The sequence below is a fragment of the Idiomarina ramblicola genome (assembly GCF_003987255.1).
Lineage (GTDB): Bacteria > Pseudomonadota > Gammaproteobacteria > Enterobacterales > Alteromonadaceae > Idiomarina > Idiomarina ramblicola.
Genome location: NZ_PIQC01000003.1, coordinates 114638 through 466502, shown reverse-complemented (window position 1 = coordinate 466502; position 351865 = coordinate 114638). Strand labels below are relative to the sequence as shown.

Genomic DNA, 351865 nt, shown 5'->3' with positions numbered 1-351865 from the left:
GAATGTCCAACTATTGGGGGTCACTTCATTTGGCCGGGCTTTTTTGTGCCTGATCATAAACTATGGAAAGCTTGTTCAACTATTGACATTTAGGGCTTAAAAATTAATTATTGGGAGAGATACTCAACCAATAGTCAATTAATTGAAATTACTCAGATATTTTTCTGTGATTATTTTTTTCGTGCTAAGCAATTCAGCTTCAGCACAAGTACCAGTCTACGTGGCTGCCTACGATTATCCTCCTTATTTTTCCGATGTTCTTGAAACTGATCTCACCCGAGAGTTAGTTAGATTACTGAACGAGCATCAGGATAGTTACGAATTTCTCATACAAATCATTCCACCAACCAGTCGTTATGAATCCTTGAGTGAGGGTGGCTGCTGCGATGTTATCTTCTTTGAGTCCCCGCTTTGGGGGTGGAGCAGGAGTGGGGTCAGTTACACTAAAACGATCCCCTTAGTCAGTGGAAAAGAAAGGCTAGTAACGGCAAAAAAGGAAGGAAGAGATCAGTCCTTCTTTGATTCATACGAAGGGAAAACTCTGGGTGGTGTAAAAGGGTACCATTACTTACTTGGAGGGAAGTTAGTCGCTTCGGATGAAGCAAAAGAAAAATACATGATTTACTTAGCGGATTCACGAATCATTAATTTACGAATGGTACTAGGGCAGAGAGTTGACCTTACCGTCGTCAATGACGAGCTATTAGCGGCATTACAAGGCTCTAGTCAGGTAAGAGTAGATGACCTATTGCTATCTGAAAAGGCAAGCTTTGAATACGATTTACACATGCTGATTGGTAAGGATAAAAGCATGAATGTCAAAACGTTACAGAGACTCATGAGAGAACTCGGAAGGAAAGGTGAGTTGGACACACTGTTTAAGCGGTTTAATATGGAGAGTTTTCAGCTTTATCGTCCGTCAACAATGCGTTAGTAAACGCTCAGGCCTAGCCTGTTTGCAAGCTCCCGGACCATATACATGCCTCGCGCACTGTTACCGAAGCTGTTTAATCTCGGACTCCATGAACAGATAACGCCAAAGTCTGGAACAACAGCAATCATACCACCGCCAACACCACTTTTAGCCGGAACGCCTACAGTAAAAGCAAACTCACCGCTTTGGTCGTACATGCCGCTGGTCGATAGCAAAGCGTTAATCCGTTGAGAATCTCGCTTCGACATAATGCTTTTTTTGGAAAAAGGACAAACTCCGTCATTTGCGAGAAACGTAAAAGAGCGAGCCAGGTTTTCGCAGGACATGGTTAACGCACACTGCCAAAAGTAATGATCAAGCAGTTCATCAACGTCCGCATCAATATTACCAAAGCTTTTCATGAGGTGAGCCAGAGCGGCATTGCGATGGCCATGTTCTTTTTCTGACTGGTGAACAATGTTATCGGCATACACATTGTCATTACCGCATAACGTACGGACCAAACTTAAAACCGCGTTCTTACTGGCTGAATAACGACTAACCAGCACGTCACTAACGACAATAGCGCCTGCATTTATCATAGGATTACGCGGGATGCCTTTTTCCCACTCTAACTGCACGATAGAGTTAAATGCCTGGCCGGAAGGCTCCATTTTGACCCTGTCCCACAAATCTTCGCCCAGGCGTTCCATGGCTAGCATCAGGCCGAAAATTTTCGAAATGGACTGAATAGAGAACTGTTCCTGAGTATCACCGACGTTAAACACCTCGCCGTCAAGAGTGGCCAGAGTAAGTCCGCAGAGTTCGGGGTCGACCTCTGCTAACGCCGGGATGTAGTCAGCAACATGCCCTTCGGTTATCTTCATTGCTTGCTGATGAATTTCCCCCAGCAAGCTTTTGAGATCATCCGGGGCATGTATCTGTTGCCCACCACTGACGAGATCACGCGTCAATTGGGTGCTCCGGATGCGTTATTGTTGATAGACGTTCTTTTAACTGATCGGATAGTTTCACAGAACGCTCCTGTTGGTAGTCAAAATACACCAGCACCGTTTTACCTTTGGCACACATTTTATCTTTTTGCCAAATTTCGGTGGTAATATCAAATGAACTGCCGCCTAAACGACTGACGTAAGTATTCACTGTTACGTGGCCGCCGAAGTAAATTGGCAATAAATAATCCACTTCAAGCCGAGCAACAATCAAGCTCTGTGTCTCGGGCGACATTTCACCAAAGAATTCGAAAATAGGCAGACGGCCCGTTTCGATCCAGCCTGGAATAACGGTGTTATTGACGTGCCCAAGCGCATCGGTCTCATAAAATCGTACTTTAAAGTCTTCCGTTAACATACTACGTCCTTTTTATGACTGCTTCTTTAGCATCGGCTTTAAGAAACGCGCTGTATGAGAGCGCTCATTCTCACAAATTTGTTCTGGTGTGCCTTCACACAAGATTTCACCGCCGCCAGAGCCACCTTCGGGGCCTAAGTCGATGATCCAGTCTGCGGTTTTTATCACATCCAGGTTGTGTTCAATGACCACGACTGTGTTGCCGTGATCACGCAGACGATGAATCACCGCCAGCAACTGCTTAATGTCGTGGAAGTGCAGACCCGTTGTCGGCTCATCCAGAATGTATAAAGTTTTGCCGGTGTCGCGCTTTGACAGCTCGCGTGATAATTTAACGCGTTGTGCTTCACCACCCGACAGAGTCGTAGCTGACTGACCTAAGCGGACATAAGACAAGCCCACATCCATTAAAGTCTGGAGCTTACGAGCAATGGCCGGAACCGGGTCGAAGAACTCACGAGCGTCTTCAATGGTCATATCCAGCACTTCGTGGATGTTCTTACCTTTATATTGTACTTCCAGTGTCTCGCGGTTGTAGCGCTGACCTTTACAAATATCACAAGGCACATAAACATCCGGTAAAAAGTGCATTTCAACCTTAATGACACCATCACCCTGGCAGGCCTCACAACGTCCGCCGCGAACGTTAAAGCTAAAGCGTCCCGGCTTGTAACCACGAGCCCTAGACTCCGGCACACCGGCAAACAGCTCACGAATAGGTGTAAATATTCCGGTGTAAGTTGCGGGGTTAGAGCGTGGTGTGCGGCCTATTGGGCTCTGGTCGATATCCACCACTTTATCCAGTAGCTGCATTCCTTCAACACTGTCATAAGGCGCTGCTTCACCGGTTGTTGCACCGTTGAGTTCGTGGTGAGCTATGTGAAATAAGGTATTATTAACCAGAGTCGACTTACCTGAACCAGAGACACCGGTCACACAAGTCATAATGCCTAATGGCAAATTGAAATCGACATTTTTTAAGTTATTGCCGCTGGCTCCGCGAATGGTGAGCCTGCGTTCGTCGGGCTGGTGCCGTTGTTGAGGAACTTCTATTTCCTTTCGCCCCGATAGGTAATCGCCGGTTAGTGAGTCTTTACTTCCTACTATGTCATCGACTTGCCCCTGAGCAATAATTTCACCGCCGTGCACACCGGCACCGGGTCCAATATCAATGACGTGATCGGCCTGGCGGATAGCGTCTTCATCGTGTTCAACCACAATCACGGTATTACCCAAGTCGCGCAAGTGCGTTAGCGTGTTCAGCAGGCGTTCATTATCGCGCTGGTGCAACCCAATGCTGGGTTCATCCAGTACGTACATAACACCCACCAAACCAGCGCCAATTTGGCTGGCCAGCCGAATACGTTGTGCTTCACCACCGGATAAGGTTTCTGCGCTGCGCGACAAGCTTAAATAATTCAGCCCCACGTTCACCAAAAAGCGCAATCGGTCGTTAATTTCTTTCAGGATTTTTTCTGCAATCTGGGCGCGTTGTCCTTCCATGTTCAACTGCTGGAAAAACTCAAGTGCGTCACCAATCGACTGCTCGACAATTTCCGGCAGAGTCGTGCCCTGAATAAAGACATGACGAGCTTCTGTGCGCAAGCGCGTGCCGCCACAACTTTTACAAGGTTGTGTTGCGACGTATTTTGATAGCTCGTCACGTACCGCTTGTGACTCGGTTTCTCGGTAACGGCGCTGCATGTTTGGAATGATGCCCTCAAACGCGTGCGCTCTGACGACCTTGTCACCGCGATCATTCATGTAGGTAAATTTAATTTCTTCTTTGCCGCTACCAAATAAAATTCTCTCGCGGATTTCGTCAGGCAGTTGGTTAAACGGCTGCGACAACTTAAAGTCGTAGTGCTTCGCCAGAGATTGCAGCATTTGATAATAATAAAAGTTTCGTTTGTCCCAGCCGCGAATCGCTCCGCCGGTTAGAGAAAGCTCCGCGTTGACTATGACTTTTTCCGGAGCGAAAAACTGTTCGACACCCAAGCCGTCACAAGTGGTACAGGCGCCGGCCGGGTTGTTGAATGAGAACAACCGCGGTTCCAGTTCTTGCATGCTGTAGCCACAATGCGGACAAGCGAAGTTTGCTGAGAACACATCGGCTTCGCCGTCGCCTTCCATAGGCGCAACCAGTGCCGTCCCGCCACTCAGATCCAGTGCGGTCTCAAACGACTCAGCCAGGCGTTGTTCCATGCCTTCACGCACTTTAAAGCGGTCAACGACAACTTCTATGGTGTGTTTTTTCTGCAGTTCTAGTGTCGGAGGGTCGCTAAGGTCACAGATTTCGCCGTCGATACGAGCGCGGATAAAGCCTTGCAACGCCAAGTTTTCCAGAACTTTTAAATGCTCGCCCTTACGGTTTTGAATAATAGGTGCCAGCAACATGCGCTTCTCGCCTTCCGGCGCAGCCAGTACGTTGTCGACCATCTGCGATATGGTTTGAGCCGCCAGCGGAACATCATGTGTTGGGCAGCGGGGCTCGCCTACACGGGCAAACATTAAGCGCAGGTAATCATAAATTTCGGTGATGGTACCGACGGTTGAGCGTGGGTTGTGTGAGGTCGACTTCTGCTCAATTGAAATAGCCGGCGACAACCCTTCAATACTGTCAACGTCGGGTTTTTCCATCAAAGATAAAAACTGACGCGCGTAAGCGGACAGGGATTCAACATAGCGTCGTTGCCCCTCGGCATACAATGTATCGAAAGCAAGCGACGACTTCCCCGAACCCGATAACCCAGTAATCACAATAAGCTTATTGCGGGGGATGGTCAGGTTGAAATTTTTTAAGTTGTGCGTGCGCGCACCGCGTACTTCAATAGTATCCATAATTCCCGTCTGTTGTTCAGTAATTGACTGACGACAAAACGCTATTATCGCACAGTGTTAGGCATCTGGTACAATAGCAGCATCATTTATCATGTTACTGACTTAAAAGCAGTGAAATGACGCAGCAAAAACTCAATAAAACTGAACGAAAAGCCGCTTTAGCACTCGCGTCTGTATTTGGTATACGGATGTTGGGCCTGTTTTTGATCATGCCAGTGCTGGCGGTTTATGCACAAGATTATCCAGACTATTCACCGTTGTGGGTCGGGGTTGCTTTAGGCGCTTATGGCTTGACCCAGGCGCTTCTGCAAATTCCTCTCGGTATGTTATCCGACCGGCTTGGCCGCAAGCCGGTCATTGTCGGTGGGCTGCTGGTTTTTGTTGCTGGTAGTGTTGTAGCGGCGCAGGCAGAAACGTTATTCGGAGTTTCTGTTGGGCGGGCTTTACAAGGTTTGGGCGCGATTGCTGCCGCCATACTCGCCTTGGCGGCCGATTTATCACGAGATGAACAGCGGCCTAAGGTTATGGCTACTATTGGTATGTGTATCGGGTTGGCATTTGCCGTGTCATTGGTTGCCGGACCGCTATTGGGAAACCTAATTGGGCTCTCGGGGTTATTTTGGTTTACCGCCGCCAGTGGTGTGCTCGGTATTCTTGTTTTGCTGTTGAGCGTACCCAAAGTGGTGACTACATCGGCACGACGTGATTCTTTGCCGGTTTTATCCGAGCTGAGAGACTTACTTAAGCACAAGCAGTTGTGGTGTCTGAACAGCGGTATTTTTGTGTTGCACGCTATTTTGACCGCTTGGTTTGTGACTTTGCCAGCTCAGTTGCAAAATGCAGGCTTTGAAAGCCAGGCTCATGCCTGGTTTTACCTGCCTACGCTGGCCGCTTCTATTTTATTCATGGTGCCGATGATCATCCACAGTGCCCGCAATAACAATTCCGTACAGTGGCTGCGGTTTTCGATTGTGACGTTAATTGTTGCGCTGCTTATTATTGGTGTGGCAGGGCAAAATGCCTGGTTGCTGGTTGCTGCTCTGGTGGTGTTCTTCACTGGTTTTAATTTTATCGAAGCCAGCTTGCCGTCGCTGCTTACCCGGATTGCGCCCGCGGGAAGCAAAGGCAGTGCCAGTGGTATTTATTCAACAGGTCAGTTTTTAGGCTCTTTTGTCGGTGGCGTCGCAGGCGGCTCAGTCCTACAGTTTTTTGGGACATCTGGCGTTGTTGTTTTCTGCCTGATCTTGCTAGTATGTTGGTTATTGATCAGCTTGGTCATGGTTAACCCCGCTGGTGTCACCAGCGTATCACTATCATTGCCAGGATTACCTGAAGACAGGGCGGTTAAACTAAGTGAGCGATTACTAACCATAGCTGGTGTAACGGAAGCAAGATGGGTTGAGGAAGATCAGGCAACCTATTTAAAAGTTGATAAAAAGCATTATGATGAAAAGGCGGTTAATGAGTTGCTTGAAAAGGCATCAGTCGCCCCATAAATTGAAGCAGTTGTAACGCGCATAAGGAACAGGAGAAACTCATGGCCAGTCGCGGTGTAAATAAAGTTATTTTAATTGGAAATTTGGGCGCTGACCCAGAGGTACGTTATACCCAAAACAGCACAGCGATAGCCAACCTGTCGATTGCTACCAGCGAGACCTGGAAAGATAAGCAAACTGGTGAGCCGCGTGAACAAACTGAATGGCACCGCTGTGTGGCCTATCGTCGTTTGGCGGAAATAGCTGGCGAGTATCTGAAGAAGGGGTCTAAGGTTTATGTTGAAGGGCGTTTGCAAACTCGAAAATGGACTGGGCAGGACAACGTAGAACGTTACACTACCGAAGTGGTCATTAACGAAATGCAAATGTTAGATTCGCGCGGTGGTTCTCAAGGCGGCAGCCAGGCAGCAGCTCCTCAAGGGCAAGGCTTTGGTGGCGGTCAGCAAGGTGGTGGTTACGGCGGAGGTCAGTCACAGCCGTCGCAGCAACGTCCGGCACCTCAGTCATCACAATCGCAAAATCAACAGCCACAGCAACCACAACAGAAACCGGCAGAACCTGCGCCGTTTTCACCTGACAACGATTTTGATGACGACATTCCATTCTAAGGTTGTCGTTAGTAAATGTCAGGTAATAAAAAAGGCTCCTAATTCGGAGCCTTTTTTATTTTTGCCTGTTTATTTCAGCCCAAACTGCTGAACCACTTTGTCAAAGTAGGCCAGGTTCTGCTTGGCGTAATCACGCTTTTCTACATAGCGGCCCGGGAAAAAGTTTTTCTTAAAGCCATAGGCAACCATGTCTTTCAGACGTTTTAATGGAATATCAAAGTTGTCCAGAGCTAACTGGTATTCATTGCTGACCGTGGTCCGTGATACCAAACGGTTATCGGTACAAATGATAGTGGCCAGACGATGGTCCAGCATGTGCTGGAAGTTATGGTTCTTAATGTCGCCGATATCCGGGTTGGTCTGCAGATTACTGGTCAGGCAAACTTCAACCGCAATGCGGCGATCCGCTATATAAGAAGCCAGACTCTCGCCATAGGCTTTGGGGTCTTCAATGGTCGGGTCTTCGGTCATTTCGGGTGAAAATAACGAGTAGCCATGACCTAATCGGTCTGCATGGCATTTGGTTAAGGCCTCAAAAATGCTCTCAGCACCGTAAGCTTCTCCGGCGTGCACGGTTTTTAGCAGAAAGTTTTCGTGCGCATATTCGTAAACTTCTTTGAATTCACCTGCCGGGTAGCCAATTTCCTGGCCAGCGATATCAAGTCCAACGATAGGCATGCCTTCTTCATCACGCATACGAACGCTGGCGCGAACCAGGTCCATTGCTGCTGTTTTTATTACCTGCATGGGTTCAAAGTCACGCATTAGTTGAAACATTTGTGTGTAATAAGGGGAAAATCCTTTTTTACCAAACATGCGCATCGCGCAGTTGATAATGCCGTATTCAAACGGTGGCTTATCGCCATTTTTCACGTCATCGCGATTATTGTACTCTTTCTTTGCGCGTAACAGACCGTCGTTTACTACGTGCATTATGGTGTCGAACGTCACCCCTTTACTTGGATCCATGAGTAGCTGTGGTGCAAAGCGCACTTCAATGTAATTAACCCCTTCATTCTGGTTGTCGACGGCTAATTCGTAAGAGGCCTGTTCCAGGTTTTCTAAATCACGCAAGGCTGCGCATGTGTACTGAAAACCATTGAGGTACTCACCCAAATTGTTGTAGTGAGACTTAAAAACTAAATCAAATAAACCTTCCTCGGTATAGCTAGGGAGTTCGATATCAGCGCGTTTAGCCATATCAATTAAACTGCTGGCACGGAGGCTGCCGTCCAGGTGCAAGTGCAAGTCAGCTTTAGGAATGGCTTTGATAAATTCGGGGGAATATTGCATAGGGAACTCCTGCCTTAAGGTTGCTTTGTCCCATAATGCCATAAAATCGTGCTAATCTCTGCCAGGATCTAACCACAATAACTTAAAAAATAGAACAAAATGGCTTCTCTATATTTCACTTATTCGGCAATGAACGCGGGGAAAAGCACTTCGTTATTGCAAGTGGCGCATAATTACGAAGAGCGTGATCAGCATGTGTTGCTGATGACCCCTGCTCTAGACGATCGGGCTGGCAAAGGGCGCATCGCGTCGCGTTTAGGCATTGGCCGTGATGCGGTTTCCTTTACTCACAGAACCGATTTAGCGGCGGTGGTGCGTGCCCGCTATATGCAACAGCCGATTGACTGCGTATTAATTGATGAAGCTCAGTTTTTGAGCGAAGAGCAGGCGTGGCAACTCTCCAGCCTCGCCGATACCGACAATATTCCGGTGATGTGTTACGGCATTCGGACCGATGCCTTTGGTAACGCCTTTCCGGGAAGTGCAGTGTTGCTGGCTATAGCGGACAAATTGGTGGAGATGAAAACCATATGTCACTGTGGGCGCAAGGCAACCATGTCTTTGCGGGTTGATGAAAAAGGCAACGCTATCCGCATGGGTCAGCAAATTGCGATTGGTGGTAACGATAGGTACGTTTCCTGCTGTCGTAAGCACTGGAAAGAAGCCATGGGGTTACGCTAAAACGCTCAAATAGAATACAGATTAAAGGTTTTTGCTAAGGAACTTAATGGTATACTGGCTTTATCATTTTTTAGCCAGAAGTGACTATGCAAAGCTTAACCATTCCAAGACCAGATGACTGGCACCTGCACTTACGTGACGGGACTATGCTGCAAACAACCGTACCCGCATCGGCAACCGTGTTTCACCGCGCCATTGTCATGCCAAATCTGGTACCGCCGGTGACCACTGTAAACGCGGCTTTAGAGTACCGGGCAAGGATTATGGAAGAGGTGCCCGAAGGCGTTAGCTTTAACCCATTAATGGCTTTGTATCTCACGGCTGAAACCACCCCCGGGCAAGTTGCCGAAGCCGCTGCTAATGACCACATTATCGGTTTCAAACTCTACCCCTCGGGGGCAACCACAAACTCCGCTGCCGGGGTTAAGTCAGTTGACGCATTGGGGCCGGTGTTAGCTGCTATGCAGGAACACGGTGTGCCACTGCTTGTGCATGGCGAAGTGACCGACAGCGATATTGATATTTTTGACCGTGAGCGGGTATTTATTGAGCGCCATTTAATTCCAATAACTGAGCGTTTCCCAGAGTTAAAATTAGTGCTGGAACACATCACAACCGCGGACGCCGTTGAGTTCGTGAAAAACGCTAACAACAATGTTGCAGCAACCATGACGCCTCAGCATTTGCTGATGAATCGGAATGATTTACTCGTTGGCGGTATTCGTCCGCATAATTATTGTCTGCCGATTCTAAAGCGGCGTACACATCAGCAGGCGCTGCAACAAGCGGCACTTTCCGGCAGCCCTAAGTTTTTTCTGGGAACCGATTCGGCTCCACACGTACAGGCGAGTAAAGAAACAGCTTGCGGTTGCGCCGGTTGTTATTCGGCGCCTGCAGCAATTGAACTTTATGCGGAGTTCTTTAGCCGGCATAACGGCTTAGACAAGCTAGAAAACTTTGCCAGCGGCTACGGTGCGGACTTTTATCAACTCCCTCGTAATACCGAAACGATTGAATTAGTGCAGCAACAGTGGACAGTGGCCGATACAGTGGATACCGCAACAGGACCCATGGTGCCTTACTGGGCAGGGTCGACTTTGGACTGGAAACTTAAGCGCTAGTATTCTTGACTTGTATTAAGATAAACGGGCTATGATTAAAGTTATAAAATGAAACAGACGTATGTATTTTGTAATGAGCTTTGCAAAGTTTCTGTTAACATATATTTAAAAATAATAAAGGATGCTGTTGGGTGTTAGGATTTTCAAAGCAAAAACAAAGTGATCACCATATTTGCTTTCAAATAACGCAAACCAGTGTCCGCCTTCTTATTGCAAAAGGTTTCGCCAAAGCACCTGAGTTGATTGTCAACGACTATGAGCAAGTTCAGCGTGGCGCACTGGTAAACGAAGCGAAGGATTTGCTGAATAAATACGCCCGTTTGCCGCTAAAAAATGCGCAAGTCACCTTGGTATTAGGAACCGATTTGTACGAGTCTGTGCAAGTTGACCGCCCAATGTTGGACGCTGAAGAAATTTCAGAAAGCCTCAAATACAGCTTAAGTGACTTAGTTTCGTTTTCGGCAGACGAGATTATTGCGGACTATTATGAGTTTCCAGAGCAGCCGTCTGGACAGGATAAAGTGGTAGCGGTCGCTGCGAACAAACATTATTTAAAACCCTGGGTCGAGTTTTTTAACGATCGTGAGCTTGTCTTGACCGATATTGCAATTTCAGAGTTGGCCTTGCCTCAGTTAGCCGAAGTGCAGCATCATGCCGAACTAACGCTTTATCAAAACCCTGCGGGTAATTATATTGCTCAGATTAACACCCCTAATGGCTTAATGTTTAGCCGTATATTACGAGGTGTGACGGATATTTCTGGTTACAATGAAAACGAGATAGAAGCAGGAGCTTTAGAGCCGCTAGCTACGGAATTGCAGCGTTCAGTCGATTACTTTGAAAGTCATTTGCGGCAAGCGCCAATTAGTCGAATTCTACTTGCTGTTGAGCATAGGCAACCCGCAATTATAGGGAAGAGCTTATCAGAGCTTTTAGCCGTAGATTGCGGTATTTACGAATACCCACAATGGTCAGCCGATCTGCGAGAGGATGACTACTCCGATCTGGCGGGTTTAAGTGCGTTATTCGGGAGTCGTTTATGAAGCAATGGGTAAACCTCTACCGTAGCGAGCTGAAACCGGTAAAGCAGCGGCTGACCTTGAGTAAAGTGAGTACCGTTTTAAGTGCTTGGCTGGCGTTATTGATAACCGTTGTGGTGATTACCCAGTGGCAACATTCAGGCGTCGTTCAGAAAAACGAGAGATTATCGAGCACTGTAACGACGCTCAATGATGACCTGAGCCGATTTCGGGAGAGTATGTCTCAACGACAGCCCGGTCAGCAATTACTCGCAGAAAAAGCCACGTTGCAGCAACAGCTGCAGGATACCAGAAGTTTTAGCCAACAAATTACTGAGTTTCAACGCAGTCGGTCCGCTTCAGTTAGTGCTTTTTTGCATGAGCTGGCAGAGATAACACCGGAAGAGATTTGGTTAATGGATTTCTCAATGGATGGTGAGAATATTCGCTTACACGGACAGGCGCTGAATAGCGAAGCGCTGGTATTGTGGATGGATAAGTTTGGTCAGGCAGATTTATTGTCCGACAAGCGGTTTGCGGTTGTAGAGCTGAAGCGAAGTGAGCAGGGCTATCAGCAGTTTTTACTACAAAGCGTCAGAACCAGTGAGGATGAATAAACAATGAATAACTGGTGGCTACGTATACAAGAAACCTTTGATTCAATGCCGGGTCGGCAGCGGGCGCTAATGGCGTTGGCGGGATTTTTAATCGTGACATTACCGCTTATTAGTTACGTTATTGTGCCGACGTTAGAAGAAAATAAAAGTCTAACCGCGGATAACCGTCGTATTGAATCTCAAATAGAACAACTGAAACAATTAAAGCAAGAGCTACAGACGCAGCTAGATAAGGATATTAATGCACCCGTCAAAGCCGAAATAGCGCAGTTAGAACAGCGGCTGGCGCGCGCTAAAGGCGGCTTTTCAGATAACTCAGTATTATTGCCGGTTAAACAACGAAAGCAGTTTTTGCATGGTGTGTTGCGGCATTCATCCGAACTGGGAATGGAAAGTCTGGAAGCGAAAGAGCCAACGATAGTGTTTGAAACGGGTTCTATTAAGCTTTATCAGCATGCTGTCCAGGCTGAGTTTACCGGGCGCTTTTTTGCGATATCGGCGTTTGTCGATACTCTGCAAAAAGAGTACCCCAATGTACAGTGGGCGCGTTTTGATTATAAGGTGAATAATCATCCGACAGCTACGGTGACTATTGTCTGGTACTTATTGAGTACTGATAAGGAGTTCATCAGTGCGTAGAATATTATTGATATTATTGGCTGTATTGTCGGCGGCAGCGGTTGCACAAGAGCGTGATCCGACTCAACCGCCGGTCAGTAACAATCAGACAGCCAGTAGCCTTGACAGTTGGGCACAGAAGCTGGAGCTGACCCAAATTTTTTATTCTGAAAGTAGCCAGGCAGCACGGCTGAATGGCGAATGGGTTAAGCCAGGAGAAAGCATTGGAGGACTCACCGTCACTTCAATAAAACCAAACAGTGTCATAGTAAAAAAGAATAACGAAGTAGTAGAGATAACTTTATTTAAGCCGATGAAACAGAATAAGAAAGGCAGCCCGGGGGCAGTACAATGAGAAGAATTGCGACGGTAGCGTTATTATTGGCAACAACTGGCTGTGCCTATCAGCCCAGTTACTCGCCAAATGAGGCCAATAAAGCGATGAAGCCGCAAGCTGCTGAGCAAAAAGCACCTGCCCAGAAGTCGTCAATGCCGGCAGAAGTCAGTGACTTTTTGAGTCAAAGTGCCAACGGACAACAGGAAGACGGTTTAGCTTTGTTGGAGGAGCCGCGCTTTGTATTGCAGGCAGACGATGTGGATGCCAAGGCTTTCTTTTATGGGTTGGCAGCTGACTCTCCCTACAACATTTTGGTTCACCCGGATGTTAGCGGTGAAATCTCCCTTAGCCTTAAAGACGTTACGCTGGATGAAACGCTTGACGCGGTGCAAGATATGTACGGTTTTGAAGTTCGTCGCTCCGGGCGCACCATTCAAGTTTTTCCTTCCGGAGTAAGAACCCAGACTTTTTCGCTGGATTACCTGTCGCTAAGACGCTTTGGCATGTCACAAACGGAAATTTCCGGTGGCGGTGTCAGTGAGGAACGTAATCAAGGGAACCGGAATAATTCGGGAAGCAATAACAGCAATACCCGAACTCAGGGAACACCATTTTTAGGCAACGATAGTGGTGAATACCAAAGAGACAACCAGCAAAGTCAGCTACAGGGCAATGGTTCAAGTATTAACACCCAGTCAGAAACCGACTTATGGGGTGGTTTAAAAGAAGTGATTGAGGGCATCATTGGTAATGGCAATGTGGTGTTATCACCACAGGCTGGCATCGTTAGTGTCACTGCGTCCCCGGGCAAACTCCGGGCGGTGGGCGACTTTATCGATGTACTCGAATCGCGTTTGCAGCGTCAGGTGATTTTAGAAGCAAGAATTATTGAGGTAACGCTAAACGACGGTTATCAGCAAGGCATTAACTGGAGTGACATGGCCAGTGGCAGTGCTGGCTTCGATGTCGAATTTAATGGCGTAACGCCAAGCAATGCAACGTCGGCAGCTATTGGTGGTTTGTTTGGGCTCACTTATGAAGACCCAGCGAATAACTTTACTGGCATGATAGAGATGTTACAGACACAAGGGACGGTGCAGGTTCTGTCTAACCCGCGTGTTAGCGCGTCAAACAATCAGAAGGCCGTGATCAAAATTGGTGAAGATGAGTATTATGTCACCGATGTTAATTCGACCACCAATCTGGGCACGGGCGGCAGTTCGGCAGTATCCAACTCCGATATTGATTTAACCCCATTCTTCTCAGGTATTTCGTTAGATGTCACACCGCAAATTAGTGATGACGGCGAAGTTATTCTGCACGTTCACCCATCGGTAGTTGAAACCGAAGAACAACAAAAAGTTATTACCTTAACCGAAGGTGAACTGGTCCTGCCGCTGGCGCGGAGTAACATTCGTGAATCGGACACCATAGTAAAAGCCCGCAACGGTGAAATTGTCGTACTGGGCGGCTTAATGCAGACGGTGAACTCTGAAGAAGTGGGTAAGGTGCCATTATTGGGTGATATTCCAGTATTGGGTGAACTCTTTACTAACCGCCGTAACCGTCAGGAAAAGAAAGAGCTGGTGATATTACTGAAACCGACGGTGGTGGGTGTCGATACCTGGCGCGACGAACTGAAACGATCACGTGAACTGCTGCAGGAATGGTTCCCGGATATTGAGCAGTAGGTAGTATGTATTTATATCATTACGGCTTGCGTGAACTGCCTTTTACCATAACGCCGAACACGCAGTTCTACTACGACTTGAAAAGCCACCACGAGGCTTTCGAGGTCGTTTTGACTGCGCTAAAAACGGGTGAGGGCTTTATTAAAATTACCGGCGAAGTCGGAACCGGTAAAACGTTGCTATGTCGCCGTTTACTGAATGATATTCCGGACTTCTTTAAAACTGCTTACATTCCTGACTCTTATCTGAATCCCGCAGAGCTGCGGTTGGCTATTGCGCAGGAGCTTGCGGTCGAAACAGAGCAATTGACCAATCAGCAGCAATTAGCGCGGGCATTGCAGCAACGTCTGCTAGACGTTAATAAAAGCGGGCAAGCGGTTGTGATACTCATTGACGAAGCACAGGCGCTGCCGGAAGAGAGTCTTGAAGCTCTGCGCTTACTGTCTAACTTAGAAACAGAGCGACGTAAACTGGTGCATATCATTTTACTGGGACAGCCTGAATTGGACGAACGTCTGGCGCAAAAGGCGTTCAGGCAGCTACGACAGCGAATCAGTTTTTCCCATAAACTGACCGCAATGAATGTCGATGAAACCGCAGCATACATTGCTCATCGGATGGATGTGGCTGGTTATGAAGGCCCGCCTATATTTGACTGGAAACTGGTGAAACGGCTGCACCAAAGCAGTCGAGGTGTGCCGCGTCTGATTAATATGTTGTGTCATAAAATGTTGTTGTTAGCCTATGGAGAAGGACGTCGTCAATTGTCATTACAAGACTTGAAACTGGCGGTTAATGATACCGAAGATACTGAGCAGTTCCGGTCGTTAGGTTTGCCGGCTGCCTTGTCTGTTTGTGTTTTTTTCCTTGCAGCGGCCGCGGTCAGCTATTGGCAAATGGGTGGTTTGCAATGAGTGTTATCAACAAAATGCTAAAAGATCTTGATCGCCGAGGGCAGCAGCCTTTTTCTCAAAATGCGGCCAGCAGCGCGGTAGAACGCCGGGGTAACACTCGATTAGGGTTGTGGTTTTTGGGGCTATTGGTGCTTATTGCTCTGGCGTTAGTGATTTTCTGGTGGCAGTCGTCTGACAAGAACGTCATGACGGTAAATGACAGCATCCCCGATGAACTGCCGAAAGTGCAGGAACGCGTTGAGCCTTCTGTTGATGCTGCTGCGTTTAGAGTACCTCCGGAACTTGCCGCTCCTGCTGATAGCCGTTCGCAGCAACAAGAAAGGTTCAATTCAGAAAATTTAGCTGCGGCTTCGGTTGTCGAGAACGAGTCACGTTCTGAACAGATTGGAACCAGAGAGCCCGAGCCGTCGGATACAACCGCTAAAAACAATGAGCAAGAGGCTAAGCAAAGCGGTGAGTTTAGTAAGCAGCCTGTGCAGCTTTCACCTGCCGAAATTGCCAGTCAGCATATTGAAAAAGCTCAAAAGGCCCAGCAACAAGGCCGCCTAACCTCCGCAGAAGACCACTGGCGCAAAGCGCTGGCGGTGACTCCCGAAAATAAGGACGTCAGAAAAAAGCTGGCGGCCCTACAATTTGGCCGAAACAAAGTGTCACAAGCGCTAACGACATTAGAAGCAGGTTTTAAGCTGGCTCCAACTGACTTTGAATTCCGTTTATTAAGCGCTCGTATTCTGGAAAAAGAAGCGCGTCCGGCTGCGGCTTTAAGTTTATTAAAGCAGGCAACGCCCGATGCGAGCGAGCACCCTGAGTATGTTCAAAAGCAAGCGTTACTAGCGCAGGAAATGGGTGACTATCAAACCGCAGCAAACGCTTACCAACGGCTTGTTCAAGCTGAACCAGCACAAGGCCGGTGGTATTTAGGAAAAGCGGTTGCTGAACAAGAGTTCTCGCCAGAAGCTGCTTTGTCCTCTTATCAAAATGCATTAGGCCGGATAAAGCATCAGCCGACGCTGGAGTTTATTCAGCAGCAAATTGCTTTGCTAAAGGCAACAGAATCAGCAGGTGAGCAATGAAGCGTCCTCGTCTTAAAATGCGACTGGGTGACTTGCTGGTACACGAGCAGATCATCAGCGAAGAGCAGTTACAAAAAGCGCTGGATCGGCAACGTGTCAGCGGGCGTAAGCTAGGGGCAACATTAACCGACCTGGGTTTTATTTCCGAGCAACAGTTACTCGAGTTTCTGGGACAGCAATTAAAACTGCCGTTAATCAGCATTTCTGAACGAAAAATTCCGTCGGAAGCTTTTAAATTGCTTCCTGAAGTTCAGGCGCGTCGTCACCGTGCCCTGGTGATAGAAGCCGATGAGAACAAAGCTCTGGTGGGTATGAGTGACCCCGCTGATCTTTCTTCCATTGATGCGATAAGCCATTTGTTGGCTCCGCGTCAGGTGGAACTTGCGGTTGTTCCCGAAAGTGAATTGATGCAAGCCTTTGACAACCTGTACCGGCGTACCAAAGAAATTGAAACCTTTGCCAGCCAGCTTCAGGATGAATACGAAGACACCAGTGAATTTGAGCTGGGTCAACTCAGTCTGGATGACGACACCGATGAGGCAACGGTGGCAAAGCTGTTGCAGTCCATTTTTGAAGACGCGGTGCAAGTCAGAGCGTCGGATATTCATATTGAACCTGATGACCGCAAACTCCGTATACGCCAGCGTGTCGATGGTGTGCTGCAGGAAAATGTTCTGGATGAAACCAACATTGCCAACGCTCTGGTTCTGCGCTTGAAGCTCATGGCTGGGCTTGATATTTCTGAACGGCGTTTGCCACAAGACGGCCGGTTTAATATCAGAGTACGCAAGCACAATATCGACGTGCGGGTATCTACCATGCCGGTACAATACGGCGAGTCTTGTGTGTTGCGTCTACTGGATCAGTCCGCGGGGTTGTTGTCGCTGGAGCAAACCGGTATGCCAGATGCCATCGCAAAGCGTGTGCGCAATCTGATTAAGCGTCCGCATGGCATGTTGCTGGTCACCGGGCCTACCGGGTCGGGTAAAACCACCACGCTGTATGGTGCGCTCAGCGAACTGAATACCGAGGGCAAAAAAGTCATTACGGTTGAAGACCCGGTCGAGTACCGTTTGCCGCGTATTTCACAAGTTCAGGTCAACAGCAAAATCAGCCTGGATTTTTCTCGGGTTTTGCGCACTACTTTGCGTCAAGATCCCGACATTATTATGGTTGGTGAGATGCGTGACCACGAAACGGTCGAAATTGGGCTGCGTGGCTCCATAACCGGTCACTTAGTGTTATCCACACTGCACACCAATGATGCTATTACCAGCGCGATGCGCTTGATTGATATGGGCGCACCGCCGTATTTGGTTGCTGCCGCGTTGCGTGGCATTTTAGCTCAGCGTCTGGTACGCCGGGTGTGCGATAAATGCGCTGAAGACTATCAGCCCGACGAACCCGAAAGTCAGTGGCTGGAACATTTGCAAGAGGGGAGTTCGAAGTATTCTTTCAAACGCGGGGTTGGTTGCCAGACCTGTAACCATACCGGTTACCGCGGGCGTATTGGTGTGTTCGAACTACTGGAAATGAATACGCCTATGATGGATGCACTACGTGATGGCAACACGCGCGAATTTGCTGTAGCGGCTAAAGCGCATCCGGGCTACCAGTCTATGGCAACCGTGGCACTGGACTACGCGCGGCAAGGTATTACCAGTGTTGATGAAGTGCTGTTTTTAGCAGAAAGTGTTGAGGACAGTATCTGATGCAGTTTCGTTATCGTGCACGGGACAAAGCCGGTCAGTTGCAGCAAGGCTCATTAGATGCCAGCGACGAGCGCAACGCTGCCGACGTATTAATGCGTCGAGGACTGGTTCCGTTATCGATTAATCCGGCAGGGGGCTCGGGCTTTTCGTTATCCAATAGTGGTTTTGGGGAAAGTCTGAAATCTGCCTTTCAGCAAAAAGTGTCATTAGACGAGTTGATTATCTTCTGCCGACAAATGTATTCATTGACGCAGGCGGGTATTCCAATGCTGCGGGCAATAGAAGGGTTGGCGGATACCACTCAGAATAAACGGCTGCGCAAAACTTTACAGGATGTGCATGAACAGTTAGAAAAAGGGCGGAATTTATCTTCTGCCATGTCTCATCACCGAGGAATTTTCCCGCGCCTTGTGATTGCTATTGTGCATGTGGGTGAAAATACGGGTCAGCTGGAAGAGTCTTTCCTGCAACTCTCGGTGTACCTGGAAAAAGAGCAAGACACCCGGAAACGAATAAAAGCGGCCACACGTTACCCGAGTTTTGTGTTAATAGCATTAGTTATTGCGCTATTTGTATTGAACATTTTTGTTATTCCAACCTTTGCCTCCATGTTCAGCCGGTTCAATGTTGAACTCCCTTGGGCAACCCGTGCGCTGCTAGGTTCTTCTCAATTTTTTGTCGCCTATTGGCATCTTTTACTGTTAGCAATGGTAGGCGGCTTTTTCGGTGTTCGGTATTACATAGCAACCGACAAAGGTCGCTTAATGTGGGACAGCCTGAAGTTAAAAATACCAGTTATTGGCTCCATTTTAATGCGTTCAATGTTAGGTCGCTTTGCTCGTAGCTTTTCCGTCATGATAGGGGCCGGAGTTCCGTTGACGCAGGCATTGTCATTGGTTGCAGAGGCGGTAGATAATGCCTGGATGGAAAAGCGTATTATTGATATGCGCCGCGGTATTGAACGAGGCGAAAACTTATCGCGGGTCGCGCGGCAGTCAGGTCTTTTTACACCACTGATCCTGCAGATGATATCGGTTGGTGAAGAAACCGGCCGGGTTGATGTTCTGCTGTTAGAAGTGGCTGAGTATTATGAACGGGAAACCGATTACGATCTTAAAACCTTAACGGCCCGTATTGAGCCGATAATGATAGCGGTCGTAGCGGTAATGGTATTGATTCTGGCGCTCGGTATATTTACCCCAATGTGGGACATGATGAGCGCGTATCAGGGACGCTGATGACGAGAGCAACAACGGACGAGCGTAAGGGTATTCAGCGCTTGCAGAATATTCTGGTGGTGCTGTTGTTGTTGATACTGGCTGCGGTGGCGGCCAGAATGTTGTTGATTAATGAGCCACAGACGTGGCGACAAACGGAATTAGATATTGCGAAGTCGCGGTTTATTGACTCGCTGTGGCTGGCGCGTACGGAATGGATGCGTCGCGGCAAACCCCGGGAAGTCACGTTGCTGAACGAAAGTCGGGAACAGCAAGTGAAAATACCAATGAATGAACAGGGGTGGCCTGCAGTGGAACAAGGGTGTTTGCGTTTGTGGCAGCAGCTGGGCGGTGACATACCCATTAGCGCTTTGCAGACAGACGGCGGTAACGGGTATTGTCGTTATAAAGTGAATCAGCGAATCTGGTTCACTTATTACAGTCGGCAGGGTCAGGTTGTTCAGGAATAACAGAGTAACTGAGTGTTAAATGTTACTTAAATGTAATAAAATGGATTCTACTGGAGTTTTAGTATGAGAGCTAAAATGAGAAACAAGCAGCAGGGCTTTACCATTATCGAGCTGATTATTGTCGTGGTTATCCTCGGCTTGTTAGCCGCCGCTGCCATTCCGCGGTTTACTGACGTGTCATCGGATGCGGAAGACGCTGCCTTGGAAGGTGTTGCGGGTGGCTTTGCCAGTGCCGTTGGCATTGTCCGCGGCGAATGGGAACTGAGCGGGCGGCCGAAAGGTGCTAATGGCAACGGCGCGGGTGCTGAAGTGTCTATGGATCAAATTCTGCTCTATGTCGACGGCAATACGGGTTATCCTGTCAGCGGCGATAACGACCAGGCGCACGATGAAAATATGGCAGCAACCGATTGTGTCAGCGTGATGCAGTCAATTTTGCAAGGTGCGCCAACAGTGACAACCAATTTTAGTAACCTGGAGCAAACACGCTATTTCACTTATGTGACTCAAGACAGTGCTGCCGGTAACGACATGTGTGTTTACTATCTAGGTAACACCATAAAAAATGAAGCTGACGCGCCATCGGACGATGATTATCTGACAGTGGGCAATGCTTTTGTTTATAATCCGCGTAATGGCGGCGTGAGTATTCACAGTAACAACCAATAATTTCTATACAGAAATAACTTTACACAACAACTGAGAGTTTTAATTATGCGCAATCAAAAAGGTTTCACTCTGATCGAACTGATCATTGTCATTGTAGTTTTGGGGATTTTGGCAGTAACAGCCGCACCTCAGTTTATTAACTTTTCTAGTGATGCTCGTGTCAGCGCACTAAAAGGTATGGAAGGCTCAGTTAAAGGCGCAATGCAGCTGACTTATTCAAAAGCCGCGATCGAAGGAGAGGAGACTGCCGGTACAGCGACTGTTTCTGTAAAGGGAACCGATGTTAACTTAGTATTTGGTTACCCGGATGCCTCAGCAACAGGTATCATTGAAGCGGTTGATGCAGGCTTTGCGTCTGACCTGACTAGCGACTGGGTGTATGAAGTGGAGACTGGAACTCCTGATACTGTTGTCATGGCTCAGTCATCTTCAGTTACTGGAAGCGGCGCTAGCGGTGCTTATGCGGATGGCGACATTGCTACGTCTCAGTGTTACTTAACTTACAGCGCTGCCGAAGACGATGAGACACCGGCAACTATCGTAGTGTCCGACGATACAGGCTGTTAAATTGATAAAGCCCGCAGAACGCTCTGCGGGCTTTTAAATTAAGGCTAATTATGAAGTCCATAGGCTTCACACTGATTGAACTTATCATCATACTGGTGATTATCGGTATTCTCGCCGTATCCGTCAGCCCCGTTTTTTTCGATAATTCTGGTACTCAAAGTCAGGTGTTAAGGCAGCGGGCAATGAGTATATTACGCAGTATTCAATTACAGGCCATGCAGGACACTAATAACTGCTACATTGCGGTCGTTGAGCAAAATGCCCTTGGCGAACCTACTTCTAAGTCGACTGACTGCTCTACCGGAAGCCTGCCAGCGGCAGGTGAATCACCTTTTACAGAAGAAAATAACCGACAAATTCGCGATTCAGGTAATGTTACTTTTTCATTAGTTGGTGTGAGCTCTCTGCCTGGAGTTATTGGTTTTGATGTATTGGGTCGGCCAACAGGCCAATGCAGTGGCGGATGCACTATTACGCTTGCTGAAAACTCAGGTGTCAGTCGTAACCTTTGTGTGAATGGTGAGGGTTATATTAATGAGTGCTAAGAAGCGACAAGGCTTTACACTCATTGAGCTAATTATCGGCATTGTGGTTATTGCCATTGTTGCTTTGGCTGTGACGAGCGGTCTGGGGCTATTGTCCCGTCAAACGGTTGATCCGTGGCAACAAGTGCGTGCCGCCGAACTCGGGCAAAGCCTGATGAATGACATTATGGCGCGTAAGTTCGATGCCAATAATACCTCGATCCTGCGTTGCTCAGAAAATACCTCTTCCTGTACCAACCCATTAGAGAGTCAAGTTTGCCCTGATGAAGGAGAAGAACTCCCTAATATTGAAAACGGAGAGGTTCGTAGTGAATTTGATGACGTCGACGATTTTAACTGTCTGGGGACAACCCAGACAGACCTAACCAATATTTTAGGGGATGACATTGAGCCTAGTTTTTATCGAGGCTTTAGTGCTGAGGTCCGTGTTTATAGTGTTGAGGATAATGTCATCAAGCAAATCAATGTTGTTATTATAACTCCGCAGGAGCAGCGCATTGAATTTTCAGCACAGCGGGGCAATTGGTGATGAAAATTAAAGGGTTTACCTTAATTGAACTCGTTATTGTCATTGTACTGCTGTCCATTATATCTGCCTTTACTTTCAGGTTTGTGGGTATCGGTGCGGATATGTATGCGACAGGCGCCGCACGCATCCAGCTTTTGGAGCAAAGCCGCTTCGCAGTAGAGCGTATAACACGTGAATTAAGAAACTCTGTTCCTAATAGCGCGCGAGTCATAAATTCCGGGCAGTGCCTGGAGTTTGTACCGATTAAAGCTGCAGGAACTTATTACAAAGCTCCTTTTTCACCTAATTCATCAGCATCATTAGATTTTTTTAGCTTTTCTGAGCGTTGGAGTGAAATTTCTTCTCAGAAAGATCGCTTATTCATTTATGCAACCCATGCCAGTTATATTTACAATAATCAGGAGCGCCGTGCGAGAGTAAAAAACGATAGCCCAAGCATGGGTACAGTAACAACTCTGGAACTTGAATCCGACAGCTACTTTTCTGAAAAGTCACCGGGGCAAAGACTGTTTATTGGTAAAGCACCGGTTAGTTTTTGCACGGAGGGTACACAATTGAAACGTCACAGCGATTATGGTTGGGGAAACGATCCGTTGGAGGCGAGTGAAGGTGTCGTCATTACTGACCAGTTAGTGAATATGAGTGAACCTTTCCGAGTGAATAATGCTGCGTTGATGAGAAATAATGTGATACTCATTTTTCTTGAATATCAGTCAGCTAATACCGAACGACTTTTCTATAACCGAGAGGTTCATATTCCCAATGCACCTTAAAAATGTCCAGCGAACTCCTGTAAAGAAACAACAAGGTAGCGCGTTAGTCGTTGCGATTTTCGTTATTGTAGCTTTAGGAGCTTTAGTTGCTGTGTTATCGAATTTGGTGCGCGGTACGTCCGAGAGTGTGGTTGTTGAAGTTATAGGTGTACGCAGCTTTATGGCTGCGCAGTCCGGTTTAGAGCGCGGAATGAATAAAGTTTATCCGTTAAGTGGTGCCCCTGCGGATCAGTGCGAGGGTTTTCCGCTTAATGTGGAGTTAATCAATAATTGTCAGGCAACAGTAACTTGTCGGGGACCGGAAGAGTATTCCTTGTCGTCAAATGAAACATATACGCATATTAGACTTGAAGCGGTTGGCAGTTGCGCTGCCGGGAAACAAACGGCTTCCCGTCAGTTAGCTATAGAAACCAGAGTGAAAAAGGAGTGACGCGTATGCCGGTAGTACTTCAATGCATCGCCGCCACTTTGTTGGTGTTCGCCTCGTTTCCGGCTATGGCAGCGAATTACAATTTACCTAATAACAATTTACCCGGCTGCTCAAAGTCTGGCAACACTTACACCTGCCCTAACGGTCTGAATCTTAACTATCGTGATCGCATTCAAATTGCCGGTAATAATTCGGTTGTTATTAACGTTAATGGCAACGTTAATCTTGGGTCTGAAATGCGTATCAATGAGAACGGTGCTGCTCAACAATTAACCATAATTACAACGGATTCCTTTAATGGCCGCTCCCAAACGGCTATAAATGCAAATATTAGCAGCCAACAAAGTATTACACTGGCGAATGAAAATGCATTTTCTGGTTCGTTAGTTGCAGGTAATAGCGTGTCTGTGGGTTTCCGGACCGATGTTGACGGCTCCATTCGCGCGAATAACGGCAGTGTCACTTTACAGGGCGAAAATATTATTACCGGCGATGTTAACGCAGGGAATGATGTCATTGTTCGCTTTTTAACAGAAGTTAATGGCAACATTAACGCCGCCAACGGTAAAGTTGTACTCGAAGGGCGAAATGATGTTGCGGGTGCAATTTATAGTGATGGCGATACTATTTTGCGTTTTCGCTCCAATGTTGACGGTGCAATTACCAGTAATAGTAAAGTGGTATTAGAGGGTGAGAACACCGTTGACGGAAATATCATTGCTAACGATGATGTAAGGCTTCGATATGGGGCAGATGTGAATGGTGATATTGAATCTGATGGCCAGGTAACCCTAGAAGGGGCGAATATCGTTGATGGTAATGTCAACGCTACTGATAGGGTCACAATTCCTAATTCCAGCACAGTAACCGGCTACGTTAACTCCCCGCAAATTATTGATGAAAGTAATGTTGAAGGAGAAACCTGTGACATTAACAACAATCAGGGTCCTTGTGGTAACGCCCCCCCAGACCAGACACTAGATGGCTTGGGGTATTGGACTTTTGATCAGTCTCAGTGGCAAGGACAGTCTGGAGAGGTGTTAGATAGTTCGGGCAATGGTTTACACGGGGACGCTTTAAGAGGGGCTGACACATCTGGTTTTAACGCAGCTATGCCGGGAAGTCCCGGTACCTGTCGTTACGGTAAATTTAATGGCGATAATGTGGTACGTGTGGAAAATGCGTCATCGATTGCCGAAGCTGAATCTATTGCAGTCGCATTTTGGTTTAAGGGCAGTGCCGCCAGGCAAAATCAATCTGAAAGTTATCAAACGCTGTTAGTTATGGGCAACGGACCCACAGAAGGGAGTGCCGGGCGTTTCGAAGTTTATCGGCAGGATGCCGGTGATGGCGGAGGGATATATTTTGAAATCCGTCGGAATAATGGCCAGATTATCAATGTTCAGGCCGGGAATGCTCAACAGGGCCAGGCAAATTTACTGGATGACGAATGGCATCATCTGGCAGCGTCTTATGAGCGAGGAGAGCGTCGGTTAACACTCTATATTGACGGGCAGTTAGCTGACACAACCTCGTTTAACGGTTCGCGGAACTTAAACTCCGTTATGCCGCGATTACATATTGGCGGGCAGGCGAATTCAGACAACGGTTTCAGTGGCGAAATTGATGAGGTTTTTATTGATGACAAAGCGCTCAATGAAAGTGATGTCGCAGCATTAAAAGCGACGACTCGACCTTGTAACAATCAACTGCCCCTATGCGAGGCGGTTTGGCCTATAGCTTTTGATGCTCCCAACACGGTACCTCAGCCCTTTGACTTACCGGATCGTTCCTATAATACCCAACTGCCACCACAACTGCAGCCAATTGATTATCTGCGAACGGGTGAGTTTAGTGATGTGGGTTTTAATTACACAACAAATGGACAAACGTCACGAGTTTATATTGATGGTGATCTGACCATACAGTCGGATCGTCAAATTAATACCGGAGGGGATGCTGACGAGCTGATTTTAATTGTCACAGGCGATTTAATACTGGAACGGAATGTTGAGTTTAGAGGTTATATTTATGTTTCGGGCGATTTATATTTCGAGCGCGGTTCTTCCTATTGGCAGCAGACTGAGATAGAAGGGGGGCTCAGTGTTGGTGGCAGCCGGTTTGGCTATGGGGGATCAGGTCAGGGACCCGAAGTGACTTATGTAAATCCTCAATCGCCGATTGACGGTGGCCAGTTTTGCACTGCCGAACCAGCTCAGCCAGAAACGCCTGTGTTAAAGTGGAGAATGAACAGCGGCCCGTGGAGCAATAGCGCGGGAGAAATTATTGATGACTCAGGTAACGGCTTGGATGGTGTTGCCGTTAACGGCGCAAGTTGGCGCGGTGCTGGTGCTGGCTCAGCGCTGGAAGTTAACGATGCCAATATGGGTACATGTGGCTATGGCTATTTTGATAAAAGCCAACAAAGTTACCTTGAAGTCACCGACTCAGAGCAACTGGATTTTACAGACGAATTCACTATAGGTTTATGGGTTAAGCCCGTCTCATATCCTGACAGCGGACTGATGACAATTCTGTCAAAAGATGAAAACTATGAATTTCACTTGAATCCGGATGGCACTATTAACTGGTGGTGGAATCTTTCGGATGGCAGTATACGCGAGTTCAACAGCAATAGGGTGGTACCAAGAAATGTCTGGAGTTATGTCGCCATCCGTTATAGAAATGGTCAGCAAACCATGTTTATTAACGGAGCAGAGGCTGGAACTGAAAACTACGAAGGACAGCTAAGAACCAACCAAGATAATTTACAGCTTGGTTCAGATCAAACTTTTGCAGGTCGTTATTTTGATGGCTTTTTAGATGAACTGACTATTTTTGATAAAGCCTTATCGGATGCTCAACTAACAGAGCTTCAAAATCAAAGGGTACAGTGCTTTAATGGAACGCAAGATGATTACTACCGAATTGAGTTCAATAGCCCTGCTTTAACTTGTACCGGCGCGGAAATAACGGTAAAGGCCTGCAGTGATGATAGCTGTTCTGAGCTCAACAATACCCCATCGACTGTTGAGTTGTCTGTAGCTGGTGGAGCTGATCGCTGGAGTAATAATCCTCTGCAGTTCATTGGTCAGGATGTCACTCAGTTACAGAAGTACCAAGCAGGTACGTACTCTGTAGAAGTGAGCAGCTCTAACCCCACAGGCAATAGTCCGCCAAGGTGCTTTATTAATGGTGAGGAGAGTGAGAATTGTCTCATTCAGTTCGCTGATACCGGCTTGCTGTTCACTGATGGAACCAACATAGCTAATACAGCCATTTCAAAGCAGATTTCAGGCCAAGCCTATAACGGTATTTATTTACAAGCAATAGAAAAGAACAGCCAAACATTAGCCTGTCAGGCTATTGTGGCACCCTTGAGTGAAGTCTCAATGGGGATGAACTGTGTTGACCCGGGGCAATGTTTAATGGGGGCGGCGATCAATGGCACGGAGGTTACCGAAAGTGAAGGTTCAGAGGTCGATGTTAGCTTTGACAGCGGCAAAGCCCCTCTCAATGTGAACTACGACGATGCTGGCGCTATTACTCTTAGTGCAGAAGCAGAGTTACCCAACGGTAAAGTGTTAACTGGGATCTCTCAGGCATTTGTATGGCAGCCGAGTTCGATAGGTGTCGAACCAAGTCAGAATAACTCTAACAATTACTATGATAATATTTTAGCTAAAGCCGGAGAACGTTTCACCGTCACATTAAGTGCGCTTAATATTAGCGGTGATATCACACCAAACTTTGGCAATGAAGCTAACGCTGAAAAATTGCAACTTCTTGAGCAGACGCAGGCTACCGCAGATTCGCCCGTGGCGGGAGTTTTGACTAATGCTGATGGGTTTAGCAAAGCTGGGAACGGTATTTTTACCAATACGGAACTGACCTATTCAGAAGTTGGCTCCACTTTGGTAACGGCTTATATAGAAAGTGGAGACTATTTATCAGGGTATCATACTGGAGAAATTACGTTAGAAACCGACCGCAAAATAGAACGGTTCATTCCTTTTGAATTTCAACTTGATGTCGCTGATGGGTTTATAAACACTTGCGGTGTAAGTGACGACGGGTTTTATTATATTGGGCAACCCCAGATGCTGGATGCGGAAGGAGTTTCTGTGACTACTCTGACCGCACTCAATAAAAGTGGGAACACGACAAGGAATTACCCGACGGATGAGGCAGAAGGTGAGCTTCAGTTCTATCCATTTAATGACGTAGAAGGGACTAAGGAATTACTGGACGGAGGGCAACTGACTCAATCGGCAGTCGATCTGGTGTGGAACGAGGGAGAGGCTGTATTTGCGTCCTTGAACCCGACGGTCACTTATAATAGAGACGGCGCAGAGGAGGGCCCGTATAAGGGGTATATTCTGGGCATGCAGTTTAACGACAACGAAGCTGATCATTATTATTCAGTAATAAAAGGGTCGCTTCTCCCCGCCGCAGCCCCAGCGCCTTCATATAAAACCTACGGTAGCACAAAGTTACTGTACGGTCGTTTTGTGTTGGACAATATTTATGGTGCTGAAGTTGATGAGCTGCCAATCGCCGGACGGGCTGAATATTGGGATGGTAGCTTTTTTATTAGGAATGATTCTGATAGCTGCAGCGTTCTTAAACCGACGGATATAAACGTTCTGTCAGCAAAAAATCTGGAAACAGGAATGAACATTGCCGAGCCCGATATGGCTGAACAACCAACTTCTGTCTCATTAGTTGATGGCGAGCTGGTGGATGCCGATAGCTTGCTGTCGGAACTGTTGCGCTTTGAAGAATACGGTTTACAGGCAGAGTTTACTTTCGAACTCAATGTTCCTGGGTTTTTGGAATATGACTGGAATGACGATGACAACTATACGAATGACCCTGCAGCCGAGGGCAGATTCGGTATATACGGTGGTCGAAACCGCCAGATTTACTGGCAGGAAATGGGCTGGTAAAGTCATTTATAACGAATAATCGACAATTCGATGACAATGCCTCTTGCTCTTTTGTTGACAAGCAAATAGCATAAAGCAGAGTTTAAACAAAAATGCGCGACGTTGACGAACGTTCATTATTATTACAATAACGATAGCGCGATTACAGCTTTGGCTTTTACGCCGCTTTGTTATTTTTTCAAGCTTGGAATGGGAACATGATGCGATTGGCTCGACTGGCCCTGATAATGGCCTCTACATTGACATTCGCCTCGACGGCTCTTGCTCAGCAGGAGATGACTGTCGAAGAAATTGCTAACCAGATTTCGACTCTAGAGAGCGACTTTGAAAACTTTTCTGGCACCGTTAATACACTTCAGCAAGAAGAACGGGAACTGAGAGAAAAGCTACAAAACTTGCGCGAGCGCAATAGCGAACTGGAAGAAAAACGCGAATCGGCATTGGCGGAAATGAATGACCGCTATCAGCGCTTGGTTGAAGACCCAACAATTGACATTGCTGGCGCCCAAGAGGCGTACAAGCAAGCGGTTATGGCTCATCAACAGAATAAAGCGGACATTAAACAGCAGGTAAGCCTGGTTAATGGGAAAGCGCGTGAAGTCGAAGAAGCGCGTGTTAGCAAGCACAGCCTGATCAATGAAATCGAAACGCTCAAAGAGCAGCGTAATCTGGCGCGTGTTGAACGTTTAGAGAATGAATTTAATCGCACTGGCGAGCTAGAAGTGAGCCAGTCAATCAGTTGTGACCGCCAGGAAACACTCGGACAATGTGAGAACCGCGGCAAATTGATGGCCAAGCAAAAGGCCTCAAAGCAATATCTTAATACGATTCTGGATGGCTTAAGCGAAGCTTCACTGGCACGAGATAACATTGAAAAAGCCAGCCCAAATGTTCAAATCCTAGGTTCAAAAACGGTAAGTAACGGCTTCAGTGGAGCTGGTAACTACGGTGTGAAACTGGCAGTGGAACTTCGAGGTCAGTTACCGACAAGCCAGGCGTGTACTCTCCTAAATGTTGATATGCGCTACTGTGCATCGGAGCAACGGCCGGGGGAGCTACAAGCGGGTGATGAAGAAACGGTTGATAGCTCCGTCATGCACCCGTTAACCATACGCTCGAATGTGTATGACGATGAAGTTGTTATCGATGGTGTTAGCTACGGCTCTACGCCGCTAGAAGTGATGCTTCCAGGCGGGGAACATCAGATTGAAATTCTTAAATACGGTTACTCAGCTTATGCAGAGGAGATTATTTTAAAAGACGCTACCTCCATTCGAGCTGAGTTAGAGAAGTCAGACTACTCTTTCACTCGCGGTGAAAAAATCCAGGACATTCTGTTCCGTGATGTACGTGGACCTGAGTTAGTCGTTGTTCCGGCCGGTAAATTTAAAATGGGTGATTTAGTCGGTAATGGTTTGCCGAATGAACGTCCTGCTGAAACGCGTGAAATTCCAACGGCATTGGGTATTTCCGATACTGAAATCACTGTCGAGCAATTTGGTAACTTCGTCGAGGATACAGCTTATGTCACCGATGCAGAGAAAAATGGAACGTGCGCCAGCTTGAGCCAGGGGCGTCCTCAGTTTAATGAAAAACTGAGTTGGAAAAATCCTGGGTTTAAACAATCAGAAAGCTCGCCGGTTGTTTGTGTTAGTTATAACGACGCAAAAGCGTATGCGGACTGGTTAACTCAAAAAAGCGGCTTTAAATACAGCATTCCAACTGAAGCAGAATGGGAATACGCTGCGCGTTCAGGTTCTGAAACTGATTTTTGGTGGGGAAATGATGTCGGTTATGGTAAAGCGAACTGCCGTAATTGTGGTACAGATTGGTCAAACACACGTCCGGCACCGGTAGGCAGTTTCCATCGTAACCCTTGGGGATTATACGATACTGTTGGTAATGTCTGGGAGTGGGCAGAAACCGATGATGGTGTGGTAGTGAAGGGCGGCGCCTGGAACTTTACGCCAAGTTTGGCCCGGGTTTCTACAAAAATGGAACTTCCGTCAGATTTTAACTCCAACTACATTGGATTCCGTGTTGTAAGAACTCAGTAAGCATTTACTGAGTTCTTTGCTGTCACTCTGTTAGCTTATAAGTAGGGATATACCGCTTCATGTTTAAAAAAATTCGCGGCCTTTTTTCAAACGACCTTTCTATTGACCTTGGAACAGCGAATACGCTTATCTACGTCAAGGATGAGGGTATTGTGCTGAATGAGCCGTCTGTTGTTGCCATTCGTCAGGAACGCTCTGGTGGTCCAAAATCAATTGCCGCGGTTGGTGCAGCAGCAAAACAAATGCTGGGTCGTACACCAGGCAATATTCGTGCTATTCGTCCGATGAAAGATGGCGTTATCGCAGACTTTTACGTCTGCGAAAAAATGCTTCAGTTTTTCATTAAGCAGGTACATGACAGCCACTACTTCCGCCCAAGCCCTCGTGTTTTAGTTTGTGTCCCTTGTGGCTCAACTCAAGTTGAACGTCGCGCCATTCGTGAATCGGCGCTGGGCGCTGGTGCCCGTGAAGTCTATCTTATTGATGAGCCTATGGCTGCCGCAATCGGCGCTGGCCTACCAGTATCAGAAGCAACGGGTTCTATGGTGGTCGATATTGGTGGCGGTACAACTGAGGTTGCCATCATTTCATTAAATGGCGTGGTCTACTCATCATCGGTGCGTATTGGTGGTGACAAATTTGATGAAGCGATTATCAACTATGTTCGTCGTAATTTTGGTGCATTAATTGGTGATGCAACGGCTGAACGTATTAAACATTCAATTGGTTCAGCCTTCCCGGGCGAGGAACTGAAAGAAATTGAAGTGCGCGGCCGTAACCTTGCTGAAGGGGTTCCGCGCTCGTTCACATTGAACAGCAATGAGATACTGGAAGCTCTGCAAGAGCCGCTGATGGGTATAGTCAGTGCCGTTATGGTTGCATTGGAACAGTCGCCGCCAGAGCTGGCATCCGACATTTCAGAACGCGGTATGGTTTTGACCGGCGGTGGCGCTTTACTGAAAGACCTTGATCGTTTACTGGTTGAAGAAACTGGTATTCCGGTCATTATTGCTGATGATCCACTCACCTGCGTTGCACGCGGTGGCGGTAAAGCCTTAGAGATGATTGATATGCATGGTGGTGATTTATTCAGTTATGAGTAATTCATGAAGACGCTGTTTGCCCGCGGTCCATCCTTACTTTCCAGGCTAGTGCTCGCACTAGCCTGTTCGTTTCTACTGATTTTTATTGATCATCGTCTACAGGCGATGAAGCCGGTTAGGCTATTCTTGAACTCCTTAGTTGCACCTGTCCAATACTTGGCCATTTTGCCAGAGCAAATACTCGACGGCTTATCTGAGTCACTGAAAACAACGTCGCAGTTAAGTGATGAGAATAAACGGCTAAAAAGAGCGATTCTTGAGCTGCAGGGCGAGCAGCAGCAGTTGCGCTTTCTTCAGAATGAAAATAAGCGGTTACGTGAGCTGCTGGGGTCAGATGCTCGTGACTCCGTCCGACGTATGGTTGCAGAAGTGATTGCCGTAGCCTCGGAGCCTTTTTCCCAACAGTTGGTTATCAACAAGGGAACGTTAAGTGGCGTTTACGAAGGCCAGCCTGTACTGGACAGTAACGGCATCATAGGTCAGGTGCAGGATGTTGGCGGTAATACCGCTCGCGTATTACTTTTGTCGGATCAAAGCCATGCTATATCTTTGCGCTCTGAACGGAACGATATTCGAGTATTGGCTCAGGGAACCGGTGACATTGGCAGACTCGAATTGATGTTTATCCCACACAGCAGTGATTTACAGGAAGGCGATTTACTCATGTCTTCAGGCCTGGGAGGCGTTTTCCCCGAAGGGTACCCGGTGGCACAAATCAGCAGTGTTGTAAGAGATGAATCGTTGCCTTTTGCAACGGTATTTGCCGATCCGGTCAGTGCCCTCGATAGGGTACGTAACGTGTTACTGCTATGGCCAAGCCAAGGCGAACAGCAACCCATTTTTGATGAGGATGAGGAATGATAGTGGTAAAACCTGGCTTCATTACCTTGTTGGTTACTTACATTATTGCTTTGACCCTAATGATAATGCCAATGCCTGCTGCCTTTGACACATTCCGACCAGACTGGCCGACGCTGGTGATGTTGTACTGGATTATTGCTCTACCACATAGGGTGAATATGGGCACGGCATTGGTGTTAGGGGTACTGAGTGATATTTTACTGGGCTCTATAGTCGGTGTTCATGCGCTTGGCATGGTCGTTGTCACTTATTTTGCAGCCCGGCATTTTCAGCGTATTCGTAACTTCGCTTTAATACAGCAAGCTTTGGTGATAGCAGTGCTGATTTTTATTAAGCGCTTTGTGGTGTTTGAAGCCAATGTATTTTTGCACGATGCTGAGTTTACGTTGTCATACTTTTGGCCGGTATTAACTTCTGCTATTTTCTGGCTTTGGGTCTTCCCTCTACTGCGGAAAGTGCGTCGTCGATTTGGAGTCGTTTAATGCGTTTGTTGCTTGCCTCATCTTCTCCCCGGCGACGTGAATTACTGACTTTACTGCATCGTCCGTTTGACTGTGAAGTTCCCGATATAGAAGAACGACAAGGGCCAGCCGAAAGCGCTCATGATTATGTCAGCCGTTTAGCGGAAGAAAAGGTACAGGCCGTAGCGAAAAGACAGCGAGACACTTGTCTGTTGGTAGGTTCTGACACTCTGATCAGTTTTCAGGGGCAAGTGATGGAAAAACCTGAAAATTACGAACACTTCAGTCAAATGATGAAACAGCTGTCGGGTCAGACTCACCAGGTGTTAACCTCTGTCAGTGTGTGTCACTGGAACGGGCATAGCATTGCGGGCCAGGAAACGGCGGTAGTGACAACTCAGGTTGAATTTGCCTCACTGACCGATGAAGAAATAACGGCCTACTGGGAAACCGGTGAACCTCACGACAAAGCCGCTGGTTATGGCATCCAGGGCTATGGCGGTAAGTTTATAAAGCGCATTGACGGTAGCTACTTTGCGGTTGTTGGCTTACCTTTATATGAAACAGAACAACTATTGCGGATGTTCGAGATGACAGGTGAAGTCGATGAGCGTTGAAGTCTTAATGAATGTGACCCCCACCGAGACTCGTGTTGTGCTTGTTGAAAATGGCATCCTGCAGGAAGTCCACATTGAACGTCAGGCAAAGCGTGGTTTAGTCGGCAATATCTACATGGGTAAGGTATCCAGGGTGTTGCCGGGCATGCAGGCTGCTTTTATTGATATTGGACTGGATAAAGCCGCGTTTTTACATGCGTCAGATATTGTAGTGCAGGTAGACGGTGATGATTTACCCCAGCCTGACGAAAAGCCTCAACAAAAGATTACTGAGCTGGTGCATCAGGGGCAGCACATTATGGTTCAGGTGGTTAAAGACCCTCTGGGAACCAAAGGAGCGCGTTTAACCACCGACATTACCCTACCGTCAAGGTATCTGGTCTTTATGCCCAAGAGTGACCATGTAGGCGTCTCTCAGCGCATTGAAGAAGGTGAGGAACGCGAGCGTTTGCGTCAGTTAGCCGAAGAAGTCAGTAAAAGCGACGGGAAATTTATTGTTCGCACCGCTGCAGAAGGCGCGCCAGATCAATCCTTACGAGGCGACGCCGATTTTCTTTTTCGGTTGTGGGAAAAAATAAAGAAACGAAAAAAAGCACAGCGTAAAGTAGGTATGCTGTACGAAGACCTCAACCTTTCGTGCCGTGTTTTGCGCGACTTTGTTGGGGAGGAAATTGAGCGTATTCGGGTCGATTCTAAAGTCACTTTCGATACACTGAAAGTCTTTACTCAGGACTTTATCCCCGAATTAACCTCTGTGCTGGAATACTACACGGGCGATCGACCCATTTTTGATTTGTTTGATGTTGAAAATGAAATGCAGCGGGCGCTGGATCGCCGGGTCGATTTAAAGTCAGGGGGATCACTGATTATCGACCAGACCGAAGCTATGACGACGGTTGATATTAATACCGGCGCCTTTGTCGGTCATCGTAATTTAGAAGAAACCATCTTCAATACCAATATCGAGGCCACTCAGTCGATTGCCCGTCAATTACGTTTACGTAATTTAGGTGGCATCATCATTATCGACTTTATCGACATGCAAGATGAAGAGCATAAGCGTCGGGTCTTACACAGTCTGGAACATGCCCTGGCCAAAGACCGGGCAAAAACGACCATTAATGGCTTCACTTCTCTTGGTCTGGTTGAGATGACGCGAAAACGCACCAGGGAAAGCCTGGAACATGTTCTTTGTTCGGAATGCCCGGTTTGTCTGGGCCGGGGAAGCATGAAGACGGTTGAAACGGTCTGCTATGAAATTATGCGTGAAATTGTCCGGGTGCATAAAGCCTACGAGGCAGATAAGTTCGTTGTTTATGCCTCTGCTCAGGTAAGTGAAGCCTTACTTAACGAGGAATCTCACGCCCTGGCTGAACTTGAGCTCTTTGTTTCACGTCAAATAAAAGTACAAACCGAATCGCTGTATAATCAGGAACAATTTGACGTTGTAATGATGTAAGACTGATGCGTACTTTGTCGTGGATTTTGAACAAACTCTGGCTAACGCTGGCTATTGTGCTGGTGCTGGTTGCTGTCGGCCTGAGTTTATTACGCTACAGCCTGCCTTACCTGCCGGATTTAACTGAGCCTTTAGAAGATCAGCTGGAAGAACGCTTTCAGCAGCCTGTCAGTATTAGCGACCTGTCTATGGCCTGGACCAGAGAGGGCCCCTCCATTGTTCTGAATAGTTTGGTTTTGCTGGAGCGTGAGCAGTCGCCGGTGCAAGTTCGCGTTGGCGAAGTGCATGTGGTGCTGGATTTTTGGAATACTCTGCTGGAACGACAGTTCATTGCGCAGCAATTTATTTTGGATGATGCACGAATTGCCGTGGATATGCGCAAGCTTTCGGCCACTGACGAGGCTGAGAAGCTCAATCTGGATTACGTAAACCGCCTATTTCTACAGCAACTGGAAAAATTCTCACTCAATAATGGTGAGTTGTTACTGACAAACCTGCGTGGAGTGACGCGCAAAATTGATATAGAGCGATTATCCTGGACGAATAAAGGCAATAAGCACCAGGGTATTGGTCAATTTCGCATGGAAGATTTCGCCGCCAATAGCTTGAACGTCATTATTGATTTGCGCGGCAACCGGTGGTCGGAATTTAATGGCCAATTTTATGTGGATTCACAAAATGTCGATATCAGTCCCTGGCTTGAAGAACAACTGGGAGATATTGATGTGCAGGCCTCGAATGTTAATTTTACGGGGTGGTTGGATGTCCGCAATGGCCGGCTTTTTGAAGGATTATTAAAGCTAAGAGATAACCGTATTACCTGGCTGGATAGCAATTCCGGACAACTAAACTGGTTGCAGTTACCGGAAGGAGAGATTGTACTGCGGCCGGAAGTTGAAGGTTGGTTATTGAACAGCTTACCAATGACAGTAAACACCTCAGTTGGCCAACTCGACTTGCCACGCATTGCCTGGCAGCAGTTGGAAGGTGTGCACGATATTAGTGTCGATAATATTGCGATTGATGACGTCATCGAGCTTCTACCGCTGTTGCCGTTTAACGCAGACAGCAGTGCTGAGTCTGTTATGAGCCTGGGATTAAAAGGTGAAGCCAGTTTGCGCTACCGGTTGCATCCAGTTTCTGGGCAGCAATGGGCGGTGAAAAGTCATAACCTGTCAGCGGACGGCAATAACAGCTGGCCTAGCTTTAACGGCCTGGACTTAACTGTTAACAGTACAGCGAACCATGGTTTATGGCGAATTGAGGGCAGTAATGTTCGTCTGGCGGGCAACAATTTGTCAGCAACCCAGGCCTGGGATATCGACACTCTGCAATTAAAAGGTTCATGGTTACTTCAGCCTGAGTATTGGCAGGTGGTTCTGGAGCAGATGCAACTCAATCAGGACGATTTTCAGCTGACAGGCAGTGGGCGATTATCCAGTAGTGGCGAAGGCTCGCCACAAATTGATTTGCTAGTGGCGACGGAGCAACCCTTCTCAGTCGCTACAGCTCGACAGCTTTTGCCGTCGGTTATGGGTCAAGGAGTTAAAGATTACTTAACGAATGCGCTGGTGTCGGGCCAGACCCGAGGGCTAGAATTGCTTTGGCGTGGCTCAGTGGATAGTTTCCCTGAAGATGAGAGTCAGGGCGTCTTCAACGCTCGGGTTGAATTTGATGATTTAACTTACCAGTTCCAACCGCAGTGGCTGCCTTTAGCCGATGCGCCTGTTAAATTGGATTTTTACAGCAAAACGTTGTTGATGTCGGCCGATTCGGGACACATAGAAGACGTTCAGGTAACTCGGGTTGATGCGCAGATTCAGGATTTGACCGACTCTGAGCGCGGCCTCCAAATTCAGGCGAGTGTTAACGGGAAAGGTGAATCTCTGCTACCCGTATTTGAACAGTCTCCTCTCAACAGTGTGACGGAAACTCTGATTCAATTGAGCCCCAGAGGCGAATTGAATGGCTCTTTTGAACTCGACATTCCTTTCGATAACTCAAGAGAAGTTGGGGTGCTGGTTGACGCGCCATTAAGTGGCCTATCAATATCGGTTGATGCGCTGCAACAAGATTTTGACGTCACAAATGGCCGCATCAGTATTGATAACAGCGATGTTACTACCGAAGGTCTGAGCTTAAATTGGTATGGTATGCCAATACAAGCTGAGGTGTCAGGTGGGTTAAGTGATGAAGACTACCGTCTGGATGTCAGTACAACGATAGACTGGCAAAGTGAACCTCTGTTTAAACAATTTCCTTATCCGCAATGGGAAGCGTTTTTCTATGGTGCTGTAAATGGCGAAGCCAATTTAGCACTCACCTTCAGTGACAATGATGTCGGTGTCGGGCTTGAATCTCAATTTGACTTAACTGGCCTGGAAACCTCTTTGCCGGTGCCGCTGCAAAAAGACTTCGGCGAGAGCTGGCAGCTTGCGGTCAGTCTAAATGGCACGGGTGAACAACTGCGTTTGCGGGCCAATATTGATGAGCGACTCAGCTGGTACAGTCGCTGGCAGCCAGGTGATAATGGCTGGCAGCAGGCGGAACTGAATATCGGTGAAGTGGCTTCAACTGACGATCCGCGGAACTTTGGAGGCTTTGCCGTCAATGCAAAACTACCTGAGGCGGACATTGGTCAATGGTATTCGGTATTGTACGCGCTAGCAGAAGACTCGAATGTTGAAACTGAGTCGGGCAATGAAAAAGGCTGGCTACCTGACTCGATTAATATTGAAACACCGCAGTTGCAGTGGGGCCAGCAAAAATTTGACCAAGCCGATATTCAGGTCTGGCCCGAAAACTCGAATTGGCAAGCCCGGGTGGATGCTGATAATGCGGTGATCAGCGCAACCATTCCGGAAAACTTCGTACAGAAAGGCATTACTATCAGGGCAGATTATCTGGCATTAACGAGCGATGTTGAGTTACCGGAAAATACCGAAAAAACGGACTGGGGCTGGCTTGAAAAAGTACCTCCGTTAAACTTTCTCTGCCGCAGTTGCCGTGTAGATGAGCGTGACTTAGGCGAAGTAGAGCTCGTGCTTTCCCCTCTTGAGGACGGTTTCAGTATAGAAAAAATGTCCTTGAAAAAAGGCAGTGACGAACTGTTGTTAGACGGTTATTGGCGTTACGCTAATGAGCAGGGTTTAAGTGCTCTCTCAGGCCGGCTGGATACTGAAGATCTTGGTGGCTTACTACGTGACTATGGTCTCGAAACTGCGGTCAGGGACAGCGCTGCCGTTATTGACTTTGATTTAGATTGGCGCGATCACCTATATCAACCGGACTGGGCTTCGTTAAATGGCGAGCTCACATGGGACCTGGAAAAAGGTTATCTGGCGGAAGTAAGCGATGGTGGTGCGCGTATCTTCTCGATGCTCAGCCTGGACAGTATACTACGAAAGCTGACACTGGATTTCCGCGACATTTTTTCGCAGGGAATGTTTTTTACTGACCTGACCGGCAGTGTTCAAGTTGAAGACGGTGTGGCCAATACCGAAGACGCTCAGCTGTTGGGTTCTGCCGGTGATATGGATATTCGTGGCTGGACAGACATGCAGACCGGTGAGCTAAATTATAATTTAACCTATGCACCCAAGGTAACCTCCAGCTTGCCTATTATTCTTGCCTGGATGGTTAATCCGCCAAGTGGCCTGGCTGCACTGTTTATTGATAAAGTTCTTCACGATGCGAAAGTGATTTCACGCTTGCGCTACCAAGTGACCGGAACCATCGAAGAACCTGTCGTTGAAGAAATAGAACGTGACAGCCGCCCGGTTGATTTGCCAGAATTGGAGGAGAATTCAACCGATTCCGAGGCAGATGATGACACAAGTGCAACTGACGGCGCTGCAGATGAGCAGTCGCCCGGATCCGCAAGATAACTTAGCAACCGTCGCTCAGTTATTGGAACAACTTCCTGCCGCACGGCCTCAACTGGTTGTCCTGCCTGAAGCGTTTTGCTGTTTTGGTGCGGGAGACCGTGCCCAGTTAGATATGGCCGAAACGTATCAGGATGGCAAGGTACAACGGCAATTGGCGTCACTGGCTAAAACACATGGCATTTATTTGGTGGGCGGAACTTTACCGATAAAAGCGGGAGAGCGATTTTCTGCCGCTTCGTTATTGTTCGGACCCGATGGCACTATCGTAAACCGCTACGACAAAATTCATTTATTTGATGTCGATGTTGCAGATAATACCAAAAATTATCGTGAATCAAAGTGGACACAACCCGGCGCTAAAGTGGTCACGGCTGCAACCGACTTAGGTGTGGTTGGTATGTCAGTGTGTTATGATCTGCGCTTTCCAGAATTATTTAGAGCATTGCGTCAGGCGGGCTCCGATATCATTGTTTTACCCTCCGGATTTACCCAGGTTACAGGAAAAGCTCACTGGCATGCGTTGGTTAGAGCTCGCGCTATTGAGCAGCAGATATTTATCGTAGCACCTAACCAATTCGGACAGCATGATAATGGCCGGGAAACCTATGGGCACTCAATTATTGTTAGCCCGTGGGGGGAAATACTGGCCGAGCAAGAGCAGGGCGAAGGCATTATTTCAGTCAGCGTTGACTTAGCGGATATTGAGTCCATTCGAAAGCAAATGCCGGTGGCGCAACAGAATCAATTTGAGGTTGTACAAAAGACATGACACTAACTGACTACGAACTGTCACAAGACGACATAAGCAAGGCGCTATCAACTCTTTATAGTGGTGATATTGATTTTGCAGACATTTATTTACAACACAGTGTCAACGAGTCCTGGGTGCTGGAAGATGGCATTATTAAAGATGGGGCATTTCATATCGAGACCGGGATGGGCGTACGCGCCGTGCAAGGTGAGAAAACCGGTTTTGCTTATGCCGATGAAATTACGCTGAATGCACTTAAACGCACCAGTGAAGCAGCTCGGGGCATCGCCCGTCAGGGGCAAAGCAAAAAGGTTGAGGCGCTGAAGTCGGTGCAGGCTCAGTCGCGATATCAGGCGATAAACCCGCTGAACACCTTATCCGAAGATGAAAAAATTGAGTTACTGAAAAAAGTTGATGCGCATGCGCGTGCGCAGGATCCGCGGGTAAGCCAAGTGGTGGTGAGTCTGAGCGGCAGTTACGATGAAGTATTGGTTGCTGCAACAGATGGCACCTTGGGTACCGATAAGCGGCCGCTAATTCGGTTAAGTTGTTCTGTTATTACTGAACAAGACGGTCGTCGCGAGCGCGGTAGCGCCGGTGGTGGAGCGCGAGTAGGATATGAACTTTTCCTTAATGAAGACTCTGGTAATGCCCGCTGGCAGCATTTTGCTGAAGAAGCCGTACGTCAGGGACTGGTTAATTTAGAAGCTAAGCCTGCACCGGCTGGCAATATGCCGGTGGTACTGGGCTCCGGCTGGCCGGGCGTGCTGCTGCATGAGGCTGTTGGACACGGTCTAGAGGGCGACTTTAACCGTAAAGGCTCGTCTGCCTATTCCGGTAAAATTGGCCAACAAGTGGCGTCACCGCTTTGTACTATTGTCGATGACGGTACACTGAGCGATCGTCGTGGCTCAATGAGTATCGATGACGAAGGCACACCCAGTGGCTACAACGTATTGATAGAAAACGGCATATTGCGTGGTTACATGCAGGACAAAATGAATGCGCGTTTAATGGGTCAGGCAACCACCGGGAACGGACGCCGTGAAAGTTTCGCTCACTTACCTATGCCGCGAATGACCAATACGTATATGTTAGCCGGAGAAAGCAGTCCGGAAGAGATTATTGGCAGCGTGAAAAAGGGCATTTACGCCCCTCAGTTTGCCGGTGGTCAGGTTGATATTACTTCCGGACAATTTGTGTTCTCGGCATCTGAAGCCTATTTAATTGAAGACGGTAAAATCACCACACCATTAAAAGGTGCAACGCTTATTGGCAATGGACCAGAAGCCATGGCACAGGTGTCTATGGTGGGTAACGACTTATCTCTGGACGAAGGCGTTGGTGTTTGCGGTAAAGATGGACAGAGTTTACCTGTTGGGGTTGGTCAGCCAACCTTGAAGTTAGATTCAATGACGGTTGGCGGTACAGAGTAACGGAATTGGCCGGTATTAAGCGAGCAGTTCACGTAAGTAGACAAATAGCTGGCGGGCAGCAACGGGCGGTTTTTGCTCGGCTTGCTGCTTTTCGGCAAGACGAATAAGTTGACGCAATTTTTGGCGGTCAGCATGAGGATGCTCCTCAATGAATTCTTGCAGGGCATCGTCGCCATCATGCAGCAGTTTATCGCGGGTTGCTTCAATCTCGTGAAAAATGGATGTTTGCTGCTGATGGGCATTTTTAAGGTTATTTAATGCTTGCTCAATGGGCGCTGCATCACGTGAGCGCATGAGTTTGCCAATAAATTGAAGTTGACGCCGATAGCCTTCGTGTTTATTACGAATTTTACGAGCAAGTAAAACGGCATCGCGCAGCTCATCGTCCAGTGGCATTTTAGCCAACTGGCTATCGGTTAAATTAACGAGCTGAGTCCCAAGCTCCTGGCGTTCTGCCATGTCGCGTTTTTTTTGGGACTTACTGACGAAGTCGTCAGATTGTTCAGGATTTTCGGCTGGGCGTTTCGGCATAAGTTCGATTCATTAGCGCTACAAAGCCGTCAGTTTAGCAGTGAGGAGAGTTTTTTGATAGTACAACTGAGTGACTTACAGGTTCAAATGAAGCAGGTAGAAGGCGCGGTTAAAGAGGCACTGCGCTTGGCTGAAGCAAAAGGCGTCAGTTCTGCCGAGTGCTCAATCAGTCACAGCTCCGGTATCTCTGTGGGAACCCGTCTGGGCGAAGTGGAAACGGTGGAGTTTAATCAAGACGGTGCGCTGGGTATCAGCGTGTATCGCGGCAACCAGAAAGGTTCGGCATCCACCACCGATTTATCCGAACAAGCGATTAGTGCGGCAGTGGATAAAGCCTGTGACATTGCCCGTTTTACTTCAGCTGACCCCTATAACGGTCTGGCTCCAGCGGAACTCATGGCGACTGACGTCCCCGATTTGGACTTATGCCACCCGGGTGACCAAAGTGCGGAATACGCTATTGAACAGGCTTTGGCCTGCGAAAAGCATGCTTTGAATCTGGACGAGCGCATAGTCAATTCCGACGGGGCGCATTATGGGAGTCATACCGGCTTTCGTGTTTATGGAAACAGTCACGGCTTTATCGGTGGTTACCTACAGTCACGTCATAATCTGAGCTGCGTGTTGATAGCCAAAGAGGGCGATAAAATGCAGCGGGACATGAGCTATTCTGTTGCCCGTAAAATGCATGAGCTGAAATCGGCTGAAAGCGTTGCAGAAGCAGCGGCAGCAGAAACCTTGTCTCGTTTAGGCGCGCGTAAAGTTCCGACCGCTAAGGTTCCGGTTATTTTCCGGGCGGATGTTGCCGGCAGTTTGTTTGGACATATGGTCAGTGCAATAAGCGGTGGCAATTTGTATCGCAAATCCAGTTTCCTGCTTGATCATTTAGGCAAACAAGTACTGCCTGAGTGGCTAAACATTCAGGAGAAACCGCATATCGTTGGTGGCTTAGCAAGCTCGCCTTTTGATGCTGAAGGGCTGGCAACGAAAGATCGCGACATTATTACCGATGGGGTGTTACAAACTTACTTGCTCACAAGTTATGCCGCGCGCAAACTGGACATGCAGCCAACCGGCCACGCCGGTGGCATTCATAACTGGCAGGTTACGCAGCAGGACAATTCGCTGGCTCAGTTGTGCAAGAAAATGGGAACCGGCTTGTTGGTAACCGAGCTAATGGGGCAGGGCGTGAATATGGTCAACGGTGATTATTCACGTGGAGCCGCTGGCTTTTGGGTAGAGAATGGCGAAATCCAATATCCGGTCGAAGAAGTGACCATTGCCGGTAACTTAAAAGACATGCTGGCAAACATTGTCGCCATAGGTAATGACACCGATGAACGCCACGCACTGCATACCGGTTCCGTATTACTGGAGCAAATGAGTATTGCGGGTAACTAATTTAAAGACGTAAGTTAAGACAGCAATAAGGTCGCTGAGCCAAGGAAGGCGAAGATACCGACAACGTCAGTAACGGTGGTCAGGATAACCCCGCCAGCCAAGGCTGGGTCAATGTTAAAGCGTTTAAGAATAAGCGGTATGGTTGCACCGGCCAGAGCGGCAGCAACCAGATTCATCATCATGGCAAACGCAATAATGCCGCCGACTAACCAGCTCTGCATCCACAGCGCAACGACTGCGGCAATAAGCACCGACCAGATAGCTCCGTTCAGGAAACCAATGGCTAATTCTTTGCCAATGAGCCATCGTGAGTTACTGGAACCAATGTGGCCTAAAGCCATACCACGTATCACCAGGGTCAGAGTCTGACTACCCGCTATACCGCCCATACTGGGCACGATGGTATTCAGAATAGCCAGTACGGCCATTTGCGCCAGAATATCTTCGAACAGTGAGCTGACCATAGCCGCCAGCAGTGCTGTAACTAAGTTAACTGCTAACCAGATGGTACGGCGGCGCGTACTCTTTAAGACCGGCGCAAAGGTATCTTCGTCATCTTCCAGGCCGGCCATGCTCAACATGGAGTGTTGTGCATCTTCACGAATTATATCGACCACGTCATCGATGGTGATACGACCCACGAGCTGCTGTTCGTTGTCGACTACCGGTGCTGAAACCCAGTCGTGACGCTCAAACAGCTTGGCGACTTCGGTTTCATCCATAGTAACGGGTATGGTGGTGATATCGGTCGACATGATTTCATCAATGCGGCGACCCGGATCGATGGTCAATAACTGGGTCAGTGTGATTTCGCCAATGACCTTTTCGTGGCGGTCGACAACATAAAGTTTGTCGGTGGCTTCCGGTAACTCACCCTTCAGGCGCAAATAGCGCAGCACAACGTCAATGGTGACATCTGAACGCAGAGTAATGGTATCAGTATTCATGATACCACCGGCGCTGTCTTCGGCGTATGAGAGTGCGGTTTCCGCACGTTCCCGGTCACCTTCGTCCATTGAGTTCAGAACCTGCTGATAAACCGTCTCAGGCAGGCCTCGCAAAACGTAGGCCAAATCATCGGTGTCCATACCCTCGGTGGCCGCAGCTAGGTTCTCCGGCGCCATTTGGCGAATAATGTCTTTTTGAACTTCTTCGTTCAGTTCTTCAAGAATTTCGCCGTGTTCGTCAACATCAACCAGCTTCCAGACAATGGAACGGCTTTTCGGCGGGGAAGATTCCAACAGCAGTGCGACGTCGCATGCTGGCATATTATGCAGCATACGACGCGCAGCAACGAACATACCATCGGACAGCGCGGAGTTAACCTCCTGAATGCGCTGCATGGCATATTCTTTGTCAGACAGTTCCGCGATCATGCTTATTCGTCTTCCTCGAAGCGATCTTCAAATAAAGCACTCACGGCATCCAGCGCCGCTTGTGCGTCTTTTCCTTCAGCGCACACCTCAACCGATTTACCCTGCTGACTGGCCAGTAGCATCAGGCACATTACGCTGGCAGCATTAACGCATTGTTCGCCTTGCTGCACGGTTATCTCTGAATCAAACTCTTGTGTTAATTGCGCCAGTTTGGTTGCCGCACGTGCGTGCAGTCCCAGTTTATTGCGAATAATTAACTTTCTGCAAATTTTATCCATGCGCCTTTAATTCCCGGTGTCTGACCTGAACTTTTACGGCTTTTTGCTCAAAACGCTCGGCTAACTGCTGAGAAATGTAAACTGAGCGATGCTGGCCGCCGGTACAACCTGTGGCGATAGTCAGATAACTGCGGTTGCTGCGCTGAAAATGCGGTAGCCAGGTATCCAGAAAGTTTTCTAACTGATAGATAAATTTAGTGACCAAAGGTTGCTGACGAAAAAATATCTGCACATCCGTATCCAGCCCGGTCAATAACTTGAGTTCCGGCTGCCAGTGTGGATTCGGCAATATTCGTGCATCAAAGACAAAGTCGGCGTCTTTGGGTAAGCCATATTTAAAACCAAAAGACTGGAACACAATAATAAGCTTTTTATCCGCTCGCCCTAATACCCGTTCCGTTACTTGTTCACTTAATTGGTGCAGGGACAAATCACTGCTGTCTAACCGCCAGGTCGCTCGCTCCATAATCGGCTCGAGCATTTTATGCTCGGTTTGAAGCGCTTCTAGCAGAGGTAATTCTTTTTGCGATAACGGATGCAGTCGACGGGTTTCCCCAAAGCGTTTTAATAAGGTGTTGTCGTCCGCATCGATAAACAGAATTTCCGGCTCAACGCCTTTGGGCAAAAAATTAAGCGAGTCGAGCAACTCTTCGGAGTGTTCCGGTAAATTGCGAACATCAATGCTAATGGCTATTTTTTGGTATTGCTCGATAACGGCATGTACCAGGGTGGGTAATAAACTAATGGGTAAATTATCGACGCAGTAAAAACCTAAATCCTCAAGGACCCGCAACGCGATGGTTTTACCTGAACCAGAACGACCACTAACAATGATCAGTTGCATGGCGACTGCTCACCTGCGCCAACAAATAATTGATATAAAGCTTTATCAGAGTCTGCCTGACGCAATGCGCGGGTACAGTCTTTGTCGTTCATTCTTCGGGCCACTGAAGCTAATGTCTGTAGATGATTTTCGTGTTCGGATTCTGGCACCAGAAGCGCGAAAATAATATCGACAGGTTGGTTGTCGATAGAATCAAACTCAACAGGCTCATCTAACGTGAGCAATACCGCTACCGGGTGGTTGGCATTAGACAACCGACCATGAGGAATTGCGATACCTAAGCCAATGCCCGTGCTGCCTAAACGCTCACGGTTTAACAAACTCTCAAAAATGTCGTGGCGGGTAATGCCGGACAGTTTCGGAGCAACAATTTGACTAATGGTTTCAAGCAGTCGTTTTTTACTTGCGCCCTCGACTGCACACTTGGTGCAGTCGGGGCTTAACAATTCACTCAGTTGCATGGATTAATGTTGTTTCATTTTTTCTTTGTGTTTAATCACCTGACGGTCCAGTTTATTGATTAAACCGTCGATGGCCGCGTACATATCGTCGTGTTTTGCGTCGGCAAAAATTTCGCCGCCATTCACGTGCAGCGTAGCTTCCGCTTTTTGAATCGTTTTTTCAACATTTAGGATGACGTGAACATTAGTAATGTGGTCAAAATGTCGTTCCAGCTTGGCAAATTTTGTGTCTACGTAGTCACGTAAAGCTTCGGTAATATCGATGTGGTGACCGGTCAAATTAATTTGCATAACGTCTTCCTTCTTGCAGTTAACAAAATTACAAAAGACTTTTGCGTTGGCTCGATGATGGAATGTTTAACGATTCCCGATACTTCGCAATTGTCCTCCTTGCTACTTGGATACCTTGTTCAGCTATCAGTTCAGCAATTTTGCTGTCACTTAATGGTTTACTGCGTTTTTCCGCTGCGACCATCTTCTTAATTAAAGCACGTATTGCGGTGCTTGAACACTCACCGCCGCCCTCGGTACTAACATGACTTGAGAAAAAGTACTTCAGCTCGAATACGCCACTTGGGCAGTGCAAGTATTTTTGTGTGGTGACCCTTGATATGGTGCTTTCATGCATATCAACCGCTTCGGCAACATCATTAAGTACCATGGGCTTCATGGCCTCTTCACCATGTTCAAAAAAGCCTTGCTGACGCTGCACAATACAATTCGCCACTTTTAGCAAGGTATCGTTTCGGCTCTCCAGACTTTTAATAAACCAACGGGCTTCCTGAGTATTATTTTTGATGTACTGACTGTCAGCTACCGTCTTAGCCGCTTTACTCAGTGCCGCGTATTCTTCGTTCACTTTTAATTTAGGTACGCTGTCGGGGTTTAATTCGACCACCCAACGGCCATTTTTTTTAGTCACAGCCACATCGGGGATGACATATTCAACAGGTTGTTGCGCAATTTGTTCACCCGGGTGGGGGTGAAGCCGCTGAATTAACCGCATGGTCTGGCGCAGTTCGTCTTCCGATAACTTTAACTTGCGCTGAATGGTCCGAAAATCGCGGCTGCCTAATAAGTCCATGTGTTCGGTCACCAGGCATAACGCGGTGTCTCTGTGTTCGGTATCCGCGCTTTGCTGACGCAATTGTATGGCAAGACATTCGCTGACGCTGCGTGCGCCCACCCCAATGGGGTCAAAGTGCTGAATGCGTTTAAGCACCATGCAAACTTCTTCTGCGCCCACTTCGGGTAAACGAACTGCCTCAATAATTTCGTCAACATCGGCTTTTAAGTAGCCGTTATCGTCAATGGCTTCGATAATGGCTTCGCCAATGGCGGTGTCTTCGTCAGAAAAGTGGGAAAGTTGCATTTGCCAAATAAGATGGTCTTGCAAAGATTCACTGGTTGAGCCCTGATAAACCTCAAAGTCACCGTCAAACGACTTACCGGAAGATGCAGCACCGTTCACCGGTGTCTGGCTGGAGTAGGTATCATCCCAACTGCTGTCAACGGGCAACTCGTCCGGCATTTCCTGAGTTTTAATCACATCGGAGGTTTCTCGTTGACTGTCGTCTCGTTCTTCTATGTTACGGCTTTCTGCATGGTCAGCTTCGTTGCTGCCATCACCTTCGACTTCCAGCAGGGGATTACTGTCCAATGCATCCTGGATTTCAGCCTGAAGGTCGAGCGAGGAAAGCTGCAGCAGGCGAATGGCCTGTTGAAGTTGTGGCGTCATGGTCAGGTGCTGACCAATTTTTAGCTGCAGACTTTGCTTCATAATGACTGTCCCGGCATCACGTTATAGGGTGAACTGCTCACCGAGGTAAACGTCTTTAACCTGTTGATTCGATAATATACTTTCTGCATCCCCGCTGGCAATAAGCTCGCCATGACTGACAATATAAGCGTGCTCACAAACCGATAGAGTTTCACGCACGTTGTGGTCAGTAATTAACACACCAATACCACGTTGCTTTAGATGTTCAATGATTTTTTTTATATCAATCACTGAAATGGGGTCGACACCAGCGAATGGTTCGTCCAGTAAAATAAAAGTCGGCTCTGCCGCCAGTGCGCGGGCAATTTCGACCCGACGACGCTCACCACCTGACAGGCTCATGCCCTGGCTATTGGCAATATGGCCAATATTAAACTCTTCTAATAAGGCATCAAGCTGCTCTTCACGTTCGTTGGCTGATAGCGCTTTGCGGGTTTCTAAAATTGCCATCAGGTTATCGCGTACCGTCAGTTTGCGGAAAATAGAAGCTTCCTGTGGCAAGTAACCAATACCTCGTCGCGCGCGCTCATGCATCGGCAGCAAAGTGAGGTCGTTGTCATCCAGTAAAATTTGGCCTTTATCGCTGTTGACCAATCCAACAATCATATAAAAGGTTGTAGTTTTACCAGCACCGTTAGGCCCTAATAGCCCAATAACCTGCCCCTGGCTGACTTCCAGACTGACATCTTTAACCACCTGGCGACTCTTGTAGCTTTTGGCTAAATGTTTAACTCGTAGGGTGGCCATATTAAGGGTTCTCGTTATTATTTTTGTCTGAGTCGGTTTTCGGTTTTGGGGTGAAGATAGTAATGACGCGGCTGTTTTCTTCACCTGAGCTGGTTGCCGTTACCGTTTGCTCATCCAGATCATAGGTAATTAACTCGCCACTTGAACTGCTGCTGCCCTGAGATATTCGTGCGTTGCCACTTAACTCCAGTCGCTGCTCTCCCTGAAAGTAAGTGATTTTATTCGCCTCTGCGTTAATTTGATTACCATCATCCAGCGTTTGGCTATAAGTTGCCGGGCTGCCTTCGGCGACGAAGGTATCAGCTTGTTCCGCGTTTTCGCTGGCGGAGGCTTCTAACCGATCCGCGCGGATCAATAGCGTGCCTTGGCGAATAATGACATTGTCGGTTAAAACCAGACGGTTATTTTTGATATCGAGCTCTTCCTGGCTTGATTCCACTTCCATTGGCTGGCTAAAGTCAGACTTACCCTGAGCAAGCACCGCTGATGGTATCAAGGCAACCAGGATAAACTTACTCAGCAGGCTGGAAAATCGTTTTAACATGTCTTTTTAGCTCCATTCGTTCAGCTTTCAGGTCTGCGCTCATACCATTGCCGCGTATTAATAACCGAGGCCCGTGAATGCTTACGGGGTGCTCGGTGCTCATGGACTGATTTTTTAAATCAACAATCAGGTACTCGGTTAACACTTGTTTGATTCGAGTATCAGGTTCTAAAGCAAGGATTTCAACATCACGCTCTAAAATCAGGGTTTGATCGTCATAGAATGTTCCCTGCGTGGCACTCACTTCCCAAATTTCTTCACCTTGTTCAGAAAACACGGTGTAAACCGGCTGTTCAAGCTCGGTTAAACCAATTTGATTATAATGAGACATCTTGTCCGATTTAATTTTGTGAGCCAGTAAACCATCGCTTTCAAAAATTCGGGTTTGCAGACCAAAAGCAGTAAAATCAGGCTGCATCATTCGTGTTGCCGTGGCATTACTGCCATTCGTGTCATCGCCAAAAGGGCGCCAGACAAGTAGTAGTCCGGCGCCGAACAGCAAAATGAGAATGACAGTAACGCGCCGACTCACACACTGGCTCCTGTTGCCAGGTGCAGTTGCCCCTGGCTGAGCATAATCAAGTCGCAGACTTCACGCACCGCACCATGTCCACCGTGGCAACGGGAAATATAGTCCGCTTGTTGCTGTACTGAGGCATGAGCATCCTGCACCGCAATACCCAGCCCGGCCGCTTTGATCAACGCTAAGTCGGGTGTGTCATCGCCCACGTAAGCAACTTGGTCAATGCCCAGCTGCAGTTTCTCCAGCAATTCGCTAAAGGCGGCCGTTTTATCATTCTGTCCCTGATAAATGAAGCCGACACCCAAGTGTTCCATGCGATGTTCAACAATGCGAGAAGTTCTACCGGTGATAACCGCGGTTTCAACTCCTGACTTTTTTAAAGCTTTCATTCCAAACCCGTCGCGGGTGTGGAATGCTTTCAGTTCTTCACCGTCATTGCCTAAATAAATTCGGCCGTCAGAAAATACGCCGTCAACGTCCAGAACCAACAGTTTTATCTCAGAAAAGCGTTTAAACAGGCTCTTCTCGATATCACCGTACCAGGTATTAATACACTCCATCAGAGCACTCCCGCCCGCAGTAAATCATGCATGTTCATTGCGCCACATGGCTGCCCATCGTCGTTGGTGATGATAAGCCCGTTTATTTTACGATCTTGCATCAGTTTTAACGCTTCTGCTGCCAGCATGTCTTCGTTTGCGGTAATACAGGAGCGGGTCATAACGTCAGCTATGGGTGTTTTATGCACATCGACCCGGTTATCCAGAATGCGACGTAGATCACCGTCGGTAAATATGCCAGCTAAACGCTGATTGTCATCAACCACTGCCGTCATTCCCAGACCCTTACGTGACATTTCTAATAGCGCTTCGCTGATAATGGCATCAGCCGGAATAAGCGGGACTCTGTCGCCCGTGTGCATCACGTCGTGTAGGCGCAGTAACAGGCGCTTACCTAAAGAACCGCCGGGGTGTGACAGGGCAAAGTCATCCGCAGTAAAGCCGCGGGCATTGAGCAGGGCGACCGCAAAAGCGTCCCCCATCACCAATGTTGCCGTGGTAGACGCTGTAGGTGCTAAACCCAGTGGGCAAGCTTCCTGTTCAACGGCAATGCAAACATGAGTATCGGCAAGTCTTGCCAGGGTTGAATCTGGTTTGCCTGTCATTGATATTAAGGGAACGCCAAGACGTTTTATGACCGGAATAATGTTCAGTACTTCGGCGGTTTCACCGCTGTTGGATATGGCAATGACAACGTCCTGAGCGGCAACCATACCTAAGTCGCCGTGACTGGCTTCGCCCGGATGCACAAAAAACGCTGGCGTTCCGGTCGAGGCTAATGTTGCGGCAATTTTGCCACCGATGTGGCCGGATTTTCCCATGCCAGTGACGATGACGCGGCCTTTGCAGTTAAACAGTGTTTGGCAGGCCGCATCAAAGTTGTCATCTAAATATTGGTACAAACCATCAATCGCTTTTTTCTCGATATCCAGTACTTGTTCGCCCAGCAGCCGAAAATTCTGGGTTACTTGCTTCATTGTCATGCCTCTGGCGTTGTACTTTTGCTCTGTATAATACGTCATTCAGTGCAACTCTGCCTACCGTACTCAGGTAAATCTTGTATTTTATTGCAAAAATAATTACTATACCAACCAGACGGTTAATAAAGCCACTTTAGGTAAAGCGAAGACGTTATGGTAGAGAAAAAAGGAGCAGGGCGACCCAGTAACAGGGAAGTCATTCTGGATGCGGCAGACCAACTGGTTGCTGCTGAGGGGGCTGCTCATCTGACGTTTGATGCCTTAAGCCAAGAGACCGGTATCAGTAAAGGCGGTTTGCTTTACCATTTTAACAGCAAAGACTGTTTGCTTCAGGCGATGTTAAAACGCCGCGTTGAGCGATATGAAGCTTTGCGGGAGCAATACCATGAGCAATTTATTGATGACCCAAAAGGGGAATTAAAAAGTATCTTATTAGCGGCGCTTGATACGGATGCTGAATGCTCTCGCCTGGGAAGCGGCATGTTGGCCGCGGCAGCGACTAATCCGGAACTGCTAGGGCCATTGAAAGAACACGTGGCTGAGACTTTACAAAGACTGGAAGGCATTGCCGGGAGTAAAGTGGGGAAAACCTTATTTTATGCGGTTCATGGTGCTCGTTTGTTTGAGCAACTAAACTTATGTGACGCCTGCGTGCATGAGCGCGAAGACTTTGCACAATATTTACTGAAGCTTGTCGATGAATTGACAGAAATAGAGTCGATTCGCTGATAAGATTTGCAACATATTTTCGGTATCAGACTTTACCGACAGTCGCTAAACTAATGGGCTGCTAAACTCGTAACAGGAAACTGTCGTGACAAACTTGGTAGAACTTAAGGATCTGACTTTTGCGCATGGAGACCACCGGGTCTATGACGGGCTGTCGCTAAATGTTCCCAAAGGCAAAATGGTTGCCGTTATGGGCCCTAGTGGAATTGGGAAAACGACTTTGTTGCGGCTTATTGGCGGGCAACTGAAACCCGATAGTGGCAGTATTAAAGTGGCCGGAGAAGAGGTTCCACAGCTAAAGCGGGATGCGTTGTATCAACTGCGGAAGCGCATGAGCATGTTGTTTCAAAGTGGTGCCCTGTTCACTGATATGTCGGTTTACGAAAATGTGGCGTTTCCACTGCGTGAACACACAGACTTACCAGAAGAACTGATCCGCAGTGTTGTCTTAATGAAGCTGGAAGCTGTCGGGTTACGTGGTGCACGGCACTTAATGCCGTCGGAGTTATCCGGTGGTATGGCGCGTCGCGCAGCATTAGCAAGAGCCATTGCATTAGACCCTGACTTAATTTTGTACGATGAGCCGTTCGCGGGTCAGGATCCAATTTCTATGGCGGTGATTGTAAAATTGATTAAATCTTTGAATGAATCGCTGGGCTTAACCTCTATAGTTGTCTCCCATGACGTAAAGGAAGTTCTTTCGATTGCAGATTACGCTTATGTCATCGCTGATAAGAAAGTTGTCGGTCAGGGTACACCAGATGAGCTACGTAGCAATGACACGGCAATTATTCAGCAGTTTTTGAACGGCGCACCAGACGGGCCTGTGGCATTTCATTACTCCGACGATGATTTTACAACGGATTTGTTAAGGGGCGAGGGATGAGCCAGTTTTTTCAATCTATCGGGCGCCGAGTTTTAGATAGTCTGGCGGGTATTGGTTACGCGTTGGCGATGCTGATGAGCGCTATCATTGGTAAACCGCAACCACGCAAATCCTGGCCGCTATTTGTCAAACAAATGTATGTGGTCGGCGTACTGTCAATGCTGATTGTCATTGTCAGTGGTTTATTTATCGGAATGGTGCTGGGTCTGCAGGGCTATACCATTTTGGTCGACTACGGTGCCGAGCAGAGTCTGGGGCCGATGGTGGCGTTATCTTTACTGCGCGAATTAGGTCCCGTTGTTACAGGGCTTTTATTTGCAGGTCGTGCTGGTTCAGCGTTAACTGCAGAAATTGGTTTAATGAAAGCCACTGAACAACTGTCCAGTTTAGAGATGATGGCGGTTGACCCGCTACGTCGTGTTATCGCCCCGCGCTTTTGGGCTGGCTTAATCAGTATGCCGTTGCTGGCGCTAATGTTTTCAGCGGTCGGTATTTATGGCGGTTATCTGGTGGGCTCTGGTTGGCTGGGTGTCGATGAAGGCGCTTTCTGGTCGGTAATGCAGTCAGCTGTTGACTGGCAGGACGATCTGCTCAACGGCATCATCAAATCGATTGTATTTGCCTTCGTTGTTACCTGGATAGCTTTGTATAAAGGCTATCGTTCGGTACCAACTTCTGCGGGAATTAGTGCCGCGACAACGTCGACAGTAGTAACCGCGTCGCTGGCAATTTTAGGACTCGATTTTATTCTTACAGCTATCATGTTTGGTGGATAACCATGGAATCAAGAAAAACACAGTTATGGGTAGGCGTTTTCGTTGTGGTCGGTATTCTAGCCTTGTTCTTCATTGCGTTACGAGCGGCCAGCGGCACTATGACCACGTCAGGTGACAGTTATACCCTTTACGCTAAGTTTGACAATATTGGTAGTCTGAAAGTCCGTTCTCCTGTGAAAGTGGGAGGCGTTGTTGTGGGCCGTGTCACCGATATTTCATTGTCGGGCGACTATTATGAGCCACGCGTAGAAATGAGTATCAGTAAAGAATATGACCAGTTTTCAGAAACCAGTACGTTATCGGTGCTGACTTCCGGTCTGCTAGGTGAGCAATACCTTGGGCTTGAACCCGGTTTTATCGATGACAGCGTCGATACACTGGAGGACGGTGATATGATTACGGACACCAAGTCTGCGCTCGTTTTAGAGAATTTAATTGGCCAGTTCCTGTTTAGTCAGGGTAACGATTAAGTGGTAAGGAGAACACCATGGCAGTAAAACAATGGATAGCAGCGCTAGCTGTAACGTGTTTATTAGTTGCATCAGCGTCTGCGGATTTAATCCGCAATGAGAATCCTCACGAGCTGTTAAAAGAAGTTGCCGAGAAGACATTTGGCCGGATAGAGGCGGACAGAGGTAAAATTGATAAGGATCCGAACTACCTGAAGGACATTGTCGAAGAGGAAATGATGCCGTACGTTGACAGTCTGTATGCATCAAAGAAGGTACTGGGCCGTTATTTTCGCGATACGGATAAAGAACAACGTGAGCGCTTTTACCGGGCATTCTATGATTATTTAGTGGCAACCTATGCGCGTGCGTTTACTCAATATGATGAAGATATACACACGGTCAGCTTTGAACCCAGCAATGAGCTTGCTGACGATGCTCGCTCTGCCATTGTCCGTACCCGGGTGAAAGAAGAGGGACGCCCTGAAATTCGTCTGGACTTCCGCATTCGTTACGATTCAGATGAAGAAATTTGGAAAGCTTATGACTTAGTGGTAGAGGGCGTGAGTCTTCTGAACAGCAAGCAAAGTGAAATTTCTTCTGTTATTCGTGCTAACGGAATTGACAAGACCATCGAACTGATTGAAAAGAAAGCTTCTGAACCTATCAAGGCCGACGACGAAGTTGAAAATCCGGCAGAGGGAATTTAATGAGCACACAGCAACTCGGTTTGGCCTCGGTCAACGTTAGTGATGATAAAACTTTGGTGTTTAGTGGTTCACTGACTCGTCACAGCGTCGCTAACCTTTGGTTACAGCGAAAAGACTGGCCGGTCAGAAAAGAAACCAAGGTTGATTTAACGGATGTTGACGTTATTGATACTGCCGGTGTTGCCTTTTTGCTTGAGATCCTGAAACTTATTGGGAATGGTAAAGGGCCGTTGGTGTGCGTTGGAGCCTCCGAGCAGTTGAAACAAATTGCCCGCGTTAGTGGCGTTGAGTCATTGCTTTCGTTAAGCTAGGGGGTCTTACTAACTTTTAAGCCAACGGCAGATAAGAATGAATACTGAAGAACTTAAAAACTTGCTTAATGATGCGCTCTCTTTAGAAGAGCTACTGGTCAAAGCTGAAGGCGCAAACGTTGAAATTATTGCTGTCAGCGAAGACTTTAAAGAGATGAGTCGGGTAAAGCGTCAGCAAGCAGTGTATGGACCTTTAAATCCCTTAATTGCAGATGGTTCTATCCATGCTGTCTCGATAAAAGCCTACACGCCTGAAGACTGGGCGCGTGATAAAAAATTAATGATGCCATAAGGTTGTTGGTTAGTTGATGGATAAATTTAAAATACGTGGTGGTCAACCGTTATCCGGTGCTGTCACCATTTCAGGCGCGAAAAACGCCGCTTTGCCTATCTTAATGGCGTCGTTGTTGCCTTCAGAACAAGTCACGTTATCTAACGTTCCGGACTTGCACGACGTGGATACCACGCTGGAGTTGCTGGACTGTCTGGGTATTAGCCACAGCAGCCTGAACAACAATCGTGTCTGCATCGATCCAACAACACTGAATCATTTTAAAGCGCCCTACGATTTAGTTAAAACGATGCGAGCTTCTATTTTGGTCTTAGGTCCGTTATTGGCTAAAACTGGAAAAGCGGAGGTTTCGCTTCCTGGTGGCTGCGCAATAGGTGCCCGACCCGTTAATCTGCATATTGAGGGTTTACGCAAAATGGGGGCCCACATTGATGTCGAAAATGGTTATATCAAGGCTTTCGTCGAAGGTCGTCTTAAAGGCGCTGAAATTCTGTTAGATACGGTCAGTGTTACTGGTACTGAAAATTTGATGATGGCGGCGGTACTGGCAGAAGGCGAGACTGTGATAGAGAACGCGGCTCGTGAACCGGAGGTTATCGATTTAGCGAATTTCCTGAATAGCTTGGGCGCTAATGTACGTGATGCTGGCTGCGATACTATTCATATAACCGGTGTCGATAAGCTGCATGGTGGTGAATACAGCGTCATGCCCGATCGTATCGAAACGGGGACCTTTCTAGTTGCAGCTTTAGCAACAGGCGGCTCTGTTCGTTGTGAAAAAACCGATCCGGCAAGCCTGGATGCTGTTCTCAAGAAACTGGAAGAAGCGGGCGCAAGTATTGAGAAAGGCGACGACTGGATAGCCTTGCAGAGTAAAGGGCGACCTAAAGCGGTGAATATTATAACTGCCCCGCATCCTGCATTCCCGACCGATATGCAGGCTCAATTCTGCGCTTTAAATGCTATTGCAGAAGGTACTGCAGGTATTCGTGAAACCATTTTCGAAAATCGGTTTATGCACATTCCTGAGCTAAGGCGTATGGGGGCTAATGTCGAGTCAGATGGGAATACGGCCTTGTGCCATGGCGTCGAGGAATTAACCGGTGCCGAGGTAATGTGTACCGATTTACGTGCTTCCGCGTCTCTGGTTATAGCTGGCCTTGTTGCTACTGGCGAAACTATAGTCGAACGCATCTATCATATTGATCGTGGTTATGAAGGTATTGAGAAAAAGCTCCAAGCGATAGGAGCGGATATCGAGCGAGTGACGGCTTAAAACAGCCGTCCTTCGTTTTAACGAGGCAATTCAGCAACAGTAACCGTGGTTGTCATGCGCGTGTCTCCACGGTAGAACTCGATTTCGAGTTGAGAGCCCGGTTTACTATTAGCCACACGATCAAGTCCCTCCGGAGCGGATCGAACAGGTTTACCAGCAATGGCGACTAAAAAGTCATTTCTCTGCAACCCGGCTTTTGCCGCAGGGCCTTCGCGTTCAACATCAGTCACTAAAATACCCGACAAGGACTGCTCTTCACTGAAGTTAGGGTTAACACTGATGCCGATGTAGCCACGTACCACCTCGCCTTCCTGAATCAGTGTTTTCATCACCTTGCGAGCATTCTCATAAGGTACGGCAAAGTAAATACCTTCGCCGCCGTCACCAAAAGCTGAATTGTAGCGAGCGTTATTGATGCCGATGAGCTCTCCGGCTGTATTGACCAACGCACCACCGGAAGCTCCCTGATTGATCACGGCATCCATCTGAATGAGGTCGGAGTACGAGTTGCTGACCCCAACCCGGCCACCACTGGCGCTAATGATTCCCTGAGTGATCGTCTGGCCAATGTTATACGGATTACCGATAGCAAGAACAATATCGCCAACTTGAATCCGGCGTGTTGACTGAACGGGGATAACCGGAAGATTATCGGCGTCAATTTTGAGCACAGCAAGGTCGGTATAGCGATCGCTGCCGATTATCTGAGCGGCATAGCGCCTACCGTCTTGCAAAGCCACTTCAACTTTATCGACATTATCCACCACATGGTGAGCCGTCAGAATATAGCCCTGAGAGTCCATAATGACACCGGAACCCAGACGCAAGACACGCGATGACTGAGGTTGATAATAAGACCCCTGTATTTCACCCATGCTGTATATATTAACGACTGCAGGAGCTGCTTTGCGAACAGCCTGGTTGAAAGAGATAATTTCAGAGTTCGTTTGGCTTAAAGACTCTGACTGCCCCCAAAATGGCTGGGTGACAATAACAATAGCCGCAACAACAAGGCCTAAGCCAACTGACTGAAGCAAAAATCTTAGGGTTGACGAGAGTTGTTGCATATCTGCTTCCGGTTAAATTAGGTGGTATCAGCATAGCACTGATACCACCTGCCTGTCACAATGTCAGTTTGTGTTGCGCAGCACGATAAAGAGTGAACTGTCGTCACGCTTAATATTCAGCGCGATAACACCGGCTTTGTCTTCTATAGCAGCACGCAGTTCGGCCACATTATTCACTCTCACTCTGTTAACGCCTTGAATAATATCGCCTTCTTCGAGCCCAATGCGAGCTGCTGGAGAACGTTCTTCTAGCTCCGTAACTTCAATACCATTGCCGGCTTCAGATGCAACCAACGTGGCTCCCTCTAAAGCCGGGTGAATCGAGGCAGCGGTAACAGCGGTATCCTGTGCACCCAGGGTGACATCAACCGATAGTTCTTCTCCATCGCGGATAATACCAAGCTCTATTGACTTGCCTGAGCCTATCGAGCCCACAAGCGCGCCCAGCTCCGAGAATGAGCGAATGGTTTGTTTATCAACTGAGATGATAACGTCACCGGATTCAATCCCTGCATCGGCCGCCGAACTACCTGGAACGACCTGAGAAACGAAAGCGCCCCGATTTACTGGAATATTCAGCGCCTGAGCGACATCGTGGGTCAGATCGTTTCCACGAACACCTAATACGCCGCGGCGTACTTCACCAAACTCAATGAGCTGTTGTACTAAATTATTCATCATGTCTGACGGGATAGCGAAGCCGATACCGATATTCCCTCCATTAGGGCCCAGTATTGCGGTGTTAATCCCAATCAACTTGCCATCTAAGGTAACCAAAGCCCCACCTGAGTTACCACTGTTGATGGCGGCATCGGTTTGAATAAAGTTTTCCAACTCCTCAATACCCAGCCCGCCACGTCCTAATGCGCTGACAATGCCTGAGGTTACTGTCTGACCGAGCCCAAAGGGGTTGCCAATTGCGACCACAAAATCACCGACTCGTAAATCGGATGATTTACCTAACTCAATAGAGGCAAGGTCTTCGCCATTTTCGATTCTTAGCAAAGCCACATCGCTTCGCTTGTCTGTGCCTATCACCTTGGCATCAAATTCGCGGCCGTCTTTTAAAGTGACCAGAATTTCGGTCGCATCATCAATGACGTGGTTGTTGGTGACCACATAGCCATTCTCTGCGTCAATGATGACGCCTGATCCTAGCCCCTGAAATGGGCGTTCTTGCACTTGCTCTCGTGGCGAGTTAGGGCCAAAGAAGAATCGAAGAGCGTCCGGTAAACGCTGACGCACTTCGCGCTTGCCTTTCACGGAAATATTAACGACGGCAGGAGTAACCTCTTCCAGCATGGGGGCTAAAGTGGGTTGTTCGTCACCGTTACTAAAAAATGGAATACCGGCCTGAGCCGAAGTAATAGGGGTAAAGCTAAAAACAATGAGTAAACTGAATAAAGCTAAGACTCGTTTCATGGTTTGAGTGACTCCTTAATCAAGCACTAACAAGCGATCTGCGAGTTAAGACCGCTTGCTAGCAATATGAGTTCACTCTAAAAGTGTTTCAAGATGTTTTTGAGGACTCTTTATCTGATTTTTCTTCGTAGCTGTTTGAAAATAAACCACTAGAGCCTTCAGTGTAGTCGCGGGGAATGTCGTTGGCGCTGTAACTGTCGCGGCCAGAGCGGTGATCTTTGTTCAGCGAATTGGCAACGCGCAATTGCTTAAGTGTGTCTTCAGAGAAAAAAGGCAGGTCGCTCTGGCCTTCATTTTTCTCCAAAAGCTCAGCACTTTGGTTCAGATAACTCTGTAAGCGTTGCTGAGTATCCGCCAGTTGCTCAACCATAGCGTTGGCTGTTGCGAAATGTTCAGCCACTTCTCGCTGGTAGTCTGTCAAGCGCTGTTCGCTTTGCTGAACTTGCTCTTCCAGGTCGCCGGACTGACCTTTTGATTGACTGTAACGAGCTGCGAAAAAACCAATGATTGCACCAGCAATGACCAACAGAACCCCAATAATCCAACTCATAATTAACTCCTGAACAAGCTGCTACAGCTGCGAATGATTGCTGCGCTTCACCTTCATGGTAACATATTACCTTATAGGATAATCCCAACTGAGGTGAAGTGGTAGTGTCCAAACAGCAAATGTCTCCATTAGAACGTTATCAATATGATATCGAACACAATGGCTTCTCGGAAGATGAAGCCCAGCTTAACGCCGTTAAACATTTGCAAAGACTGCATGACGAGCTTGTTGAGTGGCACGGTTATCAGACCTTACCAAGCTGGCGGAAGTGGTTAAGCAAAGCTCCTGACAGACCTCAGGGCATTTATTTTTGGGGCGGTGTCGGACGCGGGAAAACCTATCTGGTCGATACCTTTTTCGAAAGCCTGCCTATTGAGCGTAAGTGGCGCATTCACTTCCATCGCTTTATGCACCGGGTACACAGTGAACTGAAACAACTCGATAAACAGAGTGACCCGTTGCACATCGTTGCAGATAAAATTGCGGGTGAAGCGCTGATTGTCTGCTTCGATGAGTTTTTTGTGCAGGACATTACTGATGCGATGTTGTTGGGTAAGTTGTTTGAATGCTTGTTTGAGCGAGGTGTTGTTCTGGTTGCTACGTCCAATATTATCCCTGACGACCTGTACAAAAATGGTTTGCAGCGTGCGCGATTTATTCCAGCGATAAAACTGATTAAACGACACTGCGATGTGGTGAATGTAGACAGTGGTATCGATTACCGGTTAAGAACGCTGACACGAGCGGAAATTTTTCACTCACCGTTGGATGAACAGGCAGATAAAAACCTATGGCAGTATTTCAAAGAGCTGGCTCCGGAGTGCAAAGACCGATACGAGTCGGACTGTATTGATATCGAAGGTCGGGATATCGATGTACGAGCTGAGTGCGACGATGTGGTGTTCTTTGATTTTGCTTCTCTTTGTAAAACGGCGCGCAGTCAAAACGATTACATGGAAATAGCGAGAATCTATCACGCTGTCCTTATCAGTAATGTCGAACAAATGGGCGCAGGAAAAGACGATACTGCCAGACGCTTTATTGCGTTAGTTGATGAGTTTTACGAACGTCGGGTAAAACTCATTTTGTCAGCCGAAGTGGATATCGAATCACTTTATACCGAAGGTCAATTAACTTTTGAGTTCCGCCGCTGTGTCAGTCGACTGCAAGAAATGCAAAGTCAGGAATATCTGGCAATGGCGCATAAAGCATAAATTTCAGAAAATGCGTGATCTTTAACCGCATTTTTCCTATAATCCGCGCAGCCCACGTTACAGTCCGTTGTGTTACCTAACGTAATGCAGCGGTCGCAGCAGATAACTAAATGATTTTTATCATTTTTTTATTGTTGTGATTCGCGGGGAAGCCCGGAATTACTGTCCGTGAACTTTTAAAATGTAGGTTTTATACAATGAAAACATTTGTAGCCAAGCCAGAAACGGTAAAACGCGACTGGTACGTAGTAGACGCTGAAGGCAAAACTTTAGGTCGTTTAGCTACTGAAATCGCTCGTCGTTTACGCGGCAAGCACAAGCCTGAGTACACTCCTCACGTTGATACTGGCGATTATATCGTTGTTATTAATGCTGAGAAAGTTGCCGTTACCGGTAACAAAGCTCAGGACAAGATGTACTACTCGCACACTGGATTTCCGGGTGGTATCAAATCAATCAGCTTTGAAAAACTGATTGCTAAGAAACCAGAGATGGTCATTCAGAAAGCGGTGAAAGGTATGTTACCCCGTGGTCCATTGGGTCGTGCCATGTTCCGTAAACTGAAAGTGTACGCAGGTACTGAGCATAACCATATTGCTCAACAACCTAAACAACTGGATATATAATACGGAGCAAGAACACTATGGCAGATAATCAATACTACGGTACTGGTCGTCGCAAAAACTCCACGGCTCGCGTATTTTTGCGTCCTGGTAGCGGCAACATCCAAATTAACAACCGTGAACTGAACGAATACTTTGGTCGTGAAACGGCTCAGATGGTTGTTCGTCAACCATTAGAGTTAGTTGAAATGACTGAGAAGTTTGACATGTACATCACCGTAAGTGGTGGTGGTACGACAGGTCAGGCGGGTGCAATTCGTCACGGTATTACTCGTGCATTAATGCAATACGACGAAGCTTTACGTGGTCCATTACGTAAAGAAGGTTACGTTACTCGTGACGCTCGTCAGGTTGAACGTAAGAAAATCGGCTTGCACAAAGCACGTAAACGTCCACAGTTCTCAAAGCGTTAATTCGTCTTTATTTATTGTGGCAAAACCCAGCTTCGGCTGGGTTTTTTTATGCCTGTACGAAATGGAAATACACCAATAAGGGCGGCTATTAAGCTTGTAAAAAGTGTGTCTTTTCATTATCATCTCAAAGCATTTTCTGTAATCCGCATAAGCGGACAAAGCAGCAGCTAATTCCCGACTTCGCGACAATGTATCGTGGAGCGTCCAAAACTGGAGAATAGATGGATGAGCAATGCGCCTGTAGATAAAGGCCGCCGTCGTTTTTTGACCGTCGCAACCTCAGTGGTAGGTGGTGCAGGAGCGGTGGCTGTCGCCGTTCCTTTCATAGCATCATGGAACCCGAGTGCAAGAGCGAAAAACGCGGGAGCGCCAGTAGAAGTAAATATACGCAAAGCTGAGCCCGGTCAGCTAATCCGTGTGAAGTGGCGTGGTAAACCTGTATGGGTCGTACGCCGTACACCGGAAATGCTTGAAGGGTTGTCGAAAGTAGAAGACAGACTTCGTGATCCAAAATCAGAACAACCACAACAGCCAGAGTATGCACAGAACCAGCATCGCTCTATCAAAGAAGAATTCTTTGTTGCGGTTGGAATCTGCACTCACTTGGGTTGTTCCCCATCATACCTGGAAAATGGGATGGGCGATCACGTTGATGGCGTTGATTCTGGCTTTTTCTGCCCGTGTCACGGTTCTAAGTTCGACATCGCAGGTCGCGTTTTTGAAAGCGTTCCGGCACCTCTGAACTTAGCTGTGCCACCGCATTATTTTATCGACGACAACACCATTTTGGTGGGTGAAGATAAGGGGCAAGCATAATGTTTAAGCGATTTGTAGAGTGGATGGATGCCCGCATCCCCATGACAAAAACCTGGAACATCCACCTGGCGCAGTATCCGGCTCCCAAAAACTTTAATATGTGGTACGTGTTTGGCTTCTTGGCCACAATCGTACTGGTTAACCAAATACTGACAGGTATTTGGTTAACCATGAACTACGTACCAAGCGCTGACGGCGCATTTGCGTCAGTCGAATACATCATGCGTGACGTCGAATACGGTTGGTTGTTGCGGTACATGCACTCCACTGGAGCGTCAGCGTTTTTCGTTGTCGTGTACCTGCATATGTTCCGCGGCATGATGTATGGCTCTTACCAAAAGCCACGTGAGTTGATTTGGCTGTTTGGTATGTTCATCTTCCTGGTATTGATGGCAGAAGCCTTCATGGGTTACTTGCTACCTTGGGGACAAATGTCTTACTGGGGTGCGCAGGTTATTATCTCATTGTTCGGTGCCATTCCGGTTATTGGTGATGACCTTACCTTATGGATCCGTGGTGACTACGTCATATCGGGGGCTACGCTAAACCGATTCTTCGCACTGCACGTCATTGCGTTGCCACTGGTACTGGTTATTCTGGTCTTTTTACATATTGTCGCTTTACATGAAGTTGGCTCTAACAACCCTGATGGGGTTGATACGAAAAAACCGAAAGGCTCTGTACCAGACGAAGAAAAACCGAAGTTCAAGTTCCACGAGCGTTTTACTAACAAGAAAGACGTTGTCGATTCTATTCCGTTCTATCCTTACTATATCCTTAAGGATTTATTCGGCTTTAGCATATTCTTGTTCTTCTTCTGCTACGTTATTTTCTTCAATCCGGAGATGGGTGGATTTTTCCTTGAGCCGCCTAACTTTGAACCAGCGAACCCGTTGAAGACACCAGAGCATATTGCTCCAGTATGGTATTTCACACCGTTCTACGCCATTTTGCGCGCGGTGCCGGATAAACTGTTTGGCGTCATCTTAATGTTTGCTGCCATTGTCTTTCTGGCTTTGTTGCCTTGGTTAGACCGTGGTCGAGTACGCTCTATTCGCTATCGTAGCCTGTTGCATAAGCTGAACTTAACGGTATTTGCAATCAGCTTCGTTGTACTGGGTTATCTGGGAACGCAGCCTGCAACGCCAGTTGCAACGGTGTTCGCACAGATATTTACGTTCCTGTACTTTGCATTCTTCGGGCTGCTCTGGTTCTACAGTAAGCGCGAGAAGACTAAACCGGTACCAGAAAGGGTGACGTCGAAATGAAAAAATTGTTAATCGCTCTTGTAACCTTGGTTCCGTCGCTGGTATTTGCGGCGGATCCGGCCGTTCCATTGGACAAGGCTGAAGTCGACTTACACGATAAAGCCTCACTGCAGCGCGGTGCGCAGCTGTATATGAACTACTGTCTTGGCTGTCACCAATTGGAATATCATCGTTACAATCGTACCTTTGAGGATATTGGTATCCCACAAGAACTGGGAGAAAAACATCTGCAGTTCACGGGCGATAAAGCCGGTGATCTGATCACCAACAACATGAATTCAGATTCAGCCGCGAATTGGTTTGGTACAGCGGTACCGGATTTAACCAACGTTGCTCGAGTAAGAGGTGCTGACTGGATTTATACTTACCTGCGCTCATTTTATAAAGATGAGAGCCGTCCTTTTGGTGTGAATAATGCGGTATTCCCTAATGTGGGAATGCCTCATGTGCTGGAAGAACTGCAGGGGCTCCCTGAGAAAACTTATGAAGAGCGCATGATAGACGGTGAAATGAAAGAAGTTTACGTCGGCTTAAAAAGCGATGGAAGCGGCCGTTTATCGGAAAGTGAATATGATCAAGCGATGTTGGACTTAACAGCATTTCTGGTTTATACCGGAGAGCCAATGTTGTTAGAACAGCGTCGAACTGGTTGGTTTGTCTTTGGTTTCCTGCTGGTATTCACCGTTCTGGCATGGTTACTGAAAAAAGAGTTTTGGAAAGACCTGAAATAATCAGGGCTTATCAGTCTGTTAGACAACGACTCAAGAAAGGGTGGCTTGCCACCCTTTTGCCGTTGATATTATCTGGAGAAAGGAATGGCTGTTGCAGCAAATAAACGCTCAGTAATGACGTTATATTCAGGAAAGGATGACTTAAAGAGTCATCAGGTACGTCTGGTGTTAGCTGAGAAAGGTGTTGGTGTCGAAATTACGTATGTGACCGACGAAAGTACGCCGGAGGATCTGTTACAGCTTAACCCGTACCCAGAGGCTAAGCCGACTCTCGTTGACCGCGAACTCGTACTTTATAACGCGCAAATTATCATGGAATATCTTGATGAGCGTTTCCCACATCCTCCGCTGATGCCGGTATACCCGGTTGCCCGTGGCACGAGTCGTCTTATGATGTATCGAATCGAGCGTGACTGGTACAGCTTAGCTGAGAAAATTCAGAAGGGCGACGCGCAAGCAAGGCAGGAGTTGAAAGAAGGCATTCTTTCTTTGGCGCCAATATTTGCTGATACGCCGTATTTCATGAGTGAAGAGTTCAGCTTGGTTGATTGCTATTTAGCCCCTCTATTATGGCGCTTGCCGGCTTACGGTATTGATTTAGAGGGTCAGGGCGCGAAAGAGATCAAGCAATATATGGTACGTTTATTTGAACGTAAAACGTTCCAAGACTCTTTAACAGAAGAAGAGAAAGAGCTCGCCCGTCATTAATTTCATCGACGTCGAGGAGTAGTGCTATGACGCCGAAAAGACCCTATCTGCTTCGTGGGTTGTACGAGTGGATTGTTGATAATGATCTGACGCCGCATTTGGTTGTTGATGCAACCATTGTTGGTACTGTTGTGCCGCAAAACTTTGTCAGCGAAGGCCAAATTGTTCTTAACATTTCGCCGACAGCAGTGCAGGGCTTGCAGTTAGCTGATCATGAAGTTCGCTTTAGCGCGCGCTTTGGTGGGCAACCTATGCAAGTGATTGTTCCAATGACCGCCGCTTTAGCGATTTATGCTCGTGAAAATGGAGCTGGTGCAATGTTTGAAGCTGAGCCTGAGCTTGATAAGATGCCTGAGCCTGAAGAAGAGCAGGGCAGCACTGAAACAGAGCAAAAAACGGCTAAGAAAAAACCCAACTTAAAAGTTGTTAAGTAAAATTGAAAGCACTAACGCTTAATGGTTAGTGCTTTAATTACCCGCTCGACCCCTTCAACATTTCTGGCAACTTCAACGGCTGCATCCGCTTCTGCCTGACTTACGTGACCCAGTAAAAAGACTTCCGCATTTTCTGTGACCACTTTAATGTTGGTGGCATCAATTGACTTGTTGTTAGCGAATTTAAGTTTTACTTTGCTGGTTATCCAGCTATCTCCTGCGCGAACAGATGCTGAGGCTTTTGACCCAATGCGTAATTGATTGAAAATCTTATTGATGCCGTTGGTATCTCTGATGACGTCTTCTGCTCTTCTTTTTAACGCTTCACTTGGTACCTGACCAACTAATAAAACGTTGGTGTCATAGCTAATAGCAGCGACACGAGAGTCTTCAAGCTGCTCGTCACTTCCTAATTTTGCATTCGCTTTCATTTCTATCGTCTGGTCGTCAACTTGGGTTCCTATCGTGCGTGGGTCAGTAGCCGATGATATGCCAACTGCGGCAGCACCGACGGCAACCGCCGCGCAGCCTTGTAAGCTCAATAAGCTGATAAAAATGACGGGCAAAACGGATTTAGATAATGTCATATGCATCAGTGCTCCTGCGGAAAAATAGTATTTTCGATTTGTTCACATAGACCATGAACGATAAACAACTGAGTTTCCAGTATACGGGCTGGATTTAAACTGGGAACCCTTAATTCAATGTCATTAGCACCTAACAGGCCGGAAACAGAATCGTTGCCTTCTCCGGTTAAGGCGATAATCAACATATCGCGACTGATAGCGGTTTCCATAATAGCAGTGAGTTCTTCGTTCTCTTGATTATCAGCGATAACCAGCAAAATATCACTTGCCTGACCCAGGGCCGCCAGCTGCTTTTGCTTTCCTGCATTTAGGGCCAGTACAGGAAAAGGAGGGCGTTCCAGTTTCATACCGTCAGTCATAAGATTAGAAAAGTGCTGAGCGATGACTCCGGTTGTGCGGTCGCCGCAGCAAAATACACGCTGCCCATTTAGCAGGTTGGCCACTAACAGTTCGACGGTGGTTGCCATCTCATCTGTCAGGCTCTCAACAGCGGAAATTTGTGTCTGGATACTCTCTGTAAAGAGCGCTTTAATTAACTCGTCATTCATAGTCAGAATGCGTCCTTAAACCATTCAATTCTTGTTGGCTGACCAACTATAGCGATAACATCAAAACGTATAGCGGCGGTATGTTCATCGATATTATTACTGAGCAAATAATAACGAGCTGTATGCCGAATCCGGCGGCACTGCTGTGGCTGAATTTGCTCTAATACGGCAGCAAAGTTTTCGTGTTGTCGATATTTAACTTCGCAAAACACCCAGTAAATACCTTCACGAGCTATAATATCAATTTCGCCACCATCGATGCGGTAATTTTTGCAAATAATTGTAAGGTTATGCTTTTCCAGAAATTCGGCGGTGAGTAATTCGGCTCTTTTACCGGTAGCGACTTCCTGCATTACTAGACCCCTCTGCTAAGGTGATTTCTCCTTTGCTAAAGGTAGCCCAAATAAGCTCGCGCTGGACCACGGCATCGTCAATATGAAGGTTTCCGCTAAGACCTGACCAGGTCAGTCCCGGCATCCGTCGCATCATTTCCAGGCGTTGTATCAGTGAAACGCTGTCATAGCCCATAGCGGTTAGACGGGCAAGTGAAAGTCCCCATCCGTTACGCAGTTCAAGCCACTGACTTAAAAGGATATTTTTCCCGGAGTTTGCCACCAACCAGGGAATATCGGAAAAGATAATGCCGTTAAGATCGGGATCGCCTAAACGGTTTTTTAATTCATGAGTGGCTGAGCTGGCATAGACCGGTATAGGCTCAGCAAAAGGTGAAACGCTGACATCAATAAAGGGTTTTAACAGACGCGTTTGTTGTAGGTTTCCGGGCAGGTAAATAGCGCTAATGTCGCGGCGGCTGCGCTCTTGTTCTTCAACAATAATTTTACCGGCGGCAATTTTTACGGTACGAATACGCTGTTGACTGTCGGTTAATCCCAGTGAATTCTCAACCGTTGCTTTCATATCGCCGCGTTCAGAAAAGTAAGAAACGGTTGGCTCGCCCGCTTTGTCGTTACTCCAGCTCGATTTAAAAGCATCAACCATTCTCTGACCACCGGATGTATCTGCCGCAATCACCAAGGCGCTTTTGGATTCTGTAAACTGCTGATTGACTCGTTGCGCCGCCTGCCGAGCTTCGGTATCTGGGCTTAGTGCGAAAAAAACGTTGGTGGATGATTGTTTTACTGAGCTTTCATCAACTTGGTTGAGGAATACCTGAGGAACTTCCGGCAGTGGTTGCGTGGCCCAGGCCGCTACGTTCTCTTTTAATAGGGGACCAATAATACCTACCGGATTAATGGACTGTATTTGTGCTTTGTGGGCTTCAATGTCCTCTTTTTCACTATCAATAAAAACGACTTGAAGATCGTTTGTTTCACCCGTGCGAGCAATAATACCATCGCGGATAGCCTGGCCCTGTTGCTGATACCGACCCGATAGTGGCAGTAAAACAGCGATGGTTGATTCTGAGGCAATACCTTTGGAAGCCTCAGTTTGTGGTTTCTGCCAGCTCTCTACTAATGTTACCGCGTCGTGATCCGTATAACTCTGCAGCCATTGGTCCAGATAACCCGTAAGACTGCCCGGGTGGGTCATAGCCTGGTGATGAAAGTCTACCAGTCGCCACCAGCCGGCCAGAGCGACGTCATTAGGGCGTTGTTGCGGAAGTTGAGATGCGGTAATTTGGCGCGCAACGGACCAGATGGTTTCAGCGTTTAGTTGCGCAGCAAAGCGTTGTGCATCGACTTGCCAGACAAGTGCTTTCCAGTAATCCTGCCGCTGGTAAGCGGCTTGCGATAGCAATTGCAAACTAAGAGAACGGAATTCGCGTTGGTTAAACTGTGTTGGTATTCCCTCGAGCTCTTCTTCAACTTTTGGCCACTGCTGTTGTTCAGCTGCCCAACGAGCTTTTGCCAAACGGTAATACTTTTGACTGTGATGAGTGATTTTTTGCGAACTCAGCTGAGATAAAACTGCGGCTGCCTGTTGCCACCTTTGTTCGTTTTGGAATGCGTTAGCGGCACGTACCAGGGCGGAGTGTTGCGCAACATCGTTAGCTGCATTGTGGGCTTCTTCCAACCAGTCCTGTGCGGACTTTTCTTCAGTTAAGCTCAGATCATGATCAGTGACATCAGCCGTCTCTGCAGGCTCTTGGGTTTGCTGATCAGGTGCTGATGTACACTGAGTAAGTACCAGCAGAGCCAGTAAGGCTAAAAATACGAATGAATGAGTTCTAAACACTGTAAGGTTCCGCTTTGGTGCCTGTTCGGTGATACTATAAACGGCATTGACGTTGGAAACAAACAGAGACTGATTATGGCAGAGCAAGGCATTCTTTATATCGTACCAACCCCTATCGGTAACTTGGGTGATATAACGGAAAGAGCATTAAAAACATTAGCAGAGGTTGCCGCTATTGCAGCCGAGGATACGCGGCATACACGCAAACTTATGCAGCACTATGGAATACAGAATGACGTCTTTGCACTGCATGAGCACAACGAAAGTCAACGTGCGGATGCGGTTATCGAACGTTTGCAGCAAGGGGATTCACTGGCATTGGTGAGTGACGCTGGAACGCCGTTAATCAACGATCCGGGCTATGTACTGGTACATCGTTGCCGCGAACAAGGTCTAAAAGTCATCGCCTTACCGGGCGCTTGTGCTGTGACTGTTGCTTTATCGGCGGCCGGATTACCCACGGACCGATTTTCTTTTGAAGGCTTTTTTCCTTCCAAGCCACAGCAGCGGCGGGCTAAACTCGAGCAGTTGCGAACTGAAACGCGAACGGTTGTGGTCTATGAAAGTCCTCACCGAATTTTGCACACTTTAGCCGATATGGATGCGGTGTTAGGTAAAGCTCGGAAACTCGTGCTTGCTCGCGAGCTCACCAAACAGTTTGAAACCTATTTAAGTGGCAGTGCGGCGGAGTTACTGCAAGCTTTAACGGATGATACGAACCAGCAGCGCGGTGAAATGGTGTTATTGATAGCGCCCTTGCCGCCGGAAACGGAAAGCAGTGACGGGCCCGGAGAAGCCGCTAAGCGCACGTTATTATTGCTGCTAGAAGAGTTGCCGTTAAAGAAAGCCGCCGCTATGACGGCTAAAATTCATGACGAACGAAAAAATGTGCTTTATCAGTGGGCGTTAGATAATAAAAATAAGGAGTGAAACAAAGATTGAGTTAACGCCTGTCGCAGCGTAGAATCCTCCGCGGAGAGCTGGCCAGACAATCGCCGCCTGTTTACAGGGGGAGGAAAGTCCGGGCTCCATAGGGCAGGGTGCCAGGTAACGCCTGGGCGGTGTAAGCCGACGACCAGTGCAACAGAGAGTAAACCGCCGATGGCTGCTTGCAGCACAGGTAAGGGTGAAAGGGTGCGGTAAGAGCGCACCGCGCAACTGGCAACAGTTTGTGGCACGGTAAACTCCACCCGGAGCAAGGTCAAATAGGGGTTCTTTGGCGCGGCCCGCGTTGAACCCGGGTAGACTGCTTGAGGGTCAGGGCAACCTGATCACTAGATGAATGATTGTCCACGACAGAACCCGGCTTATCGGCCGGCTCTCCACCTTATTTCCTGCGTTAGAATTGCCATCGACGTAAAAACTCGAGTAATTCCTTCAGTGGCAGTGGCTCACTAATAAAATACCCTTGCGCGAAGTCGCATTGCTGTTGCTGCAACAGCTCCCATTGCTGTTTGGTTTCTACACCCTCGGCAATAACATCAATATCGAGTGCCCTGGCAACTCGCAATAATGCATCCAGCAAGGCTACCTGTATCCGGTCATCGGGCGCGTGATTTAAAAAACTGCGGTCAATTTTTAAATAATCTACCGGGTAGCGTTGTAAATAATTCATACTGGAATAACCCGTACCAAAGTCATCGATAGCCAATTGCACACCTTGCGAACGTAGATAGTGCAAAATCTGTAACTGGCGCTGCTTATTACTCATCAATAACGACTCGGTAATTTCAAAAGTGATACTCGAGCTGGGAATGTTGTGCTGTTTAATACAGGACAACCATTGTTTAGCCGCTTCCATATCGTTCAGTTCGCGTTCTGAACGGTTAATCGACACTTCAATTGGGTACCCTGACTTATGCACCAGGGTCCAGTCGATACAGGCTTGCTCCAAAACAAACTGGCCCAATTCGTGGATAAGCCCGGTGCGTTCGGCAACAGGGATAAACTCTGCGGGCGAAATGTGGTTGCCGTTTTCATCTTGCCAGCGTAATAACGCTTCGCACTTACTGATTTTGCCGGTGCTGAAATCGACTATCGGTTGATACACCAGATAGAACTCGTGTTGTTTGAGACCATTACGCATTCGGTTGTGAATAGCGTTTTGGCGCTCGGTTTGCTCTCGTAGTTCGTCGTTAAAGAAATAATGTGTGCGTCGACCGGCTGTTTTAGCTGCGTACATGGCAAGGTCGGCATTTTTTAATAGCTCGGCTGCTTGTAAGCCATCGTCTGGATAAAGCGCAATACCAATGCTGCAGGTTGTTTGTATTTGGTTCTGACGTAAGCTGAAGGGGTCACTCAAGTGGTGGTTAATTTGAGTGGCTAAATCATTGATCACCTGGTGTGAAGTAAATCGGTTTATCACCACGACAAATTCATCACCACCAATTCGCGCAATGAAGTCAGTACCACGCAACTGGCTTCTTAAACGCTCAGCAACAGAAACTAATAAATCATCACCGGCATCATGACCGAGGCTATCGTTGACCTCTTTAAAATGATCAAGGTCGATAAACAAAATCGCGAAGTGCTGCTCCCGACCTTTTTGGGTTAACTGATTAAGATAGTCGACAAAGGCACGGCGGTTGGGTAAATCGGTAATTGGGTCAAAATGCGCTTGATGGTCAATTGTTGTCAATGCCGATCGTAAACGACTTTGTGCCGTTACTAAGTTATACATGAAGGCAATCATCAAAAAAGAGAGGGATAAACCAGCAATAACGATGATCCAATAAATGTTGTTTCGCTCGGCCCAAACATGATTTTTTGGTGCAAGAGCCAGCACCCATTTACCGGTGGATACGTCTATTTCAATAGCAACGTAATCTTGACTCCAGAGTGATGCGTCACCAAAATCGAATAAGGCAGAACCGTTGCCGTTTTGTTTTTTTAATGCGAAAAGGTAGTCATCTACAGAATCCAGACCGCTACTAATCAGCAGCTTTTCGATATCAATGACGACCGCAATAACGCCCCACAATTTGCTCTCAATAAAGACGGGAGCGCGTGCAATTAGGGCCCACCCCCCTTGTATAAGATTAACCGGACCGTCAATAAAAATGCGTTTTCGTTGAATGGCTTCCTGTACCGCCTTGAACTGTTCTGGAGAGGTACGGTAATCAAAACCTAAAGCCTTCTGGTTCGGTGCTAACGGGTACACAAATTTAATGATCAGATTGGGGGCCAATGCGACATGGCGTACAGGAAGATCGTCGGAAATAAGCTCTTGCATAAGGAGTTGATAACGCTCGGCTGAAATATCCGGAGAAATTTTCACTTCCGCCTGTAGCGCACGGGCTGTGGCTAATGACGAATTGATCTGCCCTTCCAAAGCGGCCCGAAGCTTGCCTAGGCGCTCCGTAGCTACCCGCTTACGTGATTCCACAACCTGGGCGTGCTGATTCTCCGCAAACCAAAAAACGCCAGTCACCAGAATGCAAAAGCTTAAAAAAATAACAAATAAGTAGCGTTTCATTGAGTATCGCTGCCTGCCTGAACTGAAATGAGTATCGCATAAAAATAATACAGCCCCTAGTAGAAAACTATTTTGCACGTAGCATCAACTGCTTAATGTAAATTTCTGTGAAGGCCTGACAAATAAAGAGGTTTTTTCTTGACAGTGGGAAAGAGTGACACCTAGACTGTAACATTGTGGGGATTTGTGGATAATAGTGGATCGCAATGATCAGGTGGGATCATGTTCCGAGGTGCAACAACATTAAGTCTGGATAGCAAAGGGCGTTTGGCCATACCGGCCAAACATCGTCACGCGTTGTCCTTAGACTGTGAAGGCAAAATGGTCTGCACGATTGATATTAAGCAACCGTGCCTGTTGCTGTACCCGCTTCCCGAGTGGCAAATCATAGAACAAAAGCTCACTCGATTATCCAGTATGAATCCCGCAGAACGTCGCTTACAGCGGCTTCTGCTAGGCCATGCCGACGACTGTGAAATGGATAAGAACGGTCGTCTGTTACTGTCAGCGCCATTGAGACAACACGCCGGTTTAGAAAAAAAACTGATGCTTGTCGGGCAGCTGAATAAATTTGAAGTTTGGGATGAAGACGCCTGGCATGAACAAGTGGCGCAAGATATGGATGTTGAACGCGAAGGTGACTTTACACTCAACGAACGATTAGAAGACTTTTCACTATAATGATAACAACGTCACCGCAACACGTTTCGGTGCTACTGGAAGAGTCGATAGAAGCTTTAGCGACTGATCCTCAAGGCACGTATATTGACGCCACGTTTGGTCGTGGTGGACATACACGTGCGCTGTTGAGTAAGCTGGGTGACAACGCCCGGGTTATCGCACTGGATCAAGATCCTGAAGCTATTGCTGCTGCTAAGTCTTTTGAAGACGACCCCCGTTTTCAGATTATCCACACCCCTTTCTCGAACCTGCAACAGGTGCTCGACGAGCTGCAGCTTAATCAGCAAGTGACGGGTATTTTATTTGACCTTGGCGTGTCCTCCCCACAATTGGACGATGCTGAGCGTGGCTTCAGTTTCATGCGCGACGGTCCTTTGGATATGCGAATGAATACCAGCGATGGTGAAACTGCAGCTGAATGGCTTAATCGTGCAGAAAAAGACGATATTAGCTGGGTGCTGAAAGAATATGGCGAGGAGCGTTTTGCCCGCCGTATTGCCAGCGCTATCGTCATGGATCGTGAGAAAAAACCCTTTACCCGCACCAAGCAACTGGCGGAAATGATTGCCCGTGTCAGTCCGGTAAAAGAAAAGCATAAACACCCTGCAACGCGCACATTTCAGGCTATTCGGATTCATATTAACCGCGAGTTAGAACAAATAGAACAAGCGCTCGAAGCGTCACTTTCAGGTTTGAAAGAAGAGGGGCGGCTAGTGGTTATTAGTTTCCATAGTCTGGAAGATCGCTTAGTGAAACGCTTTATCCGCAAACACAGTGAAGGCAAGCAACTGCCGCCGGGTCTGCCGGTGACGGAGGCCGAGCGAAATAAAGATAAGGCGCTGGAAAAGGTCGGTAAGGCTATTAAGCCGGGCAAAACGGAAGTGCAGGAAAACCCTCGTTCGCGTAGCTCTGTGTTGCGCATTGCCAGGAGGGTTCGCAATGACTAAACAGCGTTATCCCAACCTGACCAAAATGTTGCTGCAAGATCTACTGCAGCACAAATGGATACTGTTATTGAGCGTGGTGGTTATCGTTAATGCACTGAGTATTGTGTATACCGCGCATTTAAACCGAAAATTAACCGCCGAGCGAGATGACTTACTCTCGTATCGCGATACTCTGGACAGAGAATGGCGACATCTTGTGGTTGAGCAGAATGCACTGACTGAACACAGCCGGGTGGAACGTATCGCTCAGGAGCAATTGGGTATGCGCGACGTTGAACCAGCGCAGGAGGTGCTAGTCTCATGGCAGTGATTCGTCGCAAAAAACGCACAGAGCCAGCCGGCACTCGCTGGCGCTTTTATACCGCAGTATTTTTGCTGTTCGGTGTTTTTTCGGTGTTAATTGCGCGTGCTGCTTATATCCAGGTTATTAGTCCCGATGCCTTTTCGCTGCAAGGTGATATGCGCAGTCTACGATCATCCAGTGTGGCGGTTCAGCGCGGCACAATTGTTGACCGTAACGGAAGAGAGTTGGCGGTTAGTGTTCCGGTAGAAACCGTATGGGCCGACCCGAAACGCATTGCAGAGAGAGAAGCTTTGGCAGATGAACGGCGTTGGCAAGCGTTGGCTGAAACCTTTCGAATGAATCGTAAAGAGTTGGTCAGCAAGGTCGACGACCCATCAAAACGCTTTGTGTATTTGCAGCGCAAGGTCACGCCGTCAGAAGCCGACTACGTCAAGCAGCTAAATATTCCGGGCGTTTACCTGAAAACCGAATCTCGTCGTTATTATCCGACGGGAGAAATCAGCGCTCATCTGATTGGTTTAACCGATATTGACGGCGCCGGACAAGAAGGTCTGGAGCTTTTATATGACGAACATTTAACCGGCACACCCGGTAAGCGAGTTTATCGCAAGGACGCGGAAGGACGGGTTGTTGAAGAAATAAGCCAGACCGATGCACAACAACCAAAACAGCTGACACTGAGTATCGACCAACGTGTTCAGGCAACTGCATATACCGAACTGAAAAAAGCCGTGCGCTACAATCAGGCAACTTCAGGCTCGGCGGTCGTCTTGAATGTCGAAACCGGTGAAGTGCTGGCCATGGTCAATAGCCCGTCCTTCAACCCTAATAACCGAGCCGAATTGCAGTCTTTCAGAATGCGTAACCGGGCGGTGACCGACAGCTACGAACCCGGTTCAACGATGAAGCCTCTGGTCATTCTCAGTGCGCTTGAAAACGGTCGGCACAAAGCGGGCGATAGCATTGATACCAGTCCGGGCTGGTTAAGAATCGGCGGACGCCGCGTAAGTGACCCTCGTAACTATGGTGAGCTGTCACTGACCGAAGTGTTGAAGCACTCTTCCAACGTGGGTGTGACCAAGATTGCGCTGGATTTGGGCATTGATTCATTACTACAAACATACGCAGACGCTGGTTTTGGTAATGATACTGGTATTGCCTTACTGGGTGAAAGCATTGGCATTTTAGGCGACCGCCGGCGCTGGTCCGAATTTGAAACTGCGACGCTTTCCTACGGGTATGGCTTGTCAGCAACCACCCTGCAGTTGGCTAACGCTTATAACATTATTGCTAATGGCGGCCTCAAACGACCACTGACAATTTTCCGGCAAGAGTCGCCACTTCCTGCAGAGCAGGTTTTCAATCCGGATAATACTCGTGCGGTTATGCACATGATGGAAGAGGTCGTGCGTGACGGTACCGCTAAAGCCGCTCAGGTTCCGGGCTACCGTATTGCAGGTAAAACTGGAACCACGCGCAAAACCAAAGCAACAGGTGGCTACGGAGACGAATACGTGGCGTTATTTGCCGGAATTGCTCCGGTGAGTGACCCGAAAGTGGTGGTGGTTGTGACCATAAACGAGCCAGGCACCGATGATTATTATGGTGGTACCGCGGCCGCGCCGGTATTTTCAAAAATTGTCTCGCAAACTATGCGCTTACTGAATGTACCACCAGACAACGTGGAAGATACCCAGGTTCGTGCGGCGGGTTTTGGGGGTGATGAATGATGAAACTGGCTGAGCTCTTAACCATGTTACCCACATCATTTTCCATTCCGGACGTTACTGTCAGCGGGATAAAGCTTGATAGCAGGCAAGTTGCTAATGGTGATGTGTTTATCGCGATTCCTGGTTATGAAACCGATGGGCGTGCTTATATCGACGCTGCGATTGATGCCGGAGCCGTCGCCATTATCGCAGAAGCCCCTGGACTTGCTGTAGAACATCGCCGCGGAGCGATAGTGATAGGTTTTACTGGTGTTCGTGAGCATTTATCGCACATTGCCGGTATCTTCTTTGGTCATCCGTCGGAAAAAATGCAGTTGGTGGGTGTGACCGGAACCAATGGCAAGACGTCTGTGACCCACATTATGGCTCAACTGGCCAAAGCTTTGGGTATGGAGGCCGCAGTCATTGGCACCACGGGAAGCGGTCTTATCGGGCGGTTATTGCCGGAGCGCCACACCACACCAGATGCCGTTACAGTTCAACAGCGCCTGGCGACGCTGCTTGCTGAAGGTGCGGAGCTGGTCGCTATGGAAGTGTCTTCGCACGCATTAATACAGCGCCGCGTGGAGGCTTTACATTTTTCAGCCGCAGCCATTACCAACATGAGTCGCGATCACCTGGATTATCACGGCACGATGGAGAACTATGTCGCAGCGAAACAGCGCTTATTCGCTGACTTCGATGTGCAGAAGCGCATAGTTAACGCTGACGATGACACGCTTTGTCGTTGGGAAGAGGATAACCTGGCCGACTTGTGGATCAGCCTGAATGACAGTTCACTTGAACCCTGCCTGCATGCAACCGGGCTTCAGTTCCGTGAGCAAGGATCGGTATTCCAGTTAAATTGGCAGGGCGAATCCTACACCGTTGACAGCCCTTTGTTGGGGCGTTTTAACGTCTATAACCTACTTTGTGCGGTTGCGGTGCTGCTGAAGCTAAATAAGCCTTTATCCGCAATTGGCGAAGCTTGCCGCAGTTTGCAACCAGTGCCGGGGCGCATGGAAGCGTTTCACAATGATCAATCGCCGCTGGTGGTGGTTGATTACGCACACACGCCGGATGCTCTGCATCAAGTGCTGAGTGCGTTACGTCTGCATTGTAAAGGGCGACTGTGGTGCGTTTTTGGCTGCGGTGGTGACCGAGATCGGGGCAAGCGCCCGCAAATGGGAAAAGTGGCTGCCGACTACGCCGACGTTGTGGTTGTCACTGATGATAACCCGCGGACAGAGCCTGCAGAACAAATTATTGAAGACATTCTCACGGGCATTGCCGATAAGGAGCAGGTTAAAGTCTGGCCGGGTCGTCGTGAGGCTGTTATTCGCGCCATGCAGGAAGCTGAGCAGGACGATGTTGTACTGTTGGCAGGCAAAGGACATGAAGATTATCAGGTTATCGGCACTCAGCGTGTCGATTATAACGAACGAGCGGTAGTCAGCGAATGGCTGCAAGGAGACTGCGCATGATCTCAGTATCACTGAAGTGGATTGCGGAACAGGTGGAAGGTCGCCTGATTGGCTCTGATTGCACAATCGACAACGTATCAACGGATACGCGGGCCGATTTAAACGACGCCTTGTTTATTGCATTAAAAGGGAAAAACTTTGATGCCCACGACTTCGTTGAGCAAGCCATAGCCAAGGGCGCGGCTGCTGTCATTTGTGAAAAGCAGCAAAATATCGACTGCCGACAAATTATTGTCGACAACAGCCGGCATGCGCTGGGCCGCTTAGGTGCCGCTATTAAAGCGAAGGTGGCACCGAAAACGGTGGCTGTCACTGGCAGTAACGGAAAAACCACAGTGAAAGAAATGCTGGCGGCTATTTTATCCATTCACCACCCGGTTCTGGCAACTCAGGGCAACTTTAATAACGACATCGGTGTTCCGCTGACGCTGCTGCGACTGCAGGAGCAGCATAAATACGCGGTGGTTGAACTGGGCGCAAATCATCCGGGCGAAATAGCTTACACCACCGATTTGGTGAAGCCGGATGTCGCTATATTGAATAATGTCAGTGCTGCGCATGTCGAAGGGTTCGGAAGTTTACACGGAGTCGCCCGTGCTAAAACTGAGATTTTCCGTGGAGTGGGGAGCCAGGGAACGGCTGTTACCCCCCGTGATTCAGACTTCTACCCGTGCTGGCAACGGGCTTGCACAGAGATGAACTGGAAAACCTTCGGTTTAAGTGAGAACGCCGATGTGTACGCAACGGATATTGAGCTCAATAGCGAAGGACACCCTTATTTTACACTGCATTTGGGCGGTGAAACCAGAACATTAGAATTAAAATTAAGCGGTCGACATAACGTACTCAATGCGCTTTCTGCAGCGGCAGCAGCTAAGGAACTCGGTATATCTGTTGATGACATCGTTAGTGGATTACAACAGGTTCAGCCGGCTCAAGGGCGTTTGACTACTATAAAAGTAAGTGACCACTTACGTATTATCGATGACACCTACAACGCCAGTGTTGCATCAACCAAAGCGGCGCTGGATCTGTTGGGAAGTTACCCAGGTTATCGAGTTTTCGTGCTGGGAGATATGGGCGAACTAGGCGCCGATGCGCGAGCTTATCACGAAGAAATTGGTGAACACGCCATAGGTACGGGTATCGACAATCTGTACAGTTTGGGCGTGCTCAGTCAGAGTGCCAGTGAAGTCTTTAATGGCCACGGTGGTAAACACTTTGGCAGCTTACAATCGTTGGTTGAGTCTGTTTTACAAAGACTTACAGAACAGACCGGTAAGCAACCTGTCACAGTGCTGGTTAAAGGCTCACGCTCCGCGCATATGGAGCGCGTTGTTGCAGCAATACAGCAGGCTGTCACGGCTAGTGATAGCGCAGAGGAAAAATACGCATGTTAGTTTGGTTGGCGGAGTACCTAACCCAGTTTGAAAGCGCGTTTAACGTGTTTTCTTACTTGACCTTACGGGCAATACTGAGCGTATTAACCGCTCTGGTTTTGTCTTTGTGGTTAGGACCAACTTTGATTCGCCGTTTGCAACGTTTGCAGATAGGGCAAACGGTACGGGACGATGGTCCCGAAAGTCACTTAAGTAAAAGTGGTACACCGACCATGGGCGGTGTCTTGATATTAGCGGCGGTATTGGGCTCATCATTACTCTGGGCCGACTTGGAGAACCGCTATGTCTGGGTAGTGTTACTGGTTATCACTGGCTTTGGCATTGTGGGTTTTGTTGATGACTATCGCAAAGTGGTGCGCAAAGATCCGAAAGGCTTAATCGCCAAATGGAAATACTTCTGGCAGTCCGTTATTGCCAGTGTCGCAGCGGTCTACCTTTACTGGAGTAGCACTCAGGGCGCAGAGACGGCACTAATCGTTCCCTTTTTTAAAGACGTTATGCCGCAACTGGGCATGCTGTATTTGTTGATGGCGTACTTTGTGATTGTCGGTACCAGTAACGCGGTTAATTTAACCGACGGGCTGGACGGGCTGGCGATTATGCCAACCATTATGGTTGCCGCTGCGTTGGGTATTTTCGCTTATGTTTCCGGCAACGTGAACTTTGCCGAATATCTGCAAATTCCGTATTTACCCTTAACCGCCGAACTGTTGGTGGTGTGCACCGCTATTGTTGGTGCTGGCCTGGGATTTCTCTGGTTCAACACTTATCCGGCACTGGTATTTATGGGCGATGTAGGCTCTCTGGCCTTAGGCGCTGCACTTGGCATTATTGCGATATTGGTCCGCCAGGAGTTGGTGCTGTTTATTATGGGCGGTGTTTTTGTCATGGAAACGGTTTCCGTGATGCTGCAGGTGGGCTCTTACAAACTGCGGGGCAAACGTGTTTTCCGCATGGCGCCAATTCACCACCACTACGAATTAAAAGGATGGCCTGAGCCACGAGTCATTGTGCGTTTCTGGATATTGTCGTTAATTTTTGTACTGATAGGACTCGCAACCTTGAAGTTGCGTTAAAAAATAATGAAAAAGATAGCCTGGCAGAACATGAAACACATCGTTGTTCTCGGTCTTGGAAAGACCGGGGTTTCTGTGCTGCGCTATTTACAAAATAAAAAACAACAGGATAAGAACCTGCAGGGTGTCCATATCCGGGTGTTTGATTCGCGCCAGAATCCTCCGGGTCTGGATGAAGCTAAACAAATACTGGGTGATGCTGAGTTCCTGAATCGCCGCTGGGAATTAGAAGATACGCTTGCTGCCGATATCGTCATTGCCAGCCCGGGAATCGATTTAAGAGAAGAGCCGTTAGTGTTAGCTCGTGATGCTGATATTCCGGTTGTTGGTGACGTCGAACTGTTCGCGCAAGAAACAAAACTTCCCATCATTGCTGTAACCGGCTCAAATGGTAAGTCTACGGTCACTCGAATGGTTGAATTTATTGCAGAACAATGCGGTAAAAACGTCGTCGCGGCGGGCAATATTGGCCTACCGGTGCTGGAGCTGCTTCAGCAGACAGAGCAGCCGGATGCGGTGATGCTGGAACTTTCCAGTTTCCAGTTAGAGTCGATTACTAGCTTAAAACTGGAAGCCGCTGCGTTAATGAACATTAGTGCTGATCACATGGATCGTTACAGCAGTGTGGATGAGTACATCAAAGCGAAACAACGAATTTTTACGAATGCAAAAAACTGGGTACTGAACCGGCAACAGCAGGACACCTGGCCGCACCCCGTTACCGGGAAATTAATGACTTTTGGTAACGATTCGCACCCGCAGCATTTTGGTTTGCTTTCCGGTAATGTCGACCGTGTTAGCGGGCCGGTGGCTGTGACCTTCCGCGGCAAAGTGGTGTTAAGGGCCGATCAGTTACAACTGCAGGGCATTCATAATCTGGTTAATGTACAAGTGGCTCTGGCGCTGTGCCAGGCAATTGATATTGATATAGAACAGGCCATTCAAGCGGTTAAGGACTTTAAAGGGTTACCTCACCGTTGCGAATTGCTTAGCAATGACGCCGGCGTGCTTTGGGTTAACGACTCAAAAGCCACCAACATTGGCGCGACAGCGGCTGCGGTTGAAGGTTTGCGCCCTATGGTCAGCGGACGGCTTCTGTTGATTGCCGGAGGGGACGGTAAAGGTGCCGACTTCCGGGAGTTACAGTCCACTTTGGAGAAGGTGGATATTTTGTTGACCATTGGTGAAGATGGTCCCCGCATCGGCCAGCTATTTAACGGCTCCCGTCAGGTGAAAAGCCTGCGGCAGGCTGTGGAGTTAGCATCATCGTTAGTACAAGCGGGCGACATGGTGTTGTTATCGCCAGCCTGTGCAAGCTTTGATCAGTTTAAAAACTTTGAGCATCGCGGTGATAGTTTCCGTCAGGCAGTGGAGGCGCTTTATGTCGACAGTGCGTGAAGAACAACTGAATCTGGAAATGCCAGCGGCTGATGACCGCAGCCGTTGGCAGCAACTGCTGGATTGGTTACACCCCCAAACCAGCCAGCCGTTATACGACCGTGTGTTATTCACGCTGGCGATGTCGTTACTGGCATTCGGGTTTATTATGGTCACTTCGGCGTCGTTACCTACTGCTGAAAGACTGACCGGAAACCCATTTCATTTTGCCATTCGTCATGGTGTCTATTTGGTGGTGAGTGTCTTGGTCATGCTGGGAACCTTGCGTATTCCGAGCGATACCTGGAACCGGCACAGCGGTAAGCTATTGCTTATCGGTTTGATGATGCTGCTCTTAGTTCTGGTGATTGGACACGAAGTGAACGGTTCACAACGTTGGATTAAAGTCGGCCCCATTACTTTCCAGGCGGCCGAAGTGGCCAAGATATTCTTTTGTATTTATATGGCCAGTTATCTGTCCCGGCGCGAGGACGAAGTGCGTGAAGCAACCAAAGGCTTTATAAAACCTTTGGTTCTGTTGTTTATCGCGTCGGTGCTTCTGCTGATGCAGCCGGACTTCGGTACCGTGGTTGTGCTTTCAGCAACAACGGTCGCCATGCTGTTTCTGGCCGGTGCCCGGTTATGGCAATTTTTCGCGGTCTTTATCACCTGCGTGCTGGCGCTTATTTTGTTGATCATTGTCGAGCCTTACCGGATGCAGCGGTTGCTGACCTTCTTAGAGCCGGAAAAGGATCCTTTTGGGGCCGGCTATCAACTGATGCAGTCTTTGATTGCTTTTGGACAGGGGCAATTTAGCGGTGCGGGTCTGGGCAATAGCATTCAGAAATTGCAGTACCTGCCGGAAGCCCATACCGACTTTATTATGGCGGTGGTTGCAGAAGAATTGGGTTTCCTTGGTGTACTGGCCGTTATTGCGACCGTATTAATGCTGGTTTGGCGGGCGTTGATTATTGGTCGCCGCTGCCTGATGCTTGAGCAGCGTTACGGCGGTTACCTGGCTTATGGCATCGGTATTTGGTTCAGTATTCAGGCGTTTGTGAACATTGGTGTGGCCTCAGGGGCCCTTCCCACCAAAGGGTTAACTTTACCGCTGGTCAGTTATGGCGGGAATAGTCTGATTGTTTCAGCCTTGTCTGTTGGTTTGTTATTACGTATTGATCATGAGCGCCGGATGAGTGGCCGAAAAGTAGCGCCACGCGGAGGTGCTGAATGAATCGTGTGTTAATAGCAGCCGCGGGTACCGGCGGTCATATTTTTCCCGCATTGGCGGTCGCTGAGCAACTGCGCGATAGTGGCTGGCAAGTCGACTGGTTGGGCACTCAGGAAGGACGGCTGGAGAGTCGAGTGATTCCGGTGGCGGGTTTCCCGCTACACAGCATCCGCATGACGGGCGTTCGCGGTCATGGGCTGAAAAGAAAGTTACTGATGCCTTTAACCTTAGCAAAAGCGGTTTTGCAGTGCAGGCGTTTATTGAAAAAACTGCAACCGCAAGTGGTTGCCACCTTTGGTGGTTATGTCTGCGCGCCCATGGGCCTGGCAGCAAAACTTTGCGGCATCCCGTTGGTTGTGCATGAGCAAAACGCTATTCCGGGTATGACAACCCGGCTGTTAGCTTCCAGAGCCAATAAGGTGTTCCTGGGTCTGCCGGTCGCTCTGCCACAGTGGCAGCAGTACCCGGTGGTCGGCAATCCATTGCGTAACGGGCTACTGAAACAAGCAACTGAACAGGCAGAAAACGCGGCAATGACCGGTGAATTAAATTTACTGGTGGTGGGCGGCAGTTTAGGTGCTCAGGTATTGAACGAAGCGGTACCGGAAGCCGTCAAAGCATTAGAGGGTATCGAGCTTAACGTTGTGCATCAATGTGGTGTGGATCGTGAAGCCGTTACTGAGCAGGCGTATGAGAATGCCGCTGCACTGAAAATGCTGACCGTAACTGAATTTATTGACGATATGGGGGACGCCTTCAGTCGTGCCGACTTGGTGATATGCCGCGCAGGGGCTCTAACCATTTCTGAGCTGGCTGTCATGGGTGTGGCCTCCATATTAGTGCCTTTGCCTCATGCGGTAGATGACCATCAGACGGCTAACGCGAAGGTTTTAGAAAGCCGCGGTGCAGCGATTTTAGTACCGCAAACGGAAGTAACGAAAGGCGCATTGAAACAACAGTTAAAACGTTTATTGCATGACAGACAACAACTGTGGACAATGGCGCGTTTCGCTCGTCAGTGTGCAATGCCGGAGGCAACGCAACGACTGGCGAATGAATGTATGGAATATAAACAGAGCGATGACTAGCATGACCGCAACCAACGCACAGCCATTTACCATTGTGAACGTACCGGAAATGCGCCGGGTACAGCGAATACACTTCGTGGGTATCGGTGGCGCCGGTATGGCGGGTATTGCAGAAGTTCTGTTGAATCAGGGCTACCAGATATCGGGCTCAGACATTGCCGAAAATGCGAATACGGAACGTTTACGCAGCCTCGGCGCTACGGTCGTGCTAGGCCATATGTCCAATAATATTGAAGGCGCCAGTGTGGTGGTCGTATCCAGCGCAATTAAAGCGGATAACGCGGAGTTAGTAGCGGCTCATCAGTTGCGGGTACCGGTTGTACGCCGAGCAGAAATGCTGGCTGAACTTATGCGCTTCCGCCACGGTATTGCGGTTGCCGGCACGCACGGTAAAACCACAACCACGTCGCTGGTTGCGAGTATTTTTGCTGAAGCCGATCGCGATCCAACCTTCGTCATTGGAGGCTTGCTGAACAGTGCGGGTTCTAATGCCCGGTTGGGGAACAGTAAGTACCTGATAGCTGAAGCGGATGAAAGCGACGCATCGTTTCTGCATTTACAGCCGATGGTTGCGATAGTGACGAATATCGAAGCAGACCATATGGATACCTACGAAGGTGACTTCAATAAGTTGTTGGACACCTACGTCGAGTTTCTGCATAACCTGCCATTTTATGGCTTAGCGGTTATGTGTGTTGATGACCCGGTGGTAGCTGATTTAATCCCACGGTTGGGTCGTCAGACGATGACTTATGGCTTTAGTGAAGCGGCAGATATTCGGGCGATTAACTATAAACAAACCGCCAGCGAAAGTTGTTTTACGATTTTAAGGAAAGGCCTGCAGCCGTTAGATGTCTGTCTTAACCTGCCGGGTAGGCACAATGTGTTGAATGCCCTGGCTGCAGTCGCTGTTGCTACAGATGAAGGTATTCATGACGAAGCGATCCAGTCGGCGTTAAACAAATTTGAAGGTATTGGACGGCGTTTTCAGCACTATGGAAACTTCCCTTTACCTAATAAAGAGCCAGGCGAAGTCATGTTGGTGGATGATTACGGTCATCATCCGTCTGAGGTTGCAGCAACCATTCAGGCCGCACGTGAAGGTTGGCCTGAACGGCGCCTGGTTATGGCATTTCAGCCGCACCGATATTCACGGACGCGTGACTTATATGAGGATTTCGTCAACGTGCTTTCGCAAGTTGATGTGTTGCTGATGCTGGAAGTCTATAGCGCAGGAGAGACACCGGTTAGCGGAGCTGACAGCCGCTCACTGTGCCGTTCGATACGGCAGCGCGGACAGATAGATCCTATTTATGTTGCCACAGTGGATGATATGCCGGAAGTACTGCAATCGGTTCTGGCTGCAGGTGACTTACTGTTGACTCAGGGGGCCGGAAACATTGGCGCACTGGCAAAAACCATTGCAACGGAGGTGCTGAGTAATGAGCGCTAACGACTTTGGCAAAGTGGCCGTCATGCTGGGTGGTAATTCCGCCGAGCGAGACGTTTCCCTGAAGTCAGGAATGGCGGTATTAAAAGGCCTGGTCGCCAAAGGTATCGATGCGCATGCATTTGATCCGGCCGCGCATAGCTTGCAGGAACTTATCGATGATGGCTTTGATCGTGTGTTTATCGCGCTGCACGGTCGTGGCGGAGAAGACGGTAGCATGCAGGGTGCGTTGCAGATACTGGAAATGCCTTATACCGGCAGTGGTGTTTTGGGCTGTGCGCTGGGCATGGATAAAGTGCGCTGTAAGCAAATTTGGGACTCTTTGGAGTTGCCGACAGCGAATTGGCGAGTTATTACGCAAAATGAAATAGAACAAGTGAACGCCGAAGCTCTGTTGTTAGAGCTTGGCGGTAGAGTCATCGTTAAACCAGCACGGGAGGGCTCTTCCATTGGTATGAGTAGCGCGGATAGCGCACAGCGGCTAGAGGCAGCATTAAAGTTCGCTGCCGAATTTGATGATGACATTCTGGTTGAGCAATGGATTGAAGGCCCTGAATACACCATCGGCTTGCTGGATGGCAATGCTTTACCGGTTATCCGGCTGCAGACGCCGCATGAGTTTTATGACTTCGAAGCCAAGTATCAGGCAAACGATACGCAATATCACTGTCCTGCGGGGCTAAGTGATGAAGATGAAGCCAAGCTTCGGCGTTTGGCTGAACGCGCATTTGCAGCAATAGGTGCTGATGGTTGGGGACGCATTGATGTCATGCGTAACACTGAGGGTGACTGGTTTCTGCTCGAAGCCAATACGGTACCCGGGATGACAGAAAAAAGTTTGGTGCCTATGGCAGCAAAAGCAGCAGGATTAAGTTTTAACGATTTGGTGGAGCGCATTTTAGCGCAAACACTGGAGCGCTGATGATGGCCGCTGAGCAGCGCCTGCGTTCCGTCAATTTTTGGTCAGGTGTCACGGTATTATGCCTGACTATAGCGGGTGCGCTGGTTGGTATTTACCAGTTAAACCAGGTGCTGACAGACGAACAACAGGTGCCGTTAGCTGAGTTAAATGTACAAGGTGAGCTGCAGTATACCGCCAATGATGAAGTTCGGCAGGCGTTAACAGCCGAACCGCTGGGAAGTTTTTTTACGGCCGATGTGAATGACTTAAGGCGTCGGGTGGAGCAGTTGCCCTGGGTACGAAGCGCATCCATTCGCAAAGTTTGGCCGGATAAATTGTCGGTTTATGTGACAGAACATCAACCGGTTGCGATGTGGAACGGTGACCGCCTGATAAACCAGCACAGTGAGGTTTTTCGGGCGGATATAGAAAAAGTGGATGCGGGATTACCGCAGTTATTTGGACCAGAAAACGCAGTTGATGAAACCTGGAATGAATTTAATCGGGTTCAGCAAATGTTAGCGGTTAATGGTTTCCAGGTAAGGGCGTTGAGATTAACCGAGCGTTTTGCGGTCAGCATCGTTCTGGCTCAGGGAATTGAAGTCAAGCTGGGGCGTGAAGCCACGTTAGAAAGAATAAAACGGTTTATCGATGTGTTTCCCAGCATCCTTGACCATGAAAAAAGTAAAAACAACGAAATCGATACTGTGGATTTACGATATGACACCGGGGCTGCAGTGGCCTGGCGTGAAGCTAAAAGTGAGAGTTAGACGGGTATGTCGAAAACATCAGAACACAATATGGTTGTCGGTCTGGATATAGGCACCAGCAAAGTGACGGCGCTCATTGGCGAATTACTGCCGGATAATGAGATCAGCGTTGTCGGCGTTGGTACAGCGACCTCACGAGGTATGGACAAAGGTGGGGTCAATGATCTGAACCTGGTGGTGCAATCGGTCCAGCGTGCCGTTGATGAAGCCGAACTGATGGCTGACTGCCGTGTGGCGTCTGTGTACCTGAACATTTCCGGACGTCATATTTCCTGCCAGAACGAAAGTGGCATGGTGCCGATTAACGAGGCGGAAGTTACGCAAGACGACGTCGACAGTGTGATTCATGCCGCGCAGTCAGTGCCTATCGCAAAAGAGCGCCGCATTTTGCATGTGTTGCCGCAGGAGTATGTGATTGACTCGCAGGAAAGCATTCGCAGCCCAATTGGCATGTCCGGTGTTCGCATGGAATCCAAAGTGCACATTATTACCTGTGCCAACGACATGGCGAAAAATATTATTAAAGCGGTTGAGCGTTGCGGATTGTCGGTGGACAAACTGATTTTCTCAGCGCTGGCCTCGAGCATATCGGTACTGACCGATGATGAAAAAGATTTAGGTGTGGCGCTGGTCGATCTAGGCGGCGGCACCATTGATATTTGTATATACGCGGGCGGTGTATTGCGTCATACCGCCGTTATTCCGGCGGCAGGTAATCAGGTCACCAGTGACATTGCCAAAATTTTCCGTACACCGACTAATCATGCGGAAGAAATTAAAACCAAGCATGCTTGTGCGTTGCGGCAAATGGTCAGTATGGAAGACACCATTGAGGTACCCTCGGTGGGCGGACGTCCATCAAGGGTGATGTCACGCCATACTTTGTCGGAAGTGGTGGAGCCGCGTTATCAGGAATTATTCGAATTGGTCAGGGACGAAATTCAGCAAAGCGGTTTAGACGAGCAAATCGCAGCCGGAGTGGTTATCACCGGTGGCAGCGCAAAGATGGAAGGTTGCGTCGACTTTGCTGAGGAAATTTTTCAAATGCCGGTTCGTATCGGCGTTCCTCTGGGCATGAAAGGCCTACGGGATTACGTCGAGGATCCGGTTTATGCCACAGCGGTGGGACTGTTACGGTATGGGCAGGAAGATGCCGCTGTGTCACAAAAAGAAAGCTCTAAAACTGACGTGATCGGACTCTGGCAAAAAGTGCAGAGTTGGTTCAAAGGTGAGTTTTAACTTGGGGTAGCACGTTAAAAGCAGGTAGGGAGAATTATTATGTTCGAACTGATGGACAATTACGAAAGCGAAGCCGTCATTAAGGTGATTGGCGTCGGTGGTGGCGGCGGAAACGCTGTTCAGCACATGGTAAAAGAATCAATTGAAGGTGTGCAGTTTATTGCAGCCAATACCGATGCGCAGGCTCTGCGTAATCATACGGCAGATGTCACCATTCAATTAGGACAGGACATTACTAAAGGTCTTGGCGCTGGCGCCAACCCTGAAGTAGGTCGCCAATCGGCAGAAGAGGACCGCGAGAATATCAAAGTCCACTTAGAAGGTGCCGACATGGTCTTTATTGCAGCTGGCATGGGCGGTGGTACCGGAACCGGTGCAGCACCTGTGGTTGCTGAAGTTGCCAAAGAACTGGGCATTCTGACCGTTGCCGTTGTGACCAAGCCTTTCCCGTTTGAAGGGAAAAAGCGCATGGCCGTAGCCGACGAAGGTATTAACGCACTGGCACAAAGTGTCGACTCATTAATTACCATTCCAAACGAGAAGTTGCTTAAGGTAATGGGTCGTGGGACCAGCTTACTGGATGCCTTTAGTGCTGCAAACAACGTATTGTTGGGTGCGGTTCAGGGTATTGCTGAGCTGATTACTCGTCCGGGTCTTATCAACGTCGACTTTGCCGACGTTCGTGCGGTCATGAAAGAAATGGGTACCGCCATGATGGGTACCGGTGTGGCCAGCGGTGAAGACCGTGCGCAGGAAGCGGCAGAAATGGCCATCAACAGCCCGTTATTGGAAGACATCGACTTGTCCGGTGCTCGTGGTGTATTGATTAACGTCACTGCTGGCATGGACATGAGCATTGAAGAGCTCGATACCGTCGGTAACACGGTTAAAGCCTTTGCATCAGATAACGCAACCGTGATTGTAGGTACCGTTATCGATACGGAAATGTCTGATGAGCTGCGTGTAACGGTTGTCGCTACGGGTATTGGCGCTGAGCGCAAACCGGATATCTCGTTGGTTAATAAGACCGGCCAGGCAGCGCCTAAGCGTGAACCTCAACCAGCCTACCGCAGCGATATTGACCGCGGTGCAGCCGCTCCTCGTTACGAAGAGCAGGAAGAGGCACAACCAGAGGCGAAAGCGGAACCAAAACGTCAGCCTGCTGCCAAAGCTAAACAGGATAAAGAACTCGATTACCTGGATATTCCGGCATTTTTGCGAAAACAGGTCGACTAATTTGACGTAACTCTGTGTAAGTGTGCATAAAATTTGATCGAACCATGACAAATGTCGTATAATATGCGGCCGCTTTGGCGTCAGTCAGGGCGAACCGAATAGAAAAGGTAGGTGAGCAAGTACCATGATTAAGCAACGTACATTACAGCAAGCAATATCAACCACGGGTGTTGGGCTGCATAAAGGCAATAAAGTAAACCTTACTTTACGGCCTGCGCCGGCTAATACGGGTTTGATATTCCGTCGTGTGGACCTTGACCCTGTGGTGGATATTCCAGCACGGGCCGACTGGGTGCGTGATACGCAGCTGTGTACCTGTCTTATCAATGAGGAAAACGTTCGCATTTCTACCGTCGAACATTTGCTCGCTGCGCTGGCCGGCGTTGGAATTGATAATGCGGTTATCGAAGTCGATTCGCATGAAATTCCAATTATGGACGGCAGCTCGCACCCGTTTGTTTACCTGCTACAAAGCGCGGGCATTGAAGAGCAGTCAGCAGCGAAAAAGTTCATCCGGATCAAACAGCCGGTACGTGTCGAAGACGGTGATAAGTGGGCGGAACTGCTACCCCACGATGGTTTCCGTATCGACTTTGCTATCGACTTTGAACACCCGGCTATCGCAGACACAGGGCAAACGGTCAGTATTGACTTTAGCGCTAACGCTTTTATCAAAGAAATCAGTCGTGCCCGGACCTTTGGCTTTATGAAAGACATTGAGTTTTTACGGGAAAACAATCTGGCACTGGGCGGCAGTTTTGATAACGCTGTTGTGCTGGATGAATTCCGCATTTTGAACAGTGACGGCTTACGTTACGATGATGAATTCGTAAAACACAAAATGCTGGATGCTATTGGCGACTTGTATATGGGTGGGCACAGTATCCTGGGTCACCTGCGTGCATATAAGTCTGGTCATGCACTGAACAATCAATTGCTTCAGGCTTTATTAGCGCAAGAATCAGCCTGGGAATTTGTGACCTTTGACGGTGAACAGGAAAAAGCGCCTATTGCTTTCTGGTCACCTGCAACCACGACAGCTTAGCCTTTATCGTTGGCGGTAAACTTTGCCGCCAACGCTTTTAACTCCGATTTCAACGGCTCATCACACCCTTCCGCCATAGCCAATAAACGATCTGCGCTATTTGAATCTTTTGGTTTCGTTATACTTTTCTTAAAACTGTTCATCGACGGAGACACCTTAATCGAAAGGCTGTGCACCGGGACCGTCGCATTGTGACGAAAATGCGTTATAATGGCCGCTTGCTGAAGTTTTAGCCGGGTTGCCCAACTACCGTTATCTACTTGAATGATCATTTGACCATCGCGGATATTCAGCAATTGGCAGTGTTGGTTGGTATTTTTATCAACGCATTGTTGAAACAATTGTTGCCAATGGGAAAGTTGGGCGGCAAACTGTGCATAGTGTCGTAAAGTTGACGACAGTGTCCGTTGACCGGAACGAAGCCATTGAGATGGGGTTTTCGGGTGTCGTGACATAGTTGCGTAGTAGGCAAATAATAAGAGAGTTCAGATGAGTTTATCAGTCTTTTATCGAGGCTCCAAAGTACGTTTTCGTATTCGTTTAAGTCGACGTCGGTTTTTCTCCTTTGTCGGCATTGCAGCCTTTGTTGGACTTGCCACCTGGCAACCTTGGCAATACCAGGGCATCGATCCCACATTAGCTCAGAATAAAATTACTGAAGAGCAGAAAAAGCTCGTGCTGCAGGAACAAGCGCTAAAAGAGCTGAAAGAAGATACTCAGAAGAGACTGGGTGCTATGACAGTTTACCTGGGTGAATTAAGAGCCCAGATGCGTCGCCTGGATGCGTTGGGTGAACGCTTAGCCGGGGTCGCTAATTTAGACAACGGCGAATTCAACTTTAACCAGGAGCTGCCTATTGGCGGGCCGGAAATTGAAGTCGCCGAGCTGCCACACAGTTCCGGTACGGATGTGATCAGCGAAATTGAAGATATGTTGTCGCAAATCTCCGACAAACAAAAACAGCTATCGCTACTTGAATCTGTGATGATGAATCACCAACTTACTAATGATGCCTACATTGCGGGTCGGCCCATTTCAGATGGTTGGTTGTCTTCGCAGTATGGTGTTCGTAAAGACCCTTTTAATGGCACACCCGCTATGCATAAAGGGTTAGACTTTGCCAGTTATAATGAAGAAGTCAAAATTATTGCGACCGGCGCAGGCGTAGTAACCTGGGCGGGTGATCGCTACGGTTACGGTATGCTGGTCGAAATTGACCATGGTGGTGGTTTAAAAACACGCTACGGACATAATGATAAGCTATCGGTGTCCGTAGGGGATGTTGTCACCCGTGGCCAACAAATCGCTGAAATGGGTAGCAGTGGTCGTTCGACCGGTCCGCACGTTCATTACGAAGTATTGCGTAACGGCCGTCAAATTGACCCTAACCAATTTGTGTATCGCAAAGCTGACTCACAATAACTCGGTAAATTAATTTAGAACGTAGGCGGTACTTCGGTACCGCTTTTGTTGTTCAGGAAAGTAACACAGGATAAATCAATCTCATGCTAGGCAGTCTGTTTCGAAAAGTATTTGGAAGTCGCAACGATCGCATTCTCAAAACTATGCAGAAAGACGTTGAGCGAATCAATTCGCTGGAACCCGAGTTTGAAGCATTAAATGATGCCGAGCTGAAAGAGAAGACCACGGAGTTTCGTAAGCGCCTGAACGAAGGCGAGCGCATTGAAAAAATCTTACCCGAAGCGTTTGCAACCGTTCGTGAAGCCAGTAAGCGTGTCTTTGGTATGCGCCATTTTGACGTGCAGCTAATTGGCGGCATGGTACTCAACGACAACCGCATCGCGGAAATGAAGACGGGTGAAGGTAAAACGCTGACAGCGACCTTGCCTGCTTACCTGAATGCGTTACCCGGTAAAGGCGTTCACATTATTACGGTGAACGATTACCTGGCCAAGCGTGACGCCGAGTTTAACCAGCCTTTATTTGATTTTCTGGGACTGACCGTGGCCTTTAACATTCCGGGCATGGCACCGGAAGATAAAAAAGCGGCTTACCAGGCGGATATCACTTACGGTACGAATAACGAATTTGGCTTCGATTACCTGCGCGATAATATGGCTTTTGCACCGCAAGACCGAGTGCAGCGCGAACTCAATTATGCGTTGGTGGATGAGGTTGACTCCATCCTGATTGATGAAGCACGAACGCCACTGATCATTTCCGGACCGGCTGAAGACAGTTCTGAAATGTACCGCAAAATGAATGAGCTGGTGCCGCAACTGGTCCGTCAGGAAGAAGAAGACACAGAAGAAGAGAAAGGCGACGGTGACTTCACCATTGATGAAAAAGCCAAACAATTGCATCTGACCGAGAACGGTCAGGAACACATTGAAGAATTGCTGAAAGAAAAAGGCATGCTGGAAGATGACGACTCGCTTTATTCAGCTGCCAATATCAGTTTATTGCACCACATTAATGCGGCATTACGCGCTCACCACCTGTTTCAGAAAGATGTCGATTACATCATTAAAGACGACAAGGTGGTTATTGTTGATGAGCATACCGGGCGTACAATGGAAGGGCGCCGCTGGTCTGAAGGCTTGCACCAGGCGGTAGAAGCCAAAGAAGGCGTGCCAATCCAGAATGAGAACCAAACACTGGCATCAATCACTTTCCAGAACTATTTCCGCTTGTACAACAAATTGGCCGGTATGACCGGTACAGCCGATACCGAAGCGTTTGAGTTCCAGTCGATTTACGGTCTGGAAACCATTGTGCTGCCAACCAACAAGCCGATGGTTCGTGATGACAGAGCCGACCTAATCTACCTGACCACGCTGGAAAAATACGAAGCCATAGCGGAAGACATTGAAGAGTGTCGCCGACAGAAGCGTCCGGTGCTAGTGGGTACGGTTTCTATCGAAAACTCCGAGTTGCTGTCGCAGTTGCTGAAGAAAAAGAAAATTCCTCACGCTGTACTGAATGCTAAATTTCACGAGCACGAAGCCGACATCATCGCTCAGGCGGGTCGCCCGGGAACGGTTACTATCGCAACCAATATGGCCGGTCGTGGTACCGATATCGTGCTAGGCGGAAGCTGGATGGCTGAAGTTGAAAAACTGGAAGAGCCGTCCAACGATAAGATTGAGACAATAAAACAAGACTGGCAGAAGCTGCACGACGCCGTTATTGAAGCTGGCGGCTTGCATATTATTGGTACTGAGCGTCATGAGTCGCGTCGTATCGATAACCAGTTACGTGGTCGTTCCGGTCGTCAGGGCGACCCGGGCTCGTCGCGTTTTTATCTGTCGCTGGAAGATCCTCTGATGCGCATTTTTGCCTCCGATCGTATGGCAACGATGATGAAGCGTCTGGGTATGAAAGAAGGCGAAGCCATTGAACACCCTTGGGTAACGCGAGCTATTGAAAATGCGCAACGTAAAGTGGAAGGCCGCAACTTCGATGTACGTAAACAGTTACTCGAATATGATGATGTCGCCAACGATCAACGTAGTGTCGTTTATGAACAGCGTAATGAACTGCTGGATGAAGGTAATATATCAGAGACTATCTCGGCCATTAGAGAAGATGTGATCAATGAGGTTATCAGCGAATATGTTCCACCGCAGTCTTTAGCGGAGTTGTGGGACTTAAAAGGTCTGGAAGAGCGTCTTCGTGGCGATTTTCATATCGAGCTGCCATTACAGCAATGGCTGGATGACGAAGAGCACTTCCATGAAGAAGTTCTGCGCGAACGGGTACTAGAAGAGCTGGTTAAGTCTTACCAGGAGAAAGAAGAAATGGTCGGGCCTGAAGTGCTGCGTCGCTTCGAAAAATCCATTATGCTGCAAAGTCTTGATCAGCACTGGAAAGAGCATTTGGCCGCGATGGATCACCTGCGTCAGGGTATTCACTTACGTGGTTATGCACAGAAAAACCCGAAACAAGAGTACAAAAAAGAAGCCTTTGCACTCTTTACCGAAATGCTGGAAGCACTCAAGCTGGATGTTGTTACTATTCTGAGCAAGGTAAAAGTCCGTGCTCAGGAAGATGTCGATGCCGTGGATGAGCAACGCAGGGCTGCTGATAGCGCACCTCGTGAATTCCGTCATGAACAGAGTGGTCCGGCGGCTGAGGAGCCAAAGCAACAGAGCGCTGCCGATACACAAGGTCAGCCGGTTCGAAAAGGCGCGAAAGTGGGCCGTAATGAACCTTGCCCTTGCGGGTCGGGTAAAAAATACAAACATTGTCACGGTAAACTGTAGGTTACTATGAAAACCGAAAAATCGCCCGCTGTGCATGTAGCAGTGGGCGTGATTGAAAATGAGCAGGGTGAAATTTTTATCGCCCAGCGTCATCCTGACCAACATCAGGGTGGAAAGTGGGAATTTCCTGGTGGAAAAGTCGAGCCGGGAGAAAATGTCCAGCAAGCATTGCAGCGTGAGCTAAAAGAAGAATGCGGTATCGATGTGACCGATATGGCGCCACTCACGGTTATTGAGCATCAGTACAAAGATAAACGCGTTTTATTAGATGTCTGGTGGGTGCTTACTTACGATGGTGAAGCGCGTCAGCTGGAAGGGCAGGACTGGTGCTGGGTTGATAAAAACCAACTGGATGCGTTCCAGTTTCCGGAAGCCAATCAACCCATTGTCGAATGCATCATGCAGTCACTAAACGCTTACTAAATTAATAATCCTGTTGTTCGTCGTTGTAGTCATCATTGGCTACGACAACGGGTTCGCCCGGAATCGTTTTCTCTTCGTTAGCCCACTCACCTAAGTCAATGAGTTTACACCGTTCGCTACAAAAAGGTCTGGAAGGAGACTTCTCTGACCATTCAACTTCTGCCTGACAGGTTGGACAATTAACACTTATACTCATGGACTGCACCTTGCAATTTCAAATTCAATATCTTGCAGGGATGTTTCTTTATTTTCCCCGCCGGGTAAGGGCATGAATCGTACCGTAAATCGTTGTCTATGCCCACTAATGACAGGATAAATGTTGGCTGAGCGAGGTACCTTAATGCGCAACATCGCAAGTAACTGCTCGGAACTTTCCTGTAAGAAACCGTTTTGAATTTGCATGGGCACAAACACCGACTGTTCACGTAGTAGGGTCAGTTTTAAGGTAATAGCCAAGTCGACAAAAGCCAGTGTCGTACGCCAGTTTTCACACTGTTGCTGTTTTACTTCAACGGGCTGACTCAACCATAAATGTAATTGCGGCAATTCAAACAGGCCACTCATTCCTGGCTGGCTAAAACGCTGTCTTATACTGGCTAATAACGCATCGTCTTTTAACACGCGCAAATACTTTGGAATATCTTGCAGCAGGTTAAGACAATGCTCAATTTCATTGACGGTTTTGCCCAGCGCGTCACGGTCAACGTCGGGGTGTTCTTCCCATTTTTGTAACCGTTGTGTGTCGAGTTCTAAATCCTTACTCAGTTCCGTGCGGATATCAAAGCGTTCAAGCAACTCGGTCACATCAAATAAAGCGTTAAAGAAAGGTTCAGCCTGTTCTTTAAAGCACTTTTGACTGGCTTTTAATTGCTCAAAGCCGTGCTCTAATCGCAGGTAGGTTCGCATGCGCTCCTGAAGCGGATATTCATAAAGAATGTTGTCGTTATCAGTCGATGTCATGCGATTGCCGATTAGTGAAGTCTGTTCCTATAATAGCGTATTACTTTTCCTGTGCAACGATTGCCGCCAGATAGCGTTGGTGCAATTGTTTAACTTGTTGCTGCAGTTTTTCGATGCTGCCATCGTTGTTGAGAATGTCGTCTGCTTTTTGCCGTCGTGTGTCACGACTGAGCTGAGCCTGCATAATCGCTTCAACTTCCTTTTTTGGACTGTTGTCGCGCTGAAGAGTTCGCTGCAACTGTACGGTTTCCGGAACGTCCACCACGACAACCCGCTGACAGTATTTCTCCAGGCCATTTTCCAGTAACAGAGGGGCCGATAAAATCACGTAAGGCGACTTGGCCTGCTCTAGTTGGACTAAAATCTCTTCACGGATGGCAGGATGCAATAAGTTATTCAGCCATTCTTTCTCTTCGGGGTTAGAGAACACGCGCTGACGCAGAGCTCTGCGATCAAGTTCGCCATTTTTAGTGACTAGATGTGAACCAAAGTGCTCAGCAATGGCCTGCAGGCAGGATGTACCCGGCATGACAACCTGTCGTGCCACAACATCGGCATCGACAACGGCGATGCCCAGCTTTTCAAATTCGGCAGTGGCTGCGGATTTACCGCTACCGATACCACCGGTTAAACCGACAACATAAGTCATCTCTCAAAGACCCCCTAACCAACGCCAGTAGCTGAACAGTAGCTCGGTTCCGTAAAAGTAGCTGAGTAAACCACCGCCAATGAGAAAAGGCCCAAAAGGTATCGGCTGTGAATGGCTTTTCCGGCGTAACATAATCAAACCGATGACGGCACCACAAAGGGAACTGGCAAGAATGGTCACCGGTAACAGGGTTGCTCCGGTAAAAGCGGTAATGCCCGCCAATAATTTAAAGTCGCCATAACCCATACCTTCCTTACCGGTTATCAGTTTATAGGCCCAGTACACGCTCCATAAACTTAAATACCCGGCAACTGCCCCGATAATAGCCATATCAGGTGTCATGGCGCTGTTATCAGACAGTGACCAGAGCAAAGCAATCCAAAGCAGGGGGTAGGTGAGCTGATCAGGAAGTAACTGGTGTCGCGAGTCAATAACCAGCAGACAGATCAATAGCGAAAAGACCGTGACATAAACCAGCGCCGTCATGCTGAACCCATAGTACCAGGCGACCAACCCAAATGTCAGGCAACTGAGTATTTCAACCAGCCAGTAGGTGACCGGAATACGGGACTGGCAGTGGCGACAGCGGGCGCGTAAGACCAGGTAACTCAGCAGGGGGATATTGTCGTACCAGGCAATGGTGGCTTTGCACTCAGGGCAGTGTGAGCCCGGCACAGCAATAGAAAAGTGATCTTGCTCGGTTACCGGTTTACCGTTCATTTCCGCACATTCGCGTTGCCACTGACGTTGCATTTGCACCGGCAATCGAACGATAACAACATTCAGGAAGCTGCCGATAACGGCTCCCAGTACCAGAGCAAGTACCAATGTTGGTACCGACTCAGCAGCGAGCAAGTGTTCCATACTTCTGTTCCTTAATATTTAAAAGTGCTGCCCCATAGAAAACAGCGGTAAATACATAGCCACCAAAAGAGTGCCTATAATGCCGCCTAAAACCACCATCAGCAAGGGTTCTGCCAGACCAATCAGGCGTTCACAGTTTTGCTCAAAGCGCTGTTGCCGAAAATCAGCAAGTGCTGAAAAGGCATTATCGATTTTACCGCTTTGCTCAGCAACTTTAAGAAAGCTCAGTGTACGGGGGTCATCAAGAGCGCTCGTACGAAAGCTGTCAACCCAGCCGTTACCGGACTCCAGTTGTTGCCGCACCCGCTGTAATGCCAAACGATGGGGTAACCAGGTGAGGGAAGATTGCGCACTGCTGAGTGCTTGTCGTGTTTCAATACCGGCGTGCAAGGCTACTGCTAAACGATGAAACAACTGCTGTAATTGGTTATCCTGAAGCAGTTGCCCAATAATCGGTAGACGAGCCAATGCCTGTTGCCAAAGCAACGGGGCTTTATTTCTAATCACGATTATCACCCCGGCAACGACCGATATCAGACTGATGATAATAACCGCCTGTTCCCGCAAAACTGCCGAGGCATTCAGCAGCGTAGCGGTTAGCCAGGGTAATTCACCCTCGCCGAATAGCTGCGCGAAACTGGGGAGTACCCAGCCCACCATCATCAGACAAACGACGGCGGCTACCACTAACACAATAACCGGGTATCGCATGGCTTTACCTAATTGCTTTTTGAGTTGCTGTTGCCGTTCAGCAAGCCGTTGCAGCTGGTTCAGCGAATCGGCAAGTTTCCCTGTTTGCTCCGCCCAGGCTATGGCGTTGATATCAGCTTCCGGTAACCAGCTCTTGTAATCAGCCAAGGCACGGCTAAAGGATAAACCTCGTTCAATGTGGCGAATGCAGTCTTCAATGAGCCAACGCAGTCCCTTGGATTGGGTTTCACAAATACTGTGTCGTAATGCTTCGGACAGTGCTAGTCCGCTTGCCAGCAAACTGGCTGTTTGCTGAAGAAACTCATACCAGAGCGACAGCTTAGGTTGATAGCGTTTGAGCTGTCTGCCCGACAGGCGGTTTATTTTGGTACATTGAATTTGGTGCTGCGATAATAACTGTTTTGCCTGAAGCGCCGAGTCAGCATGAACCAGGCCACAGTGTTTCTTGGCCTGCCAGTACCAGCAGTAATTAATCAGCTTCATAAGCAAAGCGCTCCTTTTCTGCGCCGTTGATAAGACCTGCATCAATATAATGCTGCAAGGCTTGTGAAAAATCAGGAAGCATTAACGGCTGCAAATAACGGCGCAGTTCGTCATTGCCTGTTTCTGTTTTAAATAGAGCCTCAGCCTGCTCTAACCAGGGCACAACTTCATAAACCGCCTGGCGCTTTTGTGTTGTACCACTTTGCGGTTGCTGTACAGCGAATAAGCGTTGGCTGACAATCAGCTTTAGAGAACTTCTGATATCAAGCGGATTAATTCCTAATGACTCCAGCCGTTTTATACTGTCGAGACAACTGTTGGTGTGCAGTGAGCTGAGCACCAGATGCCCGGTTTGAGCCGCTTGTACGGCAATTTTTGCCGTTTCTGCATCGCGGATTTCGCCAATAAGAATGACATCCGGATCTTGCCTTAGCAGGGCTCTGAGAATATTCGCGAAGGTTAAGCCCTGACGCGTATTAACCATGACCTGACTGCAGCCAGGAAGAGGAACTTCAACCGGATCTTCGACGCTGCAGATATTACTGTGTTCGGTATTTAATTGACTCATTGCGCTATAAAGCGTCGAAGTTTTGCCGCTGCCGGTGGGGCCGGTAACTAGAATTAATCCCTGGCTTTGAGCAAGGCTTTGGGCAAACCAATGGTATTGTTCTTTCAGTAAGCCGGTCTGTTGCAGCGGGGTAATATTGTGTGTTGGCTGTAAGCATCGGAGTACTAATTTCTCACCGCCAATAACCGGGCAGCAACTTAAGCGAAACTCATGTTGTCGGTTATTTTCTGAAAGCACCGACAGTCGACCATCCTGCGGCTGGCGTTGCTCGGTTAAATCGAGGTTAGCGAGCACCTTAATACGTGAATACACCTGCTGCCCGAAATCAATAGCCAGAAAGTCCAGACGATTTAACTCTCCGGCTTCACGACCTCTGACGACAAAACCATCGCGTTGTGGCTGCAAGTGAAGATCCGACAGACCGTTGTCAGAGCAATGCAGTAGCAGTTGCTCGACATACTCAATAGCCGAGTCATGTGCCAGTTGAAGACCGGGAAGTTCCCCTTCCCCCTGAATAATCAGCACCTGCTTTTCACTGTAGAAACTTAACAACACTGAATCCACAGACGGAAACCCCGGCCGCTGTAACAGCAAAACCCAGTGCTCGCTTTCGGCAAAGAGAAGCAGGCCGTGCTCCGACAGAAAAGGATCGGCTCCGGCCTTTCCTGCATTCAGGTGCGCGCTAAGGTGGGTAAGAGAGCAACGGGCGATAAAACTCATTAGTAGCTTACCTGTTGTTCACAGTTCTTCACCACCGAACGCGCCTCGCTAAAATCAGAGCAGGCAATGGTCCAGGCTAAATGAGTCGTTGCAGCGTTGGGGGTCAGTTCAATCTGCAGTGGCTGATTGTTAATACTGACTTCGTTGAGCGTTAATCTTACCGCGGCAGACTGGCTCAGGCTGAGATCATTGAGTTCATCGGGTAATGGCGACGGTAAAGCGGGAATGCCGTTGTTGCCTGCTTGATTGCACTGGTTTAACTGCCCTTCAATTTGCCAGCATAAAGCAATACCCAATTGAAGTGGTTGCGCGTGTGCCAAAGCTTTGCTGACTTTGGCTTGCTGGGTGTAGTAGGTGTAGGACGGAACGGCAATGGCCGAGAGAATGGCAATGATGGCCACCACGACCATCATCTCGATAAGACTAAAACCGTTACCGGAAAAACGAAGAACGGGTAAACGGCGAAAGTGTGCTTCCTGCATAAGACAGCTCCCTGTTTAAAAACAGCAGAACTGTGGTTCATCAGCGCCAGTTAGTAAATTCTATTTTCCTGTAAGTTATTCGCTATCTATTCGCTATCTTCTGAAATTCTCATTGATAAATCAATGGCTTGAATGTTCTTGGTCAACGCGCCGGAAGAGATAAAGTCGACCCCGGTAGCGGCAAGTTCCTGCAAACGGGCGTCGGTAATGTTACCGGACACTTCCAGCTTCGCCGTATGTGCTTCATTAGCCTGGTTCTGTTTCACTGCCTGTTCAATATCTTCCACGCTAAAGTTATCCAGCATGATCACGTCCGCTTTTGCCGCTAAAGCCTGTGAGAACTCATCCAGATTCTCAACTTCCACTTCCACGGTTTTGTCCGGATTCAGGCGTTTCGCCGCCGCAACGGCCTGAGTAATACCGCCACAAGCGAAAATATGATTTTCTTTAATCAGGTAAGCGTCAAATAAACCAATACGGTGATTCACACCGCCACCACAACGCACCGCATATTTTTGTGCCAAACGCATACCGGGCAACGTTTTACGGGTATCCAGCAGTTGCGTCTTATAGCCATCCAGTAGCTTACTGTACTGGTAAGTGGTGGTGGCGGTTGCTGACAAGGTTTGTAAAAAGTTAAGCGCAGTACGCTCGCCAGTCAGCAAAATACGACTTGGACCTTTCAGGCGGCACAGCTCGGCATTGGCTTTTACTTTATCGCCGTCTTTCACCAGCCACTCAATTTCCACTTGTTGCCCAAGCTGGCGAAATACTTGGTCTACCCAGCCACAGCCACAAATCACAGCATCTTCCCGGGTAATAATGCTGGCATGGGAGCGACTCTGCTCAAGAATCAATTGCGCGGTAATATCATGGTTGGCGTCTTCGCCGAATAAATCTTCCTTCAGTGCGGCACTGACACCGTCCTGAATGGCAAGTTGCAGCTCGGGCTGACTCATAGATGGCTTTACCTTTTAGCAGACAATACGGATACTAGGGGGCAAACTTTACCGTTTTGTTGAGCCCGTGAAAAGCGACCCGATAAAAAATCATAAAATAACAACGGCAGTGCAGTACCCGTCTCCGCACTATGACGAGCGCCCACAGACCGATGAGATCAGTCTGCTGGTCATTCATTGCATCAGCCTGCCCGAGGGTGAATACGACACGCCGTATGTGCGTCAATTGTTTATGGGCGAGCTGGAAACCGACGCGCATCCGGATTTTTCGATCCTGGAAGGGCTCCGGGTGTCTGCACATTGTGTGATCCGCCGCGACGGCACGCTGGAGCAATACGTGCCCTTCGATAAACGAGCCTGGCACGCTGGTATGTCGAGATATTGCGGCCGCGGTCGGTGTAACGATTTCAGTATTGGAATTGAGCTCGAAGGAACCGACGACAGCGCCTATACTGAACAACAGTATGAACAGTTAATTGCGGTCACTGAGGCGCTCATAGCCACATACCCAAAGTTGAATCGTCGGCGTATTGTCGGCCATCAGGATATCGCCCCGGGTCGAAAAACCGATCCCGGCAGTGAATTTGACTGGCAAACCTACTTAAGTGCCTTATAAGGAGTCATGAATGGTCCTCATTGCGTTGCTGATTGCATTAAGCGTTGAGCGTTTGTATCACAGTCCGGCTTTTTTACACTGGTCGTTTTATTTAGAACGCTGGCAACGTTGGAGTTCGGCACGGCTCAAGAATGAAAAATGGGAAAGCGAACCGCTGCAACTGGTTCGTCTATTGATTCCGGCATTAGTGGTTGGCTTTTTGGTTGTGCTGCTGGATAACTTGATGGTGACCTTTATTGTCAGCATTTTGGCGCTGTTGCTGGCAATCAATTGTGAACCAGCGCGTAAAGACTACAAAGCTTACTTAAAAGCAGCCAACCGCGGTGATGAGCAACAGGTGAATGAGCGTCAGTTAGCCTTAACTGAGTTTGCCGGCCGTCATCAGCCACAACAACTCAGCGACTCTCTAATCTGGATCAATTATCGGCAATATATTGCGGTGATGTTCTATTTTGTGTTGTTCGGCAGCTTTGGTGCACTAGTTTACGCGACCTTACGCTACGCTGAGAACCGCATCGAAGAACAAGAACCGGAGTCGGATAAGCCATGGCAGCAGTTGGTGTGGTTTGCTGACTGGGTTCCGGTCAGGTTGTCAGCTTTTGGTCTGCTGGTCGTCGGGCATTTTTCACGGGCGCTTCCCGTGTGGTTGCAGCACAGTTTGAACCCTCAGGTGAACCCCGATAAGTTGCTTTTTGATGTTGCCGATAAGGCAGAAGATACGCCTCAGCACGCCGATGACAGAACCGAACATGCTGCCTGTCAGTTGCGCTTAATGCGTCGTCAGCAGATATTCTGGGTGTGCGTTATTGCTGCATTGACCCTGGCAGGCTGGGTCAGTTAGAGGTAGTACCAGCTAAGAAAAATTTGGGCTCAGCAAGTAAATGATTTAGAATAACCGCATCTTTTGGTCTGACCAATTTACCGTTATGCCGGATTTACCCATAAAACAAACAAAGTTATCCGACACTATCGTCGCTCATCTTGAGCAGATGATAGTGGACGGGCGACTGGGTGCCGGGCAAAAACTACCGTCAGAGCGGCAGTTGGCACAGCAGTTTAAGGTGTCACGGCCCTCGTTGCGTGAAGCCATTCAAAAGCTGGAAGCCAAAGGTGTGGTAGAGCGTCGCCAGGGTGGCGGAACTTACGTGGTTAACAGCATGAACGAACAACTAACCGAACCTTTGTTTGAATTGCTGGCCAAACACCCAGAGTCGCAATTTGACTTGCTCGAGTTCCGTCATGCGCTGGAAGGCATTTCCTCATTTTACGCCGCGTTAAGAGGTACCGATGCCGATCTGGATCGCATATCTGAGAGTATAAAAAGCATTGTTGGTAGCCAAACGAGCAGCATTGATAAACAGGTTGATGCCTTGGTTGAGTTCTACCACCGTATTGCTGAAGCCTCGCATAACGTTATTTTGTTGCATGTTGTACACGGCATGCAGGAATTGCTGGCGGAGAATATTCGCCAGAACCTGGAAATACTGGCCGGCCGTGAAGGCTTGCTGGAGAAACTGAATCAACACCGTCAGCAGCTGGTGAGTGCCATTGTTGCTGGCCAACCGGAGCAAGCGCGGGATGCGTGTCACCAACATTTGGCCTATATTGAACAGACATTGTTAGACTTAGGCAAAGAACAGTCACGCATTCAACGTTCGCTACGACGTTCCTGAATTGATAAAAAGGTAAGGAATAGCTATGAGTGAAGAATTAAACAAAGATGTCGACCAGCAGGAAACTCTGGAGTGGTTAGACGCTCTTGAAGGTGTGCTTGAGGCAGAAGGCCCCGAGCGAGCACACTTCCTGTTAGAACAGCTGGTCGATAAAGCCCGTCGTAACGGTGCTTATTTACCTTATAAACCAACAACGGCGTATTTGAATACCATTCCGGCGAGTCAGGAACCGACCATGCCGGGTAACCAGACGCTGGAATCGCGCATTCGCTCAGCTATTCGCTGGAATGCTGCCATGATGGTATTGCGGGCATCAAAAAAAGGCGAAGAGCTGGGCGGGCACCTTGCCAGTTTTGCCTCTTCAGCCATGTTGTACGATGTGGGCTTTAACCACTTTTTCCGTGCACCGAGTGAAGGTGACGGCGGCGACTTCCTGTTTATTCAGGGGCATGTGTCTCCCGGCATTTACGGTCGTGCCTTCATTGAAGGCCGCCTAACCGAAGAGCAACTCAATAACTTCCGTCAGGAAGTCGACGGCATAGGCTTACCTTCTTATCCGCACCCGAACTTAATGCCTGACTTCTGGCAGTTCCCGACGGTTTCTATGGGCTTAGGTCCAATTCAGGCTATCTATTTAGCCCGTTTCCTTAAGTATTTGACTGACCGTGGCATTAAAGACTGCTCGAAACAGCGTGTTTACTGCTTCTTAGGTGACGGCGAAACCGATGAGCCAGAAAGCTTAGGTGCTATTGGTCTGGCGGCTCGCGAAGAGCTGGATAACCTGACCTTTGTTATCAACTGTAACTTACAGCGCTTAGACGGCCCGGTACGTGGTAATGGCAAAATTATCCAGGAACTGGAAGGTAACTTCCATGGCGCTGGTTGGGAAGTGATTAAAGTGATTTGGGGTCGCTACTGGGATCCACTGCTGTATCGCGATACCGAAGGTAAATTACAACAGTTAATGGAAGAAACCGTTGACGGTGATTACCAGAACTTCAAAGCCAAAGGCGGTAAGTTCACCCGTGAAAACTTCTTTGGTAAGTACCCTGAAACCGAAGAAATGGTCGCCAACTTATCTGACGAAGACATCTGGCGCTTAAACCGCGGTGGTCACGATCCGGTCAAAGTATACTCGGCCTATCACAAAGCGGTAAACACCAAAGGCCGTCCACAGGTTATTTTAGCGAAAACCGTTAAAGGTTACGGCATGGGCGCAGCGGGCGAAGGCAAAAACATTGCCCACCAGGTTAAGAAAATGGATCTGGATGCGGTTAAGCACATGCGCGACCGTTTCAATATTCCGTTTGAAGACAAAGAACTGGAAGACCTGCCGTACTACAAGTTTGACGACGACAGTGATGAAATGAAGTACCTGAACGAGCGTCGCGAGAAGCTCGGTGGGTATATGCCAGTACGTCGTCCCGAGAGCGATGTGGAGCTGGAACTGCCGGCATTAAAAGCGTTTGACGCGGTGCTGAAAGGTTCAGGGGATCGTGAAATTTCCTCCACCATGGCCTTTGTTCGCGTGTTGACCGCGCTGCTGAAAGACAAGAAAATTGGTAAACGTATTGTGCCAATCATTCCGGATGAAGCCCGTACTTTTGGTATGGAAGGCTTGTTCCGTCAGGTCGGTATTTACTCGCACCACGGGCAGAAATACACGCCGCAGGATAAAGACCAGGTGGCTTATTATCGTGAAGATAAGAAAGGTCAGGTGATTCAGGAAGGCATCAACGAACTGGGTGCTATGGCATCCTGGGTTGCAGCGGGTACCAGTTACTCGCTAAACAACGAACCGATGATTCCGTTCTACATTTACTACTCCATGTTCGGTTTCCAGCGTGTGGGCGATTTAGTCTGGGCTGCAGGCGACAGCCAGACCCGGGGCTTCCTGGTCGGTGGTACCGCCGGTCGCACAACGCTCAATGGCGAAGGTCTGCAGCATCAGGACGGACACAGCCTGGTTCACTTTGGCACGGTGCCGAACTGCATTAGCTATGACCCGACTTACGGTTATGAAATTGCGGTTATCGTGCACGATGGCCTGAAGCGCATGTTTGGCGATCAGGAAAACGTTTTCTATTACCTGACGGTAATGAACGAAAACTACCATCAGCCAGAAATGCCGGAAGGTGTCGAAGAAGGCATCATCAAAGGTATTTACGAGCTAGATAAAGTGAAGGCCAAGAACAAAGCCAAAGGCGACGTTCAGTTGTTAGGCAGCGGCACCATTTTGCAGCAAGTACGTGAAGCGGCCACAATCTTGTCTGAAGAGTACGATATCAACTCAACGGTTTACAGCGTAACTTCATTCAATGAACTGGCGCGCGACGGTCTGGATAACGACCGCTGGAACATGCTGCACCCTGAGAAGAAAGAGAAAGAGGCCTACATTACGCAAGTCATGAAGAAGGCAAAAGGACCGGCAGTGGCTGCTACGGACTACATGAAATTGTATGCCGACCAGGTCCGTGCCTGGGTTCCAACCTCTTACCGTGTATTGGGTACCGATGGTTATGGACGCTCAGACAGTCGCGGTAATTTGCGTAAGCATTTTGAAATTAACCCACAATACATTGTGGTTGCGGCGCTAAAAGAATTAGCGGACCAGGGGGATATCGATAAGAAAGTGGTGGCTAAAGCTATCAAAGACTACGATATCGACACTGACAAGCTGAACCCGCGTTTAGCATAAGGAGGTACTGAGATGGCCGATCAAATCGAACTCAAAGTCCCCGACGTGGGCGGCGAAGAAGTAGAAGTCATTGAAATTCTGGTCAGTGAAGGCGATACCGTTGAACAGGAAGACGGTATCGTGACTGTTGAAAGCGACAAAGCTTCCATGGACATTCCGGCGTCTTCAGGCGGTAAAATTACCGAGCTGAAGGTAAAAGTCGGCGATACCATTAGCGAAGGCGATGTACTGGCAATGGTCGAGGCTTCCGGTGATTCGGAAGAGTCGGACGACTCTGACAGCGAAGAAGCTGAAGAAGCCAGCGACAAAGCTGACGAAGAAGAAACCGAAGACAAAGCTGAAAAATCGGAAGACAAACAGGAAGAAGAGAAAGACGAAGACTCTGAACCTGAGAAGAAATCTTCTGGTGGTGGCAGCAAAGTTATTGATGTAGAAGTACCGGACATTGGTGATGAGGAAGACGTTGAAATCATCGAAATCCTGGTCTCTAAAGGCGATTCGGTGTCCGCTGAAGATGGCTTGATTACACTGGAAACCGACAAAGCCACTATGGATGTGCCTTGCCCGGAAGATGGTGAAATTGAAGAAATGCTGGTCAATGTCGGCGATAAAGTCTCGCAGGGCTCTGTTATTGCGAAACTGAAAGTTTCCGGTGGCGCTGATGACTCTGAAGCTGAAGAGAAAGAACCTGCTAAAGAGTCCGGAAAGGAATCGGATAAAAAGTCTGACGACAAAGAGCAGGACCAAGAAAAAGACAGTGGTGGCAGCGTTAAGCCAAGTAGCGAACGCCAGCCGCCGGTTCCTGATCACCCAAGTCAGCGTAGCGATCGCAAAGAGGGCGTACTGCATGCGTCACCGGCGGTTCGCCGTGTTGCGCGTGAGTTTGGTGTCGACTTGTCGCAAGTCAAAGGCACTGGACCTAAAGACCGCATACTGAAAGAAGACGTGCAGGATTTTGTTAAATACGAGCTGTCCCGTCCGAAAGCTGTGGCCGGCTCAACTGGTCAGGGCGGTGGTGGACTGCAGGTGATTGATCCGCCGAAAGTCGACTTCAGCAAGTTTGGCGAAGTGGAAGAAGTTCAGCTGTCACGCATTCAGCGTAAATCGGGACCGAATCTGCATCGTAACTGGGTCACTATTCCTCACGTGACGCAATTCGATGAAGCGGATATTACCGAGCTGGAAAACTTCCGTAAGTCAGAAAACGAAGTGGCGAAGAAGCAGGATCTGGGCTTCAAAATTACCCCACTGGTGTTCATTCTGAAAGCTTGTGCCAAAGCATTGCGCGAATTCCCGACCTTTAACTCTTCGTTGTCAGAGTCGGGGGAATCGTTGTACATGAAGAAGTATGTCAACATTGGCATTGCCGTTGATACGCCAAACGGTCTGGTGGTTCCGGTGATTCGTGATGTCGACAAAAAGGGCATTTACGAGCTGTCGGAAGAGCTGGTGGAAATTAGTTCTAAAGCTCGTGACGGCAAACTGAAAGCAACCGATATGCAAGGCGGCTGCTTCTCAATTTCCAGCCTGGGTGGTATTGGCGGTACAGCGTTTACGCCAATTGTTAATGCACCTGACGTTGCCATTTTGGGAGTTTCCCGTAATGAAATGAAACCAAAATGGAACGGCAAGGAGTTTGAACCACGCCTGACGTTGCCGTTGTCACTGTCGTATGACCATCGAGTCATTGATGGGGCAGAAGCCGCACGTTTCACCGCTTACTTAAGCGGCGTGTTGGGCGATATCCGCAAATTGGTGCTTTAAGCACCAATTTGGACGGGAAATACGAATTAATTCGCGCTACAATAGCGCCACATTTAGCGTTGACTGACCGCGGCCGGTGGCTCAACTGGCTGTGACAAAAAAGGGGTTAACATGAGCGACAAAATTACAACACAGGTAGTAGTGTTAGGTTCGGGCCCAGGTGGATATTCAGCGGCTTTCCGTGCAGCTGATTTGGGTCTGGATGTTGTTTTGATTGAGCGTTACAGCACCTTAGGTGGTGTTTGCCTTAATGTTGGCTGTATCCCGTCAAAAGCACTATTGCACATGACCAAACACATTGAAGAAGCGCAACACCTGGCCGCAGAAGGTATTGAGTTTGGTGAACCGAAGATTGATCTGGACAAACTGCGTAAGCACAAAGAAAAAGTGGTTGGTCAGTTAACCGGTGGTCTTGGTCAGATGTCAAAAATGCGTAAGGTAAAAGTCGTTAATGGTTACGGCAAATTTACCGGCAGCAACACCATCAAAGTTGAAGGTGACGACGGCGAAACCGAAGTGAAATTCGATAACGCCATTATTGCTGCGGGCTCTCAGGCCATTAAGTTACCGTTCATTCCACATGACGACGACCGCGTATGGGATTCTACTGACGCACTTGAACTGAAAGAAATTCCAAAGAAAATGCTGTTGTTAGGTGGCGGTATTATCGCTCTGGAAATGGGTCAGGTTTATGCGTCATTAGGCTCTAAAGTTGATGTGGTTGAAATGACGGATCAGTTGGTACCGCCAGCCGATGCTGACATTATCAAGAGCTTCAACAAGCAAATTAAAGGCCGCTTTGAAAACGTGATGCTCAGCACCAAAGCAACCAACGTTGAAGCGAAAAAAGACGGTGTTTACGTCACTTTTGAAGGTGATAAAGCGCCAAAAGATCCGGTCAAATACGACGCGGTTCTGGTGGCAGTAGGCCGTGCGCCAAACGGTAACAAGATTGACGCTGACAAAGCTGGCGTTAATGTTGATGATCGTGGCTTTATCAAAGTGGACAGCCAAATGCGTACCAACGTCGATCACATTTTCGCTATTGGTGATGTCGTCGGTCAGCCTATGCTGGCGCACAAAGCGGTACACGAATCGCATGTGGCAGCTGAAGTTATTTCAGGTAAGAAGCACTTCTTCGAACCGAAGGTGATTCCTTCTATCATGTACACCAACCCGGAAGTTGCATGGGCCGGTGTGACTGAAAAAGAAGCAAAAGAGCAAGGTATTGAATACGATGCAGTGACCTTCCCATGGTCTGCGTCGGGCCGTGCAATTGCTTCTAACGCGCAGCAGGGCATGACCAAGCTTATCTTTGATAAGAACAACCGGATTATTGGCGGTGCCATGTGTGGTACTAACGCCGGTGAGTTACTGGGTGAAATTTGTCTGGCCATTGAAATGGGCTGTGATGCAGAAGATATCGCTCTGACGGTTCACGCGCACCCAACCTTACACGAATCGGTTGGTTTAGCGTCAGAACTTCATGAAGGCTCAATTACCGATATGCCGAATCCTAAGGCGAAAAAGAAGAAGTAACACTTTGTTACGATAAATCATCGGTAAAACGGCCGTATTCATCGCGAATGCGGCCGTTTTTTTTTGCGCTGAATTTAACAATGCGCTAGTTTAGTGGGGTTAAAATAACGAACACTAAAGAAAGGGTAACAACCGATGAGAAAATTAACCGCTGTAGCGCTTGGCGTATCTATGGCTTTAACTCTGGGCGCATGCTCTCCGCAGCAAGAAGAATCTAAACAGCAAACCCAGCAGGCTGAAGAAGCAAAACAAGAATTGAGTTCAGGCGTGGTGCTGGAAAACTTTGACCACAGCGTTAAACCAGAAAACGATCTGTTCCGTTACGTAAACGGTACCTGGATTGATAAAACCGAAATCCCTTCTGATCGTTCCTCAATTGGCGCGTTTTACGACCTGCGTGAACAGAACCAGAAACGTCTGCGTGACATTATTGAATCAGCGGCGTCAACCAACCCTGAACCGGGTACCAATGAGCGTAAAATTGGTGACTTCTTCAACGCCTATATGGACGTTGAAACGCTGAACGAGTTGGGTGCAAAACCAATTGCAAGCGACTTAGACGCAATTCAGGCGTTAGAAGACCACGACTCAGTTGCCGAACATATGGCACGGATGTTCCGTGGTGGTGTAACGGTTCCATTTGGCTTTTATGTTTATCCGGATGCGAAAGACCCACAAATTAATGCAATGTATGTTTCACAGTCCGGGCTTGGTCTTCCCGATCGCGACTACTACCTGAAAGACGATGAAAAGTTTGAAGAGTTTCGCGATGCTTACCTCGAATACGCCGAAGACATTCTGGAAATGGTCGGCGTTGAAAATGCTGATGACGCCGCTGAACGTATTCTGGAGCTAGAAACTCAACTGGCTGATATTCAGTGGAGCCGAGTAGAAAGTCGCGACGCTGATAAAACCTACAATAAAAAATCGGCTGAAGAAGTTGCTGATATGTTGGCCGATTTTGATTTCAAACGTTTCATTGATACCTCAGAATTGTCTGATGTAAAAGAAATGGTGATTCGTCAGCCGTCTTATTTTGAAGAATTTGGCGAGCTGTTTAACGACGTCGACTTACAGGCGTGGAAAGACTATTTAAGTTTCCGTCTGGTGAACGAATACGCTTCTGCACTAAGCGAAGATATCAGCAAGCGTCGCTTCGATTTCTATGGTAAAACCTTACGTGGTACACCAGAGCAGGAACCTCGCTGGAAACGCGCAGTAGACGCAACCAACAGTGTATTAGGTGAAGTGCTGGGGCAGGTTTACGTAAAAGAGTACTTCCCGCCAGAAGCGAAAGAAAAAATGGAAGGTTTGATCGAAAATCTTCGTGATGCTTATGGTCAGTCTATTCGCAATCTGGAGTGGATGACGGACGAGACCAAAGAAAAAGCCTTAGAGAAGCTTGAGAAATTTGATCCGAAAGTAGGTTATCCAAGCAAGTGGCGTGACTACAGTGAACTGGAAATTTCGTCAACCGACTTAGTTGCTAACTACAAAGCTTACGCTGAGTTCAATTATCAGGAAGAAATTGCCAAAATTGGCGGTCCTGTGGATGAAGAAGACTGGGGTATGACGCCACAAACAGTGAATGCTTACTACAGCCCGGTACGTAACGAAATCGTTTTCCCTGCTGGCATTCTGCAGCCTCCGTTCTTTGATATGGACGCTGAAATGGCGGTCAACTACGGTGGTATCGGTGCGGTAATCGGCCACGAAATGGGACACGGATTTGACGATCAGGGGTCTAAATACGATGGCGACGGCAACTTACAAAGCTGGTGGACCGATGCTGATAAGAAAGCATTCGAGGAACGGACTCAGCAGCTGTCTGAACAGTATAGCCAGTACGAGCCAATTGAAGGCCTTAATGTTAATGGCGACCTGACTCTGGGCGAAAACATTGGCGATTTAGCCGGCCTGACTATTGCGTACGAGGCGTACAAAATGTCTTTAGACGGCGAAGAAGCGCCAGTTCTTGATGGCTTTACCGGCGAACAGCGTGTGTTCATTGGCTGGGCTCAGGTATGGCGCGGCAAGTATCGTGAAGATGCTATTCGTGAGCAGGTGATGAGCGACCCGCATTCACCAGCGGTGTATCGTGTAAATGGTACCGTTGTGAACGTTCCGGCGTTTTATGAAGCCTTTGATGTTAATGAAGGCGACGAGTTGTTCGTTCCTGCTGAACAGCGCGTTACTATCTGGTAAGATATTGGTATGACGCACGTAGCCTGATGTTTACATCAGGAGCAATGTGGGGCCTGACATAAATGTCAGGCTACGTATTAGGAAATATGAAAACACTAACGGTTGTCTGGGTATTAGTTACAGTATTGCTGGTGGAGAGTTTCTCCTCACCAGCAATACATGCTATGCCGATGTCAGACACCGTTAGTGCTTTGTCATCTCACGATATGTCACAGCATGACTGTTGTGATGAGTCTGACATGTCGATGGAACAATCGAACTGCGACAGCGAAAGCTCCTTTTGCCAGCAGTGCGAACAACATTGTGCTGGTCAACTGGCACTGATAAATCCGTTCAAACAACTTTCGCCAGCAGCAGCCACTGACGCTGCGGAGCCCACTTATTCAAACCTTCCGGTTATTACTGAAACGCTGATACGTCCGCCGAAATACGCAGTTTAAGTCCACTTTTTACGTCTTAAACCGTTTTCGAGGAAATACCAATGCGTTATTGGATAGCTGTATTCATCCTGATCCCGTTGTTAACTTTGGCTCAGGAACACAATCATAATCATTCAGAAGATCAAAACCCGTTCGAGCAGAGCTCCGAATATGTGTGCCCTATGCACAGTCAGGTGGCTCGTGACGAGCCGGGAACCTGCCCAATTTGCGGTATGGATCTGGTTAAAAAAGAGCCTAAGCAGGACCTTTCTGAGCATGAAGCTGAAAAAAGCTTCACCGTACCAGAGTCCAGCCAGCAGGCCATTCGGGTCACTACAACGACAGTTCAGCGTAAAGACTTACAGCCGCAACTCATGGCGCAGGCTCAGGTGCGTTGGCAGGAGTCTGCTCAGCGGCATATCCACAGTCGCGCTGAAGGCTGGGTAGAAGAATTGCACGCCGACGTTGAAGGTCAGTGGGTAGAAAAAGGCGATAAACTTTACAGCCTGTACGCGCCTGACTTAGTGGTTGCACAGGACGACTATCTGCAATTATTGGATTCAATTTCGGATATTCGCAATGGCAGCAACCAGCAAAGTTTTAAACGCCGCGGCCAGCAACGTTTGCGCTTGCTCGGTATGAGCGAAGCGCAAATTAAAGCGCTGGAGCAAGGCGGCGAGACCGAATATGTGGTGGACTATTACGCACCCGAGTCTGGCTATATTACCAGCCTAGATATTCAGGAAGGCATGTACGTGTCGCCCGGGCTTAAGTTACTGACGCTGACACAGGACAATCAGCTGTGGTTTTTTGCGGATGTTCCGGCGCGTTACAGTAAGCAGTTAAAAACCGGGCAAATGGCGCATATTTCCTCTGAGCATTTCCCTGGCGGCCACTGGATGAACACCATTGACTACATTTATCCGCAAGTGGACCCGGCAACCCAGACCATCAAAGTCCGTATTCCGGTTAACGACTCCATTGACCGGCTGCGCGAAGGTCTATGGGCAACCGCGCACATTGAACTGGAGCCAGTAAAGGACGTTGTGGTTGTGCCGGTTGCCAGCTTAATTGTCACCGGAGCTAATAACCGCGTGGTGGTAAAATCTGGAGCGCGCGAATTTGAGGTGCGCGAAGTGACGACCGGGCTGCGTGTGGGTAACGAAATTGCCATTGAAGAAGGCTTGCAGGAAGGTGAGTTAGTGGTTACTTCCGGGCAGTTCCTGCTGGATTCAGAGGCCAGTCTGCAAGGCCTGGGTCCGGATAGCAGTGACAACGACGCTCCTGCGCCACAACACAACCACTAGGAGGTTTTATGTTAGCTCGTATTATCGAAACCTCCATACGTAACTCGTGGATGGTGTTGCTGCTGTTCTTAGGCCTGACATTCTGGGCCTGGCAGTCGCTGCAGCAAACCAAACTGGACGCAATACCGGACTTGTCGGAAGTCCAGGTTATCGTCAAAACCAATTACCCGGGACAAGCGCCGGCGGTGGTGGAAGAGCAGGTAACCTATCCGCTCTCCAGTGTGATGCTGTCCGTACCTAAAGCCACTTCAGTACGTAGTTTTTCGTTTTTTGGTGACTCTTACGTTTACGTTATTTTTGAAGACGGTACCGACCCTTACTGGGCCAGAAGCCGAGTGAACGAATATCTGGATCAGGCACAAAGCCAGCTTCCGGAGCAAGTTCGGCCGGAGTTAGGCCCCGATGCATCCGGCATTGGCTGGGTGTATCAATACGCCTTAGTTGACGAAACCAACCAGCGTAACCTGGGGGAACTGACACGCCTGCAGAATTGGTTCTTAAAACAGGAGCTGCAAAGTGTGCAGGGGGTAGCAGAAATTGCCACGGTTGGTGGTATGGTCGAAACCTATCAGGTGGTGGTGCAGCCGGAAGCTCTCCACCGTTATAACCTGACCCTGAAGCAAATTAAGCAAACCATTCAGCAGGCCAATAACGAAGTGGGCGGCTCCGTGGTTGAAATGGGTGAAGCCGAATACATGGTGCGCGGCTTAGGGTATTTAAAAAGTGTCGAAGACATTCGCAAAATTCCCTTGCCGCTCACATCAGAGCAGCAGGGGACGGTGATGTTGGAAGAAGTGGCTAATATTCGCATTGGGCCCCAGGTACGCCGTGGCATTACAGAGCTGAACGGTGACGGCGAAGTCGTGGGCGGTATTGTCGTGATGCGCCATGGTGAAAACGCCCTACAAACCATTGCCGCCGTTAAAGACAAACTTGAACAGCTCAAGCAGGGCCTGCCAGAGGGGGTTAAGGTGGTGCCGACCTATGACCGTTCAAGCCTGATCCAGGCATCGACAGATAACCTCACCACCAAGCTCATTGAAGAGATGTTCTTTGTCGCTGTGGTGTGCATTTTGTTTCTCTGGCATGCGCGCTCGGCGGTGGTGGCCATTATCAGTTTACCGCTGTCGGTCCTGTTCGCGGTGTGGATCATGAACATGCTGGGTATCAGCGCCAATATTATGAGCCTGGGGGGAATCGCCATTGCTATTGGCGCGCTGGTCGATGCCGCCATTGTCATGATCGAAAACACCCATAAGCATCTGCAGAATTATCAGGAACGGCATCAAATAGTCGCCAAAGGCGCCGCGCGCCTGAAAATTGTTAATGAAGCCTGTCGCGAAGTGGGGCCGTCACTGTTCTTCTCCCTGTTAGTCATTACTGTCAGCTTTGTTCCGGTGTTTGTGCTGCAAGGTCAGCAGGGGCGTCTGTTCGAACCCTTAGCCTATACCAAAACGCTGGCTATGGCCGCCGCCGCAATTATTGCAGTAACGCTGATACCGGTGCTGATTGCTTTACTGGTGCGCGGGAAGATACCTGCAGAGGAAAAGAACTGGCTGTCGCGTGGTTTAATTGCGCTTTACCGACCTTTGTTGGCCTTTACGCTCAAGTTTCCTAAAACCATTATTGTGCTGGCGCTTCTGGTTACCGCAACGGGCTGGCACCCGTATAAGCAGCTTAATTACGAGCTGATGCCGCCACTGCATGAGGGTGACCTCATGTACATGCCCACCACACTGCCTGGTATCAGTGTTGAAAGTGCCGGTAAGCTGCTACAGAAAACCGATGAGCTTATTGCAGAACAACCTGAAGTTGATCGTGTGTTTGGTAAAGTCGGTCGTGCTGACACCGCCACCGATCCGGCACCAATGACCATGATAGAAACCAGCATCACCCTCAAGCCTGAAAGCGAATGGCGTGAAGGAATCACGGTGGACGACATCATTGCTGAGCTGGATGAGCGGGTGCAGATTCCCGGTGTGACCAACGCCTGGGTACAGCCCATTCGTACCCGCATTGAAATGCTGGCCACCGGCGTTAAAACCCCGTTGGCTATTAAAGTCAGCGGTAGTGACTTTCGTGAAATAGAAAAGTTGGCGACCCGGATTGAAAGTACGCTTTCTGAAGAACAGGCGACAGGTTCGGTCATTGCAGAGCGCTCTGGTGGCGGTCGTTATATCGAGATAGAGCCGAAACTGCGTGAGGCTGCCCGTTACGGCATCAGCCAAGGTGACATTCACGATCATATTCAGTACGCCATTGGTGGAGCGAATATTGCGACATCGGTACAGGGTAATGAGCGTTTTCCTATTAACCTACGTTATCCCCGGGAGCAACGCGACCATATCGAAAAGCTGAAAACCCTGCCGGTGAAATCGGCCTCAGGACAATGGCTGACCTTATCCGATGTGGCTGACATTAAGGTGACTCAGGGACCCGCCATGCTGAAAAGTGAAGACGCTCGCTTAAGCAGTTGGGTTTTTATTGAGCCGTCCAAAGGCGTCACGGTTAGCGACTACATTAATCAAGTTAGCGATGCTATGGCGAACCTGGACATTCCGGTTGGTTACAACTGGAGCTGGACCGGGCAATACAAAGCCATGCAACAGGTGGAAAGTGACTTAAAAGAGATTATTCCGCTGACGCTATTGGTTATTTTGTTGCTGCTTTACATGACTTTCCGTTCGTTACCTCAGGCATTGCTGGTCATCGGCACTTTGCCTTTAGCTCTAACCGGCAGCCTGTGGTTGATTTACTTGCTGGATTACAATCTGTCATTGGCGGTTGTTGTCGGCATGATAGCCTTGGCCGGTGTTGCCGCGGAATTCGGCGTGGTCATGCTGTTGTATTTAAACAACGCCTGGAAAGCCGTGGCCTACGATAAAGATCAGCTAAAAGCAGCGGTGGAAGAAGGCGCATTGCTGCGCGTAAGACCCAAAGCCATGACCGTCCTGACCATTATCGTCGGCTTATTACCGATAATGTTGGGCGGCGGTGTCGGTAACGAAGTGATGCAGCGCATCGCCGCCCCTATGGTCGGCGGTATGGTATTAGCGCCGCTAATCTCCATGCTGGTCATTCCTGCCGTGTTCTACTTGGCCCGGAAATAAGATCCGATGTGGCTTGATCCTCTTGCATCAAGGAGAGGTGGGAATGGTGAATGAGGATGGCAGATGTAGAGCGCTGGAGGTTGCAGGGACTATTGAGGAGGACGCCCGTGAATACCTCCCTGTAGGGCTTGGGCAGCGCCATCCATGGCGCTGCACACCTCCTCAATAGTCCGCAGCAACCGTCAGGCGCGCTCTACATCTGCCGCCTTATTCACCACCCCAACTGATGTGAACATCAGGCAACCGAGCAGTCAGGTGAGGCTGTTTAGGTTTTTTCAAAGTAAAAATACCAGGGCTCTGCTTCATCTTCCGTTAAGCGAAAACGGTACAAGAGTGACTCTTGGCCTTTTCTTTTCGGTAATTCTTCTAGTCGGTTAAAGGTGTGCTCATTTTTAGGATTAAAGGCGAAACCTGAAATTACCGTGTCCGCTGGCATACCAAAGGTTGTTAAAGCTATGCTTAAGCTGCAACTTGAGTTTGTCACGTAATTTTCACCGCTGCCTCTCATTATCAAAAAATACTTGGCGTCTAAAGCGTTTAAAAGTCCTTTTACTTTATCGACTCGTTCTTTTACAGAATCGTTAGAATAAAACTGTTCTTCATAGCCAGATGTCTTTCCGGTAACGCTAGATTCAATTTCATTTGCATGAATTCTTAATCGTTTGAAATCTGGATCCTGTAGGAAGGAACAGCCTTCTTGCCGCAGTTGTTTTAGTAAAGCTCTGTGTTCTTTAAAAAGCTCAATCGACTCCCGGTCAGAGGGAGGGGAATCACAGCCTGCAAGTAAAGTAGATAAAACGACTAGTGCACTTAGCGGTATGAATTTTCTCATAAGAAATAGCTCCTTCCTTGTTTACGGTACTGACCAATAGACACTGACATCGCATTGATAAGTGAGACAACCATGTCAGCCAAAACTTTCCCAAATGGCGTTGGCAGCGGGACCCAGCGTTCTGTTTGCAGAGCGTACTAAGTGTATCTCCAGACGTACCTGTTGGATGAACCCGGGAATGGTAATTTCAACCAGTTTGCCCTGCTTAATGGCATCCTGCGCAATATGTTTTGGAATAATGCCCCAGCCGAAACCGGCCATCAGCAGTTCGAACTGAGTGTTAACCTCATTCACCCTTATGCGCTGCTGGCTGGGCAGGCGCAGTACCGAGTCTAAGTTAATGCCAATTTCCAGGTTCTGCGGAACCAGCATCGGCAACTCCAATAAATCCTGGCGGCTTTGCGGTAGGCGTCCAAACTCATTCATTAATGCAGCGGACATAACCACCGTTAACTCAAACGGCGCCACCGGTAAGGTTTCAAAGTCACCGTATTGACGAAACAGAGGGAGCCAGGGGCACAGGGCTAAATCGGCGGTGCCGTTATCAATGCGTTTTAACGCGCGCATTTGCGACTCACCATCCACGTGCAGTTCAGTGGCCGGGTATTGTTGCTGAATGTGCTGAATGCTGGGCACCCAGAGTTTGCTGTCACAGGTATGGTCATAGCACAGCGTCAGCAGCGGCTCGGCGCCATGCTTTAGTTGGTTAGCCAGCGACTGCAGTCGTTGCTGCTGGCGCACTACTTCCTCTGCCTGCCGTAGAAAATGCCGACCCTGTTCGGTGAGTTCTAAGCGATAGCCTTCGCGGTTAAATAAGGCGAACCCGGCGTTTTCTTCCAGCTTTTTTAATGCCATGCTCACAGCTGACTGCGTGCGGTTAAGCTGCTCTGCGGTCTTTTGCAGGCTACCGAGGCGGGCAACGGTGATCATCATGTGCAGGTGGGATAAATTCATTAAGTTTTACTGATGGTCTTTTTAATTTTAATTCAATATAACTGTAACTATACTTGCGGTAAACTTATTCCCATCAAACTTCCCAAAAAACTATCGGAACTTAAGTCATGCGCTGGTTTAAAACTGTTTTAAGCGTCGTTGCTACTGTCACTTTAGTGGCCTGTAGCGAGCAAGCAGAAGTCAATGAAGAGCAGCAAGCGAGACCTGCCCGACTAATGCAGGTAAGCGAAGCCAATGGTCCCCGGCTGCGTGAATTTCCGGCCGTGGTCGAGGCGGCTAAAGTGGCTCAATTGACCTTCCGTGTAGCGGGTGAAATTACTGAGTTGCCGGCGCGTCCGGGCACAGAAGTGAAACAGGGCGAACTCATTGCCCGTCTGGACCCAACCGATTATCAACTGGCCGTAGACCAGGCAAAAGCGCAATATGAGTTAGCGTCATCGCAATACGAACGAAACCAGGTGTTGGTGAGTGAAGGGGTGATGTCAGAGGCGCAATTCGATCAAATCGAATCAGAACTGGCGGTTGCTAAATCCAATTACGAAACAGCCAAAGCCAACCTTCAATACACCAAGCTAACGGCGCCTTTTGACGGCGTTGTCGCAAATTTGGCGGTGGAAGCCTACGAAAATGTTCAGGCTAAGCAGCCCATTGTCACGTTGCAAATCAGCAACGCTATTGATATCAGCATTAACGTGCCCGAGAAGCTCTTTGCCAAGGTAAAAAAGCAAACCGACTATCAGCCGGAAGTGCGCTTCGACGCCGCGCCCGATTTCACCTATCCGGCTCATCTGAAAGAGTGGGACTCGCAGTCTGATGGCGCAACCAATTCCTATGAGGTGGTGTTTACTTTACCCAAGCCGCAGGACATCAATGTTCTGCCCGGCATGACAGCAACGGTTATTGTCGATATCAACCAGGTGCTGCGTTCGTCTCAAATTGGCATGGTTGTACCGGCCAAAGCAATCTTTACCGAAACCAGTGATGCCTCTTATGTCTGGGTCGTCAGCGACGACATGCGGGTGCATAAGCGCAAAGTGAATGTCGGACCAATGACCAACGATGGTTTAACGGTACTGGATGGACTGGAAGCCGGTGAAACGATAGTGACGGCCGGTGTGCATCAGCTGAAGGAGAATCAGCAAGTTCGTGAATGGCAACGCGAACGGGGGCTGTAATGAATATTGCTAAGTACAGTATGGAGCGAAAGACCACCAGCTGGATGTTTTTCCTGGTTCTGCTGATTGGTGGCTTGGTTGCTCTGACCCAGCTTGGGCGTCTGGAAGACCCTAAATTTACCATTAAGCAGGCTATGGTCATTACGCCATACTCCGGAGCTTCGGCGCAGCAAGTCGAGGAAGAGGTGACTTACCGGCTGGAAAACGCTATTCAGGAACTCAGCTACGTGGATAATGTCAGGTCCATTTCGAAACCGGGCTTATCGCAAATAACGGTCGAGATGAAAAGCATCTACCGGGCCGAACACCTGCGTCAAATTTGGGACGAATTACGCCGCAAAATTAACGACGCCAAAACTCAACTTCCTCCCGGAACCGGTGAGCCCATTATTCGCGACGACTTTGCCGATGTGTATGGCGTGATGATGGCCATTACCGGGCCCGACTATTCTTATAAAGACATTGAGCATTACGCGGATTTTTTACGCCGCGAACTGGTGCTTATTGACGGGGTCGGCAAAGTCATGCTGGCTGGCGAGCAACAAGAGCAGGTGGTGGTCGAGGTTTCGCGCTCACGGCTGGCTAACTTTGGGGTTCCACCCAGTCGTATTGCCGGTTTGCTGCAAACACAAAATGCGGTAGCGAATGCGGGCCGGGTAACGGTCGATCAGGAAGCGCTGCGCATTGCCACCAGTGGCGAGTTTGCCAATGTTGAGGATATGGCCAAGCTGGTGATCAGTAACCCGGGTGCCAATGAGCGTATTTACTTAAGTGACGTGGCGACCATCTATCGGGAAACCAAAGACATTCCTGATCATGTGGTGCGTTACAACGGGCAAGCCTCGCTTTGGCTGGCTCTGTCTTTTGCGGACAACGTTAACGTGGTCGAAGTGGGTGAGCGCATCCAAAAGCGGCTGGATGAGCTCGATTATGCCAAACCGATAGGGATGTCAGTCGACCGTATTTATGATCAACCGCACCAGGTTGAAAACTCGGTCAATGGCTTTTTGCTGAACCTGGTTGAAGCCGTCGCTATTGTTATTATTGCACTGTTGCTGACCATGGGTTTTCGCAGTGGCCTGCTTATTGGCACCGTGTTACTGCTGACGGTTCTGGGCACCTTTATTTTCATGCGTCTGGGCGATATTAACCTACAGCGGGTGTCGCTGGGTGCGTTGATTATTGCTCTGGGTATGCTGGTGGACAACGCCATTGTCATTGCCGATGGCATCATGGTCGGTATGCGCCGGGGTATGAGTAAAGTAGAAGCCGCGGTTAGCGTGGTGAAGCAAAATCAGTGGCCGCTACTGGGCGCTACCATAATTGGCATTATTGCCTTCGCACCTATTGGCTTGTCGTCAGACGCCACCGGCGAGTTTGCCGGAAGTTTGTTTTGGGTGCTGCTTATTTCTTTACTACTGAGCTGGGTAACGGCACTGACGCTTATTCCGTTTTTAGCCGATCGCTTATATTCCGCGAAAGACATTGGTGATGGCAATGACCAGGACGATGTGTTCTCCCACCCGGTGTACCGTGGCTACAAAAAAATGCTGGCGGTGTGTCTGCGTCACCGCATTGTCAGCATGGTTGTGATGGTAGCGATGCTGGTCGCTGCTGTTGCCGGGTTTGGACAGGTGAAGCAGGCGTTCTTCCCGCCATCGACAACGCCATTATTCTATGTCGATCTCTGGTACCCGCAGGGCACCGATATTCGTCATACTGAGCAGGACTCCAAGCGCCTGGAGGACTATCTGCTGGAGAAAAGTGAAGTGACCTCAGTGGCCACGACCATAGGCCAGGGTGCGCCACGTTTTACCCTGACGTACCTGGTGGAGAAAAGCTACGAAAGTTACGCGCAATTGTTGGTCAGGGTAGAAGACAAAGACACCATGGATGTTTTAATGAAGGACATCCGTCAGCGTCTTCGTGAAGAGCACCCGGATGTTGAGGATAAACTGATACGGGTCGAAATTGGCCCGGCAACACCGGCAAAAATTGAAGCGCGTTTCTCGGGCCCCGATATTGATGTACTGCGCCAGTTAAGTAAGAAGGCACAGACCATTCTGTCTGAAGACAAAGGCGCGGTGAATATTCGATCGGACTGGCGTCACCCGACCAAGTTGCTGCGTCCGCAATATGATGAAGCCGCGGGTCGTCGGGCCGGTATTACCAAAGAAGACGTGAATAATCTGCTGTTAGCTAACTTTGTAGGCCGGCAAATTGGTGTTTACCGCGACGGGACCGACTTGCTGCCTATTGTGCAGCGCGCTCCTGCGGCAGAACGTGTTGATCTGGATAACTGGCAGGAGCTGCAAATTTACAGCCCGGTGTTCGACCGTTTTGTGCCGCTGGCGCAAGTGGCCCGCTCGGTTGATGTCACCTGGGAAGATCCGCTCATTCTTCGACGTGACCGTAAGCGAACACTCACCGTTATGGCGGATCATGATTTACTCAGCGATGAAACCGCGGCTCAGGTATTTGAACGTGTCCGACCCGAACTGGAAGCTATTGAGTTGCCGCTGGGCTACGAGCTGACTTGGGGCGGGGAACACGAAGCCTCGGGTAAAGCGCAAAAAGCACTGTTTGGCGCACTGCCAATGGGCTTCTTGATTATGTTTATCATTACCGTGTTGCTATTCAACAGCATTCGTCAGGCGGCGGTGCTCTGGACCACTGTGCCGCTTTCCATTATTGGTGTGACTGTCGGGCTGTTGTTGCTGGATAAGCCCTTTGGTTTTATGGCCTTACTCGGTTTTCTCAGTTTGTCCGGCATGCTCATTAAAAATGGCGTGGTGTTGCTGGAGCAGGTCAATACAGAGCTGGATGCCGGTAAAGAAGCCGTTCAAGCCTTAAGTGATGCCGCCGTCAGTCGTGTTCGTCCGGTCGGAATGGCAGCAGCAACCACCATTTTAGGGATGATACCGCTGCTGTTTGATGACTTCTTTGCCAGCATGGCAACGGTCATCATGTTCGGTCTGGGTTTTGCCACCGTTCTGACCTTATTTGTGGTTCCCGTCATGTACGCCATAGTCCAAAGAGTACCGCGCCCGTAACCCGGGCGCATTCATCTTGTTTATACCCTGAATTATCTGATTTATAGCCCTCTGTCATGGGAATTTAACCTTAAAATCCGTATAATGCGCCGCACTAGTGAACCGTCTAGAATTCATGCAAGCAAATGAGAGGTAATATCAGTGCTTAAAGAATATCGTCAGCACGTGGAAGAGCGCGCCGCAGAAGGCATCCCTCCTAAACCATTAAACGCCGAGCAAGTGGCCGATTTAGTGGAATTACTGAAAAATCCCCCGGCAGGCGAGGAAGATTTCCTGGTTGAACTGCTGGCCGAGCGTGTACCACCGGGTGTGGATGAAGCTGCGTACGTAAAAGCGGGCTTCTTAAGCGCCGTTGTTAAGGGCGAAATTGAAAGCCCGGTCGTGAGCAAAGAATACGCAGTTAAACTACTGGGTAACATGCACGGCGGCTACAACATCGTCACGTTAGTGGAATTGCTGGACGATTCTCAGCTGGCTGAACTGGCGGCAAAAGAATTAAAAGAAACCATCTTAATGTTCGACGCCTTCCACGACGTGGAAGAGAAAATGAAAACCGGCAATGCGCTGGCGAAAGAAGTGGTTGAATCCTGGGCCAATGCCGAGTGGTTCACCAACAGCGACCAACTGGCTAAGTCAATTAAAGCAACCGTCTTTAAAGTGACCGGCGAAACCAACACTGACGACCTGTCTCCGGCACCGGATGCCTGGTCTCGTCCGGACATTCCTCTGCACGCAAAAGCTATGTACAAAATGCCACGCGAAGGCATTACTGATGCAGGCAAGCAGATTGAAGAACTAAAAGAAAAAGGTCACCCGGTTGCCTTCGTTGGCGACGTCGTGGGTACCGGTTCGTCGCGTAAGTCGGCAACCAACTCCGTATTGTGGAACATTGGTGAAGACATGCCGGGCACACCGAACAAACGTGCCGGCGGTATCTGCATCGGCTCTAAAGTCGCGCCTATTTTCTTCAATACCATGAAAGACGCTGGTGCGTTGGTATTTGAAGCTGACGTCGAAAAAATGAACATGGGCGATATCATCACTATCTACCCATACGAAGGCAAAATCGAGAACGAAGCCGGCGAAGTTATTGCCGAGTACGATTATGCGTCTCGCGTTATTTTAGATGAAGTGCGTGCCGGTGGCCGTATTAACCTGATCATTGGTCGTGGCCTGACAGAAAAAGCTCGTGAATCTCTGGGCATGGGTCCTTCCGACTTATTCCGTAAGCCAGAACAACCAGCCGACAGCGGCAAAGGTTTCTCGCTGGCGCAGAAACTGGTCGGTAAAGCTTGTGGTATGGAAGGTGTTCGTCCGGGCGCGTACTGCGAACCTAAGATGACCACTGTAGGCTCTCAGGATACCACGGGCCCTATGACTCGTGACGAGCTAAAAGACTTAGCCTGCCTTGGTTTTAACTCAGACCTGGTAATGCAGTCGTTCTGTCACACCGCCGCGTATCCTAAGCCGGTTGACGTTGAAACTCAGCACACTTTGCCTGACTTCATCATGAACCGTGGCGGCGTAAGCTTGCGTCCGGGTGACGGTATAATCCACAGCTGGCTGAACCGTATGTTGTTGCCAGACACGGTTGGTACCGGTGGTGACTCACACACGCGTTTCCCGCTGGGCATTTCATTCCCGGCAGGCTCTGGTCTGGTTGCGTTCGCCGCAGCGACCGGTGTTATGCCACTGGATATGCCAGAATCTGTACTGGTGCGTTTCAAAGGCGAAATGCAGCCGGGTATCACCCTGCGTGACTTGGTACATGCCATTCCTGCGTTTGCTATCAAAGAAGGTCACCTGACCGTTGATAAGCGTGGCAAGAAAAACATCTTCTCGGGTCGTATCTTAGAAATCGAAGGTCTTGATAACCTGACCGTTGAGCAGGCATTTGAATTATCGGATGCATCAGCTGAGCGTTCAGCCGCCGGTTGTACCATCGACTTGTCTGAAGAGTCGGTTGCTGAGTACTTGCGTTCAAACATCACGATGCTGCGTTGGATGATCAACGAAGGCTACGGCGACACACGTACACTGGAACGTCGTGCCCGTAAGATGGAAGATTGGTTAGAAAATCCAGAGCTGACTCGTGCGGACAAAGACGCTGACTACTCAACGGTTATCGAAATTGATCTGAACGACATTAAAGAGCCAATTGTTTGTTGCCCGAACGACCCGGACGACGCTAAATTCCTGAGTGAAGTTGCCGGCGACAACGTCGACGAAGTCTTCATTGGTTCGTGCATGACCAACATTGGTCACTTCCGTGCAGCGGGTAAATTGTTAGAGAAAAACTCTGACCCATTGAATACGCGTTTGTGGATTGCACCACCAACGAAAATGGACAAAACCCAGCTGGAAGCCGAAGGTTATTACGACATTTATGAGCGTAACGGCGTTCGTACCGAAATGCCGGGCTGTTCACTGTGTATGGGTAACCAGGCACGGGTAGAAGCGGGCGCAACGGTACTGTCTACTTCAACACGTAACTTCCCGAACCGCTTAGGTGACGGCGCAAACGTTTACCTGACCTCTGCAGAGCTTGCAGCTGTCGGTGCTATTGTTGGTCGTCTGCCAACTCCGGAAGAATACCTGGAATACGCACAAGACATCAACGCAATGGCTGGCGAAGTCTACAAATACCTGAACTTCGACCAGATGGATGCCTTCCGCGACGCAGAAAAAGCGGCCAAGGAAAACATCATCCCAACCATCAACGTGGCTTAATGAGTGCTTAGGTTGCAAGGACTCTTTACGAGGACGCCCGCAAGTACTTCCCTGTAGGGCTTGGGCAGCGCCATCCATGGCGCTGCACACCTCGTTAAGAGTCCTCGCAACCGTTGATCGCACTCATTAGCAACTTATAAAACCGCTTCGGCGGTTTTTTTGTGCCCGATATTCAGTAGCTTGATGTTCACATCCGGTGAGATATCCTGGCTTGCAGGTGGTCTATTTATAGTCTATATTTAGACTGTTCAGTCGGGAGAGAGCTATGCAGATAAAAACCATTAGTTACATTAAGCAAAATGCGGCGTCACTGGACGTTGAGGAACCTATTGTGGTCACTCAAGGTGGAAATCCGGTATACCGTATTGAGTCAGAAGCCAGCGCTCGACAGAGAGACGAAGCTATCGCGACACTTAAATTGATGAATCTGGCTGAACGGGATATTCGAAATCAGAATCTACTATCTCTTAGCGAAGCAAAAGAAAGGCTAGAGCGTGAGCTTAGCACAAAGAAGTTTGAGCTTTAGCCTTCAATTATGAACTACGATGTTCATTTTACCGAGCTCAGTTATAAGACTCTGGCTGTTTTAACTCGCTATATGGAATCTTTTCTGGGTCAGGAAGAAGCTATTAGGTTAGGTCATCAACTGCTTGATTTCGCCACCAATAAACTCGGCGATAACCCTTTGCAATTCCCCATTTCTCATGAACTTGAGACGTTAGGTATCACTGACTATCGAGTAATGCTAGTAGATAATTATAAGATCTTATTTCGTCTGGATGAGAAAGATAAAACGAGTTACGTCATGGCCTTTCTGCGACAGAAACAGAATACCCAAGAGTTGCTTTATCAAATAACAATTTCCTGAGTGAACAAATCAACTATCAGAAACGGCGAAGAAAGTCAGGTCGGAGTTGAGCTTAAAAGTTAGGCTGATTCAGGCAGTGAATAATGAGTGCGCAGATGGTTATAAGGGCTTTTCAGGAGGTGTGCAGCGCCATGGATGGCGCTGCTCAAGCCCTACAGGGAAGTACTTGCGGGCGTCCTCCGGAAAAGCCCTTGTAACCTCAGCACTCATGGTTCAATGCCGTTATTTCTGCTCAGCAATCCAGTCGTTGATGTGTTGTTCTAGTACTTTCAGTGGCACACTGCCGTTTTCCAGTACCGCATCGTGGAATTCACGGATGTCGAACTTATCACCTAACTGCTGTTCTGCTTCGCTGCGCAAACGCTTAATAGTTAGTTCGCCCAGCTTGTACGAAAGTGCCTGCGCAGGCCAGGTAATGTAACGGTCAATTTCGGTTTTCACATTATGCAGTGACAACGCAGTATTATTGGCCATAAAGTCCATTGCGCGTTCACGACTCCAGCCTTTGGCATGCATGCCGGTATCAACCACTAAGCGTGCCGCACGCCACATTTCGTAGCTCAAGCGACCAAAGTTGCTGTAAGGGTCTTCATAAAATCCGGCTTCCAGACCTAAGTACTCAGAATACAAGCCCCAGCCTTCACCAAAAGCCGAAATGTAGGTCTGTTGACGGTATTCCGGTACATCTTCTAATTCGCCGGCAATGGCGTTTTGCAAATGGTGGCCCGGTACGGCTTCGTGCAGTGTCAGTGCTTCCATTTGGTACAGAGGACGACGATCTAACGCATAAGTATTGACCCAATAGAAACCTGCACGGTCATCGCGATTGGTCCCTGAATAACGGCCGGTGGTGTATTTCGGTGCAATTTCTTCTGGAACTGGAGCAATGCCGTATGGCTTACGCGGTAAGGTTTTGAACAGCTTAGGTAATTCACCGTCCATCTTCTTCGCTATCCAGGCCGCATACTGCAGTAATTCTTCCGCGCTTTCAGGATAAAACTGGTCGTCGGTACGTAAAAACTCAACAAACTCGTCAAAATCACCGTCAAAACCGCTGGCTTCAATCGCTTCGAGCATTTCACCGCGAATGCGTGCTACTTCCTGCAGACCCATTTGATGGATTTCATCAGCGGTCATATCCAGTGTGGTGTAATGCTTAATGCGGTTTTGATAAAAGGCCTCACCATTCGGCAGTTCACTGGCACCAATGCTCTCGCGTGAGTTGGGCAGGTACTCGGTGACCATAAAGTTAAAGTAGTCGTCGTAAGCTGGCATGACCTGATTATCAATGGCGGTCAGTGCATCTTCCTTCAACTGCTCCCATTGTTCACTATCAACAAAGCCGGGTTGCTGAGAAAAAGGTGAGAAGTAAACGCTTTCTTTAGCATCCTGTACAATGTACGCCAGTATGCTCTCTTCAAAGCCGGCCATAGCCGCTGCAGGCTGGGTATAACCTTCTTCTATCGCTTTGCGCAACCAATGCGTTTGTTGTTCCATATAACGTGGAATGGAGCGCAGTTTTGCAATGTAATTCTGATAGTCTTCAGCCGATGAGAATGATGTATACGACGGCATAAACGCTAGCGAGCTATGAAAGCTACCTTCCGCTGTTAACGGCATATAATGCGCATTGAAACGGTATTCATCCACTTTGTTCTTTAACGTATAGTGGATCATGGCATGGTTGATTTGGTCATCCCGGCTAAGCGCATTAAGGTTAATGGCGTTCAGCTGTTCAAGCCATTGCGAGCGCTGCTGGTAGCGCTGCTCCAGCGCTTCTGGCGACATATCAGTCAACTCGGTATCACTGGACTTATTCAGTCCTTCCCAGATAGTGTCAGCGAGCTGATGAAACTCAGCAGCCGGCGTTTGTTGTTGAGCACTGCTGCGCTGGGTTTGGTTATCTGTTGTTGTCGCGCAGGCGGCGAGCCCAAGCAAACTAAAAATAAGTATCAGATTACGCATGATTTTTCCTTGCGGTGTCATAACGAATACAGGCATTCTATAATGCCTCGTGCGCTATTTAATGTAAAAGCGAATAGAACGAACCCACAAAAATAACAGTTAAACGGGAGAATAGGGTGGATAAAGCTCAGTCAGGAGTCTACGCGGAACCTAATCTGCATGGTCTGACGTTGTTTTGTCATGTCATGAGCGACGATGTCGAGAGTTTACGTCGCAAACTCGCCCGCTTTCCAGCGATTTTACGCGATCTTGACGCCCGCTTTTCAGAAGCCATGTTAACAGGCTTTGTGGCCATAGGTGCAGACTACTGGGATATTCTCTATCCACATAAGCGACCACTGCATCTGCAGGCTTTCCCGGAACTGTCCGATGGCGACCGGGAAGCACCACGGCATCCCTATGATCTCATTATTCAAATTCGTTGCGATCGTTTCGACGCTAACTATCTGGCCGGGCGTACGTTAATTGAATGGTTTGGTTATGACATTGAAGTGGTCGAACAAATTCGCTCGTTTCGTTATCTCGACGGCCGTGATTTAACCGGCTTTATCGATGCTCCGGATAATCCGCGCGGTATGCGTAAACGCAACGTCGCTCTGGTTGAAGAGAAAGACGACGCAGACTTTGTCGACGGCAGCTACTTATTTGTACAGAAGTTTCGTCACGACCTGCGCCGTTGGGACCAACTGGGTCCGGAAAAACAAGAACAATTAATGGGGCGCGAGAAAGTGTCCGGAGAACGTTTGTCAGAAGCGAAAATTGAAGGCGTGACACACGCCGCTAAAAGCCGACTAATGAATGCGAACGAAGAACCTATTCCTTTATTGCGGCAGAATATGCCCTGGGGCGATCTGCGTGAGCAAGGGCTGTTGGCGATGTACTTTAGTCACACACCTAAAGCGGTGGTGCAGTGGCTAAAAACGCGTTATTACGCCGATGATCAAGGTGCTTATGATCCTTTACTTGATTACTCTCAGGCGGTGTCCAGTTCCGGTTTCTTCGTTCCTTCACGGCGTTTTATGGAAGACAACAAAGACGTATCGGGCTATGACGCCTCGGATTACGAAGAGGGCAGTACCGCCTGATTTGCGAACAGCTCCCGGACCTTTCGCAAGGTAAAGTCAATATCGGCAACCTTGAGTGGCGCAATAAAAATCGTATCGTCACCGGCAATGGTACCCAGTACCCCTTCTTTTTTACCGACTGAGTCAAGCAACCGGGCAATTAACTGCGCAGCGCCCGGGCTGGTGCGAATAATGACCATGACATCATTATGCTGAATATCCAGTACAAGCTGGCTTAATGGTGCTCTGGTGGAAGGTACCGCTAAATCAGGCGGTAAACAGTAGACCATTTCTTGTTTTGCATTGCGGGTACGAACCGCCCCTTGCTTACTCAGCATGCGCGACACTTTTGACTGACTAATATTGTCAAAGCCCGCCGTTTTCAGGGCGTTAACGATTTCTCCCTGAGAGCCATAACGCTCTTCGCGGAGCAGGGTTTTAAAAGCTTCAAGCAACGTGTCTTGCACCATGAGAGAGTTAAATTCCTATGCTGATTACATGCTATAATGAGCACCAGTGTACTGCATAAAGATACGCTATTCGAGTACTGAATGCGTGCGGCTCAAAGTTGTATTTTTAGTGATATTGGAGTACAGTTTTGCGCCAAATTCTGCATTTTTATGCAGTTAAAATTGACTAACAAAAACGGAGTCTGAGATGAAAGTAGCCGTATTAGGTGCGGCCGGTGGTATCGGCCAGGCATTGTCATTGCTTCTGAAAACCCAATTACCCGCAGGTTCAGAATTATCGCTGTATGACGTTGCGCCAGTAGTTCCAGGTGTAGCGGTTGACTTAAGTCACATCCCTACCGACGTGAAAGTAACAGGCTTCGGTAAAGACGACCTTGCGTCTGCATTGGTTGGCAGCGACATCGTATTAATTCCAGCCGGTGTACCGCGTAAGCCGGGTATGGACCGCTCTGACCTGTTCAACATGAACGCAGGCATCGTTAAAAACTTAGTACAAGGCGTTGCAGACAACTGCCCTGACGCTTGTATTGGTATCATCACCAACCCGGTAAACACCACGGTTCCAATTGCTGCCGAAGTCCTGAAAAAAGCAGGCTGCTACGATAAGCGTAAATTGTTTGGTGTCACGACTCTGGACGTTATCCGTTCAGAAGCATTCGTAGGTGAGTTGCGTGGTCTGAACCCGGAAAACGTTAACGTACCGGTTATCGGTGGTCACAGTGGTACAACTATCTTGCCATTGCTGTCTCAGGTTGACGGCGTTGAGTTTACCGAGCAAGAAATCAAAGACTTAACTCACCGTATCCAGAATGCCGGTACCGAAGTTGTCGAAGCGAAAGCCGGCGGCGGTTCAGCAACCTTGTCTATGGGTCAGGCCGCAGCACGTTTCGCTCTGTCACTGTTGAAAGGCCTGCAAGGTCAGGACACTATTGAGTGCACCTACGTAGAAGGCCCAGGCGACAACGCTAAGTTCTTCGCACAGCCAGTACGCTTAGGCAAAAACGGCGCAGAAGAAATCCTTTCTTACGGCAAACTCAGTGCATTCGAACAAAAATGCATGGACGACATGCTAGACGGCCTGAAAGGCGACATCCAAACTGGCATCGACTTCGCCAGCTAAGCTGAAAAAACTTTCAGCAATCCGCTTTTGAAAATATTGGGGCGGCTATTACAGGAGACGCTACAAGCTCATCCATGAGCGCTCGACGAAGGCCGTCCCTGGCCTTCGACGCTCCTGTAATAGCCGCCCCAACATTTCCGCGCTACTTGCTGAAAGTTATCTCAGCACTTTCTCCAGATAACCCACAATGGCATATCGCCAATACTGACCAACCTCAATATTTCCCTGCTAATTGCTGAAGAGCGCTTCATTGATATTTTAAACAGGATCAATGTTTAAATATCTCAACCGAAACAGAGTGTTAGTTTAAATTCTCAGGCTAAGGAAATGGTTGATGGTCAGGCTGTTGGATTGCGAGCGTTACGAGTGTTGAAGGTTTCTCTGGCGGAGTGTCGAAGGCCAAGGATGAGGATGCTAACTGGAAATGCCTAAAGCGGGAAGGGTTCTGTTTCGGAGGTGTGTAGCGCCATGGATGGCGCTACCCAAGCCCTACAGGGAAGTACTTGCGGGCGTCCTCCGAAACAGAACCCGATCCCCCAAGGCATTTCTTTTCTCCAAGCCTGCTTAAGTCACCCGGTCGACTGCCAGGTGGGTTAGGGTGAGCAGGGCTTGTTTGTAGTCGGAGTCCGGGAGTTCGTTTAAGGACTCACGCGCTTGTTCGGCGGCTTCCAGCGCTTTGTTTCGGGTGTATTGTAAAGCCCCGGTTCGCTCCATCGCGGTTAGCACGGTTTGTAAGTGATCACGCCCGTCACCTTGTTCAATGGCTTCGCGAATCAGCTTCTGTTCTACGTCGTTGCCGTGCCACATAGCATACAACAACGGCAGCGTTGGCTTACCTTCCGCTAAGTCATCTCCGGCATTCTTACCCATCGAATCGCTGTCCGCAGTGTAATCGAGTAAATCGTCAACCAACTGAAACGCGGTACCCAGGTAACGACCGTAATCAGCCAATTGTTGTGTTACTTTTTCGTCTTGTGCGGTTAATACACCAGCCAGCTCGGTTGCGGCTTCGAACAGTTTAGCGGTTTTGCCGTAAATAACATTAAAGTAGCTGGCTTCTGAGGTTTCGGGATCATTACAGTTCATTAACTGCAACACTTCGCCTTCAGAAATAACGTTGGTGGCGTCCGCTAAAATACGCAGAATTCGGAGCGAGTCTAAATCGACCATTAATTGGAAAGCGCGGGTATAAAGGAAGTCACCAACCAGTACGCTGGCTTCATTACCAAACACCGCATTGGCAGTTTTGCGTCCGCGGCGCAGCTCCGATTCATCAACGACATCGTCGTGCAGCAGGGTCGCGGTATGAATAAACTCGATAATCGTAGCAAGTTTGCGATGATCGCTGCCTTCGTAACCCAGAGCCCGGCACGCTAATATGGCAAGCAGCGGGCGTAAGCGTTTACCGCCACTGTTGACAATATAGAGGCCTAACTGGTTAATTAAGGCAACGTCCGATTGAAGTTGTTCACCTATTAAGGCATTAACCCCAAGCATATCGTCTTTGGCTAATGCGTTAATGGACTGCATATCCATCATAGATATCTGTTTATTTACAAAATTTAACGGAAAAGGGATGGTACACTATTTATAGCGGCGCGGAAACTCAATCCGCGGCAGATGGCGTAGCCTTTAAGTTCAAATAAAGGGTTGCGATCGTTGTCGGGATTACGTACAATTCGCGCCCTGATTTGAATTTGGATGCCCAATAGGGTTGTGGAGAATAATATGTACGCAGTATTCCAAAGTGGCGGTAAGCAGCACCGTGTGTCTGAAGGCCAAATCGTCCGCCTGGAAAAACTGGAAGCAGCTACCGGTGATGTAGTTGAATTCGACCAGGTTTTGATGGTTTCTGACGGCAACGATGTAAACATCGGTGCTCCGTTCGTGTCCGGTGGTAAAGTGAAAGCGGAAGTGATTGATCACGGTCGTGGCGATAAAATTAAAATCGTTAAGTTCCGTCGTCGTAAGCACTCTCGCCGTCAACAAGGCCATCGTCAGTGGTTCACGGAAGTGAAAATCACTGGTATCAACAGCTAATTAAGGAGTAACGACATGGCACATAAAAAGGCTGGTGGTTCTACTAAAAACGGTCGCGACTCAGAGAGTAAACGTCTCGGTGTTAAGCGCTTCGGTGGTGAGTCTGTATTAGCAGGCAACATCCTGGTTCGTCAACGTGGTACTAAGTTCCATGCTGGAGCGAACGTTGGTATTGGTAAAGACCACACATTGTTTGCAACCTCAGAAGGCAAAGTGTCTTTTGACGTGAAGGGCAGCAAAAACCGTAAATTCGTGAGCGTTATTACTGACTAATAACGTGAACACAAACTGAAAAGTTTCGGTTCTGAAAGCCCTGCCTTACGGCGGGGCTTTTTCATATGTGCTAGAATTTTGCACAGTATTCGACAAGTGATAAGTAGCAGATTGCGATGAAATTCGTTGATGAAGTAGAAATCCGCGTAGACGCGGGTGACGGTGGTAATGGTTGTATCAGTTTCCGTCGCGAGAAGTATATTCCCAAAGGCGGCCCTGACGGCGGCGATGGTGGCGACGGCGGTGACGTTTATCTGCAAGCAGATGAGAACCTGAATACGCTTATTGACTATCGTTTTGAACGTTTTCATAAAGCCGAGCGCGGCAAAAACGGTATGGGTAAAAACTGCACCGGCAGGCGCGGTAACGATATCGTTTTGCCTGTTCCTCCGGGTACCCGGGCTACCGATGTCGATACGGGCGAAGTTCTTGGCGATCTAACTAAGCACGGTCAGCGTTTAATGGTGGCCAAAGGCGGTTTCCATGGCCTGGGTAATACACGCTTTAAAAGCAGTGTTAACCGCGCGCCAAGGCAGAAAACCGATGGCACGCCGGGCGAAGTACGCCCGTTGAAGCTGGAATTGATGCTGTTGGCAGACGTGGGTCTGCTGGGTATGCCAAATGCGGGTAAATCGACCTTTATCCGCTCCGTATCTGCGGCACGTCCCAAAGTAGCGGACTACCCGTTTACCACCTTGATACCTAACCTCGGTGTTGTGCGTCCTGCGCCGCATCAAAGTTTTGTTATCGCCGATATTCCGGGCCTCATTGAAGGTGCGGCTGAAGGCGCAGGGCTTGGCATACAATTTCTGAAGCATTTAGAGCGTTGTCGCTTATTGTTGCACTTGGTCGACTTAGCACCATTTGATGAAACTGACCCTGCTGAGCAGGCGCGTATCATCATCAACGAACTGGAAAAATACAGCCCGAAACTGGCAGAAAAACCTCGCTGGCTGGTGATCAATAAAGTCGATTTGTTGCTGGACGAAGAAGTTCAGGAAAAAGTGGATGAGCTGGTTAAAGCTCTGGACTGGGATGGTCCGGTATTCCAAATTGCGGCTCTGGAAGGGCGTGGCAGTGATGCGCTTTGTCGGGAAATAATCTCCTACCTGGAAACCCTCCCTGCGCCAAGCACTGAGCAGCAGGAAGAAGCCGATCCGGTTGAGTTTATGTGGGATACGTACCACGAAGAAGTGCTGGAAGAAGAGCTTGATGATGAAGATGATGACGACGACGATGATGATCATGACGTCGAAGTGATTTATCAGAAGTAGCCTGACATTCATGTCAGGCGAGGTAGTGTTTCCTGACGCAAAGGTCAGGCAACGAATTAAGGGTATTGCCGAATGAAAATATCGCTAGTGGTCGCAATGGCAGATAACCGGGTCATCGGAAAAGATAATAAAATGCCATGGCATCTTCCGGACGAGTTGCAATATTTCAAGAAAATTACCTTAGGTAAGCCAATTGTTATGGGGCGACGCACTTTTGAATCCATTGGCCGACCGTTACCCGGACGTAAAAATATCGTTCTAAGCCGTCGAACGGATCATTCGGAAAATCAGGACAGTCAGGTTGTTTGGGTGTCCGGAGTACAACAGGCGATAGCCGCTGCAGGTCCGGTTGATGAATTGATGATCATTGGCGGTGGAAAAATTTATGAAAAATTTTTGCCCCTGGCAGACCGACTATATGTTACTAAAATAGATCTAAATGTTGAGGGCGATACCTACTTTCCTGACTATCAGCAAGTCGCCGACTGGCAAGAGGTTGAGCGGCAAAACTTTGCCGCTGATGAGCGTAACTCGCATAATTTTAGTACTCTTATTTTCGACAGAAAAAGTTAATAAGAAGTTATAAATTCAGACACTTACATGAATTTCAGGCCATTGCAGAGGGCTGGAGTTCGTAGTATCATCTTGATGAATTTTTGAGCAATCTTGTGATGGGGTTTTAGATGAAAGCGATTGTATTAGGGGCCGTGATGGCTGCTGTTGCAGCAACAGGCGCAACATTTTCAAAGAGCGCAGAAGCAAATGAATTAGCTTTGAGCTTGTGCACGTACGTACAGGGTGATGACACTATGCGTATGCGTAAGAAACTGCGCGATTCTCGTGTCCGTGTACGCGATATCTACAGCGGTATTCAGTGTAACGGTCAAAGCTTACTGCAATTCGCAATGGCAAATGGCTCACAAGATATCGGTGAATTCATTGTTGGTCGTCTGTCTGTAGACGAACTGAAAGGCTCTGGCGACTACGAATGGGCTCAGTCTAACGGCCATGGCGGCAGCGCTATTGCTGCAGCGATTAAAGAGCGCGCCGGTCTGTAATTAAAGACGTGTTTCGTATTGATGAAAACCCGCAAAATTGTTTTTGCGGGTTTTTTTACATCTTCTAACAATTCAATCAGTCACTTACCTTGTAATTCTCCCCTGTTCTCTACGACAATAGATCCGTTACGTATACAAACGGAATCGCTATGAAACAATGGATGGCATTATCTTTGCCGCTGGTGTTGCTGGGACTCTTCCCGCAAGTCAGCCAGGCGCAGACAAAAACCACTGAAGCTGCAAGTTGTTATTTGCCCGGTGTGCAGGAACAATTGCACTGTGGCACTGTGTCAGTTCCCGAAAATTATGAACAGCCAGACGGAAAGCATATTGGTATTCACTACGCTGTTCTGCCGGCCGTGCAGGAAGGCGCAAAACCCGACCCGATGCTGATTTTGGCCGGTGGGCCGGGGCAGGCGGCCACTGAGTTGGCTCCCATGATAGCGCGGATGTTCGAAGCGGTTCGTCAGAAGCGCGATATTCTGTTGATTGATCAGCGTGGCACAGGCAAAAGTCATCCGCTTGAATGTGATATCGAACGCCCCGACGAGTTAATCCGTGCTGATGACGAACAAGATCTGCAAGCCTTGAGTCGCGAATGCCTGCAGCAATACCCGGACACCGATACAACCCAGTATCATACGGTTAATGCAGTCAAGGATTTTGAACGTGTACGCGAACACTTAGGCATAGAGCAACTTAACCTTTATGGCGGCTCTTATGGGACCCGCGTCGGGCTCACTTATTTGCGCGAAGCGCCGGGGTCGGTTCGCACCGCCACCCTCGATGCCATTGCGCCGCCTCAGGTTGTTATTGGTCCTTTCGGACAACATGGTGCCGCCGCATTTGATGCCATGATAGAAGACTGCTCAGAGCAAACAGCTTGCCGCGAGAAGTTTCCAAACCTTGAACAAGAATATTATGAGGTGATGGCTGAACTTGAAGCTCAGGATATCTTATTGGAAACACGCGATCCTTTGTCCTTCGAGCCTCTGGAAATTAAACTGACACCAGGGCGTTTCAGCTCCATTATGCGAGTGGCTTTATATCACCCGAATACTCGTCAACTTTTACCTTATGCTATCCATTCTGCTGCAGCAGGAGACTACCACGCCATTCTTGGACTCATGGGCGGCACCATGTCGCAAAGCAGTATCTATTTGGGGTTAATGTTGTCGGTCGTATGTTCTGAAGATCTACCGCGTGCCACACCAGAACTGCTTGAGCAAGACGGTAACAACCAGTTTATTGGCAGTCGTACCGGTGACGCTTTCGTCGATATGTGTTCGGGTTGGCGCTCATCGAGTGTGCCTGCTTATTGGTCCGATCCTGTGGTTAGTGACAAGCCTGTATTGTTATTATCCGGAGAGTTAGATCCGGTGACACCACCCGAGTGGGGTGAAATCGCACACCGGACATTACCAAACAGTAAGCACTTAGTTGCACCGAATGCAGGTCACACTGTCGCCAGTCATACCTGTGCCAATCAACTTATTTCGGACTTTATTGAACAAGCGTCTATTGAAAGTATTGACGGCAGTTGCTTAGAGAAACAAAGACTGAAACCCTTTGTCCTGAATCAGAATGCGGCGGGGCTATAAAACATGATTAATGTAGATGCACTCACAAAATCATTTAAAAATGTGCAGGCGCTGGATTCGCTCTCATTTCAGGCAAAAGATGGGGAAATTACCGGGCTACTGGGACCTAATGGCGCGGGCAAAACGACCTGTCTGCGCATTATTTACGGACTGCTGCAGTCGGATACCGGAAAAGCTGAAATTGAAGGGGTGGATGCGAACATTAATCCCATTGGGGCGCGCCGAAATTTGGGTATATTTCCCGACAAGTTCGGTTTGTACGAGCGCTTAACGGTACGTGAACAAGTGGCATACTTCGCCGGATTACACGGCCTTAAAGGCAAAGAGCAAAAAACAGCGGTAGAAAAAGTCATAGAAAAACTCGATATCGCAGAGCTTGCAGACCGTCGTACGGCTGGCTTCTCACAAGGGCAACGAATGAAAGTCGCCTTAGCTCAGGCATTGGTACACAGCCCCAAACACTTAATTTTGGATGAGCCAAGCCGCGGGCTCGATGTTATGAGCACCCGAATTTTACGAGATGTTCTGCGCGAGCAACGCGCTCAGGGCACCTGTATCCTCTTTTCCAGCCACGTGATGCAGGAAGTTGCAGCCCTTTGCGACCGTGTTGTGGTGATGGCCAATGGCAAAGTTGCGGCAGAAGGAACGCCGCAAGAGCTGTGCGACATGACAGGCGAGCCACAACTGGAAGACGCTTTCGTGAAGATTATTGGTACCGACGAGGGGATAGCAGCCTGATGAGCGCATTAACCTCCGTATGGAAAAAAGAATTTCGTGACGCAATTCGAGACAAGCGCTCCGTTTTGGCGGCAATGTCTTACGCGTTTTTCGGCCCCATGCTAATGGCCGTTGCCTTCTTTTTTCTGATAACACAACTGACCGATCAGGCGGACGTCGAAATTACCATTGAAGGTAAAGAAAACGCCCCGCAACTCGTTGAATTTCTAGGCGAGCGTGGTGTTGTTGCTAAAGAAGGGGACTGGGCAAAAACCGAAACGCCTATCGTACTAACTCTGCCTGAAAACTGGCAACAACGTATCCGCGAAGCAGAGCCGGTAGAAGTCACCTTGCGCGCTGACTGGTCAGCACAAAAGCAGCAAACCGACATTAAGCGGGTAGAGCAGGCGGTACAAGCCTATTCGAGTCAAATAGCTGCTTATAGACTCACCCTGAGAGGCGTTGATCCCCGCGTTGTGCAACCTGTGCAGCTACAAAAGCAAGATTTAGCTACCCGTGGCTCTAAGGCGGCATTGATTATGGGCAGTGTGCTGGTGTTCATTATTTTGTCCGTATTCTGGTCCGGAATGAACGTCGCCATTGATATCAGTGCCGGCGAACGTGAACGTAATTCACTGGAATTTTTACTTAGTCAGCCGTTAAGTACCTGGGATATCGTTACCGGTAAAGCACTGACTGCAACCTCGTTCTCCTTGTTCGGCGCAATACTGTCACTGGTACTCATTCCCATTATTTTCGCTTATGTGCCCCTGCACGAAATTGGCATGAACGTGAACTTTAGCGTAGGCATGATGCTATTAATGTTTATCTTATTGATACCGCTGGCCTTATTCGCTACCGCCTTGCAGCTGTTCGTGTCCTTCCGGGCCAAGAACTTTAAAGAAGCACAGACCTATATCAGCTTCTTGCTAATCATCCCAATGGCAGCATCATTTGGTGTTGAATTCGCGCGCCTTAAAAACCCAATTCTCTACTACCTGCCACTAACCGGTCAGCATCAGGCGTTCCTGTCACTGATACGCGGCGAAAGTGTCAACGTTATGGGAACAGTAATAAGCGCCATCGCCACCCTGGCAGCCGCACTACTGCTCATGAAGTACATAGCTCGAATGCTCAAAAGCGAAAAAATCGTCTTCGGCCTGTAGCGAGCGCTGAGGTTACAAGGGCCATTGTGGAGGACGCCCGTAAATACATCCCTGTAGGGCTTGGGCAGCGCCATCCATGGCGCTGCACACCTCCACAATAGCCCTGTGTAACCGTCGGGCGCGCTCGCTGTCTTCCGCTTCAGTTAAGAAGCCACTTAAGCCGTGATGAGAGAGGTTAGAAGGGCAGGCTGTTCACTTGTGAGCGTTACGAGTGTTGAAAGCCTCTGTGGCGGAGTGTCGAAGGCCATGGATGGCCTTCGTCAAGCCCTCATGGATGAGCTCGTCGCGTCTCCGTCACAGAGGCTTTCAACGCTCAAGCGAAACAAGTGAGCAGCCTGCCCCGGATCAGTCGCGTAGGCGGCCGTAGTGGTAGTAGAGCCATTGGCCCAGGCGGCGGAAGCGGGGGAGTGGGAACGGCTTGAGTTGTGACTGGTAGTAAGGTAGCTCGGGCAGGGGCTGTTCCATGGCGGCTTCCGCCAGTCGCTGGCCGGCTAGTGCGGTAAAGCTGACACCGGCACCGCAGTAGCCCATGCTGGCGTAGATATTGTCTTTTACTTTGCCTACGCGTGGGTAATCGTCCAGTGACACACTGACCCAACCGCTCCAGAAGTGTTCCCACTTATTTACGTTACGCAGTTGCGGAAAGGTCTGGTGCAAGGCCTGTAGCAGTCGTTTAGCGTAGACTGGGTTGGCTGCGCTTTTCCCTTGAATAGCACCTCGACCACCGAACAGCAGACGATTATCGGGTAGCAAGCGGAAGTAATACTTCAGAATGCGAGTATCCATTACAGCGTATTGCGGAGACAGCTTAATGCTCTCAATCTGTTCTTTGCTCAGCGGAGGCGTGGTAATAATGCTTGAGAGTACGGGTAGCGAGCGACTGGCAAGCTCTGGCAGTAACTGCCCTGAGGTATATCCGTTTGAACAAACCAACAGCTTACGAGCGCGTACAGCGCCTTTCGCAGTTTGCAGGTATACGCCTTTGCTGCCAAGCGACACGGCCTGAGTTACCGGACAATGCTCAACTAACTGTGCACCCGCTGCGGCTGCCCGTCGAGCCGTCGCTGCCGCCAGTAACATCGGGTTCAGAGCAAAGCAGTCGGTGAAGCGCAAGGCAGCATGGGCCTGTGGGCTGTCGATAATGTCAGTCAGCTGCTCTTGAGTCAGCCATTCCACCGGCTGATCAAACTGCTTTAACTGCTCATATTGCTGTTTTAAGGGCGCAACGGCACTGGCGCGGTGGGCTATTTTCAGGTAACCGCCATTTTGACGCTGGCATTGTTGAGGGCACGCCTGCACGTTGTCTTCAACCAGCTGCAATGCTTTCTGATGTTCGGCGGCAATACCTTGCGCTATGTCAGTGCCCAGACGCTCAGCCCAGGCTGACAAGCCCAGTCGGCCGGTACTTTTCATCACAAAACCGGCATTACGGGAGGAACACCCCCATGCCAATTGGTTAGCTTCAAACACAGCAACAGAATGCCCGTTTTCGGCCAGAACCCGAGCCGCATTTAAGCCCGTGTAACCCGCACCAACAACAGCAAACTCCACTTGCTCCGGCGCATCCACACACTCCGGAAAATCAGCCTGCGTGTGCTGCTGCCAATAACTCGGCTCAGGAGCATCATGAGGCCCCGGAGGAGCATCAACCAAAGGATCATACATAAACCACCACCTATTAAAGCAGAGAAGAACAGGTCATTCACTTGCTTCGCTTGAGCATTGAAGGCCTATGTGGCGGAGATTAGGTAGCCTGACGTTTTACGTCAGGTGAGGTGTTCGACTATCTCACCTGATGCAATAGCATCAGGCTACCACTTGGGCAGCACCATCCATGGCGCTGCACACCTCCACAATAGCCCTATGTAACCGTCGGCGCGCTCACTATCTCCCGCTTCAGATAAAAAGCCAACTTAAACCGCTATGAAAGATGCTAAAAGGGGCAGGTTGTTCACTTGTAAGCGTTACGAGTGTTGAAGGCCCCTATGGCGGAGTGTCGAAGGCCATGGATGGCCTTCGTCAAGCCCTCATGGATGAGCTCGCCGCGTCTCCGCCATAGGGGCCTTCAATGCTCAAGCGAAACAAGTGAATAACCTGTCCCCCAGGGTTAGTCGAACTTCAGCAGCATTTCGCCGGCGTCGCAGTAGCAGGTGCCGTCGCATACTGGGCAGTAGTAGCCGTCTTCTACTGAGGCTTTGTACCAGCGTTTTTCGTGTTGTTTAATCATTTCGCCGCCGCAGCGGGTGAAGTATTCATAGGCGCTGTTTTTGGGGCTCTGCATCCAAATGTGTGCTAAACCACCCTGGCAGCCAAGCTCTTTGGCTGAAGCTATGCTGCGATACAACAGTTCTTTGCCTATGCCTAATCCACGTGCTTTTTCGGATACGGCGGCGCATTTAAAGTAGCACAGCTTATCGGCTGGAATGGGCCAGGCGTCGGGGGTGCAAAAGTCATCAATGGGCCATTGTCCGGGCGCCAGGGTAATTCGTATACCTAAGGGGATCTCGCCGCGCAAAGCTATCCAGTTTAACTGCACGTTACCCGCGGTTCCGCCAGCCAGATATTGCTGAAAACTGTCTTCGTTCAGGTAGTTGTCACCATGAACTTCGTTGGCCAGATCAATAACGGCCGCCATATCGGCAGCCGTTATTTGACGATAAATGATATCGCTCATTAGTAGCGGTACTCGTCAGTCTTGAACGGGCCTTCTGCATTAACGTGAATGTAGTTGGCCTGGTCCGCGGTCAGCTTGGTGATAACACCACCAAAACCCTGCACCATGTAACGTGCTACTTCCTCGTCCAGTTGTTTCGGCAGAACTTCTACGCGCAGGTATTCTTCCTGTTGCTTAGCGTCCATGTCTGAAAACTTCTGTTCAAACAAGTGAATTTGCGCCAGTACCTGGTTAGCAAAAGAGCCATCCATAATACGACTTGGGTGACCGGTTGCGTTACCTAAGTTCACCAGGCGGCCTTCGGCCAGCAGAATCAGGTAGTCGTTATCATCGTCGGAGCGATAAATTTTGTGTACCTGCGGCTTAATTTCTTCCCAGCGCCAGTTTTTGCGCATAAAGGCCGTATCAATTTCATTATCAAAGTGGCCAATGTTGCAAACCAGAGCGGTCGGCTTAAGTGCGGCCAGCATGTGGCGGTCACAAACGTCCATATTACCGGTCGTGGTCACAATCAGGTCGGTATTGCCCAGCAAGTCTTTGTTAATGTTCTCGCCGTTACCTTTATTGTCACCGCCAAGGTATGGAGAAACCACTTCAAAGCCGTCCATGCAGGCCTGCATAGCACAAATTGGGTCAATTTCGCTGATCTTAACAATCATGCCTTCCTGACGCAGGCTTGCGGCAGAACCTTTACCCACATCGCCGTAACCAACAACCAGAGCTTTCTTACCTGACAATAAGTGGTCAGTTGAGCGCTTAATGGCGTCGTTCAGCGAGTGGCGGCAACCGTACTTGTTGTCATTTTTTGACTTAGTCACGGCGTCGTTCACGTTAATAGCAGGAACTTTCAACGTGCCTTTTTCCAGCATATCCAGCAAGCGATGAACACCGGTGGTGGTTTCTTCGGTAATGCCGTGTACTTTGTCCAGCATCTGCGGGAATTCGTCGTGGATCATCAGGGTTAAATCGCCACCGTCATCCAGAATCATGTTGGCATCCCACAGCTCGCCGTCTTTATGGCAAGTTTGCTTTAAGCACCACTCATATTCTTCTTCGGTTTCACCTTTCCAGGCAAATACTGGAACACCGGCCGCGGCCATCGCTGCAGCAGCGTGGTCCTGAGTAGAGAAAATGTTGCACGACGACCAACGCACTTCGGCGCCCAGTTCAAGCAGGGTTTCAATTAACACAGCGGTTTGAATGGTCATGTGAATACAACCAATGATGCGAGCACCGGCCAGTGGCTTGCTGTCAGCGTATTTGCGGCGGATAGTCATCAGCGCCGGCATTTCGGATTCAGCGATCGCAATTTCCTTACGACCCCATTCAGCTAAGCTAATATCTGCAACTTTGTAGTCTTGCGAATTTTCTGCACTCATAGCGACTCTCTTTTTCAGTGATTTCTTTCAGTGAATTTTAATCAATTCAGACGGTTTCGGTTTTCATAACACGCTCAATCAACTGCTGTTGGCGCTTTTTGTCCAGCCGAGCGCCAAACTCTGTGACCAGCTCAGCTGCTGCATGGCTGGCTAAACGTCCGGCGTCTTCCAACGACATATTGCGTGTTAAACCATACAACATAGCACCGGCAAACATATCTCCGGCACCGTTGGTATCAATAGCTTTTACCGGAACACCCGGAATATGCACCTGACGTTCATGGTTTGCAATTAAGGCGCCATCTTTACCCAGAGTAATAGCAACCGTATCGGCCTGCTCTAGTAATACGGATAAAGCCGCCTGAGGATCGTCTTTACCGGTTAATAATTCGGCTTCTTCGCGATTACAGAACATTAAATCGACGCCGCCCTCAAGAATTTCATCAATGCCGTCACGGAAAAACTTCACCATAGCCGGGTCTGAACAGGTCATGACCAGTTTGGTATTGTTGTCGCGAGCCACTTTCTTGGCATGCTGAATGGCACCGCGGGCAATTTCTGAGGTAATTAAATAACCTTCAATATAAAGGTAGTTTGCTGCTGCAATTGCATCGTCATCAATTTCAACCGTCGACAAATCAGCTGTAATACCTAAGTGAGTACGCATAGTGCGTTCAGCATCCGGGGTAACCATGACCAGGCAACGACCGGTGATACCCGGGTTTTGCTGCTTTTTAAGGCTGGTTTCAATACCCACTTGTTCTAAGTCCTGACGGTAAAACATACCCGCTTCATCGTCTGCAACTTTACAACAATAGTAGGCTTTTCCGCCAAACTGAGCAAAAGCAACCAGCGAGTTGGCTGCTGAGCCACCGCCACATTGCTTCTTTAATTCACCCAGCTCGCTGAGTTCGGCAATCAGAATGTTTTGAGCGTCTTCGTCAATCAGCTCCATCATGCCTTTCTTTAAATTGTGTTTTTGGAGGAAGTCATCAGTGACCTCAAACTCCTGATCCACCAGCGCATTGCCAATGCCGATTACATCAATGGTTTTCATAGTAGTAAATGGTTGCCTTATTAGGGCGCGTAGTATACCCGATGAGTCGGTCAGGGTCGATAAATGAACAGGGCAAAAAGCACAATAACCAGACAACTAACGAAAAAGATTTGCCACTGCCTTTGCCAGCGTGGGGCCCGAGCCAATAACAACTCAGCGGGACGGCCGTCAAAACGTTGTCGTGCAACACGTATTCCCTGAACTTGTATAGGTCCGCCTAAGGTCACTCTGTGGCAATAACTGAAGCTTTGTAACCAACTGAGCAATACAGTCGGAAACAGCGCATTGCGTGTCAGTGACTGTAATTTTGGTTTGTTGCGCTGAAACAGAGCCATAAAGCGAGCCATCAGCGACAGTAAAAAAGAAGGGAAGAAGTGCGTTAAGGTGTAAAGCCAGTGTGTGGTCAGGCCAAAATGTCGATAACGCGTTTGTGCCACGGGCCATACCTGCGTCAGTTCTGCAACCGTGCGGACGCCAAGAGCAGCCAGCGGGCCGCCAATAAACCAAAAGAGTAAGGGCGTGAAACGGTGTTCCAGAATACTGGACGCACGCAGTTCCAGGCTAGTTTTTGCAATGCCGTGTTCACTGAGTAAATCGCAATCGCGCCAGGTAATGCGACTTAGCCAGGCGCGGGCGGCGTTTTTCCGGCCTCGCTGCAAGTGGCTGTCGGCCAGTTTAACCGCATGAGCGACGGGCTGCTGGCGTAAACTCACCAATAGAATCAGCCAGCCAATGGCCAACGACACCTCGGCTCCGGCGAAAACAATCGCAGCGGGTAATAACACCAGTAACGACATCGTGAGCCAGGCTAAAAAGCCGGCCAGCCGTTGTTGACTGACAGTGCGTTCGGGTTTGTTGACCTTGCCGCTCATGTAGGAGGCCATTAGCCGCAAAACGGCAAAGGGGTGCCACTGCTCCGGCCATGGAAACCAGCGCTCTGCCAGCAAAGCCAGCAGAGCCAGAGCAACGGGGGATAACAGCAGTTCGGTTAATAACTCGGTGTTCATGGCACTATACTGCCACGGTGCGCATCACTCGGCAATTACGCCGCAATCGGCTGGTTGTTCTTATCTTTATTGGTTGGTACGGCTGCGCGAACGTGTTCAGCCTGACGAATTTTGCCGTGAATGTAGTCGTGCAGTTCGGCAAGACGGTAACCAGGCTTAGCTTTAAAGCGCAGGAACGGTAGTCCGGCGGCAGCTAATGTGTTCTTCAGAAACAAGTTACGTTTTTGCTGATTCAGTGACGACTGACCGGGTTCCAGCTCAATAGCGGCTTTAATCTGCATGGTGTGAATGTCACACAGAACGTAATCCAGAATACGCTGGCTGGCTTTGTTGTGTGCGTCTTTGCGAGCTGTTGAGGATAACCCCGTGCGTACGGTTACAATATCGCTTAAGCGGACTTTAGTGAAAATTCTGAAATCATCGCCGACAGATTTTTCTAACAATGTCAGAAACTGATCTTCCTGGGCTGTGCACAAGGCCACATCTTTCAGTTTATAAGGGTAGGGAACATAGTTCTCGGACATGCGGCTGGCAATAATAGCGACCGCAATTAATACAACAACAAACAACAACAGGATAATTTCCATTTTCACACCTCATCAGAAAATTGACGCTCTGTGAGGTGTGAAGCAAAAGCTGTGCCAGTAATGGCAGCTAATGGAAATTTAATTAGGCAGAATAACCGCCCGGTACGCCTTTTGTGGTGACACTAACGGCGTCGTGGGCATGCAGTGATTCATAGTGGTTAACGCGCAACCAGAAATCACGGAAGTGAGGCATTTGATTCAACTGGTGTTGTAAACGACGCGATGCGTCTTCACAGAACATCAGGTTCTGACCATTCAAACGCGCAAACTCTTGCTCATCTTCCCGCTTAACAGCAGCTTGTACCGGCGTCTTAAGCGCGTCTTCAACGGCGTCAATCAGTTCCACAATAGGAAAATCGTTAACGCTTTCGCTTAAGGCCACTTTAACTTCAGCAACTGAGCGTTGGCTGTGCGGTGTCGCGACAATACCTTCAGTCGAGCCCAGCCATTCGTGCAGAATGTTTGAATCCACTTTTTCCTGACCAGCAAACTTCTCGCTGAAAGCATCCTGAATTAACTGGCGGGCCAGTGCTGCTGAGCAAGGGCAAGTTGATGAGTAAGGCACATCAACGGACAACTCCAGTTTAAGCTGACCAGCATCATAACGACCGGTTAAGCTGACTGGATACGCTTTCCAGCCCTGTTTTTTGCTGACCAGCGATTTGCGACGCAGGTGATAATCAAAATCAAATTTGATAAAGGCTTGGTCACTGATGTCTTTATGGCTTTCAATAAAGTTATTCAGTAATTCCTTCATCGAACCATGACTGAGCTCGCCTTCGGTCGACATTTTGTCCAGCAATAAGTACAAGCGAGACATGTGGATACCCTTGGTTTTCGGGTTTTTAAGGTTGACGAAAGCTTCCACTTTAGCAGCGACAGGGCGTTCAGACGCGCCGGCTGCGGCCACCATCAATGGAACTTCAATATTGCTCATGCCAACCCAATCGAGGGCTCCCTCTGTTTGGGCCTGAGTTTGGTTGGCTACGTCGGGCATAACTGTTGGCATTCGTTGTGAACTCCAAGTCTCGTGAATAATATTGTCCGGCCGAATTGATTTTGATCAAGTAGGCTCAGTCTAAAGGTCGGTATTATATCGCAGAATTTAACCAGGTGACACCGATTGCCCCAATCGATTCTCTCTGCACAGTGGTTGACTAAAAACAGTAATACGCCGAGGATAGGGTTTTGGATTGATGGAGTACAAAAAGATGGCAGAAAAATCGGCGATAGATACCGAGTTGTTGCAGCAATACCTTGATACGCTCGGCGTCGAAGGCATCAAATCAACTCTGACCACGTTTGACGGTATTATTCAAAGCTACGCGAAGTTGCTGCACCAGGCTGCGAAAGACCGCAATGAAGACGAGTTAAGAAAACAAGCGCACAAAGTGAAAGGGGCTTGCAGCTCAATTGGCTTAACGGCATTAGCTAAGATGATGGAAAAGATTGAGAAAGAAGACTGGGAATGGCCAGTAGCAGAGCGGGTATTAATTGAATGGGCCGATGCGGTCATTCCGCACCGGCAGCAAATAGAGGCTTGGTTAGCAAAGCATCACTGAGCTTGTTGATCAACCTCACCAATAAAGCGATAACCTTCACCATGGATGGTGGTAATCAGGTTTGGTGTTTCAGGGTGTGATTCGAAATGCCGGCGAATACGACGAATGGCAACATCAACCGTGCGGTCATTCGGGCGCAACTCACGGTCCAGCATACGCTTAACCAGCGTTTCCCGGTCCAGAATGCGGCCAGGGTTTGATAAGAACAATTCCAACGCGCGGTATTCACTTTTCGGCAGACGGAACATTTGGTTTTCCGGCGAATACAGGCAGCGGCTGTCACTGTTTAAACGCCAGCCGTGAAACTGGAATTCAACACTGTTATTTTCAACCGGGTTGCTTGAGCGTGATGCTTCAATACGGCGGCACAAGTTGCGTACGCGAATGGTCAGCTCTTTCGGGTTATAGGGTTTGATGAGATAGTCATCGGCACCTAACTCAAGTGCCAGCAGGCGATCATCTTCGCTGTCACGGCCGGTTAAGAAGATTAAACCAATGTTGTCGCTTTCACGCAGTGATTCAGCTAGCTCCAGACCGTTTTTACCCGGTAAGTTGACGTCCATAATCACGACATCAACCCGTTCCTGGCGCATAATATTTTCCATTTGCAGGCCATCAGCAGCATCAAAAACTTCGTAGCCTTCTTGTTGGAATAGACGGGTCAGAGTCTGGCGAGTAACAACTTCGTCTTCAACAATCAGTATTCTGGCATTCATAAGCGTTGATTTTCCCGGAAAGTTCGTCGCTGTGCGTACGGTGTTAAACTTATATTTATAAAAGTTATGACGTTACATTATGACTTTTGTTTGAGATTTTTCAAGCATTGCTGACTAAAGTGACGGGAAAACGAACAATAAACTCCACGCCGTTCTTTTCCTCACTAAAGAAGTGAATATTTCCGCCCAGCACTTGGGTCACTAAGTTATACACCAAATGAAGGCCCAGTCCGCTTCCTCCCGAGCCGCGCTTAGTGGTCACAAAGGGATCAAATATTTTACGACTGATGTCACTTGGCACCCCTTTACCATTATCGCTGTAAATCATTTCCAGCTCATTGTCGTTTAGCATATTAAAGTGAATCTTAACGACCCCGTGATCATAACCGTCAAAGGCATGAATCATGGAGTTGACTATCAGGTTAATCAGTACCTGATTGAGCGGTCCTGCCTTAGCTCGTACAGTGAGATCATCCGGACAAGAAATTTGAATTGGGAATTTATCCGGGTCAAGGCGCCGTGGCTTAACGGAAATCAACACATCGTTCATAAAAGATGGAATATGAACATCACGATCAATTTCTGAGGACTGGTCAACCGCGACTTGCTTAAAGCTGGTGACTAAGTCTGCAGCGCGACCTAAGTTGCGATAGATAATTTGCAGGTTTTCGTCACAGTCACTTAAAAAGCGTTCAAATTCAGACGTTGAAATACGCTTTTCATCAAACTTCTCCTGCATAATGGTGAGCTTATCCTGGAGCAGGGTAGAGGCGGTAACGGACAAACCTATCGGCGTGTTCACTTCATGTGCAATACCCGCCACCATATCACCCAGCGAGGCCATTTTTTCTGACTCGACGAGTTGTCCCTGATATTGGTGCAATTGTTCCAGTGTTTTCAGCAGTTCACTGTTTGACTCTTTTAGCGCTTGAGTGCGCTGGGTTACCTGACGCTCCAGCTCGGTGTTCAGTTGGCTGGCTTCTTCTTCCGCACGTCGTTGTCGGCTAATATGCTGCTGCACACGGTCCAGCATGGTATTAAAGGCGTGCGCCATCATATCAAACTCGACCAGTTGCGACGGCGCCAGTCGCAGCGAGTAATTTTTGTCCCGGGCGACTTGTGAAATTACATCCACAACAGAGTCCAGCGGAGTAACAATGGTCTTACGTAAACGCAGAGTGACCAGCCAGCAAAGTAAAAGGGTCAGTACGAAAACCACGCCGGCGACACCAATAGAGCGCCACATGAACAGACGGGCTTGCTCTAACGAAGCTCGCAAGTAGACATAACCAATCACTTCATCGTCCAGCACCACCGGCTGCGATACTTCAATGTAGTCATCGTGGATCTGCGGAGTGGTAAGCCTGTCCAGCTTTGAGAATCGCGCGGGAATAGGGGCCAGACCCTGTTTGTTATAGCTGGAAAAAAACGTCAGCTCGTTGCTGGTTTCGTCCATTTTGTAAACGTGAACATGCTGAATGAACGAGGTATTCTGTAACGAGTTAAGCCGTTGTTTTTCTGTCGCATTGTCATTAAAAACCAAGCTGCTGGCGGCGTTGCCGGCAACAATCCGGGTATAAGACAAGGCCTGCTCATGCAGAGAATTCTGGTACTGGGCCACCTGGCTGACAATGTTGATGGTAAAGCCCACAAGAAGCGCGAAGCTGGTGACCAACAACACGATATAAATGAGTATGCGCTTCAGTGAAATAGTATGCATTCAGTCTACGGCTCAATCTCTGAAAAAAGTAACCTGTTTATTAATGTTAGCAAAGCGTTAACAAAAAAGGCATTGGTTAAACAAAAAAATCGGTTATTTATCGACAAGTTGCATGGTAAACACGATAACGACCATCATCGGCAACCGTATCGCAATGGCCAAAAACCGATTCAATTACTTCGGGCCAGGGCAAAAATCGATTTGCCACGATTCTCAAAACACCTTGCTTATTAAGGTGTTGCTGTGCATCTTTGATAAATTGACGGGCAATTTCATAATCGGTTCTTTGGCCGGTATGAAAAGGCGGATTACTGACAATAAAATCAAAGCGCCCGGCATTTTCCGGTATTCCATCGGCTAAACGCAAATCGGCTGTTATGGATTCAGCCGACAAGGTCATCTGGCTTGCAGCGATGGCAATAGGACTGACATCGCAGGCCATAAGTTCAGTTGTTAAAGGTTTAATTTCTTTTGCGATAACCCCGGCGCCACAGGCAAAGTCCAGTCCTCTTCCCCGGGGAAGGCTATTTACGTGTTGTAACAGCAGTAAGGTTGCCGGGTCGATATGTTCGCGACTGAAGACACCCGGCAGGGTAACAAAAGTATTTTGCTGTTGTTCCAACTCGTAGGTAATGGTTTTTGCGTAGCTTTGCAGCGGTGCCGGTGTGTGAAGCTGAGCATTGCGGGCACTGGAAAATAGCAGACAATGATTCGCTGATGCCAGTTTCTGTGCTGGCTGAAACCACTCTGGAAGCCTTTTCATCAGCGGCTGAATGCCAGAGCGTTTATCACCGGCAAACCAGATTGGAGTTTCAGCAGGTAATAGCGCTAACTGCTCCAGCAGGTATTGGTTAAGCTCTTTTTCTTTCGCTACCAGCATCAAAACGCCGTCGTACTGGCTTAAATCCGGTGCCTGCACCTGGCAATAAACCTCTCTTCCTGCCGCTTGCCAACTTGCTGCGTGGCCCGCATGAAAACTCCAGGCAGAAGCATTAGTTAAGGCCGACAGTTCATCGCCGCCAGGGTGAATAACTAATAGTGAACCAGTAGCCCAGGGTTGGGCGGATTGGCGCCCAAGCATAGATAGAATTGCAGATGACATAGTGATTTTTTACCGCTTAAAGCAAGCTGTCTACTCGCAGTTGTTTGTCCTGAAGTAGGAACATTGTACCATTGCGGTGTTCCTTAATGCGCAGACTTTTTTCTTTAAAAAGATACAAAATGCCCGGGAACACTTCTTTGCTTACCATGGTGCGCAGTACCGGGTGATTTTCAAAAGCCTCCAGTACCGAGTCAATGCTGATGCGGGTGGTGGTAATACGTGCTTTCAGCTTACGCAGTTCTCCCTTGAGTTTCTTTTGATACTCAAGTTTTTTAGGGCCATCTTCCAGTGTTGCGCACTTATCTAGCCCTTGCTGTACCGTTTTGACACGGGCCAGGGTTTTGGCTAACAAGCCCCGCATATTTTTTAAATGCTCAAGTGACTGTGGGTCAACCGGCGGCAGAGACCAGTATATGCGTGTTTTGGTTCCGGCTGGCGCGCCTAACTGACCACAATAAATGTGATCACAGGTTTCGATGGTACCGCCAATGAGTTTGCCGCGTGCATTGCGACCCTCGCCACCAATGGCCAGCGGGCCCTGGGTTATGACATGACAATGAGTGAGCTGTTTGTCGGTATGTACACCATTTTTCGCATCTAAATACGAATACTGGGCGTAGGCGCACCAGACAGAGCCACCAGCCACCAGTTTGGTCGAAACGTCCGGTATCCAGTCGTCGGCATCTTCGTCGTACTCAGCGGTTTCTCCAGAGTTGAGTAAGCGGCCAATGCAGCCTTTACGCACGGTGATGTTTCCGTCAGCGTACAGTTCTGCAGAGTCGACATACCCGCCAACGGTAATGTCGCCCGAGCAAGTCACTTTCATGCCTTCACTGATATTACCGCTGACAATGACACTGCCTTTAAACTTAACGTGGCCGGTTGATACATCCACATTGTTTAATTGCATGACATCGTCCACTTGCACACCGTTGTCGTTAAAGCTGGGCATACCCGTGCGGTCAGCAACAATCATATTGGCGTCTGTTTCACTAATGCGAGTGCCTTCTCCGGGTTTAAAGTCGCGGTCTTCACCGTCCTGAGCTTCCAGTTCCTGGCCAAACACAGTAAAGCCCGGACGGCCTTTGCTGGGTGGGATCTTCTGCAATAGTGGCTGGTTTGAATCAACCGTGACTTCGGCACCTAAATCGCGCATGTCGGCGGTACCGTCTTCGCGCAACTGAGGTCGTAAGACGCGTTTGCGCGCGTCGTCGGCTAAAGGCTTAAACTTCGCGTTGCTGCCATTAATCGGATGTTTGCCCTTCGCGACGGTAACAGACAGTTCCGCCCCGGGCGGCGCCTCACTGGTGTGTTCCACCAAGGCATCAATGGCTTTGCGTTGAATGCCGGAGGTTATCTTTTTTTCCTTCAGCTTGGCAATAATCGCTTCTTGCGTGAGGGCTTTACCGCCATAACCAACAATAGCGCTGGCTGTGACTTTCATGTCGTCGTCACTCACGAGTAAGTTCAGGTCGGCATCAAAAATTTCGGCAATAATGACCTGGAAGGGGATACTGCTGTTGGAGTCTTTGCTGTGGTGTTGAGCGTACTTAGTAGCCGTTTGCGTCAGCATTTGCGGGTCTAGCAATTTCGCAGCCGAAAGCTCAGAAGCCTGCCATGCTTTCTGTAATTGCTCTGCTTTGACCTCTGACGGAGCCGTGCCGGCATCAATGCTGATGTAAACGTCTCTTTCAGAAACCCGGAAATTGACCGGACTAGACATAAGGCGCCTGTTTTCTAACGGTTGTTATAATTTTTATCGGGTCATTTTAACGAATATTAAGATCTTTTTGTATTAATTTTAATCGTTGACAACAATTTCTTTACAGTAGCTTTCTATTTTGCCATTGACGGTTTCCAAATGCGTATTAACTTGTCTAATGGCTTCGGTACGTTGCTGCTGGTCTTTTTGTTGCCAGTCTTTGAATAGTTGTGCAGCCAGTTGGCTTAAGTCAGCAGCCCCAATTGTCGCACTCAAACTTTTTAATGTATGCAATTGCAAACGTGCATTTTCAACATCATTCAATAGTAATTCGTCGCTGAGCAAAGGACGGAACTGATCGAGATAACAAATCAGTACTTCCCTATACAGGCTTTGTTGCCCATCGCAATGGCGCAAGCCCTGATTAAAATCAATCTTCGCTAACTTACTGCTCATAAGCCTTGTTTTCGTACACCTCAGTAAAAGAATCGACACTCTCGGTCGCATCCGACATGGTATCTTTGTCAAATTGCGCAACATTGAATAAAGCTTCGCCTTCATTGGCGACCGGAATGTTGCTGCAGCCTATGATAATGCCTCGCACCGGCGATTCAACCTCATCGCCTTCGCCACCATGTGGACTCACGCTTAACGCTAATACTTGTTGCTTTTGAATGGTTTGACCTAACTCAACTTTTGGAATGATAAGGCCATCACGTTCTGCCCGAACCCAGGTAGAACGGCGCGCTATAACCGGAGTAACACGGCGCCCGCGGCGGCGGCCTTTCATAATTTTCAGGTGTTTCATAACGTTTTGAACGCCAATGACACCAGCACTTATCGAGGCCTCATCAAAGCGCAGCGCTTCACCCGCTTCATAGAGAATCAGCGGAATATTCAGTTCGTTGGCAAGTGCCCGCAGTGAACCATCGCGTTCTTTGGAGTGCAGAATAACGGGGGTACTAAAGGCTTTTGCCATTGCCAGTGCCTGCTCGTTTTCAACATCAACGCGAATCTGCGGCAGATTGCTGCGGTTAATGGCACCGGTATGCAAATCTACAATGTGAGTAGATTTTTTTACCAGCTCTTCGCTGAACAAATACGCCATGCGGCTTCCCATCGCGCCGCGCTCAGAGCCCGGGAAGCAGCGGTTTAAATCGCGTCGGTCGGGCAGGTAGCGGGACTGCTGAATAAAACCAAATAAGTTCACAATCGGAACCACCACCAGAGTGCCGCTGAGTTCGCGCGCATCGATGGTGTTAATTAAACGCCGGCAAACCTCAATACCGTTTAGCTCGTCCCCGTGAATGGCGGCGCTGACCAGCAACACCGGACCGGGCTTGGTGCCATGAAACACATCAATACGCAAATCCAGCGGCGCGTCGTTATATAAACGCAACGCTGGCAGCGTAATGTGCTGATGCGATCCGGGTTCTACATATTGTCCGCCAATCTCGAAACGCTTCATTCTAGCCACGTCCTTTGGTACGGGTTTTATGAGCTTTGGCATTTTTCTCAAGAAAGCTGATAATTTGCCCGGCAACATCTTTATCCGTTGCCTGTTCAATACCTTCCAGGCCCGGTGACGAATTCACTTCCATGACCAGCGGCCCATGGTTAGAGCGTAAGATATCCACACCGGCCACATTCAGCCCCATGGTCTTAGCCGCTTTAACCGCCGTTGCCCGTTCTGCCGGCGTTAATTTCACCAGCGACGCGCTGCCACCGCGGTGCAGGTTCGAGCGAAACTCACCGGCTTTGGCCTGACGCTTCATAGCGGCAATGACCTTGTCGCCAATAACCAGGCAACGAATATCGGCGCCACCGGCTTCTTTAATATATTCCTGCACCATGAAGTGAGACTGCAGACCCATAAAGGCTTCAATCACGCTCTCTGCCGCCTGACGGGTTTCCGCTAATACCACACCAATACCCTGAGTCCCTTCCAGCAGCTTAATCACCAGCGGTGCGCCACCGACCATATCAATTAAGTCAGGAATGTCCTGTGGCTGGCTGGCAAACCCAGTAGTCGGCAGGCCAATTCCTTTACGCGATAAAAGCTGTAACGAGCGTAATTTGTCACGACTACGGGAAATAGCGACCGACTCATTCAACGGGTAGCTGCCAATCATCTCAAACTGGCGTAAAACCGCAGTGCCGTAAAAGGTGACAGATGCACCAATACGTGGAATGACACAGTCGTAAACGGGCAGTTCTTTGCCGTGTTTGTGAATCGACGATTCGCGTGCGTTGATGTCCATGTAGCATCTCAATGGGTTCAGTACATCAACCTCGTGGCCGCGCTGCTCAGCAGCTTCGACTAAGCGGCGCGTTGAATAAAGCGACGCGTTACGCGATAAAATCGCAATTCTCATGGTTGTTCTCCTAATAAGTGAGAGGCTTGTGGGTCGACGATGAACTGTCCACGCATGGCTTGTCGGCCTAATAGCATCCGGAATTTCATGGTGTCTCTGTTAGTTAACGTCAGCTCGACTGCCTCGTCAAACTTACCCAGTTGTAACCGTGTTCGGATCACATAGCGGGTTTCGGTGTGACCGCCGGAATCGGTCACTTCGCGCTTATCAAAAACGGGCGCTTCGCAAACTTGTTCGCGCAGGGAGCCTTGTTCCGGGTGCATAAAAATACGCAGCCATTCCTGACCATCGCGCTCAAAAGGCTCAAGCTTAAATGCATGCAAGCAGGAGGTTTTAGCGCCTGTATCTACTTTCATATGAATTGGGTTAATATGGAGCTCAGGAAGTGCTCCCCACTCTTGCCAACCAATTGTTGTCATCGGGTTACCTTGTTATCAATCTTGAGTGCTTAATACAGTATTTTTATAAAAACGCAATTTTTATTGATCAATCATCGTAATTTTTACGTTGTTTTTGAAATCTGATAGTTTACATCAGATGCTAAGTCATACGACTCTACTAAGGATAGCCTATGTCTGCTTGCCCAACTTGTAATTGCCGTAAACCTCTTGGTTTTGGTATAAAAATGGCCTTTCAGCCCATTGTGGATATTGCAAAAAAAAATGTATTCGCCTATGAAGCCCTGGTTCGTGGCGAAAATGGGGAAGGTGCCGGACGTATCTTGGGGCAAGTAACAGAAGAGAATAAGTACACCTTTGACCAAAGTTGTCGGGTGCAAGCCATTGAAACCGCGTCGCGCATTAAATTGCCAGGCAGCTTAAGCATTAACTTCATGCCCAATGCCATTTACGAGCCGGAAACTTGCCTGGAAAAAACCTTGGAAACGGCTAAAAGAACCCAATTTAATCGCAACAACATCATTTTTGAGGTGACTGAGCAGGAGCAGGTGGTCAGTCAGCAGTTTTTGGTGGAAGTGTTTGAAGCTTACCGAAAAGAAGGCTTTAAAACGGCCATTGATGACTTTGGTGCGGGTTATGCCGGGCTCAATCTACTGGCTGACTTTCAGCCCGACATTCTGAAAATTGACATGAAGCTGATTCGTGATATCTGCCAGAACAAAGTGAAACAAACTCTGGTACGTTCTATTCAGCAAATTGGCGAAGAGCTGGGTATTCAGCTTATTGCCGAAGGCATAGAAACCGAAGACGAGTACAAATATCTGCGCGACAGTGGTATCACCCTAATGCAGGGGTATTATTTTCAAAAGCCTATGCTGGAAGCCATTCAGGACGTTAATTTTCCGTGATGCGAGCGTAATTACGCATCACCGTTACGGGTGGCCTGTAACTTCTGTAAATGCGCTTTAAAGTCGTAAATGTCGCGGTCCAGCGAGTTTGCACTCACGTACAGGTCGTAGCCCAGTAATTCCCGCATTTGCTCCATACGCTTGCCAAATACGCCAATCAGGCCTTTGTAAACAGTGCCGTTAGGGCTGATATAGCTGTCCGGAATATCAAAGTAGGGCGTGTAGTCCTCGCGATCCGGTGCCTGATGCCGTAATGCCATGGTCAGCAACTGACGCTGCTCAAACAATAACGCAGAGGCCAGACGCGGAGAAATGTCATCCAGAACCTCTTCTACGTGGTAAAGCCGGAAGCCAAGAAAAGGGGCGTCTTCTAATTCCATAACCCGGTTTACCCGTGGTACGTCGTAGCGAATAATGTTTTCCCAGCGAATCTGCCACTGACCGCGGCGATGCAAATAACGAATGTCTTCTTCGGTAATGACCAGTGACACCGGTGGTTCTATCACTTTACCAATGCCTAACAGCAAAAATATACCGGATGTTGCGCCCAGCACCACAGAAACACCCACCGGAATGTCGTCCCGCACTAAGTGTAAAAACACCAGCAGTGCAAACAGCAGTACCGCTAACCCACAAAAGGTTAATGCGTTGCGCTTAGCTTGTGGACTGACATTAAACTGCATAACTCCTCCTGGACTGACGAATATCTCACCTGACATAAATGTCAGGCTACGTCGTGGGCTACATAAACATCCGTTGCAATATTTTGCGGGTGAAATCCTTCTTAAGATAAAAGCCCCGTGGGCGTACTTCAATTATAGTACCGTCCGGTCCAATCGCATCGGTTAAGGCAGAGCCATCCGCTGCTTTAGGCCGAATCTGCATCGCTTCGCCCTGGCGTGCGGTAATCGTCTCAACCTGGCCTAATGCAATACGGTCCATATGTTCTTCCCAGTCGTTACGCAGCAAGGCTTCTTCTTCGGCGCTGGGAATCCATAAAAAGGCGCTGCCGACTACACGCTCAGCCAAAGGCACCTCGCGGCGGCCATCTATGGGCAGCCACAACACTTGTTGTAATTTATTTCGTACGTTAGAAGTGGCCCACTGGATGCCCTGAATATTCACCAGTGGCGCGGTACACACAAACGTGGTTTCCAGTGGCTCACCTTCGGGGGTTACCGGCAGGGTTTTCAGTTCAACCCCTAATTCAGGGAAGTCCTGTGTAGGCTTAGAGCCCGCGGTAGCGCCCAGTTGCAGCTCTAAAAGCTGACCGACCCAGCCTTTGTCGCGGCGCAAGTCTTTGGGTACCTGCAGGCCGGTTTCGGCCGCTAGCTCCGCAAACGAACGACCCGCTAAAGCCGCCGCGCGCTGGAACAATTCGTCAATGGACTGAGGGCGTTGTGGCTTGTCGGTCATGGCTTAAATCTTCGTAAATAGTGAATCAGCATTTGCCCGCAACCGGGCTTTATGGAAGAATCCACTGTAACAGAGAATAATTGAGGATGCTCGCGTGATAGATGCAGAAGGGTTCCGGGCAAACGTAGGAATCGTCATCTGTAACGGGCATGGGCAGGTATTTTGGGCTCGTCGAATTAACCAGCAAAGCTGGCAGTTTCCGCAAGGCGGAATTCACGAAGGCGAGACCCCTGAGCAGGCAATGTACCGCGAACTCTACGAAGAGGTCGGGTTAAAGCCAGAGCAGGTTGAAATTCTGTACACCAGCCGTCAATGGTTGCGTTATCGCTTGCCAAAGCGCTTAATTCGACGTGAACAGCGGCCCATGTGTGTTGGACAAAAGCAAAAGTGGTTTTTGTTACGGCTGAAATGTCGTGAAGAAGACGTAGATGTATTACATTCAGGTCATCCTGAATTTGATGGCTGGCGCTGGGTCAGTTTTTGGTATCCGGTGCGGCAGGTCGTATCCTTCAAACGCGATGTTTACCGTCGGGTGATGAAAGAGTTTGCCTCACATGCTATGCCATTTCGTTCCTCGGGAGGGCGTCAGCACAGGCGCAAACGATAAACATGATGCTGGTTACACTGCAACGGATAGTCGAGGGCGTAAACAAAGCACCTGATTTCAACATGGCGTTAAGCACCATGGTGGGGCAGGTGCGCGAAGCCTTAGAAACGGATAGTTGCAGTGTGTTTTTGGCCGACAACGATCAAAAACAGTTTGTGATGGCCGCCAGTGACGGCCTGCGAGCTGAAGACGGCAACCCGGTTCGGGTTGACTTTGGCGAAGGTATTATCAGTTTAGCGGCACAGCGTGAAGAGCCACTGAACATTGCCGACGCCAGCATGCACCCCGCTAATAAAAAGCTCAGCGACACCAACGAAAGCATTTACCGTGGGTTGCTGGCTGCGCCTATTATCCACCGGCGTAAAGTACTGGGTATTGTGGTGGTTCACCAAAGCGTCGCCCGGCACTTCAGCCGTGAAGAAGAAGCCTTTATCGTTACCCTAGCAGCGCAGTTAGCGGCGGTTATCGCCCACGCGGATGCCAAAGGCTTGCTGGTCAGTGAGCACTCACCCTGGATACACAGCTTAAGAGGCCTGCCCGGTTCACCCGGTGTAGCAGTGGGGGAAGCTTATGTCTCACGCCCCGAAGCGCGCTTAGATGAAGTCACACCACGGCGCTCTGACAAACCCATTCATGAAATTCGCAAGTTTCGTCAGGCGGTTGCCCGCACCCGGGCCGACTTAAAAGAATTGTCCCGACGTATGGCCGGGCAGGTACCGGACGACACGCTGGCCATATTCGATGTGTATCAGGGCATGTTAGACGCCGCCAGTATGGGCGACGCGGTAGAAAACATGATCAAAGAAGGCTGGCGCGCGCAAACCGCTTTAAAATACGTGGTCGAGCAGTTTGTCGCTCAGTTTGAAGCGCTGGAAGACTCTTACCTTCGGGAGCGTGCAACCGATGTGCGCGACATTGGTCAGCGGGTGCTTTTGCATTTGCAAAACCGACAGCGCAGACGCAAACCGCTACCTGACACCTTTATTTTGATTGCGGACGAGGTAACGGCTTCTATGCTGGCCGAGCTACCGCGCGACCAAATAGCCGGCATCATCTCGTTAAACGGTTCCAGCAACTCGCACGCAGCTATTATGGCGCGCAGCATGAACATTCCGGCGGTGCTGGGTGTTGACGACATTGAGTTGCACTTCTTTTCTGACCGACAACTGGCGGTCGACGGCTACACCGGCGAAATTTACATTGACCCGCCGGCGCAGGTACTCACTCAGTTCCACCAGTTAGCCGAAGAAGAACAAGAACTGCGCGACATTGTTACCGAACACAGTCATCTACCGGCCGAAACCCAGGACGGTGAGCGCATCAGCCTGCATCTCAACTTAGGCCTGGATGTGACGCATGACTACTTAAAAACGCTGAACATAGATGGCGTGGGTCTGTATCGCTCAGAAATTCCGTTTATGATGCGCGATCAGTTACCGACCGAAGACGAACAAACCGAGATGTATCAGGAAGTACTGGAACAGTTTCCAGATCAGCCGGTGGTGATGCGAACGCTGGACGTTGGTGGTGATAAACCGCTGCCTTATTTTCCGTTAAAAGAAGACAACCCCTTTTTGGGCTGGCGCGGCATACGGTTAACACTCGACCACCCGGAAATTTTCCTGATTCAAATTCGCGCCATGCTGCGGGCCAGCATTGGTAAAAGCAATCTGCGTATTTTACTGCCCATGATCACCAGCACCAGCGAAGTGGACGAAGCATCACGGTTGATCAAGCAGGCGTACTTCGAAGTTGCCGAAGAGCAGGGCTGTGAAGTGGGCGTGAACTTGTTTCAGCCGCAGCTGGGGGTAATGATAGAAGTTCCGGCGGCCATTTATCAGTTGCCGGCCATGGCCAGCAAAGTCGACTTTTTCTCGGTCGGCAGCAACGACCTGACACAGTACTTGCTGGCCGTTGATCGCAACAACCGTCGCGTTGCCAGCCTGTATGACGCCTATCACCCGGCGGTATTAGCCAGTCTGGACGAAATTGCCCGGCGCTGTGAAGAAATAGGCAAACCGGTGAGTGTGTGTGGCGAGTTAGCAGGAGACCCCGGCGGCGCATTATTGTTAGTGGCTATGGGCTACAGACAATTGAGTATGAACAGTTACAACGTGGATCGGGTACGCTGGATACTGCGTAACGTGCGTTCCAGTACGCTCAATGTGATGCTGGCCAAAGCGCTGCAGGCACGCAACCCCGATCAAATTCGTAAAATGATTGCCGAGAAGATGGAAAGCATCGGGCTCGGCGGTTTTGTCAGGGCAGGGAAATAAGCATGCTACTCACAACCTGGCTTTGGTGTATTGGCGGCGGCGCGGTCGCCGGTTTACTAGCCGGTATGCTGGGCATTGGTGGTGGGTTAATTATAGTGCCCTTACTCATTTATTTGTTGCCGCTTATTGGCGTTCCGCCAGAGTTGGTCGTGCCCAGTGCCATTGCCACCAGTCTGGCAACCATTTGTATGACCACTGCCAGCGCCTCACGCGCTCACGCCAAACACGGCTTAATGGAGAACTTCTGGCTTATTCGGGTACTGCCGGGTCTGTCCATTGGTGCCATGACAGGCGCCTACCTGGTCACCATCACTGACCCGGACTGGTTAAAACGCATCTTCTCCATTGTGCTGATAGCCCTGGCTATCCGCATGCTGTTTCCGCAAAAAACCGGTGAGCCATTAACGACCGTATCGAAGCGATTAGTGGCTTTGGGCAGTTACATTATTGGTACCATCTCGGGCTTAGTCGGTATTGGTGGCGGCGCTCTGACTGTGCCATTTTTAACGCGCATGCGACTGCCGGTGCGTCAGGCCATTGCCATTTCGTCGCTGGGCAGCTTTATCATTGGCTGCAGTTCGGTGGTGATGTTTGTGTTAAATGGCTGGTTGTCCGGCCGCGCAACCGGCGCTTTCGGGCTCATTAATGTTCCCGCCTGGGTGGGTATTTCCGTTGCCTCGGTGTTATTCGCGCCGCTGGGTGCTAAACTGGCGCACAAATTACCGGTAAAACAGCTGCAACGCGTATTTGCAGCCTTTCTGATACTGGTCGCCATACAACTCATTTTTAATTAACTATAAAGCAGGGAGTACAAGCAGTGCCGTCAAATGACTATTGGCAGTTTCCCGCCATTGATCCTGTTATTTTCAGTATTGGTTTTATCGATATTCGCTGGTACGGATTAGCGTACTTAGCCGCTTTTGCCTTTGCTTATTTCTGGGGCATGCGGCAGACCGAAAAGGATCCTAACTGGAGTAAAGAACAGTTCAGCGACTTGCTGTTCTGGGGCTTTATTGGCGTTATTGTGGGTGGCCGTGTCGGTTATACACTGTTTTATCAGTTTGAGTATTTTGTCAGTAATCCGCTGTACTTGTTCTACATACACGAAGGCGGTATGTCCTTCCATGGCGGCTTGCTGGGTGTTATTGCAGCGATGTATTTGTATGCCCGTAAAAAGCAACGCTCATTCCTGCAGGTTGGCGACTTTGTTGCCCCGCTAGTGCCTATGGGCCTGTTTTTCGGCCGCATTGGTAACTTTATTAACGGTGAGCTCTGGGGTCGCGCCGCCGAAGTGCCATGGGCAATGTACTTTCCCAGCGGCGGGCCGGTGCCGCGGCACCCGTCACAGCTATACGAAGCCTTATTAGAAGGTTTACTGCTGTTTGCCGTTATCATTTGGTATCAGCGAAAACCGCGCGGAGTTGGTGCGGTCAGTGGCTTGTTCCTGCTCGGCTACGGCATCGCCCGCTTCATTGTCGAATTCTTCCGCGAACCCGATGCGCATTTAGGCTTGCTGTCTCTGGGTATGTCCATGGGCCAGTGGCTAACCCTGCCAATGATCATTCTGGGTATTGTCCTGATGGTTCGTGCAAAGCCGCCGACGGCGTAGGGCAGTGGTTGTAGCCTGACGTTTACGTCAGGTGAGATGCCGATTTACTTCAAAATCAGGCTACGTGCACCCTGTAGCCTGACATTCATGTCAGGTGAGATGCCGTTCCTGACGTAAACGTCAGGCTACAACCTCAAATGTTTACACATGGTTTCCACGGACAAGATCTCACCTGATGCAATAGCATCAGGCTACAGCATCAGGTACGATATAAAACATTACGCACAACATAATTTATATAAAAAATGAAACAATATTTAGAGCTGTGCCAACGCATTGTCGACGAAGGTGTCTGGGTTAAAAACGAACGTACAGGCATTAACTGCCTAACGGTGATTAACGCCGACTTAGAGTACGATGTTGCCAGCAACCAGTTCCCGCTCATTACCACTCGCAAAAGTTATTATAAGTCAGCTATTGCTGAGCTTTTAGGCTATTTGCGTGGCTACGACAGCGCCGCTCAGTTTCGTGATATTGGCTGCAAAACCTGGGACGCCAATGCCAATGAAAATCAGGCCTGGCTGAATAACCCGAACCGCAAAAACGAAGATGACATGGGGCGTGTATACGGTGTGCAGGGTCGTTCATGGCAAAAACCGGACGGCAGCCACTTAGATCAGTTAAAAAAAGTGATCAATAACCTGTCAAAAGGCATTGATGACCGCGGCGAAATAGTGACCTTCTATAACCCCGGTGAATTTGAGCTGGGTTGTTTGCGCCCCTGCATGCATACCCACAACTTTTCGCTGTTAGGCGACACGCTTTACCTAACCTCATACCAACGCAGCTGCGACGTACCGCTGGGGCTTAATTTTAACCAAATTCAGTGCTTTGTTCTGTTGGCCCTGGTCGCACAAATTACCGGGCACAAGCCGGGCAAGGCGTACCACAAGATAGTGAACGCTCACATTTATGAGAACCAGCTGGAGTTAATGCGCGATGTTCAGCTAAAACGTGAACCTTTTCCGTCGCCTCAGCTGCACATTAACCCTGAGATAAAATCTTTAGAAGACATTGAAACCTGGGTGAGCAAAGACGACTTCACCGTCAGCGGTTATCAGTGCCACGAACCCATTAAATACCCATTCGCCGTGTAGCCTGACGTTTACGTCAGGAGCGATACCTCACCTGACATGAATGTCAGGCTACATCAGCGTCGTTGCAGGTTACATCAGCACATGGGACATCAAGGGTCGTATGCGGCGAGGTTACTGTCTACCCAGGATTCGTTAATGTGTGCCCAGTCGGCAGGGTAGCGCCTGTTTCGTAAATATTGGTTTAAAGTTGAATATGGCCATTCGGTAGCATTGGAAACGTAACGGTGTTTTACCGGGTTAAAGCAGCAATAGAGCAAGTACATATAAAGCTCTTTTTCGTTGCGAATTGTGTGCTCCCAGTATCCTTTTTGCCATAGACTGTTTAACCGACGCTTTTGCCTGCTTTTATTCTTATAGTGCGTGTTGTAGTTTTTGGACGAGAATTCCGGTAACGCTTTAGAAGTTAAAGCCTTAATTTTCGCCCATCGAACAGGGACATTCGTGTCCATTATTCTCAATACGCAGTGCAGATGATCAGGCATGACAATCCACGCCTCTATTTCAAACGGATGAGTTTGCATGGTTTCTTTCACAGCACTACGTAACGCCGCCAAAACATCTGGCCGTGTTAAAATTTTCTGTCTTTTGTGAGTGCAGACGGTAAAGAAATACCATCCACCTTCGTAGTATCTGCGCACACGAGTCATGCCGGTAATTAATAGTCATAACCCCGAAACGGTCAATTTCATTGTGTTGTAGGAAAACAGCTTATTGGTTGATGTAGCCTGACGTTTACGTCAGGACCGGTATCTCACCTGACATGAATGTCAGGCTACATCAGCGTCGTTGCAGGTTATCGCACGTAGCCTGACGTTTACGTCAGGAACGATATCTCACCTGACATGAATGTCAGGCTACACGAATAGCATCAGGCTACTGCCTGCGCTAGAATAACGGTATTAACCAACGGGCGGAAACCTGACACTATGACGCTAAAAGTCACCCTGTGCGATGACTCGAAAATGGCGCGGAAACAGCTGTTGCGCACGCTACCCGATGACTGGGATGCCGAGGTGCATCAGGCAGAGCACGGTGAGCAAGCGCTTACTTGTGTGCGTGAAGGGCGTGCTGAAATTCTGTTTCTGGATTTGAACATGCCGGTAAAAGACGGCTACGAAACTCTGCAGGCAATCAAAGACGAACAGCTCGAAAGCCTGGTCATTGTGGTGTCCGGCGATATTCAGCCAGAGGCACAAAAACGGGTGCAGGCATTGGGTGCCATGGCGTTTGTGAAAAAGCCCATGAAGGCCGAAGAGGTGCAGACTCTGTTGCAGCAATTCGGTCTTTATCAGCCCGCTGGTGGTCAACTGAAAGTCGCCGACGAACAGACCCACGCACCGGCGAATCCGCTGGATGTGTACCGCGAGGTTTCGAACGTTGCTATGGGCCAGGCGGGTGATCACTTAGCCCGGGTGCTGGACACGTTCATTGAGTTGCCGGTGCCTAACGTTAACTTCATTGCGCCTTCTGAACTGCACATGGCCATAGAGTCCATCGACGCCAAGCAGCAAGTGGCGGCGGTCAGTCAGGGGTTTTCCGGCAGCGGTATATTGGGTGAGGCACTAACCCTGTTTAATGAAGCGGCCATTGACGACATAGGTAAGCTGCTGGGTGCAAAACTGGGTGACAGTGGCTCGGTGAAGCAGCAGCGCATTGAATCGTTAATGGACGTCGCCTCTATTTTATCCTCTGCCTGTTTAAACGGTTTAGGCCAGCAATTGCACGTGGAGTTTGCGGCGTCACAGCCGGTATTGCTTGGCGAAAACCAGTCCATGCAGGAATTACTGAAACACGGTGAGCAACGCTGGCAGAAAATTCTGGCCATAGAAATTGGCTATCAGCTGCCGGAACACAAACTGGCGTTTGACCTCTTACTGCTGTTCCCGGCCGACGCCGTAAAAATTCTCGACCAACAGTTAGCGCACTGGCTGCAAAGCGAAGAGGATGACCAATGATAGACGATATGGACGAACTGCACAGCAAGCTGAGCATTCTGGGTGCCATTGACGTGGGCATTGTGGTGGTCGATAACGACAACAACATTCAGATGTGGAATGAGTTTATGCAGAACCACAGCGGTTTGCGACCCAGCGAAGTGCGTGATAAAAATTTATTCCGCTGCTGCCCGGGTATCGACCAGGTCTGGTTTCAGCGTAAAATAGACCGCGTGCGGCAATTGAATTCGCGGGTATTTATTACCTGGCAACAGCGTCCTTATGTGTTTCGCTTTCGCCACAGCCGTCCTATAAGCGGTCAGAGCGAGTGGATGTACCAAAACGTGACCCTAATTCCGCTTAAGAATCCGCGTGGTGAAGTGCATCAGGTGGGCATTATTATCTACGATGTGAGTGAACAACCCAGTCATGAGTGAAGTACCCGATCAGCGCTTTGGTGGTGTCAGCCGTGTTTACGGACAGCAAGCGCTCAACCATTTTCAGCAGTTACACATTGTGGTCGCCGGGCTTGGCGGCGTGGGCTCATGGGCAGTGGAAGCACTGGCGCGCACCGGCATTGGCAAGCTGACACTCATTGATTTAGACGATGTGTGCACCACCAATATTAATCGTCAGCTACCGGCTACCGATGACACCATTGGCCAGCTCAAAACCGAGGTACTGGCACAGCGGGTGAAAAGCATTAACCCCAACTGTGAAGTAACGGTTATCGATGACTTTTTGCTGCCGGAAAACTTCGAAAAATACTTAACCGGCGCCGATGCCGTGCTTGACGCCATAGACAGCGTCAATACCAAAGCCGCCTTAGTCGCCTGGTGCAAACGCCGCAAGCTACGCTTAGTGGTGTGCGGCGGTGCTGGTGGGCAGATAGACCCAGGCATGATCCGCGTTGGCGACTTAGCCAAAGCCAAACAAGATCCGCTACTGGCTAAGGTTCGTTCACAATTGCGTCGCGACTACGGCTTTTCCAAGAACCCCAAGCGTAAATGGGGCGTCGACTGCGTGTATTCTGAAGAGCAATTGCGTTATCCCATTATTTCCGGTCAGCAGGAAGGCGAAGTGACACTGCAAAAACCCGGCTCCGGCTCCATGCGAATGGACTGCAGCTCCGGCTTTGGCGCCGCTATGGTGGTTACCTGCAGTTTTGCCATGCAAGCCACCGCTACGCTTTTGAAACGATTGAGCCCTTAGCCTGACATTCATGTCAGGAACAGTATCCCACCTGACATGAATGTCAGGCTACCAAAATTCCAATTTGCGTGATATAGGTTGCAAAAATAGATTTTTTTGTCTATTTTGAGTGTAATATCACTCAATTTTAGGTGTGTCATGAATAGTCTAACAGTACAGGCTTATCTGCAAAGCCAATGGCAGGACATAGCCGAGTTAACTTTTACTGAACGAACCGGGCAGAATGAGCCCGATGTACAAGTCCAGTATAAAACGGACTACGCTATTGAGCACCTGGAGCAGGATGACCACCATGCTGTTTCATTAAACCATCCCGTTCAGCTTTATTTTGATGATGACGATCAACCCGGTTGGCTTCGTTTCCTTGACGATATTATCCCAAGCGGTGCGGCACGAAGGTTTTGGGTGGACCAGCTTGAAATATCCAACTCGCCACTAAGTGAACAGAATCTGCTGCTACTGGAAAAAGCAGCGATTGCACCTGTCGGGCATTTGAGAATAAAGGAAGCCGTCGAAAGCCAGAAAGAAGCTATAAACTCTTCTCAGTTTAATGTCAGCGACGTTGTAGAAAGAAACGCGAGTTTTCTTGAATATGCTCAGCAGCGAGGAGCCATTGCCGGGGGAGCCACCGGGGCGGGTGGAGAAGCGCCAAAACTGTTGTTGCGGTGTAACAATAATGACGAGGTTTGGATAGATACGTTCCAGGACGACACCAATACTCAGGACGCATTTTACCTGGTGAAGTTTCCCCGGGGTCAGCGCAAGCCAATTGACTGCGATATCCTGCGCGCGGAATATCACTTTTATCAAGAGCTCGAGGAAATGGGAGTTAGCACCATAGCAACCGAACAGATGAGGCTTGAAGAAGGAGATAACTTTCCGTCACTTTGGCTCCCCAGGTTCGATGTTGAAGTGGTTAACGGGGTTGTTACTCGCAAGGCAATGGAGTCTGTCTACTCTATTTTAAAAAGAGCCCCCGGTGTACGTCTTCGTCATGCCGATGTCATACGTGAGTTAGTCAGCAAAATTGAAAACTCATACATGGTGAAAGAGCAGGGAGTTTATTTTAATGTAGAGGCGTTCGTAACCGAATGGGTGCGGAGGGATCTATTGAATATCGCTTTTGGTAACTCGGATAATCACGGTCGCAACACGGCATTTTTCAGAGATGAAAGCGGCATAAAGCTCACTCCAATTTATGATTTTGCTCCAATGCGAGCTGACCCCGAAGGCGTGCCAAGATCGACCGTTTGGGGAGAGCCAATGGAAAGCGGTGGCGAATATAACTTTAGCGCCATTTGTGAAGAGCTTTCAGACTTAATTAAACCGGAGCAATTACTCGATGAGTTGAATAAAACGGCCGAACAACTTACTGGCTTGGAAGACAGGTTAAGAGAAAGGGGTGTTCCAAACAGAATTATGACTATGCCCAAAGTCGGGCTGGCAAATATTCCAGACAAACTGCAACGTTGGGGGCTGCTATGAGTAAGAATAACCAGCTTAGCGGCGAAGAAAGAGAAGCCCTTATTGAACGTATTGCACTGCAGCTATTGCAGGGGGATATAAGCCAGGGACAAGCGTTGCAGGAATTCAGAAAGAAAATAACAGGGCTGAATCAAAGCGTTTATGCCAAGCTAACGAGTACATCAAGAAAGACCGTTTCAGAAGTTGAAAATGACTTAGGTAATTATTCTAGTGACGTCATTAATAGACTATTCAAGCCCTTTGGACTAAAAGTCGGATTGGTTCCGGCATCCGCCCGGTTAAAGCGCCGAACATTAAGGACGTAGCCTGACATTTATGTCAGGGACGATATCTCACCTGACATAAATGTCAGGCTACGTACTCAGCGCTCAACAACCCGCAGCTTCAAAGTTTTGGCGACCTGGTACAGGCCGTTGCTACGGGAGGGGCTTAAAGCATTGTCTAAGCCTTCTTCACGGTAAAACTTATCAATATCGAAAGTCGAAATCTCAGCAGCAGAGCAGCCGTCCAGCCGTTGTTGCAGCAGCGCCAGTAAGCCGCGCACTATGCGTGACTCCGAATCAAAGCGAATCACCACCGCCTGTGGGTCAGAAGTGTCCAGCCACAGCCACACCTTCGCCTCGCAGCCACCCACCAGATGATCGTCATCACGACATTCTGCCGGATATTCTGGTAGACTTTTGGCTTGTTGAACTAAGTGACGAAAAAGCTGTTCCCAGCTGGCCATGTAAACTCTCCCTTACGGCAATAGAGTTTTATTCTCCCACAACTTGTGAGATCGACGCCAGTCTAGGATAATGACAACATAATAAAGACCAACATTCAGAACATTCCAGAAAAAGGAAGACAACATGAAGATACTTGTCGCGGTTAAGCGCGTCATTGACTACAACGTCAAGGTGCGTGTTAAACCAGATCAGTCCGATGTCGATTTGGCTAACGTCAAAATGGCACTTAACCCATTCTGCGAAATTGCTGTAGAAGAAGCCGTACGCTTGAAAGAAGCGGGCACTGCAGACGAAGTCGTCGTGGTTTCTATTGGCCCGAAAGCGGTACAGGAGCAGTTACGTACTGCGCTGGCGCTGGGTGCTGACCGTGCCATTCAGGTTGAAACCGACGACATGCCGGACTCTTTATCTGCCGCTAAAATCTTAAAAGGTGTGGTAGAGAAAGAAGGGCCGGACATGGTCATTCTGGGTAAACAGTCTATCGACTCCGACAACAACCAAACCGGCCAGATGCTGGGCGCCTTAACTGGTATGCCGCAGGGCACCTTCGCGTCAAAAGTAGAAGTGGGCGACGGTTTTGTTAACGTAACCCGTGAAATCGACGGCGGTCTGCAAACCGTTAAACTGACTCTGCCTGCGGTTGTGACCACCGACTTGCGTCTGAACGAGCCGCGTTACGCGTCACTACCCAACATTATGAAAGCCAAGCGTAAGCCGCTGGACACCACAACCCCGGACGAACTGGGTGTGGAAGTTAAGCGCACTATCAAGCTGCAGAAAGTTGAAACGCCTGCTGAACGTACTGCCGGCGTGAAAGTAGCCGATGTCGATGAGCTGGTCGAGAAACTGAAAAACGAGGCGAAAGTATTATGAGCATCTTAGTGGTAGCAGAACACGACAATAACGACGTTGACGCTTCAACGTTAAAAACGTTAACCGCTGCACAGGAAATCGGTGGCGACATCGAGGTACTGGTTGCCGGTAAAGGGTGCTCAACCGTTGCTGAAAAAGTGGCGAAAGCCGACGGCGTGAAGAAGGTCTTTCTGGCCGACAACGAAGCGTACGAGCATCAATTAGCTGAAAACATCAGCGAGCTGGTGGCTGACTTAGGCAAAAACTACAGCCACATTCTGGCGCCAGCCACCACCACCGGCAAAAACTTCATGCCGCGTGTCGCTGCGCTGTTAGATGTTGCCCAGGTGTCTGACATTATCTCGGTAGAAAGTGACGACACCTTTAAGCGTCCTATCTATGCCGGTAACGCCATTGCCACCGTGCAGTCAGAAGACAAAATTAAAGTCATTACCGTTCGTGCAACAGCCTTTGACGCCGTTGCAGAAGAAGGTGGTAGCGGTGAAGTCGAAAGCATCGACGCGGTATTCAACAACGACAAGTCAGAATTTGTGAGCGAGCAGCTGGCAGAGTCTGAGCGTCCTGACCTGACCTCAGCAGAAATCGTTATTTCTGGTGGTCGTGGTATGCAGAACGGCGAAAATTTCCACCTGCTGGAAGACGTAGCCGATAAACTGGGCGCTGCTGTCGGCGCATCACGTGCCGCAGTCGACGCGGGCTTCGTACCTAACGACATGCAGGTTGGCCAGACCGGTAAAATCGTTGCGCCTCAGCTTTATATTGCGGTGGGTATCAGCGGTGCTATCCAGCACTTGGCCGGTATGAAAGATTCTAAAGTCATTGTGGCCATCAACAAAGACGAAGAAGCGCCAATCTTTCAGGTTGCAGACTACGGTTTAGTTGCCGATTTGTTCGACGTATTACCGGAATTAAACAGTAAACTGTAATTTTTGTTTATTGCCAGAATCGCTGCTGACGCGTCATTTTCAGCGTCAGTAGCGACACTTCCCACCATTTTTTCCAACAACTTGTTATATTTTCGTGTTCATACACTTGCATATTTTTAACTCATCGGACATGATTCAGACATAACCGCCAAACAAGTTTAAAGGATTAGGTGGCTCACAATGAAAAGAAGAACAACTATGCTAAAAAAACTTCCTCTGGCTACGGCCATTGCACTGAGCTTTGCGGCATCAGGCCAGGCAGCTGACTTCGAAGTCGGCGATTATGAAATTAAATTTGATTCCATTCTGTCGTACGGCGCGGCATGGCGTATGGAAGATCAGGCTAATCACTTGGTTAGTCCAGCGAATCGTCCATGGGGTACAGCAGGCTCCAGTGTTGGTGACGACGGTAACCTGAACTTTGATAAAGGTGACTTAGTGTCATCCGTTGTTAAAGGCGTACACGATTTAAGCATTGATGGCGGCAGCCACGGTGCCTTTGTGCGTTTCAACTATTGGTACGATCACGTCGTTTCAGAAGAGAACATGGCGCACGGTCACCCGGGCAACAACTACTACCCGGACACCAAACTGAACGACGGCGTGTTTGACGACTACTCACAAGGTAAAGGCGTCGAATTACTGGATGCTTTTGTCTACGCTAATTTCGACTTAGGCGATATGCCAGCCAGCGTCCGTGTGGGCCGCCAGGTATTAAGCTGGGGTGAAAGCACCTTCGTCTTTAACGGCATTAACGACATTAACCCGCTGGATGTTAACGCGGCACGTCGTCCGGGCGCAGAAATTAAAGAAGCGCTATTGCCGGTCGGTATGGTGAGCACCAGCATTGGTTTAACCAACACCTTAAACTTTGAAGCCTTCTACCAGTACGAGTGGGACAACACCAAGCTGGACGGTTGTGGTACCTACTTCTCAAGCGTTGATATCATCGGTGGCCCTGGCTGCGGTAAAGTCACGCTGAACCCGCAGTTGGTTCCGGGCGACCCGGACAGCTATCTGAATGACTTCGAGTCAGTACAAGCGGGTGCCTACATTGGCAGTAACCCAACGCTGGAAGCTTCTGACAGCGGTCAGTGGGGTGCGAACCTGCGTTACTATTCAATGGACTTAGACACAGAGTTTGGTGTTTATTACCTGAACCTGCACAACAATACGCCCATTATTTCGGCTTACAACTGGACTGTGGACCCAGTCCCATTCCAGCAAGCCGCTGGCGCAGCAGGTCAGCAACCGGGTTACACCTGGTCAACACCGAACGGTTACCCGGTTGATGGCCCGCGTTTGGTTATCGAATATCCGGAAGATACCCAGGTATATGGTTTAAGCTTCAGCACCAACTTAGGCTTATGGTCAGTTGCGGGTGAATACAGCTACCGTGACGGTATGCCAGTACAAATCAACACCACTGAAATCTTAACCGCCGGTTTGCGTCCAAACGTGCCAAGCACCTTTGCTGACCGCGTTAACAATGCCGAATTGGGTGAGTTAGCCAATGGTTACGACCGTTTAGATGTCAGCCAGGCACAGTTAAGCTTTGTGCGTTTTGTTGACCGTCTTTGGGGTTCTGACCGCATGACCTTTGTGGGTGAAATCGCAACCAACCAGGTACACGATATGCCGGGTCTTAACGAACAGCGTTATGGCCGCTTGCCGTTATTTGGTAAATGCTTAAGCGCTCAGGACACCGGCGCTGCGGCGAACTCAAACTGCGAAGGCTTTGTGACCTCAAACTCGTGGGGCTACCGTACCCGCTTCCAGTTTGAATACCAGGACGTTTGGCAGGGTTGGGGTTTAACGCCAGTGGTTCAGTTTAACCACGACGTGAGCGGTTACTCTCCAAACAGCAACTTTATTGAAGACCGTAAGTCGCTGGGTGTTAACTTAGTGGCAGATTACCTATCTACTTACAAAGTGAGCCTGGGTTATACCACCTTCTCGGGTAGCGACTATGATGCAACCACTGACCGCGATTATGCGTCAGTTAGCTTCTCTTACGCGTTCTAATACCTTGATTCACACCGTGAATCACGATAAAACCGTCTCTACCGAGGCGGTTTTTTATTTTCCGGGAGAACGACAATGAAAAAATGGTTAATGACGGCGGCAGCACTGGCCTTGTCAGGCACAGCACTCGCCCAGGAAAAGTTCGAATTAGAGGACGTGTTCACGCTTGAATACGCATCATCGCCAACCATTCATCCCAGCGGCGAATGGACCGTGTTTGTCCGTCAGTCCATGGACATTAACAACGACAGTAAAGTCGGACGTCTATGGGCCAGTCTGCCAGATGGTGATCTTCGTCCGCTAACCGGCGGTCAGGGCAGCGAAAGTCAGCCCGTATGGTCACCCAGCGGCGACCGCTTAGCCTATGTATCAACCCAAACCGGCTCGCCACAAGTTCATATCTATTGGGCCGACTCCGGTGACAGCGCGGCCATTACGCAGCTGACTCAAGCACCATCCAGTTTGAGCTGGTCACCCGACGGCAGCCAAATTGCGTTTTCTATGTTTACCCCGAAATCACAGCCGGCTCCGGTCAGCTTACCGGGCAAACCCGAAGGCGCGAACTGGACAGCCGCACCCAAATACGTCGACAAAGACAACTACCGTTACGACGGTGGCGGCTATGCCAAAGACGGTCACCAGCAGCTGTATGTCATACCGGCTACCGGTGGATCGCCACGTCAGCTAACGGACGCCGAATTTAATCATGGCGGGCAATTGTCCTGGTCACCGGACAGCAAACACATTTTCTTTTCGGCGAACCGTCGTGACGACGCTTTCCGCCAGCCAGTGAACAGCGAAATTTATCGTTTAACGCTGAACAGCAAAGAAGTCAAAGCCATTACCGACCGCGACGGGCCTGACAGTTCACCAGAAGTATCGCCAAACGGTGAAAAAATTGCCTTTGTCGGTTACGACGACACCAAAATGAGCTTTCAGGCGTCCAAACTGTACGTGATGAACCTGGACGGTTCGGGCGTGGAAGTACTGACCGGCGAGTTAGATCGCGGCGTTACCGGATTTGAGTGGGATACCGACAGTCAGGGCGTTTACTTTACCTACGATGACAATGGTGTAGGACAGTTGGCCCGTACCACGTTAAACGGCGAACACGTAAAACTGACCGATCGCGTGGGTGGCTTATCTTACAGCCGGCCATACGGCGGCGGTGACTTCAGTGTTGCCAAAGGTGATCGTGTCGTTTTTACCATCTCTAACCCCATGCGCCCGGCAGAGCTCGCTCTTTGGGAAGACGATAACGTCCGTCAGCTGACGCGCTTAAACGAAGACGCACTGGCGCACAAAGAACTGGCTAAAGTGGAAGAAATTAACTACAAATCCAGTGTCGACGGCATCGATTTGCAAGGTTGGATAGCTTACCCACCGGGTTTTGATAAGGACAAAGACTACCCGTTAATGCTGGAAATTCACGGTGGTCCGCACACCAACTACGGTCCGCGCTTTGCTGCTGAGATCCAGCTGTTCGCCGCTGCCGGTTACGTGGTGCTGTACACCAACCCACGTGGCAGCACCAGCTACGGCTCGGACTTTGCTAACGAAATTCACCACAACTACCCAAGCAACGACTACAACGACTTAATGGACGGTGTGGACGCGGTTATCGACAAAGGCTTTATTAATGAAGACGAGCTGTTTGTCACGGGTGGCAGTGGCGGTGGTGTGCTAACCGCCTGGATTGTCGGCCATACCGATCGCTTTAAAGCCGCGGTTGTGGCGAAGCCGGTTATTAACTGGTACAGCTTTGTGCTAACCGCCGATATGTACAACTTCTTTTATCAGTACTGGTTCCCGGGTCTGCCGTGGGAGAATATGGAACATTACATGAAGTATTCGCCTATTAGCTACGTAGGTAATGTGACTACACCAACCATGCTGCTGACAGGGGAAAACGACTACAGAACCCCCATGTCAGAAACCGAGCAGTATTATCAGGCATTGAAGCTGGAAGGTGTGGAGACCGCCATGGTCCGCATTCAGGATTCAGGCCACGGTATTTACGCGCGGCCCAGTAACTTAATGAACAAAGTTGCCTACATTCTGCATTGGTTCGATAAATATAAAGGAACAACGAAGTAGCCTGACATTTATGTCAGGTGAGATATCTGCTTCAATGTTCTGACTTTTCAACATCGTCACCGCGCTTACTTCGGTAAGCGCGTTCATACAGCTTAGCTTCGGTCAGAAAGAAGTGAAACGCATCAATATTGGCCTTAATAAATCCGCGCCATCCGGCTAAGAACATACGGCGAACAATGTAGAACTTAAAGAACATTAACGGGAATATCAGCAGTACCCGCGCCAAACTGCAATGCCGGCCGCGTTCTTCCCGCTGTTTAGCCTTCAGCAGGGAGTATTTGTTCAGCTTATCCATGTAGCCATGGGCTGAGTCGTAACCGTAATGCTTAACATCTATAGGCAGGTGAGCCAGCGGCGGTTCGACCTCAATGTGCTCATGTACTTTGGTTGATGTATTCCACTTCGATTTAGACTTGCGGTACACCCGGCGAAAACGATGATGGCGGTGATATGGCAGCGAATGCCCCATAAAAATATCATCGTGGGCCAGATAAATGCCGTTAATATCGTCTTTAGCAATGCGTTGCTGAACCTGCTCAAATGCACCCTCTGGCAGCACTTCGTCACCGTCTAAGTTAATTACCCAGTCGTTCCGACATTGTTCTAGAGCAAAAGCCTTTTGCTTTGCATAACCTAACCAGTCCTGATGAATAATGCGGGCGCCGTGTTTTTCAGCAATACTGAGCGTGTCATCGGTTGAGCCTGAGTCTACCAATACAATTTCATCGGCGTTTTTGACACTGGCCAAGACTTCATCCAGGTGCCGACCTTCGTTTAACGTAATTAAGTAAACACTGATGTTTGGAATCTGGGTTTGCTCAGACATGGGTAACCTTGCGCATCTTTAGTTGAGAATTCAAATCATATCGTTTTATCATACAAAAACAATAACAACGGAACCATCAATATGCCGTGGAGCGACCTCCTTGCCGAGGAAAAGCAAAAGCCTTACTTTCAAGAACTGTGGCAGCGTGTCGAACAGGCTCGCCAGCAAACCCAGGTGTATCCGCCAAAAGAAGACGTGTTCAACGCGCTTAAGCTGACCGACCCGGAAAACGTTAAAGTGGTGATTTTAGGGCAGGACCCGTACCACGGACCGGGGCAGGCACACGGGTTAAGTTTTTCGGTACCCGAAGGGGTTAAGTTTCCGCCGTCGCTGCGCAATATGTTCAAAGCCATTGCCATCGACTACCCCGACACCGTATTGCCAAAACATGGTGACTTAACCAGCTGGGCAAAGCAGGGCGTGTTGCTGCTGAATACCGTGTTGACCGTCGAGCAGGGCAAGGCACACAGTCACGCCAGTTGGGGCTGGGAAACCTTTACCGATACGGTTATCAGTAAAGTGTCTGAAGCAACTGAAAACGTGGTGTTTTTGCTGTGGGGCTCGCATGCACAAAAGAAGATACCGCTCATTGACGGCACCAGGCACCATATTCTGACCGCGCCGCACCCGTCGCCACTGTCAGCGCACCGCGGCTTTTTCGACGCCAGCCACTTCCGCAAAACCAACGATTATTTGCAGCAACACGGTCGTCAGCCTATTCGGTGGGTGACATAACAGCGGTTACACAAACCGCTTCAGCAGCCGCGCGACCATGGGGTGCTCAAAGGGGCGCTTGAGGGTAATACCGTAAAAGTGCTCGAACACATTGGGCAGGGTTAAATAGCGTTTTAGCTGCCCATTGTTCAGCTCATCCCGTACGACAACATCGGGAATCACCACCAGCGCTCCGGTATCCCTGGCCAGCAGTCGCAACATCGCCATGTCATCGGCTTCGGCCAGTACCCGCGGTTGCCAGTTGTATTCAGCACTGAGCATATCGAAAGCTGAACGCAGAGGCATGTTCTCAGGCGGTAACACCCAGTTTTTATTGCGCAACGTGGCATCGGTTAAATTCTCAATCGCGCTATCCGGCGGCCCGATAATCGACACCGGCTGTCGCGCCAGTAAGCGACTCTGCCACAACTGCTTGTCACTGCCGCGCACATTGGTATTCGCCAGCGCAATATCAATTTGATGATTTGCCAGTTCGTTAAATAACTGGTCGGGCGTCATGGAGTGCAATCGGTACTGTACGTCCTGCTGGTGCACTAAATCATGAATAAAGGCTTCCACAAAGTTACGCGACATGGTCGAGGCATGGCCAATACGAATCACCAGATCACTGCCGTCCATACCCTGCTTTAACTGCTTGATTAAATTATTGCCTTCCTGAAAAATGCGGTCCGCGTACTGGCGTGCAATGTATCCGGCCTGAGTCAGCACCAGCTGGCGGCCCTGGCGTTCAAACAGCGGGGTGCCCAGCCACTCTTCCAGCTGTTTTATCTGCGCCGACAACGCCGACTGCGACACATGAAGTTTCTGCGCCGTTTGCGTTAAGTGACCACTTTCGGCCACATGCCAGAAGTAATAAAGATGCTTGTAGTTCATCGCTCTCTCCGGTGCCTCTAAGAACCGTCTTACAAACCGTTCACTTAAAGCGAACAAAAACATAGTTTATATCTATTTTACTTAACATCAAGTCAGCGCCCATAATGACTCCAAATCAAACTCACGGGGCGCATGAATGGCAGAGTGGTTGACAATATCCGGCGTACGGCCAGTTTTACTGGTGCTGGTGGCTCTATTGGCCTGGGTGGTGACAAGCTACGCTATCCGAAACTTCCGGCTTGATCCGCGCCGGCGCGCGTTCGTTACCAAGCTTATAGCGTGTTTAACCGCCGTATTTGTCCTCATTGTCAGCAACAACATTGTGGTGTTCTTCGCCGCGTGGATGGCCATTAGTCTGCAACTGCACTGGCTGCTGATGTTTTACCCGGAACGCGACCGCGCCGTACTGGCCGCGCACAAAAAGTTTATTCTGGCGCGCTGCTCCGAAGCTTTTCTGGGTACGGCTTTTGTCATCATGTACTTAACCACGGGCAGCCTTCAGCTCGACACCATACTGCAGCAGTTCGGTACCAGCCCCACCGGTATGACTCAACACATTGCGGCGCTCTGTCTGGTGATGGCGGCGCTGATAAAGTGCGCGCAGCTGCCCCTGCATGGCTGGTTGATTCAGGTGGTCGAAGCACCCACACCGGTATCAGCTTTGCTGCACGCAGGCATTATCAATCTGGGTGGTTTTTTGCTGCTGGCTACCGTACCGCTATGGAGCAACAGTGCCGTTGCGCTCTGGTTGCTGTGTCTGGTGTCGGCGGCTTCCTGTTGTTTTGCCGCCTTAATTATGGCCACACGCATCAGCATTAAAGTGCGTCTGGCCTGGTCTACCAGTGCTCAAATGGGACTGATGCTGCTGGAAATTGGCCTGGGTTATTACGACTTGGCCCTGCTGCACCTGGTCGCGCACTCGGTTTATAAAGCCCATGCTTTTTTGTCGGTTAGCGAAGTGGCGGTTATCAAACAGCCAACTGCGCGTTCTATCTGGCGGGTGGGTGTGGTCTTCCTGGCGTTTCAGGCGCTTGTTGCGGCCGCCTGCTGGTGGCTGCTGGGTAACCCGAAATGGCTGCCGTCGGCCTTGTTAGCCATGGCACTGACCACCATCTGGATGAATCTGCATCAATGGCCGCTGCGCCTCAGTGTCTCTGCACTGGCCATAGCCGCGTACCTTATTCTGGGCACAGTGGCACAGCAAGTCATCGAACCACAACCGGCGTTTGGCCGTGTCTGGCTGGAGCCTGTCATTACCCTGTTGTTTAACCTCTTCGCGTTCACTTACTGGCTGGTGCATCACACGCCGTCGCACCGGCTCAGTCAGCGTTGGTTCATTACCTTAAACGCCGGGCTGTATCTCGACGAGTGGCTGACCCGTCTGGTGTTGTGGCTCTGGCCCAGTCATCCCATTCGTTATTACCAACGGCAGCGGCGCGTTCGGCAGGAGAAGCAGGCATGAGTACAGTCAATCGTTTTGTCTCGATAGCAGAACAGGTCAGCCACTCTATTGCGCCGCAATGGCCGTTGTCACAATGGATAGCGGTAAACCCCTTTTGGCATTACCGGCAGCAGCCGCTGGCCGACGTGTCTGCGCACTGGCGCTACTGTGCAGGCAGTCGTTTGCTGATGAGCCCGGAATTTTATTGGCAGCAGTGGCAACAAAACCAAATTGACGCCGGGCTGGTCACCGACCACATGGTGCACGAGTTACAGCAGCGTACCGCAGCGAAAGAACCGCTGCCGCAATGGCAAAACCTCAGCCGGTTGGTGGACAAATACCAGCAGCGTCGCCGAAAAATGCGCTGGAACGACGAAGTGGTGCTGCAAATAAGCCAAACCTGCGGCTTGTTTATGCAGTTCCCAACACGGTTTCAGCAAGCCGGTAAAGACAGTTCGCTGTACCAACACTGGCTGAGCATTTCCCGCGCCGACCGCGGTATCGAAACCCTGATGGACGAGGCCGAGTTAAACGACTTATTTGCCAAGCTGCCGGACGATCCGCACCAATTGATTCACGAGTGTCAAGCCCACTTTCTGAGCGATGCTTCGGACTACGCACTGCGTTGTTACGGTCAGGCACTGATCAGTGACTTATGGGGCTGGGCGGCGGCATTCGCGTATCAGGACGAGCGTCAGGGCAGCCAGTGGGTGTTTGAACTGCTGTGCATTCGGTTAGCCTGGGAATACATTCTGTGGCAACTGGCAGAACGCACCAACACGGCGGTTTACCAGCAGTTGCAACAGGCGTTGGCCGCACAGGTTGATAATTGCGAAGAGCAGGTCGCCCATATTGAGCAACATAACGCGGTACTGTGGCAGTGGCAGGCGGCGTACGAGCGTTCGCAACTTAAGGCGTTGCAGTTCAGCCCGGACATTGATGACTCACGGCATTTAACCAGTAAAACGCCCGATGTACAAGCCGTGTTTTGCATTGATGTGCGCTCAGAGCGCTATCGCTGCGCACTAGAGCAAGCCGGGCGGGCTTTTGGTTTCGGCATTCAGAGCAAAGGGTTTGCCGGGTTCTTTGGTGTGCCGCTGGCACTGCAGACCAAAGAGCGCGACGTGCCTCATGCGCCCGGGTTATTGCAGCCTTCGTATTACATCAAAGCGCCGGAACCTAAGCACTCGGTCACTTCATTGTTGAGCAATTTATTCAATACGCCGGTATCGATGTTCAGCGGGGTTGAGGCGCTCGGGCTCAGCAAATTGAAAACCTTACTGACCGGCATACCCGGCCAGCTGGCAACCGCCAATGGCGGCAGTATTGCCGAAGGCACGGTGTGTGAGCGCAACGGCGAGGCGTCACTGGATACCCTGGTGAGCTTATGCCAACAGGCGCTGGCGGGCATGCAGTTTGACACTTTTGCTCAGCACATTGTGCTGGTCGGGCACGGCTCGCACCATAGTAACAACGCTCAGCGGGCCGGGCTCAATTGCGGTGCCTGCGGCGGTCAAACCGGCGCTTTAAGTGCCCGTGTACTGACCCGGCTACTGAACGACAGCGCTATTCGCGAGCAATTGCGTGAGCGCGGTGTGGGTATTCCGTCGGCCACGCGTTTTTATTCAGCCCTGCACGAAACCGTGACCGACCAGGTGGTGTGGCTGACCCGAACTGTACCAAGCGAGGTCAAACGGGTATTTCGCGCAGCCACCGAACGGTTAACCGATACCGGCATGAAATCCCGAAAGGATCGGAAGAAGCGTTCGGGGCACTGGGCCGAGTTACGCCCCGAATGGGGGCTGGCCGACAACAATGTGCTGTTTTTCGGGCGGGCGAACCGGATAACCTCGGCAGAAACCCTTGGCAGTAACTTTCTGCACGACTACTACAGCGAGCGCGATCCCAACGGCGAGTTATTAACACAACTGCTGAGCGCACCGGGGCTGGTTGCCAACTGGATCAACTGGCAATACTACTGCTCGGTTACCGACCCGAAGCAACTGGGCAGTGGTAATAAACTGCTGCACAACCGGGTGGCCAATGACATTGGTATTTTCGAAGGCAATGGCGGTGACCTGCGGCAGGGGCTGGCCTGGCAGTCGGTGCACGACGGCACCGACTTTGTGCATCGGCCCATGCGGCTGCAGGTGATTATTGAAGCCGATGAAGCCACCATTGAGCGGGCGCTGGCCGGCGCTACCGCATTTAACGAATTATTTCAGCAGCAATGGATCAATCTGTATCGACTGAATACACGAGGTGAGCTATGTCCAGTAATGACAAAGTAATGTCGGCCAATGCGACGACCTGTTATACCCTGAAAACCTTTTATGACTGTGTTCGTTCGCGCCCATTTAACCAGCCGTTTATCTTACGCTACAGCGACGGTAGTCTGGATAAGGGCTTAAACTCTGAAGAAGCCGCAAAAGAAAGCCTGCGCACGCACGACAACCCGTATTTGAAGCAGCCGGTGGTTATTGAGTGGTAGCCTGACATGTCAGATTACATTCACCCGTTCAAATGAATCAACAAAGAAACCCACAGCAAATCAAATCTATTCACTAGTTCTAATGAATTTATTTGATTTAACCCAAAAAAGACTCTATATTCACTCTGTTGCGTGAATTAGGAGCTGCTATGTTGTTAGAAGCAAAAAACACAAAGGTTATTGGAACAATTGCTAAAGTTGTGCGGCAACAGCAAGATCTGGATCAAACTACGGCAGGTTCTTTCGCTGGCTGTGGTATTAATTTCGTTAGCCAGTTTGAGAACGGAAAACCAACTGTGCAGCTGGAAAAAGCGCTTAACATGCTCTCAGCGTTGGGTATAAAGGTCTATTTAGACATACCCGAGAGCTCGTATAGCCAAAAGCTACATGAGTTAACCGGTGCTAATAAGAATGAGTGAAGCTATAGTTGAAGAACGCCGTCTTGTCGTTTATATCAACGATGATATTGTCGGCGAACTGCGGGAGCATAATGGCTTATGGGTATTTGAATACGCACCCGACTGGCTCAGTAAGCCGAATCGTTTTCCTCTAACCCCATCGCTTGTTTTAAGGCAGGAAGTGCATACCGATACCGGGACCAAGCGTCCTGTTCAATGGTTTTTTGATAACCTGTTGCCGGAAGAGAAAGCCCGTGAGGTTTTGGCAAAAGACCATCAACTGGATAAAGAGGACGCATTTGCGCTTTTAGAGGCTATAGGGTCTGAATCAGCAGGTGCTATTACCTTGCTAAAACCAGATGAGAAACTGCTACCGGGTGAACTGTTTCTCTTGTCGGACAAAGAATTAAGCGAACGAATTCGAAAATTGCCGAAAACACAGCTCAATAATAAAGAACGTAAGCGCATGTCGCTTGCTGGCGCACAGCATAAAATGTTGTTGGTAATAAAAGGAAAAGAGCGTTTTGAGCCAAGCGGGCAGGTGCCATCAACGCATATTTTAAAACCGGAACACTCTGAACCGGGCTCATACTGGTTTACTGTGCGCAATGAACACTTCGTAATGACATTGGCCGACCAGTGCCAGTTAACGGTTCCACGGGTTGCTATCGATTACATCCCTGAACCGGTCTACATTGTTGAGCGCTTTGATCGTACTGGACAATTACCTAATATTAAGCGGCTTCATGTTCTGGATGGTTGCCAAATTCTCGATATTTCTGCATCGGCTAAATACCGGGCAAGTAACGTCACTGCGCTTAATAGTTTAATTGCAATGACGAGAGCTCCGGCACAAACGGCAGTCCGTTTGTTTCGCTGGGCGCTGTTTAATTTCCTTGTTGGTAACGGTGATGCTCACTTAAAAAACATGACTTTTTCATACAGTTTGAACGACTGCCAACTTATGCCGCATTACGATCTTTTATCCACGGCAGTTTATGCCGCTGGCGGTGAGCATATCAATGAAGAGCTGTCTCAGCCATTGGGAAGTGCCAGGAGCTTTGGGCAAGTCACCCGCGAAGACGTGTTAGTTTTCGCGCAAGAGCTTAGGTTAAGTCAGCGTGTTGCAGAGCGTGAAATAGACAAACTTTGCGCTCAAATACAACAGGAAGCAGATGAACTTATTGCGCAGATCGAAGCATTACCTGTTTATGAGCAAAAGGCTGGTGAATTGCAACTGTTGCGTAATATTCGGTACCGGTGCATTGGGGAGTTTGTCGCCCAGATTACCTGACACCAAATACGTAGCCTGACATGCACACTACGTAGCCTGACATTTATGTCAGGTGAGATATCGTTCCTGACGTAAACGTCAGGTTACCTCCACCCCATACCTTTCTCTAATTTTTGCCGCCAGCGCCAACCGCGCATCGGCTTCGCCATGAATCAACCGTATCCGCTTAACCGGCTGCTCGGTAGCGTCAATAAAGTCGAGCAGCTCCTGCTGGTCGGCGTGAGCGGAGTAACCACCCAGAGTGTAAATGCCCGCTTTAATCCAAATGCGCTGATGGTCTAACTCCACATAACCGCCTTTAGGGCCGTAAGCCTGAATGTCGCGCCCCGGCGTGCCCGCCGCCTGATACCCCACAAAAAGCACATCGGTGCGCGGATCGGGCAGTAACGCTTTTAAATAGCTGAGCATGCGTCCGCCGGTACACATACCGCTGGCGGCAATCACAATGCAGGGGTCACCACTGCTTTGCAGGTAATTCACAATGCGCTCATGTTCGCTGTGCTCATCCACCGTCAGCAGGCGATCAAAATTAAGTGGGTGGCGGTTTTCATTCAAACGCTTATGGGCTTCTTCGTCCCATAAATCCTTCATTGCCCTGTATTGCCTGGTAAACTGCGCCGCCAGTGGAGAATCGAGAATTACCGTCATTTTGTCCCAAAGAGGATCTTTCGTACCGGTTTTCGCCTCTTGCTCACGGGCGTTATGAATAATGTCTTCCAGCTCGTACAAAAGTTCCTGCGTACGGCCAATGCTAAAAGCCGGAATTAAAATGGTGCCTTTGTTTTCAACGCAACGCTCCACTACCGACTTTAGCCGCTGAGCGCGATCAGCCCGCGACTCATGGTTCTTGTTACCATAAGTACTTTCCAGCAATAAAAAGTCGGCACGCTCTAATGGCGTAGGGTCGGGAAGCAGAGGCGTGTTTTTACAGCCTAAGTCACCAGAGAACACCACGCGGTAGTGAGTGTTCACATTTTCAATTTCGACATAAGAAGAACCCAGAATATGGCCCGCCTGGCGAAAGCGCAGTTTAAACGGCTCAGCAGCAAACTCGGTGGGGAGATCAAGCCATTGGTCATAACCAACGGGGTTTAGATGGCGCCGCAGCCGGGCAATAACCGCATTAATAATCTCAGCGTTACGGGTTAAACCGACTTTTAAGGCGTCTTCAATAACTAGTGGCAGTAATAGCGCCGTGGCTTTGGTGCAATAAATGGGGCCATTAAAGCCCGCAATAAGCAACCAGGGTACGCGGCCAACGTGGTCAATGTGGCAGTGGGTTACGACCAGAGCTTGTACCTTGCTTATATCAAAGTCTATTTCCTGCGCGTTGGCATCGGCACCCGACCCCGAGGTTTCAGCCCCTTGAAATAACCCGCAGTCAATAAGCAGTGAGTGGTCACTGTCTAACAAAAGCTCGTGGCACGAGCCGGTAACCCCTTCAAATGCACCGTGGTGAATGACGTCCATGTTCTTTGGTTCCTTTTCCGCTAAATAAAATAACAGTGTAAGAAAATGTAAAATCAGTAGTTTAGCTGCTATAATCATATTGCAAATCACCCAAAAGGGCGATAACGTAGCACCCAGTAGTCAGCGATGTCTGACTCGATTGGCCAATCGAAGTTCACGAAACACATAGAGGTGTTTATATATGAAAAAATTAGCAATAGCATTAGCAGGCATGGTATTTGCGGCAACTCCGGCATTAGCGGATCCGTTACCACAGCCTCAAGCGGATGGTTCAGAAAGCACTAGCGGCGGTAGCGCCGGTGGTATTGGTGCAATGTCAACTGAAGCTCTGGTTTTTGCTGGTGTTGCAGTAGCAGCTACAACAGCTGTAGTTACCGACAGTGGCTCAGATCCAGAAGTCGTTGATCCACCAGTTGAAACAACTACAACAACGACTACAACAACGACCACAACGACAGGCGGTTAATACGTCAGGATTTCTGTTTAAAGTTGTAGTAAAGATTAAAAAACCGCTGTCCATTCAGCGGTTTTTTTTATACCGTAATTAATATTGTCGAATTAAGGTTACTCTAAGAATCATGTCTTTCGTTCAGAAGTCTCTAATTGCTTTGCTTCTGGCTCTATTAATGGCCGGTTGTGGCGGGCGTGTTGATGGAATGAAAGAAACCATCCGCTATTCAATTTATGGTTCTCCTGACGTTACCTTGTCGGCTGAAGAAATGGCGAAGCTTAAATATGCCTCGCAGTATATCAAGCTAACGGAACAACCCCGGGCTATGGTTGTACTGGGTTTTGACGACAACAAAGACTATCACTGGTTATCGGGCGAAAAAGAAACCGTTGTTACGCGCTATGGTCGTTTAGTGCGCACAGCTGGCCTAGATAAAGGCAACGATAATATCGATAGTGACATTCGTTACGTGCGTAATATTGAGCAAGATCCGCTGAAGTGTTTCGTTCAAAAAGCGAATTATAAAACCTGCGATAAAAGCTGGGTAAGCCAGGTAGAAATAGGCGACGGAAGCCACACAAAACGCTTCAGTATCAAAGCAGAAATAAAACGAATTTCATCAACAACAGTCACACTGCCCAATAACGAAAAAGTTGATGCCATTAAAGTTGAAGAAGAACTGACGGCGACAAACCATCAGACGACTCAACGGTTTAATAATACGTTTTGGCTCGACAGCCAGAATCAGCGTGTCCTTAAAAGCGAACAGGGACTGGTGCCGGGGTTCCCGGTTATGCAAATGGAAGAGCTGAAGTCATACCCAGTTGACTTAGAAGCGAGACAATAAAAGAATGTCTAATATTTTTCTAAGACTTTGTGGTTGCTTGCTGGTAACACTGGTCGCTAGCGTTCAGGCAGCCGCCGATACAAATCAAGTCACGTTAGACGTTGCTGGAGAAAAGCCAGTAACTTACGACCTTCCGGATAACATCCGTCTGGGAGAGGTAATAGAGCGTAGCCTTCCGAATAAAAACATTTATTGGCCAGCGGCCCGTTTGGGATCAAAACATCTGCAAGAAGAGCTTGAACGCGAGCGACTCAAGCTACTTATGCGGCTTGATGACCTTAAGCAGTACGCGCAAAATGACAACCGCAAAGCGCTTTACGGAGCCAGCTCACAAGTTTATAAGCAAGTGGAAAATATCCCGCTAAAAGCCGCTTATTACCTGGGTATTCCCTGGGAGACAATACGGGTAGATGTTGAGAGTAACCCCCGGCTTAATGAAAAAGAGCAAGAGCACTCTCATTTTCTATTAACGGTTCACGAATACCCGGACTTCTACCGCTTATTGGGGCTCACGGCATCGCCTCAGGGACACAGCTTACCGGCTCCTGAAAAAGCGTTATCTCTAAAAGACATTATGTCCCGGCAACAGCTGAGCTCAGTTGCCGATAATAGCTACTTATGGGTTATTGCTATCAATGGGGATGTCAGCTATCAACCGTCAGCAAGCCATAATGCACAACAAGCCTCTAACTGTTACACGCACAACCCCAAAGCGCCATTGAGCTTAGGTACAGGTAAGCAGTGCTTTCCTCAAGGAAAAGTACCAGCTGGCTCGGTTATTTTTGTCGGGTTTGCTAAAAGCGAGTTGCCAGAGCAATTCACTGACATTAATCAACAAATTGTACAACTACTAAAGCATCATAATTATGCGCAGAATTAGCACCGTACTGGGCCTTTTTGCCGTATCAGTAACGGCTTATGGGCAAGATATTTCCCCTAATCTTTACCATCAGCCTACGCAGATGGACATGGGAGGTGTCGGCTTAATGCAAATGCCGACAGCCCGTATGAACAGGGCCGGCGAATTTACAGCGCTTTATTATGATAATGAAGAATACCGCCGCATAGCATTGAGTTTGCAATTGTTTCCCTGGCTGGAAACCACTATTCGTTACAACGACGTTCGTACTCGACTGTACAGCGACAACCCAGACTTTAGTGGTGACCAAACTTATAAAGACCGCGGTGTGGACGTAAAGTTAAGGCTACTAGAAGAATCTGTTTATTTACCTGAAGTCAGCATCGGTTTGCGGGACTTTGCCGGTACTGGACAGTTTTCCGGCGAGTTCATAGCTGCATCTAAGCGCTGGAATAATTTCGATTTCACCTTAGGTTTAGGCTGGGGCTACGTTGGCCGACGTGGCAACTTAGACAACCCCTTTTGCGAAATCTCCGATGAATACTGTGAGCGTCCTGCGGGTTTTCAGGGTAGTGGTGGTAGCTTTGAATACGACGAATGGTTCCGCGGTGATATGTCCGTTTATGGTGGTGTTGAGTACCAAACGCCCTGGGAACCGCTTTCGGTCAAGTTAGAGTATGACGGAAATGATTACACCGATGAACCATCGCGCACGCCCATTATACAAGACTCGCCATGGAACCTGGGCTTACACTACAGGGTGTCTGACAACCTGAATCTTCAGGTCAGTTATGAGCGCGGCAATACCATCATGTTCGGTTTCAACTTACGCACAAACTTTAACAGTATCAGTCAGGTTAAACGTCGCGAGCGCAAGCGTAGTGGTAAACGACTGGTTAATAATCCACCTCCTGAAAACATTAAAGCCGTCGAAAGCGAAAACTTACGTAACGGCTTAAGAAAAGAAGGGGGCTGGTACGCACAGTCTTTGCATATTAGCGACGACGGAAAAACCTTAACCAGCTACGGCTCCCAACATGCTTTCAGAGACAGAAAAATGGGTGCTGAACGCTCGGCAAGGGTGTTGGCGTCTGAAGTGCCGGAAAGTATCGAAAAATATCAGTTTATTGACACCACAATGACCATGCCAACAGGCAAGGCAACTGTCGATGCCAATAAGCTGAAAGCTGCAATGCGCGCAGAAGATATGACCACACAAGCGCAGGAAGCTATTGCGTTTAGCGACGTTACAGAACAAGAGCAAAAGAAGAACTTAGCTGGAGACTACCTGCACCAACATGAGTTTGAAGTAGGCAAGCCGGCCTTTGGTGCTCGTCCTTATATGGAACAAGCATTCGGTGGTCCTGAAAACTTCTATATGTACCAGTTGCGTATGGACGCCGACATGAACTGGGCCCTGTCGCCACAGCTTATTGTCGATGCCGAGGTATCGTTTAATTTATTAACCAACTACGATGAGTTTAATTACACAACTCCGACTCGAAAAGCGTTCTTACCCCGAGTTCGAACCCGCATTCGCGAGTACGCGACACAGTCCGATGTGTGGCTGCAGAACTTACAGGCCACTTATGTTAAGCAATGGAATAAAGACATGTACAGTTCGGTCTATGGTGGTTATTTAGAGCGTATGTTTGCCGGTGTTGGCAGTGAGGTTATGTATCGCCCCTATGAGTCGAACTGGGGCATTGGAATGGATCTTAACTGGGTGAAACAACGCAGCTTTGAAAACGCACTGGGTTTTCATGACTACAGTACTGTAACTGGGCATATAAATGGCTACTGGGAACCTGAATTTTTTGATGACACTCGTATATACGTTTCCTACGGTAAGTTTCTGGCGAAAGACAACGGTGTACGCGTTCAGTTCGAGCATAAATTTGACAGCGGAATTATCGTTGGTGCCTTTGCGGTAAAAACAAATGTGTCAGCAAAAGAGTATGGTGAAGGCAGTTTCAACAAAGGTTTCTTTATTAGCATTCCTGTCGACTTGTTCCAAATAAGCGACAGTGTTGGCCGTGCCACATTCGGCTGGACACCGTTAACACGTGACGGCGGCCAAATGCTCAGACGATCGAGAACTTTAATGGGTATTACTGATGGACGTGAACGTTTTTACAGCAACTAATTTAATACTCAGGCAAACGAATGCCGTTTTACTCTGGATAAGCACTACCACGCTAGGTAGAATACCGGACTGGTACACAGAAGTAGCAAGCGGAAAAATGGATTTATCTGCGCTTTAGGAGCAGCAACCTAAGGGCGGTAGCGTGTCTAATTGGCTATAGCAATTTCTCATGGAATAAAATGTGTTATGAAGATTAATATATTAAAAAGTAGTTTACTACTTGCTGCTGTGGCTGTCTCAGTGGCAGGGTGCAGTAATCAGTCAAACGATAGCGATAGCTGGTGGCACAGTAGCAAAAATGTCGACTACCTGACGCCCGAAAGTGCCGATACAATTAAATACGCGCAAGCGGGTGAAGCTCTGACAATTGTTGATATGAGCAGTAAAGAAAGAGATGTTGTTATCGACTACCGATACTTTGCTGCCAGTGGTCGAGACTGTCTGCGAGTGCATGAACAGCAACAGAAACAGGAACTTGTTATTTGCCAGTATGACAATAAAAAGTGGGGAGTCAGCCGTAGCTTTGGTGTGGATGGCTCCGCGGAGGGACTGCAATGAGTCGATTAATTAAAGCGGCCGGCCTGATTTTTTCTGTTGTTTGGTGTTTCAGCGCACAAGCTCAGGACCCATCTCAGCTTAGCGAAGAGCAACGTCAGCGTCTGGAGGAAATGAGAGACCAGCAACAAAACCAGTCCTCCTCTTCTGGTGCAGGGCAGATGCCAGTTTCCAATGCACAATTGCCGGCCGGCTCGGCCATGCAAGGAAACTTTCAACAGCCGGCTCCTCGCAGTAGTTGGCGTACAGGCACCTATGGTCCGGTTATGAGTGAAATGCTGGATGACGAAGAACGAGCAGAGATCCAACCCTTTGGGGCCTCTCTTTTTGAAGGTGGATTCAGAGGCCTGCGCTCTGATGGGCTAAACCCCGAATACCGAATTATGCCTGGAGACCAAGTTACCTTGCGAGTTTGGGGAGCAACAGAAGTAGACAGCGTGCTGCCTGTGGATGCACAAGGCTTTATTTTTATTCCTTCGGTTGGGCCTATTCAAGTGCAAGGTACTAGTCAAGGCCAATTAAATTCAGTTGTTGAAGGCGCTATCCGCCAAATTTATCCGGACAATGTCAACGTTTACACTAACGTTCAGGGCGTTCAGCCAGCTGCCGTTATGGTTGCAGGTTATGTGGAACGTCCGGGTCGGTATGCCGGAGTCCCATCAGATTCAATTTTGTACTTCCTTGACCAAGCCGGTGGTATAGACGAGAAACTGGGTAGTTATAGAAAAATTCGACTTATGCGCAATGGCGAGACAATAGAAACACTTGATCTCTATGAGTTTCTGCTTAAAGGGACCTTAGCACACCCTCAGTTACAGGAAGGTGATACGCTGCTGGTTGAAGAGAAAGGCTCCCAGGTCACAATCTACGGAGACGTAGGTCGGCCTTATCATTTCGAACTAAAACAGCCAAAAGCAAACGGCAGCGAGGTGCAGAAATTTGCCCGGCTTGATGCGGGCGTGTCGCACGCATTGTTGGTTGGTACCCGTAGCAGTGGTCCTGTTGCAGAATATGTACAGCTTGAACAACTGCAAACTATGTCATTGACTGATGGTGATGAGCTGGCCTTTTTTGCCGACCAGCGTGCTAAAAATATTGTTGTACAACTGGAGGGCAAGTATTTAGGTCAGTCCTATTTTGTTCTTCCCAAAAATGCACGATTGCTGGAATTCTTGAATAGTGTGGAAATCGACCCATACGAAACAGATTACGAGAGCATTTCCATACGTCGACAAAGCGTGGCTGAGCGGCAGAAAAAAGCGCTGGAAGAAAGTTTAAGACGCTTGGAAAACACTTATCTTGGTGCATCCTCCTCAACGGCTGAGGAAGCCAGCATTCGAGCGCAGGAAGCCGAGCTTATTACTCAGTTTGTTGAAAAAGCACGTGATACAGAACCCTCTGGGCGTTTGGTTGTTGCCAATGACGATCAGCTGGTCGATATACGTTTACAGCATGGTGATGTCATTACTTTGCCGGCACGCACCGATTCGGTTCTGGTAAGCGGTGAAGTTTACGTACCGCAATCAGCTGTTTTTGTCGAGGACAAAACGGTGGATGACTACATTAAGGGCGCGGGTGGTTTCACTCAACGTGCCGATGAAGACCGTATTCTTATTGTGCGTCAAAATGGTGAAGTGATTGCAGCCGACGATATTTCACTACGTGCTGGTGATGAAATACTGGTTATTCCTGAAGTGACGACAAAAAATATTCAGTTAGCCTCATCGATTTCACAAATTTTGTATCAAATAGCGGTTGCGACAAAAGTTGCGCTTGACCTGTAAGCGCTCGGTTTAAAGGAATATAAAGGATGCAACGGTAACATCGTTCGCTTATGAGCATAAAACCCATTAAATCGCGTTCTCCTTACCTGGTTACCTGGCATGTTTATGCCGCGCTGTTTATGCGCGAATTTACAGCCAGGTTAACACAGGACAGGTTTGCTCCGGTCTGGTTGTTCATTGAACCTATTTTGCATGTATCCGTCATGGTTGCGGTAAGAAATTTAATTGGTCGAACCCGGTTGGTGCCAGGTGCCGACTTTATTCCCTGGTTAGTAGTGGGAGTTACCACTTTCATTCTGTTCAGAACCTTGTGGAACAAAGGAATGACAGCCATTACCCGTAACCGAACGCTGTTTTCTTATCGTCAGGTTCATCCTGCCGATACTGTAGTGGTCAGCAGTGCCATGGAATCCAAATTACAAAGCATTGTGCTTTTAATGATGATAGGTATTTTTACCGCACTGGGGTTTGACTTAATACCACATAATCCGCTTGGCGTTATGGAGGTTTGGATAGCGGTGGGATTACTAGGACTGGGCTTTGCGTTATGTTTTTCGGTGTTAGTGACCTTTTTCCCTGAGTCAGCCAAAATTGTCAGTTTGATATCTCTACCTCTTTATATGTTGTCGGGTGTTATTATTCCTATTCAAATGCTACCGCATAGTATTCAACAGTACTTGCTTTACAACCCCATGTTGCATGCCATTGAACTTATCCGTGGTGACTTTTTCGCAACTTATCATATGGTTCGTGGGGTAGAGCTCAGTTATGTTTACGAGTGGGCTATTTGCACCATTTTACTCGGGCTGGCTTTGCAGGTTCGTTATAAAGTTCGGATGATTTCACGCTAATGCAAGAGCCTCCAATGATAGAAGCGCGCAATGTCTGGAAGCGTTATCACGGTCCCTTTGGCGGCGATTGGGTTCTTAAAGGTCTGAACTTTCAAATCCCCCGGGGCGTGTCGGTTGGTATTGTCGGTAAAAATGGTGCTGGTAAATCAACCTTGTTGCGCATGATAGGTGGAATGGACGCGCCAGATAAAGGTGAGATTATTGAACGTTGCCGTATATCCTGGCCAATTGGTCTGGGCGGCGGGTTCCAGCAGTCAATGACGGGTCGTCAAAACGTTAAATTTGTGACCCGCATTCAGGGGGGGAATAAGTACGTTGATCAAATTATTGAAGAAGTACAGGCGTTTGCGGAAATCGGCAAAGCGTTTGACCAACCTATAGCAACCTATTCCAGTGGTATGAAGTCGCGCTTGGCCTTTGGCTTGTCACTTGCGTTTGATTTCGATGTGTATCTGTCAGACGAAGCAACTGCTGTGGGCGACGTGACCTTTAAGAAAAAGGCCACCAAGGCGTTTAAAGACCGTATAGGTCGCTCCAGTTTAATTATGGTGTCTCATCAGGTGAAAATTTTGCGAGACTTATGCCAAGCCGGGATTTTCTTGCATCAGGGCAAAGCCATCTGGTACGACAAACTGGACGATGCACTTGACGACTATTATGAAAGTATTGGCCAAAAGCCCACGCACCGGAAAAAGAAAAATCAAGGCAAATACGCACATGAAAATCTCGATGATGATGAGGATTAAGCTTTGAAAACCTTTGTTAAAACACAGCCACATTGGGTATTAGCGCTTATTTTAATTTTTGGTGCTGCCATTTATTGGGGGCTTATAGCAACTGACCGTTATGTATCGCGCGCGCACATTGTTTTGGAAAGCCCAGAAGTGAACATGTCCAGCATGAACATTTCTTCTTTACTGAGTGGTACTCAAGGCTCGGGTGACTTACTGCTTTTACGCGACCACCTGTTGTCGGTCACTATGCTGCGCAAGTTACAGCAAGATCTCAACTTACGTGAACACTACGCGCAGGGCTTTATTGACAGCTGGTCGCGTTTAGAGGCGGAAGAAGTCCCTATTGAAGTTTTTCACGAGTATATGCTGAATTATATTAGTGTTGAGTTTGATGAATACGCCTCCATTTTAAAAATTCAGGTGCAAGCTTTTGATAAAGCAATGGCGCAGGACATTGTCGAAGCGCTGCTAGAAGAAGGCGAACAGCACATGAACTCAATGGGACAGAGGCTGGCGCAAGAACAAGTGGATTTCATTGAAGAGCAAGCAACGGTTGCCGAAGAGCGCTTATTTGAAGCTAGAGACCAAATGCTGCAATTTCAAAATGAGCACGGCTTAGTATCACCTAGTCAAACGGTCGAAGCTATTTTTATGACGGTGTCCCAGTTAAAAGCACAATTGGCGAGCCTGGAAGCGCGCAAAAAGGCCTTAATGAGCTACCAAAGTGAGCGCTCTTCAGAAATTATACGGCTGAGCAGTGAAATCAGCTCGCTTGAGCAGCAAGTTGAAATAGAGCAGGCTAAAATGGCGCGACAAAGTGGTGATGCGCTGAATGAAACCTCTTCTCGTTTTGAAACTCTGCAACTGAAGGCAGAATTTGCGCTACAACTTTACACTAATACAATCACTGCGTTAGAAAGCACCCGCATTGAAGCTGCACGTAAATTAAAACAGGTATCGGTGTTGGAGTTTCCAACCTTGCCAGAATATTCAACCAGGCCAGATCGGCTTTATAATATTGTTGTGTTTTTACTTTTTACGGTTTTTATTGCCGCTATTGCTCACTTAGCCCGCGCTATTATTCGTGATCATAAACATTAAACCACCGGTTTACATTGTTGGCGTAAAGCGCTTTTGGAAGCCCAGCTGGCAGCAGTTTTTTGGCTATTTAAAGCCGCAGTTTGTTGCTAAACCCAGCCAGGTACCAAGCGGTGCCAGTGCATTAATATGGGGCGTACAAACGCCAACAAGCGCGTTTAACAAAAACGTAACTCTGTATCGGGTAGAAGACGGCTTCTTGCGTTCAGTAGGCTTAGGCGCCGAATTTGCCCGCCCGTGCTCTTGGGTTGTCGACAGCCGGGGCATGTATTTTGACGCAACCCAGCCTTCGGACCTGGAGCATCAGTTACAACACGGCAAGTTCACGCAAGACGACAAACAACGAGCCGACGCACTTATTCAGCAATTGAACACCAGCGGCGTAAATAAGTACAACACCGGCAACAACCACTGGCAGCGGCCAACAACCGACAAGCGAATTATTTTAGTACCGGGCCAGGTAGAAAGTGACGCCAGCATTCAGTTAGGCTCACCGGCTGTAAAAACCAACATTGGCCTGCTGGAGCAAGTACGCACACAAAACCCGGACGCTTATATTATTTACAAACCGCACCCCGACGTCGTCGCCGGTGCCAGAGCCGCCGGGCAAGGTGAGGAACGCGCCAAACAGCTGTGTGACGACTACGTAACCAGCGCCAGTATTAATCAGGTGTTTGCCGCCGCCGAGGAAGTACATACCCTAACCTCGTTGAGCGGTTTTGAAGCGTTGGTACGCGGTAAAAAAGTGCATTGCTATGGGCAGCCATTTTACAGCGGCTGGGGGCTTACTGAAGACCATAACCCGCAACCGCGACGCACAAGACAGCTGGCACTGAACGAATTAGTTGCCGCTACGCTTATTCATTACCCTATGTACAGGCTGGCTAACAGCGGCTCTAAAGAAGTAACACCCGAACAAGTGATAAAATGCTTACAGAAACAACGACAACAACAAACGAGCATTACCGCAAAGACACTGGCACTACCCAGCCAAATGCTGAAAAAGTCGGCGCGCAAGCTGCTGAACCTGTGGCGGTAAATAGCTCAGCCATGAACAAACCCGAGCACATTGCCTTTGTGGGTAAAGAAGTTAGCGTTATGTTGGGGTTTCGTGGTGAGCTTATGCACGAACTGGCTGCAAAAGGCCACAAGGTGTACGCATTTGCTAATGACTACACCAGTTCCAGCGAGCTTAAAATTCGAGAAATGGGTTTTATACCCGTGCGTTTTTCGCTGAATGGCTACTCAATGAACCCGCTTGGTGAGTTGCGAACGCTGTGGCAGTTATACTGGGCATTTAAAAAGCACCGCATTACCACTAGCTTTTGCTACTTTGCCAAGCCCTCAATTTACGGCACGTTAGCCGGCTGGGCCGCACGCGTACCGCAGCGTATAGCCAAAATAGAAGGGCTGGGGCGCACCTTTACCCAGGGCCGGCACAAACCCAACCTGCGCATGCGATTTGTCCGAAAAATGCAATGCCTGCTGTTCCGTCTGGCCCTGCCGCGCAGTACCGCACTTATTGTGTTAAACCACGACGACCAAAAAGACTTACAGCGTCATTGCAATGTGGACCTGCCCAACACCGTAGTGTTAGGCGGCATAGGCGTGTGTTTAGAGCGCTTTAGCCACTCTCCTGTGCCGTTAACGCCGCTCACTTTTACCTTTGTCGGGCGCTTATTAAACGAAAAGGGCATTCGTTATTTTCTGGAGGTGGCCGAACGCATAAAAGCGCGCCACCCAGAAGTGCGCTTTTTAGTGGTAGGGGCGGCGTCAGCCAGCCATGGCGTGTCGCAAGTAGAGCTTAACCACTACGTGAAAAAAGGCATTATTCAGCACCCCGGTCAAGTTGAGAACGTAGTGCCTTATATCGAATGCAGTAGTGTGTTTGTGCTGCCGTCGTATTATCGTGAGGGGTTGCCGCGCAGCACACAAGAAGCACTGGCTATTGGGCGTCCGGTTATCACCACCGATGCACCCGGCTGCCGTGACACGGTAGACCAAAACATTAACGGCTACCTAGTGCCGCCGCACGACGTAAATGCGCTAGAGCAGGCCATGCAAAAAATGATAAATAACCCTAACTCGCTCGTTGCTATGGGGCGAGCGAGCCGTAAAATGGCAGAAGAACGGTTTAATGTGCGCGACGTAAACCGTCGCTTAGTTAAAATTTTGAATTTGTAAACGGAATACCTACCCGATGACAGAAGCACACACAACAATACGCAGTGTTCACGCCTTAAAAGAACAACAAAGCGTAGCTACGGCCGACAGCATTAATCAGGCACTGACAAACACCGACGGCTTCGTGTTTGTATTTTACAGCCACCCCAGCATTTACGTGGCCAACAAACTGCAACAAGGCGAAAACGGTAAACAGGCCTGCAATGACTGGTTAAAAGGTATTAATGAAGTCTTAATGGCACAGCGTAAAAATCGCCGTCGTGTGCGCCTGTTGTGCGTGCAAGATGCCCTGGAGCACGGCAGTGAACTTAACCAACAAACGAGTTTAACTGCCGAGCAGCTTAGTGACTACCAAGCAGAAGTAAGTGACTTAGAGCTTATGGCCGGCCACCAACTGGTATTGCAAAACGACGACATTATGCAGCTTATTGAGCGCTTAGAAGCGTCGACCCTGCGGTTGTCAGAGCAGGCGTACCGTGTGGCTGTGAATGTTGAGGCCGTACTGAATGCAAATAACGAAACAACAGCTCGCATTTCAAGCGGCAATAACGATTTAAACTCAGTAAAAGAAGAAAATGAACTGCTGTTATTGCAGCTGCAGCAGGTTCAGGAAGAGCTCGAAAAAACATACATAGACAAGAAAAGCAATGACGCGGCCAACAAGTACCAACAGCGCATTGAAGAGCTTGAAAGTGAAAACCAGCTGCTTATGCAGCAAGTAACAAACCAGCAAGAGCCCGCTCAGTCAGACATAAAACCGGAGCAAGTAAAAGAGCTGGAAGAAGAAAACGAGCTGTTATTGTTACAACTTCAGCAAGTGCAAGAAGAGCTGGAAGCCTACTTTATAAAGTACCAGGACGCGCAAAAAGAGCTGTCTAAAGTTAAGTCTGAATTTAACCAAATGCGCGACCAGAAGAAAAAAGTGAAAGAAGAAAACAATAAAATTCTAAAACAGCTGTTAACCACGCAAGAACAAGCAGCGCAACTTACTGAGCAACTGGGTTACGCACAAAGCTACCAGAAGAAGTTTAAAACCGAACAGCAAAAAGCGAATGAACTGCGTAACGGCTTGGCAGCAGCACAGCGCGAACTGCAAGAGTTGCGCATTAAATACACCCCGAAAAAGCCGTTGTCTAAAGGCGCCAAAGTGAAACAAAAGCTATTGCGCCGTAAACTCAATAACAACGCTTTGCCTAAATGGCTTAACGAACAAATACAGCAAGTAGAGCACTCGCCCCTGTTCGATCGCAACTGGTACTTAAGCCAATACCCTGACTTAGCCAGCATTAATATTGACCCGGCTGAGCACTTTGTGCGTTATGGCGGCTTCGAGAGTCGCAGCCCAAGCCCTGATTTTGACACCGAGTTTTACGTGAAAAAGTACCCCGATGTGTTAGCCGAGGGCATGAACCCCTTACTGCACTATATTTTGCACGGTGAAGCCGAAGGGCGTTTACCAAAAGCGGGCAAATAATTGGGGCGGAATAACAAGTTATGAACAAAATAGACAAGCAGCACCCGTACTCGAAAATCAATTTCAATAATGTGGTGTACCTAGGTGCGGGTAATGGCGATGGGTTAGAAGAACTGATTAACGCATTAAATGCCAAGCACTGGACACTTATTGAAGGTAACGAGAAAAAAGCTAGGCAGCTTGCAAGTACTGTCAGCCAGTTAAACAACAAAAGCGATATTAACGTTAAACAAGCGGTTGTTTCAGCAAAAGGCGGAGAGCAAACCTGGTATAACTACAACCTCAATGAATTTAGTGGCCTTAAGCAAGCCAGTGGTTTAAAAGAGTTATTCCCAGGCTTAAAACTGCAAGGCCCACAACCAATAGAAACCGAAGCGTTAAGCACGCTGCTGGCTGAAATAAGCGGTAAAGACGCCGGTGGCAATAACGCCTTGATAATTGACTTACCCGGCTACGGAACCGAACTAATTAATGCCCTGCAAAATAGCGGTGAATTGCAACGTTGGTCCTTCCTGGCTATTACTGCGCCAGAGTCTGTATTATTTGACCAGGGCGATGACGTAGAAAAGCTACAACAAAAATTAACCGACTTAAATTATCATACCCGCGGTGAGACTGGTGACGACCCTGATTTTCCGGTGCTTTATTATGTAATGAGCGAGGCGCAGCGGAAATTAGTGGCTGAGCGTGATGCGGCAGTTGCTGAAAAAGATGAAGCTTTAGCTCTTGCTTCGAGTAGGAGTGAAGAGCTTGACGAAGCCAAACAAAAAAATGCGGAATGGGTTAGCAGCTTAAAATCAGAAAAGAAAGACCTTGAGCAAAAGCTTCAAGAATCGTGGAAGCAATTAAAACAAGCTCAAACTCAAGCTCAGCGATATAAAAATGAGAGCGATGAATTACAAAAGAAACTCGAAGCTACGGAAAAAAACAGCGAACAGTTAGCAAAATTGAACGAGCGCATGGACTCTATGTTTGAGCAGCAGCGTTTGCAATTAGAGCAGGCGATTAATGCGCTCGGGCAGCATATTACACAAACGTCAAGCCAGCAGGTTACGGAGCTTAAAGCGCGTTTGTCACTAGAACGTAGCTTTGGTAGAAACCTAGTTGAACTTAGCGATAATAATTCCAACCTTAACGAAATTACCGCGGTTAGCCTAACGCAGCAGCTTGAAGAAAATAGCTACGATTTAATTATTGAGTTCGGCGCAGGCAAATCGACCGAGTTTTTGGCTAACGCAATAATAAATAACCATAATCCTAATCGTCAGTTAGAAAATAAGTCTGCTTCTAACGACTTTAGTGCCAGCGATTTTGACTTACCACAACAGGTTTTAAGCTTTGAGTATGACAAGAAGCAGTTTAATGCGGTTAAAAAGCGTATTGAGCAGAACAATCTGCAAAGTTTGGTGGATTTAAAGTACACACCACTGGTGCCAACAGAACATAGTAGCCATCTATTTTATGATTGTGCTCGGACATTAACTAATGTAGCCAATTTGTTAGAAGGGCGTGAAGCTAAAGTACTTATCGTAGTAAACCCTTCATCAGAGCAAAGCGGGCTGCATTACGAGTCAACTTTGTCAGTAATACTAGGCTCGCTTTCAGCGTTGCAGTTAGACATTCTTCTGAACAATAGTATGGCTACAAAAGCACTACAGCAGGATTGGAGTCAACTTCTTAAGTGTAGAAGTTTGCCGTCAGAAGAAAAAAGAGGCAACGGTGTCTATTTGCTAAGGATTAACCCATGAATTTGAAGCGTCCTTTAAAACTTAATTTTAACTCAGACGAAAAACTACTCGAGCCTAAAGGTGCTGATGCTAGCAATTTAGGTAACGCACATGATGAAATGCGACAATATGTTGATGAGGTCGAAAAAGAAAATAGTGCATTAAAATCTGAATTAAGCGTTCTTAAGGAAGAAAATGAACGACTAAAAAATAATTCACAAAGTTTGGAAGGGCTTAATCAGAATTTGACAGAATTGAAGTCCAGTTTATATGAAAACCAAGAAATAAGGCAAAAGCAGTTAAAGTCCTACATTCATAAAAATATGGAGGTTTTGAAGTTTTTTATAACTAAAGCGTTGACTAAAAATACAAAACAGGTTGAAAACTTCCTATCGCTAGAACGCTATCTAGCGGAAGGTGAGATTCCTCTGAATTTCCATGGCTGGCCAATAAGTCCTGATATTGCATTGATGATGGCAGGGATGTTCAGGAATATACATATTGACTATGTTATTGAGTTTGGAAGTGGTACCTCTACGGTATTATTTGCTAAGTTTTTTCAAAGAACAGATTTGCGTGATAAAGAGAATCGTATTTTAAGTTTTGAGCATGACAATAGGTATTTAAAAGAAACCAAAAACTCAATAGAGGAGCATGGCGTCGGTAACCTTGTTGAGTTATATTATGCGCCGTTAAAACCGCTAGCTTCAAGCGATAGTAAGCGGTTGTATTATGATTGTAATGCTAGGCTAGAAGAATTCAAAAAGCGTATAAATCAAACTAAGTCTCATATTCTTATTTTAGTGGACGGCCCTCCGGGGAATCTGGGGGAGCAAAGCAGATTCCCCGCTATGGAGGTGATTTTAACTTACCTTTCTGATCACAAGTTAACTTTTGTTATTGACGACTATCAGCGGGATGATGAAAAGGAAATGGTAAACCGATGGGCCGAGATTCTAAATAAACATAGTTTGAGTTATGAGCTAGAAGAAATCGAGCTTGAAAAAGGTGGAGCTTTATTAAGGGTTAACTAATTATGGACGATGCTTTGTATTTTATAAACGGACTTGAACGGGTAAACAAGATTATTGATTATAACCCACGATATGACTTGCTCTTAGGTGAAAGGCTTAGCAACCCTTGGTATGACAAAATCTTTAGGAACTCTAAATTAGATGAAACAGAGTTAAGAGCTTATATTGACCGGCGTGTAAGAAACTCGCGAAAAATATACGAGTTGAGCCAAGAGGTTACAGAAGAAAATGTCGCTGGTTTTTTCCCAACCCTAAATAATAAAAGGGAAAGGGACTTTCTAATACGCAACTTATCTGACGCTTCATATAAAGCTAAAATACCCGATATATCAGAGTTAAGTGTTGTAGACTGCGATCTCAAGGAAGCAACGAATGATTCCGGCTTAATAGATAACCTGGTTGACTACTTGTTAAGTAAGAAACACATAAGTCTTAGCAATATACATCAATCAATCAGTTACTTTTTCTCTTTTAGAGTGGCTTCAAACACACTCTCTACATTTAAGGGGCTCTCTCTTTTCGTCTTGGCGAATGATCATTCTCCAGTACCTGTGGCATTTTGGGCTGCGGCGAAAAACTTAGGGATAAAGACACTATATGTTCAGCACGCTGAGGTCACAGAATCGTTTCCTCCACTTGATTTTGACTTTGCTATTTTAAGAAACCGAGCGTCTGGTGAGATTTATAAGAGAATAGAAAAAAACCATTGCCAAATGGTATTTGGAGCAAGAGAGTCACGGACAATCGATATTAATAGTTTAATGGCTAGAAGGAATATCGTTGAGCAAAGAGAAGCTAATTGTGTTGTCATTTACCTGACTGCAATATTTAACAGTGAGAATGTCACTAAATTAGTAAGAGCACTTAAAGCATCGACTCATATTGAACATGTTTCGATAAAGCCTCATCCGTCCTTTTGGAAAGTACACGATAGCAATATATTTCAAAATGTAGCTTTATTAAGCGACCATGTAGATACGCCTCATATTGCGGTCTGCGGTAATAGTTCAGTAGTATTAGAGTTACTTGAAAAGGGAAACGTTGTCGTTCAGGATTTTAGCCTTGACGACATCAAGCTCGACTATTACGGCTTTGTCCGTAACGGTTTAGTCAAAGAAGTGAATGTTAAAGCTATATGCCAAGGTAACGTGGAAGCGCTAATTGCTGAAAATAGTATTGAGGCTCTGAGTGAGTACTTACCGCATCTTAACAATAAGCGGAATAAACTGGACAAGTGCAATTTCACTGATTTCATATCAAAATTAAACACTGTATATTTCAATAACGAAAGCAGAGCTCGTATAAGAACGAGTCCTGTTTTTTATATCTCTGTAGTTCCATTATCATTTTCTCGAATTATCAACAAGCGCACTGATTCCTGGCTAAACGAGTTACCTCAGATCACAATACTGAATGTGGCTTTCGATAATAGAAACGTAGATTTATTAGAGTTTTTCCCGTTAATTGACTTTAATGGCACTAAAACAGCTTTAAAGTTCTGGATGCAGTCTAAGCGTATTGAGTGGAACGGGTACCGCCCTGATAATTCTGACCTTAAAGCAATGATAGGATTTGCTCTCGAGAACGCCTGTGAGAGAAGGTTGAAAGGCTGGCTAGAAACAAAAGCTTTCGATATCGCGTTACGAGCGAATAGTCATGAGAACGTAGTTAAGGTTTTGACTCAGAGCAAGCTTTTTAGTCTTAAAAAATCACCGGCAAATAGAATTGTTAGCTTTAAAAAATACATTGCGACTCGTCCAACTGACGAACAGAAAAAGCTTAGTTCATACCTTCCCTCAGATGCTGAACTAAGCTCGCTTAGTAAACTAAAAATAGAGCTTCAAGGAACAGAACCAGGAACTGAGGCTGATTTTAATTATCGAGAACTCGAATCAAGGTTTATGAAAGCTCATGCGTCAATCGAAGATGATTATAAAAATTTCGTTATTTCCGCCTATAATAATATACGCGGCCGTGAGAAACTTATAGATGTTAAATACAATCAAGTACAAAGAATGTCGCTGATAGATCGAGTCAAAGATGCATTAACATTAAGAAAAGGTTTTTCATTTATTCGACTCAGTGACGGAGAAGGATTCATTTTCCGTGAACAGTCGGTTTTTTTTAATGAAGAAGATTCACTAAATCGTCAAAGACACTGGTGGGGAAGAGAATTAAGTGAGTCTCACGAAACATTATTGAGAAGTCGACTACTTGAAGCTGTAACGAATGCCGATCTACTTGGGATACCATCGGTGTACCGTTTTATTAGAGATCACTCCGATAAAACTAAAAGCTTGTCTCAAAGTATACAGGGAAGGGGGTTGTTGTCAGTATTATCAGCGATTCAAACGATTGATACGCCTGATAAACTTTACACTGATGACAAAGCAAACACTGCGGTTTTTAAGAATGTTGAGATTTTAAATAACCTTAATAACCTAGCGAAGGATACTATTCTTGTAACTTCAGGAAGAGAAGAGATCCTTGCACAATTGTTCGAGGATAAATCGAAACTCAAATTTATTCAGGTACCAACTCATCAAAAGACGTCATCGAATACTAATTACGTGAAGGGTGACCTACCTTTACCTTATCATCTAGACGAGCTTCAAGTAGAATTAAAGAGGATAGTTACGGGAGGCTCGCTGGTTTTAGTCGGAGCTGGCGTTGCAGGAAAAGTTTTCTGCGATATTGCAAAACAGAATTCTGCAGTGGGCCTTGATTTAGGTAGTGTGTTTGATGAATTAGTGGGTGGTGGCATCCATTCATTGTTTTAAAGGGAGTTTATTTTAAATGTTAAGTGGTTCAACCATTCTAGTTACAGGCGGTACAGGTTCTTTTGGGCATAAGTTTATCCCTATGACCCTTGAGAAGTTCAACCCAAAAAAAATTATTATCCTCTCCCGCGACGAGATGAAGCAATGGGAAATGGCGAAGCTGTTTGAGGGCGATTCGCGCGTGCGTTTTTTCATTGGCGATGTGCGTGATAAAGACCGGCTCTATCGTGCGCTTGATGGCGTTGATTACGTCGTCCACGCTGCTGCGACCAAAATTGTTCCTACCGCAGAATATAATCCGTTTGAGTGCATTAAAACAAACGTTGATGGCGCCATGAACCTTGTCGATGCGTGTATTGATAAAGGTGTTAAAAAAGTGGTGGCACTATCGACCGATAAAGCCAGCAGCCCGATTAATTTATATGGCGCAACAAAATTAGCGTCCGATAAACTGTTTGTGGCGGGGAATCACTACGCCGGCGCCAACCGCACACGCTTTTCGGTTGTTCGTTACGGTAATGTGATGGGCTCCCGCGGCTCAGTGATACCATTTTTTATGTCGATCCGTGACAAAGGCGTTTTGCCTATCACCGACGATCGCATGACGCGGTTCATGATTTCGCTTGAGCAGGGCGTAGAGCTTGTTTGGCATGCCTTCGAAGATATGGTGGGCGGTGAGATTTATGTGAAGAAAATCCCGTCCATGAAAGTTACAGATACTGCACGTGTCGTGGCACCTGAAGCAAAACAGGAAATCGTGGGCATTCGCCCGGGTGAGAAATTGCATGAGCAGATGATTGGTTTTGAAGATGCTCCTTATACCTATGAATACCCGGAGCATTACAAAATACTGCCGGCAATCAACAATTGGGATAAGGATGTTGACCGCATTAAGGACGGACAAAAGGTGCCCGAGGGCTTCACCTATTCCAGCGATAATAACGTTGAGTGGATGTCTGATGCGGTTTTACAGCAATGGTTAGACAGTAATTACGAGCAAATCGGTAAAATCTGATGATACCCTATGGCAAACAAGATATTCAGCAACAGGACATAGATGCCGTTGTCGATGTGCTGCAGTCTGATTTCCTTACGCAGGGGCCCAAAGTACCGGCGTTCGAGCAGGCGGTGGCGAATCACGTCGGCGCTGAATACGCGCTCGCGGTGAACAGCGCTACATCAGCACTGCACATTGCCTGTCTTGCTCTGGAGCTGGGACCGGGTGATGTGTTGTGGACCACGCCCGTAACGTTTGTTGCCTCGGCTAATTGTGGTCTTTATTGCGGCGCTGACGTTGACTTCGTTGATATTGACCCAAACACTTACAATATCAGCGTCGAGGCGCTGAAAGCCAAATTGCAGCAAGCGGCTGCCCGCGATTGTCTCCCTAAAATGCTGGTTGTCGTGCACTTATGTGGGCAACCCTGTGAGATGGCGGCAATCAAGGCGTTAGCTGACCAATACGGTATCAAAGTGATTGAGGATGCGTCTCATGCTATCGGCGGTAAATACCGGGGTGAATACATCGGTAACGGTCAATACAGTGACATTACCGTTTTCAGTTTTCATCCGGTAAAAATCATCACCACCGCGGAAGGCGGAATGGCGCTGACCAACAGCAAAGCGCTTGCGGAAAAAATGGATTTACTGCGCAGTCACGGCATCACCCGTGACCCAGACAAAATGACACATGAAAGTCATGGGCCGTGGTATTACCAACAGGTTGACCTCGGGTTCAACTACCGCATGACAGAGCTCCAGGCTGCGCTGGGACTCAGTCAGCTTAAGCGTCTGGATGAGTACGTCGCAAAACGCCATGAGCTGGCAGCAACTTACAATGAGTTGCTAAAGACGTTACCGGTAACGACACCGTTCCAGCACCCGGACAGTTACTCAGGTCTGCATCTTTACGTTATCCGTATACAGCGAGACAAGATAGAGCGCTCTCACCGAGAAGTCTTTGACTCATTGCGCGCGCAGGGTATTGGTGTGAATTTGCATTATATTCCGGTGCACACCCAGCCGTATTATCAAAACCTGGGGTTTGTGGCAGAAGACTTCCCCAACGCGATGGCTTATTACCAGGAAGCCATCAGCCTGCCGATGTATCCCAACCTGACCGACGACGAGCAGCGTAAGGTGGTTTCGGCGCTAAACGAGGCGATGTCGGTATGACGGTCGCGGTCATCCCGGCCCGGGGCGGAAGTAAACGGATCCCCCGCAAGAACATCAAACCCTTTTGCGGCAAACCGATGATAGCTTGGTCCATTGAGGCCGCGCTGGCCAGTGGGTGTTTTGATAAGGTCATCGTCTCAACGGATGACGATGAAATCGCCGCGGTTGCTCAAGCGCACGGTGCCTGGGTGCCGTTCAAGCGCCCGGTAAATTTGTCCGATGATTACACCGGCACCACCGATGTGATAAAGCATGCGGCACAATGGCTGGCAGCTGCGGGTTATGAGAACAATTATCTCTGTTGTCTGTACGCAACGGCACCGTTCATCCGTGCGGAGGATTTGCGACGGGGCAAGGGCGTGATGGATGCTTCAAACCCGGATTACGTTTTTTCGGCGACAACGTATGCGTTCCCAATCCAGCGGGCGTTAAAAGTTGATGAGCAGGGGCTGGTATCGATGTTCCAGCCCGAGCACTTTGCCACCCGCTCGCAGGATTTAACGGAAGCCTGGCATGACGCCGGACAGTTTTACTGGGGGACGCGAGCTGCCTGGCTTGAAAAACGTCCGATTTTCTCTTCATCGGCCCGGCTCATCGAGCTTCCGCGACATCGTGTTCAGGACATTGACACGCCGGAAGACTGGGCGCGTGCCGAATGGCTGTTCAAAGCCATGCAGGCGGGACAATGAAGGTCGTCTTTCGGGTCGACGCGTCTTTTGAAATCGGCTCAGGGCATACCATGCGCTGCCTTACCCTCGCCGATGCACTGAAAGGTGGCGGACATGACTGCGAATTTATTGTACGTGAACAGCCGGGTCACTTGATAGCCCAGATTGAGGACAAAGGCTATCTCGTCCATGCGTTGCCCTTACCTGAGTCAGCCACCGCTATGCCTGACGAGTACGTCCACAGCCACTGGCTCCCGGGAGGGCAGCAACAAGACAGTGAGGACACATTGGCGGTATTACAGCCGAATGGGTGTGACTGGCTGGTTGTTGACCATTACGGTGTCGGCGCGCCATGGGAAACACGGCTTCGAAAAGCCTGTCATCATGTGCTGGTCATCGATGACCTGGCTGACCGGGCGCATCAGTGTGATATCTTACTTGACCAGAATATGGGACGTCGCGCTGACGATTACGACAAGCTAGTGCCAAAAGAATGCGTCCGGTTGATTGGGCCTGAGTATGTACTGCTGCGTCCTGAGTTTGCGGCGTGGCGGGAGAAAAGCCTGAGCCGGCGTCGTCAACGCACGGAGCTTCGCCAATTATTAATCAGTCTTGGAGGGGTTGATAAGGACAACGTCACCGGTGACGTGCTGGATGCACTGGAAGCCAGCACGCTACCCGACTCGGTGACGCTGTGCGTAGTGCTGGGCCAGCAAAACCCCTGGCGTGACAAAATACAAAAGCAAGCCGCATCATCACGCTTTAAGGTCACCGTCAAACAAGGGGTGAGCAATATGGCCGAGCTGATGAGCCGGGCCGATCTCGCCATCGGCGCCGCGGGCAGCACTTCCTGGGAACGTTGTTGTCTCGGGCTGCCGACCATTATGCTGGTGTTGGCGGAGAATCAAAAGGAAGTTGCAAGATATTTGACTGATCTGGGAGCGGCGATTTCCGTAAAGACTTCAAGCGAAGACAGCCATTGTTTAGCGGTAAAGTTAAACAAGCTCCAGGATGAGAGTTTTTTTAAAGGATTAGTAGACGTCAGCAGCACGCTCATCGATGGTAAAGGTACAGAGCGCGTATTGGATAGATTGGATAGTTTAGAAAAGGTTGAGGGGAGTAAGTAGTTATGCTGGAATTTAATGGCGATAAGCTAAGGCCAATGAAGGCGAGCGATTTAAGTATGGTGTTAGAGTGGAGAAACCATGAAGCTGTTCGGAAAAACATGTATACAGATCATGTTATCTCCGAAGAGGAGCATTTAAGCTGGTTCCAAAGAACATCATCAGACAATACCATTAAACATTTCATTTTTGAGAGCCAAGGCAAACCTATAGGGTTTGTTTCATTTAGCCAAATTGATGAAGCCAACAAACGCGCCCATTGGGCTTTCTACTCTGGTGACTTAAGTACGAAAGGGCTCGGAAGCCGAATGGAGTTTTTGGCACTTACGTATGCTTTCGATGAATTAAGGTTGAACAAGCTATGTTGCGAAGTACTTGGCTTTAATCAGCCGGTTGTGAAGTTTCATCAAAAGTTTGGGTTCGAAATAGAGGGGAGCTTAAAGCAGCATCATATTAAAGACGGTGCGGCTCATGACGTCATTCTGCTGGCTTTTTACAAAGATAAGTGGCCGCATGTAAAAAAAACACATTTAGAAAAGGTAAAAAATGTCTAACGCTGTATTAGTGACCGGCGCAACGGGTGGGCTGGGTTATGCCTTGTGCGATGCCTTTCATCGTAAGGGCTATAAGGTTATAGGAACGACTCAGCAAAAGAATAAAAAAATTAATCAGGTCGAGAAGTTAGAAAGGCTCGGCATTAGCGTTTATGAGTTGGATGTTACTGATTTCGGTGGTTGTGAAAAGTTACTTGAACGCCTATCCCAAAGCGGAATATCAGTCGGCATTCTCATTAATAATGCCGGAGTGACGGACGATAAATCATTTAAAAAAATGACGCCTGAACAATGGGGAAAAGTGATTAATACCAACTTGACAGGGGTGTTTAACCTTACTCGTGTCGTTTTGCCCCAAATGATTGAAAGAGAATATGGACGAATCATCTCAATATCATCCATTAATGGGCATAAAGGTCAATTCGGCCAGGCAAATTACGCAGCGAGTAAGTCAGCGCTTTATGGTTTTACAAAATCGTTGGCATTTGAGGTTGCTAAAAAAGGCATTACAGTAAATACGGTATCTCCGGGCTATCTCCGTACCGATATGACCGACGCAATGAGTCCGGAAATACTGAATCAAATCATCGACGAAATTCCGTTAGGGCGACTTGGCAGAACTGAGGAAGTAGCACGTTTGGTTGAGTTTCTTGCAGATGAACAAAGCTCGTTCATCACGGGCACAGATTTTCGTATCGATGGCGGCCAGCATTAAAGGGGGATGTATGAAGATTGAAGGAAAATTAATAGGGGAAGGCGGCCCTTACATAATTGCGGAGCTATCAGCGAACCATAACGGCAACATCGAAACGGCGTTAAAAATTATATCTGAAGCAAAAAAGGCTGGTGCGGATGCGGTTAAACTGCAAACGTACCGCCCGGACACCATCACTCTGGATTGTGATGCACCTGAATTTAGAATCGAAGGGGGGCTTTGGCACGGCCGAACGCTGTATGAGCTTTACGAAGAGGCACATACGCCTTGGGAATGGCATAAGCCACTCTTTGAACATGCCCGTAAAGAGGGTATTACCATGTTCAGCTCACCGTTCGATAATACGGCTGTTGATTTACTGGAAGATTTAAATGCGCCGGCATACAAAATTGCTTCCTTTGAAGCAGTAGACTTGCCTCTGATTGAATACGTTGCCAGCACCGGCAAGCCGATGATTATTTCTACCGGTATGGCGAACGACGAAGAAATACAGGAAGCGATAGATGCAGCGCGTGGTGCCGGCTGTAAAGAGCTGGCTATTTTACATTGCGTCAGTGGCTACCCAGCACCGGCTGAAGATTATAATCTGAAAACGCTGGTGGATATGAAAGAGCGGTTCGGTGTGTTGACCGGTTTGTCAGACCATACGCTGGACAACACCACCGCCATCGTTAGTGCTGCGCTCGGCGCAAGCATTATTGAGAAGCATTTTACGCTGGACCGAAACGGCGGTGGGCCGGATGACAGCTTTTCATTAGAGCCTACGGAGCTGGCGGCACTGTGTCGTGACACGAAGACGGCCAAAGCGGCACTTGGAAAAGTTGACTACGGGCGCAAGTCTAGCGAGCAAGGAAATGTCAAATTTAGGAGGTCACTATACTTCGTAAAGGAAATGAAAGCTGGTGATGTCATAACGGAAGATTGCATTCGGAGTGTCAGGCCCGGGTATGGGCTACCGCCTAAAGAAGCTCAAAGGGTTTTAAATAGAGTGTTAGGAAGAAGTGTCAGTTATGGTATGCCAGTGAGTTTTGATAGCTTATTGGATGAGAAGGTTTAAAATGAAAGAGTTAGTTCTGCATATAGGGTTATACAAGACAGGCAGCACATTTCTGCAACGCGAAATTTTTCGTGGCAAATTTTATACATTTGACAAGTCTCCCAACAATACTAACGTTGATAGAGAGCAAGATGAAAAAGATAAATCTAATTTATTGAGAAGGTTCTTTACTACAAATAAAGATATTCCAATTGAAGAAATATTCAGTAATTATCGTTTTGACAGCCTTAATGTTATTAGCCATGAGTCTCTTATAAATATCCCTTGCTTTGACGACCAGTTAGGAGAAAAGGATAGTTTGAGTTTGTTTTTCTCGAAGCTTCAGGAGTTATTAATATACCTTCGGAGTATCGGGGTCACTTTAAAAGTTTTTTGTGTTTTTAGACATCAGCCAGATTGGTTAGCATCTTGGTACGCACATACTTGTTACAGATCAAAGCACCCTAGCCAAGAGGACTTTGATAAAAAGTTGGCTTTCTTGCTGGCATCAGAATTTAATAATACACCCGTTCTCTTCTTCTCTTCTTGGATAGAAAGCTTAAAAAAACTTTTGGGGAGTACTAATGTACTGGCTCTGCCATACGAGAGCTTAAATGAGATCTCCTTCCAAGAGCATATATCTCAGTTTATAGGCACCGATATAGGCTGGGATGATAAAAATAAAGCGCACAATGTAAAAAGTAGGGGAAATAATGAGTGGAGTGTAACTAAAAGAGCAGACTGGGGTGATTCAAGGAGGGCGTTAACACTCTCTCGAGAACAGGAACGGGCTATCCAAAAAGTTTTCCTTGAATCTAATGAGGATCTGAATGACATAATCCAGTCAACCATACCAGAAAGATACTACAAGCTGATTTGAGCTTTTCTTTCTGGATAGTTTCTAAGAAGGATTAGTATGAATATTTTTGTTCTTTGCACTGGTCGGTGCGGTTCAACAACTTTTTCAAAAGCTTGCTCTGAGATAAGAAATTATTCCTCTGGACATGAAACGCGAACCTCGAAAATTTTAGATGAACGTATGTGTTATCCTCAAAACCATATTGAGGTTGATAACAGATTAAGCTGGCTATTGGGGAGACTTGATAAGACTTATGGTAACGATGCGTTTTATGTCCATTTGCGAAGAAATGAAGAAAAGGTCGTGGAGAGCTTTGAAAAGCGATATGAACGAGGGATTATAAAGGCTTACCGAGGAAGCGGGATTATGCTCGGTCTTAGCGAGAATGTCGATTCTAAAAGTGTCTGCAGGGATTATGTTAGAACTGTAACAGAAAATATAGACTTATTTCTTTCGAATAAATCTAATGTTATGAGTGTCTGGCTAGAGGATATAAAGACTGATTTTCCGGAATTTTGTAATCAAATAGCTGCTGATGTAAGTATTGAGAATGCTCTTGAACATTTTAATCTAACGTATAATGCTTCGAAGTAAATGAATGATAACGGATTGCTTGTAAACACCCGTAGCTTTTAGCTACGATAGTTCTATTAATTAACTACTGATAAAAGCGGTGATGACTAAAGCTCTAAGGCGAAAAGTAGTTTTGTTGAAATCGATATTAATATACTGCTACTAAATTGCAGAATAAAGATTAGGTAACGGTAATAATTAATAACCTCTGTTCCCCCTCCCCTTGTGGCTGTAATAACAAACCACCCCTCATTCCGTAACTTACATTCCTCTTGATTTTTACCATCCCCATAGGGCACTCTTTTGCGATAACAAAAATAAAACCACTCTAAGGAAGGCGATATGCAACAGGGAACCGATCCGCTTGTTATTGACGTTGATGCCGAGCTTGAAGCAACCATTAACGAAATGGAGTCGTTGCACAAAGAAATAGCTGAGCTAGACGGCGCCAATTTAATGGTCGACTGCCAACGTTCAGTTGTCGATAGTATTACCAGTCAGTTTGGTATTTTAGGCGTTGTTGCCAATAGTCAGGACGGTGGTAACGTGACCACCGAACACAACTTCAAAAAGGGCATTACCGCTAACGAGCAAGACCAGCAGCGCTACGACAATTACCGCGATATGAATAATGGTGGTTTTACCAGCGAGGTCCGCAGACAAAAAGGTTACGAAGCCCCAAAAAATGCTTATCGCGACAAACATGTTGGCGATCGAAAGTACGTTAAGGACGGCTACACCGGTAAACGGCTGCATACCGATAAAACACCAGTGGACGTTGAGCACATTGTTTCTGCGCATGAGTTTGAATCGCGTGCAGATACTAACTTATTTTTGAGCCCGCAAGAGCGGGTTGATTTGGCCTCTTCAGACGATAACCTGACTCCGATAAGCTTTTCGGCGAACCGCAGTAAAGGCAGTAAAGCATTTGAGCCATGGGCTGAACAACAGCGAACGGATAACGGCAAAACCAATGCGGAACATTTTGGTGTTAATGCTGAATTGGCCCGCGCTAAAGATAAAAAGTCTCGCGCTGAAATTGAAAAAGCAGTTCGTCGCGGTGCCCTTAAGAAGTACGGTAAGGAACTATTAGCAACAGGCGCTTCTGATGCCGCCAAAACTGGCTATAAAACGGCTACCGGTATATTAATGCAACGCTCAGCCAGTGCCATATTTAATGCATTTAAGCGTGCATTAAAAGAAGGTAAGAACCTATCACTGCGCAGGAAGTTGGCTTTGTTTAAGAGATACGCCAGTGAGGCATTCGAGCAGATAAAAAAGGACTGGAAAGAAATTGTCGACTCGTCTTTTGAGGCGGGCATTTCTGCCTTTTTGTCTAACCTATTAGTGTTTGCCATTAACTACTTTAAAACCTTGTTTAAAAAGGCGGTTGCTATTATCCGTGCGGGCTTTCAGTCACTGGTAAAAGCGGTTCGTCTGCTTATGTCACCGCCTGAGGGAATGTCAAAGCGCGATGCTCGTTATGAAGCGGCAAAAGTGTTTACTGCCGGGGTTATTACGGCATCGTCGTTACTGCTGTCGGAATCCATAGCCAAGCTGCTCCAGGCCACCCCACTTATTGGCCCATTCTTTGCCATACCGACGGGCGAGGACAGCGTAATTGGGGACATGGTTGCTGACGCCTTGTCGTTAATTATTGGTGGCCTGGCTAGTACCGTTGCGGTTTACTTCATCGACCAAATTAAAAACTCCACCCGTAAAAGTGAGCTGCAAATTCAGTTAATGGCGCAGGGCGGGGTAGTCATTAATTTAAAAAGCATTCAGTCGTGGCAGTCGCTGGACAATGCGTATCACCACCTTTTTACAACGGTTGGTGAGATGAGAGAAGACTTGTCAGAGAAACAGCAAAGTATTGAGAAATCTAAAAAACAAACCGACGACGCCGTAACGGGCTTTGCTGCGGCCGTTGAAAACTTCGGAAAATTTGATTGAAAAACACGGGACGCTTAAGGGAATAACACCATGTCGAATGCGGTATTAGCGATAGAAAGTAAAGAAATTGAGGAAATGAACCACGAGCAACTGGCTCAGTGGGCTGAGCAAAAAAGCCGGCAGATTGTCGAGCGCATTGAAACAGCGGTAAAACGTGCGGAAGTTGCCAAGCGTGACGCCGAAGACGCAAAGAATATAGAAATTAAGTGGTATCAGTCGTCAAAGAAGAAGGTTAATGCAACATCGGACGCTCTGGTCAAAGCTAACGAAGCCATTGCCGATTTACATAACTTGGTAAAAGAGGCCATTCAGTTTTCGCAAACCAACACCAGCTTAAGTAATGCTGTACAACAAGCGCTGTCTAAAATGATAGAAGAGGGCATTACCGACGCTAATGGTCAGGTGCGCACAGTATCGCAGGGTGCGACACAGTTTGTTGAGAAGGTGCAGAACGAAGCGTCCCGCTTTGCTACGCGTCAACGCCAGGTAGAGCAGTTGCAGGCAGAGCACGAAAGTAAAGTTGCCGAGCTGCAACAAAGAAGTGACAAAGCCGATGAAGCGTTACGCCAAGAGCTTGCTGAACTGGAAACTCAACATGCCGCTAACCTCGATAAGTTAACCTCGCTTATTGATAACAAAGTGAAAGAGGTGCATGCCCAGAGTGCAGAAAACGATGAAGTACACGATCGTTTGTTGGCTGAGTTGAAAGCGAGCAACGCTGAATTAAGTGAAAAAAGCGACGCTAACGACTCGGAACATACACGGCTGCTGAGTGAGCTGGAAGTAAAGCTCGGCGCTCTACAAGCGCAGGTGGAAGCGCATAAACCAAGCCAGCTGCCTATTGTTGTGTCGCTGTTGGCGTTTGGTTTCGGGGTAGCGAGTTTGGTGGTTGCTTTGTTGTAAGCATCTCACCTGACGTGGAACGGAAAAAGGAGTCTGAGAGTTTATGACGGTTATCATATATTAATACTGTAAATGATTTGTAAATAACCCTATAATTGTCATTGTTTCTTAATCTCGCACAAGCTGACAAACTGTTTCGTTTTGAGTGTGCTTTTAGACAAGGATGTTGCGCATGATTGCACGCTTTCTTATTGGCTTACTGTGTTTATGTTTTGCTGCCGCTGCCCAAGCTACCGATTATGAGGTGTCTGGGGTTTCCGACATGTTTGACTACTACAACGGCACTTATACGGAAGATGGTCTACAGAATGGTAAGCCTTATTTTCGTAAAGATGAACCGATGAGTTGGTCTGGAGAAACGTACATATTTTACGATGGCGGGCGATGGGGGATTGGGCCAGATTTAATGATGGCAGAAATCACCAACTTCAACTCCTCCGATACCCCACCAGAAACTGGCTGGGAAAACATGATGAACCCTGGCGACGACATTCGGGTAACTCAGGCTGGAGCTGGTATTTCGTACTCCGAAAAATACTTGACTGAATCAATAGACAACGATGGTTCATTTACGCAATCGGTTGAGATTAGTCATAATAACTTCAACGGTGAAAAATTTTCCGGCAGCATCGGCTTAGACTTTGTAGCAGATGGGCGAGTTAACGTTTACAACTTGCCTGCTGGCCTTACTGCTAAAGTCATTAAGCAAAGTGACACCAAATTAAAATTCTACCTTGAAGGCCAGGCGAGTGCTGCTACCCAAGCGGACAATGTGACTAACGTTACTTTATCCTTCCCTGATTTTGCATTTATTGGCTCTGGCAGCACGTCGGCAGAAAACACCTCTGGTTCACTCACAGAAGACTTCGTCATTCAATTTCGAGATGAAGTGAGCGTAGGTAGCACAGGTGATCACACAACTATTGCAGCGGCTATTTCAGCCGCACAGCCTTTTGATATTTTGCGCGTAGAAGAAGGTGTGTATACCGAGTACGACATTCAAATCGGGAAAAACATAGCGATTGTGGGTGCGGGTGCAGGCAAGACGATTGTTCAGGCCGACACAACTCCGGGAAACGCGCCAGGGCGTGTATTTTCTGTAAGCTCTAATCTGGCAGATGTTGTTATCTCTGACGTGACGATACAGAATGGTTATGAACAAGGCAATTACGGCGCAAATGGCGGCGGCATTTATGCACAAAGTTTCATAGTTTTGCAGAACTGTCATATCACTAATAACATGTTGCTGTCTGGAAATAACAGTGCTAATGGTGGTGGGATAAACGCCATAAAAGGGTTGAGAATTGAGAACTGTCTTGTTGATAAAAACACTGCAGAGTTTGAGGCGTCCAGAGAATTTGGTGGTGGCGGTGTTTATTTCGGAGGTCAGGCAACAATTATTAACTCAACTTTTACTGATAACGAACTTAAATATGCCGGCACCGCAATTAATACAATGCGCGGAGGAGCGATAGCAGGAAACAACGCTTCAGGCCTTACCATGGTGAATTCTACCGTTGTGGGAAATAGTGCACCTGGAGTCGGTGGTGGTGTAGCGCTTGTAAGGCCAGACGCCGGGACCTATGAGATTGTAAACAGCATTATTACCGGTAATGCCTCGCCATTAATTACAGCGGAAGCAGACTTACACGTAGTCGATGGCTCGGCTACTATCAATATTCGCAATTCTATCACTGCATTTGTCTCGCCATCTGGTGGTTCAACCATCAACCTCACCGACACCCAAAACGTCGACCCAATGTTCGATAACTTCGGCAACTACGGCGGCAATACGAGTTTGTTTGCTCTTACCAGCGGTAGTCCGGCGATAGGCGCAGGCTTAGTAACTGATGATGTGCCAGATCTCGACCAGCGTGGCTACAGTCGTTCGAATAACCCGGACATTGGTGCCTATCAGTACGACGGTACCTTGCCGGTTTATGTCACGTACCATGCCAATGGTGGCTCTGGTGACGAGCCGGAACTGGGCTACAGCTTATCGGAAGGCAAGTCGTTCACCGTGAGTGGTCTGGACTCGTTAAGCCGTGCAGATCATACCTTTAATGGCTGGAATACCGAGGCGAATGGTAGTGGTTCAGCTTATGTTGAGAACGATTCGATCACCCTCGGCACTGCTGATGTTGACTTGTACGCGCAGTGGACGCCGGATGTGGTGGGTTACACACTGTCATACACGGCGGGCGCGGGCGGCAGTATTAGCGGTGATGCGTCGCAAACCGTTGAAGAAGGGACTGATGGTGTGGAAGTAACGGCGGTTGCTGATACTGGCTATTCATTTGCGGATTGGAGTGACGGTGTCACCACGGCTGCGCGTCAGGATAGTAATATTACCGCCGACCTTTCTGTAACAGCAGGTTTCGAGCGCAATGAATACACGGTCACCTTTGTGGTTAACGGCACCGAGTTCGGTCAGCAGCAGGTCTTGCATGGAGACAGTGCAAGCGATCCGGGTACGCCAAGCGTTACGGGCTACACTTTTACTGGCTGGAATACCGATTATAGTGCGGTAACCAGTGACTTAACGGTAGTAGCAAACCTGAGTATTAATAGTTATCCGGTGAGCTTTTTTGATCACCTTGGTAACCTGATTTCGACGGTCAACGTTAATCATGGCAGTGCCGCGAATGCGCCTGACGCACCAACACGCAATGGCTACAACTTTAGTGGTTGGAGTGTGGACATTAGTACGGTCACTTCTGCACTGGATGCCACGGCGCAGTATGATCTTAATAGCTATACTGTCACTTTTGCTGACCACGACGGTTCGGTTATTGCTACCCAAACAGTTGAATATCAATCAGCGGCGACTGCGCCAGCCGACCCAGCGCGTTCTGGCTATACCTTTACTGGCTGGAGTGGTAGTTTCAGTTCGGTGACCGGTGATGTCACTATTACCGCACAATATAGCGTTGACAGCTATGTGGTAACCTTTGCCGACCACGATGGCACTGTTATAGACACTCAGTCTGTAGCGTATCAATCAGCGGCAAGTGCACCGACAGATCCAATACGTAGCGGTTATACCTTTAAGGGCTGGAATGGCGACTTCAGTTCAGTGACGGGTGATGTCACTGTTACCGCGCAGTATACGAGGAATACTTATACAGTAGCGTTCGTAGACTATGACGGCTCAACTATTACGACTGAAACCGTCGAGTACCAATCAGCGGCGACTGCACCGGCAGATCCAACACGTAGCGGTTATACCTTTACGGGCTGGAGTGGTAGTTTCAGTTCGGTGACTGGTGACGTCACTATTACCGCACAATATAGCGTTAACAGCTATGTGGTAACCTTTGCCGACCACGATGGTTCAGTTATTGTTACTCAGTCTGTAGAGTATCAGTCTGCAGCCACTGCACCGGAAGCGCCTGTGCGAGAAGGCTATACGTTTACCGGTTGGGACACTGCCTTTGGCTCGGTTACGGGCAGCCTTACAGTTACGGCTCAGTATGAACAACAAATGCTACGTATCAGCTTCTGGATTGTCGGTGAGGGTACTGTTTCGCCGGAAGAGCCATTGGTTAACTGGGGGCAACAGAAAGTATTCACAATTACTCCTGCTAACGGTTACCGCGTGGAGAGCGTCCAGGGGTGTGGTATTACACTTTTAGAAGGCCAGAGATACCAAACTGAAGCAATAACAGCAGATTGTGAATTGGCCGTAAAGTTTTCCCGGGAGAACGTTAATGAGGGTGTTACTCGCAGCTTTTTGTACTGGACAATGTTCTTAGAAGAAACTAACCAATAGCTCATATCTAGGCGTGGCACTAGTTTCGGCGGTGCCCGCCATTATTTCCTTTCTAAAGTGTGATCTATCCGCGTTTCAACACCGCCAAAATAATTCAACAATGCCAACGTTTGTGGTACCGAACTTGAGCTACAAAGTCGCGAAGTTTATGCGCAAAGTCATACCATAAAGTGTAAAGATACGTTAAGATTTAACCAAACGCGCCCACTCAAATAATAAAAATAATGATACACGGACGTATGAACAAACCCTTGGTATGCGTATTTGTAACGCTGTTACTCAGCGCCTGCAGTAGCGTGGCCAACAAAGCGACAACGCAGGTTAGTCAGGCCGTTAAAGTATCAACGCCTGACGCTGCCTCCGGCGCAAAGCACTACCAGCAGGCGCTGGACCAGTACAACCTGTTCATGGACAATCTGGGGCGGGTGGTGTATCAGGCACCACCACAGTGTAATGGCGTAAAGCATTTTAACGTGGTTCACCAGGTTAGCCCCGAGCATGTCATTGTCGGCAATGACGAAGCCAACGGCATTGTCATTAGACTTGAACAGCAAAACGACGACTGGCATTTGTATAACACCACGGTAACTTTTAACCGGTTGCTGCAAATTCCCTGGCCACTCACCCCACCAACAGTTCGGTTGGCTTTGTATCATTCAGTTTCTCAGTCACAAGCCAAAGCGCTGGCACAGCAAGTTCAACAGAAATGGCCAACTGTGAAAGTTGAATGGTCAACCAACCAGCAACAACAAATTGATTCACTAAAACACTGGTTTGCACCACAGCGCGTGGGCTTTCACGGCGCTATAGCGGAACTCAAGCCGGTAAACCGCGACGCTGACTTCTACAGCATTACTGAAATTGAACTACAGCACTGGGTCGACAGCAGTTACGCGCTGCGCGAATTGGAGTTGCGGGTTAAGAACAATCAACGTTTTTATCATTGGTTTGCCCAACAACCTGAAAAAATTAGTGAACTAGGCTCTACCTATGGGGCGGTTAATCGCTACCCATTTTGTGCTCAGGTTGACCAATTGCAACGTCATTACCAGCTGACCGCTAACGACAACCCCTACGCTCAACTGCCATCAAATACCGACTTTAATCAGTACTCTCAGCTACAGCGGCTTATTTTAAGTCAGCTTTATATCACGCTCGATGGCAACGTTCGTTCATTACTCAACGATTCTCAGCAGCCTGCCAGTGAGGCAGAATCTGAACGCCCGTCGATTTTCTCAGAACCTGTTGCTCCGGTAAGAATAGAACTCAATGAAAACAATTAACAAAAAGTGGTGGGCGGTATTAATGACTGCTCTGGCCACCATTTACTTATTTCCGGAAATGATTTTCAACGCTGAATTGGTGACAACGGCCGGCTCTGCTAATGCCAGTGCTGACGACATCCATCAGCTGGAGCTGTTTGGTCGGGCAATTTCCGGTATCGGCGTTACGCTGCTTATTCTGGACGCTATAAAAACCTTTCCGCTAGCTTCTAAGTTTAAGACGCTGTTGTTGTCTCTGGGTATATTCTTAATGGTATGGCCGGTGGTGTTCTTTGGGCAAAAAGCGCTAATTGATACCTTGATTATTGACAGTTCAACCGCCGAAGAACGGCAAACCGCGTTTTTAAGTATTATTGTAAAAAATGCGTTAGCGGCCAAAGCTGTGGATGTCGACGGTCTGCCCTTCGACTCCGACAACCCCGCCTCACCCGTTTCGCGAACCTTTCTGTCCTTATTTGGTGGTCTGGTGTACGCCAACGACAACGTGTTGAATCAAATTAAGCAGTCAAAAGAGGCGCTGGCAACCGCTTATGTTGTGAATCAAACGCGTGACAAGGTCGACAATTATGTAGACCAGCATCACCAACTGGCGGGCCGGCTTAATACTGCTTACTACGACAACTATTTGCCCGCCTACAATGATTATAAGTCGGCAATAGTGAACAGCCAGGAGCGCGCTAATGAAGAATGGCAAAAAGTTGAACAGCAATTAACAGACGGTTGGGCTGAGTATCAGAAATTAACTGAAGCGGCTGATGACATGGCAACTCAACAAGCCGCGCAGGCCGCACCGCGCATTTATAAATTTCTCGATACCTACTTTGATGGCTGTGTGCGTAACGGTAAGCCAAACACGTCCTGTCGGGCACGTGCGGTAAAGCGCTATAACCAGCAAATAACCCGCCTGGGTTATGGCGAAATACCTTTTCAGTACTGGTTAATTGAAGAGGAAGTCGGGGCCGCAGAAAACTGGTTCAACACCATTGCAGGCGCCGTATTAACGGGTGGCGCGACACTGGCTGTACAAGGACTGGATGCCATAACCGGTGGCGACGGTGGCTTTAAGGACAAGCGTTATAAATACACCAAAAGCGAGCAGCATTATAAACAGCGTATTGCCGCTTACTCAAAATTCCAGCAACAGTTTGTCGATAAGCACGGCTACCCGCCGTTTCTGAATAGACAGCAATTTAATGGCCACGAGCAAACCAGCCGTACGATTCGTGCCGAGCTGGAAAAGTCGGGGATCAAGCTGGCAGATACATGGACACTGACCGACCGTCGCAGCTTTGACACTGCCGTGGTGCAAAAAATAACGTCGCAGGCCATGAGTCGTTGGTCTAAAGCGCTTGATGACAAAGCGGTAGACTTGCCTCCGGGCCTCAGCTGGCGCCAATTTCATCAGCACAACGAAGTCCTGGCTTACATAAACCGGCATGTAAATGGAATAACACTCACGCGCTACAACCCTGAGTGGAGTGATGAGCAGTTTAAGCGTTTTGCTATAGAGCCCCAGGTGCGTCAACAAGTGGACAATTTACTCAGTCAACTCGCTTCCAGCCAAGCCGAATTTGCTGATGGCGGTAGCCTGGAGCAGCAGGGTAAACAGAGCTTACGTGCCGTGATTGTTCCGCCTATATCAATGGCCATAAGCCTGCTTCTGGTGTGCCTGACACTTATTAAACTACCTTTGCGCTACCTGCAACTGGCTATTAGTGAACCGTCTAAACCGGTCAAAGCGGCGTTTGCTGCTGTACCCATAGTAACCGCTGTGTTGGTTATTTATGTGCCTTTAAAGCTGTTGCAGCCGGGGTTTGCGCAGCAATACCCGGGCGCTGCCGTGTTTTTAGATGCGGTAGAAACATCAGCCAATGGCTTTACCGCTACAAGCCTGGAATGGACGTTAAAAACGCAACCACTGATATACCCGGTTGGACACGGTATGGCCAATCTAGTCAACTTTAAACAGACAAGTCAGGTGATAACCGAACCTTTAGCGGAACTCGATGAGGGTTTTGCAAAAATTGACTTATCACTCCCACTCGACGCAGAAACAAAGGAGTAAATTGTTAGATGCTTAAGCTGATAGAAAGTAATGGAATTCAACGATTAGTGACCGCAAGTTTACTGGTGCTGGTTCTGCTGAGTTGGCAGCAGTTTTTTAGTCTTCCCGATGTTCTTGACTGGCTGCTTCCGGTTTTGTTGGGGGTATGGTTTTTACACTATATTTTCTATATTTTTAAAGATTCTCCGTCAGCGCGTTTTTTTGCCATGTCGTTATCGCTTTTTTTAGTGATGATTGCGGTTTACGGCATGTCCCATGTCAGTGATGCAATGACCGCCCCGGTGGGTATTACCGGTATTGGCAATATCGTTATGCAATTCACCGACTCCTTAGTGCTTACCTTACCGGACAAGTTTTACTCAAGCACCACGCATAAGGATGTAGCAGAAACCTTACTTGGGACTTCTTTATGGGTGATGGTGGGAGTGCCTTTCTTGATAGGGCTTTTTACAGATACTGCCCGGTCATTTGCCGGACTGTTTTTTACCGCCATGTTTTATGTCGCAACGCTGATGGCACTTTATGGTCTGGATCTCTTATAAGGAATCACGGATGAATCAATTGAATCAAACACAAAACCTACAGAAGCTATTGACAGAACTTAAATGGGCTAACGACGAACTGAATGAGCTTAATTCACTAAAAAAGTATTTGCCAACAAATGATGACATAGCTCAACAACAGCAAAAGCTTGATAAAGAACAACATGACGCGCGTATTGGTGTGCAGTCGAGGGCCTGGTCTTCATCTCTATGCAGCCTTCGTCTGGTTGCTGAAAAGCTCAACTTTAAACCGACAGTTGAGCAGATGTCATTATTAGATGCTGAAGATAGTGCGGAGATAGAGGCTGATGCGATTCGAGATAAGCTAAAACGCACAGAGAAAGAAAAGGCACGAATCAATGATGAGTTGGACGAGGTTAATAAAAAACTGGAGCAGTGCCAAAACCAAATAGAGGCGAAAAAGAAACAACGCGATGAACAACAAAAACTGCTTGCTGCAAACAACCGCAGAACGTTCTACCGAAAGCTAGCTCATGCTCCGGGCATTGTGTTTGCTGTTATAACAGCGATTCTTAGTATTGAATACTTAATTGCTTAACTTTAGGCAGAAATTAAGGAATAAACCATGACATCATCAGAGCAAATTTCATCGCTAGAACAGCTCCAAGGCGAACTTGAGCGCAAAGCAGTTAAACTGCAATCAGAAAAGAGCGATATAATAAAGCAGCTTAAAGAGCTGGAACCCCAAACAGTTTCTGCATTACAAAAGCAAATAGATGCAGGTCATGGTATACCCGAAGTTATTCAGCAGATAATGGGCGCTGTATACCAACAGCTTGAAAATTACCAACAGCAGCGTATAGAAGAAATATATAAGTTCAAAGTGCCCCTCCTTTATCAACCCGATCTAAATGCTGTTGATTGGTTATCGCACTCTTTTAATGAGGACGAATTGGCGCGCCAAATTACCTATGGCTGCGAGAGCTTTATCGATGCCAACCAGTACGGATTGTATGAGTCTATTGAGCTGCCCCTAGTAAAACCCTTATTGGCCACAGAAAGAAGCTACGCTGTTTTTGACAATGAATACCAAATAGACAAGCAGCAGGGCTTGAATGTCTTGCACGAGCGCGTAATGCGTCTTGTCGCTATGATGCCCCACAGCAGCCGCTTTACCTTGCTGGACTTAGACGGTTTTGGCAGCAACTTCATATACAAAAATGATCTGCCAAAAACGCGTCCGGTCAGTGACGATGTACATAAAACTTTGGACGATATTGCCGCTGATATCAAGCGCATTTATGGCCTGTTCAGTGTGCAGGTTCAGTCGCTACTGGACTTTGATGAAGGCAGCCGCGGTAACGAAGACTTTGAGTTCATTATGGTGGCTAACTTTCCTCGGGGCTTTGACCGTCGGAGCATTGAGCAACTTGCTCGTATTGCTGAGAATGGCCCTAAATGTGGTAAGTATGTCTTTTTGCACATTGATGAAGAGGCCGAATTCCCTAGCGGTACCTCGTTATCAATGTTCAAAAATTTGGAATACCTGCCGTGGCGCACGCTAAAAGAGGGTGAGGCTGGCGAAGGCTTTTTCCCGGTTGAGTCAACAACCATGCAGGCTATTTTTAAAGGCATTCAAAATTCTGAAAAACAAGAAACCGAATTGCGCTTTGAAGAAGGCACTCCATTTATAAACGACTTTGAACAGTGGTGGCAGGCAGACCCAGTTGCGCAAATCCATACGCCGGTAGGTGGCTCAGGCGGTAAAAAGAACGACCTTAGAATTTGGTTTGGTGAGGGTAAAGACAGCGTCTGTGCTCACGGTATGTTAGGCGCAACCACAGGTGCTGGTAAGTCCAACCTGTATCATACATTTATTATGGGACTTGCCTGTCGTTACAGTCCGGATGACTTGCAGTTTTATTTGGTGGACGGCAAGCAGGGCGTTGAGTTTACTGACTACCGCAGCCTGCCGCATTGTCGTGTGGTATCGCTGTATACTTCACCACAATTGGCGCGTAGCGTACTGGAAGAACTGGTCGACACTATGGAACGCCGAAATGAGTTGTTTACTCAGTATGGCGTGTCGTCATTTGCGGAGTACCGCAAAGCGGGCCAACCCGGCGGTAACCTGGCGCGCATTGTCGCGGTGGTGGATGAATACCAAACCTTCTTTGAGGACGACCGCGACGGGCTTGGCTCTGAATTAATGCTAAAACTTGTTTCACAGTCGCGCAGTGCGGGGATTCACTTATTTGTTGGATCGCAGCGCTTCAACGTTGCGGGTATGCAAAAGCAGCAGGCTATTTTCGGTAACATGCACTTACGTGTTGGTATGAAAATGACTGCCGCTGATATTACGGCATTAAATGAGTTCCAGGCCGGGGGCAAAGCACTACTGCGCTCATGTCAGGAAGTTGGCCAGGCGGTTATCAATGACGCGCTTGGTGACGACTCTAGTAATATACAGGGTCGCATTTTCCGCATGACCGATGATTTGCGTAAAGAGCTGATTGAGCGTTTGCAGCAGAAATGGCATGACAGTTATGCGGACCGTGAGCTTGAGTCGCCTGTTATTCTCAATGGCACCGAGCAGCCAAAACTATCGGAGAACCCGCAGTTACTGCATGTACTGCACCATTACGCAGAACGGCCGGACGATAATCAGTGGCGCGAGTTTGCTGCACTACCGCAACACGCCGCCGGTCTTGGTATAAACGAGTGGTACCCGGTAGAAAAGCCTCATGTATTTTGGTTGGGGCAGCAACAAAACATTCATGGTCAGTCGGCGCTTATATTGCGTCGTCGCCAGGCTGAAAACTTGGTTATTGTCGGTGATAACGCAGAAGCCAGGCTGGGCCTTAGTGGCATGATGTTGGCGCAGTTACCGGTAAACCATGGTCATTGCGATGCTAAAGCGTATTTGTACGACTGCGCGATAGAAGGTTCACCTTGGCATGGCGTGTTACAGCAAGTTGCTGAGTCTACTTCTATTGAGACCAATGTTGCTACCCACTCGGATGAGTTCGCAGCGCAGCTTAATGAACTGACTGAGGAATTAAGCCAACGCCAGGCGGTTGCCTCCAGTGACCGTCATCAATTGTCGTCAATTTACCTCTTTATAAGTGAAGCCCAGCGGGCAGAGGCTTTGCAAATGAGCGAAGGCCGTTTTGGTACGCCGACGCCGAGCGAGCAGGGTCAGCTGTTGGAGCAGCTTTATAGCAAAGGCCCGGAACTTGGTATTCACGTGGTGCTTGCGGTAGACAGTTACCGGGCTCTAAGCCAATTGATGGAGCGCGCTATGTTGAGCAAGTTCCGTCATCGTATAGCGTTGCAAATGAACGAGGAGGACTCGTTTAAATTCATTAATGGGCGTCAAGCCTCTCGTTTACAGGCAGCAGGGCCTAAACCCATTTATGCGTTGTACATTGAAGAAATGCAGAATCGTATGGAGCAGTTCAAGCCATATGCCTATCAGAGCCAGGAGAAGCTTACTGAGGAGCTTGAACAGTTAAGCCAGGAAAGACAACGTTGGGAGGCGTAATATGTCTTTAAATGACGTTGAGCCTAAGCTGCATCGCTACAACCATGAAATTGATGAACTGCAGTTAGCGCTGAACCAGTTTCAGCGCCAACTGAATGAATGCCTGGAGCAGGGGCGACGAGAGTTTGAAGCTGACTTCTATGCACAAGCAACGGTGATTAACGACGAGTTGTCGCAGTTGTCGCAAAATTTGTCTGAGCAATTGCTGGTTGATATTAAAGACGCAACTCAGCATCGACTAACGTTACTGCGCAGGTATTTGTATGAATCGTGAAGGTTTCCAGCAATTACAAGACCTTGAGGCCCTGCTGAAAAAAGGGCTGCAACGGCTCGATGAGCAAACAAAGCAATTTGAAAGCAACTGGCATACGTTAACCGACAGCTATGAAGGAGAAGGCGCTGAGGAGGCTGAAGAGTTGCATTTGCAGGCGTCTAATAATCTCAGTAGTTACCTGCAACAACTTGAACACTTAGTCAAAATAACTGCGGATGAACTGGGGTAAAACGGCATGCAACCCAAGTGGCTAGCAAATCAATTGAACCTAATTGTTGATGACGCCAGTGTCAGGCAGCGTATTTATGGCGATTTAGGCGAGGAGCTTCGACATTTACAGCGTCAGTGCGACGACGGTTGTTATCAGGCCCAGGTTACAGTGAATGACTGGGAGGAAAGGCTGCGGGCGAACGAGCAGAAGCTAAGCGATGCTGTTAAGCAGCTCGATAAGCTACGGGCAGTTGCAGACCAGCAACAGCGACAACAGCAGGACTCGCAAACGCAAACCAACGAACTTGATAAAGCGGTTAAGAGTAAGCAGCGTAACTGGGAGCGGGAGCGCAGTGAAACCAGCAGTGAGTTGGCAAAAGCAGAAGCGGGGCTGGCAAACGCAGAAAAACAATTGAGTAGGGCAGACGCTGAAGAACGTGCTTGTGAGCAAAGGCTGAGTCATGCTCGAGCTGACTTAAATACCTGTGAGGTTTCGTATCGATATGAAACTGTGTATGAAAATGGTCAGTCCAGGCAAGTACGAGTGAAACCCGATTGCAGTATGCAGAGGCAGGCGGTAAGAAATGCTGAAGCGGCCCTGAGCAGTGCACAGCAAAATGTTAGTTACTGGCATAAACAGGTAGCCGATTATAAAAGCTTAATTAGCCGCCTGCGCGATTATCTTAGACAGTGTCAGCAACACTTGTCGAACTGTGCCAAGGCATTGACACACATTAGCGCTGTACGAGAGCAACATCAGCAGCAACAACAGCAAGTTGAGCAGCAGCATGAGCAGCTTCAGCAACTTGATGACGTATTACAGCAATACCAACAAGTGCGGGATAATATGGTGCAGCTACATAAACAGCAGCAACAGGCGGAGCAGCGGGCGCAGCACAACAAAGATGGACTTATCAGTGACGAGCGTAACCTGGCCAACAGTCTTAGCGACACTGACGCGCAATTATTTATGCTACAGCGAGCACTGCAAACGAAGGCAGAACAATTACTGGCATTTGACCGAAAGCTGTTCAGTTGACCTTATGCAGGAGGCAAGCCGATGAGCCATTTTGAACCTATTAAACGACATTATGAGCAAAGTTGCGACTTGCAACAAAGTATCCGCCAGCAAGACGATGAATTTAGTGAACAATTAGAAACGTTAAATGCGCGCTGGAATGATAACGCCGGGCAGGCTTTCTATCCTCGTTACGGTGTGCCACTGCAGGACGAAGTGCAGCGCCTGCAAGATAACACCAGTAACTTTGTAACAACCACAGGTGAGCTTGTTAATGCGTTAACGGACGTTGATAAGTTAAACGAGGAGCTGAGCAAAGAACAGAGCCAGGTTGATGATCTGGCGCATCAGCAGCAGAGTAAAAATAGCGAAATTGCCGCTATGGAGCGTCGTATTGAAAGTACCCATGAAGATATTGGTAATACATTGAGCCAGGCGAGCTCAATAGCTGCTTCTGTGCCATAGCTTGTAGCCTGATGCTATTGCATCAGGTTCGATCTTAACAACATCTGGCTACCCGCCCTGCGGGAGGGGCATTACTGCCCCTCAGTAGCCAGTATTAACAGTAGTGAGCCACTCTTAAGCACGGGCGTTACTGAAAACTTAGCGTCACAGTCATCAGTTATGTTTGCAATGGTGTATTGGTTTTTTTCCCATTCGCCGGTAGGGCAACTGCCGGCAACCTTTTGGTTAATTCTGTAACCTGGGTCTGGGTTGACGGTAACGCTGAGTGAATCACCCTCTTTAATGTACTGCAATGGCTCTACCGACAAACTAGCGTTGTCGCTTACCGTAAGCTCGACGCGTATAGCCCCCTCAACCTCTTGGTAGGTTGCACTGATGTTTGCGTTTGCGGTTATGTCTTCAAATGGCTGCGACCAGCCAGCAAAATGCCAGCCGTCGGTAACGCTGAATTCTGGTACTTCAGCGCTCTCACCCCATTGAACAATTTGTTCTAGCTCGCCACCGCCAGTGCGTTCGCCATACTCGCCTAAATCAAAGCTTACCTGATACTCCAATTTCTCGAACTCTGCTTTTACAGCGCAGTTTTCAAAAATGGCCGCTGTGGTGTAAATACGCTCTGAAAGCGATCCGTCGCAACCCCAGGTGTCTGCAATTTGATGCCCGACTAATGGTGTTAGCGTAACATCAGCGGAAGTGCCGGCGGTGACTTGTTGTCGTTGCGGAGACGCATGGCCACCCTCATTTGCTGAGGCTGTTACGGTGTAAGTAACGTCCTGAAAAACCGCGGTAACCTGGCTATCTTCCAGGTCTCCTGCTGTTAGCTTACAGTGACTGTCTTGATCGGCGCATATTCCCTCCCAGCGCACAAACTCAACGTAAGGGTCTGGCTCGGCGAAAAAGGTGACGTTGTCAATGTCTGACAAGCCGCCAAGACCGATAACGCATTGGTTTCGACAGTAATAGCTAGGGTCTACTCTAATAGCGCCTTGAGCTCCCATAACCTTAAGTCTTGCGCCAATTAATGGAGCGGGTTCACCATTCCACTGAACATTATCAATAGCCACCAAACGTTCATTACTGCTTTCACTGGTTTTATAGTCAACGTACCATGCGATGCTATGCTCACGTTCTGTGAGTTCTCTTGAAAATGTGGCCCAACCGTCGGTGTTACCTTCTAAAAGCACCTGTTGCCCATTGAGAAAAATATAGAATGAGTCTATGTCCGACTCATGCTGTACTTTATAGTCAAATGACAGACGGCCTTCGCCTTCAAAGTAGGATTTTAGCGTGTAAGATGCGAAACCTGACTGAGTACTGGCTTTAAGCGAGGTGCTGCCCGCGCTGGAGTCATTTTGCACTTGCCATTCGTCCGAGTATCTTGATGGATAAAAATGGAGTTCCTCATTGTCTAGCACTTTGGCAATATCGGCTGAGGTAAGTAGTGACTGCGAGCGCGTAAAATACGCATAAGCATGTTGATAGCGATCAGCACTGACAACACATTCTGGTTCTGTACCGCGACAGGCGCCGCCCCAACCTATGAAGCTTTCTCCCTCTTCAGGTATGGCAGCGAATGTGTGTGTGCCACTAACCGGCTCTGGGTATAAGTCGCAGGTATTGTTACACGTTGTGGGGTAAGGTTCAGTTTGAATTTCAATGCTACCCGCCCCAGAAGAGCGCAGTGTAACAGGCTTATTCGAATCAGGGTCTGGAATAAACTTTATACCGTCAACCCAAAAACGATGGTCGCCACTGATGTTGGCATTGTCTGTGAATAATTCGATGGTCAAAGGGGTAATAGCAACAAACTCACGATCAATGTCGAAGCTGTATTGTGTCCACCCAGTTTCGCCGTTCACCTGTATTGGTGAACCTAAAAAGCGCAAGGCTAAGTTATTTTCCTTGCCAAACGAGGTTTTTAGCCAGAACTTGAGCTTGCCTTTACCTGCGACCTTCATGGTGAGCGAAACTAAGCCATTTTCATTGATGTAAGGAGAGCGAAGTGAGTAGTCACCAACGTTAACGGTTTGCTCATCGACACGCCACTGATCCTTAAAGTACCCTAGCTCTATATCTACTTCGTCAGTATCCAAAGCGACTTCTTTAGCGACGCCTTCAACGTATACTTCTTGCAGTTCCGGAGTGGGGCCGTGTAATGCATTGGTTGTCAGCTGGCATTGCTTACCTGAAATACTATCGCATTGCTCACCCCACTTAATAAACTCAAAGCCGGCAAGAGGTTCTGCGGTAACAGTGACATCGGTGTCTATATCGAAGTCTTGTGTGCATATACCGGAACAAGTTGGCGTCTGACCATTAAAGCCAATGCGCGCATAAGGGCTATTAACTGCAACGTAGCTGTCTTTTAATACTGTGAGGTCTCGAATTTCGGTGAGCTTGTCTACGCGAGTGGAAAGTGCCCTTACTGCGTCTGCACCATCAATTTGTGTATGGTTAATACCGCAAGGACTGCCATTACAATCAAGATCTGGACTAGAAAATTTATAAAGTTTTTCCGGGTAGTTACCTTGTTCGCCAAAAGATGGCACATACGCCATAACGGTAACAAAGTCGTGCTGCTTGCCATAGCCGCGGGCATATGGAAAGGCATACCCCTCTTCGCCTTGTTTGTATGAGTGCGCGAGCCCCATATTATGGCCTAACTCATGAGCATTGGTGAAATCGCTACAGCTAATGGAGGTATGGGATATATTAACAACTTCGGGGTCGTAAGGCTCGTTATTCATGCCAGCAGCTCGAGCAAGGCCACAGTAGCCGTCATTTGAAACAAATGGGCGCATAGTAATTAAGTAGTCGACGCCGGCTTCTAGCGCATAAGCATAAGCGGCACCAAAGTAAGGACTTTCAGGATGCATTTCATTGAGCGCTTCAAAACTCGTTTTTTTGTTCTCAGGGTCGTAGTCGATTAAGAATGTTTTGTGCAAATTCATAATCAGCGGGATCGTGCTGTCGGCATAAATTTCGTTGGTGGTGTCGACAATGTCTGCTATGCGCGCTAGTGCCAGGTCTTCGCCTTCGTAGTAGTCAATGGTTGCTTGCGTATAGAGAATGACCGCGTCGAAGGTCTTTGATGTACCGTCGTTGCTTGTGGCGTCTGCACTCTTAGTAGGTGTTTTTACGGGCAGTGACTTCGTGTGTGGATCCATCATAATGGCATCGTCTTCTGCTATGCGTGCCGGTAGCTCGTAGTCATCGTAAATAAGTGACTCGCCGGCAATGCTCAGAATTTTCCAGCGGTGTTGGTCGGTGCTAATGGTCGTTATGGATGTGTTGCCGCGTTTGTTGACCCTAATTTTGCCTTGTGAAGTGTTGGCAGTCAGTGTCGCCACGCCATTAACGTCGGCATGCTGGCGCGTCAGCTCCGCTTTGAGCAGAACACCTGACGGTAACTTGAAGTTATGTAAAGCCGGTTGAGCTGTTTGATAACTCAAGCCTGTTCCGCTTATTATCTGCAAAGACTCAAGTGGCTTTTCGGTAGAAGCTTGTAGGCGTTGCTTAATTTTAGCAATAGACTCTGTTGGGGTTTGGCCTTGCGCAAAAGCACAGAAACACAGAAAAACTAGCGCGACAATCAATCGAAGCATTATGGCATCCATTCCGTAATAAGTGAGTGCACGCTAAATTAACATAAAAACAACTTGGTTGCGCTAGTAACCTTATACCTGACGCTATTGCTTTAGGTGCGGTCTAGTAATATATAGAATATTTATTCTTTAAAGCTTGACAACGATTAACATGAGTGCAACTTTTGTATAAAAAGTAAACTACTGATAAGCTCATGATCATATTAAGACTGCCCATTATTTTTATCTGCTTAGTGCTTTTCTCCAGCCAGCTACAGGCTCAAAACGTCCATCCTGAAGTCATAAGAGCGCAGCTAGACTTAACGCAAGGCTGCGCACTAAACGCCGACAATAATATTCAATGTTGGGGAGATGGCGCAACGACGCCACCCACAGGGGAGTTTGTAGAAATTGGCGTAAGCGAAACATTCGCTTGTGCACGAAAGGCTTCAGGCGCCATATCGTGCTGGGGGCCACAGGCGAAGCAAACCAGCGAGCAACTAAAGGTATTGCGCAGTAATAGTGGCGCTGCATGTGGCATAACAATCAACGGTGATATCACTTGTTGGAAAGGTCTCGACCCGGTTTTTGATTACCCGGCCAGCGGCAATTTTGCAGATCTTGTGGTGAATAATAGCGGTGGCTGTGCATTAACCGCACAAGGAGAATTGAGCTGCTGGGGTACAACCGGTTTTAGTCAACTACCCATTACTCATAAACGCTACATTCAGCTTGCCACCGGTGCAGTAACCTGTGGGTTAACGGAAGGCGGCAAAGCAGAATGTTGGGACGCTTCATCTGGCGACGCGCCAATAGGGTTGTATCAACGACTCTATAGCACTACATCGCACGTTTGTGGAGATCGAATCGATGGCAGTACTCTTTGTTGGAACAAGACAGATACAAATGTTCTGGCTTCTGGAGACTACCAAAGTTTTGCGCGTTACGGCGATTCTCGGTGCGAAATGAAAAACGATGGCACATTGCGCTGCTCGGGGGATAATCGGCAACAACGTACAACACCGCCAGATAATTTCATCGGACGTGAGTTGAGTAATTCAATTAACGTCTCAGTAGACGTAAAAGGCACTGGGGTAGTTGGAACCTTTGACGGTGAATTTGATTGTGACAGCCAATGCCAGCAACAGTGGGTCGATAGGAAAAGCGTATTGTTGCAAGCTCGCGGTCGAAACTTTACGCGTTGGCAAGGTGCGTGCGAGGGCACGCAGCCTTTTTGTCGTATCCGAGCTGATGCTGATGTGAATGTCGTTGCAGAATTCGGTCCTGTTGAATCGCGCGATACGCTGCCCGAAAATGCATCGTTAATAGCCTCTTCAGATTGTTTTATTGACACTGCAGGTTTTGCCCAATGTGATGGGCAGTATGTATCTGAGCACAAAGCCTTCGCAATCAGTGGCAATCGTTTTAATGGCTGTATCATTAAAGAAGATCGAAAACTTGATTGCTGGGATTCTGCTGATCGAAAAGAGGATATACCGTTTAACGAGGCGATTGCAAAAGTAGAGATTAATGCAAGCACTCGCTGCGCTCTTAGTACGGGAGGCGATATTACGTGTTGGGGTGACGAGATTCTTGCATTGCGACAGTCACCAGACGCTACGTTTGTCGACTTTGATCTGGGTGACCAGTTTGTGTGCGGCATAACCGATGCACAGCAGATGCTTTGCTGGGGTAATAACGGTGATGGCCAAACTGATGCTCCTGATGGTAATTACATTGGCGTTGGGGTAACAGACACCCAAGCGTGCGGAGCTAAGTTAGAAGGGGGGGTAGTCTGTTGGGGAGACGTTTCACCGTCCTTCGAAACCCCTTCGACGGATATGTTTCTAAGCTTGTCCGGCGAAGAAGACAGGATCTGTGGGGTAACAGAGACAGAGCAGCTTTTTTGTTGGGGGGATTCGTACCGTGACGCAGTTCAGCAGTCGGTATCTGTCTTAGATGTTAAAGGTCCATGTGTTGTGGCTGAGTCTGCTGTTAGCAAAGGGCTGGGCTATTGTGTTAACGACCATTCGCGCGAAGAAGTCGTCATCACTGAAGGCCTGGGCGATGTGGGTGTTATGCGCTTGCATATCGCTGGTAGCGGAAAAGTGAGAGTGACCGGCCGTAATGACTGCATGGCGCATGAAAAGCGCTGTGATTACCAAGTTGAGGATGGCGAGCAAGTAACCTTAACTGCCGTGGCGGCAGGCGATAACGCATTTGTCGGCTGGCGGGGTGCTTGTCAGGGCAACTCAAGCGAATGCCAAATTACTGCCCGCGATATTCGTCAAGTGACTGCCCAATTCGAAATTCCAGATGTCGATAACTTTGCCCCTAAGCCTCGCGTCGCCTTGGGTGATAACCATGGTTGTGCCTTGTCAGCCGACGGCACCGCGTTCTGTTTTGGAGATAATACAAAAAATCAGCTAGAGGCACCTGCTAGCCCGTTTGTGCAAGTCTATGCAGCTGCCGACTATTCTTGCGGCCTAGATCAAGTGGGTAGTGTCGCTTGTTGGGGTGAGGTAGCGGCTAACATCGAAAACAACCAACCGGCGGTTCCATTTAAACAATTGCAACTTGGCCGTCAGCGAATTTGTGGTATCGCTGAAGACGGTAATGCCCATTGCTGGGGCGATGAAAATTTTAGAATGGACGGTAATTTCATCGAAGTCGGTTTTTCTGATGTGCATGTATGTGCGTTAGGCAGTGATTATCAAGTCAGCTGTAATGATAACCCATCGTTGCTGAACGACAAATCACACTACATGTTCTTAGTTGGCGATGATGAACAGTTATTTGGTGTCAGTGGCGAACTGGTATTGCCACTACAAGGTTCGCGCGATGGTGTTCCGCGACCCGGACTTTTCGATATGAGCATTCGTGATGGCAGAGTGTGTGGATTGTACCCTGGCCAGGGGATTCAGTGTGCCTATAGTGGCTCCGATCCGGTGTCGATAGCTCAGGCGATGCAAATAGCGGGGAACGTTGAGAGTGGTTGTGCAATATCGGAAAACTATCGACTATCTTGTTGGGGCGACGCCGAAAACTGGCTGGAGCAACCTGTTGCAGTGGGGCCATGGGACGTTCAAAAAACGGTAGCAGTGCGCGTAACAGGGCCGGGCACGGTTACGGCCAATGATGGACAATTCAGTTGTCAGGACAGTTGTGAATGGCATTTGAGCGCCGGTAGTCCGTTGCTACTGTCCGCTAGGGGGGACGGACTAGTCGGTTGGGGTGACGATTGTTCCGGCACCAATGACAGTTGCCGAGTGTCGGTTAACGATAATGCGTTGGTCAGTGTTACTTTTGAACCCGCAGCCGATTTGAGTCAACGCTCGTTGAAGCTGGTCGGTATCGGCGACTTTGGTGGTTGTGCTGTTGCCGCTAATGGGCAGCTAAATTGTTGGCGTAACAATGCCGAACCGGCCCCGTTTACCCCTGCTGGGCAATTCACGCAAGTAGACGCAGCACAAGACCGTTTTTGTGGTCTACGAACCGACGGCACGGTGGTGTGTTGGTTTGCTCAACAGCGCAGGTCAATTAATTATCCGGTGGACGGGCGTTGGGATGATATTTACGTTGGCTCGATGATTCGGTGTGCGAAGCGTGATAGCGGTAGAGTTGCATGCTGGGGAAGTGGATACAACCTAAGCGCACCGTTGGTGCCTTTTCAGCAGTTAGCGGTTGGTGATGACTTCGCCTGTGGTCTTGAATACTCGGGCACGGTGCAATGCTGGGGCGACAGCAATCAGGTTACTGAGAACGTACCAGATGCAAGTTTTGTGCAAATAATGGCTTCTAATAATAGTGCCTGTGCGCGTCCGGAAGAGGGTGATTGGCAGTGTTGGGGAGCTTATGTTGAAACTGATTTTCTGAATCAGCATGATTGGCTTATTGTCGAGCGTTACGATGAGGTTGGATTCCCAACGTGGTGTGGAATAACGACGGACTATGAGTCTTATTGCCAACCTGATTTAATTCCTCCCATAAAAGATGCCGTTGCGATTGACGTGACGAGTAACCAGGGATTTTGCGTTGTTAACCGTGAAGGAGCACTTTTTTGCAGCGGTCAAGTGGCGAATAATATCGTGGTTAGAAACGGTGACTCTACGCAGTCACAAATAGACGTGGAAGTCACGACTGGAGGTACTGTCAATATTGACGGTGAAGGTAGTTGTGCGAACGATTGTTCATTGCTTATTCCGAAAAAAGCAGTATTTGATCTAACTGCTCAACCTGAGCCGGGTTATCGCTTTACAGGTTGGGAAGGCGACTGCCGTGGCACTTCTTCACACTGTGAAATCAGTGGCCAGCCTTATCATCAGATAAAAGCTTTGTTTTCCGCGACCTCGTTGACTGCAGCCCCGCAATATCAACATTTATCGCTTAATGCAGCCGGTGGCTGTGGTATCACCCGCCAGGGAGCGGTTTATTGCTGGGCAAAAGATTCAGCGGTTAATCAAGCCTTAGAGGCGCCAGCAGGCAGTCATCTGTCTATCGCGATAAGTGATCAGTTTGGCTGTACCATTACTCAGCAACAGGGGGTTAGTTGTTGGGGCGATAGCACGCTTAACGTTGTCGCCAACGTGCCAGATCTTACCAACGTGGTTCAATTAACAACCGGTAATACGCATGCGTGTGCGCGACTCACCTCCGGTCGCGGGATTTGTTGGGGGAATAACCGTTTTAATCAAGCCTCACTGGATGTCAGCAACACGATTAGTATGGTTGCTAACGAGAACACTAGCTGTGCGTTGCAGCAACGGGGGAGCGTTGTGTGTGGCGGTGAAAATAACACGTTTTCACTGGCCGAAGCCGAGATAGACTTAATCAATGCCGTTGATATTAGGGTGTCTGATGCAGGGGTCTGTGCTCGGTTAACGGACGGCCGAATGCAATGTGCCTCACGAGAGGTTAATGCCCCGGCAAGCGTAAATAATTTTAGCGATTTTGACATTAGTGGCTACAACGTCTGTGGTATAACCGCGCTGGGCTTTGGTAAATGCTCACAGAACTATGGGGAGTACACGCTGGATAATTCGTTGCAGCAAATTGACGTTGTCAGCAATCGGGTTTGCGTACTCAGTGATCAAGGTCGCGTTGAGTGTTGGCAAGACGGCGAATCATTGGGCTCGCCACTGCCAGACGGCATGCTACTGGGGCGGAATCCACAATCGGTTACGGTTGAACTGACACTACAGGGTGAAGGCACTATTTTTGATAAAAATGGCGACTTGCTCTGTGACAGCGACTGTTCTTTATCAGGAACTTCTACTCAGACGCTAATACTTAATGCAGATGCCGTTAATTTTGCCTATTGGTCTGGAGACTGTGTTAGCAAAGAGTCTCGCTGTGCTATCCGGTTATCGGGAGACAAAAATATAACGGCGCACTTTCTCGCGGAATCACCTTTTGAGACCACCAATGGGTTTGAGTCGTTTGATAACAACTCTTCCAGTGGTTGTTATATCAGTGAAACGGGTCACCTCAATTGCTTTACTCTAACAGAGGGGGTACCGCCGCTTAACTACCCCAGCACCCAACGCTTTACACATATAGCGACCGGGCCAGAATACTGTGGTATTCGTTATGACAAAACCTTACATTGTTGGTCAGAAAGCGTTGCTGATGTCCCTACTGGGTATTATTCTGAAATTGATGTGGGTAACGGTTTTGCCTGTGCTATCAGGGATGACGGTAAGTTGTTGTGCTGGGGAAGCTCGTTTCTAGCGTATGCAGCACCAGCCGGAGCAGGCCCTTATCATTCGCTAAGTATTGGTCAATCGCGAGCGTGCGTTTTAGATGGGTCGGGCAGAGCCCAGTGTTGGGGGGAGAACACAGACTTTTTTCCGGCACCAGATACTCAATTTGTTCAGCTTTCACTGAGCAGTCATCGTGATTACTTCAGTGTTTGTGGGGTAACTGCTTCCGGCGAGGTGGAGTGCTGGGGATCGATTAATGAAAATGATATCCCCCGCGATAATGTCAAGCAAGTCAGCGTCCATAGATGGGGCGGCTGCGCGGTAATGGATGATGCGTCGTTGCAGTGTTGGGGCAATAATAGTTATGGTTTACTTGATGCCCCTGACGGGGAGTTTAGAGCGGTAAAAGTTGATGATCGTGGGGCTTGCGCTCTTAGTAACGATGGTGAGTTAATTTGCTGGGGTGATGGCTTTGACTATCTCTCAGGTGGCTTTAGTAGTGTGTATCAGGATTACTTTCCTGTTTGGTTGGTTTTAAACGCACCATTGTCGGGAGATATTGGTGTTGACCCCCTGGCGGCGGTTTGTGGTGACGACTGTCGTCTGGAGATTGCTCGAGGTGATACGGTAACTTTGGTCGCGATGCCTGATGATGGTTTTGTTGCCTCTGAGTGGACGGGCGATTGCAGCGGATTAAACCCATTACGTGAATGTGTTTTACACATGGATGGTTCGAAAAATGTTTCGGCACTATTCGCGCAGATTAACAGCCGTAACCAGCAACCTGCGGGGGGAATGTTGATGTTAATAATGGCCTGGCAGGCATTGCAGGATGCAAAAGAGGAGTAGCCTGATGCTATTGCATCAGGTGAGTCCTCTCCGTATTTCAATTACCGTAAAAAGAGCTCAAGCACGCAGCGCTTTTGAATATCGCGCCTGACGTGAAACGTCAGGCTACTCGATAATTTGTACACCGTTATGCTCTTCAGGCCATTCAAAAAAGTCTTTATTGTCAGCAGAGTGGATGATCATAGCGTCAAATAGCCCAAGTAACTGGGTCGCGTTTTGCTGCTCTAGGTTATAGCGTAAGTCACGAGTTTGATTGATTGGTTGGTTTTGCGCAAATGCGTCCAATGCCTCCTGAAATGTTAAGTAGCTATCGCAATTAAAGAGATAGTTAGCCTGCATGACCTGGTTTTGAATCATGTTATTTCGGGCATACTCGTAAGCTTGTCGTTTTAAATCTATTCGGCCTTCCAAGGCATCGACTAAGTTCTCATTGTCACCTAACAAACGATGATATTGATGCTCTGGTTGAGTTTCTAAATACTTTTCACTGGTCCAGTCGTCAAATTGATAACCCCCGTTGGGTAAGTCGCTGGCGACATAAAACTGGCTGTACTGACAAAAGTTGCTATTGTCGCTTACGGCACTTTTGTTACAAGGGCCGCCCATGTCAATAACACCCAGCCGTTTACCTAACTGTTCAGTCCAGGTAGCAAGAAACTGCCCAGCGTGATAACTGCTCATTTGACCCGCAAAAAGTTGGCCGCCAGGACCTCCGTGACCGCTATACATAAGGTGGTGATCAACGTCAGTGTGCTGCTCGACAATATGCGCCGTAAACTCAGCAAAGGCTTCCGTTAAAAACTCGCTTCTAGCCGGGCTGTATGGCTCTGGCATGTCCTCGAACCGCATAATTCGATATTGCTCACGGTATTCTATTTTTTCTTCGTCTGAGATTCCTGGCTGTAAGCCGTAATAGGGGTCAAAGTCCTCATCAAAAGCGTACAAATGAACGGCATCAACTTCTTCCCAAATAGCCACTTCGTAATACTTCAGTGAGTCGCTTTCCTTAATTAAAGCTGCCGCAGTCCAACCGTCGGTACTAGCGTATGGCATCCAGTCTTCGGTGACACGTACAACGCGCAGCATAACGTCGGGTTTTGCTTCAGGTTGCTCAGGGCCATCGTTATTAAGGCTGAGCCAAGCCGTGAGAATGCTTAAAACCGAGGAGTCTCGCTCGGCAGGTGTTTGTTGAAGCGCCTGAGCATTGGTTGACAGACAAATTAGTAAAACAATTAGCAGCGAACGAAACATAGCGATTTCCTTTCTGATACCTGGTAAGTAGTTTTGACTAAAGTTTAAACAATGGCAAGTTGGAAAATTTGACGCCAGACTAAAGTCTAGAAAACAGCACTAAATTATTGCTAAGGTTAACGGCAAGGAGAAATGTATGAAAAACGTTAACCATCTATTATTTATTACTTTATTGGCCTCAAGTTGGGCTGCTTTGGCGCAGCAGGAAGAAGAACGCGGTAGTGTTTTGACAACACTGCTAGCGGCTATTAGTGCACCACAAACTTACGCTGTTACGACAGACTTTAACCCCGGTGGACACTTAAGCCCCGCCACACAAAACATGGAACAGGGGCAGAGGGCTCGCTTCGGCATTACAACTAACCCGGGCTACGAGCTGGCAGATATTAGCGGTTGTAACGGTGAGTTGCTAGAAGGCGACTATGTTACCGCGCCAATAGAAGGCTCCTGCCAGGTTTCTGCAACTTTTCTTCCCAAGCAAGACTTCATCGCTATCTCCACGTTACATAATGAAGGTGGTGATGTTAGACCTGACGAGGTTGCTGTAAGCCCTGGAGAGACCTTTACCTTTGATGTAACCACTCAAAGTGGCTTTTCGGTTGAGTCGGCCAGCGGTTGTGGTGGCACATATAGTAGCGGTGAATATACGACTGGGCCAATTAATGAAAGTTGCGATGTGCGGGTTAACTTTGCGGTTAGTGAGTATCAGGTGACCTCACGGGTGATAGGAAACGGGAGCGTGAGCCCAGGCACAGAGTCGGTGATACATGGTAACCGGGCAGAATTTACGGTAGCACCAGGCGACGGATACTATACCGATAGCGTGACTGGATGCGGTGGTCAGTTAGACGGAAACCGTTACGTTACTGATTATTTGACTGGCGACTGTGAGGTTACTGCTGAATTTACAGAGAATGCGCCTGGAAGCGTTGTGGTTTATAGCGACTTGGGCAACGGTAGTGACGTGAATGAAGGGCGCTGGCTGTATGTGGGTGTCGAGAATATAAGCACTCGCATTGAGTTTTCTGGATTAGATGCCTTTGGTGAAGTTGAGCGCATAGATGACTTCTCAGCATGGCTAAAAATGCCGTGGGTTGAGGATGATGCCGAGTTTGACGTAGAACTAACGTCTGAGAATTTCTCTGAAACAGTAAAAGTGAATGTGCGAGACCATGTTAGAGAACCCTTTTGGGTATTTGCGCGACACAAAGAGCCATTTTTCCGTATGATGAACCCTGACTTCGCGAGTTTTCTGTCGGACTATTATGTCACTGATTTAAACGCCGACGGCCGCGATGACCTAGTTTTGGGCGGGCCCAGCTGGGATTCCGGTGATAATTACGGTGGGTGGTCTGGCGAGTTTACCGAGTTCGAGGTGTATTTAAATACTGAACAGGGCTTTGTGTTGGCACCCAATGCAGTGTTAGGGGACCAGCCATTGCCCGAAATGGTGCACTTTATTCGGTTTTTACACGCTGACTTTACCGGTAATCGCTTTACAGACTTACTGTTATACGGCACCGGGCTTGATACCGAAGAAGGAACAGGCGATAGGGCACACCTTATTACCAGGAACGCCCAGTATCAGTACAGTTTAGCCGACGATAAACTCAACTTTGACACACCGGGCTTTTATCATTCAGGAGGTGCCGGGGACATTGATGGCGACGGTGACGTTGACATTGTGCTAACGCAAAGCTGGTTCCATGACGGAATTCCTTCGGATGAGATTATCGTTGCATTAGAAAATGATGGTGAGGGTAACTTCACAAAAAACAACGATGTGGTGCCCGCAGGCCTTAAAAGCGGGGATAATGGCTTTTTATTCTTTAAAACTTTATTGAGTGATTATAACGGCTCGGGCTGTGATGACTTACTATTGACCGCTAAAGAATGGTTCCATGCGTCTATTGTTTCGGCGAATTACTGTGAGGGACAATTTACTGACCCTGGTAGCCCCTACCCGCAAGTATCTGACGCAGTGATCCCGCTACCCGGCGTGGAAGACTTTGGTATGCCGAATGCGTTGGTTGAGCGTTATTTAAATGACGATGAGCATGTTGACTTGATAGTCGCACGCTCAGATGACTACGTTGGAAATTACCTGCAAGTATTACTGGGTCATGGCGACGGCAGTTTCACCGATGCCACTGACGATTACGTGCTAGCACAAAGTCCACAGTCAGAAGGTAATGATCCTGCTTGGAATCAAATGAAAACGGTCGATTTTGATAATGATGGTAAGTTAGACATTATGCTTACCACAGGTAACCCTCTAGACCGCCCTCAAGCCTGGGATATGCTTTGGCGAGGAACGGCAAACGGGTTCACGTTGGTTGATACTGAGTTTGAGAATGTGGATGGCGCCTTAATTGTGATGGATGCAAACAACGACGGGCACGATGACATTGTGGTTCGAAAAGTGGTGAACTTTGGCCGTGAAAATCAAACCATTGAGTATTATTTGTTGGAAAATATTAGTGAAATAGCAAAACCAGAGCGGCCGTAATGGGCTTTCCAGACTTTGCCGCACTTGTAGCCACAGAGCAGCTTCGAGCATGAGAGCCTGCTCACCCTATATAAGGTGGGGTGAGCAGGTTGAACAATAACGGTTAAAAGCTTGGTTTATACTCAATGTTTTGATCGGTGATAGAATCACTGAATTCGGTAATGCGATTTTTCTTTGCTGACATTCCGTTGACAATATTGCTTGGGAAGCTCTCAATATAACTGTTAAATATCTCAACGTTACGGTTAAAGATAGAAATAGCTGCCCCGACGTTCTCGTTCTGGTCTTTTATTTGTCCCATTAAGTCCAGATACACTGTATTGGCTTTCAAGTCTGGGTAACTTTCGACCGTAATGGACATGCCTTTGATCAGCTCGTCGGTTTGCTTTTGAATCTGACCTAACGTTTCAACATCCGGTTCCTTTCCGTCCAGTGATTTAATGTTCTGGCGCAGCTCCGTAATGTCTTTTAGTGTGCTCGCCTCGTGCGACGTGTATTGGTCAACCACAGGCTCTAATGAGTCAAGAATATTGACCTTTTGGCGTTCGTAGTTGGCTACATCAGACCAGGCACGTTTAACCAGGTTATGCTTAGAAATAATGGTGTTGTACATACTGATGAATGCAATGATAAATATCAGTACAACAAAGCCGAGGACGATAAGTGTTAGCATTTCTGAACTCATTTTTTTATTACCTTTTTAAAGAGAGGCTGGATGGAATCAAATATTTGGTCAAAATTTTCGAGAAATATTGTTTCTAAGTACCCGGCTAGCGCAGCTGGCGTATCCAGTTTGGGCTGATCTGTACTCGTGCGTTCAAATGGGTTTAAGTTAATATTCCAATAGAGTGAAGGCGTTTCCCGTGAACCGACAAGCTCAGTAGAGCTGAGCGGAGGGTGAAAGTTATGAATGTCATCGCCTTTGCTGGAGCGTGAGAAGCTACCTGCACTTCTGGGTAATGATTCTAAGACCTTTTCAAACATCAGTACGTTGGCCGGTTGCATTAACTTAGCAATTTCGATCTCACTACTCGCCGATACGTAGTACTTTTGGTTAAATCGGTCGTCAGACGTGGTCCAAACTTCCGGATAATGTTTTTTGGTAAAGCTAGAGATAGAAAATGCCGGAACATTGACGTCCGATACGAAGACACCCCATTGTTTGTAATAATCGTATTCGAAGTACTGTACCTTTTTACGCTTAACGGTTTTAGTACGCCGCGCCCGGTTAACGAACTTATAGGTAAACAGCGTATAGTTAAGTGACTTACCTTCGTAATCCGTCGCCCCTGAGGCATATACTGGAAAATAATTCTTATAATTACCACGACGGAAGGCATTACTAAACAGTGCAGTATTGTCGTTAAAAGAGATGTTTTCTTGATCACCGCCATAAGTGAATCCATATTTTATTTCTTCGTATCGGTTGAAGAAACTCTCTAATAACGCGTGGCGCTTTCTGTTCTTGTTTAAGTAAGTTAGAACGAATATAAAAGGGATTACGGCGACGACGCATAAACCAGCAGCTACCCAGCCCTCAAGGTTCCCGTTAACTATCAGCAATATTACTGTGGCCAGCGCAAGTGCGCCAATAGCACTGGCAATCCAGGCAATCGTGTTCTGGTAGGCTAAGTGGTAATCCTCTGGATAAGATCTTAGGGATTCAAGGAGGCCTTCGGCTGATTCGGGCGATTTAAACTCTTCTGTAATGGTCTTTAACCGAGCGGTGACGTCCTTGTTGTGTGCAAGTTCGCGCGAGATAAAATTGCCTTTGCCACTGGAGGGTTTGGGCGCTTCGTTACTGTCCATGTGTTTTTCCTTTTTTTACGAATTTGAGCAAGCTTACTAATATCTGTCAAGAGTATTCCGTAAATGTTTATTAACATATTACTATACCAATGTGGTCTTCTGACACTCCGCTGAGCAAACGTTAAGTTTCTGTAAAGATTGTGATAGCATATCAAAAAAAGTGACTTATGGTCTTTGATATGCCAATAAAAATAATTATTGCTGCTGTTATTTTCTTTTTTAGTTTCAACGTGTTCGCTCAAGACGCCGCTAATTCTATTGAACGAATTAAGTTACGCTTACAAAAGTCAGCAGACTATTCTTTAGATTCATTGAGCCGACTACCGAGTAACAGCATTCAGGTTCAGCCCGGCCAGGTAGAGCTTAATAATTTGACGTTACCCTCAGGCTTACGTGTTAGTGCGCCGCTTTTAGAAAAACAAACCGATGTTAATGGTGTGATAACTTTTGAAGGGGCAGCGCCGGAAGCCAATGTTAGGGTCAACAAGCGCGGCAATAGCTCAATAACGACGATTCAGACAGACAAAGCCCGCTGGAAAATCATAACTATTGACGGCGAGTCGCTTATATACAATGACTACGAACTGCCGGACCGCATTCCTGACGACGACGTTATTGTCCCCGACAATTTGCCGGAGCTAACACTTCCGCAACCATCCATTCAAACAGAAAACACCGACGACACACCACAGACCTTTGATGCTGTTATTTTATATACTCAGGCAACGGTGGATTACTACGAAGGTGAAGATCTGGCACTGTCTCGCATTGCCGATATTGTCGACACCACCAACGAAATTTATGAAGACAGTAACGCTCAGCTGGTCATGAACCTGTCAAAGACGTTCTTAATAGACTTTGATCCGGAGAATGAAGTACCTAGCCGGGACGTTCTTGACTTTATGGATGCAGGTAACCCTATATTCGGGGGGGCCTACGCTTACGCTCTGGAGTCTGGCGCTGACTATTTAATTACTATGCGTCCGTTTGTTGATGGTGATGACAATTGCGGCATTGCCTGGGTTGGGGGAGGCGGTAACCGGGAGTACCCCGCTGATTCAGTAATGGCTTCCCACACATCTATTGACTGTGGGGACTATGTCAACGCCCACGAACTAGGCCATAATATGGGGCTGGCTCACTCCCTGGCTCAAGGCGATACCGGCTATGCATTTCCTTATGCTCGAGGCCATGGCCAGGTAAACGATTTTGTGACCGTTATGGCCTACAATTCCGCCTATTATGATGAGGATGTAGATGGCAATTCGCCAGCAAAGATTTATAAGTTTTCAAGCCCTAACCTTGACTGCAATGGCAGCCCCTGTGGTGTTGATCACGAACAGAGCGACGGTGCGGATGCGGCTCGCGCTCTGCGTATTCGTAAAGATAAGCTGACTAAGATTCGCGACCCAAAATCGATGAAAGAAACCTATGTGTGGGTCGACAGCCAAGTCGCTCGCATTGGTTTCAATAATCAGGAGCCAGAATGTGTTGGATACTGTACTAAGGATTTTGATTCCGGTGAACAGGTGACAGTAAAAGCGGAGCCTCTCGCTGGCTATGCTATTGATAAGTGGAGCGGCGAATGCGAGGGGGCAGACACCCAGTGCTCACTTGAGACCGGTGGTATTCACTCCGCAACTCTGAGCTTTAAGGAAGATTATGCAGAGAGGATTTCTATTAACGAAGCCTTAGACAATGAGGAACTGAACTTTGAGGCGAATGGCTATGATACAGGGTTCCGTGATGAAGCTTTTTGGCGTGTTGATGGCAAGGAAAGTGTCATAGGTGATTACTCACTTCGTTCTCCGTATTTAGAGCAGTACTACGCTGTAAACGTTATTATACCTGTAATAGGAAAAGGCGAACTCACGTTTTGGCTTAAAACCTCATTCTCAGACTCTCAGAAAGTGGTTATTTATAACGAGGGCCGACTAGTTGAAGAAGTGTATGGGAATACCGGTTGGACGAAATACACGGTGACAGTTGACAACAATTACGCGGCTGAAAGCAATATTAATATTAGCTTTTATACCGATGAAGAAAATATAGATGGCGATAGACGTTACTGGTTAGATGGAGTTACTTTTACTCCAGACCCTGATGCGCTCAAACCCGTTTCTTTGAACGTTAAGGGCAATGGGCGGATATCTTTTGATACTGAATACTGGACTGAAAACTGCTGGACAAACTGCGACTACTATCCAGAACCCAAAGATGGAAAGCATACGTTTTGGGTAACTCCCGATGAAGGTTATGAGTTTTTAGGGTGGGGCGGAGCCTGTCGTGGCACCGACTTAGAATGTACGGTTAGTGCAGATAAGTACCGGGATATTTACGCTTATTTCACAAAAGATGAGAGTGAAGCCAAGTTACAACCATCAGTCATTGCCAACGCGGTAAATAACGGCGAGCTTTATTTTTACGATGGTGGTGAACTTAAATGGGAAATTCGTAACGAGGGAAGCGCGGGGAGCACATCGGTGCAAACTGGGCAACGCTCGAGATATGACCAATTTAAGCTTTTTACTCGCCTTAAAGGCAGTGGTGAGCTGACATTCGACTACAAAATAATGCTGAATGAAGATGCTGGAGAGTATCTTGGACTATCAATTAATAGCTTTGGTTCGAGCATCTATGGCGGTGGTGATAAATGGCACTCGTATTCTAAAACGCTAGACGAGGGTGAACACCTTGTTGAATGGTTAGTAACGCCATTCGGCGATGACAACGACGACGGTAGCGAATACTTTGTCGCTATAGACAACGTTCAGTGGACAGGTGAGCCGGCGGCACGAAAGACTATTGAGCTGAATGTTATGGGCGGCCGTGGTGCTATACGGACCAGTAACGTGGGCTATTGTCGTGACAGTTGTGAAGTGTCGGTTGGTGAAATGGATTTGGACGGCACGATAGAGCTTTATGCCGAGGCAAACAGCGTTGCTGAATTTGTGCGTTGGGAGGGTGCCTGCTCGGGCTCGGATGACACTTGCGAGCTGAGCATTGACAGTATCGATGCCTCAACAGTCACCGCGATATTCAAAAACGACACGCGTGTCGTGACGGCACGCAGTAGCGAAGGTGGAGTGGCCAGCCCGGCGAGTCAGGATGTGGTTGTTGGTGAGACTGCACAAGTGATTCTTACTCCACATGTCGGTCATGCCATAGAAGATGCCTGGGGCTGTGACGGCAGCCGCTCTGGGGCCACGTATACAACCGCCGCTATTTTTGAGCCGTGTGAAATTGTCGCTGAGTTTAATGCCTTAGAATATAGCGTCAGCTTTGACTTAGGTGAGTATGGTGAGCATATAGGTGGCGGTGCGCTTGAGCAAAGTGTGCGTTGGGGCGAAAGTGCAGAAGCACCGGAAATCAGAGCACAAGACGGCTGGCATTTTGCCGGCTGGTCGGACAGCTTCAGCAAAGTCACCACGGACACTTCAGTCAGCGCCATTTATCAGGAAGTGGAAGGCGCCTTACGTGTTGACTTGAGTGTTTCTGACAACGCCAGCCTGTCATTACAGCCGGTGCAGTACATTCAGCCCGGTAATTCCTTAACAGTCACCGTAACGCCAGACGTAGGCTACAAAGTCAGTCCAACCGTAAAAGGTACCTGCTCTGAAGGTGAATGGGATAAAAACCGCTATACCATTGCGTCTATCACGGAAAGCTGCAGCGCAGAGTTTAGCGCAACCGCTGTTCTGAAAAGCGGTTCACTGTTGTTGATATTGTCAGCCGAGGGCGAGTCAGAAAAAGAGCCGCAGGAATAATTCAATTAAAGGGAGTTAATAAATATGTTGCGAATGGATCGAATTGTTGTTGGGGCTCTAGCATTTTTAAAGTTGACGACTAGGTCGTTGAGCCTGGTTACGCTTTTAAGTAGCTCTTTTTTTGTTCATGCTAGCAACATAGAATATTTTATAAATAATCCAGTATCCGACCCTAATCTTCAGGCATGTATAGAAGAAAGAGCCGAGACTTATGGTCATGAACATCCTGAAGATTTTGAGATATTGCACTGTGACAATGTATCCAGTCTTGATGGTTTAGAGCAATTTACGAAGATCGATCACTTGGGACTAGGCCGTTCAGACTTTTCCGACTTAAGCCCGGTAACAGCACTAAAAGAGCTGTCATACATTGAATTGACCTGGAATGAAATTAACGACTTAAGTTCCTTGAAAGCTAATACAGAATTACGGGGTATTGATTATCTTGGTGAATCTAACCCGACAGCTGAATCACTAGAAACAATTAGCCAACTGCCAATTTTGGATCAGTTAGAGCTCCAATCTCACTCTGACGAGCCTTTAGATGTAAGTAACATAGGTGGTATTAGCTCCTTGAGAGCGCTGCGTTTATTTAATCTTAACCTGGTCAACGCCAGTTCGTTAGCGAATCTTGTTGAGATGCGAGCCCTGGAGCTACGAGGCTCAACGTTGGATAATACAGGCTTTTTAAATAAGCTGGAGCATATCGAGAAACTGGATATTCGTGATACATCATTGACAGTTAACGATGCAGTTAAGCTCTCCTTCCTTACAAGCCTATACGCGTCGCAAGTCGATGAAACGTCAGCTGAAGTGTTAGGAACGCTGACAAACCTTGAACAGTTAACAATTGAAGGCGTTGCTCACCAGGATGTTTCATACTTAGAAAATCTCGTGCATTTAGATCACCTTCGGTTGGAGGAGTGGCAGGCTCCAGCTGTTAATATCGATGTAATTGGTCATTTATGGAAGCTTGAAAGCTTACGTATTGAAGGCGCAGGAATAGAGGATATAGGCTTTGTCAGTGACTTACGTTACCTGTGGCAGCTTGTTCTTCACAACAATAAAATTAGCAGTTTAGAGCCTTTATTAAAGCTAAATCGGTTAACTCAGCTATCAGCCCGGAATAACGAAATTACTGATGTGAGTCCACTGTTTTTGTTACCTAATTCAGCTCTGCTTGAATTGGCTAATAATCCGACCACTGGCTGCGCAATCATAGATGACAGTTATATTGGCAAAACACTTCATCGCGAGGACATTTCATTCAGTTGTTTTGAAGAGCACTGGGCCGAACAAGTGACGCCTCTTGCCGATGCTATGCCGACTGATCCTGAGTTACAGCAGTGTGTCAGTGATTATGCTGATGAGAACAACATCCAGTACGCCGAGCGAGTTGATGCGATTAGCTGCAGTGATACTTCTGTTAAGACGTTAGAGGGGCTTGAACAGTATAAGAACTTAATAAAGCTTGAGTTGCGAAATACCTCAATCAAAGATTTCTCAGCGGTGTCGAAGTTACATAACCTCCAGGAGTTTGATATTAGTCTATCTAGGTCGGAGTGGTTTGAACCGATAAGCAACATTGAGTTTCTTGCCAATAAGCCGTATTTAAGGTCAGTTAATCTGACCAACCAATGGATAGAGGATATATCTCCCATACAAACATCAACCCTCTTAAGGGAGTTAAAGTTATCTGAAGCACGCTTTAGCGACTTTTCTCCAATTTGGCAGCTGAAGTATCTGGAAAATTTAAGCATACAACGGCAGCCAGCATTAAGTGATGCTGAGTTCATTGGTGCTAGTAATTTAACCAACTTAAAAAGCTTAACATTAGCTCATGCAAAAGTGACAACGTTGGCACCTATTTCAGAAGCATATAAATTAGTTAATTTATCAACCGACGATGTTCCATTAACCTATATCCCGCCGCTAGTAAATATGAACTCTTTACGAGAGATATTTATTCATGTGTCAGACTTGACAAATATTGATTTTCTAAAGGGGGCGAGGAACCTGCACTCCGTATACTTTGGTTATGCGCCAGTTGAGGACGTGAGCGGCTTGAATGGCATTGAATCACTTTATTACTTAGATTTTCCAGGGACTAAAGTTGGGCAGCAAGCTAAGACGTTTTTTGAAGTAATGGAGTCGCTACCCACGCTACGGTATGTTGATGTGTCTGAAGTTCAGTTTTCGGATTATTCAGGCTTCGGCCGTTTCGACAAGCTTATTGGATTGTTTATAGAAGGCAACGATATAGCTGATATCTCTTTTATTGAAGGGATGTCTAATCTAAGAATACTTTGGGCAGGTGATAATCGAATAACCGATTTGGGTCCGTTGTCTGAATTTAATTTGTACGAACTGCGCTTATTTAACAACCCGTTTCGAGAGATTACGGCTTTAGAAGGAATGACAAACCTTAATGATTTAATGCTGCATGGTAGTAATAACGTAATGTGTATGAATGTAAATGCACAATTGTCGTTTACTTACAGCGAAATTCCTAAAGAGTGCTTTGAAGAACTGAAGGACACAGACGGTGATGGTATGCCCGATGTGTTTGAGGATATCCACGGGCTGGATAAGAATGACCCGACAGACGCAAACGCCGATGCAGATAATGACGGGTTGAATAACATAGAAGAGTATTTATCAGGTACTTCACCAACGAACAAAGACACGGATGGTGATGGCATTATTGACGGTGTGGACCATCAACCGACTAAAGTTAATGATTTTGTCACTATTACAACGAAAGTATCTCCAGCCGATGCCGGAAATATCACATGTGATGATTATGAGCCAGGTGTCGGAAGCACGGTTCATTGCGAGGCGAAAGTCAATATGGGCTACAGTGTCGATAGCTGGTCTTATGCGTGTTTAGAAGGAACGAGTCAGGGGCGACTATGCTCACTGAATGCGGACAAAAATATTAATTTGGTGCTGCACCTAAAAGATCAAAATTTAGCTGACAAAGTGTCTTCTGGGCTACTGATTTTAGGCGTTATAGCGACTGAACAGTGATATTATCAAAGTAAGCACAGTCCCGCTTGTAGTTGCCTTTGTCGTCACGCGGCGCCCACTCAGGAGAGCTGCCGCCGTGGAAGGTGTTGAACATAAAATGACGTATTTGTGTTGCGGGGCTGTCTACGCCTCTAAAGCGCAGGTTTTTGTGCTCCACGACGGTTTTATCGTCAATGTCGATGCTAAAGCTGCCGTTAGCACTGTCGACAGGCTGATTAAGTATTAGATTGTAGCGCACGTTGTAGTAGCGCCCGGGCTCAAATTTGAAACCTTTAGCAACTTGTACGTCACCATATTTGCCTTTCATGTCCTGGTGATAAATATAGGTTTTTAAGCTGCCGTCTTTGCCCCACATTGCCCGGGCGCTCCAGCCTTTGGGATGAATGGGGTTGCCACCGGTAACCGGCTGCTCAGGTGCAAGTCCATGTAGCTTACCTCCGCGCGCAAAATCAAAGCCTTTGCAAAACATGACCTCGAATTCCAGACTAGCGCGGGTTAAAGAGGTGCCTAACGGGGTGGTTTCTATGACTCGCTCACTGCCACGCTTGTAGCCTTGATAATAAACAATAAGCGCTTTGGAGTCTTCTACACCTTTATTGTAAACAATGCTGGCATTGTCGTGATGGTGAAGCGAGGTTGCAAAACCACTGCGAAAGAAGTCGTCAAAGTTTTCCTGAATTACGTACGGCGACTCTTTTTTCTCGGGTTTATCAGAACCTGCTATGGCTACTGTCTGAATATTGGCCAGCGCAAAAAAAGCAACGGTGGCTTTAGTCAAGTTTTGAGTGTTCATAGGTGTCAGAACTTCTAAAATGATTCGTTATAAACTACATTAGCACCTAGTTAACAAGAAATTAATAAAAGGGGAAGCCCAAATGTCTACTTCGGCTCGTCATCACGTGTTCAAAAAGGTGACTTTACTGCTGCTAACACTTGTTAGCCTGGTACTGTGGACTCGCGTAGCTTTAGCAAGTGAGCCGCCGCTATGGCAGTGGATTGACGCTCAGGCTGTGACCCATAGTGCGACTTCATCTCAGCAAAGTAGCGATGAAGAAGTATTGGCAAAGTTAGCCAGCCGTTTGAAGAAAACGAGTCCGACCGGATTGCCTTCGTTACGGTATTTCAGCTTCAGTCGTGAACAGCTCACAAGTTTGCGCAATGGAAAGACAGTTGACGTTGCGGCACCAACGGCGTCGTTTGCTCAGGTAACGCTAAAGTCGCGTTCTACTAACAATTTAGGAGTTGAAACCCTTCGGGCTTCTCAGGCGAGTGGTGACGTAACCATGAGCATGAGCCAAAAAGGCGATGCGATAAGCGGCACTTTGGTCCAGGACGGACAGCGCTGGAAACTTACCATTCGCGGCGGGCTGGGCATTATGTATTTAGACAGCGAGCTCAGAAGTATTGGCGGTAAAGAAAGCGATGCAATAGAGCCTCCGGTAAAAAAGAACCTGGCGGGTGTTACGTCGCCGACTTTTGGCTCAGAGTCGAACAGTGAACCCCCGCTAAGTGATGAAGAGCCCGTAGTGGCTGATGTCGTTGCGGCATACTCGTTAGCATTATTGGATCTTTACGGTAGCCATGACGGAGTGGTAACCCGTATTTCTGATGTTTTTGATGCGGCTAACAAAGCCTATCAAGACAGCGGCGTCGCGCTCGAAGTTAACCTTGTTGATATCATAGAAGTTGCTGTGGATAGAGAGACAGAGTTGAGCAGTGAGCTTGTATTGGACATGGTCGCAGGGTTTCGAGGCGAGACTGAGTTATTTAGCCATGTGAGAGAGCAGACCAAACGGCTTGGAGCTGACTTTACTGCGATGTTCAGACCTTATGCTAATGACGGTATGTGTGGCATTGCGTACCTTGGCGGAAAAGATGATAGTCAATATATAGCTAATAACATGGTTTCACACACGTCTTTAGACTGTGGTGATATCGTTAATGCTCATGAAATTGGCCATAACATGGGGTTAAATCACTCGCGGCGGCAAGATGGCTCTGGGTATGTTTACCATTATGCCCTCGGCTACGGTGAAAATAACAGTTTCGCAACCGTTATGGCTTATCCTGACGCTTTTAATACGACGTTACGACTTAATAAGTTCTCTTCACCTTCATTAGATTGCAATGGCTCACCTTGTGGTATCGATCATACCGACGAAACTAACGGGGCGGACGCCGTATTGGCACTGAACAATCGCGCAACCCAAATAGGTCAGATACGTGAGCGACAAACGACGGAAAATGAGCTGGTCGTAGTCAATGTTATAGGTTCGGGGAGCATTGACTACAACGGTGAGACTTGTTCTGCAGACTCAGTTTGTCAGGTGGAGGTTGTTTCCGGCGAAACGTTATCGTTAGCTGAGTCATCTGATAATACCGCTCAATTCAGTAGCTGGGGGGGCTCTTGCGACGGAAGCTCAAGCTCGTCGTGTGACATTACAGTTACTGGGACTACAAACGTTATTGCCTACTTTATAGAGGCATACGACCCGATAGATTTGAGTGCTGTATTTGAAACTGGTGAATTAAACTTTGAAACATCACGCAGTAATTCATGGCAGGCAGTAAGCGATAGCAGCGCTATTATTGGGGAACAGTCGGTAAGAGCCGGTACCGTTGATCATGACCAGGACTCTACTCTTAGAACGGTGGTAAATAAAGCTGGTGAGTTGAGCTTTTGGGCCAAACTGAGCTCCGAGGAAAACTATGACGAATTACTCGTGTCGGTAAATGGAGAGGTTAAAAAAGAACTGAGTGGTGAACTGTCATGGAAACAATACTCAATTACTTTAGAAGATGATGGTAGTGATAATTACCAAGTTGACTTTACTTATCAAAAGGATGGCAGTGTTAGTGAGGGTAGTGATACTGCTTGGCTGGATGATATTCAGTTCGAGTCATCAGCCCCTCCAACGGTAAAGACAATTGAACTCGAAGTGATTGGCGGTGGCTGGGTTGGCGGCTCGATTTCGCCTTGTCCATCATCTTGTTCTTATACCACGGAGGGTGGGTTATTAACTCTGGAAGTTTCGGATGCAGGTAATACTGCATTTGTCGGTTGGGGTGGTGACTGCCGGGGAACTGAAACAGTCTGTGAGATTGAAGTTACCGAAGATATTAAAGTCTATGCCTATTTTGAACGAGATTTTTCGATCCAGGAAAGTTATAACAATGCCCTGGATAATAATGAACTCAGCTTTACTTCACCGGTTAACCCTTGGGAAGTTGTACAAACTCCTAGCTATGAAGGTGGTTCTGCATTAGCCAGTGGAGAAATTGGTGATACCGAGCAAAGTTCTTTGGCTACCCAAGTTATGGGCCCCGGTCAAATTGGGTTCGCCTACAAAATAAGTACGGAGGCAGAAAAAGAGGGCTTACAGTTTTTAGTCAATGGCGAAGTTATGATTACGGAGGCAGGCGAAAAGGACTGGCAATATGTGTCAATGACGATACCTGAGGGGTCGCATGAGCTTCGTTGGCTTTATCAAAAAGACGGTTCAAATTCCGAAGGTGATGATCGCATATATATCGACAAGGTCACTTGGGATGGAGCCCTGCCTAAGTATGTCGACTTGTCTTTATCAACTGTTGGCGATGCGGGAGCAATACGTGCAAGTAAAGGGTTTTTGTGTCGTTCCGATTGCCAGTATCAATTTTTAGAGACGCCAGACTCGATAACGCTTTTTGCAGAACCTGATGTGCAGAACGGCTTTGTACGTTGGGAAGGAGCTTGTCAGGGAACGAACCTTTCTTGTGAAATATCGCTAGAGAGTGATGTTGGGGCTACTGCTATATTTTCCACGTCGTCCAGTTACACTGTAACAGCATCAGCCTCAGAAGGAGGCATTGTTTCGCCTGAGCAACAGCAAGTATCTGAGGGAGCTAGCACGGAGGTCACTGCGACACCATTATCAGGCTATTCATTGTCATCAATTGCGGGCTGCAACGGAACAATAGAAGGGGATGGCAGGACTTATGTGACCGCTCCGGTTTACAGCAACTGCATGGTTAATGCTGAGTTTGCCGCTAACCTTTACCGAGTAACTTTTGACCTTGGCGACTATGGTATTTACACCGGCGGTGGAGACCTCGAACAGTTTGTCCGTTGGGGCGAAGCGGCAGAAGCACCGCAGTTCGATGTAACAACCGGTTGGCACTTTTCTGGCTGGAGTAACGACTTTACTAAAGTGACTGGGAATATCGATGTAGCCGCCAGCTACCAGTTTATTGAGGGCAGTAATAAAGTCACCATAGACTTGGGCTCGGGTGGGCGTATGAATTTACAGCCAACCCAGTATATTAGTGACGGCGGTTATGTTGAAGTGCTACTGACCCCTGAGCCGGGCTTCCGTGTGCGGCAGAAGGCAGGAGGCACCTGCCCAGAAGGCGAGTGGAATGACAATAGCTACCGCACTGGGCTTATAAATGACTCGTGCTCATTGTCGCTTGGCTTTAGCTCAGTGCTGAATTCGGGCTCATTATTATTGATTTTATCGGGCCAGGAAGGTAAGGAAGAAGAGCAACAATAAGCTCTAGTTATATGGCGCATTGGCTGCCCTTTCGTTACACTATTAGGCTATTGGATATGGGCTGATGACATAGGTAGCAAAAGGGAATGAGCAAGACGTTTTTGGTAACCGGCGGGGCAGGGTTTATTGGCTCTGCCGTTATTCGCGAGTTAATAAGTAATACTGACTTCAATGTCGTCAATGTCGACAAGTTGACCTATGCGGGCAACCTTGAGTCGCTAAGAGAAGTAAGCGATAACTCGCGTTATCATTTCGAAAAAGTCGATATTTGTGATGCGGCTGAAGTTGAGCGCCTATTTAATCAGTATCAGCCTGACGTGGTGATGCACTTGGCAGCTGAAAGCCATGTCGACCGTTCCATTGACGGGCCAGCCGAGTTTATTAATACGAACATTGTGGGTACTTATACGTTGTTGGAAGCTGCACGTAAGTGCTGGCAGGAGAAAGGCAAGCCGGAGGGCTTCCGCTTTCATCATATTTCGACCGATGAAGTTTATGGTGACTTACACGGCAGTGATGACTTATTCACTGAAACAACGCCTTATGCGCCTAGCTCACCCTACTCGGCGAGTAAAGCCAGCTCTGATCATTTAGTACGCGCCTGGCACCGCACTTATGACTTACCGACAGTACTGACCAACTGCTCGAATAACTATGGTCCATACCACTTTCCGGAAAAGCTCATTCCGTTAATGATTCTAAATGCGCTGGATGGTAAGCCGCTGCCAATATACGGTGACGGTTCACAAATTCGTGATTGGTTGTTTGTGGAAGACCATGCACGGGCCTTGTTGAAAGTTGCAACCGAAGGCAAAGTGGGCGAAACGTATAACATTGGCGGGCACAATGAGAAGAAGAATATTACCGTTGTGCAGCTTATTTGTGAGTTACTGGAAGAATTGGTTCCGGAAAAACCTGCCAGCGTGACGAGTTATACTGACTTAATTACCTTTGTTGACGATCGCCCCGGGCACGACTTACGTTACGCCATTGATGCCAGCAAAATAGAGAAAGAGCTGGGCTGGGTGCCTGCTGAAACTTTTGAGTCGGGCATGCGAAAAACGGTGCAGTGGTATCTTGACAATAAAAGTTGGTGGCAACCACTTCTTGCGAGGTAAATACCATGAACATTTTAGTAACCGGTGGCAACGGGCAAGTTGGCTTTGAGCTTATTCGCAGCCTGAGTGTGTTTGGCCATGTGCTGGCACCAACACGAGATGAATTAGATCTAACGGATAAAAACGCAGTTGCCGAGTACTTAGCAACGCATCAACCTCAGCTTATTGCTAACGCGGCGGCTTATACTGCTGTAGACAAAGCAGAGTCAGAGCCGCAGGCGGCGGACAGACTAAACCATTTACTGCCTAAACAGTTGGCGCAATACTGTCTGGATAACCGCGCGGCACTTATTCACTTCTCGTCAGATTATGTGTACCCCGGTTCTGGAGAAAAGCCTTACACCGAAGACAGTAAAACCGAGCCGCTGTCTGAATACGGGCGCAGTAAATGGGCAGGAGATCGGGCGGTTATTGGAAGCTCGTGTAACCATGTGATACTGCGCACTAGCTGGGTGTACAGCGCGCGTGGTAATAACTTTATGAAAACCATGTTGCGTTTGGCGTCAGAAAGAGAACAGCTGAGTATCGTGAATGACCAAATTGGAGCGCCAACGCCAGCTCGTTTGCTTGCCGAAGTGTCTGCGCAAGTTGTTAAGCCGCTTATGTCGCATGAGATACAAGGTGTTTTCCATGTGGCTCCGCAAGGGGAAACAAGCTGGTATGGTTTTGCCGAAGCAATTTTCTCAAAAGCCGTAAAGCTTGGCGCTGAAATAAAGGTTAAGCAAGTTGAGGGTATTTCCACCAGCGACTACCCAACCCCGGCTAGACGGCCATTAAATTCGCGTTTGACTGTTGATAAAATTGAACAGGCGTTAGGGTTAAGAATGCCTGGCTGGGAAGATGCTTTAGAACACATATTAATGGAGTATTTGAATGGCTTATAAAGGAATTGTTCTGGCGGGCGGCTCTGGAACACGGTTGCACCCAATTACCCGCGGCGTATCTAAGCAGTTACTGCCCATTTACGATAAGCCGATGATTTACTACCCAATTTCAGTGCTAATGTTGGCTGGCATCCGGGATATTCTAATTATCTCGACGCCTGAGGACATGGAACAATACCAACGGCTACTGGGCGACGGCTCGGCGTTTGGTGTGAACTTTTCTTACAAAATTCAGCCGTCTCCCGACGGATTGGCGCAGGCTTTTTTACTGGCTGAGGAATTTATCGGTTCCGACCCGGTTTGTTTGGTGTTGGGCGACAATATCTTTCACGGGCAGTTTTTTTCGGACCAACTGAAAAGGGCGGTTAGCCGAACCAGTGGCGCCACTGTATTTGGTTACATGGTGAAAGATCCTGAGCGCTTTGGTGTTGTAGAATTTGACGACAATGGACGCGCCTTATCGATAGAAGAAAAACCAGAGAAGCCTAAGTCTGACTATGCGGTCACAGGGCTCTATTTCTACGATAACGATGTGGTGGATATTGCCAAGCAGGTAGAGCCCTCCAGCCGTGGGGAATTAGAGATTACTAGTGTTAACAATGCTTATTTAGAGCGCGGCGACTTGCAGGTAGAGCGGCTTGGGCGCGGTTTCGCCTGGTTGGATACGGGCACCCATGACTCTTTATTAGAGGCCAGCTCTTACGTACAGACGGTTGAACACCGCCAGGGACTGAAAATAGCCTGTCTTGAAGAAATAGCCTGGAAACAAGGGTGGATTGACGACAAAGAATTGGCCAGTCACGCAAAAGATTTAAAGAAAACTCAGTATGGTACTTATTTGAAAGGCTTGTTGAGATAACAGAGGCAGTAATGGATTTTAAACGACTAGCGATTCCTGATGTAGTGTTAATGACCCCGCAAGTTTTTGGGGATGAGCGGGGCTTCTTTATGGAAACCTTTCGCCAAAATGAATTTGAAAAGCACTGCGGTAAGTATCAGTTTGTACAGGATAACCACAGTAAGTCTCGGCAAGGCATTTTGCGAGGATTGCATTATCAGCTGAAACAACCACAGGGTAAGCTGGTGCGAGTGACTCAGGGGCGCGTGTTTGATGTTGCCGTTGATATGCGTGAAAACTCATCAACTTTTGGTGAATGGGTTGGCGTTGAGTTAAATGACGAAAATAAACAAATGCTGTGGGTGCCGCCCGGTTTCGCGCATGGCTTTTATGTGTTGAGCGAAACAGCAGAGTTCAGTTACAAGTGTACCGATTATTATGCGCCTGACGACGAGCACAGTGTGCGTTGGGATGACCCCGTATTGGCCATAAAATGGCCTATAGGAAAAGAGCCTCAACTGTCAGACAAGGATCGTAATGGTGAGTTATTTCAACAGAGCCCGGTGTACGAATGAGTGACACAAACAACGCCGACTGGGAAAGTGCCTCGGTAGTCGTTGTTGCCGGAGCATTAAATCATGCAAGCGCAAGCAACGCTTATACATTGGCGTTAGCTATGGACCGTATTGTCGGTCATGTTGTCGTTGTTGCGTTTAATGGCGAAGGCAGTTTTGAGCTTCTGTCGGGTGAGTTGCCTGTAGTTACTTTGTCGTCAGTACCCGAGGTTATTGACTGGCCCGTTGACGCGATCATTAACTGCTCTAACACGCACACCGACTCAGTGACATTGTGTGAGCGCGTAAAGAAACAGCAAAATAGCGTTTGGATAGAGCGCCACGATGGAAATGCCGCCGCTGATTCTGACGAGCAGTGGCTGCTGACCAATAAAAAGGATAATGCTGTAGCTACGATAGTCCCTCAGCCTCGCTTGTCCCGTTGGCGTGAAGAAACCTCGGTAAATAAGTATTTTGTTCAACAACTGGAAACGCGTTTATCCGGTGTGGCGTTAAACAGGCAGCCGAATTTTGAGACAAATGCTGGGGGGAGTACAGGCGATGAAAAACGCGATGTTGTGATGTTCTGGAAGCAGAATGACTCGGGTTTGTACGGCCGACGCAGCGACATGGTGGCTAAATATTTGGCATCGCGTCGTGATATTCGACAGGTACTCGTGGTCGATGCGCCAATTGAATTACAGCAACTAAAGAAGAAACGCGGCGACGATAATTTTGACCAAAACCGCTTTGTTTATACGGGTACTGTTAGCACGGCATTTCGCCAAAACGACAACGGGTCTATTCGTCGCCGGGTGTTCTGTTATAAAGAAGCCCCTGACAGTACTGAAGGTTACCTGAGTTTTCTCGAGCAGCGCTTTCATGAGCTTGGCATTGATGCTTCGAAAAGTTTGTTTTGGATGTACCCCAAATTGCAATGGGGTGAGCGTATTATTGAGCACTTTAAGCCGTTTAAGCGAGTGATGGACATTGTTGATGATCACCGCTCCTGGCCTGGTGTGAGTGACAAAAAGAAAGTCGAGTTAAGTAAACATTATGAAGCCTTGCTTGGTGATGCAGACAAAGTGATTACTAACTGCCTTCCCGTAAAACTGTCGATGTATCAGTTCCACAAAGACATTGCGTTAGTACCCAACGGCTGCGAGCTTAAGCCCAATGCCGTCGAGCCGACTCACTTGAAAAGCTATGAAAAATTAAAGGCGCATAAAGGCCCGGTGCTAGGCTTTGTTGGAAACTTAGAAGCCAAGATAGACGATGAATTACTCCGTAAGCTGGCCTATGCTTTGCCAAATGCACTAATTGTATTGTTGGGCTCAACGCATGCGAACCCTGATATAAGAACATTGGGGGAGCTGCCTAATGTATTAATGACGGGCGTGGTACCTCATAAGTTTGTGGGGGCATTTGTTAAGCGATTTGACGTTGGTTTAGTGCCGCATAAGAAAATGGCGTTGACCGAAAACATGAATCCGCTGAAAGTGTTTGTGTACTTGTCACACCATATTCCGGTGGTTGCGACTGACGTTCCCAATATCGCAAAGTTCGACTATGTATGGCAAACTAACGACCATGATGCATTTGTTGAAAAAGTTAAGCAACTGACAGTGAATAAAAGTGGTTTAGAGCTTAACTCAAATACGTTTAACGAATTTATAAAGCGCAATAGCTGGGATATGCGCCTGGCTGTTGTTGTTGACAATGTCTTGTCCTCGACAAAGGATGTTTAACCCGCAAAGGTTGCTTGATGAACGAAAAACGATTAACCCATTTAAAGGCTCTTGAGAACGAGTCGATTCAAATTTTCCGCGAGGTAGCGGCGGAATTTGATAACCCCGTTATGCTGTACTCGGTTGGTAAAGACTCTTCCGTATTATTGCACTTGGCGCGTAAAGCGTTTTACCCGGGCAAAATTCCTTTCCCGCTCATGCATGTGAACACCACCTGGAAGTTCCGCGAAATGATAGAGTTTCGTGACCGCATGGCGGAAAAATATGACTTTGAGCTTATTGAGTATATTAACCAAGAAGGTGTCGAAGCGGGTGTAGGGCCGTTTAGCCATGGTAGTGCTAAGCATACCGACATTATGAAAACGCAAGCCTTGAAGCAGGCATTGAACAAATACAAATTCGATGCGGCTTTTGGCGGTGCGCGCCGCGACGAAGAGAAGTCACGTGCGAAAGAGCGCGTTTATTCGTTCCGCGACAAGAATCACCGGTGGGACCCGAAAAACCAGCGCCCTGAGCTTTGGAACATATACAACGGTAAAGTGGATAAAGGCGAGAGCATTCGCGTGTTCCCTCTGTCGAACTGGACCGAGCTGGATATTTGGCAATACATCTATTTAGAGAATATTGATATTCCTCAGTTGTACTTGGCTAAAGAGCGTCCGGTCGTTGAGCGTGACGGCACATTGATTATGGTCGACGACGAACGCATGCCGTTAGAAGACGGCGAAACGCCAGAAATGAAGATGGTGCGCTTCCGTACCCTGGGCTGTTACCCGTTAACCGGCGCAGTCGAGTCTGACGCGGCAACTTTGCCTGAAATTATTCAGGAAATGTTGCTGACTAAAACGTCAGAGCGTCAGGGCCGGGTTATCGACCACGATAGCGCGGGTTCTATGGAGAAGAAGAAAATGGAAGGGTATTTCTAATGAGCCACGCATCACCATTAATTGAAAAAGACATTCTGGCGTACTTAGAACAGCATGAAAACAAAGAGCTGCTGCGTTTTATTACCTGTGGCAGTGTCGATGACGGTAAAAGTACGCTAATTGGCCGTTTACTGCACGACAGCAAAATGATCTTTGAAGACCAGCTGGCCGCCATTACTGAAGACTCGAAAAAATCCGGTACTCAGGGCGACGAAGTGGACTTAGCATTGCTGGTTGACGGCTTGCAGTCTGAGCGTGAGCAGGGCATTACCATTGACGTGGCGTACCGTTACTTCTCAACCGACAAGCGTAAGTTCATTATTGCGGATACGCCGGGGCACGAACAGTACACCCGTAACATGGCGACCGGCGCTTCAACCTGTGACCTAGCGGTAATTTTGATCGATGCCAGTCAGGGCGTGCAAACCCAAACCCGACGTCATAGCTATATTTGTTCATTGTTAGGCATCAAGCATGTCGTAGTTGCCATAAATAAAATGGATCTGGTGGACTATTCGCAAGATGTTTATAAGCAAATTCAGGACGACTACCTGAAGCTGGCGGGTTCGTTGGAAATTCCGGATATTCGTTTTGTGCCAATTTCAGCGTTGAAAGGCGACAACGTGGTTAACCGCAGTGAAAAGCTGGACTGGTTCCGCGGCTCGACGTTAATGGAATACTTAGAAAACGCCGAAATTGACCAGCCTCAGGATACGGAAGAATTTCGTATGCCGGTGCAGTTGGTGTGCCGCCCTAACTCAGATTTTCGCGGTTTTCAGGGAACTATTACTGCGGGATCCGTTAAAGTCGGTGATACGGTTCGTGCCTTGCCATCAGGTAAAATTTCCACCATTAAGTCTATTGTGACTTTTGATGGTGAGTTAGACGAAGCGCACGCTCCTATGGCGGTAACCCTGACACTGAACGATGAAATTGATATTAGCCGTGGCGACATGATTGTGCGCAAGGACAACTTACCGCACGTGTCGAACCGCATGCGCGCTAAAGTCGTGTGGATGCACGAAAAAGGTCTTGAACCGCATCGCGAGTACTACATTAAATTCAACTCTAAGTTCACCCGTGGCGAAGTTACGGAAGTGCATCACCAAATTGATGTGAATACGCTGAAAGAAAAAGAAGCCGGGAAACTAGAACTGAATGAGATTGGGCTGGTTGATGTGCACATTCATGACCCGGTGGTGTTTGATGCGTATCAGAAACACAAAGAAACAGGGGCCTTTATCATCATTGACCGTATGACTAACGTCACTATTGGCGCAGGCATGGTTGATGAAGCGTTATCTTCTGATAACGAGGAAACAGGCCGCAACGAGTTTAGCGAATTTGAATTAGAGCTAAATGCGTTGGTTCGCAAGCACTTCCCGCATTGGGGTGCCAAAGATCTGCTGAAATAATCCAATGCCGGATATCATCGCTTTAACCGGGTTACTGATTCTTATGGTTGTGCTGCTGATAAAGTTTCAGCAGTACAGCGCCAGAATTTTCGGTGGGGCGATGTTGGTTACCTTGGGAACCGGCTGGATCTCAGTCGATGAGCTGCTTGCTAACGCCGCTAACCAGGGCTTAGCAACACTCATTATGCTGATACTGATTTCCTTTGCCCTTGAAAAAACCGGCTTGCTACGCAAAGTAAGCCGGTTTTTATTTACGGACTCCGAGCCCGCCAGCGTTTGGCGAACCATGGGTCTAAGTGCATTGGCGTCGTCGGTCCTAAATAACACCGCCGTAGTGGCTGCACTGCTCAACTCGGTGCGTAACAATAAAAAGGTTGCCGCTTCACGGTTGCTTATTCCTTTGTCCTACGCCTCAATTATGGGTGGCACGCTCACCCTCATTGGTACTTCGACCAATCTTATTGTTAACTCCATGTTTACCGATACCGGTCATGCTGGTTTTAAGTTTTTTGACTTCACTTTAGTGGGTGCCATTGTATTAACTGGCGGACTTATTACGCTGTTTATTGTTAGCCGCTTTCTCCCTCACCACGAAAACGGCAGCAAAGAAACCACCGAATACTACGTTGAAGCTGAACTTAATGACGACTCACCCTTAGTGGGTAAGCATGTCGATGAAGCTGGATTACGTCATTTAGAAGACCTATTCCTAGCCGAAATTGTTCGCAAAGGTGGCCATGAAGTATTGAGGCCAGTGGCACGCTACGACGTACTGCAAGCGGGTGATAAACTTCTGTTTAGTGGTGACATCAGCAAAGTAAAAACACTCAACCAGTTCGACGGTTTAAAACTCTTTGCCGACGACAGTGGCTTAGAAACTCATCAGTTAACGGAAGTGATTATAAAAGAAGAGTCGGTTTTAACCGGACGCACATTAAAGTCTACCGGCTTCCGGGCCCGATTTGATGCCGCCGTTGTTGCTATTCGTCGTGACGGCGGGAAAATTAGCGGTAAGTTAGGTGAGGTTAAACTGCAAGCTGGAGACTTCTTGCTATTAGCGACAGGCCCTGACTTTGCCTCGCGTACGAACTTGAGTAAAAACTTTTACGTATTAAGCGGTGTCGAGCCAGAAAACATGCTCAGTGGCTGGCGCGAAAAGCTGACTTTGTATGGTTTCTTAACCATGATTGCAGCTACCGTCGTCACTGGAGCCTCGCTTTTTTACGGTGTGTTATTTTTGCTGGGAGCCTTGCTGTTCTCCGGCTGCCTGAACGCGAATGAAATAAAGCGCCGCTTTCCGGTCGAAATTTGGGTCATAGTGGCCAGTGCGTTATGCATCGCAGAGGCTTTAACCAATACCGGGGCTTCGGCAGCTATTGCCGAATTTGCACGTTCAAGTTTGGCTGGTCACACGCCGTTTGTGTTACTCGCTGGCGTATTCTTAATTACCTATATACTGACTGAAGTTATTACCAATAACGCCGCTGCGGCATTGATGTTTCCTGTGGCTTACAGTTTGTCGCTAGGTATGGGGGTTGACCCGTTCCCCATTATTTTGGGTGTTGCTTTTGCGGCGTCGGCCAGTTTTATTACGCCTTATGGCTACCAAACCAATCTAATGGTATTTAACGCTAGTAACTACCGTCTGAAACATTTTTTATACAGCGGCGTGCCAGTGGCCTTAACCTATATTTTACTGACGCTGTTTGCTATTCCTCTTGTGTTTCCATTCGCATAAGTCGAGCAGCACAGCACTAGCTACGTTTACATTATTGGAAATAAAAGCGGAGGGTAGTAATCACTGCCTTCCGCTTTATAATATGTGGAACATTAAATTAAAGGAACAGTTACCAGCCTATGGTAAACCCTAGCAGCACGTCATTGATTAGTAAGGGGAATGCGGCTCTTTCTGAAGGCAACTATAAGCGTGCAATTCGGTTGTACGTTCATGCTATGGTGCGTGATGAACGCCTTGTTTCAATGGCTGAGTTTAACCTGTCGTTGGCCGCTGAACGTTTGCGGGAACAGTTGCCTGAAGCTGATGAAATAACGCCAGAGAAACTAAGCATATCTGATACTCGTAGTTTCCAGGACACTTTGCTGAACGACGTTATTAATACGCCATGTAAGAGGTTTGTCGCAGCTGAAGAGAACGTTGCGCAGGCATTGTATGCGTTAATTTGGGGGGCTGTGGATATGCCCCAGAATAAAGCCCTTAAGCTATTGCGCAGTCATACTACTGAAAAAGTTGAGGCAAAGCCTGAGCTAATCTTTGCTCCTAAACCCCAGGTGAAAAAAGGCGTTCCGGCAGGCCCCGTTAAACTGCCTGATGGCGTTTATCAGCAAGTATTGTCGTCTCTCGAAAGTAGTCCAGATTATGTGACGAAGGTGGCTGCGAAGCTTGCCGAAAACGAGGCAGGCATAGGCGAAATTATTGAAAACTTTGATGTAGCTAACACACTGCTTGTCTCCGTTGTTATGCCTACCTATAACCGTAGCGCCATTATTTTTGATGCCATTGCGTCGGTGCTACAGCAGTCTTACGAAAATTTTGAGTTATTGGTATGTGATGACGGCAGCACTGATGACACTGAGGCTAAAATTCAAAGCCTTGATGATGATAGGGTGCGTTACTTACAACAAGGAAATGCCGGAGCGGCAGCCGCGCGAAACTTAGGTTTGTCAAAGGCTCGCGGTGATATCATTTGTTATTTGGATACAGACAATTATTGGCATCCAAACTATCTAAAGCTAGTTGTTACCAGCTTTCAAAAAAATAATGGCCGCTCGGCGTTGTATTTTGATTTTATTGATTACCAGGTAAAAGCCAGTGGTGATATAGAGATTCGCTCTACTCATCGCCCTGAGTTTAATCACGAACGTTTAATTACTAAGCCATTTATTGACTTGAACACTTTTGCTCACAAGCGTGAACTTTACGACGCTTTTGGTGGGTTCGACCCAAGTTTAACGCGCCGACAAGACTACGACTTAATGCTGAAGTACACCTGGCTTCGTGATCCGCTTCATGTGCCGTTATTTTTAGCCTTATATCAGCGTAACGACCAGCTTGAACAAATTACTCAGGTACGAAAGGGCGATGACAGTTGCATTCCTATTATTAACCGAAAGATAGAACAATACTTTACGAGTGGTTTGCCCACACCGGTACAAAAGCCGATGGAAAAGGTGTCAGTGATTATTTGGGATCACTGTCGCAATCATTTCTCTAAGCCTTATTCTGTCGCTGAAGCCTTGTCGCGTCGCTACAAAGTCGAGCTAATTTCGTTCGACTTTTTTGACGAAGGTATTTTTGGTCCACTTAAAGACGATAACCCCGATTTTGAAACCAAGTACTTTAAAGGTTCAGATTTCCCGAGCTTTTTTGATGCGTTCAAGGCGGCTATGGATGCGGTTACCGGCGACATTATGTACGTGGTAAAACCGCGAGTGCCAAGTTTAGGCTTGGCGATGGCAGTGAACTATCAGCGTGCAATACCTTATGTATTAGAAATTAACGATTTAGAAACGGTGGTCAGCTCGCCGAAAGCGGGCGATGAGCACAAAGAAGTGCGCTTTGAAGACGTTAAACTAAAGGATAAAGCGCTACGTAGCCCTTATTCCGACTTGTGGTCACATTTACTCGACCCATTCGCTAAACGCTCGCCGGTGGTCATTACCCACAACAAAGGGCTGGATGCACATTACAACTCTAATACCTTGTATATGCGCAACTTGAAAGACGAACAGGTGTATAGCCCGGATAACTATGACCGTGACCGTATTCGTGAGGAGCTAGGCTACAGCAAAGATGACCGCATTATTCTATTCGGCGGCCTGCTGCGTAAGCACAAAGGCATATACGAACTGGTCGAGCTGGTAGAGCGTTTGGGGGATTCTCGCTACAAGCTCTTGTTTGTAGGCTCTCGGCCAACCCCTGACCAGGCTAAGCTAGTTGAACAGTATAAAGACACCATAACGGTATTGCCGCCGCAGGATCGCATCGGCATGGCACGTATTAACTACGCTGCGGATCTCGTGATTCTATGGTTGAACCCCGAGGTACCGGCGAGTCACTATCAGTTCCCTTATAAAGCGACCGATGCCTTTGCTATGCAGACGCCGGTTATCGCTAACGACATTTCTGACTTAGGCGACCTAGGCCGTCAGGGGTACTTGAAGTTGGTTCCGTTTGGCGACTGGGACGGCATGGTTGCGCAAATTCAGCAGCTGTTTTCAGACACCGCCGAGACGGGACGCATGACCGATGCCGCAAGACGTTTGTATTTGCGCCAGTTCTCGTTTAATGCGGCATTGGGCAGCTTTGAACTGGCTGCACAGCGAGCCAAAATGGTAAGCGAAACCGCCTATGACTGCTCAAAAGACTTTGTTAAGTGGTTTAACTTGTTTTACCACGCCGCCAGCGGCAATAGTGATACCTTTATTCAGCCGCAACAACAGCGTAACTTGCAGTTGCTGAATAACCAGTCCGGTCAGAGCGTTAAAGGGTTTGGTGAGGTTGACGTTGATGCGCACATTCGTTTTGTCGAGCCTCAAGCACTGCCCGATTTGAACTTAGCTGGCGATGTGGCTTTGGTGAAGGCATCAAGTGCATCTGTCGGTTTAGATGCAGCGCGCTTAATGACACAGCGAGCTGGTAAAGACATTGAAACGGTTGTAGTTACTGGAGAAATAGCGCGTATTGAGCAAGTTCTGTCTGATGTTCTGGAAAATAACTCGATAACATCGTTAACCGTCGTCGATGAGTTTGCCTTCCCATGCCGTGACTGGTTAACGTTCGCACAGAGTGCGGCGGAGAGTTCTTTATGTGGCGCTTTTAACGGTGTTGAAGAGAGTATCGAAGACGGAACAGATTATATTTTCGGCCAGCGAGAAACGTGGCTAAAAACTTTAATTGCCGGGAACACCAAAGACCTTAGCTCGGTTAAAGCAACACACCGGGATTTTCTCATTGTCGATGTCAGTAAGGCTCAGTCTTATAATCATAGTGCTATTCAAGGCTCTGTGTATTTAAAAGATGTAGCTAAGGTTGATGAGCTACAAGGACAGCTTAAACATGACATTTGTGTTGTTATGCCTTGCATTGATACTGAAAAAGGTTTGGCCTGTGCTGCACGTTTACAGGCTAAATCTGGTATAGCGGCTGACTACGTGGTGTCAGTGGACAGCAAACGGCAAGGCTTTATTAATACGCTCAACCAAACCGCTCGGATGAGCGACGCTAAATACGTGGTTTATCTTGCCGAGGATGCTTTACCAGGCGAAAACTGGTTGAAGATTGCTTATGAACAATTAGAACAAAGCGGTAAATCGGTATTAGGTTTCAATTGTGGTAAGTGGCATGGGCGCATCGCTGCCTTTGGTATGGTGCGTAAAGACTGGATCTACAGCATCTATGAGCAGGCCATATTGTTTGATGGTTATAAGAGCCATCGAGCAGATAATGAAATTACTGTTATTGGGCGTGCGCAGAACGAGTTCATTTATTCGGTTGAGTCTGTGTTGTTTGAAGATGACCGGCGCAAGGACTTTAGGGGTAAGGAAACCTTTGCCGGTAACTTCTCACTCGATGACCGCAACTTGTTTGTTGAACGTTTTGACCGAGGCTTCGACGAAGCCGTCAATGCTAAAAAACTAAAGCCACTTGAAAGCGAATACATTAACAAATGGGTTCGTTCCCAGCTGAAAAAAGACAACTTTGTGCTTTATCGGATTATTGGCAATGACTTGGTGCCACGCCATAAAAAAGGTCAGTCTCGGGAGAATATTCAATTTATTCTGGAGAATGAGCCAGAGCTTCCGCGCTGTGAGAAACGCTTTATTATTAATCGTATTATTGACCCTAACGAGCTTAAAGCAATTAAGGAGCTGTTGGAAAAGCATAATATGCCTTATACCGTCATACCCTTTGAGAAAAAAGAGTATGATCAAATTGGTTTGGACACATCGGTACTGAGTGAGTTAAAGCAGCCTTATACTGAGTATCTGGAGGTTGTTCAGCAGCGTATTGCCTTGGCTATGGCTCGGCCTAAAAATAACTATGTTATGAATAATAATGGTGCCCGTAATTTTGCGCTTAATGACGGACGCAAGCGAGCTTATTGGGTTTTGCCCTTTGACGGGAACTGTTTTATTAGCCTTACTGCGTGGCAAGAAATACGCGGTTCAGTGTTGCGTCAACACAATACGCAGTATCATATTGTGCCAATGGCCAGAATTACTGACAACGCTCAGTTATTGCGAGAAGGTTTTAGGCCAGAAGCTATAGAGGAGCCTCAGATACTTTTCCGAAACGATGCGAAAGAAACCTTTGACGAAAACTTCTGTTATGGGCGTCGACCTAAAGTGGAAATGTTCTGGCGCTTGGGTTATTCAGGTAAATGGGACCTCTATATTGATGATAAATGGGATCTTCCAAGGCCCAAGCTGAGTCCGGATGTCGGGAATTATGTATTCTCAGGCTGGGTTGCGCGTTTAAACTCAGGTATGCAACAACTGGAAGTCCAGGATGATAAAGGCTCTAAGGACCGCTACCGTGCTCGTGCTGATGCAATAATTCAGACTCTCGATCAGATTGAAGAAGGGTCTTTGCAAGGCAAAATTGACGCACTTATTAAAGAGAAAGGTAAGTATTAGGATGAAGAAGTTATTGTTGCATATTGGTACAGGGAAGACCGGGAGTACTACCATACAAGAGGCTATGGCTATGTTAAGGGATAATGGGGACTTACAGGGTTTATCCTATCCTAAAATAGCCAATAATAAACATCATAATCGCCTTTGCACACTCGTTATGCCTCACGAACGAATTCGACGTGATATAAAAACAAAGTATCCAGAGGAAAACGGCACTTACAAAGAGTTTGTCGAACGAGTGGAATGCCTCTTCCACGAAAGTGCACATGAGAGTGATAACTTAGTGCTTAGTGGAGAGTTTTTTTGTGGTTATACAACGGATGAAATCAAGAAATTTAAAGAGCTTTTAATCGGTTCAGGGTTTAATGACATAAAAGTACTACTCTATTTTCGAGATCCTTGTTCACTTTACTTATCCCAAATTCAACAACGAATAAAGGCATCGTCAAGGTTCTCAAATCCTTATAAATATCAATTTGATTACCCCGGATTATATAAGCGTTGGCGTGACGAGTTTGACGATGTAACTGTTCGTCATTTCGACCGTTCAGTTCTAATTGGTAATGATGTAGTGGATGACTTTCTAAGTGTTGCTAATGACTACTTTGGTACCAGTTTGGGCAAGCCTGCTAACTTAATGCCTACTAACGAATCTTTAACGGTAGCCGGAATGCTCGTGCAACATGACTATCGTAAAAACTTTTACGGTGATGCGGATAACGTAATGCACTCTGACAGCAACCGTTTGGTCAAGCAAATAAACAAGGCAGAGAAGGAGCTAGACTACTCAAATAAACCAGCATTACGTCCAGAGTTAAAAAGGCAAATTAGGGCCAATAATGAGAATGGTGTTAAATGGGTGCGTGAAACATTAGGGATTGACTTAGGTTTAAATGAAAAGTCTGAAACTAAGTCTACAAAGCGTTTTAGGCATAACTTACTGGATATTATTGAAGTGAAGGACGAGGACTTGCGAGCGAAAGAGCTCATAATGTTATCTATCGTCCGCAAGTTATTGAGAAAGAGGAAGACGCAGTAGTCCTGTTGTTTTATTTCTTAAAGGCATCGAGCAGTGCTTCTTCGCAGTGCTCGTCTTGCCTATTCGCATCACTTTGTTTAACTTTGGGTTTACTAGTGTTTGCTTTTTCCTTTGACGAATTTATCGCGTCTTCGAAATTGCAAAAGAAATGAGACATAACAAACTCAACTCCATGCGGATTCACACTCCGCATGTTAGGTTCGAAGAAAGCTCCTTTAAAAGGTGTGCTGTTAATTATTTCATAGGAGGGGAAATAGTCTATATAATCAGTACCTTCACTCAAGCTTGCGGCAACGCTTCTCAAAATAGATTTTGATCGCATTGTTGCAACCAGTACGTGTTGGCCGGAGTTTGTAGCCGTTAGGGGAACGGGAGAAACCGTAAGGATGAACTTTAACTTACTGTTCATTTTGCGCATGCGATTCAGTGCTTCTTCAAGATTGCTTTTGATTTGGTCGAAACTTTGGTTCTCAAATAAATGCTGGTTTTCATCAAAGTCCCCAGCTACAGTTCCTGGACACATTGGATATTCAAAGTCGTTTTTATCAGTCCAGCTTTCTGTTAATCCTAGAGTGAATACAAAGTAATTTGCTTGCTCTACAGAGTGCCGAAACGCATTAATTGTGACCTTTCTCAAGCGTTGGAGCTCATCGAGGTTTTCAAAGCCGTGAGGCTCAATTTTAGGTCTGAAAGGGTCGATAAAACGGTTGTTCTGTTCCCAAAAAATATCTGGAACTTCTTCTCCTTGAGCCCATTTAACCCATTGTAGTAGAAGTGACGTGGTGTAGATATTGGCTGTTCTCGCGCTAAAAACGTCGTAGTTAAATAGCGAAGATTGTTCAGCTGTTAGGTTTGGAGGCTTTGGTTCAGTAATTAACCAGTTGAAACCACGTTCACGAAGGGCTTTGCCAATGTGTTGAGCGAAGCACGAACCGTAAGTCGCAATTTTATCCGAAGGTCTCAGTTTGAATTTTGGTTGCCAGAGTTGTTCAATGTCAAACATTGATCGGCTCCCGACTGCAGTTTTCCAAAACGCTTTGTCGGGTAGACTTTCATACGGATTCATATAAATTTACTCATATCGTGTATATAGGAAACTTTTATTTGAGTATACCGGACTTAGCTTTAAGATCTAACACTAAGCCTTAAGATAGAGGAATATTACTAAGTGAAGCAGTCGATAGTTGTTATTGGTAACAGTCATGTTGCAGCCTTAAAAAATGGATGGGACTCTATTTCTGCCGCGTTTCCGGAAACTGACATCCGGTTTTTCGCTGCAAGATCTAGCGTTTATAAAAAGTCGTCAAAAATGGCTTTGCGAGAGCAAAATAAAAAAGTAATTCCGCAAACAAAAGAGCTGATAGATAGTTTTGCTGCGACGTCTGGGGAGCCTTCTGGGCAGATTGATTTAGAATCGACTAATTGCATTATTTATTGTGGGTTCACGCCCCGTATTCGCTCTGACTTGGCAAGAAGTTATTCGGCTTCCGTATTAAAGTTGATGGTGAATCATTCGTTGCGACGAGGATTGTTTGGTTTATCTCATGATCAAAACATATCTAAATATGTCGATAAGATACTTTTTTTACCGCCTCCGGCTTTCGCTGAACTAGACGGTGACCAAACTCCTGCGACTGACTACCCTTTGGAGTTTACTCGATACAAAACGGTGTTGAGCAATCACCTTTCGGAAATTGGTATAGACTTACTTACTCAACCTAAAGAAACTCTTAATCGAGATGGTAAAACCTTAGCAAAATTCTCTGTTGGAAGCGTAAAGCTGACTCCGAATGGAAAAGAAAAGCTACATGAAGAGCGTGATATAAGTCATATGAATAAGAGCTTTGGAGAGCGAGTTTGGCGCCAGCTGTTATCCGAGCATTAATTGTGCTAGCAAAAAGCGTACAAATCCCATAAGAAGTATCGATCTTTACTGGAAAATACAGTTGAATGTTGTACTATTGTAAAGATATGGCCTTGTGAAGCGAGTGGATGCTAGCAGGAGTTTAAAAGCAAGGACGTTGAACAACCACTAACTTAGGATTCTACTATGAAAAAAATATTAACATTAGTATTGGCAATGGCAGCGTTAGCATCAGCTTCTTTTGTGGCAAATGCGGAAGTCGTACGCCTTCCGCCAAGTAACATTTCAGCTGTGCTTATTGATAAAGACAATTTCGGTGGCTGTATGGCGCAAGTCGATATTGATATCAGCGAGACAGCTCCTTCTTGTGGCAGTTCTTATATAACGTTTGATTGTGACGGAGATTTCCAGGATCCATCAGTTGGTAATCGTTTTTTGGAAATGGCACAAGTAGCTTATGTAACAGGTAAAGGTATGCGTTTTTCAATTGACACTAACCTTCAACATAACGGTTTCTGTGTTGCTACCCGTGCCGACTTAAAATAATAAGTTGTTGCTGCAGTGACTATGAAAAAGCTACGGCATAATGCGGTGGCTTTTTTGTTTTTATAAGGAGTTCAGCATGAAGTTCGCAATGAATTTGGCGGCTTTTTCAGTTGTTTTTGTGGCTGCTCTTGCCTATTTCAGTCTCCAATCGGATGGTAGCTCGTCGCAAGAAATCGCTTCAACAGGTGGTTCTGACAGTAAGTCGGTGGCTAGAAAGATCACTAACGAGGGAACGCAATTGACCAGCCAGACAGTGGAGAGTGAGCCAAAACGTGAACAGCCGGTAACCCAGCTGCAAGACAATGAAGATGTTGAAAAAACTGCAGGCTCAAAAGTTAAGCGTCATTTAGGTGAGCGTCTAAATCCTGAAACACATGTTCCGGGAGGGGCGCCAGAACTACGGGTTGTTGGTGAACCGATGGACCCTGAAAAGGTATACCCAAATTCAGGCGCCAAGGAATTTAAATTAGTGGGTAAGCGTATTACAGATATAGAGAATTACCTTGGAGAAGGTGCTGAAACGCCACAGTATATTGGTGAACGAATTGCATCAAAAGATATTCAATAATAAGTGTTAAAAAGCAAAATAAAAAAGGGCCTCAAGGCCCTTTTTTATTGAACATTCAGTCGCTGAACAGTAGCCTATAGCAATTGTATTTAAAAGGGCTAGCAGTATGTCTTCGAGGAAAGGAAGCTCCCACATGGCAGGCACCAGCATCATTGAACGTGTTTTTCGCAAAGTGACCAGACGAAAGGTGAAAGTACCCCCACATCGTGACTCATCAAAAGACCTGTCGTTTATTCAAAAAATAGAAACATCGCCATTTTTTGACGCTCGATGGTATATTGAACAGTATCCACAGGTGTCCTCTTCAGCTTTAAAGCCCGCTGAACATTATTATTGGCAGGGGGCTGAGGAAGGACTTAACCCCAGCACTGCTTTTGATACTCAGTTTTACTTAGAACGTTACCCCGATGTTGCTGAAACGGGTATGAATCCGCTACTGCACTTTGTATTGCATGGACTAGCGGAGGGAAGGCATCCTCGCGAAGACAGACTGTCACTGTTAGATGATAAGCTATGGTCAGGGCACGCGCCAACAGCGCTCAAAGAGCTGGAGTCTATTTTTAATGATGCTACCGAGGCTGCAACGGAACGCCATGCGGCAGCTTGGCATATTGCTCGCTACCAAGTCTTTTGTGGTGACTATAAAACCGGTTTGGTGTTGGCTGAAAAAATGGCCGAGCTTTTACCTGAACAGCGTATGGCGAAAAACCGCATACTGCTAGAAGCGTGTTGTTACTTAAAACTAGAGCAACAGCAAACGGCTGGACAGCTATTGAAAGCGTATTTAGCGCTTAACCCTAACGATGTGGACTGTCGGCTAATGCTTGCTAACGCATTAGACAGTGATAAAGAGCGTCTAAAAAACATTTCCGAAGCTTATGAGCGCCAGGGTTTCTTGGGCATTGAGAGGCTTGATGCATCAAAACCATTGAGCTTTTTTAATTTGGGCTCAAGCTGGGCGCAAAATGCCTTTAGAGTGCCGGAAGCAGAACAAACTGAAAAAATCACTATTATTATGCCGATATTCAATGCCGAAGAGCGTATTGAAGTGGCGGTTCGCTCACTGCTAAACCAAACTTGGCGTAACATCGAAGTAATTGCGGTGGATGACTGCTCTACGGATAAAACGGTTGAAGTGCTTCAACGTATGGTGAGCGAAGATGACCGATTAAAGGTGGTTCAACAACCCCAAAATGCCGGGGCTTACCCCGCGCGTAACCGAGGTTTAAAAGAAGCAACGGGCAACTTGGTTACCACTCATGATGCGGACGACTGGTCGCATCCACAAAAGCTTGAACAACAAGTTCTGCTGCTAAGAGAACAGCCGCAAGCTCAAGGCGTCATTTTAAACTGGGTGCGTGCTACAGATGACTTACACTTTACCATTAACTGGCGCCCCTCTGACCGCATTGTGCATTACAGTCATTCTTCCTTTATGTTGAAACGAGAAGCGATAAATGCAATTGGGCAATGGGATGAAGTAAGAATAGGCGCCGACACGGAGCTAATTTGGCGAGCCCAGCACCATTTTGGAAAAGAGTCGATCATACACGGCAATAGCGGCGTCCCTTTCGCGTTCGCGTTAGACGATGAGGGTTCGTTAACACGCACAAAAGCGACTCATGTCAGTACTGTGTATTACGGGTTGCGTCATGTTTACCGGGAAATTTGCCGCTGGTATCACCGCGAAGGTTTAGATCCGACTGCGAAGACAATAATTCCTCGTGCAATGACCTCGAAAAGCCTGGAGTGGCGAACGTTTGACCTGTTAGTCATTGCTGATTTTGCGAGTAAAGAGTCCAGTAACCAGTTGCTTGAACAAGTGAGAAACCAAAAAACACCGGGTCAGAAAATTGCTTTGCTGCATTGGCCGGCTTTTGGAAAGCGACAACACCGTTTTTGTGATAATTATTTTGAGCTATTGCATGAAGGCTTGGCTGAGCCTGTGGTGTTTGGTGATAATATTGCTGTGAGTAACGTTCTGGTCGCAAATGGTGAGCTATTAACGACGCCTGTTGCTTCTTTGCCTGACTTTAAGGACGTGAAGACAGTTAAGGTTGTGAAAACAGAGATTACAGAAGATGAAAATCAGCAGGCAGAGAGAAACGCCTGCGAGTTTTTCGGTACCAACAATTGCGTATGGATTAACACGTTAGAATGACACAATCATCTGTAGAGCAAAAACTTGCTGATATTAAGGCTGTATTAGCTAAGCAGGAACAACAGCAAAAAGAACGTCTGGGCATGGTTAATCGATTGCTTGGCGACTTCGCGTCGTTCAATAAGGCTGAGCGTAAGCGACTTTTAGAAAGTGTCAGTGCACAAATGCCCAGTGTTGAGCTTTCGGAAGCCTTTGTGCGGCAGGCTGCAACAGTAGGGGCGGAGTTAAAGTCAGCCGCGTCATTTAGAGACTGTCTAACCCGGGCAACAAGGCGTCGGCAATTATCGGGTTTTAGAAATGAGTTAGCACTAAACAATAAAGCTAGAGGCTACCGTTTTGTTCGAGCTTTAGGTGTGAGCCACCCCAAGCAACTAACAAAAGCGCTGAAGCTGGATGACATTGAGCTGCAAGCTAACACCGTGCTTAAACCAACAAACGGCTCGTCAAGCAATGGTCTGTTTATTGTTCTGAATGAGCGTTTAATAGAAGTGAAGTCGGGACAAACCGTTGCGTCAGAAAAAGAACTGAGAGAAAAAGCCAAAAGCTTAATGGCTAAAAAAGCCATAAAACGCAACCGCTGGGTGCTAGAAGAACTCATTGCCGATGTCGATGAAAACAGCATTACACCGGCTCGAGATCTTAAATTTTACTGCTTTTATGGAAAATTAGGCTTTGTTTTGGAAGTGGACCGAGAGGAAGGTGGGCGCTACTGCGAGTGGTTACCGAATGGAGAGCGAGCAGAGACGGGGCGTTACCGGAACCAGCAGTTTGAAGGTACAGGGTTCACTCAAGAGCAGGCTAAGCTGGCTTTGTCTGTTAGCGAGCAAATACCCGCGGCCTTTATGCGAATTGACTTTTTACGCAGCAATAACCAGTTTGTTTTCGGCGAGTTTACGCCGCGACCAGGGCAATATAATGCCTTTAATACAGATTTTGATCGTTATTTAGGCGAATGTTACCTGGAAGCAGAGGCGCGGTTACAACAAGATTTGATTAACGGCAAGTCGTTTAATTCCTTCAAAAAGGTGGTGCGTAAGTGACAAGTTCGGCTTCCGTGTTTAAGGATTACCTGAGTGCTGGCTTTAGCAGTGATAACTGTTGCAGTTACGCTGTTTCTCTTGCCGCTGCGCGCCGTGGCTTGCAGGTCGAGTGGCTGGGGAAACCGTTTTTCAAACACCTGAGGGTGCCGTTAAATAAAGCCAATCAATTGGGTAACCTTTATCGTATTTCGGACGGCAACCGCCGGATTATTTTTAACAAGACATTGCCGCTTCATACCTCTAAAGATGTGTTAAGAGCGGTTAAAGATAAGTTTGAATCGGCAGCAACATTATCTGACTATGGCGTTACAACAACGACCCCTGAACTTTATGATTTAGACGACAGAAAGGCACGTAAACGGCTTTTTAAAAACGTGACTTATCCAGTGGTGATTAAGCCGGTTAAAGGCAGCATGGGTAAGAATGTATTTGCTAATATTGAAAATAAAAAAGAGCTAAAACAGGCTGTTAAGAAACTTTCGGGTAAGGTTGTTTGTGAGCGTTATGTTCAGGGAAAGGAATACCGTGTTTATGCCTTGGGTGGGCGTCCCGTTGCCGCGGTTCGGCGACAACCACCTTATGTCATTGGTAACGGAGCAGATACCATAGAAGAGCTCATAGAAGCTAAGAACCATGAGCGTAGAGAAAAGGCACTGCCCAGAATAAAAATTGATGAAGCAACCCGTTTAAAGTTAACAAAAGATAAGCTAACGCTTTCGTCTGTTCCATCGCTAAATACAAGTATCACTTTGTCTGACAAGTTAGGTCGCTCGAGTGGCGGTTTGATTGAACGTGTTGAACTGAGTGAGCTGAACGATGCGGCAGGGTTTTGCTCGAGTGTTCAGGCGGCCTTTCCCGAGCTAGAGGTTTTTGCGGTCGATGTCATTGATACCGACTCTGAGTTGGTTGCTATTGAAATTAATACTCGGCCGCAAATAAGTTCACTGTTAAATCCTGACCTTGGGGAGCCGTTTGATTTTGCTGATGCCTTTGTCCGGCACTGCTTTGAAGTACATAATAGTGAGCAGTCTGTTACTGCGCCTAATGCCAAATTATTGCTGGCTCAGCTGGAGCAAGGCGTATCTCGGGCCAGCTTCACTGGCAGTGAATTAGCCGATGAGGCTCCCGTTATTTCTGAGCCAAACGCAGCCTTATTGCATAACCAAGGGAATATCCATCAGCTAATCTTGCAGCGTGCTGCGTGGCAGCGCGGGTTTCGGGTAGAGAGCTTTATGAACAGCAAAGGGCATGCCCGTTGGTCAATTAGCAGTCATGAGAAAACGCTGCGGTTTCGTCAGAATATGCCGGCAGTAACGTCTCTAAAAACGCGAAACATAACCAATGATAAATTTGAGACTAAGCGTAAACTCGTGGATGCAGGAATAGCCGCTCCTGCCGGTGAAAAGTTTAAAGCAAATAGTACCGCTGCGGTTTTGAGTTGGTATCAACAGCAGCCTGAAGGTACCCGGGCGGTTGTTAAGCCTATTGACGGTGCTGGCGGGAAAGGGGTTACTTCAAACATACAGACAGCTGATGAGCTAAAGGCGGCATTAGAGTATGCTCAGTCTGAATGGGTAGTGGTTGAAGAACACATTACGGGTGACGACTATCGACTTATTTGTTCCGGGGGACGGTTTCTTGCGGCTATTCACCGATTGCCTGCTAGCGTGACAGGCGATGGTAAGCACACCATTGAACAGCTTATTGAGCTTAAAAACGAAGAGCGCCAGGCTAACCCTTATTTGAAAAAATGCGTGATACGCTACGATAAAGCAATGGCATATCGTCTGAAAAAACATGGCTGTAGCTTACAAACGGTATTACCTGAGAACGAAAAGCTGTATTTAAACGATATTGCGAACATAACCGCCGGTGGTGACAGTGTTGATGTAACTGAACAAGTACATGATGACTTTAAACGGTTAGCTGAGTCGGCTCAGTTAGCATTTACTGACTTAGCTTATTGCGGTGTAGATATTCTGGCGAGAGACATAATGGCGCCTATTGCGGAGCAGCGAACCGCAATCATCGAAATAAATGCGAATTGTGATGTGGCGTTGCATCACTTTCCTTCGGTTGGTTCGCCGCGCGATACGGCTGGCGAAATTATCAGTGACCTGTTTAATGCAATTGACCGAAAGCTGTCTGCGCAGTTCTTCCGTATTCGCGGCAAGGTAACTAATGTTGGCTACAGACTGTGGGCGTCCCGTCGCTGCGCTGCATTGAGCCTTGATGCTAACATAAAGAATCACGGTGAGTCGGTTGAAATTAGAGCTTATGGACCTCGAAGTGCTTTGGACCAATTGCACAATGAGCTAATAAAAGGCCCGAAAAATGCAGTGCCGACAGATGTGGTTTGCAGAGTGTTAAACGAGAGCAATAAGCATGACTGAATTAAGCACTCTGTTTAATAAGGAATATTACCTTGGGCGTTACCCCGATGTTGCTGATGCGAATGTTGATCCATTTCAGCATTATCTGGAGTTTGGTCGTTTTGAGGGGCGCTGGCCGGTGGCGTTGCGTAGCGAGAGTCTGTCACATTCAATTTGGTTTAGTGAAGGGGCACGCAAGGAGCTCTGGTCGTTAAAGGAGCAAGAAGCTGAAGATATACTGGCCCAAGCTGATGAGGAAGTCGCCCGTTGGGAGCTTGCGCGCTTTTATGCGGCGAATAATGATTGGAAACAGGTGGTTGAGCTTTTAGGGCCCTTAGAAAACCCGGATGGACTCGAATTGTTGAAAGCGTTAGTGCCACATCAAGGACCTTTCCAGGCATTACTTCAAGCGCTCACGAGAACCTCGCAGCTAGAACGGGCAAAGCAATTTGTAGCAGCGGATCACTGGCCTGCTTTTGATGCCCTGAGTCAGAACGACCATTATCTGGCACAAGCTATGGTGTCGGAGCCTCCGGATCGTTTAGAGCGAGTGAATCAAATTTATAAACGGGCAGGTTTGGCTGAGTTAACAAGGACTTCAGCGACTCCGTTTTTTGATTCGTTAATCTCTAGCGGTGTGCTGTGTATGCCTAAGCCGTGGCAAAAACGTCCTAAAGTGAGCGTAATAGTGCCGTGTTTTAATTGCGAAGAGACCTTAACTAATGCAGTTAACAGCCTTATGGCACAAAGCTGGCGCCGGTTACAGATTATTCTGGTGAACGATGCTAGTACTGACAACACTGCTGATGTGATGGCGAAGTTGGCAAGGCAGGATAAGCGCATTACGTTGGTTCATCTTGAGCAAAACGAAGGTGCTTACGGTGCGCGTAATGCCGGTCTCGATGTCAGTAAAGGTGACTTAATTACAACGCACGACGCTGACGACTGGTCTCACCCTGATAAAATAGCGAGTCAGGTATATGATCTGCTAAAACATCCTTCAGTTATGGCAAACCGCAGCGCATGGGTGCGTGCCGACAATGACTTTAACTTCTCACGCTGGCGCCCTGAAGCCTGCTGGGTATACCCGAATGTGTCGTCACTGATGTATCGGCGCCAGGTTTTTAAATGTCTGGGTTATTGGGATACGGTAACCGCAGATGGTGATACTGAGTTCTATTATCGACTATTGGCCGAGTATGGCGCTAATGCGGTACGAGATGTGTTATCGGCAGTTCCTCTTGCGTTTGGTCGTGTGGCTGAGCAGTCGCTGACACAAAGCGCGGCCACGCATATTAGCAGTATGCTGGGTGGAGCTCGGCGGCAATATCAAGAAGAAGCGGGGAGCTGGCACAGTAATGCGACGTCGCTCTATTTATCCCGATACCCGAAAAAGCGCCCATTTTTAGCTCCGTTATCACTGTGTCGCGGCACATCCGAAGCTGTTTTAGACAATCAGAAAATGCGATTGCAGGAAAGTACTTTGTTTGACGCAGATTATTACTTGCAGCGCTACCCCGACCTGAGAGCCGCAAACGTTGACCCGGCACTGCATTACTTACGCTTTGGTGCGGGGGAGGGACGTGACCCGTCAGATCGTTTCACCTCCAGTGGCTATAGATTCGCGCATCGGTTGCCCGAGTCGGATAATCCGCTGATTCATCATTTAACGCATTTAGAAACCACAAATGAAGGCGAAAGCCCGCTTGAGTTAATGACGGGTGAAGCCTGTTACGATAGTCGACCACTGCTTATGATTGTTGCTCACAGTACCAGTGGTGCCTCGTTTGGGGCGGAGAAAAGCTTACTGGATGTGCTGTCGATGCTGCGCGAGTCGTTTCGACTTTGGGTGGTACTGCCGAGCGCGATGAACCCTGGCTATGTTGAGGCTGTAAAAGAGCGTAGTGATATACAAAGCTTTTTGCCATTAAGGTGGTGGCAGTCCGGGCGACAGAATGATCAGGGTATTATGCACTTGCTAGAGCGCTGGATGAGTTATGTCTCGTTAGTCTACGTTAATACCCTAACGCAGCACGAACCGCTGTTAGCGGCGCAATACTGCAATGTACCGTCGGTGGTTCATGTACGAGAGCTGCCGGAGCACGATGATGCCTTATGTGACACCTTGCAGGCTGGAGCTGAACAGGTTCGTGAGCACCTGTTAAACCATGCGGACTATCTTATTGCGAATTCAATAAGCGTTGCCAATTGGATTCGTGAACCGGATCGAACCTCCGTGGTCCCGAACGTTATCGTACCTGAGCTCTATAGAAATGCCGTTCAGACTATATCGAAAAGGCCATTACGGGTTGGAATGCTTAGCAGTAACCTGGCGAAAAAGGGTGTAAAAGATTTTTATCAGTTGGCAGAGGCGCTGTATAATAGCAGCCAGTTTGAATGGCATTTGTTTGGCCCTGTAACCGATGCGCTGGAGGAGGCTAAAAAAGAGCATCCTAAGGCTAGTGTCACTCTTCACGGTTATGTGGATGAACCGGTCAAAGCCTTGAAACAACTGGATGTGGTTGTCAATTTATCGCACTTTCAGGAGTCGTTTGGTCGTTCGGTGTTAGAAGCCCTTGCAGCCGGAAAAGTTGTCGTGGCTTATGACTGGGGCGCTATTTCTGATCTACTGGCAGATGGTTCAGGTGTGCTTGTACCTTATCGGGATGTGGCACAAATAAGCAGTAAGCTGCAGCAGCTGGCAAACTCGAAAGAACTGTGTCGGTCAATGCAGAAAAAAGCGTTAGAAAGAGCTAGGTGTTACGATGCACAAGTTGTAGGCCCTGTACTTGTTGAGCAACTGTCTGCACTTTGCCGCTAATGTGTTAAAGCCGAAAGCTGAAAATTAAGGAACCTATGAACGTTATTTTGCATATTGGAGCGCCTAAAACAGGAACGTCGGCGATTCAGTTCTTTTTAAATGAAAACCGCAACCGTTTAAAAAAACACGGCTTTTATTACCCTGAGCATAATTTCGACCCGAACAATGTGTCTGGCGGGCATGCCAGCTTTGGTGCGCTTTTAGTGGAAGGTAATTTAGAAGAAGCGAAAGCGCTTTTGAAACAGTGGCTGAATGAAGCAAAAGCGTGTAATTGCCGTTTGTTGTTGTCTGCCGAGGCAATGTATCGTCGTCCTGAAAGTGTTGTTTCCTTATTTGAAGGGCACGAGTTGGGAGTGTTAGCTTACTTTCGGCATCCGCTTGAGTCACTTATTTCTAACCACAACCAGTCGATTAAGCGCCACTACTCAACACTGACTCTTGACGACTTTCTGTATAAGCAGGTGGGGGTCAATAACCGAGGGGTGAATGGCCAAATATTCTTTGACTGGCAAAAGGTTCTTAAAGACGACCAGCTAACTGTCCGGCCTTATTACTTTCCTACTTTTCATAAAGGTCGCATTGAACTCGATTTTCTAAAGCGAATAGGTATTGAAGGGTGGGCGGCAAATCGCTTTAAGCTGAAAAAAAGAAAAATTAATACAAGTTATACTGAGGGGGCGTTAGAAATAAAGCGCTTACTCAATGGCGTGCTGAATCCGGAAAAAAACCGAGAAAGCATTGTTATCGACAGGGTGTTACAAGGGTATTCAGATAAGAGTAACAACAAGCTAGACATTGGCAAAAAGCAGGCGGTTAACACAGCGGTTTTTAATGCCATTTCAGATCGCTACCAGAGATCTATGGAGCGGATGAGAGATAACTTACTGGCTTTTTGCCCTGATGATTTTATGAGGCCTCAAACAGTGGCGCCTTTAGCGCAGACAGAGGCACGAAAGTCTTTAGAAGATGTTATTAGTGCGTATAAGGAACTGTGCCGGCAGGAGCCAGAACTTATGGAGCGGTTACAGTTACGGCTGGCAGACAAGCTGCAGTCGGAAGAGCGTGATGAAATACCTTATGCACAGTTAAAGCTAGCCGAAATGATGGGGTTACCCGTTCGAGAGCCGAAGCCTAAACCGCCACTACCCAGTAATGCTCTGGATGTGTTTTTGTCTGAGAATTCTAAACCTGTCGATTACTTGCGCGAGATTAGTAAATGGTTGGAACGTTATGGCGATACTGAGTCCGCTTGCGAGGTACTCGATAAAGCGATAGAGATTGCTGCGAAAGGAGAAAATAAGAAGGCGCTGCAAAGATTACGAAAGACTTATCAGCAACGCCTGGAGACGCTCAACGAGGAAGATTAAACGTCGGTTCAAGATTAACACCAAAGTCTTCCTGTAATCGCGTTAGGTTGGGGTTGTAAGCTGGGTCGTGTTTTATCAGTGCGGCCCATTGTTTTTTCATGTAGGTAATTTCTCCACGCTCGCGAGCTTTCTTTTCGGGGCTGTCTTCCTTACCTCGTGTTTTCGATTCGTAATGGTAAAGCTCGGCGTATGGCGTCCACAGGTTACGATACCCCGCAGCCAGTACTTTTAGGCATAAGTCTACGTCATTGAATGCAACTTTTAGCTCGTTCTCGTTAAATCCACCTGCTTCGTCAAAGATGAACTTTTTCATCATTAAACAAGCGGCTGTAACTGCACTGTAATTCTGAACACTGGCGAGGCGCTGGCAGTAGCCTGGCGAATGACGGGTGAAGTTCTTATGGCCATGACCGGCAAGCCCCCATAGTCCAAGCACAACGCCAGCGTGTTGAATGGTATTGTCGGGGTAATAGAGTTTAGCGCCAACGCAGCCCACTCCCGGACGCTGTGCTTGCTGCGCCATTTCGCGTAGCCAGTTTTCATTAATGACTTCAGTGTCGTTATTTAAAAAACAAAGCAGTTCGCCATGTGCATGAGCGACCGCGAAATTATTAATGGCCGAGTAATTAAATGGCGCGTCGTAACGAATGACTCGCACATTATTGGACTCGTCCTGGATGTCGTTAAACCATTTCAGAGTTTGTGGACAGTCGCTCTGGTTATCGACGATTATAATTTCATAGCTGCTAAATTCAGTTTTCTGCAACACGCTGTTAATGCAGTTTCGGGTGATGTCTAAGGCATTACGTGTCGGTACAATAATACTAATAAGCGGTGTGTCGCTTTGGTTTTGTTTAATAGCAAAGTTTATTTTGCGAACGCCATTCTCTACAGCTGACTCAAACGACTCAACTTTGTCGCCTTGCTGCTCTAGCCAATTGGTAACCGCATGTTGACGCTTGGTTTCAATGGTAGCCTGTGGGTCGCCAATACTGACTTGTGGTGTGTGGTGCTCAAGAATAACCGGAATATGTATAACCCTTGGTTGACGCCCCAGAGATTCAATGGCGGCAATGAGCCTGACATAGTGATCATTCGTACTTTGGACAGCGTCGAAGGCGCTTTTTAAACAGCGTCCTTTAATTGCGTAAGCTGGGCCAATGTAGTCTTGTGCAGAAAATAAGTCAGGACTCCAGTCGGGCTTAAAATGGGGCAGTATGCGCTCGTCTTGCTTATTAATATTATCGTGATCCCAGTAAAGGATATCGGCATGCTTTTGATCAGCAATAACCGTGGCAGCATTTAATAGAGGATAAAACTGCTTGGTGTAGATAACTTCGTCTGTACGCGTGTGATACCACTTGTCGGGGTCTATTTTGTCTGCGGTTTCTGGTACAACTGCTATATGTTGACTATCTGAGGGCTTGTAGAGCGCCAGTAAAGCATCACGAGTGATGGGTTCATTATGGAGACGCCAGTAATTAAAGGGCTCGCAGCTGGTCAGCTGGTGTTGTAATAGAGGCTGGTAAGCTTGTACTAGCTTGCGCAAAGCATGCGAGCGGCCGCTACGTTTTTGACGAGCACGAGTCAGGCGATAAATTTGAGAGGCATTATCGCCATTAGCTTTGTCACGTCGCGCCACTGTTTGCAGCATAAAAAACCAGGCTTTGGCGGCAGAAATAGGCTTTATTCGAATGGAAAACAGAGGCTCTGCGTCAATTTCGATGCCGGCGGGCAGTATCCAGTCTATTGTTAATGTTTGCAGAGGGTTATGACGATAGAAAACCAACGAGGCTTTTTTTGGGTCATCGTAATGTAACGACACGCCCTGTAAATGATGATTTTGCCGCGCCATAATAAGGCCGCGATAAGCTAAAAACTTTTCCGCTGCTTCATTTTTAGCGATAAGCACGATGCGCTGCCAACCCAGTTTTGAGTTCGACTGGTTATTGAGAATATGCTGGTTTGCGTGGCTTTTTACCGACCAACGGCGACTTTTCATAATCAGTTGAATATCACTCATAAACGATGTTGGTGCATCCATTCCGTCATTATTGTACTTTCGGTGTCCCAGTTGTGGCGACTAACCGCCTTGTGGCCCTTTATGGCGTGGTGGTAAGGAGAGCCTTGCTGTATGCCAAAGCCAGTAATGCTCAATTGCTTCATCTGTAGCTGCTTTAAAAGTTTCACGATTAAAAAACCGGCGCTTGGCGGGGCCGCCAGTAATTGAACACATTGTCTCCAGTACTCTAAAGGGACACCAATTATTTTGCCACGATGTTCTTGCAAGGCATGCCAGTTCTGTTGCCACCATAGCATATTTGGGCCTGTCACTATGACAAACTCAGCGTTATTCGGCACCGGCCCCTGGTATCCTGGTGCCATTACCCAGACACCGAGTTTTTCTCCAATGTCTCGTTCTTGAGTATGCTCGCTGGCGTATTGATTAAAGCGCACAACAATATCGTTAGTGTCAATTTGCGCGCCTTGAGTTTGCTCAGCCAGATTGGGGCTGTTACCAACAACGACCACGCTGGCGTTACTAAGACGCCGCTGCAATTCGTTAAAGTTGGCTGCTTCTTGTTGCCGCCAGCCAGCAACGCGTTGCTGAAAAGGCTTCTTCACCCCTGGCGTGGCTGAATAACCTTTTATCTCATCTATTAAGTTTTGTAACTGCCGCGCTCGATGTCCATACAAGTTACTTCGCAAGCGTTGCAGCCAGTTATTTTTGCTCCAGTGTTGCGCAAGTTTTAGGTGCGCCGGAGACAGCGGGTAACCCAGCTGGCGCTTAAATATCATGTAGTCTAACCAGCGTTCAAAGGTTTGCTGTTGCTGCCAGTGGTAACGAAAACTATGCAACACGTTACAATCGTAACGTCCGGCCCGACTTGCTTGTTGCGCTTCAGTCGCTGACTTTATCTTTGAGCTGTTCATAATACGTTCTTTTCGTAACAACTAATGAGATCCTTTGCGTGCTGCTCAGGCGTGTAGTATGCAAATACTTGCTCCCTCAGGGCATCTGTTTGCTCACCATCTTGATAACCACTTTTAAGCTGTTGAAACCAGTCGTTTGCTGTCTCTGCAAGTTTAACGCCAGGCTTTGAAAAGCGTCGCATATCCGGAATAGGGGAAGCAATGACAGGCCGGTTGAAGAAGTTTGCTTCAATAGCTTTTAAGGCGGATTTACAACGATTAAAGACCGTGTCTTGTAATGGTGCAAGGTGCAAGTGACCACTGTTAACGACTCGCCAATAGTTGTCATAGGGTTGCTTTTCCTGCCACAGTATCTGCTGTGAGAGTCCCTTTAAGTGGTCAGGGAATCGCTCTTTATCTAATACCCCTGTAATTTTAAGTCTCGCGTCATGGTGTTCTGTCAAAAAGTCCGCCAATGGTTCTGTTATTAAGGCGAAGTCCTTGTCATGGCTGCGGGTTCCTGGCAGGTAGCAAATATCAAAAGTGTCTGAATTGGTGACCGCCGGAGCTTTATCTTGCCAAAGAAAATGAGGGGAGTTTGGCAGCCAAAAAATGTTATCAGTATTAAACAGTTTAGATGCAAAGGTTTTCAATGGCTGCGTAGAAACGGTTATTCCGTCAAAATAACTTAAGGTTTTTGCGTGTTGCGTAAAGTTCTTCTGTGTTTGTTGCAGGGAAACGTAGCCATTAATAACGCCCGGGCTAAACTCTGCAAACGCTGGGTCAAAGACTAAGTCGTCAAAGTCTGCAATTAAAACAGTCCCTAGTTTGCGGCGTTTCTTTAACTCATTAGCCAGCAGCCAACGGGTCTTGAAGTCTCGAAAGCAAGGACGGTGAAAAATAATCAGGTCAGCGGGATTTTTTTGTTGGCTAAGATCCTTATAATGAATGCACTTAACGTCATGGCCTTGCTCGCTAAGTGCTAGCGCTGGATTTTGGCAACGATAAATAAAAGCGGGATCGGACAGAAATTTTGCCGAGTTTTTATTTCCTGCGACAAATAAAATACGTCGCTTAGTTACGTGCTTATGAACCAAAAGCCGCCGTCCTTGTCGTTTTAATAGAATAATAATGCGTTGCTATTGTAGTTAACCGTCATGGTAAAAGGAAATGCCTCTTTGCGAAATAAAAACAATTATATTTCGGTGTCGCCGGCTCTGAACAAAATTAAGCATTTAGCGCCCATGCTGGATGCTCAGATTAACGTTGTTGGCCGTTTTAAACGCTGTATAGGTTTTCAAGATAACTTAGGGCAGGCGGTTTTGGCGTGGGGAAGAAAACCATCGTCAAAAGTTGCTGAACGCTACGCTAAACGGCAAAAACTCCCATTATTACGAATAGAAGATGCATTTTTGCGTTCAGTAGAGTTAGGCGCTCATTGCCCTCCGCTTGGAATAGTGGCTGATACGCAGGGAATTTACTACGATGCTCGTTCGGCGTCAGAATTAGAAGCGCTTATTTTACAGCCATTAAATGAAGAACAGCAGCAACGCGCTGATACTATTCAAAAAAGATGGTGTGAGCTAAAGCTATCAAAGTATAACCTTCATAGAAGTCATAATGTCGATTATGGTCGGCCTTATGTGCTTTTGGTAGACCAAACGGCGGGCGATGCGTCTATAAATTATGGGTTGGCGTCGGCTGAGTCGTTTCAGGAAATGCTGTCTGTGGCAAAGCAACGTTTTCCAGAGCATTTATTAGTCATAAAAACGCATCCGGACGTCATTGCCGGTTTGAAGCAAGGTCATTTCAATATTGACCAACTTTCAAACCAGTCTAATGTCAGGCTTGAAGGTCGTCCCTTACACACGCCGGATATTATTGAAGGCGCTGATGCCGTTTTTTGTGTGACCTCTCAGGTAGGCTTTGAGGCTCTGTTATGGGGAAAACCAGTTTATACCTTTGGTATGCCGTTTTATGCTGGCTGGGGGCTGACTAACGATACCCTGAAGGCTCCTTCGCGTCGTAATCCGGTGTTTTTGCAACAATTGCTATACGCTGCATTGGTGCGTTACGCACGCTATTGGCATCCCGAAAAGCAGGCGGCATGTCAGGTTGAAGAGCTGATGGAATGGGTTGGTCAACAGCGTATTTGGCGTCAACGTTTTCCTGAAAAGCTCTTGGCAGAGCGCTTCCCGCGCTGGAAGCGTGAGTACTTGAAGACTTTTTTTTCGGGCACTCAGCTGCAATTCATGCCACGCGGTAAAGCATTGCCCGAGAATGAACCTTGTGTGGTTTGGGGGCGTCAAGATAAGCAAAGCCGTTTGTGTGTTGAAGACGGCTTTATTCGCTCCGTGGGGCTGGGAGCCGACTTAACGGCGCCTAAATCATGGGTTATTGATGACATGGGTATGTATTACGATGCTACTCGGCCTTCACGACTTGAAGCTATTTTGAATGACTATGAGCTTTCTGACGATGAGCTTAGCCGAGCTGAAGCTCTGGTTGGGCGCTTAGTGAAAGAGCAAGTGAGTAAGTACAACGTTGGGGACAACAGTTGGAAGCGGCCTAAAACAGCTAAAGTAGTGATTTTAGTACCAGGCCAGGTGGAGTCGGATGCATCCATTCAATATGGCTCGCCGAACTTAAAGCAGAATGTCGAGCTGCTGGCTCAAGTGAGAATGCAGAATCCGGATGCTCATATTGTTTACAAGCCACACCCTGACGTTGTCGCCGGTTTACGTAACCCCGATTCAAATGAGTCGGAGCAGGTGCAGTTTTGTGATGAAATTGTTATACGTGATAATATGGCGTCATTATTAGAAAAGTTAGCGCCTGGTGACGAAGTACATACTATGACGTCTTTGACAGGGTTTGAGGCTTTATTGAGAGGGATTCAGGTTTGTTGTTACGGACAGCCTTTTTATTCTGGCTGGGGGCTTACTCAAGATTTATATCCTAATTCGCGCCGGCAAAAAAAACGCAGTTTGTATGAGTTAGTTGCTGCAACATTGATTATTTACCCCCGTTACCTGAGCTCCAAAAGTGGGTGTCTAACGTCGGTGGAGCAGGCGTTGAATGAAATTGCAGAAGAGCGGCTAGAACAAAAGAATGAAACTTACACTGCTCAATTAAGTCGCAGGTTAAAGCGCATGATACTGCGGTTAAAACGATTTTAAATAGTGGAAACACAAATGACAGGATTATCTTGGGTAGCGGTTCTACTCAGTTTTTGTATGAGCTTAGTGGCGCTTGTTGTTTTTCGAAAAATGGCCCCGTCTTGGGGGCTATTGGATCATCCCTCAGAAAGAAAGTTGCATCGAGTGAATACACCACTGATTGGTGGCATCGCGGTTGCCTGTGGTATTGCGGCGAGCTTAATATGGTGGATGCCTTTCAGTCCGTTGATTAGTTCTTTTTTGGTTGGTGCGGCAGTCGTTGCTTTCGTCGGTGTGCTTGATGATATTTATGATATTAGTGTTCGGATACGTGTTGTTGGGCAGATTTTAGCGGGCTGTGTCGTCATTATTTCCGGAGACACCTATTTGATGTCGCTAGGTAATTTGGTCGGACTTGGGGACATTCATCTAGGAATTTTAGCGCTTCCATTTACCTTGTTTGCTGCTGTCGGGGTAATGAACGCTTTTAATATGATCGATGGTATTGATGGGCTGCTAGGTGTGAGTTCGCTGATTGCGCTAACTGGTTTTACAGTTTTGAGCATGTTATCTGGAAACCATATGCTGGTTTGGCTAGGGACTGTTTGCATCGCGTCTCTACTGCCTTATTTCTTTAGTAACCTGCAAGCAGACGGGCACTCGTTTAAGGTGTTTATGGGAGATGCGGGCTCCTTACTCATGGGCTTTACAGTAACGTGGTTGTTTATCGTTGGTTCTCAGTCTCATCTCACTTCAACGGTTGTGATAGACCCCGTAACAACGCTGTATTTGGTGGCGGTTCCGTTGATGGATATTTTGACGGTTATGGCACGTCGGGTTAAGCAAAAACGGAGTCCATGGCTGGCGGATAGACAACACATACACCATTTATTTGAGAAAGCGGGTTACTCCCAAAAACAGACTTTAATAAGATTGACATTGATTATGACGGCGATAGCCGGACTTGGTGTCATACTTCAGTATACCAATGCCGCTGAGTGGGTGCGTTTTGTTGTTATTGTTGTGGTTTTGTTCGGATATATTGGACTCACCAAATATTTAAAGGGACAAATGTCACGCATAGAAAGGACAGAAAATTAAGGATAATTAACGTGAAAATTTTAGTAACGGGCGGAGCTGGATATATTGGCTCACACACTGTATTGGAGTTATTAGTTAGTGGGCACGATGTGGTTGTTTTGGATAACTTATGCAACTCAAGCATTGAGAGCCTCAAACGTGTTGAACAATTAGCCGATAAAGGTATTACTTTTTATAAAGCTGATATTCGTGATAGTGCAGCTCTTAAAGAGGTTTTTTCGAGCCACAATATTGATGCAGTTATTCATTTTGCGGGTCTAAAAGCTGTTGGTGAAAGTGTTAATAAGCCGCTTGACTACTATTCAGTGAATGTCAGCGGTAGTGTAGCCCTTACTCAAGCGATGGCGGCCGCAGGTGTGACTAAATTGATTTTTTCTTCATCGGCAACGGTTTATGGCGAAGATGCTACTGTGCCTTATAAAGAGAACATGCCTCGGGGGAAAACGAGTAACCCATACGGCACTTCGAAAGCAATGGTTGAACAAGTACTGACTGATATTACCGTGGCTTACTCGGACTGGTCTGTTGTATTACTGAGGTATTTTAACCCGGTAGGTGCGCACCTGTCAGGAAGTATCGGAGAAGACCCTCAAGGTATCCCAAATAATTTGATGCCGTTTATAGCTCAAGTTGCAGTTGGGCGACGGGAGTGCTTATCGATTTTTGGAAATGACTATGATACTGAAGATGGAACCTGTGAAAGAGACTACCTGCACGTGGTAGATCTAGCGAAAGGCCATGTCAGTGCGCTTCAGGCAACCGAACAAGCGGGGGCGCATATTTATAATTTAGGTACGGGGACTGGTACTTCAGTTAAGCAAATGGTCGAAGCATTTGAGCGAGTTACTGAAGTAACAATTCCTTATAAGATAGCTCCTCGCCGTTTAGGCGATTTAGCCGCATTTTGGGCAGATGCTAGTAAAGCAGAACAAGAGCTTAGCTGGAGAGCTGAGCTGGATATTGATGATATGATGCGCGATACATGGCGTTGGCAACAGAACAACCCTCAGGGGTATAAGAAGTAAAGGTAAATTAAATGAAAATAGCAGTAGCAGGAACGGGCTATGTTGGCTTATCAAATGCGGTGTTATTAGCTCAGCATAATGAAGTGAAAGCTGTTGATTTGGTGGCTGAGAAAGTCGACTTAATTAATCAAAAAAAGTCGCCGATTGTGGATACCGAGATTTCAGACTTTCTGGCAAATAAAGATCTGAATTTAGTAGCTACTACAGACGGGGAGAGCGCTTATAGAGAAGCTGAGTTCGTACTTGTAGCTACACCAACCGACTACGACCCTGAAACCAATTACTTTAATACACGCTCAGTTGAGTCAGTTATTGAGCAGGTTTTGGGTGTTAATAAAGATGCGATCATTATTGTTAAATCGACCGTTCCGGTGGGCTACACGCAATCTTTGAGAGAAAGGTTTGAAACGGATAACATCATTTTTTCGCCTGAGTTTTTACGTGAGGGTAAGGCGCTACATGACAATTTGTACCCATCACGAATTATTGTTGGAGCGCGTTCAGACAGGGCTAAAGCTTTTGGCGACTTGCTCACCCAGGGCGCTAAAAAAAGAGATATTTCTGTACTGTTTACCGACTCGACCGAAGCTGAGGCCATTAAGCTATTCGCGAACACGTTTTTAGCCATGCGGGTTGCTTACTTTAATGAATTAGATAGTTACGCGGAGACTCATGGTTTGAGTACCAAGCAGATAATCGAAGGCGTTTGCCTTGATCCTCGCATTGGCTCGCATTATAACAACCCGTCGTTTGGTTACGGAGGCTATTGTCTACCTAAAGACACTAAGCAGCTACTGGCTAACTATGAGGATGTACCGCAAACTCTGATTAAAGCAATCGTTGATGCTAATTCAACTCGTAAGGACTTTATTGCGAATTCCATCCTTGCTCGAGCACCCAAGGTTGTGGGTATTTATCGGCTCGTAATGAAATCTGGTTCTGACAACTTTAGAGCTTCTGCCGTTCAAGGGGTAATGAAGCGAATTAAAGCGAAAGGAATAGAAGTTATTGTCTATGAACCCGTTTTAGATGACACTCTTTTCTATAATTCTCGAGTCGTAACGGACTTAGATGACTTTAAACGGGAAGCTGATGTAATTATTTCTAATAGAATGGAAACGGTACTGTCAGACGTTGCGGAAAAGGTCTACACGCGTGACTTATTTGGTTCTGATTAATGTCAGCATTACGTAGATGATCAAAATGGATGGAACAATGATAAAAAACGGACCTTATTTAGCCTTAGATACCAGTTACCAAAAGCTTACGGTCGATGAACTTTTCCAATCGACAGGGCAACGCTTACCTAAAAGCTTTGATGACTATCGAGACCAGTTATGCCGAGGTGAATACTGCAACCTAAGTGAAGACCGCCCGGTAAGTCATGTACTGAGCCGATCTATCCATGCAGTTGCAAGGCAAAGTAACCGTAAAACACGCTTTGTTGATACCGTACAAAAGCTGCGCTCGGGTCGCTGGTTAGGCTCTACGGGTAAGCCTATTACTGATGTGGTAAATATTGGTGTAGGTGGTTCCGACTTAGGTCCGCAAATGGGTGCCTTTGCTTTACGCGAATTTGCGAACGATGCCGCCTTACATGACTTACAGGTACACTTTGTGTCCTCAATGGACGGTGGGCAGTTATACGCTGTTCTGCCCATTGTTGATCCGGAAACAACCCTATTTATTGTGTCGTCTAAGTCATTTGGCACGGTTGACACCTTTGCCAACGTGGACACGGTACGTAAATGGATCGAGCCTGCGCTGACACAAGAGCAATGGCTGGAAAAGCACGTGATAGGGGTGTCGGCCAATGCTCAGGGAATGACTGACTATGGCATACCACCGGCACAGCAGTTCACCTTTGGCGAAGGAGTTGGCGGGCGCTTTTCTTTATGGTCGGCAATTGGGTTAAGTATTGCTTTAACGACTGGAATTCGGCCATTTGAACGTATGCTAGAAGGTGCTAAGGCAATGGATGAACACTTCCTCAGTGCCCCTGCAGAAGACAACTTGCCGATGTTGCTTGCGTTATATGGTGTGTACAACCGCGAAGAGTTGGGTATTAATAACTTGGCGATTTTGCCATACGATGGCCGCCTGCGTATGCTGCCGAACTACCTGCAACAACTTGATATGGAGAGTAACGGCAAGCAGGCTACCGCTGACAACAAACCAATAAAATGCCCTACGGGACCTATTATCTGGGGTGGTTTTGGACCAAACGGGCAGCATGCGTTTTTTCAGCATTTGCACCAGGGTTATGATGAGTTTACTGCAGACTTCGTGGCGGTATTGAAGCGTGAAGCCCCTGGTTTTGACTCTGCCGTCCAGCAAGGCCTGGAAAGTCAGCAGCGTTTGGCAGTTGCGAATTGTTTAGCACACCGCAGATTAATGTGGGAAGGCAGTGAAAATGAATCTTCGCCGCGTGACCATTATCCGGGTGGACATCCATCTAACTTGTTAATAATGGATGAGCTAACGCCTGAGAGTTTCGGTGCGTTAATAGCGGCCTATGAGCATAAAGTTTTCACACAAGGCGTTATCTGGAACCTGAACAGCTTTGATCAGCCCGGGGTTGAAAAAGGTAAGAAAATTGCCATGGACGTATTGCGTGTACTGGATGGCGAGAGTGATGAGTTCTTTGATGAAAGCACGGACGCGATAGTTCAGCGAATGAAATAAATGGTTAAGGCAAACGATGGAAAATTTGTAAGCACTTCCAGCATTATTGGGAAGCTAAGAACTACAATAAGCTTCTTTCACTTCCCGGCCTGCCTGTAGCTATTACCTACATTGCCATGAGTCTTTGGCTTATTCCTCTCGTTTTTCCTTTTTGATTTTGTAGCCTGACGTTTTACGTCAGGTTCGATATCTGACCTGACACCAGTGTCAGGCTGCGTGGCAGAAGGTTTTTTGGATATTTACTCTAAAACCTATATAATTGTAAAGAATCGTTAAGTTAGGTGTCTTTTGATTTAAGACGCATTTTCGAGGAGATTTTTCACTCAAAGAAACTGGGAGCACCCATGTTTAAGTATAATAAGTTGAGCTCTGCTATCTTTATAGCATTAGCTGCTTCTTCGTCAGTAGTTGCGCAAGAACAAACCGCGCAGCAAGAGGAAGCAGAAACATCTAAGCAAATTGAAACCATCAATGTCACCGCTACCAAGCGTACGACAAATATCCAGCAAACTCCAACCGCCGTGCAAGCGTTAAGTTCCCGCGATTTAAAAGAACAAAATATCGGCAACTTTGACGACTACGCGCAGTATGTACCGAATGTTACTTCGAGTGGCCGTGGGCCAGGACAGAACGACGTATTTATTCGTGGTATGTCCATTCAGCCAATTACTGTCATGCTGTCAGGTGCACAGGGCACCATGCCGAACGTTGCTTTATATGTTGATGAGCAGCCGGTAACGGCTCCCGGGCGTAACCTTGATGTTTACGCAACCGACTTGCAGCGTATTGAGGTGTTACCCGGACCGCAAGGCACACTGTTTGGCGCAAGCTCGCAAGCAGGTACCATTCGCTACATTACCAAAAAGCCCGTTTTAGGCGCTTTTGAGGCGGGTTTCACCACCGGCTTTGAAACCATGGCCGAAGGTGAAATGAGCAGCTCTTCAGAGGGCTATATTAATATTCCGGTGACCGATGATTTAGCCGTTCGTGGTGCGTTTTATAACGTTAACCGTGGCGGTTACATCGACAATGTCGCGGGTGAATTCTCTATTGACCCGAACAACCCGAATTACCGGCCTATGGATCCGTCCATGGAAGCCCTGGTTGATGACGGCACCGAATTCACCAGTGCGTTTAACACCCCTCTGGCGGAAGAAGACTTTAACGACAGCTACTACAAAGGCTTCCGCCTGAGTGCTAAGTACCTGATTAACAACAATTGGGAATTGTTGGTACAACATCAGGCTCAGGACCTTGGCGCTGACGGTGTGTTCGACTATGACCCGGATGTGGGCGATTTAGACGTTGAACGTTATTATCCGGATGAGCTGGAAGACAGTTTTGATCTGACGACCTGGACATTAGATGGTCGTTTGGGTGCACTGGAAGTGCTGTACACCGGTGGCTACCTGGACCGTGAAATTGAACAGTCAGTTGATTATACGGGTTACAACACCTCGGGCACCTTCATCGTCTATTACACCTGTAACTACGGTGATGACGGCATGGCGGAAAATTGTGTTGACCCAACCAAAGGCTTTAAAGGCTATCAGGAACACACGCGTTTCACTCAGGAAGCTCGTATTAACTATGACTTCTCTGACAACGCGCGTATTACTGCCGGTGTGTTCTACGATGACTTTGAAATTAACACGCAGGACGATTACCTCTACTTCTCAAACCCTGAAGAGTTAGGTTTTGTGCCGAACGCACCAATGGAAGGCGTATACGCTAATAACCCGAATACGCGTCCACCGCGTGTCGGTTTCTTCAACGACATTACGCGTACTGAAGAACAAATTGCGGCTTTTGGTGAGTTTACTTATGACTTCACCGAGCAGTGGTCTGCCACAATTGGTCTGCGTTGGTATGACATGGAATCTGACTTTTATGGTCAGTCGAGCTTTGCGTCAAAAGGTACCGACGGCGATGCCGGACGTGACTATAATTCAACCGCAGGTCACACGGACCAGCCGCTTGAACAGGACGACGTGATTCCGAAGTTTACCGTCAGCTATCAATATACGCCGGACGTGTTGTTCTTCGCGACTTACTCTGAAGGTTTCCGCCCGGGCGGCTTTAACCGCGCTGGTGGTGCGACCAACGATGCCGGCGAATCGGTTAACACCGTTTACGAGTCAGACGAAGTGGTTAACTACGAGTTTGGTTGGAAGTCACTACTGCTGGACAACTCATTGCGCTGGAACGCGAATGCGTACTTTGTTGAGTGGAACGACATGCAGATTAGTCGTTTAGATACCGACATTTCTATTCTGACCTTTGTTGATAACGCAGCGGATTCAGAAATTCGCGGTCTGGAAACAGACTTCACCTGGCGTATGACCGACAACTTTACCTTCAGTGGTGCCTTGTCGTATAACGATACCGAATTGACTCGCACGGGTCAGGGCATTGTCCGTACCTTGCCGATTGGCTCTGAACTGCCATTAACACCGAAGGTACAGGGTAACCTGCGCGGCCGTTATACCTGGACACTTGAAAATAACTGGGATGCCTTTGCTCAAGTTGGCTGGATATACGCAGGCGAGACGTACCCGTCACTGGTGGCTGCTGAAGTTGAGCAGGCCGGCGGTAAGCAGGAGTCGTACAACATTGGCAATGCGTCAGTGGGTGTGATGAAAGATCAGTGGAGCGTTAAGCTTTACATTAAAAACATCACCGACGAGCGTGCTGAGTTGTATACCAATACGCAAGACGATATCTTGAGAACGACAACCAATCGTCCTCGGTCAATTGGCTTGTCAGTATCTTACGACTTTTATTGATAAGAGAGTCTGAACAAGGGGCCTTCATTTGGCCCCTTTTTTAATGGTGAGGAACTATTGGTTGTTATGGAGCATATAAAGAAACTGTTAGCTCAGAGTCAGTTTGACCAGGCGCTTGAACTGTTGCAGCAGGAGCGTGATACCTTGTCCGGTGACGCCTATAAAGAGTCACTGTATTATGAGGCGGTTGCGTATCGCTATTTAAATCGGCTTGAGCAAGCTGCTGAAACGCTGTCTTCGTTATTAACGGAATGGCCCGAATACGGGCGGGCGTTTCAGGAGCTTGCACATACCCAAAAGGCACAAGGAAAAACGAGCGAAGCCCTGCAGAGTTATTATCAGGCCATTCGTCTTAACCCCGCGTTGCACGCCAGCTGGGCTTCGGCCGCAAAGCTGGAAGCGAGCAGAAATAACGCAGATCAGGCGGAACGGAACCAGCAACAAGCGAACTTTTTGTTGCGCCAGCCCAAGCAGATTTTAGCGGCCTTGAACCTGTACCATGAAGGCAAGTACTACAAAGCCGAAAAGATTTGCCGGGCGTTCTTACAGCGTAACCCGCATCATGTTGAAGCCATGCGAACGCTGGCAAATATTGGCGCCCAACTGGATGTATTGAACGATGCCGAGTTCCTTTTAGAAAGCGTGCTGGTATTAGAGCCGAATTACGATTTAGCCAAATTTGATTACATTAAAGTGTTGCAGCGCCGACAGAAACACAGTGAGGCTTACAAGCACGCCAAAGAGCTGTTTGAGAAAGAGCCGGGTAACCCACTGTACAAAGCGCTGTTTGCCAATTTATCGGCCGCTTTAGACTACGACGAACAAGCCCTGACGTTGTATGACGAGCTGATTAATGAGCAAATGAACGACGATATTGCCGGTATCCATGTTGCCAAAGGTCATTTATTAAAAGCCATTGGCCAGCAGCAGGATGCGATACAGAGTTATCAAAGCGCATGTCAGGAGCGTCCGGATTTTGGCGACGCTTACTGGAGTTTGGCTAACCTGAAAACGTACAAGTTTAGCGACAACGAAATAGCGGTGATGGAACGCGCAGCGCAAGACTCGAGAACGCATTTAAATGACCGCATACATTTTTGCTTTGCTCTGGGTAAAGCCTTTGAACAGCACGGTGAGCACAGCAAGAGCTTCGACTACTACCAGCAGGGCAATGAACTGAAACGCGGCACCAGTCATTTTAAACCTGACGTTCTGGCGCAGCGCATTGCGGCACAACGTGAGTATTTTACCGAGCAGAAAGTGAAGGCGTTGCCGGAAGTCTCGGTTAACTCAAACGTAACCCCCATATTTATTGTGGGGCTGCCTCGCGCGGGGTCTACTCTGGTGGAGCAAATACTGGCATCGCACTCGGCCGTAGAAGGAACCTCAGAGCTGCCGAACATTCCGGCTATTGCGCACTCCCTGAATGGTCGTCAGGTTCAGGCAGACACACCGAAATACCCGTCTGTACTGGATGAGTTAACGCCGGAAAAGCTCATGCAGCTTGGTGAACGCTATTTAGCTGAAACGGAAATTTACCGGTCGGGCGCGCTGTTCTTTACCGATAAAATGCCGAACAACTTTCGTCATATTGGGTTAATTAAAACGTTGCTTCCCCATGCGAAGATCATTGACGCCCGGCGTAACCCCATGGACTGCTGCTTTAGCGCCTACAAGCAGTTATTCGCTGAAGGGCAGGAGTTTAGTTATGGGCTGGATATGCTGGCGGAGTATTACCGTGACTATGTGGATTTGATGGCGCACTGGAATAAGGTTTATCCCGGCAGCATCCATACGGTGATACATGAGCAGCTGGTGGAAAACCCCGAAGACGAAATTAAGGCCCTGTTTGACTATTTGGATCTGCCGCTGGAACCGCAATGCCTGCGGTCTCACAAAGCAGAGCGACGAGTCAAAACCGCCAGTTCTGAGCAAGTGAGGCAACCTATTAACGCGAAAGGTATTGGTCAGTGGCAGAAATTTGAAGCCCAGCTACAACCGCTGCAAGAGGCTTTGGGTCAGTCATTGATGGAACAATGGGACGAAAGATAGTGTTACTGGCTCGTTAATTTTATTAATACTTTGTTACATTTTCTGCTTACATAATCTTAACGTCCTCGTTATAGTGTTGTTCCTTTTTAGGGGAACAATAATAAATGAGGTTAAAATGCCAATTAAACAATTTAAATTAACGGCATTATCAGCTGCTGTTGTAATGGGTTTAGCAGCCTGTGGCGGTAGTGATGATAATTACGCACCAACGGTTTCGGCAGAGGTTTCTGCTGAAGGTACCCAATGGGAACCGATGACCGGTCAAGTAACCGCCACTGATCCTAATGGTGATGAAGTCACTTATTCTGCGTCGGTTGTTGCACCCGAAGATGGTACTGCCCCCGGTACTGTAGAGATTAACAGCAACGGAGAGTTTACTTACACTCCAATGCGCGCCGAAACGGCAACAATTGAAGTAACAGTTAGTGATGGTGAGTTAAGTACTACTGAAACTGTGACTATTGAAGGTTCTGCCATTAAAGGTGACCCGCTGGCTTACCAGCAATGGCACCTGAATAATACCGGTCAGAAAGCTTATACTCAGACCCAGGCAGCTTTAGACTTTTTAGTGAACAACTACGGTTGGACTGAAGAAGAAGCACTGGCTACTTTCTTTGACGAAAGCATTTATGTTGCAGGTGAAGACATGAATGTTGTTGAAGCTTATGCACAGGGTGCATTTGGTCAGGGAATGATGGTTGGTGTTGTGGATTCTGGTCTGGAAATTCAACACCCTGATTTGCGCGATAACATTGCGCCAAATATGTCGTTGAACTTTGATCCAAATGCGACCAATAAGATGGATCCGACGAATACGTTATCTCAAACCGGTGATCACGGTACGTCGGTTGCTGGCTTGATTGCAGCAGTAGCAGGTAACGACCTGGGCGGCCGTGGTGTTGCACCACAGGCGCAGGTATTTGGTGCTAACTACTTAGGTGGTAATGTTTCTCAAAACGAATTGAACTCTGCTTTAAGCCACGGTTTACCGGGCAGCGGTGTTTCTGAGAGCGACCCGCTTATTGCCTACAACCGTAGCTACGGTATTTCTTACCCTGCTGCGCTTTATACCTACCCAACTGACGAAGCGTTTGAAAAGTACGTTGCAACGGCCTTACGTAACGGTCTTGGCGCAATTAACGTTAAGTCGGCGGGTAACTCGTTTAATGGCGGGCAAACCGGACTTTGCGACATTAACGGTGCTGTCACCTCAGGCTTAACTTGTCTGAACGGTAACATGGACCCGTCAAACGCAAACTTCTACACAACCACCATTGCGGCGGTTAACTCTGACGGCGGACATACCAGCTACTCGACTGCGGGCTCTAATATTTTTGTTGCTGCACCGGCAGGTGAGTACGGTGAGTTTGCTCCGGCCATGGTGACGACGGATCAGTCCACTTGTTTGCAAGGTTACAGCAGTTTCCCTTCTCAGGATGGTATTGACGCTCAAGCTGGAGCGCCGGGCTACTTTGAAGCATTCAGAAACTTTAATGCGCCGGGTCACGATGAAAACCCATCATGTAACTTTACCAGTACGTTTAACGGTACCTCTTCGGCGGCGCCAAACACAACTGGTGTTGTTGCTTTGATTGGTTCAGCTAACCCAGCGCTGAGTGCTCGCGAAATTCGTCACATTATGGCTAACACGGCTGATCAGGTCGATGCTGAAGATGAAGGCGTAGTTTTAGAGGTTAACAGTGGCGAATTTGTTGCCGACCCGGGCTGGATTGAAAACGATGCGGGTTACGCGTTTAACCTGAAATACGGCTTTGGTCGTGTGAATGCTGGCGCAGCGGTTGCAATGGCAAAAGAAATGGAAGCCGGTTCAATGGCTGAATTGATTGAAACCGACTGGATGGACGTTTCTCCTGAAACAGCTGTTGATGTTCCTGACAACAATGCTGAAGGCGCAAGCTACAGCTTTACTGTTGAAGACGACATGACGCTGGAAGGTTTGCAATTCTCACTGACAGTGAGTAATGCGGACTTTAACGGTTCAGGCTGTTCTTTCTACAGCACGGCAGGTTCTGACTTAGCGGTTGAAGTAACGTCTCCTGCAGGTACTACAACTCAATTGTTATCAGGTCGCCAGGAAATTATTGTCGGTGCTGAAGGTCAATGTAGCCCGTACATTCTTGAAGACACAGTGTTTTTGGCAAATGCCTTTTATGGCGAAAGCCTGGCTGGCGAATGGACGGTACGTTTAGTTGATACCAATGGCGATGATTTGAACCTTAGTGGTTTGCCAGTATCTAACAACACAGTACCTTCAGTTTTTGAAGCCGTTAGCGTTCGTGCGTTCGGTCATTAATAGGAGCAATGAATATGAGTTTAATGAAAGCACTATTAGCGGTGGCCGTAAGTGGCGTAGTTGCGGTATCGGCCACGGCGCAGGAAGTTCCTGCACCAATGAAAAAACAACAGCAACCGGCTGTTAAGCAGTTACCAGCAATGGATGCGAAACGTGACTATCAACAGTATAGCTTCACTAAGCTGCCAGAGTCGGCTGAACAGCAGGCGGAAGACAGCGATGTGCTGCTGGCCGGTACAGAGATGGTTAACCGTATTACTGGTGAAGAAGCCTATGTATCGGGTGTAGTGACTGTTTTAACCAAAGGCGTTGATGCGGATGCTTTAGCGTCTCAGTTTGGTTTGACGGTTGAGCGCGTTTACTCTCGCTTAAACCTGGCTATGCTGAAAGCGCCTGAAGGCACTAACATGCTTAAATTGCGTGATGAAATGCACGGCGTTAGCGGTGTTAACAGTATTAAAGTTGAGATTGTGGAAAACCTTCGCAAACCTCACTCACTTTAAACGTTAGTACACAACAAAACCGCATCCGGCTTCTGCCGGGTGCGGTTTTTTTATTTGTTTTGCGGTACAATTTGGGTATCACTTTTTGAATGAACTATTCCATGGTCGATAACATTGTCTGGCATGATGCCGCTGTAACGCATGATGACCGCGTCACACAGAAAAAACACCAACCTGCACTGCTGTGGTACACGGGCTTAAGTGGCTCGGGTAAGTCGACTATTGCTAACGCGGTTGATCGCAAACTGTTTGAACGGGGTTGCCACACCTATTTGCTGGACGGCGATAACGTGCGCCATGGCTTGAACAAAGACCTGGGTTTTAACGATACGGACAGAGTGGAAAACATTCGCCGCATTACCGAAGTCAGCCGCCTGTTTCTGGACGCGGGCCTGATTGTGGGTACGGCGTTTATTTCGCCTTTTATTGCTGACCGTGCGCAGGCACGTGAACTGACAGGCGAACGTTTTATTGAAGTGTTTGTGGATACGCCGTTAGAGATTTGCGAACAGCGTGATCCGAAAGGTCTGTATAAAAAGGCACGCGCCGGTGATATTCCGCATTTTACCGGTATCTCGTCGCCTTATGAGGCGCCAGAGCAGCCTGAAGTGCATTTAAAAACCGATGAAATGGACATTGAACAAGCCGCTGAACAAGTGGTGCAGTATTTAAAGGATAACGGGATTATTTATGCTTAACGAATTAAAAAACATTGCCCGCGACGCAGGCGCGGCCATTATGGACATTTACCAAAGCGATGACTTTGATGTGCAGAAGAAGGGCGATGACAGCCCGCTGACCAAAGCGGATTTAGCCGCCCACAATGTTATTTGTGACGGCTTGCGGGCGCTTGACACTCAGTACCCGATTATTTCGGAAGAGTCGTCAGACATTAGCTGGGAGCAGCGTAAGCACTGGTGTCGTTACTGGCTGGTTGACCCGCTGGATGGCACCAAAGAGTTTATTAAACGTAATGGCGAATTTACCGTGAACATTGCCTTAATTGAAAAGGGTGTACCCATTATGGGTGTGGTTTACGCGCCGGTACTGGATGCTATGTATACCGGCGAACGTGACCGCGGCGCGTTTTTAAATGGCAAAGCCATTTCGGTCGCCACCAAAGAGCCAGACACGCTGCGTGTTGTGGGCTCTCGCTCTCACCCTTCGCAGGAAACCATCGACTGGCTGGATGCGTTAGGCAAACCTTATGAAATGGTGCCGATGGGCAGCTCGTTGAAGATTTGCCTGGTGGCTGAAGGTAAAGCCGATATCTACCCGCGTTTAGGCCCAACCTGCGAGTGGGACACGGGGGCTGCTCATGCCGTACTAAGCGCCGCTGGTGGGCAGGTGATTACGGTTGCTGGTGAGCCGCTGCTGTATAACCAAAAAGAAGCGTACCTCAACCCCCATTTTATTGCGCGGTGACGCGTGGCCGGGCCACGGATTCCCGCTCGATAATGCGTGGCTCAAACACGGTCTGAATATCGTCGAGCTTCTGCTGATACACGTTTTTTAAGACCCACCGGGATGCCATCATGCCCATGCTGCCTATCGGGTAGTCTACGGTGGTGAGCTTGGGGAACATATAGTGGGAAAAGTTGACGTTATCAAAACCCACGATGGATAAATCACCCGGTAGCGACAGACCGGCCTCGCGTGCCGATGTTATGGCGCCTGCTGCCATTTCATCGTTAGCGCAGACAACGGCGGTGATAGCCGGGTCTGCTTTCAATAAGGCGTGCAGGCCTGCTGCGCCGCCTTCTTCGTGGTAATCGCCTTCGTAAAATAATCGCTCTTGCGGGTTAACGTTGTGCTGTGCCAGGGCCCGTAAGTGTCCAAAATAACGTTGCTCGGCATCATGTTTCCACATGGGGCCGGAAATGTACCCAATACGTTGATGACCATGGCTGAGCAGGTAGTTGGTGGCAAGGTAGCCGCCATGTTGGTTATTGAGTGTGACGCAACGGTCGGATAATCCATCGACAAAACGGTTGAGCAAAACAAAAGGGATGTCTTTAGCGGCCAGTTCGGTTAAAAACTCGTCGGTAACCGCTTCAACGTGCAGTATCAGCGCATCGCAGTTACGGCTTTGTAAAAACTCAATACTCTCTTTTTCGAGTTTTTCATCGCTGTGCCCGGCAGCAATAATGACGTGTTTACCGGCACGGCGAAAGGCCGCTTCAATATCGCTTAACAAAGTACCGAAAAAGGGGCCGTTCAGCTCTGAAACGACAATGCCAATGCTGTTGGAACGTTTAGAGGCTAAAGACTGGGCAACTGAGTTCGGGTGATAACCCAGCTTATCCACTGCTTCCATGACTTTTAGACGGGTCGCCTCGCGCACGGGAGTATTGTTATTCAGTACTCGAGATACGGTTGCTAAGGACACCCCGGCGAGTTTGGAAACTTCATAAATTGTGGCCATTTTAGTTGAACTGCTCCAGTGCCTTCGATATTTGTTGTACGCGCTTTTGTTTTAGAGTGTAGCGATGCATGACCGCCGCGACAAGCAATGAAGCTAATGCGGGTAATAAAGTGAATGCAATGAGTATTCCTTGTTGCGCTTCTGGGGTCTGCGGTTGGCCGGGAATGTAATTGTAAAAAGCCAGCCACCAACCGCCAATTGCGCCACCTAAGGCCAAACCAAATTTTATGAAGAAGACTACCGAAGAATAGACTAAGCCGGTTGCTCTAATGCCGGTTTTCCAGTACCCATAGTCAACCACGTCGGCCATTTTAGCCCAAAGCATGGGGGTGCCCATTTGCAGGAAAAAGCCCCAGAAAAAGTAAAGCACAAAGGCCAGTATGAGTTGCTCAGGTTCTACCCAGTAGGCGGCAATGCAGACCGCGGCTGAAATAATCTGTACCGTGATATAAGCGTTCACCTTATCGATGTATCGACAGATGAACTGCGCTAAACCGCAGCCGATAATGTTACCGACCATACCAATGCTGACAAACAGCGTAATCAAGTCCTCTTGCATTAAATAGTATTTAACGTAATAGACAGCCAGGGTATTTTTCAGTGCAATGCCGGTTAACACCAGCGCCGCCGCAACACAAAGGCGCCGCCACTGTTCGTTTTCCCATAATGTTCTGGCGGCACGTTTTAGTGACAGGTGTTGTTGTTTGGGTGGGTGTAAACGCTCTTTAGTGCCGTAAAAACAAACCACAAATAAAACCATGCCCAGTACACTTAAAGCGGCAATAGTGAGCTGGTAGCCCTGCACGGGGTCACCGTTGCCGAAAGCCTTGACCAGAGGCAGTGTGCAGGTGGTGACTAAAAGTCCGCCAAACATGCCCAGCACAAACCGGTAGGATTGTACTGAAACGCGTTCGCCGGGCATTTTCGTCAGTACACCGCCTAACGCCGAGTAAGGGATATTAATGGCGGTATAGGCCAGCATTAACAAGGCATAAGTGGCGTACGCGTAAATGAGTTTACCCGAAGCGGAAAAGTCCGGTGTAGTGAAGGCGAGTACGCTGAAGATGGCGAAGGGTAACGCCATCCAGATTAAATAGGGCCGAAACTGGCCATGACGGGACCGTGTTTTATCGGTTATCAGCCCCATCATCGGGTCCGTCACGGCATCGAGCAGTCTGACCACTAAGAACATGGTGCCGACGGCGGCTGCGGAAAGACCAAAAATGTCAGTATAAAAAAAAGCCAGAAACAACATAACCGTCTGGAAAATGATGTTACTGGCGGTATCGCCTAAGCCATAGGCAACTTTTTCGGTGCGGCTTAGCATATGTCCTCCACAGCATGATGCTGTGATTGTCTATTCAAGAACACCTGCTGTAAAGCTTTTGCGCTGTTTTTTAGCGTCCGTTTTTGTGTTTCATAATCAACATGAACGATACCAAAGCGCTGCGTATAGCCTTCGGCCCATTCAAAATTATCCATGAGACTCCAGGCAAAATAGCCGCGAATGGCAACACCGGCCTCAATCGAATTGTGGACCGCGAGTAAATGCTGCTGAAAGTAGTCGACTCGTCGTTCTCTGCCATGCCGTTCTCGGTAATGTAAATAGGCGGCAAATTAGGAAACTGCTTTTTTAACCTGACCAAAATGTCGGTCAGCCCTTCCGGGAAAATGACCCAGCCCATGGTGGTGAGGTTGTCTCCGGTTGCCGGAACGTCACTAAACCAGCCGTTATCGGTGGCCCGGAAAACGGTTTTGGTGTAGTAGTTGACCCCTAGATAGTCGATGGGCTGCGCGATAATGGCCATATCATCGGCTTCAATCTGGGGGCGGTCATTTGGGTCAAGTTGATCCATCAGCGTTGGGTAGTCACCATTTAACAGAGGCTGCAGATACCAAAGGTTGTGGTATTGGTGGGCACGCTCAGCTGCTGCCATGTCGTGACTTGAGTTGGACACCGGGTGGCAGGGGCTAAAATTCAGGACAATACCATGCTCGGCCGACGGTGCCGCCTGGCGCAACTTTGGCAGCGCCAATCCGTGCGCTAATAACAAGTGGTGCGCGGCCTGACGCCCTTGTTTACGACGAGACGAGCCTTGCTGCGGTCCCGGCGCATGAATACCGGCTTCATAGGCGAGGTAAGCGCTGCAAAACGGTTCATTAATGGTGGCGTAGCTACTGACGTGGTCGCCCAGCGCACGTGCCACAATGTCGGCGTATTCAGCGAAACGGTAGGCGGTTTCGCGGTTGAGCCAGCCGCCGTTGTCTTCAAGATATTGTGGTAAGTCCCAGTGATACAAAGTGACATGCGAATCAATTTGCTTTTTTGCTAAGGCCTCAACCAAATCAACATAGAATTGAAGACCCTCTTGATTGACGCTTCCGTCGGCGTTTATGACGCGCCCCCAGGCAATGGAAAAGCGATAGGCATCAACGTTTAATGACGCAATAAGCTCAACATCTTGCTGCCAGCGGTTAATATGATCACAAGCAATATCACCGTTGCTGTCGTCTTTAATGGTGTTGGGTTGGCGACAGAAGGTATCCCAGATACTGGGTTCTCTGCCCTGGCTGTCACCTTCAATTTGGAATGACGAGGTGGCAACGCCAAAAATGAAATTAGGTGACTTTAAAAAGGTTTTCTCGGGTAACGTTATCGTTGTCATAAGTATCCGCTGTATCGGCAGGTTTTCATTGCCATTCAATTAAATTATGCTATACATGAAAGCGCTTACATAATATTAGATGGTGTTGATGCCATCGTCAAAAAAATAAAGCAAGAGGGATTTATGACGACACCGCAGACTTCAGCGCTGCATGGCAGTGGAGGGGAGCCAAACTATCGGTTCGCACTGACTGCTCTGACATCGCTATTTTTTATTTGGGGCTTTATAACTTGTCTCAATGACATTCTAATTCCATACCTTCGACTGCTGTTTGACTTGAATTACGCGCAGTCGATGTTGATTCAATTCTGCTTCTTTGGTGCTTACTTTATTATCTCTGTTCCGGCAGGGCTGATGGTGGGTAAGATTGGCTACAAATCGGGGATTGTTACCGGGTTGATGATTGCCGGGGCGGGTTGTTTGTTGTTTTATCCGGCGGCGCAGCTGGAAGTTTACGCCCTATTTTTGTTGGCTCTGTTTATTCTGGCGTCGGGTGTGACCATTTTGCAGGTTGCCGCAAACCCTTACGTCAGCCGGTTAGGGCCTGAAGAAACCTCCTCCAGCCGCCTGACCATGACCCAGGCGTTTAACTCGTTAGGCACCACTGTCGCGCCATTTTTTGGCGCCTGGCTTATCTTTGGTGGGGTGGCCGATCCTGAAGTATCGGGAGTATCAAAAGATACCGTTTCGTTACCGTACTTTATTCTGGCGGCAACCCTGGTGGTTATGGCGTTGGTGTTCATTAAGCTCAAACTGCCGGATATGGGCAAAGTTGATCAGTCGGCACCGCTACCAACGCAAGGTGGCGCCTGGGGACAAAAACACTTAGTGCTGGGTGCCCTGGGTATCTTTGTGTATGTGGGCGCCGAAGTGGGTATTGGCAGTTTTCTGGCCATTTATTTATCGATGCCGGAAATTAGCGACATGAGCACATCACAAGCGTCGCACTATATTTCCTGGTACTTTGGTGGTGCCATGGTGGGACGCTTTATCGGCGCTGCGGTTATGCAGAAATTTGCGGGTAATAAAGTCTTAATGTTTAACGCCAGCCTTGCGGTTATTTTGGTGGCGACCACCATGCTGAGCTCCGGCGCTCTGGCCATGTGGTCCATATTGTTTGTCGGGTTATGTAACTCCATTATGTTTCCAACCATATTCAGTCTGGCTTTGCGAGGGCTTAAAGAAAGTACCGGGCAGGGCTCGGGCATTTTATGTCTGGCCATTGTTGGTGGTGCCTTTATTCCCTTATTACAGGGAACGTTAGCTGACGCTATTGGCGTTCAGGGCGCCTTTATCTTACCCCTGCTTTGTTATGTTTATATTGGCTATTACGGCTTTAGCGGCTACCGGCCGCGTGCGTTTAAACGAGCTGAACAACCGTCGGAGGCATCATCACAATGACATTATTCAAAGGGTTACTGGCAGCGCTTCCGGTTGCCGTTCTTACGGCGTGTTCAGGCTCTGAAGCCGAAACAAAACAGCAAACCGTGTGGCCAAAACTGGACTTACCGGTGGTGCAAGAGGCGGGTATGGAAGCCCGAATTGATGCGTTAATTAACAAGATGACGCTGCAACAAAAAGTGGCGCAAATGATTCAGCCGGAAATACGTGATATTACCGTTGAAGATATGCGCCGCTATGGCTTTGGCTCTTACCTGAACGGCGGCGGTGCCTTCCCGAATAACGATAAGTACGCCACCCCGGAGGACTGGATTGCGCTGGCTGAGTCCATGTACCAGGCCTCGGTGGACGACAGCGTCGATGGCATTAATATTCCCACCATGTGGGGAACGGATGCGGTACATGGTCATAATAATGTGCTGGGCGCGACCATATTTCCGCACAATATTGGTCTGGGTGCGGCTAACAATCCTCAGTTGATAGAAGACATTGCTGAAGTTACTGCCACCGAGGTGATGGTAACTGGCATAGACTGGGTTTTTGCGCCTACCGTGGCTGTTGCCCGGGATGTGCGCTGGGGAAGAACTTACGAAAGTTATTCTGAAGACCCGGCTATTGTCAGAGACTATTCAGCGGCTATTGTCCGTGGCCTGCAAGGCAACGTCGACGACAACTTTTTGTCGGAACGCAATGTGATCAGTACGGTAAAACACTTTATTGGTGACGGCGGCACCACAGACGGGATTGATCAGGGCAACGCTGAAGTTTCTGAGCAAGAGCTGTTTGATATTCATGCCCAGGGGTATGTCGGCGGGTTACAAGCGGGTGCGCAAACCGTTATGGCCAGTTTTAACCGCTGGAATGGAAAGAAGATTCACGGCAGCCGTTACCTGTTAACGGATGTACTGAAAGATAAAATGGGTTTCGACGGCTTTGTGGTTGGCGACTGGAATGGCCATGGTCAAATTGAAGGGTGCACGAATGCTGATTGCCCTCAGGCAGCCAATGCCGGTCTGGACGTTTACATGGTGCCGACCGACGCCTGGAAACCTTTGTATGAAAACGTCATAGCGCAAGTGAAAGACGGGACCATTTCTCAGCAACGAATAGACGATGCGGTACGACGTATTCTGCGAGTTAAGATGCGCGCCGGGCTGTTTGAAAAGCCGTCTCCGGCGAACCGACCGCTGTCGGGTAAAACCGAACTGATTGGCGCTGAGGAACACAGAGAAGTGGCTCGTCAGGCGGTTCGCGAGTCTTTGGTTCTATTAAAAAATAATGACCAGTTGCTGCCGCTGGCGCCTAATCAACGGGTTCTGGTTGCCGGACCGGCGGCTGATAATATCGGCCAGCAATCCGGCGGCTGGACGATTAGCTGGCAGGGCACCGGTAACAGCAATGAGGACTTTCCCGGCGGACACTCAATATATGATGGTATTGCCGGGGCGGTAACCGCAGCCGGAGGTCAGATTGAACTGGCTGTGGATGGGGAATACCAGCAACAACCCGACGTGGCGGTGGTCGTTTACGGTGAGACACCGTATGCCGAAGGTAACGGCGATATTGATAATGTGGACTATCAGCGCGGTAATGCGACGGATCTTGCCTTGCTTGAGAAACTGAAGGAGCAGGGCATACCGGTGGTTTCTGTCTTTATTAGTGGCCGCCCCATGTACGTAAACCCTGAACTGAATGCGTCTGATGCGTTTGTGGCCGCCTGGCTTCCGGGCAGCGAAGGTCACGGCGTGGCGGATGTGCTTATTGCCGACGAGAATGGCGAACCTCGTTATCAAATGACCGGGCAGTTGCCTTTCTCATGGCCCGCTACGCCGCAACAAGGTCGTTTAAACGGTGATGAAGCACCGTATCAGCCATTGTTTGAGCTGGGTTATGGCTTACGTTTTGGTGAGGTGAAGGAACTGTCTGATGATTTACCGACCGACTATGCGGCGGCCGAAGGGGTCAGTGATGTGGTGATTTTTGAACGGGCACCTCAGTCACCCTGGAAGCTGCAGCTTGGCAATCAACGTCAGACCGCTGCGGTGACGAGCAGCATTCAGTCTATTGACGCACTGGTCACTGAAACCTTTGATGATCAGGTACAAGAGGACGCCCGGTTGTTTAAATTTAGCGGCGGTGAGTCGGCCTACTTTACCTTTGTCAGCGCGTTTCCACGCGATTTACGGGCGTTTTCAACGGAGCAGGGGGTGTTATCTTTAACACTGAAAGCTGATGACGCAGTGAATGGCAACATCAATCTGGCGATGAACTGCGGAGCGCAAAACTGTCAGGTGAATGAAGCTATCGATTCCTACATTGAGGCGGGAGCCGAGCAGTGGACCACCCTGAACTTTTCTGTGCAATGCCTGGAAGATTCAGGGCTTGATTTGGCTAAAGTGGGCGAGGTATTGCGCATGAGCAGTGCCCAGTCGAACACGGTACGGATTAATGATGCCCGGTTAACCTTAGTGGATGATATGGACTCTATTATTTGCCTGAAGTAATAGACAAATAAGCCACAAAAAAAGGCCAGCGTTGAAAAACGCTGGCCTTTTTCTTTGCTTGGCAGCTCAGCTCCAGGGGGGCACTGTAACTGCCATCTTGCCTTGCTCCTAGAAGGTGTAACGAGCACCTAACGCGTAGCGTGGACCGTACTGGCGAGCAAACAGGAACTGCTCTTCGTAACGACCGTAGCCTTCTTCGGTTTCGTTATTCAGGTTAATGCCTTCAAAGAATACCGTTAGCTTTTCAGTTACATCGTAGTTCACGCTGAGGTCCCATTGACCGAACGAACGCGCATATTGTGGCGGTGCATCAGACGTTCCCTGCGACTGCCCTACGCCAATAAGGTAACTGTCACGCCATGCGTACGAGGCACGTACCGACCAGCCGTGTTTTTCATAAAACAACTGCAAGTTGGCTGAGTCGCTCAGGCCGACCAGTGGAGACTGCTGCTCCAGACTGTCGGTATCAAAGCTGACATCGCCGTCAACAACCGTCGCGTTTGCTGCCACACCGAAACCGGACTCGCCAAACAGATGCTGAGCTGCGATTTCAAAACCATCAACGGTTTTCTCGTCGCTGTTGCTTGGTTGGCTGATGTCCCAGACAATTAACGGGTCATCAGAGTTTGGCTCGATGGCTCCGTTTTCATTACCGTGACCGTTTGCCAGCATTTGCTCGAAGATTGCGGTTGAAGTGGCTTGTTCGCCACGCGCTTCAACATCGGCAATGGCTTGCTGATAACGAGGGCCTTGATAAATATCACGGAGCCCTTCGATGGTGGTTTCAGTGATGGTGTTCTGAATGAAGTTATCCACCTTCTTACTGAAGTAGCCTACTGACGCGTAGCTGCCCTCGCCATAGTAGTACTCTAATGAAAGGTCGACGTTCATTGATTCAAATGGCAACAGGTTCGGGTTACCGCTACTGCCGCTGCGGGCTCCCGGTTTAGGACTGCCGCTTAAACTACGACCGCCTGCCAGGTTGCCTAATGGCGCGCGGGCGATGGTTTTACCGGTAGAGAAGCGACCGACCAGATCCTCGGTCAGGTCCACTTTGACATCCAGCATGGGCAAGAATACGTCGTGTTCACCGGTCTGGTTAAGGAGGCTTTGACCGTCGCCTTCGTACTGCATGATCCACTCAGACGCACTGGTCCAGTTAACCTGCTGTTCGACGCGCTGGCGCACCATACTGGTGACATCGGTCTGCTCGTAACGAACGCCGAAGTTTACTTGTGTAAAGAAGCCAGCCAGGTCAAATTCCCACTCCGACTGGATAAAGACGGCATCAGTGGTTTCGTTTAAGCCCGTTTGCCCGTCCAGTGAACCAGGTGGTAATCCGACAACAAAGCCGTTCTCACCGTCGGTGATGAAGTTGGCCTGACGAGCCAGCGCTTCCTCAATGTCGTAGGTGTAATAGTAGTTCTGAGCCAGGTCAGTACCGCCGCCGGCAAACTCATCCAGGAAGCCTTCGGTGGTGTGGTAATCAAACATACCGTCCGGGAAGATGTGCGTGTAGCTTGGGTTAAAACCTTCGCCACCGACCAGGCCACTCCAGTAGCTGAGGCCTTCCATGTCTTGATCGGTGCGGCTTAACCCACCTTTAATCGACACCAGCGGAATACGCCAGGCTGAGTTGTACCAGGTTGCCTGCACTTGATACTGCTTGATGTTGGTTTCGCCCGGGTTGCGTAAAAACTGACTGAAGTTGGAGTCAATTTCGCCCGGTGCTAACTCATTGGTGCCGTTATTCCACAGAATGCTCGCTTGTGGAATTTCACCATTGCGATAGTCGTAGATCTTGGTCTGTAACTGATCCGAACCAAGAATGATCTGGCCGGTTGAATTAATGCCTTTGTCGGCGCCGTTATCGATTTTGTTACTAGAGTCGTGTAAGTCTACCCAGAGGTGTAAGTCGGGTGTGAGATCCCAGCTTAAGTTCAGGCCAATTGAGTCGGCTTCTGTTTCGGTAGTATCCCAGTTTGCTGTAAACGAGGAGTCGTTACCGGCAATGTCTGCGTACACAGCGGTTCCGTTTTCATCCAGAATATAAGAGTTAATGTTGCCACCGAACTCATTCCAGATACCCCAGCCATAACCAACGCGACCGGAGGTGCGGCGCGAACCGGTGTAGTCAGCGGTAAATGTCATGGTATCGGTTGGCGCAAACTGCAGTGTTAACTGGCCGTTGGTGCGCTCATTCTGAACGTCGGTAAAGCCGTAGTTCATATCCTTCGGGAAGAAGTTATTACCGATGCGCTCACCGTCTTCGCCGATAGCGCGCGGGTCGGTGAACTCACCTTCTTCCAGGTCGGGCAGGTCAACGTTGGCATGCCAGCCCTGAATATTGGCGTACTGCTGTTGAAAGTCACGACGCTGCTGCGAAAGTGACAGCGCGACGCCGAACATATCATCAGCAAAGGTATCGCTATAAATCGCAGCCAGCTCGGGAGTAACCGAGTCGCCGGTATCGACCGAGCTGTCGTGCATGGCTTTACCCATGACCACAAATTGTCCTTCCGATTGCTGGAACGGGCGCGTGGTTACGATATTAACGGTCGCACCCAAACCGCCGCTGGGCATAGCTGCGCGAGACGTCTTATACACTTCCAGGGCGGTCACGTTTTCAGAAGACAGTGCTTCCATGTTGTAGGAACGAGTGTACCCGGTGGACGGCATTTGCCGTCCGTTCAGGGTTACCAGGTTAAACTCGGGACCAAAACCGCGCACGGTAATTTGGCTGCCTTCGCCGTCGTTACGACTGATTGAAACGCCGGTAATACGTTGCAGTGACTCAGCCAGGTTGGTGTCCGGGAATTTACCCATTTCTTCGGCTGAAATGCCGTCAACAACGCCAGATGACTGGCGTTTGAATGCGGTAGAACGTGACAGACTGCCGCGAATACCCTGAACACTGATGACTTCCATTGCGTTTTCTTCACGCTCTTGAAGTTGCTGTTCAGTCTGTGTGCCGTCTGTGGGCTCTGCTGTTTGCTCTTGTGCGTAAGTCGAAAAAACAAGACCGGCACTCAGTACGACTGAGACTGCTGCCGCTACAGGGCTTTTGCTAAACATCATTGGTTTGTTCATATTCTTATCCATTTCTGTTTGGTCGTACTGTTAGAAGTTTTCAATGCTCAGGTTGTCTACCTGGTAGACGGCCCCGGATGATTGACCCCAGGTCGGGAAGATCATGATGACTTTGATGTCACTGATATCCAGACCTGCATCGAATAACGACTGCAGTGTAAAGTTGTAACGCTGCCACTCGCCGGCTACCGGTTGTTCGTCGTAATTACCACTGGCCAGAGATACTTCTGCATACACTGAAGCATCACTTGATTCGACTTTAACCAGCCATTCTGCATCGGCTCCCTGGGGTTGATCGATGACACGCATATCAAAGCCGATAGCGCCGTTAGCAAGCAGAGCAGAGGCGTCGAAGGATACATCTTCGTTGGCCTGGAAGCCAAGCACGGTTTCGGGAGAGCCTAAAATTTCGAACTGAGCGACGTTGCCATAGGGCTCGTCGACTTCTACCACCTGTGGCTCCGAACCAGCGCAGCAGTCCATGAGTGACCAGTCTGCGTTTACGTCATCCGCAAAAATAGTAATTTCTTCCGCGCCGGCGCTTGGATCGTAAATGCGTGCTTCATCAACACGGAATACCGCGCCGTCGCCTGTATCCCAAGCCGGATAGATCATCACGACATCAATGGCGGACAGATCCAGATCCGCGTCCATTAAGTTCTGTAAGCTGAAAGTGTAGGTCTGCCATTCGCCAACAACTGGTTCCGGACCGCCTGTCGACAAATCAACTTCGACTTCGGTTTCTGCGCCATTCGATTCGACCTTGAACTTCCAAACTGAATCGGGATCATTCGGGTTAGAAACTACCTTCATATCAAACTGAACAACGCCTTCAACCATGAGTGCCGATGCGTCAAATTGGATACCAGAGTCTTCAGCCGGTTTAAAACCGACAACCGTCGGCGTGGCGCCAATTTCAAATTCGCCGACCACACCGCGCTCTTCATCAACGACTTCCTGTGGTGTGGTGCCGCCACAACAGTCCCATAATGGCCAGTCCGGGTTTTGTTCATCGCCGAACAAGACCAACTCTGGTGCTTCAGCATCGGGTGAGGTGACTTCGACGTTAGTGAGTAAATACTCCGCGCCGGCACCAAGACCCCAGGCAGGAAATACCATGAAAGCATCCAGAGCGGAAGGTTCCAGCTTCGCATCAACAAGCTGTTGAAGCGGGTAGGTATAGGTTTGCCATTCGCCAACGGTGGGTGAAACACCTTCTGTGCTGTCAGTTAAAGGTAACTCTGCATAGGTTGCGTTGTTGTCACTTTCAAACTTGAAGAGCCAGGTTGCTGAAGAGTCGCTGGGAGGCGAGACTAACTTCATATCAAAGCTGACACTGCCGTTCTCAATCATACCCGTCGCATCAAAAGGTTGCGGCTCACCTTCTTCATCGGTGATAAATTCTTTGCGTGAGACAAATCCGTTAACGGTGGGTTCGTCATTCACTACGAATTTATAGACCTGTCCTTTTTCTTCGTCGTCAATGAGTTCTGGTGTTGAACCGCCACAGCAATCCCATGCAGGCCAGTTTGGGTTAGGCGTACCATCGAAAATGGTCAGATTCTCAACGGTTGTAGATGGCGGCGTGGGGATAGGGGCTTCACCCGTCACCAGGCTTTCTTCGTCATCGTAACCGGCTCTGAGGGTCTCACAGCCTTTGCCTGTGTCGGGGTTCTGGTTGCATTGATAGACTTTGATGTAATCAACTTCGAGTGTTTGCCCTTCAGTGAAAGCGCTTTCATCAATGCCTGTGTTGTTGGTGTTTTCCGGCCAGTCACCGCCCACGGCTAAGTTCATAATCAAGTGAAAACTTTGATCATAGGGTGCGGGTCCGTAGTCAACAACGAGCTCTCCGCTGGACTGGTCGTAATATTCAGTGAACCAGCCTTGATGATTTAAACCAATGGCTTCGCCCTTGCTGTTGAAACGAATCTGCGAGTCGCGTTGAGTTTGGTATAAATACCCATCGACATACCAACGAATTTCGCCTTCTTGCCATTCAATAGCATAGGTATGGAAGTCGTCGGCAGGATTGGCTTCGCCAGGTAATTGATAGGCTTTACCTGAGGAAGAGTTGTTCGGCCAGTCGCGTCCATAATGAAGGGTGCCATGAACGTTATTTTCAATATTACCTTCTTCATCAGTGGTTTTCAGGTTAACGGCTTCGACAATGTCAATTTCGCCTGACTTCGGCCAGCCGCCATAAACGGAGTCGGTGGGCATCATCCAAACCGCCGGCCAGGAGCCTTGTCCCTCTGGCAGTTTGGCGCGAACTTCAACACGACCGTAGGTGAAGTCACCCTTATTTTTACTGTTGAGACGTGCCGAGGTGTACGGAAGGCTGCCGGTGTCATCTTCGCCCGCGGGCATAGCGACAATTTTCAGTGTGCCGTCAGATACAAAGGCGTTATCGGCGGAGTCTGTGTAACATTGTTGTTCATTATTGCCGCCCCCTTCGCAGTTGATCGCAAAATTCCATTTGTTTTCATCGATATCACTACCGTCAAACTCATCTTGCCAGACGAGTTCCCAGTCGCTAACCGGTTCGGTTGTATCTACTTGGCTGTAATCGGTGTTGGTTTCAACACTGTCACCACCACAACCGGCTAACCCGAGCGCAATGAATGCAACTGCGAGCGGGTGTCTTTTAATTGTTGTAAGGTTCATAATTGAGTTCCTGGTTTATCATTCTTGTTGTTCTGCTGCTTTTATAAATGTAAGCGCTTTCACAAAATAGAACAAGAAATTAACATCGTCAATGTGACTCGGCAAGATCCTGTTTATTTTTTGTGACAAATGTTTTCGAAACGGCATTCATTAGCGCCATCGTGTTATCCAGCATTCGGTTGCTGAAGCCCCATTCGTTGTCATACCAGGCCATCACTTTAACCAAGCGACCATTAACCCGAGTTTGCCGTGAATCAAAAATACTTGAGTGTGAATTGTGATTGTAGTCACTTGAGACCAATGGCAGTTTATTTACCGTCAGTACACCCTGTAAGTGGGGGAGGTCAGCGGCATTCTGAATAATCTGATTCACTTCATTAACGGAGGTGTCGCGGCCGGCAATAAAGTTCAGATCAACCAGCGACACATTGGGCGTTGGCACGCGCACGGCTAAACCATCAAACAGCCCTTGTAATTCCGGTATGACTAAACCCACGGCAGCTGCAGCTCCTGTTTTTGACGGGATCATTGACTGCGCAGCGGCGCGGGCACGTTGCAAGTCAGTATGATAGGAGTCGGTGAGACGCTGATCGTTGGTGTAAGCATGAACGGTGGTCATCAGCCCCGATTCAATGCCGAGCGCATCGTGCAATGGTTTGGCGATGGGCGCGAGACAGTTGGTGGTACAGGACGCATTGGAAATAACGCTCATGTCTGCGGTTAGGGTTTGATGATTCACACCGTACACCACCGTGGCGTCAACGCCTTTTCCCGGCGCAGAGATAATGACTTTACGGGCACCGGCGGTGAGGTGTTTTTCGGCATCCTCACGTTGAGTAAATAACCCGGTACACTCTAAGACCACATCGGTACCGAGCTGACCCCAGGGAAGCTGGGTTGGGTCGCGCTCGGAATAAACCTGGATGGTATCGTTGCCGACATGAATGGCTGACTCGCTGCTACTGACGTCTTTGGCGAACCGGCCGTGAACGGTATCAAATTGCAATAAGTGAGCGAGTACTTCAGGTTGCCCCAGGTCGTTAATGGCGACCACTTCGAGTTCGTTATCTAACGACCGTTCGTATAGGGCTCTGACAATGTTTTTACCAATACGGCCAAAGCCGTTTATCGCTATTCTGATTGGCATGATGACTCCTTTTATGATGATGAATCAGGGGACTTTTGAAAACGTGACCCCTTCAATCCTTCTTTGACCCGGGCCAGTTTCTCGCGAAACTGAGGGCCTCGTTTTAATGTGTAACCAGCAATAATGGCGTCGATTAAGACCAGCTGTGCTATACGCGACGCCATGGGCATATACTGATCGGTATCTTCGGGAACATTGGAACTAACGACAATTCTGCAAAAGTCAGATAACGGGCTGTCCAATGCGGTAACGCCAATAACGCAGGCACCGTTTTCATGAGCAATTTCTGCTATTTCGCACAGGGCTTTGGTGCGTCCGGTATGACTGATACAAAATAAGACATCGTTCGGTTCGCTGTTAATTGCCCACATTCGCTGAACCAACAGGTCATCGGAAAAGGAAGAAGGGGTGTCGAACCGGGCAAATTTATTCTGTGCATCGTGAGCGACAGAAGCCGATGCACCAAAGCCGAAAAAGGCGATTTTGCGGGCATTAACTAAGGCGTCCACCGCGCTGGAAATAGGGCGACTGTCAAGCGACTGCCTCGCAATACTCAGTGCACTGAGGGTTGAATCGAATATTTTTTGGGTCAGCTCGTCAACGTTATCGCTTTCTTCAATATGGCGGTTCACAAAGGGCGTGCCCTTGGCTAAGTTCTGTGCCAGCTGCAGTTTAAAGTCCGGGTAGCCTTTGCAGCCTAAACGGCGACAAAACCGGTTAACGGTCGGTTCGCTGACATTAGCGAGCGAGGCAAGACTGGCAATACTTCGGTGTATTGCCGTTTCCGGGTCGTGCAACACCAATTCCGCCACTTTGCGTTCCGATTTACTCAATTGCTGTTGTTCAGCTGAAATTCTTTGTATCAAATCCATCGATTGACCAACTCATCGCGTTTTGTAATTTAATTACATTTAAAATGTTATATTGACAAAGCTTTTGCAATTAAACTAGCCTAAATGTAGTAAAGTTACATAATCAAGTGTTATTTTCATCGAGGCAGCTATGACTGAGCGTCCAAAAAATTGTGATTTCGTGTTGTTTGGTGTGTTGGGAGATCTCTCTCGCCGCAAATTACTGCCTGCGTTATATCAGCTTGATAAAAGCGGTCTGTTAAGCAGTGGCACACGAATAATAGGTACTGCACGAAACGATTTAACCGCCAGTGAGGCGCTGGAACGTGTAGAGAAAACACTGCGTGAATTTGTCGCTAAAGGCGATTTAGACGATAATTTATTGGATCGTTTTTGTAAGCGCTTTCATTATGTTCCGATGGATTTCAGTGAGCTGTCGAGCTATGCCAGCTTAAAAGAAACGTTGCAGGCGGAGCAGACGGCCATTTTTTATCTTGCGACACCGCCGTCAATGTACGCCACTATCTGTTCAGGGCTGGAACAACAAGGGCTGGCGAAACAGCCGGCACGGGTTATTCTGGAAAAACCGATAGGACATAACTTAGGTTCTTCACAGGAAATCAACCAGGCGGTTGCCCGGTATTTTGATGAAAACCAAGTTTATCGTATTGATCATTACCTGGGTAAAGAAACGGTACTGAACCTATTGGCACTGCGCTTTGCCAATGCGTTGTTTTCTTCAAACTGGGATAACAACGCCATAGACCATATACAGATTACTGCCGCAGAACAGGTGGGTGTCGAAGGCCGCTGGGGTTATTACGATGACGCCGGTCAATTGCGCGACATGGTCCAGAATCATTTGTTGCAGGTGCTGTCATTGATTGCAATGGAGCCGCCATCGAGGCTGGACGCTGAGAGTATCCGTGAAGAAAAGCTAAAAGTATTAAAAGCGCTGCGTCCTATTGATGAGTCCAACTGTCAGGAAGTGACGGTGCGGGGGCAATACCAGGCCGGCTTTGTCGCTGACCAGCGGGTTCCCGGTTATCTGGATGAGGACGGCGCGAGAAATAACAGTCAGACCGAAACCTTTGTCGGACTCAAAGTGAATATCGATAACTGGCGCTGGTCCGGCGTGCCATTTTATTTGCGTACCGGCAAGCGAATGCCTGAAAAGCGCAGTGAAGTGGTTATTACTTTTAAAAAGCAGTTACACAATATTTTTAATGATACGACGACTGAACTGCCGCCCAATAAGCTGGTGATTCGCTTACAACCCGACGAGGGTGTGGAAGTGCAGATATTGAATAAAATTCCCGGGCTGGGTGAGCGGATGCATTTAAAAGCGACCAATCTGGATCTCAGTTTTAACGAAACCTTTGAGAAAAAACGAATTGCTGACGCCTATGAACGCTTGTTGCTCGAAGCGATGCAGGGTAATCAATACCTGTTTGTTCATCGGGACGAAGTGGAATACGCCTGGCGCTGGATAGACAGCATTGTGGCCGCCTGGGACAACAACGAGCAACCGCCGAAAGCTTACCAGGCGGGTACCTGGGGCCCGGTTGGTTCAGTGTCGTTATTGGCGCAAGACGGAAGACAGTGGGACGAATAAATGAAGGAAGTTAATGTGAATAAATTCGATAATAACCAGAAACTCACTGACGCTTTGTGTGAGCGGGTGGCTGCCATTTTAACCGATGCGGTGGCAGAGCGAGGCAAGGCAACCCTGGTGGTTTCTGGTGGACGGACGCCGAAGCCTTTATTTGAAAAGCTGTCGCGGACCTCGTTGCCCTGGTCGAAAGTCACCATTCTTTTGGCCGACGAACGCTGGGTGTTACCCGATTCTGATGACAGTAACGATAAGTTGATTAAAACCACGTTACTTAAAAATAAAGCGGCGCAGGCCCGTTATGTGGGTTTGTTTACGGCACACCAGAGCGCCAAAAGCGCGGAGCTGTCGCAATCACAATTGATTGGTGCATTACCCACGTTTGATGCCGTTATTTTAGGAATGGGGGCCGATGGTCATACGGCGTCTTTATTCCCCTGTTGTGATGAACTGGACGTGGGGATGACGGGGACACAGGCGGCTGTGGCGACGCAACCTAAATCAGCACCGTATGAACGATTAAGCCTGACCCGGCAGCGCTTGCTTGACAGTCGTCATGTCTTCTTCCATATCACTGGAGACGACAAATGGACGGTGTTGGATGCGGCAATAACCCATCATGATCCAAAACGCTACCCAGTCAGCGATTTTGTCCATGGCTCGCCAGTTCCGACTGAAGTTTTTTACGCCGCAGCTTAAGAGGTGTTTATGAATCCCGTAGTACAACGTGTCACTGACAGAATTGAAGCCCGGAGTGAAAAGACTCGCGCCGACTATTTACAACGTATGGCCCAGGCGAGAGCGCAGGGACCTCATCGGGGGGCGTTGTCCTGCGGTAATTTAGCTCATGGTTTTGCGGCCTGTGGTAAGGACGATAAGTCTGAGCTGCGTAGCCTGACCAAAGCCAATATCGGCATTGTAACAGCTTATAACGACATGCTGTCGGCGCACCAGCCGTACCACGACTACCCGGAAAAACTGAAACAAGCGATACGCGACGTGGGCAGTGTTGCACAGGTTGCGGGCGGCGTGCCGGCTATGTGTGATGGGGTGACTCAGGGTCAGCCAGGCATGGAGCTCAGCCTTATAAGCCGCGATGTGATAGCGATGGCGACAGCCGTGAGCTTGTCGCACAATATGTTCGACGGTGGCTTGATGCTGGGCATTTGCGACAAAATTGTTCCCGGACTGTTAATTGCGGCGCTCAGTTTTGGTCATCTGCCCTTTATTTTCGTCCCTGCGGGGCCTATGCCGTCGGGCATTTCTAATAAAGAGAAAGCTCGTATCCGCGAGCTGTATGCGGAAGGCAAAGTGGATAAAGAACGGCTGTTAGAAGCCGAGGCCGCTTCGTATCACACCGCCGGAACTTGTACTTTTTATGGTACCGCCAACTCGAATCAACTGGTGGTTGAAATGATGGGGCTGCATTTGCCCGGCGCGTCTTTTGTTAACCCCACTAGCGAAGTGCGCGATCACTTGACTCGCGTGGCGGCTCAGCATGTGACCCGGATAACCGACCTGGGCGCTGATCATCGTCCAATTTCGAAGATTGTTGACGCAAAAAGTATTGTTAACGGCATTATCGGTTTGTTAGCGACGGGTGGTTCAACCAACCACACCATGCACTTAGTTGCCGTGGCGAAGGCTGCGGGTTATCAGGTGGACTGGAATGATTTTGCTGAATTGTCGTCGGTGACGCCATTACTAGCGCGGATATACCCGAACGGGCAGGCTGATATCAATCACTTTCAGCGCGCTGGTGGTATGCCCTTTTTAATTCGTGAGCTGCGCCGCGGCGGAATTTTACACGAAGACGTTAACACCATTGTTGGGGAAGGGCTGGATAAATATCAGCAGCGACCGACGTTGACGGACGAAGGCAAACTCACCTGGGTTGATATCGAAGAGGATTCGCTGGATGAAGACGTACTGCGACCAATCAGCCGTCCGTTCAGTACACACGGTGGTCTGGAAGTGCTGAACGGGAATCTGGGCAGGGCGGTTATTAAGACATCGTCATTGCCGGAAGATACTCAGCCAGTGGAGGCTCCCGCTGTTGTGTTTACCAGTCAGCATCAGCTTGATGCGGCATTTAAAGCCGGTGAGCTGAACAAAGACTGCGTGGTGGTAGTGCGCTTTCAGGGGCCTAAAGCCAATGGCATGCCGGAACTGCATAAACTGACCCCACCCTTGGGTGTTTTGCAAAAACGGGGCTATAAAGTGGCGTTGGTGACCGATGGGCGCATGTCCGGAGCATCGGGCAAGATACCCGCGGCAATACACGTAACCCCCGAGGCGGTTAATGGTGGCCTGATAGGTAAGGTGCATGACGGTGATATGATCAAGCTGGATTTTGAGCAGGGCGTATTAGAGTTGCTGGTTGATGAAAACGAGCTGGCGCAACGAACCATAGCACCGGCTGATTTGACCGATAACCAGTTTGGCATGGGGCGTGAGCTGTTTGCTAATTTCAGAGATAATCTCAGTGGCGCGGAGTATGGCGCCTCTGTGTTGTTCAAGGAAGACTAGTCGATGGTAACGGATCCTCAATTAAACGGTCACCACAAATTCGCTGTTGTTGCTGATATTGGTGGTACCAATGCGCGCTTTGGCCGAATTAACTTAAAAACCTTTGAGCTTGATCGCATACAGGTTTTTGCTTGCGCCAATTACTTAAATTTAACCGATGCCCTGATTGCTTACCGCGAACAGCAGCAGGTTGAACTGATTCATGTTGCTATAGCGATAGCTTGTCCGGCAGAAGGTGATTCGATTCAGATGACCAATCACCATTGGCAGTTTTCTGTAAAAGGTACCCGTGATGCTCTGGGCTTAACCAGCTTTATTGTGCTTAACGACTTTGCGGCCGCCGCTATGAGTCTGGTGACACTGAATAAAAGTGAAACGAAGAAAATTGGCGGGGGCAAGAAAATTGAGAATACACCGTGCGCCGTACTGGGTGCCGGCACGGGGCTGGGAGTGGGCCATTTAATTTGTTTGCCCAACGGTGACATGATGCCGCTGCCGGGCGAAGGTGGTCATGCCGACTGGGCCCCGTTAAACGAGAAAGAGTGGGCGATACATGAATTTTTGGCGCGCCGTTTTGAGGGGCGCGTGTCAGCAGAACGCTTGTTGTCAGGCCCGGGTCTGGAAAACCTTTACCAGGCTATTGCTTACTATCATGACAGAGCGGTGCCGCCGTTACCGGCCAAGACCATTGGTGCCCGCGCGGTAACGGGCTGTGATGCTATTGCAACAGAGACAGTGAATCAGTTTTTTGCCAGCCTGGGCAGCTTTGCCGGTAATTTAGCCTTAACCCTCAATACCCGGGGCGGCGTTTACATTGCTGGTGGCGTTGTGCCGAAACTGCTGCCGTTAATGGCAGGCTCCGAATTCCGAACGCGCTTTGAACAAAAGGGGCGTTTTTGCAACCTGGCTGAGTCGATCCCCTGTTATGTGATAACCGCTGAGTACGCGGGTATGCGCGGCGTGGCTCAATACTTAAAACAAACCCTTCGGCATACGGCCGCTGATGAAACAACAGGAACCGAACAATTATGAACGACAGTGCCAGCGATATTTTTTCTGCCTCTACTATTATTCCGGTGATTGTGGTTGATGACATTAGCCAGGCTGTGCCTTTGGGCAAGGTGTTGTTTGAACAAGGGTTTAAAGTACTGGAAGTGACGTTGCGCACGCCGGTGGCATTAGAAGCCATAAAAAAAATGCGCGAAGAAATTCCTGAAGCCCTTATTGGGGCGGGCACGGTAACCAATCCGACAGAACTAAAGCAGGTGCAAATGGCAGGCGCGCAGTTCGCTATTAGTCCCGGAGCTACGCCTGCTTTACTGGAAGCCGGAAAGCAGGCCGACATTCCGTTGATACCCGGTGTTGCTACGGTATCGGAGCTGATGCAGGGGATTGAGCTGGGTTACCAGTACTTTAAGCTCTTTCCGGCAGAAGCGGTGGGTGGCCTTAAACTGCTGAAATCTATTGCCGGGCCGTTTCCGGATATTCGCTTCTGCCCAACGGGCGGTATCAACGAAAGTAATTACCGAGATTATCTGGCGTTAGACAATGTCAGTTGTGTTGGCGGCTCGTGGATCATTCCTAAATGATCAATGCTACAGGCTGATATGAGCGAAGAGTTTATCAAACATGCAAAAGCATGGAATTGATTTTCACTCTGCTCAATCTCTTTGGAGTGATCCAGAATTAATTGAAATTCCGGCTAAAACTGAAGGTGAAGCTTTATTAAAGCGAGTGAATGTGGATTTTCCTGAATGGATGCTAGACTCTTTAGATGAAGAGGCGGCTCGCATTGGAGTAACAAGACAATCTATTATTAAGGTTTGGTTAGCGGAGCGGCTTGAACAAGTTCAAAGGAATGTCTAGGAGAAGTCTATGAAATTATTCGCGGCTTTTATCACAACTTTGTTTTTGGCTGGGTGCAGCAGCGCCCAGTCAGCGCCCGATGAATCGGTCACTATGGCGGACATAAAGGGTTTAATTGGTACACCGACAGCGCAGAGTATTGAGAGTTGTAAAGTGTTACCGGTGGGCAAAAAGGCTTGTGGTGGTCCGGAAGGCTATGTGGTTTACAGCAGTGAAACAGTGACTGATGAAAGAGCTCTGCTGGATGCCATTCATCGGTATAATGAAAAGGCGAAAGAAGAGGCAAAAACGGGCTATTCTACCTGTCAGCATATACCCGAGCCTAAACCGGAATTAAAAGGTGGTGTTTGTTGGATACCCTAATGTCTTACGGCCTGTAAGAGCCGGTTTGTCGTCGTAGGCATTTACACGGAGGTTATTTTGATGAACATACTGGTCACCGGAGGTGCTGGCTACATAGGCAGTCATACGGCCTTGCAATTGTTGGAGCAGGGGTATGATGTTCACATTATCGATGACTTATCAAACTCAAGCTACGAGGTCATTACTCGTATCGAAAAGCTGTCCGGGCGCGAACTGACTTTTAGTCAAGGGTCAGTCTTAGATACTCAGTGGCTGAAGCAAATAATGGCTCAGGGGAGTTTTGATGCTGTTATTCATTTTGCCGCTCTTAAAGCAGTGAATGAATCAGTCGAAAAGCCTTTGCAATATTACCAAACCAACGTTTGCGGTACCCTGAGTTTGTGCGAAGCCATGCAGAGCGTCGGGGTGGGTAAGTTGGTGTTTAGTTCTTCGGCTGCGGTATACGGTGATGCAGAAAAAATGCCGCTATCTGAAGAGTCACCGCTGCAAACACCGCTGACGCCATATGGACGCACAAAGCTTATGGCTGAGCAGATTCTGAGCGATATTGCAGCGGCTTCCGATAACTGGAATGTGGTGTTATTGCGTTATTTTAACCCCGTTGGTGCGCATGAAAGCGGTGAAATAGGTGAGGACTTATCGCAAGAGCCCACAAACTTAATGCCAATTGTAATGCAGGTGGCCAGTGGACAAAAAGAACAGCTGTCCATATTCGGCAACGACTACCCTACTAAAGATGGCAGCGGCGTGCGCGATTTCATTCATGTACAGGATCTTGCGAGTGGTCATGTGAAAGCAATAGAGCATTTAAACCGCCGTGTTCAGCAGCAAAGGTTGTCTGTATTTAACTTAGGTACCGGCAAAGGGTACAGCGTAAAAGAATTGGTCAGAGCGTTTGAAAAACAGAGTGGTAAACGCATTGAATGCGTTTTAGCGGAGCGCCGCTCTGGTGATATCGCAATGAGTTGGGCGGATTCATCTAAGGCCGAGCGTGAACTTAACTGGAAAGCGACAAGAAACTTAAATGACATGTGCACAGATGCCTGGCGTTGGTATTGCCAGTATCCGGATGGATTTAAATAAAAGAGCTGTTTAACGGGGTGTTTTGTTAACAAACTGTTGTGTGCGGTTGTGTTTTTTATTACCATTTATTCTCTGAACATTTTTTATTCAATGTAGTAGGTAACGCAGTTTGATTCAGAGTACGGCAAATAACGTAAAACGCAGTGACGCTCAATTACCCCCTCCTGACAGTTTTGCTTGGATAGGTGACTATACCGAAGAGCACTGGCACCCCAGTTTTCGACACTACCACAGCGCTAAAGAGTTGATAGCCAGTGAACACGCGCCGGAGTTGATTGTCTTTTCATTAGATTCTGAAGAACAGGATATTCAGCTTAATGAACTAAGAAAATGTTCAGTAACCGCATTGAGCAAGATTTTTGTTGAACATGAGAGTACGTTATCCCCATTTTTAAGTAATGGCGTCTGGAATGAAGACTGTCTGGATGCGTTTGAACACTACCGGATTCGAACCGCGAAAGTTAACCTGACTTACGATGATGACCCAAAGTTTAAATTATTAACCTATTTGTGGCTGCACGACGAGCTTCTGACTCCGCGAATGCAACCATCAAAAAGTTATCTCTTCAGTTACCCGCTGTTGAGTGCGTTTGGTATTGAGTTAGGTGAAACGGAGCGTTGGTTGGCCGCGCTGGTAGAAAATGACTGGATAAATAAAGATACACTGACTAACCGTGTCCGTTATTGTGCAAGCTGTCAGTCGGGTCATTTGAATTACGTAGATGTGTGTCCTAAGTGTGAAAGTATTGATACGAAAGTGCAAAGCAGTTTGCATTGCTTTAACTGTGGTCATGTCGGAAATCAAGAGGCTTTTAAAACCCGTTCCTCACTCACGTGCCCCAACTGCTTAACGAAGTTACGCCATATTGGAACGGACTATGATCGTCCAATAGAGACGAGCAAGTGCCAAAGCTGTGAACATTTATTCAGCGAGTCTCTGGTGGTGGCTGAATGCCTTCATTGTCACGTACATAACCCGTTAGACAAACTGCAGATAAGAAATGTTTATCACTACAGCCTTAGCGTGTTCGGTGGGGCGTTAGTTCGCCGGGGAATGTCTCATTTCACGCTGATGCCCTCTGTAGGTGATCAGATGTCATACAGTCAGTTCTACTGGCTTCTGGAATGGCTGAATAAACTGGCTAAACGCCACAATATGCACCACACCGTGATTTCTCTTCAGGCGCTCAACTTAGCTGAGTTCCTGAAAGATAAAGGTGAAGTTGAAGGCATGATTCGGCTGGATGCTATCCAGGAACGCCTGAAAAGTGTGACCCGAATGACAGACGCATGCTGTAACGATAGCGAAGGTGGTTTGCTGATGTTGTTTCCGGTCACTGAATTGAAGCAACTGAGTGCGGTTATTAAAAAGCTGGAAAATGTTAAGAGTCAACAGCACGATCAGCTGTTGCAGCTGGAACTGAAAGTGCTGGAACTGCCGGATGATATTGGCAGTAATGTTGAGGAATGGTTAATTGACAGGCTAAACCAGGTGAAAGCCAACGTGTTATGAGTGACTTAAATACCATCCTTTATTTGCTGGTTGATACGATTCATCAGGCATCAGCGGATTTTTTAGTGGCTTTTGGGTTGATACCGGTTTTCATCTTGTATGAAACGCCGTTGATCATCCTGATTGTCACCGGGATTTTGCGGTATCACTATAGAGAAATGACTCGGCAGGATACGGTGAGTTTTTATCAACCCCGGGTTTCCTGCATTGTTACGTGTTACTCCGAGGGTGAAGCCATTGCTCTGACTGCAAAGTCTCTGGCAGAGCAAACGTATCCGGGCAGTATAGAGATTATACTGGTGGTTGATGGTGCGGTGCAGAATAAAGAAACCTACGAAACGGCGCTAAGGGTTGCTAAGCAACAGACGGCGGACAACAGAAAAATTATTGTTCTGCCGAAATGGCAACGAGGTGGCCGAGTATCGAGTTGTAATGCTGGCTTGGATACTGCTACGGGAGAGATCGTTCTTGCTCTGGATGGCGATACGTCGTTTGATAACGATATGATCGCACGAATTGTGCCGCATTTTGAAGACCCCAGAGTGCCAGCGACCAGTGGCGCAATAAGAGTCAGAAACTCAGGTGAATCGATTTTTGCTAAGTTTCAGAGTATTGAGTACCTCATGTCGATGCAGGGAAGTAAGACGGGGTTAGCTGAGTGGAATTTGCAAACCAATATTTCCGGAGCGTTTGGCGCTTTCCGACGGTCCGTACTGGAAAAAGTCGGGGGCTGGACCACTCACAGTGCCGAAGACTTAGATTTGACGATACGGCTAAAACAATATCAGGTTCGGCACCCCAACTGGTATATCCCGTATGAGCCATTAGCTATCGCATTGACAGATGTGCCCGTTAAGCTAAAAGATTTAATTAAGCAACGGCTGCGCTGGGACGGTGATCTGTTCTTTATCTTTTTCAGAAAACATTGGCAGTCTTTTTCGCCAAAGTTAGTGGGTTTTAAACATTATATTTTCACGCTTTTATACGGATGGATTCAGAACGTCGTGCTGCCGTTTGTTGTGATTGGGTACGCCGCCTACTTGTTTATTAGTTTGCCAGCAACCGTTGCTTTAAGCCTTTTTATTGGTGTTTACCTTGTTTACATGGCCGTTCTGATGTTCTTTTTTCTGTTTATTGTGATAGCGATGTCCGAGCGTATAAAGAAGGATTTATCGCTTTTTCCGTTACTGGTTATTTTTCCTTTGTATTCAATTTTTATGAGAGTTGTTGCCGTATTCGCATTAATTAATGAGTTGGTCAGACACTCTCATGAAGAGAGCGCTATGGCGCCGTGGTGGGTTTTTAAACGAGGTGGTAAGTTTTAATGAAAGTTAAATTCAGCGTGTCCGACAAAGAAAAGAATCCTGATGTTGATAAAGGAGTAAAGGTTGGTTACGGCTCGTCGAAAAGGTCAGGATACCGTTGGCGTTGGTACTTATTGCTTTTATTGTTTTTGATCCCATTAGTTGCTATTGGCTGGGTTATTGCAAAGCCTTTTATATTTATTATTGCAGAAGGTGTGATAACAACGGACCCAGTGGAACTGCGCTCTCCGGTAGCTGGTCAGGTTAAAGCTGTAAATGTTGAGCGAGGACAGGAAATTGCAAGTGGTACCTCGTTGATTGAACTTGACGCGTCGGAACTGGCTGTTGAAATTGATAAGCTCAAAGAGGTGTTGGCGTCGTTACCCGAAAACTCAAGAGAGCAGGACAAGGAAATTGTTCAACAACTGGAACGGCAGGTTGAGGTGGCCAAAGAAGGTGTTGCAGAGCAACAGGAATTTTTAGAAACTTACCAGAAATACAAGAGCTCTGGCGTTATTCCTACGCATGAGATGGCCGTTATTTTACGTGCTGTAACAGACAGTAAGGTCAGTTATGAAGCTGCAAAAGCAAACTCGTTTCAGGTTGAGCAGCAACTGAATGAAAACGCACTGGCCGGCATGTTAACTCAGCGTCGTCAGGAGTTGGAAAGACAGCTGGCGAAGCTTCAGGCTCAGTACGACGAGTTGCGCATTGATGTGTTGAAAGACCGGCGTGTTATCGATGTTCTGGTAAAAGCCGGAGAGTATGTTCAGGAAAGTCAGCCGTTAGCATTGGTATCGGGCAGTGAAACCCCGGTTATTTTTGCGTATTTAGAGCCAAGGTATTTTGAGTATGCTGCGGTTGGCAATAAAGCGACGGCAACACTTCCAAACGGTGAAAAGATACGGGCGGTTGTGAGCGAACCGGCGCAGTTAACGCAAAATTTACCACCGATGCTGGTTGGACCGTTTGATAATAAAACCGGCGTGTTAAAAGTGACGCTGGAACCCAGTGAACCGCTAAAAACGAGTATAGAAGGGCTGCCTGTTGAGTTATCTTTTGATTATTGGAACTAACTACAATAATAATTGAGCTTGCGCTTATTGGGGAAAACGGGTAAAATCCACCCGCAACATGAATCCAGTCACGGAGTGTTGCAAATGCTGCGAATTGCCCAAGAAGCCTTGACCTTTGACGACGTTTTACTCGTTCCCGGTCATTCCGAAGTTCTCCCCCATACCGCCGATTTACGTACGCAATTAACGCGTGGAATTTCCCTTAATATTCCGTTGATTTCGGCTGCGATGGACACCGTTACTGAATCAGCACTGGCGATAGCGCTGGCGCAGGAAGGCGGACTTGGCTTTATCCACAAGAATATGACCGCAGAGCAACAAGCCGCACACGTTCGTAAAGTAAAGAAATACGAAAGCGGCATGGTGTCTGACCCGGTTACTGTGCAACCCACAACCACCATTGGTGAAATCAAAGAACTGACTGCCGAGCACGGCTTTCAGGGTTTTCCTGTGGTTGAAAATAATGGTGATTTAGTCGGCATTGTGACCGGTCGCGATACCCGTTTTGAAGACGACGACAGCAAAGAAATTCGCCACGTAATGACCGGAAATGACCGCCTGGTCACTGTGCATGAAACAGCAGAAAGCGAAGAAATTTTGCAGCTTATGCACAAACACCGCATTGAAAAAATTCTGGTTGTGGATGATGCCCACAAACTGAAGGGTATGATCACCCTGAAAGACTTTGAAAAAGCAGAGAACAAGCCAAACGCCTGTAAAGACGAACTGGGTTCGCTACGCGTTGGTGCTGCTGTGGGTGTGGGTGCAGGCACAGAAGAACGCATTAAGCTGCTGGTTGAAGCCGGTGTTGATGTGCTGCTGATTGATACCTCGCACGGACATTCTCAAGGCGTACTGGATCGCGTTAAACAAACTCGCAAGGACTACCCTGACTTACAAATTATTGCCGGTAACGTGGCAACCGCTGCGGGCGCGAAAGCGCTGGTAGAAGCCGGTGTTGATGCGGTGAAAGTCGGTATTGGCCCGGGCTCAATTTGTACTACGCGTATTGTTACGGGTTGTGGTGTGCCGCAAATTAGTGCCATTAGTGATGCCGTTGATGCCATTAAAGGCTCCGGTGTGCCGATTATTGCCGATGGCGGCATTCGTTTCTCAGGTGATATTGCTAAAGCACTGGCCGCCGGCGCGCATAGCGTGATGGTTGGCAGCATGCTGGCCGGTACCGAAGAGTCTCCGGGAGAAGTTGAGCTGTATCAGGGCCGTTATTATAAATCCTACCGTGGTATGGGCAGCCTGGGCGCAATGGATCAGCGCAATGGGTCATCTGACCGCTACTTCCAGAAAAGCGATGAGGCTGACAAGTTGGTGCCGGAAGGTATTGAAGGGCGCATAGCGTATAAAGGGCCAATTTCTGCCATTATCCACCAGCAAATGGGCGGACTGCGTTCAGCCATGGGTTTAACCGGTTGTCCGACAATTGAAGACATGCGTACCAAGCCGCAGTTTGTAAAAGTAACTGCCGCCGGCATGGGCGAATCACACGTACACGATGTGCACATCACCAAAGAAGCACCGAACTACCGTAGCTCGTAACAGGATGACTAATGACTAGAGATATCCATGATCACCGAATATTGATTCTCGATTTCGGCTCTCAGTACACTCAGCTGATTGCCCGCCGTATTCGCGAAATTGGCGTTTACTGCGAACTTTGGGCGTGGGATGTTGATGAAGCTGACATTCGTGACTTTGCGCCTAAAGGCATTATTTTATCCGGTGGTCCGGAAAGTGTGGCTGAAGAAGGCTCACCGCGTGCCCCAGACTACGTTTTTAACGCTGGTGTGCCGGTGTTTGGTATCTGCTACGGCATGCAAACCATGGCGCATCAGCTGGGTGGCTCAGTGCAATGTTCGCTGGAGCGTGAATTTGGTTACGCGCAAATTGAGCTGGTAGAGCAAAGCCCGCTGTTTAAAGCCATTGAAGACGCGGTGTCTGAGTCTGGCGCACCGTTATTGGATGTGTGGATGAGCCACGGCGACAAAGTCGAGATGATTCCCGAAGGCTTTCATACGGTCGCTAAAACCTCTTATTGCCCCTATGCAGCCATGGCCGATGAAGAACGTCAGTTTTACGGTGTTCAGTTTCACCCGGAAGTGACTCATACGCGCCAGGGTCTGCGAATGCTGGAGCATTTCGTTAGCGACATCTGCGGTTGTGAGAAGCAGTGGACGCCCGCTAAAATCATTGATGACGCTATTGAGCGTATTCGTGAACAGGTGGGCACTGACAAGGTGATTTTGGGCTTGTCGGGCGGTGTCGATTCGTCGGTAACGGCTATGTTGCTGCACCAGGCCATTGGCGACCAACTGACCTGCGTGTTTGTGGATAACGGCTTGCTGCGGCTGAATGAAGCTGAGCAGGTAATGGAAATGTTCGGCGACCACTATGGCCTGAATATTTTGCCAATACGTGCTGAAGATCGCTTTTTAGATGCGTTGGCGGGCGAGAACGACCCGGAGAAAAAGCGCAAAATTATTGGTAATACCTTCATTGAAATTTTTGATGAAGAAGCCGGTAAGCTGACTGAAGTAGACTGGCTGGCGCAGGGAACCATTTACCCGGACGTAATTGAATCCGCGGGTTCTAAAACCGGTAAAGCGCACGTGATTAAATCGCACCATAACGTAGGCGGTTTACCAGAAGACATGAAGTTAGGCCTGGTTGAGCCACTGCGTGAGTTATTTAAAGACGAAGTGCGTAAAATTGGGCTTGAGTTAGGTTTGCCTTATAACATGCTGTACCGTCATCCGTTCCCGGGGCCTGGTTTGGGTGTGCGCGTGCTGGGTGAAATTAAGAAAGAGTACTGCGATTTACTGCGCCGTGCCGATGCAATTTTCATTGAAGAGCTGCATAACGCCGACTGGTATAATAAAGTCAGTCAGGCCTTTGCGGTATTCCTGCCGGTACGTTCGGTCGGAGTGATGGGTGATCAACGTAAGTACGACTGGGTTATTGCCATTCGCGCTGTAGAAACCATCGACTTTATGACGGCACGTTGGGCACATCTGCCGTATGAGTTATTAGAGAAGGTATCCAACCGGATTATTAATGAAGTGAATGGAATTTCCCGTGTCACTTATGATATTTCGGGCAAACCACCTGCCACCATTGAGTGGGAATAAGCCGATAAATATTGGCTGGCCGTTGCCGGAAATTTTCCGAAAGACGCCAGCCTATACCTAACTCCCTTCCTTTATTTTGACGTGTATATTTGTCATTTTTTATATTTAGGCTAAGATGACATATATAACTGTCAATTAGGCTGATTTATGACTCCCAGAAAAGAGATCGGCAAGCGATTGCAGCTAGAGCGAAAAGCTCAGAAATTGTCGCAATCGGATGCTGCCGCGCAAGTAAATAGTAATCGCCAAACCATTTCAGCTATTGAGCGCGGTGTTTATTTAGGTTCAATTGCGACTTTTGAACGGTATTTAATGCTGTTTGGTTATTCATTAGCAATAACTAAAACTAAGATGCCGACATTTGAAGAACTTGATGACTTGTTTCCGCTGGAGGATTGAAATGTCTGATAGTTTATCGCAATACCCTGCTCGCGTAAGAGAACTAAATGTAGGACTTAATAGTCAACTGGCTGGTCAACTGATACATGGCTCTCAGTACAGCTTTAGCTATGAAAAAGAAGCTTTTCCGGTTTCGCTGTCGATGCCGAACAGACTTGACCCCTATGTATCGGGCAAGCTTCCTCCTATTTTCACAATGAACCTGCCTGAAGGTTTTGTCCGGCGTTACATTGAAGAGCGGCTGCGGCGCTATGCAAAAGTTGATGAAATGTATCTTTTGGCTCTGCAAAGAGATAAGGGAATTGGCGCATTAAATTATCATTCCGATGAGCTACCTGAAGGCACAACCGAAGCTGTTGCGCTGAATGAGATTCTGTCCTGGAATAACCCGAATGAGGCTTTGTTTCCGCAGTTGCTGGAACGCTTCTATCTGCAAACAGCAATTTCCGGAGTTCAGCCGAAAGTTGTCGTTCCTTCAGAAAAAGCTACGCTTGTTTATCCAGATCTGATTGTAAAGGCGGCAGATGAAGAGTTTCCTAATTTAACGGCTAACGAGTTTATCTGTTTATCTGCAGCGGATTATTGTGGTTTGGAAACACCGGAGTTTTGGTTATCGGATAATCGAGAACACTTTGTTATGAAGCGTTTTGATATTGACGGTGATAAGAAATATGCCGTGGAAGACTTTTGTGTTTTAACCAAGCGCGACTCGGCTGATAAATACCGTTCCAGTTATGAACAAGTAATGAAAGTGGTGCAGTTATTTACTCAGAGTGCTGAACAACTTCGGAAAGTTTATGAGTATATTGTTTTTAACGTACTGATTGGTAACGGTGATGCACATTTAAAGAACTTTTCAGTTTATTATAGTGCAGAGGCACCTGAGCGTATAAAGTTGACGCCAATTTATGATGTAACCCACACTCTTATTTATCCTACAATTGATAACCACATGGCGTTAAAGCTGTTTGGTAGCAAAGAGTTTCCGACACAGCATTACTTACGTAAATTGGGTGAAGACTTCGGCATTGCGGAGCCCCAGTTGGTGATCACTAATTTTGCTGAGAAATTAGTGACATTTATGGAAGGATTTAATCAATGGGATGTTTCTCCTGAATTGAAGCCCTCAATGGAAAAGCATTTGAGTTCAATAATGGTGTCGGAACCAACCGTGAGTGGTTACCGACACCATAAAAAACGTAAATATACGTAGAGTTTTTAGAAGTGGTAAGTCACGCCAAGGTGAACTTCGTTGTCGATGCTGTTGAAGTTACCGCGGAAACCCGCGTCAGCAGAGAACCGTTCCGTAAAGGCGTAGCGTAAGCGTGCGCCAACGGATGCGAAGCCGTCTAAGCCCCAGTCATAACCTGCGTCGACAATCGCTGTAGTCTGCTGGCTGAGTTTGGTCATAGCGCCAATACCGGCGTATGGGCTGGTATCGCTGCTGTTAACAAAATCGTAGTGACTAACACCACCTTTCAGGAACGTGTTGAACTGCTGGTCAGCACCCATGTCCAAGAAGTACTTAGCTCCGGCGCGAAGTGAGTAGTCACCCATGTCGGTTAGCTGAACTTCACCGACCCAGTTCGGGGCGATAGCTGTGGATCCTTCCACGTAGAAGTCGGAGTCGTAGAAATCGGAAAAGCCACCGCTGATGTAGTTCAGATCGTCAGCCTGACTGACTGCTGAAAACATAAGCGAACCGCTTGCGAGTAACGCTGTTGATAGTATGAGCTTTTTCATAGTTTACCTCCTTGGATACAATAGATTCATTATCGCACCTAAGCAGGATTTCAACAGCCCCGGAACTGTAAAGGTTCAGTAAAATCGGGGCTTGTAGAGATATCAGGCTACTTGACGATGTCTAACCAAACCATTCGGTGGTCGGAAGAGGCACTGCGTTTTTGCATGAGCTCACTACCGGATTCGTCACCCACTGGCCAGAACACACCAGCGTCTTTAACGACTAAGTCGTTAGACGGCAGCACATAGTCGACGCGTTTACGCCAGGCGGCCGTGTGGAACTGTGAACCTTGTTTGTCTGGTGAATGCTGCTTACCACCCTGGCTTTGTGGCTTCACATCATTCACCCGCGGGTGTTCTAATAGCTGCTCTATAGCGCCGTCGACACCACCTGAACCGGCTTCGGCGTTCATGTCGCCTAAAATAACAAAGCTCTCATTTTCACCCAGTCCGCCACGGGTGCCATTGTCGTCGTAAAGGTAATGGTCGCTGCCGGGCGTGAGGTAATCCGCAAATAAGCGAATTTCATCGAAGTTGCGCATGCCGTTGCTGTTCTCCGGACCGTCAAAAGCCGGTGGTACCGGGTGTGCGGCTAATAAATGAATGACTTTATCACCCACTTTTACCGGTAAATCCCAGTGTGATTTTGAGCTTAACGGGTACTGCGCCATTATTTCATCGGAGTACCATGGCTCATCGGTTGCCTGTTTTTGTTCGTTCATTACGTAAGGAATATGACGGCCTGGCATGTCTTTCCACAAAAAGTGCTGAAAAGTGCGAGCTTGATCGGTCAGTAGCGGGTATTTAGATAAAATGACCATACCGTACTGACCTGGGTACCAGCCAAAGCCCCACGAGTCGATGCCGGTACCCTCAGTTTTGCCGTCGCGGTTTAAATCAAAGGGCGAGGGCACACCGGTGTTGACCGGAGCATTATAAGCATACGGGTATTCAATGGCCTTTTGCCCATTTTGCGAAACGGCTAAATAGTTTCTCTGAAAAACGTTAACGCCAACTTCGGGGGCAAGGTAGTCAAACTCGTTCAGCAGCACGATGTCCGGCCGCACCCGTTGCAGAATTTCGGCAATACCGCGGATTTGCTGATGGTTTTGCTGCAGAATTTCCGGTAACGGCGATTGCTCTAATTTAGGCAGCTGGCTGTCGCTCAGATAATTGGAAGCGTCCATACTGACATTAAAGGTCGCAACCCGAATGGTTTCAGGTTCGTTTTTACCAGAACCGGCTGTTGCATTAAAAGAGGTAGGAATCATAAAGACAACGAATGTTAAAAATAATAAAAACCGTATAAAGCCCATGGGATAACCCTTTGAGAACCGCCTGTGACAGTGAGCGAGAATAAAGGTTCCCGAATGACTAGGCAAGGGCGAATATTTTGATTAAAATATGTCACATATCTGACACAAAAATGTCTTTGAAGCGTAATGAAATCAGCCGCATCCCATACAGCTCAGACCTCTTGCCGCACTTTTGACTGTTATCAGGTCATGAGCTTTCCGGCAATGAACCAGCTATTGTGCCGTGGCTCGTCATCCAATCCTAAGCGAACGACTCATTTTTCTTTTCTGTCTTCGCAAAAAAGTTCCTTCGCTTCTCAAATTTTTTATACTTTTCACGAAATTGTCATAAACAATCTATACCCTCACTCTCGCGTACAACCCCAAAACCAAAATCGGGAAGAACAAAACTATGTTTAATACGACTTTCAAGCGTACAGCTGTTGCAGCTGCTATTGCTTTTGGCCTTAGCGGTGCGGCTATTGCTCAGGATACTTCATCAGTAGTTCGCGGTAACGTTGTTACTGCCTCTGGCGAAGTGGCTGCAAACGCACGTGTTGAGATTATTCACATTCCAACCGGAACTCGTTCAGTTGCTACAACCAACGAATCTGGTGCTTTTGCTAACTCAGGTCTTCGTGTTGGCGGTCCTTACATCATCGTTATCGAGGGTGAGAACGGTCGTAAAGTGTATGAAGACGTCTACTTAACTCTGGGCGAATCTTACCGTATCAATGCTGAACTTGAATCAGCGGATATGGAACGTATTCAGGTTTCTGGTTCTGCGATTGTGGGTGGTGAGAACCGCGGTAGCAGCAGCTTCTTCGGTCAAGAAGACATTTCTAATACGCCGACCTTTAACCGCGACTTAAAAGAAGTGGCGCGTTTAAACCCATACGTTAACTTGTTGTCTGGTAATGAAGCGCCAATGAGTATTGGTGGTTCGAACCCGCGTTTCAACTCTATTTCAATTGATGGTGTTGGCGTAAACGATGACTTTGGTCTTAACGGCAACGGTTACCCAACTCAGCGTTCACCTATCTCGATTGATGCGGTAGAGCAGGTTGCGGTAGACATGGCACCGTTTGATGCTTCGCAAGGCGGCTTCTCAGGTGGCCGTATTAATGCGGTTACTAAATCAGGTTCTAACGAATTTCACGGCTCAGTCACTTACGAGCGTATGAGCGATGCGTGGGCCGGCGACCCGGTCAACCCGGAAAGTGGTGACGAAGTACCATTAGATTACGAGCGTGATACCTACAGTATCGCCGTTGGCGGTCCAATCGTTGAAGATAAATTATTCTTCTTTGTTAACTACGAAAACGCACAAGAACCGGCTCAAATCGAATACGGTCCTGCTGGCGCTGGTGCACCAAACGACAGCAACGTGACACAAGAAGAGTACGATCGTATTAGTGAAATTGCACAAAGCCAATACGGCTTTGATATTGGTAACTGGGACACGGTCCGCGATACCGAAAACGACAACTTGTTGGTTAAATTAGACTGGAACGTTAACTACGATCACCGTGTTGCGTTAACTTATAACCGCACTGAAGGTAACAACCTGCGCGGTGTAAGCAACAGCCAGAATTCATTGAATTTAGACACCAACTGGTATGACTACCAGCAGAACATGGATCTGTTCCGTCTGTCTTGGTTCTCTGACTGGAGTGGTGATCTTTCAAGCGAAATTTATGTTAGCCACAAAGCGGTTGAAGCAATTTCTGGTTTGGTGACCAAAGACTTTGGTGACGTCAGCGTACGTACCGAAAGCGGCACGCTGAACTTTGGTCCTGACTCAAACCGTCACGCGAACCAGTTAGAAAACGATAACTTTAAAATTGGCGCTAAATTTGACTACCTAATCGGCGATCACGAAATTGAGTTTGGTGGTGAGTATGACAGCGTTGATGTTTACAACGTGTTTGTTCGTAACTCTCTGGGTTCATGGTCATATGAGTCAATTGATGACTTTGAAGCGGGTAACGCCAATGAGTTCTTCTACGAGAACGCTTACACTAACAATGCGACAGACGCTGCTGCTAACTTTGAGTTAGGCATGCTGAACTTGTACGTACAGGACAACTGGTACCTGAACGACTCTATGGAACTGGGTCTGGGCGTTCGTTATGAAACTTACATGGTTGACGATAAGCCAACATTAAACGAGAATTTTGTTGACCGTTATGGTTACAGCAACCAGGAAAACCTTGACGGTAAAGGCATTTTCTTACCGCGTGTTGACTTCAAATGGTTCGCTGCCGACGATTTAGTGGTTCGTGCCGGATTCGGTCGCTTCTCTGGTGGTCGTCCAAATGTTTGGATCTCAAACTCGTTCTCTAACGACGGCTTTACCTTGGTACAGTTTGACCGCGACCAGGTATCAGAAGATCAGTACTTGGAAAACCAAAACCCTGCGCAAATTCCACAAGCGGTATTGGACAGCATGGAAGCCGGTGACGGCGATACTAACAGTATCGACCCTAACTATGACATTCCGTCTGACTGGATTGCGCGTATCGGCGTTGACTATCGTTTCGACATTCCAAACGTTGGCGATAACTTCCAGGCAACAGCAGAAGTCACTCGTAAGTGGATGACCGACAACAGCCAGTGGGTTGATATCTCACGCTGTGCGACAGACGAAACGGCTGCAGGCATCAACATTTATGAGCCGTGCGACCCGACTGCACCAAGCGGTCACTACGATCTGCAACTGACTAATGAAGACAAAACCGGTAAAGCGTGGTTGTTAACAACGTCATTGGCAAAAGATTGGGAAAATGGCTTTAACGCGTACGCTGCTTATACCTTCCAGGATATTGAAGAAGGTAACCCGGGTACGTCGTCTACTGCGACTTCAAACTATCAGTACAACATTGTTCGTGACCGTAACCAGGCATTATTGGGTACAGCGGACTATCAAGTTGAGCACAGTCTGAAAATTGCATTAGGCTATAGCACTGAGTTTGTCAGCGGTTACGCGTCTAAGTTTAACTTGTTCTTCAACCGTCGCTCAGGTACGGCGTTCAGCTATACCATGGGTCTGTTTAATGACGGTGACTTCGGTGACCAGCCTTACTTCCAGGGCGGTGGTTCTTACTTGCCATATGTCCCGACTGGCGCGGATGACCCTGCATTTAGCCCTGAAAGCCCGTTGTCGTATGAAGAAGCTATGGCTTACTTCCGTGACGCTGGTTTAGAGCAATACGCAGGTGGCTTCGTACCGAAAGGCACAGGTCGTTCACCTTGGGTTACTAATCTTGACTTCCAGTTCCAGCAAGAAGTTCCGGGTTTTGCTGAAGGCCATAAAGGTATCTTCTACATCACCGTTAATAACTTGCTGAACCTTATCGACAGCTCGAAAGGTGAAGTATTACGCCAGGAATACACTAACCAGACCGTCGTAGACTTTGCAGGCCTTGATGACCAAGGTCGCTATATGTACGACGAAGCGTTCTATGGTTATAACGACTGGAGTATCTTCGAAGCTGAAGAATCTACATGGCGCTTGAAGTTAGGTGTTAAATACACCTTCTAATTTACGCACAGCGTAAAATGCGTTGAGATGAAAAATGCTAAAAGCCGCGCCTTGAGCGCGGCTTTTTTTTGGGCAAAGTTCACAGATTTGTCACAAATAAGCTATACCTTTTATTGGCAGTTAAAACCAAAACAAAACCGGGAAGAACACACTATGTTTAACGCGACTTTTAAGCGCACTGCTGTAGCAGCCGCTATAGCAATGGGGTTGGCGGGTACGGCAATGGCGCAGGAAACCTCATCCAGCCTGCGTGGCGTTGTTACCACTGAGTCTGGTCAGGTTGTTTCAAATGCAATTATTCAGTTACGCGATGAGCGTACGGGCACGATCAAAACCTTAAGCTCTAACGAGCAAGGCACCTTCTCTTCACGCGGACTGCCGGTTGGAGGCCCTTACACCATCGTGGTTGAAGGTCCGGAAGGTCGTAACCAGGTGGTTGAAGATATTTACCTCACTTTGGGTGATTCTCAGAATGTGAATGTCCGCCTTGAGCGTGAAGAAATGGAAGTGTTAAGTGTGACCGGCTCTATGGTCAGTAACGCTTTGTATGGCAGCAACAGTCCGGCTGCAAACTTTAACTTGCAGGACTTAGAAAATGCGCCTTCTGCTAACCGCGACTTAAAAGACGTTGTTCGCATTGACCCACGTATTTACATTAACGAAACCAACGCTGGTGATATTCAGTGTGGTGGTGCTAATCCGCGTTTTAACAGTCTGACGGTTGATGGCGTTCGTATGAACGACAACTTTGGCCTGAATAGCAGCGGTTACCCAACGGAACGCATGCCGTTCTCTTATGACGCCATTGAGCAGGTTGCCGTTGAATTTGCGCCCTTTGATGTTCAGTACGGTGGTTTTACGGCCTGTAACATTAATGCGGTAACCAAAACCGGTGATAACGAGATGTTTGGCGGTGTGTTTTATGACTACACCAACGACTCTCTGCAAGGTGATGAGCTGGAAGGCGATAGTATTAATATTGGCGACTTCAGCGAGAAACGCTACGGCTTTAATGTGGGTGGTGCTTTCATTGAAGACAAGCTGTTCTTCTTTACCTCTTACGAGAAACTGGAAGGCTCGGATACTTTCGACCGTGGGCCGGAAGGTTCTGGTTCAGCAACAGAAGTAATTGGGGTGACTCAGGCTGACGTTGAACGTATTGCCAATATTGCACAGAACATTTACGGCTATAACCCGGGCGGCTTCCCGTCTAGCTTACCGGTAGAAGATGAAAAATTCTTAGCCAAGTTGGATTGGTACATTAGCGATGCGCACCGTGCGTCGTTAACTTACAACTACAACGACGGTTACTCTATTGCCGAGTCTGACGGCGATTCCGATGAGCTGGAATTCTCTAACCATTTCTACGAACGAGGTTCTAAGTTCACCTCTTATGTGGGGGAGCTATACTCTGACTGGAGTGATAACTTCTCGACAGAAGCTCGTGTTGGTTATTCAGAGCTGGATGCGCGGGTTAATCCTTTGGGCGGTACGGACTTTGGTGAAGTTCAGATTGGCGTTAACGACGCGACTGTGTACTTAGGTGCAGATGACTCTCGTCACGCCAATAAACTGAAATACGACACCACTTTCTTCAAATTAAAAGGCACCTACTTGCTGGGTGATCACGTTATTTCCGCAGGTATTGAGCGCGAAGAATACGACGTGTTTAACCTGTTTGTTCAGGAAGCACAGGGCGAGTATCGTTTCGGCTCCATTGATGACTTTGAAGCGGGCACCCCTTTTACGGCTATCTATGAAAGTGCGGCGGGTACCAACAATCCGCAGGACGCAGCGGCAGAATTCGCTTACGCGGTAAACACGGCCTACGTTCAGGATGAATACTATTACGCACCAATGGATATTACCTTCACTTACGGTTTGCGTTATGACTGGTATACCAGCGACGATTATCCGGTGAATAACCCATTGAATGAGGAACTTTATGGTTTCTCTAACCAACAGAACATGGATGGCCAGGACTTACTGCAACCGCGCTTTGGTTTTAACTGGTTTGTTAACCCGGACTTAGAAGTTCGCGGTGGTGTTGGCCTTTATTCTGGTGGTAACCCCAACGTCTGGATTTCTAACAACTACTCAAATAACGGTGTGACTCAGTACGAAGCATCTCGTAGCTTTGCCGGTGAGTCCTTGTTTGACGTACCCCACACTGGCGACGGCAACCCAATTTTCGATGTGCCTCAGGAATTGTTCGACGAAGTAGCTAACGCCAGCGGTCAGGGCCCGATTAACACTATGGACCCCAACTTCGAGCTACCAAAAGAATGGAAATACGCATTAGGCGCCACTTATACCTTGCCTGGTGACTACATTCTGATGGCGGACTTCTTGTACACCGACAAGGAAGATGCGGCCATTATTTATAACTTGGGTCTGGAACAGGTTGGTACCGCACCAGACGGACGTCCAATTTTTGATGAACTGTCGACTGACGGACGTGACCAGGGCGATGACTTCCTGTTGACGAATGTTGACGGTGATTCTGGTTCACAAACAACGGTTTCGCTGGCGTTGAGTAAGTCGCATGACTTTGGTCTGGACTGGACTTTTGGTTACGCTTACAACAAAGCTGAAGACGTTAACCCAATGACTAGCTCGGTTTCGTTCTCTAACTACACGAACCTGGCAACGGCTAACGCTCAGAACCCGGGTGTGGCGACGTCTAACTATGAGATACCGCATCGCTTTACTTTTAAAGCGAACTACACCAAAGAGTTCTTTGATGGTTATGACACCGTTGTCACTCTGTTCGGTACACGCAACAAAGGCCGTCCGTTCTCATACACTATGAGCGATGGGCCTTTTGGTGACGTAGCGTATCAGGGACGTAGCCTGCTGTACGTACCGACTGGTCTGGATGATCCGAACTTTGCCATTGGCACAGACGGCAATGGTAACCCATTTGAAACTGCCGCTTTCTTCGATTTCCTTGAAGAGTCTGGCCTGAGCAAGTACGCGGGCGGTATGGCGCCACGTAACGAGTTTAACAGCAAATGGTGGACCAAAGTTGATTTACGTGTTGAGCAGGAATTGCCAGGCCTTATGGATGGGCATAAAGCGTCAGCGTTCTTCGTGATAGAAAACTTAGGCAACATGCTGAACGACGACTGGGGCGTGCTGTATGAAGCGAGCTTCCCACGCGCCGTCACGGTTGCTGATGTTGAAATTAACGATGCAGGTCAGTACCAGTACAACTCGTTCCGCGACACAACGAACGTGCAGTCGCGCGCGGGTGAGCCTTCACTCTGGTCGGTTCGTTTAGGCGTAGAATACAAGTTCTAACGGCTTGACGAAGAAGGAATAAACCGCCGCTGGTATTGCCCGCGGCGGTTTATTATTTTAATCTCCCTTTATCAAACACTAATAAACGCGCCCCAATGGAACTGAGCTGGACCAGTCTTCTACCTTCCTTATTGGCAATTGTATTTGCCATCGTTACCCGAAAAGTTCTGCTGGCGCTGGTTGGCGGTATTATTCTGGCCAACATTCTGTTGTTCTGGCCCATGCCCACGAGCATTGCTTATGGCACGCTGGAGAGCACCTGGGATACCCTGATAGACCCCAGTAATATGCTGGTCTGGTTTTTCACTCTGGGTATAGGTGCTTTGTTTGGGGTGCTGGAAAACGGCGGTACCTTTAAACAGTTTGTGCTTAAGCTTGAACGCAAGCAGTGGATAGAAAGTAAGCGCCGCGCACGGTTAATGACCTGGATACTGGGTGTTGTGGTATTCATTGAGTCCAACGTGACCATTATGATTTCGGGGACCACCTCACGGCCTATTTATGACCGCCTTGGCATTGCCCGCGAAAAGCTGGCCTATATTGTCGACTCAACTTGTGCTGCCATTTGTATTTTGATTCCACTAAATGCCTGGGGAGCGTTTAACCTGACGCTGATCTCCAATCAGGGAGTAGAGCAGCCGTTACTGGTTTTTATTCAGTCTATTGCCTTTAACTTTTATGCCATTTTTGCGGTATTACTGGCGCTGTTTGTCGCGTTGTTCGACTGGAATATTGGCCCAATGAAAGCGTTTGAGAAGAACGCGGTACCGGATCAGGTTTCACAAAACACCTGGGGCGACGGACCGGATGAAGAAGACAGCTTTGGTAAAGGCACCGCGGTGGTAATGACCAGTCTGATTTCATTAGTGGTGATGGTGCCGGTGATGTTGCTGATAACCGGAAATGGTGTGCTGGTGGACGGCAACGGCACATTAAGTGTGTTTATTGCCATTTACGTGGCGTTGGGCATTGCGGTTGCCGGTACCTTAATGACACAGCCTGTTGGTTTGATTGAGGTTGGTAAATACCTGCTAAAAGGGGCGTGGAATATTCTGCCGCTGGCGGTTATTTTGTGGTTGTCGATTGCGCTGGGTGGTTTAACTCGTGATTTAGGCACAGGTGAGTTCCTGGCGGCGGCATTAGACGGTTCCGTACAGTTGTGGATGCTGCTGCCGCTGATTTTTGTGTTATCGGCTATTACCGGGTTTTCTATTGGTTCCAGCTGGGGCACTTTTGCCATTATGTTGCCACTGGCCATTCCGTTGGCAATGACGCTGGGGCTGCCGGCGGCACCTTTCATTGCAGCCGCTATTTCCGGCGGTATTTTCGGTGATCATGCATCACCTATTTCTGACACCACCATTATTGCTTCGATGGCATCGGGCGTGGAGCATATTGACCATGTGCGCACGCAGTTACCTTATGCTTTACTAGCCGGGCTTGGCGCGACAGCGGCTTATGCGATAACGGGCATGCTTATTTAGCGTTAGCCTTGGCGGATTTTCGGCGGGCGCGGAAAAAGCGGCGTAAAATGTCGCCGCATTCTTCGGCCAGTACGCCGCTCTGCACATCCACTTTGTGGTTCATAGAGGCGTGGTTGATAACCTCAATGGCGGTACCGGTGGCTCCGGTGCGTGGGTCAGTTGCGCCAAATACCAGGCGTTTAACCCGTGCATGGGTAATTAAACCGGCACACATGGCACAGGGCTCTAGAGTGACGTATAGCGTGGCGTTGACCAACCGATAGTTATCGATAGCCTGACCGGCAGCGCGAATGGCCTGTGCTTCGGCATGAGCGGACGGGTCGGACAAAGAAATAACCTGATTGTAACCTTCGCCAACAATTTTATCGTCCATGACCAACACCGCGCCAACGGGCACTTCGTCTGCGTTTTGAGCTTGTTCAGCAAGCTCTAACGCTCGCTGCATGTAGATTTCATCGGTTGTCATGGCGGCGATTTTAGCGCAGGATATTACTCAGTACCAGAATAACAATCCGCACTTATGCAGGAGAGAACAATGAAAAAGCTCGTTATTAGCTTAATGTTGGCCAGTAGCTTCGGTTTTAGCGCTCAGGCTGCCGCACAACAGTCGCCGGTAAAAGTCAGCAGTGATTTAGAAGCTCAGGTGATTGAATGGCGTCGTCATATTCACGCCAACCCTGAACTGAGTAACCGCGAATTTGAAACCGCAAAAATGGTTGCTGAACATTTACGTTCTCTGGGCATGGAAGTGGAAACCGGTGTGGCGCATACCGGGGTTGTAGGCATGCTCAAAGGTGGTAAGCCTGGCCCGACTATCGCTTTACGTGCGGATATGGACGCGCTGCCGGTGGTTGAGCAGACTGATGTACCGTTTAAATCGACCGTCAAATCGGAATATCGGGGTAAGGAAGTGGGCGTTATGCACGCTTGTGGACACGACACCCATGTAGCGATGCTGATGGGCGCGGCTGAAAAGCTGGTGGAAATGAAAGAGGAACTGGCGGGTAACATCATGTTTATTTTTCAGCCCGCAGAAGAGGGCGCGCCTGAAGGAGAAGAAGGCGGTGCTGCACTGATGCTGGAAGAAGGCTTGTTTGCTGACAACAAACCGGAGAAAGTCTTTGGTATTCATGTCTGGGCAGGTTTTCCGACCGGCCATGTAGGTTATCGCAAGGGCCCGTTGATGGCCTCTTCTGATCAGTTTGAAATTAAGGTAAAAGGTAAGCAAGCGCATGGTTCAACGCCATGGGCAGGTGTCGATCCTATAGTGACTTCGGCGCAAATTATCAATAACGCACAGACCATTATCAGCCGCCAGACCAATATCACCAAAGCCCCGGCCGTTTTATCGTTCGGTATTGTGGAAGGCGGTGTGCGCAATAACATCATTCCTGACGAAGTAACCTTAATAGGTACCATCCGTAACTTTGATATGGATATTCGTTCGGATATTCACGATAAATTGAAGCTAACAGCAGAAAAGACTGCTGAAGCAAATGGTGCCGAAGCGCATGTTCATGTGGATTTGGGTTATCCTGTTACCAGTAATGATTCGGACTTAGTTGAGCAGATGTTGCCGATAACCAAAGCGGTCGCTGGTGCTGACAAAGTGCAGGAAGTGCCGTTAGTGACAGGCGCTGAGGATTTTTCTTATTATGCGCTGGAAGTGCCTGGTATGTTTGTGTTCTTAGGGGTAACACCACCAGAACGTGATATGGCCAGCGAGCCGAGCAATCATTCGCCGCATTTTTATGCTGACGAAGACGCGCTGAAAACCGGCACTGAGCTTTATGTGAACTGGGCACTGGAATCACTCTAATATGCCGAAGTCTGCAGTATCGCTGTTCGCTCTTTTGTTGTTTGCCGTTAGTCTGATAGCGGCCTGCACGCCTCAGACCCGCCCCGATGCCATGACCGTTGTTCAGGAACGTCAGGTATTGCGGGTGGGAACGTTGATTAACCCAACCAGCTATTATTTTGATCATGATCGTGAGCAAGGGTTTGAATACGATCTGGCCAAACGCTTTTCCGATCGCTTAGGTGTTGAGCTGGAAATGGTGCCACGTTTTGATGTGAACGACCTGTTCACTATGTTGCGCCGCGGCGAAGTCGACATTGTTGCGGCGGGCCTGGACCGGACCTCGACACGCGCCCGTCTGTTCCGTTTTAGCCCACCCTACGACATTATTAGCCAGAAAATAGTGTTTAAGCAGGGCTCGCGGCAACGCCCGCGTGACCTGCAGCAAATTACCGATGGTGAAATTGTGGTGGTGGAAGGCAGTTCGCATCATGAGTTCCTGCAAAGCTTAGGTGAGAGCATTCCTACATTAAAATGGCGCGCAACGCGCGATCATGACGCGGTTGAGTTGCTGCAAATGGTGATCAACGAAGAAATTGATTACACCATTACCGACAGCACCGCGCTGGATATTCAGCGCCGCTTCCATCCGGATTTAAGTGTGGCTTTTACCGTCAAGCATGATCAGGATATTGCCTGGGCATTGCCACAGGGCACTGACGATTCGTTGTTCTCAGCGGTGGTCGAGTACTTTGGAGAAATTCGTGCCAGTGGTCGTTTAGCGCATATTAAAGAGCAGCATTTTGGGCACGTAAAGCAGTTTAATTATGTGACCACCAGTTTGTTCATAGAAGCGGTTGAACGTGTTTTACCGGGCTATATCGAGACCTTTAAAGAACATTCAGGGTCACTCGACTGGCGCTTATTGGCGGCTATCTCTTACCAGGAGTCACTGTGGAATCCGCGTGCGGTATCGCCTACCGGGGTTAGGGGCATGATGATGCTGACCTTGCCGACAGCGAAAGCTATGGGCGTTAAGAGTCGACTGAATGCTGAGCAAAGCATTCGCGGAGGTGCCCGTTATCTTGAGCGCATGCTGAACCGTGTCCCCGCAAGAATTCCCCAACCCGACAGAACCTGGTTCGCTTTAGCTGCGTATAATATAGGATTCGGACATTTAGAAGATGCGCGAATTATAACTGAGCATCAGGGCGGCAACCCCGATCGCTGGGTGGACGTGAAAAAGCGTTTACCGCTGTTAAGACAAAAGCAGTTTTATCGTCATACCCGCTATGGCTTTGCCCGTGGAGATGAACCGGTCACTTATGTCGGTAATATTCGCCGTTTTTACGACACACTAAAATATTTGGATGAGCAAGGACGCTTGTAGATAGGTAATTAAAATGAAGAAAATAATCGCTTCGGCAATAATGGCACTCACACCGATGTTTGCCGCAGCCCAAAGTTTGGGTGACAACATTGAGCTGTCTGTAGAAGGCCAGATTATAGAAGCGACGCTGGCCGAGCGTTTGTCTTCCGCAAACAGTTACCGGCTGACGTTTGAGAACGCATCGGGTGACACTCAGCACCTGGGTTTTTTGCATCAGCGTGGTGATAATCAGCTTATTTCAATAACCCATCCGCAGCTCGGCTCGGTCAGTATTCGTCGGGTGAATGGTGAGACTGTTGTTGAAGATAAAAGCTTGCCGCCTGCAGAGCCGAAGCGCCGGTTCACAGAGCCTCAAGCTACTTTGAGTCTCAATGCCCGAGCTTTACCCTCCAAAACGTATTCGGTAAGCAAATCAGCTGCTCCGGCAGATGAAGTGCAATTATTTGATGACTCACTTGATGTGTTGTTTGTGTATGACGACCGTTTAGTGAGTTATGCCGAAGAGAATAATTACGATCTGGAACTGGCCATTCAAAGTGCGGTAGACACCAGCAATAGTATATTTCAACGCTCTGGTGTCCCGGTAACAATGACCATTGCCGGGTTAGAACCTTTTCGCCCGGACAGCACCACAGACTTTCCAAATGAAAACCCAGATCCCTTATTGGATGAGCTTATCGACGACCAAAGAGTGCTCCGTTTAATTGATCGTTACCAAGCCGACGTGGTGCATTTTATCGGGGCTGATAACCCGGACGTATGTGGACTTGCTTTTAGAGCCTCGGATTTCAGTACCAGTGATAACCGGGTGAGCTTTATCAGTGGAGGAGCCAACGCGGGGTATACAGCATTAAGCTGCATGGGGGCTGGTACTGTTGCGCACGAAGTGGGTCATAACTTCGGGCTGCGCCACGATCGTTACACATTAGCGGATAACTCCAGTGGTGGAGAGGGAGAACAAGAAGACTTCCATATTCCTTATGGCTTTATTGATGACCAGGGACGCTTTTATACCACCATGTCATATGGTTCCGTGTGTCGTAGTGAGTTCAGTCAAGGGGCGTGTGTTAGTGAAGCGGCGTATTCAAGCCCGGATTTAGTTGACCAAAACAATGGCGTACCACTGGGTAAAGCGGCTTCTGAAATTGATGCAGCTGATGCCAGTCTGGCGGCTCAGCGCAGCAGTATTATTTGGACCAATAACAGTTCACGAACCAATATTGACGGTATGCAAGTTGAGCGCACCGGAAGCGGTGTTCTGACGTTCAGTTGGCCGCGCGTTGAGGGAGCGGATAAGTATCTGATTGGTGGAGAAGCTTGTGAGCAGTTCACCGGTCTCTCACAGCAGGCGCTGTTAGATGAAGAGGGTGTGACGAACAATGCGGTGAGCTACACCGCGAGCTCTCTTCCTGACAGCATTTGTGTCATCGCATTAGAGGAAGTTAACGCCAATGCCGCACGTTGGCGCTTTGTCAGTAATGCCAGCTTCAGTGGGGATTACTCCGATGCCACGGCTGATTACCTGCTACTGAACAATAACGTGTTAAGTCTTACCGAAGCGGGAGACCAGGCTGCTGTCTCTATTGAGCTGTCTGATGAAACCACCGCGAACGAAGCTGTTCAACTGGCATTGCCGGTCACTGCAAGTGGTACCGATGTGAGTCAGGGCGTGGGCATAGACAATGCGGCTGACTGGTTCAGCTGGGAAGTGACCGGCTCTGGCAATACCCGAACCATGACCATCACGTTAAAGCAGTCGCTTGCTGACATTAGTGCAGGATTAGACAAAGATAATGTACATAACCCGTACCACTTGCCTCTGAAATTGGTGAACACCGATGCGCCTGACTTTTCTGTTTCCAGTGGTCTCTGGATAGACCCTTCCAATATGACGGGCGGGGCCGCACAGGCATTTATTAGTCAAGGAGAAAGTATAGGCGAACTGCAGGCCCTAGACTCTGCCGTGAGTGTTTATAATGTACCCGATGACGTTGTTATCAGCGTGGAAGAAGCGGAAGGCTTCATTTCAGGCTTCAGCGCCACAGAGGTTGAAGCTGAGGTTGAAGGTGAACGTCGAATTCAATTGGCGGGTGATGCGCCCATGGTGGACGAGGCTTTATCGGTTCCGTTGCGGGTTGATTTTAGTGACGGCAGTGAAAGCATCACGGTCGCGCTCACGATTGAGCCAAGAGCAATAGCGCCAAGTATTAGCGCTTTTCGGGCCAGCAATACAACCGAAGGTCAAACAGTGACGTTAACGGCTACTGTGACTGACGCCGACGGTAATCTGGACACATCCAGTATTGAGATTGTCCGGTTAAATAGCGATGGAAGCGAAACGGAAGTCTCTAATGTCAGCGTGAACGGTGATACGGTTACGGCATCAGTTGGAAGCTTGGCTACCGGTCAATACGAATATCGACTGAGTGCCAGTGACACTGAAGGGAACAGCGAGAGTACTGAGGTGAGCTTCACGGTCAGTGCCGCGCCGTCAGAAAGCAGCAGCGGTGGACATGGCGGCTGGTTGGTTTTACTGGGACTTATCGCTCTGGGGCTACGCAAACGCGTAGCCTGACATTTATGTCAGGTGAGATCGGGTTCCTGACGTAAACGTCAGGCTACCAGAGCTTATTGGAATTGCAGCTCTTTGTAACTGAAGTTGGCTTTCACTTCTTTTTGCATCCACTCCAGCATAACAAAGCAGCGTGACTCGCCATCAAGCTTAATAATTTTAGCCAGGAAGCCACGGAACGGCCCTTGCTGAACTTCCACAATGTCGCCAACTTTCGGTGCTTGCTCATCAGTTACTTGATCCACGCCCCGCATTTGGTCTATCCAGCTTTGCGGAACCTTAGGAATGTTGTCGCCAAAACGCAGCACGCCGGCGACGCCATAGGTACTGCGAAGTTTGTAAAACTGCTCGATAATGTCGTCCGGTTTTACAAACACATAGCCCGGAAACATGCGCTCAACCACTGACGTACGCACACCCCGACGAACTTTCTTCACGGTTAACTCCGGCGCAAATACCTCAAACCCTTGGTTTTCCAGATTGACTATCGCGCGCTCTTCCTGCTTAGGTTTGGTTCGTACGATGTACCAAACACCAGATTGGAGTTCATTCATAAACCGGTCCTTTTGTTCGTCGGCGGCTGATCTTTCCACATTCGGTTACGTTACGCAAATTGGGCTGGAGTGATTAAAGATAAGCCAGCATAAAATCATTGCAAAAAACGGGGGCGTCGAGGTAAGCTGAACAGGTCTTTCAATGCAATAAAGGCTTAAGTCTATGCAAACCAGACGCCTCAGACGTGAAAACAATGAACGCCGCCGCGCTGTTATCCGTAAGCGCAGACAACGCATTATTGACCGCCGTGAAAAGTGGTTTCGCATAGTGAACCGCGAAGGCACAGCCAAAGTCGAGTAGGTTGACGTTTACGTCGTGTTTGAGATTCCACCTGACAGGAATGTCAGGCTACTGTATAATCTGCCAGCAAAAATCGCCCAGCTTTGGAGACCTTGCTTGTGGAAATCTACCGCGGTGCACCTGCCTTATCAGCCTTCAAAACAACGAAGCAACTCGAACAACTGAAACAGGCAGGAATTCCTGTCAAAGAGCTGTATGCCGAGTATCAACATTTTGTTGATCTGCATAGTGAACTTAGTGATGAACACCGCTCCGTATTAGTCCAACTGCTTAAATACGGTCCTGAGTTACCGGCTCATGAGCCGCAAGGCGCATTAGTGGTTGTCGTACCCCGCATTGGAACAATTTCCCCCTGGGCTTCTAAAGCTACTGACATTGCCCACAATTGTGGATTGAAAAGCATCCATCGGGTTGAGCGCGGTGTGGCCTTTTATCTGCAGGGTGACTTATCGGCAGAAGAACTGAAGCAGGCGGCGTTACTGTTGCATGATCGTATGACTGAAAGCGTGTTGTACGATATGGACGATGCGCGTCAGTTGTTCCGCTCACAGGAGCCACAGCCTTTGTCTTCAGTTGATATTCTGGCGGGTGGTCGCGAAGCCTTAACCCAGGCGAATATCAGCTTAGGTTTAGCACTGGCGGAAGACGAAATTGATTATCTGGTAGAGAATTTCCGTAAGCTGGACCGTAACCCTAACGACATTGAGCTTTACATGTTTGCTCAGGCAAACTCTGAGCACTGTCGTCACAAGATTTTTAACGCCGACTGGACTATTGACGGCGTAGAACAGTCTAAATCGCTGTTCAAAATGATTAAGAACACCTTTGAAACCACGCCGGATTACGTGTTGTCGGCGTATAAAGACAACGCGGCCGTCATGGAAGGCCACGAAGCCGGACGTTTCTATCCGCAGCCGGACAGCATGAGCTATGGCTACAGCCACGAGCCGGTACACATTCTGATGAAGGTGGAAACCCATAACCACCCAACGGCTATTTCTCCTTACCCGGGTGCGGCAACCGGTTCCGGCGGTGAAATTCGCGATGAAGGCGCTACCGGTGTTGGCTCTAAACCCAAAGCGGGCCTGGTGGGTTTCAGTGTTTCAAACCTCAACATTCCGGGCTTTAAGCAGCCGTGGGAAGAGAACTACGGCAAACCAGCGCGTATTGTTTCCGCGCTGGATATTATGCTGGAAGGCCCTCTGGGCGGTGCGGCGTTTAATAACGAATTTGGCCGCCCGGCGCTGACGGGTTACTTCCGCACCTACGAGCAAACGGTCGACAGCCACAATGGTCGTGAAACTCGTGGTTACCATAAGCCGATTATGATTGCCGGTGGTTTGGGTAACATTCGTGAGGCTCATGTGCAAAAAAGTGACGTACCGGTTGGCGCTAAGCTGGTGGTGCTGGGCGGTCCGGCAATGAACATTGGTTTAGGTGGCAGCGCCGCCTCGTCAATGGCCTCGGGTGAGTCGACTGAAGACTTAGATTTCGCCTCGGTGCAGCGTGAAAACCCGGAAATGGAGCGTCGCTGTCAGGAAGTGATAGACCGTTGCTGGCAGTTGGGCGCCGACAATCCTATTGCTTTTATTCATGACGTGGGTGCGGGTGGTTTATCGAACGCCATGCCGGAGCTGGTCAGTGATGGTGGTCGTGGTGGCCGTTTTGAGCTGCGTGATATTCCGAACGACGAGCCGGGCATGACGCCACTGGAAATTTGGTGTAACGAGTCGCAGGAACGCTACGTTATTGCCATTGCCCCGGAAAACATGGCGCGTTTTGAAACGCTGTGTGAGCGCGAACGTGCTGAATATGCGGTGATTGGCGAAGCCACCGAAGAACTGACGATTTTACTGAACGATGCCAAGTTCTCGAATCAACCGATTGATTTGTCGCTGGACGTGTTATTAGGCAAGCCGCCGAAAATGCATCGCGACGTTGCTCGTTTACAGGCGGAAGGTACGCCTTTGCATCTGGAAGCGGCGGACTTGAATGACGCCGCTGACCGCTTATTACGGCTACCGGCCATTGCCGAAAAGACCTTCTTAATTACCATTGGGGATCGCAGTGTGACCGGGTTGGTTGCGCGTGACCAGATGGTCGGTCCGTGGCAGATACCGGTTGCTGACGTTGCGGTCACCGCCGCCAGTTATGACAGTTACCACGGTGAGGCCATGGCGATGGGCGAGCGCACGCCGCTGGCTTTATTGAACTTTGGCGCTTCGGCACGGATGGCCGTAGCTGAATCTCTGACCAACATTGCGGCTGCA

The 351865-nt window shown here is 48.2% G+C and carries 289 protein-coding genes, 1 other RNA gene and 1 pseudogene (1 of these 291 only partly in view); 211 read left to right on the top strand and 80 right to left on the bottom strand.

From position 1 onward, the window contains the following. Positions 1–166: 166 nt before the first annotated feature. Positions 167–934, top strand: coding sequence for an ABC transporter substrate-binding protein (locus CWI78_RS05505; RefSeq protein ID WP_167468599.1), 768 nt, complete (start codon positions 167–169; stop codon positions 932–934). On the opposite strand, the gene glsA is transcribed toward CWI78_RS05505, so the two are convergent. Genes glsA through uvrA form a run of 3 tightly spaced genes read right to left on the bottom strand, consistent with a single transcriptional unit; the run spans position 931 to position 5125 of the window. Then, positions 931–1887 (bottom strand): glutaminase A, encoded by a 957-nt coding sequence (gene glsA / locus CWI78_RS05500; RefSeq protein WP_126781020.1) that lies wholly within the window; start codon positions 1885–1887, stop codon positions 931–933. The genes CWI78_RS05505 and glsA overlap by 4 nt on opposite strands. Continuing rightward, positions 1877–2284 carry an acyl-CoA thioesterase gene (locus CWI78_RS05495; RefSeq protein WP_126781018.1) on the bottom strand — a complete coding sequence of 136 codons (408 nt, stop codon included), beginning with the start codon at positions 2282–2284 and terminating at the stop codon, positions 1877–1879. Before CWI78_RS05495 ends, glsA begins: the two co-directional genes overlap by 11 nt. Before the next feature lie 12 nt (positions 2285–2296). After that, positions 2297–5125 (bottom strand): excinuclease ABC subunit UvrA, encoded by a 2829-nt coding sequence (uvrA, locus tag CWI78_RS05490; RefSeq protein ID WP_126781016.1) that lies wholly within the window; start codon positions 5123–5125, stop codon positions 2297–2299. A 116-nt stretch (positions 5126–5241) separates the two neighbouring features. Here uvrA and CWI78_RS05485 point away from each other — a divergent pair, with 116 nt between their 5' ends. Together CWI78_RS05485 and ssb are read left to right on the top strand one after the other, a co-directional pair. Then, on the top strand, positions 5242–6621 hold the full coding sequence (locus CWI78_RS05485; protein ID WP_126781014.1) for an MFS transporter: 1380 nt from the start codon (positions 5242–5244) through the stop codon (positions 6619–6621). 41 nt (positions 6622–6662) lie between these two features. After that, complete coding sequence (gene ssb, locus CWI78_RS05480) at positions 6663–7229, top strand: single-stranded DNA-binding protein (RefSeq protein WP_126781012.1); 567 nt, start codon at positions 6663–6665, stop codon at positions 7227–7229. 69 nt (positions 7230–7298) lie between these two features. On the opposite strand, the gene CWI78_RS05475 is transcribed toward ssb, so the two are convergent. Then, a complete protein-coding gene (locus CWI78_RS05475) occupies positions 7299–8522 on the bottom strand; it encodes an adenosine deaminase family protein (RefSeq protein ID WP_126781010.1) in 1224 nt (407 codons plus the stop codon). 99 nt (positions 8523–8621) lie between these two features. Between CWI78_RS05475 and CWI78_RS05470 the strand changes: the two genes are divergently transcribed. The 28 genes from CWI78_RS05470 to tldD all read left to right on the top strand — a co-directional run bounded on the left by CWI78_RS05470 (position 8622) and on the right by tldD (position 41086). Then, the gene (locus CWI78_RS05470) at positions 8622–9203 is read left to right on the top strand and encodes a thymidine kinase (protein WP_054489724.1); all 582 of its coding nucleotides are present in this window, start codon (positions 8622–8624) and stop codon (positions 9201–9203) included. Positions 9204–9289: 86 nt separating this feature from the next. Continuing rightward, complete coding sequence (gene pyrC, locus CWI78_RS05465; RefSeq protein WP_126781008.1) at positions 9290–10324, top strand: dihydroorotase; 1035 nt, start codon at positions 9290–9292, stop codon at positions 10322–10324. Between the two features lie 131 nt (positions 10325–10455). After that, a complete protein-coding gene (locus CWI78_RS05460) occupies positions 10456–11367 on the top strand; it encodes a Type II secretory pathway component (RefSeq protein WP_126781006.1) in 912 nt (303 codons plus the stop codon). Next, positions 11364–11960 carry a PilN domain-containing protein gene (locus CWI78_RS05455; RefSeq protein WP_126781003.1) on the top strand — a complete coding sequence of 199 codons (597 nt, stop codon included), beginning with the start codon at positions 11364–11366 and terminating at the stop codon, positions 11958–11960. The genes CWI78_RS05460 and CWI78_RS05455 overlap by 4 nt, the downstream gene beginning before the upstream one ends. Before the next feature lie 3 nt (positions 11961–11963). Next, positions 11964–12599 (top strand): Type II secretory pathway component, encoded by a 636-nt coding sequence (locus CWI78_RS05450; protein ID WP_126781001.1) that lies wholly within the window; start codon positions 11964–11966, stop codon positions 12597–12599. Continuing rightward, positions 12592–12933 carry a GspB domain-containing protein gene (locus tag CWI78_RS05445; RefSeq protein ID WP_126780999.1) on the top strand — a complete coding sequence of 114 codons (342 nt, stop codon included), beginning with the start codon at positions 12592–12594 and terminating at the stop codon, positions 12931–12933. Before CWI78_RS05450 ends, CWI78_RS05445 begins: the two co-directional genes overlap by 8 nt. Then, positions 12930–14606, top strand: a complete 1677-nt coding sequence (gene mshL / locus CWI78_RS05440) for a pilus (MSHA type) biogenesis protein MshL (RefSeq protein WP_126780997.1) — start codon at positions 12930–12932, stop codon at positions 14604–14606. The genes CWI78_RS05445 and mshL overlap by 4 nt, the downstream gene beginning before the upstream one ends. Before the next feature lie 5 nt (positions 14607–14611). Next, positions 14612–15520: an ExeA family protein gene (locus CWI78_RS05435; protein WP_126780995.1), complete on the top strand. Its 909-nt coding sequence runs from the start codon at positions 14612–14614 to the stop codon at positions 15518–15520. Beyond that, positions 15517–16593 (top strand): tetratricopeptide repeat protein, encoded by a 1077-nt coding sequence (locus CWI78_RS05430; protein WP_126780994.1) that lies wholly within the window; start codon positions 15517–15519, stop codon positions 16591–16593. Before CWI78_RS05435 ends, CWI78_RS05430 begins: the two co-directional genes overlap by 4 nt. Next, a complete protein-coding gene (locus tag CWI78_RS05425; RefSeq protein ID WP_126780992.1) occupies positions 16590–18305 on the top strand; it encodes a GspE/PulE family protein in 1716 nt (571 codons plus the stop codon). Before CWI78_RS05430 ends, CWI78_RS05425 begins: the two co-directional genes overlap by 4 nt. Beyond that, positions 18305–19543, top strand: a complete 1239-nt coding sequence (locus CWI78_RS05420) for a type II secretion system F family protein (protein WP_126780991.1) — start codon at positions 18305–18307, stop codon at positions 19541–19543. The genes CWI78_RS05425 and CWI78_RS05420 overlap by 1 nt, the downstream gene beginning before the upstream one ends. Next, positions 19543–19992: a Type II secretory pathway component gene (locus CWI78_RS05415; RefSeq protein ID WP_126780989.1), complete on the top strand. Its 450-nt coding sequence runs from the start codon at positions 19543–19545 to the stop codon at positions 19990–19992. The genes CWI78_RS05420 and CWI78_RS05415 overlap by 1 nt, the downstream gene beginning before the upstream one ends. A gap of 63 nt (positions 19993–20055) precedes the next feature. Next, positions 20056–20661, top strand: a complete 606-nt coding sequence (locus CWI78_RS05410; RefSeq protein ID WP_126780988.1) for a prepilin-type N-terminal cleavage/methylation domain-containing protein — start codon at positions 20056–20058, stop codon at positions 20659–20661. Between the two features lie 45 nt (positions 20662–20706). Further along, the gene (locus CWI78_RS12995) at positions 20707–21228 is read left to right on the top strand and encodes a type II secretion system protein (protein ID WP_126780986.1); all 522 of its coding nucleotides are present in this window, start codon (positions 20707–20709) and stop codon (positions 21226–21228) included. Between the two features lie 50 nt (positions 21229–21278). After that, positions 21279–21773, top strand: a complete 495-nt coding sequence (locus CWI78_RS05400; RefSeq protein ID WP_126780984.1) for a prepilin-type N-terminal cleavage/methylation domain-containing protein — start codon at positions 21279–21281, stop codon at positions 21771–21773. Beyond that, positions 21763–22302: a type IV pilus modification PilV family protein gene (locus tag CWI78_RS05395; protein WP_126780983.1), complete on the top strand. Its 540-nt coding sequence runs from the start codon at positions 21763–21765 to the stop codon at positions 22300–22302. Before CWI78_RS05400 ends, CWI78_RS05395 begins: the two co-directional genes overlap by 11 nt. Further along, positions 22302–23075 (top strand): PilW family protein, encoded by a 774-nt coding sequence (locus CWI78_RS05390; protein WP_126780981.1) that lies wholly within the window; start codon positions 22302–22304, stop codon positions 23073–23075. Before CWI78_RS05395 ends, CWI78_RS05390 begins: the two co-directional genes overlap by 1 nt. Continuing rightward, complete coding sequence (locus CWI78_RS05385; RefSeq protein WP_126780979.1) at positions 23065–23505, top strand: Type II secretory pathway component; 441 nt, start codon at positions 23065–23067, stop codon at positions 23503–23505. Before CWI78_RS05390 ends, CWI78_RS05385 begins: the two co-directional genes overlap by 11 nt. Before the next feature lie 5 nt (positions 23506–23510). Further along, positions 23511–28454, top strand: coding sequence for a DUF6701 domain-containing protein (locus tag CWI78_RS05380; protein WP_126780977.1), 4944 nt, complete (start codon positions 23511–23513; stop codon positions 28452–28454). A 197-nt stretch (positions 28455–28651) separates the two neighbouring features. After that, positions 28652–30511 carry a formylglycine-generating enzyme family protein gene (locus CWI78_RS05375; RefSeq protein WP_126780975.1) on the top strand — a complete coding sequence of 620 codons (1860 nt, stop codon included), beginning with the start codon at positions 28652–28654 and terminating at the stop codon, positions 30509–30511. Between the two features lie 59 nt (positions 30512–30570). Continuing rightward, positions 30571–31614 carry a rod shape-determining protein gene (locus tag CWI78_RS05370; protein ID WP_126780974.1) on the top strand — a complete coding sequence of 348 codons (1044 nt, stop codon included), beginning with the start codon at positions 30571–30573 and terminating at the stop codon, positions 31612–31614. A 3-nt stretch (positions 31615–31617) separates the two neighbouring features. After that, on the top strand, positions 31618–32475 hold the full coding sequence (mreC, locus tag CWI78_RS05365; RefSeq protein ID WP_126780972.1) for a rod shape-determining protein MreC: 858 nt from the start codon (positions 31618–31620) through the stop codon (positions 32473–32475). Continuing rightward, positions 32472–32957 (top strand): rod shape-determining protein MreD, encoded by a 486-nt coding sequence (mreD, locus tag CWI78_RS05360; RefSeq protein ID WP_126780970.1) that lies wholly within the window; start codon positions 32472–32474, stop codon positions 32955–32957. Before mreC ends, mreD begins: the two co-directional genes overlap by 4 nt. Next, the gene (locus CWI78_RS05355) at positions 32957–33553 is read left to right on the top strand and encodes a Maf family protein (protein WP_126780968.1); all 597 of its coding nucleotides are present in this window, start codon (positions 32957–32959) and stop codon (positions 33551–33553) included. Before mreD ends, CWI78_RS05355 begins: the two co-directional genes overlap by 1 nt. Beyond that, positions 33543–35012, top strand: a complete 1470-nt coding sequence (rng, locus tag CWI78_RS05350) for a ribonuclease G (protein ID WP_126780966.1) — start codon at positions 33543–33545, stop codon at positions 35010–35012. Before CWI78_RS05355 ends, rng begins: the two co-directional genes overlap by 11 nt. Positions 35013–35017: 5 nt before the next feature. Next, positions 35018–38899 (top strand): YhdP family protein, encoded by a 3882-nt coding sequence (locus tag CWI78_RS05345; RefSeq protein WP_126780964.1) that lies wholly within the window; start codon positions 35018–35020, stop codon positions 38897–38899. Continuing rightward, complete coding sequence (locus CWI78_RS05340; RefSeq protein ID WP_126781059.1) at positions 38871–39668, top strand: carbon-nitrogen hydrolase family protein; 798 nt, start codon at positions 38871–38873, stop codon at positions 39666–39668. Before CWI78_RS05345 ends, CWI78_RS05340 begins: the two co-directional genes overlap by 29 nt. Further along, on the top strand, positions 39665–41086 hold the full coding sequence (gene tldD, locus CWI78_RS05335; RefSeq protein WP_126780962.1) for a metalloprotease TldD: 1422 nt from the start codon (positions 39665–39667) through the stop codon (positions 41084–41086). Before CWI78_RS05340 ends, tldD begins: the two co-directional genes overlap by 4 nt. Before the next feature lie 15 nt (positions 41087–41101). Here the strand turns inward: tldD and yjgA are convergent, their stop codons facing one another. Further along, positions 41102–41617 carry a ribosome biogenesis factor YjgA gene (gene yjgA, locus CWI78_RS05330; RefSeq protein WP_126780960.1) on the bottom strand — a complete coding sequence of 172 codons (516 nt, stop codon included), beginning with the start codon at positions 41615–41617 and terminating at the stop codon, positions 41102–41104. Positions 41618–41671: 54 nt separating this feature from the next. On the opposite strand from yjgA, the gene pmbA reads away from it, so the two are divergent. Further along, complete coding sequence (gene pmbA / locus CWI78_RS05325; RefSeq protein WP_126780958.1) at positions 41672–43018, top strand: metalloprotease PmbA; 1347 nt, start codon at positions 41672–41674, stop codon at positions 43016–43018. Positions 43019–43032: 14 nt separating this feature from the next. On the opposite strand, the gene mgtE is transcribed toward pmbA, so the two are convergent. The 11 genes from mgtE to CWI78_RS05270 are packed head-to-tail and all read right to left on the bottom strand — an operon-like array spanning position 43033 to position 51108. Next, positions 43033–44394 (bottom strand): magnesium transporter, encoded by a 1362-nt coding sequence (gene mgtE, locus CWI78_RS05320; protein WP_126780956.1) that lies wholly within the window; start codon positions 44392–44394, stop codon positions 43033–43035. Between the two features lie 2 nt (positions 44395–44396). Beyond that, the gene (locus CWI78_RS05315) at positions 44397–44672 is read right to left on the bottom strand and encodes an HPr family phosphocarrier protein (RefSeq protein ID WP_126780954.1); all 276 of its coding nucleotides are present in this window, start codon (positions 44670–44672) and stop codon (positions 44397–44399) included. Further along, positions 44665–45516 (bottom strand): RNase adapter RapZ, encoded by an 852-nt coding sequence (gene rapZ / locus CWI78_RS05310; protein WP_126780952.1) that lies wholly within the window; start codon positions 45514–45516, stop codon positions 44665–44667. The genes CWI78_RS05315 and rapZ overlap by 8 nt, the downstream gene beginning before the upstream one ends. After that, positions 45507–45977, bottom strand: a complete 471-nt coding sequence (ptsN, locus tag CWI78_RS05305; RefSeq protein WP_126780950.1) for a PTS IIA-like nitrogen regulatory protein PtsN — start codon at positions 45975–45977, stop codon at positions 45507–45509. The genes rapZ and ptsN overlap by 10 nt, the downstream gene beginning before the upstream one ends. 3 nt (positions 45978–45980) lie before the next feature. Beyond that, positions 45981–46268 carry a ribosome hibernation promoting factor gene (hpf, locus tag CWI78_RS05300; RefSeq protein WP_054489797.1) on the bottom strand — a complete coding sequence of 96 codons (288 nt, stop codon included), beginning with the start codon at positions 46266–46268 and terminating at the stop codon, positions 45981–45983. A 28-nt stretch (positions 46269–46296) separates the two neighbouring features. Next, positions 46297–47757 carry an RNA polymerase factor sigma-54 gene (locus CWI78_RS05295; protein ID WP_126780948.1) on the bottom strand — a complete coding sequence of 487 codons (1461 nt, stop codon included), beginning with the start codon at positions 47755–47757 and terminating at the stop codon, positions 46297–46299. Positions 47758–47778: 21 nt separating this feature from the next. After that, positions 47779–48504 carry an LPS export ABC transporter ATP-binding protein gene (gene lptB, locus CWI78_RS05290; protein ID WP_126780946.1) on the bottom strand — a complete coding sequence of 242 codons (726 nt, stop codon included), beginning with the start codon at positions 48502–48504 and terminating at the stop codon, positions 47779–47781. Position 48505: 1 nt separating this feature from the next. After that, the gene (lptA, locus tag CWI78_RS05285) at positions 48506–49048 is read right to left on the bottom strand and encodes a lipopolysaccharide transport periplasmic protein LptA (protein WP_126780944.1); all 543 of its coding nucleotides are present in this window, start codon (positions 49046–49048) and stop codon (positions 48506–48508) included. After that, on the bottom strand, positions 49017–49580 hold the full coding sequence (lptC, locus tag CWI78_RS05280; RefSeq protein ID WP_126780942.1) for an LPS export ABC transporter periplasmic protein LptC: 564 nt from the start codon (positions 49578–49580) through the stop codon (positions 49017–49019). Before lptC ends, lptA begins: the two co-directional genes overlap by 32 nt. Further along, the gene (gene kdsC / locus CWI78_RS05275) at positions 49577–50131 is read right to left on the bottom strand and encodes a 3-deoxy-manno-octulosonate-8-phosphatase KdsC (protein WP_126780940.1); all 555 of its coding nucleotides are present in this window, start codon (positions 50129–50131) and stop codon (positions 49577–49579) included. The genes lptC and kdsC overlap by 4 nt, the downstream gene beginning before the upstream one ends. Beyond that, positions 50131–51108 carry a KpsF/GutQ family sugar-phosphate isomerase gene (locus CWI78_RS05270; protein ID WP_126781057.1) on the bottom strand — a complete coding sequence of 326 codons (978 nt, stop codon included), beginning with the start codon at positions 51106–51108 and terminating at the stop codon, positions 50131–50133. The genes kdsC and CWI78_RS05270 overlap by 1 nt, the downstream gene beginning before the upstream one ends. A gap of 156 nt (positions 51109–51264) precedes the next feature. Between CWI78_RS05270 and CWI78_RS05265 the strand changes: the two genes are divergently transcribed. From CWI78_RS05265 to murA, 8 genes are all read left to right on the top strand, one after another. Continuing rightward, a complete protein-coding gene (locus CWI78_RS05265) occupies positions 51265–51840 on the top strand; it encodes a TetR/AcrR family transcriptional regulator (protein ID WP_126780938.1) in 576 nt (191 codons plus the stop codon). A gap of 85 nt (positions 51841–51925) precedes the next feature. Next, entirely contained in the window at positions 51926–52726 is an 801-nt protein-coding gene (locus CWI78_RS05260) for an ATP-binding cassette domain-containing protein (protein ID WP_126780936.1), read from the top strand. Next, the gene (gene mlaE / locus CWI78_RS05255) at positions 52723–53502 is read left to right on the top strand and encodes a lipid asymmetry maintenance ABC transporter permease subunit MlaE (RefSeq protein WP_126780935.1); all 780 of its coding nucleotides are present in this window, start codon (positions 52723–52725) and stop codon (positions 53500–53502) included. Before CWI78_RS05260 ends, mlaE begins: the two co-directional genes overlap by 4 nt. A gap of 2 nt (positions 53503–53504) precedes the next feature. Next, positions 53505–53972 carry an outer membrane lipid asymmetry maintenance protein MlaD gene (mlaD, locus tag CWI78_RS05250; RefSeq protein ID WP_126780933.1) on the top strand — a complete coding sequence of 156 codons (468 nt, stop codon included), beginning with the start codon at positions 53505–53507 and terminating at the stop codon, positions 53970–53972. Positions 53973–53989: 17 nt separating this feature from the next. Further along, complete coding sequence (locus CWI78_RS05245; protein WP_126780931.1) at positions 53990–54661, top strand: MlaC/ttg2D family ABC transporter substrate-binding protein; 672 nt, start codon at positions 53990–53992, stop codon at positions 54659–54661. Next, positions 54661–54972, top strand: a complete 312-nt coding sequence (locus tag CWI78_RS05240; protein WP_126780929.1) for an STAS domain-containing protein — start codon at positions 54661–54663, stop codon at positions 54970–54972. Before CWI78_RS05245 ends, CWI78_RS05240 begins: the two co-directional genes overlap by 1 nt. Before the next feature lie 37 nt (positions 54973–55009). Beyond that, positions 55010–55264 carry a BolA family protein gene (locus CWI78_RS05235; protein ID WP_126780927.1) on the top strand — a complete coding sequence of 85 codons (255 nt, stop codon included), beginning with the start codon at positions 55010–55012 and terminating at the stop codon, positions 55262–55264. A gap of 16 nt (positions 55265–55280) precedes the next feature. Beyond that, complete coding sequence (murA, locus tag CWI78_RS05230) at positions 55281–56540, top strand: UDP-N-acetylglucosamine 1-carboxyvinyltransferase (RefSeq protein ID WP_126780925.1); 1260 nt, start codon at positions 55281–55283, stop codon at positions 56538–56540. A 17-nt stretch (positions 56541–56557) separates the two neighbouring features. Here murA and CWI78_RS05225 read toward each other — a convergent pair whose 3' ends face one another. The 3 genes from CWI78_RS05225 to CWI78_RS05215 all read right to left on the bottom strand — a co-directional run bounded on the left by CWI78_RS05225 (position 56558) and on the right by CWI78_RS05215 (position 59579). Next, positions 56558–57607 (bottom strand): trypsin-like peptidase domain-containing protein, encoded by a 1050-nt coding sequence (locus CWI78_RS05225; RefSeq protein WP_126780923.1) that lies wholly within the window; start codon positions 57605–57607, stop codon positions 56558–56560. 63 nt (positions 57608–57670) lie between these two features. Beyond that, the gene (locus CWI78_RS05220) at positions 57671–59029 is read right to left on the bottom strand and encodes a DegQ family serine endoprotease (RefSeq protein ID WP_126780921.1); all 1359 of its coding nucleotides are present in this window, start codon (positions 59027–59029) and stop codon (positions 57671–57673) included. Positions 59030–59117: 88 nt separating this feature from the next. Beyond that, the gene (locus tag CWI78_RS05215; protein ID WP_126780919.1) at positions 59118–59579 is read right to left on the bottom strand and encodes a Z-ring associated ZapG family protein; all 462 of its coding nucleotides are present in this window, start codon (positions 59577–59579) and stop codon (positions 59118–59120) included. A gap of 119 nt (positions 59580–59698) precedes the next feature. Between CWI78_RS05215 and zapE the strand changes: the two genes are divergently transcribed. The 8 genes from zapE to CWI78_RS05175 all read left to right on the top strand — a co-directional run bounded on the left by zapE (position 59699) and on the right by CWI78_RS05175 (position 65786). Next, positions 59699–60793, top strand: coding sequence for a cell division protein ZapE (zapE, locus tag CWI78_RS05210; protein WP_126781055.1), 1095 nt, complete (start codon positions 59699–59701; stop codon positions 60791–60793). 197 nt (positions 60794–60990) lie between these two features. Continuing rightward, positions 60991–61419, top strand: a complete 429-nt coding sequence (rplM, locus tag CWI78_RS05205) for a 50S ribosomal protein L13 (RefSeq protein ID WP_054489830.1) — start codon at positions 60991–60993, stop codon at positions 61417–61419. A gap of 17 nt (positions 61420–61436) precedes the next feature. Next, the gene (gene rpsI, locus CWI78_RS05200) at positions 61437–61829 is read left to right on the top strand and encodes a 30S ribosomal protein S9 (RefSeq protein ID WP_126780917.1); all 393 of its coding nucleotides are present in this window, start codon (positions 61437–61439) and stop codon (positions 61827–61829) included. Positions 61830–62054: 225 nt separating this feature from the next. Continuing rightward, positions 62055–62645, top strand: coding sequence for a ubiquinol-cytochrome c reductase iron-sulfur subunit (petA, locus tag CWI78_RS05195; RefSeq protein WP_126780915.1), 591 nt, complete (start codon positions 62055–62057; stop codon positions 62643–62645). Continuing rightward, positions 62645–63913: a cytochrome b gene (locus CWI78_RS05190; protein ID WP_126780913.1), complete on the top strand. Its 1269-nt coding sequence runs from the start codon at positions 62645–62647 to the stop codon at positions 63911–63913. The genes petA and CWI78_RS05190 overlap by 1 nt, the downstream gene beginning before the upstream one ends. After that, positions 63910–64644: a cytochrome c1 gene (locus tag CWI78_RS05185; protein ID WP_126780911.1), complete on the top strand. Its 735-nt coding sequence runs from the start codon at positions 63910–63912 to the stop codon at positions 64642–64644. The genes CWI78_RS05190 and CWI78_RS05185 overlap by 4 nt, the downstream gene beginning before the upstream one ends. A gap of 84 nt (positions 64645–64728) precedes the next feature. Beyond that, positions 64729–65352 (top strand): stringent starvation protein SspA, encoded by a 624-nt coding sequence (sspA, locus tag CWI78_RS05180; RefSeq protein WP_126780909.1) that lies wholly within the window; start codon positions 64729–64731, stop codon positions 65350–65352. 26 nt (positions 65353–65378) lie between these two features. After that, entirely contained in the window at positions 65379–65786 is a 408-nt protein-coding gene (locus tag CWI78_RS05175; protein ID WP_126780907.1) for a ClpXP protease specificity-enhancing factor, read from the top strand. Positions 65787–65797: 11 nt separating this feature from the next. Here CWI78_RS05175 and dolP read toward each other — a convergent pair whose 3' ends face one another. The 4 genes from dolP to CWI78_RS05155 are packed head-to-tail and all read right to left on the bottom strand — an operon-like array spanning position 65798 to position 69117. Continuing rightward, a complete protein-coding gene (gene dolP / locus CWI78_RS05170; RefSeq protein WP_126780905.1) occupies positions 65798–66373 on the bottom strand; it encodes a division/outer membrane stress-associated lipid-binding lipoprotein in 576 nt (191 codons plus the stop codon). Positions 66374–66378: 5 nt separating this feature from the next. After that, positions 66379–66921 (bottom strand): SIS domain-containing protein, encoded by a 543-nt coding sequence (locus CWI78_RS05165; RefSeq protein WP_126780903.1) that lies wholly within the window; start codon positions 66919–66921, stop codon positions 66379–66381. A gap of 2 nt (positions 66922–66923) precedes the next feature. Beyond that, entirely contained in the window at positions 66924–67274 is a 351-nt protein-coding gene (locus CWI78_RS05160; protein ID WP_126780901.1) for a YraN family protein, read from the bottom strand. Continuing rightward, positions 67252–69117, bottom strand: a complete 1866-nt coding sequence (locus CWI78_RS05155) for a penicillin-binding protein activator (RefSeq protein ID WP_126780899.1) — start codon at positions 69115–69117, stop codon at positions 67252–67254. Before CWI78_RS05155 ends, CWI78_RS05160 begins: the two co-directional genes overlap by 23 nt. A gap of 75 nt (positions 69118–69192) precedes the next feature. Between CWI78_RS05155 and rsmI the strand changes: the two genes are divergently transcribed. Both rsmI and rnpB read left to right on the top strand, forming a co-directional pair. After that, positions 69193–70047: a 16S rRNA (cytidine(1402)-2'-O)-methyltransferase gene (rsmI, locus tag CWI78_RS05150; RefSeq protein ID WP_126780897.1), complete on the top strand. Its 855-nt coding sequence runs from the start codon at positions 69193–69195 to the stop codon at positions 70045–70047. Positions 70048–70093: 46 nt separating this feature from the next. After that, positions 70094–70443: RNase P RNA component class A (gene rnpB / locus CWI78_RS05145), an RNA gene on the top strand. Positions 70444–70456: 13 nt separating this feature from the next. Here rnpB and CWI78_RS05140 read toward each other — a convergent pair. Beyond that, positions 70457–72592, bottom strand: coding sequence for a putative bifunctional diguanylate cyclase/phosphodiesterase (locus CWI78_RS05140; protein ID WP_126780895.1), 2136 nt, complete (start codon positions 72590–72592; stop codon positions 70457–70459). 222 nt (positions 72593–72814) lie between these two features. Here CWI78_RS05140 and mraZ point away from each other — a divergent pair, with 222 nt between their 5' ends. From mraZ to lpxC, 16 genes are all read left to right on the top strand, one after another. Then, on the top strand, positions 72815–73273 hold the full coding sequence (gene mraZ, locus CWI78_RS05135) for a division/cell wall cluster transcriptional repressor MraZ (protein WP_126780893.1): 459 nt from the start codon (positions 72815–72817) through the stop codon (positions 73271–73273). Then, positions 73273–74220 carry a 16S rRNA (cytosine(1402)-N(4))-methyltransferase RsmH gene (gene rsmH / locus CWI78_RS05130; RefSeq protein ID WP_126780891.1) on the top strand — a complete coding sequence of 316 codons (948 nt, stop codon included), beginning with the start codon at positions 73273–73275 and terminating at the stop codon, positions 74218–74220. Before mraZ ends, rsmH begins: the two co-directional genes overlap by 1 nt. Continuing rightward, positions 74213–74530, top strand: coding sequence for a cell division protein FtsL (ftsL, locus tag CWI78_RS05125; RefSeq protein ID WP_126780889.1), 318 nt, complete (start codon positions 74213–74215; stop codon positions 74528–74530). Before rsmH ends, ftsL begins: the two co-directional genes overlap by 8 nt. Continuing rightward, positions 74521–76254 carry a peptidoglycan D,D-transpeptidase FtsI family protein gene (locus CWI78_RS05120; RefSeq protein ID WP_126780887.1) on the top strand — a complete coding sequence of 578 codons (1734 nt, stop codon included), beginning with the start codon at positions 74521–74523 and terminating at the stop codon, positions 76252–76254. Before ftsL ends, CWI78_RS05120 begins: the two co-directional genes overlap by 10 nt. After that, positions 76251–77717 (top strand): UDP-N-acetylmuramoyl-L-alanyl-D-glutamate--2,6-diaminopimelate ligase, encoded by a 1467-nt coding sequence (murE, locus tag CWI78_RS05115; RefSeq protein ID WP_244213078.1) that lies wholly within the window; start codon positions 76251–76253, stop codon positions 77715–77717. Before CWI78_RS05120 ends, murE begins: the two co-directional genes overlap by 4 nt. Next, positions 77714–79117 carry a UDP-N-acetylmuramoyl-tripeptide--D-alanyl-D-alanine ligase gene (locus tag CWI78_RS05110; RefSeq protein WP_126780886.1) on the top strand — a complete coding sequence of 468 codons (1404 nt, stop codon included), beginning with the start codon at positions 77714–77716 and terminating at the stop codon, positions 79115–79117. The genes murE and CWI78_RS05110 overlap by 4 nt, the downstream gene beginning before the upstream one ends. Next, positions 79111–80193 (top strand): phospho-N-acetylmuramoyl-pentapeptide-transferase, encoded by a 1083-nt coding sequence (gene mraY / locus CWI78_RS05105; RefSeq protein WP_126780884.1) that lies wholly within the window; start codon positions 79111–79113, stop codon positions 80191–80193. Before CWI78_RS05110 ends, mraY begins: the two co-directional genes overlap by 7 nt. Before the next feature lie 6 nt (positions 80194–80199). Beyond that, positions 80200–81591: a UDP-N-acetylmuramoyl-L-alanine--D-glutamate ligase gene (murD, locus tag CWI78_RS05100; protein ID WP_126780882.1), complete on the top strand. Its 1392-nt coding sequence runs from the start codon at positions 80200–80202 to the stop codon at positions 81589–81591. Continuing rightward, positions 81575–82804, top strand: coding sequence for a putative lipid II flippase FtsW (ftsW, locus tag CWI78_RS05095; RefSeq protein ID WP_126780880.1), 1230 nt, complete (start codon positions 81575–81577; stop codon positions 82802–82804). The genes murD and ftsW overlap by 17 nt, the downstream gene beginning before the upstream one ends. After that, positions 82801–83889, top strand: a complete 1089-nt coding sequence (gene murG, locus CWI78_RS05090) for an undecaprenyldiphospho-muramoylpentapeptide beta-N-acetylglucosaminyltransferase (RefSeq protein WP_126780878.1) — start codon at positions 82801–82803, stop codon at positions 83887–83889. Before ftsW ends, murG begins: the two co-directional genes overlap by 4 nt. Then, complete coding sequence (murC, locus tag CWI78_RS05085; RefSeq protein WP_126780876.1) at positions 83882–85342, top strand: UDP-N-acetylmuramate--L-alanine ligase; 1461 nt, start codon at positions 83882–83884, stop codon at positions 85340–85342. Before murG ends, murC begins: the two co-directional genes overlap by 8 nt. Further along, on the top strand, positions 85332–86261 hold the full coding sequence (locus CWI78_RS05080) for a D-alanine--D-alanine ligase (protein WP_126780874.1): 930 nt from the start codon (positions 85332–85334) through the stop codon (positions 86259–86261). Before murC ends, CWI78_RS05080 begins: the two co-directional genes overlap by 11 nt. Further along, entirely contained in the window at positions 86261–87010 is a 750-nt protein-coding gene (locus tag CWI78_RS05075) for a cell division protein FtsQ/DivIB (RefSeq protein WP_244213077.1), read from the top strand. The genes CWI78_RS05080 and CWI78_RS05075 overlap by 1 nt, the downstream gene beginning before the upstream one ends. 6 nt (positions 87011–87016) lie before the next feature. Continuing rightward, positions 87017–88249, top strand: a complete 1233-nt coding sequence (ftsA, locus tag CWI78_RS05070; protein WP_054489880.1) for a cell division protein FtsA — start codon at positions 87017–87019, stop codon at positions 88247–88249. Positions 88250–88288: 39 nt separating this feature from the next. Continuing rightward, positions 88289–89485 carry a cell division protein FtsZ gene (ftsZ, locus tag CWI78_RS05065; RefSeq protein WP_126780872.1) on the top strand — a complete coding sequence of 399 codons (1197 nt, stop codon included), beginning with the start codon at positions 88289–88291 and terminating at the stop codon, positions 89483–89485. Positions 89486–89609: 124 nt separating this feature from the next. Further along, positions 89610–90530: a UDP-3-O-acyl-N-acetylglucosamine deacetylase gene (gene lpxC / locus CWI78_RS05060; RefSeq protein ID WP_126780870.1), complete on the top strand. Its 921-nt coding sequence runs from the start codon at positions 89610–89612 to the stop codon at positions 90528–90530. On the opposite strand, the gene CWI78_RS05055 is transcribed toward lpxC, so the two are convergent. Further along, complete coding sequence (locus CWI78_RS05055; protein WP_126780868.1) at positions 90527–90985, bottom strand: DUF721 domain-containing protein; 459 nt, start codon at positions 90983–90985, stop codon at positions 90527–90529. The two genes, lpxC and CWI78_RS05055, sit on opposite strands and share 4 nt — an antisense overlap. Positions 90986–91019: 34 nt before the next feature. On the opposite strand from CWI78_RS05055, the gene CWI78_RS05050 reads away from it, so the two are divergent. The 3 genes from CWI78_RS05050 to mutT all read left to right on the top strand — a co-directional run bounded on the left by CWI78_RS05050 (position 91020) and on the right by mutT (position 95179). Then, on the top strand, positions 91020–91952 hold the full coding sequence (locus tag CWI78_RS05050; protein ID WP_126780866.1) for a M23 family metallopeptidase: 933 nt from the start codon (positions 91020–91022) through the stop codon (positions 91950–91952). An 83-nt stretch (positions 91953–92035) separates the two neighbouring features. Beyond that, complete coding sequence (gene secA / locus CWI78_RS05045; protein WP_126780864.1) at positions 92036–94756, top strand: preprotein translocase subunit SecA; 2721 nt, start codon at positions 92036–92038, stop codon at positions 94754–94756. 6 nt (positions 94757–94762) lie between these two features. Beyond that, on the top strand, positions 94763–95179 hold the full coding sequence (gene mutT, locus CWI78_RS05040) for an 8-oxo-dGTP diphosphatase MutT (protein ID WP_126780862.1): 417 nt from the start codon (positions 94763–94765) through the stop codon (positions 95177–95179). A 1-nt stretch (position 95180) separates the two neighbouring features. Here the strand turns inward: mutT and yacG are convergent, their stop codons facing one another. The 8 genes from yacG to nadC form a co-directional block, all read right to left on the bottom strand. Next, positions 95181–95375, bottom strand: coding sequence for a DNA gyrase inhibitor YacG (gene yacG / locus CWI78_RS05035; protein WP_126780859.1), 195 nt, complete (start codon positions 95373–95375; stop codon positions 95181–95183). Next, positions 95372–96139 carry a cell division protein ZapD gene (zapD, locus tag CWI78_RS05030; protein ID WP_126780857.1) on the bottom strand — a complete coding sequence of 256 codons (768 nt, stop codon included), beginning with the start codon at positions 96137–96139 and terminating at the stop codon, positions 95372–95374. The genes yacG and zapD overlap by 4 nt, the downstream gene beginning before the upstream one ends. Positions 96140–96179: 40 nt before the next feature. Then, complete coding sequence (gene coaE / locus CWI78_RS05025) at positions 96180–96788, bottom strand: dephospho-CoA kinase (protein WP_126780855.1); 609 nt, start codon at positions 96786–96788, stop codon at positions 96180–96182. A 3-nt stretch (positions 96789–96791) separates the two neighbouring features. After that, positions 96792–97652: a prepilin peptidase gene (locus tag CWI78_RS05020; RefSeq protein WP_126780854.1), complete on the bottom strand. Its 861-nt coding sequence runs from the start codon at positions 97650–97652 to the stop codon at positions 96792–96794. 18 nt (positions 97653–97670) lie between these two features. Beyond that, entirely contained in the window at positions 97671–98846 is a 1176-nt protein-coding gene (locus CWI78_RS05015; RefSeq protein ID WP_126780852.1) for a type II secretion system F family protein, read from the bottom strand. Then, positions 98833–100134, bottom strand: a complete 1302-nt coding sequence (locus CWI78_RS05010) for a GspE/PulE family protein (protein ID WP_126780850.1) — start codon at positions 100132–100134, stop codon at positions 98833–98835. Before CWI78_RS05010 ends, CWI78_RS05015 begins: the two co-directional genes overlap by 14 nt. Next, the gene (locus CWI78_RS05005; protein WP_126780848.1) at positions 100134–100616 is read right to left on the bottom strand and encodes a pilin; all 483 of its coding nucleotides are present in this window, start codon (positions 100614–100616) and stop codon (positions 100134–100136) included. The genes CWI78_RS05010 and CWI78_RS05005 overlap by 1 nt, the downstream gene beginning before the upstream one ends. Before the next feature lie 86 nt (positions 100617–100702). Further along, a complete protein-coding gene (nadC, locus tag CWI78_RS05000; protein ID WP_126780846.1) occupies positions 100703–101575 on the bottom strand; it encodes a carboxylating nicotinate-nucleotide diphosphorylase in 873 nt (290 codons plus the stop codon). 67 nt (positions 101576–101642) lie between these two features. On the opposite strand from nadC, the gene ampD reads away from it, so the two are divergent. From ampD to CWI78_RS04950, 10 genes are all read left to right on the top strand, one after another. After that, positions 101643–102191 (top strand): 1,6-anhydro-N-acetylmuramyl-L-alanine amidase AmpD, encoded by a 549-nt coding sequence (gene ampD, locus CWI78_RS04995; RefSeq protein ID WP_126780844.1) that lies wholly within the window; start codon positions 101643–101645, stop codon positions 102189–102191. Positions 102192–102201: 10 nt separating this feature from the next. Then, positions 102202–103032 (top strand): beta-lactamase regulator AmpE, encoded by an 831-nt coding sequence (ampE, locus tag CWI78_RS04990; protein WP_126780843.1) that lies wholly within the window; start codon positions 102202–102204, stop codon positions 103030–103032. An 85-nt stretch (positions 103033–103117) separates the two neighbouring features. Beyond that, complete coding sequence (gene pdhR, locus CWI78_RS04985) at positions 103118–103864, top strand: pyruvate dehydrogenase complex transcriptional repressor PdhR (RefSeq protein WP_126780841.1); 747 nt, start codon at positions 103118–103120, stop codon at positions 103862–103864. A 25-nt stretch (positions 103865–103889) separates the two neighbouring features. Then, positions 103890–106562, top strand: a complete 2673-nt coding sequence (gene aceE, locus CWI78_RS04980; protein ID WP_126780839.1) for a pyruvate dehydrogenase (acetyl-transferring), homodimeric type — start codon at positions 103890–103892, stop codon at positions 106560–106562. Positions 106563–106574: 12 nt separating this feature from the next. Beyond that, on the top strand, positions 106575–108326 hold the full coding sequence (gene aceF / locus CWI78_RS04975; protein WP_126780837.1) for a dihydrolipoyllysine-residue acetyltransferase: 1752 nt from the start codon (positions 106575–106577) through the stop codon (positions 108324–108326). Positions 108327–108437: 111 nt separating this feature from the next. Then, on the top strand, positions 108438–109865 hold the full coding sequence (gene lpdA / locus CWI78_RS04970) for a dihydrolipoyl dehydrogenase (protein ID WP_126780835.1): 1428 nt from the start codon (positions 108438–108440) through the stop codon (positions 109863–109865). 135 nt (positions 109866–110000) lie between these two features. Further along, a complete protein-coding gene (locus CWI78_RS04965; protein WP_126780834.1) occupies positions 110001–112070 on the top strand; it encodes a M13 family metallopeptidase in 2070 nt (689 codons plus the stop codon). 86 nt (positions 112071–112156) lie between these two features. Then, a complete protein-coding gene (locus CWI78_RS04960) occupies positions 112157–112510 on the top strand; it encodes a hypothetical protein (RefSeq protein ID WP_167468598.1) in 354 nt (117 codons plus the stop codon). 41 nt (positions 112511–112551) lie between these two features. Beyond that, complete coding sequence (locus tag CWI78_RS04955; protein ID WP_244213076.1) at positions 112552–113796, top strand: efflux RND transporter periplasmic adaptor subunit; 1245 nt, start codon at positions 112552–112554, stop codon at positions 113794–113796. Positions 113797–113804: 8 nt separating this feature from the next. Continuing rightward, entirely contained in the window at positions 113805–116906 is a 3102-nt protein-coding gene (locus CWI78_RS04950) for an efflux RND transporter permease subunit (RefSeq protein ID WP_126780830.1), read from the top strand. Between the two features lie 265 nt (positions 116907–117171). Here the strand turns inward: CWI78_RS04950 and CWI78_RS04945 are convergent, their stop codons facing one another. Further along, entirely contained in the window at positions 117172–117738 is a 567-nt protein-coding gene (locus tag CWI78_RS04945) for an EexN family lipoprotein (protein ID WP_126780828.1), read from the bottom strand. A gap of 75 nt (positions 117739–117813) precedes the next feature. Further along, complete coding sequence (locus tag CWI78_RS04940; protein ID WP_126780826.1) at positions 117814–118692, bottom strand: LysR family transcriptional regulator; 879 nt, start codon at positions 118690–118692, stop codon at positions 117814–117816. Positions 118693–118799: 107 nt separating this feature from the next. Here CWI78_RS04940 and CWI78_RS04935 point away from each other — a divergent pair, with 107 nt between their 5' ends. From CWI78_RS04935 to CWI78_RS04915, 5 genes are all read left to right on the top strand, one after another. Then, positions 118800–119867, top strand: coding sequence for an efflux RND transporter periplasmic adaptor subunit (locus tag CWI78_RS04935; protein ID WP_126780824.1), 1068 nt, complete (start codon positions 118800–118802; stop codon positions 119865–119867). Then, complete coding sequence (locus tag CWI78_RS04930; RefSeq protein WP_126781048.1) at positions 119867–122920, top strand: efflux RND transporter permease subunit; 3054 nt, start codon at positions 119867–119869, stop codon at positions 122918–122920. The genes CWI78_RS04935 and CWI78_RS04930 overlap by 1 nt, the downstream gene beginning before the upstream one ends. A gap of 141 nt (positions 122921–123061) precedes the next feature. Further along, positions 123062–125650 carry a bifunctional aconitate hydratase 2/2-methylisocitrate dehydratase gene (gene acnB / locus CWI78_RS04925; protein WP_126780822.1) on the top strand — a complete coding sequence of 863 codons (2589 nt, stop codon included), beginning with the start codon at positions 123062–123064 and terminating at the stop codon, positions 125648–125650. A 265-nt stretch (positions 125651–125915) separates the two neighbouring features. Then, positions 125916–126176, top strand: a complete 261-nt coding sequence (locus tag CWI78_RS04920) for a type II toxin-antitoxin system Phd/YefM family antitoxin (protein ID WP_126780820.1) — start codon at positions 125916–125918, stop codon at positions 126174–126176. Between the two features lie 9 nt (positions 126177–126185). After that, on the top strand, positions 126186–126518 hold the full coding sequence (locus CWI78_RS04915; protein WP_126780818.1) for a type II toxin-antitoxin system RelE/ParE family toxin: 333 nt from the start codon (positions 126186–126188) through the stop codon (positions 126516–126518). 222 nt (positions 126519–126740) lie between these two features. Here the strand turns inward: CWI78_RS04915 and CWI78_RS04910 are convergent, their stop codons facing one another. Then, positions 126741–128483: a DUF885 domain-containing protein gene (locus CWI78_RS04910; RefSeq protein WP_126780816.1), complete on the bottom strand. Its 1743-nt coding sequence runs from the start codon at positions 128481–128483 to the stop codon at positions 126741–126743. A 116-nt stretch (positions 128484–128599) separates the two neighbouring features. On the opposite strand from CWI78_RS04910, the gene CWI78_RS04905 reads away from it, so the two are divergent. Continuing rightward, entirely contained in the window at positions 128600–129568 is a 969-nt protein-coding gene (locus CWI78_RS04905; RefSeq protein WP_126780814.1) for a Dyp-type peroxidase, read from the top strand. On the opposite strand, the gene argR is transcribed toward CWI78_RS04905, so the two are convergent. Then, positions 129544–130017, bottom strand: coding sequence for a transcriptional regulator ArgR (gene argR / locus CWI78_RS04900; protein WP_126780812.1), 474 nt, complete (start codon positions 130015–130017; stop codon positions 129544–129546). The two genes, CWI78_RS04905 and argR, sit on opposite strands and share 25 nt — an antisense overlap. 187 nt (positions 130018–130204) lie before the next feature. Between argR and mdh the strand changes: the two genes are divergently transcribed. Then, the gene (mdh, locus tag CWI78_RS04895; protein WP_126780810.1) at positions 130205–131137 is read left to right on the top strand and encodes a malate dehydrogenase; all 933 of its coding nucleotides are present in this window, start codon (positions 130205–130207) and stop codon (positions 131135–131137) included. A 564-nt stretch (positions 131138–131701) separates the two neighbouring features. Here mdh and ispB read toward each other — a convergent pair. Continuing rightward, positions 131702–132673 (bottom strand): octaprenyl diphosphate synthase, encoded by a 972-nt coding sequence (gene ispB / locus CWI78_RS04890; protein ID WP_126781046.1) that lies wholly within the window; start codon positions 132671–132673, stop codon positions 131702–131704. 192 nt (positions 132674–132865) lie between these two features. Between ispB and rplU the strand changes: the two genes are divergently transcribed. The 8 genes from rplU to CWI78_RS04850 all read left to right on the top strand — a co-directional run bounded on the left by rplU (position 132866) and on the right by CWI78_RS04850 (position 139266). Next, a complete protein-coding gene (gene rplU / locus CWI78_RS04885; RefSeq protein WP_011233736.1) occupies positions 132866–133177 on the top strand; it encodes a 50S ribosomal protein L21 in 312 nt (103 codons plus the stop codon). A gap of 15 nt (positions 133178–133192) precedes the next feature. Next, positions 133193–133450, top strand: a complete 258-nt coding sequence (rpmA, locus tag CWI78_RS04880; RefSeq protein ID WP_011233737.1) for a 50S ribosomal protein L27 — start codon at positions 133193–133195, stop codon at positions 133448–133450. A gap of 116 nt (positions 133451–133566) precedes the next feature. Then, positions 133567–134724 carry an Obg family GTPase CgtA gene (gene cgtA / locus CWI78_RS04875; protein ID WP_126780808.1) on the top strand — a complete coding sequence of 386 codons (1158 nt, stop codon included), beginning with the start codon at positions 133567–133569 and terminating at the stop codon, positions 134722–134724. A gap of 72 nt (positions 134725–134796) precedes the next feature. Continuing rightward, positions 134797–135297 carry a type 3 dihydrofolate reductase gene (gene folA / locus CWI78_RS04870; protein ID WP_126780806.1) on the top strand — a complete coding sequence of 167 codons (501 nt, stop codon included), beginning with the start codon at positions 134797–134799 and terminating at the stop codon, positions 135295–135297. A 110-nt stretch (positions 135298–135407) separates the two neighbouring features. After that, a complete protein-coding gene (locus CWI78_RS04865) occupies positions 135408–135782 on the top strand; it encodes a DUF3718 domain-containing protein (RefSeq protein ID WP_126780804.1) in 375 nt (124 codons plus the stop codon). 149 nt (positions 135783–135931) lie between these two features. Beyond that, positions 135932–137383, top strand: a complete 1452-nt coding sequence (locus tag CWI78_RS04860) for an alpha/beta hydrolase (RefSeq protein WP_126780802.1) — start codon at positions 135932–135934, stop codon at positions 137381–137383. Between the two features lie 3 nt (positions 137384–137386). After that, a complete protein-coding gene (locus CWI78_RS04855; RefSeq protein ID WP_126780800.1) occupies positions 137387–138121 on the top strand; it encodes an ATP-binding cassette domain-containing protein in 735 nt (244 codons plus the stop codon). Then, positions 138121–139266 (top strand): ABC transporter permease, encoded by a 1146-nt coding sequence (locus CWI78_RS04850; protein ID WP_126780798.1) that lies wholly within the window; start codon positions 138121–138123, stop codon positions 139264–139266. The genes CWI78_RS04855 and CWI78_RS04850 overlap by 1 nt, the downstream gene beginning before the upstream one ends. 345 nt (positions 139267–139611) lie before the next feature. Here the strand turns inward: CWI78_RS04850 and CWI78_RS04845 are convergent, their stop codons facing one another. From CWI78_RS04845 to folE2, 7 genes are all read right to left on the bottom strand, one after another. Then, positions 139612–140931: an NAD(P)/FAD-dependent oxidoreductase gene (locus CWI78_RS04845; RefSeq protein ID WP_126780796.1), complete on the bottom strand. Its 1320-nt coding sequence runs from the start codon at positions 140929–140931 to the stop codon at positions 139612–139614. A gap of 442 nt (positions 140932–141373) precedes the next feature. Further along, positions 141374–141940 (bottom strand): GNAT family N-acetyltransferase, encoded by a 567-nt coding sequence (locus CWI78_RS04840; protein ID WP_126780794.1) that lies wholly within the window; start codon positions 141938–141940, stop codon positions 141374–141376. Beyond that, positions 141940–143319, bottom strand: coding sequence for an adenosylhomocysteinase (gene ahcY, locus CWI78_RS04835; protein ID WP_126780793.1), 1380 nt, complete (start codon positions 143317–143319; stop codon positions 141940–141942). The genes CWI78_RS04840 and ahcY overlap by 1 nt, the downstream gene beginning before the upstream one ends. A 46-nt stretch (positions 143320–143365) precedes the next feature. Continuing rightward, a complete protein-coding gene (locus CWI78_RS04830) occupies positions 143366–144376 on the bottom strand; it encodes an adenosine kinase (protein ID WP_126780791.1) in 1011 nt (336 codons plus the stop codon). 50 nt (positions 144377–144426) lie between these two features. Next, on the bottom strand, positions 144427–145383 hold the full coding sequence (locus tag CWI78_RS04825; RefSeq protein ID WP_126780789.1) for a cobalamin biosynthesis protein CobD/CbiB: 957 nt from the start codon (positions 145381–145383) through the stop codon (positions 144427–144429). Between the two features lie 35 nt (positions 145384–145418). Next, complete coding sequence (locus tag CWI78_RS04820; RefSeq protein ID WP_126780787.1) at positions 145419–145970, bottom strand: DUF2726 domain-containing protein; 552 nt, start codon at positions 145968–145970, stop codon at positions 145419–145421. Between the two features lie 82 nt (positions 145971–146052). Next, positions 146053–146979, bottom strand: coding sequence for a GTP cyclohydrolase FolE2 (gene folE2 / locus CWI78_RS04815; RefSeq protein WP_126780785.1), 927 nt, complete (start codon positions 146977–146979; stop codon positions 146053–146055). Between the two features lie 202 nt (positions 146980–147181). Between folE2 and CWI78_RS04810 the strand changes: the two genes are divergently transcribed. Continuing rightward, positions 147182–147532, top strand: a complete 351-nt coding sequence (locus CWI78_RS04810; protein WP_126780783.1) for an Hpt domain-containing protein — start codon at positions 147182–147184, stop codon at positions 147530–147532. Here the strand turns inward: CWI78_RS04810 and arcA are convergent. The 8 genes from arcA to CWI78_RS04770 all read right to left on the bottom strand — a co-directional run bounded on the left by arcA (position 147526) and on the right by CWI78_RS04770 (position 155566). Next, positions 147526–148248: a two-component system response regulator ArcA gene (gene arcA / locus CWI78_RS04805; protein ID WP_054491171.1), complete on the bottom strand. Its 723-nt coding sequence runs from the start codon at positions 148246–148248 to the stop codon at positions 147526–147528. The genes CWI78_RS04810 and arcA overlap by 7 nt on opposite strands. 100 nt (positions 148249–148348) lie before the next feature. Continuing rightward, positions 148349–149968: an ATP-binding protein gene (locus CWI78_RS04800; protein WP_126780781.1), complete on the bottom strand. Its 1620-nt coding sequence runs from the start codon at positions 149966–149968 to the stop codon at positions 148349–148351. A gap of 97 nt (positions 149969–150065) precedes the next feature. Beyond that, positions 150066–151070: a class I SAM-dependent methyltransferase gene (locus CWI78_RS04795; protein ID WP_126780779.1), complete on the bottom strand. Its 1005-nt coding sequence runs from the start codon at positions 151068–151070 to the stop codon at positions 150066–150068. Positions 151071–151086: 16 nt separating this feature from the next. Beyond that, positions 151087–152793, bottom strand: coding sequence for a DUF342 domain-containing protein (locus CWI78_RS04790; RefSeq protein WP_126780777.1), 1707 nt, complete (start codon positions 152791–152793; stop codon positions 151087–151089). Positions 152794–152871: 78 nt separating this feature from the next. Continuing rightward, positions 152872–153228 carry an Hpt domain-containing protein gene (locus tag CWI78_RS04785; RefSeq protein WP_126780775.1) on the bottom strand — a complete coding sequence of 119 codons (357 nt, stop codon included), beginning with the start codon at positions 153226–153228 and terminating at the stop codon, positions 152872–152874. Further along, entirely contained in the window at positions 153218–154240 is a 1023-nt protein-coding gene (locus CWI78_RS04780) for a succinylglutamate desuccinylase/aspartoacylase family protein (protein WP_126780773.1), read from the bottom strand. The genes CWI78_RS04785 and CWI78_RS04780 overlap by 11 nt, the downstream gene beginning before the upstream one ends. 1 nt (position 154241) lies before the next feature. Next, a complete protein-coding gene (gene rimK / locus CWI78_RS04775) occupies positions 154242–155147 on the bottom strand; it encodes a 30S ribosomal protein S6--L-glutamate ligase (RefSeq protein WP_126780771.1) in 906 nt (301 codons plus the stop codon). Then, positions 155144–155566 (bottom strand): ATP-dependent zinc protease family protein, encoded by a 423-nt coding sequence (locus CWI78_RS04770; protein WP_126780769.1) that lies wholly within the window; start codon positions 155564–155566, stop codon positions 155144–155146. Before CWI78_RS04770 ends, rimK begins: the two co-directional genes overlap by 4 nt. Positions 155567–155718: 152 nt before the next feature. Here CWI78_RS04770 and CWI78_RS04765 point away from each other — a divergent pair, with 152 nt between their 5' ends. Further along, positions 155719–156453 carry an EAL domain-containing protein gene (locus tag CWI78_RS04765; RefSeq protein ID WP_126780767.1) on the top strand — a complete coding sequence of 245 codons (735 nt, stop codon included), beginning with the start codon at positions 155719–155721 and terminating at the stop codon, positions 156451–156453. Positions 156454–156464: 11 nt separating this feature from the next. On the opposite strand, the gene CWI78_RS04760 is transcribed toward CWI78_RS04765, so the two are convergent. Continuing rightward, positions 156465–157136 (bottom strand): DUF2982 domain-containing protein, encoded by a 672-nt coding sequence (locus tag CWI78_RS04760; protein WP_126780765.1) that lies wholly within the window; start codon positions 157134–157136, stop codon positions 156465–156467. Positions 157137–157194: 58 nt separating this feature from the next. Next, positions 157195–157869: a DNA mismatch repair endonuclease MutH gene (gene mutH / locus CWI78_RS04755; protein WP_126780763.1), complete on the bottom strand. Its 675-nt coding sequence runs from the start codon at positions 157867–157869 to the stop codon at positions 157195–157197. Positions 157870–157963: 94 nt separating this feature from the next. On the opposite strand from mutH, the gene rppH reads away from it, so the two are divergent. The 5 genes from rppH to CWI78_RS04730 all read left to right on the top strand — a co-directional run bounded on the left by rppH (position 157964) and on the right by CWI78_RS04730 (position 163458). After that, entirely contained in the window at positions 157964–158476 is a 513-nt protein-coding gene (rppH, locus tag CWI78_RS04750; protein ID WP_126780761.1) for an RNA pyrophosphohydrolase, read from the top strand. Between the two features lie 5 nt (positions 158477–158481). Continuing rightward, a complete protein-coding gene (gene ptsP, locus CWI78_RS04745) occupies positions 158482–160752 on the top strand; it encodes a phosphoenolpyruvate--protein phosphotransferase (protein ID WP_208642037.1) in 2271 nt (756 codons plus the stop codon). Between the two features lie 2 nt (positions 160753–160754). Further along, entirely contained in the window at positions 160755–161546 is a 792-nt protein-coding gene (locus CWI78_RS04740) for a sulfite exporter TauE/SafE family protein (protein WP_126780757.1), read from the top strand. A gap of 23 nt (positions 161547–161569) precedes the next feature. Further along, positions 161570–162361 carry a prolipoprotein diacylglyceryl transferase gene (gene lgt / locus CWI78_RS04735; RefSeq protein WP_126780755.1) on the top strand — a complete coding sequence of 264 codons (792 nt, stop codon included), beginning with the start codon at positions 161570–161572 and terminating at the stop codon, positions 162359–162361. Between the two features lie 245 nt (positions 162362–162606). Then, complete coding sequence (locus CWI78_RS04730) at positions 162607–163458, top strand: thymidylate synthase (RefSeq protein WP_126780753.1); 852 nt, start codon at positions 162607–162609, stop codon at positions 163456–163458. A gap of 89 nt (positions 163459–163547) precedes the next feature. Here the strand turns inward: CWI78_RS04730 and CWI78_RS04725 are convergent, their stop codons facing one another. Further along, positions 163548–164105, bottom strand: coding sequence for an REP-associated tyrosine transposase (locus CWI78_RS04725; RefSeq protein WP_126780751.1), 558 nt, complete (start codon positions 164103–164105; stop codon positions 163548–163550). Positions 164106–164384: 279 nt separating this feature from the next. Between CWI78_RS04725 and CWI78_RS04720 the strand changes: the two genes are divergently transcribed. The 5 genes from CWI78_RS04720 to CWI78_RS04700 all read left to right on the top strand — a co-directional run bounded on the left by CWI78_RS04720 (position 164385) and on the right by CWI78_RS04700 (position 168394). Beyond that, on the top strand, positions 164385–165413 hold the full coding sequence (locus tag CWI78_RS04720; RefSeq protein ID WP_126751939.1) for a response regulator: 1029 nt from the start codon (positions 164385–164387) through the stop codon (positions 165411–165413). Next, positions 165410–165829 carry a PAS domain-containing protein gene (locus tag CWI78_RS04715; protein ID WP_053954532.1) on the top strand — a complete coding sequence of 140 codons (420 nt, stop codon included), beginning with the start codon at positions 165410–165412 and terminating at the stop codon, positions 165827–165829. The genes CWI78_RS04720 and CWI78_RS04715 overlap by 4 nt, the downstream gene beginning before the upstream one ends. After that, complete coding sequence (gene tcdA, locus CWI78_RS04710) at positions 165822–166604, top strand: tRNA cyclic N6-threonylcarbamoyladenosine(37) synthase TcdA (protein WP_126780749.1); 783 nt, start codon at positions 165822–165824, stop codon at positions 166602–166604. The genes CWI78_RS04715 and tcdA overlap by 8 nt, the downstream gene beginning before the upstream one ends. A gap of 138 nt (positions 166605–166742) precedes the next feature. Beyond that, positions 166743–168089, top strand: a complete 1347-nt coding sequence (locus CWI78_RS04705) for a type II toxin-antitoxin system HipA family toxin (RefSeq protein WP_126780747.1) — start codon at positions 166743–166745, stop codon at positions 168087–168089. Beyond that, complete coding sequence (locus CWI78_RS04700; RefSeq protein ID WP_126780745.1) at positions 168086–168394, top strand: transcriptional regulator; 309 nt, start codon at positions 168086–168088, stop codon at positions 168392–168394. The genes CWI78_RS04705 and CWI78_RS04700 overlap by 4 nt, the downstream gene beginning before the upstream one ends. Positions 168395–168450: 56 nt before the next feature. Here the strand turns inward: CWI78_RS04700 and CWI78_RS04695 are convergent, their stop codons facing one another. Beyond that, a complete protein-coding gene (locus tag CWI78_RS04695) occupies positions 168451–168816 on the bottom strand; it encodes a SufE family protein (RefSeq protein ID WP_126780743.1) in 366 nt (121 codons plus the stop codon). Positions 168817–168940: 124 nt separating this feature from the next. On the opposite strand from CWI78_RS04695, the gene CWI78_RS04690 reads away from it, so the two are divergent. From CWI78_RS04690 to CWI78_RS04675, 4 genes are all read left to right on the top strand, one after another. After that, on the top strand, positions 168941–169690 hold the full coding sequence (locus CWI78_RS04690; protein WP_126780741.1) for an electron transfer flavoprotein subunit beta/FixA family protein: 750 nt from the start codon (positions 168941–168943) through the stop codon (positions 169688–169690). Then, a complete protein-coding gene (locus tag CWI78_RS04685) occupies positions 169687–170616 on the top strand; it encodes an electron transfer flavoprotein subunit alpha/FixB family protein (RefSeq protein WP_126780739.1) in 930 nt (309 codons plus the stop codon). Before CWI78_RS04690 ends, CWI78_RS04685 begins: the two co-directional genes overlap by 4 nt. A 180-nt stretch (positions 170617–170796) precedes the next feature. Continuing rightward, positions 170797–172641: a DUF1302 domain-containing protein gene (locus CWI78_RS04680; protein ID WP_244213074.1), complete on the top strand. Its 1845-nt coding sequence runs from the start codon at positions 170797–170799 to the stop codon at positions 172639–172641. Positions 172642–172716: 75 nt separating this feature from the next. Continuing rightward, on the top strand, positions 172717–174738 hold the full coding sequence (locus tag CWI78_RS04675) for a S9 family peptidase (RefSeq protein ID WP_126780737.1): 2022 nt from the start codon (positions 172717–172719) through the stop codon (positions 174736–174738). A 31-nt stretch (positions 174739–174769) separates the two neighbouring features. On the opposite strand, the gene CWI78_RS04670 is transcribed toward CWI78_RS04675, so the two are convergent. Next, positions 174770–175564 (bottom strand): glycosyltransferase family 2 protein, encoded by a 795-nt coding sequence (locus tag CWI78_RS04670; RefSeq protein ID WP_126780735.1) that lies wholly within the window; start codon positions 175562–175564, stop codon positions 174770–174772. Positions 175565–175645: 81 nt separating this feature from the next. Here CWI78_RS04670 and ung point away from each other — a divergent pair, with 81 nt between their 5' ends. Then, complete coding sequence (gene ung / locus CWI78_RS04665) at positions 175646–176299, top strand: uracil-DNA glycosylase (RefSeq protein ID WP_126780733.1); 654 nt, start codon at positions 175646–175648, stop codon at positions 176297–176299. A gap of 6 nt (positions 176300–176305) precedes the next feature. Here ung and CWI78_RS04660 read toward each other — a convergent pair whose 3' ends face one another. Beyond that, positions 176306–177172, bottom strand: a complete 867-nt coding sequence (locus tag CWI78_RS04660) for a LysR family transcriptional regulator (protein ID WP_126780731.1) — start codon at positions 177170–177172, stop codon at positions 176306–176308. A gap of 136 nt (positions 177173–177308) precedes the next feature. Between CWI78_RS04660 and CWI78_RS04655 the strand changes: the two genes are divergently transcribed. The 5 genes from CWI78_RS04655 (at position 177309) to CWI78_RS04635 (ending at position 182796) form a co-directional block, all read left to right on the top strand. Further along, positions 177309–178634, top strand: a complete 1326-nt coding sequence (locus tag CWI78_RS04655; protein WP_126780729.1) for an NADH-quinone oxidoreductase subunit L — start codon at positions 177309–177311, stop codon at positions 178632–178634. After that, entirely contained in the window at positions 178631–180904 is a 2274-nt protein-coding gene (locus CWI78_RS04650; RefSeq protein WP_126780727.1) for a putative inorganic carbon transporter subunit DabA, read from the top strand. Before CWI78_RS04655 ends, CWI78_RS04650 begins: the two co-directional genes overlap by 4 nt. After that, positions 180883–181104 (top strand): hypothetical protein, encoded by a 222-nt coding sequence (locus CWI78_RS04645; RefSeq protein WP_244213073.1) that lies wholly within the window; start codon positions 180883–180885, stop codon positions 181102–181104. Before CWI78_RS04650 ends, CWI78_RS04645 begins: the two co-directional genes overlap by 22 nt. Positions 181105–181253: 149 nt before the next feature. After that, positions 181254–181523 (top strand): helix-turn-helix domain-containing protein, encoded by a 270-nt coding sequence (locus tag CWI78_RS04640; protein ID WP_126780725.1) that lies wholly within the window; start codon positions 181254–181256, stop codon positions 181521–181523. After that, positions 181516–182796 carry a HipA domain-containing protein gene (locus CWI78_RS04635; RefSeq protein ID WP_126780723.1) on the top strand — a complete coding sequence of 427 codons (1281 nt, stop codon included), beginning with the start codon at positions 181516–181518 and terminating at the stop codon, positions 182794–182796. The genes CWI78_RS04640 and CWI78_RS04635 overlap by 8 nt, the downstream gene beginning before the upstream one ends. A 78-nt stretch (positions 182797–182874) precedes the next feature. Here CWI78_RS04635 and CWI78_RS04630 read toward each other — a convergent pair whose 3' ends face one another. Then, complete coding sequence (locus CWI78_RS04630; RefSeq protein ID WP_126780721.1) at positions 182875–184266, bottom strand: MBL fold metallo-hydrolase RNA specificity domain-containing protein; 1392 nt, start codon at positions 184264–184266, stop codon at positions 182875–182877. A gap of 181 nt (positions 184267–184447) precedes the next feature. On the opposite strand from CWI78_RS04630, the gene CWI78_RS04625 reads away from it, so the two are divergent. From CWI78_RS04625 to CWI78_RS04450, 36 genes are all read left to right on the top strand, one after another. Further along, positions 184448–184732 carry a hypothetical protein gene (locus CWI78_RS04625; RefSeq protein ID WP_126780719.1) on the top strand — a complete coding sequence of 95 codons (285 nt, stop codon included), beginning with the start codon at positions 184448–184450 and terminating at the stop codon, positions 184730–184732. 112 nt (positions 184733–184844) lie between these two features. Further along, a complete protein-coding gene (locus tag CWI78_RS04620; RefSeq protein WP_126780717.1) occupies positions 184845–185564 on the top strand; it encodes a YjbF family lipoprotein in 720 nt (239 codons plus the stop codon). A 4-nt stretch (positions 185565–185568) separates the two neighbouring features. Continuing rightward, on the top strand, positions 185569–186444 hold the full coding sequence (locus CWI78_RS04615) for a capsule biosynthesis GfcC family protein (RefSeq protein WP_126781040.1): 876 nt from the start codon (positions 185569–185571) through the stop codon (positions 186442–186444). Continuing rightward, entirely contained in the window at positions 186431–188569 is a 2139-nt protein-coding gene (locus tag CWI78_RS04610; protein WP_126780715.1) for a YjbH domain-containing protein, read from the top strand. Before CWI78_RS04615 ends, CWI78_RS04610 begins: the two co-directional genes overlap by 14 nt. A 186-nt stretch (positions 188570–188755) precedes the next feature. Continuing rightward, positions 188756–189127, top strand: coding sequence for a DVU3141 family protein (locus CWI78_RS04605; RefSeq protein WP_126780713.1), 372 nt, complete (start codon positions 188756–188758; stop codon positions 189125–189127). Continuing rightward, positions 189124–190908 carry a polysaccharide biosynthesis/export family protein gene (locus CWI78_RS04600; RefSeq protein ID WP_244213072.1) on the top strand — a complete coding sequence of 595 codons (1785 nt, stop codon included), beginning with the start codon at positions 189124–189126 and terminating at the stop codon, positions 190906–190908. The genes CWI78_RS04605 and CWI78_RS04600 overlap by 4 nt, the downstream gene beginning before the upstream one ends. 50 nt (positions 190909–190958) lie before the next feature. Then, positions 190959–191759, top strand: a complete 801-nt coding sequence (locus CWI78_RS04595; protein WP_126780711.1) for an ABC transporter permease — start codon at positions 190959–190961, stop codon at positions 191757–191759. Between the two features lie 14 nt (positions 191760–191773). After that, a complete protein-coding gene (locus CWI78_RS04590; protein WP_126780709.1) occupies positions 191774–192505 on the top strand; it encodes an ABC transporter ATP-binding protein in 732 nt (243 codons plus the stop codon). A gap of 3 nt (positions 192506–192508) precedes the next feature. Continuing rightward, positions 192509–193594 (top strand): KpsE/RkpR family capsule polysaccharide export protein, encoded by a 1086-nt coding sequence (locus CWI78_RS04585; RefSeq protein ID WP_126780707.1) that lies wholly within the window; start codon positions 192509–192511, stop codon positions 193592–193594. Then, positions 193578–194630 carry a capsular polysaccharide export protein, LipB/KpsS family gene (locus tag CWI78_RS04580; protein ID WP_126780705.1) on the top strand — a complete coding sequence of 351 codons (1053 nt, stop codon included), beginning with the start codon at positions 193578–193580 and terminating at the stop codon, positions 194628–194630. The genes CWI78_RS04585 and CWI78_RS04580 overlap by 17 nt, the downstream gene beginning before the upstream one ends. Beyond that, positions 194519–195775 carry a glycosyltransferase family 4 protein gene (locus CWI78_RS04575; RefSeq protein ID WP_126780703.1) on the top strand — a complete coding sequence of 419 codons (1257 nt, stop codon included), beginning with the start codon at positions 194519–194521 and terminating at the stop codon, positions 195773–195775. The genes CWI78_RS04580 and CWI78_RS04575 overlap by 112 nt, the downstream gene beginning before the upstream one ends. Positions 195776–195791: 16 nt before the next feature. Further along, positions 195792–197249, top strand: a complete 1458-nt coding sequence (locus CWI78_RS04570; RefSeq protein WP_126780701.1) for a hypothetical protein — start codon at positions 195792–195794, stop codon at positions 197247–197249. Between the two features lie 20 nt (positions 197250–197269). After that, positions 197270–198997, top strand: a complete 1728-nt coding sequence (locus CWI78_RS04565) for a coiled-coil domain-containing protein (protein ID WP_126780700.1) — start codon at positions 197270–197272, stop codon at positions 198995–198997. Beyond that, positions 198994–200010 (top strand): class I SAM-dependent methyltransferase, encoded by a 1017-nt coding sequence (locus CWI78_RS04560; protein WP_126780698.1) that lies wholly within the window; start codon positions 198994–198996, stop codon positions 200008–200010. The genes CWI78_RS04565 and CWI78_RS04560 overlap by 4 nt, the downstream gene beginning before the upstream one ends. 2 nt (positions 200011–200012) lie before the next feature. After that, entirely contained in the window at positions 200013–202790 is a 2778-nt protein-coding gene (locus CWI78_RS04555) for a GT-D fold domain-containing protein (protein WP_126780696.1), read from the top strand. A gap of 16 nt (positions 202791–202806) precedes the next feature. Further along, positions 202807–203805 carry a UDP-N-acetylglucosamine 4,6-dehydratase (inverting) gene (gene pseB, locus CWI78_RS04550; protein ID WP_126780694.1) on the top strand — a complete coding sequence of 333 codons (999 nt, stop codon included), beginning with the start codon at positions 202807–202809 and terminating at the stop codon, positions 203803–203805. Then, positions 203805–204965 (top strand): UDP-4-amino-4,6-dideoxy-N-acetyl-beta-L-altrosamine transaminase, encoded by a 1161-nt coding sequence (gene pseC / locus CWI78_RS04545; protein WP_126780692.1) that lies wholly within the window; start codon positions 203805–203807, stop codon positions 204963–204965. The genes pseB and pseC overlap by 1 nt, the downstream gene beginning before the upstream one ends. Then, a complete protein-coding gene (pseF, locus tag CWI78_RS04540) occupies positions 204962–205654 on the top strand; it encodes a pseudaminic acid cytidylyltransferase (RefSeq protein ID WP_126780690.1) in 693 nt (230 codons plus the stop codon). Before pseC ends, pseF begins: the two co-directional genes overlap by 4 nt. Beyond that, the gene (pseG, locus tag CWI78_RS04535) at positions 205651–206760 is read left to right on the top strand and encodes a UDP-2,4-diacetamido-2,4,6-trideoxy-beta-L-altropyranose hydrolase (protein WP_126780688.1); all 1110 of its coding nucleotides are present in this window, start codon (positions 205651–205653) and stop codon (positions 206758–206760) included. Before pseF ends, pseG begins: the two co-directional genes overlap by 4 nt. Positions 206761–206762: 2 nt before the next feature. Beyond that, positions 206763–207311 (top strand): UDP-4-amino-4,6-dideoxy-N-acetyl-beta-L-altrosamine N-acetyltransferase, encoded by a 549-nt coding sequence (gene pseH / locus CWI78_RS04530; RefSeq protein ID WP_126780686.1) that lies wholly within the window; start codon positions 206763–206765, stop codon positions 207309–207311. After that, positions 207304–208026: a 3-oxoacyl-ACP reductase gene (locus CWI78_RS04525; protein WP_126780685.1), complete on the top strand. Its 723-nt coding sequence runs from the start codon at positions 207304–207306 to the stop codon at positions 208024–208026. The genes pseH and CWI78_RS04525 overlap by 8 nt, the downstream gene beginning before the upstream one ends. A 10-nt stretch (positions 208027–208036) precedes the next feature. Continuing rightward, positions 208037–209083 (top strand): pseudaminic acid synthase, encoded by a 1047-nt coding sequence (pseI, locus tag CWI78_RS04520; protein WP_126780683.1) that lies wholly within the window; start codon positions 208037–208039, stop codon positions 209081–209083. Position 209084: 1 nt separating this feature from the next. Next, positions 209085–209942 carry a hypothetical protein gene (locus tag CWI78_RS04515; RefSeq protein ID WP_126780682.1) on the top strand — a complete coding sequence of 286 codons (858 nt, stop codon included), beginning with the start codon at positions 209085–209087 and terminating at the stop codon, positions 209940–209942. A 36-nt stretch (positions 209943–209978) separates the two neighbouring features. Further along, positions 209979–210515 (top strand): hypothetical protein, encoded by a 537-nt coding sequence (locus CWI78_RS04510; RefSeq protein ID WP_208642033.1) that lies wholly within the window; start codon positions 209979–209981, stop codon positions 210513–210515. 321 nt (positions 210516–210836) lie between these two features. Further along, entirely contained in the window at positions 210837–212447 is a 1611-nt protein-coding gene (locus CWI78_RS04505; RefSeq protein WP_126780678.1) for a hypothetical protein, read from the top strand. A 30-nt stretch (positions 212448–212477) separates the two neighbouring features. Next, positions 212478–213350 (top strand): coiled-coil domain-containing protein, encoded by an 873-nt coding sequence (locus tag CWI78_RS04500; protein ID WP_126780676.1) that lies wholly within the window; start codon positions 212478–212480, stop codon positions 213348–213350. A 172-nt stretch (positions 213351–213522) separates the two neighbouring features. Then, positions 213523–217122: an InlB B-repeat-containing protein gene (locus CWI78_RS04495; protein WP_167468597.1), complete on the top strand. Its 3600-nt coding sequence runs from the start codon at positions 213523–213525 to the stop codon at positions 217120–217122. Between the two features lie 239 nt (positions 217123–217361). Then, positions 217362–218405 carry a hypothetical protein gene (locus CWI78_RS04490; protein ID WP_126780672.1) on the top strand — a complete coding sequence of 348 codons (1044 nt, stop codon included), beginning with the start codon at positions 217362–217364 and terminating at the stop codon, positions 218403–218405. Then, the gene (locus CWI78_RS04485; RefSeq protein WP_126780670.1) at positions 218392–220470 is read left to right on the top strand and encodes a hypothetical protein; all 2079 of its coding nucleotides are present in this window, start codon (positions 218392–218394) and stop codon (positions 220468–220470) included. The genes CWI78_RS04490 and CWI78_RS04485 overlap by 14 nt, the downstream gene beginning before the upstream one ends. A gap of 8 nt (positions 220471–220478) precedes the next feature. Next, positions 220479–221012, top strand: a complete 534-nt coding sequence (locus tag CWI78_RS04480; RefSeq protein ID WP_126780668.1) for a hypothetical protein — start codon at positions 220479–220481, stop codon at positions 221010–221012. Positions 221013–221022: 10 nt separating this feature from the next. Continuing rightward, on the top strand, positions 221023–221571 hold the full coding sequence (locus CWI78_RS04475; RefSeq protein WP_126780667.1) for a hypothetical protein: 549 nt from the start codon (positions 221023–221025) through the stop codon (positions 221569–221571). Positions 221572–221598: 27 nt separating this feature from the next. Then, on the top strand, positions 221599–224517 hold the full coding sequence (locus CWI78_RS04470; protein ID WP_126780665.1) for an FtsK/SpoIIIE domain-containing protein: 2919 nt from the start codon (positions 221599–221601) through the stop codon (positions 224515–224517). A gap of 1 nt (position 224518) precedes the next feature. After that, entirely contained in the window at positions 224519–224791 is a 273-nt protein-coding gene (locus tag CWI78_RS04465) for a hypothetical protein (protein ID WP_126780663.1), read from the top strand. Next, positions 224781–225020 carry a hypothetical protein gene (locus tag CWI78_RS04460; protein WP_126780661.1) on the top strand — a complete coding sequence of 80 codons (240 nt, stop codon included), beginning with the start codon at positions 224781–224783 and terminating at the stop codon, positions 225018–225020. Before CWI78_RS04465 ends, CWI78_RS04460 begins: the two co-directional genes overlap by 11 nt. A gap of 6 nt (positions 225021–225026) precedes the next feature. Further along, positions 225027–226040 carry a hypothetical protein gene (locus CWI78_RS04455; protein WP_126780659.1) on the top strand — a complete coding sequence of 338 codons (1014 nt, stop codon included), beginning with the start codon at positions 225027–225029 and terminating at the stop codon, positions 226038–226040. A 21-nt stretch (positions 226041–226061) separates the two neighbouring features. Continuing rightward, complete coding sequence (locus CWI78_RS04450; RefSeq protein WP_126780657.1) at positions 226062–226484, top strand: hypothetical protein; 423 nt, start codon at positions 226062–226064, stop codon at positions 226482–226484. Between the two features lie 71 nt (positions 226485–226555). Here CWI78_RS04450 and CWI78_RS04445 read toward each other — a convergent pair whose 3' ends face one another. Continuing rightward, complete coding sequence (locus CWI78_RS04445) at positions 226556–230089, bottom strand: InlB B-repeat-containing protein (RefSeq protein ID WP_157982695.1); 3534 nt, start codon at positions 230087–230089, stop codon at positions 226556–226558. A 194-nt stretch (positions 230090–230283) separates the two neighbouring features. Here CWI78_RS04445 and CWI78_RS04440 point away from each other — a divergent pair, with 194 nt between their 5' ends. Continuing rightward, positions 230284–236619 carry an InlB B-repeat-containing protein gene (locus CWI78_RS04440; protein ID WP_126780653.1) on the top strand — a complete coding sequence of 2112 codons (6336 nt, stop codon included), beginning with the start codon at positions 230284–230286 and terminating at the stop codon, positions 236617–236619. 105 nt (positions 236620–236724) lie between these two features. Here CWI78_RS04440 and CWI78_RS04435 read toward each other — a convergent pair whose 3' ends face one another. Beyond that, positions 236725–237870: a hypothetical protein gene (locus tag CWI78_RS04435; RefSeq protein ID WP_126780651.1), complete on the bottom strand. Its 1146-nt coding sequence runs from the start codon at positions 237868–237870 to the stop codon at positions 236725–236727. A gap of 136 nt (positions 237871–238006) precedes the next feature. On the opposite strand from CWI78_RS04435, the gene CWI78_RS04430 reads away from it, so the two are divergent. Further along, positions 238007–240379: an FG-GAP repeat domain-containing protein gene (locus CWI78_RS04430; protein WP_126780649.1), complete on the top strand. Its 2373-nt coding sequence runs from the start codon at positions 238007–238009 to the stop codon at positions 240377–240379. Positions 240380–240482: 103 nt separating this feature from the next. Here the strand turns inward: CWI78_RS04430 and CWI78_RS04425 are convergent, their stop codons facing one another. Both CWI78_RS04425 and CWI78_RS04420 read right to left on the bottom strand, forming a co-directional pair. After that, entirely contained in the window at positions 240483–241064 is a 582-nt protein-coding gene (locus tag CWI78_RS04425; RefSeq protein ID WP_208642032.1) for a LemA family protein, read from the bottom strand. Then, complete coding sequence (locus tag CWI78_RS04420; RefSeq protein ID WP_126780647.1) at positions 241061–242188, bottom strand: hypothetical protein; 1128 nt, start codon at positions 242186–242188, stop codon at positions 241061–241063. Before CWI78_RS04420 ends, CWI78_RS04425 begins: the two co-directional genes overlap by 4 nt. A gap of 179 nt (positions 242189–242367) precedes the next feature. Between CWI78_RS04420 and CWI78_RS04415 the strand changes: the two genes are divergently transcribed. Then, positions 242368–245955: an InlB B-repeat-containing protein gene (locus CWI78_RS04415; protein ID WP_157982694.1), complete on the top strand. Its 3588-nt coding sequence runs from the start codon at positions 242368–242370 to the stop codon at positions 245953–245955. Between the two features lie 243 nt (positions 245956–246198). Continuing rightward, the gene (locus CWI78_RS04410; protein ID WP_126780644.1) at positions 246199–248985 is read left to right on the top strand and encodes a leucine-rich repeat domain-containing protein; all 2787 of its coding nucleotides are present in this window, start codon (positions 246199–246201) and stop codon (positions 248983–248985) included. Here the strand turns inward: CWI78_RS04410 and CWI78_RS04405 are convergent. Further along, the gene (locus tag CWI78_RS04405) at positions 248966–249778 is read right to left on the bottom strand and encodes a polysaccharide lyase (RefSeq protein WP_126780642.1); all 813 of its coding nucleotides are present in this window, start codon (positions 249776–249778) and stop codon (positions 248966–248968) included. The genes CWI78_RS04410 and CWI78_RS04405 overlap by 20 nt on opposite strands. An 82-nt stretch (positions 249779–249860) precedes the next feature. Between CWI78_RS04405 and CWI78_RS04400 the strand changes: the two genes are divergently transcribed. The 11 genes from CWI78_RS04400 to CWI78_RS04350 all read left to right on the top strand — a co-directional run bounded on the left by CWI78_RS04400 (position 249861) and on the right by CWI78_RS04350 (position 268696). Beyond that, the gene (locus tag CWI78_RS04400; protein WP_126780640.1) at positions 249861–253517 is read left to right on the top strand and encodes a reprolysin-like metallopeptidase; all 3657 of its coding nucleotides are present in this window, start codon (positions 249861–249863) and stop codon (positions 253515–253517) included. A gap of 86 nt (positions 253518–253603) precedes the next feature. Beyond that, a complete protein-coding gene (gene rfbB / locus CWI78_RS04395) occupies positions 253604–254635 on the top strand; it encodes a dTDP-glucose 4,6-dehydratase (RefSeq protein ID WP_126780638.1) in 1032 nt (343 codons plus the stop codon). A gap of 5 nt (positions 254636–254640) precedes the next feature. Next, positions 254641–255519: a dTDP-4-dehydrorhamnose reductase gene (gene rfbD, locus CWI78_RS04390; protein ID WP_126780636.1), complete on the top strand. Its 879-nt coding sequence runs from the start codon at positions 254641–254643 to the stop codon at positions 255517–255519. Next, positions 255509–256378: a glucose-1-phosphate thymidylyltransferase RfbA gene (gene rfbA, locus CWI78_RS04385; protein ID WP_126780634.1), complete on the top strand. Its 870-nt coding sequence runs from the start codon at positions 255509–255511 to the stop codon at positions 256376–256378. Before rfbD ends, rfbA begins: the two co-directional genes overlap by 11 nt. Positions 256379–256389: 11 nt before the next feature. Then, positions 256390–256932, top strand: a complete 543-nt coding sequence (rfbC, locus tag CWI78_RS04380; protein ID WP_126780632.1) for a dTDP-4-dehydrorhamnose 3,5-epimerase — start codon at positions 256390–256392, stop codon at positions 256930–256932. Further along, a complete protein-coding gene (locus tag CWI78_RS04375; RefSeq protein ID WP_126780630.1) occupies positions 256929–258659 on the top strand; it encodes a glycosyltransferase in 1731 nt (576 codons plus the stop codon). The genes rfbC and CWI78_RS04375 overlap by 4 nt, the downstream gene beginning before the upstream one ends. Before the next feature lie 17 nt (positions 258660–258676). Beyond that, entirely contained in the window at positions 258677–259585 is a 909-nt protein-coding gene (cysD, locus tag CWI78_RS04370) for a sulfate adenylyltransferase subunit CysD (protein WP_126780628.1), read from the top strand. Then, positions 259585–261000 (top strand): sulfate adenylyltransferase subunit CysN, encoded by a 1416-nt coding sequence (gene cysN / locus CWI78_RS04365; protein ID WP_126780626.1) that lies wholly within the window; start codon positions 259585–259587, stop codon positions 260998–261000. Before cysD ends, cysN begins: the two co-directional genes overlap by 1 nt. A 4-nt stretch (positions 261001–261004) precedes the next feature. Then, positions 261005–262738 (top strand): SLC13 family permease, encoded by a 1734-nt coding sequence (locus CWI78_RS04360; protein WP_126780624.1) that lies wholly within the window; start codon positions 261005–261007, stop codon positions 262736–262738. Positions 262739–262857: 119 nt separating this feature from the next. Next, positions 262858–267657, top strand: a complete 4800-nt coding sequence (locus CWI78_RS04355) for a glycosyltransferase (RefSeq protein WP_126780622.1) — start codon at positions 262858–262860, stop codon at positions 267655–267657. A 1-nt stretch (position 267658) separates the two neighbouring features. Further along, entirely contained in the window at positions 267659–268696 is a 1038-nt protein-coding gene (locus tag CWI78_RS04350; RefSeq protein WP_126780620.1) for a hypothetical protein, read from the top strand. A gap of 10 nt (positions 268697–268706) precedes the next feature. Here the strand turns inward: CWI78_RS04350 and CWI78_RS04345 are convergent, their stop codons facing one another. Then, entirely contained in the window at positions 268707–269699 is a 993-nt protein-coding gene (locus CWI78_RS04345; RefSeq protein ID WP_208642031.1) for a GSCFA domain-containing protein, read from the bottom strand. 165 nt (positions 269700–269864) lie between these two features. Between CWI78_RS04345 and CWI78_RS04340 the strand changes: the two genes are divergently transcribed. The 8 genes from CWI78_RS04340 to CWI78_RS04305 all read left to right on the top strand — a co-directional run bounded on the left by CWI78_RS04340 (position 269865) and on the right by CWI78_RS04305 (position 281435). Continuing rightward, a complete protein-coding gene (locus tag CWI78_RS04340; RefSeq protein ID WP_126780616.1) occupies positions 269865–270581 on the top strand; it encodes a hypothetical protein in 717 nt (238 codons plus the stop codon). A gap of 165 nt (positions 270582–270746) precedes the next feature. After that, entirely contained in the window at positions 270747–271106 is a 360-nt protein-coding gene (locus CWI78_RS04335; RefSeq protein WP_126780614.1) for a hypothetical protein, read from the top strand. A gap of 76 nt (positions 271107–271182) precedes the next feature. Then, positions 271183–271674, top strand: coding sequence for a hypothetical protein (locus tag CWI78_RS04330; RefSeq protein ID WP_126780612.1), 492 nt, complete (start codon positions 271183–271185; stop codon positions 271672–271674). Between the two features lie 133 nt (positions 271675–271807). Continuing rightward, positions 271808–273835, top strand: a complete 2028-nt coding sequence (locus CWI78_RS04325) for a glycosyltransferase family A protein (RefSeq protein WP_157982693.1) — start codon at positions 271808–271810, stop codon at positions 273833–273835. After that, a complete protein-coding gene (locus CWI78_RS04320; protein ID WP_126780608.1) occupies positions 273832–274875 on the top strand; it encodes an ATP-grasp fold amidoligase family protein in 1044 nt (347 codons plus the stop codon). The genes CWI78_RS04325 and CWI78_RS04320 overlap by 4 nt, the downstream gene beginning before the upstream one ends. Beyond that, entirely contained in the window at positions 274872–277268 is a 2397-nt protein-coding gene (locus CWI78_RS04315) for an ATP-grasp domain-containing protein (protein ID WP_126780606.1), read from the top strand. The genes CWI78_RS04320 and CWI78_RS04315 overlap by 4 nt, the downstream gene beginning before the upstream one ends. Next, positions 277261–280068 (top strand): glycosyltransferase, encoded by a 2808-nt coding sequence (locus CWI78_RS04310; RefSeq protein ID WP_126780604.1) that lies wholly within the window; start codon positions 277261–277263, stop codon positions 280066–280068. The genes CWI78_RS04315 and CWI78_RS04310 overlap by 8 nt, the downstream gene beginning before the upstream one ends. Before the next feature lie 35 nt (positions 280069–280103). Next, positions 280104–281435 (top strand): hypothetical protein, encoded by a 1332-nt coding sequence (locus tag CWI78_RS04305; RefSeq protein ID WP_126780602.1) that lies wholly within the window; start codon positions 280104–280106, stop codon positions 281433–281435. Here the strand turns inward: CWI78_RS04305 and CWI78_RS04300 are convergent. The 3 genes from CWI78_RS04300 to CWI78_RS04290 are packed head-to-tail and all read right to left on the bottom strand — an operon-like array spanning position 281419 to position 285445. After that, a complete protein-coding gene (locus CWI78_RS04300) occupies positions 281419–283458 on the bottom strand; it encodes a glycosyltransferase family 2 protein (RefSeq protein WP_157982692.1) in 2040 nt (679 codons plus the stop codon). The two genes, CWI78_RS04305 and CWI78_RS04300, sit on opposite strands and share 17 nt — an antisense overlap. Beyond that, positions 283455–284369, bottom strand: a complete 915-nt coding sequence (locus tag CWI78_RS04295) for a glycosyltransferase family 29 protein (protein ID WP_126780598.1) — start codon at positions 284367–284369, stop codon at positions 283455–283457. Before CWI78_RS04295 ends, CWI78_RS04300 begins: the two co-directional genes overlap by 4 nt. After that, on the bottom strand, positions 284366–285445 hold the full coding sequence (locus tag CWI78_RS04290; RefSeq protein ID WP_126780596.1) for a glycosyltransferase: 1080 nt from the start codon (positions 285443–285445) through the stop codon (positions 284366–284368). Before CWI78_RS04290 ends, CWI78_RS04295 begins: the two co-directional genes overlap by 4 nt. Before the next feature lie 81 nt (positions 285446–285526). On the opposite strand from CWI78_RS04290, the gene CWI78_RS04285 reads away from it, so the two are divergent. The 11 genes from CWI78_RS04285 (at position 285527) to cysQ (ending at position 301397) form a co-directional block, all read left to right on the top strand. Next, on the top strand, positions 285527–287527 hold the full coding sequence (locus tag CWI78_RS04285; protein WP_167468596.1) for a capsular polysaccharide biosynthesis protein: 2001 nt from the start codon (positions 285527–285529) through the stop codon (positions 287525–287527). Between the two features lie 15 nt (positions 287528–287542). Then, positions 287543–288607 (top strand): undecaprenyl-phosphate alpha-N-acetylglucosaminyl 1-phosphate transferase, encoded by a 1065-nt coding sequence (locus CWI78_RS04280; RefSeq protein ID WP_126780592.1) that lies wholly within the window; start codon positions 287543–287545, stop codon positions 288605–288607. Between the two features lie 11 nt (positions 288608–288618). Continuing rightward, on the top strand, positions 288619–289632 hold the full coding sequence (galE, locus tag CWI78_RS04275) for a UDP-glucose 4-epimerase GalE (protein WP_126780590.1): 1014 nt from the start codon (positions 288619–288621) through the stop codon (positions 289630–289632). An 11-nt stretch (positions 289633–289643) separates the two neighbouring features. Continuing rightward, positions 289644–290810 (top strand): nucleotide sugar dehydrogenase, encoded by a 1167-nt coding sequence (locus CWI78_RS04270; RefSeq protein WP_126780588.1) that lies wholly within the window; start codon positions 289644–289646, stop codon positions 290808–290810. A 37-nt stretch (positions 290811–290847) separates the two neighbouring features. Beyond that, entirely contained in the window at positions 290848–292317 is a 1470-nt protein-coding gene (gene pgi, locus CWI78_RS04265; protein WP_126780586.1) for a glucose-6-phosphate isomerase, read from the top strand. A gap of 344 nt (positions 292318–292661) precedes the next feature. Beyond that, the gene (locus CWI78_RS04260; RefSeq protein WP_126780584.1) at positions 292662–295103 is read left to right on the top strand and encodes a TonB-dependent receptor; all 2442 of its coding nucleotides are present in this window, start codon (positions 292662–292664) and stop codon (positions 295101–295103) included. 66 nt (positions 295104–295169) lie between these two features. After that, positions 295170–297155 carry a tetratricopeptide repeat-containing sulfotransferase family protein gene (locus tag CWI78_RS04255; protein WP_126780582.1) on the top strand — a complete coding sequence of 662 codons (1986 nt, stop codon included), beginning with the start codon at positions 295170–295172 and terminating at the stop codon, positions 297153–297155. Between the two features lie 115 nt (positions 297156–297270). Further along, positions 297271–299469, top strand: a complete 2199-nt coding sequence (locus CWI78_RS04250; protein ID WP_126780580.1) for a S8 family serine peptidase — start codon at positions 297271–297273, stop codon at positions 299467–299469. Between the two features lie 14 nt (positions 299470–299483). Next, positions 299484–299972 (top strand): S8 family serine peptidase, encoded by a 489-nt coding sequence (locus CWI78_RS04245; protein ID WP_126780578.1) that lies wholly within the window; start codon positions 299484–299486, stop codon positions 299970–299972. An 89-nt stretch (positions 299973–300061) separates the two neighbouring features. After that, a complete protein-coding gene (gene cysC, locus CWI78_RS04240; protein WP_276567876.1) occupies positions 300062–300670 on the top strand; it encodes an adenylyl-sulfate kinase in 609 nt (202 codons plus the stop codon). Further along, complete coding sequence (gene cysQ, locus CWI78_RS04235) at positions 300663–301397, top strand: 3'(2'),5'-bisphosphate nucleotidase CysQ (protein ID WP_126780576.1); 735 nt, start codon at positions 300663–300665, stop codon at positions 301395–301397. Before cysC ends, cysQ begins: the two co-directional genes overlap by 8 nt. Here the strand turns inward: cysQ and CWI78_RS04230 are convergent. From CWI78_RS04230 to CWI78_RS04220, 3 genes and pseudogenes are all read right to left on the bottom strand, one after another. Further along, complete coding sequence (locus CWI78_RS04230; RefSeq protein WP_126780574.1) at positions 301384–302397, bottom strand: LacI family DNA-binding transcriptional regulator; 1014 nt, start codon at positions 302395–302397, stop codon at positions 301384–301386. The genes cysQ and CWI78_RS04230 overlap by 14 nt on opposite strands. Position 302398: 1 nt before the next feature. Next, positions 302399–303724, bottom strand: coding sequence for a glycoside-pentoside-hexuronide (GPH):cation symporter (locus CWI78_RS04225; RefSeq protein WP_126780572.1), 1326 nt, complete (start codon positions 303722–303724; stop codon positions 302399–302401). Continuing rightward, a pseudogene (locus CWI78_RS04220) lies at positions 303718–305063 on the bottom strand (GH1 family beta-glucosidase). The gene CWI78_RS04225 and the pseudogene CWI78_RS04220 overlap by 7 nt, the downstream one beginning before the upstream one ends. A 123-nt stretch (positions 305064–305186) precedes the next feature. Between CWI78_RS04220 and CWI78_RS04215 the strand changes: the two are divergent. Beyond that, positions 305187–306464 (top strand): sugar MFS transporter, encoded by a 1278-nt coding sequence (locus CWI78_RS04215; protein ID WP_126780570.1) that lies wholly within the window; start codon positions 305187–305189, stop codon positions 306462–306464. Then, entirely contained in the window at positions 306461–308968 is a 2508-nt protein-coding gene (locus CWI78_RS04210) for a glycoside hydrolase family 3 protein (protein ID WP_126780568.1), read from the top strand. Before CWI78_RS04215 ends, CWI78_RS04210 begins: the two co-directional genes overlap by 4 nt. Before the next feature lie 108 nt (positions 308969–309076). On the opposite strand, the gene CWI78_RS04205 is transcribed toward CWI78_RS04210, so the two are convergent. From CWI78_RS04205 to hexR, 4 genes are all read right to left on the bottom strand, one after another. Beyond that, entirely contained in the window at positions 309077–312058 is a 2982-nt protein-coding gene (locus CWI78_RS04205) for a TonB-dependent receptor (protein WP_126780566.1), read from the bottom strand. Between the two features lie 30 nt (positions 312059–312088). After that, positions 312089–314725, bottom strand: coding sequence for a glycoside hydrolase family 16 protein (locus CWI78_RS04200; protein WP_126780565.1), 2637 nt, complete (start codon positions 314723–314725; stop codon positions 312089–312091). Positions 314726–314813: 88 nt separating this feature from the next. Continuing rightward, entirely contained in the window at positions 314814–315872 is a 1059-nt protein-coding gene (gene gap / locus CWI78_RS04195; protein WP_126780564.1) for a type I glyceraldehyde-3-phosphate dehydrogenase, read from the bottom strand. Positions 315873–315883: 11 nt separating this feature from the next. Then, positions 315884–316744, bottom strand: a complete 861-nt coding sequence (gene hexR / locus CWI78_RS04190; RefSeq protein ID WP_126780562.1) for a transcriptional regulator HexR — start codon at positions 316742–316744, stop codon at positions 315884–315886. A 130-nt stretch (positions 316745–316874) separates the two neighbouring features. Here hexR and zwf point away from each other — a divergent pair, with 130 nt between their 5' ends. The 15 genes from zwf (at position 316875) to CWI78_RS04115 (ending at position 332824) form a co-directional block, all read left to right on the top strand. Beyond that, positions 316875–318338 (top strand): glucose-6-phosphate dehydrogenase, encoded by a 1464-nt coding sequence (gene zwf, locus CWI78_RS04185; RefSeq protein ID WP_126780560.1) that lies wholly within the window; start codon positions 316875–316877, stop codon positions 318336–318338. 15 nt (positions 318339–318353) lie between these two features. Then, positions 318354–319034 (top strand): 6-phosphogluconolactonase, encoded by a 681-nt coding sequence (gene pgl, locus CWI78_RS04180; RefSeq protein ID WP_208642030.1) that lies wholly within the window; start codon positions 318354–318356, stop codon positions 319032–319034. 9 nt (positions 319035–319043) lie between these two features. Continuing rightward, the gene (gene edd / locus CWI78_RS04175; RefSeq protein WP_126780556.1) at positions 319044–320864 is read left to right on the top strand and encodes a phosphogluconate dehydratase; all 1821 of its coding nucleotides are present in this window, start codon (positions 319044–319046) and stop codon (positions 320862–320864) included. 3 nt (positions 320865–320867) lie between these two features. Then, complete coding sequence (gene glk / locus CWI78_RS04170; RefSeq protein WP_126780555.1) at positions 320868–321896, top strand: glucokinase; 1029 nt, start codon at positions 320868–320870, stop codon at positions 321894–321896. Further along, positions 321893–322453, top strand: coding sequence for a bifunctional 4-hydroxy-2-oxoglutarate aldolase/2-dehydro-3-deoxy-phosphogluconate aldolase (locus tag CWI78_RS04165; RefSeq protein ID WP_126780554.1), 561 nt, complete (start codon positions 321893–321895; stop codon positions 322451–322453). Before glk ends, CWI78_RS04165 begins: the two co-directional genes overlap by 4 nt. A 40-nt stretch (positions 322454–322493) precedes the next feature. Continuing rightward, positions 322494–322730 carry a type II toxin-antitoxin system BrnA family antitoxin gene (gene brnA / locus CWI78_RS12940; RefSeq protein ID WP_126780553.1) on the top strand — a complete coding sequence of 79 codons (237 nt, stop codon included), beginning with the start codon at positions 322494–322496 and terminating at the stop codon, positions 322728–322730. Between the two features lie 9 nt (positions 322731–322739). Next, the gene (locus tag CWI78_RS04155; protein WP_126780552.1) at positions 322740–323093 is read left to right on the top strand and encodes a hypothetical protein; all 354 of its coding nucleotides are present in this window, start codon (positions 322740–322742) and stop codon (positions 323091–323093) included. Positions 323094–323150: 57 nt separating this feature from the next. Then, positions 323151–324176, top strand: a complete 1026-nt coding sequence (galE, locus tag CWI78_RS04150) for a UDP-glucose 4-epimerase GalE (protein ID WP_126780551.1) — start codon at positions 323151–323153, stop codon at positions 324174–324176. A gap of 109 nt (positions 324177–324285) precedes the next feature. After that, positions 324286–325689, top strand: a complete 1404-nt coding sequence (locus CWI78_RS04145; protein WP_244213071.1) for a TackOD1 domain-containing metal-binding protein — start codon at positions 324286–324288, stop codon at positions 325687–325689. Beyond that, positions 325686–327014 carry a glycosyltransferase family 2 protein gene (locus CWI78_RS04140; protein WP_126780550.1) on the top strand — a complete coding sequence of 443 codons (1329 nt, stop codon included), beginning with the start codon at positions 325686–325688 and terminating at the stop codon, positions 327012–327014. The genes CWI78_RS04145 and CWI78_RS04140 overlap by 4 nt, the downstream gene beginning before the upstream one ends. Beyond that, positions 327014–328069, top strand: coding sequence for an HlyD family secretion protein (locus CWI78_RS04135; RefSeq protein ID WP_126780549.1), 1056 nt, complete (start codon positions 327014–327016; stop codon positions 328067–328069). Before CWI78_RS04140 ends, CWI78_RS04135 begins: the two co-directional genes overlap by 1 nt. An 84-nt stretch (positions 328070–328153) precedes the next feature. Beyond that, entirely contained in the window at positions 328154–329623 is a 1470-nt protein-coding gene (gene guaB, locus CWI78_RS04130; RefSeq protein ID WP_126780548.1) for an IMP dehydrogenase, read from the top strand. An 11-nt stretch (positions 329624–329634) separates the two neighbouring features. Next, positions 329635–331212 (top strand): glutamine-hydrolyzing GMP synthase, encoded by a 1578-nt coding sequence (guaA, locus tag CWI78_RS04125; RefSeq protein ID WP_126780547.1) that lies wholly within the window; start codon positions 329635–329637, stop codon positions 331210–331212. A 147-nt stretch (positions 331213–331359) separates the two neighbouring features. Beyond that, positions 331360–331611: a helix-turn-helix transcriptional regulator gene (locus CWI78_RS04120; protein ID WP_126780545.1), complete on the top strand. Its 252-nt coding sequence runs from the start codon at positions 331360–331362 to the stop codon at positions 331609–331611. 1 nt (position 331612) lies between these two features. Further along, the gene (locus tag CWI78_RS04115) at positions 331613–332824 is read left to right on the top strand and encodes a type II toxin-antitoxin system HipA family toxin (RefSeq protein ID WP_167468595.1); all 1212 of its coding nucleotides are present in this window, start codon (positions 331613–331615) and stop codon (positions 332822–332824) included. Positions 332825–332829: 5 nt separating this feature from the next. On the opposite strand, the gene CWI78_RS04110 is transcribed toward CWI78_RS04115, so the two are convergent. Both CWI78_RS04110 and CWI78_RS04105 read right to left on the bottom strand, forming a co-directional pair. Next, complete coding sequence (locus CWI78_RS04110; RefSeq protein WP_126780541.1) at positions 332830–333354, bottom strand: hypothetical protein; 525 nt, start codon at positions 333352–333354, stop codon at positions 332830–332832. Positions 333355–333461: 107 nt separating this feature from the next. Further along, on the bottom strand, positions 333462–334625 hold the full coding sequence (locus CWI78_RS04105) for an endonuclease/exonuclease/phosphatase family protein (RefSeq protein ID WP_244213070.1): 1164 nt from the start codon (positions 334623–334625) through the stop codon (positions 333462–333464). A gap of 436 nt (positions 334626–335061) precedes the next feature. Here CWI78_RS04105 and CWI78_RS04100 point away from each other — a divergent pair, with 436 nt between their 5' ends. The 3 genes from CWI78_RS04100 to CWI78_RS04090 all read left to right on the top strand — a co-directional run bounded on the left by CWI78_RS04100 (position 335062) and on the right by CWI78_RS04090 (position 342980). Further along, positions 335062–338193: a TonB-dependent receptor gene (locus CWI78_RS04100; RefSeq protein WP_126780537.1), complete on the top strand. Its 3132-nt coding sequence runs from the start codon at positions 335062–335064 to the stop codon at positions 338191–338193. 153 nt (positions 338194–338346) lie between these two features. After that, a complete protein-coding gene (locus CWI78_RS04095) occupies positions 338347–341496 on the top strand; it encodes a TonB-dependent receptor (RefSeq protein ID WP_126780535.1) in 3150 nt (1049 codons plus the stop codon). A 95-nt stretch (positions 341497–341591) separates the two neighbouring features. Further along, complete coding sequence (locus CWI78_RS04090) at positions 341592–342980, top strand: Na+/H+ antiporter NhaC family protein (RefSeq protein WP_126780533.1); 1389 nt, start codon at positions 341592–341594, stop codon at positions 342978–342980. Here CWI78_RS04090 and tadA read toward each other — a convergent pair. Further along, on the bottom strand, positions 342973–343446 hold the full coding sequence (gene tadA, locus CWI78_RS04085; RefSeq protein WP_126780531.1) for a tRNA adenosine(34) deaminase TadA: 474 nt from the start codon (positions 343444–343446) through the stop codon (positions 342973–342975). The genes CWI78_RS04090 and tadA overlap by 8 nt on opposite strands. A gap of 69 nt (positions 343447–343515) precedes the next feature. On the opposite strand from tadA, the gene CWI78_RS04080 reads away from it, so the two are divergent. From CWI78_RS04080 to CWI78_RS04070, 3 genes are read left to right on the top strand one after another with little or no spacing between them, the layout of a single operon-like run. Beyond that, positions 343516–344799: an amidohydrolase gene (locus CWI78_RS04080; RefSeq protein ID WP_126780529.1), complete on the top strand. Its 1284-nt coding sequence runs from the start codon at positions 343516–343518 to the stop codon at positions 344797–344799. A gap of 1 nt (position 344800) precedes the next feature. After that, on the top strand, positions 344801–346168 hold the full coding sequence (gene mltF, locus CWI78_RS04075) for a membrane-bound lytic murein transglycosylase MltF (RefSeq protein ID WP_126780527.1): 1368 nt from the start codon (positions 344801–344803) through the stop codon (positions 346166–346168). A gap of 13 nt (positions 346169–346181) precedes the next feature. Beyond that, positions 346182–348743, top strand: coding sequence for a zinc-dependent metalloprotease family protein (locus tag CWI78_RS04070; protein ID WP_126780525.1), 2562 nt, complete (start codon positions 346182–346184; stop codon positions 348741–348743). Between the two features lie 53 nt (positions 348744–348796). Here the strand turns inward: CWI78_RS04070 and CWI78_RS04065 are convergent, their stop codons facing one another. Continuing rightward, entirely contained in the window at positions 348797–349294 is a 498-nt protein-coding gene (locus CWI78_RS04065; protein ID WP_126780523.1) for a transcriptional activator RfaH, read from the bottom strand. Between the two features lie 163 nt (positions 349295–349457). On the opposite strand from CWI78_RS04065, the gene CWI78_RS12885 reads away from it, so the two are divergent. Together CWI78_RS12885 and purL are read left to right on the top strand one after the other, a co-directional pair. Then, positions 349458–349595: a hypothetical protein gene (locus CWI78_RS12885; RefSeq protein ID WP_157982691.1), complete on the top strand. Its 138-nt coding sequence runs from the start codon at positions 349458–349460 to the stop codon at positions 349593–349595. A gap of 98 nt (positions 349596–349693) precedes the next feature. Then, a protein-coding gene (gene purL / locus CWI78_RS04060; RefSeq protein WP_126780521.1) for a phosphoribosylformylglycinamidine synthase crosses the window boundary here: on the top strand, positions 349694–351865 show its 5' portion. The gene runs 1716 nt beyond the window's last position; only the first 2172 of its 3888 coding nucleotides appear in the window; it begins with the start codon at positions 349694–349696; its stop codon lies off the right edge, out of view.

Excerpts from the sequence above, each read along its gene's own strand:
- CWI78_RS04425 (WP_208642032.1), bottom strand. The coding sequence starts at position 241,064 with ATGAGTTCAGAAATGCTAACACTTATCGTCCTCGGCTTTGTTGTACTG.
- rfbA (WP_126780634.1), top strand. The coding sequence starts at position 255,509 with ATGGCTTATAAAGGAATTGTTCTGGCGGGCGGCTCTGGAACACGGTTG.
- cysQ (WP_126780576.1), top strand. The coding sequence starts at position 300,663 with ATGCTTAACGAATTAAAAAACATTGCCCGCGACGCAGGCGCGGCCATT.
- CWI78_RS05140 (WP_126780895.1), bottom strand. The coding sequence starts at position 72,592 with ATGAAACGCTACTTATTTGTTATTTTTTTAAGCTTTTGCATTCTGGTG.
- lpxC (WP_126780870.1), top strand. The coding sequence starts at position 89,610 with ATGATTAAGCAACGTACATTACAGCAAGCAATATCAACCACGGGTGTT.
- CWI78_RS05455 (WP_126781003.1), top strand. The coding sequence starts at position 11,364 with ATGAAGCAATGGGTAAACCTCTACCGTAGCGAGCTGAAACCGGTAAAG.
- CWI78_RS05050 (WP_126780866.1), top strand. The coding sequence starts at position 91,020 with ATGAGTTTATCAGTCTTTTATCGAGGCTCCAAAGTACGTTTTCGTATT.
- CWI78_RS05375 (WP_126780975.1), top strand. The coding sequence starts at position 28,652 with ATGATGCGATTGGCTCGACTGGCCCTGATAATGGCCTCTACATTGACA.
- CWI78_RS04280 (WP_126780592.1), top strand. The coding sequence starts at position 287,543 with ATGACAGGATTATCTTGGGTAGCGGTTCTACTCAGTTTTTGTATGAGC.
- CWI78_RS05185 (WP_126780911.1), top strand. The coding sequence starts at position 63,910 with ATGAAAAAATTGTTAATCGCTCTTGTAACCTTGGTTCCGTCGCTGGTA.
- CWI78_RS04790 (WP_126780777.1), bottom strand. The coding sequence starts at position 152,793 with ATGTCTAGTCCGGTCAATTTCCGGGTTTCTGAAAGAGACGTTTACATC.
- CWI78_RS04770 (WP_126780769.1), bottom strand. The coding sequence starts at position 155,566 with ATGACAACAATTGGTTGGCAAGAGTGGGGAGCACTTCCTGAGCTCCAT.
- CWI78_RS04480 (WP_126780668.1), top strand. The coding sequence starts at position 220,479 with ATGCTTAAGCTGATAGAAAGTAATGGAATTCAACGATTAGTGACCGCA.
- CWI78_RS04135 (WP_126780549.1), top strand. The coding sequence starts at position 327,014 with ATGAAAGTTAAATTCAGCGTGTCCGACAAAGAAAAGAATCCTGATGTT.
- CWI78_RS04785 (WP_126780775.1), bottom strand. The coding sequence starts at position 153,228 with ATGAGCAGTAAGTTAGCGAAGATTGATTTTAATCAGGGCTTGCGCCAT.
- ptsP (WP_208642037.1), top strand. The coding sequence starts at position 158,482 with ATGCTGGTTACACTGCAACGGATAGTCGAGGGCGTAAACAAAGCACCT.
- ftsL (WP_126780889.1), top strand. The coding sequence starts at position 74,213 with ATGACTAAACAGCGTTATCCCAACCTGACCAAAATGTTGCTGCAAGAT.
- CWI78_RS05425 (WP_126780992.1), top strand. The coding sequence starts at position 16,590 with ATGAAGCGTCCTCGTCTTAAAATGCGACTGGGTGACTTGCTGGTACAC.
- CWI78_RS04065 (WP_126780523.1), bottom strand. The coding sequence starts at position 349,294 with ATGAATGAACTCCAATCTGGTGTTTGGTACATCGTACGAACCAAACCT.
- CWI78_RS05080 (WP_126780874.1), top strand. The coding sequence starts at position 85,332 with ATGAGCGCTAACGACTTTGGCAAAGTGGCCGTCATGCTGGGTGGTAAT.
- cysD (WP_126780628.1), top strand. The coding sequence starts at position 258,677 with ATGAACGAAAAACGATTAACCCATTTAAAGGCTCTTGAGAACGAGTCG.
- mraZ (WP_126780893.1), top strand. The coding sequence starts at position 72,815 with ATGTTCCGAGGTGCAACAACATTAAGTCTGGATAGCAAAGGGCGTTTG.
- ftsW (WP_126780880.1), top strand. The coding sequence starts at position 81,575 with ATGTCGACAGTGCGTGAAGAACAACTGAATCTGGAAATGCCAGCGGCT.
- CWI78_RS05175 (WP_126780907.1), top strand. The coding sequence starts at position 65,379 with ATGACGCCGAAAAGACCCTATCTGCTTCGTGGGTTGTACGAGTGGATT.
- CWI78_RS04955 (WP_244213076.1), top strand. The coding sequence starts at position 112,552 with ATGCGTTATTGGATAGCTGTATTCATCCTGATCCCGTTGTTAACTTTG.
- CWI78_RS04215 (WP_126780570.1), top strand. The coding sequence starts at position 305,187 with ATGACGACACCGCAGACTTCAGCGCTGCATGGCAGTGGAGGGGAGCCA.
- pyrC (WP_126781008.1), top strand. The coding sequence starts at position 9,290 with ATGCAAAGCTTAACCATTCCAAGACCAGATGACTGGCACCTGCACTTA.
- dolP (WP_126780905.1), bottom strand. The coding sequence starts at position 66,373 with ATGACATTATCTAAATCCGTTTTGCCCGTCATTTTTATCAGCTTATTG.
- CWI78_RS05220 (WP_126780921.1), bottom strand. The coding sequence starts at position 59,029 with ATGAAACGAGTCTTAGCTTTATTCAGTTTACTCATTGTTTTTAGCTTT.
- CWI78_RS04475 (WP_126780667.1), top strand. The coding sequence starts at position 221,023 with ATGAATCAATTGAATCAAACACAAAACCTACAGAAGCTATTGACAGAA.
- CWI78_RS04860 (WP_126780802.1), top strand. The coding sequence starts at position 135,932 with ATGAAACAATGGATGGCATTATCTTTGCCGCTGGTGTTGCTGGGACTC.
- rfbD (WP_126780636.1), top strand. The coding sequence starts at position 254,641 with ATGAACATTTTAGTAACCGGTGGCAACGGGCAAGTTGGCTTTGAGCTT.
- CWI78_RS04670 (WP_126780735.1), bottom strand. The coding sequence starts at position 175,564 with ATGTCTGAGCAAACCCAGATTCCAAACATCAGTGTTTACTTAATTACG.
- CWI78_RS04115 (WP_167468595.1), top strand. The coding sequence starts at position 331,613 with ATGTCTGATAGTTTATCGCAATACCCTGCTCGCGTAAGAGAACTAAAT.
- pdhR (WP_126780841.1), top strand. The coding sequence starts at position 103,118 with ATGCCGGATTTACCCATAAAACAAACAAAGTTATCCGACACTATCGTC.
- CWI78_RS05020 (WP_126780854.1), bottom strand. The coding sequence starts at position 97,652 with ATGGAACACTTGCTCGCTGCTGAGTCGGTACCAACATTGGTACTTGCT.
- mdh (WP_126780810.1), top strand. The coding sequence starts at position 130,205 with ATGAAAGTAGCCGTATTAGGTGCGGCCGGTGGTATCGGCCAGGCATTG.
- CWI78_RS05470 (WP_054489724.1), top strand. The coding sequence starts at position 8,622 with ATGGCTTCTCTATATTTCACTTATTCGGCAATGAACGCGGGGAAAAGC.
- CWI78_RS04850 (WP_126780798.1), top strand. The coding sequence starts at position 138,121 with ATGAGCGCATTAACCTCCGTATGGAAAAAAGAATTTCGTGACGCAATT.
- zapE (WP_126781055.1), top strand. The coding sequence starts at position 59,699 with ATGTCTCCATTAGAACGTTATCAATATGATATCGAACACAATGGCTTC.
- ftsA (WP_054489880.1), top strand. The coding sequence starts at position 87,017 with ATGTCGAAAACATCAGAACACAATATGGTTGTCGGTCTGGATATAGGC.
- CWI78_RS04400 (WP_126780640.1), top strand. The coding sequence starts at position 249,861 with ATGTCTACTTCGGCTCGTCATCACGTGTTCAAAAAGGTGACTTTACTG.
- CWI78_RS05015 (WP_126780852.1), bottom strand. The coding sequence starts at position 98,846 with ATGAAGCTGATTAATTACTGCTGGTACTGGCAGGCCAAGAAACACTGT.
- CWI78_RS05340 (WP_126781059.1), top strand. The coding sequence starts at position 38,871 with ATGAGCAGTCGCCCGGATCCGCAAGATAACTTAGCAACCGTCGCTCAG.
- ahcY (WP_126780793.1), bottom strand. The coding sequence starts at position 143,319 with ATGAGTGCAGAAAATTCGCAAGACTACAAAGTTGCAGATATTAGCTTA.
- CWI78_RS04675 (WP_126780737.1), top strand. The coding sequence starts at position 172,717 with ATGAAAAAATGGTTAATGACGGCGGCAGCACTGGCCTTGTCAGGCACA.
- pseH (WP_126780686.1), top strand. The coding sequence starts at position 206,763 with ATGCTGGAATTTAATGGCGATAAGCTAAGGCCAATGAAGGCGAGCGAT.
- CWI78_RS04325 (WP_157982693.1), top strand. The coding sequence starts at position 271,808 with ATGGCAGGCACCAGCATCATTGAACGTGTTTTTCGCAAAGTGACCAGA.
- petA (WP_126780915.1), top strand. The coding sequence starts at position 62,055 with ATGAGCAATGCGCCTGTAGATAAAGGCCGCCGTCGTTTTTTGACCGTC.
- guaA (WP_126780547.1), top strand. The coding sequence starts at position 329,635 with ATGACTAGAGATATCCATGATCACCGAATATTGATTCTCGATTTCGGC.
- CWI78_RS04845 (WP_126780796.1), bottom strand. The coding sequence starts at position 140,931 with ATGTATGATCCTTTGGTTGATGCTCCTCCGGGGCCTCATGATGCTCCT.
- CWI78_RS05355 (WP_126780968.1), top strand. The coding sequence starts at position 32,957 with ATGCGTTTGTTGCTTGCCTCATCTTCTCCCCGGCGACGTGAATTACTG.
- CWI78_RS04310 (WP_126780604.1), top strand. The coding sequence starts at position 277,261 with ATGACTGAATTAAGCACTCTGTTTAATAAGGAATATTACCTTGGGCGT.
- CWI78_RS04345 (WP_208642031.1), bottom strand. The coding sequence starts at position 269,699 with ATGTTTGACATTGAACAACTCTGGCAACCAAAATTCAAACTGAGACCT.
- rapZ (WP_126780952.1), bottom strand. The coding sequence starts at position 45,516 with ATGCAACTGATCATTGTTAGTGGTCGTTCTGGTTCAGGTAAAACCATC.
- murD (WP_126780882.1), top strand. The coding sequence starts at position 80,200 with ATGAAAAAGATAGCCTGGCAGAACATGAAACACATCGTTGTTCTCGGT.
- CWI78_RS04320 (WP_126780608.1), top strand. The coding sequence starts at position 273,832 with ATGACACAATCATCTGTAGAGCAAAAACTTGCTGATATTAAGGCTGTA.
- CWI78_RS04200 (WP_126780565.1), bottom strand. The coding sequence starts at position 314,725 with ATGAACCTTACAACAATTAAAAGACACCCGCTCGCAGTTGCATTCATT.
- tldD (WP_126780962.1), top strand. The coding sequence starts at position 39,665 with ATGACACTAACTGACTACGAACTGTCACAAGACGACATAAGCAAGGCG.
- CWI78_RS05475 (WP_126781010.1), bottom strand. The coding sequence starts at position 8,522 with ATGCAATATTCCCCCGAATTTATCAAAGCCATTCCTAAAGCTGACTTG.
- CWI78_RS05415 (WP_126780989.1), top strand. The coding sequence starts at position 19,543 with ATGACGAGAGCAACAACGGACGAGCGTAAGGGTATTCAGCGCTTGCAG.
- aceF (WP_126780837.1), top strand. The coding sequence starts at position 106,575 with ATGGCCGATCAAATCGAACTCAAAGTCCCCGACGTGGGCGGCGAAGAA.
- argR (WP_126780812.1), bottom strand. The coding sequence starts at position 130,017 with ATGGTGCAAGACACGTTGCTTGAAGCTTTTAAAACCCTGCTCCGCGAA.
- CWI78_RS04415 (WP_157982694.1), top strand. The coding sequence starts at position 242,368 with ATGCCAATAAAAATAATTATTGCTGCTGTTATTTTCTTTTTTAGTTTC.
- zwf (WP_126780560.1), top strand. The coding sequence starts at position 316,875 with ATGACTGAGCGTCCAAAAAATTGTGATTTCGTGTTGTTTGGTGTGTTG.
- CWI78_RS04605 (WP_126780713.1), top strand. The coding sequence starts at position 188,756 with ATGAAGATTAATATATTAAAAAGTAGTTTACTACTTGCTGCTGTGGCT.
- uvrA (WP_126781016.1), bottom strand. The coding sequence starts at position 5,125 with ATGGATACTATTGAAGTACGCGGTGCGCGCACGCACAACTTAAAAAAT.
- gap (WP_126780564.1), bottom strand. The coding sequence starts at position 315,872 with ATGCCAATCAGAATAGCGATAAACGGCTTTGGCCGTATTGGTAAAAAC.
- kdsC (WP_126780940.1), bottom strand. The coding sequence starts at position 50,131 with ATGGAGTGTATTAATACCTGGTACGGTGATATCGAGAAGAGCCTGTTT.
- CWI78_RS04525 (WP_126780685.1), top strand. The coding sequence starts at position 207,304 with ATGTCTAACGCTGTATTAGTGACCGGCGCAACGGGTGGGCTGGGTTAT.
- CWI78_RS04350 (WP_126780620.1), top strand. The coding sequence starts at position 267,659 with ATGAAGAAGTTATTGTTGCATATTGGTACAGGGAAGACCGGGAGTACT.
- CWI78_RS05235 (WP_126780927.1), top strand. The coding sequence starts at position 55,010 with ATGAATACTGAAGAACTTAAAAACTTGCTTAATGATGCGCTCTCTTTA.
- hexR (WP_126780562.1), bottom strand. The coding sequence starts at position 316,744 with ATGGATTTGATACAAAGAATTTCAGCTGAACAACAGCAATTGAGTAAA.
- yacG (WP_126780859.1), bottom strand. The coding sequence starts at position 95,375 with ATGAGTATAAGTGTTAATTGTCCAACCTGTCAGGCAGAAGTTGAATGG.
- mutT (WP_126780862.1), top strand. The coding sequence starts at position 94,763 with ATGAAAACCGAAAAATCGCCCGCTGTGCATGTAGCAGTGGGCGTGATT.
- CWI78_RS04515 (WP_126780682.1), top strand. The coding sequence starts at position 209,085 with ATGAAAGAGTTAGTTCTGCATATAGGGTTATACAAGACAGGCAGCACA.
- CWI78_RS04640 (WP_126780725.1), top strand. The coding sequence starts at position 181,254 with ATGTTGTTAGAAGCAAAAAACACAAAGGTTATTGGAACAATTGCTAAA.
- CWI78_RS05245 (WP_126780931.1), top strand. The coding sequence starts at position 53,990 with ATGGCAGTAAAACAATGGATAGCAGCGCTAGCTGTAACGTGTTTATTA.
- CWI78_RS04715 (WP_053954532.1), top strand. The coding sequence starts at position 165,410 with ATGATAGACGATATGGACGAACTGCACAGCAAGCTGAGCATTCTGGGT.
- CWI78_RS04420 (WP_126780647.1), bottom strand. The coding sequence starts at position 242,188 with ATGGACAGTAACGAAGCGCCCAAACCCTCCAGTGGCAAAGGCAATTTT.
- ptsN (WP_126780950.1), bottom strand. The coding sequence starts at position 45,977 with ATGCAACTGAGTGAATTGTTAAGCCCCGACTGCACCAAGTGTGCAGTC.
- CWI78_RS05410 (WP_126780988.1), top strand. The coding sequence starts at position 20,056 with ATGAGAGCTAAAATGAGAAACAAGCAGCAGGGCTTTACCATTATCGAG.
- CWI78_RS12995 (WP_126780986.1), top strand. The coding sequence starts at position 20,707 with ATGCGCAATCAAAAAGGTTTCACTCTGATCGAACTGATCATTGTCATT.
- CWI78_RS04100 (WP_126780537.1), top strand. The coding sequence starts at position 335,062 with ATGTTTAATACGACTTTCAAGCGTACAGCTGTTGCAGCTGCTATTGCT.
- rfbB (WP_126780638.1), top strand. The coding sequence starts at position 253,604 with ATGAGCAAGACGTTTTTGGTAACCGGCGGGGCAGGGTTTATTGGCTCT.
- rsmI (WP_126780897.1), top strand. The coding sequence starts at position 69,193 with ATGGCAGAGCAAGGCATTCTTTATATCGTACCAACCCCTATCGGTAAC.
- CWI78_RS05380 (WP_126780977.1), top strand. The coding sequence starts at position 23,511 with ATGCCGGTAGTACTTCAATGCATCGCCGCCACTTTGTTGGTGTTCGCC.
- mltF (WP_126780527.1), top strand. The coding sequence starts at position 344,801 with ATGCCGAAGTCTGCAGTATCGCTGTTCGCTCTTTTGTTGTTTGCCGTT.
- CWI78_RS05120 (WP_126780887.1), top strand. The coding sequence starts at position 74,521 with ATGGCAGTGATTCGTCGCAAAAAACGCACAGAGCCAGCCGGCACTCGC.
- CWI78_RS04705 (WP_126780747.1), top strand. The coding sequence starts at position 166,743 with ATGAATAGTCTAACAGTACAGGCTTATCTGCAAAGCCAATGGCAGGAC.
- mreC (WP_126780972.1), top strand. The coding sequence starts at position 31,618 with ATGAAGACGCTGTTTGCCCGCGGTCCATCCTTACTTTCCAGGCTAGTG.
- CWI78_RS05370 (WP_126780974.1), top strand. The coding sequence starts at position 30,571 with ATGTTTAAAAAAATTCGCGGCCTTTTTTCAAACGACCTTTCTATTGAC.
- CWI78_RS04765 (WP_126780767.1), top strand. The coding sequence starts at position 155,719 with ATGTCTGCTTGCCCAACTTGTAATTGCCGTAAACCTCTTGGTTTTGGT.
- CWI78_RS04830 (WP_126780791.1), bottom strand. The coding sequence starts at position 144,376 with ATGAAAACCATTGATGTAATCGGCATTGGCAATGCGCTGGTGGATCAG.
- CWI78_RS05385 (WP_126780979.1), top strand. The coding sequence starts at position 23,065 with ATGCACCTTAAAAATGTCCAGCGAACTCCTGTAAAGAAACAACAAGGT.
- tadA (WP_126780531.1), bottom strand. The coding sequence starts at position 343,446 with ATGACAACCGATGAAATCTACATGCAGCGAGCGTTAGAGCTTGCTGAA.
- mraY (WP_126780884.1), top strand. The coding sequence starts at position 79,111 with ATGTTAGTTTGGTTGGCGGAGTACCTAACCCAGTTTGAAAGCGCGTTT.
- pgi (WP_126780586.1), top strand. The coding sequence starts at position 290,848 with ATGATAAAAAACGGACCTTATTTAGCCTTAGATACCAGTTACCAAAAG.
- CWI78_RS04700 (WP_126780745.1), top strand. The coding sequence starts at position 168,086 with ATGAGTAAGAATAACCAGCTTAGCGGCGAAGAAAGAGAAGCCCTTATT.
- murC (WP_126780876.1), top strand. The coding sequence starts at position 83,882 with ATGACTAGCATGACCGCAACCAACGCACAGCCATTTACCATTGTGAAC.
- mshL (WP_126780997.1), top strand. The coding sequence starts at position 12,930 with ATGAGAAGAATTGCGACGGTAGCGTTATTATTGGCAACAACTGGCTGT.
- CWI78_RS04360 (WP_126780624.1), top strand. The coding sequence starts at position 261,005 with ATGCCGGATATCATCGCTTTAACCGGGTTACTGATTCTTATGGTTGTG.
- CWI78_RS05270 (WP_126781057.1), bottom strand. The coding sequence starts at position 51,108 with ATGAAGCAAGTAACCCAGAATTTTCGGCTGCTGGGCGAACAAGTACTG.
- CWI78_RS04725 (WP_126780751.1), bottom strand. The coding sequence starts at position 164,105 with ATGACTCGTGTGCGCAGATACTACGAAGGTGGATGGTATTTCTTTACC.
- CWI78_RS04865 (WP_126780804.1), top strand. The coding sequence starts at position 135,408 with ATGAAAGCGATTGTATTAGGGGCCGTGATGGCTGCTGTTGCAGCAACA.
- CWI78_RS04435 (WP_126780651.1), bottom strand. The coding sequence starts at position 237,870 with ATGTTTCGTTCGCTGCTAATTGTTTTACTAATTTGTCTGTCAACCAAT.
- CWI78_RS04935 (WP_126780824.1), top strand. The coding sequence starts at position 118,800 with ATGCGCTGGTTTAAAACTGTTTTAAGCGTCGTTGCTACTGTCACTTTA.
- CWI78_RS04620 (WP_126780717.1), top strand. The coding sequence starts at position 184,845 with ATGTCTTTCGTTCAGAAGTCTCTAATTGCTTTGCTTCTGGCTCTATTA.
- CWI78_RS04335 (WP_126780614.1), top strand. The coding sequence starts at position 270,747 with ATGAAAAAAATATTAACATTAGTATTGGCAATGGCAGCGTTAGCATCA.
- lpdA (WP_126780835.1), top strand. The coding sequence starts at position 108,438 with ATGAGCGACAAAATTACAACACAGGTAGTAGTGTTAGGTTCGGGCCCA.
- pseI (WP_126780683.1), top strand. The coding sequence starts at position 208,037 with ATGAAGATTGAAGGAAAATTAATAGGGGAAGGCGGCCCTTACATAATT.
- CWI78_RS04615 (WP_126781040.1), top strand. The coding sequence starts at position 185,569 with ATGTCTAATATTTTTCTAAGACTTTGTGGTTGCTTGCTGGTAACACTG.
- CWI78_RS04375 (WP_126780630.1), top strand. The coding sequence starts at position 256,929 with ATGAGTGACACAAACAACGCCGACTGGGAAAGTGCCTCGGTAGTCGTT.
- CWI78_RS04330 (WP_126780612.1), top strand. The coding sequence starts at position 271,183 with ATGAAGTTCGCAATGAATTTGGCGGCTTTTTCAGTTGTTTTTGTGGCT.
- CWI78_RS04690 (WP_126780741.1), top strand. The coding sequence starts at position 168,941 with ATGAAGATACTTGTCGCGGTTAAGCGCGTCATTGACTACAACGTCAAG.
- rimK (WP_126780771.1), bottom strand. The coding sequence starts at position 155,147 with ATGAGAATTGCGATTTTATCGCGTAACGCGTCGCTTTATTCAACGCGC.
- CWI78_RS04355 (WP_126780622.1), top strand. The coding sequence starts at position 262,858 with ATGGTAAACCCTAGCAGCACGTCATTGATTAGTAAGGGGAATGCGGCT.
- CWI78_RS04695 (WP_126780743.1), bottom strand. The coding sequence starts at position 168,816 with ATGGCCAGCTGGGAACAGCTTTTTCGTCACTTAGTTCAACAAGCCAAA.
- CWI78_RS04120 (WP_126780545.1), top strand. The coding sequence starts at position 331,360 with ATGACTCCCAGAAAAGAGATCGGCAAGCGATTGCAGCTAGAGCGAAAA.
- CWI78_RS04930 (WP_126781048.1), top strand. The coding sequence starts at position 119,867 with ATGAATATTGCTAAGTACAGTATGGAGCGAAAGACCACCAGCTGGATG.
- CWI78_RS05345 (WP_126780964.1), top strand. The coding sequence starts at position 35,018 with ATGCGTACTTTGTCGTGGATTTTGAACAAACTCTGGCTAACGCTGGCT.
- zapD (WP_126780857.1), bottom strand. The coding sequence starts at position 96,139 with ATGACATCGACTGATAACGACAACATTCTTTATGAATATCCGCTTCAG.
- CWI78_RS04945 (WP_126780828.1), bottom strand. The coding sequence starts at position 117,738 with ATGAGAAAATTCATACCGCTAAGTGCACTAGTCGTTTTATCTACTTTA.
- CWI78_RS04295 (WP_126780598.1), bottom strand. The coding sequence starts at position 284,369 with ATGAACAGCTCAAAGATAAAGTCAGCGACTGAAGCGCAACAAGCAAGT.
- CWI78_RS04485 (WP_126780670.1), top strand. The coding sequence starts at position 218,392 with ATGAAAACAATTAACAAAAAGTGGTGGGCGGTATTAATGACTGCTCTG.
- CWI78_RS05005 (WP_126780848.1), bottom strand. The coding sequence starts at position 100,616 with ATGCAGGAAGCACACTTTCGCCGTTTACCCGTTCTTCGTTTTTCCGGT.
- CWI78_RS04560 (WP_126780698.1), top strand. The coding sequence starts at position 198,994 with ATGAATTTGAAGCGTCCTTTAAAACTTAATTTTAACTCAGACGAAAAA.
- rsmH (WP_126780891.1), top strand. The coding sequence starts at position 73,273 with ATGATAACAACGTCACCGCAACACGTTTCGGTGCTACTGGAAGAGTCG.
- CWI78_RS05160 (WP_126780901.1), bottom strand. The coding sequence starts at position 67,274 with ATGCAGGAAGTCGCTACCGGTAAAAGAGCCGAATTACTCACCGCCGAA.
- CWI78_RS05190 (WP_126780913.1), top strand. The coding sequence starts at position 62,645 with ATGTTTAAGCGATTTGTAGAGTGGATGGATGCCCGCATCCCCATGACA.
- aceE (WP_126780839.1), top strand. The coding sequence starts at position 103,890 with ATGAGTGAAGAATTAAACAAAGATGTCGACCAGCAGGAAACTCTGGAG.
- murG (WP_126780878.1), top strand. The coding sequence starts at position 82,801 with ATGAATCGTGTGTTAATAGCAGCCGCGGGTACCGGCGGTCATATTTTT.
- CWI78_RS04470 (WP_126780665.1), top strand. The coding sequence starts at position 221,599 with ATGACATCATCAGAGCAAATTTCATCGCTAGAACAGCTCCAAGGCGAA.
- CWI78_RS04685 (WP_126780739.1), top strand. The coding sequence starts at position 169,687 with ATGAGCATCTTAGTGGTAGCAGAACACGACAATAACGACGTTGACGCT.
- lptB (WP_126780946.1), bottom strand. The coding sequence starts at position 48,504 with ATGGCCACCCTACGAGTTAAACATTTAGCCAAAAGCTACAAGAGTCGC.
- CWI78_RS05495 (WP_126781018.1), bottom strand. The coding sequence starts at position 2,284 with ATGTTAACGGAAGACTTTAAAGTACGATTTTATGAGACCGATGCGCTT.
- rfbC (WP_126780632.1), top strand. The coding sequence starts at position 256,390 with ATGGATTTTAAACGACTAGCGATTCCTGATGTAGTGTTAATGACCCCG.
- CWI78_RS04155 (WP_126780552.1), top strand. The coding sequence starts at position 322,740 with ATGAAATTATTCGCGGCTTTTATCACAACTTTGTTTTTGGCTGGGTGC.
- ispB (WP_126781046.1), bottom strand. The coding sequence starts at position 132,673 with ATGGATATGCAGTCCATTAACGCATTAGCCAAAGACGATATGCTTGGG.
- CWI78_RS04630 (WP_126780721.1), bottom strand. The coding sequence starts at position 184,266 with ATGGACGTCATTCACCACGGTGCATTTGAAGGGGTTACCGGCTCGTGC.
- pseF (WP_126780690.1), top strand. The coding sequence starts at position 204,962 with ATGACGGTCGCGGTCATCCCGGCCCGGGGCGGAAGTAAACGGATCCCC.
- CWI78_RS04650 (WP_126780727.1), top strand. The coding sequence starts at position 178,631 with ATGAGTACAGTCAATCGTTTTGTCTCGATAGCAGAACAGGTCAGCCAC.
- CWI78_RS04225 (WP_126780572.1), bottom strand. The coding sequence starts at position 303,724 with ATGCTAAGCCGCACCGAAAAAGTTGCCTATGGCTTAGGCGATACCGCC.
- CWI78_RS04950 (WP_126780830.1), top strand. The coding sequence starts at position 113,805 with ATGTTAGCTCGTATTATCGAAACCTCCATACGTAACTCGTGGATGGTG.
- mreD (WP_126780970.1), top strand. The coding sequence starts at position 32,472 with ATGATAGTGGTAAAACCTGGCTTCATTACCTTGTTGGTTACTTACATT.
- mlaD (WP_126780933.1), top strand. The coding sequence starts at position 53,505 with ATGGAATCAAGAAAAACACAGTTATGGGTAGGCGTTTTCGTTGTGGTC.
- folE2 (WP_126780785.1), bottom strand. The coding sequence starts at position 146,979 with ATGCCAACAGTTATGCCCGACGTAGCCAACCAAACTCAGGCCCAAACA.
- CWI78_RS04760 (WP_126780765.1), bottom strand. The coding sequence starts at position 157,136 with ATGCAGTTTAATGTCAGTCCACAAGCTAAGCGCAACGCATTAACCTTT.
- lptA (WP_126780944.1), bottom strand. The coding sequence starts at position 49,048 with ATGTTAAAACGATTTTCCAGCCTGCTGAGTAAGTTTATCCTGGTTGCC.
- CWI78_RS04260 (WP_126780584.1), top strand. The coding sequence starts at position 292,662 with ATGTTTAAGTATAATAAGTTGAGCTCTGCTATCTTTATAGCATTAGCT.
- CWI78_RS04245 (WP_126780578.1), top strand. The coding sequence starts at position 299,484 with ATGAGTTTAATGAAAGCACTATTAGCGGTGGCCGTAAGTGGCGTAGTT.
- CWI78_RS05450 (WP_126781001.1), top strand. The coding sequence starts at position 11,964 with ATGAATAACTGGTGGCTACGTATACAAGAAACCTTTGATTCAATGCCG.
- CWI78_RS04680 (WP_244213074.1), top strand. The coding sequence starts at position 170,797 with ATGAAAAGAAGAACAACTATGCTAAAAAAACTTCCTCTGGCTACGGCC.
- pseG (WP_126780688.1), top strand. The coding sequence starts at position 205,651 with ATGAAGGTCGTCTTTCGGGTCGACGCGTCTTTTGAAATCGGCTCAGGG.
- nadC (WP_126780846.1), bottom strand. The coding sequence starts at position 101,575 with ATGAGTCAGCCCGAGCTGCAACTTGCCATTCAGGACGGTGTCAGTGCC.
- CWI78_RS04490 (WP_126780672.1), top strand. The coding sequence starts at position 217,362 with ATGAACAAACCCTTGGTATGCGTATTTGTAACGCTGTTACTCAGCGCC.
- ung (WP_126780733.1), top strand. The coding sequence starts at position 175,646 with ATGCCGTGGAGCGACCTCCTTGCCGAGGAAAAGCAAAAGCCTTACTTT.
- CWI78_RS04570 (WP_126780701.1), top strand. The coding sequence starts at position 195,792 with ATGACAGAAGCACACACAACAATACGCAGTGTTCACGCCTTAAAAGAA.
- CWI78_RS04600 (WP_244213072.1), top strand. The coding sequence starts at position 189,124 with ATGAGTCGATTAATTAAAGCGGCCGGCCTGATTTTTTCTGTTGTTTGG.
- CWI78_RS04590 (WP_126780709.1), top strand. The coding sequence starts at position 191,774 with ATGATAGAAGCGCGCAATGTCTGGAAGCGTTATCACGGTCCCTTTGGC.
- CWI78_RS04080 (WP_126780529.1), top strand. The coding sequence starts at position 343,516 with ATGAAAAAGCTCGTTATTAGCTTAATGTTGGCCAGTAGCTTCGGTTTT.
- CWI78_RS04855 (WP_126780800.1), top strand. The coding sequence starts at position 137,387 with ATGATTAATGTAGATGCACTCACAAAATCATTTAAAAATGTGCAGGCG.
- CWI78_RS04405 (WP_126780642.1), bottom strand. The coding sequence starts at position 249,778 with ATGAACACTCAAAACTTGACTAAAGCCACCGTTGCTTTTTTTGCGCTG.
- CWI78_RS04660 (WP_126780731.1), bottom strand. The coding sequence starts at position 177,172 with ATGAACTACAAGCATCTTTATTACTTCTGGCATGTGGCCGAAAGTGGT.
- CWI78_RS05395 (WP_126780983.1), top strand. The coding sequence starts at position 21,763 with ATGAGTGCTAAGAAGCGACAAGGCTTTACACTCATTGAGCTAATTATC.
- CWI78_RS04810 (WP_126780783.1), top strand. The coding sequence starts at position 147,182 with ATGGCAGAAAAATCGGCGATAGATACCGAGTTGTTGCAGCAATACCTT.
- CWI78_RS04965 (WP_126780834.1), top strand. The coding sequence starts at position 110,001 with ATGAGAAAATTAACCGCTGTAGCGCTTGGCGTATCTATGGCTTTAACT.
- guaB (WP_126780548.1), top strand. The coding sequence starts at position 328,154 with ATGCTGCGAATTGCCCAAGAAGCCTTGACCTTTGACGACGTTTTACTC.
- CWI78_RS04140 (WP_126780550.1), top strand. The coding sequence starts at position 325,686 with ATGAGTGACTTAAATACCATCCTTTATTTGCTGGTTGATACGATTCAT.
- CWI78_RS04800 (WP_126780781.1), bottom strand. The coding sequence starts at position 149,968 with ATGCATACTATTTCACTGAAGCGCATACTCATTTATATCGTGTTGTTG.
- ampE (WP_126780843.1), top strand. The coding sequence starts at position 102,202 with ATGGTCCTCATTGCGTTGCTGATTGCATTAAGCGTTGAGCGTTTGTAT.
- ftsZ (WP_126780872.1), top strand. The coding sequence starts at position 88,289 with ATGTTCGAACTGATGGACAATTACGAAAGCGAAGCCGTCATTAAGGTG.
- murE (WP_244213078.1), top strand. The coding sequence starts at position 76,251 with ATGATGAAACTGGCTGAGCTCTTAACCATGTTACCCACATCATTTTCC.
- CWI78_RS04505 (WP_126780678.1), top strand. The coding sequence starts at position 210,837 with ATGCAACAGGGAACCGATCCGCTTGTTATTGACGTTGATGCCGAGCTT.
- rplM (WP_054489830.1), top strand. The coding sequence starts at position 60,991 with ATGAAAACATTTGTAGCCAAGCCAGAAACGGTAAAACGCGACTGGTAC.
- CWI78_RS05400 (WP_126780984.1), top strand. The coding sequence starts at position 21,279 with ATGAAGTCCATAGGCTTCACACTGATTGAACTTATCATCATACTGGTG.
- CWI78_RS04455 (WP_126780659.1), top strand. The coding sequence starts at position 225,027 with ATGCAACCCAAGTGGCTAGCAAATCAATTGAACCTAATTGTTGATGAC.
- CWI78_RS04255 (WP_126780582.1), top strand. The coding sequence starts at position 295,170 with ATGGAGCATATAAAGAAACTGTTAGCTCAGAGTCAGTTTGACCAGGCG.
- yjgA (WP_126780960.1), bottom strand. The coding sequence starts at position 41,617 with ATGCCGAAACGCCCAGCCGAAAATCCTGAACAATCTGACGACTTCGTC.
- CWI78_RS04840 (WP_126780794.1), bottom strand. The coding sequence starts at position 141,940 with ATGAGCGATATCATTTATCGTCAAATAACGGCTGCCGATATGGCGGCC.
- glk (WP_126780555.1), top strand. The coding sequence starts at position 320,868 with ATGGTAACGGATCCTCAATTAAACGGTCACCACAAATTCGCTGTTGTT.
- CWI78_RS04450 (WP_126780657.1), top strand. The coding sequence starts at position 226,062 with ATGAGCCATTTTGAACCTATTAAACGACATTATGAGCAAAGTTGCGAC.
- CWI78_RS04510 (WP_208642033.1), top strand. The coding sequence starts at position 209,979 with ATGAATATTTTTGTTCTTTGCACTGGTCGGTGCGGTTCAACAACTTTT.
- CWI78_RS04595 (WP_126780711.1), top strand. The coding sequence starts at position 190,959 with ATGAGCATAAAACCCATTAAATCGCGTTCTCCTTACCTGGTTACCTGG.
- CWI78_RS04090 (WP_126780533.1), top strand. The coding sequence starts at position 341,592 with ATGGAACTGAGCTGGACCAGTCTTCTACCTTCCTTATTGGCAATTGTA.
- mutH (WP_126780763.1), bottom strand. The coding sequence starts at position 157,869 with ATGACCGACAAGCCACAACGCCCTCAGTCCATTGACGAATTGTTCCAG.
- CWI78_RS04270 (WP_126780588.1), top strand. The coding sequence starts at position 289,644 with ATGAAAATAGCAGTAGCAGGAACGGGCTATGTTGGCTTATCAAATGCG.
- folA (WP_126780806.1), top strand. The coding sequence starts at position 134,797 with ATGAAAATATCGCTAGTGGTCGCAATGGCAGATAACCGGGTCATCGGA.
- hpf (WP_054489797.1), bottom strand. The coding sequence starts at position 46,268 with ATGCAAATTAATTTGACCGGTCACCACATCGATATTACCGAAGCTTTA.
- CWI78_RS04210 (WP_126780568.1), top strand. The coding sequence starts at position 306,461 with ATGACATTATTCAAAGGGTTACTGGCAGCGCTTCCGGTTGCCGTTCTT.
- CWI78_RS04795 (WP_126780779.1), bottom strand. The coding sequence starts at position 151,070 with ATGTCATCTGCAATTCTATCTATGCTTGGGCGCCAATCCGCCCAACCC.
- CWI78_RS04105 (WP_244213070.1), bottom strand. The coding sequence starts at position 334,625 with ATGATTCCTACCTCTTTTAATGCAACAGCCGGTTCTGGTAAAAACGAA.
- CWI78_RS04440 (WP_126780653.1), top strand. The coding sequence starts at position 230,284 with ATGATCATATTAAGACTGCCCATTATTTTTATCTGCTTAGTGCTTTTC.
- CWI78_RS05485 (WP_126781014.1), top strand. The coding sequence starts at position 5,242 with ATGACGCAGCAAAAACTCAATAAAACTGAACGAAAAGCCGCTTTAGCA.
- CWI78_RS04655 (WP_126780729.1), top strand. The coding sequence starts at position 177,309 with ATGGCAGAGTGGTTGACAATATCCGGCGTACGGCCAGTTTTACTGGTG.
- CWI78_RS05215 (WP_126780919.1), bottom strand. The coding sequence starts at position 59,579 with ATGAGTTGGATTATTGGGGTTCTGTTGGTCATTGCTGGTGCAATCATT.
- ssb (WP_126781012.1), top strand. The coding sequence starts at position 6,663 with ATGGCCAGTCGCGGTGTAAATAAAGTTATTTTAATTGGAAATTTGGGC.
- CWI78_RS04730 (WP_126780753.1), top strand. The coding sequence starts at position 162,607 with ATGAAACAATATTTAGAGCTGTGCCAACGCATTGTCGACGAAGGTGTC.
- CWI78_RS04780 (WP_126780773.1), bottom strand. The coding sequence starts at position 154,240 with ATGAAGCGTTTCGAGATTGGCGGACAATATGTAGAACCCGGATCGCAT.
- CWI78_RS04445 (WP_157982695.1), bottom strand. The coding sequence starts at position 230,089 with ATGCTTCGATTGATTGTCGCGCTAGTTTTTCTGTGTTTCTGTGCTTTT.
- secA (WP_126780864.1), top strand. The coding sequence starts at position 92,036 with ATGCTAGGCAGTCTGTTTCGAAAAGTATTTGGAAGTCGCAACGATCGC.
- edd (WP_126780556.1), top strand. The coding sequence starts at position 319,044 with ATGAATCCCGTAGTACAACGTGTCACTGACAGAATTGAAGCCCGGAGT.
- cysN (WP_126780626.1), top strand. The coding sequence starts at position 259,585 with ATGAGCCACGCATCACCATTAATTGAAAAAGACATTCTGGCGTACTTA.
- CWI78_RS05420 (WP_126780991.1), top strand. The coding sequence starts at position 18,305 with ATGCAGTTTCGTTATCGTGCACGGGACAAAGCCGGTCAGTTGCAGCAA.
- CWI78_RS05435 (WP_126780995.1), top strand. The coding sequence starts at position 14,612 with ATGTATTTATATCATTACGGCTTGCGTGAACTGCCTTTTACCATAACG.
- CWI78_RS05075 (WP_244213077.1), top strand. The coding sequence starts at position 86,261 with ATGATGGCCGCTGAGCAGCGCCTGCGTTCCGTCAATTTTTGGTCAGGT.
- CWI78_RS05430 (WP_126780994.1), top strand. The coding sequence starts at position 15,517 with ATGAGTGTTATCAACAAAATGCTAAAAGATCTTGATCGCCGAGGGCAG.
- CWI78_RS04740 (WP_126780757.1), top strand. The coding sequence starts at position 160,755 with ATGCTACTCACAACCTGGCTTTGGTGTATTGGCGGCGGCGCGGTCGCC.
- CWI78_RS12885 (WP_157982691.1), top strand. The coding sequence starts at position 349,458 with ATGCAAACCAGACGCCTCAGACGTGAAAACAATGAACGCCGCCGCGCT.
- mgtE (WP_126780956.1), bottom strand. The coding sequence starts at position 44,394 with ATGATCGCGGAACTGTCTGACAAAGAATATGCCATGCAGCGCATTCAG.
- CWI78_RS04555 (WP_126780696.1), top strand. The coding sequence starts at position 200,013 with ATGGACGATGCTTTGTATTTTATAAACGGACTTGAACGGGTAAACAAG.
- CWI78_RS04495 (WP_167468597.1), top strand. The coding sequence starts at position 213,523 with ATGATTGCACGCTTTCTTATTGGCTTACTGTGTTTATGTTTTGCTGCC.
- CWI78_RS04465 (WP_126780663.1), top strand. The coding sequence starts at position 224,519 with ATGTCTTTAAATGACGTTGAGCCTAAGCTGCATCGCTACAACCATGAA.
- rng (WP_126780966.1), top strand. The coding sequence starts at position 33,543 with ATGAGCGTTGAAGTCTTAATGAATGTGACCCCCACCGAGACTCGTGTT.
- CWI78_RS04500 (WP_126780676.1), top strand. The coding sequence starts at position 212,478 with ATGTCGAATGCGGTATTAGCGATAGAAAGTAAAGAAATTGAGGAAATG.
- CWI78_RS04720 (WP_126751939.1), top strand. The coding sequence starts at position 164,385 with ATGACGCTAAAAGTCACCCTGTGCGATGACTCGAAAATGGCGCGGAAA.
- coaE (WP_126780855.1), bottom strand. The coding sequence starts at position 96,788 with ATGACTTATGTTGTCGGTTTAACCGGTGGTATCGGTAGCGGTAAATCC.
- CWI78_RS04230 (WP_126780574.1), bottom strand. The coding sequence starts at position 302,397 with ATGGCCACAATTTATGAAGTTTCCAAACTCGCCGGGGTGTCCTTAGCA.
- CWI78_RS05390 (WP_126780981.1), top strand. The coding sequence starts at position 22,302 with ATGAAAATTAAAGGGTTTACCTTAATTGAACTCGTTATTGTCATTGTA.
- CWI78_RS05240 (WP_126780929.1), top strand. The coding sequence starts at position 54,661 with ATGAGCACACAGCAACTCGGTTTGGCCTCGGTCAACGTTAGTGATGAT.
- CWI78_RS05165 (WP_126780903.1), bottom strand. The coding sequence starts at position 66,921 with ATGAATGACGAGTTAATTAAAGCGCTCTTTACAGAGAGTATCCAGACA.
- CWI78_RS04110 (WP_126780541.1), bottom strand. The coding sequence starts at position 333,354 with ATGAAAAAGCTCATACTATCAACAGCGTTACTCGCAAGCGGTTCGCTT.
- arcA (WP_054491171.1), bottom strand. The coding sequence starts at position 148,248 with ATGAATGCCAGAATACTGATTGTTGAAGACGAAGTTGTTACTCGCCAG.
- cgtA (WP_126780808.1), top strand. The coding sequence starts at position 133,567 with ATGAAATTCGTTGATGAAGTAGAAATCCGCGTAGACGCGGGTGACGGT.
- brnA (WP_126780553.1), top strand. The coding sequence starts at position 322,494 with ATGCAAAAGCATGGAATTGATTTTCACTCTGCTCAATCTCTTTGGAGT.
- pseC (WP_126780692.1), top strand. The coding sequence starts at position 203,805 with ATGATACCCTATGGCAAACAAGATATTCAGCAACAGGACATAGATGCC.
- CWI78_RS04460 (WP_126780661.1), top strand. The coding sequence starts at position 224,781 with ATGAATCGTGAAGGTTTCCAGCAATTACAAGACCTTGAGGCCCTGCTG.
- CWI78_RS04205 (WP_126780566.1), bottom strand. The coding sequence starts at position 312,058 with ATGAACAAACCAATGATGTTTAGCAAAAGCCCTGTAGCGGCAGCAGTC.
- CWI78_RS04635 (WP_126780723.1), top strand. The coding sequence starts at position 181,516 with ATGAGTGAAGCTATAGTTGAAGAACGCCGTCTTGTCGTTTATATCAAC.
- CWI78_RS04165 (WP_126780554.1), top strand. The coding sequence starts at position 321,893 with ATGAACGACAGTGCCAGCGATATTTTTTCTGCCTCTACTATTATTCCG.
- cysC (WP_276567876.1), top strand. The coding sequence starts at position 300,062 with ATGAACTATTCCATGGTCGATAACATTGTCTGGCATGATGCCGCTGTA.
- pseB (WP_126780694.1), top strand. The coding sequence starts at position 202,807 with ATGTTAAGTGGTTCAACCATTCTAGTTACAGGCGGTACAGGTTCTTTT.
- CWI78_RS04920 (WP_126780820.1), top strand. The coding sequence starts at position 125,916 with ATGCAGATAAAAACCATTAGTTACATTAAGCAAAATGCGGCGTCACTG.
- CWI78_RS04250 (WP_126780580.1), top strand. The coding sequence starts at position 297,271 with ATGCCAATTAAACAATTTAAATTAACGGCATTATCAGCTGCTGTTGTA.
- rplU (WP_011233736.1), top strand. The coding sequence starts at position 132,866 with ATGTACGCAGTATTCCAAAGTGGCGGTAAGCAGCACCGTGTGTCTGAA.
- CWI78_RS04910 (WP_126780816.1), bottom strand. The coding sequence starts at position 128,483 with ATGCGTAATCTGATACTTATTTTTAGTTTGCTTGGGCTCGCCGCCTGC.
- rpmA (WP_011233737.1), top strand. The coding sequence starts at position 133,193 with ATGGCACATAAAAAGGCTGGTGGTTCTACTAAAAACGGTCGCGACTCA.
- mlaE (WP_126780935.1), top strand. The coding sequence starts at position 52,723 with ATGAGCCAGTTTTTTCAATCTATCGGGCGCCGAGTTTTAGATAGTCTG.
- CWI78_RS04565 (WP_126780700.1), top strand. The coding sequence starts at position 197,270 with ATGAACAAAATAGACAAGCAGCACCCGTACTCGAAAATCAATTTCAAT.
- sspA (WP_126780909.1), top strand. The coding sequence starts at position 64,729 with ATGGCTGTTGCAGCAAATAAACGCTCAGTAATGACGTTATATTCAGGA.
- CWI78_RS04575 (WP_126780703.1), top strand. The coding sequence starts at position 194,519 with ATGCTTACAGAAACAACGACAACAACAAACGAGCATTACCGCAAAGAC.
- rpsI (WP_126780917.1), top strand. The coding sequence starts at position 61,437 with ATGGCAGATAATCAATACTACGGTACTGGTCGTCGCAAAAACTCCACG.
- CWI78_RS05265 (WP_126780938.1), top strand. The coding sequence starts at position 51,265 with ATGGTAGAGAAAAAAGGAGCAGGGCGACCCAGTAACAGGGAAGTCATT.
- CWI78_RS05225 (WP_126780923.1), bottom strand. The coding sequence starts at position 57,607 with ATGCAACAACTCTCGTCAACCCTAAGATTTTTGCTTCAGTCAGTTGGC.
- CWI78_RS05055 (WP_126780868.1), bottom strand. The coding sequence starts at position 90,985 with ATGTCACGACACCCGAAAACCCCATCTCAATGGCTTCGTTCCGGTCAA.
- CWI78_RS04305 (WP_126780602.1), top strand. The coding sequence starts at position 280,104 with ATGAACGTTATTTTGCATATTGGAGCGCCTAAAACAGGAACGTCGGCG.
- CWI78_RS04820 (WP_126780787.1), bottom strand. The coding sequence starts at position 145,970 with ATGGAAATTATCCTGTTGTTGTTTGTTGTTGTATTAATTGCGGTCGCT.
- CWI78_RS04960 (WP_167468598.1), top strand. The coding sequence starts at position 112,157 with ATGAAAACACTAACGGTTGTCTGGGTATTAGTTACAGTATTGCTGGTG.
- CWI78_RS04915 (WP_126780818.1), top strand. The coding sequence starts at position 126,186 with ATGAACTACGATGTTCATTTTACCGAGCTCAGTTATAAGACTCTGGCT.
- CWI78_RS04825 (WP_126780789.1), bottom strand. The coding sequence starts at position 145,383 with ATGAACACCGAGTTATTAACCGAACTGCTGTTATCCCCCGTTGCTCTG.
- CWI78_RS04095 (WP_126780535.1), top strand. The coding sequence starts at position 338,347 with ATGTTTAACGCGACTTTTAAGCGCACTGCTGTAGCAGCCGCTATAGCA.
- tcdA (WP_126780749.1), top strand. The coding sequence starts at position 165,822 with ATGAGTGAAGTACCCGATCAGCGCTTTGGTGGTGTCAGCCGTGTTTAC.
- CWI78_RS04300 (WP_157982692.1), bottom strand. The coding sequence starts at position 283,458 with ATGAGTGATATTCAACTGATTATGAAAAGTCGCCGTTGGTCGGTAAAA.
- CWI78_RS05110 (WP_126780886.1), top strand. The coding sequence starts at position 77,714 with ATGATCTCAGTATCACTGAAGTGGATTGCGGAACAGGTGGAAGGTCGC.
- CWI78_RS04610 (WP_126780715.1), top strand. The coding sequence starts at position 186,431 with ATGCGCAGAATTAGCACCGTACTGGGCCTTTTTGCCGTATCAGTAACG.
- CWI78_RS04070 (WP_126780525.1), top strand. The coding sequence starts at position 346,182 with ATGAAGAAAATAATCGCTTCGGCAATAATGGCACTCACACCGATGTTT.
- CWI78_RS04430 (WP_126780649.1), top strand. The coding sequence starts at position 238,007 with ATGAAAAACGTTAACCATCTATTATTTATTACTTTATTGGCCTCAAGT.
- CWI78_RS04940 (WP_126780826.1), bottom strand. The coding sequence starts at position 118,692 with ATGAATTTATCCCACCTGCACATGATGATCACCGTTGCCCGCCTCGGT.
- CWI78_RS05010 (WP_126780850.1), bottom strand. The coding sequence starts at position 100,134 with ATGAGTTTTATCGCCCGTTGCTCTCTTACCCACCTTAGCGCGCACCTG.
- murA (WP_126780925.1), top strand. The coding sequence starts at position 55,281 with ATGGATAAATTTAAAATACGTGGTGGTCAACCGTTATCCGGTGCTGTC.
- CWI78_RS04645 (WP_244213073.1), top strand. The coding sequence starts at position 180,883 with ATGTCCAGTAATGACAAAGTAATGTCGGCCAATGCGACGACCTGTTAT.
- CWI78_RS05315 (WP_126780954.1), bottom strand. The coding sequence starts at position 44,672 with ATGGATAAAATTTGCAGAAAGTTAATTATTCGCAATAAACTGGGACTG.
- CWI78_RS04625 (WP_126780719.1), top strand. The coding sequence starts at position 184,448 with ATGAAAAAATTAGCAATAGCATTAGCAGGCATGGTATTTGCGGCAACT.
- CWI78_RS05295 (WP_126780948.1), bottom strand. The coding sequence starts at position 47,757 with ATGAAGCAAAGTCTGCAGCTAAAAATTGGTCAGCACCTGACCATGACG.